The sequence below is a fragment of the Desulfatitalea tepidiphila genome, assembly GCF_001293685.1.
Lineage (GTDB): Bacteria > Desulfobacterota > Desulfobacteria > Desulfobacterales > Desulfosarcinaceae > Desulfatitalea > Desulfatitalea tepidiphila.
The window spans coordinates 57,672-519,044 of record NZ_BCAG01000003.1; the positions used below are offsets into that span (position 1 = coordinate 57,672).

Genomic DNA, 461,373 nt, shown 5'->3' on the forward strand with positions numbered 1-461,373 from the left:
GTCGTGATCGATCGCTTTGTCGACCGCGTGGAAGCGCTTGGAACGCTGCGTGCCAACGAAACCGTGGTATTGACCGCGACGGTTTCCGAAACAGTGACCGCCGTACACTTTGAAGACGGTCAGCGGGTGACCGCCGGTAGTATTCTGGTCGAGATGACCAATGAAGAGGAGCATGCCCTGATCGAAGAAGAACGATCGACGCTGGCCGAAGCAAAAAAGCAATATGAACGGCTGCGTCCCCTGATCGAGCGCGGGGCGGCATCCGCATCATTGCTCGATCAGCGTCGCCGGGAATACGAGACCGCTAAAGCGCGGCTCCGGGCCATCGAATCCAAGTTGCGGGATCGTCTGATCCTCGCACCGTTTGCCGGGGTTGTCGGTCTGCGCAATGTCAGTGTGGGCGCGCTTATCGAACCGGGTGACGTGATTACGACCCTGGACGACGACAGTGTCATGAAGCTCGATTTTACGGTGCCGTCAATTTTTCTGGCGAGCCTTAAAACCGGCTTGCCCATTGTTGCCACATCCCCAGCCTTCGGCAAACTCCAATTCGAGGGCAATGTTTCCAGCATCGACAGCCGCATCGATCCGGTTACCCGTGCCATCGTCGTCAGAGCGATTCTGCCCAACCCGGAGCGTCTACTGAAACCGGGGTTGCTGATGCACGTCACGTTGCTGAAAAATCCGCGGGACGCTCTGGTGATTCCCGAAGAAGCGCTGATTCCGTCCGGGCGCGTCAACCACGTGTTGGTCGTGCATCAATCCGGCGACAGCACTGTTGTCTACCGTCGCCAAGTGACCATCGGCAACCGCCGGCCGGGCGAAGTGGAGATCGTCGAGGGACTTGAAGCCGGAGAATTCGTGGTCGTTGATGGTACGCTGCGCGCTCGACCGGGACAGCCTGTGACCATTACTGCCGTGGACGGCGGTGGCGAGCCTTTGGCCCAACTGTTGAACCGGGAACGGAAGGGGCAAAGCCAATGATCCTTTCTGACATTTCCGTCCAGCGGCCTGTATTCGCTGCCGTCATCTCCTTATTGTTGATTGCCTTCGGCCTGGTTTCGTTCGGCCGACTTCCTCTGCGGGAATACCCGGACATCGACCCTCCCGTGGTGACTATCGAGACGCTCTATCCCGGTGCCTCCGCCAATGTGGTGGAGACACGCATTACCGAACTGATCGAGGAGCGTATTGCCGGCATCGAAGGCATTGATTTTATCGCCTCGACCAGTGAAGACGGACTTTCCACGGTGACGATCGAATTCGATACCGGGCGGGATGTCGACGGAGCGGTCAGTGATGTCCGGGATCGGGTCTCGGCGATCTTAGGCGATTTGCCGGACGAAGCCGATCCGCCGGAGATCCAGAAAGTCGATGCCAACAACGATGTGATCATGTGGTTGAATCTGGTCAGCGATCGCATGACCGTGCCGGCCTTGACCGATTATGCCGATCGATATCTTGTCGATCGGTTTTCGGTCTTGGATGGTGTCGCGAGGGTGAGAATCGGTGGTGGCCAAAACTATGCCATGCGGATTTGGATCGACCGCAATGCCATGGCGGCGCGGGGGCTTGTGGTCAGCGACGTCGAAACCGCCCTGCGGGCAGAAAATCTGGAGCTGCCGGCCGGAAGTATCGAATCCGAGACGCGCAGCTTTACGGTGCGGGTCAAACGTGCATTTCGAACGGCGCAGGATTTCAGCCGCCTGGTTCTGGCCCGCGGTGACGACGGCCACTTGGTTCGATTGGGTGACATTGCCCGCGTCGAGCGCGGCACTGAAGAGGACCGGACGTTCTTTCGGGGCAATGGTGTGGCCATGGTCGGCATGGGCATAATCAAACAATCGACTGCCAATACGATCGATGTGGCCCGCGGTGCCAAGGCGGAAATGCGTCGCCTCAACCTTACCTTGCCCGACGGGATGGAAATCAAGCAGAGCTACGACACATCGGTTTTTGTCGAAGGAGCCGTCAAAGAGGTCTATAAAACCCTGCTGATTGCCATCGGCCTGGTCATCCTGGTGATCTATTTCTTTTTGGGCAGCATTAGGGCCACGCTCGTTCCGGCGGTAACCGTTCCGGTTTCCATTATTGCAAGTTTTATCGTTTTAAACATTTTGGGGTTCTCGGTAAATTTGCTGACGCTGCTTGCACTGGTCCTGGCCATCGGATTGGTGGTGGACGATGCCATCGTGGTGTTGGAGAATATCTACCGGCGCATGGCTGAAAAAGGCGAATCCCCCCTGGTGGCGGCGTATCGTGGCGCACGGCAGGTGGGTTTCGCGGTTATCGCAACCTCCTTGGTGTTGATCGCGGTGTTTGTGCCTATTGCTTTTCTACAGGGAGATGTGGGCCGTTTGTTTTCAGAGTTTGCCATCACCATGGCGGCGGCGGTTTGCTTTTCCAGCGTCGTGGCCCTGAGCCTCTCGCCCATGCTGGCATCCAAAATCCTGAAACGCAAAACCAGTCGCCGTGCTCCCCGCACCCGTATGGACCGCTTTTTCGGATCCATCCGGCACCACTATCGCCGTTTGCTCAGCCGCACCATGAGGCGCCCCCTGCTGGTGGTGGGCCTTTTTGCGGCACTCATCTTGGCAACGGCGTGGCTGGCAGGGCAGATTCCCACGGAATTCGCCCCCAGGGAAGACCGCGGCGCATTTTTTGTGATCGTCAACGGGCCCGAAGGTGCTTCCTACACCTATATGGAGGAATACATGAACGAAATCGAGCGGCGGCTGATGTCCTTCGTCGAAAGCAAAGAGGCCACCCGGCTGCTGGTTCGAGCCCCGCGCACGTTTTCGAATTATGAGAACTTCAATACCGGGATCGTGATTATGGTTCTCAACGACTGGAACCAGCGACGATCAGCCTGGGCCATCATGGATGAGGTGCGTGCCAGACTGTTCGACATGCCGGGGGTGCGCGCCTTCCCCGTCATGCGCCAGGGCTTTGGTGCATCCATTCAAAAGCCGCTGCAGTTCGTCATCGGCGGCGGCACATATTCGGAATTGGCCCAATGGCGAGATACGCTGCTGGCGCAGATTGACGTCGACAATCCGGGGCTGATCGAGATCGACTGGGATTACAAGGAAACCAAGCCCCAACTGCAGGTGAACATCGACTATGATCGCGCAGCCGAGTTGGGGGTGACCATCGGGGCTGTCGGCCGCACCCTGGAAACGATGCTGGGCTCCCGGCGCGTGACTACCTATCTTGACGCCGGTGAAGAGTATGACGTGATCCTGGAAGGCGAACGCGAGCGTCAACGCACGCCAAATGATCTGCAGAACATTTATGTACGTTCATCGCGCAGTGACGCGCTGATTCCGCTGTCTAATTTGGTCACGATAGAGGAATTCGCCGATTCAACCACCCTGAATCGTTACAACCGCGTCAGGGCCGTCACCATCGAGGCCAACCTTGCAGACGGTTTGGCCTTGGGCGATGCGCTGGCCTATATGGAAGGATTGGTCAAGGACCACCTGCCTGAAAACGCGATCATTGATTACAAGGGGCAATCCCGGGACTACAAGAACGCAACGCAGTCCATATTATTCGTTTTCCTGTTGGGAATCCTGGTGGTGTTTCTTGTCCTGGCTGCCCAGTTTGAAAGCTATCTCAATCCGCTTGTGATCATGCTTACGGTGCCGCTGGCGATTGCAGGCGGCTTGATGGGGCTGTATTTGACCGGAAGCACCTTGAATCTTTACAGTAAAATCGGCTTGGTCATGCTGATCGGCTTGGCCGCGAAAAACGGCATTCTTATCGTCGAGTTCGCCAACCAGCTTCGGGAGCGGCGCAAATCGTTTAATTACGCGATCCTGAAAGCATCCGAAGTTCGCCTGCGCCCAATCGTGATGACGGGCATCACTACGGCCACGGGTGCGATCCCCCTGATTCTTTCCACGGGTGCCGGGTCGGAAACCCGCATGGTGATCGGCGTCGTCGTTCTGGCCGGGGTGTTGTCGGCGACCCTGTTCACCCTGTTTGTCGTACCGATCGCCTACAGTCTGCTCTCCCGGAGGACACATCCTCCCGGGCAGGTCGCGCGACGGCTCGAGCAAGAGCGGGCTGGTCTGAAAGCAGGACCGACCCAGTAACTGTGAAAAAAACGAAATCATCGCTATGGTTTTCAACAGCCTGTTAAAAAATGACAGGAGACATAAAGAAAAAAAGGTGACATTTTATATGCGGTCAGTTTGTATAAGTTTAATCATGTTGGCAGGATCAATCATTCTGTCGGCCTCCAACTGCTCAGCAGAAAATAACGAAATGATCGCACGGCTAAGCGCCGGTGGCCATATTTTAATGGTCCGTCATGCGTTTGCGCCTGGAAATGGAGATCCAGATCATTTTACGATTGGCGACTGTTCCACGCAGCGTAACCTTGATGAAACGGGTCGCGCTCAAGCACGAAGCATCGGTAATTGGCTTCGCCATAAAGGACCATATTCAGCACGTGTTTACTCCAGCCAATGGTGCCGGTGCCTCGAAACGGCCAAGTTAATGCACTTGGGCCCTGTAAATCAGTTACCCGCTTTAAATTCGTTCTATGAGCGCATTCAAGACCGTGAGCCGAACATCGAAACTTTGAAAGATTTCATTTCCCGGCAGCCCACGGATGGCGAATTAATTGTATTCGTGACCCATTTTGTAACCATTGCCGCCATGACGGGCGAGAGCGTTTCCTCAGGCATGGGCGTACTGTTGGAACTAAAGGAAGATGCGCCCTATAGAGTGGTTGGCAAGTTAACTTTTGAAAATTAAAGCGAGTATTGCATGAAATGGACTCTTTGACCCACTTCACATTTGGCGCCGCCTGTGGAGAGGCAGACTTTAGACAACCTCATGCGTTACGCGGCCTGCGCCCGATTTTCGTCGCTGCCATGGCAGGACTGTGGATTCTTTTCGCGGCGGCCCTCGATTCCTCAGCGCAGCAGACCCTCCACCACGAGCTTGAGGTGGAAATCCTGCACGATGCCAAAACCCTGCGCGGCACGGACACCATCCGTCTTCCCAAGGGCGCGTCGCGCCTGCGGGTGGCCTTTCGCCCTGGTGTGCGCATCCTTGGCGTGGGAGGCGCCGCGTACACGCAAAAAGAGGGTGTGCTGGATCTGAATCTCGAGACCGCACATCCGTCTTCGAACACCGTGGTCCTGCGCTACGAGGGTGTCTTCGACGATTCCTTCGAGGCCGAGCCATTTTCCATGGACAACCCTGGCCAGGGTGTTCTGGGTACCATCACCCAGGATGCAGCCTTCTTTCTGGCTGGCAGCGGCTGGTACCCAATGATCGTGGAAGATATCCCCGAGACCTTTCGTGTTTCGGTGACCGCGCCGAGGGGCGTCTACGCGGTGATGGAAGGCAGGCTCGAAACCCACGCCGACGACCCCGACAGGAGCCTTTCAATTTGGTCGGTGGCTCGCCCATCGGGGCCGCTGGCCATGTTTGCAGGGCGCTACGTCGTCAACGAACGCATGCATGACAAGGTGCGTATCGCCACCTACTTCTTTCCGGCCAATGCCGGGCTTTCAACCCGCTATCTGGATGCTGTGCAGCGTCACATCGTCCGCTATGAAGCGCTTCACGGGCCCTATCCATTCGCCAAATTCGCTGTGGTGGAAAATTTCTTTCCCACCGGATACGGTTTTCCATCGTATACGCTGCTGGGCAGTCGCGTGTTAAGACTGCCTTTCATTCCCGACACCAGCCTCAGACACGAGGTGGCTCACTGCTGGTGGGGCAACGGTGTGTTGGTGGATGCGACCGGGGGCAATTGGTCCGAGGGGTTGACCACTTACGTGGCCGATTACCTTTCCGAGGAGGAGCATTCCTTCGAGCAGGCCCGGGCCTATCGCCTGCGCACGCTTGAAAAGTACGCCCTTCTCGCCGCAGGTGCGCAGGACTTTCCCCTGTCGACCTTCCGGAGCCGCTACAACCCTGCCAGCCAGGCCGTCGGCTACGGAAAGGCCATGTTCGTGTTTCATATGATGCGCCTGCGTATCGGCGACACGGCTTTCTGGGCTGCTTTGCGCGACATTTATGCCGAGCGGCTGTACAAAAAAACCAGCTGGGTCCATTTTATGGATGCTTTTGCCGAGCACGGTGGATTGGGTCGCGATGAGGTGCGCTTTTTTTACAAACAGTGGATCACCCGCCCGGGTGCCCTGCAATTGGCCATTGACAGCACCCGGGTGGTTTCCGCTGCAGGCCGTCCGCAGGTGGAGGGATTGCTCATTCAAAAATCGCCCCGCTTCAACGTCCGCGTGCCGGTGGAGGTGGTCGGTGGCACGATCAGCCGCAGAGAGAGTGTTGCCTTGGATGATGCTAAGGCGACATTCAGCATCCGAATGGAGGAAGCGCCTCGAACCGTAGCCGCCGACCCCGATTTCGATGTTTTTCGCCTTCTCTACCCCGAGGAAATCCCGGCAACCGTCGACGCGGTAAAGGGCTCCAACACGCTCGCCGCCGTGCTCGCAGAAGATAGCCCCGAACCCTGGGCGGAGATTTTCCGCGGACTTCTAATGGGCCTCAACCAAGGTGGCACACCCGTCTGGAGTGAAAGCAGATTCGCTGCCGAGGATTCCGCCGGAAAGGACGTACTCTTCTTTGGCATGCCCAAACGGGAAAAGGGTCGCAACCTGTTGTCGGAGTTGGGGGATGCAGCGGAGCTTTCGGCCGGGGCTTTCCGGGTGGGAGAGGACATCTCCAGCCGCAATGCCGACACGCTGTTTGCGGTCTTCAAAAGGAATCAGAGACTGGTGGCCGTGTTCCTTCCCGTTGCAGGCACCGAGGTCGAAACGGTGGTGCGCACGGCCCGCAAAATTACCCACTACGGCCGATATGGGCGGCTGTCCTTCAAAAACGGCGTCAATACCGGCAAGGGCGTCGGCGAGGCGTCCGGGTCGCCCCTTGTCGTTGATCTGGGAGACAACTCATGAGAATGGCAGCCACGCCATCATCGCCCTTGTTAAAACCTCCGCCCAGGGTTCGATACAAAATTATCTTCGTGGCATTAATCCGGCAGCCACAGTATGACAGGTCAACCGCCAATTCTGGATGATATCGGCTATTAGATCGATTGTCAGGACATGATCTCAAGGACGGACCCTCTTTTCAAGATTCCTGCAAAATTGGCTACGATACTGGCGGTTGTCCCCCAAATCAGCTCTCCCCCAACGTTAAATTCCGGGAAATAGTGTTCCTCACACAAGGCTCCGTAATCCGAACCGATGGATGCATCGCTCGATAAAAATGACGCAAGTGGGACTTCGATGATTTTTTCCACCTCGTCCGAATTGATTTTGAATCGGTATGGATAGGGTATGGTCCCAACAAAAGGATGAATGATAAACGGCGGGGCGTAGGTCATGGATTCATCAAGAGGTCCGAGCACAATCACATCCTTCGGTTGAAGACCGATTTCTTCCCACGACTCCCTCAGAGCCGTATACTCAGGACTGGGGTCTGCCCCATCGACAACACCGCCGGGAAACGACACATGACCGCCGTGATACCTGACATGTGACGCTCTTTTTGTAAAAAGCACCGTGAGCTCGCCATTTTTTAGAAAAATTGGCACCAATACGGCCGCAGGTGTAGATATGGTCCTGATCCCGGGCATGGTTTTGATGTTTCGATGAGAGAGGGCTTTGGCGATTAGCTCGAAAATGTCATTGTGTTCCTGTGCCATTGAACGGAGACCTGATTTTTTTCACAATCTGAAACATGAACCTGACCTAGTGCCCATCCACAAATGACCAATTGTCCCGATATCGGCGTTGCGCGAAAAATTTAATCCTCGGAATATCGACCATATGCCTGCGGTTAAATTTTTCGCGCGCCTTGATCTCGACCCAATTTGCCTATTTGTGGACGGACACTACCTAGCACAAAAAGCATTAAATCTACCAGCACTTGATTTCCGGTCTTCACCATCGCATGCCTAAGCGGTTTGAAAGGTTTTTGATCGTATCACGCGCATTGAAAGCGGCAGACGCTTTTTTCCGGAAAAGGGGGGGGCAGGACCCATGGTCTGGATCCTGCCCCGGTAGGTAGGAGGAAGCAGAACGGTTTGGCTTTCTTGATCAGCTTCAACGAGACTATAGCAAGTCAAGATGACCCCACCATGACCGCAAGATGATCATATGGCAATGTTTTCAAGTGCATTTATTGACAGCCAAAAAGAGGTGCTGGTACTTTTCACGGAATCATCAATTGGCCGCAAGCGGGAGGTAGATCGCCACGCGGGTGCCTGTTCCTGGTTTAGAGTCTACGTTGATCCACCCATTGTGGTTTTTGATGATGCCGAAGACTGCCGCCATGCTGAGACCGCGCCCTTCAAATTTTGTGGAAAAGAAGGGTTCGAAGATACGGCGTTTCGTTTCTTCGTCCATGCCTCGCCCATTGTCTTCAATTTCAAGGCACAGAAAAGAGCCGCAGCGGTCGCCATCGTCGATTCGGCTGCCGTCCACGATGAAGCCGCGAGCGGTTATGATGCCCGTTGCGGAAATGGCCTCGACGGCATTTTCAACCACAGCCAGAATGACCATGCGCAGTTGGATGGTATCCACTCGAACCGAAATCGATTCGTCCGCCAATTCGAGTGAAAATGTGACCGCTGGTTTCAGCATCCGTTGAATCGCGGGCTGAGCATCTTGAATAAGCTCCTTGAGCGTTACGATGCGGGTCATTGATTTGCCACCCTGAGCATACGCCAGGAGATTGTTGGTTAAATAGCGCATGCGTTCGGCCACCGGATGAATGCGTTCGATGTAACCTGCGATTTTGGATTCTTTATCGATGCTCATAGATGCCAGATCAATGTAGCCGATCAATGAAGTCAAGGCATTGTTGAACTGGTGGGCAATACCGCCGGCCAGTTTGGCGATTGCCTCCATGTTTTGAGTTTGCAGGATTTGTTTTTCATACATGACCAGGCGCTGGGTTTTTTCCTCGATCATCGCTTCCAGTTCGCGTTTCTGCCGTGTCAGCATGCTGGAGTATTCTAAGCTCTCAATGGAATTGGCGGCATTGCGAAGGATGATCGACAACATTTCGAGGGAGGTGTCCGGCAGCTGTCCATCCTTTTCCGGAAATACGCCGACGAACAACCCTCTGATTCGGGAGCAGGTGGACAGAACGTGCAGAAAAAGCTGTCGGTTGCTGTGGTTTGAAAACAGTGTGATGCCTCGCCGTTCGCGGATCGCCCAGGCCACGCTGCCATTTTCGATCAGGTAACTTAATTCGGCTTCACTGCTATTTTTTGTATCGATGGGCGAGCAGGACGCCAATCTGAGGTCAGAGGTTTCCTCGTCAACCAGATAGAGGGCACGGGTTTCGAATTCGATCAGCCGTTCGATCCGCTCCAACGCTATTTCCACCACCACCTGGGCCGAGCACTGGCCGCTGACTTCCTTTTGAAAATCTCCCAGGGACAGCGCCAGTTCAATGGCATGATGGATGAACTGGCGGCTTCTTTCATCCCCATTTGCATGTCTGATCTGGTTCTCATGGATATGTGTCGCGTCCAGCATCGCTCTCAGCCTTCGAAAACCGTCTTGAGGGGAGCGAGTTGAAGGGTGGCCTGGCGGATCAACGCAGGTATGGCGCAGGCCGAAATTCCGATCCCATCGAGCACGGAATAGTCGAAACAGGGGATCGTCAGCTCTCCGCTGTTGCCGATACCTGTTCCATGAACCAGGAGATCGGCCAACTGGATAATGCCGGCCTTGGTTGGATCCGGTGATTTGGACGGCGTATGGTGGTGGACGATGTTGGCCTCCAGCTCGTCCGGCAACCGCCATTTTCTGATCAGATGGCGGCCGATCTGTGTATGGTTCAGTCCGAGGATTTCCCTTTCAGCCTGGTAAAGACAGCGATCTGATGATCGAGCCGAATGGATCGCTTCACGGGCATGGTCTGGGTAGTATTTGAATACGATCAATTTGCCAATGTCGTGCAACAACCCGGACACGAACAACTGTTCCGTATCTTTTATGTTTTTCAGGGCGGCCAGAATACGGGCCACGATGCCGCATGCCAGGCTGTGGCGGGTGAAGTCCCGCACATCCAAAAATTCCCGGGGAATATCTTTAAACGCATTCATGACACAGATGCCTAACGCAATCCCGGAAATTTGTTTGGTGCCGATGATCGTTACGGCTCTGGATATGCGGTCTATTTTGGATGGGAACCCATAGAACGCGGAATTGACAAGTTTAAGAAGAACAGCCGACAAACTGGGGCTTTTGTTGACGACACGGGCCACATCATTCGACGTGGAAAGCTCGTCTGCAATGACATCGTTGAGTTCTTGTACGATAACCGGCGCTTCCGGCAGTTTTTCATCGATTTTCCGGATGAATCCACCGATATCCTTTGGCCTGCCCGGCATCGCTTGGGCGGGTATTTTCAGATGAATCGGCATTGGAGATGGGGTGTAAGCACCCCCTAATCGATAGGCCACGGAGGATTGATAGATTTCTCTGATGATCTTGTGATTGAGGTCCAGATGCTTGAATACGGCGTCGACGGCTTGTTGCGCCTGTTGTCGCTTTTCCGGGTCCTCAACCGGCAATTCACAGGCTTTGTGTTTTACGGTGCCGACAATGTTGACTTCGTTCACGCCCCAGATTTTGAGAACACGGATATGTTTTGAGACGATTTTTTGCCCCCTGGACAGCAGTAAGCGGGTGTTGATATCGAGTACATCCTCACTCAATACCATGCCCGGTTCCAATTGATCGACTGCGATGTTCGCCATATAAGGGCCTGTTTTCGATATAGGGTGGTCCCCATGTCAGTATCCAGGGGAACCGATTCAACTCCCTGCTATTGTGTCATTATCGGTCCAGTCGAATGAAACTTGAAAAGAAAGATTCATCTGTGGTTTTTTTTGCTATTGTCATGATTAATAAGGATAGGTAGGGTTGAAAAAGATCAATGCGGAATATGACCGGCGTGAATGATAAACTTATCAGGATCTGGAGTGTTGGCTTCACGTAAAATGGAAAATTCCCGCCCGCTATATAATAGTCGCATATTTCAAAGTTTTATCGATTATTTGCGCACGGCTCGTCCCGATCTCAACAGCCTGGAATTTCTTGACTATGCCGGTATCACGCCAGAAGAGTTGGTGGACACCGCTCATTGGTTCACCCAGGAACAAGCGGATCGATTCTATCAAATCATTGCCGAAAAATCGGGTGACGAGGATATCGCCCGCAAAGCGGGCCGATTCAGCGCCTCGTCCGCCGGCATGGCCTCGTTTCAACACTATGTGGTCGGGCTCTTGAATACCGAGACCGCCCTGCTCTCCATGGCGAAAATATTTCCTCTGTTCACAAAGGGGGCGACCGTCAAAGCGAAAAGGTTGGCTCCCGGCAAAATCGAAATTGTTTCCACGCCCAAAACCGATGTCGATGAAAAGCCCTATCAGTGTGAAAACCGCATGGGCAGTATCGAGGCCCTGCCCAAGTTGTTCACCAATGACTATGGCCATATCGAACATCCATCCTGTTTTCATAGGGGCGCGGAGGCGTGCCACTATATTGTCTCATGGGTTGATCCGAAATCGCTCAAGATAAAATTGTGGCGCAACTACGCACTGATCGGCTCGTTGATGTTATTGGCACCTTTTTACATCGTTTTGCCGACCGGCTCTTTCTTCTTTCTCGCTACTTTTTTCCTCTGTCTAGATATTGCGTTGGAGGTCGTCTATACCCGTACCAAAATCAAAGAGCTTGAAAAAATCGTGGAGCACAGCCGCCAGGCTGCTGAAGAGCGCATCGAGATGGCGCATACCAGTTACAATAACTCTTTGCTGGTTCAGGAGATCGGGCAAGCCACGGCTGAAATTCTCAATGTCGACGATCTGATGCACAAGCTCGCCGACCTGATGTGCCATCGGCTCGGTTTCGATCGAGGGCTGATCCTGCTGGCCGATGAAGCGGAGACTCGGTTGTTCTATAAGGCAGGCTATGGATATTCCGAGGAGGAGCAAACCTATCTCGAAAAAACAACGTTTCATTTGGACAAACCGGATTCCAAGGGGTTTTTTGTCAGGTCATTTCTGGATAAAAAGAATTTGACGATTTCCGATGCCAGTGAAATGGCGGATTCATTATCGGCCAAGAGCAAGAATCTGTTGGAGACCTTCGGCGTGCGCTCGCTCTTGTGCATACCGATCATTTACAAAGACAAGGCGCTCGGCATCCTTGCGGTGGACAATGTGAATTCTAAAGTGCCGTTGAAAAAGAGCGATGTCAATTTGCTCGAGGGGATTGCTTCGCACATCGCCATCGGTATCAATAACGCGCGATCTTTTCAGCGTCTGAAGCAGAGCGAAGACCGATACCGGCAAACGCTGGAAAGCATTGAAGAGGGGTATTTCGAAATCGACCTGGACAGACGCCTCTTGTTTGCCAACAAAGCGTTCGAGGAGTTTGCCGGTTTGGCTTCGGGGGAATTGGGAACGAATGGGTTCGAACACTTCTTCAGGCCTGGTTCGATCGCCGAATTGGAGCGGTTGTTAAAACAGATCCTGGATTCCAGGGACCCGGTCCGTTTTGCTCAACTCGATCTGGCCACAGACAAAGGAGAAGTATTGCCTGTAGATATCTCCATCTCCCTGATCGTCGACCAGAACGGTCAGCCGACCGGCTATCGCGGTTTTCTGCGCGACGCACGGGATCGTTTAAAGCTCGAAATGGAACGAAAGGAACTCGAGTATAAATTGCAGCGGGCGCAGAAGATGGAATCTATCGGTACTTTGGCTGGCGGCATCGCCCACAATTTCAACAACTGGCTGGGCGGCATCCTGGGCAATATCAGCCTGATCAAAATGGCCGTTCAGGGGCATGGAAAGGTCTTGGAGCGAATTTCAAAAATTGAGCATATCGTGGATAACGCCGCCAAAATGAACCGACAACTGCTCAGTTACGCACGAGGGGGCAACTATGAAATCAAACCCACCAACCTGAACGATATGGTTCAAGAGATTTCGGAAACCTTTGCGGCGACCAAAAAGGATGTCGTTGTCAAACTGTTGCTCGATTCCGACTTGGGTACCGTGGAGGCGGATCGGAGCCAGATCGAGCAGGTATTGTGGAATCTTTATGCGAATGCTACCGATGCCATGCCGAACGGTGGCGTATTCACCATTTCGACGGCCAATGCGACCTCAGAAACCATAAAAGGGCGGTTTCATAATATTCCATCAGGCGACTATGTGAGGTTGAGCTGCGCGGACACAGGATCCGGCATTTTGACCGAGCACATGGATACTATTTTTGAACCCTTTTTTACTACCAAAAAAAGTAAAGGCACCGGCCTTGGTTTGGCCTCGTGCTACGGCATTGTCAAAGCGCACAATGGCTTTATCGATTTCGTGTCTCAAGTGGGCGTCGGCAGCACCTTCACCATCTATTTGCCTGCGGTGGATGCAATCCCCGCGGTGAATGGCCGTGTGTCATCTTCGGTCCAAAAGGGGCAAGGTACGATTTTGGTCGTGGATGACGAAGAAATAATTTTGGAGTCCAGCATCGCTCTTCTCTCCGGATTGGGATATGTCGCAGTAGGCGCTTCCAGCGGCGAGGAGGTTTTGGATAAATATTCACACGAATTGAATGCCTTGGATGCGGTTATCATCGACATGGTGATGCCCGGTATGAGTGGTGGAGAACTTTACGCGCGCTTAAAAAAATTAAAGCCGGATTTAAAAGTTTTGTTGTGCAGCGGCTACAGCGTGAACGAAAACATCCAGGCGGTCCTGGATCAAGGCTGTCAGGGTTTTCTGCAGAAGCCCTTCAGTTTGGATCAGCTGTCGACGGCGATCAGAAGCTGCTTGTTTAAGGACACTTAGCGCCCGTCCACAAATAACCATAATATGGCTGACCGATCCGGACATCCATGAGGCCCTGTTATCGCGGGCCATGGTGATGTCCAGTTATGCCGGGGATGCGTCGGTGCTGGGCTTATTTTCGCGCGAGCCGATCCATGGCCGTTTTGAGACTGAATCGAAGTCGTTCCAGAGCGTCGGCCAGTTTTCCGATTTCATCATTGCCTTTAACGGCGATTTTCTGATTGATTTGCCCTTCCACTAAACGAATGGATGTATCCGTCAGCTCCTTGATGGGCAGCAGGGATCGTTGCACGGTGATAAAGACCAGGATAAATGATATGAGAAAAATTGCGCCCATGATCAACAGCGTCGATATCATCATGCGGAATTTTGCGGCATTGATTTTTTCAAGCGAATAGCCGATTCGAAATCCTCCCCAGTGCTTCCCTTTGACCATAATGGGCGAGGATATATCCCACATGGTTTCACCTGTGTCACGGCTGTAGACTTGCAGAAAACCGAGATTCAGATTTTGTGCGGCGGCAAGCCCTACCTTGTCGCTGAATATCCGCTTGGTCCGGTTGAGGATCAGATCTTTTTCCGGATCTCCGGTGGGCGGCTGGTTGTATCGCGTGTTGTGAGTGGGAACATAGCCGTTGACATCCGCGGCCACGGCATAGACCACGCTCTTGTCCTTGAGAAATTCGTCTTCGATACCCAGCAGGGCCTTATCGAGGTAAAAGTCGTACTTCGTATGAAATTTGGGTGGATTGAAACCTGGTATCTTTTCATAAGCCGTATCAAAGGCGTCCCTGATTGTAAACACGCCGTTATCGATGGCCTCTTCGATTAAGACGCCGGTCATTTTTGCGCCCGTCATGGATTCGGTTTTGCCTCTTTCCAGCAATTGGGCCTCCAGCGCGGCACCTTGATCGATGATCATATAGGCCGCTCCAGCCCCCATGACGACTAAAAGCAGAAGGTTGACATACAACGTAACCTTTACCGCGACCCGTTCGGAAATGAATTTGATCATGGCGCTTTCTCCCCTGTGACATGATGTGTGAAGTGAGCATATTCCCGGAAATGGAAGTTGGGTTTACTATGGCGCATAGCCGAATCGCACGGCCCCCCAGTGTTTGGTGTGAACATAAATCGGTACGGATAGGTCGTACATTGTTTCGCCCGTATCGCGATTGTATTTCTGCAAGAGAAAGGGCTGCGTGTTGCGAGCGGCCGCAAGACCGGTACGATCGTTAAAAACCCGCTTGGATCGGTCTTGGGATTTGCTGTTGTGGGTCGGCAAATAGCCGTTTCGGTCGACCGCTACGACGAAGAGCAATTTTGGGTCCTTCGCCAAATACTTGTCCAGTATCGTTTGCAGGACCGTATCACAAAGCCTGTCATATTGCGTATGGAATTTTTGCGGAGCAGTGTTGGGGATCGGTATGTAGAACGTATCGAACATCTGGGCCATGGTCAGTTTTCCACTGGTGACCAGGTATTCGAATTGTGTCTTGATTTCCGACTGGCACTCGATGGCCCATGCTTTTACCTTGGCTTCCATCTCTGCGTTGGCGTCCGCCGTCACGGGACCGACGCAGAGCATGATCAATAGTATCGTTAAAACAGATGGGTTGAAAATTTTCCTGAAATGGTTTGATGCGGACATGGCGATTCCTCAATGGAGTTGGCTGGCGGTGCTGCTTTTTTTGATGGTTTCAATGAAATCATCGATTTTAAGAACCAGGTCATCGGCCGATGCCTTGGCTTCTTTTATGACCGCCAGAAAATAGTTGCTAAAGCCAAACAAAAGGAGATCCTCTTGGCTTTGTCGGGAAAAAACCATGTGTTTGAACTCGGATAACCCGAGTGACGAACGAATGGTGTCGCAATTAAGCCCCGCAAAAGCAATGAAGGGAAACAGGTTGTCGGCATTGTCGCCGTGGAATGCGAGGCCCTTTCCATCGTATTTCACGAGGTAATAGCTTTTGACGCCATCGATATTTTTAATGTTCGTAAAATCTTGTACGGTGGCCATCACGATGCTCCCTTACCGGATGTTTAAATGGGGTGCGATGAGGTTTTTAAAGGTGGCAATTTTTTCCTGGTCATCGATTTCAGCGCACAGCATGTTAACCAGTCGCTCGATAGACGCCTGATTGATTCGATCGACGCTGCCGATCCATGCCTGACGTGTATCGTTGAAAACAATGGCGGCGATGGGGCCCATGACCTTGTTGAGCGCATTTTCCAATTGGGAGAGGAGCTTGGAAACGGGCTCTGAACGAAGCAACGCCCCATGGTTCTCCGTCGCGGCATTCTGGTTGATCGTGTCCACGCCGGCCTGATCGGGTGATAGGTCGCTTTGCCTCGGCCGACTATTCGCGGATTGTGAGATCGTCAGGTCGAGCAAGTTTTCATCAAGGGGGGATTGGTGGAGGATCACGATGTATTGATGATTGCCTGCCCGCCTTATTGACAGGTTTGAATCGGCGAATTGCAGGCGGATTTGAACGATATCGGAGAAGAGTTCTGCGCCCCAGGAATAAAACTTCTCCAGGGTCTTGTTCAAGGTGGAGAGATTGTCCTTGGTAAATTCGTTGCCTCCTTTTTGGGAGATTGTTCCGAGTTGGGGGTCGAAAAGTAAAACACATGAAACGCCGGGAAGTGTTTTTATCCTGTCCAGTATTGTTTCCATTGGCGGCCTCGCAAATGCTTTTCGTTTCGGTAAATGAACAGCCACACAATATCATTCAACCGCCGGCCCAAGAGGGTAGGGCGCGACCAACGGATATGGTTCTGGTGCTGGATCTGGAACAATAGATCTGGTGAACGTGGCACTGCGGCCGACAGGCCGGCAATAACACGCGAAGTGGACCATACAGGAGCTTGGCAATACCATCAATTTCGATTAAACTAACCGAAATGGCGTGAATAGTCAATTCTTGAAATAATTCTTGAGCCTTGCTCGTAAAATTGCGTGCGATTCGCGATTGACAGCTGTTCTTTCCACATGTTAGAGGCTCGTCGAGCAAGAAGTCGATATCCGGTGGCCCAACAGGGCCGGAAGAGGGAAGCCGGTGCGAATCCGGCACGGACCCGCCGCTGTGAGCGAGGACGAAACCCGCTGCAATACCACTGTATCGCCAATTGAGGAACGAAGCGGTGCGGGAAGGTGCGGGAAGTAGATTGATCCGCGAGTCAGAAGACCTGCCGAATATCTTTGAGTTCTTGGTGGAGACGGTAAATCCCCAGGCTGATAGTCATATTGGCTTGGGGTTTTTTTATGGCCCCGGCCGATACGCAGGGCGCTTGACGGGAAATTGCTTATCGCGCATGCGCTTCTGCGAAAATTTGGCGACAAGGAGGTTTTATGCTGGAACAGACCGTTCAAGCCATCGGGCCATTGGACCTGAACGCCATGGCAGCGGCCAAGGATCACCAGGCCCGCCTGGCTCTGCCCCCGGGCAGCCTGGGCCGGCTGCACCAGTTTGCTGTCAAGATGGCCGGGGTAACCGGGCGGCCAAGGCCCGCCGTTCGCGACCTGGGGGTCATCACCATGGCCGGTGACCACGGGGTGGCGGTTCGCGGGGTGAGCAAGTTCCCTCAGGAGGTGACACGCGAGATGGTGGTTAACTTCGCTCGCGGAGGTGCGGCCATCAATGTGTTGACCCGTCATGTGGGCGCCCGGTTGACTGTGGTCGATATGGGCGTGGCCGGACCGGCCCTGAACATAGATATGGACGAGAAGGGAAAGGTCCGATTCGTTTCCCGCAGGGTCGGTTCCGGAACGCGGGATATTTTTACAGGGCCGGCCATGACCCGGGATGAGGCCGTGCGATCCCTGGAAACGGGAATCCGGGTTTTCATTGAAGAAAAGGAGCGGGGTCTGGATGCCGTGGGCACCGGAGATATGGGGATCGCCAATACCACGCCGTCGTCGGCCATCGCGGCGGCGATGCTCGCCGTTTCGCCGAGGCAGGTGGTGAACCGGGGCACCGGCATCGACGACGCGGCCTTGGATCACAAAGTCCAAGTCGTGGCCCGGGCGCTGGCGGTCAATCGTCCCGATTCTTCCGATCCAATAGATATTTTGGCCAAGGTCGGTGGGTATGAGATCGGCGGCATCGCCGGGGTTATCCTGGCCGCCTGCGCGCATCGGGTGCCCGTGGTGGTCGATGGGTTCATTTCGACCGCGGCGGCCCTGCTGGCGTGCGGCTTTCATCCGGAAGTAAAACAGTATCTTTTCTCCGGGCACCAGTCGGCCGTGGAGGGTCACCGTTTGATGTTGGAAGAGATGGGACTCGAACCCATGATCGATTTGGGTATGCGATTGGGGGAAGGGACCGGCGCTGCATTCGGTCTCTCGATTCTGGCGGCGGCATCACGGATCGCCACCGAGATGCACACTTTCGAAGAGGCGCAAGTGTCCGGTCCGGGAAATGATGGTGGTTAAGAAAAAATGGAGCTTCGCGATTGGACGTGTGGAGCAAACCGATGGCGTGTCGGCCGGCTGCTCGATCAGATGATCGGTGCCGGCCGTTCGCCATCGAGAACTTGCCGCACGGCACGGCCCAGATCGCCGCGGACCAGGGGCTTGCGAATCAGGGCCCGAATGCCCAAACGATCGATCATCTCCTGGGTCACCTTTTCGCTGTAGCCGGTGCAGATGATGACGGGGATATCCGGACGCAGGGCCAATATCCGTTCAGCCAGTGCGTCCCCGGTCATGCCGGGCATGGTCATGTCCGTAATCACCAGATCGTAGGCATCGGGTTGCTGTTCGAAAAGGTAGAGCGCCTTGGCGCTGCTGGTATGGACCGTCATGCGGTAGCCCAACCGTTCGAGCATCTCCTTGCCCAATTCGGCGAGGGGGGCTTCGTCGTCGACGAACAGGATGTGTTCCCGACCAATCGGTACGAGGTTTTCATGGGACATGTGGACGGGGGAGCCCTGTTGGATGATCGGAAGAAAAATGGTGAAGGTCGTACCCTTCCCGGGCGTGCTCGCCACGCCGACCGCTCCGCCGCATGCGTGGACGATGCCTTGTGCCACCGCCAGTCCCATGCCTGTGCCTTCCCCTTTTTCCTTGGTGGTGAAATAGGGGTCGAAGATTCTCTCCAAGTTATTGGGATCAATGCCATGTCCCGTGTCGGCCACCACCATCTTCAAATAACGACCCGCCTGCAGACCTGGGTATTTCTGGGCTTCTTCGCCGGACAACGCCTCCTCTCTCAGGGAGACCTCGAGCCGGCCGCCACATTGACGCATGGCGTGGCTGGCATTGGTACATAGATTCATGATGACCTGATGGATTTGAATGGGATCGGCCTGGACCACCGCATCGCATTGAATGGCGCTTTCGATCTCGATGGTGGAGGGGAGCGAAGCACGCAGCAATTTAAGGGCTTCCTTGAGGATCGGTTGCACCTGGATGGGTTTGGCCTCTGATTCGGTCTGGCGGCTGAACGTAAGGATTTGCTGCACCAGTTCACGCGCCCTCTCTCCGGCGCGAAGCACTTGTCCGATAAAGGCGGGATTGGATTGTCCCCGGTTGGCATCGTCCAGGGCAAGCTCCGAAAAACCCAGGATCGCGGATAGAATATTGTTGAAGTCATGAGCGATACCGCCGGCCAGAACCCCAATGGCCTCCATTTTTTGAGCTTGCCGCAGTCGGGCTTCGGTTTGCCTTCGTTCCTGTTCCAGGAATTTGACCGCACTGATATCGGTGGCGACGTGCAGGCGCACCCAGCGGCCGTTCACCCATTTGATGGCGCGGTCGTGATGCAGGAACCAGCGGGTTCCCTCATCGTTCATCGCTTCGCAGACATGCAGGTCGGTGGGGTTGCCTTGTGCGTCGAGCAGTTGCAGATCACGGCAATGCGTACACGGTTCATCACGGTGGTAGAACGCTTTCCAGCAGGGCTGGTTGTTCAGATCGTCACTGACGATGTCGCGCATATGGCGATTCATGAAGATGGGGACGTGGGTTTCCAGATCGGTCGCGTAGATGATTGCGTCGATACTGTCAAGAATGGTCAACAGGGTCTGGCGGGTTTCACGCAGTGCCAGCTCCTCATGCGCCAGATGGGACACATCCCGCATAACATGAACGTAGCGTTGGACCTGGCCCTCTTCATCGAAGCTTGGCGCCACTGACACCTCGAACCATCGTTGATCGAATTTCAAGTTGAACGATTCGCGCCGGCGACTGGCGGCCGAGCGCCGACACGGGCAATCCGCCAGCATCCGATCGGTGCCGTGAATCGCTTCCCAGCAGGGCCTTCCGACGATCCGGGATTCGGTCGTCTTCAGAAGACGGCACATGGCCTGATTGCATTTGATGATGCGGTGACGTGGATCCAGAACGCAGATGGCATCGTTGATGGCGTCAAAAATCTCCTGCCATGGAAGCTCGTCTATCATGGATTCGGTCGCCGTTGTTGGTACGACTTGTCGAAGGGGGCCGCCGATGCGGCCGGAATCGGCTGTCTCATCTGTAGCATCCGGTGAGGCTGGGCCGATATCGTTAGGGTTCGTTTTTTCCACTGGGCTCTCTTTCCCCCGCATTCATGTTGGCCGATCGGCCGGTTGATGATCATGTAACACAGGCCCCATGACCGCGCAACCACCGGCCTTCTGGCTTTAGGAAGCCGGATGCCCGCATGGAAGGTGGATGTGAGGGACCCGAGCATTTCATATTTTTCATCTTGATGCCGAAAAATATAAATGATAGCAAGGCGAAGACATTCTGGCCAGATTGCTGATCACTGATCTCCGGTTCTCCTCCTTTAAGCTCAATTCCGCCTTGATCTCCTGTTGCAGGCCCTTATCTTAATTCAAAAACCCATTCGGCATGCATCGCCTCTTGAAAGGTGTTGAATATGGAAACATTGCTCAAAAGGCTATTGGCCTTGAAGATACGCAGAAAAAGGCGGTTCAAAGTCAAAAAAGGGGTGAGTGTGGTTTTAGGCGGTTCAGGATCCATCGGCAAGAACCAGATCAATGATATCGGCATGGGTGGTCTCTCATTTTACTATACAGACAATGGACAGCCCACCACGCAAAAATCACACAATGTTTCGTTGATACAGGATGGGCGGCCGACCATCTTTCACATTCCTTGTCGAACCATTTGTGATGCGGAGACCGGGGAGCTGATCTTTCCGAATCAACGTGTCAAGCGACGCTCCGTGAAATTCGATCGTTTAAGTATCCGTCAGAAAAAACAGGTCAAACAGTTGATCAAGGAGTTTGCGGTCAAGCGGTGAGCTCATCCGACCTTGGTTCGCTTGCTCCTCAAAATCAAAAATAGTGGCTTCAGGCGGGTTTTTCTGTGAGGTTCGAGGGAGGTAGTGGATTCAGAATCAGCTCTTGAATGACCGTCAACAGGTCATTGACATCGAAGGGCTTGGAGACGAATGCATTGGCGCCCATGTGATAAGCGATCTGTTCGTGATCCGGGTTGCTCGATGTGATGATGAAGGTCACATCAGGCCGAAGTTTTTTTAGCTGTTCGAGCAACTCCAAACCACTCATATCCGGGATGTTGGCGTCTGCGATGACGATGGTCGCGCCGTTGGGGTTGCTATGCAGATGATGCCAGGCTCTGAAGCCGTTTTCGAATGTCAAGACCTTGCTGTTGGTACAAAATTCGATCGTATTGACCGCAAAATCGCGGACAAATTGATCATCGTCGATGATCAGAATTTGTCGATGTGTGGGGGAAGTTTCGGACTCCATGTCAAGCCACCTTCAAAAACGCGATATCTTCCGCGCGGCTGCTGAACATAAGCGTATGGCAGATCGTGTCGATATTTTCCTCCATCGCTGATTTGCGATGCTCTCCCATGGGAAAACCTTTGGCCGCGGCTTTAACCATAACGGCCAGCAACTTGACGCGCTGATAGAAAAGATGATCGTAAATTGAATTTCCGGACGCTTTTTGCTTCAGAGGCAGCCCGTCCACCAGGCCACCGATATCGATGGATTCGGCTTCGACATGGTCGGCATTGTCTATCATGGCTTTTCGGCGGTACTCACCCATTGGGTAGCCATTGAGATAGGCCTTGGCCATAATGATCATCAGCTTCAAACGCGAAAAAAAGATATCATCCAAATCCATTTCGCGGGATTCGGATGCCGGAGAGCCTAATCGCAGCATAACCATCCTTCTTTAGGAGGTGAGAATGATCGCGGGGGGACCTTCGTGAATCGGGGAGTCTTGTAGCCCTTTTAGGTGCGTCAAGTCAAGTATTGCAGCGCGCCGTCGTCAATTTTGTATCCACGCTTCGGACTTCCATTCGCCGGCTGCAGCCACTTGAATGAATGGCGTTGGGTGCAGATGTCAACGCCAGGCGGGGCAGTTCGCTTAAGGCGGGATCGTCAATAAAATGCATAATGATCGCGCCTGTCCACTTCATAGGGGGCCGGGAGTTTTCCAAGTTTCGATTCACGGGGTGCAGCGCCCGTATCGCGCCTCTCCATTCCGGTTCTCCTTTCCGGAATATGATTCGAGTAATCAAACCGACGCCTTTCCAGATGAAGGCGCCTGTCACCAAAAACGGACGGGTTGTTTTTATTTTTCATGGTACCAATCCTCTGGGTCATAAAACTTCGTTTACGGTGGCGTTTGAATAAAACAGCAAGATGCATGCCGGTTAAAAGTGAAACAATTCACATAACACTCAGTATGTTGCATACTCTTTCGCTCTCAGTACAATACGACCGTGCTCAAATTTTCCCGCTAGGTTACATTTTCGGTCGTGATCTACTGTCAAATTGATTTGCCCTGAGATTTTTGCTAGAGTAACGGTCAATCATACCGATTATTAAAAATTGTTAATTAATAGGCATATATACCTATCATGGACCCCAGCTACGGCATCACCGGCAAATTGTTGATCTGGTTTTTTGCCATCGTATCCATATTTTACGCTACGATTTTAGTTCTTTACATAAATTTTCAGCAGGTTGTGCAGATATCGGAGCGCATCGTCAGTAAAAATTATGCCATTTCGGACTATTCGAAACGCATGCTGGAAAATCTGCTCAGCATGGAGGAGAACGAAAAAAAGTATCACCTGCTGCGCAAAGAGGACTATCTTGGTTTTTTTACCAACGCCAGAAATGAGTTCGAAGCGAGCCTGATCAGAATTCTCGCGTTGGACAGCCAGGGTGACGCCGTTTCCTCGCATTGGAAGGATGTGTATGAGGCCTACCGGAAATATCCCCGACCGAACAGTACCGCCAACAGTCGCGGCGAGGTGGCCCTCGAAGATATTTGGATCCCCGAAAAAGTGATCAATACCTGGATTCAGAAAATATCCATGGCCCGGCTCGACAATCAATCCGAGGTCGAGAACGCCACGCGCGAGCTTAATCGGAGAGGTGTCAGCTCAGTTCATAATGCCTTGATTGGATTGGGGATATCGAGTCTTGTCGGGTTGCTGGGGGTTGTTTACCTGGCCTATTCGATGATCCGGCCGCTGAAAGAACTGATGAGGGGTATTCGTTCCATTTCTAAAGAGCGACAAAGCGAGCCGCTTAAAATTCATTCCAAGGATGAATTGGGGGAATTGGCATCGGCGTTCAATGAAATGGCGGACCGGTTGCGTCAGGAGGAACAGTTGCGATCGGATTTTATCTCCATGTTGAGCCATGAAATCCGGACGCCGCTGACCTCCATTCGGGAGTCTGTGAACATGATCGAAGAAGAGGTGATGGGCCCGATCAACGACAGACAGAGGAAATTTCTCGAAATCGCGGGCACTGAAATCGGTCGGATTTGCGACCTGCTCAACCATCTCATGCAGGCCTCGCGGCTGGAGCCGGGGGCCTTGAAATTGAGCAGTGAACCTGTGGACGTCTACGCCTTAGTCACGGCCAGCATCGACAGCCTGAGGCCGACGGCCGAGGCCAAGAATATCGGGATCACATCCGAAATCGCACCCGAAACTCCCGATGTACTGGGGGACGCCCAATACCTCCAACAGGTCTTTTTGAATCTAATCGGCAACGCCATCAAATTTTCGGATCCCAAGGCCGAGATCCGGGTCAGGGTCGGTGCGCTGGACAAACACAACCGCTTGACCTTCAAGGTGGTCGACACTGGTCCGGGCATTCTGGAGGAAGACCAATCCAAACTGTTCAACAAGTTTTACCGATCCGCCAAGGTCCGCGACCATCTCGACGGTGTCGGGTTGGGGCTCAGCATTACCAAAAATATCGTGGAGGCTCACGGGGGCACGATTTGGGTGGAGAGCCAGGTGGGAAAAGGGACCACGTTTGGTTTTACATTGCCCGTGGTTTCGGCGGAAGCGATCGCGATGCGGCCAAAAGAGCGCCAAATTAGGTCCACGGTATCGTCTTTTTTAAGTAAATCCAGCGAGTAAGTCTTTTCAGGAACTGGCTTGGAGCACCCCGGAAAGGTTATGTGTTGCACTCCATCAGGGACATGATATACAAAACGTCAGCCATTTGAAATTGCGTTGGCACCGCTTGTGGCAATGGGATGAAAAGGGGTGGTATTGAATTCCTTGATTGTGTCGAGGGTCGTTGTGCCCGAACAGAATGCTTGCCGGTCGCTTCTGGTCCTGAAGCCCCGGTTCTTGGTTGTTTTGGCAGTTCTGGCGGTTTGCATGATGGTGGGGATTGGCGGTTGCCGTATGCCCGGGCAGTCGCGACCGACGCTGGAGGTCGGGCCGTCGCCCGTCGAGTTGAAAAAGTACGATGACGCCGTGGCCGTTTACCTGTCGGCCAAGTATGGTGAGGCGGCCCAGGCGTTTGACGCCATCCGGGAGCAGACCAACGATCCGGGCGTCGCACGAATGGCACTTTACGGGTTGGCTTGTTCTCGATTGATGACCGCAGATGATCCGCAAGCCTATCATGATGCGTTGGCCCTTTGGAATGCATGGGTGCAGTGTGCCAACACAGACGATGGGCCGTATCGCGAAAGTCCACGGTTGCTTGCACCCGTAATTCAAGATAAGATGCTTTTTTCGCACATGCCCCCGGTCGCGGCTGATGCGTCCGATGGTGAAGCGGGACAGATGGTCCCCCGCTGGCTGGTGGTAGAGGCCGACAGGGAACTTCAGAAAATGAAACAACGGTTGACCGATGAGCAGCAAAAATCATCCAACCGGGAGAAAAAGATAGAGTCGCTTGAAAAAGAGATAATGAGATTAAAGCAGCAGATCAAAGCCTTCGAAACGATTGACCAGAAGATTCAAAAGAAGAAAAACGCCATTCCATCAGCCGATTGACACGATCACCCTGCGACACTGGCGCTCATTCGTACCTTTGGATTCTAAAAGCACATACTATTAAACCCACTCGTTGGGGTTCAAGGATGGTTGATATGGCCAACCTGATACAAGATTCACATTCCAAGATTTTGATTGTCGACGATGACTTGAATGTCCTGCAGGTCTTGGAGGCCCGGTTGCAGGCGTCCGGGTTCCAGATTTTGAAGGCCGGAAACGGTCAGGATGCGTTACGTCTGTTAAAGGACCATAAGATCGATCTGATGATTTCGGATATGAAGATGCCGGGCATGAGCGGTATGGAGGTACTGGACAAGGCCCGAACGCTTCATCCGGGGCTGCCGATCATTTTTTTGACCGCATACGGCACGATTCCCGACGCCGTAAAGGCCGTCAAGGCCGGCGCCGTCGACTACCTGGCCAAACCCTTCGATGGCCGTGAATTGGTTTTCAAGCTGCGTAAGGTGTTGGATGAAAGTCCGGGTCTTGCTCCCGAGGGGGGCGATGAAGGCCTGGTCAGCGACATGCACGCCGCAGTCAGTGCAAAAATGAAAGCACTCTACCAGCTGGTGCAGAAGGTGGCCCTGAGCGACGTCAATGTGTTGATTCTTGGCGAAAGCGGTGCCGGAAAGGAGCGGATCGCGCGTTTGATCCACCATCTCAGTGCCAGAAACAAACAGCCGTTCGTGGTGGTCGATTGTGGCAGCACGCCGGCCGGGCTGCTTGAAAGCGAACTCTTCGGTCACGTACGTGGCGCATTTACCCATGCGGTCAGCGACAAGCGGGGACTCATCGACACCGCCGACAAGGGGACACTTTTTCTCGATGAGATCGGCAACATCTCCCCCGAGATGCAGGTTCGCCTGCTGCGTTTCCTGGAGGACCGGAAGATACGCCGTATCGGCGACCTGAAGGAGAATGCCGTGGACTGCCGTGTTCTTGCGGCCACCAATTCAGATCTGGTCGAGGACATCAAGCAGGGACGTTTTCGCGAGGACCTCTATTACCGCCTGCGCGTCGTGACGTTGCAAATCCCTCCGTTGCGCGAAAGAAAAGATGATATTCCCATTTTGGCAGATCATTTCGTGCAAAACTATGCCCGCCAAAACGGCATGCGGCCGGTCAGGCTGCCGCCGGAAACGCTCCAATATATGTGCACCTATCCCTGGCCCGGAAATGTACGCGAACTGAAAAATGCCATCGAAGCCGGCATTGTCCTGTGCCACGGCAATGTGTTGCGCCCCGAAGACATGCACCTGTCGGGTCTGCCGGCCATGTCCGTCTCTGAAACCCCGACCGACTCCTCTTTTTCCCTGGAAGATAACGAGCGCAATGCTATCGTCAGAGCTCTCAAACAAGCCGGCGGCATTCAAAAAGAGGCTGCCAAGCTGTTGGGCATCAGTCGGCGCGCCATTCATTATAAGATCAAGAAATACGAGATCGACTCGGCGGCCCTTCGGGCGCGTGGATAGCCTTGATCCGCGCTTTTTCCGTATTAGTGTAAGGGTCTTAAATCATCTGGGAACAACTGGCCGTTGCCTTAAAAATGCGCGGCCAAGGAGATTCTTGTCATGAAAGAAATTCTGATTGTTATCGTATTCATAGGCGCCTGGTACCTGCTACAGGCCTATATCCTGCCCAAGTTGGGGGTGTCGACCTGAGTGCGGGATGCATGTCAGTTGACACGCAAAGAGGCGCCCCCCAGCCAGGACCATCAAGCCGGTGAACCATCGTCTGCGGACACCGTGAGAGATCCAAAGCATTTGAAATAGATAGTGTCCCTCCACAAAGGGCCGATTTGCCCGATATCGGCGTTGCGCGAAGAATTTAATCCTCGGAATATCAACTATATGCCTGTGGTTAAATTTTTCGTGCGCCTTGATCTCGACCAAATTTGCCTATTTGTGGACGGACACTATATAGTATAAAGCGTCAACGGTTTTTGCCCGAGTTGGCCGTTCGCTGCTTCCAGATGTTCCCGACCGCCGATCACGGCAATACCCACCTGGGTGTTTCCTGGGGCGAGATACTTGGCTGCTACCGTGCGTACCGTCTTCAGCGAGACCGACATCAGGTTGGCCTTGTAGGATCGGCGATCTTCGTCGGTTAGCCCGACGATCCAGCGGAAAAACGCCTTGCGGGCACCGGGTCCAGGGGGATCGGGTTTGTCGATTTCCGAACAGACCTGTAGAATCGCCTCATGGATGTCGGCCTCCTGTATGGGTGCCGATTGCACAAAATCCACTGCGCCGGCATACACTTTCAATGTTTGGACGATGTGCGGGTCTCGGTAGGAGGCCATGCTGAACAGGCCGTTTTCCGGGTTAAAAACGGCAAACCCGCCATAAGCGCCGCCCTTTTCCCGGATTTCGCGATGAAGATAAAGAGAGCGCAGGATTTTGCTCAGGACCGACAGGTCGGGGGCGTCGGGATGGCGAAAATCCACGGCGGTTGTGGTTTGCGCCACAAACGCGACGGCCGTTGAGGTGCCCCATCCTTCGTACGGGCTTGGGGCATCGACCGCCAGATTCAACAGCGGAAATTTTGCATCCAAAGGGTCGCGCTTGAATCGGGACAGCACCGGGCTGTTGCCGGTGCGTCTGCGCGCGGCCGTCACCGACTCGTTTTCACCGATGGCCGCCATGATGACGTTGTCCGTTGAAAAAATCTGCCTGGAAATGTCCATCAATCGAGCGGACAACGCTTCCATCCCCCCCTCATCCGATGGTTCTCCGAAGGTGCGGATGGTCTTGAGTTGATCGATGCCGTGCCACATCTCGGAAAGCGCGCTCGCGGGTCCGAAGGTTTTGGATGAGAGGCTGATGGCCAATCGGTGCCCGTTCTGGACGATCATGGTTTCCAGTGCGGACCGGTATTCGCCGAGCAGTTGTTTCAATCGATTCAAATTTCCGAAATCCACCTCTCCGATCAATTCTTCGACAATGCCGTACATGGGATCGATATTGCGGCTCAGACACTTGGCCGACAGTTGCAAAAGCGGCAGGCAGCTTCCCGAATGACCATATAGAACGCGGGCTTGAGAGCTGAGCCCGACCCCGCCGGTGGCCGCGTCGATGCGACGCGCCATCTGGGCGTAGTCGTGGCGCCGTGTGCCGATTTTTGAAAAGGCATAGCAAAAGAAGGGCACCCACGGCAGCAGGTTCCTGGAGACAGGGGCCGCCCCGGCGGCGGCATTCAGGTAGCAGATCCCCGAGGTCGGCAGCGCATAGCTCCAAAGGGGCAGGCCAGATGCCGTTTCCGTGGGTGAAAAGGATTGAACTTCCGGCGGCACATCTTCCAAAGCGAGGGTGGGGAGGCAGGAGGCATCTTCCTGGGCTTCCTGGCGCTTTTGGAGTTCGATGGCATTCTGTCGAATTTGAGCCCGCTCGGCCGCGTCCAACCGGGCCAGTTTTTCAGCCAGCTCCTGCTGGACCCGCAGGTCTTCCTGCTGTGCCTGTTGTTGATCGGGCACCAGAGAGAGACGAACGCGGTGGGAATTGTCGATGAAATAGGTTCTGATGCGGTCTTCCAGAAATTTTCCGGCCGCGATCTCCCGGTGCAGGCGTTCGAAGTCGGCATCGAGCTGAAGAATGCGTTCCGGATCTCCACCGTGCAACCAGCTCCCGATCACCATGAGCATGAGCTTGATGCCGTAAGGATATGGGGTATTGGTCACTTCCTTGCGATGAAACTCGATCTGGTGGATGGCCGACGCGATGGATTCGGGATCGATCCCCTTGTCGGCCAGTTCTGTGAGGACGTCGAAGATGATTTTTTCGATGGCCTCTCCGGCCTCATCGGCCACATTTTTCAGGCCGCAGGCAAACAGGGTATCCTTATTGTCGGCATCGTAGCCGCTGCCATCGCTCAAAGCCGTACCCAGCCCCGAGTCCATCAACGCCTTGCGCAACGGCGAAGCCGCATTGCCCAGCAGGACCTGTTCGAGCACCGAAAGCACCAGCACCTCGAAGGTGTCGCAGATGTCGCTGGTCAACCAGGCCAGGCAGATCTGGCAGCGCTTGGCCGGATCCTCGCCGACGGCCAGCGGGTAGGTGTAGCGGGCCGTGCGCGCATCTTTCCAGCGGGGTTGGGCGGGGACATCCGTTTGCGGATCGATGCGTTCGAAGCGGCGCATGACTTTCTGCTCGATGAAGGCCAGGTGATCGGCCAGCGGCAGGCTGCCGTAGGTATAAAAATAGGCGTTGCTGGGGTGGTAATGGCGTTTGTGAAACGCCACCAGCTGCTCGTGTGTCAGCCGGGGAATGACGGCCGGATCGCCGCCCGAGTTGTTGCTGTAGGTGGTGTCCGGATAGAGCGCGTTGAGCAGGGATCGCCCCATGACCTGATCGGGAGAGGACATGGCGCCTTTCATTTCGTTGTAGACCACGCCCTTGTAGACGAGCTTTTCGCCGTTGCCTTCCGCGTCCCCATGGTCGAACTCCACCCGGTGGCCTTCCTGCTTGAAGCTCAAGGCGTCGAGATTGGGAAAGAAGGCCGCGTCAAGGTAGACATCCATGAGGTTGTAGAAATCCTTGCGGTTCTGGGTGGAGAAGGGATACATGGTCCAGTCCGAGGCCGTGAAGGCGTTCATGAAGGTGCTCAAGCTCCTTTTCAGCATGGAGAAGAAGGGATCGCGCACCGGGTATTTCTCCGACCCGCAAAGGACGGTATGTTCCAGAATATGGGCCACGCCGGTGGAATCGGTGGGGACCGTCTTGAACGTCACACCGAAGGTGTTTTCCATGTCGCCATTGCTCAGATGTACATGGCGGGCGCCCGTGGCCAGGTGTTCCAGCCGGTAGAGCACGGCATCGATCTCCCTGAGCTGAGTCATGCGCAAGATGCGATAACCATGGATGATCTGGCCGGTGGTCAGATCACGGTTGTTGGGATCTGTGATGTTGGCTTCGGAAGCTGGGGACATGGCACACCTTATTATGGTAAACGGGTTGAATGTCGAAGCAGGCGTCACGCCTGGGCATAGACACCCCGGCTGACCCGGCGGATCTTGCCGAGTTTGTGAAGTCTAAAGAGGATGTTACGCAGTTTTTTTTCGCCGTAGGCGGTTTGCCGTTTGATTTCGGCATAGTCGACGCCATCCGGATATCGCTTGATCACTTCCAGGACCAGATCGGATGCCGTGGCAACGGCTTGACTGCCGGCGGATTTGCTGTCGCCGTTACGGCGTCCCTTTTCGGCATTCAATGTGGCAATCGAACGTTCGATGCGATCCAGGCGAACCATCAAGGCTTCCACATCCCTTTTGGTAGGGATGTTGTACGTGCTCATGAAGAATTTGACCATGGCATCGAAGCTGACCGATTTTCCTTTCTTTTTGGCCATCGTTCACTCCGCGATATGTGTCGTGTTGCATGTCATGATAAGTTTTTGTAACTATTGGCGATGTGCTTGAATAGCTAATGAATCGGGGACCAAAAGTCAAGGAAAAGGCAAGATTGAATTCCCCCTGACCGTGTGTTAGAGCTGCCGGTCTGCAAAGAAAGGAAGGGTGGCGCCATGACATCGCCCCAAACGATTCTGAAAGCATGGAACCTGCGCGCCCGCAAGGAACTGGGCCAAAATTTTCTCAGAGAACCGACCCTGGCCGAGAATATCGTCAACCTGGCCGCCATCGGATGTCAGGACCTTGTTCTGGAAATCGGTGCCGGGCTGGGCGCCATGACCATACCGGCTGCGCGTCGGGCCCGGCGCGTCATCGCCGTGGAGAAGGATCGCCTGCTGGTCCCTCTGTTGCAGGCCGAATTGCTGGCCCAGGGTCTGCAACACGTCCAGGTCATGGAGGCAAACATCCTCGCCCTGGATTTGAACCGCCTGGCAGAGCAGGAGGGCCAGGCCTTCGTCGTCATCGGCAATCTGCCGTACAACATCTCTTCGCAAGTGATGGTGAAACTGATCACAGAGCGCCGTTCGGTGCGCCGGGCCGTGCTGATGTTTCAGAAGGAGCTGGCCGATCGGCTCTGTGCCGCTCCCGGCAACCGGACTTACGGCCGTCTTTCGGTTCTTTTGCAGTATTGTGCCGAAATGAAGGTGCTGCGGGAAATCAAGGCGGAGATGTTTTACCCCAAACCCAAAGTGGGATCCACGGTGCTGCAGATCGATTTCAAGGCGCGTATCGAGCCCCAGGTGAGCGATGAAGCCTTGATGATCCGCGTGGTCCAGGCCGCTTTCGGCCAGCGTCGCAAAACGCTTCGCAATGCGCTGGCCGGCGGGCTGCTGCCCCTGGGCGGTGACGGTGCCGCGGCGGTCCTGGAAGCGGCCGCCATCGATCCCCAACGGCGGGCGGAGACCCTCAGCGTGGCCGATTTCGTCCGCCTGACCGATGCGGTGGGCCGATACCTGGTCCGGCCCGACCGGCAAGCTTGAAACAGTTTTCCTACATCTGTTCGGCGACGGACACCGTGCGGTCGCCGAGCATGTTCACATAACTGCCCATTTCATTGTCGTACCACCCATAGATCACGGCCTGGGTCACCTGGGGCCGAACGATCGTGCTTTCCATGGCCGAAAGCAGGGTCGACGGGATACCGGGCACCTTCCTCAGGTCGATGGTCAGTTCGGCGGTACGGGTATGGGTTTCGTGTGCCTCGATGATTGCGGCCGCCCGCGGAGTGCCGATGATATCCACCGAAACGTTCTGCTCCTCGGTGTAGTAGAGATAGGCGTTGGGATCTTCCGAAGCGGCCCGGGCATAGACGGCATTGATGGCTTCCCGCGTGACGCTTCGGCTGTCGGGCTCTTCCTGGATGCTCAGCACGAGGATAATCAACGATCCCGAGCTGGTCGGCACGCGCACGGATTCCGCGATAAACCCGATGCCCTTCATTTCAGGGATCACCAGGCCCAGGGCGGCGGCCGCGCCGGTGGTGGTCAGAATGATGTTGTTCATGATGCTGCGATTTTTGCGCAGGTCGGTCTTGCCTGCTTTGGGCAGGCGATCGAGCACTTCCTGAGAGCCGGTGGCGGCATGAATCGTGGCCATGGAAGCCGACAATATCCTCTGGGCGCCGAAGGCATCCAGCAAGGGTTTGAACATGTGGGCCAGGCAGGTCGTGGTGCACGAGGCATTGGATATCAACCGATGGCGCCTGGGATCATAGTCATTGCCGTTGACGCCCATGACGGTGGTGATCGCATCTTCGGGCATGGGAGTCGCTTTGGCTTTGATTTTAAACGGCGCGGATGCAATGACCTTTTGGGCGCCGGCGGCCAGATGGCCCCGCAACGAGCCCTTGGCGCTGTCGGGAGGCAACGTCGGGTCGAGAAACTGTCCGGTCGTGTCGACCACCAGGCGGATATGATGGCTTTGCCAATCGATGGCCCCGGGGTTGCGGACGTCCCGCAAAAAACGAACCTTGACGCCGTCCACCCGCATGCTGCCTTCGCTTTCGTTGAGCTCTTCCACGACCGGCTTGGCGTTGTAGCCATGCAGGTAGGCATGCAGGGCGCCATAAGTGGAGTCCCGTTCGAGGTAGTGGGCGATGTCCGCCAGGCCGGTGCCGGCTTGTCGTCCGATGTTGACCACGATCTCATTGAAGTACTTGCGCCCGATATGGTGCCACAAGCTCAGTTTGCCGATCCGGCCGAAGCCGTTGATACCGAGTCCCCCGATCCTGCTGTAACCCTCTTGTTCTTTCATTTTTTCCCCCTTGGCGTGGTTGGACGGAGATAAAGGCCACCCCTGCGACGTCTGTTCATCAAAATACCTGCCTGAGGCAAAATTTTCCGCATGCCTTGATCTCGACCCAATTTGTCCGTTTCCGGATGGGCACCTTTAAAACGGATTCAGGCCTCCTTGATTTTCAAACAGCCGCGGTAAACCGATCCCTCGCGGCCATCGATGCTGATGTAGTCTCCTGATGACAACTCGTGGTTCGTGAAGCGGACCAACCGTTTTCGCTCGTCGCAAAGCATGCCGCCGCAGCCGACCACGCATGTCTTTCCGAGGCGGTGGGCCACGACCGCGGCATGGGAGGTCACCCCACCACGGGCCGTGAGAACCCCATCGGCGGCAAAGATCTCCTTGATGTCATCCGGCACCGTATCACCGCGTACCAGGATCAACGCGGTTTGGGGCTCCTTGGCCCGCCAGTATTCGACCTCGTCCAAACCGAAGACGAGGCGGCCGCTCATGGCGCCGGCGCTGACACCGATGCCATGGCCCAGGTAGAGGTCGGTTTCCTTGCCTTGCAGATCAAAAGCCAGTACGCGCTTGCGTTCTCGAATGGCCATGTCGCGTGTCTGAAGCAGGTAAAGGTCACGGGTGTCCTGGCTTTCGAAGGTAAATTCCATCTCCTGGGGACTCCACCCTCTTTTAAAGATCAGCTCCTGGGCCCAGCTCAGCATGGTCTGATAGATTTCGGGAAAGTGCGTCTCCAGGGTGATATCGGTCTCGCGCAGCTCGGCCTCCTGCTGCTTGATCGAAATGGGCAGTGTCTTGACCAATCCGGCCACCACGTCCTCACCCTGGTTTTCAACGGTAAAGTCACCCCACAGGCTCAGCCGTTCGCTGGACCAACGGGGGTTGTGGGTAAAGATCACGCCTGAGCCGGAGCGCTGGGAGACGTTGCCGAAGACCATGGCCTGGACCGTGATGGCCGTCCCCCAATCGTCGGATATCCCCATGATCTGCCGGTACGTCTTGGCCTTTTCCGACTCCCAGGAGTCCATCACGGAGCGGATGGTCAAATGCAACTGTTCCATGGGGTCGTCAGGAACCGTATAGCCTTCGTCCAAAATGCGCCGCTTGTAATTCAGCGCCACCTGTTTCATGTGTTCCCCGCTGAATTCCTTCTTCAAGGGGATCCCCAAATGTTTTTTATGGTCACTGATGATGGCGTCGAAGTCGTCGCGTTGCAGTCCGACCCCCATACCGTAGCACTGAAGGAAGCGTCGGTAGTTGTCCCAGGCGAACCAGGGATTTTGGCTTTTGACGGCCAGTCCCTCGGCGATCTCTTCGTTCATGCCCACATTCAGGAAGGTATCCATCATGCCGGGCTGTGAAATGGACGAGCCGCTGCGCACTGAAATCAGTAGGGGGTTTCGCGGATATCCAAAGCGTTTACCGGTGATTTTTTCCAGATCATGAATGTGTTGCGTTACCTGGTCATGGAAATTGTCTTTGGCCGGTGGGAAGGTTTCGATGATTTCCCGGCAGCGAAATACTTCGGTGGTGATGATGAACCCTGGCGGCACCGGCAGGCGGAAATTGAGCAGTTTAACGAGGTTGTAGCCTTTGTTGCCCAGGTTGATAATATCCGTGGCCAGGCGATTGGGAGCCGATAAAGAGGTAATGGCCCGTTCCGGGTCGTAGTTGAGCAGCAGGCGCAATTTTTCTTTGGGCAGTTTGTTGGATTGATGAAACAAAGTGTTCAGGATGCGACTGAGAAAAAGATCGAGCTGCTGCAAGCCCAATGATGTGGCCAGGCGATCGCGGAAGAAGATTTCCGATGTGCGGTGACACACGTTTTCCAGATCCACTTCCCCGGAAAAGCCGATGGGTTTGAATTTCTCCAACAAGCAGGTCTGGGGCATCGAATCCAGGATCTGGGTCAGATGCTCCCCGTGGATATTGTTGAAGTAGTCATTGATCACGTTTTTGACCGCCTGGGCGAACCCCTTGAAGATATCCAGGTACTGGGTGAAGCTGAACCCGCGGATCTCCAGGGAGTGGCTGAGCAGGTCCAATTCGCGCTCCAACTCGGCGGATGCAATCCCATCGATTTTCAGCGCCCGGTCGAACAGTTTCAACCGTTTGTAGATCTGATGGCACGTGGATTTAGTGATGAAGCTCAAATCAATGGTGTTGACCAACTCCTCGAACAGCGCGTTGACCAGGGCCTCGATGCGCAGGGTCAACCCCATGGCGTCGAATTTCAGTTCGCGATAACTACCGTACATGGAGGGAATGTCTACGGTAAAGTGACGCTTCTTGTAAATGTCTTCTCGAGCCTCGTAGGTTTCGGCCATCAGGATGATGGAGCGCAGGACCATGAGGTAGTCGAGCAGGCCTGAGATGCGGTCGTTGAGACCAGGCTCATCCAACGCTTTTTTGAGCATGTCCAGGCGGGGAAAAGATTCCTGGGGCATTTGATTGACGAGGCTCTTGAGGCTTTTGAAATCCAGGTTGTACTTGTTGTTCAACTGCTTGTAGAATTCAGCGAGGAGCAGGATGCGCTCGCGATCGGTGTCCGTCACCTTGTCGACCTTACCCACGATCGTTTTGAGCTCCGATGCCCGCTTGAGCAGAAGTTGGCTGTCGATCTGCAGGCCCGATTGGGCAAGATAGCTCAAGATGCGGTGAACGCCCCGGATGTGAGGACCGTTGGTGTCGATCTGGGCATAAATATCGGGTGGCAGGAACGGTCCCAGCGCTGTCTTATCGCGGGTCGTCCAGAAATGAAGCACCGCCTCCATGAGGTTGAGCACGCGGTTGCTGCTTTCCACATGGCTTTGCTTGCGCAGGAAGTGGATCAGGGGATCCCGCCGATGGCAAATCTCGTCGATGCGGGTGGAGATGTCGCGCAACTCGCCTTCGGCGCCGATGTCGTTGAAGTAGACTGGAAATAGGCGGGCCAGTTGCTTGGTCAGGTTGTAGATCGGTCCGATATCGCTGTTGAGCAGACGGGTGATATCGCGGCCGAACAGATCCGTATCGCGAATGAAGACGCCGCTGACGGCCAGGTGAATGATCAGATTGCTCATCAGGCGGGTCGCCTTCTTGGGTTGCAATTCGATCAGCTCCAGCCAGGTGCGAATGTTTTCCAGGTGGGCATTGTTCACCTGGATCTGCCAGTCGTTGCCGACGCCCTTGATCTGGGGAGCCTGGAATCCGAGATCGATCACCCCATCGATAAACATGGCGATCAGCTCGTCATCGTCGGTCCGGAAGATGGCTTTGCCCATGTTGAGCACGCAGCTCAATGCCGTGGTCGGGTAACTTTGCGAGCTGATCTTGAGAATGGAGAAGGTCTTGCGGATCAGGCTGTCGGTGTAGTGGCTACTCTGGGTGCTGATCAATTGGTCGAGGGTGCGGTTGATATCGCGCAGGGTGTCTTCATGGAGCAGCGCCAGCCCCTCGATGTTCATGCTGTGAAATAGAAACAACACCTTCCATTGGTTGCCGTATGCCGCGCCGCCCGCCTCAAGCAGTTGCTGTGGAATCTTGCGGTAGGTCTTCAAAATATCGTTGAAATCATCGAGCCGGCACAGGTCCCGGAGAACTTCGGGCGAGGCCAGGTCCCGGGTGTCGGCGATTTGGATGGCTTTTCCCCGCTGCGCTGCGAGGGTTTCGTGTCGAACCGGGTGAAAAATCTCGAGCAGGCGATTCATGCACGGCAGGTCCGTTCCGATTTCGGCCACGAACCACTGCATCGGTCCCTTTTGAGCCAGCCAGTAGTCGTAACTGGCCATCAAACAGCGCAAGATCAACCGGCCGGTCGCCGCCGCCATTTGCCTTTCGGTTTTGGGCGCATCGACCGTGAAGCTTTCGGCCAGCCGCTTGAGCGGGAAATAGCTTCGCACGAAAAGATGAAACAGGTCGTCCGGAAGATTCTCGATTTTTTCAAAATAAGCCTGCACCAGGGGTTCGAAACGCTTCCATTCGCCCTCCGCGGATTTGATGATCCTTTGGAGAAAAAGCAGGAGATTGTCAGCGGCATCCACTTTAACGGCCTGGGTAGTTGAATTTGTCAAACCATCCAGAAAAATCTCCAGCAGCCGCTCGGCCGCCTCGACCCCCATGGGGTGCATGCGCATCAAATGGAAGTAATCCAAAGCGTAACCACGTGCGCCGCCGACGATATATTGCCAGTTCTTATAAGGATGGGATACTTCTTTGAGAAACGTGTTCAACCCTTTGAGTAGACCGTAATAATCCGCCATGACGGCTTGCAGGCTGGCATACTTCGGATCGATGGCCACATCCACCTGGGTGCGGGCCAGATTAACTTCCAGTGCTCTGGATTTGATCATCCTTGCCTCCGATGGTTCGGGCTAAGGGCTTGGCGCGTGTCGTTTGGGCCCACGGAAAAGAGATTAAATCTTATCAGAGCCATGGCCTGTTTTCAAGGCGGGATCGAAGAGGTCAGGGACCCTTACTGAATGCTATTCATTAACCCGGCGAGGATAGAGCAGGTGGCCCTGTCCACCTGCTCTATCCTCGCCTGTCATAACTGCTGCCATCCGATTAGAATTGCTGCAAAGCGATAAGATCAAGGGTGGCAGGATCAAATCCGGTTTTGTCTGCATGGATTCGGGTCTACCGTCTACCGACTGGGTGGCGCCTCCTACTGGTCCGTAACGATGAGGTTTTTGAGTTCGTTGGCGTCATCGGGATCGACGGGGAAATGTTGGCTGAGAATGGCACCTATTGTATCGACAGCCTCGCAGATAGCGACCGCCGCTCGTTGATTGCGAATGCCGGCGATCACCCGATCCACAATGGCATCCCACTGGCCGGCCGGCACCCGGGTGTGGATCCCGTGATCGGCCAACACCCAGACCTTGTGCTCGAAAACCGAAATAAAAAGCAGGATGCCGTTAGCATTTTTGGTGCGATACAGACCGTGCTTGAAAAAGCTGGTGATGGCCGCTTCTTCGACCTCCTCCTCGATCTCCCTTTTCGAGACAAAAGCGCGCTTCAGCGGTGTACTATGGTCGACGATAATATAGGCGCCCGTAAAGGCGAGCCCGAACAGGCCCAAAAAGAGCCACATGTTATAGGGGCCGATCCAGAGCCATCCGCCGATCAGCGGGGTGAGTATCAGGGCCAGAGGCAACGCGAGGACCGCTGCGCCGATCACGTTGGCCATGGGGTAGCGATAACTCGCCGATTCGACCAGGCAAACGATTTCGCCCGAGGTCTTGGCTTCGGCCGCTTTTACCGCGGCATCGATCTTGATTTTCTCCTCATCGGTCAAAAACCGTTTGGCAAGATTTGTCATGCCCGACTCCGTACCCGTTCAGAAACACCCGTCCCTATCTACCATCCGCCCGAAGCGCCGCCGCCGCCGAAGCCGCCGCCGCCGCCGGAAAAACCACCGAAGCCGCCGCCTCCCGAAAAACCGCCAAAGCCGCCGCCGCCCCAATGGGTGCCGCGACGCGAGGAGGGAAGGGTGTGGCCAAAGGATAGCGGCGCTCCGAAGGTACCGAGTAAAAATCCACCCAACACACCGATGGGAATCAATGCCAGGATGGCCAACGCGCCTGCGCCGAACAATAAGGCGCCGGCGATGGGTGCCAGCACGCCACCCAAGCCTGCGCCGACCCAACGATTCACCCGTCCCAAAACATTCAGCAACATGAACAGGACGATCAACCCCACCAGGCCCGATGAGCCCGGCCCGTTTTTCTCGGGCCGGCGCTCCGAAGCCGGTGCCTCGTATTCCCCCTTGACCGTGCCCACCATGGCCGATACGCCGTCCATGATCCCCTGATCGAAACGGCCCATTTTGAATTGCGGGGCGATCACATTGCGAATGATGCGGCCCACCATCAGATCCGTCAGCCGTCCCTCCAGGCCGTAGCCCACCTCGATGCGGATTTTACGGTCGTTTTTGGAGATCAATAAAATGGCGCCGTTGTCATTGGCCTTTTGCCCGATGCCCCATTTTTCGGCCACGCGGATGGAAAAGTCCTCAAGCGCATCGCCCTGCAACTCCGGAATCGTCAGCACCACGATCTGGGTGCCGTCGGAACGCTCCAAATCGGCCAGCATGGCTTCCAACTGCTGTTGCGTGGCGCTGCCGATCATGTTGGCGTAGTCGTTCACCCGGCCTTGAAGCCGGGGTACCTCCAGCGCCCATAATTGCTGGACACCGATAAACAATGCGGCCAGGGCGGTCAACACCGCCATGACGATCAGTATCCGCTGACCGATACGCGCCGGTTCGATGCCGTCTCTGCTTTGCTGCATGAAATGACCAAATCCTTGTGCGTTGGCTAGAATTTTACCGTGGGCGCCTTTTCGGCCCCGCCCTCGGCTTTGAAATACTCCTTGCGCTCCAGGTGCAGCAGCAAGCTGTTGGTCAGGCTGTAGGGCAGTTTTCGCACCATGGTATTAAAGGCCTGCACCGCGTCGTTGTAGCGCTGACGGGCCACGTTAATCCGGTTTTCGGTACCTTCCAGTTGATTTTGCAGATCGATGAAATTCTGATTGGCCTTCAGGTCCGGGTAGCGTTCCACCACCACCATCAGGCGCGACAAGGCCGACGACAATCCCCCCTGGGCCTGCAGCATCTCCTGCATGGCCTGGGCATTACTCAGATCCTTGGGAGCCAGTTGCACGCTGGTTGCCTTGGCCCGCGCCTCGACCACAGCCTCCAGGGTTTCCCGTTCATGAGCCGCGTAGCCTTTGACCGTCTCCACGAGGTTCGGAATCAGATCGGCCCGACGCTGCAGATTGGCTTCCACATTGCCCCACGCCTTGAACACCTCCTCTTCGGTCGCCTGAAGCGAGTTGTAGCCGCAACCCGCCGCCCCGAATGCCACCACAATCGCCAAAAATAGCCTCATGTAACGGTTTCTCATAGGTTCCTCCGCATGATGTGGACTTCGTCAAGAACGTCAATATGTCGCATATAGCTGAATTTCAGTCAAAAAACAATGGAGGTGCCAATATTGTCCCGCAAAGCCGCTCGATCGATCATCCGAATGTCGGTCCTTGCTGCACCTGAAGATGGAAAGGTCGCCTCTTAGATATTTTTCTTGCACTGCCACTGCCTTTTTGATAACAAGATGCACTTTCTTATGGTGGGTGTAGCTCAGTTGGTAGAGCACTTGGTTGTGGCCCAAGTGGTCGTGGGTTCAAGTCCCATCACTCACCCCATCTGAAAAAATGGACCATTGCCGCATCCCGCCGCAATGGTCTTATCGTTTGCGCGCCCGTAGCTCAGCTGGATAGAGCACCGGACTTCGAATCCGTAGGTCGCCCGTTCGAATCGGGCCGGGCGTGCCATTAATATCAAGGGGTTACGGCTTCAGCTGTTTCCCCTTTTTTTATCCGTGTGTGAATCCGTGTGTGAAAAAGTTTTGAATCCATCATCCAGGATGTCCATTGCATGACGTTCGCCCTCGCCAACGGAGTGTAAATAGATCTCGGTTGTTGCACGATTTTCGTGGCCAAGAATGCGCTGAATCGATCCGATCGGGACTTTGGCAGAGTCAAGCATCGAAGCGCCATAATGACGTAATGCATGGTAACGGAAATACTTCACGTCCGCTTTTTCGCAGAGCGTATTCATGATTTTCTTCCGCTCCGCATACGGCCCTTCTATCCAACAGTCATTTTTCCGACTCCAGTAGCGATGCCAAAAGACCCAAGGTTTTTCCGCATCCCGATTTTCAAACCGCCTGACCAGCACTTCAAAAAGCTTGCCGGTCATCGGAACGCTTCGGGGTGTTAAATGCCCGCCCTTTTTCTTCCTTGTATAAAGGGTCACACAGCGGGCGTCAAAATTGACGTCTTGCCATGTCAGGCGGTTTACCTCACCCATGCGCCCCATGGTTAGAGCAATGGTCCAAAGGTAATCCTGGGTGTCCGGATCAGCTGCCAGGATGACCCTGAGCACATCTTTCTTGGGCGGGACATATTTTATCCGTTTCTCCACTGGGAAAAACTCGATACCACGGGTCGGGTTGAAATCCATCCAGTCCCTCGTCGGATGCATCGCAAAATTGAACACGGCGCGAATGTAGCGTAGCTCCTTATTTGCCGTGTATCCTGACGTCTGCCTGAATCGTTTTAGCAGGTAGTTCTGGATCATCGTCGGGGTAATTTCACGGCATTTCCGTTTTCCCCATTCCTTGACCCATCGCTTGGCCAGATAAAGATGGTCAGTGTAATGCCGTTCGGAGTTATACGCCTTCACATAATCCAGACGACTATTGACCAGATCCAAGAATGCCATGTCGATTGGCGTCTCTGGTGCCTCGATCACTGGCACCGGGTTTTTTAGCTCCTCCTTTTTCAATGTGGCCGCCTTCACGGCGTCCTGTTTCCGCTTGAACCAGCCCCTTGTGTGCCTGGTCCCGTTCAGGGTGAAGTCGTATCTCCACCCCTTTGCCTTTACCGAATAAACGCTCATAGAGGTCCTCCTTTCTGGGGAAGAGCAGAGAACCTCCGAGTTTCCTGCCGCCCAACGCCTGCCAGTGCTTATAGACCCAACTGGGGCTTTTGCGCAGGTATAGGGCGACCTCCTCGGGTGTCAAAATATCGTGACCGCCGGGATTGTCAATGGAATCTGTCATGATGACCTCTGTCCTTCCCGGGTCCAGAGGTAACATCTTTTAAATTCGGTCAGTTATGACCTGTAACTAAATCGGTGATGCGGGTAATTGGGGTGGGTTGGCCGGTGCACTGTGGCGGTGGCCTTAACATGATCGGGGTTCGGGACCCTGTGTCTGATTGATGTCGCTTGGCGCTGCAACTGCGCCCTTTACTTCTTGCGCGTAATAATACTACCGCTATGATAAGCTGTCAAGCACCTGCTGGCCCTGACGGGGCGCCCGCGCCTTAGTATACTGATGGCGCATACTGTCTAAGTTTGACGCGATCATGGACACTGTCATGAACACTGAGCTTAGCGACTATCATGTATTGACAGCTGAAATGGAGGATTTGCCGAAAAATGAAGTCGCGTCTGAAGTTTTGCCATCGACCAAGGATGTGGGGCATACGTAGATTAGCTATTTGTCGGGAGGCCCTGAAGTGGGCAGTTGAATGTAGGACGTATGAGAGGAGATTGGCTATGCTGTTAGCTGCATTTGAAATAGAGGACATTTCTCGACGTTCGCCTTTGATGTCGTGAGGATTTGTATCGATGCTTGTCCAGGACAAGATTTTTGATGTTTATGGATATTTATCTTGCTGAAATTTTTTTTGAAATTATGAGAATAATTGCTTAGACGACTGCCTCAGCGATCCTTGCAAAGGACGCCCCGAAGGGGGCAGTCCTTGGAAAGGATTTTTGGAAGAAGAGAGTTGATAAACTATTTTTAAATATTTACATATTTATAGAAAAAATAATTCAACAATATCAATATCTTTCAGAATAAAACATACGCGTTATTTTTAAAATCATACGCGTTATTTTCAATTTTATATGCGAATTTTCATAAATCCTACGCGTTATTTTCTGTCATGACGCTGATAATTCAAGTGGTTTCAACTGCTTCCGGCGCCGGAGCTTTGCTTTTTTTGCGCTTTTTTTGGGGCGTCTCTAAGATCACCCTGTAGAGTCGTTGCTTGGCATATTTAGTCGAGCTGAAATCCTGGATCAACCCCTTTTTTTTCATCTCATTAAATGCCAGCTTGATAATAGAATAGACCCCGCTGTTGTTGCTCCAGCTCAAATCCAGGAAGGTCTTGATCTCTTCGAACCACAAATTTATTTGAGCAGAGGCGTTTTTCCCGGCCACCTTGTTCAATATAAAACGTTTGAAAAGGAAATAGGCGTTTTTCCCCAAATCAAGCACTTCATCGGGGGGCCAGTCGGTATCCAATACCAAAGTGTTGTGAATGATCATTTTCCCCAGCGGCGATTTAAAGTTTACCACCAAAAGATCGTCTTTCAAATCCATGGAAAAAATCTGCTCAAAATTGTCCATCACATACACTGCGTCCACCATTTCGCCCTTATCAATCCTTATTCCCTTTTTGTTAAATTGGGGTGCCTTGGTGATGCATTTGACCTTGTAGTTCATCTTAAATTTCGTTTCGGCAATTTTTTGAGCATGCTCGAAGAATTTATCCTTATAACGTTCAAGCACGGGATAGTTTTTAAAAAGATCCAATTTGCTAAAGGAATATCGGATGTCGATGTTAAAGGCGGATTCCGTTTGGGCCATATTTTCTAAAAATTGCTGATATTTATAATTCCTATTCAAAAAATCCTGAAAATGCTCTTCAAAGGTCGGTTTCTTATATTCGTCATCAGATTGCTTTGCATACGCATCTCTCTCGATTTTCTCGACATCTTGACCTTCTTGGATGGAAAATGCTTTGATTGGATGTTTGCTCAGATATGCCATCACAATTGGAGTGAAAATCTTACCGCTGAACCTTTGGTTTACTTCGATAGCGTCATTTGACCGCCAGGATTTAGGAATATTTGAGTATTTTGAATAATATCCCTTAAAAATCGTGTGTAAAATGATGTCCAGAACAATTGACTGGTGATGGTTCCACGTCCCATCGATGGCATAGTTCGGCAGACTGTGGGGCATCTGTTTCTGTGTTGGATTGTGCATATCCACAGGCGACAGTGTGAAATTCAACTGACGATTGGTGATGATACTGCGTTTGGATTTTATTGGCATTGCTGCATCCCCCATAACGATTACATTCCCCAAGGATGCCAAGTCAGGATCAGGTCGTTATGGTTGGGGAAAACCTGATCCTGACTTGCAACCACAGTGAAATGGGCATTTTTTGAGAACCTTGCGCATGGTCCTCAAGACGGTGCGTCCCCGCCTTTTAAGTTTGTTCTCGAGTTGTATCGGCAACTTCCGGAATTTTCATAAGGACATCAACTGATCTCGCATGTGACCCGTGCAGATACCTGCTGTGGATTTGAGTTTCCAACCGGCAAAAAATTCGGGACGACTTTAAAATTTTTCGGAACAAAATATAAATTAAATACAAATCCAATTCACAGGAGGTAGTAAACCATGAGGAAAAAAATCTACACGCGCAATGTCGGAGTGATGCTCACAGAGCAATGTTATCAGCGGTTGGTCGACATCACCGACAATCTGGAAGTCACGGTTTCTGCGTATATTCGCGACTTGCTTCAAAAAGAAATCGACCAAAAGGAGGAAAACCTAAATGCATAATTTCAAGAATAAAAATGAAAGCGTTAGAGATCTAATAGACCTCATTACCGAGGCGCAACCCTTACACGATCTGCTGGAAAAAAGCGGTATTTCAAAAATCACGGAAGTTAACCCCATAAAAAAGTACCAGCGAAAAGGCGACCGTGAAGGCATCCTATTAAAAGTTAAGAAAGATAATGACCCTGAGGCAATAAGAGTTCTTATTGATCTCAAAATTGGCGAACCATCTGTTGATCAGGTCATCGATGCCACCTTCGGGATTGGAAATGACTGTGATAGAAGGATCATATTATATGCACCTGGTACGAACACCAGCGATCTTCAAAACCCTGCAGCAGACGAGCTTGTAGTGTCTTCATTGGTACAATGCCTTCAGCGATATCCATTAGGATTCAGTCTCTTCAAAATCGATGAAAAGACACTCACATTTGGTTTGCCAGAGTATCTTGAGCCCATCGATGTATCTGATGATGAAAAACTACCATTTGGTCAATTGCCATCCAAAGAGCGCGTTTTAGCCCATACCTTCTGGAACGTTTATTTCAATTCGTTCAATGAAGCGTTTTATAAGCCCTGGGAAGCATTCGATGACGAGGTTATGGAGACCAGCGACTGGGGTCACACCATCTATATTGATTGCTGCTTTTTCGGAGAAATACAACTCTATTGGGATAACCAGGGGGTGCGGTATGTGATTAAACAAGAAGACGATAACCATGAATATTTGAAACGAGTCTTAGATCTTAAAATGCCTGAGCTTAAAAACCGATACGGTGATGATTCAATGGAATTTGAAAATATGGTTGGAAGATTGCCAAAACTGCATATCAAGTATTCTGATAAACAACTTGACTGGTTGACCACAGCATCGCCAGCTGAAAAATCAGAGTTTGCGAAGATAATTTACGATGATGCATGGGAACTTCGATGGTTTATTGAGGAGACCGCTGATCGTTTATTTGAAGATAAAGTTGCATAAATTTTCAAGAACGACGTCTTTTAAAGGCGTTCATATTTTTACAAGGAGGAAACGGAGATGACAATTAAGTATTGTCCACACTGTAACAAAATGGGAAAAACAAGAGTTTTATCAGATTACGAACAAGTGCCCTGGAGGGGTATTATGGTCAAGCGGCGCCGAGTGATTCATTTAATTGATGATGAAGGTTGCGGTCAGACTTGGTATACCGTGGAGTTGCCGTTTGAGATGCTGCCAGATGAAGATGAGAATGACACAGGTTGAATGAAATTATGGAAATAGTGCACCAGGAGAGCGCATAATCATATCAAAAATAGATTGTAAGGCATGCTGTTTTTTCGGTATGGAAGCGCTCCCCTTATCGCATAGAATATTATTCTGGCGAGGCTGCAAATTATCACGCTCAGTTCTCTTCGTTTTTCAGGGCGGCCAGCGCCACTTTGGCCTTGAATTCCGGACTGTACTGTTTCCGTTTCTTGATCATGAAAAGCTCCTTTTAGGGTGTGACCCAGAGCTTAGCACATTGTCCAGTTTTTGGGGACCACCGCAAACATCCTGGTTCCGTTCTGTGATCTGCAGATTTGAGGCGCCCTTCTCGGTAGACTCGATTTTTCGTTTTGAAAACGAAAAACTATTTAAATTGTGACGATTGTTTTCGGCAATCATCGAAATGAATATTTTGTGAGCGCCGAAACGTCAGTTCGTTCCCTACCTGAAAATCAATTCTATAGTATCCCGAAAAGTTGCCGATTCTAATCAAACAGACTTAAATTTCCCTATAAGTATCAAGCATTGAGTTACTAAGTAACAAGAATTGGTGACGCTGTAAAAAATAAACACAACAGGAGAGCATATATGGATACCGACACAAGCCTGGAATTTAAGAAAAAAAACTCTGAAGATGACGATGTAAAAGATATAGTGGAGGATATCGTCAATAGTTCTCAAACCCAATCGGCAGATTCTGTGATCGATGGGGCTCCAGAAAATTCAGAAGATCCTGTTGTTAATGAGGCGTTTGAACATTTAAAAGCTATTTTTGTCCGTCATTTCCACGATGCAATGATGGAAGCCGGTCGATATATCATCGAAAAATTCTACGGAAATGATTATCGAGTCGCGTTTGCCAAAAACAAGACCAAAGACGAACCAGCAAGCCTGAAAGCCCTCATTGACAAAATCAGGATGGCGCCGAAAGCAACCGAAAATGGGGTTCCATCCATTGGGTGGTTTTACAATGCGGTTAACTTGGCGGCTCATGAAGAGATTTGCGCCCAGGAAGGATTACAAACGTTTGGAATGCTTGGCCACAGCCATAAACTCCAGTTGCTTCATACTCCAAAAATCAAATCAATTCAGCCGGATGAGTTCGATGAGGCCGTTAAATCAGCATTTGCAGAAAAAGAGCGGCTCGCCAAACATGCTTACGACAATTCTCTGTCTGTTCGGGAGTTCAAAAATTACATCAAAGAGCAGGATTCCTCAGATGGTATTGACATCACCTGCTTACCGCCAAAACCAGAATTGCGGAAAATCGAGCCAAAGGAATTGTTAAAACTCTGGAATAAGGCCAGTGCGAAATACGAAGACGGGCAACGCCAAGCGAAGGTATACAAAGAGGTGTTGGCGTCCCTTGAAATGGTTTTGAATGAAATCGGAAGCAATCCAGCCGCTGGTAAAGGTCGTTTTCAGGATTGGACTGAATCGAAGAATAATTTCAACATCTGTGTGGGGTGCAAAAACGATTGCGTATATTGTTACATGAAGGACATGAATGTTGGTAGGCAAAAGAAAAAACAACCTGAGGATTGGAGTAATTGGGAAATTCGCCAACAGAAGGTGGACGCTCCCCAGAACCTTAGAAATGGCCTTGTCGGTTTTCCTTCATCTCATGACATTTTTCCAGAAATTCTTGATCCCTATTTGTTTGTATTAGGGAAAATGCTCCGTGCCGGGAATGAAGTCCTGGTCGTCACCAAGCCTAATTTAGCCTGCATCAGTACTATTTGCGCAGTCAGTCAATTTTTCAAGGACAAAATCATTTTCAGATTTACCATCGGAGCCATGAATGATGCCATTTTGAAAATTTGGGAACCAAATGCCCCCAGTTATGAAGAACGCAAGGCATGTTTAGAATGTGCATTCAAACAAGGCTTCCGAACTTCAATTAGCATGGAACCTCCATTAGACGTTCCAAATATCCCCAAGTTGATAGAAGATGTTAGGCCGTTTGTTAATAATGATATTTGGCTCGGGACTATGAATCATATCGATTCGATTAGGAAGTGGGCTGATGAATCGTTTTCAAAGGAAATAGAGAGAATAAAAAACGAACAGTCACCGGAAATACTTCAATCAATTTACGAAAAATATAAGGATGATGCGTTGATCAAATGGAAAACGGACGCAGTGAAAATTTTTCAGGGTAATCAAAATCAGATAGAGAAAACAAAGCGGACACAAAAAAGAGGCTCGTGACCACTATAAAAGATCAAAGTGATGACAAATAGGTTGTGGGGACGGCGGTGTTATCTTACTATCTGCCTGGCAGAAGTGCTCAGATATGAAAAGACATGCCGTTGTGGATTGGCGATCTGCGGATTTTAGGTGCGCTTCTCGGAAGACTCAATTTTTCGTTTTGAAAAAGCAAAAACGGTTTTAAGCAGAACCCGCGAACTTTTAAAGTGTGTGTATAACACATTCACAAAAGGTTGTATTGATTCACCTCCTGATATTCCTTCCAACTAACAACACTTCTGTCACCGTTTCACCCCACATCAAGGATTTTTGAGCATTCATGTTTAAAAAAATTGGTAATGTGCCGAGCAAAATGGGCGATAATCAAAGAGTCCATACTCTTTTTCGCGATTGGGAATCGAATAAAACTTTCAACTTCAAAGGAGGCATAATGCCCAAAGCCAGTAAAGACATCGAAATTACGACAGGAGAAATCAACGCTAACATTATTCTCATTGCTCCGAATTGCAAAGGCGCCGATCAAACCACGACGGCCAGATTGACTCGGGCGATTCAGAAGCGACTTGGTTGTCATGCCATTATCAATGAGGCGTTTACTTGTCCCCCAAAAACCAGCGATGGAAAATTTGGTGATGCTGACATCGAGAAACGGATTGCCGATCTTAATCATATCAATCACGCCAAAAAGCATTCCAAATTCATCTCAACAATCAAAAAATGGATTACCGATCCAGCCAATGCCCATGTGTTTTTGATTTACGGAATCGAAGATGAAACATTCTCAGCGGAGTCAAAAAAATGGGGTTACAATGATGCAAAATGTCTGGTCGGTTACGGTCAGGGCGCTGGCAACGGTTTATCGATGAACGCCGATAAAGCAAAACAACTCGTTCAACTGATGATCCAAAATGGGCTCTTAAGTGCAGAGACACACCAGGAATCACCCGATTTCCGTGGCGCCAGTCCCGAAGTGATGAATCAATATTTCAACCTCAATAGCACTAAGTTCCCTGGTGTGCAGTCTGTTCAACTGGGGTTTGCAAAAGCGGGCGTTAGAGAAAAATGGTTTACAGTACAGACTGGCATCAAGGTGACCAAGGCAATAGCCGAATTGGTTGGATGTGAAACGGTCGACATCCCAGAGGAAAATGCTGATGAGGATCTCGTCCAGGAAACCACCGCAAAGGTGAAAGAGTTCATAGCCGCCAATCATAAAAACAGCATCCAAGTCGGCCATTATCTGATTGAAAAATTTTATGGCAACGATTACGAAAAAGCGAAAAAGGGGCAGAAGGTAAAAGGAAAATCCCTTAATGCAATGATAGAAGGGCTTGAAAAAATAGGAAATGCCCCATCCAAATCCTGGTTTTACAATGCTGTGAACTTAGCTGTTGACGATAAAGCGTTTGAAGGCGATGCGGATTATGCCAAATTGAACCTGTCTCATAAAATTTACCTTACCTATCTAAATACAAAGGATGAGTGGGAGACAGCAAAACTTGGACTCATAAAAGAAATTGCCAAAAATGGCACGTCAATTCAAGACCTTGGTAAAAAAATAGCGAGTATCAAAGGCAAATCAGAAACGGACTGGCCAGAACCTGATTTTATCAAAGCGATGGCGGATAAAGAAAAAATGAAATACAAGGACCGTGCCGAAAAACGGAAGATAAAAATCGAAGAGACGATCAAGGCGCTGACACTGGAATTAGAGAAATGCGAAAAAATAATCACCGCGGTTGTGGGAACCACAGAACAGACAGAGGAAGTGCTTAAAAAAACCGGCACTGATGGATGATAACCCGAAACCGGTTAACATTCAAAAAATTTCCAAATTTTGGAAATTTCATTAAAAGAACGGATTGACTGCCCACCCCGAAAAAGAACTTATGATGCTCTTGAATAGGTCCTGGTGTTGGCCATCGAGATAGACTCCTTGCATGGCTGACATCAGGATTTTTTTTTGGACTGTAATAGAAAAACTTTCAACGGGATTTAAATGTGAGTTTCAATCAAACCAAAGTGAAAGCGTTCTATCCATTGTCTAAGCATTGTGTTAACCTTAAAAAAATAATCGAGGAAAATAATATCTGTTTTAGAAGGGTGGCTTCTTTTATTGACTTTCATTATTATAAAGAAATTAGGCTTTTCAATTTGCAGTGCGAAGCTGACCGTTCCACCTAAATAAAAGTGCTAATTCCTTGACATCATCATTTCATAATGAGCAGAATGTTCAGACTTCTCAAAAATTCGCTTAAAGACATTTAGATAAGTCTCGACTAACATGCCGTCTATTGATAGGTAAATATCGTCAAGGGCGTAATGGGAACCGTCGTTAACCCATGAAAATAGAGATTTACAGATCAATTTTTCCTTCCCTTCAAACATTCCACAAATTTTGTCGGGATCAACACCGCCTAAGATCTTGAAATAGTTTTCGAGAATTCTCCTGAGGGTGTTCTGTATTGTGAGGTTCGAGCGATCTGGGTTTCTAACCTCAGCCCAAAGCAATTCGTAAGAAGTCCTAATTGGGTTCGATTTGTGTTGCTCTATCTTGGATATCGAGCCCGATTTTCGAACGACCCAGAATGTCTCTTCCTTCATAACTGCGCAGGTTCTCTTAGGATTGAAAGTGACTTCTCTGTGAAAGTAAACATTATGAGTCAGAACGAAAACCTGCTTAACATGAGTTCTTCCTGACCGAACCTCATTAAGCAAGTTTTTGATCAAACTGCTTACGATAAAAAGAATGTCGCTGTCGAGACTAGAAACAGGGTCATCAATGACAACAACGCGGTCTGTAGTCATTCCACTCTCTGAATCACTCCCTCTCATCAGGTGATAAAAGTAGAGGAAAGTTACAAAGTTTTTTTCTCCTTCGCTCAAAGTCTCCTTTGCATCGGAACCATCAGATCGAAACAACTTATAACACGTCCCGCTATCGGCCTTAGCAAGCGAAAAACTTTGGAAACCAAATGAAGCCAGAAGGGTGTTAATACCATCTATGGTTGGCTGAATACTTGTCGTTTGTCGCTCGAGTTCTCTAATCTCGGTTGCCTTATTCCTCGCTTCATTGGTTGCCAATAAAATTTGTTGATTCATCGCTTCGATAGCTTTGTTTAAGGCGTCATGTTTTACTTTGTAGGATTCCAAGTCCGCCTTCAGTTCTGCTTCGAGCAGATACTTCCATACTTGTGCACTTAAGATCCTACGTTCTTGGGCAAGGTTTGAAACCATCTTGTTGTGCCTGCTAACCTGAACGTTAGCTGCTTCTATCATCTCTTTTGTTTTTGATACAATATCATTGATGGATTCTAACTCCGTTACCTGACTCGGCTCTTTTTTCTTTGACAATAGGCGTTGCATATTGACCATGATTGTAGAATCGAGGAGTCCCTTTACTGCCTTAAGTTTTTCAATGTCAAGGAATCTGCTTGGATTAGCAATAATAGATGAAATCTGTTGCTGAAGTCGTTCGGAGGCTGTCTTATAGTCGGTGACGAGATCTTCAATGGCTTTACTGTCCGTTTCAAATGCTTCATCAAAATATTCGTTCAAGCTATTCGAAAACGCATCGGTCGTGGCCTGTTGGCAGAACGGGCACACCCTTTGATTTGTTTCATAAAATTTACGACCTTCCCTAACCCAGTCACTGTTCCTCAACTTCTTTATCATTTCAGCTATATCAACGTCATCCTTCCCAATCACGCGTTTCTTGAGTATCGGAGCTTTCTCATAGGAGAGGACAACATCAATCGTTAAATCAGGGACGAATCTCTCCGATGTCGGAGTGGAGCCGAAGACCGTTTCTGCCTTTTTTTCCAAAGCAGCCAAAGTCTCCACTGATGCAGAATTAGATATCCACTCTTTGAGAACCTTTCCCTTGAATTTTTCAGCATTGTTTCGAAAACCTTCGAATGCACCTTGCAACTTTGCGTCATGTTTTTGTTTTTGAGACCAGCACTTGTTTTTTAACCCTAATTCGAGAGCTGCCAGTTCACCTATTTTACCGCCCGTCCCACCCTCACCGTGCAAACCTAACCTAAGGCTTTCGATTTTTTTCGTGATCGTATCGAGCTCAATTTTTGTAGCGGCGATCTTATTGATTACATCTATGTTTTTTTCGCCAAGCGTGAAAACGCCCCTTAGCTCCGCACACTGGTTAAAGTTCGTCTCCACAAAATCTCGATTATAGACCAACGGCTGGAGCTTAGTGCCCCCCTGCCAAGTGATCTTGCAACTCGGATAGTTGGCTTCATTTGCAATTACCCTGCTAATAGTCGTTTTACCAGTTGCATTTGCCCCGTAAACGAAGTTGAACATAGAAAGGTCACAAAGGCTTTCAGGCGTGTTTGCGAAGGTTGCGGTGCCTGCAATCTGAACTGATTCGATCATGTAACCCTCTTTTCGCGAAGGCTCTACATAACCGGCTGGCAATGGGGCGCAGGGGAATTGCCACTCCGAGTTAATGCGTTGGTGATGTGAAATTTATCGAAAATTAGCCAAGCAATTCCTTGAATATATTATAATCATGATCGGAAAGATTAAATTTCAATTGAAGCTTATTCAGCATTTGCCCTGAATTGAACCATGAGATAAAGGTGTCAACATCACCTGCAAAACCTCTCGCGCACTTGTCTGAAATCGTCTGGTAATCCTGAACCTCTGGGAACAACTTTAGCGTCTGGTGAGTTGCCGTAGGGAAATCTGAGCCTTGTTTCATAAAATACAGGACACCGTATATGTGCTTCAAGCGAATTAGCAGACGGCTTTCAAATGGTGTGGTTGCGATTTTGTGTGAAGCTGGAGAATCTTCAGAGGATTTCAAAATAGTGTTTTGAGGTTGAGAGCGAGTAATTTTTTTTGTTGATTCCCTTGTTCGTGCACCACCTGTTGTATTTAAGGGAATTTTTTGTCCTATTTCCTCTTTTTTTGAAATTGTGATGTAAACCTGTTGGAGTGCCTCTGAAAAAGTCTCGTCATCGGTGTCCGGAAATTCGTTTCTCAAAAATCCTACAACTCTCTGTTTTAATTCGAATGAAATCAATTGCTGAGTAACTGCACGCACTTGTTGTTTTTTATTGAATTTGTGAAGTTTGTTGTTCAAGTATTCATCATATTCATTCGACTCAAGGCCGCTTTTATTAAAAATACTTACAAACTTTATTCCATCTTCTGATTGTTTTTCAAAATCAATTTTTTCTAACAATATTGGATCGGAGTGAGGGTTCAGTGGTCCATCATAAAAAACTCGTAAATCGGGTCCAATTAAAAACCCGAAATCGGATTTCATTTGTCTCATATAGGAACGCAGTTGACCAATTATGTAATCGCGTTTTATGTCCTCTAAAGGCCTTTTTACTTCCACAACAATCAAACATTTTTTATTTTTGCCATAAATTATTAAATCCGGTCGAAGTGTGCCTTCACGACCAAGTTGTATGGATGGCTGTCTTTCAATTTCATTCCTAAACTCCTTCCATCCTAAAACCTCAATGGCTCTAACCACCTGGTTTTCAAAATCCTTTTCAGGTAAAGTTTGCCTGATATTCTCGGACAGCAGAAAACAAATCTCGTTCCATTTTTCAGAATTTATGATTTGCTTATAATTTTCGGACATAAACTTATTATTATCCCCGCATCCCGGTTTTTACCCAACGCGTTCATTGTAGAGTCATCATATCAAATATAATAATCGATTAAATCTATAAAAAATTATTATAAATATGTCAAAATTGACCACTATTGAGCATCAAATATAAAAAGATAGTCTCGTGGCACATATTAGGAACGGTTGTTAGACAGGTACGACTTAAGTAATCACATCATATTATCTCTATAAAATCAATTACATTTCTGCGCGAAGCCGCGATGCCAGCAACATCCTAACTTGGCAATTTCTCTGTGTTAATTTTTAGTATGTGTAAAAACCTGTATACATCTTGGTTTAGTTGGATGTGTGAAAAGGGTGGGGCAACTGCTGCGAAATAGAATGATTCAATGACAAGGCCAGTGTCACAACAAAAGCGCTCAGATATGAAAAGACATGCCGTTGTGGATCCGCGATCTGCGGATTTGAGGCTCGCTTCTGATTGTTCCAAAAAAATGGGGGTTGAGATTGGAAATGTTTATAGATGGCGTCACATATGTACATTTTTTGCACTTTGTCGAGCAACTCGGCAATCCTTCGATCGGATTCTGTTTTCAGTTTCCGATTATGGTGGGGTTAACTTGTCCTGTTTTTGAGGAGCACTGCACATTTTATTCGTGCACCATTTCGAAATAAACTCCTTCTAATTATTATGTATAATTAAGATAGGACTTACAAGTAAATTGCTCAAAGTGTCCTATGAGACGTGATTATTGGCACCAAATGTGCAGAAACTTTTAAAAAAGCATTTGAGGCAGAATTAAATTTACATGATAGATCAAAGCTACCCTAATAATGTTCGAATCTAAGGGAGGTGAACAGTAAACTTAAGATACAATATTTAGAACATTTTGGATAGGGAGAAAGAGACATGAAAATTAAATATCTCGCTTGCAGTTTGATAGTTATAGCAATTGTTACTTGTTATCAATTACCGCAAGCCTATTCAAAAAGCTGGTTTCGACGTCTTGAGAATAAAATTGAGAAGCACGTTCCATCTCCAAAAAAAATTACGAAATCTATAAATAAAATTGGGAAAGGTTTAGGAAACACTTTTGCAGGTGCCGCTTTAACTGTTGCTGATATAGCTACTTTAAAAAATCCTAAAGAAAACTTTAAGAAAGCGACCAATGGGACAAAAGATATTTTTATAGGTTCTGGAGAGGCTGTTAAGAATACTTTAGAAATTACAGTACATGGGGGAGTAGCAGTTGTAGATGGAACAGTGCAGCATCTTGAAATAGACGTAATGCCACACCTTGAAGAAGCCTTATGTATGGGTAATGAAAATTGTATAAATGGTGGTGTAATTGTTAATGATGATGGCGAAGTTGTGTTTACAGATTCTAATGGTAAGGAAGTTGAAAAACCTGAACCCTCGAATGAAGAAAGAGTTTCATCAAGCAATTTAATAGATCAGAAAAAGGAAACATTTTTTCAAGATATCGAGGTTGTATTAAATTGGAATGATTATTGGCCAGGTGTTGATAATAATTTTCAAATAGCCCCACCTAATGGCACGGGTAAAATTCGCAATGATGATAAAGGATATGGCTTTCAATTTGCACCAAGATACAGAGAGAAAAGATATGATCATAATGGAGTAGATTATAAAGCTAAAACAGGAGATCCTGCGTATGCTCCTGTTCCCGGAAAAATCGTTCGAATCTCAAACGCGTACGAAGAAAAAATTTGTTATGATCCTGATTATATGAAAACTGAGGCATTCCGGTTAGAACAATCATTAAAATTGAAATGTATTGTTATTGCAAACAATAAAAACAACCAATATGAAGCGAAGGTAATGTATGTGTCGCCTCATAATGATTTAAAAGTGGGGGATACCGTTGAGGCCCATCAGTTTATTGGAACTGTTCAGAGCCAAGATCGACCACATATTCATTTAGAAATACGTGATCCTAACAAAAAACCTCTTATAATTCCTGTAAAAAGAAATGAATCCCATCCAGAAAATTTCGGTTAGAATAAATTAGGCATTTAGGGGGTTATTTTGAAGTAAGATAGCCCCCTTTTTTATTGGATGAAATTGAATAAGGCGATCGAGGGCAATGCACTCCGAATTGGTTTGTTGGATGGGAATCAAAATATATCAGTTTCACAATGCAGCGTGCGAAGAGTGGCACCATAAACCAGCTTGAACAAAATAGTCAGGAAGACAAGGTCTTTTGCCCTATAAACCTGTGGGAAAATATCCAAAGATTAAATCTAAAACCGGATAGCCTTGGTGAATTGCCAAACACGGGCCTTAACGATTGGTGAAGTAAAAAAAGTCCTGCTCAAAGAGTTAAACTTCTTGTTCATTTGCCGTCACAAAAATATCGAAACCACCGTAAAATTGCATATGGCAAGACACCAAGTTTTTCATTTGGTTACGATCAATTTTAAACCAAAAAATTTCTGGATTCTCACCGTATCGTTGTTTATCCTCCAAATAGGTTCTAACAGCAAAACAATATTTTTTTACCAATTCATATGCTTTGTGCGCTGGTCCATCTTCAATGTTGACTAACAAAGGGGTATGTATTCTAATTTTCATCGATAAATGTTGTTGATAAACATGATAATACAAAGCGCGCATTATCATATCAATTGAACGCTCAAACCTTTTACGATCAATTGATACCGCAACCGTGGGTATGCCATCAACTGTAACGGGAAATTTCTCACTGTGAAGGGCCGTCAACAAAGCGGGCCTACGACTAAAAGCACGAGTCAATTTTGTTTTGAACTGCTTGTTGGCTAATGGATTATTAAAGTAGCCATTTATGATTATCAAATGAAGATATTCATCATTATGCGATTTTTTAAGATTATGATCAGCACAAGCTGGAACAGTAATCAAATTTTTGCGGTAATTTTTGCCATCGGCCATATCCTTTTCTTCAGGAAAAAGGCAAAGTGGAGGGGCGTGTTCGCGAGAAATTGATTCAGACTCACACATATAGCACTTGGTGATCATATTATTAAGTTTGATGGCCATACAGGTTGTGTATGGATCGATCTCCAAAGATAATTACAACCCTCTTAAGACAAGAAGTTATGCGTCCTTATATTCCCTGAAACCATCGAGCAGATGTTGAAATGATTTCGGTTTATACTTTTCAAAGCTTTCCTGGTCCACAAATACGAAATCATAAACAACGTCAGATTGAACTCTATTGATATCTTCGCACCACTGTTTGAGTCTTGACATTTTTTGAGGGACATCCAGGTCCTCTTGGCCTTTGGTCTCAGCTATAACTACGCGATGATCGGCCAGTTTAACAAAAAAATCCGGGTAATAATTGGATATATCCCCATCCGCATTGACATAATCGAGTTTAAAATGCACAGCAAAATAGTTTTTGGCATGAGAAACCACATCAGGGCAATTTTCAAGAAAACTTGCAAAGTCCAATTCGAGATGACCATCACCAATTAATCTATTAAAAACGGATTTTTTTGGCATAAGATAACCCTGATCTTTAACCACAAAGGGGCGTGTGTGCCTAAGCTTGATCGTATCCCTTATTTCTGCGTCTCCTTTATCCCTAACCGTTAACTCGTTGATAGATCTTTTGAATGTTTCTATTATCGCTTTAGTAGCTGGCAACTCTGATAAATTGCGCAAAGTATTAGGGTCTTCCAAATCCACTTTTGCAGCAAATAAATTATCTCGAACAAATGCTTTTATTTTTCCATATAGAACATCGTAACCGCTAAAAAGATGCAATTCTTTCATGATAGTTTGTGCAAAATAGCCAATAACGCTGCGATAATCCCCTTTACCAGCGCCATCAAGCATTGTGGTGTGTACGATTTTTTTTGTTGTTATATCTTTGAAGACGATTTCCCGCTGCTCTTCCTGAGTAAATTTTAGATACCGGACGGGTTGAAAATCGAATTTGTCGAGGTCCAAATCTGTTAGATTTTTGTATTCCCGATAATTACGGGGCGAAAGAACAGGTATCTCAATATCCAGGGCTTTGATATCCTTGTTTTGATTGTTTTCATCTACTTCTATCATAAGAGGCGTTTTCGGTTTTGTGCCTTCTCCCATCGCCTTTCGTTCCAATTCGACACCTTCCGCTTGAATGGACTCGACAAAGTCCATAAAAGCATCAGTGCCGATTACGCTGACATACTCTTCCAGTCCTCCTGGATACATTTTTCGTAATCCGCGACCGAGTGTCTGTTCCGGCAAAATGTTGCTTTTTGCTGAATAGGCGCGCAGACCAACAATGGTTGTGACATTTTTGACATCCCATCCTTCTTTGAGCATCAAGACCGAGACAATTGCCTTATAGGGGCTATCCATCTCGTCAATTTTATTTGCCTGTTCACGGAGTCTTTCCAAGTCCTCCTTTGCCTTACCAGTAGCTGCCTCTGAAATTTCACCGTTATTCTTAGTGTGGATCACCAGCACTGCCCCTTTAAGCTCGGGGTAACGTCCCTGCAAATATTCGTCAACATCATCACAATTGCGTGTATCATCAGTCATTACGAATAAGATGGCTTTTTTTCCAAGTTTTTCGTGCTCAACATATGCCTTTCGCCACTCTATAACCCCAAGGTCGATATAATCTGCATATTTTTCAGTGTATTTTACGCTCTGATTCTCATGGAGTTTTGCTCTGCTCGGCGCATCGGGTAACACGGGATGTTTGACAACATTCTGCCAGATAGCTTCGACCAGAGGATAATCGGCAATCGTTTGTACAAAAATTGAGCCATTATTATGTTTTGGGGTGGCAGTTACATCCACCTGCAAAGCAAGTGCACTTCCTTTTTGGAGTAGACGATTATGAATGTCTTCGATTGATTTGAACCAGGCGAGTTTTTTATCATGAACATGATGAGCCTCATCGTTGACAACCATCAATTCATCGATATCTCGTACGATCATTCCCAGATCGACTTTGGAATCTGTGGTAGCGCCCGTTGGTCTTTTGCCGAGAAAATAATCCATCATATTCTCATCATCGGGGCTGGGAGGAATATCATCCCCAGAGTATACCCGGTGAATATTGGTCAAAAAGATGTTTCCTGTTGGACGGGTAACGCGAACCTCATCTTGCTTGTGTAGGGTAAGTTGAAAATCATCGCGCCAGTTGCGGCCACCAAAACCATTTTCCGGCAACACCGGGTCTTCAAAAAAGATGCGTAGTCCCTGAAAATCATGATAAATGCGATCCAACACAATAATATTAGGGGCGATAACCAGGAAGTTGCGTGACAACGTTGATTCTGGTTCATAAAGTCGGTTAAAAAAGCTCCAGGTGATTACAAGACTCATGACTTTGGTTTTGCCGCTTCCCGTGGCCATTTTGATCACAAATCGTTTCCAACTTTCATCAAACATTCCTCCCGAAACTGAATTGGAACTATCAAAGCGCATTAAATCAAACTTATCCTGAACGCCTACTACATCATACAGATAGACAATGGTTTCCAATGCCTCACGCTGGGCAAAATAATATTGGAATTCGGACATCATACCGTCCGATTTCTCCAACAAATGCGGAGTATCAAACCACCAACTGAGCAAGCTCCGAGTTGTGTCTGTCGCTCCCACATAACCACTCTCTCGGAACTCTTTAACCTTTTTGCGAAGCTGCGCTACCAACGGTGGTATGAGCTTATCCATTGTCGTTTCGCGCATTGATTCATCAGCCGGGAACCAACGAATATCAGGATCGAGAATGGCATGAGGGGAAGTTGGAAAATCTGGATGCAGGCCCATTATTTTTTGCCTCCTACGCTGACCTCAACGATCGTCATCGTATCATTGCCAAAGATGTCGACCACCTTTACGGCAATTTTGCGTCGTCCTGGAGGACATTCCCGAGCGACGCTAATCAGCTCTAAAGATCGATCCTTCTTGGTCCGGAAGCTTTGCCACTCATTTTCAAAGATGTATTCACCGGTCCATACCTCTTCATAATCAGCAAATGAAAGCTGCACCGGTTCTGTTGTTCCATCGATTTTTGTCTGAACGCCTTTACTTCGGTTAATTCGGATGATTTCACGTTTGCTCTCAAAATTAAAATCCACCGCCCAATAATCGATCCAATCGGTCCATTTTTGGGTCAAAACCTCACGAGTGACTATTCCTTTGGCGTCCTTGTTGACCTTTACGATTTGCCCCTTTTCCACAACTATTTTGCTGCCCTTGTTTTTTAAGGTCTCCTCGGCATGTTTTATTGAATCCTGAGAATAAAAAACGGAAAAGTCAGTCAACTTCACAGCTACCGTTGCAGGTTTTCCTTTCTTACCATCCTTTACAATGGGTTTAACTTCAATGGCCGCGACGTCATGGAAAACCACTTGATTTTTATCTACCGCGCGCTTGTCGAAGACTTCAGCAGGTATGATTTTGGGTGCAATGTCAATCCCCTTGCTACGTGCTTCATCCAAGACATTCGGGAATAATCCCATTTCGAACTCGAACCCGAGGATATCCACTTTGGTGATGTGTTTTTTTCTGCACTCAAGGATAATCTCTTCAACAAAAAGGCGAGAAACCGGTAAGTTGACTGGGCCGATTGCCACGAGTCTTCCTGCACGTTTACCATGAAAACAGGCAAAGTTGTCGACCTTTTCCGCTCGATATGCCCTCAAGATTAACTCAACAAATGCAGCTTCTTTTTCAGCGATTTTTTGTTGACGTTGTTCTTCGCGGAGATTCGGATTTACGCCTATATAATGTTGTCGCTCATATTTTCCCAAATTGAGGATTGCAAATGCACGATAATTTTTACCTTCACCCTTTAATTTGCGTTGGACATCAATCATGCGCTTTCGGGTCGTATGAATTGCGAACTTGCCCAAATCGCTAACTATCCATTTGCGACCCAGCTTTTCTGCAACTGCTGCTGTTGTGCCTGAACCGCAGAAGAAATCCGCTACAAGGTCACCCGGATTAGACGATGTTTTAACCATCCGTTCTACAAATTCTTCGGGTTTTTGGGTTGGATACTTTGTGTCTTCCAGTGCTTGTGAGTTGATTGGGCGAATGTCATCCCATAAACTTTGGGCGGGCTTACCCTCGCTTTCATCCAAATACTGTTTTCGCTGTATGCGTTGATCCTTGTTATCTGGGAAATATAGTTTCCCAGCCGCGTCCCACTCCTTCATCGTTTCCAATTTGAACGACCATCCATTTGCTGGTGGTTTATAACCCTTGTATTCGTAAATTAGAGAAGGACTATAAGACGGACTCGTTATGGCATGAAGACGATAACGTCTACCGTTCTGATCAGTGTAAACGAACTTGGATTTTACGTAAGGATCTTCCTCAGAATATGGAATATATGGTTGGTTGAATATGTATTTTTCTCGGGACTTTGCATAAAAATAAATTGTATCCGTTGATGAACCAAATTTTCTACTTTGATTTAGGATGCCAGTTCTCCGCTTCCAAACGATTTCATTTATTAATGAACTAACCCCGAACACCTCATCAAGGCATAATTTAATAAATGCCGAAACGCGGTAATCACAATGCACATAAATACTTCCATCTTCAGCAAGCAAATCTCTCATAAGAGCCAACCGTTCATAGATCATCGCGATAAAAGAATCAGCTCCTCTACCCCAAGTGTCTCGATAAGCAATTTCTTCGAGGATAGTAGGTTTCTTGGTAAAAGTGTCTCCTCCAATCTGAATATCCATTGAAAAATCGGCCCCCACATCAAACGGTGGATCGATGTAAATTAACTTTAAACCGCCCTGTTTTTCTATTTCTTCCCTCATTGGACCGTTTTTGAGGGAAGACAAAATCAGTTTATTGTCACCCCATATAAGTTTGTTGGTCCATCCTTTAAGTTGTCGTCCTCGTTCATCGAATAAACCCATTTGCAAAACAGCATCTGCTGGCTTTTCGGCTCTTGGTTCGTCCACCTGTTCAATGGTTTGAAAAGGTAGCACAATATTGCAAACCTCGTTGGTCTTGCCATTCCAAACCAATTCAACCTCGCGCTTCTCAGCAAAGAGCAGAAATCGATATTTTTCCGGCAGTGGTTTGTCTGCTTCAATGAATCGGATAATTTCTTGTTGTTCCTGTTCAGTCAAACGTGGCATGGGAATCCCTTTTTTAGCCAGTTAAAGGGTTCTGAGCATCAATTAATGCGGTAAGGCTTTGAAAGGCTATAAAAAATACACTTTATTTGAGATTTCGGTTGCATTTTGTTTTTATTTTTCAACTATGTCAAGAACTACATAATATCATTCTCTTTTTATCGCTTTTTATATCTCGGCAAAATCATTCCCCCAAATCCCTCCACCCCGCCTCCATCTATATATATTAATCCCCAATAGACCACCAAACCCACCCACCTAAATCCATCAACCCAACCAAGGAGGCAAATCCATGCTCAATTCCTGCATTTTAACCGGCAACCTGGGCGCCGACCCCGAGATTTTCTATTCCAGCGACGGCGACCCGATAGCCACATTCAACCTGGCATTCCGGTCATCCAAGAAAAAGACCGGCTGGATCAAGATCACCTGCTTTCAAAAACTGGCAGAAATCACCGAGCGTCATCTGCACAAAGGCGCCCGCATCGCTGTGGCCGGCATCTTGGACCAGAATAAATGGGAAACCGATGAGGGCGTCACCCGGTCATCGATCCAGCTCATTGCCAATACCATCGAGTTTATCAAAACAGACGGCAGGGGATTTGGCGACAACCCAGCCGATGATGTCCCTATCTGAACCACAAGGAGGGCGATGAAAACAAGAACCGTTGAACTGATCATCGCAATTGGACTTGAGCTGCTCGACTGGCTCAAAATCATACTCACGGAGAAACGGAGGAACCATGACGGCAAAAGAGATACAAAAAAGAAACCAGAAGGCTGAACAACTTAAAGTGCTGCAAAGCGATGACGGCCAATACTTCGTTGAAAGCAGCGAGGGCAAGATTTTATACAACGTGATCATCAGCGATGCCGGAGATAGCTGCACCTGCGGAGACTATGCCCGCAATGTGAAAAAGTCACCCGATTTTAAATGCAAACACATCCTTGCCGTATACAACGCCATTCCCCAAAAGCAGGTCGAAGGGGCCACTTTCTTAGAACGGCAAGCTCCAAAACTGGATGAACGCTGGATCACCAAGATCGAGGGAAAGGAATTTGTCAAATATCCCGGCCTGCTCGATCTGGGACATCAAAAAGGGATTTCCAGCATCGAAGTTGAAATCGTTCAGATGCCCACCGGGGACAATGGGAACTTTGCTGTCTGTCGGGCAACCGTAATGTCAAAACTCGGTGAAACATATTCGGACATCGGAGACGCCAATCCCTCCAATTGTTCGAGCAAGGTATCGAAACATCTGCTCAGGATGGCAAGTACCCGTGCCATTGCAAGAGCGCTTCGGTCGTACACCAATGTGGGGATGACCGCACTTGAAGAGCTTGCAGACATCAATGAAGCCATCAACGAAGGGGCAAATCATGAGCATCCTAAAGCGCAATCCAAACCGGCGAAAAAGGCTCCTTCAAAGGCGCCGAAAAAGAGTGCAGCTGAAGATGACCAACCGAAATCAGACGCAGCGCAAATGGCGCCTGCCGTGGAAAACCAGGACGCCAAAGAGTCTGTTCGAAAGGATGATGCAAAGAGTCCTGCCCGTGCTGGGATGAGTGAGGCGCAGCGCCGTGCCATCTTCAATCTGTCCAGACGCCGGGGAATCAGCGTGGAAGAGATCGAGTGCATGGTTGAAGAATCCTATGGCGTCACGCTCGACAACCTAACCAGCAGCGATGCCTCGGCCTTCATCCGGCAACTGCAGACTGCTGCCTAACCTAAAGATAGCAGATCCTTAACGTATGCCTTTTTAAAGGCGATAGGCAGATCCTAACTCGCGCCAACCGGATGCCTATCGCCTTCGTATTTTAACAAATACGCAGCAACTGCGTTTTTAGGATGCCTATGAGGAGGAACTGATAATGGTTTTAAGTGAGCTCAGGCAAACGCCGCACCTATCGGCATCGAGCATCAACGAATATGTGGAGTGCTCGCTGCTGTATAAATTTGGGCGCATCGACAAACTGCCTATGGAATTTAAATCCGATGCCCTGGAATTTGGCACCTGCATTCATCGGGTGCTTGAAGCATATTACAGCGCCAAGATGATGGGGGACAGGATGTTGCTCAAGGATGTCCATGAGTTTTTCGTGTTCACCTGGCTGGATATGGCAAGGGGCCGCGATGATATCCGGTATGCGGACGGTAACGATTACAACTCGCTTTTGATGTTTGGAAGAGATCTACTGACTGCCTGGTATACCAAGTTGCCCGATGACGATTTTACCATCCTGGCCATAGAAGAGGCGTTCAGTTTCAACCTGCCGGGTATCGACATTCCCATCATCGGGGCAATGGATCTGGTCGAACAGGACAATTCCGGCACCATCATCATTACCGATTTCAAGACATCTGGTCGGGCCTATTCAAAGGATGAGGTGGACAGCAATCAACAACTGACCATGTATCAGATCGCCGCCAAGCAAAATGGATACGCCGATCATGAGATCCTGCTGCGCTTCGACACCTTGATAAAAACGAAAGTACCTCGTTGTGAACAGTATTGGACTACCCGTACAGAGCTTGATGAACGGCGCCTGATCAAAAAGGCCAGGCAGGTGTGGGATGGGATATCAAAGGAAGTGTTCGTGCCCAACGATACCAGCTGGAAGTGCAAAGGGTGCGCCTACAAACAGGCCTGTGACGCTTATCTGGAAGGAGAAGAGTATGACCAAGCGAGCCATCCATGACGTTCAATCGTTTTTAACGTTCATGCAGTCAGACGGGGACCGGGTCTATCAAATTGTGAATGTGGAGTTGTTGCTAAGACGCCATCCACCCGAGGCGGTCGTGTCATTTTTGCAGGAACTTCATAAAGATTACGGCAAGGCATTATCCAGGTTGATTCAGGAGGACAAGACCAGTTCCCAGATCAATGAGCTGGTGGCCAAGCGCTTCCGCATCAAGATGGCCATCAACACGATTCGCAACCTTGAAAAGGAGGATCAGGCAGCATGAGCGAATTAAATCCCAAACAACAGGAAGCAGCTAATTTCAAAGAGGGCATCGCCGCCGTCATAGCAGTGCCGGGTAGCGGTAAAACCAGAACCATGATGGAAAGGATCGGCATCCTTGTCACCGAATACGGCATACCGCCCGAGCATATCCTTGGATTGACGTTTACCAGGAACGCCGCCGACGAAATGCGATCACGCCTGGTGCCGGTGTTGGGAGAGATGTCGTCACGGGTCCGATTGTCCACTATCCATTCGTTTTGTCTGCATCTGCTCAAGGTCGAGGGCAAAGTCTTTGAAATCCTATCCGGCAAAGAGCAGCTGGTGTTCATCAAAAATGTCATGAAAGGATTGAAGGTAAAGGATCTGACCGTTGGGACCGTGCTGCGAGAAATCTCTCTGGCCAAAAACAACATCATCGACCCGATAGAGTTTAAAGCGCTCTTTTCCGGCGACAAGACCATGATGCGCATTTCTGACATCTACCAGGCATACGATGAAGCCAAGGAACACAAACTGCTGCTCGATTTTGATGACCTGCTCCTTGAAACCTACTTCCTGCTGCGGGATAACGATGAAGTACGAGCGAAATACCAGGGCAGCTTTCAATCGATCCTTGTCGATGAATTTCAAGACACCAACCCGGTGCAGTTCGAGTTGCTGCGCCTGTTGATTCGGGAAGACGGCAATCTTGACGCTTCGAGTTTTTGGGTAGCTGGCGATGATCATCAAGCGATCTATTCATTTACTGGAGCATCCGTTGGCAATATTTTAAACTTTCAATCGATGTTCCCCGGCTCTCGTCAGTTCATTCTCGATCTGAATTATCGCTCAACGCCCCAGATCCTCACTGCCTGTCAGAACCTGATCCGTCACAACGTCAAGCAGATCCACAAGGAGTTAAAGACCGACAACCCGGATGGGGATGATGTCGTTGTACTCGAAGCATCTAACGAAGAGACAGAAGCGATGGGCGTGGTCAATGAAATCGTGGATCTTATCGAGCGCCGTGGTTATCAATACAGCGACATTGCCGTGCTCTATCGAGCAAATTTTCAATCCCGGTATGTGGAAGAGGCCTTCTTGCAAAACAAAATCCCGTATCACATTCAAAGCGGCCGGACCTTTTATGATCGTCATGAGGTCAAGTGTTTGCTCGACTATCTGCGGGTGATCCATGCCCCGGATAGCGATGAGGCAGACGAGGCATTGCTCAACATCCTCAATGTGCCGGTCCGTTATGTAAGCAACCAGGTCAAGGACCAATTAAAAGATTACTGCCGGAAGCGGGGGATTCATCTGTATGCGGGATTAAAGTCCATGATCATCGCGGTGCCCTATGTGAGAAAGCTGATCAGAGAATTTGTGGCTTTCATGGACCCGTTGATTGAAACCGCCGAAACATTAGAGCCAGTGCAGGTCATACAGAAGATTCGCATCATCTGGGACTATGATCGCTTTGTCGTGGACGAAGACATTCCCAGCCCCGATGACATCAAAATTTCAAACATCAATCAATTACAATTAGCGGCCGCCCGCTATTCGACCATTGCCGCCTTTCTCGAATATGCCGACAGCTTCACCGACGAGACAGTGGGTGACGACAAAGAGGGCGTGAGTTTAATGACCGTGCATAAGGCAAAGGGATTGGAGTTTGCCGTGGTGTTCGTCATTGGTCTGGTTGAGGGACTGATGCCCAGCGGTAAAGGAAACCTGGAAGAAGAAAGGCGCATATGTTTTGTCGCCATATCAAGGGCCATGAAACTGCTGTTTGTGTCATACCCATTGAACTATCTGGGACAACCAGCCAAAAAGTCCCAGTTTCTGGATGAAATGCTCGGCAAGCGTGACGTCGACCTGCAAAAATCCGCCGCTTAAAACCCCGCACAACCGCTACAGCACTCGTTCTTAATTCAACCCATTATCGAATCACACCTTATATAAAAGGAGGTCCAATCGTGGATTTTCAGCTGATTCATTTCAGAGACGCAGACAAGATCATCGAGCAAAAGGCAATGGTCTCGGATGTGGCCATGACCATGGAATATGTGTTTACCGCCCTGCAAGGATCGCTTTATCGAAAAGAGCTGCTACGTCTTGCCCTGGATGAGATGGGATGGCGTGAAAGCGGATGCCTCAATGTCATCGCCGGCCGCCGTTACCAATACAAGGGCTTTAAGCACGGTGTGGCCATCGATGGGCATTTTAGCGCTTACGAATACATCCTGGAAGGTCTGATGCGTCTTCAGATCGGCTATGACAAGGGCAACATCGAAGCAGGTATCCTCATGCTGACCGCCAAACGCAGCGAAAAGAGTCCCTATGGGGATATCGTGAACATGGTCAAAGAGGACGTGGATTCGCTCTATCCGACCATATCCATGCCCGTATCGATCTGTCTGTTTGACCTGGGAGAGCCCTATCTGCCCGATTAGATGGAGGTGATGACATGGCCTATCCATTTGAAAAGCTGACGACCCGTAAGTTGAGAAGTAAACTGCATGGGAAATGCAAACGGGATCGTAGCCATGATGATCGTTGCGACCATACAGAATCAAACCCATGGAAGTTCAAGTCCCGAAGATTCAATCCCACCCATTGTCAGACCAACGAGAATCCCACCAGCCGGTAATCATCACCGACAATCAATAAATTCAAATTTTCCGGAAGCCATCCGTCCGCTTGCATGGATACGCACCCTGAAAGAGTCGTCAGGGAAAATATAGTGCGCCAGGTGGTGAAAGGCGCATCTTCCGGAATTCAACCTTTAAAGGAGAATCGTATGAAACCCAATCTGACCACCCTTGGTAAAGTGTTCGACCGCGTGGATGCCATGTCGGTAAACTGTTTCGATCATAACATCGCTGTGCCGGACATATCGTTTGATAACCTGGACATCGTTCGCATTGCAGGTGAACCCCATCCGCTAAGACCTGTGGCGCAACGATCCATATCCAATCGTCTGGGAATCCCATACCCGTATTTGACCAGATGTCCATCCGATGTGCAGGCGATGAATTTGAATCACTGGATCAAGCATGAGAAAAATGATCAGCTGCTTTTCCGTTTCGATGGACAGGAAGTTCGAGCAGTCTTTACCACCAAGTATATCCCCGTGGATAACTTTGAAGTGATGGAGCGCCTGGACTCTCTGGGATATAAACCCGAGACACCGGTCCAATGTCATCTGGATACAGAGTTCATGTCGTTGAGCATCCCGGATGGTGCCAAGGCATTTGACATCAACGGAGACAAATTCAAACCGGGCATCTCCATATCCAATTCTGAAGTGGGATTGGCATCGCTATCCATTGCGGCGTTTGTGTTGAGACTGGTCTGCACAAACGGGTTGGTGGCGAAATCCGATGTCTCTGCGTCGTATAGGCATGTGAGCACCAAGATTTTGAACGAATTTCCCATCGTGATGGACAAGGTATCGCTGGAGTTGGGCGCTCAGCGGGAACAGTTCCGGTTGTCGTTGGAATCAAGAGTGGAAAATCCTGAATCGACCCTGGCCAGCTTCAATCGACAGTTTGCTTTGAATGGCGGTGAAAAGGATGCTGTGGAACGGGCATGGCTTCATGAAGCAGGAGAGACCATGTTCCATGTGGTTAACACGTATACCAGGGCGGCACAGAAGGAGGATTTGCCAGCCGAATCCAGTTTTCGGCTATCGCGTGTCGGCGGGAATATATTGGGGATGTTGAACTGAAAAACGAACTGTGGTTCGTTTTCTGTGAGAAGGGAAAGGCCCCCTTGGAAGAATCCTTTGGGGCCTCTGCTTCAAATTTTAATTCCCAAGCTTTTTGAGGTCATTCCAAAATTCCATTTCATTTTCCAGTAATTCAGCTATGTAGCGGTCATCCTTGTAAACATTTATGTTAATTCCTGGCAGGTCCGGAAGGTAACACCAAAAATCTATCATAGGTAAATCTGTTACTGCCAAAATATGCTGCAACTGACCATAATAATATTTTGGTACTTTGTTAGTCGATCTCGTATTTCTGTAAACACTATTTCCACATTTTATTTCAACCACAAAACGTCCATCTTTAGATAATCCGTCAACGCTTGCTAACAACCAATCAAATTTTGAACTCTTAAGGCATATTGGATGTACAGAAATCTTTTTCATTTCTTCATACTTTTTTCGTGCCTCAGGTTCAAGAGAAGTTCCACGAGCCATAGCGGCATTGGCTTTAATTCGAATTTTATTCTTTTTTTCATACAAAAGTTGTTTACGGCTTTTCCAAGGATTTTCTCCCATAATCGTAGGTGCATCTGATGAACCCAGACCAGAATCTCTCCATGCAAGCCAAGCAGTGGATCCTTGTTGAATATCAATAACCTGATAAGGAAGCTGTACGTGGTGATAATGAGGTTTATTTCCAGTATCGACAATAAAACAAGATTTGCATTTAGAACAGGTAACACGGATCTGCCCAATATTGATAGGGACACGCAGCCGCTGCTGACATGTAGTACATCTAATTATAGATTTTAAGGTTTCTTCCGTATAGATCATTTCAACTCCTTCATTGCATCATGCTACAGTGATTTGCATATAGTATCATTTAGAGTGGAACAATGGTTTCGCCCATATGTCCTCTTGCGAAAGTCAAATTTTTCCGGACAATGTTTTTATTTTTGTTGGCATAACAATATTGGCAAAAATGACCGCAGGTGTCATATTGTCCGATATCTTTACTAACAATACAGCCACATTCTTTCCGTTGGCCCGGATCTTTAGGTGCATTAGAGGCCGTTGGACCCGGTATACTATCCATAATGCCTGTCAATTGCGTGGTAGGATTTAAAAAATTCATTAGTTGATCATCGTGAGAAAATAATCTTATCATCAAATCGTCATCGATACACTTGTTGTGAGAAATCCCATACGGGGACAAATCCAATCCTTCACCACATGTACAGGCATCCAAAGACAGCTCCTTTGCAATTTTGCCAATGCCTGAACCCATTTGAACCATTAAATCTTCAGTAAATTCTCTATGCTGGAGCTTAGCCTTATTTAAGCTGGCAATTACTTTTTTATAGTTACCTATATCCGCGAAGCTAAACACCAATTTTTCTGTATATCCTTTTAATTCCAATCCAATACGATGCACTTTATCCAATAAAGCATCGTGTGTTATCCCCCCAACTAAAATGAGAGGATCAAAGCGCCAGATGACTCTTTCCTTCCCGATTGTATCAGACAGACTTTTAAATGTGTCGATCCGCTTTTGGAGTGGGGGAATGCCTGGTTCTAATCCTTCAGTTTCATAATCGTTCAGAGTAAATTGGAAATAATAATTGATATTCCGTTTGTTTAATTCATCTAAATCCTTCATAAAGATAGATGGATTTTTTGTCCAAAAAACGAAGACGCGAGCTTTTGAAAAGGAGACATACTGTTTTGTTTTATTAAAAGGATTTACCCAAGCAGCATGACCGATATTTAGGCGATGAAAAAACCACTTCCAATGAAATGCTGGAAGGTCGGTAGCTCTGCTGGCCGAAATAATTACTGGGGCGATCGCTGAAACAGTTTGCCCGTTATCTGAAGTTATTTGAATTCGGTCCCATCCTTTAAATGCCATTGGATAATCTCCATATTTTTGTATAAATAATCCTTTTCTTACTTATGATTATTGGCAATTGTTTAAATACCATAAGCTTTCAAAAACAATACAACGCTATGTATTAACGACGAGCTCTAATCTGGTAAAATTAAGAAACATAAGAATCAATATTTTAGTGGGAACGGAATTTGTATTGCGAAAATATTTTAAGTTTTGTTAAAGGTTGACATAAATTGCTGACACATCTAAATAATTCGATATATCAACACATTAAAATAGATCCCAATACTTACCCAAGAAGGGGAAAATGGCATCCTATTACTTGGGCATAGATGTTCAAATCCGCCGACACTGTAGCTATGCAGTAATAGACGATCAGGGGACCCTCACTGAGTCTGGTTGGTTCTCAGATGATCCTCTGAATGATGCTGTGAGTCTCGTCAAATGGATAGTATTACGCAGGCCTGTCCAGATCGGCATCGATGCACCAAGAATGCCACTTGAAACAAAACGCATTTGGTTTTGGAACGGCAATCAGCGGAGATGGAATCAAAGCAATAACCGAATTGGAAATGGCCGGCATTGTGAAATTGTGCTTTCCGCCCATCGTATCGCAAATCCTCAATGGACCCCGATCAAAATACAGGCTCCTGCATGGATGAAATTGGGCTTTCGTCTCTATGAGACTTTAGAGGGTCAGGCCAGAATACATGAAGTATTCCCCAGCGCTTCCTATACCCTTCTTTCCGGTGTCAGGGATGTTAGGGTCGACATCGATTTTTCGGCATGCAGGCCTGGCCCCAAGGATATGCTGGATGCCTGGGTTGCAGCGGCCACCGTCAGGGAGTTTGTAGAGGGTCGAGGTGTTGAGGTTGGGGATGGAGATGGATTGGGAACGATAATATTGCCAAGGCCAATACCTGGTCCAGTGATTAAGGAGGTCCTTAAATGGCCAGAAAACTGAACCATCTCAACTCACACTGATGCCAGGGAGATACAATGAACAAACTCGAACTGATCCAGGCCCTGAAGGATGCCCAGAACCTGACCAAGCCCGAAGCAACCAAATGTGTCGACATATTTTTCGGTGAAATGGCCAAAGCGCTTGAAAAAGGTGACCGGGTTGAAATTCGGGGATTGTGCTCGTTTCACATCAAAACATATGATTCATATGCCGGGCGCAATCCAAGATCGGGTGAGAAGGTCGTCGTTAAACCAAAGAAGCTGCCGTTTTTTAAAGTGGGAACGGAGTTGAAGAAGCGGGTGGATCGATAATTGCTTTGAATTAACAAAAGGGCACATCCTTGAATCTGCATCGAGACCTTGCATTGATCTGATTTTGATCCTGAAGAGGTGGCAATATGGAATCGAAACCGTCCTACGCAGAATTAGGGCAAAGGGTCAAAGAGCTGGAAAATGAACTTCAAACCAAAGAACAATTCTTCAACAATATCCTGAACAACATTCCCGATCTTATTTTTGTCAAAGATGCAAACCATCGATGGATCTATTTGAATGATGCCTTTTGTGCAGCGTTGGGCCGCAGTAGAGAAGAGTTAATCGGCAAAACAGATTACGACATCCACACCAAGGAGCAAGCCGATATTTTTTGGCAAAAGGATAACTTGGTCCTTGAAACGGGATGCGCCAATTCCAATGAAGAGACTTATACCGATGCTCAGGGAGAGTTGCGCACGATACTGACTCGTAAATCGATCTTCAAAGACAAAAAGAGCGGACAAATTATTGTTGGGATATCTCACGACATCACCGAAAAAAAGCGTGCCGAACAAGCGCTGGCAGATTCACAACGCCGTCTGGCCGACATCATAGAGTTTTTGCCTGATCCAACGTGTGTCATCGACATCGAAGGACGTGTGGTGGCATGGAATCGGGCAATGGAAAAGATGAGCGGCATCAAGAAGGAAAAGATTCTCGGAAAGGGCGACTATGCCTATTCCGTCCCATTTTACGGAGAACCGCGTCCCACCCTCATCGATTTGGTATTAAAGCCGGATAGGGATTATGAAAAGCAATACCTGTCTATAAAGGAAATTAACGGTGACTTGTTTGCCAGTGTTGCCTTCAGCTCATCACTTGGAATCGACGGAAGATATTTTGAGGGGACCGCTGGAAAGCTTTACAATTCAGAAGGCAATGTGGTCGGGGCAATAGAAACCGTAAGAGATATTACCGCCATGAAACGTGCAGAACAGGATCGGGAACGACTGATATCAGAGCTCCAAGACGCGCTGGCCAATGTTCGGACGCTGAAAGGACTGCTCCCAATTTGTTCAGCGTGCAAGAAAATTCGAGACGACAAGGGATATTGGACCAAGATAGAGGCGTACATAAAAAGACATGCGGAGGTTGATTTCAGCCACAGCCTCTGCCCCGAATGTGCGGAAAAATTGTATGGCAATGAGGATTGGTTTAAAAAACGAGAGGATAAACCCAAAAAATAGCTATGGGCAGACCTCTGTTGAAACTTGCTCCCTATGCGGGAAACCGATAGAGTTCAATCTCTTGGATAAAATCCATGAACCGTGAATACGGCGACAGAAAGGCCAGTCCTTTGCCAGAAAAAACTGATCCGATCATATGTTCAGGCGATACCGAGCAAATCGTTATCAATGTTCCATGCCGGCTGATCGAAAGAGCGCAGAAATACGCTGATGAGCATGGTAATACCGTCACAGGTGTGGTCATCGAAGCCTTGGATGCGTTGTTGGGAGGAAGAACAACCAGATGATTTAATCACATGCACCCCAAAATCATCGGCATCCTTTCCGGCATCCTCGCAGTCGGCGTCTATGCCTAATTCGGCCGCGAATCATGTCGGCGTGGATTCTGACGGCGGGGGAAGGAAGAACAGGCTACGGCTAATTGCGCTGATGGATCGATTTTAGACCAGCCTATCCTACATTAATCGACTTGCTCTTCTTGTTCAGCGGGCACCTCCGTATCTGTGTCCTCATCCGCATCGTCCGGTTCGATTTCAATTCCAAAAAAGAGGATTCCCTCTAAATTAGTACTATTCAGCCAACTCAACGCCGCTCGGTGCTTTTGCTCGAAATACTCTGAGATCCATACGATATTTAAAATTTTATACCCGCCGGCACTGATACTTAATTCAGTGAGACTGGTAAATTTGTTTTGCGGGGGGCCAATCAGGAATAGCACATATGCGCCGGTGCATATATCTTTGCAGAGGGTGCCGCTTTTGATTCGTCCCGCGCGAACCTCTGGCTCGACGCACTCAAGCTGCATTCCGATGCAGTCCCCGAGGCGCGTCAAATTTTCCGGGTGCAAATACCATTTATCTAAAAAACTTCGGCCGCTGATAGGACCGACAAGAGCGACTCTTTTGAGCCTGCAGAGAAACAGTTTGTCATCCATGATCCCTCAATTGATTGTTGGGGCACCAGAAAGCGTTTTGCTGTATTTTTAAATTCTTAAAATGGGTGACAAGGCTGGCTTATTGTCATTGACATGTTGATCAAAAATGTTTTCAGGTCAACTGTCACAAGTGACAGGTGCCATCTTAACGTGTCGTATCCATGAGATAAAAAACATCAGGTGGGGATTTACAGAGCTTTGAAATTAACATATCATAATTTTGTTCAATCAATTCTGACACCACAATTCGATCTTAAGCGGCCTCACATTGATCTGCCCACTTCAAACTCGAAAGGGGCAAAGATGGTGCACGGTGATCTGCTGAAACACCTGTCCTCCAACGATCGTACCGAACTGATGATGCTGAGTCATCAGTCTCTTAAATGCCAGACCAAAGACCAATTGAGTAGGCTTGTACTGGATTTGAAAGGTCTCATTGGATTCGAAAACGCGGTCTGTGCGCATTCCAAAATCCCCGATGCCTTCCTCGATCCGGGAGCGCGTATAGAGTATCTGGATGTGAGTTATCCAGACGGATACATGGATCTTTACTTTGAAAAGAAGTTCCAGCTGACCGATGCCGTTTTGTGTGAATTTTTGAACCACCTGTCACCGGTGAACTGGGCGAGTTTGAACCGAGACTATGGGTTTGACTATACTGCCTCGGTGCGGGCAATTGACTTCAACATGCGGGATGGGTGGACCCATGGCATCATGGATCCGTCCACCATGACCAGCACCGTCTTTTTCCTGGGCGGCCCACAAGCGGATGCCGACATCCGGTCCAAAGCCGTTTTATCCTATATCATCCCTTTTTACGCGGAGGCCTTCAAAAGGGCTTTAGACAGCACGAACAAGCCCATCCAAAGCCTCACCCAAAGAGAAATTGAAGTCCTGAGATGGATCAGGGAGGGAAAAAGCTCCTGGGAGATCTCCGTTATTTTAAAGTGCAGCAAGCGGGTGGTCGATTACCATGCAAACAACATAAAACAGAAGCTCAACGTCATGAATCGCGCGCAAGCCGTAGCGGTCGGTCTTCAAAGCGGCATCATCCAATTTTAATGCCACGTCGATTAAGAAAAATGCTCAAGTTGATTTCAGCCATGGCCTGCGCTCCGTGTTTGCCGGAAAACGGTATTTTCGAAAAGCTTGGTTTCAATAATATTGAGAGGATAAACCTATGCCCACAGCAACTAAACACCGGTTTGCGCACGTCTGCATCCTGGTAAAGGATATCGATACGGCCATCGAACATTACACCCGCATATTAAAGGCGGTGGCGCCGCAGATGCTCGAAGAGAAAGTAGTCAAGCAGGAAGGGCATATGGGGAATGAGCATTATCTGACAGCCTTTTTTCCCGCAGCTGGAGATGCTTGCGATATCCAATTGTTGCAGCCGGTAAATGCCGATTCGGCTATCGCGCGGCGATTGGCTGAACATGGAGAGGGCGTTCACCACATTGCTTTTACCACGGGCCATCTTGAGGATACCTTTCGAGAACTTAAAGAGCAGAAGGTGCAGCTGCACGGCGATAATTTTCTCAAGGACGGCAGCAACTCGAAGTTGCAACTTATCTGGATACATCCGAAATACGCTCACGGCGTGCTGATCGAGGTAATGAACGAGTATCGACTGGAGGATGGGTTGATTAAGGAAGTGCAGGGCAGTAACCTGGCTGGTTGAAAGATTGCTAAGGTTGTTGACATGAACAGGTATCGTATTCTCATAGTCGATGACGAGCAGGCCATTCGCGATGCACTTAAAGAATGGTTGGAAATGAACGGATATGAAGTGACCCTCGCTATGGGCGCCGAGGATGTCATTTGGTTATCAGACTGGCAATGGCAGGGTTTTGAATGTATCGTTACCGGGATCAATCAACCCGGCTTAAATGGTTTGGAGTTTACAAGCCTTGTAAAATCTTGCGATGGTCCCCCCGTTGTCGTCATGACTGGATACCAACCTGAAGAAGTCAGGCCAATCGCTTGCAAGTTTGGTGCAGCGGCATTTATGAAAAAACCGTTTAATCTTGATGATTTTTTGGAAATTATTAATGACTGCTGCCAAAAAAGGCATTAACACCCTGCGCCCCAAAATCATCGGCATCCTATCCGGTATCCTTGCAGTCGGCGTCTATACCTGTGAGTTCAAGGGGATGCCACTGTGTCGGTCATGAATCATGTTGCCCCTTGGCCTGGGCGTCGGCTACGCCGTTTATTGGGTGGTGAGATGGGTGATGTCTTAGGTGGGGTAGGGCGATAAAAGCGTTTTTCTGTGTGTGAATCTGTGTGTGAAAAAGTTTCCAAAATTGACCAAAATATGGAAAATTTAAAAAAATGTAGAAAATGTATATCCAATGGTTTCAATATGTTATTATAAAATCAGGAGGTTAGGAAACTCAGAGGGCCTGTCTTCGAATCCGTAGGTCGCCCGTTCGAATCGGGCCGGGCGTGCCATTTTAAATAAATACAAAGGGTTGCAAAGCCAATTTTGCAACCCTTTGTATTTTGTAGACACCTCACATGACTTATAAATATTTTTTCTGCACCTATATTCCAATATATTATATTTAGATTCAATTGGTTAAAGACGCCACTATCTTAATGATCAAGTTGATCTCTTTAGGCAATAAATCCCGTCATCACTGTTGTTCCGCTTAACCCTGAATAAAAATTAAGAAAAATGTCAGTTGCCCTGGATTGTTTCCATGGATAAAAATGGGACATGAAAAAAATTCTGGTCATAGAGGACGATGTCAAAATCGCCCAATCCCTGAAACAAGGGCTGGAAACCGAAGGCTACGATGTGATGACGGCCTTCACCGGCGAGGACGGTTTTTTTCTCATCAGCACGGAAAATTTCGATGTGGTGGTTCTGGATCTGATGCTTCCCGGCCGCAGCGGATTGGAAATCCTGGAAGCGCTCCGTCGCCGGGACTCCCAAACCCTGGTTTTGATCCTTTCCGCGCGGGATGAATTGAAAGACCGCATCATCGGCCTGGACAGCGGTGCCGACGACTATATGGTCAAGCCTTTTGCCATAGCCGAATTGTTGGCCCGGATTCGGGTGCTGTTGCGCCGCGGCCGGGCGGACCAGGTGTTTCATCTTCAATTTGCCGACCTGGAGCTGGATCTTGTCACCCGTGAGGCATGGAAAGCGGGAGAGCCTGTCGACTTGACATCCAGGGAATTTGATCTGCTGGCTTTTTTGATGCGCCATCAGGGGAGGTTTGTCACCCGTGACATGATTGCCCGTGACGTTTGGAAAGAGGCGGCAAGGGCCACGCCCTTGGACAATGTTATCGACGTGCACATGGCGCGGCTCCGTAAGAAGATCGATCAAAACGGCGAAAAGCTGATCCACACCATACGAGGGGTGGGTTTTACGATTCGAGCAGACAAATCATGAGTCGTCGCATCATCAAAAGCATCCGGGCGCGCATCACCCTTTGGCAGTTATGTATACTGGCAGCGGTCCTGATATTGTACATGCTGATCAACCTGGCTTTTTTATGGCATGAGGAGCTTTCCGAATTGAAGGTGAGCCTGATGGACGACCTTCAACTGGTGGAGGGTTTCCTTGTTGTAAAGAACGAAAAAGGCATTGTTTGGGATGGGCCTCAGGGATTTCTGTTTCATGACGGCAACCAGCTCTGGATGGAATTGCGTCATATGGACAGGGGCTTGATTTACACCAATTTGCCCGACGAGAGCATCCATTCGATACTTCCTTCGCCAACACGAAAATCCCATGACCACGTCTTTCGTTCTTTCCGTTTGAACGATGGTGAGTCGCTTCTGGTGCTCCAATCGATGCATCAGGTACAAGGACAGTGGGTGGAGATCATCCTGGGGCGTTCCCGCGATCGAATGGCCACGGTCTTGAGCGAATTGTTAATGATCCAAATCCTGAGCTTTCCGATTGTCCTCATATTTGCTTGGATCGGGAGCTTTTTCTTCGCAGGCCGGATTCTGTCTCCGTTAAAAGCCATTATCGCCCAGACCAAGACCATCTCGGCGGAAATGCTCCACAAAAGACTTCCGGTGGAAAACCCGGAGGATGAGTTGGGGCAGCTCTCGATGACCTTTAACGAACTTCTCGGGAAACTCGATCGCTCTTTTAAACAGACGCGCCAATTTACGGCCGACGCTTCCCATGAATTGCGAACCCCTCTTGCCGCAATTCGTTCTGTAGGGGAAATGGCGTTACGCAATCCAAGGGACGTGAGGGCCTGCCAGGAGACCATTGGCAGCATGCTGGAAGAAGTGGACAAGTTGAATCGCCTTTTAAATGACCTTTTGTCCTTGGCGCGCTCCGACAGCGGCATGGTCGAGCCAACGTTCGAGATCATGGATCTCGGCGCTGTCGTCCAGGACGAAGTGGCCCTGATCAAGGTGCTCGCCGAAGAAAAACGGCAACACCTGCTGATGGAGATCGAGCAGCCGTGCCAAGTGAGGCTCGACCGGAGCATATTTCGGCAGGCCGTAAGCAACCTCTTGCACAATGCCATCAAATATACCCCCGAAGGCAAAGAGATTCACATCACTGTGGAAAAGACCGACGAGGGATGCGTATTGGACATCACCGACACGGGGCCGGGAATCGATCCAGGGCATGCAGCGCTCGTTTTTGATCGATTTTACCGTGTGGACAAGGTGCGTTCGCGTCATACGGGCGGGTTCGGCCTGGGGCTCGCCATCGCCAAGTGGGCAGTGGAAATTCATGGCGGCCGAATCGAACTTCGCAGCACACCTGGCAATGGATGCTCATTTCGCGTGTGCCTGCCTCGGGCGAAACAGCCCCAAACGGCACCCAAAGCATAGGTGCCGGGACATTCTCGGACATGAAAACTTCCGCACGGATAGCGGTTCAACTGTTCAAATACCTGGGCGCCAGCATTGCCGGTACACTGGTCCATTACAGTCTTCTGATCATTCTGATTCGATCGCTTTCGCTAAAACCCCTGTGGGCTTCGACCTCCGGCGCGATTGCAGGCGCCATGGTAATCTATGTGCTCAATTATTTCGTAACGTTTCAGAGCACCAGAGGGCACATCAGCGCTTCATCCAGATTCTTTTTCATTGCGGCGATCTGCACCGCTGTAAATGGATGGGTACTCAATTTTGCCATGACCCAGATGAACTTGCCTCTGGCGCCGGCCCAGGTGTTCGCCACGGGAGCGCAGTTTTCAGTCGGTTTTGCCGTCCACCGTGGGTGGACTTTTTAAGGGAGGTTAGGACCATGAGAGGCCAGAACAGTCTCGTTAGGACGCTTCAAACTGCCGTGCTTTCGATCATCGTTCCAATTTTCAATGAAGAGGAGGTACTGTACGAATTTTACCGGCGGCTTTCCCGTGCGTTGACCTCCGCACATCTGGACGATGTCGAAATCTTGTTCATCAACGACGGGAGCACGGATAAGACCCTTGGCTTGTTGCTGGCGCTCGCCCAGACCGATGCGCGCGTTCAAGTGCTTGATCTGAGCCGCAATTTCGGCAAGGAAGCGGCCATGACGGCAGGCCTTGAGCATGCTGCGGGGGATGCGGCGATTATCATTGACGCGGATCTGCAGGACCCGCCGGAGCTGATCCCCCAGATGGTCGCTGCGTGGCGCAATGGCTCGGATGTGGTTTACATGCATCGGCTGAGCAGGGAAAAGGAAACTTGGCTTAAAAAAACGACGGCGGCCGCTTTTTATGCGCTGATGGGGCGTATCGGACGATTCCGGGTGCCGGAGAATGTAGGCGATTTCAGGCTCCTGAGTCGCCGGGCGATCGACGCCTTGAATCGGATGCCGGAACGCACCAGGTTCATGAAAGGGCTGTTCGCCTGGATCGGCTTCCCTGCAAAACAGATCTCCTATCATCGTGCCACCCGTCATGCCGGCACAACGAAATGGAATTACTGGCATCTTTGGAACTTCGCGATCGAGGGAATCACCTCGTTTACCGTGACACCGCTCAAAATAGCCAGTTACGTCGGGGTGCTGACATCATTGGCAGCGCTTCTTTACGGCGGGTTCGTTTTCACCAAAACCCTAATTTCAGGCGATCCGGTCCCCGGCTATCCGAGCCTGATGGTGGTCATCGTTTTCCTGGGCGGTCTGCAGCTGCTGGCACTCGGCATCATGGGGGAATACCTGGGAAGGATGTTCATCGAGACCAAACAGCGCCCCCTATATCTGGTGAATCGCCATTATAAGGACATGGCCCAGCAGCGCAAGCTGGCCCTGGTCCAGGACGAGGGTGCCCGGTGACAATGATCCGCGAGAATGCTGGAAAGCCCTTCCGCCGATGGCTCTGGACCCTGCTGATTTCCTTCGGCCTGTTGCGGCTGGCCACGCTGGGAGCATACCCCCTGGCCGATACCACCGAGGCCCGCTATGGCAATATCGCCAGGCTGATGCTGGAAACCGGTGACTGGGTAACCCCCCAATACAGCCATGGGGTTCCCTTCTGGGGAAAACCGCCCCTGTCGACCTGGCTGGCAGCCGGATCCATGAAGCTTTTTGGCATGAATGAATTCGCCGTCCGCTTGCCATCCTTCTTGCTGGCCCTGGCGGCCATGATCCTTGTCTGGCATATGGCGGAACAGCAGCGAAGCCGCGATCACGCTATGGCTGCGGCGCTTATTCTGGCGACCTCTGCACTCTTTTTCGTCAGTAGCGGTGCGGTCATGACTGACCCGGCCCTGTCGGCCGGGACCACCCTCTGCATGACGGCATTCTGGCAGGCCCTCAACACGCCTGGGCGCGCCGGACGACTCTGGGGATATGCCTTTTTCATAGGAGTAGCCGTCGGCCTGCTGGCCAAAGGACCTGTGGCCGTTGTTCTGACAGCCCTGCCGATCGGGCTGTGGACGCTGCTTCAACGCCGCTGGTGGGACGTATGGCAGCGCCTTCCCTGGCTGGGCGGCCTGACGCTGACGGTTTGTTTGAGCGTTCCATGGTACGCGTTGGCCGAACACAAGACGCCTGGATTTTTGGACTATTTTCTGATCGGCGAGCATTGGAAACGGTTTACCGTCCCCGGCTGGAAGGGCGACCTTTACGGCAACGCCCATGTACGCCCCAAGGGAACGATATGGCTATATGGATTGGCCTGCTCATTGCCATGGTCGTCCGCTCTGCTCGTCTACCTGCCGAAAAGAGAGTTTCGAAGCGGCCTTTTAAAGCGCCTTAGCATTGGGGATGGATGGATTCTCTACCTGACCCTTTGGGCAACAGCGCCCATGCTGTTTTTCACCTTGGCCGGAAACATCCTCTGGACCTATGTGCTCCCGGGTCTGCCGGCGCTCGCACTATTGACGGCCGAGGTGATGATCGCCGGCTCCGGGTTGTCCGGAAAGCCAATGGCTGCGTTTAAAGCGCTCAGTTGGGGGGCGTCGCTTTTCTTGCTGATATTCGCGGTCGCTCTGGGCTGGATCGCGATGGGCAACGGTCCTGCGGAACGGAGCCAGATGCGGCTGATCGCTGCCTATCACGGCACTCGCGGTCCCGATCAAGAGAAGGGCCATCTGATTTATCTGTTTAAACGTCCATTTTCCGCAGAGTTTTACTCAAAGGGGAAAGCCCTTCTGGCGCGCAATTTCAAAGAGGCAGAAAAGTTATTGGACGATAAAACCATAGATTACCTCGCCGTGCAAAGTAAAAATTTGGATCGCCTGCCTGAAGTTCTGACGCGCCGATTCAACACCGTCTACAAGACTGAAGAATATTATCTGCTCATGGAAAAGGTTGCTTCGGCACGCGCTGAGATCGATCTGAAAAACGATGGCGGATAACGATGACTTTTTCCCAACGAAATATCTTACTGAACCATTTCTTTTTTTTGTCCTACCTGGCGCTGCTGCTGGTAGCGGCCCCTGACTTGAAGCATACGCTTTTTTTCACAGGCCTGCCGGTGGCAACTTATGTAATTGCCGTCTATCTGAGCTATGGATTCATCTACTTGCTTCCCTCTCTGGTGATCACCAAGGTCGCTCACCGTATCCTCAATTGGCGTCAGCACGGACACGACCTGTCACCCGGTGCGGCAGGGGTTCTGTATGCGATCGCCATCGCACTGACAGCGGGCAGCCTGATTTTCCTGTTTATCGATGCCAGCATCTTCAAGATTTTCGGATTTCATATCAACGGCTTTGTCTGGAATCTGGTCACAACCCCCGGCGGCATCGAATCCATGGGCAGCGATCGTGTCACCGTGCTTCTATTTGTATCGGCCATACTCGGATTGATCCTCACGCAAATGCTCCTGCTATGGGGCGTGTATTACATCTCAACCCAAAGGCGTTTTGGCTGGATTCTCCAGCCGCGCAAACGATATCGATACCTCCTGCTTCTCTTTTTCCTGTTTGCGGCCGGAGAGCGGGTGATATACGGTGTCAGCAACCTGCAAGGTTACAGTCCGGTATTGATTTCGTCCCAAGCTTTTCCCGGATACATTCCCTTTACTTTCGGGAGCCTGGCTCGAAAATTTGGCGCCAAATCTCATTCCGGAAATGAAGTAAATCTCAAACTCGGTAAGGGCGCACTGAATTATCCCATATCGCACCTGGAAATCCAACCGCCCGAACGGCCAATGAATATCGTTTGGCTGGTCGCCGAATCCTGGCGTTGGGACATGCTCGACCCCGAAATCACCCCCGCAACCTGGCGATTCGCCCAGCGGTCCCACCTGTTTCGCAAGCATTACAGCGGCGGCAACTCCACCAGGATGGGCATGTTTTCCATGTTTTACGGACTTTACGGGCCCTACTGGTTTGATTTCCTGAATGCCCGACGCGGGCCGGTTCTCATGGATGTGCTACGGCAGCAGAATTATCAGATGAGCATGTACACAAGTGCCAAATTTACTTATCCGGAATTCGACAAAACTATTTTTGCATCCATTGAACGCGATCTCCTGCATGAAAACGATGAAGGCCCGGGCTGGCAAAGAGACCGAAATAACGTGTCCGATCTTCTGAACTTTATCCGGCAGCGCGACCAAACGCGCCCCTTCATGACCTTTATGTTTTTCGAGTCGCCCCACGCCAGGTATTATTTTCCGGAGGACAGCATTCTGCGGGAAGATTATCTCAAGGATTTCAATTACGTCACCATGGATCTCGATCAAGATGTTCAGTCGATCAAAAATCGTTATATCAACTCGTGCCACCATCTCGACAGCCAGTTTGCCAGGATATTAGGGTTTCTGGAAAAGGAAGATCTTTTACAGAAGACGATTGTCATTATCACCGGCGACCATGGCGAAGAATTCATGGAAAAGGGCAGGTGGGGGCACGGGTCGTCCTTTGTCGAAGAACAAATCAGAGTTCCCCTAATCCTTTGGATCCCAGGAACCGGCCAAGACCAGACGGATCAGATGACCAGTCATCTGGATATTGCCCCCACAATATTGGCCCGCCTGGGCGTTAATAATCCTCCGGCGGACTATTCGCTCGGCCACGATCTATTGAGTGGACAGCCGCGGATATTCACTGTTGTGAGTGATTGGTCGCGCATTTGTTACGTGGACTCCCGTTATAAGAAATCGATTCCACTGAAGGCGGCAGGTGCCTTCAAGAACGAACTGAGTACTCAAAACGATGCTGCCGTTCAAAATGATGGCCCCTTTATAAAAACACACCAAAAAGAGCTGATTGAGTTGATGCACGCGCTGAAAAGGTTCAAGCGGCCGGTGTAACCTTCCTTTGAATCAAACGTTATAGGTACAACGACAATACCAACCTCTTGCCAGTCTGTCCGGCAGGATATGCGCGAAACTTCCTTTTGATCGATCGTCGGATGATGGCTGCTGCTTGCGGCAACATTGATATCGGCACCTTTCGTTGATGGTGCCGCCGAGCGGAAAGAAAGTTGTGAACATTCCGCTGAACATGATTTGCAGAACCGAGTCATAGCATTTGCGAAAAGGAGGCAATTCATGAAAAAATCATTTAAGGTCGGTTGCTTGTCCATTTTGCTGATCACATCTGGCGCATTTCTACTTCATGCCGCTGGCAAACCCACGGTGGCAAACGATCTGGAAAAACTGGGCATGCACCTTTACAAGGACAAGAACCTGTCGCTCAATCAGAATCAATCCTGTCAGACCTGCCACCACCCCCTGGCCGGTTTCGCCGACCGCTCCAATTTTCTGCATCCCTACGACAAGGTGGTTTCCCTTGGATCGGACGGGGTGAGCCTGGGTGGACGCAATGCCCCCACGTCGGCCTATGCCTGCTTCAGCCCCATCCGTTATCAGGATGAGACGACTGGGGAATGGTTCGGCGGCATGTTCTGGGACGGACGGGCCACCGGTGAAACCTTGGGCGACCCGCTGGCCGAGCAGGCCCAGGGGCCGCCGCTGAATCCGGTGGAGATGGCCATGCCCAGCATCGATGCCATCATGACCGTCATCGAGGCATCGACCTACTACCCATTGTGGAAAAAGGTCTATGGCCCGATTACGGATCAAGAGGTCGCTTGGGTGAATTTCGCCGATGCCGTGGCCGCTTACGAGCGTTCGGCGGACGTGACCAAATTCAACTCCAAATTCGACGTGGCACCGGGGCAGTTTACGGGCGCCGAAAACAGAGGCTATGTGCTTTTCCAAACCAATTGTGCCTCCTGCCATTCCGCCACGCCCATGTACGCGGCGCCAGAGGCCCTGTTCACCACCTACGGCTATGCCAATATCGGCGTGCCGGCCAATACCGCTGTCCCTTCACCGGATCTGGGACTTGGGGGAGAGCTTGGCGATACAAGCCAGAACGGAAAATTCAAGATTCCTACCCTGCGCAACATTGCCGTGACCGCGCCATATTCTCACAACGGCGGGTTCCCGACGCTTTATGACATGGTCTCCTTTATCAACGACAGAAGTGGATTCGGGGCTCCGGATGTTTCCGAAAACGTAGTTGATGGGACGGTGATCGGCGACTTGGGATTGTCAGAAGAAGACATCGCCGACTTGATCGCCTTTTTGAATACGTTGACTGATGATTATTAGGTCGCCGAAAAAATGATAGACTCCTGCTTCCCTTCAGAACACGAACGGGAAACGGATCGGGTGGGGAGGTTCGCATCTCCCCACCATTTTTAGTTTGCAGATGCTCGTTGAAAAAGGGAAAGATGGAAAGCACGCATCGATTCCGGTTTGCCTTTGCTAATGGCGTGTGTGCCCTTTTCATCGTGGTGACCGGTGGATACACTCCACTTATGTTCGAATACGGCTTTTGGTAGTATTTCCGTGGAAACATACGAGCACTTTTATACTGAAAACAAGGTACGACTGATGGCCTACCTGATGCGGTTGACCGGGGACGCCCAGCTGTCCCTGGATCTCATGCAGGAAAGCTTTACGCGCTACCTGGCCGGATACGGGCGCAATGGCAACAACCGGCCCCTGCTGTTTACCATCGCCCGCAATGCTGCCTTGGATGCCCTTCGCAGGCACCGAGAAGAGCCGTCGGCAGATTGTGAAAGTGAGGCATCGGGCTTGGACCCGGAATGCCGGTGTATCGCAAAGGAGGCGGTCGACCGGATGTTCGCCGCGATCCGACGGCTCGACCCACTCGATCGGGAGTTGATCAGCCTGGTGGCGACCGAAGCGTTTTCCTACAAAGCGATCGGCAAGCTCCTCGACATCAGCGAGGGAAACGTGAAAATAAGGGTCCACCGGGCGCGCCTCAGACTCCGGTCGATCCTTGCCGATGGAGACAAGTGATGGATTTTCTTGCCAGCATGTACATCGATAACGAGATGAATCTGGACGAAAAGCGGCGCTTCGTCGAAAGGGTCCGCGCCGATAACGAGTTCTGCGCGCTTACCCTTTCGCTGCTCGAACAGGAAAAATTGCTTCGGGAGCCGCTGATCCCGGCCGAACCGGTCCTCGAAAAAAATTGGCATCCTCCGTTGCGCCGCGTCGTATCTCGGCTGCTCAAACCCATTGCCCTTGTCGCGGCCGGCTTTGCCGCGGCGATGCTGCTGTTTTCGACCCATCCCGCCGGCCCTGAGGCGTTGAAGGGCAGCAAGCGGTTCGTATTATTTGAGCCGGCAGCGGATCGGGTGGAGCTGGCGGGTTCATTCACCGGCTGGCAACGATTGGCCATGCGACGCATCGGTGACAGCGGCTACTGGGAGCTGAACCTCGCCATCCCTTGGGGCGAGCACCGCTTCGTTTATATCCTCGACGGCCACCGCCGCATGGCGGACCCCACCCTGCTCGCCAGTGAAAAAGATGATTTTGGCGGGGAAAACTCCATTCTGCGCATGGAGGAACGCATATGAGACAATTGTTGCTGACGGTTGGCTGCGTGCTGCTCATGAGCGGCTGTGCCGCGCACTACTACGAGGTCGAAGAAAATGTGTTGACCCTGTACCTGGACAAGCCGGGTGCTTCCAAAGTGTACTGGGCCTGCAGCCTGGACGGATTCCAAACCCATGAAGTATCCAAGGTGGAGGGACGGTGGACCATCGCATTGCCGGCCGTTGCACCGTTTCGATACTTCTACATTGTGGACGGACAAATCTATACGCCCTCCTGCCGACTGCGCGAGAAAGACGATTTCGGATTTGAAAACTGCATTTTCGATCCACAGATGTAACTTTTTCCCCTCAGGGTAGTTCTAATGGCATACGATCAGTTACTTCTGGAAGGAGGCGGTATGAAAAAAAATTTACTCATTGCCTTGTTGTTGTCCTGCTTCACAACGTTGGCCATTGCCGAAGAAAACCAGGGGTTCTCTCAGCAGGCCATGCAAAGCATCGAGCAGCAGGCACGGGAAATGAACGCCTACGGTGTGCCCGAGGCTAAAGCCCGGCAGATGCTGACCCAAATGGTTCAAAACCGCTATGAGAGCCGTATTATGAATCAGGCGCGGCAAGAAGTCGTCAACGCCGCAAAGGCGGGACTGCCCACCGAACCGGTAATGAACAAGGCACTGGAAGGCATTGCCAAGAAAGCCAGTCCTCAGGAGGTCGTCGCGGCCATGCAGGCTGTGCGTAGTCGCTACGCCCAAGCCGATCAGTTGGCCAGATCGCTGTCCAGGGATCCCAAGAACATCGGTCAGATGACGCACGCCCTGGCCGACAGCTTGGCCGCGGGGATGAGATTTTCGGAGTTGGAAGCGGTGAAAAGCCAACTGCAAACCCGGCAACAGCAGCAAACGCAGAACCAGGCTCAAAACGAGGCGCTGGCCTTACAGACCATGCAGACCGTGCGCGCCATGGCCCGGCTGGGTATCCGCTCCAATGATGTGGCCGACACCATTTGCCAGGCCCTGAGAAACCAATATACGGAAAGGCAGATGGAGCAGATGCGCCACCAGGTGGCCGAACAGTCTCACCAAATGTCGCGACAGCAGATGGCCGATCAATTCGGCACCGGCCGCAAAGGCAGTGATGCCGGCCAAGGCGGCATGGGCGGTGGTTCCGGAGCGGGGGCAGGAGGATCCGGTGGTGGAGGATCCGGTGGTGGTGGCTCTGGTGGCGGTGGCGGTGGCGGTGGCGGAGGTTCCGGAGGAGGCGGCGGGGGCGGCAGATAATCGACATCGGCCGAAGACAGTGCATGCTTTTCACCGATTCCTTGGACTGTGCGCTTTTCTTGCGCCCTGCTGCTTACTGAAAAACCGATCCGACGGTCGTACGATGCCAAGGGATATGGAGGGGTGATGGATGCCCGTCAGAGATGGCTGGCGGAAAGGGAATAATGAAGGTGGTGTGTTGACAATTAATCCCGACTGGGTCGCCAAAGGCTTTGGTTGCTTCACGGTGCTTCCCTCTTAAACAATGGATACAGCCAAAAATGACTCGGGTTGCTTCTAAGGCTGGGCGTTGGGTACCCCGGTAATTGGGTGGTGAAACGGATGAATTAAGAAGGATTATGGGCGTCCAAATTGGCATGATTCTGTGCGAGAACCTGTGTAAAAAAATTTACCAAAAAATTTAAAGGGGATACAGAATTGACACTGTAATCCCTTTCTTTGTGTTTGAATGATAGCCGTGTCCACCGAATTCGTGATACTAAAAACTTTTAGACATCCGATATGTCTTTCTGATAGATGTGCTGCCTTTTGAAAAACATGGATGTCCATTGTTATCACATGAAGGACGCTCATTCCACATGAACCCTTTTTCATACGCCGATGGTGGCGGTGATGATTTGATAGATAAAAACAACAATAAACGGGTGCCCGCAGACCGCGAGCAATATCTGCAGACCATTATTGAGACCACTGCTGACGGATTCTGGGTGGTTGATACCGCTGGCCATATTGTTGAGGTCAATGAGGCGTATTGCCGTATGTCGGGCTATACGCGGAATGAAATCATAGGCCTTCGCATCCGTGATCTGGAGGCGGAAGAAACGTCCGAGGACACGGCAAACCGTATCCAGCGTATTGTTTCCAATGGCTTCGAGCTCTTCAGAACCCGTCACCGCCGCAAGGATGGCAGTCTATTTCCCATCGAGATGTCCGTCACGTGGGTTGATTTCAATGGAGGACGCCTGGTCTGTTTCGGGCGTGACCTGACGGAGCGCAATAGGGCCGAAGCAGTGCTGGAGGAGGAACGCCGGCGCCTGGAGAACATATTAGAAGGAACGAACGTTGGCACCTGGGAGTGGAATGCGCAGACAGGCGAAGTCGTTTTTAACGAGCGCTGGGCGCAAATGGTGGGTTACACTTTGGAAGAACTTTCGCCCATATCCATAGAGACATGGGAACGGCTTGTCCATCCGGAGGATTCGAAAATCAGTCGGGATCGGCTATCCAGGCATTTTGCCGGCGAGTTGGATCATTATGAATGTGAAGCCCGCATGAGGCACAAGGCGGGCCATTGGGTCTGGGTGCTGGACCGAGGCAAAGTCAGTGTCCGGACAGATGACGGGCAACCGCTGCTCATGCAGGGCACCCACCAGGACATTACCGAGCGAAAACGGGCCGAAGAAGCGCTGAGGGTGAGCGAAGAACGCTTCCGTCTGCTCTCCGACGTGACCATGGAAGGGATCATCATCCACAAAAACGGGTTGGCCAAAGACGTGAACGCCTCCCTGGCGAAACTCCTCGGTTACCAAAGGGAAGATCTGCTCGGTAAAAATTTTCTCGAGTTCGCTGTCCATCCGGATGACCGGAAGATCGTTTTGGAAAACATCGTCAAGAACTATGCGCGTCCTTACGTCGTCAGGGGAGTGAAACAAAACGGGGAACTGTTTTTCGCCGAACTCGAGGCGCGTGATTTCCATTTCGAAGGTGATGTGCTGCGCGTGGCGGCCGTGCGTGACGTTACGGAGCGCGTCAAGATGCACGAGGCGCTTCGGCAAAGCGAAGATCGGTATCGCGATCTGTTCGAAAATGTTTCCGATTTTCTCTATTTTCATGATCTACAAGGAAACTTCATCGAGGCGAATTTATCTTTTAAACAAGTGTGCGGCCTCAAAGACGTGTGCAAAACCAACGTCAGAGACCTGATTCCCGAGGATGTTCGGCCAGGCTTCAGTCAGTATTTGGAAAGGATCATTAAACATAAAAAGGACGAGGGACACTTGAAGCTGATGACCGAAAAAGGTCGCATCATCGTTGTCGAATACAAAAATTCGCTCGTTTGCGATGCGGATGGACATCCGGTCGGGGTGAGGGGGTCGGCAAGGGACATTACCGCTAAACTTCAGGCCGAAAAGGAGCGCCGTCAAGTAGAGGCCCAGTTGCGTCAAGTGCACAAAATTGAAGCGATGGGCATCATGGCCGGCGCCGTCGCCCACCACTATAATAACCTGCTCATGGCCGTCATGGGAAACCTGGAGATGGCAATCGAAGAGATGCCATCTGAAGCGAAGTGTTCCGAAAAATTGGCGCAAGCATTTTTCGCAGCCCGCCGGGCGGCCAAACTGGGCGAAAAGATGTTGACCTATCTCGGTCAAACGGTGGTCCAACGTGAGCTTCAGGACCTTTGCGAGATTTGCCGTAAATCACTGCCGGAACTGCTGACTGAACTGCCTGCAGTTACAGCCCTGGAGGCCGATCTGCCAGAGCCGGGTCCGATGGTGTATGCGAACGCGGACCAACTTCGCCAGTTGTTGAGCAACCTTCTGATCAACGCCGTGGAGGCATCGGGGCAAAAGAGCCATCCCGTGTCGGTAATCGTCCGCAAGGTTTCTGCCACCCAGATTTCCGCCGTCCACCGTTGGCCGGTGGAGTTTCTGCCTGAGTCAGACGGTTATGCCTGCCTGGAGGTGGCGGATCGTGGGGCAGGTATCGCGAAAGACACCATTGAAAAAATCTTCGATCCATTCTTTTCGACCAAGTTTACCGGTCGGGGACTGGGATTGGCCGTGGCACTTGGCATTGCAAAAGCGCACGGAGGTTGCATTGCGGTGAAAAGCATACCAGAAAGGGGAAGCGTCTTCTCAGTGTTCCTGCCATTGTCGGAAAATGGTGCTTCAGACCAGCGTACTTCAGAAAGATTCACCCTTCCATAATATAACCGGCGATCCGGGCAGGTCCGCTCCGCCGGCTGGCAAGTCTGTTCAGAAACCCAGGGGGAATCGCCCGGTGGTATCCGGCAGGGGGGCTTCCGGGAACTGCGTGTCCGGTCCAATTCCTCCGGCCTGCAGCACGCTGCATAGTGCCCGGACCACCTGAGGATCGAAACGCGATCCGGCGCCGCGCTGCAGTTCGGCCACGGCCTCGTCGGCGGGGTGCCGGGGCATGCCCGGCCGCCCGGCGATCATGGTTTCCAGGGCGTCGCAGGCGGTCAGGATGCGCGCCCCGATGGGGATGGCTTCTCCCTTGAGGCCGTCGGGATAGCCGGAACCGTCGTAGTGTTCGTGGTGGTGCCGAATCATGGGCACCAGTTCGTCGAGGAACAGCAGGGGCTCCAGGATGCGCGCCCCGATTACGGGGTGGAGCCGGATCTGACCCATTTCCCGGGGAGTCAGCCGTCCGAGCCGGGCCAGGATTTTGTCGGTCATGCCGATTTTGCCGATGTCGTGCAGCAGTCCGGCGTGGTAGAGCAGATCCGCCTGCCGGGGCGTGAGTCCCATCGCCAGCGCGGTGCGGCGGGCGTAGATCCCGACGTTGAGGGAGTGGCCGTGGGTCACGACATCCTTGGCCTCCAGGGCCATCACCAATCCTTCAACGGTCTGGCGGAAGGTGTCCAGCATGCGCGCATCGTAACACCGGGCCCGGAGCAGCGAAATGGCCCCCTGCTCGCCCAGCACCTGGAGAAAATCCATGTCACGGGGGGTGAGGCGGCGCGGGCCGCTGAAATAGACCGCCAGAATGCCGACGATGTTGGCGTCGATTTCAAAGCAGAGCCCCACCACCGTGCGGATGTGCTGCTTGCCGAGTCCTTGCGGATCCGGAATCCGCTCGTCCGCATGGGCATCCTCGATGATGACGGTGCGGCCCGGCGCGGGATCGAAGATTTTCACCAGGGCGGCATAGTCCACCGCCGCCAGGCTGCGGAAGGCGAATCCGTGGCTGACCTTGGCTTCGATGCGCCGCCCGGTGGTATCGATGATCCAGTAGATGCATCCCGCGGCCGACAGCAGGTCGGTGATCTGGCTTACGATGCCTTGCAGGATGGCGGCGGTGTCGTTGCCTGCGTGGACGGCCCGGCTGACATTGCGGAACGTCTTGATGTAGCGGTCCGGGACCATGGTGTCGCGGATGGCCTGGGCGCACTGCCGGCCCAGGATCGTCAGAAACCCCAGATCTTCTTCCGTCGGCGCGACTGGACCTCCAAAATGAAGCCGTAAGGCCATGTGACAATCGGGCAGAATCCGGAAGGGCACCTCGATGATCGCGGCCACCCCTTCGGCCGCGACGGCATCGGGATATTGCGTGCGCGGGTCCGTTTGGACATCATGGATGACCAGCGGACCTTCTGCATAGATGCGGCGGAGGGGTTGCTGCACCGTCACCGCACCCTTTTTCAGATAGGCGGCACTCAGTCCGACCGATGCCCGCAGGCGCAATTCGTTCGAGGGCAGTTGCAGAACCCGCAGAGTACCACCCTTGGCGTGAAAGAGGTCCACCGCGGCGGTGAGGATACGCTGGAGCAGTTCATCGATGGAGTCGACGGCCTCGGCGGCCCTGGAAATGTCCGCAAGGATCTGAAAGGGATGGCAGGCGTGGTCAAGCATACGGTCGGCCTTGCGCCGGCATCAGGCGCGGGGTTTCAGGTCCACAGGTAAAGAAAACAGCCGGCATAAATCAAGGTGGCGATGGCGCACACTACCATTTTGACCCGGGAGAGGCCGGCGGCGGCCTGAACCGCAGTATAACCTACGGACAGGGCGTAGACCGCGGCCACCAGGGCCGCTGCCCCGCTCAATACATTCGGTGACACCTGGAGCCGGGCCGCGAAAGGCGCCAGGGGCCATGCCGCGATGGCGGCGGCGCCGAGATTGAGATAGGGCGGCAGGAATTGCGGGCATCCTCCCAGCGCCCGGCAGAATACCCAGATGAACAGGGCCGCTGCACCGTGCACCAGGAAGGCTACCGAAACGCCCACCATGACGACCAGCATCGCGTTGTAAGGGCTATCGGACACCCCGCTGCGGGCCAGCACCTCCGAGCTGAAATAAAGTGAGGCGGCCCCGTAGATCAGGCCCAGCACCATGACATTGATCACCGTGTAGCGCAAGGAGCGTTGTCGATTCATCATGTCGGCATAGACGCCGCCGTCCAGCCGCAGGAGACGCTTCATGTCGTCCAGATAGGACATAGGTGCTTTTTCCTCCATGCAGACCACCGGGTTTACGGCGGTTATGAAAAGGGCAAAGGGGAGGTCGGAACCTCCCCTTTGCTGCGGAACGCCGGGCACAGGAGCGTTCATTCATCAACAATCAATAACGACATAATAATAACCGTTTGGTACCCTCATCGTCAACTCCAGGGTTGCAGTCCCCAGATCATGACCGCGATACAGACGACAGAAGCGATCAGCGGCCAGGTAATGCCATTGTAACGGGTTTCCTCGTAGTGTTCTCCCCAGCCGTGGATGCGGTCGATCACCTTTTTGTCTTCCAGCGTCGGCGCGTAAGCCGAAAACGCCGACATCCGGTTGAAAGCGATGGAGAGCAGGATGAACATGGCGAAACTCATCGGTACGGTGACCATCCCGCCGGACATCCCCAGGGCTGCAACCAGACCTTTGCCCACGCAGATATTGGGCAGGACGTGGGGAGAGATCACGATGTAGAGAATGCCGCAGATCGTGGAGGAGACGATCATGGCCAGTTTGTTGGCCTCTTTCCACCAGACGCCCAGCAGGATGGCCGGGGTGGCCGTGGTGGCCAGCAGGCCGAAGGCCCACAGGATGCTGGTGACCAGAAACTTGGGCGGTTTGAAGGCCAGCAGGATGGCTATGATGCCGCCCATGGCCAGCGCCACGTAACCCCATTTGATCTTTTTGCGGGATTCCATGTTCGGGGCGATAATGCCCAGCAGGTCGTTGCCGACCAGGCCGGCGATGGCCATCAAGTTGCCGCCGATCGTGGAAAGACCTGCTGCCAGGGCGCCGCCCATGACAAAGGCTGCCACCAGGGCCGGATTGTAGAAAACGTTCAAGATCAACAAGGTCTGGTCCGGCTTCTCGATGATGCGGTCGGTGGTGGCGCGGAAGAAGTTCCCGGCGAAACCGGCGGTGTAGGTCCCCGAGAACAGCAGGCCCAGGAAGAGGACGAACCAAACCACGGCCCAGCGGGCGCTCTTCACGCTTGAGGAGGTGAACACGCGCATGGCCAGGTGGGGCAGAGCGACGGGCCCGAGGGTGAAGGCCGGGATCAGGGCGAAATACCACCGGACGTCGTATTTCATGTCGAAAAAAGTCGGGATCATTTTGAGCATGCTGGGGACCATGTCGCCGTAGGCCAGGGGTGGAAACCACCATCCCGAGGATCCCATGGCCTTCATGATGGCGCCCATGGGAACGACCATGGCGATGGTCATGACCACCATCTGGAAGGCGGCGTTATAGGAGGCGCCGTACATGCCTCCCATGGTGATGAAGCCGACCGTGGCGGCGCCCGCTACGATCAGGCCGGTGTTGTAGGGTACGCCGAACAGCAGTTCGAAGGCCTGCCCCAGCCCGATCATCTGCCCCAGGGCGTACATGACCATGATCAGGGTCATCCAGCAGACGATAACGACCGTCGAGGGCTTGCCGTAGCGCGCTTTGATAAAGGAAGCCGGCGTAAAGGCTTTCATGCGCCGCAGGCTGGTGCCGTAAAGCAGGGTCAGCAGCGGAATCGATATGGCCCACTGGATCCACAGGTAGACGAACGGCACCTGCAGCTTCTGGATCAGAGCGATGACGCCCAGAAAAGTGGCCAGACTGGCCCAGGTGGCGGCCATGCCCAACCCGTTGGTCACCGGGCCGATGGAAAAGCCGGCGGCGTAGAAATCCGCGTCGCTGGCGGTTTTGCGGCTGGCCCACCAGCCGACGTAATAGAAGATGGCGAACAGGGCGATGACGACCCCGATTCCCAACCAGACATTGCTCAGTGCGTATTCAGCTGGCATTGAATTCCTCCTATTCGTTAATCACCCGTTCCAATCTTTGGGTTTCAGAAGCGGCATTCTCTTCCATCTCGTCGTCAAAGCGATTGCAGGCGATCGCCATGACCAGGCAGACGATCGCCATGCCGAACCACCCGAGCAGGATGGGAAGGATGTACTGGGTCGGAAACCCCCAGAAGGTGCCCTGCTGCAGGCCGGGGAAGAGCCTGAAAATCGTTGCCGAGTGGCCCATGAGGATCAGCAGAACGGAAAACACGACGGTCAGCCAAATCTCTTTTTTGTAAAGTTTTTCCTTCATCTCATAGAACTCCTCTGTCGTTAAAGGGGTTGACTGCGGCCGGCATCGGTCTGGGATGAATGCCCGGTGCCGGCCGATTTTTTTGGGGTGGATCTATTTTCTGCCCCACTCTTTGTTCCGCAGTTCGATCCGGCGGATTTTGCCGCTCACGGTCTTGGGCAGGGCCGTCACAAAATCGATCTTGCGCGGATATTTGTAAGGCGCGGTCACCTTCTTGACGTGGTCCTGGAGTTCCTTGACCAGCGCGTCGCTCCCGGTGTAGCCGGGGGCCAGGATGACGAAAGCCTTGACCACTTCGCCGCGGGTCTCGTCGGGGCTGGAAACCACGGCCGACTCGGCCACGGCAGGATGTTCGATCAGCGCGCTTTCCACCTCGAAGGGGCCGATGCGGTAGCCCGAGGTCAGAATGACGTCGTCGGCCCGACCCACAAACCAGAAATAGCCGTCTTCATCCACATAGGCCCGATCGCCGGTGACGTACCATCCGTTGCGGTAGGCAGCCTCCGTGCGATTCGGCTCTTTCCAGTACTCCTTGAACAGGCCCACCGGGCGTTGGGGTTCCACGCGTACGGCAATGTCGCCCTCGGTGTTGGGCGGCAGGATGTTGCCTTCAAAGTCGATGACTTTCAGGTCGATGCCCGGCATGGGTTTTCCCATGGAACCGAACTTGGGCTCCAGACAGGGAAAACTGCCGCAGAGGCACACGGTCTCGGTCTGGCCGTAGCCGTCGCGGATGGTGCATCCCGTGGCTTTCTTCCAGACCTCGATGATCTCGGGGTTCAGGGGCTCGCCGGCGCCCACGCAGTGACGCAGATGGGGGAATTTGTACTGGCTCAGATCCTCGAGAACCAGCATGCGATAGATGGTGGGGGCCCCGCACATGGTGGTGACCGGATACTGGCTGAGCAATTCGAGGGTCTTCTTGGGGTCGAAGCGGTCGGTGTGGTGGATGAACTGGGCCGCTCCCATGTTCCACGGTCCGAAATAGCTGCTCCAGGCCGCCTTGGCCCATCCCGTGTCGCTCACGTTCCAGTGCATGTCGTCTTCCCGTAGGTCGAGCCAGTACTTGCCGGTCACCCGGTGGCCGATGGGATAGGAGGCATGGGTGTGCAACGCCATCTTGGGGAACCCGGTGGTGCCGGAGGTGAAGTAGACGATGCAATTGTCGCCACTGCGGGTGTTCGCCGTCTCGAAGACCTCCGAAGCAGCGTCCACGGCTTCCGTATAGAATAGCCAGCCGTCCCGGGGTTGGGTGATTACGATGCGGCTTTTGACCGACGGGCACTCCTTGGCGACTTCGTCGAATCGGGCCGCGATCTCGGGGTTGGTGATGATGCAGGAGGCCTGGGCCGTGTTGGCGCGATACTTGATATCCTTGGCGGTCAACTGGGTCGTGCCCGGAGCCACCACGGCGCCCATGCGGATACACGCCGTGAAGGTTTCCCACCACTCGATGTTGCGCGGCAGGATCACGAGGACGACATCGTCTCGTTTGACGCCCTGGGCCGTGAGAAGATTGGCCAGCCGCCTGGAAGCCAGTGCCAGTTCGCGAAAGGTCCTGCGTACTTCCTTGCCGCTGTCGTCGACCCACAGCATGGCCAGCTTCTGGGGATTTTCGGCCCATTTGTCGATCACGTCACCGGCGAAGTTGAAGTACTCGGGGACCTCCCACTGGAACGTGCTGTACTCCTTGTCGTAATCGGTCATGTTCATTTTGGCTGCTGTGCTCATTGCTGGACATGCCTCCTTCTCTGGTTGATGCCGGCCGCAGCCACGATGGCGTCATCGGACGGCGCGATCGGCAAGATATAATTAATCAACGCAATTTAATGAATTTTATTTATTGATTTAGCGGCACGGTAGATGGTTTGACAATCGGCTGGCGTCTGATTTTGATGTCGGCGCAATGGCTGACAATGGTGAAGGGCTTTTGCGTAGGCGGGGTAGGTCCATCACCTACAAATCGGTTTCCTCCGAATCGGTTCGGGCACCCCGAGACCAATTGACGGCGTGGCGGAGCAGCTCGATGGCGTTTTTCAGGCCCAGTTTGACTTTGATACGTTCACGATAGGTGCCGATGGTCTTGACACTGATGTTCAGGCGGGAGGCGATATCGCGGGTGTTCAACCCCTGGCCGATGAGACTGAAGACTTCCAGCTCGCGGTCGGTGAGCCGCTCCATGGGCGCCAGTTCCCGGTAATGGCGCTTGATCTGTTTGGTGAATTCGATGCCGTCGCCATCTTCGAGGGTGATGTCGGCGATGACCAGGTCCGGGCGCAGCGTCTGGACGGCATGCCAGGCGGTGTGGGCATCCTTGGCCTCGCCGCAGACCATCATGTCGGGCTCCTGATTGATCAATTCCCGTAACCCGAGCCGGAAAATGGGATGGTCTTCCACCACCAGAATCTGCTTCTTGCACTCCGTCATCGCGACACGTCCTTCCGGTGGGCGCTGTCCACCAGAGGCTCATCGATCGGTGGGGGCAGCACCACCTGAACGAGAGTTCCCTCGCCCTTTTGGGATCGAATGGTTAGATTACCGCTGATCATTTTGGCACGAAAATCCATGATCTGCAAACCCATGCCCCCGGATTCACGGACTTCTTCCATCCCGCAGCCGTCGTCATCGACCGTCAGCACAACCTGGTCATTTTTTTGCTGGAGCTGGATGCTGATATTGCGGGCTTTGCCATGGCGGATGGCGTTGTTTACGGCCTCCTGGGCTATATAGAAAAGCTGCGTGGCAGCCGTATTGTCCGGGGTACCGGCACCGGGGTCGGCGCTGAACCGGCAGTGGGCGCCGAAAAAGGATTCGGTTTTCATGGCCAGTTCGCGTAGCGCGAAAACCAGGCCGCGATCCACCAGATAGACCGGGCACAGTCCCCGGGCCAGGCCCCGGCTCTTGGTGGTGGCTTCCCGGATCAGGTCGGTGATCTGTTCGGCCAGCGGCAGGACCTCGATGCAACATCTGGCCAGCCTGGTACAGAGCACCTTGGCCAGGCCCTCGATGCCGATCAGGTGGGGGCAGAGGTCGTCGTGCAGATCCTGACCGATCTTCTGGCGCTCGCGATCCCCGATTTCCATGAGCTGCTTTTCCATCCGCTTCAATTCGGAGACATCCCGGTGGATGATGACGCTGCCCGCCAGCTGACCGTCCAGATCGCGGTAGACGGCCCCCCGGACGCTGACATGGATCACCTTGCCGGATTTGGTGAGGCGTCGGGTTTCCACAGTGGAGAGCATCTTGCCGGCGGCGATCAAAGCCAATCCCCGTCGGGTTTCCTCCCAGGTGTCGGAGGGGACGAAATGATCCATTTTTCGGCCCAGGCACTCTTCCGGCGTCCATCCGAATACCCGCGCGAAGGCCGCGTTCATGTAGGTTACACGTCCCTTCATGTCGTAAACGATGATCGGGTCCGGCGCCGCCTCCATGACCGACCGATAGCGTCCCTCGCTGATGCGCAGAGCCTCTTCGGCCTGGCGGCGTTCGGCGATTTCCGATTCCAGGTTGCGACTGTAGATTTCCAGACGTTCCATGAAATGGTTGAAATAATCGGCCAGTTGTCCGATTTCATCCCGGGAAGGCTGGTGCACGCGCACCGAAAAGTCTCCTTCGGCGCCCCTTTCCAGCCGGTCCACCAGGTCGCGCAGCGGATTGGTGATGGACAATCCAATCAAGAACGACATGGGCAGCACCAAGAGCAGCGAAGCGAGGGCCGAGAACAGGATCACCCGGTTCAAGGTGTTCAGCGGCCGGTAAAATTCGTCCATGTAGCTGGAACTGGCCACGATCCAGTCATATTCAGGAATCGCATTGAAGATGACGAGCTTGCGGCGCGGCCGCTGTTCGCCGGGATTCTGCCAGTCATATATGATCTTGCCGTTCTTTTGGGTCAGCATCCGGCGCAGCGGCTCGTGGGGAAAACTCTCGTCCCGGAAGATATTGATGCCCTGGAGCTGGGGATGGATCACGATATTGCCGCGGCTGTCGGTCACGAAGGAGTAGCCGGTGCGGCCGAAACGCATGCCCAGTACGCTCTCCCGGAAATCGTTGACATTCACCAGGGTGTGGAATTCGTCGCGGTAGGAGGATACGTCGATGATCCAGTCCCAGGGCTCGAAATAGGTCATATAGAGAGCCTTGGGCCGCGGCCGAACGTCGCCCGGATTCTGCCACTCGTATTCCAGATATCCCTCCTTGTGGGCGATCATCTCCTTGACGAAGGCCTGGTCTGAAATATCCACACCGACCCAGGCGGGCTGGGGATGGATCACCATGGTGCCGGCACTGTCGACGCAGGCGATGTAGCCGGTGGTGCCGATTTTCTGGGTCAGCAGGACCGCTTCCGCCATGGCTTTGGCCTCGGTCTCGGTCATCAGCCCCTGGCGGTAGCGGTCATAGAAATACGTTACGACCTCGCGGTTTTTTTCGGCAACGGCCCGAAGATGGTTTTTGATGGAGGCGGAAACCGAGGTGCGCACCATGTTCAGGATGGCCGAGGTGGAATTTTTCAGTTCGCTCTCGATATTGGCTTCCACGGTTTTGCGCAGGATGGAAAATGCCACCAGCCCGCTGAGTACGACGATGAGGGCAAAGGCCGAGGAATAGGTATAGAGGAGTTTATGCCGGATCGGCAGGTTGCGGTAAGTCTGCAGAAGATTCATGTCGCCTTTCGTGGCGGGTGGCACCGGATCGCCACCCCCTTTGCTTATGAAAAGAAGTTCAGCCAGGACATCCCGTAGCGTTTGCCCACCAGCTTCTGCATGCGGGCGCCGCCGTAAAGGGCGTCTTTAAGCAGGGATTGCTCGTTACGGGACAGGGACTCGGGATCCAGATAATGATCGGGGCGGCCCCCCCGCCGGATGCTTTCCAGGTCGGCCCGGATCATGAAGAGCATCAAGGTTTCGAAGCAGGTGCGGAAAAAAGCGGCGTCTTCCATGGACAGGGCGCCCTGCTCCGCGAGGCGGGCGAGGCGCTCGAGGGAGGAGGCCTCTCTGACCCGGTGGTTCACGGCCAACACCCGCAGCCCGTTGACGAGGTGCACCAGGCCGGCGGTCTTGAGGTTCAGTCTGTTCTTGTGGGGGCCCCGCTTTTCGGTGGCAATCGTCCCGAGAAACGACACAGGCGCTGCGGACTGGCGATCGTCTCTGACCAGCAGGTGGCTGGCGCTGCCGGACGCCTCGAAGGCGCCGAAGATGCGATCGCGCACCCTGTTCCCGAGATCCTCTCTGCCCCAGACGACCTGGAAGTCGAGCAGGATCGTCAATACACGGGTGTCTTCCGGGGCAGGTGAGGCCACCCAGCCATCCACCGCCCGAAGCCAATCGGCCACAGAACGGCGCCACTTGGCATTGCTGGCCATGACCCCGCCCGGGCAGAGTGCGAAGCCGCAGGCGGCCAAAGCCTCGACGGCCGTCCCGGCCAGGTGCGCGAAATAGCCGGCGGTCGCTTCGGCCTTCTCCTGCGGCGGTGTATCATAAATCAAGGCGTTGTCCTGATCCGTGCGGAACACCTGTTCGCGGCGGGCGGCGCTGCCCATGTTGATCCAGCAGTAATCCACCGGAGGCGGCCCCCAGCCTTCCCGCTGCAACCGGTCTTCACTAAGCTGCAGGACCTGACGCGTCAGTCGTTCGTAAAGGGAAGCCATGATGCTGAGCACCTCGGGGACCCCGGCCTTTTCCGCCAGAAGGGCCGGAAGCAGATCATCGGCCTCCCGGCCGACGCTGGTCAACCCTTCTATCGACATCTGCTCCTGGATTTTTTTCGCCCAGCATCAGGGCGCCGGCACTGTATAGTTTCACCAGGTCTGTGCGGCTGACCACCCCGATGGGCGCGTCCCGCTCCACCACCAGCAGCCGGCGAACCCCGCGGCGCGTCATGCGGGCCAATGCATGGGCCACCGACCCAGAGGGGGCGATCGTCTCCATGCGGCAATCCATGGCCGCCTCCACCGGAATCTCTTTGAGATCGCCGGTGCGGCGCACGACACCGTGCCGCAGCACATCCCGGGCCGACAGGAACCCGGCCGGCCGGCCGGCTGCATCCAGGACCACCAGGGCGCCCTCGTTCTGCTCGGCCAGCCTGGCCGCCGCTGTGTCCAGGCGGTCCTCTCGCCGACAAGTCACCGGCGGGCTCGACATAATGTCCCCCACCTGACGGCTGAAAAGGAGGCCGCCCGAAGCAGGGACGCATTCCCGGGGCTGATCCGACGCCCACCCCTCATAGATGAGCCGCATCCGTTCGGCCAGCAAGGTATTGAAGAAGCCGGAAAATTCAGGAAAGCGGTAGATCAGGGATTCCAATTCCTGGCGGCCCAGGGAGATGCACCTCGTCTTTTCGCGCGTCCGGGCCGACCCGGGATAGCGCTGCCGGGACAGCACCACGGTCTCGCCGAAAAAGTCGTAACGGCGGCGCATGCCCACGACCGAGGCTTGACCGTCTTCCCCGGCGATAAGGATTTCCACCAGCCCTTCCACCACGATGAAGAGGCGGTCTTTGCTGGCCTCGCCCTGCCTGAAGATGTAATGTCCGGCGGGGTAGTCGTGAGTCTGCGTGGCGTCCGCTACCGACGAGAGCACCTCCGCGGGCAGTATCTCAAAGGGATTCGTTCGGTGCAAAATGTCCAGACACGTTGGGTCCATGCCGCAACCTCCAAAGACCGTCCGAAAATGCCGGCTCTGCCAAGCAAAAATAAATCATTCCATGCTTCGCCGCTTTTGCCAATTTTTATATTCTATATTGATCATTTTCCCGAGCACAACACTTTTTGCCTTCATTTGGACGACTTATAGGATTCCTATCCCCCCTTCAGCCTTTCTCAAAAATTTTTCTTGACACCGTTGCGATCTGGACGTATTTCTGACTGAGCGCTCGTTCAGATTGATCATCACAATGAAAAGGCAATCTCCATGGGCACACCACCGCGACAGCCAGCACTACATATTCCGACCCTGGTCAAGAATCCGGACCTGGTTCAGCGCCGACGTCGTCAGATCGTGGATGCGGCGGTCAAGCTCTTTATCGAAAACGGCTTTCACAAATCCACCACCCGCCAGATCGCCCAAGCCGCAAATGTCTCCATCGGCACGCTTTATGAGTATGTCTCCTCGAAAGAGGATATCCTCTACCTGGTCTGCGATGCCATTCATGCTGAGATGGAACACGGCATGGCGGACGCCCTCGAACGGGCCTCCGGGCACGGCAATCCACTGGCCGAGGTCGTCCGGGAGTACTTTCTGGTTTGCAACCGTATGAGCGACCACATTCTGCTGATCTATCAGGAGACTCAGTCACTGCCGCAGAAGTGGCGTCGATTGGTTTTGGAGAACGAGGTGCGCATTACCGGTTTTTTTATCCGGCCCCTTGCTCAGCTGATGGCCTCCGGGAGCATCCCGTTGCTTTCGGAGGCGGCCATGGATCTCATCGCTCACAACATCACCGTCCTGGGGCACATGTGGACTTTCAGACGCTGGTTTCTGGGGCGTCATTACACCATCGAGGATTACATCCGTCATCAGACCGCGGTCATACTCAATATGTGCCATACCGAAGAGCCATTCCTGGCCGATGCCGGCCTGGGCCCCATACCCGGGTGATGATCGGCAGCCTGACCAGGAGGTGGAGAACACACATCATGGTATTTGAACCGCGATCTGGCTGACCTGGCCAATAAAAACAAACGGCTTTTGGGCCGGAATACGGGTGGCTGCCGAATCCATTTCATGCCGGCACCCAAATAAAACTGCAAAGAGGAGGGTTTATGACAGCCGAAGTCTACCAACCCCGCAACAGCGTCCGTGTCGTGACGGCGACATCGCTTTTCGACGGGCATGACGCATCGATCAATATCTTTCGCCGTATCCTTCAGAGTACCGGGGTCGAAGTCATCCATCTTGGACACAACCGGTCCGTGCAGGAAATCGTCGATGCCGCTGTTGAAGAAGACGTACAAGGGATTGCCGTATCCAGTTACCAGGGCGGCCACATGGAGTACTTCAAGTACATGGTCGACCTGCTCAAGGAGGCCGAGGCATCGCATGTGAAGGTTTTCGGCGGCGGCGGCGGGGTGATCGTGCCCGAAGAGATCAAGGAGTTGGAAGCCTACGGGGTGGCCAAGATATACTCTCCCGAAGACGGGGCCCGCTGGGGCCTGCAGGGCATTATCAATCACATGGTGCAGACCATGGATTTTCCGCGGGTCGCCGGTCAGGTGCCCGATCTCACCCGACTCACCCCCGACAACAAGCTCATGGTCGCCAACCTGATCACCACCATCGAGCAGGCCAAAGTCATGGAGAACGGTCACCTTGCCAAGCTGCGGGCCGAGTTGAAGGCGCACCTGCCCGAACGACGCATCCCGGTGATCGGCATCACGGGCACGGGTGGCTCCGGGAAGTCTTCTCTCACAGACGAACTCATTCAGCGCATGCTCCTGGACCTCAAAGATGTCCGCGTGGCCATCATCAGTGCCGACCCCTCCCGGCGCAAAACCGGAGGCGCCCTCTTGGGCGACCGCATTCGGATGAACGCCATCGGCAATCGAAGGGTCTATATGCGTTCCCTGGCCACACGCCGATCGCACACCGAAGTGCCCGAGGCTCTCGAGGACATTTTAAAGGTCGCCATGGCCGCGGGGTTCGACCTGATCATCGCCGAAACCGCCGGCATCGGCCAGGGTGATTCCCTCATCGTCGATCTGGTGGACATCTCCATCTATGTCATGACGGCCGAGTTCGGCGCCGCCTCCCAGCTCGAAAAAATCGACATGCTCGACTATGCCGACATCGTCGTGGTGAACAAGTTCGAGAAGCGCGGCGGAGAAGATGCGGTCCGCGACGTGCGCAAGCAAGTGCAGCGCAACCGTATGGCCTTCGACAAGGCCTCCGAGGAGATGCAGGTCTACGGTACGATCGCCTCCAAGTTCAACGACGACGGCGTGACCGCCCTCTACCACGGCCTCCTGGATACCATTCGGGAGAAGACCGGCGTGGCGTTCAAATCCAGTCTACCGCGCCCGCAGGCCAGGGTTTCCTCCTCCAAGACCATCATCATTCCGCCTGAGCGCACCCGTTATCTGGCGGAGATCGCAGAAACCGTGCGTGACTATCACGTCCGCACCGAGGAGCAGGCCGAGGCCCTTCGCCGGGTCTGGCATCTGGAAGAGGCCGCCAGGGCCTTGGAAGACGCCGAACCGGCTGAAACCCGTGATGCCCTGATGGCCCGTCTGAAGGCCGCCGCCGCCGAAGCACGCCAGACCCTGGCGCCGGAGACCATCGAACTGGTGAAGCGCTGGCAGGAGACAAAACAGGCCTACCAGAAAGACGAATTGGTTTACCAGGTACGCGACCGCGAGATCCGGGTACCGCTTTTCACTGAGTCGCTCAGCCGCAAGAAGATCCCCAAGATCGCCCTGCCGCAGTTCACCGATCCGGGGGAGACCTATCGCTGGCTGCGGCGGGAAAATCTGCCGGGCTATTTTCCGTTTACCGCAGGCGTGTTCCCCCTGAAACGGGTGGGGGAGGATCCGACCCGCATGTTCGCCGGCGAAGGCGACCCGGCCCGTACCAATCGCCGCTTCAAGCTACTGTCGGCCGAAAGCGAGGCCAAACGGTTGTCTACGGCCTTTGACTCGGTCACGCTCTATGGCTACGATCCGGACTTGCGGCCGGATATCTACGGGAAAGTGGGCACCTCGGGGGTAAGCGTGTGCACCCTGGACGACGTGAAGGTTCTATACAGTGGGTTCGATCTGTGTGCTCCCTCCACGTCGGTGTCCATGACCATCAACGGCCCGGCGCCCATCATACTGGCCATGTTCCTGAACACCGCCATCGACCAGCAGGTAGATCGGTACCGCGAGACCGAAGGCAAGGAACCGTCGCAGGAAATGTATCAAAAAATTCGTACCGAGGTGCTGGCCAACGTCCGCGGCACGGTTCAGGCCGACATCCTCAAGGAAGATCAGGGGCAAAACACCTGCATCTTCTCCATTGATTTCGCACTCAAGATGATGGGCGACATCCAGGAATATTTCATCGAGAACAATGTGCGCAATTTCTACTCGGTCTCCATTTCCGGTTACCACATCGCAGAGGCCGGTGCCAACCCGATCTCCCAGCTGGCCTTTACTCTGTCCAATGGTTTTACTTACCTTGAATACTACCTGTCCCGGGGGATGCCCCTCGACCATTTCGGGCCCAACCTCTCCTTCTTCTTTTCCAACGGTATGGATCCGGAATACACCGTGATCGGCCGTGTGGCTCGCCGAATCTGGTCAGTTGCCCTTCGTGAGAAGTACGGCGCCTCCGCACGCTCGCAGATGCTCAAGTACCATATCCAAACTTCGGGTCGATCCCTGCACAGCCAGGACATCCAGTTCAACGATATCCGCACCACACTCCAGGCTTTGTGCGCCGTCTACGACAATTGCAATAGTTTGCACACCAATGCCTTTGACGAGGCCATTACGACGCCGTCCAAGGAATCGGTGCGTCGGGCCCTGGCCATCCAGATGATCATCAATCGGGAATGGGGACTTGCCAAAAACGAAAATCCTCTCCAAGGCAGTTTCATCGTGGACGAACTTACCGATCTGGTCGAAGAGGCGGTCCTGATGGAGTTCGACCGCATCACCGAGCGCGGCGGAGTGCTGGGCGCCATGGAGACCGGTTACCAGCGCGGCCAGATCCAGGAGGAGTCCATTTACTACGAGACCCTTAAACACACGGGCGACTTCCCGATCATCGGCGTCAACACCTTTCGGGATCCGGATGCGTGCGATGGCGAGCTTTCAGAGACCGTCGAGCTGGCCCGGGCCACCGAGGAAGAGAAGCAGTCGCAGCTCGACCGGCTGGCCGCCTTCCAGGCCCGCAATGCCTCCAGTGCCCCACAGGCCTTGGATCGGCTCCAGAAGACAGCGCTTTCCAACGGCAATATTTTTGCCGAGCTCATGGAAGCTGTCAAAACCTGCTCGCTAGGGCAGATCACCGGTGCGCTCTACGAGGTGGGTGGCAAGTATCGCCGTAACATGTAGGTTCTGCAATCGTTCCCGGCGGCGGCGCGACGCATCGGAAAAGGAGATGGCATGCCACAGAAGAAACAAAACAGCAAAGAAACGGTGGGCAGTAAGATCAAGCATGTGCGCACCAAGAAGAAGATCGCGCTGGATGCGATGGCCAACGATACAGGGTTCTCCATCGATTATCTCAAAAAAATCGAAGCGGGAAAGACAATCCCACCGGTGGGTGCCCTGTTGCAGATCGCCCGTGCCCTGGAGATCGACTCCACCTACTTTCTGCGCGAGCAGGCCGCCAGCGTTCATGATCGGGTAAAGGCCTATACAAAGCGTACCGACAACTACGCCTACACCACCCTCACGCCGGGAGCGGAGAACAAGCACCTGAAGGCCTTCAAGGTCGCTATCGAACCGCTCAAGGATCACGAGGGGGTTGGGTATCAGCACGAGGGAGAAGAATTCGTCTACGTGCTGAAAGGAGCCGTAGAAATCTCCGTGGGTGATCACATCAACCTCCTCGAGGAAGGCGATTCGCTGCACTTCAATTCCGGCATCCGGCACCGCATGCGCAACATCAGCGACAGTCGAGCGGAGATGCTGGTGGTGATCTATGGCCCCTGACCGTTCCACGGTTCGGGAAATCACGGCAGTCAAAACCGGGAGGGCCCCATTGTCGCGGCCGCCCGGTTATCGGGTAAATTTGCGATAGAGACGGTCCCAGGGGAGGATGACATGCTTTTTCGCTTGACCGACGAACAGTTGATGATCCAATCCATGGTTCGGGAATTTTCCCGCAAAGTTGTGGCCCCAACCGCGGCGGAACGCGACCGCACTAAAGAGTTCCCGGCCGACAATCTCAAACAGATGGCCAAATTGGGGCTTCTCGGCATGATGGTGCCTCCCGAGTATGGCGGAGAAGGCGCAGACACCATCAGTTATGTGCTGGCGCTGTCCGAGATCGCCTACTCCTGCGCATCCACGGCGGTGGTCATGTCGGTCCACAACTCCATTGTCTGTGAAAGCATATTGCGTTTCGGTACCGAAGAACAGAAAAAGAAGTATCTGACGAAGCTGACCGCCGGCAAGATGATCGGCGCTTTTGGCTTGACCGAGCCGGAAGCGGGCTCCGATCCCGTCAGCCAGACTACGACAGCCATTCGTGACGGGGATTTTTATATTATCAACGGGACCAAACGGTTCACCACCACCGGCAAAAATTCCCATTTGGTCATTGTCACCGCCAAAACCGATGATGCCCAGCGGCACCGGGGTATCAGCGCCTTCATTCTCGAAAAGGGTCTGCCGGGGTTCAAGGTCGGCCACATGGAGGACAAAATGGGACTCCGGGCCTCCGACACCACCGACCTGATCTTCGACAATTGCCGCGTGCCGGCTGAAAATCTGCTGGGACAGGAAGGCGACGGCTTCAAACTGGCCATGACCGCCCTGGACAGCGGCCGCATTGGCATTGCGGCCCAGAGCATCGGCGTGGCCCAGGCGGCCCTTGACGCCGCCATCCGCTATGCCAAGGAGCGTTCCCAGTTCGGCCAGAAAATCGTCAAGTTCCAGGGGCTGCGCTGGATGATCGCCGACATGGCCACCGAGCTCGAAGCCGCCCGACAGCTGACCATGTCGGCCGCGGCAATGAAAGATCAAAAGACCCGCTTCACGCGACAGGCCTCCATGGCCAAGCTCTTTGCCTCGGAAATGGTCAACCGGGTCACCGGCAAGGCCATCCAGATTCACGGAGGGTATGGATTTACCAAGGATTACGATGTCGAACGCTATTACCGGGATGCCCGGGTCTTCACGATTTACGAGGGCACCTCGGAAATACAGCGGGTGGTCATCAGCAACCAACTCCTCAAGGACACGCGTTCGCCCTGAAAGAGCGGCGGCCGACCCTCTACCGGCTTGCGATTGCGGGGGCGCATGCCAGTAGGCGCCCCTGGTGGATACCGCATACGACCTTTAATCCAATACCATAACGGCTCTTTTATCGAAGAGGACATAACGTCATGATCAGAACCGAAATCTCCCTTTTTCTAAAAAACGCACCCGGCGAACTGGCCAAGCTCTCCGCCCTTTTCGCCGAGGCAGGCATCAATATTGACGCCATCACCATTCAGGACGCCTCCAGCTATGTGCAGGAGCTATTCAAGGCCCGGGGCAAATCCCTCAATCGTATCGCTTCGGCGGCGAGCTACAACTCCATGCGCAAGGATTCCGCTGAATTCGCGCTCATTCGGATGCTGCCGGCCGACGGCAAAATCAATGCGGCCATTGACCTGCTCAGCCGCAACGACTTCATTTTTGACATGCTTCCGGTGATCGCTTTGGAACTGTCCAACCAGCCCGGCGCACTGGCCGAGGTGACGGCCAAATTCGGCGAAGCGGGCATCAACATCAACTACGTTTATGGTTCGGTGTCATCGCCGGAGGAAAAATGTCTTTTTATCTTCTCGCCGGAAGACATCGATCTTGCCGCCAAGATATTCGCATAGGATTAAGACCTGAATTTTGCACGCATACGGCCGTAACGGCTCATGCCCGCTAAATTCTCGAGATGGATCAAATCTACCGCGCTCGTCCTCAGGCCGCCGTCAGTACCAATAAAGAGAGCGACCTGAAGTAGAACTGCCCGACAGAATGCGTCGTATGTATTTATAATGAATCATCATATTTCCATGCAAGAAATTTTGTGCATTAACAACAGATCTACCCGCCAGGTGCCTGGAGTATACCGCCAGCCCATGGCCTGGGCTTGAACCTTTTTTCGTCAATGTATTTCAGGAAAGACATCAATGCCGGCGTTCGGCTGTCATGGATAGAATAACGAACCTTATCTCTATTTGAAGCCGTAACCACCTTGGCCGCGATCATTAACAGGCGCAACCGCGCAATGCGCACCGTGTTGGTTTGGATGCCTTCAAATCCATGGCCTCCGGCCGCTTGTCTGGGGTATGCGCTCTGCTCGGCCAATATCTTCAAATAGCGCCAGATATTGTAGGCCAGCATGACGATTTGGAAATAGGCATAGTTGTTTTTAAAGCGAGACGAGGGGATGGCATCCAGACCTTCGCGCTTGGCTTCTCCCACAAGATTTTCGACGTCGGCCCGCTTGTCATACTCGGCGATGACCTTGTGAGCCGCACGGCGTAAATCCGTGCAAAAGATGCGGTACTCATAACGATCAGCCTCAAACAGTTCGTATTGCACGCATCGATCTTTGGCAACATTTTTATCTTTGGGGATTCGCATGGCCACGAATCGAACCGGCATCTGCCATCCCATTGGCTGGTAAACACAGCTGTTGAACTCATAGGCGTTGCGCTTGTGCGGGCGGTACCAGCGCCGTGGATCAAATGGCGGTTCGCACCCTTTGTTGGCGATGATGAAATTGTAACCGGCCTTGATGCATTCATGGATGCTTTCCCAGCTTTGAAACTCGGCATCCGCGCGGATCAACACCTGCCTCACACAGCCGGGAAGGTATTGTTTGATTTTGGCGATAAACGAGGCGGTTTGCTCGCCGCTGATGGTTTCGCCCTTGCGAAGTTTGCCCAGCAGGTACTCACGGCTTTGTTCGATGAAGCATAACACCGGGCGGTATCCCTTTTTGCCCCGATTTCTTGGATTGTGGCCTTTTTTCGCCCCCTGCTGGTTGCCGAAAACCGTTTCCACGGTCGTATCGATATCCAGGCAGATGCGGTAGTACGATAGATCGCAAAGCCGCCAGACCCGCTCACGTAAATGGGCCATCACAGCCAGCAGTGAATTGGCTTGGTTGATACCCAGGCTGTTGACATAGCGCCAAAATGTGCTGGCCACCGGAAGCCGCGTCAGGTTGAAAAATCCGCACAGCATCGCATCCAGCCGCAGGTAGGAAAAATGCCAAATTCGGTTGAACCCTATAAACAGTAGCATCAGCAAGCCTGTCATCATCGAATAATGGCCCAGTTTGGGTTCACGGGCCGGCGCTTTATAGGCGAAGTCAAAAATTTCTCGAAAACCAACCAGATCAAAAAATTTGATCAGCGGCAAAACACCGCCAAATGCGCTCAGCTGCTCGCTGCACGTATCATAAGCGGTTGACGCATTGATTTTCTTGGCCTTCGCGCCATTTGGGCTAAATCCTTTAGGGTTGCGGTTTTTGCTGAAATCTGATTTCTTGGATTTTACCATCTGGGTACCTCCCTGCTTTTATGGGTTGGCTTCGTAACCCCCATTGTAGCAAGGGTTCCCAGATGGTTTCTACCCTTTCTCGCTATTCAGGTGCAAAATTCAGGTAAGAACTCAGCAGAAGCCCTCATAGACAACATAGGGGAGAAACGGCTGTCCAAGACTTTCAGACATAAGGGCCTGGATTTCGTTAGTGTTGTCCCCTGAAGGTGAAGAGCATGTTGGTGCCCATAAATCGATGGGCGCGAGGACGTCTGATTCTCTGCGCGACGATAGTGGGACTTATTCTATCCACAGCCCTGTCCTGCGCTGCGAATGAAAAGCCGCTCTATTCCGATGGAGACATGCTGATCATGGAAAGCATCGGCACTCGATTGCCGCCGCTCGATCTGGCCCGGGCGGCTCCATCGCCGGCGGAGGTTTGTGCCTATAGAAAATTCTACGGGCTCGATGTCGTCAGTGACCGCCACTATATCGGCCGGTTCACGTCTAATAAAATGGCGATCGTTGGCCAGGTGTTTCTCCCGTCACGTCCGGTGGGAACTTTTTTTTTGTTGCATGGATATTTCGATCATTCCGCCACCCTGAAAAATCTGATAGCAGCGTGCCTGGAAAATAATTTCGCCGTTGCCCTGTTCGATCTTCCCGGTCACGGCCTGTCTTCCGGAGAGAGGGGCGCCATCGCCGATTTTTCTGAATATGCATCGACTTTGAGGGCTTTTATCGGCACTTATGCCAAGCATCTCCCCAAGCCCTATCATCTGGCCGCGCACAGCACGGGTTGCGCCGCCGCCTATGAATACCTGCATCATGATCCGCCGCTTGTTTTCGATAAAATCGTTTTTCTGGCGCCTCTCGTCCGCCACGCATACTGGCACCTTTCCACCATCGGGTACCACTTGGTCAAGCCGTTTACCGATACGTTACCGCGGGCGCACCGCAGAAATTCATCGAACGAACCCTTTCTCGAATTTACCCGCAACGATCCGTTACAGGTTCACCGGGTGTCGCTCCGGTTTCTCGACGCCCTGCGTGATTGGAACCGAAGGATTCAAGGATACGCCACCATTACTCAGCCGGTTCTGGTGATTCAGGGTACTGATGACGACGTTGTCGATTGGAAATACAATCTCGAATTCCTGAAAACGAAAATTATGGGTTTGGAGATTGAATTGGTCGATGGTGCCAAACATCAGTTGGTGAACGAAAACCAGGCCCTGCGGCAGCGCGTGTTCGACCGTCTCTTCGGATATGTTGCGATACCATGATTCCGTTGAATCAATAAGGAGGGAAGATGAAGGATTATAAAAGAATATTGGCCGCATGCGATCTTTCAGAATACACCGATATCGTGCTGGACGCGGCCGTCGGCTTGGCCGCCAGTACGGGTGCGGAGCTGTTTCTGGTCAATGTCATCAATCAACGGGATCTGGATTCGATGGCGACGGCCCTCGAGAAGATCGCCCAGGATTATGACAATTTCCCGGTTTCCATCGCCCAGTATCGCGTCGATCTGGAAGCGGAGCGGCTCCAATCCCTGCAGGACGTTTTTAAGAAAGCCGCAGGGCCCGGCAGTAAATGCAATTTTGTGATCAAAGTGGGTATCCCATTCCAGCAGATTCTGGAAACCATCGCCGAACATCACATCGATCTGGTTGTCATGGGGACCAAGGGCCGGACCAACCTCAGCGGCGTGCTGCTCGGTTCGACCGCCGAAAAGCTGTTCCGTCGCTGTCCTGTGCCGCTGCTCAGCGTGAGGATCGGTGAACAAAAGGGGCGATGAGGCAGTCTGCATCAGGGGTGAGCAGGATGCATCAGTTTTTTAACTGATAGATGTTACATCAAGCCTGTCCAAAATCTACTACCGTTCAGGGGAGTTGGACAGCATCTTTGAACAAACTGCAACCAGGTTCATTAAAATGAGGTCCTGTGATTATAACCACCCGAAATTATAGCTGGCCCAGGCCACTTTCAGTTTTATTTTGGACAGCAGTGATATCGAATGGTCCTTTGTGACAGCCCCAGGTCGAGGCAACATCCGCAGTCAAGATCTGTCGCTCTTGACAAAGTCACTTTTTGAAAGACATTTATGGCTTAATGTCAGGTTTTGGGTGGGGATCTTTCAGCGATAGAACTGCCGAAACATGTGCAATAGGAGCTGAAGGGGGCAACGCTTTACGGGAGATCGCACATAATGGCCAGCAAATCACTGCATCTCAGCGAGAGCCAGTTCGACCGGATCGTGCACCAGGCGGTGGCCCGAATTCCCCCCATGTTTCGGCGCCACCTGGACAACATCGTGATTTCCGTTCAGCGGCGGCCGGATCCTGAGATGCTCGACGAATTGGGTGTCCCTCCGGGGGAAACGCTTTTCGGTCTCTATTGGGGGGTGCCGTTGACCGAACGATCGCTGATCGAACCACCACTCTATCCCGACACCATCTATATATTTCAGGAACCCCTCGAACAGGTTTGCACCACCCCCGAAGAGCTGCGGGAAGAGATAGCGATCACCGTCGTCCATGAGCTGGCGCATGCCCTGGGGATGAGCGATGCAGAGCTCGATGACCTGGGATTCGGCTAGGGGGTATCGAACTTATATTGTAAGAAAGTTTCGTACATTCAAATCATACATTTCTTAATTGCCTGCTTCTGCAAGAGTTGATACGGTCCAAACGGCTAGGAGAATTTTTTTCATCACCGTTGTAAAATTTTCATTTCTTGACCGCTGATGGTGGCAAGGCACCCGTATCGCTTGGGAAAGCCACAGGAGTGCATATGATTGTTGCCGGTCTCAAACTGACGCTTTTGGGAATGGCAGTGGTGTTTTTCTTTCTGCTGCTTTTGATCGTGTTCGTTCGGATTTCTTACTGGTTTCTCTCTGAAGGAAGCGCCAGGGAACTGGCCGCCGAGGAAGCCGCCGAGTTGAACAAGAGGATGCGCTCCGTTTCGAAAAAGGACGACGGCGCGTTGATTGCCGCCATCGGTGCCGCTGTCGCAGCCCATCGATCCCGCATGCGCTCGGTCGGATAATGTGCAGATAACGTGGGTTTTTGTTTATCACCCTTTCCTGGAAATAGGGAGCGATTATGAAAAAGATTCAGTTTATGGACACTTCTCTGCGCGATGGGTTTCAGTCGGTTTTCGGTGCCCGTGCTTTGACGGATGACTTTATCCCTGCGGTGCAAGCCGGTGCGCAAGCCGGCATCGAACATATGGAAGCGGGCGGCGGTGCTCGTTTTCAGGCACTTTTCATGTACTGCGGCGAATCGGCCTTCGACATGATGGACCGCTTTCGCGAGGCGGCCGGACCGGAGATAAAACTGCAAACCCTGGCGCGGGGCATCAACGTGGTGGCCCTTTCGGCCCAACCCAGGGATATGATCGACCTGCATGCCAGGATGTTCAAAAAGCATGGCATGACGCACATCCGCAATTTCGACGCCTTGAACGACGTGCGCAACCTGATCTACTCGGGCCAATGCATCAAGAACGCCGGTTTGCACCACCAGGTCTCGATTACGATGATGGAGCTTCCGCCGGGCTGCAGCGGAGCCCATGATGTACCGTTTTACATCAAGACCCTTCGCGAGATCCTGGACAGCGGTCTGCCCTACGACTCCATCTGCTTCAAGGATGCTTCCGGGACCAGCAACCCGCGCAAATTTTATGACACGATCAAGGCCGCCCGCGAACTTTTAGGCAAAGATACCATCATTTGGGCCCATACTCATGAAACGGCCGGTGTGGGCGTCGTTCAATACCAAGCGGCCATCGAGGCCGGTTGCGACGGTGTGGATCTGGCCCGCACCCCGCTGTCCGGCGGCACCTGCCAGCCGGACATGCTCTCCCTGTCTCATGCCCTGAAGGGCAGCGATTATACGCTGGACATCGATGTGAAGAAGATCATGGAGGCCAACCGGGTTCTGGAAGAGTGCCTGCAAGACTACTTTTTCCCGCCGGAAGCGCAGAAGGTCTCCTCCGAAGTGATTCTTTCCCCCATGCCGGGCGGCGCCCTGACGGCCAACACCATGATGATGCGCGACACCGGCACCCTGCACCTCTATTCCAAGGTGATCGAGGCCATGTCCGAGTGCGTGGCCCGGGGCGGCTTCGGGACCTCCGTAACGCCGGTTTCCCAGTTCTATTTCCAGCAGGCCTACGCCAATGTCACCCAGGGACCGTGGAAAAAGATGACCGACGGCTACGGTAAGATGGTGCTGGGATACTTCGGACGCACACCGGTGCCGCCGGATCCGGAGATCGTCAAGATCGCCGAAGAGCAGCTCGGCAAACCGGTCTTCAAAGGCGACCCGGTGGATGAGCTGGAGCCGGGCATTCCCAAGGCCAGGGCGATTCTCGAAAAAGAGGGGCTGCCGGTCACCGAGGAGAATATCTTCATCGTCGGGGCACTGCAAACCCCTGGCGGCAACAAAGGCCTCGACTTTCTGAAGGGGCACAAGCCCATCAACGTCCGCAAAGTGAGCGCCAAATCTGAGGAGACGCCGCCGGCCGCGGAGGCACCGCGACCAGCGCCAGTCGAGCAACCCACCGAATACACGGTCACGGTCGACGGCAAGACCTACCAGGTAAAGGTGGAAGCGGCCAGCGGCGCCGTGCAATCGGTAACCCCGGCGCCGGCACCGGCCGCCAAGGCGGCCGATGCGGTGGCCGTCAAGGCCAAGCTGCAGGGAATCGTGTCGGAGATTTTTATCGCCGTGGGTGAGCGGGTGCGTCGGGGCGACACCTTGATCATTCTCGAGGCCATGAAGATGGAAACCCCGGTGGTGGCGCCGTGCGACGGGGCGGTGGCCTCCATCGAGGTGGAAAAGGGGCAGGTGGTCAAGCCCGAGCAGTTGGTCGCAACGATTGCATAGATCCGGACGAGATCCAATGAAGTTCCAGTAGACCCAATGGGGTCATGAGGCTCAGGAGATCTGATGAAAGACAATACAAAGTTCGCCATTGGCTGGCTTCTCCCTGCTGCCGTTCTGGCCTTCGGCGCTCCGGGCGCGGTCTGGGCGGGCGCTGGATCTCAAGGTGAATTGGCGCCCTTCGGGAGCATGATTGCCGAGTTTTTAAAATCCACCGGTTTATGGGGGTACCTCTTCCCGGAAGCGGGTGGATGGACCGCGGGCATCGGCAGTTTGATCATGGTCGCGGTAGGGCTCCTGCTGCTCTATCTGGCCATTGCCAAACGCTTTGAGCCACTGCTGCTGGTGCCCATGGGGTTTGGGTGCATTCTGGCCAACGTTCCCCTGGCCGGGATTTCGGAACCGGGCGGGGTGATCTACTACATTTATGAAATCGGCATCAAAACCGGTGTCTTTCCGCTGCTGGTCTTCATGGGCGTGGGGGCCATGACCGACTTCGGCCCCATGATTGCAAACCCCAAAACCGCTTTGTTGGGAGCGGCGGCGCAGTTCGGCATTTTCAGTACGCTGATCGGAGCGCTCGCGCTTTCGGCGATTGTTCCGGGCATCGATTTCGATTTGTTTGACGCCGCTTCCATCGGCATCATCGGCGGTGCCGACGGACCGACCGCCATCTTTCTGGCCAGCCAGTTGTCGCCCGATCTGTTGGGGGCCATTGCCGTGGCGGCCTATTCCTACATGGCCCTGGTTCCCATCATCCAACCGCCGATCATGAAGGCTTTGACCAACGCCGAGGAGCGTAAAATTCGCATGACCCAGTTGCGCTACGTGGGCAAGGTGGAAAAGATCGTGTTCCCCTTGATCACCCTCGGGTTGTGCATGCTGCTGCTGCCGTCTGCGGTACCGCTCATCGGCTTTTTCATGTTCGGCAATCTCATGCGGGAGTGCGGCGTTGTCGATCGTCTCTCCAAGACCACCCAGAACGCTCTGATCAATATCGTCACCATCTTTCTCGGGATAGGGGTCGGTTCACGGCTCTCGGCGGAGAACTTTCTCAACCTGGAGACCCTGGGAATTTTGCTTTTGGGGGTCATCGCGTTCAGCATCGGGACCGCCTCAGGTGTCCTGATGGCCAAGCTGATGAATCTGTTGCCCGGAACTAAAGTCAACCCCTTGATCGGATCGGCGGGCGTCTCTGCGGTGCCCATGGCCGCCCGGGTGAGCCAGAAGATGGGCATGGCGGAAGATCCCGAAAACATGCTGCTGATGTTTGCCATGGGGCCCAATGTCGCCGGAGTCATTGGATCGGCCGTGGCCGCGGGTGTATTGCTGACCTTGAAAAATCTGCTGGTCTGATCCGGATCTCGAAAGGATGTCGTTCGAACGTTGCAAGCGGCTCATAATTTGATATACTGCCATTCATGCCATCAGCAATTGCGACCCCGCATCATCAAAGTGGAGGAAAAAATGTCGATACGCGTCCTCATGTTCAGGAAAATGCCCCGGTTGTACGGTGGGATGGAAGCCGATCTGTTGCCCCAACTGGGCCCGTTGCTGGCCGAGGCCAGGCAGCTGGCCTTTCGTCAGGCCGGTTACATCTCCGGGGAAACCATGCGAAATGTCGCCGATCCCTATGAGTTTCTGGTCATCAGCACCTGGAAATCGGTCGAGGACTGGGAACGATGGTTCGCCAACAAAGAGCGTGCGGAGATCGAGGGAAAGATCGATGCCGTTCTGGGAGCGCCGACGGAGTACAGGGTCTACTCCTACGATTGATGGGACTGATTGAGATCGATATCCTGGCGTTCTTCCATTTATGTGATGCTCGACGCGTAATGCTTGAACTGGTTCCGGGCCCGAACGACACAAAGGAGCTATTAGGTGGACATGAGTCTATATGCCAAAAATGTAATGGTGACATCGTTTGACCGCATTCATCAGGATGCACCCATCGATGATGCGATCCGTATGATCTTGAATGGGAAAATCAGAAGGACGGGCCATAAGACCGTCAGTCTCATCGTCGTGGATGATTATGGACGAATGGCGGGTGTGATTTCCATGTACGATATTCTTTTCCACCTCAGGCCCGATTTTCTCAATTTGAGCGTGGATGCGGGCACGCTTCAGTGGAAAGGGCAGTTGAAGCTTCTGGTCGATTCCCTCAAACAGAAAAAGGTTGGACAGCTGATGAGCACCAACGTGATGTGCGCAGCGCCCGATGACCATGTCATGGTGATCCTGGACAGGATGATTAAAAATAAATTCCGCCGCCTGCCTGTTCTGGACGGCGACAGACCGGTTGGCGTGATCTACATTTCCGATGTGTATCACAGCATTTTCAACGTAATGCAGTATTTTTAAGAGCTTCTGGGATCTTCCCTGGACCCATCGATAACGAGAGGTTTCCGCATGGCCAAAAAAAAGAAGAGAGATCTCGAAAAAAGCTATCCAACGGCCGAGTTCGTGGCCAAATTGCGCAGGTTCGCCGATGCCCTGGAAAGCGGTCGCCGGTTCCGGATTCAAATTGCCGGTGAGCGAATTTCTGTCCCTGCGGGAGCCGTGTTCAATATCGAACATGAACGGGAGGGCAATCAGGAGGAGATCGAATTCCAGATCAAGTGGACGCACGAAGCGTGATGACTTCTTGAGGATTCCCGATCACCCATACCATCGTTCACACCGAAAGCCGGCATCTCCGCGCGCCATGGACACATACCACTTGCATTGTGTACGCGCTTGCGATCATTCCTAACGCATTGATTTCCATATCTAATTAATTCCCGCACATCCTGTTTTGGCAAGAATTGGCGGACCTTTGTATCCACCTGACTTCCTTTGCTGCCACCGGGTTGTCTGCCCGTTCAAAGCATACGAAAGCCGGCGGCCTGACCCGATTCGGGCAAGGCCGCCACCCGAATATCAACGATTCCCAAAGAAAGGAGACGACCATGAGGACCCAGAAATATGCAATGGGATGGCAGAGGGATCTTCCCGATATCAGGGATTACACTCCCGATCATGAGAAGGTTGAAAAACTGTTCCATAAATCCAAAGCCTTGAAGCCGCCCCAAGCCGGTATTGCGGGCAAGGCCGACCTTTCATCCTTCTGTTCTCCCATAGAGGATCAGGGGGAGATCGGTTCATGTACCGCGCACGCCGGCGTGGGGCTGATCGAATACTACGAAAAACGTGCTCATGGAAAATATCTGAACGCGTCCCGCCTGTTTCTCTACAAGACCACCAGGAACCTCCTCCACTGGACGGGTGATACCGGTGCCTGGTTGCGCACGACCATGAAGGCCATGGCGTTGTTCGGCTTGCCGCCGGAAGAATTTTATCCTTACGACACCGCCAAATTCGATGATGAACCGAGTGCTTTTTGTTATGCGTTCGGACAAAGCTACCAGAGCATCAAATACTACCGATTGGACAAGCCCACCAGTTCAACCAGTCAGTTGCTGGCAAGTGTTAAAAATTTTCTGGCGGCCGGCTATCCTTCCATGTTCGGTTTTACCGTCTATAACTTCGGCAACGACAAAGGGGAGTTCGAGTTTCCCGCGGATCATGATTCGGTCCAGGGAGGGCATGCCGTCGTTGCCATTGGTTACGATGACAATCGGAAAATCGGCAAGGAGAAGGGCGCTCTCAAGATCAGAAATTCCTGGGGAAAGGGCTGGGGCGAAAACGGGTACGGCTGGCTGCCCTATGCCTACATCGAAGCGGGCCTGGCCGAAGATTTCTGGAGCCTGTTCAAGAGCGAGTACCTGGACACGCAGCAGTTCAGGTAGTGGTTATCCGTAAAGCACCGGATGGAGGGAACAATCCATGGACAAAAAGATTACCCAGGATGACATCATCTATTTCGTGGTGACGGACCGCTTTTTCGGTGTCCATAAACGGATGGCCGAGATATCGGACAGCAGCATCCACGGCGGCACCCTGGATGGCATCATCGAAAAGCTCGATTATCTCCAGGAGCTCGGCGTGACCGCCATTTGGGTGACGCCGGTCTACGAGAATATCGATCGAGCCGGCACCTCGGAACCCTATCACTACTACTGGCCACGCAACTTCGATCGTATGGACCGGCGCCTTCTTGACGGCACCCGTTTGCCCGACGCCGTGGCGATGGAGACATTCGGCCGGTTGGTGGATCTTTGCGAAGAACGTCGGATGAAGGTGGTGCTCGATATGGTGGTCAACCATGCGGGATATGGCGCCCGTGATCAATTCGAGCCCACCTGGTTCAACGTCGGCGGCACCGGCGACGTCAAAGGGGAGTTGGCCGGCCTGCCCGACTTCAATCATGACAATCCCCAGGTGTTCGACTATTTTCTCAACAACATCGAGGAGTGGCTGACGCGCGGTAAAGTGACCAACATCCGAATGGATACCGTCAAGCATGTGGAGCCCAAGTTCTGGCACTACTTCAAGTCCCAGATTCGAGGCGAGTATCCACATATCTGCCTGATCGGCGAGGTGCTTTTCGAAGGCAAGGAGGATATCGGCAAGCTGTTGGAATATCAGAACTATCACGATTTTGATTCGATATTTGATTTTCCGTTCTGCACGGCACTGCGATCGACGCTGATCTATGATGCAAGCATGAGCTATTGGTTGGCCCGGCCGCGGTTGAACGATGCGGAACCTCGCGGGGTGCTCGACGAAGACAATCCGGTCAAGCGGGGCTATCGGAATGCCGATCGGCTGGTTACGCTGCTCGATAATCATGATCTTGAAAAGAGGATCATGAGCCACGCCAGGACCAAGCATACCGGAGATGGCGCCGGGTTGGATTGGGCGATCCGAGTGACCAAGCTGTGTCTCGGCGCGCTTTTCACCATGCGCGGTATCCCCCAGCTTTACTATGGCACTGAGATCGGATTGGAGGGCTGGAAGTCCGGCCATGACGATAGCGACTTGCGCCGTGATTTTCCGTGGGACGTGATCGGACCGGATCAGCAACCCCGGGCGGCGTATCGAACCGCCCGTGATATGTATGCGTGGACTCGAGATCTAATCCGTTTGCGCAAGCAGACCCCAGCCCTCAGGCATGGCACTACCATCACCCTCTGGTCCGACGATCTGGTGTATGCATTTTTGCGCATTGCCACCGATGATGTCGCCTTGGTCATCCTTAACAACGGCTATACCCCGATGCCCTATCCCATTGGGTTGCCCCTGAACCGTTCGATATTGCCGCAACGGGTGATCGACATGATTGCAACGGAGCTGAAGCATTGGAAGACGGGTGACCCTTTAACGGTGAGGAACGATCACGTGTATGTGTCCGTAGGCGCCAAGACCATCGATATTTTTTGTCATCATCAGCATTGAATGCCTTTGGCTCGCATGACACAACAACAGGCTGGGTTTGGAGCCGGTCTGTGTCTTTCCCCGGATATCAGCCTGTGTGAAGAGGTGCGGCTTATCCGCAGAGGGTCGCCACCGCCCGTTCGGCGGCCCCCAGCGCTCCTTCGAGATAGCCGCCTTGCTGGTCCGCGGTTTCCGTGCCGGCAAAAAGGATGGCGCCATCCCAGATGGAAGTCTGGCCAGCGGGCGGCATGTAGATCGGATGCTCATGCATGGGCGGCTGGTCGTATTCAGTGGCCGTAAACCGTTCCCGGGCCCAATCTTTGTAAAAGTAGGTGCTCGGCCGAATGGCCGGGGTGCCGAAGATGCCGGCCAGCTGGTGGAGAATCGCCTCGGTGATGTTGGGTTGCTGGCCACGCTGCACCGCCGGAAGTCCGACAAAGCCGGTCAATGCATAGGGGCCCAGATGGTCGTTGGACGCATCGTGGATTTCGCCCAACGGCCCGCATTCGCTGAAGGCCTGACCCGACAGTCCGGCCTCGCGCCAGAAAGCGGTATCGTAAAGCACACAGAACTTGGCCTGTCCCGCCATCCAGGTGCCGATCTTCAGCATGGCCTGGGTCAGGCGGTCGGACAATTCGGGGGTGAACAGAATCGTGGCGGCGGCAAGGCGCGGGGGCAGTGCGAGGATGACGCGGTGGGCTTCAAATTTTGCCCAGGCTTCTTTTTCCAGCTCGCCGACCGTGACCAGAACGCCATTGGGCTGTTTTTCGATGTGGCAGACCGGGTGATTCAATCTGATCATGCCGGGCGCAATGTCATCCCCTAATTTCCTGACCATCGCCATCATGCCGCCTGAAAGTCTCCAGGATTGGGGTTGCATGGCATATCCCCGAACGGTCTGCACCGCACCCGTGCAGCGTTGAAAACGCCCGGCTCCCGTTTCGAATTGGCGATATCCGTTCAGCCCCAGGGATTGGATGAGATGCGCCATCCGCGGGTGGATTTCGGGCCAGTACCAGGAGGGACCGAGATCGGAACAAAAGCCCAGGTATTCGGGAGATAGTATCCTCCCGCCGATCCGATCGCGCGCCTCTAAGACGATGCAAGATCGGTTTCTTTGCTGCAGCAGCCAGGCGGCATAGATGCCGCTGAGACCGCCGCCGATGATGAGGGTGTCGACTTTTTCCGTAGTCATGGTCGTTGCCGTCGCTTTCCATATTCGGTACTGACATTCGATAATCGCGGCCGTATCCAACCATTTCCATCCCCGGGCTGTCAATACATTGGGCGCTCACCAAAAAGGTCGGACGGTTCTCACAGGTTTTTTGAAATTGAATCTTTCTTCTTGTGCCCATGCCGAAATGCCACCTATCATAGGTATGTTTGACGGCACCGTAGAAAGTCCGGGATTCGTTTTTCCCGTCATCCCGGCGAACGCCGACATGACGCCTTTGCGACTTTTTAAAGTTTTATCATGCTGGACGGATTCTTAAAAAGCAGTTGCCGTCGTGTTTCGCGTCGGACGTCTGATGGATATCCGATGATCCCTTATGTCATGGATCGCTGCTCCTTTTTGGACATGACTTTGAATCGGCGAGGTTGAAATGCGGAAAAACGATGGAAAGCCTGCGCTGTCGTCGGTTTCTCGCGAGATGGGCGAACCTGTGCAAGTGTTGCCGGAAATCACATTGGATCCGCCCGGGCATTGGGTGGAAATCCTGGACATGTTCCACAACGGTGTTCTGATTCTCGATCGCAACGGTATCATCAAGGTTTACAACCGGGCCGCGCGCCGGATTTTCGGCGAGGACCGGGAAACTTCTCCCGGACGGCACATTCAGGAGGTGCGACCCGGGGTGTGGCCCGAGTTCCAGCGGATCATCGCAACCGGCCAACCCCAAATCGGACGCAAACTGAGCATTGCCGGCGCCACGGTTATCGCCAACCGCAGTCCGATCCTGATCGACGGGCAGGTGCAAGGGGTCATCTCCGTCTTTCAGGACATTTCCGAGTATGAGACGATCATTAGTGAATTGAAGAGTTTTCAGCGGTTGAACCGGGAACTGGAGGCGATCTTCGAGTCTTCCTATGACGGACTGTATATCACCGATGGAAAGGCCAACACCATCCGTGTCAACCGGGCCTACGAAAGGATCACCGGCCTTCGACGCGAAGACCTGATCGGTCGCAACATGCACGAGCTGGTCGATGAAAAGGTGTACGACCATTCCGTGACGCTGGAGGTGATCAAAAAGCGGCAACCGGTGACCCTCATGCAGGTGGTGAGCGGCGACAAGCAGGTCATTGTCACCGGAACGCCGATTTTTGACGATGAAGGCGAGATTGCGCTGGTGGTCACCAATGTCCGCAACATCACCGAGTTGAATCAGTTGAAGGCCGAGCTCGAAAACAGCCGGCGGATCGCCTCGCGCATGGCCCAGACGCTCTTGGAGCAGGATTCGGTCGAGCATGCCATGCAGCAGATGGTGGTCAAAAGCCAGAGCATGATGAAGGTCGTGCGAACGGCGATCAAGGTGGCCGGCACCCAGGCGCCCGTACTGCTTCAGGGGGAATCGGGTGTGGGCAAAAGCATGCTCGCCCGTTTCATCCACCAGATCAGCGACCGCAAAGAGCGGGTCTTCGTCAAGATCAATTGCGGCACCATTCCTCCCACGCTCATGGAAAGCGAGCTGTTCGGCTACGAGAAGGGCGCCTTTACCGGTGCCATGCCCGGAGGCAAAGCCGGAATGATCGAAACGGCGCACCTGGGAACGGTCTTCCTCGACGAAATCGCCGAATTGCGACCGGAAATGCAGATTAAACTCCTTGAGGTCATCGAAGACAAGACTTTCGTTCGGGTGGGCGGCACCCGCCCGGTGGAGGTGGATGTGCGGATCGTCGCGGCCACCAACCGGGACTTGCTGGAGATGATCCACGAGGGGACGTTTCGTGAGGATTTATACTATCGTTTGAACGTGGTCCCTATTTCGATTCCGCCCCTGCGTCGGCGGCGGGAAGATATCGTCCCGCTGGTTATGAAATTCGTGGACTCCCTCAACCGTCGCAACGGGACCGCCAAACGTTTCGATTCGCGGGTCATCGACCGGCTCATGGAATACGACTATCCTGGCAACGTGCGTGAGCTGATCAATATTGTCGAACGCATGATGATTCTGAGCGACGGAGAGCGGTTGTGTGCCCAGGACCTCCCCGAAGAGACATTTTCTCCTGCCTGTGCCTTTAATCTGCCCTCGGGGGTGGGCACCTTGAAAGCGTCGGTGCAGGCGCTGGAAACACAGATGATCAAGGCGGCCATCGAAAAAGAGGCATCCCTGGCCGCGGCGGCCCAATGCCTGGGGGTCCACCCCACGACCCTCTGGCGAAAAATCACCCGCTATGGGGTATCGGGTGATATTGCGAAAATGAAATGAGGCTGCATTTTTGCAATTCTGATATCTACCCGTTAGTATAAATAAAAATAAATCTCCCATCCTTTAAAGCCTGGATTATTGCTTAAATGCAATAATCAAAATAAATCCAATTCAAATTATGTATTTTTATAACTCCTTCAAAAACAGGGGGTTGTAATTTTTCAGGGGGAGTGGCACAGCCGTTGCTCTGTATCTTTTCTAACAGTTTGGTGCTCGCCGATAAATGGGGCAGGCAACCCCATATCTGTGGCGTATCTACAATCGAAAAGGAGGGAGCATGAAAAGAAATCTGTGCGTTTGTCTGGCAATCGTTCTGGGGGTGCTTTGCGCGTTGCCCATGGCCGTGCAAGCCCAGGAAAAGGTCATCCGGATCGGGGCCATGTATCCGATGACGGGTCGCGCTGGTCTTTACGGCATCGATTCGGTGGCCGCCGCCGAAATGGCCGTCGATGAAATCAACGGCAAGGGCGGGGCCAACGGCTACAAGATCGACATCACCTTCACAGACAGCAAGGCCAAGCCGGCCTATGCGGTGCGCGTGGCCACCCGGTATATCACCGAGGACCAGGTTCATTTTCTCTTCGGCATCGTCAGCTCCGGGGTGGGGCTGGCCGTAACCGAAATTTCCAAGCAGCACAAAAAAATCTTCATTGGCACCGATCACGCTTCCACCCAGCTCACATCCGACAAGCTGCAGCCCTACTATTTCCGGGTGGCCAACAATACCTTCCAATCCATGGCCGCCGGGGCACTTTATCTGCAGGAACTCCAGAAGAGCAAACCCTGGAAAACCATCGCCTACATCGGTCCGGACTATGCCTACGGCCACGATCAATGGAACGAGCTGCGCTTCAGCCTGGATCGGCTGGGGGTAAAATACCAGGTGGTGGGCGAATACTGGCCCAAACTCTTCGAACCGGATTACAACTCCTATGTCACCTCCCTGGTCAAGGACAATCCGGACATCCTGGTGACCGGGTTCTGGGGCGGTGATACCGTGGCCTTCATCAAGCAGGCCCAGGTGTATGGGCTCTTCAAGAAATCCCTCTACTTCCAGCCGGATGCCGGCGGCAACTACGAACTCATGAGCGCCATGGGCGCGGAACTGCCGGCGGGGCTTGTGCTGGGCGCCCGTCACTACAACAACTGGCCCGAAACTGAACTCAACCGGAAATTCGTCGCCGATTTTCACAAGCGCACCGGCCGCTATCCGACCTACGCCGCCGAAGGCGCCTATGCGGGCGTCTATGCCATCGCCGAGGCGGTGAAAGTCGTTGGCAATCCCGACGACACCGAAGCATTGGTCAAGGCACTCGAGGGATTGAAGATCAAACTGCCCGAGGATCCGGATGGGTTCACCTCCTACATGGATCCGGCCACCCATCAGATCATGCAGGTGCAGGCCATCGGTGTGACCATGCCCAACACAGATTTCCCACCGGCAAAAATGATGCTGGGTGATTGGAAGATCTACAAGGCAGAAGATATCGCACCCCCGCCGGGGTACCCCAACAAGTAGGCACCGTCGAAAGAGAACCAATGAAATGGCGGGGGCCCTCGGAGCGATGTGGCGCATGACGCCGACCGGGCCTCCGCCAATCTTCCGGTATAGGAATTCGTCCCATGGATGTCTCTTTTCTTCTCACGCAGTTCATCAGCGGTCTGACCATGGCGACCCTGCTTTTCCTGGTGGCCAGCGGCCTGACGCTCATCTTCGGGGTCGGCAATGTCTTTAATTTCGCCCACGGCTCTTTCTACATGCTCGGTGCCTACTTCGGCTATCAATTCGTGTCGGTGTGGAGCACCAATTTCTGGATCGCTCTACTCCTTTCGGGCGTTTGCGTCGGATTGTTCGGCATGCTGGCCGAGTTCGCCTTTTTAAGGCGCATCTATGGTCGTGCCAATGAAGGGGGATTTCAAATCCTGCTGACCTACGCCTTTATCCTGATCATCGACGATCTGGTCAAGCTGACCTGGGGCGCGGAGTATAAGTCATTGCCCCGTCCGACCGGTTTCGGCGGTGCGATCCAATTGGGGGATCTTTTCATCCCCGCCTACAACCTGTTGATTATCGCCATCGGGGTGATCGTTGTGGTGGCGGCCTGGTGGATCCTGTCCCATACTCGACCGGGGCAGGTGGCCCGCGCCGCGGCCGTCGATCGTGAAATCGTCAGTGTGTTAGGGGTCAACGTTCCCATGACAATGACTCTCGTATTCGGTATTGCCACGGCGCTGGGCGGCATGGCCGGCGCGCTGGCCGCGCCGCTGCGAACCGTGACGCCGGGTGCCGGAATCGAGGTCATCATCGATTCGCTGATCGTTGTGGTGCTCGGCGGCATGGGCAATTTCTGGGGTGCCTGGTTCGGTGCGCTGCTGATCGGCGAAGTCAACGCCTTTGCCGTGGCCGTCGTGCCCCAATGGGCCACATTGTTCAGTTTCCTGGTGATGGTCGTCGTGTTGATCTTTAAACCGGAAGGGCTCTTTGCTGCGCGCAAGGTGAGGAAGGTATGACAAATCTGGGTACACGCAATCTCAAGGCGGCATCCCTGTGGGCGTTCATCGTGCTGATCTTCGTTCTGGTGCCGGTCCTCTCCACGTCGTCCTACCAGGTGAATCTGGCCTGCCATGTCTTGATCTGGAGCCTGTTCGCGGTCTCTTTCAATATGCTCTGGGGGATTACGGGCATGCTCTCCTTGGGACAGGCGCTCTACTACGGATTGGGGGCCTACAGTGTGGGGCTGATGGTCGATCATCTGGGCCGGCAGTGGTACCTGCCGGCCATGGGCCTGGGGTTGCTGGCCGCCGCGGCGCTGGCCCTGCTGTTGGGCCTGCTGGTGATCCGGGTCGGCGGCGTCTATTTCACCATGCTTACCTTGGCATTCGCCCAGCTCGGATGGCAGATCACCTTCAAATGGTACGATTTTACCGGTGGCGACGACGGTATTCAGGGGATCATACCACCCGGCATCCTCGAGAGCGGCACGGTCTATTACTATTTTGTCCTGGCCGTGGTGATGCTCTCCATATGGATCCTCAAGCGCATGGCCTTCAGCCCCTTTGGCCTGGTGTTGCGCTGCGTGCAGCAGAATCCCGATCGCGTCCGCTTTCTGGGACGACGCGTGCGGCGCAACCAGCTGCGGGTGTACGTCATCTCTTCTCTTTTTTCCGCCTTGGCCGGGTCCTTGATGGCCGGGGTGGATGGCTCGATCCACACCGATATGTTGTTCTGGACCACCTCAGGCGAGGTGATCCTCATGTCCGTACTCGGCGGCATCAACCAATTCTTCGGTCCCTTCGTGGGCGCCACCGTGATTATTTTGATCGAAGACTTGGTCGGTGCACACACCGAATATTGGTCGCTGATCATCGGGATCATCATCATGGTGATCGTGCTCGTTTTTCCCAAGGGAGTGGTGGGCGAGGCGATGCGCGCCAAATCGCTACTGGCAAAAACCGGTGAGGGGAGGTGACCATGACTCCCATGCTGCAACTCGATGCGGTGGACAAGGCCTTCGGTGGACTGCGGGTGACCTCCAATGTCTCGTTTTCAGTCATGCCTGGTGAGATTTCGGCCATCATCGGCCCCAACGGCGCGGGTAAAACCACCCTGTTCAATCAGATCACGGGCCATTTGCTGTGCGATCGCGGAGCCATCCTGTTTCAGGGGGAGAATCTCGTCGGAAAGCCGCCCCAGCAGATCGTGGCCAGGGGCATCGGACGCGCCTTTCAGATCGCATCCATCTTTCCCGACGAGACCGTCCTGGACAACGTTCGCGTGGCCTGCCTCTCCAAACTGGGACAAACACGCAAGTACTGGCGCAATGTCGTCGATTTCAAACAGGCCACCGACGAGGCCCACGCGATTCTCGACAGCCTGGGGCTGGATGACCAGGCCCGACGGCCGGCTTTTGAACTGGCCCACGGCGATCAGAAGCTGCTCGATATCGGCATCGCCCTGGCCCTCAAGCCCAAATTGTTGTTGCTCGACGAACCCACGGCCGGCATGTCTCCCGACGAGCGGCAGCAGACCCGGGAACTGATCAAGCAGCTCTGGAAGCGTTATGATCTGACGCTGGTCTTCATCGAGCACGATATGGACATGGTCTTCGGTATCGCCCAGGTCGTGCGGGTCCTGCAGCAGGGGGCTTTGCTGGCCGAAGGGACGCCCGAGGAGATCCGCGCCAACAAGCAGGTGATCACCGCCTATCTGGGAGAAGACTTTTAATGGAGAGCATTCTCAAAGCCGTTGGCCTGAACACATTTTATGACCGCAGCCACATTCTTTTCGACGTGGGTATCGATGTGGAGCCCGGTGAGACGGTCTGCCTGATGGGGCGCAACGGGGTCGGTAAGACCACCACCTTTCGCTCGTTGATCGGGCTCACACCTCCCCGAAGCGGCAAAATCGAATTCAAGGGAAAGACTTGCACCGGCCTGGCGGCGCACAAAATGGCCCGCATGGGTTTGGGGTTCGTGCCCGAAGACCGCCGCATCCTGGGGCCCTTCAGCGTGCGCGAAAACCTCGAGCTGGGGCGCATACCGGGCCGCCACGGCCGTTGGAATCTGGATTCGGTGTTTGCCCAGTTCCCTGCCCTGGCCGAAATGTCCGAACGGCTGGGCGGTACCCTGTCGGGCGGCGAGCAGCAGATGCTCACCATCGCCCGGGCGCTCATGGGCAATCCGGATGTGCTGATGCTCGACGAACCCTCCGAAGGGCTCTCGCCGGTGATCGTCAGCGATATGAAACGCCTCGTGCTGGACTTGAAGTCGGCCGACACCACCATTCTGCTGTCCGAGCAGAACCTGAAGTTCGCCCTGGCTGTGTCGGACCGGGTCGTCGTGCTCGACAAGGGTCATGTGGTCTACACCGGCAGTGTCGGCGAATTTCAAAAGGAAGACCAGGTGCACAAGAAATATCTGGCGGTTTGATCGATCAACCGTGTCAGAGCCAACCCAACGGCTATCATTTTCGAGAAAGGATATCACCATGAACGCGATCCATCTGTTCCAAACCACACCCCGAATCGTGATGGGTCCCGGCTGCCTCGATCAGATCCAAAGCGAGATCAAGCGCATGGGCTGCGATCGGGTCATGATCGTCACCGATCCCGGGATCGTGCAGGCTGGCATCGCCGGGCGGCTGGAAGAAATTCTCGCTGGCGCCGGCATCGCCTTTTCACGCTTCGACCAGGTGACTCCCGATCCCAATCTGGATGTCGCCCGGCAGGCGATCGATGCGTTGCGGGCCTCCGGGGCCCAGGTAGTCGTCGGCCTGGGAGGCGGATCGGCCATCGACATCGCCAAGACATCGGCCCTGCTGGTGGACAACGGCGGGCAGCTGACCGATTACTTCGGCATCGACCTGGTGCCCAAAGCAGGACGCGGAACGATCATCGTCCCGACCACGGCCGGCACCGGCAGCGAAGTGACCCCCATCGTGATTCTCTCGGATGAGGCGGAAAAGCTGAAAAAGGGGATCGTGAGCCCCTATCTAATTCCTTCGGTTGCGATTCTCGATCCGGCCCTCACGTTGGATCTGCCGCCTCACGTCACCGCCGCCACCGGCATGGATGCGTTGATTCACGCGGTGGAGGCCTTCACCTCCAAGAACGCCTTTCCCATGAGCGACATGCTGGCTTGCAGGGCCATCGAGTTGATCGCCGCCAACATTCGCACCGCTTACGCCAACGGCCAGGACCTGGCGGCGCGCACCTGCATGCTCGAAGGCAGCCTGCTGGCCGGCATGGCCTTCGCCAATGCCGGCGTGACCGCAGTGCACGCTTTTGCCTATCCCATCGGGGCGGAGTTCCATATCCCGCACGGGGTGGCAAACAGCATCATGCTGGCGTCGGTCATGGAGTTCAACATGCTCGGCAATTTGAAGAAGTTTGCGCAGATGGCAAGCCTGCTGGGGGAGTGTACCGAGGGGTTGAGCGAGCGCGACATGGCCCTGGCGACGGTCAAGTCCCTGCGCACGCTCGCCGCGGATCTTCAGATCCCCAAGCACCTGAGCCGCTTCGGCGTCAAGGAGTCGGATATACCGGTGCTGGCCGCGGGAGTGATGAAGGTTACGCGTCTGCTGGCCAACAACCCTCGTGTGATGACGCAGAAAGATGCTGAACGTATTTATCTGAGCGTGCTTTGAGAGGGGTCAAGGGATGTGTTTCAAATCAAGGAGGAGATGCCCTCATGTTCGGTTTTTATAACATGGCGCTCAGGGTCGATGTGACCCAAAGCGCTTTTGAACTGCAGATGATTTCGGACGAGGTTCTCGCCCGGACGCTGGGCGGCAAAGGGCTCGCCACCCATTTGTTGCTGGCGCACAACCCGCAGGGCGTCGATCCGCTCTCCGCGGACAACCATATCATTTTCGCCGCCGGTCCGGTAGCCGGCAGCAGCATATGGGGATCGTGTCGTTACGGCGTCTTTTCCAAGTCTCCCCAGACCGGTTTTTATTCCGAATCCTATTCCGGGGGACGCGTGGCCGAAAACATCGCTGCATGCGGTTTCGACGCCATCGTGATCCACGGGACCTCAGACACACCGATCTGGCTGGAGATCTGCGAAGAGACGGTCTACTTTCACAGCGCCGAAGAGCTCTGGGGACTGGACACTTACGGCACCGAAGATCGCGTCAAGGCCTGGGTCAAGGAGAACCGTCCCGGCGCGGGCAGCTGCGGCGTCGTTTGCATCGGCCCGGCCGGGGAGAACCTCATCTCCTTTGCCGTCATCGAGAACGACTATTGGCGCAGCGCCGGTCGGACCGGGGTGGGCGCTATTCTGGGCGCCAAGAAGATCAAGGCTATCGCCTTTCACGGCAAACGCAAAAAAGCCTTTGCCGACGATGCCTTGGTGCGTGCCTTTTCCAAGGAGCTGGCCATCGAAGGCAAAGAGAACGCCGGCGTGATCGCATACAAGACCAAGGGCACCCCCATGCTGGTGGATGTGATGAACAAGGCGGGAGGTTTTCCCACCCGGTACTGGCAGAAAGGGCGTTTCGAAGGGGCCAGTAAGATCAACGCCGACGCCCTGCACCAGCGCTGCGATGTCAAACCCCATGCGTGTTTGAAATGTTTCATGGCGTGCGGGCGCCTCTCCACGGTCAAGGAGGGGCGTCATGCGGGACTGCAGGTGGAAGGCCCCGAATACGAAACGATCTACGCCTTTGGTGGCTTGTGCGAGATCGACAGCATCGAGGAGATTATCTACCTCAACGATATTTGCGACCGCCTGGGAATGGATACCATCAGCGCCGGTAATCTGGCCGCCCTGACCATCGAGGCCGCCCGTCAGGGGCGCATCGATCGCGTCATCGATTACGGCGACGTGGATGCCATCGCCCAGCTGCTGGCCGATATCGCTTACCGCAAGGATATCGGCGAGACGTTGGCCCGGGGCATTCGCACGGCCGCCGATGCCTGGGGCATGGCGGACCAGGCCATTCACGTCAAAGGCCTGGAACCGGCCGGATACGATCCGCGGGTGCTCAAGGGCATGGGGCTGGCCTATGGTTCTTCCGACCGCGGCGCCTGCCACCTGCGGGCCACTTTCTACAAGCCGGAGCTGGCCGGTATCGTCGATCCGGAAAAGATCGAGGGCAAGGCCGCCGTTTTCACCGAGTGGGAAGACCGGCTGACCCTCTTTGATACCTTGATCTTGTGCCGCTTTTATAGGGATCTCTACCAATGGGAGCAACTCGGGACCATGATCAAGGGCACCACCGGCCTGGATCTGGGCACTGAGGGGATGAGACGCATCGCCGCCCACGTCAGTGACGACACCCGCCGGTTCAACCTGCGCGAAGGGCTCCGGCCAGAAGACGACATGCTGCCCCCGCGATTCCATCGCGAAGCGCTGCCCGAGAGCGGCAAGGTGATCACCGAAGATCAGATGAAGCGCCTCATGGCGGACTACTACGCGGCCCGCGGATGGGACCCGGAGGGAAAGCCGCCGGACGCCTAACGCAATGGCACACCCCGCCTGCGCAAGAAGGCCGCCCCTTTTCAAAGGGGCGGCCTTCGTTGTTTCGGGTCTTGCGGAAGCCGGCGCGTTGACCACGGGTGCGCCACGCCGGCGTGTCCGATTTTACTTGTGGGCCTTGTACCCCATTGGCAGCTTCTTGAAGCGTCCGCCATAGAGGATCGGATCACCCTTGTACCCCAGGGATTTGAAGTCGATATAATCGGTCGAGCCGATGAGGTGGCTTACATCCCGGCCCTGGGAGGCCATGTAGCTGAAGTCGGTTCCTTTGTGGGCGATGGTTTTGAAATCCACATTTCGGCTGTCCTGGTGGCAGCGGTCGCAGGTGCGTTCACCTTTGAGGCTGTCATGGCACTGCACGCACGAGAGCGCCATGGGGGCCGGCATCACCTCGTGCTGTACGCCCCAGAACATGCGGGTCGTGATCCATTTGACCTTGCCGCTGTAGGGCATGTTGGCCGCTTTCATGCCATCGGTGAAGGCTTTCTGCCAGTCGAGATTCTTCCAGTAGGCCGTCGTGTCGTCCTTGTCGCGGGGAAACAGATGGGGCACGAGCAGGTACTTGTGCTCCTGGTCCACGGGTTGAACACCGGCCATGATCTTGAACGGCGAGATTTTGGAGTTGGGGTCGTTGATGGAGCCCACCGGTTCGGCGATGTTGACCCCGTCCGGCGCGTCGATGTCCATGCGGTCGCCCAGCAGCACGCGCTTCATGAAGCCGCCATACCATCGGTAGACCGGTTTGGCCGACTCTTTCCAGACGAAATCGCCCTTCATCCAGTTGTAGTCTTCCATGCCGTACTTGTCTTTTTGGGGTTTGCGCGTCTTGTCGCCGGCCGTAGACCAGTCCCACCATGTCTTGGTGGGCTTGCATTTGGCATAGACCGGGGCATGGCAGGTGGTACAGGCGATGTTGTCCGAGTGTTTGTTCAGATGGTGATCGAGCAGTTTGCCACCATAGTGCGGCCTGTTGGTGTGGCAGTTTTCGCATTCCCGGCTGCCTTCCACCACGGGTACCGAGCTGCTGCGGCCGGCGATTTTGTGGTTGCGGGTGCGGTGGCACTCCGCGCATTGAAAGTCGTAGCCGCCCATGTGGATGTCGCAGTTACGCTCGGGGTGCAGCAGTTGGCGCGAAAGGTCGGCGTGTTTGACCGCTTCGCCGCCGCCGCCGTTGAAGTGACAGTCCCCACAGGTCTTGCGGGTGGTGTGGCCGACGCTCTTGGCCACCTTGACGAGATCTACGCTGGGATCGGGCATGCCGGCCCCGGTGGGAATTTTTTTATAGGTGCCGGTGGTGTCGTGACACACCAGGCAATCGATTTTGGTCATGTCCGTGAAATCGAAGGTCGCGTCTTTCCAACCGTATCCTGCGTGGCAGCTTGTGCAACGAGCCTCGTTGCTGATGATGCTCACTCAGAAATTGTTCACGGCGGTTGTCGCTTTGCCGTGATGGACCGCCTTGCGATGGTCGAGCGTATATGGAGAAGGGCCCTTCCAGAGCCAGTGGGCCGTGGAGAGCATGTCCTGGCCCGCGGCCTTGTGGCAGCGCAGGCACTCGGACGTGACCTGGGAGGGTTCCGGGTTGTCGGGCAGCTGCACCAGGTCCTTGTGATCCGGTACGTTTTTCTGATGGCAGCCGATGCATCCGACCGGCCCTTTCTCCATCTCCTCGTGGCATGCCATGCACTGCTGGTGATAGGCGGCTTTCAGGCCGATGCACTCGGGATGATCCGTCCGGAACGCCTCCTGGTGGCAGGCCGAGCAGCGCACGGTTTCCGACGCGCTCTCATCGGCCGGCCGGAAGTGGTGGCACAATGCGCAGTCCTGGGTAATGGCGGCATGCTTGCTGTGCATGAAGCGCACCGGACCGTAGCGGTCTTCGGTGCGCTTGATGATCGGGCTGTCGAGCAGCAGGTAGCTGTGGGCCTGGTCCTTGACGCCATACCCCTCGTCGCGGAGTCGTTGCTGGCGGCAGAGCTTGCACTCGTCGCGCACCTCGGCGACAAACGGGACCACCTCCTGGGCGCGTTTTTGGGCTTCGACCTGGTCGGGGGCGAACCATGCCGCAGATTCGGGCGCCTTTGCGGTTTCGGTCTCGGGCGGCGCGGCGGCGGCCATTGCCCGGGCAGGGAGCTGAATCCCGATGCCGACCATAAAGGCCGCCAACACAAGCCCCAGGGGAACCACTGATTTCAAATGCTTCATTGTCAACCTCCGGCGGAGCCGGTTGCAGGCAGGAACCTTTGGGATCATGCGGCCACCTCCTTTTCCGGTTTGTTGAGAACCGGCAGATGTGTGACGAGAAAGCGATAGATCAGCATCAACCCGGCGATCAGGCCCGCGGTGATGGCGACTTCGCCGATGGACGGAAAGTAATGGGCTTCGCTGACCGGCGGGCGGTACCCCACCACAAAGACATTCACGCGATTGAGCAGCACGCCGCCCACGATCATGGTGCAGGCGATAAAGAGCCAGCGGCGCGATTGACGCACCTTGGGCGAGAGCAGCATCAGCCAGGGCACCAGCACGCCGATGATCATTTCGATGAGAAACGCATTGGTCTGGGCCTTGCCGTCCAGCAGGTAGACGTAGGTTTTTCGAATGACCATGTCGCCCACCTTCAGGGCCAGATAGATGCCCAGCAGAAAGACGGTGAAGCGGGTCAACGGCGTCAATATCTTCATCTCGGAATCGAGTTTCAGGCTGGTGGTGGCCAATGTGGCCTCGAACACCACCATGGGGTAACCCACTGCGATGGCCGAGGTGAGGAAGAGCAACGGCAGGATCGGGGTGTACCACAGCGGGTGGAGTTTTGTGGGCGCGATGAGCATGAGCGCCCCCAGACTCGACTGGTGCATGCACGACAGCACCACGCCGGCGATGATGAACACCCACATGATCTTGGAAAGCACCTTGTCCGCCAGGGTCAGCAAACCGTCGATCGCCCGGTTCAGCGCATCCGGGGCGCCGGGCAACCGCACCCGTCCCTTGAACCGATCGATCACCATGGGTAGGAATTCGATGTAGAGCACGTTCAGGTAGAACATCACGCACATGGCCACTTCGAAGAGGACCGAGTTGAAGTTCCAGTAGATCATGGGCTTCCAGATGGCCCAGGAGCGGCCGATGTCCACCAGCAGCCCCAATACCACGAAGGTGTATCCGAGCATGGCGGTGAGCAGGGCGGGCCGGACCACCGGTTCGTAGTAATGTTTGCCGAGAATGTGGGCTAGAAAGGCGGTGGTGAAACCGCCGGCGGCCAGGGCGACCCCCGAGGCCACATCCACGCCGATCCAGAGCCCCCAGGGACGGGCCGTGCTCAGGTTGGAGACGTAGCCGATGCCGCCGATATAACGGGCGATGATGGCGACCAGGCCGGCGGCCGCCACGAAGGCCAGGGCGACCACGCCCGGGGTCCAGAATCTGCTGTTGGTGGGCGCCGCATGATGATGGCTCATGAATTCCCTCCTTCGTGGTCTTCCTGGCGTTCGCCCTTGCCGCGGAAGGCCCACATGATGCCGCTGAGCATGCCGAACAGAACGATGGGCGACCAGAGATAGCTGTAAAGCGAGTGTTGAATGGTTTCGGCCAGGCGGGGCATGGGATGGTCGGGCAGGGTTACGAAACCCAGCTTTTCGAAGGGTTGGGCCGACAGGTACATCCAGGAGGTGCCGCCCGCTTCCCGTTCGCCGTAAAGATGATCGACGTAGCGGCCCGGGTTCTCTTTGATGCGATCCTTGGCCACCTTGAGCAGGGTGTCGCGCCGGCCGAAGGTGATCGCCTCCACCGGACAGACCTCGGCGCAACCGGGCAGCTTGCCCTCGTTGGCCACGCGTTCGTAGCAGAAGGTGCATTTCATCACCTTCGGGGTGATGGGGTCGTGGTATTCGTAGGCCGGGATTTCGAACGGGCAGGCCACCATGCAATAGCGGCAGCCGATACATTTGGTCACGTCGTAGTTGACCGCCCCGTTCTCCTGCTTGGACAGGGCGCCCACGATGCAGGCCGACGCACAGGCCGGGTCCTGGCAGTGCATGCACTGCAGCTTGACAAACGTGGGAATAAGCTGGTCGCGTTCGTCGATCATGCCCGAGTAGTACCGGTTGACCACGGTAAACGTCTTCTCGTCCGGCCGCCGCTTCCGGTCCAGCACGGTCAGGTCTTCGAACGAACGATCGGGCGGCGGCAGTTTGTTGACCTCGTTGCATGCCTGTTCGCACTTGCGGCAGCCGATGCAGCGGGTCAGATCCACCAGGCAGCCGTAAGCCTCAGAAGGCGCCTGGGATTGCCAGGCCCGGGCCGGTGTTTGGGCGGTCGCGGTGGCGGCGCCGGCAACGGAAAGGATTTTGAAAAAATTGCGTCGGCTGATGCCCATCTCTTCTCCTTTTTTCCAGAAACGGCACTGCTCGATAATTGCGGCGCTGCTATGCGGGCCGTTTGGTGATGCTCAAACAGATGCATTCATCGACGAAGCGGACGTCGAACGCGAAGCCGGGCATCGCGTTGAGCAGCAGTACCAGGTTGTCCTTGATGAACGGGTCCTTGAGCGTGACGTCGAGGTGCGTACCGATCGGCATCTGCTCCAATTGCTGATTGCATTTCAAGATGCTAATCGGCCAGGGAACATCGACAAGGCTTAACTGGATGGTTTCTCCATTGCCCTCATGACCGCTCGGTTCGTTCACGCAGGCCGTCCGTTCATACATCCCGTTCATCCAAACACACTCGTGGTGAAACGGTTAAAAGATCGTCTTGGGTGCTATCTCAAAATGCATGCCAGGCCATGCGAATTGTGTAGATTTTTATCTGTCTGTAATCATGAAGGGAATTGGCTGATAAACGGGTTTGCGTTTTGAGTGTTTAAATGGTAGTCTAACATTTGTTTAAATTCACAACATGTGTTTAAGCATTCAAATTATCATCTTCTTATCGGAATGGCGGAGATGAAAGACATCGAGATCAACCGATACTGGGGCAGGGTGATCGATACCCTCAACGATGCCCTCCTGATTATCAGCAAAGAGGGCCGGATTCTGGCGGCCAACCGCTCTTTCGAAGAGATGACCGGCTATACGGCCCGGGAGATTACCGGCCAGTCGTGTCGCCTGCTCAAGTGCGACGCCTGCGAGAAGGCCATCAAAGACGACGGTCAGGGCTGGTGCACCCTGTTCGAGCAACCCCGTTCCGATATTCGCAAGTGCCGCTGTGAAATCGTCAAAAAGGACGGCACGGCCATGCCGGTGCTGAAGAATGCCTCGGTGCTCTATGACGAAGATGGCTCGATAATGGGGGCGGTGGAGACGTTGACGGATATCAGCGAACTCGATCGCCTGGACAAGCGCGTGGCCTTCTTATCCCGCCAGCTCGACGAGACCGACGGGTACTGCGGCATCATCGGTCGCTCGCCCCAAATGCAAAAGGTCTTCGGCATCATCGAAAAAGCGGCCCGCAGCGATGCCCCGGTGATCATTCTGGGGGAATCGGGCACCGGCAAGGAGCTGGTGGCGCGGGCGATCCACGACCGCGGATTCCGCTCCCAAGGGGCTTACGTACAGGTCAACTGTGCGGCCCTGAACGCCTCCTTACTGGAGAGCGAACTCTTCGGCCATGTCAAAGGGTCGTTCACAGGCGCCTTTCGCGACCGCAAGGGACGCTTCGAAAGTGCCGACGGAGGAGACCTCTTTCTGGACGAGATCGGGGATATCCCCCTCTCCGTCCAGATCAAATTGCTGCGCGCTTTGGAAACCAAGCAGTTCGAGCGGGTGGGAGACGATCGCCCGGTGGCGGTCGATGTCCGCATCATCACGGCCACCAATAAAGATTTACACGCCCTCATTGCCCAGGGCGCCTTTCGGCAGGATCTCTATTTTCGCATCAACGTCATCCCCATCCATCTGCCGCCGCTGCGGGAGAGAAGAGAAGATATTCCGTTGTTGGTGGAGACCTTTATGCAGCGGTTGAAATCCAAGACCGGAAAACCCATCAGCGGTATCCGTAAAGAAGCCATGGACAGCCTGATGCGCTACGCGTTCCCCGGCAATGTGCGGGAACTGAAAAGCGTCCTGCAATATGCGTTTACCCTTGCCGAAAAGGGGCCTCTCGAAATCTCGCACCTTCCGCCGCAGATGTTCGCCGCCGATGCACCGGCCGTGGGCGCACCTCTTCCCGGCAGCCATCGGGAACTGAGGGAGCGGCAGGAATTGATCGATGCCCTGCAGGCCACCGGCGGAAATCAGACCCGGGCCGCACAGCTTTTGGGCATCAACCGCGTGACGGTGTGGAACCGCATGCGCAAATATGGGCTCGACCTGAAAAGGGAGTTGACCGCCACTCCCGCCGGGCCCACCTGATGGCCTGGTGCGGGCCTGTCACCGACATCGGGGGAGGCCACCATTCGTGTATGGGCACCGAACAGCAGCTTATGGCGGAGATGCTTGATCTTGAACATGGCGATTTTCCCTGCTGGACAATCCTTCCAGGAAGGCCAGTACATTTTTTCCCAGCACATCGTCATTGTAGCCCCCTTCCAGAAGCCCGTAGCAGCCGCCTTTGTTCCGTTCGGCCGCCGCGCGGACCCACTCCCCCATGGTGCGGTAATCGGCCGTGGTGAGCAGTCCGCCCCAGTCCTGGACATGGTTGTCGAACCCGGCGGAGACGGCGATGACATCGGCCGCCGTGGCATCCAGGGTGCGTCGCACCTGATCTAGATAAGTCAATCGATGGTGGGATTCGGGGTTGAGAATGTCGACCCAGGTTTGGTCTCCGAGGATGTTGGCGGTGCCGTCGCCGTAGTGCAGGTCGAAATCCAGGATCAATGCGGAGCCGATGCGGCCCGAGGCGCGCAGGTGAAAGAGCGAGACGGCCATGTTGTTGAAAAAGCAAAATCCCCAGCAGCTGTCGGCCGAGGCGTGATGTCCCGGCGGCCGGATCAAGGCGAAACTCGGTTCCTGCATGCCGGCACGTGCGGCCTGGATCGCCCCTCCGGCCGCCAGGGCGGCGATATCGTACAATCCCCGGCCGCGAATATCGGCGATGTGGCTTGCAGGGTGTGCGGCGCGCAGGTCCTCTTCGGTGGCCGGCTCGCATGTTCGAATGTCCACATACGGCGCGACGGTCTCGATGATCGCTTCCATTCGGCCGGCCGAGGCTGCGGGATCGCTGGTGTAAACCCGGTAGAAGTCGTTATGAAAATAGACGTTCATCATCGTGTGCCGGCCCTGGCGTTCACTTGGACGCATGGCATGTTTTAAACCCGATGCTAACGTATTTGTTGTCAACCATCAAGGTTTGAGGGCACCGTAAAGAGTCCGGCCGGTTTCCCACCGATGCCATATTTTTTCATACGCTTCCAGATGGTGACGCGGCTGACGCCCAGCAAACGGGCCGCCTCGGACTGGTTGCCACCGGTTTTGCGCAGGACGGTGAGCAGCGCCTCGCGCCCCTCCATGCATGCCGAATCCTGTGCACAGTTTCCGGGTATCGAGGTATGGCCGTGGAGGATCTTGGGTGGCAAATGGTTCAAACCAATCCCGCCGCTCTGACACAGAACGAATGCGTATTCGATGGCGTTCCGAAGTTCGCGGACGTTCCCGGGCCATTCATAGATCGAAAGTTGTTCCAGGGCCTCGGGCGTCAGACCGAGAATCCGTTTGCCGCTGCTGATCGCATTGCGCCGGATGAAACTCTGTGCGATCAGCGGGATGTCTTCGCGTCTATCCGCCAGGGACGGGCATTTCAACGGAAAGACATTGATTCGGAAGAAAAGGTCCTCCCGGAACAAGCCTTCGTCAATGAGTGCCTCGAGATTTTTATGGGTGGCGGTGACGATGCGCACGTCGACGTCCACGGGGCGGTTGTCACCCACCCGTTCGATTCGTTTGTCTTCCAGGACCCGCAGTAGTTTGATCTGGATCGACGGCGGGATGTCGCCGATCTCATCGAGAAACAGGGTGCCGCCGTGGGCCGCTTCGAACCGTCCCACGCGAGCCCGTTCCGCTCCTGTATAGGCGCCCTTCACGTGGCCGAAGAGCTCGCTCTCCAGTAGATTTTCATTCAACGCCGCGCAGTTGACCTTGATATAGGGTTTTTCTTTGCGGGCGCTGGCCTGGTGGATGGCCCGGGCCACCAACTCTTTGCCCGTCCCGCTTTCCCCCATGATCATCACCGGCGTATTGGACTGGGCGACATTCTCGATGGTTTCGAACAGGTTGAGCATGACGTCTGTCTTGCCCAGAATGCCGTGGTAGCCTTCGTCCAGGTGGAAGGTCTTTCGCAGGTTACTGATCTCCTGCTGCTGGCGCACCTTCTCGGTAATATCGGTCAGGGTTTCCACCGCACCGATCATGTCACCGTTTTCGTCACGCAATACGGTGGCGCTTTTGACGATGTGGACCGTATGGCGGTCCTTATGGGTGATCAGGCATTTTTTTGCCTTGATGGCGCCTTTGCTGAAAAGGCCACACCAATCGGCGCCGCGGCCTTTGCCGATGATCTTGCAGCCGGTGCAGTTGAGAATACGGCAGGAGCGGCCGACCAACTCGCTCGTCGTGTAGCCGGTGACACGCTCGGCCGCCGGATTGGCGGCCATGATCTGGCCTTGGGCGTCCACGACGAGAAGTCCATCCTGCAGGGTGTCCACGATGGTTTTCCAGTATTTGGCGATATCCATGTGTGCTCCAGTGTTAACCTTAACGAGTTAATATGTTAATTTGTTAAGCTAACAAATGTTAACATTAACATATTTGAGGCATATTGCAAGCATTCGATTAAAAAATAAAAATTAGAATAAACAATTACTTAAATGTAAAACGGGCCTCCTCCGACGCCTGGCACATGCGTTGCTAATTGCTTGGAGTCAGTCCTTGATCAACTGAATAATTGCAAAGGGGGGAGGGGACATGAGATTGCATTTGAGGGGGTGGACAAGGGCGGTTGTCACCATTACCGGAATTTTGTTCCTCTTGGGCATGACGCTGCCCACCGCCGGCATCGCCCAGGACGATGTCGATGCGCTGCAGAAAAAGCTGGACCAGATGACCCGTGAGATGGAAGCGGTTCGCAAAAAGATCGACGAGATGGAGAAAAAGAGTCAGGAAAAAGAAGAGGCGATCGACGAGATCGACGACCGCCTCAACAAGGCGGAGCTGCATACGGCCACCGACAAGCTCTCCTTCGGTGTCGAGCTCAGGACCCGGGGCGACAGCCTGCACTATACCGATATTCAGATGGCCCCGGCCGCATTGACAAATATGTTTTTCGCTGATTATCCAGCCGGATTCAACGGCGCCACCCTGGCCCAGGCCCAGGCCGCCATGGCCGCCATGGCCGCCGGCGGCATGATTCCTCCCACCGAGAAGTACGACGCGGACAACGACATCATCCTCACCAACAAGTTCCGCCTCAACATGTTCGCCAAAGTGAGCGACGAGCTGAGTTTCACCGGCCGCCTGGCCGCATACAAGGTGTTCGGCGACAGTACCGAGGTGAAGGTGAACCAGGGCAGCCTGGGGGATGTGACCCTGGACGGCAACACCTCCAGTCTGCCGCACGGCGACACCATCCGCCTGGAGCGCGCCTATTTCAACTACAAATTCGATCTCGGGCCCGTGCCCACCAACTTTTCGCTGGGCCGGCGCCCTTCGACGGAGGGCCCGCCGCTCGAATACCAGAACTACTCTCTTGAGGGCGGATCGCCGCTGGCCACGATCATCAACTGGCAGTTCGACGGTGCCTCCTATACCATGGGGCTTGAAGATCTCACCGGGATACCCGGAGCGGCATTCAAATTGTGTTACGGTGTGGGATTCGAAGGCGATTGGGGCAACACTTACGCCCTGAATGCCCAGCAACCCGATGTGGACGATGTGCACATGTTCGGTTTTATCGCCGACCTGTTCAACAACGGCTCTACGAGCGCCGTGCTCAACTACGCCCACGCCTGGGACATCACCGACGGCTTCACCGGTCTGAGCGTCATGCCCTTCATCGTGAGCAAGAGCGGCGATCAGTACTTTTTTACGCCCAACAGTGGAGGCTATATCAGCCGCCTGCAACCCTCCACCGAGATCGGCGACTGGGATGCGCTTTCCCTGCTGCTGCGCACCAATCTGTCCGAACGCTTCGACAAGGACATCGACCTGTTCCTGTCCGGATCCTGGAGCCATACCAGCCCCTCGCGGACGTCAACGAACCCCTACTATGAACTCATGGGCATGGGGCTGCTCAATTCCAATGGGGAATTGGAGTCCCGCGACGGCTATATGGTCTATTTGGGAGCCGTATTCCCCATGCCGTGGCGCGGCCGCTTCGGAGTGGAATACAATTACGGCACCAAATACTGGTTCAACTTCACCGGTGCGGAAGATTCCCTGGTAGGCAGCAAGCTGGCTGTGCGCGGTCACGTCTATGAGGCTTACTGGCACCAGCCGATTTACAAGGAATACTTCTTTGCAACCCTGGGCGGACGCTACTACGACTATGAATACAGCGGCAGCGGCAATCCTTTAGGCAAACCGGTCAAAATCGATGATCTCACTTCCCTGAACGCATTGACGCCGGTCATCGATGAAGTGTGGGATGTCTACTTATCGCTCACCTTGCGCTATTGATCACAGGGGCGCGGCGAAAATGAGAATCAAGAATGGCGCAGCGGGAGGGAAACGGTTGATAAAGGCGGCCGTGATCATCAGAGACCCAGACCAACAGTACGAAGGGCTGCGCACCTGCATCGGGTTGCTTCTGGAAAACATCGAGGTTCAGATGTTTGTCCTGCACCATGAAATCGTCGCAATGGACGATGCCTATCGGGACAATATGGCATTCGTCGACGAAATGAAGGGCGAGCGCTATTCGAACCATTCAGGCAATGTGGAAGATTATGGATTCCGGCATGTCACGCTGAGCGAATTGGCAAGGAAAATCAATACCGCCGACGTGATTATCCCGTTTTGAGAAAGCGCCGGTCTGGAGATTGATTCATGAGGATATTGCACCTGCTCAGGTCCGAGCCGGACGGCACCGTGGAGAAAATCACCGATGTCATGTCGGAGGACAATACGACCACGGTGGTGTCGCTCTACGAAGAAGCGGTCGACTGGTCGGCGCTGGTCGATCAGATTTTCGAAAACGACCGGGTGATTTGCTGGTGGTAGGTATCCGCCGATGGGAGGTTTGACATGGCAGATCATCTGGGGATTCTCGTCAGCTCGGATCGTCATCTGGACTATGTGGTCCATATGACCAGGGCCGCCCATGCCAAGGGCAAGCAGATCAGCCTCTTTTTTACGGGCAGGGGAGTGCTGCTGACGTTGGCCCCCCAGTTCGGCGAGTTGGTCGCCAAAGCCAGGCTGGCCGTTTGTGACATCAGCTTCAGAGAATACGGTTTGCCGGACCGAATGGCTGAGATTCCCGGCGTGGAGCGAGTGGAATTCACAACACAGGCCAGACATGCGCAGATCCTTTCGGAATCCGATCGTTACCTGGTGTTCTGAAATGAAAGAAAAAGATCGTTCAACCATACCTGATTCAAAGGAAATAGAAGGAGGAACCATGTTCAAGAAGTCCATTATCACAATTGTCGCTTTCACTTTTCTTTTCGCAACCGCGGGCATCACCCTGGCTCTGGAGAAGGGCAACGACCGCAAAGGCAAGTATACCTATCGCAAAGTCTATAAAGCCTGCATGGAGCGAGGCGAGGTGGATTCAGACAAACCGCCCATCAGCCCCGATGCCAAAACCCAGGCCCAATGGACCCGAACCTTCGACAAAAAAGATTTCGCGGAATTCGGCTGCAAGCAGGAGTGGGACAGTCTGTCCGAAGAGGACTTGATGGACATATACGCCTATCTGCATAACCATGCGGCCGATTCACCCACTCCGGCCAAGTGCAAATAGCGGGTGGTGACGTCGGGATAACGGGCGGCATGAGTCGAGTGCTGCGTGCCGCCTTATTTTCACTCGTTTTTCTCATATCATGGAGGTCTTGAATGAAGGCGAACCGTATTTTTTCGATGCTGCTTATCGTTGCGCTTGCGGGCGCTCTTTTATCCGGCTGCGCCGGCCATCAGGCCGCAGCCCCGGCCGAGTCCGCTTTTAAACCTTTCCACGACGTTGTGGACATGGCCTTTGTCGAGCAGCATGTCACCATTCCCATGGCCGAGAACGTGATGCTCATCGACTCGCGTCCCTACAAGCCGAAATATATCGAAGGCCACATTCCCATGGCGGTAAGCATTCCCGACAGCCAGTTCGCCAAGATGACCGACAAGCTGCCGGCCGACAAGAATGCCCTTCTTATTTTCTACTGCGGCGGTTTGAAGTGCGCCCTGAGCCACAAGAGCGCTGCCAAGGCCGAGGCCTTGGGCTATAAAAACGTGAAGGTGTTTGCAGAGGGCTACCCTAAGTGGATGTCGGTCAAGTCGCACTACCCTTCGGTATCGGCCGAATGGGTCAAGAGCCAGATGGACAAAGGAACCGATATGGTGCTCGTGGACTCGCGCCCCAAACGGAAACAATATGACCAGGGGCATATTCCCTCGGCCATCAGCATTCCCGACATGCAGTTCGATGAGCATAAAGGGCAGCTCCCGCCGGACAAGAATAAACTGCTCGTGTTCTACTGCGGCGGCCTGCACTGCACACTGAGCCACAAGAGCGCGGCCAAGGCTATCACCATGGGCTATACCAACGTGAAGGTGTTCGCCGAGGGGTATCCGGCCTGGGTGGCATACGCCGGTAAGCCCGCAGCAACGGCCAAGACCACCGCGGTGAAAGCCGGTCAGGAGGAGGGCAGCATCGACCACGACGAGTTCCGCCGGATCCTTGCCGAGGCGCCCGAATCGATCCTGCTGGTGGATGTCCGCGATGCGGAAGAGTACAAGCGGGGCACATTGAAGTCGGCCATCAACATTCCCGTGGATGAACTGGAAGGTAAAATCAAGACCCTGCCGAGCGATAAACCGGTCGTCTTCATCTGCGGCACCGGCGCCCGCAGCGGTGAATCTTTCTACATGGTTCAAGACTTGCGTCCGGAGCTCAAAAACGTATATTATCTGGATGGCGAATTGACCATCGGCAAGGATGGCAGCTACACCATCAAAAAGCCGCAATAGGTGCCTATCTCCATGTCAACCCACAAAAGGGGGAAACCATGAAGCCAAGTCTGAGGAGCCTTGCCGTTGTGCCCGCAACACTGCTCCTTTTCATGATCATCGTGCTTTGCTTGCCTCCGGCCTACGCTGCAACCGAACCGGCCCAGGACCAGGCGCCGGGCCGGACCATGGCGCAGCAGGCCACCAAAGAGAAGAATCTCTGGATTACGGTCGACCATTCCCGCATCGAGGCGCTTCAAAAGGACTTCCGTTCGGGACTGGAAGTGACTCAGGCGTGCCTCTCCTGCCATACAGAGGCCGCCGACCAGATCCACAAGACCATCCACTGGACCTGGCAAGCCTACCAGACCGAGGATGGCAGCGTCCACGGCAAAGGCGGCGACTCGATTAACAACTTCTGCATCTCGGCCAACAAGATGCAGGACAAAGGATGCCTGAGCTGCCATCCGGGCTGGGGTAATGAAACCAAAACCATCAACTGCCTGAACTGCCACAGCAACAAGACGATGAATTGGGTCGAGGCGTTCGAGGACCTCTCCGCTTTCGCCGATTCCGACGATCCTGGGGAAAAGGAGATTGCCGATGAACTGCGCACCAATCTTCTGGCGTCGGTTCAGGCCGTGGTCCGGCCCCAGCGCCAGAACTGCGGCGAGTGCCATTTCAAAGGCGGGGGCGGCGACGGCGTAAAACACGGAGACCTGGACACCTCCTTGACCAATCCCAACAAAGCCCTCGATGTCCACATGGCGGTGGAAGGCCGCAATTTCGAGTGCACGCGCTGCCACACCACCATTCTGCACAACATCGCCGGCCGGGTTTACACCAAGCCGGCGGCAACGGATCGCAAGAGCCTGATCGACGATGACCTGGCGCCTAAGATTACCTGCGAATCGTGCCATACCAGCAAGCCGCATGCGGCCGACTCCAAAGCCAACGATCATACGGACAAGGTGGCCTGCCAGAGCTGTCACATCCCCAAGTTCGCCCGGGTGAATCCCACCAAGATGTCCTGGGACTGGTCCCAGGCCGGCAAGACCAAGGATGGCAAGCCTTACAAGACCCAGGACGAATTCGGCAAGGACAGCTACCTGTCGATCAAGGGGCAGATGCGCTGGGACAAGAACGTTCAGCCGGAATACTTCTGGTACAACGGCTCCATCAGCAGCGTGACGGTAAAGGACAAGATCGATCCCGGCACGGTGGTTCAGGTGAGCCACCCGGTTGGCTCCCGTGACGATGCCAACGCGCGCATCTTTCCCTTCAAGGTGCACGAAGGCCGGCAGCCATACGACAAAGTCCATAAGACGCTGTTGGGCCCTATGCTTTCCGGTCCTGACGGCTATTGGAAGACCCTGGACTGGCAGCACGCCATTTCGAAGGGGCAGGAGGCCCTGCAGGTTCCCTATTCCGGTGAATTCGATTTCGTGGATACCACCTATGTCTTCCCCATCACCCACATGGTGGCCCCCAAGGGGCAGGCCGTTTCGTGCGAGGAGTGCCACGTGCGCACGGACGGCCGGCTGGCCAAGCTGACCGGCTTTTACATGCCCGGCCGCGATCGCTTCTCGCCGCTGGACGCCATGGGATGGATCGTGGTGCTGGGCAGCCTGGTGGGAGTCTGTCTGCATGGACTGACCCGCATGTTCACCGGCGGCAGGAAGGAGGACAAGTAGCATGGAACGCGTCAAAAAAATCAATATGTACCTGTATACCCGTTACGAGCGCTTCTGGCACTGGCTTCAGATGCTGCTCATCGTTCTGCTGTTGGTGACCGGACTGGAGGTGCACGGCAGTTTCATGCTCCTCGGTTTTGAAAGGGCCGTGGAAATACACAACTTCGCCGGGATCACCTGGCTTATCGCCTTTTCCTTTTTCATCTTCTGGATTTTCACCACGGGTGAATGGCGTCAATACATCCCCACGACCCGCAAGATGTTCCAGGTGATTCGGTATTACAGCTACGGCATCTTCAGGGGCGAAAGCCACCCGGTACCCAAACGCAAGGAGGCCAAGCACAACCCTCTCCAGCGATTGGTCTACCTCTCCCTGGCGGCTTTTTTACTGCCCGTTCAGATGGTGTCTGGTTTGCTCTACTGGCTGTACAACGACTGGCAGGCCTGGGGACTAACCGGTCTTTCCCTGAATCCGGTGGTTCTGATCCACACTGCCGGGGCCTTCGCCATCTTTTCCTTCATCATCGTACACGTCTATATGACCACCACCGGCCACACGGTTAGCGCTCACGTGCGTGCCATGATCACCGGCTGGGAAGAGGTGGAGGAGGGTGAGGTGCAAGAGTGGGAAAAGTCCGTTAGGCGCACACCGGCTCCAAGATAGACGGCCGTCAGGCCGGCTGAAGGATAGCACCACCGATCAATTGAGAGCAACGCCCCGGAACCGTTGTGAACGGATCCGGGGTTTTTTTATCTTTTCGATCCTGCCTTCCATCTCAGGCGCCGGCTGTATTCCAACCCGAGCAGATAGGTCGTGGCCGCAGCATATCCCATGACAGTGCCCCAGGCCACCCCCAAGGTGTCGTAGGCCGCCGCCACGATCAACACATAGACGAGCAGCGATTGCAGACCGCGCGGCACGTTTTTGATGATCGTGCGCACGTGATCCGGGTGGTAGGTGAAATGGATGATCACCAGGAGAGGCAGTACCGTGCTGGGAAAGGCCGAAAAGAGTCCGGCCCACCGCGTGCCGACGACCTTTGCGATCGTGGTGATAGTCAGGATCACCAGGGCGGCGAAGGCGGCCCGGATCAAGGTCACGCGGAAGCGCAGACGATTTCTGTCGAGGATCGGCACTTCGGCGATGGCCCTGAAAGCCCACACGGCCAGGGCAATGCTCGCCGCCGCGATGAGCGCGGCCCCTCCTGCGCCGATGGGCAACCGGGTGAGAACCCAGGCTGCCCCGCCATAGGCGGCCAGGGCTGTCGAAACCGAGATGCCGATGGCGGCCGCGCGGCCTTGGTTGCGCGCCCAGCTCAGGCCCACCAGATAGCCGGCCACGAAAGCCACAGTGGCCGACAGGCCGGCGGCCGTGAAAACCGCGCTGCGGGCGGCGAAGCCGGGTCCGATCTCGATACCGATGAAAAAGAGGGTGATGGCCGCCCCCATGGGAAAGCCGGAGATGATGCCGGCCATGCGCGGCCCGGCCCGCTCGGCGATGATGCTCAGCACCACCACGAAGAGGACGGACACCGCGATCTTGATGAGAGCAAACAGGCCGAACCCGATCATGGTGCGTACAACCCGGCCTTGATCGGCAGATAGAGGGACAAAATCGGCAGCAGGGAGAGGATCAGCAGTACGATGACGTCCATGACCACGTACGGTATGGCCTCCTTGGCCACCACGTCGATGTCGCTGTGGATCAGGTTGGCCGCGGTGAACAGGTTGACGCCCACCGGCGGCGTGGCCTGGCCGATGGCCAGGGCGGCGATGAAGATCACCCCGAACCAGACCGGATCGATGCCAAAGGCCTTGAGCACCGGGATCAGGATGGGCATCAGCAGATAGGAGATGCTGATGGCGTCGAGCACCATGCCCAGGGCCAGCAGCAGCAGGTCCACCAGAACGATCATCACCACGGCGTTGGGAGACATGCTCACGATCAGTTCGGCCGTCCGGTCGATCACACCGATGACCGAGGCCGTCCAGGTGAAGATGCCGGCAAAGACCACGATGAACATGATCACCGAACTGGTGACCGCCGCACTGACCAGCATGTCGATCATGTCGCGCCAGTGGATCGAGTGGTAGATGAAGACGGCCACGAAGAGGCTGTAAAAGACGGCCACCACGGCCGCCTCGGTGGGCGTGAAGATGCCCGAGTAGATTCCGCCCAGGATGACCACCGGCGCCAGCAGGGCCCAGATCGACTTTTTCAAGGCCTGCCAAAGTTCGCCGGCACTGCCGCGGCCTTCGGTGCCGCAATAGCCTCGCCGCTTGGATATCAGGTAGGCCACCAGCACCGTACCGGCACCGGTGAGCAATCCGGGGACCACGCCGGCCATAAACAGCGCACTGACCGATACGCTGGTGATGTTGCCATAGATGATGAAGGCGATGCTGGGCGGGATGATGATCGACAGATCCGAGGCGTTGGCGATGGTGGCCCCGGCAAAGCTTTTGTCATAGCCATGCCGGATCATGGGGGCCAGCAGGATCATGCCCACCGCCGCCGTGGTGGCCGGGCCCGATCCGGAAAGCGCCCCCCAGAAGATGCAGGTCATCACCGCCACCATGGCCAGCCCGCCCGTGCTTTTGCCGACGAGCAGTTCAAAAAAGCGGGCGATGGTGGCCGCCAGACCGGCGCGGTCGAGAATCACGCCGGCCAGTACAAAAAAAGGAATGGCCAGCAGCGGAAACGAGGCGATGCCCGAAGCGAAGTTGACCCCCAGCATCTCGATACCCAGGTCGAACTGGTAGATCGTCACCACCCCGGCCACTCCCAGGGAGATGCCAATGGGCACACCCAGCACCATGAGTACGAGGAAGACCGAGCTGATCAGTGCAATTTCCATCAGGCCGCCTCCCGGTCCATTTCGGCCAACCGATTGACAGCGCCCCGGTAGATGCCCCTGAAGACGAAGATCGAGAAGAGCGGTACGCCGGCGTAATAGAGCCAGACGGGTATGCCCAGCGATGCACTGGTGGCCTTGAAAAAGGTGATCTCGTCGTAGATGGCCTGGATCATGTAGCCGCAGACCAGGATGAAGAGCAGGGCGCCCAGCAGCGCGCTGAAGACCACCAGCCGACGTCGCATTTCCCGGGGAAAGAGATTGAAGAAGGTGACCATGCCCAGGTGCGCGCCCCGTTCAAAGGCGATGCCCGTGCCCACCACCGTCATCCAGACGAAGAGGTTGATGGTGATCTCTTCGGTGGCGCCGATGGAGAAGTTGACGAAATAGCGGCTCAGCACATTGACGAAGGCGATCAGGGCCATGGCCATGAGCAGAATCGCCACGATCCAGTAGTCCAGGCGAATCGGTTCGGGCTTTTGCACGTCCGCTCCTCTCACCGGGCCATATCGGCTTTTGCCTTGGCCACCAGGTCGGCGCCGATCTCCTGGGTCCATTTTTCCAAGACCGGACGGGTGGCTTCGGCAAACGCTTTGACCTGGCCGTCGTCGAGGAAAGTGACGGTCATGCCCTTGGATTCCATGAATTGAACGGGATTGGGTACCTCCATCTCGTAGTTGAATTCCTTTTTGAGAATGCCGATCGATTTCTCTCCGTCCAGGCCGGCCCGGCAGAGAGCGATTTCAAAACGCCCCGATGCCTCGGCCGCTTCCAAAATGGCCTTCTGGATGTCGGCCGGGAAGGCCTGCCACTGCTTCTGGTTCCAGTAGATCACCAACGGGTCGACCAGGTAGTTCCACATGGTGGCATATTGATGATACTGCCAGATCTGCACAGGCACCAGCACGCCGACCGGATTCTCCTGGCCGTCGACCACCCCCTGCTGGAAGGCGGTCTGGGCATCGCCCCAGTTCATGTTCACCGGGTCGGCACCGAGCTGGCGGAAGGTTTCCATGAACAGCGGGTTGCCCACCACGCGGATCCGCAGGCCCTTGAGATCTTCGGGGGTCTGGATGGGGCGCTTGCTGTTGGTCACCTGGCGGAAACCGTTTTCCGCCCATGCCAGGGGCTGAAGCCCTTTTTGGGTCATGGCGTCGAAGACCGCCCGGCCGGACTGGCCGGCCTTCATTTTGTCCAGGTTGTCGAAGGAGTTGATGAAAAACGGCAGATGGAACACATTGGCTTCGCCGATCACCGGTGAGATGTTGATGGTCGATTCGTAGGCGCAGTCGATGACCCCCTTGGCCACCATCTGGGCGCAGTTGAGTTGGGCCCCCTTGAGCAGCGAGCTGCCGAAATAGGGTTTGATATGGATCCGGCCCCCGGTTTTCTCCTTGACCAGGTCGGCGAACTTGCTCGCGCCAATTCCCCAGTAAAAGGATGGGCCCACATTGACCTGCAGCTTGTATTCCCTTTTGAAGTCGGCGCCGCTGCCCGCCGGTGCCATGGAGAAAATGCCCGCCAGGACCACGCATGCCCATGCAAACACTTTTCGTACACCTGTCCAAGCATCTGATGATGTCATCGAAATCTCCTTTGGTTGATGGGTACGGTTAGCACATAAGAAGGATGATACGGCCTGCAATCCGGTCCCCATAGTGCTGCAGGCAAAACGGTCCGTCAAGGTGATTTTGAGGATCCACCAACACGATTGCCATGAGTTGCGGCTAAAGTTTCCCCCGATCGTGCCAATGAAGATCATCAGGTAATTCCGCCGGTGTATGGCGCCCGGGATTGGACTTGGTGGGCTATGGCGTGGACACAAACCTGTTCTGAATGCATCCTTATGTTTTGATAAGGAAAACGCTTGATAAAGGATTGAAGCATGAAAAAATTGAAGATCAATACCATTAGAAACAAGATCCTGGTGCCCATTATCGGATTGATCGTTGTCGGGATGGGACTGACTGCAGCCGTTTCCTATTTCCGATCGAGCCAGGCGCTCGAGGAGGTTCTGACACAGAATCTCAACCAGCACGCGGATTCAATCGCCACGATTCTGCAATCCTGGATCAAGGACCGCAAGCTCGATTTGACCACGTGGAGCGAGCAGCAGCTTTACGCCAGCGCGGTCAAGGACACATTCATGGGCAAGGCCGCCAGAAAATCGGCCGACATCCAGCTGGCGAAACTGAAGGAGCAATACGGCTACTACGAGGACATCAACCTGGCCGACACCGCCGGCAACATCGTGGCCTCTTCGAACACGGAACTTCCAGGCAAATTCAAGGTCGATGACCGGGATTACTTTCAGGCGGCCATGAAGGGCACGTTGGGGATCGGCGAGGTGACCCGCAGCCGCCAGACCGGACAACCGGTTTTTGCATTGGCGGCACCGATCGAGGAGAAGGGGGCCGTCATCGGTGTGGTGTTCAGCGTCGTGGACGTGTCGGCCTTCAACAAGGCCTTCGTGGATACGATCAAGGTCGGTCAAAGCGGGTACGCCTTTATGTACAAGCAGGACGGTGTCGTCATTGCCCACCCCGAAAAGGCCAATATCCTCAAACTCGATTTGAACGATTTCGATTTCGGCAAAAAAATGCTGGCCGGCAAATCGGGTATGCTCGAGTACACATTCGAGGGCGTCACCAAGCGAACCGCGTATAAACCCATCGAGGGGTTGGGGTGGACCGTCGTCGTGGGTGTGCCCACCGATGAGTTCATGGCCGCTGCATACGAATTGGGCCGTTTGAATCTCATCATCACCGGGGTGGTCCTCCTGGTGGCCACGATTTTGATTTTCATGGTGGTCAACACGATTGCCGTAAAACTCAACCAGGTCGTCCATGGGTTGCAGGACGCGGCCGAAGGGGAGGGTGATCTGACCAAGAGGCTGGCGGTCAAGAGCCATGATGAGGTGGGCGAGTTGGCCCGCTGGTTCAATGCCTTCGTTGAAAAGATTCAGGGCATCGTCCGCGAAATGGCCCAGCACGCCGCACGAATCAATGACGCGTCCGGCAGTCTGGCCGGTATTTCCGAGCAGATGAATGCCGGCGCCGAGCAGACTTCCGCCAAGGCCACCACAGTGGCCGCCGCCAGCGAGGAGATGAGCGCCAACATCACATCGGTCGCCGCCGCCATGGAGCAGGCCGCCAGCAACATCAATGTGGTGGCGGCCGCCACGGAAGAGATGACGGCCACCATTCGGGAGATCGGTCAGAGCACCGAAAAGGCCCGCAATATAACGGAAGAGGCGGTCGGACAGACGGCCAAGGCTTCGGAACAGGTCGGCGAGTTGGGCAGCGCCGCCCAGGAGATCGGCAAGGTGGTCGAGGCCATCACCGACATCTCCGAGCAGGTCAATCTGCTGGCCCTCAATGCCACCATCGAAGCCGCCCGGGCCGGTGAGGCCGGCAAGGGGTTTGCCGTCGTGGCCAATGAGATCAAGGAACTGGCCCGCCAGACATCGGAGGCGACGCTGGCGATCAAACAGCGTGTGGAGAGCATTCAGCGTTCAACCGGAGGCACCGTTGCCGAGATTGAAAACATCACCCGGGTAGTCAAAAGCGTCAACGAAGTGGTCACCACCATCGCCAGCGCCGTGGAGGAGCAGTCCACCACCACGGGTGAGATCGCCGGCAACATCGCCCAGGCCTCCCAGGGCATCGGTGAAGTCAGCGAAAACATCGCCCAGAGTTCGTCGGTGGCCTCGGATATCGCCGGAGATATCGCCGAGGTGACCCAGGCGGCCGGAGAGATGTCCAACAGCAGCTCTCAGGTCAATTTGAGTTCCGGCGAGTTGGCCAAGTTGGCCGAAGAGCTCAATGCCCTGGTGAACCGTTTCAAGGTGTGATGGCGCGATATTACCGCGACGAACAGCCCTTCACCCCCGATAGAGGTTGACAAGTGCGCAACACAGACCATTTATTATTGAATTATCAATTTGGAGGAACGTTAATCGCATGTCGTAGACCGGCAAAAGGACGGTGAAGGCCCTTTCGGGTTCCACGGGGAGGTCATCATGTTCCAGGAAAATGAACTGCTCATGCTCCTGCTGGGGGTGGGGGCGTTGGTTCTTGTGCACGGCAACTATGCCAAGCTGAAAAGATACGAGGCCGCTTATCTTTTTATCTGGGCCTTTGCCTTCATGCTGATCGGATGGCTGCTGACCATTTTCGAAGGGTTTTTCATATATTCGATCTTTAACTTTTTCGAACACCTCAGCTACCTGGCCGGCACCATCTTTCTCGCCTGTTGGATCTGGTGCATCACCCGTCCTCGGGAAGAGGGACGATCCCCATGATCGCCTTCCTCGATGCCATTGCCTGCCTGGCCTCCTCCGCTGCCCTGCTTTTTTTCTTCATCGGTTTCAAACGCCTGCCTCTGACCAAGGATTCCCGCTATCTGCTGGCCGGTTTTCTTATTTTATTGACCGCATACCATTTCAGCCTGTTCATGGAATGGCGGCATGCGGGAACCGGCAACCGCTTCGACCGCATCGAAAATTTTATCGGCACCTTGACGCCCATCGCCTGGTTTCTGATGATCTACTGCCTGGTCAAGGAGGTGACCACCCGCGAGCTGCACGAAAGCGAACAGAAGCTGCGGGCTTTTCTCGATCACCACTTCGAGTTCTCCGGCATTATTGACCCCGAGGGCCGTCTCGTTCTGGCAAACAAAACAGCTCTGGACTTTATCGAAGCGCGGCTCGAGGACGTGGTCGGCACGCTGTTATGGGAGACGCCCTGGGCGCAGGGCAATGAGGCATTTCAAGCCGAATTGAAAAGCTGTTTTCAAAAGGCCGCACAGGGGCAGTTCGCCCGTTTCGACGCCCAAATTCTCAATTACCGGAAAAAGCAGAGCCACATCGATGTCTCGATCAATCCCTTCCTGGACGCCTCGGGTAAGCTGCAGTGGCTGGTGGTCGAGGCGCGCGATATCACCCGGCTTCGCAAGGCCCAGGCCCTGGCCGAGGAGACGCTCCATCTCTCCAAAACCATTTTGTTCAAAGTGGACCTCGCATCGCGCCGGTTCGAATATGTCAGCCCGTATATCGAGACGGTTACCGGCTTTCCGGCCGACCGCTTCATCGAAGGCGGACCGGCATGGGTTGCAGAAAGAGTTCACCCCGATGACCTTGAAAAATTCAATTGCATCAGCCGGGACATTTTTCGCCACAAGCCGGGCGACACCTCGGACCGAAACTACCAGTTGCGGTTCATGGGCATGAACGGCAGCTACGACTGGTACCGGGCCAGGATGACCATCCGTTTCAATGTGCAGGGCCGGCCGGCGGCTGTCGTCGGGAGCATCGAATCGATCACCGAACAGAAGCATGCCGAGAAGATCCTGCGCCATTATGAGCAGATCGTCTCCCACACCGGTGACCTGCTGGCACTGGTGGATACGGATTGTGTCTATCAGGCGGTGAGCAACTCCTATCACAGCTTTTTCGGGAAATCGGCTGACCAGCTCATTGGCCGAACTATCGCCGCGGCCGTTGGCGAAGACCATTTTGCCAGGGTCACCCGACCCATGGCCGAGCGTTGCCTCGGCGGTGAGGAGGTCCACTATCAGACCTGGATCACCCTGCGGGGTGGCGAGCAGCGCTGTCTGGACGTCAACTATTTCCCTTATATCGATCCTGAAAAACAGGCTATCGCCGGTTTTGTGGTCAGTGCCAGGGACGTCACCGTCAATCAGCGCCTCGAGGAGCAGCTGCGCCAAGCGCACAAGATGGAGGCCATCGGCACTCTGGCCGGTGGTATCGCCCATGATTTCAACAATATTCTTTCAGCCATCATGGGCTACTCGGAATTGGGACTCTCGCCGCACGAAACAGTTGACGCCCTGCGGGCCTACATGGGCAAAATCCAACAGGCCGGGCGGCGCGCCGGCGACCTGGTCCGCCAGATTCTGACCTTCAGCCGCCAGTCCAGCCAGGAGGTCGATGTTCTGCATCTCAAGCCCCTGATCAAAGAGGCGTTGAAATTCATCCGTGCCTCGCTGCCGGCGACCATCGCCATTCGCCAGGAGCTGCTCTCCGACGGCCGGGTGCTGGCCGATCCCACCCAGATTCATCAGATCGTCATGAACCTGGCCGCCAATGCCGGCTATGCCATGAGGGAGAAAGGCGGGATCCTGACGGTCAGGGTCGAGGATTCCCAGGTGGACGAGGCCTTTGCCGCCCATCATGTGGATCTTTCGGCCGGCGCTTACGTGCGGTTGCGGATATCGGACACCGGAACCGGCATGCCGTCCCACGTCATCGATCGCATCTTCGATCCCTTCTACACGACCAAACCCAAGGACGAAGGCACCGGACTGGGGTTGTCGGTGGTCCACGGCATCGTCAAAAACGCGAAGGGTGCCGTTGCGGTGGAGAGCTCGCCGGGCAAGGGAACCACCTTCGATATCTATCTGCCCAAAATGTCGGGTGAGTCCCAGACCCGACGCGACGAGCGTTTCGAGGAGTTGCCCGGCGGGAGCGAGCGGGTCCTCTTCGTCGATGACGAGGCGCCGCTCGTGGAGATCGGCAAAAGAACGCTCGAAAAGCTGGGCTATCGCGTGACCGGCCATTCGAGCAGCATCGCAGCATTGACCTGCTTCGAACACCGCAAAGAGGATTTCGACCTGGTGATCACCGATCTGACCATGCCCGATCTCACCGGCGACAAGTTGGCCGCGGCCATCTTGAACATCCGACCGGATATGCCGATTATCGTGGCCACGGGTTTCAGCAAGGGCATGTCCGCAGAGGAGTTGACCGCGTTGGGCATCCGAAAGGTGATTTTCAAGCCCATCGTGAGAAACGAGATCGCCGAAGCGATCCGCGAGGTTCTGGGAGGTTCTGGCTCAGGTATAGATCAACCAGCGTATCCCATAGGCGAGAAGAAGGGTCGAAAGCAGACCGCCACACCACAGGGCTGCGAACCAGAGCCATTGCCTGCGTCGACTAGTAGTGGATGTCATGGGAGCTCTTGCCCCTGAAAATATAGTAGCAATAGGCCGTATAGCCCAGTATCACCGGCAGCAGGACGACCGTGCCCACGATCAGCAGGGATTGGGATTGGGGTGCGGCAGCCGCCTGCCGGAAGGTCACCTCGAACGGCACCAGCCAGGGCCACATGCTCACGCCCAGCCCGATATAATTCATGAGAAAGACGCCCTGGACCAGGAAGAAGGGGCGGTTTTCATGGTTGCGGTGCAGATCCCGCCAGAGCAGGATAAAAAGGACCACACACGATAACGGCATGATTTGCAGGTAGAGAAAATTGGGCAGGCTGAACCATAGCGCCCGGATCTGGGGGTTCATGATCGGCATGCCGATGCTGACCAGGACCATGAAAAAGGCCACGTAACCGATCAGATAGACGGCGCAGCGGCGTGCCCAATCCTGGGTGATGTCTTCGGTTTTCATGATGAGCCAAGCGGCGCCCAGCAGGGCGTAGCCGAAGACGAGGGCCAGGCCGGTCATGACGCTGAAGGCGCTCAGCCAGGCCAGCGGTTCGCCCGAAAACGCGCGGCCCTGGACCGAGACGCCCTGTACGAAGCCGCCCAGGATGGTGCCCTGGGCAAAAGCGGCTGCCAGGGAGCCGAAATGGAAGGTATAGTCCCAGAGGCGTCGGGACGGTCCATGGGCCTTGAAGCGGAACTCAAAGGAAACGCCACGAAGAATCAAGCCAAGCAGCATGATGATCACCGGCATGTAGAACGCCGGCATCAGGATGGCGTAGGCCAACGGAAACGCCGCGAACAATCCGCCGCCGCCGAGCACCAGCCAGGTCTCGTTGCCGTCCCAGAACGGCGCCACGGACCCCATCATGCGGTCGCGGCATTTGTCCGACGGCGCGAAGGGGAAGAGAATACCAATGCCTAGGTCAAAGCCGTCCAGAAGGACATAAAGAAAGATGGCCGTGGCAATCAGACCGTACCAGACGAGGGGCAGGTCGATGAAAGTGTCGAGATTGAACATGATTTTCTCCTGATGCGGAAGGCTTGTGGTTCGGCGGAAGCGCCGCGCATGGAATCACTCCGAGGCCAGGCGGCCCACAAGGGCCGGCCTTCCCTGCTTTCGGCCATCGTCCTTTTCGCTGGTGTCCGCGTCCGGTCCCTTGCGGATCAGCCCGATGATGTAATAGACCCCCGCGCCGAAGACCAGCAGGTAGACGGCGACAAAGGCCAGCAGCGAGAGTCCGACCTGAATGCCTCCCACCGGGGAGACCGCTTCGGCCGTGCGCATCACGTTGGAGACGATATAGGGCTGACGGCCGATCTCGGTGACGAACCATCCGGCCAGCACGGCAATGAAGCCTGACGGCGTCAATGCCAAGCACCAGATTTGAAACCAGCGGGTTTCGAACAGGCGTTTTTTGAAGTGCAGCACGGCCCCAAAGAGTCCGGTGAGGATCATGAGGACCCCGATGCCTACCATGATCCGAAACGACCAGAAGACCCAGAGCACCGGGGGGCGTTCCTCCCTGGGCCACTCTTTGAGGCCCTTGACCTCTCCATCGAGGCTGTGGGTGAGAATCAGGCTGGACATCTTGGGCAGCTCAATGGCGTATCGGGTCTCTTCGGCTGCCTCGTCCGGCCAGCCGAACAGCACCAGGGGCGCGCCGCGCTGGGTATCCCACAACCCCTCCATGGCCGATACCTTCACCGGCTGGTGTTCGAGGGTATTGAGGCCGTGCATGTCCCCCACGAGCAGCTGCGTCGGTGCCACGAAAGCCGCCATCAACATGGCCATGCCGAGCATGATGCGGGCGTGTTGGACGAATTGTCTGCGCAAAAGATAGAAAGCGCCGACCCCACCGACCACGAAGGCCGTGGTCAGGTAGGCCGCAATGGTCATGTGGACGAATCGGTGGGGAAACGAGGGGTTGAAGATAATGTCGATCCAGTTGGTCGGGTAGAAAAGGCCGTCCGCTCCGATGCGGAATCCCCGGGGGGTCTGCATCCAGCTGTTGGCGGAGAGAATCCAGAAGGCGGAGATCAGCGTACCCACGGCCACGATGATCGTGGCGGCAAAGTGCATTCGGGGGCTGACCCGTTGCCATCCGAACAGCATGACGCCCAGAAAAGAGGCTTCCAGAAAGAAGGCGGTCAGCACCTCGTAACCGAGCAGCGGTCCGAGGATGTTGCCCGTCCGGTCGGAAAACACCGACCAGTTGGTGCCGAACTGGTAGGAGAGCACCACACCGGAAACCACCCCCATGCCGAAGGTGACGGCGAAGATCTTGACCCACATGCGGTAGATCTCCCGGTAGAGCGGGTTTCCGGTCTTTAGCCAGCGCCACTCCACCACCGCCAGCCAGCTGGCAAGGCCGATGGTAAAGGCGGGAAAAAGGATGTGAAACGATACCGTGAAGGCGAATTGGATGCGGGCCAACAGGGTTGGGTCGAGGTGATCGAACATCTCTTGCTCGCTGTCGTTTGTGGACAAACCATTGTGCGAGTCGGCTTGCCGTGTTGGTAAAGCCACAGGCATTCCTGCCGGCCACCTGCGGCAGGGTGCCTGCGTATAAGAAAACACGATAATGTTTACGGCCTGCCTGTCAAGGCGGGGTCGGCATAGGCGCAAACCGTCATGCAGTTGAAAATTGAACCGGATCAAGGTGATCCGGCCTATTTTCTTGAACTTTGGCGTCGCTGACCGTATAGTGCCCACGCCTTTGGATCGTCGAAGGCCTTGCTCGACCGTTCGACGATACGGCAAAAGATGACAACGACCGTATGGAAAGGAGAAGCCATGTTGGGGTTTTCTCAAAGCTTGCCCGCCATCATGTGGTTCGTGGCGGGTTTGGTGCTGATTCTCATGGAGTTTGCCGTTCCCGGCGTGATCCTGGTCTTCTTCGGTGTCGGTGCCTGGGTCGTTACCGTGTTCGTCTATTTCGATCTGTTGACGACGCTGACCTCGCAGCTTCTGGTGTTCAGCGTGGCGTCCCTGGTCTTGCTGATCGGGTTGCGAAAGTGGGTGCGGGACAAGTTTTACGGTCACATTACCGGCGCGCAGGATCTGTCCCATAACCTGGATGATTTTGTCGGTCACAAGGTGGTGGCCCTGACCGATGTGACGCCCGGGCGATCCGACGGGCGGGTCGAGTTCAAGGGCAGTGACTGGCAGGCCGTATCCGACCAGGTGATTAAAAAGGGCGAAACCGCCACCATCGTCCGAAACGATGGCTTGACGCTTATCATCGAAAAATAAATCGGGAGGAACAAACGCATGGGTTCTGGTTTGAGTTTTGGGTTGGTCGTCTCCATCGGCATCGTCATTCTCATCGTGGTCACGATTTTCAAGACCGCGCGCATCGTGCCCCAGAAATCGGCCTTCATCATCGAACGGCTGGGGAAATACTCAAGGACATTGGACGCTGGGTTTCACATCCTGTTTCCTTTTCTGGACAGTGTGGCCTACAAGCACTCCCTGAAGGAGATGGCCGTGGATGTGCCTTCCCAGATCTGCATCACCAAGGACAACATCGCCGTGGAGGTGGACGGCGTGCTCTATATGCAGGTGGTGGATCCGGTCAAGGCGAGCTATGGCATCGAAGACTTTCTCTATGCGGCCACCCAGCTGGCCCAGACCACGATGCGTTCCGAGATCGGCAAGATCGATCTGGACAAGACCTTCGAAGAACGGGTGGCCATCAACAGCGCCATCATCCAGGCCGTGGACAAGGCCTCTGATCCATGGGGGGTGAAGATCACCCGTTATGAAATCAAAAACATCAATCCGCCGCCGACCGTGACCGACGCACTGGAAAAGCAGATGCGCGCGGAACGTGCAAAGCGTGCGGCTATCGCCGAGTCCGAAGGGCAGCGGCAGGCCGTGATCAATGTGGCCGAAGGTGAAAAGCAGGAAGCGATCATGAGGTCCGAAGGCGAGAAGATGAAGCGCATCAACGAGGCCGAAGGCCGCGCCAAAGAGATCATGCTGGTGGCCCAGGCCACGGCCAAGGGGATTCAGATGATTGCCGAGGCCATCGAAACGCCGGGCGGCGACAGGGCCGTCAACCTGCGCATAGCCGAGCAGTACATCAAGGAGTTCGGCAACCTGGCCCGCACCAACAACACCATGATCATTCCCCAGAACATGAACGACATCACCGGCCTGATCGCCACGGCGACCAGCGTTATCGCAAAGACCGGCGAGGGAAACCAGCGATCGTCCGAATAGTGGCGCTATGACCTTGTGATACTCACCTTCCGGTTTCCGATACGATAGGATTTGCCGGCCGCCAGAATCTGCGCTACCAGCTGCCTGGGCACATCGACAAAGGTGGTCTGGCCGTCGATATGAATTTTGCCCAGGCTGCTGCCTGGGATATTGGCGTGCTGGGAAAGGCTGCTCACCACATGGCCGATGTTCAGGCCGTCTGCCTTGCCGCTGCTCAAGATGAGCCGCACCATGCCCTTTTCGTGGGACCGACCGGCTACCGGGCCGCTTTTGCGTGGGTCTGATGGCTTGCCCTTGAAGGGTTTTCGTTTGGTGGCATCGTCACAGACCGCCGAGATCGGCGCGATGGGTCGCTGTTTTTCTTCCGCGCGAACCAGCTTGATGGCGGCCGTTGCAATGTCAGCCAGGTCGAACCCCTGGCTGGTGAGATCGTTCACCATCTGACGCTCGCGGTTGCATCGTCCGCGCCGCAGCCACACCAGGAGTTGTTCGCCAAGGAGATGGTCCCGCCGGGACTGAATGTCCTCTTCGCTCGGCAGTTGGGCCGGGGTCATTTTCTGCTTGGTGTAACCTTCGATTTTCCGCAAGAACCATCGCTCCCGGGGGGTGATCAAGGAGATCGCCACGCCCGATTTGCCTGCCCGTCCGGTTCGGCCGATTCGGTGGACGTAAACCTCGGGATCCTGTGGCAGGTCATAGTTGAAGACATGCGAGACATCCTCGATGTCCAGTCCCCGGGCCGCCACATCCGTTGCGACCAGTACCTTCACCTGGTGGTTGCGGAAGCGTTGGAGAACCCTCTCCCGGGTTTCCTGGCTCAGTTCGCCGGTGAGCATCTCGGCGGCAAATCCCCGGCCGACCAGTTCATTGACCAGTTCGGCGGTGCTCAAGCGGGTGCGGGCAAAGACCAGGGCGCTGGTCATCGGTTCCATTTCGAACAAGCGGGTCAAGGCCGCGCAACGATCGTTTTCGTTGATCAGGTAGTAGCGCTGTTCGACCGTGGCAACGGTCAGCCGTTGGCGGTCGATCGTACAGGCATGAGGATCGTTCAGGTAGCGCTTGGCCAGACTGCGGATGGCCGGCGGCAACGTGGCTGAAAAGAGAGCGGTCTGGCGATCCTCGGGGGCGGCCTCCAGAAGGGCCTCGATATCCTTGATGAACCCCATGCTCAACATCTCGTCGGCTTCATCCAGAATGATCGTCGTGGTGCGGCTCAGGTCGAGCACCCGTTTTTCCATCAGGTCGAGCAGGCGGCCCGGTGTGCCGACCACCACCTCGATTCCTTTTTTCAGACGGTCGATTTGGGGGGGGTAAGGTTGGCCCCCATAAACGGCCAAAACCCTGGCTTGCATGTGGCGGCCCAATTGTTCCATGGCTTCGGCGACCTGCAAGGCCAGCTCACGGGTGGGGGTGACGATGAGACTCTGGACATGGCGCTGTCCCCCCGTGAGCCGCTGCAGGACGGGAAGACCGAAGGCGGCGGTTTTGCCGGACCCGGTCTGGGATTGTCCGATCACGTCGCGTCCGGCCAGCATGACCGGTATGACTGCGGATTGAATGGGCGTCGCGACAGTGTAGCCCAGATCTGAAATGGCCTGCATCAACTCCGGACGCAGGTCCAGAAGGGAAAAATCTTGATTCGACATGGTGGCTCCTGTTTGTGTTGGGATACGTCAGCCGATGCCGCCCTTTCCAGGGCCGGCATCTCTTTCTAAGTCAACAGCCGACCCGTCCCGTAACCAAGAGCCCATCTGTTGTTGCATCGCCGTCCATCGGGATGCCACTTAGCCGTTCGAAAGATATTTTTTGAACCGCCATACATACACGTTTTGATCGGCAAAGGAAACCTAAAAATAGGCTTCCGGACGCCTGCGGTCCCATATCGTAAACATAGGCGCTTTGCGAATCGGTTTCACGCCGGTGCGGCCGGCGGCCGCTCCGCTCCTCACGCAACGTCGTGCAAGTGCGGGTAAGGTGCGCTCCGGACGGCCTGGAAACTCGCATGCGCTCAAACAGTCCGGGCCGCTTTTCCTCCGCTGCACCCGACCGGCACTGACACGACATGCGAACGAGGAAGCGGATCGCCTGCCGGACGCACCTCCTGCCGTAGATGATTCTATGTCAGGATGTTGTCGCATATCAGCGAACATCTTGTCGAGCTTGTCGGGTTTAAGGGGTGGAATGTGGATTTTTAAAGAAATGGGCTTATGTTAATTTAATTTTCAATGAATTCGTAAAAGTCTCAGAAGCATCCTGTCGGACTCGATCCGGCATCCGTGCGAATCTTCCACCTGAACCCAGTGCATCCGACAAGAAAGGAGGCGTCGATGATTATCAGACAGATTCCCATGGGATATATGGATAATTTTTCTTACCTGGTCGCCTGCGAGCAGACCCGCGACGCGTGGGTCATCGATCCGGCGCCCGAGATGCAGCGCATCCTCGCCGAAGCCGAAAAGGCGTCCGTCCATATCAAGGCCATCATCAATACCCATGGACACGGGGACCATACGGCCGGCGACGCCGAACTCAAGCGCCTCACGGGAGCGCCGGTCATCATCCATTCCCTGGACAAGGATCGCTACCCCCAGGCCGATATCTTCCTGACAGACGAACACACCCTGCAGTTGGGCGAGATCACCTTCGAGGTGATCCACACGCCCGGGCACACCCCGGGCGGCATTTGCCTCTATGCCCAGGGCAACCTTTTTACCGGAGACACGCTGTTTGTCGGCGACAGCGGACGCACCGACCTGCCCGGCGGCCACCGCCCCACCCTGGGGGCCTCCATCCGCCGGCTCATGGAACTGCCCGATGATACCATCGTCTGGCCGGGACACGACTATGGTCCCACCCCATCGTCCACCATCGGCTGGGAGAAGCGCCACAATGTAAACGCGGTGGAGTACGGCTATTATGTTGCCGATTGAACGGCGATGATGGTAGGTTGATAAAGGCCCGCACTTTCCGTGTCAGACAAAATGTGCGCCGATCGGGCCATTTTCTGATCTATTCCAAGGATGCCCATATAATTGGACATAAATTGATGGATTCGTAAAAGGTCGATCGCGGACGGCGCCGTCAAGATGGGAGGTTCAATGAATTCGGCATTGAAGGACAAATACGCCATCGTGGGGATCGGGTACACGCCCCAGGGCCGCGTGCCCGGAAGAACGTCACTGAGTTTTCATCTGGAGGCGTCGGCCAATGCCATCGCCGATGCCGGCCTTCAGAAGAGCGATGTGGATGGTTTCATCTGCTATCGCCACTTTCCGGCCGCTTCTGATGAAACCGATCTGACACCGAATCGCATCGCCCAACACCTGGGGATTTCACCCGCTTACATGTACCAGGACGCCAACTGATCGCGAAGCCACATCCAGCACGCAGTTGGCGCGCTCGAATCGGGTTGGTGCAATTACGTTCTTATATCCTACGGACACAGTGCCCTCTCCAGCGACAGCATGGCGACCATGCTTACAGCCTTTTCCGGAGATGACGCCGTGTTCGGTCATTTCGGCGCCACCGGCGGCTATGCCTTGGCCGCCAGGCGGGCCATGCACGAATTCGGCACCGGTCCCGAGACCTGGAAGAAGATCGCCGTGGGCCAGCGCAGGTGGGCCAATCTCAATCCCCAGGCCCGGATGTATGCCAAGCCCATGACCGAAGCGGACTACGACAATGCCAATTGGATGGTCGAGCCGTTTCGGCTTCCCGACAATTGCCTGATCACCGACGGCGGGCGGGCCATCATCATCACATCCGTGGAGCGGGCTCGTGACCTGAAGCAGCCGCCGGCCGTCATCATGGGCATGGGGCAGCAGCATCCTTCCACGGAAGTGGCCCAGTCCACCTGGATGGCCGGGCCCACCGGGGCCAAAAAGGCGGGGGCCATGGCCTTGTCCATGGCGGGGATCTCCCTCGATGACGTGGATGCCTGCCAGATCTACGACTGCTTCAGCTATACCGTTGAAATCACCTTGCAGGATTACGGTTTTTTCGGACCCGGTGAAGGCCGGGATTGGCTCGAGGGCGGCACCATCGAACCAGGAGGCCGCATGCCGGTCAATACCTCCGGCGGCCTCTTGTCGGAGGCCTATTTCATGGGGTTGACCCCGATTTCCGAAGGCGCCATGCAGATCATGGGGCGTTGTGTGCAACGGCAGCTCGGCCCTGCCACCCACACCAAAAGACCGGAGATTATTCTGTGCAGTGACAATGGCGGCGTTCTGCAGAGCCACTCGAGCATCCTGCTGAGGAGGTTGTAGATGGCGACTTACCCTAAGCCCTTGCCTAAACTGAACGGCGACAGCAGCTCCTTCTGGGAAGGATGCCGTCAGCACGAACTCAGGTTTCAGCAGTGTGCCGCATGCGGCCACGTCCGTTGGCCGCCGGGGTTCCTATGCCCGCGGTGCCATGCCACGGAGGTCCAATGGGTCATTTCCAGGGGTGCCGGACAGGTGTATACTTTTGCCGTCTACCACACCGCCTTCCATCCGGCCTTCACGCCGGATTTGCCGTACGTGGTGGCTGTGGTCGCGATAGACGAGGGACCGCATCTGTTGACCAACGTGGTCGGCTGCCCTCCCGATGCGGTGTACTGCGAGATGCCGGTCGAGGTGGTGTGGGAGGAGGCCACTGAAACGATAACGCTGCCCAGGTTCAGGCCGTTATCGACATCTTCGAGATCGTCAGGTTCGTAATATTTCCGAGACATCGCAGCGGCGTCATGCCGCTGCAATACATCTTAACCCATACTCTTTAAAGGAGGCTTACATGAGACGTGACGATGGCGGATGGAATCCCTACCTGGCGGGAGCCCTCAGCGGAGTGGTGGGGATCTTGTCGGTGTGGCTCGCCGGCAAGTATTTCGGCGCTTCCACCTCTTTTGTGCGTACGGCAGGGCTGATCGAGCAGCTGTTCGGTCCTGAACGGGTGGCGCAGATGGATTACTTCATCAAAACCGCCCCTAAAATCGACTGGCAGTGGATGTTCGTGGTGGGCATCTTCCTGGGCGCCTTGATCTCCGCAGTCACCTCGGGTTCTTTCAGGTGGCAGGCCGTCCCCGACATGTGGGCCGACCGTTTCGGCGCCGGCAGCACGGTCAGCCGCGCCGTGGTGGCCTTCGCGGGCGGCGTGGTGGCCATGTTCGGGGCGCGCCTCGCCGATGGGTGACCCAGCGGCCACGGGTTGAGCGGTTCGCTCCAACTGGCGGTCAGTGGGTTCATCGCGTTGGTTTGCTTTTTTGTCGGGGGCATGATCATGGCCCGCATCGTTTACGGGGGAGGTTCAAAATGAAATTGTTGATCTACGGATTGGTGACCGGCCTGTTGTTCGGGTTTTTTCTGCAAAAAGGGCGGGTGCTGCGCTATGACAAGCAGCTCGGTGCCCTGCGCTTGAAGGACATGACCATCATCAAGTTCATGCTTTCCAGCGTGTGTGTCGGCATGGTGGGGATCTACCTGTTGAACGACCTGGGATTGGCCAAACTGTCGATCAAGGCCACTGTATTGGGGCCGGTGATCATCGGCGGCCTGATTTTCGGTCTCGGCTGGGGTCTGTTGGGATATTGCCCGGGAACCTCTATGGGCGCCCTCGGTGAAGGACGCTGGGACGCTGTGTGGGGCATCGTCGGCATGATCGCCGGCGCGGCCCTGTTCGCCGAGGCCTACCCCGCGCTCAAGCAGACGGTCTATACCTGGGGAGATCTGGGCAAAATCACCTTGCCCCAGGTGCTGGGGGTCAATCATTGGGTGATCATCCCGATCTTTTTGATCGGCGCCGTGTTTTTCTTCCGTTGGCTGGAGAAAAAGGGGTTGTGATCTGATGAAGACCATGGCCACCCAGCTGGCGCTGCTGCTCAGAATGGGGCAGCAGCGCAGCAACATGCGCCTGTTGATCAAGTTCATGCTGGTGTTGATCTTCTTCTTTGTGATCTACAGCGTTCTGTTCCACCTCCTCATGGTTTACGAAGGCCGGGAGTACTCATGGATTACCGGGTTTTACTGGACCCTGACAACCATGTCCACCCTGGGGTTCGGCGACATCACCTTCGGCAGCGACATCGGCCGACTGTTTTCGGTGGTGGTGCTGATCAGCGGCATCGTCTTTTTGCTGGTCATGTTGCCCTTCACATTCATTCAGTTCTTCTATGCCCCCTGGCTGGAAGAACAGAACAAGGCGCGCGCACCGCGGGCTGTTCCGGAAACCCTGTCCGGCCATGTGATCTTGACCCATTTCGACGAGGTGACCGTCAACCTGATCGATAAGTTCAATCAATATGGGGTGCCCTACGTCATCGTGACCCATGAGCTGCAGAACGCGCTCGATTTGCACGATCTTGGGTATAAGGTGGTGGTCGGCGAGCTGGATGATCCCCAGACGTATCAACGACTTCGCATCGAGCATGCCGCCCTGGTCGTGGTGATGAACGATGACGTCGTCGGCACCAACGTCATCTATACCCTGCGGGAGGCGAGCGACAGCGTCGTCACTGTGACCAATGCGGATCTCGAAGACTCGGTGGACATCCTGCGATTGGCGGGCAGTACCTATGTCTTCCAATTCACCCACATGCTGGGCAAGGCGTTGGCGAGACGTGTCCTGGGGGTGAGCATGAAGGCCAATGTGATCGGCCGATTCGATCAGTTGCTGATCGCCGAAGCCCCGGCCATGCGGACCTGGCTGCAGGGCAAGACCCTGGCCGAGAGCCGTTTGCGCCAGGCCACCGGTGTCACCGTGGTCGGCCTCTGGGAGCAGAGCCGTTTCGTGATCCCGACGCCGCAGACCCGCATCGACGAGTCCACCGTTCTGGTGCTGGCCGGGACCGAAGCGCAGCTCGATCGTTTCGACCGCTCCATTGCCTTTACGGCCGATGGGGGGCCCAATCGGGCGCCGGTCATCGTGCTGGGGGGCGGCCGGGTAGGCCAGTCGGTGGCCGCAGCACTCGGCGCGCGGGGGATCGACTTCCGGGTCGTGGAGAAGCGCTCCGGCATCGTCGCCCAGGATTCCCGTTTCATCCAGGGCAGCGCCGCCGATCGGGACACCTTGGAAAAGGCCGGTATCCGTGAAACGCCTTCGATCATCATCACCACCCACGACGATAACCTGAACATCTACCTGACTATCTACTGCCGACGATTGCGCCCTGATGTGCAGATTATCAGCCGCGCCAGCCTGGACCGCAACATCAAGACCCTGCACCGGGCCGGCGCCAATCTGGTGATGTCGTTCAGTTCCATGGTGACCACCACGATCATGAACCTGCTCGAACCCCAGCAGATGCTCATGCTCTCCGAGGGGCTCAATGTCTTTCGCGTCGGTGTGCCCCCCAAGCTGGAAAACAAGGATCTGCTTCACATCCAGGTGCGCGAGACCACCGGTTGCAGCATCGTGGCCGTGAAGAGAAAGGATGAGTTGATGATCAATCCGGACCCGACGATCGTTCTCGAGCGCGGAGATGAACTGGTGCTGATCGGTTCGGCCGAGTCGGAAAAGATGTTCGCCGAGACATATCCGGCGGGCGGATAATCGGCCCGCCAAAACACCCACCAGGAGGTGTCTACGATGGAAAAGATGAAAGTGCAGGAATTGATGGTTCCCGTGGATCGATTTCCCAAGCTATCGGACCGGGCCACCTTTTATGAGGCCCTATACGCTTTGGAACATGCACAGGAACAGTTCTTGTCGGGTAAAGCCGAGCAAAGAATTCTGCTCGTGGAAAACGAGCAAGGCAAGGTGGTCGCCAAGATGTCGCCCATCGATTTGATCCGGGGCCTGGAAACCAACTACGCCCGCGTCAACACCGAACAGACGATCAAGCACTTCGGGCTGAGCTACATCTGGAAATCGATGCAAAAAGAGTATGGCCTGTGGGAAGATCCCTTCAAGGACCTGTGCCGCAAGGCCAACGAGGTGCACATCCGGGATTTCATCCATCCGCCCCAGGAGGGGCAGATCGTGAGTCCCGATGACACCCTGGCCAAGTGTTTTCATTTGTTCGTCATGAATCGCCACGACAGCTTATTCGTGGTGCAGGGCGCTGACATCGTCGGTCTGCTGCGATTCACGGACGTCTACCACCGCATGTCGCAGACGATGAAAGCGTGTGCCTCGTGACGGGTCCGGTGCCGCCGCCTCGATGTTGACTCCGCAATCGCCGGTCGACCGGAGTGAACATCGCAATGCCCACAGGATCGATGCATGGACCTCAACTTTGACCAAAGCGTGGTGTTCGCCATTCTTGCCGGGACGCTGGTGCTTTTCGTCTGGGGGCGCTGGCGTTACGACCTGGTCGCCCTGGCGGCCCTGGTGCTGGTGTTTGTCGCCGGTCTGGTTCCGGCCGAAGAGGTTTTCCTGGGGTTTGGCCATCCGGCGGTGGTGACCGTGGCCGCGGTGCTGGTGCTCAGCCGCGGCCTGCTCAATGCCGGCGTGGTGGACGTGCTGTCGCGTCATCTGGGACGGGTGGGAACGCGCCCCGTGGCCCAGGTGGCGACGCTGACCGGGATCGTCATTTTGTGCTCCGGCTTCATGAATAACGTGGGGGCCCTGGCCTTGCTCATGCCCGTGGCCATCTGGATGTCGCGCCAGAGCGGCCGGTCGCCTTCCCTGCTGCTCATGCCACTGGCCTTCGGCTCCCTGCTGGGCGGTCTGATCACCCTGATCGGCACGCCGCCCAACATCATCATCGCCATGTATCGCGCCGAGACGGGCCTGCCGGCCTTTGGCATGTTCGACTTCGCACTGGTCGGCGCCGTGACGGCAGCGATCGGCCTGGTTTTCATCGCCCTGATCGGATGGCGGCTGACGCCTCGGCGGGATGGACAGAGCGCGCCCGAAGAGTTGTTCGAAATCGAGGATTACATCAGCGAGGTGATCGTTCCGGAGGAGGCCAGGCTGGTCGGCCAGACCATCTATCACCTCACCTCGGCCGTGGAAAAGGAGAGCGAAGCGACGGTGGTGGGCCTGATCCGGGGCGAGCGCCACATCGCGGCACCCTCCTGGTACGAGGTGATTCAGGCCGGCGATATCCTCATGGTCGAGGCCGCCCCCGAGGATTTGAAATCCCTGATCGACGAACAGGGGCTGTCCCTGGCCGAGTGCAAGGGCGACTGCAAGGCCACCCTGGGTTCGGATGATATCCGTCTCATGGAGGCCGTCATCACCTCTGATTCGCCGCTGCCCGGCAAGACGGCGGCCAGCATGCATCTGCGGGGAAATTTCGGGGTCAACCTGCTGGCCATTGCCCGCCGCGGCCGCCGACTCGAACGCCGGCTGGGACAGACCGAATTCGTGGTGGGCGATATTCTGCTGTTGCAGGGCAGCGACGAGTCCCTGCAGTCCATGCTCAAGACCTTCAAGTGCCTGCCGTTGGCCGAACGGGGTCTGCGCATCGGCCAACCCCGGAAGGTCGCGCTCGCCCTGGCCATCTTCGTCGCCGCCATGGTCCTTTCGGCCCTCAACGTGCTGCCGGTTCAAATCGCCTTCACCGCCGCGGCGGTACTGATGATCGTGGTGGATCTCGTGCCCCTGGGCGACATCTACGAAAGCATCGACTGGCCGGTCATCGTGCTGCTGGGCGCCATGTTTCCCCTGGGCCATGCCCTGGAGAGCACCGGAGGGGCCCAACTCATCGCCGAACAACTGCTCCTGCTGTCGGCCCACCTCTCGCCCATGGCTACCCTGGCCGTGATCATGGGCGGCACCATGCTGCTTTCCAATGTGGTCAACAACGCCGCCGCCGCCGTGCTCATGGCGCCCATCGCCATCACCCTGGCGCGCGGCATGGAAGTATCGGTGGACCCCCTGCTGATGAGCGTGGCCGTGGGCGCCTCGTGCGCCTTTCTCACCCCCGTGGGCCATCAATCCAATGCCCTGGTCATGGCTCCCGGTGGATACCGCTTCGGCGATTACTGGCGACTGGGCCTGCCGCTGTCCTTTCTGGTCATCATCACCGCCATACCGTTCATCTACTATTTTTGGCCCATGAGGCCGGTTTGAATCGTATCGATCCAATGGAGATGGATGCGCAGAAGTCGGTGTCGAACGGCGCTGTCACTTGAATATGAATGTCTTTAACTTAAGGCGTTCAGGGTTTCACATGGGGCGGAGGTAAACCCCGCCCCTAATGTCGTCTTGTAGCAACTGTTTGTGTTATAGCCCAAATCTTGTAGGGGCGGGTTTTACGCCCGCCCGCAACATCCGCCTAAGTCAACGACATTGAATTGCATATTGACACGCCAGGTTACTTCTGACAGGTTCACCCACTCAAATTGCGGAATTGCGCCTGCCGGCGGAATACCGAAGGGCCGGCCGGAAAACCGGGGCAGACATGGACAAGGAAGCCGTTTTACTGATCGATTCAGATGGGCAGGCCGCCGACGCCCTCCATTCGATATTGCACGGTTGGGGACACCCCGTCGACATTCATCCCGACGTCCCATCGGCGCTGAACCGGTTCGACCAGACCCAACCGCCCTTCGTCCTGGTGAACACCGACCTGCCGGGCGGGGTTCGACTCGCCGTGGACATCCGGTCCGTATCATCGGATGCGATTATTTTTGCCATGGCATCCGATGATCGCCTGCCCGATATGATGCGCCGCCTGAAGGATTGGGCGGATGAGTTTCTCCGCCATCCGGTCGATGCCCTGGCACTGGACATCGCCCTGCAACGGTCACGAAAAATCAGACGGTTGATCCACGACGTCAAACACACCTGCGGCCAGGACCGTAGCGCCCAGACCTGCGATAACGTGGCCCGCGAAGTGGCCAACGAACGGTTCCTGGTGGTGCGCCAGATCATCGAAAAGATGTCTTCGTTCATCGCACAGGTGGCTTCCACGGTCGAAGGCGGCGTCAAATACTTCAACGAGCTGCCTTACTTCGTTTCCGTCCACAGCCCCGATTGCCGGGTGTTGGCGGCCAATGAGACTTCCTTGAAGTTTTTCGGCAACCGGCTCTATGCCAACAGCTGGGAGATCTACATCGGTAAACGCGCCACCCGCGAGGCCTGTCCGGTGGGGCGCACGGTGCGCAGCGGCAATGTGGAGACGACCCCCGCCTTGGTGCAATACAAGAGCGGGTCCAAGGTTCCGGTCCTCGTGCACACGGCCCCGGTTTACGACAACGACGGCGAAGTGGCCCTGGTGCTGGAAGTCTTTGCCGGCACCCAGGAGATCGATCAACTCGCCGAACAGGTGCGCAGCACCCAGCAGCGTTATGAAAAGCTGTTCGACGCGGTGCCGGTGCAGGTCGTTGTGCTGGATCGCCGCCACAACATCACGGCCGCCAACCGGCGGTTCAAGGAGCTGTTCGGCGACCAGATCGGCCGGAAGTTCTTCGATACCTTCAGGCCCGCGGCATTTCCCGCCTTTCGCGATCCCATCTCCCTGACCCTCGGCGACGGATTGCCCCACCAGGGCGAGATGTCGCTCACCGGCCCGGACCATCACAACTACACGGTGATGGCCCACACTTCACCGATCATGACGGCCAGCGGCAAGCTGGTCCAGGTCCTGGCCATTCTCACCGACATCACCCAGTTTCGCCAGATGAAAGATCACATGGCCACCCTGGGCCTGATGCTCAGCACGGTGTGCCACGACATGAAGGGGTGCATCACCGGCCTCGACGCCGGGCTCTACCTGGTGGACAAGGGCTTTTACCGCAACGCGCCCGGACGCATCGAAGAGGGCCTGGATGTGATCCGCATGATGGGCGACCGGCTGCGCAAGCTGGTCTTCGGGGTGCTCTACGATGCCAAGGAGCGCCCCATGGAAATCGAGACGGTGGAGGTGCAAAAGTTCGTGGGAGACATTGCAGCGGTTTTCGAGACCCACATCCGCGGGGCGGCAATTGAGTTTATTTGCGACTTCGAGGGCTGCGACGGCGACATGCAGGTCGACCCCGGGCTGTTGCGCTCGGCCCTTTCCAACCTGCTGGAAAATGCGGTGGAGGCCTGCATCGAAGAGGATCTGAAACCAGATCACCGCATCGATTTTATCGCAGGCTCAGGTGAAGACGAGGTGGTTTTCGAAATCCGCGACAACGGCCGCGGCATTCCCGAAGAACAGCTCAAACACCTGTTCAACCTTTTTCACTCTTCCAAGGGGCAGCGGGGCACCGGCCTGGGCCTCTACATCACCGAAAAGGCGGTCCTCAAGCACGGCGGCCGCATCGACGTCTCTTCCACGCCGGGAAAGGGCACGGCTTTCAGCGTCCACCTGCCGCGACGGTTTGCCGGAACGAGTGGGGACCGAACGGAAGCATAGCGACACGCAGCCCTTCTATGGGCAGCCGGAGCGCAGGCATCCATCCAGTCCCGGTTCGACATCGAATCCCGACAGTATATGCGATCATCCTTGGGGCCTTTTTCTCGGCCGGGCCCGATCCGAGGGCCGGGCGCTGAGCGGATCGTCGGGCCAGTGGTGCTTGGGATAGCGGCCCTTGAGCTCCTTTTTGACGGATGCATAGCTGCTGCGCCAGAAGCCGGCCAGATCCCGGGTAATCTGTGCCGGCCGGCCGGCGGGCGAGAGCAGGTGCAGCTGCAAAGTCAGGCGGCCATCGGCGATGGCCGGGGTTTCAGCGGCGCCGAACATCTCCTGCAGCCGCACGGCCAGGACCGGCGGATCGCTGCCGTAATCGATGGGCCGGCGTCTGCCGCTGGGCACCACGATATGGGTGGGAGCCAGCGCGTCGAGGCTCTGTCGCTGTTGCCAGGTCAACCGGCTGCGCAGGACCGCCGAAAGGTCGAGACGTGCGAGGTCTTTGAGGTTTGTGATGCCATTCAGATAGGGTGCCAGCCAGTTTTCCAGGTCATCCGCCAATGCCGCGTCCGACAGATCGGGCCACGCATCTTCTGCGGTTTCCGTCTCGATACGGCGCAGCAGCTCTACGCGCGCCTGCCATGTGCGCACAGCCGGAGTCCAGGGCAGCACACCGATGCCAAGTTTCCGGATGGCGGCGAGCATGGCGGCGGTCAGCGCCTGTGGATCGGGACGGGCCAGGGGTTCGCTCTGCAGGACCAGGGCGCCGAGCATCAGGCGGCGCCGGGCGATGAGGCCCTGGCGCTGGTCGTCCCAATCAATGGTTTCCCGCCATTGCAACCGATCTTGAAATTGGGACATCAGCGTCTCCCGGTCATAGGCCGCCGCCAGGAAGATGCGTGCATCGCGGCGCTCGCCGTCCAACTCGGCGATCACCAGGAGATCGTGACCCATGAGGGGGTCGGGCGGGTCGAAGTAGGCCCCGTGGCCGCTGGTCAGTTGATAGCGCCCCACGCCCTCGGCCCGCCGGGAGGCGATGCGGTCCGGATAGGCCCAGGCCAGCAGGCGGCCTGGATCACCCGGTGCGGTGGATCGGGTGATGATCCCCAGCCGCCGCTGCAACAGCGAGGCGACGCTTAACACGCGCCCCATGGCCTTCCCATCCACATGGCCGTCGGACAGATGAAACGGCGTGCGGGTCTGAGCCGCGTGCAGGGCGTCCAGCCGTAGTCGCAAATCGGTGTCGCGCGCTGTTCCCGAAAAATGGAGCGGATCGCGTTCGCTCAACAGGGCGGCCACCCGGCAGGCCGCAATGCCCCAACCTGCGTCCCGGGCGCATAACACCATGTGGGCCAGTCGCGGGTGCAGGGGCAGATCGGCCATGCGGCGGCCATGTTCAGTAATTTGTCCCTGTTCGTCGATCGCACCCAGATCGCCCAGCAGGGAGACGGCCTGGGCGTAGACGCCGGCCGGTGGGGGATCCAGCCAGCCCAGTGCATCAGGAGACGACACGCCCCACAGCGCCAGCTCCAGGGCCAGGTTGGTCAAGTCGACGTCCAATATTTCCGGACGGTTGTGTGATGAGAGGGCGGCGTGGGTGCTCTCGTTCCACAGGCGGTAGCAGATGCCCGGCCCGAGCCGTCCGGCCCTTCCGCGGCGCTGGTCGGCCGATGCCTGGGAGACCGGCAAGGTGACCAGCCGGGTCATGCCGCTCCGGGGATCGAAACGCGGCGCGCGCTGCAGGCCGCTGTCCACCACCACGCGGATCTGCTCGATGGTCAGGCTGGTTTCGGCGATGGCCGTGGCCAGCACGATCTTATTTCGACCAGCCGGCGCCGGCGTGATGGCGGCGTCCTGCTCGGCGCGGGTCAGGTTGCCGAAAAGGGGCGCCACGTCCCATTGTTCGGGCAGGCCGGCATCGGCCAGCAGCCGGGCCACCCGCCGGATTTCCGGTGCGCCGGGTAGAAAGACAAGAATGTTGCCCTCGCAAGCCGCAACCGATCGAAGAATGGTGTCGGCCACGGCGCGTTCGATGGGCAGGGTCGGGCGCGGCGGCACATGGTGGGTCTCCACTGGAAACGCGCGGCCGTCGCAGCGGATCAGCGGGGCATTGCCGAGCAGGGTGGCCACAGGCGAGGGGTCCAGGGTGGCCGACATCACCAGCAGTCGCAGATGTTCATTGAACGCGGCCTGAACCTCGCGGCACAGGGCCAGGCCCAAATCGGCCTCCAGGCTGCGCTCATGGAATTCGTCGAAGATCACCAGCCCCACGTCGGCCAGCCCCGGATCGGACTGCAGCCGTCGGATCAGCACCCCCTCGGTGACCACCTCGATACGGGTGCGCGGGCCGACCCGGCTCTCCATGCGGATGCGGTAGCCCACGGTTTCGCCCACCGCTTCGTTACGCAGGGCGGCCATGCGTTCGGCCGCGGCCCGGGCCGCCAGACGGCGAGGCGCCAACACCAGTATTCGGCGGCCGGCGAGCCATGGCGCGGGCAAAAGGGCCAGCGGAACGGCGGTGGTCTTGCCGGCCCCCGGCGGTGCCACGAGCACGGCCGACAAATGGTGCTGCAAGGTCGATTGGAGTTCTTCCAGAACTGCGGCGACCGGAAGGCGACGGAATAACGCTGGGGTCTGGTCACTGTGCATGCCGAACACGATCGTACCCGAAGCGGTCCACTGTATCTGCTTCGTATTCAACGGCCCAGTCTTTGTAGGCGTCCATGAGTTCTTCATGGTTTTTGGCGGTATACACTTTATCGAGGGTCTGGTTTTGGGTGACCATTGTTGGCTCCTTTTCGGGATGTTCTTGTAATTGGTGTTTTCACGGCTTGCGCCGCCGACAACCTGCACCTCTTGCCGTCTCCCGGACTGAATTCGATGCGGTCAGAACTGCTCGAAGCCGATGAAGGTTTTGAATGGCGTTTTAATGCTATGTGCCTCAACCGGCGAGCACCTTGTATGTGCAGAATTTTGCGGTTACGTTTTCGTTGGTAAGGTAATCTTTCTCCCAAAGCTCCTGAAGCTCCCATTGTTCTTCAGCTTCCAGGTCCAACATCTTTTCGCGGTAATTGTAATCCTGGTAGGCACCGTCCCGGATGGTAAAACAGATGTACCCGCCCGGGCGGGTCACCCGGACCAGTTCCTCAAACGCATGCGGGCCCACATGGGCGTAGGTGAAAGTGCCTACACAGATGGTGGCATCATAACAATCGTCGGGAATGTTGAGTTTATCGTTCATATCCGCCTGGATGAGCCGGTTGTAAACGCCCTTCTTCTCGGCTTCGCCAAGCATGTCCGGAGAATAATCCATGGCGTCGATATGATTGTAACCGAAGGAGCGCAGAAACTCGCCTACCAGTCCGGTGCCGCACCCGGCATCGAGAACCCGACAGCTTTTTGAATCCAGGTAGGCGTCGAGCATGGCCGCGGCCGTCTGAGGCCCTACGTATCCCATGACTTTAACGGTATCCCGGTCATAGAGCGCACACCATTTTCGATAGGCTTCGGCGAGATCTTCGGATGTTTCGGCTTCGTAGGTGGCTTCCCAGAGTTTTGGCGTCTGTCGCATATCTTCTCCTTTCGGCCGGCGGTTTGTTTTCAGCTGTCATCGGCCATCCTTGATGCCCCCTGCGTTTTAAGGATTTTGATACTCCATGCCGCCGGGGCCATTTTATGCATCACCGCCTCTAAAGGGCACATTAACGTCGGCACCCTCTGGGCCGACGGGCAGGGGGCGGCATCCGCATTGAATGCTAATATCGGTAATGTTCGGACTTGAACGGACCGTTCACCGGAACGCCGATGTATTCGGCCTGTTCGTCGCTCAGCCGGGCCAGGGTCGCTCCCAGCTTGCATAGATGCAGGCGGGCCACCTCCTCGTCCAGTTCCTTGGGCAACCGGTAAACACTTGGCTGGCGTTGATTTTGCCACAGTTCGATCTGGGCCAGGGTCTGGTTGGTGAAGGAGTTGGACATCACGAAACTGGGATGCCCGGTGGCGCAGCCCAGGTTGACCAATCGGCCTTCCGCCAGCAGATAGATGCAGTGCCCGTCAGGAAACCGGTAGCGGTCCACCTGCGGTTTGATATTGAGTCTTTCCACACCGTCCATTCCATTGAGGGCATCGACCTGGATCTCGTTGTCGAAGTGACCGATGTTACAGACGATGGCCTGATCCTTCATTCGCGCCATGTGGTCTGCCGTAATCACGTCCCGATTGCCGGTGGTCGTGACGTAAATGTCGCCGACCGCCAGGGCCTGCTCCATGGTCATGACGTCGAACCCGGCCATCAGGGCCTGCAAGGCGCAGATGGGGTCGATCTCCGTGACCACCACTTTGGCCTTGTGCGCGGCCAACGCCTGGGCCGAGCCTTTTCCCACATCGCCATACCCGCACACCACGGCGGTTTTGCCGGCGATCATGACATCGGTTGCCCGTTTGATCCCGTCGACCAGGGATTCACGACAGCCGTAGATGTTATCGAACTTGCTCTTGGTGACCGAATCATTGACATTGATGGCTGGGGTCAGCAGTTCGCCCTTTCGGGCCATCTGATAGAGACGATGAACGCCTGTGGTGGTTTCCTCGGACACGCCGCGCCAATCCGCGACTACTTTGTGCCAGAAATCCGGTGACGTCTTGAGTGTCTGCTTCAGGACATCGTTGATGATGCGCAGTTCCTTGTTGTCGGTGAGTACATCGAGCATGGACGGGTCTTCCTCGGCCTGGTAGCCCCGGTGGATCATCAGGGTGGCGTCGCCACCGTCATCGACCACCAGGTTGGGGCCCGCGCCGTCTGGCCAGGTCAGTGCTTGCTTGGTACACCACCAGTACTCCTCCAGGGTTTCGCCTTTCCAGGCGAACACCGGGACGCCGGCTTCGGCGACCGCCGCGGCGGCATGGTCCTGCGTGGAAAAGATGTTGCAGGACGCCCAGCGGACATCCCCGCCCAGTTCACGCAAGGTTTCGATCAACACGGCGGTCTGAACGGTCATGTGCAGGCTGCCGCTGATGCGGGCGCCGGCCAAGGGTTTGTCGGGCCCGTATTTTTCGCGCGTCGCCATCAAACCGGGCATCTCGTGCTCGGCGATTTCTATCTCACGTCGGCCCCAGCCGGCTAGTTCGATGTCCTTGACTTTGTATTCCCGTGATTCAATGCTGCTCAACTTTTTGGCAGTAGCCTCACCCATATGGTTTCCTTACCTTTCTTGGAGATAGTGTTTGAAATAGTCGGCGGCAGCGAGCCAGTCCCGCTCCGGCAGCTCGGCGCCCATATGGCGCACGGCCTGAGCGCCTAAAACGGCGCCCAAATGTCCGCAGACGTCCGGCCGGCAGCCGTTCAAGAGGCCGTATAAAAACCCGGCCGCCCAAAAATCACCGGCGCCCGTGGTATCTTTGACGCCATCGACTTCGATGGCCGGTACATCGATGGTTTTGCCGTTGGCTGCGACCAGGGCGCCCTGCGCCCCCTGCTTGACAACGGCCGTCGCGCAATGTCTGGACAGGGCTTCGAGTCCGGCCCGGGGGGCGCGACTCCCGCAAAAGGCCTCGGCTTCGTCCTCGTTGGCCATGACCACATCCACGTAGCGAGCCAGCAGCTCGGGAAGGATGTCGGCCGCCCCGGTGACCACTTCGAAAGAACCCAGATCGAGGCTGACCGTGCACCCGGCCGCCTTGGCCGTCTTCAGAACGGACAGGGACAGATCGCGATTAAAGAGCAGATAGCCCTCCACGTGGGCATGACGGCAATTGTGAAAATCGGCGGCGGATACCTCCTCCTGAGAAAAAGCGGCGGCCGCGCCCAGATCCGTACGCATGGTGCGTTGCGAATCGGGCGTGACCAGGCTTAGGCAGCGAGCCGTCGCTGTTTTTTCGCACGTTTTCAGGCGCGAGCCGTCGCCGCCGATTTTCTCGAAAGCGCTGCGATAGTAGAGCCCTTCGGCGTCGTTGCCCAGCTTACCTATCAACACCGTGGGCACTTCGAGGCGCGCCAGTGCGAATATGGTATTGGCGGCCGAACCGCCGGGCGCCATCACCTGTTCGCCGGGAACCCTGCGCAGAAAGTCCTCCATGGTTGCGGTGTCCACCAGCGCCATGCCGCCTTTGCCTCCGTCGACCCCGGCCAGGAAGGCATCCTCGACCAGGGCCAGCCTGTCGACAATGGGCGACCCGACACCAATTACGCCAGCCGCGCTCATGCCGCCTCGCGGGCCAGGATTTTGGCCGCTCGACGCAGTTCTTCGGCCTTGTTTATCTTTTCCCAGGGGAATATATCACGGCCGAAGTGGCCATAGGCTGCGGCGACCTGGTAAGACCATCCGTCGGGGTGCAGCAGGTCGAGCTGATCGATGATCGCCGCTGGACGGAAATCGAAAAAGCGGGTGTCCTCAAGCAATTCCTGAAGCAGGGCCTCATCGTACTCGGATGTCCCATAGGTGGCGATATTGATGCTCAGTGGATGGGCCACGCCGATGGCGTAGGAGACCTGGATCTCGCACTTTTCGGCCAGGCCGGCCGCTACGATGTTTTTGGCGGCATAGCGGGCGTAATAGGCCGCGCTACGGTCCACCTTGGAAGGATCCTTGCCTGAAAACGCACCGCCGCCGTGGCTGCCTACGCCCCCGTATGTATCGACGATGATCTTGCGGCCGGTCAGGCCGGCGTCGGCGTAGGGACCGCCCAGAACGAACGCCCCGGTCGGATTGATGTAGTATGCGGTCCGGTCGGTCAGCAAACCTGTGTCCCCTAGTATTCGCTTGGCTTCGGCAATCAGATCCGTGCGGATCTTTTCAAGGGGAATATCGTCGGTCTGATGGCTGATGACCACGCCGGTGATGGTCTCCGGCCGCCCGTCTTTGTACCGCACCGATACCTGGCTCTTACAGTCGGGGCGCAAATAAGGCAGCGTCCCGTTCTGGCGTTTTTTTTCCAGCTCCATCAGCAGGCGATGGCTGTAGGCCAACGGGCAGGGCATCAATTCCGGCGTTTCCCTGGTGGCGTATCCGAACATCATGCCCTGATCGCCGGCGCCTTGTTCCTCGTACAGCCCTTCGCCTTCGGTCACCCCCTGGCTGATGTCCGGGGACTGCCCGTGGATTCGGCTGAAATACTCAAAGCCGGCATCCCAAAACTTCAATGCCGCGTTGTCGTACCCGATTTCTTTGACCACCTGCCGAGCGATGCGTTCAGTATTTATCTTGTCCCACCCTCTGCAGGTCACCTCGCCCACATTGGCCACCAGGTTGTGTCCGACCACCGTTTCGCAAGCCACGCGGCTGCCGGGATCGGACTGCAGGCAGGCATCCAGAATGGCATCGGATATCTGATCGCAAATCTTGTCTGGATGCCCGCGGCCCACGGATTCGGACGTAAACACATGATCGGCAGTAATCTTGCTCATAATAAAACTCTCCTTAATGAATAGATCTTTAGGGCTTCTCTATCGATATCAGCTTCTACGCCTCGATCTTCGTTCTAATTGGTCTTTATCTTCCGCGAATTTCCATTCTTCCGTCCAACGATAACATGATAGTGCAGCGGTTCGCCGGCCAGAGAAAATCTGTGCCGGTAACGACGCGATTCCAGCAACTCAAAACCATCCTCCATGAGTATTTCGATGGTTTGACTGAACCCGCTTTGGTCCGTATCGCTAAGGAAGCGGTCCTTGATGTTGAAGGCCACCCATGCCCCATCGGGCATCAGGTTGCAGGCATTGGCAAACGCCTGGGCGCCGATGTCCCCAAAACCCAGAGCGGCGACGGTGACCAGCGTATTGAAATTCCATTGCGTGAGATTCTTATGGCTTATTTCGGAGAGATTCGCCAGATCCATGACGTAGTACTCATCATAGATATCCGGCCGGTCCCTCATGGCCGCCGCGCGCGCCTCGGGGATAATGTCCAGGCCGACCAGCTTGCGGCAATTCAATTCCCGGCTTAAACGCTCGCCGACCTGTCCATTGCCCGCCCCGAAGTCAAGTACCCGAAGGGGGTTGCGGTTTTCCCCCCATCGGTGGATCTGCTGCTTGAGCGCTTCGCAGACCACCTGCGGCGACCGGCACTGCAGATCCTGGTAGAATTGATCGTAAAAGCCGGGGATTTCATAAAATCGGCCATAATCGTGCAGCCGGACCCGCTCGGCTTTGCCATCGATCACGATTTCAATCCACTCTTCGTTTTGGTCCAGTTTGCGACACTCTTCCGGTATGACCACCTCTACCTTGCATTCCATCATGCGTTCTCCTTGTTCGCATCGTATAGCGTTTCAACCCGACCATTTCGAACCGGCAGGCAGGATCCACTGCTTCAAATCCGTCGCGGGCAAGGCAATCGACCGTTCCGAATCTACAAAAATGCTTCGTATTTTCTTGAATCCGGCGTCGCTGTGCGACCCGGCCGATTCATGAACGAAAGCACAGCGCGCCCGAAAAGGCACGGAGCGACCTGCATTCTCCATCCCTTTTTGCCGCTTGTGCTACCTGATTTACTTTACGGTGAGGAGCTCTCTCTTTCATCCGGACCAAGCAAAAGCAATGGGTATGCCATAATGTGCAGCCATATTCGATCACATTGAATTAACAATGAAAAGGAGTGTGGCCCGGCAGGGAGAGGGTCCTGATCGTTGGCCGGAGAGACACCAGGCAGCTGAAATAGTGTCTAAAATTTAGACATACCAAGCCAAATCTCGTCACAATGTGTTCAAAAATGCCGGGCACGGTACCTGTTCCAGGCATGACGGAACGAGGAATTCGCTTTGCCGTCGCGCAAGCAGGAGAGCATGATCCCGGGAGACGCGCCGGGCGGTTATTGGACGAGGCGATGATCGCGTTCAAAATTTGTACATTCATGCCTTGCAATTGTCGGGAACGATGATAAGGTGGCCACCTTTCCGGTTGACCTTATGCGGAGATCGAATATGCCTGAGGACACTTCAAAAAGCCCCCAAAGCGCGAAGCCGACGGTGCGGATCATCTGTCTCGACAGCCAGAGAGACCTTTGCCGGCAGACCAAGGCCATCTTCGGGGCAGACGACAATGTGGTCGTCTCATTCGAGAAAAGTTTCGAGAAAGTGCTCGATCTGGTCGAACACGAGGTATGCGATGTCATGCTGGCCACCAGCACCTTGGTCCGCGACGGGCGCATGGACTGGCTGGAATATGTGGAGATGCTGACCGCTAAAAGCCCCTGGACACAGGTTATCTTCCTGATCAAGCCGCGCGAATTGGTGTTGGCGTCCAAGGCCCTGAAGGCCGGATCTTACCATTATGCCAAACTGCCTGTCAGCGACGAAGAGCTCAAGCTGCTCGTCGAAGCCGCCCTAGAAAGTCGACCCAGTGTGGATCCCAACTCGCAGGCCATTCGGCAAAACCGCAAGACGCGCTTCGAGGACATGGTCGGGGTTTCGGCGAACATGAAAAACGTCTATCGAATGATTCGGCAGGCGGCCGCTACGGACATTCCGGTATTGCTGACCGGAGAGACCGGCGTCGGGAAGGATCTGGCGGCCCGAGCCATCCACCAACTCAGTGCCCGGGTCGACAAACCGTTTCAGGTCGTGCACCTCGGGGCCCTGCCTCCGGATCTGGCCGCGAACGAACTCTTCGGCCATGCCAAGGGGGCCTTTACCGGAGCCGGTGAAGCGCGGGCGGGCGCCTTCGAACGGGCCCACGGGGGCACGGTTTTCATGGACGAGATTGCGACGATTGACGATCGGGTTCAGATCAGTCTGCTGAGGTTGATCGAAAGCAAAAGGTTTCACCGCATCGGCGGCAGTCGGACCATCGACGCCGATGTCCGGTTAATCGCGGCCACCAATGAGCCGCTCGAAGATGCCGTTGAGGGCGGGCGGTTCAGAGAAGACCTTTACTACCGACTGGAAGTATTCCAAATCCCCATACCGCCTCTTCGCGACCGCCCCGGCGACATTCCGTTGCTGATACAGGATTTTCTCCAACGCTACAACCGGGATTATGACAAGCGGATCATCGGTCTTTCGCCCGAAACCATGTCGATATTGAATGCCTACGAATGGCCGGGCAATGTCCGCGAGTTAAAAAATGTCATCCACCGCGCGGTGGTGGTTTGTACGGGCGAAGTCATCACGCCCCAACATCTGTCCAAAAGAATCAGACCCGGTGACGGCTCCCGGCGGAATATCATTTTGCCCGTGGGGACCTCCTTCGAAGAAGCCGAGCGGAAACTGCTGGAAAAAACGCTGCAGGCCACCGGAAACAGCCGCCGCTACGCCGCGGCCATTCTGGGGGTCAGCCGGGGCACCCTGTACAACAAAATCAAAAAATACGGTGTGGCAAAAATACATAAACAGGAAAAATAGAATATTTACCTTTTGTTTAAAGATCAGACACTTGAAAGGTCCATTTCGCCGATAGCCAAAACCCTTTGCGATTAATCGCTTCCGTTGCATATAATCTCCAATCCACTCAGATAATAGAAAACTGCTGCGATGCCGGAAGTGTTTCAAACGACATGTGCTGGTATTGTACAATCAAATAACCTTTTCACATCAATGACTTATATTTATAATATGAAATATTTCGACAAAACAGAGGGATACGGCATTAATCTTTTCGCATTCTCATCCAAGGACCCGGGATGATTATATGGCGGCCCTGGAAGAAGCGAGCGTAAGACGGAATATTGACCGTTTTCCAGGTTTTTAGCTGAACTCGTTCAAAAAGGCACAAAGCACTGATGGTTCGAGGTATCGTGACACAAAAAAACCTGCACCGTCGCAACGGTGCAGGAATTGATAGGATTTTGATGGCGGGCCAACCTATTGGGCATTTACATGAACTGGCTTTAGGCAAAAAAAGAGGGCTTGGATTTTTCGTCCAAGCCCTTGATTTTCCTTTGGTAGCGGGGACTGGCAACCAACTGTATCGACCTCTTGTGGTTGCCTGTAACATAACCGCCTCAATTCCTTTCAGAAAAACCATTTCTAAGGGGGGGCAACATGCCTGAAAAAGACCTCCCTTGTTCAAGAAAAATCTATCCGTCTCCTTTTTCTGTAAGGCTAAATCAAGAGGAGCGCGATGAATTAGAAAAAATGGCAGGTGGCCTGCCTTTGGGCACGTATATAAAGGAAAGCCTCTTTGTCAGGCGTCGCATAGGACCATATAGCCGTTAGTCTATAATAATGGTCATTGAGCCTATCTATGATTATTATTGTGGTCATTTTATTTAATTTTCTTGCAAATCTAAGCAATGCCAATTATATTGGTCATTAACAGTTCTTATGACTAATATGTTAGCCATTACAGTTAGGTGTATAGTGAAATGAGAAAAAGAACATATTCAAAATACGCAAAAGAAGCTGCCTTTTTGCTTGGTCAGCAAATCAAACTTGGACGTAAGAAACGCAGGTGGTCCGAGAAAAACCTTGCTGATAGAGCTGGTATTTCAAGAGCGACGCTACAAAAAATAGAATCCGGTGAAATGAGCCCCTCAATTGGGCTGGTATTCGAAACGGCTGCTTTGGTTGGCGTGAATCTTTTTGAGCAAGATAATCAGCGTCTTGAAACCAGTCTTGATCTGACGCAAAGTAAGATTGCTTTGCTACCCAAACGCATCCAGAGTAGGAAAAAGGCTGTAAATGATGACTTCTAAGCAGAAAAACAATGAAGCTTTTGTTTGGATTTGGCTGCCGGGTGCGACAAAGCCTGTTGTTGCCGGAAAGCTTGAGAGCGACAATGGCCTTATCCATTTCAACTATGGTAAAAGCTATCTTGAGCGCATAGGCGATATACCACCTGCCATTCCTATCTATGAGCCGGAATTGCCCTTAAAGCCTGGAATTTTACCTCTTACACAAGGCCTTGAAATGCCAGGTTGCATCCGGGATGCTGCGCCTGATGCATGGGGGCGACGCGTTATAACCAACAAGCAGTTAGGACTAAAAGGAAAGGATACAGATACATCCGAGTTAGATGAGCTAACTTATCTCCTAGAATCCGGTTCCGACCGTATTGGCGCACTTGATTTTCAGAACTCACCCACTGAATATCGTCCACGATCAGCCAATAATGCGACTTTGGAAGAATTGTTGGAATCTGCGGATCGCGTGGAAAAAGGTGTACCTTTAACACCAGAGCTGGATAATGCGTTATTCCATGGAAGCTCTATAGGTGGTGCACGGCCAAAAGCTTTGATCGAAAATCAGGGCACCAAATACATTGCCAAATTTTCGTCCAGCACCGACCTGTATAGTGTCGTTAAGGCAGAATATATCGCTATGAGATTAGCCGCACTTTCCGGTCTGGATGTTGCTCAGGTGAAAATGGTTCAAGCTGCGGGAAAGGACGTCTTGCTTATCGAACGTTTTGATCGAATTCATACCGGTGATGGGTGGGCACGCAAATGCATGGTCTCCGCCCTGACCATGTTTGGCCTTAATGACATGACAGCCCGATACGCCAGCTATGAAGATTTTTCAGAAATTATACGACACCGTTTCACAGAACCCAAGAATACGCTTAAAGAGTTGTATGGCAGGCTGGTATTTAATATTTTGTGTGGAAATACAGATGACCATGCCCGCAACCATGCGGCCTTTTGGGATGGGAAAGTGCTTACCTTAACTCCAGCTTACGATATTTGCCCGCAAGGACGAACGGGGAACGAAGCATCTCAAGCTATGAAAATATCGGGAGAAAACAATCTTAGTCAACTTAAATCCTGCCTTGAGGCGGCTCATCATTTCCTGCTGTCTAATGAAGATGCGATGTCGGTATCTGCACGTATAGAGCATGGTATTCGTAAATATTGGGATTCAGTATGTGAAGAAGCTCAGCTTAGCGAGATAGACAAAAAGCGCCTATGGAATCGTCAATTCCTAAATCCATTCGCTTTTGAAGAATAACTTTTGCCAAAACTTCACATAGGCCCCTGAGGTGGTATAGCCGAAATGGACACTCCGAAAAGCATGAGGTATAAACCATCATCTTTTTGGAGGTGAAAAATGGGTCAGAACGGCAGAGGATTCACAAAGGAATTCAAAGTTGACGCTGTCAAACTGGTCACCGAGCAAGGGTACAAGCTCTCAGAGGCCGCTCGCAACCTTGAGATCGATTCCAGCGTTTTAAGACGCTGGAAGGAACAGATTGAAAAGGAAGGCATGCAGGCCTTTCCCGGCAAGGGGTTCATGACGGCTGAAAAAGAGGAGCTGCACCGGCTTCGCAAAAAGGCCAAGCAGCTTGAGATGGAGCGCGACATATTAAAAAAGGCCAAGGCCTTCTTTGCCAACCTGTCGAAGTGAGATTCGACTTTATCCGGCAGCAAAAGAGGGCCTTCCCTGTCACCGTTTTGTGCAAGGTGATGAGGGTAAGCCGGAGCGGGTTTTACCAGTATTTGAGATATGGCAGTGGGGTCATCATTGATACTGATTTCCTCCTGCTTTCCAGGGTCCGACAGATTCATTCGAACACACGTGGGACCTATGGTTCTCGTCGGATGTCCAAGCAGCTACGGGACGATGGCCATGATGTAGGCCGGTATCGGCCTTAAAGGGACCATGAATTCAATGTCCCTGAAGGATTTGGCTGATAAAACCAGGCGCGGCCTTAGAGGCCGGGTTGAAAAGGGTAAATCCGGCGGCGGTCTGGCCTATTGCTGCAAAGTTGCCCGAAAATTCAATGCCCAAGGTGAAGCCATCAGGGGCGAGCGGGAAATCGATGAGGCTCAGGCCAGGATCGTGCGGCGTATATTCCGGGAATATGCGGTTGAAAACAAATCCCCTAAAGCCATTGCCGCGAGCCTGAATAAAGAAGGCATAGCCTGCCCATCAGGCAAGACATGGGCACAATCGACCATTAATGGTAATCGAAGGCGCGGCACGGAAATCTTGAACAACGATTTACATATAGGTGAGCTGGTCTGGAACCGTCAGCGCTTTATCAAAAAGATTTGTGGGATGCCGCCAAGGGACGGAGGCAAAGGAGCATGTCAGGGGTTTAATCGAAAAAATCGTACTAACTCCAAAAGAAGACGGTCACAAGGAACTCTCAAGCGATCTTTACGGCGATTTAGCCGGACTTTTGAACATTGCTACGGAGGGTGAAGTCATGACGAAAACAGGCGTGCAAAGAAAAAGGCCCGAAAAGGTTGCCGTCAATGACAACATTCTTTTCGAGCCGTCTCTTCAATTGGTAGCGGGGACAGGATTCGAACCTGTGACCTTCGGGTTATGAGCCCGACGAGCTACCAGACTGCTCCACCCCGCATCAAGTAAAGGCCTCTTATAGCGTTTCCGCCTGGTGGCGTCAAGGTGTTTTTTGGGAGGCATCTCCGGCCAAAGCGGTCAGTTTTGCTTTGAGTTCGGATTGTTCTTGGGTCGAGAGGGTTCCCTGCTTGGCGCGGATGCGGACCTGCTTCTGCCGGCTGGTCTGGCCGGCGACGATCTCGATGGTCGATTTGGGGCGGCCCAGGGCCTTGGACAGTACTTCGACACACTGCTTGTTGGCGGCGTTGTCCACGGGCGGGGCGGTGAGGCGGATTTTCAGAGCCTTGTCGTGGAGGCCGATAATACCGGTTTTGGATGCACGTGGCTGCACCGTCACCCAGAAGGTGATGCCCTGTTCGCCGGTCTGGATCTCAAGCATGCGATGTCCCGCTCTGTTTGCGGATGAGTTCGCGGATAAAGGCCGGCGGTCGAATGACGCGGCCTTGGCGGTTGGTGAAGGCGTGGCGGGTGTGGCCGGTGGCGTGAACGGTCAGGTCGTCCTCGCTGGTGATGCGGTAGTCGATCTTCATGCCGGCCTTCATTTCCGTGTCCAGGGTCGAGTGGATGATCAGGACGTCGTCGTAGTGGGCCGGTGTCATGTACTTGCAGTAGGCTTCGGATACGGGCAACAGGATGTCGCGCGATTCGATCTCGCGATAGGGCAGCCCCCAGTCGCGCAACAGCTCGGTGCGCCCGATCTCGAACATGCGCAGGTAGTTGGCGTAGTAGACGTATCCCATGTTGTCCGTATCGCCGTAAATGACACGGTAGCGGGTCTGTCGGGTGAGCATGGGTATCCTTAATTACGAGGCGAGCAGTGCACCGATCTCCTTCTGCAGGGCCTCGTAGTCATGGGTGACGGGAAACTGGGGAAATTCGGCCACGACATTTTCGGGCGGCCGGAAGAGCAGGCCGTGCTCGGCCTGTTCGAGCATGTTGATGTCGTTGTAGGAGTCGCCCATGGCGATCACCTGGAAGTTGAGTCCCTGCAGGGCCTGGACGGTGTGGCGCTTGGCGTCGGGCTGCCGCAGGTGGTAATCGGCGATGGCGCCCTCGGCATCGATGCCCAGCGAGTGGCAGAAGAGGGTGGGCCAGCCGAGCTTGGCCATGAGCGGTTTGGCGAATTCGATGTAGGTATCGGATACGATGATCACCTGGGTCTGGTTGCGCAGCCAGTCGAGGAATTCGACGGCGCCCGCCAATGGGTCCATGGTGTCGATGACGTCGGTGATGTCTTTCAACTTCAGACCGTTTTGCTTCAATATGGCCAGCCGTTTGCGCATCAGGGCATCGTAGTCGGAGATGTCCCGGGTGGTCAGGCGCAGCTCTTCGATGCCGGTTTTGCGGGAGACGTGAATCCAGATCTCGGGCACCAATACACCTTCGAGGTCAGTACAGACGATTTGCATAAGCTTCTCACTGTCGGTTTTCGATGACTGTTTTAGATTTTTTTGATGGCTGCGCTAATGCCGGAAGATCGCTTCACCTATTTCGAGAAAGATTGGCCTACTCAGCAGTCTCGGCGGCCGTGGCGTTTTCATCTTCGATGCGGATCACCACGGGCGCCGGCCCCACCACCTCGAGACGGTCGATTTCGGCCAGGGCTTTCTGGACGTCGGCCTCCCTGGCATGATGGGTGATGATGACAATGGGGACATGGCCGTTGGTTTTGCGGCCCTTTTGCTGCACCGATTTGATGCTGATGCCGTTTTGGCCGAGTATGCCGGCAAGCGCAGCCAATACGCCCGGCCGATCTTCCACGGCAAAGCGGAAGTAGTAGTGGGTGACGATGTCGGTGATCGGCAGGATCGGCATGGTTTTGATCTGATCGGGCTGGTAGGCCATGGAAGGCACGCGGCCGGCGGCGCCATACTGGATGTTGCGCGCCAGATCGACGATATCGCTGACCACGGCGCTGGCCGTGGGCATCATGCCGGCGCCGAAGCCGGAAAGAAAAAGATTCTGCACCGCATGGCCGGTCACCGTGATGGCATTCAGCGAGCCGGAGACATTGGAGAGGATGTTGTCTTCGGGGATCATGGCCGGATGAACCCGCGCCTCGATTTTATCGCCTCGGTTTTTGCAGATGGCGAGCAGTTTGATGCGGTAGCCGAAATCCCGGGCGAACTGGATATCGAGGGGTGTGATCTTGGAGATGCCCTCCACGTAGACATCGTCGAAATTGATCCGCATGCCATTGGCCAGGGCTGCCAGGATGGCGAGCTTGTGGGCCGCGTCCAGGCCTTCGATGTCCAGGGTGGGATCGGCTTCGGCATATCCGTTGGCCTGGGCCTGGGCCAGGGCCTGGTCGAAGGGCAGCCCTTCGTCGGTGATCTTGGTGAGGATGTAGTTGCAGGTGCCGTTGAGAATGCCCACCAGGGCCTGGATTTCGTTGGCTACCAGGGCTTCGCGCAGGGACTTGATGATGGGGATGCACCCGGCCACGCTGGCTTCATAGGCCAGGTCCACCCCGGCTGCCTGTGCCGCCCGGAACAGTTCGTTGCCCTGCTTGGCCAGCAGGGCCTTGTTGGCGGTGACTACGTGTTTGCCCTTTTCGATGGCGGCCGAAATGAACTCCCTGGCCACCGTCAGGCCGCCGATCATTTCGACGACGATGTCGATTTCCGGATCGTTGATGATGGTCCAGGCGTCCTGGATGAAGACGCCGGGCCCGAAGACGATGCCCCGGTCAGTGGTCTGGTCCAGGTCGGCCACATATTTAAGATCCAGCGCAATGCCGGTCCGTTGTTCGATCATGTGTTGCTTTTCAATCAGCAACCGGGCGACACCGGTGCCCACCGTGCCGCATCCTATCATTCCCAGTTTTACGGGGCGCATGGCGAATTACTCCTTATTTATTGACGCAATAGAAGCGCAATTTCGTATAACCGGCCGGGCAAAGTCAATAAAAAAAGGCCTGCAAACCGGTTCGACCGGGTTCCAGCCCGGCGGCGGGTGTAGGGGTGCTGTTGGGATTACATCACCTTCCGGATGCCGCGAATGGCCTGGTTGATGCGCATGTTGTTTTCGATCAGTGCGAAACGCACGTATTCATCCCCATATTCCCCAAAGCCCAAACCCGGAGAGACGGCCACCTGGGCCTCGTTGATGAGAAACTTGGAAAATTCCACCGATCCCATGTGGCTGTACTTGGGCGGAATCTTGGCCCACACGAACATCGTGCCCTTGGGGCTGGGCACGTCCCATCCGGCCCGGTTCAGGCCGGTGATCAGCGTATCGCGGCGCGACCGGTAGGTGTCGACGATTTCGCCCACGCATTCCTGTGGGCCGTTGAGGGCGATGATGGCCGCGATCTGGATCGGTTGGAAAATGCCGTAGTCCAGGTAACTTTTGATGCGCCGTAAGGCGAAGATGATCTCGGGGTTGCCCACGCAGAAGCCGACCCGCCATCCGGCCATGTTGTAGCTCTTGGACATGGAGAAAAATTCCACCCCCACATCTTTGGCGCCCTTGGCCTGCAGGAAACTCGGGGCCTGGTAACCGTCGAACACCAGGTCGGCGTAAGCGAAATCATGGATCACCATGATCTTGTGTTCCTTGGCGAAATCCACCACCCGCTGGAAAAAATCGAGATCCACCACCTCGGTGGTCGGGTTGTGCGGGTAGCTGATGATCAGCAGTTTGGGACGCGGCCAGGACTGCCGGACCGCGTTCATGAGGTTCTCGAAGAAATCCTGGCCCGGCCCCACCGGCACGCCGCGCACATCGCCGCCGGCGATGATGGCCGAGTAGGGATGGATGGGATAGGTGGGGGTAGGGGTGAAGACCACATCGCCCGGCCGGATGGTGACCAGCACCAGGTGCGACATGCCCTCCTTGACCCCGATGGTGACGATGGCTTCTCGGTCCGGGTCGATGGCCACGTCGTATCGCCTTTGGTACCAGGCCGCGATGGCATGGCGCAGCTTGGTGATTCCCATCGAGGCCGAGTAGCGGTGGTTATGAGATTTGCGGACCGCCTCGACCAGTTTGTCGACCACATGGTCGGGGGTGCCCATATCCGGATTGCCCATTCCCAGGTCGATGACATCCTCTCCTCTGCGGCGGGCCTGCATTTTGATTTCGGTGACTTGGGCGAAGACATAAGGCGGCAGCCGGTCCAGACGGGCGAATTCAACCATGGCGTTTCCTTCCGGGTATGATAGTGCTGTCCCATATGGTGATGGGGCGGGCGGTTTTTCTGCGTTTGCGTCCAACCCTATAAAAGCGTGTAGTAAAAGTCAAAAATTTTGTTTTGACTTTTAGGGCCCATCAGTTTATCTATGCAGCTGTTTTTTCAGAGATTGTTTGCAAGCCGCCGAAAATGGCGAAATTTGGTTCAAGATCCTCAGGAGATCCCCATGGACAAACCGTTAACATACAGCGATGCCGGCGTTGACATCGACAAGGCCGACCAACTGGTTCATACGATCAAGAAGATCGCCCAAAAGACCCGGGTACCGGGTGTTATGGGCGAGATCGGCGGCTTCGGCGGGCTCTTTTCCCTCAACACCGCCAACATGGAAAGCCCGGTGTTGGTCAGTTCCACCGACGGGGTGGGCACCAAGCTCAAAATCGCCTTTCTCATGGACAAGCACGACACGGTGGGGATCGACCTGGTGGCCATGTGCGTCAACGATATTATCGTGCAGGGAGCAAAGCCTCTGTTTTTCCTGGACTATTTGGCTACCGGGAAGATCGAGGACGAGAAGCTGACCCAGATCATCGGCGGCGTCGGCGCCGGATGCCAGGAGGCGCACTGTGCCCTGATCGGGGGAGAGACCGCCGAGATGCCGGGGTTTTATGCCGACGGCGAGTACGACCTGGCCGGTTTCGCCGTGGGATTGGTCGACAACAACAAGATCGTGGACGGATCGGAGATCCAGGTCGGCCACCAGATGATCGGCATCGCCTCCAGCGGCCTGCACAGCAACGGCTATTCGCTGGTGCGCAAGATCTGTTTCGATGTGCTCAAGATGGATGTCCACACCCATGTTCCGGACCTGGGCCGGACCCTGGGAGAAGAGCTGCTCACGCCCACGCGGATCTATTCCGAGACCGTGCAACATCTGATCCGCGGGCTGCCGATCCGGGGATTGGCCCATATTACCGGCGGCGGCATCGTCAACAATGTGCTGCGGATCATTCCCAAGGCTTGCGGGATTGCGCTGCACCGCGGCAGTTGGGAAACCCCGCCGATATTCAAGTTTTTGCAGGAGGCGGGCAAGGTGACCGATGACGAGATGCTGCGAGTGTTCAACAACGGGATCGGCATGGTGACCGTCGTTCCCGAAGACGCCGCCCAGGACATCGTCGCCCGCCTGTTGGCCATGAAGGAGAAGGCCTGGGTCATCGGCGAAATCACCGAGAGGGAAAGCGGGGGCGATAGCCGTTTTCGCTGGATGTAGGTGGTCCCCATCCACAGATGGCCAATCGACCTATTTGTGGACGGGTACCAGCTGTTCTGGGAATTTTAATGATACGAAAGCTTTTCGATCTTTTCTCCCGTTTCCTTAAATGGGTGGCCAAGGGTGCGCAAGACCAGCCGCCCTGTCGCAGTTGAGGGCTCCGCAGCGGGGACACCCGGGCGGTGTCCAAACCTCGCAAGTAATCCAGAGCACCCTTCTCCTCGCGCATCCCTCCATCGGCCCAAGGCAGCCAAAGGTGATCAACATGCGTGTCCTCGGTATCGAATCCTCCTGTGATGAAACGGCGGCGGCCATTGTCGAAGACGGGCGCAGGATATTGTCGTCTGCGGTGGCGTCGCAGGTGGCGATTCACCATCCATACGGCGGCGTGGTGCCGGAGTTGGCATCGCGCAAGCACATCGAGGCCGTGGTGCCGGTGGTCGAGCAGGCCATCGGCGATGCCGGGCTCAGGATCGAAGAGATCGATGCCGTGGCCGCCACCCAGGGACCGGGGCTGGTGGGTTGTCTGCTGATCGGTTTTTCCTTTGCCAAAGCCTTTGCCTTTGCACGTGGATTGCCCTGGGTGGGGGTCGATCACCTGGAGGGGCATCTCTATTCGATTCGTCTCGGAGACGATCCGCCTGAATTTCCCTACGTGGCGCTGCTCGCATCCGGCGGTCACACGGGCATCTACCATGTAGCCTCGGAAAACAGCCACGAACTTCTCGGCCAGACCCGTGACGATGCGGCCGGCGAGGCCTATGATAAAGTGGCCAAGATGCTCGGGCTGGGTTATCCGGGCGGTGCAGTCATCGACCACCTGGCCGCCCAGGGCAACGCGGATGCCATTGCCTTTACCCGGCCCTATCTGGAAAAGGATCAATTCGATTTCAGCTTCAGCGGTCTCAAGACGGCGGTCAACCGCTATATCCAGACGCATCCCCAGGCCGCAGAGGAACGGTGCGCCGACATCGCCGCCGCGTTTCAGGAGGCGGTCATGGATGTGCTGGTGCACAAGCTGCTTTACGCAGCCGAGGTCAAAGGGTGTTCGCGGGTGGCCGTGGTGGGCGGTGTGGCGGCCAATCGGCGTTTGAGAGAACGTCTTGCGACAGATGGCGCCGCCCGTTCGCTTGCGGTGCACATGCCACCCATGGCCTTGTGTGGGGACAATGCCGCCATGATCGCGGCGGTGGGATATTATCACCTGGGCAGGGGCGAGCGCACCGATCTCGACGCGGATGTCTATTCGCGCAAGCCCCGGTGTTGAGACATTTGTCGAGTTGTTGTGACTTGTAGGGGGTTTCGACTTTATCGGGCCTGTCGTTTTCCTTTATGGATGGACACTCGGAAGAAATATGACAGAGGCACATCCTAAAAAGAGCGCCCGCAAAACCGGCATGCAGATTTCGCCCTGGGTTATCCTGGGATCGACGGCGATCCTGATCGTCGTGGTAATCGTGCTTGCGATCCAGAAGGCCAATCGGGAGCAGCGCCACATGTCGGAGATCCTCAGCGCCAAGGGCGCGGTGCTCATCCGGGCCGTGGAGGCCGGCACGCGAACCGGAATGATGGGGATGTCCTGGGGCGGGGCCCAGATCCAGCGATTGCTCGAAGAGACCGGCCGGTTGCCGGACGTGCGCTACATGGCTGTCGTGGATCCGGACGGAAAGGCGGTGGCCCACAGCGATCCGGAGATGATCGGCAAACCTTTCGATCAGGGACGCAAGCTGTTGCACCTGGGGTCCGACCTGCAGGAGAATTGGGAGTTGGTCGATCTGGGTGAGGAGGGCCGAGTCTTTGAAGTGCATCGCCCGTTTCGACCCATGTTGGCGGGAAGAGGGCCGGGAAGCACCCGCATGTACGGTATGATGCGGCGTCATGGGACGGTGCCGCCCCAGAATGACGACTGGTTTTCAGCCTCCGATCAGAAACAATTATTGATCGTGGCCGGTCTGGACGTCGAACCCTTCGAAGCGGCCATTCGCGAAGATTTAAATACCACCCTGGTGCTTTCGGTCGTGCTGGTTCTGCTGGGATTTGCGGGTTTCGTCTCTCTATTCTGGATGTACAGCTATCGCGCCACCAAACGCTCCCTTCAGGATGCCAGCGCCTTTGCCGACAAGGTGGTGGCCAGCCTGCCGGTCGGCCTGATCGCCACCGATCAGCAGGGGCGCATCACCTTTTTCAATGCAGCGGCCGAACGCATCACCGGTTTGAAAAGGGAAGAAACGGGCGGCCAACCGGCCGATATGCTGCTGCCTTCGACCCTTTGCGGTTTGAAAGAGTTGCTCGACAGCGGCCAAACGATTGCCGAGCAGGAGATGGAATGCCGTTTTATCAGCGGCCGGACCGTGCCGGTGAGCGTCAGTGCCGCTCGCATCGTCAACGAGCTCGACGCTTATGTCGGGCAGATTCTCATTCTAAGGGACCTGGGCGAGGTGCGCCGCTTGCAGGACGAGGTGCGCCGGCAGGAAAAATTGGCTGCGCTCGGGGGCTTGGCCGCCGGCGTGGCCCATGAAATCCGCAATCCCCTCAGCTCGATCAAGGGGCTGGCCACTTTCTTTTCCGGTCAGTTCGAAGCGGGCAGCGAGGGCCGGGAGGCGGCCGAGGTGATGGTCCAGGAGGTGGATCGCCTGAACCGGGTGATCACCGAGCTGCTCTCCTTCGCCCGTCCGTCGGACATCAAACGGCGGCGGATCGATATCGCGCCCATCGTGACCCGGGCGGTCGGTTTGATTCAGCAGGACGCGGCCAATCAGCGCGTCCAGGTCGAATTGAAAATGGACGATGGGTTGTGCCCGGTCCTCATCGACCCGGACCGCATGGCCCAGTGCTTGCTCAATCTGCTGATCAACGCCATCGAGGCCATGGTCGATGGCGGACAATTGACCGTGCGCTGCGAGCGGGTCGATCCGGGCGAGGTGCGGGTCGCGATCAGCGATACGGGCCAGGGCATGGCACCCGATGAAATGGCTAAAATTTTCGATCCCTACTACACCACCAAGAGCCAGGGCACGGGATTGGGGTTGGCCATCGTGCATAAAATCGTCGAGGCCCACGGAGCGCGGCTCAACGTGGAGAGCGCGCCGGGACGTGGCACGACCTTTCTGCTGCATCTGCCCTGTGCGGATGAGGACAGAACAGCACAGGGAGGGCGTCGCGATGAATAGACGCAACCGGTTACTGATCGTCGACGACGATGCCGGGCACTTGACTACTTTGAAGACCATTTGCCGCAGTTGGAAGTATGAGGTCCTCACGGCCACGGATGGCGGCGAAGCCGTGGCGGCCGTGCGTGCCGAGCCGGTGGATCTGGTACTCATGGACGTGCGTATGGCCCATGTGAGCGGCATCGAGGCGCTCGGGCAGATCAAGGCCTACAATCCAGCCATCCCCGTGATTATCATGACTGCCTATTCGTCGGTCGAATCGGCGGTGGAGGCGCTCAAGGCCGGCGCTTACGACTATCTGATCAAACCCCTCGATTTCGAAGAGCTCAAGATCACCATCGAGCGGGCCTGCGAACATGCCGGCCTCAAGGTCGAAAACGAACGGCTGCGGGCGCAGCTGGCCCTCGATTGGGGGACGAGCCGCATCATCGGCAACAGCCAGGCCATGAAGGATCTCATGGAGATGATCGCCATGGTGGCGCCGTCCGATGCCACGGTGTTGATCACTGGCGAGAGCGGCACCGGCAAGGAACTGGTCGCTCGTTCCCTGCACCTCAACAGTCCGCGCAAGGATCATCCCCTGGTGGTGGTCAACTGTGCGGCCATGGCCGAATCGTTGCTCGAGTCGGAGTTGTTCGGCCACGAAAAGGGCGCCTTCACCGGGGCGGACCGACGCCGTGAGGGCCGTTTCAAACAGGCGGACCGTGGCACCCTGTTTTTGGACGAGATCGGCGAGACATCGCCGGCCATGCAGGCCAAGCTGTTGCGCGTGCTTCAGGAGAAGGAGATTGTGCGCGTGGGCGGCGAAGAGACGCTGCCGGTGGATGTGCGCATTGTGGCCGCCACCAACCGCGACCTGGAAAAAGAGGTGAGCGAAGACCGCTTTCGGGAGGATCTATTCTACCGCCTGAACGTCATCACCCTGAAGGTGCCGCCGCTGCGGGAGCGAAGAGAAGACATCCCGTTGCTGGCCAACCATTTTCTCCACGGATTTGCCGAAAAGAATCGCAAGACGGCCAAAGGTTTCGCTCCGTTGGCCATGGACATGCTGCTCCATTACGATTGGCCCGGCAACGTGCGCGAACTGGAAAATGCGGTGGAGCGCGCCGTGGTCCTGATGACCGGCGAGCACATCACCGAAAAACAACTGCCGCTCAACATCGCCAAAGACTATGCGCAGTCCAAGGAGATCGATCCGACCCCTGCCGTTGCGCCGCCGACCGACGGCACCCGCTCCCTCGAAGAGATCGAGAAAGAGGCAATTCTGGCGACCCTGGCGGCCACCGATGGCAACAAAAGCGAAACCGCCCGGCGCCTGGGCATCACCCGCAAGACCCTGCATAACAAGCTGAAAAATTACGGTATCGGCTAATGCCCGTTCAATCCAACAGAAATTTTTCCTTGGCGGCCAGGATGCGCGCCAGGGAGGCGTGGCTTAGCTGTGCCAAATCGTCGTCGGTCTGTATGGCGTGCCGGATCGCGTGGAAAGCGGCCTCGATGTTCGGTCCCGTGTGGCAGATGAGCAGAAGGTCCACGGTGCCGCTGAGACATTGGGTGACGATATCGGGTAGGGCGTAGTATTTGGCGATGGCGCCCATGTCCAGGTCATCGGTGAGCACCAGCCCTTCATATCCTATCTCATCGCGCAGCAGGTCGCCGGCCATAGTGGTGGAAATGCTGGCCGGCCATATGGGGTCGATGCGGGTGTAGCGGATATGAGAAAGCATGAGGCCGCTCACCTCCGATTGAATGGCCGCTTCGAAGGGGATGAGGTCGCGGGACCGCAGCGTCTCCAGGTCGATCTCCAGGTCAGGCAGATCCTTATGGGAATCGAGGACCGTGCGACCGATGCCCGGGAAATGCTTGCCCACGGCCATGATGCCGTTATTCTGCAATGCTTCGATCACCAGGCGGCCCATGCGCGCGACCCATTGTGGATCCCGGCCAAAAGCGCGTTCGAGCATGACGCTGGGGCCTTCGGGGGGTGGCACGTCGAGAACCGGTGCCATGTTCATGTTGACCCCGATCCGGTTCAACTCGTCGGCCGTGGTCCGGGCAAAGGCGATGGCATCCGCCGGCGATGTCATGGCCGGGTTACCGGCAAATTGGGTGAAAGGCGGCTTGAGACGCGCCACCACCCCGCCTTCCTGGTCGATAGCGACAAAGAGGGGCGGCTGCCCGCAACGGACCGCATAATCCTGGGCATCGCCGCACAGGTCGCGGATCTGCTCGGGAGAAAGAATATTGCGCGAAAAGAGGATGATGCCGCCCACCTGGAGGGTGTCGATGGCATACCTCAACTCGTCGTTGAGATCTGTGCCGGTGAAGCCGACCATCAGACGCTGTCCGGCTTTTTGACTGTCGGTGAGATCGCGAGCCTGCATCATTGTGTTGTCCTGATCTTCCAGTGGGAAGATCCAAGAAGGTCTAAAGAGTTCAGTGCCTAATGGCGTTTCCGGCGCAGCTGATACTTTCGCACCGCCTCCGTATGTTCCGCGATGGTTTTCGAGAAGTAGTGCGTCCCGTCCTTTTTCGATACAAAAAAGAGGTAATCGGTTTCCGCGGGATAAAGTGCCGCTTCCAAAGCGGCCCGACCCGGATTGGCGATGGGGCCCGGCGGCAGCCCGCGGATCACGTAGGTGTTGTAGGGCGTCGCGCTACTCAGATGGCGACGGGTAATGTTTCCGTCGAACGACTCGATACCGTAGATCACCGTGGGATCGCTTTCCAGGCGCATGCGCTTTTTCAGTCGGTTATGAAAGACCGAAGCGATAATGGGACGCTCACTGGGAGCGCCGGTCTCTTTTTCGATGATCGAAGCGAGGGTGACGATGTCGTGTATCGAGAGATCGAGCTCATGGGCGCGGTTTCGCCACTCATCGGTGACGAGGGATTGGTAAGCGTTCACCATCGTCGTGATGATGCCCCTGGCCGACACCTCCCTGGGAAAATGATAGGTGTCGGGGAAGAGATACCCTTCGAGGCTGGGGCCGTCGAGTTGCAGCTCCGACACCAGCGACGGATCGCGGGCCAGCCGGCTGAATTCCTCTGCCGATGCCAGACCGGCCTTTTCGACTTCGGTCGCGACCTGGTCGATGGTGTAACCTTCCGGTATGGTGAGGCGATGCAGCAGTACCTTGCCGCTGGCCAGGATGTCGATGATTTCCATCGGTGTCATCGCCGTGGATAGCGCATATTCGCCGGCCCTGAGCCGTTTGTCGTCTCCGCTGAGCCTGGCTATGATCTTGAACCGAATGTCGCTGGTGATGACCCCTGCTTTTTCCAGCCTGGCAGAGAGCATCCCGAAGCTCTCTCCCGGGGCCACCGAGACGATGTGCGAGTGTTCCTCACCATCCGCCGGGCGATTGGCGAAGCGGTGCAGGTCGACGGCAATCCAGCCCGCAGCCCCTGCCACGGCGATCAGCAGCGCAATGATGAGCAGTAAGAGGTATTTTAATTTAAACAAGATTCCCCTGATGATGTTCTTTTATAGGGTTCGGTGATTCCGTTGGGCCTTGATCTCGATCCAATTTGCCTATTTATGGACGGCCCCCAACTTATGCCAAGCATTTTGATTTTGTCAATATTTCGAGGCGCAAGGCTGTTCGCAATGGTTGCCTAATGACCCGAAAGGCCTTATGCTGATGATCATATCGACAAGGCGCTGGAATGACCGCGCTTGCCTCAAGGAGCAAGGGGACGTGCGATGACCCGACCTAAATTGAAAGAACTGCAGATCAATCGTGACTGGTGCAAGGGATGCGGCATTTGTGTCGCCTTTTGCCCGACGCAGGTCCTTGAGATGGACCCACTCGACAAAGCGGTCGTGGCCCGCAAGGAAGATTGCATCGTCTGCCGGGCCTGCGAATTGAGATGTCCGGACTTGGCCATAACGGTGGTTGAGCAAACGTCCGGGACCGACGAGGCCGGCAGATAATTCGCTGTCAAAAGATGACGCCAGAAAAGGACGACGCTATTATGCATCCCACCATCCGATTCGTTCAAGGCAATGAAGCTTGCGTGGAAGGTGCGTTATATGCCGGGCTGCAATTTTTCGCCGGGTATCCGATTACCCCCTCCACCGAGATTGCCGAGCACCTGGCCGTCCGGTTACCCCGGTATGGCGGCAAGTTTATCCAGATGGAGGATGAAATTTCTTCCATGTGCGCCATCATCGGCGCCTCCCTCACGGGACACAAGGTGCTTACGGCCACCAGCGGCCCCGGTTTTTCCTTGATGCAGGAGGCCCTGGGCTACGCCGTCATGGCGGAAATACCCTGTGTGATCGTCAACGTGCAACGCGGCGGTCCTTCCACGGGAATTCCCACGCACATCAGCCAGGGCGATGTGAACCAGGCCCGCTGGGGGACCCATGGCGATCATGCCATTATTGCCTTGACCGCCTCCAACCACCAGGACGTATTCACCACGACGGTGGAGGCCTTCAACATGGCCGAAACTTACCGAACCCCGGTCATCCTGCTTTACGACGAGGTGGTGGGCCACATGCGCGAGCGGCTCGATATCCCTGAAGCGGGTCAGATCCCGCTGGTCGAGCGACTGCGTACGTCGGTGCGCGAAGGAGTCGATTATCACCCCTACCTGCCCCGTGAGGACGGCCGCCTGCCCATGTCCGACTTCGGCGGCGTACACCGTTACAACGTCACCGGCCTTTACCACGACATGTGGGGATTTCCGTCGGACGATCCCAAGGTCGTGCACGGCCTCATTCGTCACCTGGTGGATAAGATCGAAAGCAATGTGGAGGCCATTGCCCGCTACAAGACCTATTACCTGGACGATGCGCGGACCGTCCTGGTCTCCTATGGGGCGACGGCCCGTTCGGCCCTGCACGTGGTCCAGAGCATGCGCAACAAAGGCCAGAAGTTCGGTCTTTTCGAGTTGCAGACCCTTTGGCCGTTTCCCTACGACATCATCGGCGAAGCCATCGGCCGCGCTAAGCAGGTCATCGTCGTCGAGATGAATATGGGCCATATCTGCAGCGAGGTAAAGAGGGCGTTGAACAACCCGCGCAACGTCTTTTTGATCAATCGGATCGATGGGGTCTTCATCACGCCGACCGATATTCGGCAGGGGTTGCGTTTGATCGAAGGCAAAGGTGTATAGCAGGCTGCTGGCAAGCGACACCTCGGCCTCCCATGCGGCGTTCTCGCATTTTTGAAATCCTCGACGTAGCTCGGCTACGCCTGCGGTTTCAAAAATGCTGCGGCCTTGCCTGAAAGGCCGATGCACCACTTGCCAGTAGCCTGCAGTTTTGAACGAGCAGAGTGTCTGGAGCCCTGGCGCTGCAATCGACAGGATTCCTTCACTTTAAACTTTATACTTTCAACTTTAAACTTGAGTTCTTCCAACCTCCCCCCGCCCAGCGGGGCCAAGGATATCGCCATGGCGGTCAAAGATTATCTTCGCGAACGTTTTTTCCCCCACATGTGGTGTGCGGGGTGCGGTCATGGAATCGTGCTGAACAACATGATCCGCGCCATCGAAAAACTGGGTATGAGCAAAAACGAAATCGTGATGGTGTCGGGCATCGGTTGCTCGTCGCGAATTACCGGATACGTCGATTTTCACACCCTGCACACGTTGCATGGGCGCGCCCTGGCCTTTGCCACCGGTGTGAAACTGAGCAAGCCCGAGCTCAACGTGATTGTGGCCATGGGCGACGGGGATGCATTGGCCATCGGCGGCAACCATTTTATTCATGCCGCCCGTCGCAACATCGCCATGACGGCTCTGGTGATGAACAACCGCATTTACGGGATGACCGGCGGGCAGTATTCGCCGCTTTCCGGGTACGGTACCCTGGCCACCACGGCGCCGTATACCAACATCGACCAGGGATTTGACACGGTCCAACTCTCCATTGCCGCCGGGGCGACCTTCGTCGCCCGCACCACCACCTATCATGTCAAGGAGATGACCGATATCATCCGGCAGGCCATCTTGCACGACGGCTTTTCGGTGGTCGAGATCCTTTCGCAATGTCCGACCTACTTCGGCCGTAAGAACAAGATCGGTGACGCCGCCGCCATGATGCGCCAGTTCAAGGACGGCACCACCCCGATCGGCTCCAAGGCGGCCAAGTCGGATCCGGGCCTCATCGAACGGGGCATATTCCTTCAGGTGGATCGTCCGGAGTATTGCAGCGAGTATGACAAGGTGATCGAGCGCGCTCGAAGCGCCGATCACACAACCACATGATCGGATAACGGGTGAGGAAGATGGGAAGAACACGATTGGTTTTTTCGGGATCCGGAGGCCAGGGGGTGGTCACTGCAGCCATCATCCTGGCAGAGGCGGCCGTGCTGTACGACGGCCTGACGGCCGTCCAGACCCAATCCTATGGCGCTGCCGCCCGGGGCGGGGCCACGCGGGCCGATGTCATCATTTCTGAAGACCCCATCAACTATCCGATGGTGGTGCAGCCCAATGTGCTCGTTTGTCTGACCCAGGAAGCCTACCACAAATATGCCCCCATCATCCGGCCCGGGGGCTTACTGATATCCGACAGCCGTTACGTCAACACCGAACGCCGGGTGGACGCGATCCAGAAGCAATTGCCCCTGTATGATACGGTAATGCAACACCTCGGAACGCCACTGGCTTTCAACATTTGCATGCTCGGTGCGGTGTTGGGCTTTACCCATCTGGTTACACTGCCAGCTGTACAAAAGGTGTTGACGGCCCGCGTGCCGCAACGTTTTCTGGAAATGAACACCAAAGCATTGGACCTTGGTTTGGCGCTGGTGCGGGACCCGGGGGCTTGAATCACTTCCCAACGGGCGGCATCGCGCCATTCCCGCCAGGTCCGGCCGGTGTCGGCGTGGAGAAGTTTGCCCTATGAAACTCCCGCCGTCCCTGTGCTTCCCGCCATCCGGGCATGCAGGTCGGCGGATTCACTCGATATCATTTCTCGTGCAATCACTTGACAATATGGGGCCGTTCGATCATAACATGATAAAAACAAAAGAAGAAATATCTGAGCTACTCTGTTTCTCATCGCAATTGTTGGGATCTCCTGCTCATGACGAAACCTGACACCGTTTATAACAGCCGGGTTTTAAAGTTTTACGCTGCCTATCTCAACGCCCATTATCCCCAAGTCAACTTAGATGCCATCATCGATGCCGCCGGCCTGACCAAATGCCAATTGGAAGATCCGGGGTGTTGGTTCAACCAGGAGCAGGTGGACGCGTTTCATGAAAAGGCCATGGCACTTTCAGGAAACCCGAACATCGCGCGGGAGGTCGGCCGATATGCGGTATCGACCGATGCGTCCGGTCCCCTCAAACAGCATGTGCTGGGGCTGCTCAACACCGTTTCCATCTACCTGCTGCTGGCCAAACTCTACCCCATGCTCAGCCACGGGGCGCGCGTCAAGGTCCGCAAGGTCGGCGCCAACAAGGTGGAGATTCTGTGCGTACCGGCAGCCGGAGTCAATGAAAAGCCCTATCAATGCGACAATCGTCTGGGCATCTTCGAATCTCTCGCCGCATTGTTCACCGGCAAGTTTGCCCAGATCGAGCATGATCAGTGCATCCACCGCGGGGATCCCTGTTGCCGATATATCGTCGCCTGGGAGGTGCCGAGTTTCCAGAAATGGAAGTGGGGTTTCAAGGTCGGCACCCTCCTTGTGATTCTCAACGCCGCAGTCGGTCTGTTTCTCTGGCCGCCGGCGATATGGTGTGCGGTCAATACCGCGTCTCTGGTCGTCCTGATGGGTATCGGTTTCCGGGCCGCCTTCCTGGAGCGCCAGAATCTGGTGCGTACGATTCAAAAGCAGGGCAACGTGGCCGAGGATCACATCAAGGAGATCGACTACCGGTACCGCGGCGCCCTGCTGGTTCAAAAGATCGGCCAGGCGACATCCGTGCTTCTCGACGTGAACCAGCTGGCGCAAGTGGTCATGGCCCAAATCCAGGCCCAACTCGATTTCGACCGGGGCATCATCATGTTGGCCGACGAGGACCAACGGCGGCTGGTTTTTTCCGCCGGGTTCGGTTTCGACGAGGAAAAGAGCGAACTGCTCAGCCGGACCCGGTTCCGGCTGGATCATCCCGATGCCAAAGGCACCTTTGTCCAGGTGTTTCGCGAACAGCGCCCGCTGCTGGTGGACGATGTCAACACGATGAAAAATTCGTATTCGGCCAGAAGCCGGCTGTTCGCTCAAGAGATGGGCTCCCAGTCCCTGATCTGTCTGCCGATCGTCTATGAGAATCATTCCCTGGGTATCCTGGCGGTGGACAACATCCACACCAAACGGCCGTTGACACAGAGCGACGTGAATCTTTTGATGGGCATCGCCTATCAAACAGCGGTCAGCATATCCAGCGCAATTGCCTACAAAAAGCTTCAAGACAGCGAGTCGCGCTATCGCAGCCTTTATGAAAATGCGCCGACCGCCTATTTTTCCATATCGACCGGCGAGGCGGCCATTCTCAAATGCAATGCGGCGGCCACCGAGCTGCTGGGAAGGCCTCGTGGTCAGCTCATCGGTTCATGCTGGCTGGAATACGCGGCATCCGATCGCGGAAATCGTACCCGGGCGCAGTGGGTCCAGGAAGCCTTGCAGCAGGGGAGGTCGGTCTACAACGAAGAGCTGCGGCTGCATCACGCGGATGGCCGCATCCTCTGGGTGAACATCACCATGGAGCCTTTCAAGGGGCCCCAGGGACGCGTGCTCGAGGGGCGCTGTGTGCTCGTCGATACGACTGAAAGAAAACGGCTCGAAGAAAAATTGCGCCACGCCCAGAAGATGGAGGCCATGGGGACCCTGGCCGGTGGGGTCGCCCATGATTTGAGCAATATTCTCAGTGCGATCGTCAGTTATCCGGACCTGCTGCTCATGGATATCCCCAAAGAGAGCAATATGTATGCACCCCTGACCAAGATGAAGATGGCCGGCACAAGGGCGGCGGCCATTGTTCAGGATCTGCTGACCCTGGCACGTCGCGGCGTGCAGATGAAGGAGGCGATAGACGTCAATCAGGTAGTCCATGAATTTGTGACCAGCTCCGAATACGACAGCTTGCGCGCCAATCACCCGGGGATCGAAGTCATTTTACAGCTTGCCGGAGAGCTGCCGGCCATACGCGGGTCCCGGGTCCACCTGGTCAAAATGGTCATGAACGTCGCGATGAATGCGGCCGAGGCCATGCCCCGTGGCGGGCGAATCGTGATAGCCAGCGAGTTCCAGACATTGAAACAGGGGGAACGGGTCAAAGATCATCCCGCTGGCGATTATGTGGTGTTGTCGGTTATCGATAACGGCACCGGCATCCCCGAGGAAGATCTAACCCGCATCTTCGAGCCGTTTTATACCAAGAAGGTGATGGGCCGCAGCGGTACCGGATTGGGGATGGCGATCGTATGGGCCACGATGCAGGACCATGAAGGTTTCGTTCAAGTTCACAGCACAGTAGGCAAGGGAACCGCCATTCGTTTGTTCTTCCCGGCGACCAACGAAGTGCAGTCCCCCAAGCCGGCGGTTCCGAAGATAGAAGATTTGATGGGCCATGGCGAAACCGTTCTGGTGGTCGATGACGAGGCCGAGCATCGCCATATCGCCTACGAGATGCTGACCCGGCTGAACTACCAGGTGACCGTTGTGGACAGCGAACGGGCGGCATTGGATCACATGGCCAAATCGCCATATGCTGTGGTTCTTTTGGACATGGTTCTGGGAAATGGTTCGGACGGGCTAACCCTCTACCGCCAATTGCTCGCCCGCCATCCACGGCAGAAGGCCGTCATTGTCAGCGGTTTCGACGAGTCGGCAAGGGTGAAAAAGGCCCTGGCCCTGGGCGCAGGGGGGTATATCCGCAAGCCTTACACGCTGCAGCAGCTCTCCTCGGCGGTGAAATCAGAGCTCGAGAAGGGGGAAATCCGCTGAATCTTTCACCGTTCGATTGAGCGGGTATCAGGTCGATAGCGTCTTGATCAGTTGACCTATATAATAACGGGCATGGCTGATGGGCGCTGCCATATTGGCGCGGTGATTGGCCAGAAAGCCGTCCAGGTCGCTGTTGATGATGAGCCAGGGATCCAGAGAGGCGGCCAGTTGGCAAGAGATGACGGCGTGGTGCAGCAACTCTTCGCCGTGCCGAGAGACCAGGATCTGTTCGAAATCGTGGGCCACGGCTTCCAGGATCTCCCCCATGGCGGCCGCCACCCCTTTTGCGTAATAGAAGTAGTTGTCAGCCGTGAAGAATCCGACCGTCGACCCATCCTTCTCTTTGGCCTTCACCAGATTTTCATCGCAACTGCCCAGCAGGTCTTCGAAAGTCATCAGCAGCGGAATGATGTTATCGGCCCGCACATAAAACGAGGCTCCCCCGGAAATAAGCTGGGTGCGGTACGCTGCGAGCTCCGTCAGGCTATCCTTGTATTTGGCTTCCGGAGAAGGGAACCAGTAGGAGTCCGCTTTGATCATGAGCCAGTTCATGGCGTTTTCCAGTTTGCGATTGATGGTATCCGTGCTGCCGGTGCGGGATATGCGCTCGGTCAACTGGACGACCGCTCGCCGGGTCACTTCCAGAACTCCCAGCTGGTAGTTGTTCACGTTGTCGGTGACGTTGATGATGTCGTTGGGCCGCCACCCCCAGAATCTCTCGTTCAGCTCATGGGAGAGGGGTTTGATGACCGCGTCGATGAAGGTCACGCCCTTGGGAAGCGGTTTGGGGGGCGGTGCGACGGCATGAGCGCCCGGTTCGGCTTTGGGGGCAGCGCCCTCTCCGGATGTTGTGCCATGGGCGGGAGCGGCAGTCGGGGCAGGGGGCGCGGAAGGGGTGGCGCCGTTGGCGGACGGGGCTGCCACCTGGTGTGGTTGAACAACCTGAGGGCTTGCGGGCTGGGGCAGGTGGCCATCGATGACCGGTCGGTGATCCGTATTCGCCGGTGGCGGCGGCACGGCCAGTTCTCCTATTCCGGCGGAGCCTTGGGAAGCATGAACGGGGGTACCGCCATGCGGATTTGCCGCTCGGGCCGCGCGGATATTCGCCGTTTCGGAGGATGTCATGGCCGCAGGCGCCGCGGTGGGTCCGGTGTCGTCCTTGACCAGGCGATCTTTCCAGGGCGCGGGCTTATCCAGGTAATCGATGCCGGTGGCCAGAGCCCACAGCACCACGAGTATCAAAAGGGTGACGACGACCACGCGTTTGATCAAAAACGCGGCAAATCCAGCGTTACTATCACGATTGCGGTCCTGGGGGCCCGTGGGGGTGTCCATGGTGATGTCTCCGGCCTGTCTATCAACTGCCTGTCGGACGTTTGCGCAATTTACGCATATCTCCTATACGGATGGTCAGTTGGGTGGTATCAAAATATTCGATTAAAGGTATCACATATTTCCGGGACGCTCCAGTCATATCCTTGAACTGCGGCGTGGAGATCTCTTCGTGCTCGGAGAGGAAAGCCACCAGTTGATCCCTGATCTTATCGATCGCTTCCCGATGGCAATAGAGCTCCTCTTTGATTTTGATAAGATGCCCTTCGTCGATCAGCAAGGAGAGGACTTGCCGGGCCTCTTCGGCGGGAACCGAGAGCTCAGAGCAGAGCTCCTTGAAATAGGGCGGCGTGAGTCCCTCTTTTTGATAAACGGTCAACAGGTTTGTCCTCAGGGTGCGCTGGTCCACTCCTAATGCCACACGGTGTCCGGCCAGGCGCACCATGTCTTCTTCCTGCACGATGGCCTGGGCTTTCATGAGTTGCTGAAGCACGAGCAGCGCCAATTTGTTGTCCACGCCGAGGGGCAGTTTGGATTTGAGTTCCTCTTTGGACATACCCGGTTTGAGCGGGTTTTTCTGGTGGTATGCTTCGAGCAGGTCGGTGACCGCCTTTTGGAGGTCGGAAACGGCCTTCTGGTGAACGTAGCGCCTCTTTTCTTTGTCGACCAGGATGGCCGTTCGTTTGGAGGTAATGTCCTGGAGGATCCGTTCCAGCTGTTTCTCCGGCAGGTTGGTCATGATCAACAGCTCGCCGAAGGCACAGCCTTTGAATCCACTGTTTTCAATATGCAGGCGGACCACCTCCTCGGGAGGGGCTTCCGTCAGAAGCCGCAGTGCCTCGATGATGTCGGGCCGATGGCGTTTGTGTTTGGGCGGAATCGGATCGAGAATGGCACCGCCACCGATGGTCCGGATTGGGGAATAGCTGCGTAGCACGTAACGGTCGTCTTTGACGAGGGTCACCGGTACATCCATTCTGATTTGGATCGGGGCATGCTCTCCGGGTCGGGCCTCTTCCCGATCGAGCAGCACGACCACTGCCATGATTTCATTGGTGCCGCTGTGAAATCGCACCCGGGTTCTGTTTTTGAGCGGTTTGGCGTTACTGGCCAGATAGAGCAGATCGGCATCCACCATGTAGCTGGGGATTAGCTCTTCGGGTTTGGCGAGGACATCCCCCCGGTTGACCGCCGCCTTTTCCAGCCCCTGAAAGTTAATGGCCGTGCGCATGCCCGCTTCGGCCTGGGTCAGGCTCTGGTTGTGAACTTGAAGCCCCCTGACTTTGGAAACCACCCCCGAGGGATAGAGCATGACCCGATCCCCAACGGCCACCTTGCCCGATATGAGCGTTCCGGTGATCACCGTGCCGAATCCTTTCATGCTGAAGACGCGGTCGACGGGCAGGCGGAACAGGCCGGTAGCCGTCTTGGCAGGGATGTGTTCGCAAATGCGGTCGAGCGTGGCGATGAATTCGGGCAGGCCTTGTCCGGTAATGGCCGACACCGGCACCACCGGTGCCTCATCGAGAAAAGTTCCCCGGGTGAAGTCGGCGATCTCCTCCTGCACCATGGCCAGCCACTCTTCGTCCACCATGTCACGCTTGGTGATGACGACCACGCCGTGGCGGATGCCGAGCAGGGTACAGATTTCCATGTGTTCCCGGGTTTGCGGCATGATGCCTTCATCGGCCGCGATGACCAGCGCGACCAGATCGATACCCGTTGCGCCGGCGACCATATTTTTGACGAACTTTTCATGGCCTGGGACATCCACGATGCCCAGGCGTTGGCCGCTGGGCAGCTCGAGGTGTGCAAAACCCAGCTCGATCGTGATGCCGCGCAGCTTCTCCTCTTTGAGCCGATCCGTGTTGATACCGGTCAGGGCTTTGATCAGTGTGGTTTTGCCATGATCGATATGTCCGGCAGTGCCTAAGATGATTGGCTTCACGACCGATGTACTCCTTTATGCTCGTTATCATTCATCCTCAATGCCACCATTGGCCCGTCTCACTTTTTTTTCCGCCGCAGGTATTCGGTCAGATAGGACAAGGCCACCAGGACGGCACAAAGGCCGATCATGAAGACGACCGATGCATTGGGGTAAAAGAGCCGGGTCAGGACGACGCCGAAAACGACGCCCAGTATGGCGCGCAGAATCAAGATGTGGGTTGGGTTCACAGTCTTCTCCGGTCTGAGATATCAAAAAAACCTAAATTAGCTGTTTTTGGAAGGATGTTCAACCGTAAGGTATGTCTCCACAGACAGAGGGGGTGGGGCGAAGGCCGGACAGAATTGCGACCTGCAGCGCCCAGGGAAAGCGGCCATTTGTGGCTGGGCACTATTTGACCGGCCTGCGGACAAATCGGAGTTGGACCTTCAAAGGGCCGATGGCGATGATATCTTCGTGAGACAGCTTGACCGATCCTTTGACCGCCTTGTCGTTCACCTTGGGCGTGATTCGTCCCTGAACGTAGCTGAGAACGTAATCGTTTCCTCGTTTGGTGATGGTTGCGCTCGGTTGACCCGCAAACAGGGACCATAAACCAGTGATTTTGATGTCCGCATCCGCATTTTTACCTATGGAGACCCCCTTGGCGGTCAACTCGTAATCTTCGCGCACCGAGGAGAGGAACGAAAGATAGTCGAATCCCACCCAGCTCGACTGGGCCTCTTTTCGGTCGAGAACCATGGTTTGATCGGCATTGGCGGCACTCCCCGGGACACCCATCAGCTCATCGGCGGTGGCTTCCATGGAGAGGGTTTCGTACAGGTCCACGATGAGAATGTGTTTGCCGATACTCACCCAATCCTGGTGGGCCAGCCGGCTCTCTTCGACCCGTTCATTATTGACATAAGTGCCGTTGCGGCTGCCCATGTCGGTCAGGATGAGGTTTTGACCTTCGGCGCGAACCGTGGCGTGATGGGCCGAGACGGCCAGGTTGTCGATGACGATTTTGTTGTCGGGATGGCGGCCGATGGTGAGTTGCTGCCCAGGTGAGATTTGGTGGTTGCCGAGCACCTTATTGTTGAAGGTCAAGATTAGACGCGCCATGAGCACTCCTTTGTTTTAAGGCCGATTTGGTTGAACCGCTCCCGACTCCCGTCCTTGTCGCCGGCCCAAGCCAGCCGTTGCTTCGTTGGGATGTCATTCATAATGTGTTTTATGGTTGGATGAATTGCATTGGGTTGGATGTTGTCCCATCAAAGTCTTTCAACTAAAACCATTCTTTCAACCAGTTGTCAAGATTGGGGTTTCGGGACAATAGCGGCTGGATCTGCATGGCCCGGCCATCCGTGTCTAAAAAGGGAATGAATCCTATGATCGAGGTGAATGACCTGTTGCCGGAAAAGGCTCGCCATCCTATTCCCTGCCTGGATTATGAGGCGACAGGATCACCACCCGGTTGTCCTCCTGAAGTTCGATTGTCGTGAAGGGATACATGGAGAACCAGATACCGATTTTTTCTCCGCCCGGGCTTTCGATCCATGCACCTTGGGCCGGATCCAACTGCTCCCAAATATCCGGGCGCCATACGAACGCGATCTTGTCGGCGAAGTTGGGGGTGTTGGGGGCCACCGGTTCCCATATGTTTGTATTGATGCGGTATCTTGGATCGATTCCGATAATGGCGTAGGGCATATCCGATCGGCCGTTGGTATAGTAGCGATAATAGTCGGGAACGCTGTTTTGCCTGAACCACAAAGTGACCTCCGTATCCAGGTATAAACGTCCATAACCTCCGGACGCGCAGCCGAGCATCATGAGAATGCCCGCCACGAGCAAGGCCGTGGACAGCCGAGCCAGCGTCCTTTTACCCTTGGTTTTTGTGTCGATGCATGGCATGGGCACCTCCTCTGAATTGACCTTTATGGCAGAAAAGTGAGGCGATCTTTTGAAAAGTCAAACGCAACCAAGCGTATGTCAACCCCTTATCCCGTTGGGGTCAGGACGATCTCATCCCATGAGAGCGGTCGTGATTTCGGTTTGAAGGGACGTTAACTCGGCACCAAAAAAATGATCGGCACTTTCAATCACATGCAAACGGGCAGTGGGTTGCCAGTAGGGCAGGAACCTTTGAAGCGGATGGGTGATGATGGCCGCCCGTTGTCTGGAGCGGATCGCCAGGCGTCCTTGCAGCGTGTTGGCTTGCTGATTGAAAAAGATTTCAGTTTCCATAACGATATTCCTGTTCTGTGAATTCCATTCAGTTAGAATCGCTGACGGCGGCTGTGTCGGTTTGACAGTCCGGCGGATTGTCTGTTAGAGCTCTCGTGGCGCCCATCACCATGCTACCTATGCTGCTGTGTTGGTCTCTATCTGCTGCGCTCCGATGTTCAACGATACTGCACCTTCCGTCGTCAGCAACCGCCCCCATTCTCAAGGAGGAAAGATGATTGCCGTGCTCGGAGAAATATTGGTGGACCTGTTTGAAAACTACCAGCGCATCGGCGGTGCGCCCTTTAATTTTGCTTTTCATCTCAAACAGCTCGGGTTATCGGTACGGTTCCTGACCCGGATCGGAGATGATCCCCATGGCCGCGAGATCGGCAAGCTGCTTTCCCGTCACCATTTCGATCTCAATGATGTCCAGGTCGATGACGTCTATCCGACCGGAACCGTTCAAGTTACCCTGGACGATCATGGCGTGCCCCGGTTTGACATCCGTGAGGATGTCGCATACGATTACATCGATTTTGAGGCACTTACGCCTATCCATGGTCCGGACACACGAATGATCTACTTCGGCACGCTGGCACAGCGTTCGGACTTGGCCTTTGAGCGTTTCGACCGATTGCTGTCGCGCAAGGGCGCATCCACCAAAGCATTTTGTGATCTCAATCTGCGGCCGCCCCATGTCCGGGCCGACGTCATCGAGGCCTCGTTGGACTATGCCGACATTCTGAAGCTCAACACCGACGAATTGCACCATGTCGGTGGGTTGTCGGGCGGGCCGAGCCAGGAAGAGGCGCTGGTTGCCCATCTCATGAGAACGCATGAGATTGAAATGGTCATTCTGACAAGGGGTTCCAGCGGAAGCACCCTTTTCACAGCGACGCAGCGATTCGACGCATCGCCGCCGCCCACCGGGAAGGTTCTGGATACCGTCGGTGCCGGCGACGCCTTTGCGTCCGTTATCGCGGCCGGCTACCTTTCAGGTATGGCTCTTGAGAGCGCCTTGACGGCCGCAACCTACTTCGCAGGGCAGATCTGTGAATTGCCGGGCGCCATCCCCGATGACTCCTCCATATATGCCCGTTTGCGGAAAAAGATGGAAGGATTAATGCATGACTGATCGTCTTCCCTATGTTCAACTGTTCAGCATTCACGGTCTGATACGCTCGCAGAACCTGGAACTCGGGCGCGATTCGGATACCGGCGGACAAATCACGTATGTCTTGGAACTCGCACGGCATCTCAGTGCCCGGGACGATATCGGTCGGGTCGATCTGTTTACCCGCTTGATCGCCGACAAACGGGTATCACCCGATTATGCCGAGCCCATCGAGCAGGTCACGGACAAGTTTCGCATCGTCCGCATTCAGTGCGGCGGTCGGCAATATATGCGCAAGGAACTGCTCTGGCCGCATCTGGACGAGTATGTCGACAAGACCATCAAATTCATCAAGCGGCAGGACGCCGTTGCCGACATCGTTCACGGGCACTATCCGGACGCCGGTTACGTGGCCATGGAGCTTTCCGAGTTCTTCGGTATCCCGTTTGTCTACACCGGCCATTCCCTCGGGCGCACAAAACTCAGCAAGCTGCTGGCCGATGGCATGACCGATGCCGATATCGACAAGAAATACAAAATCCACCGCCGTATCGAAGCCGAGGAGCAGATACTGGCAAACGCGGACCTGGTGGTGACCAGCACCCAGCACGAGATCGAAGAACAGTATGGGCTTTATCGCAACAAGAAGGTGCCCGAGTACAAGGTTATTCCGCCGGGGATCGACATCGACCGTTTTTATCCCTTCTATCACGATTTGATTGAAGAAAACAGCAAGTCCGAAAATATCAAATATGCCCAGGCATCGATATTGCGGGAACTAAACCGTTTTTTCCCCCATCCGGACAAACCTATAATCCTGGCGCTGTGTCGACCGGACAAACGCAAGAACATTTCCGGACTCGTTCAGGCCTACGGTGAGGATCTGGAGCTTCAGACCATGGCCAATCTGGCAATCTTTGCGGGCCTGCGCAAAGATATCGACGCCATGGAAGAAAATGAGCGCGACGTGCTGACGCGCATGCTGCTGATGATGGACAAATATGATCTTTACGGCAAAATGGCGATCCCCAAGAAGCACGATTTCGATTACGAGGTGCCTGCTCTTTACCGCATCGCGGCCGAGAAAAGGGGCGTGTTTATCAACCCGGCCTTGACCGAGCCGTTCGGCTTGACACTGCTCGAAGCCTCGGCCTCCGGGCTTCCCATCGTGGCCACCAATGACGGCGGCCCCAACGACATCGTCCGGAATTGTGAAAACGGCATTCTCATCGATCCGACCCGGCCCAGGGAGATTTCCGCCGCACTGCGCAAGATCATCTCCGATGCGCCGCTCTGGGAGAAATTCTCCAAAAACGGTATCATGAATGTCAATACATACTATACCTGGCAGAGCCATGCCGGCACTTATGCCGCTGCCATCCGAAAGTTGATCACGGCCAACCAGGCCTCCGACATGGATACCGCCGTTCCATCGGATGCCATCGGTCGGCGCTTGATGTCGCTGCGCTATTTTTTGATTACCGACATCGACAACACGTTGATCGGCGAAGACAACAGTCGGCTCAAGGATCTGCTGGCCGTGCTTGCAGAGCATCGCGAACGTATCGGGTTCGGCATCGCCACCGGAAGAACCGTGGATTCCGCAACGAGGATACTCAAAAAGCACGAAGTGCCGCAGCCTGATGTGATGATCTGTTCGGTGGGCAGTGAAATCTATTACGGCGCCAATCGCCGTTTCGGACAAGGCTGGGCGACCCACATCTCCCATCAATGGCAGCGCGATAAAATCGTCTCCTTGTTGAAGCATTTCGATTTTCTGAGGTACCAGGAGGAAGAGACCCAAAGAACATTCAAAATCAGCTACTACATGGATCCGGATGAAGAGCGGCTGGCCCTGGTGCACGACCGGCTGTTGAGCAACCGGTGTCGATACAATTTGATTTATTCCCATGGTAAGTATTTGGATATATTGCCATATCGTGCCTCCAAGGGCAAGGCTATCCGCTATTTGAGCTACAAATGGGTCATCCCCCTGAGAAATTTTCTGGTCAGCGGGGATTCGGGAAACGACGAGGAGATGTTGCGGGGCGAACCCCGCGGTGTCGTGGTCGGCAACTACAGCGCCGAGCTGGAAGCCCTGAAAGGAATGCGCCATATCTACTTTGCCAAAGCGCCCTGTGCCGGGGGTATTCTGGAAGGCATGAACTACTACCGATTTTGCGAGGAAAACAGGGGGGCGGCACAGTGACGATGCAGAACAGGGTCCAGCTCATTACTTATCCCGACAGCCTCGGCGGCAACATGATGGAGTTGCACTACGTGCTGCGCCGGTATCTGGCCGGCGCCGTCGGCGGCGTACATATTCTACCGTTCTATCCGTCATCCGCTGACCGGGGTTTTGCACCATTGACCTATCATGAAGTCGATCCAATCTTCGGGAGCTGGGAGGATATCGAGAAAATCGGAGAAGATTTTGACCTGATCATCGATTTCATGGTCAACCATATCTCACGGCAATCGGTATTTTTCCAGGATTACATCGAAAAAGGCACACGCTCCGAATATGCGGACATGTTTCTCTATTTCGACAAGCTGAGTCCCGACGGTGAAATCAGCGAAGAGGAGTTGGCCAAAGTATACACCCGTAAGCCGCGTCCTCCCTATACCGTCATCGAACGGGCCGACGGATCCAGGGAGAAGTTGTGGTGCACGTTCGACTACGAGCAGATCGATGTGGATGTCACCTCGCCCAAGACCAAGGAGGTCTTCCGGAATTTTCTCATCCGGCTGGCGCGTTCCCGGGCCAAAATGATCCGCATGGACGCCTTTGCATATACCACCATCAAGATCGGTACCAACTGTTTTTTCCTCGAACCCCAAGTTTGGGAAACGCTCGAATGGTTAAATGAATACGTATCGCCTTTCGGGGTCGAAATTCTGCCGGAGGTCCATGAACACTACCGTTACCACCACAAAATAGCCGAACACGGCTACTGGACCTACGACTTCGCCCTGCCCATGCTGGTATTGCACACGCTGTATCATCATACCAGTGCGCGCCTGCGACACTGGCTGGAAATCTGCCCGCGCAACCAGGTGACCACCCTGGATACCCACGATGGCATCGGCGTGGTGGATGTGGAGGATTTGCTCACGACCGATGAAATCGAGCGAACCGTGCATGGCATGTTCGAAAAGGGCGCTAACACGCGCAAGATCTATTCCGGGCCCGAGTATCAGAATCTGGATGTCTACCAGGTGAACTGCACCTATTACTCTGCGCTCGAATGCAACGACGACTCGTATATCGCCGCACGGGCCATCCAGTTTTTCTCCCCTGGCATTCCCCAGGTCTACTACGTGGGATTGTTGGCAGGAGAAAATGACGTCGAGCTGGTCGAACGCACCAAAAACGGACGCGATATCAACCGCCACAATTACACCCTCGACGAAATCGCCGCCGATATCCAGAAGCCGGTCGTTCAGCGCTTACTGCGCCTGATGGAGTTTCGCAGCACGTATCCGGCCTTCAAGGGCGACTTTCAGATCGAGGAGGCGCCGGATGACCATCTATCGTTGACCTGGCATCTGGCGCCATACAAAACGACCCTTCAGGTGGACTTGAGAAGTTACGCCAGCCACATCCGATATTACGAAAGCCGAAGCCGCCGGATGAAGACCATGGTGGCTTAGAAGTGTTAAGTTTAAAGTGTAAAGTTTGAAGTGAAGGTATCGGGTCGTTCCTTCGACACCTTGTCGCGCAATGCATCGAACACGGCTTCGCCCTCGATATCCGCCTTGTCATTTCCAGCGGCTACCTGCTGAAGCTTGCGCAGGTCGTCAGGATCTTTGGCGTTGATCGGGCCATTGAGCAGGTTCAGGGTGTTGCGAACGAGGCTGTAGACAATCGCTGGGGCGATGCGCTCCGCCGCCGCGCCGGTGCGATCCACGCCCCCCCAGATATGGGTGTGGGGCAGTTGGAAAACCTTGGGCGCTTTGGTGTAGCCGAGCAGTTCGCCAAAGAGGGTCATCACTTCGACAATACCGTCGGTATAGGCGTTGCGCAGCGATTCGCGGCCATCCCGGGCAAGGGCGTCGATGTCTGCATCTTCGTAGGAAAGGTCCAACCCATCGATCAGTTGGTTTTGAACCCAAGCCAGGGTATCGGTTTTCATGCTGACCACCACGTCCTTGTCGCTGAGGATTTTGATGGCGTTGCGGATGCTGACCATCTCCTTGACCGTCGGGCTCTTGCGCATCGCCACATCCTCGATGGTGGTGTGGTAGAGCTTCAGTTCGTTGTCGAACACGAGAATGCGCTGCTTTTCGGCGGTGTCTGCTTCGCAATAGAGATCCAGGTCCCTCTCCCGCCTGTAGGTCAGCGGGGTCATGTCCAGCAGAGCCTTCATGGCCTCTTTGTCGATACGGCCAGGTGGATCCGCGGGTTTCCAGGAGGCGCGCACCTGGTCTGACAACCGATTGATTTCTATCTTTTTCAGCAGGTTTTCTTTGAATCCCATAATTCCTCCTCTCCTTGACCGGATGGTAGATATTTTGTATATGATTCGCAGCCTTTCAGCAAATCGTTTTGTCCGGCAAGTCGCTGCGCAATCGTATGCCAAAAATGAAGGAAACAATGATGGATGAGTATGTCACATTGAATTACAAAGGGGAAACGTATCGATTGCCGGTGATCATAGGGACTGAGAATGAGTGCGGCATCGATATCCTCGCATTACGACGCGATACCGGTCTGATTACGTTCGATCCGGGCTTCGCCAATACCGGCGCCTGCAAAAGCAGCATTACCTATATGGATGGTGAGAAAGGCATCCTGCGCTACCGCGGCATACCGGTCGAAGAACTGGCCGAACACTCCACCTTCAAAGAGACGTCTTACCTGTTGATTAACGGCCGCTTGCCCACGGCGGAGGAGCTGCGCCATTTTTCCATCATGCTCAACGACCATTCCCTGGTCCACGAGGACATGAAGACTTTTTTCCAGAATTTCCCCAGGGCATCCCATCCCATGGGCATTCTCTCCGCCATGGTCAACGCCCTGCGCAGTTTTTATCCGGAGCTGCAGACCACCGAGGAGGAGATCAACTTCACCGTGACCCGACTCCTAGCCAAGGTGAGGACCATGGCCGCCATGTCCTACAAGATTTCCCGGGGCCACACCGTGGTCTATCCCCGTCCGGATCTGGCTTACTGCGAGAATTTTCTCAACATGATGTTCAACACGCCGGTCAAACCCTACGAATTCGTGCGCGAGGTGGTGCGTGCCCTGGAGGTTTTCTGGATTTTGCATGCCGATCACGAGCAGAATTGTTCGACCACTGCGGTGCGCGTTGTGGGCAGCGGGCGCGTCAATCTTTACGCGGCCATATCCGCGGGTATGTCGGCCCTCTGGGGCCCTCTGCACGGCGGCGCCAACCAGGCCGTGGTCGAAATGCTCAGCGACATTTATCGCAGCGGGGGAGACTACCGCAAGGCGGTGGAACGTGCCAAAGACAAAGATGACCCTTTCCGCCTCATGGGTTTCGGACACCGGGTATACAAGACCTATGACCCGCGGGCCAAGATCATGAAGAAGATGTGTGACGATCTGTTGTCGGCCCTGAAGCTGAAGGACCCGCTCCTGGACATCGCCAAGGAGCTGGAGGAGGTGGCGGTTAACGATGCCTATTTCATCGACCACAACCTCTATCCCAATGTGGATTTTTACAGTGGTATCGTTTTACGCGCCATCGGTATTCCTACCAATATGTTTACCGTCATGTTCGCCATCGGTCGACTGCCCGGTTGGATCGCCCAATGGAAAGAGAGCATGGACGATCCCCAATGGCGTATCAGCCGCCCGCGCCAGATCTATACCGGTCCATCTGAAACCCATTATGTGCCGATGGCCAAGCGCAAGGGGATTTGAGAACGCTTGCGATGGCGATGGTTTAAAGGCCGCGATGGTTATTCGAAATCGCCCAAGGGCCGGGCGAACGTGAACTTGGCCGGATAGACCACCATGGCATTCCAGGCATCACCCACATTGCCGCCGAGGGCCGCAAACGGTACGCCGACCACGAACAAAACAAATCCGGCGGCGGTCGCGACGATTCCGACGGGCCTGACCACGACGGCATCTGCCGCCATCGCGCCGGCGTCGATTTGTGGATCGTTAAGTCCCGAATTATTGGTCGCCATGGCCCCGCAGGGCAGGCCCATGACCGCCAAAACTAGAAGCAGCGCGATTAATTTATTGGGTAGCTGATGCATGTCGGCTCCTTTGCTGGAAGAAGTGGTAAAGCGGCGAACCGCTCTGCCTTTAATATTAATTACGTATGACCATAGCAGTTCTTGTTTTCGGTTGCAATCTCTGACCGTTTGACACGACCCTATCGGAAAGGGCTTTTTTGTGCATGAAGCCACCCCCAACGGACCAACGATTCACCTGATCGACGTGGCCGTCGCCTTGCCCGTTTTCGATTCCTATACCTATCGGGTGCCGGTCGATCTATTGCCGGATCTGGCGGTCGGCAAACGGGTGCTGGTGCCTTTCGGCAGGCGCCGGGTGACCGGTTATATGCTCCAATTCACGGACCAGATCCCCGATGCGGCGGTTAAGAACATCGTCTCCGTGCTTGACGACCAGCCGCTTTTCCCGCCTGGAATGATATCCTTTTTTCGATGGACGGCCGATTACTACATGCATCCGCTGGGCGAGGTGATTCAAACGGCTTTGCCCACCGGTATCAACCTGGCCGAACAGGTGCGCTACACCATCAGCGACCACGGACGCCGGGAACTGGGCGGTCAGCCTCTGGCCCCATGGGAACGCATCTTATGCGACCACCTTTTAGAGGGCCCCTGCCGGCCGGCCTTTCTCAGGCGCCTGGCCGGCGACGCCTTTTCCCAGTCACGTCTTGACGCATGGGAAAAGCAGGGTTGGATCGTTCGACAGCAGGCCCTTTCGGGCGGTCGGACGCGACCCAAGACCGTTCGCTTCGCGAGTCTGACCGCAACTCCTTCCCTGGATATGGGGCGGTTATCCTCCGCACGGCGTACGATCATGGAGGTGTTGATGACTCATGGGCCAGTGGCGTTGAGTGATCTCAAGAGCGTTCTGCCCACAGCGGCCCATCTGGTCCGCGCCATGGCCAGAGACGGGCAACTCAGGATCGAGGAGCGGGTCGTCTACCGAGACCCGCTGGGAGATCCGATTACCCCGGACCAACCCCCGAAATTGACCGCCGAGCAGCATCAGGCCGTCACTTCCATGGGGGCGGCCCTGGGAAAGGGGTTTCACACCTTTCTGCTGGCCGGCGTAACCGGATCGGGCAAAACCGAGGTCTACCTGCAACTTGCGGCCATGGCCCTCGAACAAGGACTTGCCGTCCTCGTGCTGGTCCCTGAGATTGCCCTCATCTCCCAGACCGAGCGCGCCTTCCGGGCCCGCTTCGGCGAGTGCGTGGCTCTGTTGCACAGCGGATTGTCCAGCGGCGAGAGGTACGATCAGTGGCGAAGGATCATGGCGGGTGAGGCCACCATTGCCGTGGGTGCCCGCTCGGCCATCTTCGCGCCGTTTGCCGGCACCATCGGATTGATTATCGTCGACGAAGAGCACGACGATTCATACAAGCAGGAAGGGGCCTTGCGCTACAATGCGCGCGATCTGGCCGTGGTGCGCGCCCGCCAGCACGGTGCGGTGGCAGTCCTCGGTTCGGCCACGCCGTCGCTGCAATCCGCCTATAACGCACTTAATGGCAAATTTTCCAAGATCAGCCTCTATGAACGGGTAGACCGCCAGATGCTGCCCCGGATCGTGATCCAGGACCTCACGGCGATTCGCGAAGAGCGCGGCATCCGGCGTTTTCTGACCACCGAACTGTTGGCAGCCATGCGCACCACCCTGGAGCGCAAGGAACAGGTACTGCTCTTTTTGAACCGCCGCGGGTTCGCCGGCAGCCTGATCTGCGCCGATTGCGGCCAGGCCGTACGCTGCAAACACTGCGATATTTCGTTGACCCACCATCAGCAGGCCAACGTCTATCAGTGTCACTACTGCGGCTTCAGCCGGTCCGCGGTCTCCCGCTGCGAACGGTGCGGATCGGCGCGGATCATCGGCCTGGGGATCGGTACCGAGCGTCTGGAAATGGAGATCCAGAAGATTTTTCCCACGGCCCGCGTGGCCCGCATGGACCGTGACACCACCCGGCGCAAGGGGGCCCTGATCAAGATCCTCAAGGATTTGCGCGACCGACGCATCGATATCCTGATCGGCACCCAGATGGTGGCCAAGGGCCACGACTACCCCAACATCACCCTGGTGGGCATCATCTGCGCCGACCTGTCGCTGAGCTTGCCCGATTTCCGGGCCGGAGAGCGCACCTTTCAACTGCTGGCCCAGGTGGCCGGTCGCGCAGGACGCGGCAAGGTGCCGGGCCATGTAATCCTGCAAACCTATAACCCGGCGCACTTCAGTATTACCACGGCCCGTGACCAGGATTACGACGAATTTTTCCGGCAGGAGATCGAATTCCGAAAAGTCTTGGGGTATCCGCCCTTTACCCGCATGGTGCAGATCCGCATGACCGGGCCGGACGCGCAGCGTCTGGCCGCTTTTGCGGAGCGGCTGGGCGAAGCGGGTCGGCAGATGCTGGCCCAACGTCCGGTCGATGGCCGGGTGGAGATCATGGGCCCCATCGAGGCGCCGCTGCACCGGATCGCCAATCAATTCCGCTGGCAGATGTTGCTCAAGGGGCCGGCTGTCGTTCCGCTGCATCGGTTCGTACGCGAGCTGCTCGCCCACAAGGAGGTTCAGGCGAACAGGGGTCGCATCCACGTCGGCGTGGATGTCGATCCCGTTTTTCTCATGTGAACGAATCCGGCACGGCCGTACCGGAGATGTTGATTACCGATTGATATCATTTGGAATAAATTTTGTCCGGCTTGACAATCAATAGCGCTCGGCCTATAGATTTGGCATGGAAAGCCGATAGTGAGTCGATCAACGGAATGCAAAGGAGAAGGAACTGCCCGATGTTACACAAATTCACCCATCTTACGATCATGCTGGCCGTCTCTTTGTTTGGCCTGATCGGGTTCGTGGACAACGGCCTGTGCGATACACGACCGGCCGCTCAATCCCAGGAGCCGGCCCAAACCGCCAAGACACCCAAAGTGTATTTTCCCGACCCCATCCACAAGTTTGCGACGGTCATGGAAGGCGCCGTCATCAAGCACGACTTTATCGTCGAAAATCAGGGCGACGCCCCCCTGGAGATCCACAAAGTGCAACCCGATTGAGGCTGCTCGGTGGCCTCCCATTCGGGCCAGATTCCTGCCGGCGGCAAGGGAAAAATCAGTGTGGTGGTCGATACCGCCAATCGGGGCGGCCAGCTCTTGACCAAAAGATTTCGTGTTTACACCAATGATCGCCGGGAGCGGCAGACCGTGCTCGCGGTGAGCGGGCAAGTGAACGCCTATATCATGGTTTCGCCGGCCCGTGTGCGACTGGTCGGCCGGTTGGGCGAAACGCTTTCCCAGCAGGTGCGCATCGTACCCCAGGGTTATCCGTTTGCCATTCGGGAGGCCAAGGCCAGCAACGGCGCGGATATCCGCATTTCCATCGAACCTGCTGGCCAACCGCCGGCCGGGCAGGGATTTGTGCTGACCGTGACCAGCACCCGGCGTGAAGCCGGCAGCTTCGGAGACTATATCCTGATCCAAACCGACCTCAAGGAGAAGCCGACCATCGGCATTCCCGTGAGTGGTCGGCTCTATGCAAAGCAACCCCCTGAAAAGTGAGCCATATTACATTGAAACCGAATGATCTGAAAGTGGTGGCCTTCGATTGCGACGGCGTGATGTTTGATTCATCCCGGGCCAATCGGGCCTATTACGACCATATTCTGCAACACTTCTGCCGGCCGCCCATGACCGATGCCCAGTTCGCCTATGCCCACATGCATACGGTCAGCGGTGCCCTGGCCCACCTGTTCGAAGACTCCGACCTTCTCGTCGAGGTGCGCGCTTACTGCCGCGAGTTGAGCTACATGCCCTTCATCCCGCACATGGTGATTGAACCCCATCTCAAGGAGTTGCTCGCATTTTTGCGTCCTGCTTATGGGACCGGCATCGCCACCAATCGGACCAACACCATGGCCCGTGTGCTCGAAGTGCACGGGTTGACCGATTATTTCGATAAAGTGGTGACGGCCAGCGATGTCCACAATGCCAAGCCCGACCCGGAGCAGCTTCTGGTGCTTCTGGACCATTTTCAAATCGAACCGTTGCAGATGCTCTTCATCGGCGATTCCGAGCTCGACGCCATGGCCGCCCAAGATGCGGGCGTTCCTTTCGTCGCGTTCGGCAACCCCGCCCTGGAAGCCGAGGTGCATTTGCAGAATCTGGGGCAGCTCAAGCGGCTTTTGACAACCTGAAGCGATTGAAAAAAGATCGGCCTCTTTCGATATCGTCAGCATGCTGCGACATCGCAAGAGGCCGATAAGAACCTTCCTCCGGCAAACAGGCGGGCTAGGCTAGGAGGCGGGGAGGAAGGTAAGGGCTTCTCAAGAAGGCTTGAGGCTACTTGAGTTTGCCCAGAATGGCGCTGGCAATCGTGTTTTTCTGGATCTCCTTGGTGCCTTCATAGATTTCGGTGATCTTGGCATCCCGGTAGAAACGTTCCACTTCGTACTCTTCCATGTATCCGTAACCGCCCAGCAACTGGATCGCCTCGTCGCACACCTCGACGGCGGTGCGCGCCGCATACATCTTGGCCATGGAGGTCAGCTTGGGATCGATACGTCCCTGGTCGAAATTCCAGGCCGCCTTGTATACGAGCAGGCGGGCGCACTCGATCTTGGTGGCCATGTCGGCCAGCTTGTGCTGGGTCGCCTGGTATTGGGCGATTTTCTTGCCGAACTGCTCACGCTGCTTGACATAGGCCAGGGCGCGGTCGAAACCGCCCTGGGCGATCCCCAGGCCCTGGGCCGCGACCAGGATTCGGCTTTCGTCGAAGAACTCGAGCAGGTGGTAGAAACCTTTGTTCTCCTGGCCGACCAGATTTTTAATCGGAACGCGGACATCCTTGAAGGTCACTTCGGCCGTATAACTCAGGGTGATGCCCATCTTCTTGCCCACATCCTGATAGCCCACGCCCGGCCGGTCCGCCTCGACCAGGATCATGCTCAGTCCCCTGTGGGATTTGGCGGCATCCGGATCGGTCTTGCACAGCACGTTGTAAAAACCGGCCAGCGGGCCGCTGTTGGTGATAAAAATTTTGGAACCGTTGATGACCCACTCGTTCCCGTCCTTGACCGCCGTGGTTTCCACGGTGGTGATATCCGACCCATGATCCGGTTCGGTAAAGGCACCGCAGGAGAGGCATTGGCCTTCGGCCACCTTGGGCAACCATTTTTCCTTCTGTTCATCCGTACCGAAATGCAGGACCAGCTCCGAAGCGAAATCGGCGATCAGCAGGCAGGTGCCGATGGTGCTGTCGCCACGGGCCAGCTCTTCGGCCACCAGGATGTTTTCCATAACGCCCAGGCCCTGTCCGGAATATTTTTCCGGAAAGTGAATGCCGATGAAACCCAATTCAGCCGCCTTTTTCCACAACCGCTCGGGGTAGGCGTGGCGTTCGATCAGATCCTGGATCTCGTCCTTTTTAAATTGGCCTTTGACGAAGTCTCTGACCGCTTTCTGGATCTGGATCTGTTCCTTGGTAAGTTCAAACTCCATTTTTTCCTCCTTGTGCGCGTCCCCTGGCGGGGGGCGGGTTGAAATTGACAAGCATCTGCCCGTTATCTTCCCCCTGTACCGGGGTGCCGTCAACAAATAATACGCAAAGATCGTACCATTCAACTTTATGTTTTGATAACAGATAGTTGAAAATTTTTGGAATCCAATATCCGTCTCATGGCGCAGAAAATACTGGACTATTTAACAGTTGGGTTCTAAACTGCGCCATATTCCAGATCAGGAGACAATATGACCATCGACGAGAACAACTTTTTCCGCGAATCCACCCTGCGGATTTGCAGCAGCCTGGATATTGAAAAAGCCATGCAGCGCTGCCTGCAGTTTCTGGTGGAGATTATTCCGGCCAGTCGCATGTGCTTCCATGTCTACGACCGCGAGCTGGGCATCGTGGAGACCGTGGCCATGGCCACGGCCAACACTTGCGAAGCCATGGCCCAGCGTACGCCGCTGTCGGCCCGGGGCCGCCGGCAGGTCGAGGAACAGCGCGCATCGCGTACCAAGCTGGTCGAGCGCATGGGCGACGATGCCGTGGCTGGGCCGGTGGTACGCCATTTCGGCGCCGAGGATCTTTCCGGCCTGTTGCTCGATCTGGCCCTGGAGCGCAAGTTCATCGGCACGGTTTCCGTTTTCGGGGAGCCGGGACGGCGATTCAATGCCGAGCACGTGAGCCTGCTCTCCCTCTTGAACATGCCGTTCGCCATCGCCCTGGCCAACAGCCTGCGATATCGTGAACTGCGCAAGCTGCGCGACATGCTGGCCGATGACAACCGCTATCTGCAGGACGAACTGCGCCAGATCGCCGGTGAAGAGGTGGTCGGTGCCGCATACGGCCTCAGGGACATCATGGAGATGGTGCACCAGGTGGCGCCGCTGGACAGCCCCGTCCTGCTGCTGGGTGAAACCGGCGTGGGCAAGGAGGTGCTGGCCAACGCCATTCACCGTCTCTCCTCGCGCCGCAACGGACCTTTTATCCGGGTCAACTGCGGCGCCATTCCGGGCACCCTCATGGACAGCGAGCTCTTCGGCCACGAAAAGGGGGCCTTCACCGGGGCTCTCGCTCGAAAGCGGGGTCGATTCGAGCGTGCTGACGGCGGCACGATCTTCCTGGACGAGATCGGTGAGCTTTCGGCCGAGGCCCAGGTGCGCCTGTTGCGGGTTCTGCAGGACAAGGCCATCGAGCGGGTGGGCGGCAGTGAAACCGTCCACATCGATATCCGGGTGATCGCCGCCACCCATCGCAACCTCGAACAGATGCTGACCGACGGCCAGTTCCGCGAAGACCTCTACTTCCGCTTGCGCGTGTTTCCCATCGTCATCCCCCCGCTGCGTCAGCGCAGCGAGGACATACCGGCCCTGGTTCAGCATTTCATTCAGAAAAAGGCGCGTGAGATGAAGCTTTCGGTGGTTCCCGGTGTGGCGCCAGGCGCTTTGGAACGCCTGATCGGCTACAGCTGGCCGGGCAATGCCCGCGAGTTGGAAAACGCGGTGGAGCGCGCCCTGATCGTCAGCCGGGGCGAGCCCCTGGCGTTCAAGGATGTCGGTACCGGCGTCATGTCCGCGAGGCCTCAGAAAAACGCATACTTCCCTCGTGAAGTCGTTCAATCGCTGGATACTGTGGCGGCTCAGCATATCCGCAAGGTTCTGGACCTGTGTAACGGGCGGGTCGAAGGCGAGCAGGGGGCGGCCCAACTGCTGCGGATTCACCCCTCGACACTGCGCAAGCGGATGAAAAAGCTGGGGATTGCATTCGGCCGCAATTCCAACAAATAAAGTACGGCAGGGGTGACAGAGAATCTGCAGTAGGCAAATACCGACAATAAAAGCTGAGTTTTTTTGTGGTGTGTATTACTACTGGCGTCAACTCGAAACGACCACCCCGTGCGCGCACCTTTGCTGAACCTGCGGACAGCCTACTTGAACTGTTGCCGCATCTCTTTTTTGTTGAGCTTGCCGACGCTGGTCTTGGGCAATGCATCGGTGATCACGATGCGGTCGGGCACGCCGAATTTGGGAATGGTGCCATCCTCGGCGAATTTTGCCACAAAGCTCCTGATTGACTCATCGGTGGTGGTGGCCTTCTGGTCGGGCTTGGGAACCACCAGGGCCATTGGCCGTTCGCCCCATTTTTCGTCGGGCACGCCGATGACCGCCACTTCACTGACCCCCGGATGCCGGCTGATGATGTCTTCCAGTTCGAGGGAGGAGATCCACTCGCCGCCGGTCTTGATGACGTCCTTGAGGCGGTCGGTGATCTGCAGGTAGCCCTCCTCGTCGATGTACCCGATATCGCCGGTGTGCAGCCAGCCGTTGGCCCACAGCTCCTCACTGCGCTCTTTGTCCTTCAAATAGCCCTGGGTCAGCCAGGGCGAGCGCACCACCACCTCGCCGGTACTCTTGCCGTCGTGGGGCATGGGTTTGCCGTTGGCGTCGATGACTTCCAGCACCACGTTGGTCACCGGCAATCCGGTGCGGCAGCGGACCTTGACCTGCTCTTCCTGGCTCCAGGCGTTCATGTGGGGCTTGATGATTGCGATGGTCAGCAGCGGGCAGGTTTCCGACATGCCATACGCCGCGTAGACGTTGATGCCCAGTTTCAAGGCAGCCTCGCACAAACCGCGTGGCAGGGCCGATCCGCCGATGATCACCTTCCAACCGCTCAGATCGAGTTTTTGCACCGCGGGGCTGGAGACCAGCATGTGCAGAATGGTCGGCACGCAGTGGGAGAAGGTCACCTTTTCGGTCAGCTTGAGTCGGATCAGCATCTCTGGTTCGTAGCGGCCGGGGTAGACCTGCTTGGCGCCGATCAAGGTCATGGCATAGGGCATGCCCCAGGCGTGTACATGGAACATGGGGGTGATGGGCATGTAGACATCGTTGGAGTTGATATTGGCCTGGGCGGCGTAGGATCCGGAAGCCGTCAGCAGGGCGTAGGTATGCAGCACCAGTTGGCGGTGGCTGAAAAACACCCCCTTGGGCAGTCCGGTGGTGCCGGTGGTGTAGAACGTGGTGGCCATGGTGTTTTCATCCAGATCCGGGAAGTCGTATTCGCTGTCCGCGGCTTCAAGCAGGTCCTCGTATTCGCCGTCCAGGGTCAGCTTGGTGGCCGGCACTGGCTTGCCGTCGGCGATCAGCACGATCTTTTTCACGGTGGTGAACTGGTCTTTGACCGCCTCGAGCATGGGCAAAAACTCATGATGGACCAGGATGACGTCATCCTCGGCATGGTTGATCGTGTAGATCAATTGTTCCGGTGAGAGGCGGATGTTGATCGTGTGCAGCACGGCACCCATCATGGGTACGGCGAAAAAGCACTCCAGGTAGCGGTGGCTGTCCCATTCCATCACGGCCACGGTGTGGCCCGGTTCGACACCGAGTTTTTTCAGGGCGTTGGCCAATTTTCCCACCCGTTTACCGAAATCGGCATAGGTGTAGCGCATCTGGTCGCGGTAGACGATTTCCTGCTTGGGCGAATAGATCAGCGGGGTGCGCAGCAGATTTTTGATCAGCAGCGGAAAACCATAAGCGGAAGGGGTGGGTTGGATCAGTTTAGCGGGCATACGTCCTCCTTGGGTAGATGGGTTGGTTGTGTGTTGCGTTTATTGGTCTGATTGGATTGGGTGATACTGTTGGACGATGTGCAGCAAGGAAAGTGCCAGCACGGCGGAAACGGTTTCTTGAATGGCTTTTTATTTATATTTCAGAAGGTTTGGATAGAGGCCGATGGAGACCCAAAATGAGTTTGTTGAGCGGGTGTGGCACGTATGACTCGGCGGCCCAACGATTTAAACGATAATTTATTGAAATTAAACGCAATAGGCAATTTTTCGTAAAATTTCCCAAAACGAGTCATAAATAACTCGCACTGGGTTCATTCGTTTTGAATCCCGAGTTTCCGCAGTTTCAAATAGAGGGTTTTGCGCTCGATACCGAGAATCGACGCCACCCGCGTGCGGTTCCACTGGTGGCGATTGAGCAGGGAAAAGAGGTAGGCCCGTTCAAACTCCTGAACCGCATCGCGCAGCGGCCCTTCTCCCGGGCGCACCGTCACCGGCACATTTTCCGTGCCCCCACTGCCCGATTGGCCCTGGAAATCCATAAAATCTAAAGAGTTAAAGCTCATGTAGCGCTGGATCGTATTTTCCAGCTGGCGGACATTGCCCGGCCAACCATAGTTGATGAGCGTCTCCAGCTCATGGCCGCGCAGGGTGTTGACCCCCTGCTCCTTGCCGTACTTGGCCAGAAAGTGATCCACCAGCAGGGGGATGTCTTCGCGGCGCTCGCGAAGCGGCGGCAGCTGGATGGGGAAGATGTGGATGCGATAAAAAAAATCCTCGCGCATGCGTCCCTTTTCCAGCAGTTGCACCAGGCCTTTGTTGGTGGCGCTGATGATGCGCGCGCGGCTTTTTTGGGTCTCGAGTCCGCCTATGGGGGTATAGCCGCCGCCTTCGAGCACCCGCAGCAGCTTGACCTGCATCTCTTCCTTGATTTCGCCCAGTTCGTCGAGAAAGAGCGTGCCGTCGTCCGCGTAGTCGAACAGGCCCGGTTTGGTCTGATCCGCTCCGGTAAACGCCCCCTTTTTATATCCGAAAAATTCGCTCTCCATCAGATGGGGCGGGATGGCGCCGCAGTTGACCGGCACGAAACGACGGCCGCCGCGTTCGCTCAGATCGTGAATGGCCCGCGCCACCAGCTCTTTGCCGGTGCCCGATTCGCCGTAGATGATCACGTTGGCGTCGGTGGCCGCGGCCCTGAGAATCAACTCGTAGACCTTCTGCATGGCCGCGCTTTTGCCCACGATGTCGCCGAACCGGTAGCGCTCCTTGATGGCGGCCCGCAGGCGGATGTTCTCCTGCTGCAGGCGCGCCTCCTTTTCCTTGAGGTCGAGTTCGGCCTGCTTGCGCTTGTGAATATCCACGATCACGGTCTGGCGCTCGGCCACCGCGTCGTTGGCACCGAAAATCGGTGACCCCACGGCAAAATACCAGCGGCCGTCGATGGGGTTGAGGAACTCGCGATGCACCGTTTCACCCCTGAACACCTCTTCCTGGCCGCACCAGGGGCAAGGTGCGTCCAGACGGAAAATGGCCTCGTGGCACAAAAGGCCGAGACACTCCTGGCCGATGACCGCGCGCAGGGTCTTGTTGGCAAAGGTCAGGCGCCGATCCCGCGAACAGGCATAGGCGAACCCGCCGAACGCCTCGAGGATGCCACTGAGTTTCGATTCGCTGGAACGCAGGTTGCGCTCGGCCTGCTTCAGTGAGGTGATGTCGACGAGCGATGCCACGCTGCGGTCGGTGCCCGTGATCATGCCCACCCGCAGCCAGATATTTTTGATATTGCCGAAATTGTCCCGCAACTTGAACTCATACTCGACCGGAACCTGTTCCGGGTGGTGGCGGCGCATACGGTGATAGCGCAGCATCCGGTCGCGGTCCTCCTCGTCGGCGATCACCGACGTCCAGGTCATCTTACCCTCGATCTCCTCCTTGGTGAAACCCAGCATCTGGGCAAATCCCGCGTTGGCCATGGAAATGGTCGTGTCCTGCTCGATGATGATGGTGCCGGCGCCCGTATTTTCAAAGACGCTGCGGTATTGCGCCTCCCGTTTTTCCAGGGTTCGGGCAATGTCGATCTCCTGGGACATGTCCTGCACGAAGCTGTCCAGGTAATCGATGCTGCCGTCTGGCCGCCGGGCCGTGCGCACATGCACGCGGCAGGGCAGGGCCGTGCCGTCCTTGCGGCGGAAACGGTTTTCGAACATGTAGGGTTGATTTTGGGACAGAATCGTCTCGACGAAGGCCTGGCGGCTCTGGGGGATCGCATAGGAGTTGCCGACAAAATGGCCGGCCGCCTCGATGTATTCTGCGGCCGACCCATAGCCCAGCATGCGGGCCATGGCCGGATTGGCATTGATGATCGTGCCATCCAGCCGGGTCTGCAGGATGCCGATGGGAGCATGCTCGAAAAGCTGCTCGTAGTAATCGCTGCCCGGGATGTCGAAAGCGGGTTTCATGGGGCTCCTTTTTCCAAGTGGTCGCGGGCAAAAATACAGTGACGCAACGAGATGGTCGAGGCGCCCGTCCCGTAAGGCGCGAGAAGCGAGAATAGCGGGCCTATTTGAGCGCCGAGCAACGCAGTCGGGACGGGATGCATCGGCCATCGAATGCCGCTGTATTTATGCTTGCGACTACTAAGCCATCTCAAAAAGCACCCCGGCATGCAAGACCAATTTTGACGGCGCCGTCCGGAAAGGACATTGGATTTTCGATGGTGGTTCAATTTTTGAGGTTGATTTCCGGCGGCAACCTGCTATTGTTTTCCGAGCGAGCGTTCGGAATTTTTTTGTGTTGGCTTTTTGGGCTCCGAGAGTGATGGGGTGGGGTCTATCTCCGCCCTGTGGAAACCCGAACGCTGTAGAAATCCACCCTGCCCGATCGACCCAAAGAAAGGAAAGACCGCCATGATCAGAACAGTCGAACAATACCTGGAGAGCCTGGACGACGGCCGCGAAATGTGGTGCATGGGGGAAAAGGTCAAGGATGTACGCACACACCCCACCCTCAGCGGCATCATCCGCATCGCGGCCCTGGACTACGTGCTGCCCCACCATCCGGACTACCGACACCTCTTCGTCACCCAGGACGAGGACGGCGAAGACGTTAACTACCTGCTGACCGCCCCCAGGAATTCCGAAGATCTTCTGCGCCGAAGGGAGTGCTTCGCCACGGCCATGCGCGCCGGGGGCGGGGTGCTGCTCCACTGCATGGGCGCCGACGCCCTGGCCGCCTTCACCGTGACGGCCAATGCCATGGACAAGGCCCTGGGCACCGACTATTCGGCGCGCGTGGAGAACTACCGACGGATACTCATGAAGCAGGACCTGGGCATCACCGGCGCCATCACCGACGTCAAAGGCGACCGCAGCCTGCACCCCTCCCAGCAGAAGCAGCACCCCGATTATTACCTGCGCGTGGTCGACCGCCAGAAGGAGGGCATCGTGGTGCGCGGCGCCAAGGTGCACATCAGCGCTTCGCCCTGCGCCAACGAACTGCTCTGCTCGCCGTGCCGCACGCACGGGGAGGCGGACAAGGACTACGCCCTGGCCTTTGCCGTGCCGTGCAACGCCAAGGGGGTCAAGATGCTGGCCGTGGAGCCGGTCACCCGCACCTATGGCGCCGAAGGGCTCTTCGACTACCCCAAGACCAGCGCCCTGCAGCCCACCGAGTGCCTGATCGTCTTCGACGACGTCTTCGTGCCCTGGGAGCGGGTCTTCATGTGCGGTGAGTGGCAGTTCTCGCGCACACTGGCTTACGCCTTCGGCAGCTACCACCGCCTTTTCGGCACCTGCAAGATGATCGGCAAGCTCGAGGCCATCACCGGTGCCGCGGCCCTGGTGGCCGACTACAACGGTGTGGCCCAGGTCGACCATGTGCGCAAGAAGCTGGCCTGGATGGCCATGATCACTCACATGACCGCCGAGCTGGGCAAGGCCGCCTGCATCGACCCGGTCAAGGAGTTCGGCATGGAGGTGGCCATGCCCAACCCCATGTCCATCAATGCCGCCAAGTTCACCTTCGCCAGCAACTTCCACCAGATGTGCCAGCATCTGCAGGACATCGCCGGCGGCCTGTGCACCACCGTGCCGGCCTACCGCGACTGGCAGAACAGCGACATCCAGCCCTACATCGAAAAGTATCTCAGCGCCGTGGACGGGGTGCCCACCGAGCACCGCTTGCGCCTCATGCGCCTGATCAAGGACGTAACCTGCAACTACTGGCAGATCGACACCATCCACGGCGAAGGCTCCATGGCCGCCCAACAGATGCACCTATACGGAAGCGCCGACTGGAACAAACTCAAGGCTGCCGCCAAGCGCGCCGCCCACATCGACGGCTGGCAGGACGACCCCACCTACGGCCGCCTGGTGAGCGCCGAGGATGTGCCTATGCCGCCCGTGGACGAAAGCTATGTCAGCTTTCCCAAAGCATTGAAGTAGGCCACCTCAAATCTTGATGTATGGATTGAGCTCTCACCGGAAAATGCCGATAAGGTTATTAAGGCGCTCGAAGAATTTGGTTTTGGATCATTGGGGCTCAACCCCGAAGATTTCCTTGAAAGCGACCAGATTATCCAACTTGGTTATCCTCCGAACAGAATCGATATTTTGACGTCCTTAAAAGAAATAAAATTTGAGGACTGCTATAAAGCAAGGGTTGAGGTTGATATCAAAGGTCTCAAAATAAATTTTATTGATCTTCAAAATCTGAAGCATAATAAACGGGCTACTGGTCGTCCGCAAGACTTGGCCGATGCGGAGAATTTAGAATAATCCAAGCTGAACGGCCAACATGTCGCTGGTCGGGACGGCGAGGATCATTGCCCCCCACAGCTCGTCATCAGGCTTTGAGAGTGATTCCCAGAACCAGATGATACTCGCTACGTGGATAAGAACTGAGAGAACAACACAAGGAGCCGATTTGCAGGGTGTTGCCAGGACGATTACCCACAGAAATCTGAAAGACTGCAAACAAGTCGGTTATGCGTAAAAGAAAGGGCCTCATGCTTAGCCAGGACAGGATCCGACAGTTGCAAGGCAAAATAGACGGTGAAGGACTGGGCTGCGCGCTGCTATTCTATTCAAGGGATATTTATTACTACACCGGGACCGCTCAACCATCATTTCTGCTTGTTTTGCCGGACCAATATTTTCTGTTCGTCAGAAGCGGATATGATTTCGCAATAAAAGACGTATTTATCAGCACAGAACATATTTACGAAGAACGGCGCCTCGAAACCATCTATGCGAAAATCTGTTCGGGTTTGAAAAACAGAAAGATTGCGACGGAACTGGATATCCTGCCGACAAAGCAGTATTTCGGGTACAAGAAAATCTTTGAAGGATGGGAGTTTTCGGATATTTCGCCGATGGTCCTCGAACAGCGGATGACAAAAGATCCATATGAGATTGAACAGATTAGAAAAGCCTGCATGGCTATTGACGCCGGACACAGGGCAGTGCTTTCCACGCTGCGGGAGGGCGTCACGGAACTCGAGCTGGCCGCCGCCGTCGAAAATGCCCACAGGCTTGCCGGGCATGAAGGGGTCTTTTTTATGAGGCTTCCTGATTTTTTCATGAGTCGAGGCCCGATCGGATCTGGCCCGAACCTGAGGAAATTCAGCGGCGTTGTTTATTCCGTCACCGGCGCAGGGCTCAGTCCGTCCGTTCCTGTGGGGCCTTCAATGAGAAGGATCGAAGTCGGGGATATGGCAGTGGTCGATATCCCTACGTTCGTCAATGGATACCATGCCGATCAGACCAGAACCTATTTCCTTGGCCGATGCGGCTCAAGGCTCAGGGATAGATATGAAACACTGAAGGAGATTCATGAATCCGTCATCGAAGGTATCCGTCCCGGAATGAGCGGGGACGATATTTACCGCACAGCGATGGAGAAGGCCGAGAAGCTGAAGGTCGCTGCAGAATTCCTGAGCTTCGGAAATGGAAAGCGAAGTCATATGATCGGTCACGGACTCGGCCTGGAAATCAACGAGCCCCCGATCATTTCCGCCGGCAGCAGCGCAAAGATCCTGGAAAATTACATACTGGGCATCGAGATGCACCTGTTGGATGAAGAGGCGGGCGCCATGAAACTGGAGGATACGGTACTGGTCGGAAGGCACGGGAATGAAATTCTCACAGTAAGTGCCAGGGAGCTTGGCGAAGTCTTTTAAAAGCCACTCGTGCAGCATGGGAAAAAGCAGCCGGTTTGTCTGCATCCGGTACGCGCGCATTTGCCGCCATCAAATCTTCTCGTACCGAGGCAATAAGGGAAAAATATGAAAAGAATTATAAATCCCGGAATGAGATTTTCCTGGATTGCTGGTTCAGTGAGTCGACCCAGAGAATACTGAAAGATGCATCTCAGAAATTCTGACAACAGAAAGGGGTAGCTACATGTTCAGCACAGAGTTTTTGCTGACTTCACTAGTGGTCGTTTTAATACCCGGTACGGGTGTGATCTATACGGTTTCCACCGGGCTTTTCAGCGGTTGGCGATCGAGCATCGCCGCCGCATTCGGCTGCACGACCGGCATTCTCCCCCATTTGGCGGCAAGTATTCTGGGGCTGTCCGCCATCCTCCACATGAGCGCCTTGGCCTTTCAGGTCGTTAAATATGCGGGCGTAACCTATCTCCTGTATCTGTCCTGGTCCATGTGGCGTGAAACGGGGTCGCTGCAGGTCAACTCACCCGAATCGACCAGAACTCTGTGGCAAATCGTTGTAAAGGGCTTCTTGATCAATATCCTCAACCCGAAATTATCCATATTTTTCCTGGCGTTCCTACCGCTGTTCGTCTCACCGGATGTATCATCCCCCATGATCCAGATGTTGATCCTGAGTGCCGCATTCATGGCGATGACCCTGGTCGTATTTATTCTATACGGAATTTCGGCTCATTATGTCCGCACCTATATCGTTAACTCCACGAACGTCGCCACTTGGCTGCAAAGATCGTTTGCTGCCATTTTCGCTGCCCTGGGCGTAAAACTGGCCCTGACAGAGCAATAGAAACAAGAGCGACACGTATACCCCCTTTGCGCAGGTTCTTGATGAAAATCTTACTCATTTTGGCCCATCCGGATCCAGACAGTTTCAACGCAGCCATTGCCAGGCGATGCCGCGATGTCCTCGCTGCAACTGGGCACACCGTCTTTTTCCACGATCTGTGCGCCGAGAAATTCGACCCGATACTCCCGGCGGATGAAATCCCGCGAGCTGCTCAACTACCGGCGGCAATCCAAATGCATTGCGACGAGATCGCGACGGCAGACGGCATCATCATCGTGCATCCCAATTGGTGGGGGCAGCCGCCTGCGATTTTAAAAGGTTGGATCGATCGGGTCATCAGACCCGGTGTGGCCTATGCGTTCCTCGAAGGCGACGCCGGCGAGGGCGTACCCGTTGGATTACTCCGGGCAACATCCGCCCTGGTGTTCAACACGGCCAACACCGAATCCACCAGGGAGCGCGACGTATTCAAAGACCCGCTCGAAACCCTCTGGCGGAACTGCATTTTCGGTCTTTGCGGCGTTTCGGAGGTTTTCAGAAGAACCTTCAGCATCATCGTGACCAGCAACGAACGACAACGAACTGCCTGGCTCTGCGAGGTCGAGGAAATTGTCCAACGGTATTATCCAACGGAGCTCGGGAGGGAAGTCGGGGAACGTTGACGGCAATTGGGACTATCGCAGGAAAACGCAGTTGCAGCGGGATAGCCGGTTAAAATGGAAGACGAAAGCCAGGCGTTGGGAGGGAAGCGTGGACGAGTGTATTTTTTGCAGGATTGTCAAAGGGGAGGTGCCGGCCAACGTCGTCTATGAGGACGAGCTGACGCTGGCTTTCATGGATATCGGCCAAGTCAATCCCGGGCATACCATCGTGGCCCTGAAATCCCACGTTGCCCATATCTATAATATAGACGACGCCCAGGCGGCTGCCGCCTTCATCACGGCCACGCGCATCGCCCAGGCGCTGAAAAAGGCCATGCAGCCCGCCGGGATGACGCTGCTTCAGGCCAACGAGGCGGCTGGGTGGCAGACGGTGTCCCACTTCCATATCCATGTCCTGCCGCGGCATGCGGACGACGGTGTGGGGCTCACCTGGCCGGCCAAGCATCCGCCGCGGGAAAAATTGGAGCGCTATGCCGCTCGCATCCGGGCGGCGATCGCGGAGACGTCGGCGGGCCGCCCGAGTGAACAGGCAACGTAACAATTTACCCCCGTAAATTCATGAGAATGGATGAATCGATATGGCGCTTTTTTTGAGCCTGTGGATCAAGCTGTTTTTTGTACTCACGCCCTTTTTCGCACTCACCATGTTCCTCAGTCTGACCGAGGAGTATGACGAGCCCCGCCGCCGGAAGCTGGCCCTGACCGCAACAGTGGCCGTGGCCGCCATTTGTCTCATACTGTTTTTCGCCGGCCGGCAGATCTTCTCCCTCTTCGGCATCACCCTGGACGCCTTCCGCATCGGCGCCGGCGTGCTGCTTCTGCTTTCGGGCATCGGGCTGGTTCAGGGCAAAACCCCGGCATCCAAGACGACCCCCGATGGCGACGTGACGGTGGTACCGCTGGCCATTCCCATCATCGTGGGGCCGGCTACCACGGGCACACTGCTCGTCCTGGGTGCGGAGTTGACCGCTTTGCCGGAGAAGGTCATGGGCGTGCTGGCGCTTCTGGCCTCGGTGGCCTGCATCGGCGCGGTGCTGCTCGCTGGCTCTCTGATCCAGCGCGGCCTGGGCATCCGGGGCATCGCCATCCTGAGCAAATTGACCGGGTTGGTGCTGTCGGCCTTGGCGGCCCAGATGATCATGACCGGTGTTCAGGGTTTTCTGGGGATTGGAAATTAAAGAGAATCGATCCGCAAACATATCCTCAAGGGCTTATAAGGTATAATGGCAGGCGACCCGCCTGCCGGGTTGAACCTCTTTCATTTCTGGCTCGGTTTCACTGCAAAGCCTTTGCTTCCTTTTGCATTCTTGCTGGAAACGACAACCCTGCGGAGGGTTCTCGGGCGGTGTAATGATTCCCCCCACGGTCCGACCGCTGGCTAAGGCCTGGGGTTTATCGATTCGTGAGACCGCATCCAGGAGGGTTGCGGTATAGGGGTGGCGCGGAGAGTGGTACAAATCCTCCGAGGCGGCGATTTCGCAGAGTCTGCCCATGTACATGACGGCAACACGATCGCAAATATTTTTCACCACGGCCAGATCATGGGAGATAAACAGCATCGCCAGGCCGTATCGGCAACGCAACGCATCCAACAGGTTGATGATCTGGGCCTGCACCGACACGTCGAGAGATGACACCGGTTCGTCGCAGATCAACAGCCGCGGATGGGTGATCAAGGCCCGTGCGATCTGAACTCGTTGGCACTGTCCGCCGGACAGTTCAAAGGGCCGAAGAGAATCATTCTCCGGGTCGATGCCCACCTGACGCATCATTTCCCGCGCCCGCTGCCTTCTTTCGGATGGGCGGCCGCTGTTTGTGATATGCAGGGGCATCGCAATGGCCTCGCCGATTCGGCGACGGGGATTCAAGGCCGAAACAGAGTCCTGAAAAATGATTTGAAACTTCGGCCTGAGTCGAAGGAGGCGTTTTTGGGGCAAGGTCGTCAGGTCTTCTCCTTCCAGCAGGACCTTGCCGGATGTGGGCGGCGGAAGCTGCATGACGGCCCTGGCGATAGAAGACTTTCCACACCCGGATTCACCGATCAGCCCCAGGATTTCTCCTCTCCGGATGTCGAAGCTGACGCCGGAAACCGCTGGCAGTTTTCTTCTCCTGCCGATGCGGTATTCGACCCGGAGATGTCGCACATCCAGAATCGGCGCTGCATCGATCCGCAGACGGAATGATGGGGGATGTGTCTCCAATGCCAAAACAGGGGCTCCAAATTCATCTTTAGACATGCTGGCATCCGGCGATCACGCCAAAGGATGCCAGCACGCGGTCCTATGGGCGGCCGGGTCGTCCGGCAACAGCAACGGCGCCTCGACGCGACATTTCGCGCTCGCACGCCAACAGCGCGGCGCAAACCGGCATCCTGTGGGCGGATCGATCAAGTTGGGCGGTTGCCCGTCGATGGTGTTCAGGACCGTATGCGTCGGGTTTTCCAGCCGGGGAATGGCGTCGAACAGGGCCCGGGTGTACGGCATCCGCATGTTCGCCAAGAGCTCGCCGGTGGTTGCCGTTTCCACAATTTTACCCGCATACATGACGGCAATGTTCCGGGTTCTTCCGGCTGCCATGCCAAGATCATGGGTAACCAGAATCATGGCCATATGTTTTTCTCCTTGAAGATCATTCAGCAGATCCAATATGTCCGCCTGAATCGTCGCGTCCAGCGCGGTCGTGGGCTCATCGGCGATGAGCAGTTTGGGTTCGCAGGCAAGGGCCATGGCGATGGCGGCCCGCTGCCTGAGCCCGCCGGATAACTGGTGAGGATACTGACGCGCCCGGTGGTCCGGGTTGGGGATTCCGACCGACGCCATCAGTCGGATCGCTTTTCCCATGGCTTCCTTTGCCGGCATGCCGAAATGGTGAACCAACGGCTCGGCCACCTGTCGGCCCACGGACATGACCGGATTCAGGGCGGTCATGGGATCTTGAAAAATCATGGCGATTTCACGGCCCCTGATTCGATTGAGCGTGCGATCCGGCAGCCGATTCAGAGCCTGTCCATCAAAGATGATTTCGGCATCCTTCGACAACGTCGCGGCAGTGGGCAGCAATCCCAGCAGGGCGCGACAAAGAACGGTCTTGCCGCAGCCGGATTCTCCCACCAGCCCCAACGTTTCTCCTCTTTCAAGGATAAACGAGACATCCTCGACCGGGTTGAGCGGCCCGCGAGGGGTTGGTATCCGGACCCCCAAACGATTGACCCACAGTAGCATCGGCCCGTCCTTTCCGCCCGGTGAATTCAAAGCTGTCCGTCCCTGGCGTCGATCAGGGACCTGATCGCATCGCCGACCAGGTTGAACGCAAGAACCGTCAGAAACATGACCAGGGCGGGAATGAGGCTGATATGGACGGCCTCGTCCAGCATCTCCTTGCCCTCGGCAATCATGCCGCCCCAACTCGGTATGGGGGGCGGCACACCGAGGGAGAGAAAGCTCAGCGATCCTTCCGCCACAATCATGTACGATACGATCAGCAGGGCATAGACCACCATGGGCATCATGATGTTGGGGAGGATCTCCCTTGCAAGGATATGGACATCGTTTTGCCCGAGTGCCCGGGCGGCCGTTACGAATTCACGCTGGGAAAAATTCAAGGTGTTGGCCCTGGCCACCCTGGCGAATGCGGGAATCGTCAAAAAGCCGAGGGCGTAGATCATATGGTCGAGCCCTGGTCCGAGATGGAAATAGACGGCGAGCAGAAGCACAAGGCCCGGAAAGGCCAGAATCACATCCATGACCGACATGACGATCGTCTCCGTGCGCCCCCTGTAAAAACCGGCCAGCATGCCGATGATGCCGCCGATCACCAGCCCGATCAGTGGCGCGATCAATCCCACGGCCAGGGAAATTCGACTGCCGTGTATCAAGCGGGCCAGGATATCGCGGCCCATGGTATCTGTGCCGAACAGGTGAGCGTGCGCAGGCACTGTCGAGCTGTCGGCAATGATGGTGGCCGTGCGGGCGCCCGGCGGTGATGCCTGATTTCCCCAGTCCATATCATCGTATCCGGGTAGCGGAAAGGCATCGGCAAAAACCGCGCAGGTGAGGACCAGGGCGATCCAGCCCACTGAAAGCCAGAACCCGATGCCGAGCTTTTCAGATAGGGGCATCGGCCTGATAATGGCGGATGCGCCGCTCTGGAGGGGATATGTCATTTGCCCTCGTTGGCTGTTGAAAGATGTCGCTTTATCGATCCGTCTGCACCCTTACGCGGGGATCCAGAACCGCATACAGGGCATCCACCAGAAAGTTGGCGGTCACATAACCCAGCGTGATCAACAGAATGCAGCCCTGCACCATGTTCAAATCCCTGCTGTAAATCGCGCCGACCAGAAGACGCCCGATCCCCGGCAAGGCGAAAATGGTCTCCACGATCACGGCGCCTCCGACCAGATGGCCGATTTGAATGCCAAGGATGGTGATCAAGGTGAACGAAGACGGTTTGAGCGCATGATGGAGCAGAATTTTGCGTGCCGGAAGCCCCTTGGCCTTGGCCGACAAAATAAAGTCCTCCTGAAGGGTTGCGATCATGTCGCTTCGCAAGACCCGCATCAGGGGCGCCCATTCCATCAATGCCAGGCTTGCCGCCGGCAGCATCAGCGACCGCAGGTTCGTGAGCAAACCTTCCGAAAAAGGGGCAAAACCAGTGGCCGGAAACCACCCGAACGTCAGGGCAAAAATGTAGATCAACACCAGGGCCATGACAAACGCGGGGACCGACATGCAGGCGAACGCCGCGGCGCCGAAGACTTTGTTCAGCCCGGACCGGGATCGGTACGCGCTGATGACGCCGATGGGAATGGCCAGCGCCAGGGCAAACACCTGGGAGATCAGCATCAATTCGAGGGTGACCGGCAGACGCGTGAAGATAGCGTCGGCAACCGGCTCCTTGGTGCGCAGCGATATCCCCAAATCGCCCTGGACGGCACTGGAGAGCCAATCGACATACCGGATCAGGATGTTCCGGTCCAACCCCAGCGCCTCGCGGATGGCTTTCACCCCCTCGATGGTGGCCTCCTCGCCTGCAATCTCATAGGCCACATCTCCGGGCAACGCATCCACCATCAGAAATGTGAGCACGGTGACCGCGAACAGGACCGAAACGAGGCGCAGAAGCTTTTTGATCGCGTGTCTGGCCATTTCAATGTCCGGCGTCTGGTGGCCTGGGTGTCCGGCCTCGTTCCGCCAGTACCATAAAACCGCTATTTTTCAAACCAGGCTGCTGAAAGCTGGACGACGCCGTTTCTGATCGCCGGGATTCCTTTTACTTCCGGTTTGGCAATTACATGAAATCGCCTGCCGCCGCGGTAGATGATGGGGACATCCCGGTTAATGAACCCGGCAATGTCGCACAGCATCCGATTGCGTTTCTGAACGTCCATTTCCATGCGTTGGGCCGTCAGCAGGTCATCCACGGCAGGGTTGCTGTAGCCGGACACATTGCTTCGGCTTTGGGAGTGAAAAGCCCCAAACAGCAGGGGTCCCATATCCGTAGCGGAAGGCATGCGCCAGGTGGATATCTGATAATCCTTGGTGATGACTTTTTTGATGACCGGCCCGAAGCTCAATCCTACCGGCTTGACCACCACACCGATCTCCTTGCAGAAGCGCTGTAACAGCTCGCCTTGCTCACTTCCCCGCTTCGTGTTGGAGTGCAGGCATTCTATTTCCACGGTTTTGCCGTATTCATCGATGAGCCGTTTGGCCTCTTTCGGATCGTAACCGGGATAGTCCGAATCCTGGCAGTCGATATCTTGCCCAAAGGGATGCAGCGCCATGGGAATCGCATTTTTATAGCTCATGGCCACACACGCTTCCTGATTCCAGGCATGTGCAATGGCCCGGCGAACGCGCGGGTCGTCGAATGGGGGTTTGGCCGTGTTCAGGACGAATATCTCCGCACCGTTTCCTTCACCCTGGTAAAGCACCAGGCTGGCATCTTTCTCTGCCTGGTCGATAATGGTGCCGCGATCCATCCAGATGAGGTCCATCTGGCCCGATTTGAGGCTGACGAAGCGCGTCTGGTGATCCGGCATGATTTTAAAGACGATCTCGTCGAGGTGGGGCCTGTCTTTCCGCCAATAGTGCGGGTTTTTCTTCACGACGAGCCGGTCGCCGGATACCCACTCCTTGAAGATGAACGGGCCGGTCCCCACGGGGGCGCGCAGTTGATTGTCTTCCTCGACGGATTTCGGCGAGGGGATGGACATGCTCAGGCCCCGGGTGTCGGAAAGTATTTTGGGAAACGGCGGCCACGCATGGGCCAGTTGGAATTGGACCGTAAACGCATCGACCTTCGACACCGCTTGAATCGGCTCAAAAAAGGAACGGCCGCGAAACCGGTTTGCTGGATTCAACATCCTGGACCAATGTTGAACAACCGCATCGGCATCGAAGGGTGTCCCGTCGTGAAAGATGACGCCTTGCCGCAACGATATGTTCCACAACTGTCCGTCTTTGGACGGTTTCGCGGATATGGCAAGGGCTGGAATCAGATCACCCGCGTCGTCCACATCGAACAGTCGCTCCATGACCGTATTCATCACAACGGCGTCGCAAATGGCAAATCCACTTGCTTTGATCACGTCAAACCCGGCAAACTCGTTCTCCGCGCCGAATGAAAGCGTCCCGCCGCTTTTGTCTCCGGCCCCCTGGGACAGGGGCGGCAAGAAGGCAAGCAAGATCAGAACAACTACAAAATCCAATAGATAATGCCTGGATCGTGTTCCCAAAGACCTCCTTTGTCCCAATGCTTCGTTCATGCGCAGACCTCCTTCTTTGGAAAGGTTCGGCTGGATCAAGGTTTTGGTTTTACTCGTGCATGGGCAAACATGAAAATATCCGAAACGGAACGATCCTGGTGACGACCTTTCGGGCAGTTCCGCCAGAATTCGTCGCCGGCCATGCTGTTCACCCCTATAAATCCTCTCGAGTGGAGAAATGCCCCTATCCGTCCGGGGTCGATCCCAAAAACGATATCCTCGCCAAAATGTTGCAGGCTCTCCTTGAGCCCCTTTGCTTCCGGTTTAAGGCATGTCCCTTCGGCCACGGAGCACGGGAGATAATCGAAGACCACAGCACTGCCCGGCTCTGAATTTCTGGAAATGAAAAGAAGGGTGTCATCTATGGATTCGTGCGGAATGTAATAGGTGACGCCCTCCCAGATGAATAGCGTATAGAGATCTTTTTGAAATCCATTTTCAAACAGCTTTTCGTCCAATTTTTCCGTTTCGAAGCAAATGGGCACATAAACGACGGGACTTGAAAAGGCAGCGCGCATGTTTTTGAGGCATCGGATTTTTACCGCCTGGGTGGCCGGATGGTCTAACCCGAAAATTTTGACCCGGTTGTCGAACCGTTGCTTGAATCGAAGCGCACGCGTATCGTATCCGGCCCCCAGGATCACCACCTGCTCCAGACCGCTGTCAAGGCATTTGCACAGGTAAGTATCGATGAACCTGAAACGGGCCAATACGGCGCCGCACACCCCGGGCACGATCTCTTCCCAGTGTCGGATCAGCTGTTCGCATTTTTCGGCATCGTGATAAAGCGCCATCAATTGAGGGGAAAGGAAGTATTTGGCATAGGGATCCATGCAGATTCTTTCAGCGGTCGGTCTGAGGGATTCCACCGCTCTGAGAAAGGCGTTGTGTTCAGCTGTCCGGCTTGGATTCAGGCGCCTCATGATTTCCTATCCTCAGCTTTTCGAAGATTTTTTTATCTTTGAACCCCTCGTAAATCACATGGTTGGCCATATTGAGGACATCCGGCAACTTGATATTCATTTCCTTCAAAAAAATTTCCGAGTCGATTTCCTGAGACGAATACCATCCGCTGTTGATCAATGCCGCAATGCCATGGACAAAAATCCAGCGCATCACCCGTATACGATCCACCTCGGTTTGGGACAGATTTTCAAACGGCTTGTAATTGGCAAGTTCGGCTCTCAATATCTCCCACATCTCACGGGTGTTTTTGCGTTGCAAAACGGCATGCTTCTCGTCGTTGATGCAGCGAAACAGCATTTTTTCCTCGATGGCGAACCTGACATATCCGATAGCCTGATCGAGCCATTTGTCCCCGGTCTCTTTTAAAGAGAGATATTCATTGAACAACGCCAGGGCCTTTTTAACGATCTCTTCCTCGAGGCTTTTCATGGATTCAAGATAAGAGTAGATCGGTCGGGTGGATGAATTGAGCTTCTTTGCGATCGCCCGGGCGGATAGTCCGTTCCACCCTTCTTTGCGGACGATGTCAAAGGCGGCATCGATGATATCCTCTGTTTGAAAGCGCGGTTTGGGGGGCATGCGGTTCCTGTGTGCAATAGATTTATAAACAACAGTTGTTACATTACATGTGTTGTGTAACGAATCCGTTTGACGGTGTCAAATTAAAAATGATCGGGTCAGCGGGTAATCCTACAGTTAGTGCGGCAATCGAATGGATCACACCCGCTGCGAACATACCGATAGCCGTCGATCCCTGATCCGTGATAAGAGAGGCTTGACGACTCCCCATGCGTCTTTTTGGCACGGCGGTGTTTCACGAAGGGTTTCTGACAAAGAAATAATGGCCCGCTGCCGAGCCCGGAGGCTGGCCTGATAAATGGAGGTCAAATGTGGGCCTGCTGAACCGGCTTTTCAATCGACCCTTGCAGACGTCCCCCCGCGCTGGGCCTGCACAGATGGGTGCCGGCTTCACCCGCAAAACGGTCACCGACATGATTGCAGGCGGTGGCAAAGCGGTGAATGTGATGGGCCATCGTCTTCCTGTAGGGTTGATTCTCCGTTCGCTCTGCTGGGCGCTGGCCGGGATGCTTTGCGGCACTCCAACCTGGGCCGATGAAGGGGCGCTTTTCTCTTTTCCGCAGTTCAGCTCTCGATTCGAGAGTGCTTTTGCCCAAAAGGATGAGTCGGCCCTGGCGCGGTTGGTCCGGACCCATCCGGAAAAGGTCCGGTCCCTGGTCGACACGTTCTTGTCCAACCACTCCCGGGCGGTCGTGGATTCCCGTACACAGGACGCTGAAAAGGCCGTGGCGCACGCGGCGGCTGCCGCCGGCCTTGCGGAATCGCTGCTCGACGACCCCTTCCCCAAGTCGCAGGTCGGGCGACACAGATCCTGGCGCCGGGGCGATCATGAACGCAAAATCGAGGCCGACACCCGGTTCAAGGCGGCCATGGCGGCTTTCGACGAGGGGCGGTACGGCGATGTGATTTTACCTGGTCGTGCGGCGCTGGAGATGTTTGTCCGGATAGGGGATGTCGCGGGCCAGGGCCTTGCATTGCACTTCCTTGGACAGGCCAGCCGCCGGTTGGCCGATTACGCGGTAGCGCTGACGCTGCACCGCCGCGCCCTTGCGCTGGGCCGGCAAGCACCGGACCGTCTGCTCGAGGGACAGGCCCTCATCGATCTGGGCGATGTGCACGAGCGCCGAAAAGAGTTCGAACAGGCCCGCGAAGCCTATCTTGAAGCCGCGCAGCTGTTGCAGTCACCGTCTTTCTGGACCGAGGCCGCCCGGGCCCGGCGTCAGCTCGGCGATGTTTACGTGGCCACGGGCGATTACGAGCGGGCCTACGGCGCATACCGCCTCGCCCTCGAGTGTGCCGAAAAGGCCGGGGACGCGGCCGGCATAGCCGAATTCAACGATTACCTGGGCTACTGCCACCGGATGCTGGGCGACTACCCGGCGGCCATCGGCTACCACCGCGCGGCCCTGGCGAGCGCAGCAGGGATTGCCTCGCCCGACGCCCGATTGCGGGCCTGTGCGCGTGCCTGCAACCACCTGGGACTCTGCACGGCCAAACTGGCTGCGGCGGATGCGGTCGCGGGAGCACCGGAACGGGCTGCCGATAAGTATGGTGAAGCGATTTCCCACGAAGAGAAGGCATTGGGCATGGCCGTGGATGCGCAGGATCGTTGGCGCCAGGGCTATGTGCTGCGGGCCCTTTCCAGCATGCATCGAGAACGAGGCGTTCTGTTGGAAGGCCGGGCGGCCGTCGTAGAGTTGGAGAGCGCCCTGCGACGGGCCGACGAGGCCTTCGCGCTGGGGAGCGCCATGCAGGAAATGGAGTGGCAGGGGCTCGCCCTGCACGACCGCGGACTGACCCTGGCCCTGCTGGGGCGCGAGCAGGAGGGGCTCGCGGCCTTCCAGGAGGCACTCGATCTCTGGGACCAGATCGGGGATTTGCAGTCGGCGGGCTACGCGCACCGTTTCGTGGCGCGACGGTTTCACGAGACTGCCGGGCGGCATGCCGAGGCCGAGGCGGACTACGATCATGCCCTGCGCGCATTTGAAAGGATCGGCGATGTAGAATCCCAAGCCTTCACCACCATGGACAAGGCGCGCGTGGCATCGCGGCAAGGGCGGCCGGAGCAGGCCGCCGATCTCTACGAGGCGGCCGTCGCCCGGTTAGAAGCCGTGCGGGCCAAAGCGGGCTTTCCGGAGTTTCGCAAGGCCTTCATGGGCAAGGTGTATGACCGGTATGAGGAGGCCGCGTGCTTCGCCCTTTCCCGGGGGATGAACGAGCGCGCGCTGGGTTACGTGGAGCGTATGAAGGCGCGCACCTTTCTGGACCAGCTGGCCGAGGGGCGCGTTGAGCTGCACAAGGGGATCGATCCGGCGCTCAGGGACCAGCGGGACAAACTGGAAGGCGAGCTGGCGGCCGTAACCGACGAGATCGCGGCCCAATATCGCAAGTCCTCTCCGGACGAGAAGGCGCTGGCCGCCGCCAAGGCACATATGGCCCGGCTCGAGGCGGCATTGGACCGGCTGAAAAAGCAGATCCGCATGCAAAATCCCCTCTACGCTGCGGTTGAGTACCCGGTGCCCGTAACGGTGGGCGAGTTGCAGTCCGGGGTGCTGGCCGCTGACGAAATTCTCATCGAGTATTTCGTCGCCGCCCGGGAGGTCTACTGTTTCGTCATCACCCCCCAGGGATTTCAGGTGGCCCGGTTGCCCGTGGATGCGCCCCAGCTTCGCGACAAAGTGGCGGCGCTGGTCGACAACCTCAACAACGGATTGGCCAGGGGGGAAGGTTATAACCGACCGTCGGCTGGCGAGCTTTACGATATTTTGTTGAAACCATTTGAGAAAGAGATGGCGGGCCGAACCCTGGTGATCGTGCCGGACGGCATATTGGCGCTCTTTCCGTTCGAGGCGATGGTGGTGCGAAAGGAGGGGCGGCGATCCTACCTGTTCGAGCAGCACGCCGTTAAATACGTGCAGTCGGCCACCATCCTGGCCCTTCTGCGGTCCGGGCGCAGCCGCCAGGCATCGGGCGATGGGTTTGTGGGTTTCGGTGATCCGGTATATGATTATGCCAGTTTTGCCCAGGGCCAACCCGAGGGCTGCGCCGACTTGGCCGGGCGCGGCGTCCCGGCCGGCCTTTTAAACACCCGTTATGCGGCGCTGGGGGGCCGGCTGAGCCGTCTCGAAGGCAGCGGAGAGGAGGTTCGGGCCATCGAGCGCCTGTTCCGCGAAAAACACGGCGGGAAAGCCTTGTTGCGCGCAGATGCGCGCGAGGAGGTGGCCAAAGGAAAAGAGATGGACCAGTATGGCTATATCCATTTCTCCATGCACGGTATCGTGACACCGGAATTGCAGGCCGTCGCCTTCAGTCAGATCCCGGGGGCCGGCGAAGACGGCCTCCTCACCATGGGGGAAATGATGAATTTGCGCTTCAACGCAAGACTCGTGGTGCTGTCTGCTTGCCGCACAGGCCTCGGCAAGGTGGAGCGCGGAGAAGGCATTACCGGCCTCACACGGGCTGTTATCTACGCGGGCAGCCCGGCCGCGGTGGTCAGCCTGTGGAGCGTCGACGATACCGCCACCCGGGAGCTGATGACGCGGTTTTACGATGGTATGATCGTCAAGGGTGTGGGCAAGAGCGAAGCGCTCCGCGCCGCCAAGGGCGAGATGCTCAAGACGCGATACCGCCACCCCTATTTCTGGGCGGCGTTTGTCATGTACGGGGAATAGACAAACAAGTGACGTTTTCCGATTTGAAAGGAGCAGCACATGCAGAAGCAACGTGACAAAAAGAAATTGATACCGACCTTGCTGGCCACTGTTTACGCCATACCGGCATTGGCCTGCGCCGACGACCAGTTGGCCAGAGAGCCGCAGCCGGCCCAGGGGAAGCCCAGGGCCGCCGTTACCGATGAGGCGTTGAAGCAGGAGGTGATCCAGCTCCTGCGCCAGGGGGAGACCGACCGGGTCACCATGAACGTAGCGGGACAGCCGGGGGTCTATTTTCGTCTGCTGTACAGCACCACAGGCGATGCGGACAGCTACGTCCCTGTGCCCGACGGCCAGGGCCGGATCGGTGAGGACGGGGTGGGATCGCTCGATTTCGAACTCAGGAAGCTCGGCACGGAGGAGGTCTACTTCAAGGTGCGGACCTCGGACACGGCCGACTTCACCGATACGCGCGTGACCCCCGAGCCCATGATCCTCGAGGTGGAGCAGGTGGAGGTCAAGGCGCGCGACGCTGTTGACGACGCCTATGGAAAGATCAAAGTCAAAATCCAGCAAATCAAGAAAAAGCACGAAGTCCGAACCCCCAGCGCCGTTGCCGGTGTGCGCGGTTAAAAAGGGAGATTTGGGAAGCGTTTCCTATGAACAACGATCATTGCAGCATCCCCATTGTCGGGGCGCGGCCGGGGGGCGGGGGAAGCGGGGCCGGGCAGTTTCGGCCCGCGCCCGCGGCCGCCGTGCGTCAGGGGGGCTCGGCCGACATCACCCTGGTGAACATGAACCTGCTTTACATTCGCCTCGAGGGACGGATCGACTACGAGTCCCATCCGCCGCTGGGGCTTCTGTACCTCACCGCGGTGCTCGAGGGGCAGGGATTTCGGGTCGATCTGGTCGACTACCAGCTCCTGCCCCGCACGCGGCCCGGCGCAGACCCTTTCGATCTTGAAACGGCCTTGGACTACATCGGCGACACGGCCACGGTGGTCGGTTTTTCCTGCATGGCCAACCTGCTGCCCTTCACGTTGCTGGTGGCACAGCGCCTCAAACAACGCCACCCGGAAAAGACGATCCTGTTGGGGGGCGTCGGACCGTTCGGGGTGGAAACGTCGATTCTGGAACGCTTCGCCTGGATCGATGCGGTCGTTCAAGGTGAAGCCGAACATACGCTGCCGCAGCTCCTGCCGGCTCTGGGCGACCCGGGCCGCATCGGCAGTGTGCCTGGCATCTTTTACCGGCACCCCGACCGAACGGTGCAATACACCGGAAAGGCGCCCCGTATCGGCGATCTGGACGACGTGCCGCTGCCTGCCTACCATCGTCTCGACATCTCCGCCTACGACGCCTTCGGCCTCATTTCTTCCAGAGGATGCCCCTACGCCTGTCGATTTTGCAGCGTCGCCCCCATCTGGGACCGCCGCACCACCTACCGGAGCCACGCGAACATCATCGCCGAGATCCGGCTGCTGCACGAAACGTACGGCGTGAAGACCGTTCTCTTCCAGGACGAGTTTTTCTACTCGAGCGAGGCGAAGATGCTGGATTTCTGCGACCGTCTGGCGCAATCCGGGCTTTCGGTGCGCTGGAAGTGCTACGGCCGGGTGAACCTGGTCACCGAGCGCGCCATGCGGCGGATGGCGGAAGCCGGCTGCACCCAACTGCGCTTCGGCATCGAGTCGGGTTCGGACCGCGTGCTCGAGCGCGTGGTCAAGGGGTTTCGCTTCCGGGACGCCCTTGGGGCCGTGACCGCGGCGTTGAGGATCTTCGAGTCGGTGGAGACTTTTTTCATCTGGGGTTTCCCCTTCGAGGAGATGGAAGATTTCTACCAGACGGCCCTGCAGATGGCCCGGTTCCGCCAGATGGGGGTCACGGTGCTGCCTTCGCTGCTCTCCATGCTGCCCCAGACCGATATCTATCGCGAGTACCGCCAGGGCACCTATGGGGGGGCGCTGGCCCTGGTGCCCGAACTCGTGCCCATTTACGTGGTGACGGGCCACGAGATCGTGGACACCTGGAACTCGGTGCCCGGTCGCTACCGTGCCTATTACGATTTCATCGGTGCCCACGAGGAGGTCTTCCCGGGATTTTTTCTGTTCGATCCCGAAAGCAATGTGCTGCCCAAATATCAGGCCATGCGAGAGATGGGATTCGCATGAGCCGCCGGTTGAAAAGCGTCGCCGTACTGGGCGGGAGCCGCTTCATCGGCCTTGCCATCGTGGAGGCGTTGCTGGCAAAGGGTTGTCGCGTCTTGACGGTCAACCGGGGTGTGACGCCGGTGCGCTGTTCCAGCCCCGTCGAGCGGGTGACGGCCGACCGTCGTGACCCGGCCGGCTATGCACGCGCCCTGGCGGGCATCGACGTCGAGGCCGTCGTGGACGTGACGGCCTACCGCCCCGAAGAGACCCGGGTGGTGGTGGCGTCTTTTGGTGGGCGCATCGGGCGTCTGGTGCACATCAGCAGCCTGAGCGTTTACCGATGGCCGTTGCCCTGTCCCGTCCAGGAAGACGCGCCGCTTGAAGACGATCCCCGGCATGAATACGGGTACGGCAAGGCGGCCTGCGAGCGCCTGCTCTTTTCTCAGCCCACCGAACGGCTGCCCTGGACCGCTCTGCGGCTGCCCGCCGTATTCGGCCCTCACGATCCACACTCCCGCGAGGCCTATCTGCTGCGACAGATCCTAAAGGATAAAACGATTGTCGTGCCGCCCCGGCCATACCTGTGCCAGAATCTGGTTGCTGCCGATGCGGCCCGGGCCGTGTGCGCCCTGCTCGAAAGTCCCCATGCGGTCGGTCGGGCCTATAATGCCGGGGACGAGCCCTTCACCCTCGAAGGCTATGTGGGACTTATCGCCGGGCTGGTGGGCCGGCCGGCGCGCATGGTTCGCGCTTCGACCCGGGTGCTGGTACGCGATGGGGCCCATCCGGAAAGGATTCCCTACTACTTCGAAGGCGACGTGGTGCTCGATACCCGCAGGATTCGCGACGAGATCGGATTTTCGCCGCTGCGGCCCGTGGAGGAGGCTATGGCCGCGACCGTGGAAGAAATTACCAGGGCACCCGGCGGGATCGATTCCGCCGGGTGGGGCCTGCCTTGGGAGGCGCCGTTCCCGGCTGGCCCTCTGGATCTTTTCCGAAATTCCGGATCTCAAGCGCCTGATAGCCCTTGACGCCAGGCACGAGGGCCATGCTGCGGGCTACCTGTTGCAGTCTCCTCTATGGTACCTTCTGGGGCACCTTCTGGGGCACCTTCTGGGGCATCTTCTGGGGTACCTTCTGGAGAAAGGTTCACCTGCCGGGATCGACCATGCGTCCCATGAACAGGATCGTCCCGCTGGCATGGTCGCGGATCAGGAATAAGAACGGATGATCCACGCGAAACTCTTCGGGATGTTCCATGATGCTCTTGGTGACCATCTCCACGGCGGTGACGGCGGCGGCCTCCGTCCCCTCCTCGTTGACCTCCACGAAGGCCTTGTGCTTGATCTGGGCAATGCGGAGCTTGCCTTTGGGCCACCCCATGCCCCTGAAATCGGCAACGGGCATCTGGAACGCCTCGGCGATGCCCATCCGTTGGAAAGGCGGCACCAGGTCATAGCTGGTTTCGAGGTTGAACCGGGGCAGGTAGAGCCTTACCTTCCGGGGCTGCCGGCTGTCCAGGGCCGCCAGCCATTGCTTGAGGTTCGGTTCGGTCGCCTGCTCCTCCAGCGAGTTCAACCCATCCACCTGGTTGGGCAGCAGGATCACCATGGAAAGCCGCTCCCCCTGGTACGGCAGGCTGAGCGCGCGAAAACCGTTTTCCTTCAACAGCCTCAAGTCGGCGTTGCGCTGCATGAGGGGTACGGTCACCTGCCGGTCGTGTGAGACATTGAAGGGTGCATCGGCGGTGCGATCTTGATCGAACGGGAAGGCCCAGAGGCCTTTGAAGTAGATGGCGTTGAGGATCACGCAAACCGAATCACGGCTGAGTTCATCGAGAATCTTTTCGATTTTGTGTTCGGTCTTGTTTCTCACCCATGCGTTGATCGTCTCCAGATCGCCGGGAAAGATTTCGGCATCGTAATAGTCCTTTAAGAGGGTCTTGTAAGCCTGGCTCACATCATCACCCGTGAGCACCAATGCGTTGGCGACATTGAGCTTCTGCCCGGCCAGGTCCGAACCGTTGACCAACCCGGTGTTCAGCAGTTTGAAGGCCGGGTGAAGCTGGTCCTGATCGAGATCGAAGTGAAGCGCCCGCTTCATCTCTTCGGCCGTCTTGCCGCGGGCGCCGGCATAGGTCATGGCCATGGCCGCAGAGATGCTGTGGGGTGAGAAGAAAAGATTGTCTTCCCCGGTCGCCAGCTGTCGGTACAGCTGGACCGAGAAGGCGCGGTTGCCCTGGGTCAAAAGATCTTGCGAGGCGGTTTCCGAAGGGGCTGCGCCGCCGGCCGCCGACAGGGAGACGGCCACGAGGACGGTCAACAGAACCATTGAGACGATGGATGTGTATTTCATTGCGATTCCTTTTATTTTGAAAGGGTGGCGTCCTGACATCCTGAACCCTAACGACCGACGCATTCTAATATGGATGCACAGTGAAAACAACCGGCTATTTGCCGGCTATTTGCCGATCCAGGGATTCCACGGACTGCTATTCGTCAGTGTCCGTCCACAAATAGGCAAATTGGGTCGAGATTAAGGCGCACGAAAAATTTAACCGCAGGCATATGATCGATATTCCGAGGATTAAATTTTTCGTGCAACGCCGATATCGGGCCAATTGGTCATTTGTGGACGGGCACTCGTTAAACCCGGCCCGGGTGGCACAGGTGGCCGATGCCACACGCCAAGCGGTCAAGTGCCAGTAAAATGCACGGCGGACGGCCCAGAAACTCCCCCGGCCTGCGCCGGGGCTGCCTCAAGGTTGATCCGGATGGGGCCGATAGTATCCTTCGAAGGGATTCAGTGCTTGATGGCGGTTTTGGGTTGCTGTATAACATACTTAAAATTTTACAAAATGTTCGATGTGCAGGCGTTTTTCATTTTGGCCTGTTGGAAAATCGTATGACTGACATCCGGAATATCCTTTTGACATGCACTTTCTTGCTGAACCTGTTTATGTGGCCGGTCTGGTCCGGCGCAGACGAGCTTCCCGTCGCCGGGTCGCCCGCTCCGACCGCCCTTGACGCCGCACCGTCGCCAGCCCGGCTCGGACAAAGCTGGGAGGGGCATCTTTCCCATCAAAAGGAAGCCTTCATCGAGGTGGTGACAGACCCGGCCGATTGGCGCTTGCTATGGCGGCGCGCCTTCGACGCACCGGCGCCGGAGCTGGATTTCCAGCAGCATGTGGTGGCCTGCGTTTTTCTCGGCCACTCGGCGCCCTGGCTGTTTTCCATCGCCTTCGGGGAGCCCCTGGTACGTGGCGATCGGGTGGTCATTCCCTATGGGTTGAGCGATCTCATCCTGGAATTGAGCGGGCCGTTCAAGGCGGGCGGGCAATACCGGATGAAGGTCTTCGAACGCAAGTCCGGGTATGCTTACGGGCTGGAAGAGACGCTCTACAACGACATGTGAACAGGGGGCCGCGAGGCGGCGGGCGAGGAGGTACGTGATGGCCAAGGCAGGTCGAGCGCCGCGAAAAGGCGCAACTCAAAAGAGCCTGATCATCCTGGCGGTACTTTTTCTGTTGATCGGCGGAGCTGTCATGGATCCCATGGCCGGTATCGCCTGTTTCGCCCTGGCGGGGGTCGCCTCCCTCATCGCGGTTTTTTCCGGCTCGGGATGGCCACGGCTTGTGGCGGTGGCCCTGTTGATCGCTGCCGCGGCGCTGGCGGTTTCCAATGTCTCGCCCGCCCGCCAGCACCATCAGAATTACAGATCGAGCGTGGGAGCGACCAGCGTCGAATGATGCTCGCCACCATAACGGATCATAAACATAATGTGTGAGACCAACAGCGAGGAGTTGAACATGAAAATCGACGTGTGCAATGCACTTGGGAGATATTCGGAGAAGAAAAGAGATTCCGAGCGTTGGCGGGTGGTTTTGACGCTCTTTTTCTGGATCGTCGCAATCATCGCGATCCATCCCCAGCCCGGCATGGCGGGAGAGCGTTACAGAGGCCTGCGTGTGGCGGACCAGGAGGGCCGTTACTACATCGATGACACCCAACATGTCGCGTTCGTCATGGAAGATGATGCGGTGACGGATTTAAGAATCCACATGGATGGGGTCAACAAGGATGTGTCGTTTTCAACCTGTGCTCCGCTGCAGGCGGACGGCAGCAACTTCACGCGATGGTTTGCCGTCGAATGCCGTAAAATGACCGCCTATGACCAGGGGCAGTTTTCCTATGACTATTTTCTGGCCGGCGCCTATGCCGGGATATCGCCCGTCATCACGCCTGCATATTCCATGTATCAGCAGATCAAGGCGGTTTCGGATCAGATCGGAAGGGAAGTCCCGGCGAGAACTTTCGTTATCTATGCCAATAAGAAGCCCGTCTATGAATTCTTCTGTTACGCTGACACCGCAACCCCACAAATTACACAGGCCGATACGCCGCCTCTCGCCGTCATCTCCGAGGGTTCGCCGAAAATGAGGAAGGAAGACAAGCTGCAGGTGGATCACAGCATGCCCATGAATCTGTCCTACCTCATCGATTCAAGACAATTTTATTCGAATCAGATCATGCTCGTCTATGGATTCCGGCCGGAGAACGACAAGGCCGGGAGCGCCGCCACCGTATGGGGGAAGAAGACCAGCGACCAGGATTGGCTGCTGGAGCGGGAGTCGGCGGCGGTTTGGGTGACGGGCGTCGATGGTCCCCAGCATCATGAGGAGATCATTCTACGGACACGAATGGAAGAGAAAGACGGCACCGTCATGTTGCGCGGTTACCAGGTGATCCAGGTCGGACCGGTGCAGGGACCCGGCGTTACGTTAAAAACGGGTGAGTATCTCTATTACGATCTGCCCGGCTCCCGGAGCAACAGCTGCCCCATCGACCTGATCGGCGACGCCGTCGAAGCCGTCTTCTACGATGCCCACAGCGGCGTGATTCTCGAAGCCGTCCAACCGGGTACCGCCAAGCTGAAGGTATTTACCCACTGGTGGCAGGACCCCCAGCCCAAATTTCTCCGGGAGTACGAGATTGTCATTCATTAAAGGGAGCGGTCACGGTCGGAAATCCACATATCGCCATGACAACGGACCGCGTAAGTTCACCATGAAATCCGGCCCGTTTGACGTGGAAATGATACCAACTGGGCGAAGGAGTTGTAGATGACGCAAAAAGTCGAGATCGTTCCCGGAAAACTGACGGCCCGCGGCGCGGCCATCGGCACTTGGGTAGTTTCCCTTTTGATGCTATTCGGCCTGGTGATGGCCGTGGTGGTGCTGATGGAGACCTCCTTCTCCTCAGAGCCGGGCCTGGCGATTCTGATGTGCCTCTTCTGGCTGGTCTGGATGGGCGCCTGCATCGGTATCATCGTCCAATTCCGACGGGTGGTGAGGGCGTCGCGGCAGAGCGGTACGGACACCCTCGCGGAACTGCGATTCGACCCTCCGGACGCTTCCGGCGGCGCTCCCGGTGATCTTGCGCCGGGCGCCGACATCGAGGCGCGGTTGCGCCATCTGGACAAACTGCGCCACAGCCGGCTGATCGACGAGGAGGAGTACATCGCCCAGCGGGCCCGTATTCTTCAGGAGCTCTGATCTTACGGACGGCCGCCGATCATTCGTAGATCTTCTCCCCTTCGGCAAAGGCTTCGGCCGCATCGTTTTCATAATCCCGTTCCGCTTTCTTCGCCTTGCTGGCCAGGTACTCCTTGTACCACTCGTGGGCGATGATCATGCTCATCACCTCGTTGGAGCCGGTCCAGATGGAGGCCAGGCGAAGGTCGCGGGCGATGCGTTCCACCGGAAACACGTTGGTGTAGCCGATGCCGCCCATCACCTGCATGGCGTTGTGGGCCACCTTCTGGCACGATTCGGTGACGAACTTCTTGGCCTGGCTGACCATGCGGCGGGTCTCCCTGGCCGGGACGCCCGAGTCGACCATGCGGGCGGTGGTGTAGATCATGCTGCGGGCGGCATCCAGGAGCATGGCCGCCTCGGCCACCTGGAAGCTGACACCCTGGAACTGGGCGATGGGCTGGCCGAAGGCCTTTCGCCGTGTGGTGTAGCCCGTGGCCACGGTCAGGGCTGGTCGGGCCGCGCCGATGGTCATGGCCGCGGTGCCCAGGCGCTCGGGGATCATCATGGTGTTGAAGACCGCGTAGCCGCCGTTGAGCCGGCCCACGATGTTCTCCTTGGGGACCCGGACATCCTTGAAGACCACCCGCCCGGCGCCGCCGCCGCGGCTGCCCATGAGGCCGTAGATATAGTCCACCCGCACCCCGGGGCCGCGGTCCACGATGAAGCAGGTGAGGGCCTTGTGTGGTTCGGCGGCCGGATCGGTCTTGGCGTACACAAGGAAGTAGTCGGCCCCTTCGGCGCCCACGATGAAGCGTTTCTGGCCATTGATGACAAAGTGGTCGCCCTTGTCCTCGGCGGTTGTCGTGGTGCCGAAGAAGTCCGACCCGCCCCGGGGTTCGGTGAGGCATTCGGCGGCGAAGATTTCTCCGCTCAGAAGCGGCTTGACGTAACGCTCCTTCTGGGCGTCGGTGCCGTGCAGGATGATGGCGTCGCAGACCAACTCGGCACCCACCCCGAAGACGCAGGCAAAAATGTAGCCCAGGGTGCCCACCTCCTCCATGACCATGCATGTGGAGACCCAGTCCATGCCGCGGCCGCCCCACCTCTTGGGGTAGCGGCAGCCGAACAGGTTGCGCCGGCCGGCTTCGCGCAGAAATTCTTTGGGGAACTGGATCTTGTCCTGGTCCATATCGAGGATCATCTGCCGCGGCACCCAGCGCACCAGGTCCCGCACCTCTTCGCGCAATTTTTTTTGTTCGTCGGTCATCATGAAATCAAACATTTTTGCCCTCCTCCTGTTCCAGTTCGTCGCGCCGGAGCGTTATTTTTTCCAGCATTTCCAATATTTCCGATTCGAACAACCTGAGTTCTGCCATGCGTTGGCGGATCTCTCGCAAACTGCGGTCCGCATAGCGCAGGGTGCGCCGGATCTGTTCCCGCTCATCGATGCCGTCGGAAATCAGTCCGATCATGTCGGCGATCTCCTCGAGGGTGAAGCCGAAGCGCTTGCCCCGCAAAATCAACTTGAGGCGCGCGCGGTCCCGCTTGGTGAAGAGGCGGTGGCCGCCGTTGGTGCGGCTTGGCGCCAGCAAGCCCTTCTCTTCGTAAAAGCGGATGGTGCGGGTGCTGATATCGAATTCGCCGGCCAGTTGGCTGACGGTCCAGGTCGGTTCGTCGTTTGGGATGGACATGTCAGGAGCCTGTGTGAAGTTAACGTTAACGTTAACATTTCATGGGGGTGATCCGTATGTCAACAGGAAAGTGATCGGTGCCTGTTCGCCACCCCGGCGTTGGCGTCGGTTGGTTCAAGGATTACATCCCTGAAAGTTTCGCGGAAATGCGGAAATGATTTGATCATCCGGTCCGCCTCAATATAGAACCAGCCATCTGGTGATGATGTGATGAAAACAGGAGGCTTCCATGCGATTACTCCTCATCGAGGACGATGCCAAAATCGCATCCTTTATCACGGTGGGGTTTAGACAGGAGGGCTTTGCGGTCGACCATGCCTCGGACGGCCGGGAAGGTCTCCAGTTTGCCCTCAACGCCGACTATGACGCGGCCATCGTGGATATCATGCTTCCTGGAGATCTCGACGGTCTGGAGGTGATCGAGCAGCTCCGGCAGCAGGGCATCCGGACGCCGGTGTTGATCCTGAGCGCCAAAAGATCCCTTGGAGACCGGATCAAAGGCATCGAAACCGGCGGGGACGACTACCTGGTCAAGCCGTTCGCCTTTTCCGAGCTGCTGGTGCGGGTCCAGGCGCTGATTCGCCGATCGATGATGCATGGGGAGCGTTCGAGCCTGTCGTGCGGTGACCTCTCCATCGATCTGATTCGGCGCGAGGTGTATCGGGGAGGGCACAAAATCGACCTGCAACCCCGGGAGTTCGCCCTGCTGGTGCTGCTGGTGCGCAACGCGGAACGCACCGTGACCAAGGCCATGATCCTGGAGCATATCTGGGATTTTCAGTTCGATCCTCAGACCAATGTGGTCGACGTCCTGATCTGCCGGCTCAGAAACAAGATCGAAAAGGGGTATGGCAAGAAATTCATCCGGACCATCCGAGGGATCGGCTATGTTTTCCAGGACCCCGCTAAAAATATTTAAATCCAACGCCTTCCGACTCTCCTTGTGGTATGCGGTGGCCTTTATCCTCGGGTTTGCGGCCCTGCTCATGGTCACCTACCTGTCCCTTTCCTCAGCCATGGCCAAAAACGACCGGGAGGACATTGAGGCGGAGTTGGCCGAACTGGCTGACCTTTACAATGCCGGCGGGTTGCCGGCCATCGACGCCGAGGTCGCAGTCAAGTACCGCTTTTTAAAGGCGGAAACCTACTTCTTCCGGTTGGCCGACGGCGCGAACCGGACCGTGAAGATCTATTTCCCCGATGTCTGGGACGAATTCGAGCTGGATCAGTTGGAGCGATTGCCCCTTGGCCCGGCCGGCGACTGGGTGTCGCTGCCGGCCAGGGAGGATCGTTTCCTGATGCTGGCCACGGCCCAGCAACTCAACGACGGTCGCTGGCTCCAGGTGGGCATGAGTTCCGAGGAGCGGGAAGAGACCCTGGGCCGTTTCCGGGATACGATGCTGCTGATCCTCTTCCCGCTGACGGTTTTGGGGATCGCCGCCGGATTGTTGATGGCGCTCAGATCGTTGCGGCCCGTGCGATCCATCATCCAAACCGTGACCTCCATCCTGGAAGGCGAAATGGCGGCCCGGGTTACCCGCTCCTACAACGGCGACGAGCTCGATGAGCTGGCCCGTCTCTTCAACGAGATGCTCGACAAGATCAAGACGCTCATCGAGGGCATGAAAGGGTCGCTGGACAACGTGGCCCACGATCTGCGCACCCCCATGACCCGTCTGCGCACGGTGGCGGAAAAGGCCCTCCAGGACGATACCGATCTCAAACAGACCCGCGACGCACTTTCCGACTGTATCGAGGAGTCGGACCGCATCCTTTCCATGGTCACCATGCTGATGGATATTTCAGAAGCGGAAACCGGCACCCTCAGCCTGCACCGCGGCACTTACAACCTCAGTTCACTCGTCAAACGGGTCGTGGATATGTATGAACCCGTGGCGGACGAAAAAGGCATCGGACTGACGGTCGCGGCCCCTGCCGAGCTGTGCAACCGATGCGACGGGAACCGGATGAGCCAGGCCTTTGCCAATATCCTGGACAACGCCATCAAGTATACGCCGGCCGGCGGCCGCGTCGCCATCGAGGTGTTTCAGCAGGATGGAAACATTTGTATCCGCTTCACCGATACGGGCACCGGCATCCCTGCAGACGATTTGCCCAAGATCTGGGACCGTCTCTTCAGAGGGGCCAACGCCAGGTCGCAAAAAGGATTGGGGCTGGGATTGAGTTTTGTCCGGGCGATCTGTGAGGCCCACAACGGCCGGGTCGAAGCGAAAAGTACCCTCGATCGAGGTGCCACATTCACCATTACCCTCCCGCCTGAATGACGACGCTTGCATAAACAACCTTTCAAAACTGTAATCTTCAGGAAAGGGGCCGGCAATTATCTCCTGGTATAAAGCAGTCGTAGTTTGAACATACCTTTTCAATCCCAGGAGAATAAGCCATGGAATGGAAATTCTGGAATCGTAAAAAGATTGCAGCCAACAAAAACGGCGAAGCCAAACTGGCCAAACCGAGAGAGTTGCCCCAACAAATCGGACAATATCTGGTGCTTCAAGAGCAGATGGACCCGGATTACGTTTGGGCCTTGAGGTGTGTGCTGCGGCCCTATCCGGACGTCAAAACCAAATTTGATTTTCTCGTGTTCAGCACCCGAGCGGTTCGTTCGGCCGGCATCGATGTGGCCAATTACGACCACCTGGCCAAATATCCGGACCTTGTCCTCTACAGAGGGTGGTTCGACAAACGCACCAATGAGATAGAGTTCCACAAGCCTACGAAGAAGGCGGCCTAGACTCGATTTTTTTACAATCGGATCTGGTACTTCTTGACGAAATCCACCGGGTTGTAGGAGAGTTTGGCTTTGCGCAACCCCTCGTCTCCGATGTCCTGTTCCCGGTTGACGATGGTGGGGCCTTTGGGAAGTTTGGTCAGAAAGATTTGATTGATGGCCTGGTAGCTGCCTTTGTAGTCGGGGCATCCCTTTTCGAAATGAATCACCAGGCTGTTGTCGGGCATGATCTCCGCGATGGTGTACGCGGCGATGATGCCCTTTACGATCAGGGCGCCGCCGGTAATCGCCTGCAAGTGCTGCGCGGTGTCGAGCACGCGCGCGATGGCTTGGTTCTCCGAAGCCAGGGTTTCGACGTCTTCGCAATCGCGCCAGGCACACCAATCTTCCTGCATGGCCATGGCATGGTCGATCATGTCCGGTCCAAACGGCAGGTAGGTGTATTCATAGCTTTTGAGGAACTGGTTGAGCAGGTTTTTCTTCTTGTGAAAGCGGTTGCCCTTCAGTTCGATCAGCTCTTCGATGCTGTATAGATAGTCCCAGTGTTCGCGGGTCTCTTCGGCCGTAATGGAGAGTGCATCGTTGCGTCGGAGGATATCTATCAACCCGTCGGGAATTCGGATGATCCGATCGGCGTCGGCTTTGGCCGCGGCCAGGGCCGCCGGCCAGTCGGTTTGTTGCCAGTCGCCTACCGGCGCCCACAGGGCGGGTTGGGGATCTTGTTGCCGTATCCATACCAGGTCGTCCTGCCAGGCCCATTGGAGGCCGTATTCCTCGCCCCATCCCCATAGATTGATAAAGCTGTAATCGGATGCGATCTGGCCGCACCGGGAGAGGTGCTTGAGATAGTCATCCTGGCGTTCGAGTCGAATCGGTTCGAATTGCATGCGGGTGGTGGTTCCCTTCCGCGCCATCTTCAAAGATGGGCTGTTTTTCTGTTGTCATCACCAGAACGATATTCAAATCCATGACATTAGTACCCGTGGGGCCGGTGATCAGCAGGTCCCCCAGCGCTTCGAAGAACGGGTAGGCATCATTATGAGACAGATGGCGGCGGATGTCCAGCCCTGCACCGGCGGCGCGGGCCGCGGTGGTGTGGTCGACGAAGGCGCCGGCGGCATCGGTGGGGCCGTCGGTGCCGTCGGTGCCAGCCGCGAGGATGAGGACCGACGGATGATCGGCGATGGAAAGGGCCGTATTCAGGGCGAACTCCTGGTTGCGGCCGCCGCGTCCGTCGCCTTTGAGGACCAGGGTGGTTTCGCCCCCAGACAGAATGCAGGCCGGCGGTGGCAAGGGGTTGCCCGAGGCTAGAATTTCCCGGGCCATAGCGGCGTGAAGGCGCGCCACGGTGCGGGTGTCGCCTTCGATGCAGGACGAGAGCACCATCGTATGGTAGCCCCGCTGCTCGGCGGCCCGTGCCGCGGCCTCAAGGGCCTGGCGGTTGCTGCCCACCATGAGATGCGCGGTATGCCGCCAGTCGTGGGTGTCGGTCTTTGGTGTCTCGGCCACTCTTCCGGCGACACCGTCTCTGATGCGTTGTCGAACGACGGCCGGCAGTTGCGATTCGATGCCGTAACGGCCAATGATGTCCAGACAGTCGCCGAAGGTGCTGCGGTCCGGCACGGTGGGGCCCGAGGCGATGACATCCGGGTCGTCGCCGACCACATCGGATAAAATGAGCGTCACGCACGGCGCCGGCGCCGCGGCCTGGGCCAGCTGGCCGCCCTTGATGCCGGAAAGATGCTTGCGGATGGCGTTCATTTCGTGAATCGTCGCGCCGCAGGAGAGCAGCAGATCGGTGGTCGTTTGTTTTTCCGCCAGATGGAGGCCGTCGGCCGGCAGCGGCATCAGGGCCGATCCACCGCCGGAGAGCAGCACGATGACCAGGTCCCTCGGTCCGGCTTGGCGCGCCAGGTCGAGGATGGCGCGGGAGGCCGCGACGCCGTTGGCGTCGGGCAGGGGGTGACCCGCTTCGACGGTGCGGATGCGGGCCAATGGTGCGGTGTGCCCATATTTAACACTGATGATGCCGTCTTCGATGCGGTCGCCGACGATCTCTTCAATAGCCCGGGCCATGAAGGCCGTGGCTTTACCGGCACCGACGACCCATATCCGGTCGATGGCCGAGAGGTCGAACCGGCGTTTGCCGATGCACAGTTCCCGTCCCGTTCGACGGCAGAGACGCCGGATGGCGGCCGCCGGGTCGGCGGCGCTCAGGCCGCTTCGGAATATCGCTTCGGCATCGGCGCGCATGCGGGCCAGGATGGGGTCGGACGTCGCGCTCATGGCATCATCGCTCCCCGGCCGCCCTGGGTCTTGGCTCCCCGGCGTCGGCGGCGATGGTCTTTTTATATTGCACCCCGTAGCGCCGCATGCGGTTCCAGACGGTGACCCGGGTGACACCCAGCAGCTCGGCGGCACGGGACTGGTTGCCCTCGGCCTCTTCCAGGGCTTCGATGAGTTCGAGGCGCTTGAGCGCCTCCCGGTCGAAGCCCTTGCGTCCGGCGGCGGCGGATTTGGGGGCATGATGGAAGATATTGGGCGGTAGATGGTTCGGGCTGATCATCGTCTCCTGGCACGTGACGAAGGCGTATTCGAAGGCGCTTTTCAACTCCCGGACATTACCGGGCCAGGGATAGGCCATCAGGCAGGCCATGGCGTCATTGCTGATGCCGCTGATCGGTTTGCGGTTTTTCAGGCCGACTTTGTGAAAGAAGGCTTCGGCCAGCAAAGGAATGTCTTCGGTGCGTTCGCGCAGCGGCGGCAGATGAATGGGGATCACATTGATCCGGAAAAAGAGGTCTTCCCGAAATCTTCCCTGGGCGATCAGCTCTTGCAGGTTGCGGTTGGTGGCCGAAATGATGCGCACATCCACCGGAATCGGGGTGTTGTCGCCGACCCGCTCGATGATTTTCTCTTCCAGCACCCGAAGCAGTTTGACCTGGATGGCCAGGGGCAGGTCGCCGATCTCGTCGAGGAAGATGTTGCCCCCGTCGGCGAGTTCGAAACGACCCGCGCGATTGCGGTAGGCGCCGGTGTAGGCGCCCTTGACGTGACCGAAAAGCTCGCTTTCCAGCAGCGATTCGGTAAAGGCGGCACAGTTGACCTTGACGAACGGTCGGTCGCAACGTGCGCCGAGCTGATGGATGGCGCGGGCGGCCAGCTCCTTGCCGGTGCCGCTCTCGCCCAATATGATCACCGGTGCGTCCGAATGGGCGGCGTTTGAGATCAGTTCGAAGACTTGCTGCATGGGCGGGCTGGCGCCGAGAATGCCGCAAAGGCCGTCGTCGGAACGCAGCTGGCGCTCGTACGCGGCGATCTTGTTCTCCTTTTCGATCAGTTCGCTGATGTCGGTGATGGTTTCCACCGCTCCGATCACGGCACCGCCGTCGTCGTGGAGAAGGCAGGCGTTTTTCAGCGCATGCACGGGCCGGCCGTCTTTGCGCTTGATCACACACTGGCGAGCATTGACGGTTTTTCCGCTGAACAGCGAACACCATTGATTGCCGTCATTGTGGCGGATCTGTTCGCACACATCGCATTCCAGGCGGGTGCAGTTCCGGCCGATCAGCTCGTCTCTACTGTAGCCGGTGATGCGCTCCAGGGCGGTGTTGACCGAAACGATGATGCCGCGTTCGTCAACGATCATCAATCCATCGCGGATGGTATTGACGACGGTTTTCCAATAGCGGTCGATTTCGTGTTCGCTCATCACGCATGCCTGTTAAAATTTAACACCTGTCAAAAACGAATTCTTTATCATTTTAACATGCCATGGGCAATGCTCCTGTACGGGGTTCGGTCGTGATGAAGTTTAACCTTATGAATCCAAGAGGAAAACCCATTTCCAGGACAAGGTCCTGACCAGTGCCTGTTGGATGGCATGGGGTTTGCCTATTAATTGCCCCCTGTGTCTGTGGTTTTTTTTTATGGAGCAGTGTACAGTTGCTTGAAAATCATGTAGATTACAGCCTCGATTTTCGAGGCGCCATCGCCCCCCTGGCCATGCTCAAATTGAGTCGTGTCTTCAGGGAAATGCGCCCGAATCAGACGCTTGAAGTGCTAGGGCTGGACGCGGATACGCGCTCCGATCTGTTCCGATTGCTTCCGAAGGTTTCCTACGACCTTATCGCCATGGACGAGAGCGAAGCGGCGCTGATTCGCGTTTGTTTGCGTAAGCGGTGATGGTATAGACAACACAGATTCAGGCAATTTTGGGAAGACAACGGTTAGGGCGTTGAGGCCATTTGCCGGCCGTCGGGGCAAATGGAAAACCAGAAAAGCTTATAACTAGGAAAAGGGGAGCCATGAGTTTTCAAAAACGATTAGCATCTGGCGAATTTGTGGTTTTGGCTGAGATGAATACGCCCAAAGGGGTGGATATATCTCAGCTCATCACCAACGCTCGTAAAGTCAAGGGGCGGGTGGATGCGGTGAGCGTTCCGGACATGGATAACGGCGTCATGCGGATGAGCGCCCTGGCAGGGGGTGTTCTGATGCAGCAGCAGGGGATCGAGGCCATTATCCATACCTATGGCCGGGATCGTAATCGTATGGCCCTTCAAGGCGACCTGCTGGCCGCCCATGTCCTGGGGATCCAGAACCTGATCGTGGCCCACAGCGAGGCCATGGGAAACGGCGACCACCGGGATGCCAAAACAGTGGACGATCTCGACGAGATCGGTCTTCTGAAGGCGATCCAGGGCCTGCAACAGGGCAAGGACCTGGCCGGGTTCGATCTGGAAGGTGCACCGAGTTTCACCACGGGTTGCACCATTGCCTCGTTCGGCGACGCTGTGGCCCTGAATGCGGTACTGGCCGATGCCAAGGCCAAGGTCGAGGCCGGCGCCCAATTCATCGTAACCCCGCCGGTGTTCGACGTGGCGCGTTGCGAGGCGCTCCTGGACAAGCTCAAGGGGTTGGGGGTACCGGTCATTGCGACCATCTTCCTGCTCAAATCGGTCGGTATCGCCCGATATATCGCCCTGAACGAGCCCAACGCGGGTGTTACCGAAGCCCTTATCGGCCGTATCCGCAAGGCATCGGACCGCGAGCAGGAGTGCCTGCGGATTGCCGGTGAAACCATCGTCGCGCTCAAGGGCAAGGTGGCCGGTGTGAAGATCGAGACCCTTGGATGGGAGCACCGCCTGGGGGCCATTCTCGATTACGCCCAGATATAGTCGGTCGATCCGGACGATGAAGGCCGGTTTCAAATAATCAGCAGCGTATGCGATCGGCATTACAAGGGCCAGGCAACGCCCGGTGGTGTTGTACGGCGGCCGATGCATGCGCATCGATAAATCCATATACCCAATCAAAGCGAGTAACAGACCCATGACAGACCACACTGCAGAGCACAACAAACCGATTCTCGTCATAGGCGGCGGCGTCGGCGGCATCAAGGTGGCTATGGACCTGTCGGAAGCACAGAAAGATGTGTTGCTCATCGACAAGGCTCCTGCCATCGGCGGCTTGATGACCCAGCTGGACCGCACCTTTCCAACCAACAATTGCGATTTGTGTACCATCTCGCCGAGGCTCTCTTCCGGCGCCCGGGAAAAGCACATCGGCTTGATGCCGCTGACCCAGGTGACCAGCCTGGAGGGCGAGGCCGGCGACTTCACGGTCAAGCTGGTCAGCGCACCGCGCTACATCGACCTGGAAAAATGCACGGCATGCGGGGAGTGCCACAAAAAATATCCCGAGTGCGTGCGTTTCGTTCCGGGCCTGGATCATCGTGCGCCGACCTGTATGCGCTATCCGCAGGCCACGCCCCAGGCGTTTTCCATTGACATGGCGGCGTGCCTGGATGTGGACGGCCTGATCAAGTGCTGCCCGGCCAACGCCATCATTCCCGACGACAAGGAGAAAACGGAAACCCGTAAGGTCAGCGCCATCGTGCTGGCCACCGGTGCCGATCTGTTCGATCCGGGCAAGCTGGACCATTTCGGCCACGGCCGCTACCCCAATGTGGTGACCGGCCTGGAGTACGAACGCATCATGTCGGCCTCCGGTCCCACCCTGGGCGAACTGGTGCGTCCGTCGGACCGTCAACAGCCCAAACGGGTGGCCTGGATTCAGTGCGCCGGATCGCGCGGTATCAATCGCGAGGATGTCTCCTACTGCTCGAGCGTCTGCTGCATGTACGCGCTCAAGGAGGCCATTGTCACCAAAGAGCGTTTTCAGAACGATATCGAGACCACGATTTTCTACATGGATATGCGCACCTTCGGCAAGGATTACGAGGGCTACTACGAACGGGCCAAGGATCAGTACGGCATCCGCCTGGTGCGCTGTCGTCCGCACAGTATCATTCCCGAAAAGGACAGCGACGACCTGCGGATCTCCTATGCCACCGATCACGAGTCGGGCATGATCACGGAAAATTTCGATATGGTCGTTCTTTCCACCGGCTTCCGGCCATCGGCCCAGACGACGCAACTGGCCGAAACCCTGGGCATCGAACTCAATCCGCACCGGTTTGCCAAGACCGGGAGTTTTCAGCCGGTCAGCACCAATCGGCCGGGCGTCTACGTCTGCGGGGTGTTTGAAAGCCCCAAGGATATTCCCGAAACCATGGTCCAGGCCAGTGCGGCCGCGTGCATGGCGGCCAAACATCTGCCCATCAAGACCAACGAGATGCCTGCGGCCGAAGATATCTATCCGCCCGAACGGGATGTGACCGGCGAAGCGCCGCGCATCGGCGTTTTCGTCTGTGACTGCGGCGAGAATATCGGCGGGGCCATCGATGTGGCCTCAGTGGTCGAAGAAGCGGGGAAGTATCCCCATGTGGTGTACGCCGAGATGGCCGGGCACGGTTGCGGCAGCGAGGCGCTGGCCCGCATGCAGAGCGTCATCAAAGAAAAAGGCCTCAATCGGGTGGTGGTCGGTGCCTGTTCGCCGCGCACCCACGAGGCGCTTTTCCAGGAGACGATCCGAAAGGCCGGATTGAACCGATACCTCGTGGAGATCGCCAACATCCGCGATCAAAACGCCTGGGTGCACAGCAATGCCAGGGAGCTGGCCACGGCCAAGGCCAAACAGTTGATTCGCATGGCCGCTTTCAGTGTGGCCAAGTCCGGACCGCTGAGAGATCATCAGCTGCCCATGAACAAGAATGTGCTGGTGGTCGGCGGCGGCGTGGCCGGTATGAATGCGGCCCTGGAACTCGCCAACCAGGGCTTCAAGGTGGTGTTGGCCGAGCGCAACGGCCGCCTCGGCGGTCTGGCTTCGGTCGTTCGGCGAACCCTCGAAGGGGACGATGTCAGGGCTTATCTCAACCAGCTGGTGGACCAGGTGAACCATCATGAAGGCATCGAGGTGATCACCAACGCCATCGTGGTCGACCATGCCGGCATGCCCGGCAAGTTTACCACCGGTTTCCAGATCGGCCCCCGGATGTACTACCGCCAGATCGAACACGGTGCCACCATCATGGCCACCGGCGCCATGGCCAACCGGCCCGGTCAATACCTCCTCGACCAGCACAAGGCGGTGATGACCCAGCTCGACCTGGACGACTTCATCGAGGAGACCCCGGCGCCTATCGCCGATTGGGAAAGCGTGGTGATGATCCAGTGCGTGGGGTCCCGCACACCGGAGAATCCCAACTGTTCGCGCATCTGCTGCCAGACGGCCATCAAGAACGCCTTGCGGCTGCTGGATCTCAATCCCCAGCTGCAGATCTTCGTGCTCTACCGCGACATGCGGACCTACGGATTCAGCGAAGACGCGTATATCGAAGCCCGGCGGCGGGGTGTCATTTTTGTCCGTTATCAACATGACGCACCACCCGAGGTCGAGGCGGCCGGTGACAAGGTGGCGGTGCGGTTTATCGACTCGGTGCTCCAGCGGCCGGTGGAGGTGACCTGCAATCGCCTGGTGCTGAGCACCGGCCTGGTGGCCGATGAAGAAAGCACCGAAGACCTGGCGGCCATCTTTCACCTCAACAGGACGGAAGACGGCTATTTCCTCGAAGATCATGTCAAGCTCAAACCGGTGGATATGTCGGTGCCGGGATTCTTCGTGGCCGGCTGTGCCCATTCACCGCGCAGCATTCGCGAGAGCATTGCCCAGGCCCAGGCCACGGCCGCCCGCGTGCAGGCCATGCTGGCCCAGGATACGATCAACCTGGGTGCCGTGGTGGCCCGCGTCGATCCGGAAAAATGTGCTACCTGCCTGGCCTGCGTGCGCGCCTGCCCCTACCATGTCCCGTTTATCAACGAAGACCGTTATTCGGAAATCGATCCGGCCAAGTGTCACGGGTGCGGTATCTGCGCGGCCGAATGCCCGGCCAAGGCGATTCAGCTGGCGTGTTTCGAAGACGAACCGATTATGGCCAAACTCGAAGGATTGCTCGAAAGGATAGCCTGATGGAAACATTTGAACCTGTCATTGTGGCCTTCTGCTGCCACTATTGCGCATACACCGCCGCAGACATGGCCGGGACCATGCGCTTGAATTACCCGACCAACGTGAAAATCGTGCGGGTGCCCTGCAGCGGTAAGGTGGACACCATTCACATGATGAAAGCGCTGGAAAAGGGGGCCGACGGTGTTCTGGTCGCCGGCTGCCTGGACGGCGACTGCCATTTTAAAAATGGCAACACCAAGGCGACCAAGCGCGTCGCTTTCGTTCAAAAGCTGCTCGAAGAGATCGGCATCGAACCCCAGCGCCTGGCCATGGTGACCATGTCGGCCGGCATGGGGCCCCGTTTTGCCAAGATTGCCACTGAATTCACCGAAGAAATTCGAAAATTGGGACCCAACCCGGTCGGTGCCGCAAAGCAGGCACAAGCCGCCGCGGACAAGGTCGCATAGCACAGATAAAGGAGAGTAGACGATCATGATTACAGCGGAACGAAAACCCTTGGCGGAAATCATCGACAGCATCGACGACTGCCGACGAATTCTTCTGGTTGGGTGCAACGAGTGTGTGACGGTCTGTTCGGCCGGCGGTCGCAAAGAGGTGGCCATGTTGGCCTCGGCGCTGCAGATGGATTTCATGAAACGCGGCAAGACCCTGGATGTTCGTGAAATGACCCTGGAGCGTCAGTGCGATCCCGAGTACGTAGAGCAGTTGGCGCCGTATATCGGCCAGGTCGATGCGGTGGTTTCCATGGCCTGCGGTTGCGGCGTGCAGGAAGTGGCCAAGCGCTTTCGCGACAAGCGCGTCTTTCCGGCGGTCAACACCAAATTCATGGGCGCCTCGGAAGGCCCGGGAATCTGGGCGGAACGGTGTCATGGCTGCGGCAACTGCCTGCTGGGCCTGACCGGCGGCATCTGCCCTATTGCGCGCTGTTCCAAACGCCTGCTCAATGGCCCCTGCGGCGGTTCCAGTCATGGCAAGTGCGAAGTCAGTGACGAGATCGATTGCGTATGGCAGCTGATCTGGGATCGGCTCAAGGAACTGGGCCAGGAGGATCGATACGAAGAAATTATAGAGGCAAAGGACTGGAGTACGGAACGGGCCGGCGGGCCTCGCAAGATCGTAAGAGAGGATTTGGCACAATGATGACAGAAAGTGTATTAGAAAAGGTAATGAAAGCCGGCCATATTGCTGTTACGGGCGAATGCGGCCCCCCGCGGGGCGCAATGCCGGAAAAGGTCAAGGAGAAGGCCGAATTGCTTCGCGGTTACGTGGATGCCGTCAACATTACGGACAACCAGACCGCAATGGTGCGCATGTCGAGTTTCGCTGCCAGCATGATCCTGAAGCAAATCGATATGAACCCCGTTTTGCAGATGGTGTGCCGGGACCGCAACCGGTTGGCCATGCAGGCCGATATCATCGGTGCTTACAGCCACGGCATCAACACCATGTTGTGTCTGTCCGGCGACCACATGAAGTTCGGCGATCATCCCATGGCATCGGGTGTGTTTGATCTGGATTCCATCCAGATGATTCAGATGGTGCGCAAGATGCGCGATGAGGGCAAATTTTTCGGAGGGGCCGAGATCAAGGGCGCGCCCAAGATGTTTATCGGTGCTGCGGCCAACCCGTTTGCCGATCCATTCGAGCTGCGCGTGGCCCGACTGGCCAAGAAAGTGCGGGCCGGTGCCGATTTTATTCAGACCCAGTGCATTTTCAATGTTGACAAGTTCGAGCAATGGATGAAAGGTGTGCGCGAGCGGGGTCTGCACAAAGAGACCTATATCATGGCTGGTATCACCCCGATGAAATCCGTTGGCGCGGCCAGGTATATGAGAAACAAGGTACCCGGGATGGATGTCCCCTCTGAACTGGTCGATCGCATGGCCAAGACGCCCAAAGAGAAGCAGGCCCAGGAAGGCATCGACATCTGCGTCGAGACCATTAAGCGGGTCCTGGACATCGAAGGGGTGGCCGGAGTTCACATTATGGCCATCGAATGGGAATCTGCGGTGCCCGAAATCGTCGAACGCTCTGGACTCTATCCGAGGCCGCAGGTATAGAGGCATCGGGACGATCCCCGATCGATTGGGGTCGGCACCGTTTTGAACACAAATCGATCAAGGAGGTCTCACACCATGAGTAGCAAACAATTGGTACTGGTCGTCGACGATGACCCGGATCTGGTGGAATCGGTCAGCATGAAACTGGAAAGCCGAGGCTACCGTGTGGCCAAAGCCTATGATGGCGTGGAAGCCTGGGACAAGATCAAAGCTGAGCGGCCGGCCCTGGTGATTCTGGACGTCATGATGCCCCGTAAGAACGGGTACGTGCTGTGCAACGAAATCAAAAACGATCCCGACTATAAGGACATCGTGGTGGTTCTGCTGACGGCCGTGGCCGATGCGGTGCCCAACACCAGCTACACCCACATGGACGGGAAGAACACTTTGGCCGATGATTTTATTCCCAAGCCGATCGATCTGGATAAATTGATGGAGATCGTCGCGGATAATCTCTAACGGCTATTGTATCCGGTCAGGTCTTGTCTCCTCCGTACGACGATTAGACGGTTCGGCCGGCCACGGATTTGTTTTCGCCGGCAGTCCTTCACTTCGGGGCTGCCGGCGAGACAGACCGTGCGCCCGAAATTTGCCGGCCTGGTCGTCCGCACAGAGGGGCATCCGAATGGGCCTCCGGCACCGTCTCTTGCCGACTATCGGCCATGATAGGGGTTGGTCTTCGATATGACCGAAAAGCTTTCCATCAATGGCCTCAAGCTCAGCGAACCCCTGGCCCTGATCCAGGTTCATGCGCCTCATGCGACCGTTGGTCTCTTGTCTCCTTTCTGCCGCCTGCTGGCCCAACACCATGTCAACATCGCGTTCATCACAACGACCGCTGCCATCGATTCGCAGCCGGTGGTATGCTGCATCGATGCCAAGGATCAATCGGTCGTCGAAGCCTTGACCGAGCAACACGAACGGCTCAGGGGATACGTCCATTTCTGCGGACGTGTCGGTGTCGTCACCTTCTATCCACACCATGCCAACCTCAAGTTCATGGGATTGGCCCTGCAAGTGTTCAGCCGAAACGGCATCAAGGTCCACGCTCTGGCCTCCTCGATCTCGGCTCTCAGCTTCGTGGTCGATTTCGATCGGCTGGAAGAAGCCGGCCGGCTGCTCGTCGAAGGTTTTCAATTACCTGAAAATGCCTCGCCGTTAAGGACGGATTTCAAAGTCCGTCAGGAAAGGCGGCCCGTATGATCCGGCCGGATCGCCATGCGGGGAGAGATCGGCCGGCCAGGTCGCCGATCCGGGTGCCTACAGCAGCCCGGGGAGGGATGGGAAACGATGGAAACCATTGCCGTTTATTGGGAATCTAGAATTCGGACCTACGGATTTCATCTGTGCGAGGCGCTGCGGCTCTGCCGGATCGATATTGCACCGGAAAAGATGGCGCAGTGGGGGCAGGCCCTTCAATCCATGGCCGATCAGGGGCCGGTCTTCCAGATGGTTTGGGCCCAAGGCGGCCAGGGGGGCACGACCCGGTTTTTCCTGTTGAGCGATGAGATCCATTGGGGTAGGTTGAGTCCCTTTTTGGATCGTCAACTGGCAGTGGGCAACGCGTTGGTCATGGGGGACCCGATCCGTGTGGATCTGCTGTTTCTCCAGGGGCCGCACTACGGCGATCGATATGGCGTGCTGGATTTTACCCTGACGCCACTGTTCGAGGCGCAAATCCCCATTCTGGCCGTCGCCTGCTCGGTGGCCACGATTTATCTGGTTCTGCCGACCGGTTGGGGCGGGCAGGCCAAAGCGCTGCTCACGGACGCATTCGAGATTCCTCGTCATGTGCGTATCTGACGCATGGCGACGCCGTTGGCGTCATGGGTTCGATCCAGAGGAGTTGGAGACCGGACGATGAATCAGAAACTGATGAATGAGCTCGACTGGCGCTTGCGGGTGTTCGATTCCCTCTCCTTTCCCACCCTCATTCTAAAGCCGGACAAGACCATCTTATCGGCCAACCAGATCTTTTTGCAGCGCCACGGCCTCACCCTGGATCAAATTGTGGGCAGGCATTGCCATGAGGTGTTTTACAACGCGCACACATGCCCGAACAAGGTATGCCCTTTTCAAAAAGTATTGACCGAGAAAAACGGTACCACCGTTATGCGGCGGCATACCACCCGGACCGGTAAACGGCTCTATGAGGACCGGGTCTTTTCGCCTATTCTGGACGAAAATGGCGAGGTCGCCTATATCATGGAGAGCGTCCGTGATGTCACCCGTCAGAAGAATCTGGAGCTGGCCCTGAAAGAGACCGAGGCCTTTCTCGAAAAGGTGATTCTCGGTTCTCCCATCGCCATCGTCGCCGCCGACCGCTACGGTCATATCCTGCTCATGAACCCGGCCGCCGAAGAGCTGTTCGGGTATAGCAATCCTTTTGCCGTGCGCCATGTTACCGCGGATCAGCTCTATCCCCCCGGCACGGCCAGCCAGATCATGCGTTTTCTGGAAGATGCCCAAGGCAAATTGCCGAGCATCAAAACCACGATACGCAATGCCCAGGGGGAAAATATCCCCGTGGATCTGACGGCTTCGATCATCTACGAAGACGGTGAGGCGGTGGCTACCGTGGGCATCTATACCGATCTGCGCGAGAAGCTGGCCGTGGAGAAACAGCTCAAGGAGGCCCAGGCCCAGTTGGCCCAGTCCGAGAAGATGGCCTCGCTGGGGCAGCTCGCCGCCGGGGTGGCCCACGAGATCAACAACCCGCTGACCGGTATCCTGTTTTACGCGACCCTTCGGTTGGAAGGCATGGACCACGACGACCCCGAGCGGGCCGATGTGCAGGCGGTGATCGACGATGTGAAGCGCTGCCGCGACATCGTGCAGAATCTTCTGGCCTACAGCCGGCAATCGAGTCCCATGAAAGATATGATCCAGCTCAATACGCTCGTCGACCAGAGCATCAATCTGATCCGGGACCCGAAGTTGTTTCGCAATATCGAGATCGAACGTATCTTTTCAGATGAGATGATGATGTTGCATGTGGATAAAAACCAGATCAGCCAGGTGATCATCAACCTGGTGATCAATGCCGTGCACGCCATGCACGGCGACGGCAAGTTGACCTTGAGTACCTATCGGAACAAATTCGAAGGAAAGGCTTTTCTTGAAATCTCCGATACCGGATGCGGCATTGCCGCCCAGGACTTGCCGAAAATATTCGATCCGTTTTATACGACCAAGGCCCCCGGCGAAGGCACCGGCCTGGGCTTGAGCACGGCCTATGGGCTGCTCAAGGAGAACAGGGGAGAGATTCGTGTAAAAGAGACCGGCAGTTCGGGGACGACCTTTATCATTGAATTCGAGCTCTATTCGAGTGCCCAGGACCAAGATTTGGATTAAAGGAAAGATGCTGTGACCGATACCCACCAACAACCGCAGCCGGGCAATGCCTGTGTAGATGGTTTCCAGAAGACGAGTGTGCTGATTGTCGATGACGAGGAGCGGATTCGCCACGTTTGCACCCAGATGCTGACCAAAGAGGGATACGATGTGGCCCAGGCGGCAAACGCCGACATCGGGCTGGAGATGGTCGCCCAGCGCCATTTTGATATCATATTGCTGGACCTGCTCATGCCGGGCATTTCCGGGCTGGAGGCCCTGGAACAGATTCGGGAGATGCACCCGGATACCGTGGTGATCGTTATCACCGGCTACGCCACCCTGGATCACGCCGTCAACGCCATGAAGAACGGTGCGTTCGACTTCGTTTCCAAACCTTTCTCCCCCCAGGACTTGCGCATAGTGGTCTCCAAGGCCATCGAGCACATCCGTACGTTGCAGGATATCACCAACGAAAAGTCGCGGGTCCGCACCATGATCAACCATCTGGCTGGCGGCGTCATGGCCACCGATAACTGCAAGGTGGTGGCGCTGGCCAACCATGCCTTCCTCAACTTCGTCGATCACCGCGGTGAAACCCCCATCGGAAGGCCGGTCACCGACCTGGTCAAAGATCAAAAAATTCTTGCCATGATCGATCAGGCCCTGGCCATGCCGGGAGACCAGTTTGCCGAATTGAACGATGAAATCACGGTTGCATCTGGAGCTGATGGCGAGGAGCGCATCATCGAGGTTCGCTGTGTGCCGTTTCGGGACCGTCTGGACCGCAACCTGGGCACCATTACCGTCATGCACGATGTGACGGCCCTGAAGCGCATGGATCAGATGAAATCGGAATTCGTCGCCATGGTCAGCCATGAGATCCGGGGGCCGCTCAACTCCGTCCTCATGCAGCACAAGGTCATTCTGGACGAACTCGCCGGCGAGATCACCGAAAAGCAACGCGAGATTTTGACCCGCGCCTATGACAAGATCAGCGCGCTGGTGGAATTGTCCACCGAGCTGCTCGATCTGGCCAAGATGGAGTCCGGGCTGATCGCAGTGGATAAAGAGAGGCTGCAGTTAGCGTCGATATTGGAAGATCAGCTGGCTTTTCATCTGCCCAAGGCACAATCCAAATCGATCGCTCTGGAGTTGATCCCGTTGCCTGAACTGCCGCCGGTCCTGGCCAATCGCAGGAACATGGAAGAGGTGTTGTCCAACCTGATCACCAACGCCATCAACTATACCCCCGAAGGCGGCCGCGTGGCCATCGGTGCGGAAATCGACGGGCTCTTCGTCTGCATGAAAGTCAGCGACACTGGTTATGGGATTCCAAAAGAGGAGCTGGATCAAATCTTCAAACGCTTCTACCGGGTCAAAACTGAAAAGACCCGTCTCGTAATCGGCACTGGCCTGGGGCTGCCCATCGTGAAAAAAATCGTGGAAACGCACAATGGCCATATTCAGGTGCAAAGCGAAGAGGGCCAAGGAAGTACTTTTACTGTTTGCATCCCGGCGGCCTGAACACTATTTCGTGTCCATCCACAAATGTCCAATTTGCCCGATATCTGCGTTGCGCGAAAAATTTAATCCTCGGAATATCGCCTATATACCTGCGGTTAAATTTTTCGTGCGCCTTGATCTCAACCAAATTTGCCTATTTGTGGACGGACACTATATAGCGCTTCTGTCGATATCGGTTGGCCCGCTTTTTTGCCGTGCCAACCATTCGGCGCCCTCGCCCAAGGCACGGCGCGCCTCTTCGAAGGACAAGACCTGTAGGGCATCCTCACCGTCGACCCATTTCGCCGTCCTGTTTTCCATGGCCTGAATTTCCGCTACGGCTTGGACGAGATAGTATTGGGCGATCACCCTTTCGCCTGATTTTTGGAAACATTGCAGACTCAACGGTGCGACGATGTTGCCCACCACACCCGCCTCTTCGCAAAGTTCGCGCAATGCTGCCGCCTCGGCATTTTCGCCCGCCTCGATATGCCCCCGAGGCAGAACCCAGTGAGCACCGGTGGATGACGACACAATGAGGAACAGTGGTCGACCATCCGTGAATCGGAACGTTACGGCGCCGGCATGGGTCATCTTCATGGGATTGGCCTTTCGTTGATCATTTTGATGAACAGCATTCGGAATAGTCGAATATTGATGCATCTGTACAAGGTCTTTTCCGTAAATGTTGGAATCCTGCTTTCCTTGTGCCGATAGTTACGCTAAAATATTTTTGTTTAGTTATTGCCAGGGTCTTTCCAGCTCTCGGTGGGCTGCACGGAGAGGCGCCAAAATGTACGTCGTTCGGTGCCGTTATCCGATCGTCCACTTCATTTATCGTTATATCTATCATAACAGGGGGGCACATGCCACGGGTGTTCGGCTCGACTGAATTGATCGAAGATGTCCATCGCAGAGAACTTTGCATCGGATGTGGGGCGTGTGTCGAATTGTGCCCTTATTTCAAAAATTACAATGGCAAAACCGCCCAGTTGTTTCCATGTACACTGCCCCAGGGACGGTGCTTTGCCTATTGTCCGAAAGCCGAGGTGGACCTGAACGAGATCTATCAATATGTTTGGCATATGCCTTATGACGGCAGTGCCTTGGGGCCCTACCGAACGATCCTGGCCGCCAGGGCAGGCGGTCAGATGGCGCCGGGTCATTACCAGGGCGGGGGGACCGCTTCGGCTCTGATGGCCTTTGCGATGAAGTCCGGGCGGGTCAAGGCCGCTGCCCTGACCCGGCGGGAAGCTTTGACGCCGGTGCCCGAGGTGGTGACCGACTGGACGCAGGTTGCCCGATTGGCCGGTTCCAAATTTATGGCAGCGCCGACCCTGGCGGGTTTAAACGCCGCGGTTCGTCAGGGGCAGCGGGATCTGGGGGTGGTCGGGACACCCTGCCAGATGTTGGCGGTTGCCCAGATGCGAATGAATCCATTGGGAAAGCCGGAGCATGAGGTGCCAGTGGCCTTGACCGTCGGCCTCTTTTGCAATTGGTCCCTGGATACCCGTCAGTTGATCGATTTGCTGGTTCAAAAGGTGGATATTGCCGACATTCGTGGCATGGACATTCCTCCACCGCCGGCCAATACGCTGGTGTTGGAGACGTCCCGTGGGCCTGTGGAGGTCTCCCTGAACGACATCAAGCCGCTTATCCCGCACACCTGCTTTATCTGCCTGGATATGACCGCCGAACTGGCCGATGTGTCGGTGGGCATGTACGAAGGACGCAAAGGATGGAACACCTTGATCGTCCGCTCAGACAGAGGGGCACAACTGGTCGATGACGCGGTCGCCGCCGGCTTTCTGGAGACAGAGGCCATGCCCGATGAGAGCGTGACCCATTTGTCAAAGGCGGCCGTTGCCAAGAAAGAGCGGTCGTTGCGCATGCTGATTCAAAGGCAGCTGATCCATACCAGCAATCAGACCAAAGACGGGACAGACGACGGGCCGCGTCCGGCCTTGCGCATGTCTCAGGAGGTGGTCGAGAAGATCCTGCCGCCAAAGAGATGATGGGCATCGCCGCGAGATGCCTTGTCGGGACCTACCTTAAGCCCGATCGAGCACCTCCCTGAGCTTCATCGAAAGTTCTTTGATGTTGTAAGGTTTCTGGATGAATCCCCGGCAGCCGCCCTCCAGGATCGTTTTGGCCTGGCCGTTGATACTGTAACCGCTGGAGAGAATCACCCTGACATCTGGGTCGATTTTTTTCATTTCCCTGAAGGTCTCTCCACCGCTCATGCCTGGCATGATCATGTCCAGGAGGACCAGGTCGATGGTATCGTGTCGTTGCTCAAAGGTGGCTATGGCGGCCTTGCCGCTGCCTGCTGTCAAGACCCGATAGCCCAGTTTTTCAAGGATCAGCCGGCCGACTTCCACGATGCCCGCATCATCATCGACCAAAAGAACCGTTTCGTTTCCTGTTTTGGCTTCCATTTTCACTTCTTTTTGCCTTCCGGTCTGCATTTCCGTAGCCGGCAGGTAGATGTTGAAGGTCGTGCCGACCCCCTGTTCACTATAGACGGTAATCGTGCCGCCGTGGTTCGATAGAATACCATATACCGATGCCAGTCCCAGTCCGGTACCGTGTCCCATCTCCTTGGTGGTGAAAAAGGGGTCGAAGATTCGGTTGATGGCCTCCGGTGGGATGCCGACTCCGGTATCGGTGACGGAAATTTTTATGTACTTGCCTGGATTCAATCCATATGACCGGGCGGCTTGCCCTTCCAACGCACTATTTCGACTTGACAAAAACAGATCGCCGCCGTTGGGCATGGCATGCCAGGCATTGACGAAGAGGTTGAGCAGTACCTGCTCCATTTGGCCCCGATCCACCGTCGCCATCCATAAGGCGTCGTCCAGCTCCAGGTGAATGGTGATCTCTTTCCTGGTTCGGCTGAAGAGGTTTGTAGTGGCCTCGATCACATGATTCATGTGGGTGGGCTTTGCTTCGTACTTGCCGCCCCTGGCCGCCCCAAGCAGTTGCCGGGTCAGATCCGCGCCGGCCCGGACATACTGTTCGATGCTCTTCAGGTTGGTATAACTGGGATGGTCTTCGTCGGTGTCCATGAGGATCAGCGTCGTATTGCCTTGAATTCCCATGAGCAAGTTGTTGAAATCGTGCGCCACTCCTCCGGCCAGTGTGCCGATGGACTCCATTTTGCTGGAATGCAACAGTTGGGACTCCATCTTCTTCTGCTCGGTGCGGTCTCGGGTAATGCCCCAGAACCCGACCGGCCGGCCGGAAACATCCCGGCGAAGGTAGGCTGATAATTCGCACTGGCGGATCGATCCATCCTTGCGGATGATTTCATATTCCATGACGGTCGAGTGATCGCCGGTCTCGTAAATGTTTCGGAAAATGTTCGAAATCTTCTTGGCGTTGTCGGGTCGAAGATAACGTTTGTAGCTCATGCCCATCAGTTCGTCGACCGTATATCCGTGCAGCCGACAGGTCGAGGCGTTGAAGTAGGTGAATCGGCCGCGCAGATCGGTTTCATAGTAGCCCTCCTCCATGCTCTCGAGGACCGTTCGGTACTTCAGTTCGCTCTGGCGAAGCACTTCCTGGGCCTGCTTGAGCGAGGTGATGTTGGTGACGATGACCAGCAGGCATTCCCGATCGCGAAACCGAATCTGCCGGGCCGATACGATGGCATCCAAAACCTGCCCGGATCTGTTTCGATATTGAATTTCCAGGCCTTCGACGTTGCCGTGTTTTTTGACCTGTTCGACGAGCCGGTCCCGATCCCGGGGATCGCGATACACCCCCAGTTCCAGTGGGGTCCGGCCGAGGGCCTCCTCAGCCGAATAACCGCTCAATCGGCAAAATGCATCGTTGACCTGGAGATATCGCCCCTCTTGAAGGTCGACCACAGTGATCGAATCCGGCGCCAGTTCGAGGATGCCGCGGTGGCTCTCTTCGCTTTGGCGCAGGGCATCCTCGGCCTTTCTCTGGTCGGTGCGGTCCCGCAGTATGCCGTAAAAACCGATGGGGGCGCCCGATGCGTCCCGCAACAGGCTCACGGAGCTTTCGACGATTCTAGGGGTGCCGTCCTTTTTTTTTACACAGTAGTCTACAATCCTGCTGGAGGTGACGCCTCGAAAGATGTCATTGAAAACGGCATAGATCCGGTCAACATCCTCGGGTGCGGTGTACTGCCTGAAATTCATGCCCATCAGCTCATCGCGAGTGTATCCGGAGACTTGGACGAGGGTGTCGTTAAAAAAGGTCAGGTTGCCGGACAGATCGACTTCGTAGTAGCTTTCCGTGATGTGATCCAGGATGTTGCGAAGCTTGGCTTCCTTTTCCCGAAGGTCCCTCTGGGCCTGTTTGAGCGAGTTGATGTTGGCCGTGACGACCAGCAGGCATTCTTCCCCCTTAAACGTGATGGGCTGGGAGGACATGAGATTGTCGAGAATCTTCCCGGATTTGGACTTGAACTGAATCTCCATTCCCTCGATCTTGCCGTCTCTCTCCAGTGCCTCGATAACGCGTTCACGATCCGATGGATTGGCGTAAATGCCCAACTCGTAGATCGTCCGGCCCACGGCTTCCTGGACCGTGTACCCGGTCCGCTCGCAAAAGGTGCGGTTCACTTGCATGAAGCGGCCGTCCCTGCGCCGTGTCACCGTGATCGAATCGGGCGCCAGGTCCATCAAATTACGATAGGTTTGTTCACTTTGCCTCAGGGCTTCCTCGATTTGTATCGGATCGGTTGGATGCCCAGGGGACTCTCGGGATGGGTCGTCATTCTGTGAGTGGACCGGTCGATCTTCATTGGGTTCGGTTTGCCTCTCGGTTGGTCGTTCGGACTTTCGATTGCTGCTGTCAGCGGTCATCGGGTGAACTCCTGCCGGAAGTGTTGAGGATGCCTCGCCTTGTCGCCTGTCGGCCCTGCCTTGACATGCGATTGACACCGAATTTGCCTGCTTCTGAATGAGCACCGATCATCGTCCATGCCGGGTCCGTACATCATCACAGTCGAAAAGCGTTGCACAGATTGCAACGCTTTTCTATTGCAATGAAATTACATCAATTTTTAGCGTTAAGGCCTTGATCTGTCAAGCATCGGATAGGGATCGCTTAAGACAATCGTTTTTTGGACGATGCAGTTCGGGAGGTTGCTGTTCGAGCAGCGGATTCGGGAGCGGTTGCCGGCTGGGCACAAGGGTCCGTCCATTCCCCGGCGCCGACGATCGGCCAGGCATCGACATCCTGGACCGCCATCATGTGGACGATCCGGTCGAGGACCTGATCGATGTCGGCTTGCTCCTCCTCGGGCAAGGCAGAAAGGCGCTGTGCGAATCTTTCCTGGAGCGGCCACGGCATTAATTCGGCGATTTCCTGCCCCTTGTCCGTTAAGGCGATGGTCACCTTACGCCTGTCCGGGCGTCCGCGCTCCCGGCGTATCAGGCCTCTGGATTCCAGGCGGTCGAGAATACCGGTGACCGTGGCCTGGCTGAGAAACACCAGGCGCGAAAGGTGGCCGGCGGTGGACGGGCCATGCAGATAGAGCTGCCGCAGGCAGACCAGTTGCGGTACGGTCAGTTTGAATCGCGCACTGAGCTCCCTGCTGTGCAGATCGATGGCCCGGGTGATGCGTCTGATCGAGCGCAGGATATTTTCAGCATAGGGACTAGTCATTGGCGTTTGCCGGTCGACATGGGGTTACACATGCTCCTTGTAGCCGCATTCCCGGTTTACACAACATAAAAAGGTGCCGTCGCGCTTGGTCGTTTTTTCTACGAGATAGGGGCTGCCGCAGGCCGGGCAGGGCTTGTCGACGGGTTTGTCCCAGCTGGCAAAGGTACATGCGGGATAGCGGTCGCAGCCGTAAAACACCTTTCCGCGTTTCGATTTTTTTTCGACGATCTGTCCCGTGCACCCCGGTTCCGGGCACTTTACGCCGGTGCTTTTGCCATTGAAACCGCCGTTGATCGATTCGGTGTGATTGCATTCCGGGAATCCGCTGCAGGCCAGGAATTCACCGTATTTGCCTCTTTTGACTACCATGGGTTTCCCGCACTTGGGGCAGACTTTATCGGTGGCGGCTTCATGGTTGGGTTCGACCGGTTGGATATGTCCGCGTTCGTCGCGTACGTAATCTCGTGAGTAGGTGCACTCCGGATAGCCGCTGCAGGCCAGAAAATGCCCGTTGCGGCCGACCTTGATGTGCAGCTTGTGACGCTTGCACTGAGGGCAGTCGATATCCGTGGGAATGCCGACGCCTTTGACGCTGAGCATCCGCGCATCGGCCTCGGTGAGTTTCTGCTTGAAGGGCCCGTAGAAATCGCTCAGGACACTGACCGCGTCCAGTTCAGCCGTCTCCACGCGATCCAGGTTGTCTTCCATTCGGGCCGTGAATTCCACATTGAAGATCTCTGGAAAACTGAGCACCAGCAAATCATTGACGATGAGTCCCAGTTCGCTCGGATGAAAGTATCCCTTGATCAGCTCCACATAACCTTTGTCGCGAATGGTGGACAAGATGGCCGCATAGGTGCTCGGCCGGCCGATGCCGTTTTCTTCCAACTCCTTGACCAGTGAGGCTTCGGTAAACCGCGGCGGCGGCTGGGTAAAATGCTGTTTGGGCAGAATTTGCCTCAAATCGAGCTCATCCCCCTCGGTCAAAGGCGGCAGGGGCTGTTGTTTTCGGCTGTTTTCGGCCTCTTCGTCGACGGTCTGGTAAACGGTCATGAACCCGGGAAATTTGACCGACGATCCTGTGACCGTAAAGGTGTAGTCGCCGGCGGCGATGGAGATGGTGTTTTGATCGATCTGGGCAGGCGTCATCTGGGAGGCCACGAAGCGCCGCCAGATCATCTGGTACAGCGCCAGCTGATCCTTGCTCAGATATTTGGCCAGTGATTCGGGCGTATGGTTCACCGAAGTGGGGCGGATGGCTTCATGGGCGTCCTGGACTTTGTTCCGGTTGCCGAAGTTGCGCGGCTCCTGCAGCGCATAATCGTTGCCGTGGGCCTGGCGCACCCAATCGATGGCTTCCTGGGCCGCCTCGGCCGCAATGCGGGTGGAGTCGGTGCGCATATAGGTGATCAAGCCGACCGGTTCGCCCGGCCCCAGGTCGATGCCTTCATAGAGCTGCTGGGCGATGAGCATGGTTTTTTTGGCGGAAAAACGCAACTTGCGGATCGCTTCCTGTTGCAGCTTGCTGGTGGTAAACGGCGGCTGTGGATTGCGGCGCACCGTTTTCTTGACCACCTTAGCCACCTGGTACCGCGCCGTTTTCAATTCCTCGACGATAGCCGTGGCCGCCGCCTCATCTGCGATCTCGAGTTTCTCACCCTTCTTTTTGACCAGCTTGGCTTCAAAGGAAGGGGGTGTTTGACCCTCGAGCAGGGCCGTGATCGACCAGTACTCTTGCGGAATAAACTCCTGAATGGCCTTTTCGCGTTCGCAGATGATGCGCACCGCAACGGACTGGACCCTGCCGGCACTGAGGTTGCCTTTGACCTTTTTCCACAGCAGCGGAGATACCTGGTAGCCAACCAGGCGATCGAGAATCCGCCGCGTCTGCTGCGCCTCGTATTTATCCTTGTTCAACTCTTCAGGATGGGAAATGGCCTTGAGGATCCCGTTTTGGGTCAATTCGTGAAAGAGGACCCGATGAAACCGGCGGCCCTTTTTTTTGAGCACTTCGGCCGCATGCCAGGCGATCGCCTCTCCCTCCCGGTCCGGGTCGGGTGCCAGGTAGATGTCATCGGCTTCGCCGGCCGCTGCCTTGAGCGCCGAGATCACCTTCTGTTTACCGGGAATGCTCCGATAAAGCGGCTTGAAATTGTTATCGATATCGATACCGATCTCTTTGGCCGGCAAATCCTTGATGTGGCCCACGGTGGCAGCCACGTTGAAATTATTGCCCAGATATTTTTTGATGGTGCGAATTTTCGTTGGAGACTCAACAACGACAAGTGGTTTTGAAGACACAATATACCTCTGAAGCAAAATGTAGTGGGCATCATGCTAGCGCATGGCGGTTCAATTGTAAATATCGGTACCAAGGAATTTTTGGATCGAGGGTCGTTATCCTTCTGAAATATAAAATAAAATTAAGTTGTTTCATACAGCCGCTTTTTTTAAATTGCCTACGAAACAGGTGGTCCGCCATGGCCCTCAAGAATCGCAATAGTCCGCGTGGCGGACAAAGTGTTTGCCAGGTTCCTGGCAGACCAATCCCTTGAGTTCCAGTTGAGACAAGATGCTGGTCAGCGGCGCCATGGCCTGCCCCAGGTCCCTTGCCAGATCGTCGATATGCACGGGGTCGACCCCGATGGCTTCGAAGACCCGATGTTCCAACTCAGAAAGGCCGACCGGCTGCCGCGTCTGTTGCGGTTCATGCCCGACGGCCAATTGAGGCGCAATCTCCTCGATGATGTCGTTGGCTGTTTCAACGAGTTTGGCGCCCTGTTTGATCAGGTCGTGGGTACCTCGTGCCATGGCCGAGTGAATGTTGCCCGGTACGGCGAAGACCTCCCTACCTTGCTCGGCGGCCAGTCGTGCGGTGATCAGGGAGCCGCTCCGGCGGGCGGCTTCGACCACTACCGTGCCCAGCGACATGCCGCTGATGATGCGGTTGCGCATGGGAAAGTGGTGGGCGTCCGGGATAGCGTCCATGGAGAATTCGGTCACCACTGCCCCATGCTCGGCGATCCGATGAAACAATTCTCGGTTTTGAGCGGGATAAATATGGTTCAACCCCGAACCCAGGACGGCGACCGTAACGCCACCCGCCTCGAGTGCACCCTCGTGAGCGGCTGTGTCGATGCCCAGGGCCATGCCGCTGACGATGTTGGCGCCGCTTTCGGCCAGCTGTCGGCATAAGCTCCTGGCCGTATTGCGGCCGTAGGGGGTGGCCCTGCGCGAACCAACGACCGACAGGGGGTACTGGAGCTGGCTCAACCGGCCGTAAACGTAAAGGAGAGGCGGCGGATCCGGGATGTGCCGGAGCAAGGGAGGGTAGTCCTCGTCCTGGCAGGTCACGAACGTGTACCCCTTTTTATAGACCTGATCGATGTCGCGCATCACCGTATCCGGTGGGCGCTGCCGTCGGATGGCCTCAGCGATTCTGGGGGTGATGCCCGGCACTCGGGTCAACGCGCCGGTAGGAGCCTTCAATACCTTTTCCGGCGATTCGAAGCTCTTGAGCAACCGGTTGATGAGCAGGTTCCCGACGCCCGGAACACTCTTGAGCGTCAGCCAGGGGACGATATCGTTCATGCGATCATTTTCGTTTTTGCCATGCCAGCAGGATCGGGCTGGCCACAAAAATCGACGAATAGGTACCCACCAGGATGCCGACCAGCAGGGCGAAGGCGAAATCGTGGATGATGCCGCCGCCGAAGATAAAGAGCATGAGCACCACGATCAAGGTGGTCCCGGAGGTCAGAATCGTCCGACTGAGGGTCTCGTTGATGCTGCGATTGATCGTCTCGGCGAGGGGCAGCTTGTGGTATTTTCGCAGGTTTTCACGGATCCGGTCGAAAACGATGATGGTGTCGTTCAGCGAATAACCGATGATCGTCAGCAGGGCGGCGATGATCGGCAGGGTGAACTCTTTTTGAAAAATGGAGAAAAAGCCCACAGTGATTGCGACATCGTGAATCAGGGCGACGATGGCTCCCATGGCATATTTCAGGTTCAATATATAAAACAGAACCAGGGTGACCACCACCGCGGCCAACATCAGCATGGGGATGCTCAGGTGGGCCAGCCGCAGAATGTAGACGCTGAAGGCCAGCGCGCCGGCCACGGCCGCGCTGAGCAGCCATTTGAGTTCGAATCGACCTGAAATGTAGACGGCGATGAAGAGCAGGGCGAAGAACATGGCCAGGAGTGCCTTTTCACGCAGGTCGCGGCCCACCTGTGGACCGACCATTTCGAACGACTCCAGGGTTACCTGCCGTTGGGTCTGGGCGGCCAGGCCCTCCTTGAGGGTTTGTGCCAGATTCTCTTGCTCGGCCACGGCGGCCGGAATCAGGACGCGATAGAAATCCTCCGCTTCCTCCCCGTATTTTTGGACCACGGCCTCGAGCTGAAGGGCGTTCATGGCCGCCTTGACCTCCTCGATGGGCAGCGGTTGATCGAACTGGATCAACAACTCGGCGCCACCGGCAAAGTCGATGCCGTATTTGGGACCACCGTGGAAAATGAGAGACACGATGGTGATGAGGATCAGGATGGCCGAGACAATATAGGCCAGTACACGACGTCCCACGAAGTCGATATTTACATCTGGTTTAATGATCTGCATGGTCGGTTTTCCTCAGAATCAATTCACGCATGCCCGCGGCATGACGATGTCCGAACGAGATGGCCGTTGGCGGCCCATGGTTAAATGCTCAAGGTCTTGATCGAACGCTTGGTCAGCAGAAATTCGAAAATGACGCGCGATACGATCAGGGCCGTAAACAGGCTGGCCACGACGCCCAGGCTGAGGGTCACGGCAAAGCCCTTGACCGGTCCACTGCCGAATTGAAACAAGACGACGGCCGCGATCAGGGTGGTGACGTTGGCGTCCATGATGGTCAGCGTGGCCCGTTCGAAGCCGGCGTCGACCGCTGCGCGAGCCGTCTTGCCCAGGCGCAACTCTTCTCGGATACGCTCAAAAATCAATACGTTGGCGTCGACTGCCATGCCGATGGTGAGGATGATGCCGGCGATGCCGGGCAGGGTCAGGGTTGCGTTGAAAGCGGCCAGGCCACCGGCGATGAGAATGATATTGAGCACCAGGGCCGCATCGGCGATGACCCCGGAACCTTTGTAGTAGACGATCATGAAGAGCACCACGAGCACGCCGCCGATGAGCATGGAGAGCAGTCCCTTGCGGATCGAGTCTTCACCCAGCGAGGGGCCCACCGATTTTTCATATAAAATTTTCACCGGCGTGGGGAAGGCCTCGCGCAGCACCAGGGCCAGGCTCTTGGCGCTGTCGTCCGTAAAATTGCCGGTAATCATGCCTTCACCGGTGATCTTGGATTGAATTTCCGGGGCCGAATAGACCTCGTTGTCCAGGACGATGGCCAGGCGCTCGTGGATGTGCTTTTCGGTAATGTCGGCGAAGATGCGGGCGCCTTTGGGGTTGAACTTGATGGCGACGTAGGGCTGTCCGTTGGCCGGATCGAATTTGACGCGCGCCTCACTCAGGTAGTCACCGGTCAGCAGGGTTTCCTTCTTCAGGAGGATGGGACGGCCGGCCATGTCGGGGTCGTCTTTCCGATAATAGCGGATCTCGCTGCCGGGCGGGACACTGCCCGAGAGTGCCTGGCGCACATCGTTGCTTTCATCGACCAGCTTGAATTCCAGGTTGCCGGTACGGCCGATTTCCTTGCGCGCCTTGTCGGCATCGATGACGCCGGGAAGCTGGACGATGATGCGATCTTCGCCCTGGGGCCGGATATCCGGCTCGCGGGCGCCGTATTCGTCCACCCGGTTGCGGACTTTCAACACGGCTTTTTCGAACGACAGTTTTTTCACTCGTTCGATTTCGTCTGATTTGAGCTGCAGGACGATTTCACGCTGCCCTTCGCGGGTGCGGTCTTCCAGGTTGAAATCGCGGAATTCGTCGGCGATCAACCCCTTGGATCGGTCGGCATCTTCACGTTCATCCAGCACCACTGTAAAGGTGGTGGCATCCGTTCTTTTCAACGCCGCGACACGGATATCGTTTTGACGCATGAACGCTCGCAGCTCGTCGAACGATCGATCCACCGTATTTTCAACGGCCTTATCGGTATCCACCTGCAATACCAGGTGCATGCCGCCCTGCAGATCCAACCCGAGGTTGATTTTGTTGTGAGGCCATAAGGTCGGAGACTCTTTTTTTTCCAGGACCATTTGAAGCGTCGGCAGCACATAGACCAGTGCGGCCAGCAGGACCACAATGACGACAATGGGACGCCAGGAAGTTGTTTTCAATGCTTCGTTCCTCTTGTTCGAACCGTGCTCGAGTCAAAATCAGGATACCCGCCACCCACCGATCCGTCAGACCGTCTCAGGCCTGGCTGAAGATTGCGGTGTTGCTGCGGGTATCATCCTTGCGACTGGGCTTATTTTTTGTCGGTATCGGCTTTTTTGGGCGCCGGCGGTGTATCCGGCTTGCTCGTCTGGGCCAGACCGGCGACGTGTCCCCGGCTGACTTTAACGCGTACCTTGTCCGCGATTTCCACGGTCAGGTTGGCTTCGCTCACCCCGGTGATCCGGCCGTACAATCCGCCGGAGGTGATGATCATGTCCCCCTTTTTCAGGTTGGTGATCATTTCCCGATGCTCTTTTTGCTTTTTCTGCTGGGGGCGAATCAGAAGAAACCACATGATGGCCAACATCAAAATGATGGGCAACAGGGGCGTGGCCAAAAGTCCACCGCCGCCTTCGGCTGCTGCGGCGCCTCCCTGGCCCATGGCATAGGCTAAATTCATATCGTCAAACCTCCCTTTCGAGAATAGAGTACAATTTGCAGCATTAAATGATGTGCATCATAAGACGGCGCTGGTATACTTGAAATGTCGGTGCAGGTCAAACCCTTCTTCCAGATCAACACTCGGGATAGCAATCGATATGGCATTCATGGGGCGGCATGCCGGCGTCCCCCTCGATGGTCAGGGAAAAGCCGCGTTGCATTTCCAATTCAATGATTTCCTTGCGTTTTTTGTTGAGCACATAGTCCGCCACCGCTTTGGGCACGCTGCCGTGCACGCTCTGCAGTCCGCTCTTGCGCGTCATGGTCTTGAGTTGACGTAAAAAACGCAAGGCCAGCGTTTCGGTGGACGGGGTCAACCCCTTTCCCTTGCAATAGGGGCAGGCCACCAGGCTTCCCAGTTCGATGGACGGTGCCAGGCGCTGGCGGGCCAATTCCAAAAGGCCGAATTGTGAAATTCGACCGATACGCACCCGGGCTTTATCCCGTTTGACATGTTCGCGCAAGGCGCGTTCGATGGCGTTGCGGTTTTTCATTTCGCGCATGTCGATGAAGTCGACCACGATCAGACCGCCCAGGTCCCTCAGGCGAATCTGTCGGGCCACTTCCTCGGCCGCCTCAAGGTTGGTGTTCAGGGCGGTTTGCTCCAGGTCCTTTTCGCGGGTTCCTCGGCCGGAGTTCACATCGATGGCCACCAGGGCCTCTGTCTGTTCGATCACGATGGAACCGCCGGATTTCAGGGGCACCCGGTTCTCGAAGATTGTCGCGATCTGATCCTCGAGCTGGTATTTGGTAAAGATCGGCTTGTCCAGGGTGTAGTGTTTGACAATGCGCTTGTGACGCGGGGAGATGATCTGGACGAAATTTTTCACCTCCTGAAAGGCCGCTTCATCGTCGATCAGGATCTCGTTGACATCCGGTGTCAGATAATCCCGCACGGATCGAACGGCCAGGCTGCGATCCTTGTAGAGCGCGGCAGGGGCGGTCTCCTGAAGTCCCCGGTTTTTGATGTCGCGCCACAAACGCAGCAGGTAGCTGATGTCCTTGGCCAGTTGGGTCTTGGTGCAGCCCTGGCCGGCGGTACGCACGATGGTGCCGAATCCTTCGGGGATTTTCAGTTGGACCAGAATCTCCTTGAGCCGCTTGCGTTCCTCTTCATCCTCGATTTTACGGGATATGCCGCGGTTGTTGGTGCCCGGCATCAGCACGACGTAGCGGCCGGGCAGCGAGATGTAGGTGGTGAGCATGGCCCCCTTTTTCATCATGGGGTCCTTGGTCACCTGGACCATGATCTCCTGGCCTTTTTTGACCAGATTGTCGATCGTCCGCTGACCACTGTCACTCTCCTGAAAATAGTCGCTGTGAATTTCGTGCTGTTGCAAAAAGCCGTTGCGTTCACCGCCGAAATCGACAAACACGGCTTGCAGACTGGGCTCTACACGGGTGATGATGGCTTTGTAAATATTGCCATGGAGAATTTCACGACCGGCCATTTCGATCTGGAATTCCTCCATCCGGCTGTCCTGGACCTTGGCAATGCGAACCTCTTCCGGGTCGATGGCGTTAATCAGAATTTTGCTGCTCATGTATGGGTTATTCCTGTGTTTCGATAACGTGAATGCCGTGGGGGGCGTCAGGCGTAGGCGACTGTAACGCTTTGATTCATATGTGTTTGCTGCGGTTAAGTCAAACAGATTGTCAACTTCCCACATATCTTGCACTTTGAATAAAATTATGGCATGAGAAATCAAAATCTTAAACGACCATGGCGCCGCATGCGCCGTCGCGGCGCTCTGTTTTTTGATGGCTGAAAGTTGATGAAACTGTAAAAAGTCGCAAAGGCGCCATCCCGGCGAACACCGGCATCCAGAACATACTGAAAATACTGGATCCCGGTGTTCGCCGGGATGACGGGAAAAGCGAATTCCGAACTTTTTACGGCGCCGTCAAAGTTGGAACCAGAACATTTAAATGTCCGGCCAAGCCGGTTCAGGTGACAAGCGATGGATGAACAATACGATCCCCGTAAGATTGAGCAAAAATGGCAAGAGGAGTGGGAGCGGAGCCATCTCTTCGAGGTGGATGTCCAGGCCGACCGGCCGAAATATTATTTGCTGGAGATGTTTCCCTATCCTTCGGGCAAGATTCACATGGGCCATGTTCGCAATTATACCATCGGAGACGTCGTGGCGCGTTACAAGCGGATGCAGGGGTTCAACGTGCTGCATCCCATGGGGTGGGATGCGTTCGGCATGCCGGCGGAAAACGCCGCCATCGCCAACAACACCCATCCGGCCGAATGGACCTACGATAACATCGCCTATATGCGCAACCAGCTAAAACAGCTCGGTTTTTCCTACGACTGGAGCCGGGAGGTGACCACCTGCACGCCGGATTATTATCGTTGGGAGCAGTGGCTGTTTCTCAAGATGTACGAGAAAGGCATGGCCTACCGCAAGGAGGCTTATGTCAACTGGTGTGAACCGTGCCAGACCGTACTGGCTAACGAGCAGGTCGAAGCCGGCATGTGCTGGCGCTGCGGCCAGCCGGTCAGGCAAAAGAAGCTCAATCAGTGGTTTTTCCGCATCACCGATTACGCCGAGGATCTGCTCGTCCATTGCGATCAGTTGCCCGGGTGGCCGGAAAAGGTGACCACCATGCAAAAGAACTGGATCGGTCGCAGCCAGGGGGCCGAGATCCGATTCGCGGTGGAGGAGAGCGACACGGTGATACCAGTCTTCACCACCCGCCACGACACTGTTTTCGGCGCCACTTTCATGTGTCTGGCCCCCGAACATCCCCTGGTGCCCCAGTTGGCGGCCGGAACCGAACAGGCGGCGGCGGTGTCCGATTTCATCGAGCGCATCAGCCTGCAGGAGCGCACCAGCAAGGCGGTGGAAACTTACGAGAAAGAGGGGGTCTTTACCGGCAAATATTGCATCAATCCCGTGACCGGCCGGCGCATGCCGATCTATACGGCCAATTTCGCTCTCATGGAGTACGGGACCGGAGCGGTCATGTCCGTACCGGCTCACGATCAGCGCGATTTCGATTTCGCCAGGAAATATGACCTGCCCATCATCCCGGTGGTCAACCCGGAAGGCGAGACCCTGGTCGCCGCCCAGATGACGGAAGCGTATGCCGGCGACGGTCTGATGGTCAATTCCGGAGCGTTCGACGGGCAACCCAATCGCCAGGCGATGGAAAAGATCGCCGACCTGCTCGAGGCCAAGGGGCTGGGCCGGCGGGCGATCAGTTACCGGCTGCGGGATTGGGGGATTTCGCGCCAGCGCTACTGGGGCGCCCCCATCCCCATGATCTATTGTGATACGTGCGGGACGGTTCCGGTTCCCGAGGCCGATCTGCCCATCGTGCTGCCCGAGGATGCCCATCTGCTCGCCGGCGGCCGCTCGCCGTTGCCCACCCTCGACCATTTCGCCCGGACGACCTGCCCCAAGTGCGGGCGCACCGATGCGCGCCGGGAAACCGATACCATGGACACCTTCGTCGAGTCGTCCTGGTATTTCGAGCGCTATTGCAGTCCCAAATGCAACGAGGCCATGTTCGATCGCGACGCGGTGGCTTACTGGATGCCGGTGGATCAATATATCGGCGGTGTGGAGCATGCCATTCTGCACCTGCTCTATTCCCGCTACTTCACCCGCGTACTTCACGACATCGGTTTGATCGATTACAAAGAGCCGTTCACCCGCCTTTTGACCCAGGGCATGGTGTGCAAGGAAACCATGTCCTGTCCCCAACACGGCTATCTGTTTCCCGAGCAGGCGCGCGAAGAGCGGGGCACGCTTTACTGCACCCTCTGCGATCGGCCGATCACCCTCGGGCGGGTGGAAAAGATGTCCAAATCCAAGCGCAACGTGGTGGACCCCAATGTGTTGCTCGAACGGTACGGAGCCGATACGACGCGCCTGTTCTGCCTCTTTGCCGCGCCGCCGGAACGAGACCTGGAGTGGAGCGACCAGGGGGTAGAAGGAAGCGCGCGCTTCCTCAATCGGGTCTGGCGGTTGGCCGGCACCTGGCTGGACGTGGTGCAGGGCGTGGCCTCTTACGACGGTCCGGTCGAATCGCTTCCCGACACTTTGCGGCAGACTTACCGAAAGGCGCACCAGACCATCGAAAAGGTGACCCGCGACATCGAAGATCGTTTCCATTTCAACACGGCCATCAGCGCCGTCATGGAGTTGGTCAACCAGATGCATGCGGTCGGCCCCGACGACGGCGGTGCGGATCAGCGCAAGGGCGTCATGCGGCATGCCCTGGAGACGGTCATTCTGCTGCTGTCCCCCATCGTGCCCCATTTTGCCCAGGAGCTCTGGCATGCCCTGGGGCATGCCCAAAGCACGCTCGCCGTGCCCTGGCCGGTCTGGCGCAAGGATGCACTGGTCCAGGAAGAGGCCACCATCGTCGTTCAGGTCAACGGCAAACTGCGCGGCCGGTTTACGACCGCCGTGGACACGGATGACGATACCGTGAAGCAGCTTGCACTGGCGGATGAACGGGTGCAGAAGTTCGTCGGCGACAAGGCGCCCAAGAAGATCGTCGTCGTGAAAAACAAATTGGTCAACATTGTCGTTTAGGCGACAGCAGCGTAACGAAAAGTGTCAAGTTCGAAGTGTAAAGTTTAAAGTGAAGGAATTCGGTCTACCTAATAGATGAGAGGTTGCCGTGACGGGTCGTGAACAGGGGGTCGACATCAAGCGGTACGCCAAATGGCCTCCGGCCGGCGGGTGGACGTTTCTCGTCCTTTCCCTATGCCTGCTGACGGCTTGCGGTTATCAGTTTGCCGGGCCGGGTCAGCTGCCCGGTGGGGTGCAGACCATCGCGGTGGAGGTTTTCACCAATCGTTCGGCCGAGTCCGGGCTGGAGACGACGCTGACCAACGCCGTGATCGATGAGATGACCCGCAGGCGGCAGGACCTGGTGGTCGGGCCAAAGGAGGCCGATGCCCGTTTGTCGGGTACCATCGACCGGCTCTCCACGGCAACCCTTTCCCGTGGCGGCACGTTGACCGCCGTCGAGCGCCGGGTGATCATGACAGCCTCGTTTGTTTTGAAGGATCGGGGTGGCAAGGTGGTGTGGCAGGTGAGGGGGCTGAGGGCCGAGCAGGCGTATCCCGTGGGAGACAGCAAGGCCGCCACCGATCTGAACAAACGGCTGGCCATCGGACAGGTATCCGAACGGCTGGCCGAATATCTGTACGAGCGCCTCACGGGCTCATTTTAAAAATATTGGGTGGCCCCGGGTATTCGGGGCTGGATAGCATAGCAAGCAAAGCACTCGGCCGTTCTCGCGCCGGGTGCTTTGCTTTGAGATCCGGAATCAGGATTTGATGGTTTGGGACAGCTTGGCCAGGCGGGCAACTTTTCTGGCGGCGGTGCGTTTGTGCAAAACGCCTTTTTTCACTGCCTTGTCAATCGTCGACTGAGCCGTCCGCAGCGACGCATCGACCGTTTCGACCGATTTGGCTGCGGCGGCCTGGCGGACCTCCTTGACCACATGTTTGACACGGGTCTTGACGGTCTTATTTCGCATGCGCCGTGTTTCGTTCTGGCCGGCGCGCTTGAGGGCTGATTTATGGTTGGCCACTGAAATGCTCCTTTCACATTGATTTGTAGCTTTATAAAACGAAACTCTATATAGGTATCTCTATAGCATGTCAACAGGTTTCGACAAGGAAATCCCGGGTGCCGAAACGCCTTCCCACGAGGCACACCTTCATCTCGATTCCACCCCCGGTGTGCAAGGTAGCGATGGGGTTGTCATCGCCAAAGCGGCCGGTGTGGTGGGGGCCGCAACCCTGTTCAGCCGGGTGTTGGGTGCCGTACGGGATATAGCCATTGCCTCTTTTTTCGGGACCGGGATGATATCCGATGCCTTCATCGCGGCTTTTCGCATACCCAATCTGCTGCGGCGCATGTTTGGCGAGGGATCGCTGAGTATCGTCTTCGTGCCGGCCTATACAGAGTGTCTCTACCAGCAAGGACGCACCGAAGCCGATCGCCTGGCCGGCAGCGCAGCGCGTTTCCTGGCCGCCTGTTTGTTAACGGCGGCCTTGGCCGGCATGGCGGCGGCCCCTTTGCTGGTTCATATCCTCGCGCCGGGCTTTGCCGATTCGGTCGAAAAATTCGATCTCACCGTGTCGTTGACCCGCACCATGTTTCCCTACATCTTTTTTATCGGATTGGTCGCCTTGTGCATGGCATTGCTCAATGTATTGGGGCATTTTGCCGCCCCCGCCCTGGCGCCTGTCTGCTTGAACGTGTCCATGATCGCGGCAATTGCGGTCGGCTCGCTGTGGGTCGACAGCCAGCAGGAGTTGGTGTACTGGCTCGCCGTGGGCGTGGTCGTGGGGGGCGCCCTGCAATTGGGGCTGCAGCTGCCGTTTTTGCTAAAAAACAGGATATTTTTATGGCGCCCCGCACCATGGTGGCATCCGGCCTTCAAACAGATCGGGGCCATGCTGGCACCGGTGCTGTGCGGCGCGGCCGTCTATCAGATCAACAACCTGGTGATCACTATCCTGGCCTCGATGCTGCATCAGGGCAGCATCTCCTATCTCTACTACGCCGACCGACTGCTCCAGTTTCCCCTGGGCATCTTCGGCATCGCGGCCGCCACGGCCGCCTTGCCGACCCTGGCGCGCCAGGCGGTCATGCAGCGATACGATGCCATGCGTCACACCTTCAATGAGGCCATCCGGCTGGTCTTGTTTGTCACCCTGCCGGCCATGGCCGGTTTGATCGTGCTGCGCGAACCGATCATCGCCATGTTATTTCAACGGGGGGCGTTCGATCTGGATTCCACGCGATTGACGGCCAGTGCCTTGTTGTACTATAGCATCGGATTATGGGCGTTTTCGGCGGTGCGTGTCGTTCTGAATGTCTTCTATGCGTTGAAAGACACCCGTACACCGTTGAAGATCGCGCTTTTGACCATTGCAGCCAACTTGATTCTGGGATTGGCACTGATGGGGCCGATGCGGCACGACGGCCTCGCACTGGCGTTCACGCTCGCCTCCATGTTGAACATCGGATTGCTGGGCTTTGCCTTGCGGAAGAGACTGGGAACGATAGGCGGGCGGTCGATCGCATTATCCGCGTTGCGATCATCCGTCTGCGCGGCGGGCATGGCGGCCGGCGTGTGGATCGCTGCCAGGTGGCTGCTGCCCCATGACCCTAAGGCCGGCGTGGCCCTGCTGCCGGGTCTTTTGGGCTGTATCCTCATCGGCGCGGCCATGTTCGGTGTATTGGCGCGTATCCTGAGAATGCCGGAGCTTCAAACCCTGATGTACATAATTCGGAGAAGGTCACCGCAGGCGTGAACCGTAAACAGAAAATATCGATCGTTTTGGCCGGCATCGCCATGTTTTATCTCCTTCTGGTGATCGTTTTCGGCGACAATGGATGGCTCGAGCGGCGCCGCATGCAATCGGCCCATGCCCAATTGGTGAGTGCAAATGAAGCCCTCACACAAGAAATTCTGCAGATGTACCGGACCATCGATCGGTTACAGAACGATCCGGCATTTCTTGAAAATGTCGCCCGCCAGGAGCTTGGCATGATCCGCTCCGACGAACTCATTTTTAAATTTAAAAGCAACACCAGGTAACCTGAGGAGATGACCGAATCATCCGAGTTCTACACGGCGACCATGGCCAGGCTGTATGCCGAGCAGGGTTATTTGCTCAAAGCAGCCGAAATATATCGTCATCTTGCAGCCCAAAATCCGAAGGACGCAGAATTGAAAAGGGCTTTGAAAGATATCGAACAGGAGATTGTCAGGCGGCAGGCGCCTACCCTGAGAGATGCCCAGCTCTTATTGCGGGAATGGATCGATCTGTTAAGGAAGAAAAAGAAAAGAGAGCGAACCACATAGCTTTATTCAAGGAGGGAAGAAGATGAAGAATTCAGTCGGTCATAGCGTGTTGATCAGTGTGTTGGTCTGGATAGGCGTCGTTCTTTTTTTGATTTCCGGGTGTTCGACCCTAAAAGGTAAGGATGAAGGAAATGCTTCCACCGACACCGTGGCTGCGGCCCCGGCGGTTACGGCCCAGGAGGCCGGCCCCATCTACCTGGATTTCGGCGATGTCATGCTGCCGCGGGAGTTGAAGGCCGACAAGAAGGAGTCGTTCGTCATGAATACGGCCGGCATGACGTCGGGCGTGCTGGTACTGAGCGGGGGCGTGGATGCCAATTCGCTCGTCTCCTTTTTTGAAAGCAAGATGCCGGTGGATGGTTGGAGCAAGGTTGGATCTTTTCGATCGGCGCGATCCTTGCTGCTGTTCGAAAAGGCGACACGTTGGTGCGCCATTGCCATTACCGACGGCCAGTTCAGCACCAAGGTTGAAATCTGGGTGGCGCCGACCACCAATGTGACGCAAAACGGGTTGCACAAGTAGTGCACTTCCCTGAATGAACCATTGGCCCGATGTCGGCGTTGCGCGAGCAGACTTTTGCAAACAGGTACCGGATAAAAGGGGGGGTATGGGATTCTCAATGCCTGGAAAACGGATCACGCTCGGTGTGTGCGGCGGTATTGCCGCTTTCAAGGCCGCCGAGCTGGTACGTTTGCTCGTCAAGGAAGAGGCCCTTGTCCGCGTCATCATGACCGATAACGCGGGGTACTTTGTCGGGCCCATGACCTTCGAGGCCCTCAGTCAGCAAAAGGTGTGTCGTACCCTTTTCGAAACCTCGGACGAGGCGGCCATACAACATATCCACTGGGCCCAGGAGTCCGACGCGGTCGTGATCGCACCGGCCACGGCCAATATCATCGGCAAACTGGCCGGCGGCATCGCCGACGATGCCTTGAGCACCTTCATGTTGGCCGTCACCTGCCCGGTGTTGATCTGCCCGGCCATGAATACCAATATGTATCAGAGCCCGCAGGTCCAGCACAACCTGGAGCGGTTGAGGTCCTATGGCTACAAGGTGCTCGAACCGGGCAGCGGCGAACTGGCCTGCGGCACGGTGGGTCCCGGCCGCCTGCCGGATCCGGCGATCATTATGGATGCGGTGCGTGCCTTGTTTCAGCCCGCAGACTTTTGCGGCCGCCGCGTGCTGGTCACGGCCGGCCCGACCCGTGAGGCCATCGACCCGGTGCGCTTCATCACCAACCCTTCATCGGGCAAGATGGGCTATGCCATCGCGCGCGTCGCCACCATGCGCGGTGCCGAGGTGACGCTTGTTTCCGGTCCTACCGCTCTTTCGCCGCCCGATGGGGTTCGTCTGATCCGGGTGACCAGCGCCGCCGAGATGGCCGAGGCGGTGTTGGCCGAGATGGATGGCCACCAGGTGATCATCAAGACGGCCGCGGTGGCCGATTTTCGACCGATGGCGGTTTCCGACCGCAAGATCAAGAAGGAAGACGCCGAAATGGTGATCCGACTGGAGCGGACCCAGGACATCCTAAAGGCGTTGGGGGAGCGCAAAACCCGTCAGATCCTGGTCGGTTTCGCCGCCGAAACCCATGACATGGAATCTTTTGCCAGGGGCAAGCTGGCGGCCAAAAACCTGGATATGATCGTCGCCAACCACATCGGTTCGCCGGAGGCTGGTTTTCAGGCCGACACCAACCGGGCGACCTTTCTGTTTCGCGACGGTCGCCGCGAAGAGATCGGGCTCATGCCCAAGACCGAGTTGGCCGGCATCCTCCTCGACCGCATCGCCGCTCTGATGGTTGCAGCGGCCGGCGCGACCTCATTGCGTTAGATATCGCCCGTGATACAAGACCCCGCCACTGCCAACGATCCCCACTGTGCCCTGCGCGACACTTTGCTGCAGTTGTCACGGTGGGGATGTCAGGGGTTCGAGTGTTCGCCGCAGACCCTGGCGATCCTGAACACCTGGTTCCGGCCGGTGCCGGCCGCTCCGTCTGAAGATGTCCCGGTGGACACCCTGGTCGCGATTCGAGACGATCTGGGAGATTGCCGCAGGTGCGGTCTGAGCGCCGGGCGGACCCACCTGGTGTTTGGGGAAGGCAACCCCAGGGCCGAGTTGATGTTCGTCGGCGAGGGCCCGGGGGCCGAGGAGGACCGCAGCGGAAAGGTTTTTATCGGACCGGCCGGCCAGTTGCTCACCCGGATCATCGAGGCCATGCATCTGACCCGTGATCAGGTCTATATTTGCAATGTGGTCAAGTGCCGGCCGCCCGGCAACCGCAACCCGGAAGCCGTTGAGATTCAAACCTGCCGCCCTTTCCTCGAGCGCCAGATCAAGGTGGTCGGTCCCAAGGTGATCTGCGCCCTGGGCAGCGTCGCCACCCAGGTCCTGCTCGATACCGACCAGCCGGTATCCCGGTTGCGCGGCCGCTTTCACGACCGGAGCGGTATCAAAGTAATGCCCACCTACCATCCCGCATACCTGCTGCGCGAGCCGGACAAGAAGAAGCTGGTCTGGGAAGACGTGAAAAAGATCATGGCGTTCTTGCGGATCCCGCTATAGAATGTTTTAAAACGATCATGAGATGAAAATGGGATAAAGGAGAGGCTGCATGCGTTGGATCCTGGGCTGGGCATGCATCGTCACGATGTTCATAGGAGAACCGGCTTTCAGCGCCCGCGCCGAGACGGATACCGCGGGTACGGTCATGACCGTCGTCGTGGCCGATCCCATCGGTCCGGGGGTGGCCGAGTTTCTGGAAGACGCCATGGAGAAGGCCTCTGAGGCGGGGGCGGCCTGCCTGATCATCCAGCTCGATACGCCGGGAGGCGCGGTCGAGTCCATGCGCAGGATCGTTCAGGCGATCTACGCGTCCCAGATTCCCGTGGTGGTTTATGTCTCCCCGAGCGGTGCCCGGGCCGCTTCCGCGGGCGTGATGATCACCATGGCCGCCGATATCGCAGCCATGGCGCCCGGCACCAACATCGGAGCGGCCCATCCGGTGGCCGGCGGCGGTCAGGAACTCGAGAAGACCATGACCGACAAGGTCGTCAACGACCTGGTGGCCTTTACCCAGGGCATCGCCAAGCGTCGGGACCGCAACGGCGAGTGGGCAGAAAAGGCGATCCGCGAAAGCGTATCCGTGACTGCTGCCGAAGCCCTCGAACTCAATGTCATCGACCTGGTGGCAACAGACATGGCGGATCTGATCGCCAGGATCGACGGCCGGGAGATCCGCGGCAAGGGGAAGTTGAAGGTCGCCAGCGCCGAAGTCACCGAAATCACGCCCAATCTGCGCATTAAAATCCTCAAGGTGATCAGCGATCCCAACATCGCCTATATCCTGTTTATGATCGGTCTGGCCGGGCTCTATTTCGAACTGTCCCAGCCTGGTGCCATCTTCCCGGGGGTCATCGGCGCCATTGCCCTCATTTTGGCCTTCTTCTCCTTTCAGACGCTTCCGGTGAACATCGCCGGCATTCTCCTGATCCTGCTGGCGGTGATCTTTTTCATCCTGGAGATCAAGGTCACCAGTTTCGGCATGCTCAGCGTGGCCGGGGTGCTGAGCCTGGTTCTCGGATCACTCATGCTGTTCAAAGGCGCCGGTCCCGAATTCCAGGTGGCCTGGCAGCTGTTGATCCCGACCGTACTGACCATTTCCGGCTTTTTCATCGCCGTGGTGACCCTCGTGGTCCGGGCCCATGCCCATCGGCCCTATGGCGGTTCGGAGGGCCTCGTCGGTGAGGTGGGGCTGGTGAAACAGGCCGATGGGCAGGAGGGAAAGGTCCTGGTGCACGGGGAGTTGTGGCGGGCCCGTTTCAAAGAACCGGTCGCCGTCGGCAGCAAGGTGGTCGTGAAAGCGGTGGACCGGTTGACCATCACGGTGGCGCCATTAAAAAAAGAAGCGTGAAACCGATGGGCCGACGATCGGCAACCGCAGGTTCCATCGGGCCGATCGATCATTTGTGAATCCGAACGGCTACACATGGAGGTGTTTGCATGTTTGCACCATTTGTCACCATCGTCGTCCTGGTGCTGCTCTTTCTTTGGTCGGCCATCAAAATTCTCAACGAATACGAGCGCGGCGTCATCTTCCGTCTGGGGCGCGTGATTCAGGCCAAGGGACCCGGGTTGATCATTTTAATACCCGTGATCGACCGCATGCAGCGGGTGAGCATGCGCCTGGTGGCCATGGATGTCGACCCCCAGGATGTCATCACGCGGGACAACGTGTCGGTCAAGGTCAACGCGGTGATCTATTTCAGAGTCGTGGATCCGACCAAGGCGATTGTGGAAGTGGAGAACTACGGTTATGCCATGTCCCAGCTGGCCCAGACGACCCTGCGCAGTGTCTGCGGTCAGGCCGAGCTGGACGAACTGCTCTCGGATCGGGAAAAGATCAACAACCAGCTTCAGGAGATCCTGGACACTCATACCGACCCCTGGGGTATCAAGGTGGCCACCGTCGAGTTGAAACATATCGATCTGCCCGCGGAAATGCAGCGTGCCATGGCCAAGCAGGCCGAAGCCGAACGAGAACGGCGCGCCAAGGTGATCAACGCCGAGGGTGAATACCAGGCCGCCAACCGACTGGCGGAGGCCGCCCAGATCATCGCCGATCATCCCATGGCCATGCAGCTGCGCTATTTGCAGACCATGCGCGAAATGGCATCGGAGAACAACTCCACCACCATCTTTCCCTTACCCATCGATCTATTCAGGATATTCATGGAGCGCAAGAAGGATTAGCGCAACGCAGATATTGGACTTTTTGCGGTATCGTCTCGCTTGAACATTGACATTTTATAGCGGGATAGGTTAGTTATGCCCTTTTAAGATGAGAGCCGAGGCCCCATGGATGCCTTGGTGTTGCGCCTGCCCGGTCGGTTGCGTCGGGGCGAGGGCCCAACCCGGGCTTGCATGCCGTGGCCGTCTATTTTGGGAACTTTAGCGGAGGTTCAAAACAGCCTCCGCTGCTGCTTTGCGACCGACGACCGGAAAGGAGAAGTGAACGAAGATGGGGGGTAAGAAAAAAGACGTAAAGGAAAAGCCGCTCGATAAAATGACGGTGAAGGAGTTGCGGGAGATCGCCCTTCAAATCGAGGGGCTGGTCGGCGTTCATGGGATGAACAAACCGGAATTACTGGAAGTGATAAAAGAGGTCAGAGGGATCACCGATTCCCCCAAGGCCAAGACCGGGGCTTCGACCAAGGAGATCAAAAGCAAACTCAAGGGGCTGAAAACCAAACGTCAGGAAGCCTTGGCCGCAAGAGACAAGACCTTGGCCACCCGCTTCCGGCGGCAGATATCCAAGCTGAAGAAGAAAACCCGAAGGGCGGCTTAGGCGTTGCGACATCCGGCGGCATGGATCAGGTGGATGCCGTCGTGCGACGGCCGCAATCCCTTGGGAGGCACGTGATGGGAACCGGCCACCGGGTCTGGATGCGGCCGGTTCCGCCTACCATTTACGGGGAATCGGCAAACCATGGGATCGACTCTGCTGCTCGTCTCTATCGATCGTTTCATTGAAAGCCTGGCGGCCGAAAAGGGGTATTCGGCCCATACGCTGCGGGCCTATCGCCACGACCTTGAAGAGCTGGCGGATTACATGGCCGGAGCGGCGGACGACCCGAAGCGTGAAGGCCGGCGTCTGACCTTGAAGGTCGGCGAGGTGGATGCCATGCAATTACGCGGCTACCTCGCTTTTTTGCACAGCCGTAACCGCAAGACGACCATCGCACGTAAACTGGCGTCGATCCGTTCTTTCTTCAAACATTTGCAACGTCTTGGCCAGGTCCGCGACAATCCCACGGAAAACGTGCCGACCCCCAAACACGGCAAGCCCATACCCAATTACCTTTCGGTCGACGACATGTTCCGGCTGCTGGATGCCGTTGTTCCCGAGGATCTGTTGGGCCTGCGCAACCGGGCGATCCTGGAGACCCTCTACTCGGGAGGTGTGCGGGTGTCGGAATTGGCCGGTCTGAATGTGTCCGATGTGGATTTGCGCAGCGGGATCATGCGGGTGCTGGGCAAGGGGAACAAACAACGCATCGTTCCCATCGGCGAGAAGGCGGTGGGGGCCATCCGGGCCTATCGCGGCGCCCTGTCCGAGGGGCACGGCGAGCCATTGGCCGACGACGGCGCCCTCTTTCTCAACAAGGATCTGGGTCGGTTGACCACGAGGTCCATTGCCCGGGTTGTGGATAAATTCGCACGGGCCTGCGGCTTGCAGATGGGCGTGTCGCCCCATGCCCTGCGCCATTCCTTCGCCACCCACCTGCTCGACGCGGGTGCTGATCTGCGATCGGTGCAGGAGTTGCTGGGACATCGCAGCCTCTCCACTACCCAGCGCTATACCCATGTGAGTATCGACCGGTTGATGGCCGCTTACGACAAGGCCCACCCCCGGCGATAGGCGTGTTTAACGAAAGGCAGGCAGCGCATGACGCAAACGAGCCATGGTTTTCACGGCACCACCATTCTGGCCCTGCGCCATGGGGGACGCGTGGTCCTGGCCGGTGACGGACAGGTCACCATGAACAACACCGTGATCAAGCACAAGGCGCGAAAGGTTCGCCGGATTTACAATGACCGGATCGTAGTCGGATTTGCCGGTGCCACGGCCGATGCCATGAATCTGTCCGAGCGTCTGGAAACCAAACTCGAGCGCTACAACGGCAATCTGACCCGCAGTGCCGTCGAGCTGGCGCGGGATTGGCGCACCGACAAGATGCTGCGGCGGCTGGAAGCGTTGATGATTGCCGCCGATCCCCAGAAGCTGTTTTTGATATCGGGAACGGGCGATGTGATCGAACCGGATGAAGGGGTCATCGGAATCGGTTCGGGTGGCGTGGCGGCCCAGGCGGCGGCCACCGCCCTGCTTCGACACACCTCCCTGGATGCCCGCCAGGTGGCCGAGGCCGCCATGCGGATCGCCTCCGGCCTTTGTGTTTTTACCAACGAGCATTTTACCATCGAAGAGATGACTTACGATGCAGGACCTGAAACCGTCTGAGATTGTTGCCGAACTCGATCGTTACATCATCGGCCAGGGCAAAGCCAAGCGATCGGTGGCCATCGCCTTGCGCAACCGATGGCGCCGCAGGCAGGTGCCGGAGGAGTTGCGCGATGAGATCGCGCCCAAAAACATCATCCTGATCGGTCCCACGGGGGTGGGCAAAACGGAAATCGCCCGCCGCTTGTCACTGATGACCGACTCCCCCTTTTACAAGGTGGAAGCCTCCAAGTTCACCGAGGTGGGGTATGTGGGCCGCGATGTGGAATCCATGGTGCGCGACCTGGTGGAGTTGACGGTCAATGCGGTCAAGCAGGCCGAGCAGGAGGCGGTCCAGGAGCGGGCGCGCGCCATTGCCGAGGAACGCATGCTCGATTTGCTGCTGCCCAAGTCCGGCGGCCAGGAGCCGGTCAAGCGTGAAGGCGGGGGAGAAACGGCCCTGGAGTTGGTCGCTGGCGCCGGAGAAGAACACAGCTCCACCCGCGAGAAGCTGCGGCGCATGCTGCGGGACGGAAAGTTGGACAATCGCTTCGTGGATTTGGATCTGCCCGATCGATCCGGCCCCATGGTGGAGATTTTTTCCAATATGGGCATGGAGGAGATGGGTATCAATTTCAAGGACATGCTTGGTGGTCTGCTGCCCAGGAATGTCAAACGCCGCAAGATAAAGGTACCCGAGGCGCTCAAAATTCTGACCCAGGAGGAGGCCCAGAACCTCATCGACATGGACAAGGTGGTGCGCACCGCCATTGCCAAGGTCGAAGAGTCGGGCATCATCTTCCTGGATGAAATCGATAAGATCGTGGCCAAAAGCTCGGGCCAGGGCCCCGATGTGTCGCGGGAGGGGGTGCAGCGTGACCTGCTGCCCATTGTCGAAGGCAGTTCGGTCAACACCAAATATGGGCCTGTGCGTTCCGACCATATTCTGTTCATCGCCTCGGGCGCCTTTCACGCCATCAAGCCTTCGGACCTGATTCCGGAGTTGCAGGGCCGGTTTCCCATCAGGGTGGAGCTGGATGCATTGGGGCGTGAAGAGTTCGCCCGCATCCTGACAGAGCCGCGCAATGCCTTGGTACTCCAGTATATCGCCCTGCTGAAGACCGATGGGGTGGATCTTGAATTCGGCGGCGACGCCATCGCGCGCATCGCCGCCATTGCCGAAGAGGTCAACGAGAGCACCGAGAATATCGGGGCGCGCCGGCTGCATACCCTGATGGAGTGCTTGCTTGAAGACGTACTCTTCGATGCACCGTGCGAGGGGATGTCCCGGGTGGTGGTCGATGCCGATTATGTGGATGCCAAGCTGAAGGCGCTGAAGGAAGACGAGGATTTGAGTCGGTATATTTTATAAAAGAAGAGTGTTAAGTTTGAAGTGCCAAGTCTAAAGTGAAGGAATATCTGTCGAAATGGAAGCACACATTCCCAAGGCCTCGGTCGCCGAGATTCTGATCGAGGCGCTGCCTTACATCCGTAGTTTCAGCGGCACGACCGTGGTCATCAAATACGGCGGTCACGCCATGGTGGACGAACAGTTGAAGGAAGATTTCGCCCGGGACATTTCACTTCTCAAGCTGGTCGGCGTGCATCCGGTGGTCGTCCATGGCGGCGGCCCCCAGATCAATTCGGTTCTGGACCAGATGGGCATCCGGCCGAAGTTCGTTCGCGGTATGCGCATGACCGACGGGGCCACCATGGATGTGGTGGAGATGGTGCTGGGCGGCAAGGTGAACAAATCCATCGTGGCCCAGATCAACCAGCAGGGCGTCCGGGCCGTCGGATTGAGCGGCAAGGACGGCGGCTTGATCCAGGCGGAGAAGATGCAGATCGTCTTCCAGGAAGATGCCACCAAGCCGCCTGAAATCATCGACCCCGGCATGGTCGGCCAGGTGACCCGCATCAACCCGGCGATCATCCACACCCTGGCCAAGGAGGGGTTCATCCCCATCATCGCGCCGGTGGGCGTGGGCGAGAACGGCGAAACCTACAACATCAACGCCGACCTGGTGGCCAGCCATATCGCCATGGCCCTCAATGCCGGACGCCTGATCCTGATGACCGATGTGGACGGCGTCCTGGACGATGAGGGGCGGCTCATCTCCTCGATCGACGCGGCCACGGCCAAGGAGATGATCGAGAAGCAGAAGATCACCGGCGGCATGATTCCCAAGATCGAATATGCGCTCGAAGCCCTCAAAGGCGGCGTGAAAAAGGTGCCCATCATCAACGGCAAGCGGCGCCATGCGATTCTACTGGAGTTGTTTACGGATCAGGGGATCGGCACAGAAGTTACCCTGAGGTAGTGTTCATCCAGGGCAAACATCCCTTGGTTCGGGCCTGGATTCCCGCCTTACCCTTGATGGCTCCAGGTAGTAAAGATCAAACGTCAATAGTGAAGTGATGATTTCAGAGGCGTATATGGATATCAAGCAGACGGCTGACAAACACATTGCCAATACCTATGCACGTTATCCCCTGGCCCTGGTGAGGGGCGAGGGGTGCCGGGTCTGGGACGACGAGGGGCGGTCCTACGTGGATTTTATCGCCGGGATCGCGGTATGTAATCTGGGTCACGCCCATCCGGCGCTGGTGGAAACGCTGACGGCCCAGGCACGTAAGTTGTGGCATGTTTCCAATCTATTTTATACCCAACCCCAGGCGGAACTGGCGGCCTGGCTGACAGAGCACAGCTTTGCCGACCGGGTGTTTTTCGCCAACAGCGGGGCGGAGGCCAACGAGGCGGCCATCAAACTGGCCCGGCGCTATTTCAAGGAGAACGGCGCCGCCGAGCGCTACCGGATGGTGAGCATGAAGCAGTCGTTTCACGGCCGCACCATGGCGACCTTGTCGGCCACCGGTCAGGAGAAGGTGCGCAAGGGGTACGACCCGATCCTGGAAGGTTTCGATTTCGTTGCTTTCAACGACATCGAAGAGCTCGCCTGCGCCATCGGTCCTGCGACCTGCGCCGTCATGCTCGAGCCCATTCAAGGCGAGGGCGGGGTGGTCGTTCCGCATCGCGACTATCTGGCCCAGGTGCGCAAACTGTGCGACGAATCCGGTTGCCTGCTGATTTACGATGAAGTCCAGACCGGAATGGGGCGCACGGGCAAATTATTCGCCTACGAGCACTCCGGGATTGCGCCCGACATTCTGACCCTGGCAAAGGCCTTGGGCAACGGGTTGCCCATCGGTGCCATGCTGGCCACCGAACGGGTCGCATCGGCCTTCGTGCCCGGCGCTCATGCCACCACCTTCGGCGGCACACCCCTGGTGACGTCGGTGGCCTTGAAAGTCCTCAAGCTGATTGTGGAAGAGGGCATTCTCGACGAGGTTCAACCTAAGGGGGACTATTTTCGCAGCGGCCTGGAAAAACTCAAATCCAAATACCCGGTCATCGAGGAGGTCCGTGGCAAGGGCTTGCTCGTGGGCGCCCGCCTGAACATCCCCGGTGCGCCGATCGTCAATGCCTGCATGGAGCGCGGCTACCTGATCAACTGCGTCCAGGACAATATCCTGCGTTTCGCCCCGCCCCTGATCATCAGCCGGGAAGAGATTGATGGGGTTTTGGATTGTCTGGATGAAGTTTTTACTACCATATAAGTAAAAAACGGCGATCGTTTGCAAAGATAGCGTTAAGTAAGAAGTGTTAAGTTTAAAGTGTAAAGGTTAAAGTGGTGGAATTCTGTCGATTTGATACTCTCCCGTCACATTTCCGGGCCGAGCAGCAAAATTTTAATCGACAGCATTCATTCACTTTAGACTTAAAACTTCACACTTAAAACTCATTTTTAAAGGAGATTCCAACCGTGACCGACACGATAAAAAAAGTAGTTCTGGCCTATTCCGGCGGCCTTGATACTTCAGTTATTCTCAAATGGCTCATCGAAACCTATGGGTGCGAAGTGGTGGCCTTTTCGGCCGACCTGGGACAGCCTGAACCCCTGGACCATGTCGAGGCCAATGCCTACAAGACCGGCGCGGCCAAGGCCTATGTAGAGGATCTCAAGGAGACCTTCGTGCGCGACTATGTCTTTCCCATGTTCCGCGCCAACGCCATCTACGAAGGAGAATATCTGCTGGGCACCTCCATCGCCCGGCCGTTGATCGCCAAACGTCAGATGGAGATCGCCAAGATGGAAGGCGCCGATACGGTCAGCCACGGCGCCACGGGCAAGGGAAACGACCAGGTGCGTTTCGAGTTGAGCTATCTCTCCATGGATCCGCACATCAAGATCGTGGCTCCCTGGCGCGAGTGGGACCTGCATTCGCGCACCGCGCTGATGGACTTCGCCAAACGGCACGGTATCCAGGTGCCCACCACGCCGTCCAAGCCTTACAGCACCGACGGGAATTTGCTGCACATCAGCTACGAGGGCGGCATTCTGGAAGATCCCTGGGCCAAACCGCCCGAAGATCTCTTCCAGTTGACCGTATCTCCGCAGAAGGCGCCCGACACCCCGGAGACCATCGAGATCGGTTTTGCCCAGGGCAATCCCGTGGCCATCAACGGCAAGGATTTCTCACCGGCCGACCTGCTGGCCGAACTCAACCGCCTGGGCGGCAAGCACGGCGTGGGTCGGGTGGATATCGTGGAGAACCGTTTCGTGGGCATGAAATCGCGCGGTGTCTATGAAACGCCGGGCGGCACCATCCTGCGCAAGGCCCACATGGCCATGGAGTCGATTACCCTGGACCGCGAAGTGCACCACCTGCGCGACAGCCTGATCCCCAAGTACGCCGAATTGATCTACAACGGTTTCTGGTTCGCCCCCGAACGCCAGCTGCTGCAATCCATGATCGACGAAACCCAGCGCCATGTCACCGGTGTGGTGCGCCTGGAACTCTACAAAGGCAGCTGTACGGTGGTGGGCCGCAAATCGGACTACTCGCTGTACAGCGAGGCCCATGCCACCTTCGAGGACGACGTGGTTTACAGCCAGAAGGATGCCGAAGGGTTTATCCGCCTCAACGCGCTGCGGCTGAGAATTCGCAAGCTGATGCAGGATACCCGGGGGTTATAAAACCGTTTCAGAAGAGGAATCTTTTTCATGAGCGACAAACCCTGGGATGGCCGCTTCGCCGAGCGAACCGACACCAGCGTCGAGGCATTCACCTCTTCGATCCAGTGCGACCGAAGACTCTATCCGTACGATATCCAGGGCAGCGTGGCCCACTGCCGCATGTTGGCCAAGGTCGGCGTGATCACGGCCGAAGAGGCCGAAACGCTGGTGGAAGGGCTGTGGCGCATCAAGCGCGAGTTGGACCAGGGCAACTTCGAGTTCGACGACAGCCTGGAAGACATCCACATGCACATCGAGGCGCGCTTGCTGCAGGAGGTGGGCAAGGTCGCCCAGAAACTTCACACCGCACGCAGCCGCAACGATCAGGTGGCATTGGACATCCGCATGTTCCTGCGTGATGTCACCGCCCAGATCATTCAAGGGTTGAAAGCGCTGCGGACCATCCTGGTCGGCATGGCCGAACAGCATGTGGAAACCGTCATGCCCGGCTATACCCATCTGCAACGGGCCCAACCTGTGCTGCTGGGGCACCATTGGATGGCGTACTATGAGATGTTTTCCCGCGACGCCATGCGTTTTGCCGACGGCCTAAAACGCACCAACGTCATGCCCCTGGGCGCCGCGGCCCTGGCCGGCACCACCTACCCCATCGATCGCAGCTACACCGCCGAACTGCTCGGTTTTCCCAAAGTCACCGCCAACAGTATGGACAGTGTCGCGGACCGCGATTTCATTCTGGAATTTCTCTCGGCGGCCGGCATCTGCATGGTGCACCTGAGCCGTCTGTCCGAAGAGCTGGTATTGTGGTCCTCTTCCGAATTCGGTTTCATCGAACTCTCCGATGCTTTTTCCACTGGCAGCAGCATTATGCCCCAGAAGAAGAACCCCGACATTCCCGAGTTGATCCGCGGCAAGACCGGCCGGGTCGTCGGCAGCCTGATGGCCGAACTCACCCTGATGAAAAGTCTGCCGCTGGCCTACAACCGGGACATGCAGGAGGACAAGCCGCCCCTGTTCGATGCGGTGGACACGCTCCAGAGCTGCCTCAATATCACCATCAAGATGCTGCCCACCATCCAGGTCAAGATCGATAGGATGCGCCAGGCCGCCTCGGTGGGGTTTCTCAACGCTACCGACATGGCCGACTACCTGGTCGGCCGGGGCGTTCCCTTTCGCAAGGCGCACAGCATCGTCGGCCAGGCGGTCGCCTTTGCATTGGCCCAGGGCAAGGAACTCGATCAACTCACCCTCAAGGAGTTGCAGGGATTTTCAAAGGAGATCGAAGAGGATCTTTTCGAAAATCTGACGCTGGAGCACATGATCGCGCGGCGCCAGTCGGCCGGCGGCACCTCGGGGGACAATGTGCGCGCGGCCATCGCGACGGCCCATCGGGAGCTGGCCACCGACGATCCTGACCAAACCGCCGGGGGGGCCACGGCATGAAGGCCGGTGCGGGTCGGCGCTTGCCAGGTGTTCGCTGGGCGATCCTCATACTGTGCCTGTTGATGATCGGCCCGTGGGCTTGCGGAAGGAAGGCACCCCCGGTTCCGCCCAAACACCCGCCCTTGACCCAGCCCATGGAGTTGAAGGCCTGGCGCGAGGGAGATACGGTCGGTTTGAGCTGGCGGCCCGGGGAGCGCGAGCGTGGCGTGGTCCGTTACACCGTGCTGCGGAGCCAATGGCCGGTCGAAGCGCCGCCGTGCGAAGGCTGCCCCCTGGTTTTTCAGGAGGTGGGCAGCGTCGAGGCCGCGCCGGAAGTTGACGCGTACACGTTTACGGATCGCATCCAAACCGACCTGGTGTACAGCTATAAAATCGAGCCGGTCGGTTCGGCCGGAGATCGCGGACCGGCGTCGCGCCGGATCGTGGTCGCCCCGGCAGCGAGATAGGATATTTGATGAATGCCATCCCTTTTTACAAAATGAGCGGCAGCGGCAATGATTTTATCATCATCGACAACCGCGACGGTGCGGTATCCGCCGATCCTCTGCCGCCCTTCGTGGCCAAGGTGTGTCTGCGCCGCATGTCGGTGGGCGCCGACGGGCTGATCCTGATCGAGCGCTCGGATCGGGCCGATTTTCGCTGGCGATTTTTCAATTCGGACGGCAGCAGGGCCGAGATGTGCGGCAACGGGGCTCGCTGCGTGGCCCGTTTCGCCCTGCTCAACGGCATCGCGCCGGACCGAATGGCCTTCGATACCGATGTGGGCCTCATCGAAGCCAGCGTGCACGGCGACCTGGTCAAGATCAAGATGTCCGATCCCAAGAACATGGTGCTCAACGATGGGATCGTCCTGGCCAACTACCCGGTGCCGATCAGCCGCGTGAACACGGGTGTGCCCCATGTGGTCATGGAGGTTAAGGACCTGCCTAGTGCCAATGTGAAGGCCGTGGGGCGCGAGATCCGCTTTCATGAACAGTTCGCGCCCGAAGGCACCAATGTCAACTTCATCGCACCGCTCAACGACCGGATGTGGGCCATCCGCACCTACGAACGCGGTGTCGAAGGCGAGACCCTGGCCTGCGGCACAGGCAATGTCGCTGCGGCCCTGGTTCTGGCCGAACGCTATCGACTGCCGTCGCCCATTTCGCTCAAGACCCTCAGCGGCAGCGACCTGACCATCCATTTCAAGCGACGGGGCGATGCCGACTATTGCGATGTATATCTCGAAGGCGATGCCCGGGTGGTCTATCGTGGCGAGATGGATGCCGAGGCATGGCAGTTCGAGTTCGGCGCAATGGATCCAACGACTGCACCCTCTCAGAAAAAGTCCCGCTGAACGTGACGAATACTGAACCTAAGCCATCCTGGGCGTTCATTTCGGTCGGTGCCAACCTCGGCGACCGATTACGCAACTGCTGCCTGGGCATCGCCACACTTTGCGCCGATGACCGCGTGCGGTTGGCGGCCCGAGCCCCGTTCTATGAAACCGAACCGGTGGATTATACGGACCAGGACTGGTTTTTGAATACAGCCATCAAGGTCTGGACGCGACTGGCGCCGTTGGACCTGCTCAGCCATATGCAAGCGGTCCAGGCGGCTTTAGGGCGACAGGCCGGCGGAATTCGGTTCGGCCCCAGGACACTCGACCTGGACATCATTTTTTACGGGGACCTTATCCTTAAAAGTGAACGTTTGATCCTTCCCCATCCACGCCTGCACAAAAGGCGCTTTGTCTTGCAACCCATTTGTGATATAGACCCGACTGTTGTGCATCCGGCATTGGGTGTGGATGTGAAAACGCTTTTAAATCAAATACCTGAGGGTGACCAAACCATCCAGCCATGTTCGTTCGACTGCTCATCTTTCTCATAATCGGTATGGTGGTTTACCGGGCGGCCAAGACATGGTTCGGCGGCGCCACCCAACGACAGGTGGGCAGGCCCGACAACTTGCCCCAGCGTGCGGATGACGCCCTGGTTCAGGATCCCCAATGCGGCGTCTACCTGACCCGCAGCGATGGCATCGCGTTGAATATCGACGGGCAGGAGCTCTATTTTTGCAGCGAAGCCTGCAAGGAAAAATATCTGGCCGGTAAAACGGATTCGGTCTGATTCATCATGAACATCGGACGATTGGGTAAACACCCAGCGTCAAAAAGGAGCTGTTAATGAAATTCTTTATCGATACCGCCAACATCAAAGAGATTAAAGAGGCCCATGCCATGGGCATGGTCGATGGTGTCACCACCAACCCCAGTCTGGTTGCCAAGGAGGGCCGGGATTTCAAAGAACTCATCACCGAAATATGCAGCATCGTGGACGGTCCCATCAGTGCCGAGGTGATCGCCCTGGATACGGACGGCATGGTCCGGGAGGCGCGCGAACTGGCGCAAATCCATGACAATATCGTGGTCAAAATCCCCATGACCACAGACGGTCTCAAGGCGGTGCGCATCCTCAGCGACGAGGGCGTCAAAACCAACGTGACCCTGGTCTTTTCACCCCTGCAGGCCCTGATGGCCGCCAAGGCTGGCGCCAATTTCGTCAGCCCGTTCGTCGGCCGGCTCGACGACCTCAGCCACGAAGGCATGCTGCTCATCGAGCAGATGGTGGAAATATTCGCCAATTACGCCTTCGAAACCGAGATCATCGTCGCCAGCGTGCGCAACCCCCTGCACGTCCTGGAGTCCGCCCTGCTGGGCGCCGATATCGCCACGATTCCGTTCAACGTGCTGAGTAAGCTGGCGTCCCATCCATTGACCGATAAGGGCATCAAGGCATTTCTGGACGACTGGAACAAGGCAAAGAAGTAGCATTTACAACTTAACGCGGTGACAAAGAGGGACGGCCATGCGCCCCCAAGATCAATTCAAGCGGCTTTTAGGCGATCCGAATACATTGACTCTTTTTCGTGTACTGACCGTACCGCTGGTGGTCCTGCTCCTGCTTGTGCCCAACCGCTTCACTTGTTTTTTGGCGGCCCTGCTTTTCAGTGCGGCGGCGATTACCGACTACTTCGATGGCTTTTTGGCCCGCCAAAAAGGCATGGTGTCCAACCTGGGGAAGGTCATGGACCCGGTGGCCGATAAATTGCTGGTGTCGTGCACGTTCATCATGCTCACGTCGCTGGGCTGGGTACCGGCCTGGGTGGTGTGCATCATAATCGGTCGTGAGATCGCCGTAACGGGACTGCGCAGCCTCATCGCCCAGCACCAAGAGGATGTTTCCGCCTCCAACCTGGGCAAGTACAAGACCGGCTTTCAGATCGCCGCCGCGATTCCGTTGCTGTTCCACTACCCCTATTTTACGGTGGACCTGCATGCCATCGGCATGTTTTTCCTTTGGGGGGCCGCGATTTTTACGGTGTGGTCGGGCGTCGATTACTTCGTGCGCTTCCGGAGATTGCTGCAGTCGTAATTTTTTGTTGACAAACGGGCCGCAGATCGTTAAATACCCGTTTTCATGCTGAGCGGGAATAACTCAGTGGTAGAGTGCGACCTTGCCAAGGTCGAAGTCGCGGGTTCAAATCCCGTTTCCCGCTCCATTTTTTTTGGCGGCATAGCCAAGTGGTAAGGCAGAGGTCTGCAAAACCTCCATTCTCCGGTTCAAATCCGGATGCCGCCTCCATCTTTCTCCAATGATAGCGGATCGTTGATCGATCCGCTTTTCTTTTTATAGTGCTTCAAAAGTGCTTCATTTTATCCTCTTCAATTTGGCCGCTTTATACATCTCATCGACCACATTCTGAACCCGCAGCTGATCGCTGATGCGGTCATGCATATAGTGATCGAAAGCATCTTCGGTTGCGGGTCCGGTGGCGCCGCGGCGGATCTGTTCGCGGGTCAGGTGCTGTCCCAGGGCGGTAGTATTGGTGTGTTTGGTGCCGGCATACAGGTAGGTCCCGATGCCGAACTGGGCGGCACCTTGCTGGAACCGGTGATTGAGGCGCTTTGGATGGATGCGCTCTCCGATTTTGACTCCACTGCGTTCGACGGTATAGACCATGAAGTAATCGTCCGGATTGCCCCAGGGCTGAGTTTTCAGGTATTCGATCAGAGGATCTTGGGGTCGGGCTTGCGCCTGAGATACAAGCCGGTAATCATTCTTAGGGGTGGGAATGATCTACACTGCAATCAAAACGCTTGAAAAGTGCTGGCCACTGTTCAACCGGGATTCGTGGCATCAAAGCCCAGCTTCCGGGAGGCCTTTAAAAAACGGCGCTGCCTGATCGTGGCCGACGGCTTTTACGAGTGGGCGGGCAAGAAGGGCAGCCGGCAGCCGATGTACATCACCCTGCCGGATGAAAGGCCGTTTGCCTTTGCCGGGTTGTGGGAGGTATGGCACGACAGGGAAAAAGATGGGGAGGCCTATCGATCGTGCACGATCATCACGCGGCCGGCCGCGGGGGGGCATAGAGCGGCTGCACGACCGCATGCCGGTGATCCTGCCTGCCCAGGCCTACGATCCCTGGCTCGATCCCGGCAACCGGGATGCGGCGCTGCTGGGCCGGTTGCTGGAAGAAAAGGCGCTGACCGAGTTGAAGTTTCACCCCGTGACCCGGGAGGTGAACTCGGTCGGGCACAACGATCCTTCCAACCTTGCGCCCGTGCAGATGCAGTTCGGGTTTTGACGCTACAGCGCGGCGGATTTGTTTAACCTTTCGGCAAGCCAAATCTTGATGATCGCTTGCCGGGGGACACCAAGGCGTTTCGCTTCTTTGTCCAGGGATTGAATCATCCATAAGGGAAAATCAACATTCACCCTTTTTTGTTCCTGATTCGGCCGTCTGGCCTTTGATAGGTCCAATTGATCTATAACGCTTTTGCCTTCGTCAAATTTTTTATCCAGTTGCTTAGCTTTCATAAAGCTCAATCTCCTCGTTCCTGGCACGCCGTACGGATATGATCCTTATATTATCGGAACGATAGGTGATGATCCCGGTCCAGTGTGTTTCATCGATCCTGCCAATGACAAGAAATCGCGGCTCGTCTGTTGTTTTAGCCGGGATCTCCAATAAATCCCTATCGTCCCAAAGCTCCTGGGCCTCGATGAAATCAATCCCGTACTTGAGCTTGTTCGAATCCGACTTTTCAGGATCAAATTCAAAATTCATGGTATATGAAATATACTGATCAGGTATATGGTGTCAATATAGGAGATGGGTTGAAATGGAATCGAACCGGGCTTGCCGGGCCTATTGTATTTTCATATGAAATGCCGGGTTCAAAAGAGGCGAGGATCGGCTGACCGCGACTTAAAAGAATTGCCTTTCTGTTTCGTCCCCTTCGTCTTCGACGGTCAGTTCCGCATCTGTATCTTCCCATTCGATTTCGATACCAAAAAATCGGATGCCCTCCAGATTCGTATTATTGAGCCAATTCAAGACCGCGCGGTGCTTGTCCTCGAAATGCTCAGAGATCCATACGATATTGAGGATCTTATATTCGCCGGCACTGATTTTTAATTGAGTCAGACGGGTAAATTCGTTTTGCGGTGGGCCAATCCTGATGAGCACGTAATCACCGGTGCATGTGTCTTTGCAGAGCGTGCCGCTTTTGATTTTCCCGGCGCGAACCCTTCTTTCCATACACTCCAGCCGCATTCCGATGCAGTTCCCCAATCCTCTGAGATTTTCCGGATCCAAATACCATTCATCCAAAGAATTTCCGCCGTTGATCGGACCGGATATGGCAACTCTCCTAAATTTGCAGGAAGACAGTTTTTCATTCATGATCCCTCAAGTGATCGTTTTGGTCACTAAAACCGTTTTCAATGAATAATTGAATAGTTAGACGTGGCCAGAGGGCTTTCGAATTGTATTTAACATGTTAACAAATAGTGTTTTTGGAGCAACTGTCACAAGTGACAGGTACCAGCATAATGTGGCGTATCCATAAGGGGAAAATCATCAGATAGGAATTTACAGGTCTTTGAATTTGGCATAACATGATTTTGTCCAATCAATTAACAAATTCAAATTCCATATTTCGATCTCACTGCGGCCGACATCGAATCGATCTACCCACTTCAATTGCGAAAGGGGGTATGGATGCAGCAGGGTCTTTTGATCGAACACTTGTCCTCCAGCGATCGCGCCGAATTGATGATGCTGAGCCATCAATCCATCAGATGCGATACCAAAGACCATTTAAAGAAACTCGTACTGGACCTGAAAGGCCTGATCGAATTCGAAAACGCGGTCTGTGCCCAGGGCACGATCCCGGATGTTTTCCTCTATCCCGATGCGCGGGTGGAGTGTTTGGATGTGAGCTATCCGGACGGGTACATGGATATTTATTTTGAAAAGAATTTCCAGTTGTCCGATGCGGTGTTGTGTGAGTTTTTCAACCACCTGTCGCCGGTGAACTGGGGGAGTCTGGAACGACAATTCGGATTTGACTATCCTGCCTCGGTGCTGGCCATCGAATACAATATGAGGGACGGATGGGCGCATGGCGTCCTCGATCCGTCCACGATGACCAGTACCGTCTTTTTCCTGGGCGGCCCGAAGGCGGAGGCCGACATCCGGTCCCAAGCCGTTTTATCCTACATCATCCCCTTTTACGCGGAGGCCTTCAAAAAGGCTTTCGGCGCGACGAAGAGGCCGATTCAAAGGCTCACCCGAAGAGAAAAAGAGGTCCTCCAATGGATCAAGGAGGGCAAGAGCTCCTGGGAAATCTCCAACATCTTGAAGTGCAGCAAGCGGGTGGTCGATTTCCACGCGATCAGCATCAAGCAGAAGCTCAACGTCGTGAGCCGTGCCCAGGCCGTGGCGATCGGTCTTCAACACGGCATCATCGAATTTTAAAAGCCTTGGGCGGCCCGCCGCTCCTCCTCCAGCATCTTCGATCGCACCTCCTCGTCGGCGATGGCCGCGTCCAGGTCGGCCACGGTGAACGATGCGGGCAGCGGATTCCTTCAAATACCAGGTATCATTAAAACGGAGCGCCGCATTGCGATTGTCGACAGATGTGAGACGATGACCAAAGAGACGCTGCAATTCAACGCCGGTCGGGGTGCCGCATGGAAGAGGTTTAACGCGGCGGGTTGAATAATGGGAAGGGACTCCTGTCCACTTGTGTCCATTTGTGTTTCTTATGATGACCGAAACCGACTCGAATTGACTTTGATTTGGCCGGGAGAGTGAAACGGAGAGGCCACGGAGGGGGAAGGCAGGGGGGGGCTATGTGGGGGGGTATGGATGACGTTTTAACGGTGTTGTTTGAATCGAGTTGATTTTTAACCGGTTTTGTGGTGTGGCAATATGTAACTGATCCTGCCAAATCCCGGCGCAAATTCCAACGAATTCAGACCTTCGCCAAATCGATTCATCTTCCGATGCCATCGCGTCCGCCGCTGTCAATTGATCGTGGAGACCGGACCCGGTCCATGGGCCGTGCTTTTTGGCGGAATCAAGATATCGGCGTTTCCCGACAATTGGATACCATTTTAGTCCAGGGAGGTGAGCCCATGAGCGCTTTATCTCGAACGGCGGTGGCCATGATGATCGCGCTTACACTGCTTTTTGCGAGTTCAGCCGCGATCGCGGAGGGGGAAGATGCTTCACCGGCAAGCTCGATAACCGTTGCCAATTTATTTGTCTGGGCCAAGAGCAGCCCCATCGCCTGGGGCACGGGCGGTCTCTACGCGGCCTTGGGGATCGTGGGGTCGATGGTCACCGTGTTCAGCCTGATCGGCGGCGCCATCCCGGGCACTTCGGGTTTCGCCAAGATCGAGGCCGACATGAAGCGGGTGGAAGAGCGCGAGAAGATCATCGACAAGCTGATCAGGGCGGAAAACAAGGACCCGGAGGTGATCAGCGCCATCGAGAAGGCGACGGACAATTTACGGGATGACTTGCGGTCCGACATGCGGCAGCAGTTTGCCCTGGCCGCCACGCTCTATGTGGTGCTCGGCGCGTTTTTCGCGGCGGCACTGGCCCAGGATCTTTTGCAAGCCCTGGTGATCGGCGCGGGCTGGACGGCCTATCTCGGCGCATTTGGACTGAAAAGAGATTATGCCGAGCGAAAATCGATCAAGGATAAGGCTACCGAGGAACTCGAGGCCGCCTTGCCGCCGCCGCCGGCTCCGGATCCGGCGACTGGGTTCGCTGCAATGACGGACCCATGGGGGGATGTTCGAATGGAAGCCCGGGTGTCCCGCTCGATTTGAGAGGGACGGTGCGCCTTCAGGCCCGCCTGTTTCAACAAGAGGCTAAGGTGATAGGAGGTGTGGCCATGAACACAGGGTCGATCAAATGCTTTTTTGTAATGTTGATGATTTCAGCGGACCTCGTTTTTCCATCTGCTTCTTATTCAACACCGCATCGTGTTGGCTTTGCCGGTAATCAGTGCGTGGAAATGTCCGGAGACGCGGAAAGCAGCTTGAGCTTCAATGGAACCTGGTATCTGTCGGGCGGCGCGAATCGTTGGAAAATAGTGTTGAAACAGAACGGAAATAAAGTCTGGGGCACTATTTACACAAAGGATGTGTATCGCAGCGAGGCCGCAGTCGGAAGAGTGGAAGCCACGGTTGTTTCTGCAGACGGGCTCGCCTTGGAAGGGACTTGGTATTGGGACTATGATCCCAACCGGAAAATAGGCGGACTTGGAGAAAATCATTCGACTGACAGGCTAGAACTCTCTTTATCTCCGACACATGCCAACAAGATCATCATCCGGGGCGTACGCATAGACCCTCCCTACCGGGTGGGCCTGCAGGGATCTAACGAAGAAAAATAGCAGACGCTTGCGCCCCTGCATGGTCGCGTCACGGTTGACGGTGGCCTGATCGATGGTTGAAAACGCCATGGGATCGCTTCTCCCGGTTCAGTGTGGATCGGGTGACTGTCGGTCTGCGGCGGTGTGCTGTATGGGAAGGGTTTAACGCGTCGGGTTGGATAAAGGGAAGGGACTGCTGTCCATCCATGTCCTCTTATGTCCATAGCTTAAAAACATCCATATGCATACCGATTGAGGGTTGGACGCTATCGGGTATTTTTCGATGTTCAATCCAGGGTCGAAATCATAACGATCGAAGGGGTAAAAAAAAGGCGATGAAAGAACATATTAAGCACCAGGTGATTAAAAGCGATGGCAAGCCCATGTTTGTCGTTGTGCCATACGAGGAGTACAAGGATCTGATCGGTCTGTGTGAAAGGAAGGTCACCATTTCGCATGCGGTCGTCAGGGCTTCGGTGATCGACGGCAAAAGCCGGATCCGCGCCTGGAGGGAATACAATCGGCTGAGCCAAACGCAGATGGCGGAAAAAATGGGCATCAGCCAATCCGCATACGCCCAGATGGAAAAACCGGATGCCCTGCCGCGGCCTGCAACCCTGGTTAAGATCGCGGCGGCCCTTGATCTGTGGCTGGACCAGCTGAATTAGGAATGAAATGATGGCTATTAGGATTCATCCAGGCAGACACATCAGTCGTTGAAAGGCATCGAGAATAATTTTTCACCGGTGTTATGCAGCATGCTGCATAACATCAACAAGTACGGTTAGAAGCAGCATGCATTTGTAACGGAGATGACGGAAACAGCTTTTGAATATCGAACGATGGAATTCAAATCCAGTTGTTTTTTTTAACCATTACATTCTATGTCAATAAAAGTGATCATTGCCAGAATGCCATTTTTCAATAAAACAATTCAATCTTTGATCAGGTTTGGTTCGCTTTTTTGATTTTATTTAAAGATATCTAATAAATATGATTGGTTGAATGTATTGGTTGGATGAAAGAAGATGGAGTTTCTCGGGAAATAGTTCCGATAAACGCAGAATGCTGCATAATATTAATGTCATATTTGAATCGAGATTTGTTATGAATAACTCCGAAAAGGCATATATAGAGGATTTGAAAAAGCATACAGAGGAATCAATTACATTCTTCTCAAATAGTATGAAATCTGAACGGGAAAGAAGCGTTTGTGCCGCCTTCCTGCGATGTATAGGTGTAAATTTTGAGGTTAAAGAAATAGTCGCAAAAAAGAACGATCCTCCAGACGTGATTTTTGACGGCGCAAATTTTGAAATTCGTGAACTTTACGAAGTTGGCAGAAAACGCCATGACGAATATCGTGATAGGTTGAAAGAGTTGAAGCAGGCCAAGACTATAAATGACACACTTTTTTCAATAGAATTGCCAAAACCAATAACTTATGAGTTTTTATTTGCAGGATTAGAGTCCGCGTTGAGCTCAAAAGCTAAAAAATATGGTGCAGAAAAATGCTTCTCTCTAGATGCTCTCGTCTATGTTGCCTTTCCTCAAAAGTTCTTAGATATAAAATCTAAAATTCCAAATCCTAATAAGATTGAAGGGCAAGGTTGGCGTTCTGTGTCATTTATTATTCCGCCCTTCGGGCATGTAGTCAGTTGCAGAGAAGATGCTCCCAAATTTCTAAGAAAGTTTGAAGGGAAGACGTATATGGAATGGAAAGAACCAGATGGGTTATTCGAAATATAAAACAGAAAAAATATAACCTCACGCTTTACACGGACAGGTGCTCCGCTGCCGCTGCGCACCTGCCGGTAAGCGTGGTCGTTACATATTCATTCAATTCAGGTCACATTGCATCCTCTTGATTTTTATTTTATTGTGTTAAAATAAAAACAATTGAGGGGGGTCCAATGACCACAAAAACAGATGCTAATAGCTAAATATTTCATAGAATTTTAAGCGAACGAAAAAAACTCGCATTTTATGGCTTTAAAAATATTGGCTTGTTCGGTTCCTTTGTCCGGGGTGATCAGACACCCGAGAGCGACATAGATATTCTCGTGGAATTCATCCCTGAAAAACACACTTTTGACAATTTCATGGAAGTTGCGTTTCTGCTTGAAAATATCCTGGAACGTAGGGTCGAGTTGATTACAGCAGAGGCTCTCAGCCCGCACATCGGACCACATATCCTAAAAGAGGTTGAGCGTGTCGCTATCGCCGCGTGAATATATTCATCATATTCTAGACGAAGTCGGTTACATCTTAAGCCAGATAAAAGATTTGGATTATGAATCTTTTGTCAGAAATCCAACCGTAAAAAGAGCATCTGTTCGAAGCCTCGAGATAATCGGCGAAGCATCAAAAAAATACCAGATAACGTCAAAGCTATTCAGCCTGATATCGAATGGCGATAGGTCACTGGAATGCGAGATAGGCTAATCCATGGCTATTTTGGGGTTGATTACACCATAGTCTGGGATGTTGCGACAACCAAACTCCAAGACCTTCGATCGAAAATGCAGGCACTTCTTGACGCAATAGCGAAATGCCAACCCGACAGTTGAGCGGAGGCGAATTACTTTCGGGGTTTTCATGTAACATCGCCAGCGCGCCGCTCACTTCCCCGATTGGATTGGCGAATGGCGCAGGCGGCCGCGGATAATTTGCAGTGGCAGCGTTTGCAATACATCATCGATCCTCCAGGATCTCTTCGTCCGGATCCACCACCCGGCTTTTGAGGTAGTTGTTGAAGGCGGTTTCCGGGATGCGCAGGGCCCGGCCGCCGATGCTTACGGCGGGCAGCTTGCCTTCCTGGATGAGGCGGTAGACGGTCTTGTCGTTGCACTTCATGCGGCTGGCCACGGTCTGCACGTGCAGATAGGTCTCGGCGGCCATGGCCATCACCTCGCAGTCCCACAGGTGGTTGGCCCGACCCCTGGGGTTTTCCCACACGCCCTTGTCGTTGATCTGCTCGGCGAACAGGTGGGCGGCGTAGTCTTCGGTATAATCCGCGTAAAAATACAGGTAGTGTCCAGAGTTTTTCGCACTTTTTCTTTTAGCTGCCCATCAACCTGATGGTTCGGGGAAGATCCCCGCCTCAGGGGGCATGCCCCCTGAGGCGGGGGGCGACTAAGCTATCGAACACTTTATTTCTTTGAGTCGGTCCATATTCATATATCTTCGTGTGCCCCACTTGGTACCGGCTACATGCCTCAACCTGGCGGCCACCAGCATCAACGCTGACTTACCATCTGGAAAGGCACCCACTACGCGGGTTCTTCGCCTGATCTCGCGCATGAGCCTCTCGAGTGGGTTGTTGGTGCGAATCGATCGCCAATGCTGACTCGGAAAGGCATAATATGACAATGTCTCTGCAGCTCCCTTTTCAACCAGTTGAGCCGCTTCAGATAATTTCATACTTCTTAGCTTTTTCGTTACCGCAATGACTTTCTCTTCGGCTGCCGCTCGATCCTCTTGCGCATGGATTGCTTTGAGCATGGCCGCCACATTCTTAACTTTCGACTTGGGCACCACCGTAAAGACATTGCGGTAAAAATGAACCGTGCAGCGTTGCCATTTTGCTTTAGGATAAAAATCAGCCAATGAATCGACAAGCCCCAGGCATTTATCACTGACAAAAAGCTCCACACCTGTCACCCGGGTTCGACAGTCATAGGCATAAAATTGCTTCTAAAATTCAATAACTGCCTGTTTTTTCATGTTCGGGTTCCAGTTTGAACTCAGAATGCATAGGCACACGAAAATTCATATTAAGCTTGACTTAACTGTAATTACATGCTTTTAGAATAGGCATGTATCTGCGAACCATAAAGCGCAAAAACAAAGACGGCTCGGTCGTAGAATATGTCCAGCTGGCCAACAACGTCTGGAACAAGGATAAGGGCTTTGCCCAAGCGCAAGTCATTCACTCCTTCGGCCGCAGCGACCAACTTGACGTTGAGGCTTTAAAGCGCCTGATAAAAAGCGCCAGCCGCTTTCTCGACCCGCAAGATGCCATCCGTCTCGAACGTCAAAGCAGCGATCTAAAATTCATCAGCAGCCGGCCTGCCGGTGGTGCCCATCTATTGAAGGGCCTGTGGCAAAGGCTCAATATCGACGATTGCTTGAAAAAGGCCCTGGATCAGCGATCCTTTACCGCTCCGGTGGCCGATGCCCTGTTTGCTATGGTGGCCAACCGGGCGCTTGCGCCGTCATCAAAGCTGGCCATCGAACAGTGGGCGGCCGAACAGGTATATCTTGGCGACCATCCAGCGCTGCAGGTCCAGCACTTTTACCGTGCCATGGATTTTTTGCTCGAGCACGGCGAAGCCATACAAAAAGAAGTATTTTGGTCCACGGCCAATCTGCTCAACCTGACCGTCGATCTGATTTTTTTCGATACCACCAACACCTATTTCGAGATCGATGAGCCGGGGCCTTCGGATTTGAAGGCCTACGGCAAATCCAAGCAAAGGCGCGATGATCTGCCCCAGGTAACCATCGGTCTTGCGGTCACCCGCGAGGGCATTCCAGTGCGCTGCTGGGTGCTGCCGGGCAATCAGCACGACAGCCAATGCGTCGATCAGGTACAAAAAGACCTGAACAGCTGGAACCTGGGCCGGGTAGTCTGGGTGATGGACCGCGGCATGAGCAGCGAGGAAAATCAGCGCATTCTGCAGCGTGGCTGCGGCCAGTACATACTGGGTGAAAAGCTCAGCGGCAATCATCTCAATGAAGCGGCGCTGGCCACACCGGGACGCTTTAAAGTCGTTTCCGACAATCTTCACATCAAAGAAGTCTTTGCCGGTGAAGGCACCGGCCGGCGCCGCTATGTGATTGCCTACAATCCGCAGCAGGCAGAGCTTGACCGCATCAATCGAGAGCAGATCCTCGAACGCTTGTCTTGTGAGCTGGAAGTTCTCAATCGCAAGAATAAAACCAAGGCTCAATGCAAGTTGATGCTGCACCGCTCCATGGGCCGTTATGTCAAAGAGCTAAAAAGCGGCAAGCTCAAAATCGATAAAGCCAAAGTTGCCCAAGACGAAAAGCTTGACGGCAAGTATCTGCTGTCCACAAGCGATCAGCATTTGTCAGCCGAAGATATCGCCTTGGGCTACAAACAGCTGCTGGAAGTTGAACAGGCTTTTAGAACACTGAAAAGCACCTTGTGCCTGAGGCCGGTATATCACTCCAAAGACGATCGCATCCGTTCCCATGTTCTTATCTGCTGGCTGGCGCTTTTGCTGATCCGCATCGCCGAAGTGGAAACCGAGCAGACCTGGCCCAGGATCCGTAGGCAAATGCAGCAGCTAAATTTAATCGAATTTTTTGACAATAATGGGCGTATTCTACAGCACACCGAACTGACCGCCAATCAACGCAACATATTGAATAAGCTTAAAATAAAACCTCCCAAACGGGTCCTGAAAGTCGATTTGGCCTCATAATTTCATAGGCACTACGCTGAATTTCATTCGGTCTGTATCTGACTGATATTTTGCCGTTTTCCCGTTTTCGTGTAACTATGACTGTCGAACCCGGGTGTCAGGCCGCGCTCTTTTAAATAACGCATGAAGGCAATCCAGCTCTCTTGATCCTCTTTGGCGCCTTCTTTGATGCCCAGCACCTGACGGTATCCGTATTGATCCACACCGATGGCCACCAATACACTGACATTTTTGACTTCGCCGGCCCAGCAGCGCTTGAGCCAGATACCGTCTAAGAATACATATACGAATTTGCCCTCAATCGGTGCCTTGAGCCATTTATCGATGCGGCCATACACCTTCTTGTTCAAATTGCTCACCGTCGACGGGCTGACCCGAGTGCCCCATAAGGCTTCGGTGATGTCTTCGACACGTCGGACCGATATGCCCGCAAGATACATCTCGATCAGTGCTTCTTCGACCGAACTCTCGCGCCGACGGTATCGTTCGATAATGGCCGTCTCAAAGGTCAAGGTGCGTAGCTTTGGAACCCTGAGTTTGACCGTGCCGGCCTTGGTCTCCAAATTGCGGGTATAATGCCCTGCGCGTGTGTCTTTGCGGGCTTCGGTGCGCTCATAGCGCCCAGCTTGACATAGCCTGTCCGCTTCGGCGTCCAATAGGGAATTTAGGGTGCGTTCCACCGTTCCTCTAACGACCTTGTCCAGGTGCTTGTTCAACTGGTCCTGTTCGATACGGATAATTTGGCCGGCTTTTGCCTCTTTGTTTGAACGCGCGGGTTTGCTATTGTGCATTTGTAGCCCTCCTGATGGTATACGTTTGAGTTGTGGTGACCCAAACCATACCAGATTGAGGGCTACTCTTTCAAAATGTGCGAAAAATATTATACGTTATCAAAATACATGGCCCCGGGGTCGCCGCTTTTGACGCCGAGCTTGCGCGCCAGGCGCCCCTTAAAACACGTGGTATTGACCCGCAGCAGCTTGATGCCGCCGGGAATGGCTTTTCGGCTTCCGGGGAAAAACTCGATGGGCGATTCGGCATACTTGGGCACCATGCGGTCGACGCCCTGATAGGGCAAAATGTAGCCCTGGTAAGAGGCGCAAAAGTCGTACACCTCGTCGGTGCGGTGGCCCATGGCGTCATGCAGGCCAAAGAGAACGGGATAGCGGTTGCCCTCCACATCGCAGTACTTGCTGCGCCACAGCACGGTGACGAGCGCCTCCTTGGAGGTGACCTTGCCGGCGCGGATCAGCCAGCTGTCCGGGTCGATGCCGTAGCCCCAGGCCCGGATGGCAAACCACAGGTCGCCGGTGGCGTCGTCGCCCTGGGTGTCGACGCCGAAGGTGATGACCGCCACCCGGCCGGCGCCGGGCACCTTGCCCTCGGGGCGCTCATCTCTCAGGCCGACGATCTCCGATATCTTGCGGTCGCGCTGGGCCGGCTTCCAGGGCAGGGCGGCAAAGCCGTTGTTAAAGTCCTTCAGCTCCTCGATGTCCTTTTGCCCCTTGATGAACTGGGCCGCGGCCTTGGACATCGAGACCTCCGGAGATTGCCAGGCGGCCATGCTGGCGATCGACGAGGCCCAGCCCACGTAGATCTTGCGGTGGGCGAGTTTGATGCGGCTGGTGGACACGTCGTCCTCGTAAGCCATTTCGCTTTCGAAAAGGAATATAATGAAGGCAAAGATTGCCGGCACTTTCTTGCGTGTCGGCAATGAGATTCAACCACGCTAATCATAAGCAGTTGTTTTGTATTTGATTCTGCCACAGATACATCCCGGCTGCCATTTTTGTCCAGAGGTAAAATAAACTTGACAAATAGTCTAAAAAAATTGACATATATGGCGTTAACAAAATATCGGAGGAAAGCATGCCTAAAGCCATTCCACAGCTAAAGATAGTGAGTCGTTTGCATGTCCTCCGCGCAGAAAGACGGATGACCCAGGAACAACTCGCGAAAGAAGTCGGGGTAACACGGGCAACCATTGTTGCAATCGAGGGAGGGGGTTATAACCCTTCGCTTGAGTTGGCGTTTCGCATTGCGCGGTATTTTGGAGCAGACATCAATACCATTTTTTCGATTGAGGAGGCGACAAAATGAAGAGGCTTGATTCAATTCTATTGAGGACTTTTTTGTACGGGATTCCTGCAGTCATTGTTTTTGCTGCCTATTCCTACTTTTTCAGCTTAGGAGCTGTCAACCATGCCAATGTCGACCTTAACTTCCTCAATAGTTTCGCGGGGCTTGTCTTTGCACTGTGGATGTCGCTTTCACTCTATTTGAGTGTCCGTTTGATGGTTTCCGGGCCGTTTCGTGATCAGGTATTGGCTAAACTTACCTTCATACGAGAACGTGACGAACGGGAATCTATATTGACAGGGAAAGCTACCAGGACGACGTTCCTTACTTCGCTTGCTATCCTGATTTTTCTTTTTTGTCTTTCCTGTATTCAGGTCTCTATTTACAGACTGCCACCGGAACGGGCGGTTGATGGTAAAACCGGCATCGTGTCATTGGGTCTTGGTTTCAATTTCTTGGAGCACTCCAAACAAGATAAATCAAGAGAACCCATCGAAAAGAAGGATATATTCTCATACACCGGTCTTCCTGTATCCAGCACAACGGTGATTTTGACCTTAATAGCTTGGCAGATCCTCTCGTATAACTATTCTATGCGGCGATTGACAAAGTGATCACCTGATAAGGAGCCCAACGGCCGGTTTGAGAGGCGCGCAGCCTTTGCGCGCCCTACTCAATACCTTGGGTCGGCAATGGTTTGATAGTAAAGTCGTTGATAGAAACCTCGCTTTCCCATTGAGGCAGCCTGTCCATCGGGCCATCGATTCTCACCAACGGTGGTTCATGCTCCGCGAGCGCATTGATCTTTGCCCAAAGTGTTATGTCTCCCCAAAACTGCGGAGGGGTATCAGCGGCGGCCACGGATGTGAAGATCTTGCGTGGAGTTTCGCATCCGGCACGAATCGCCGCCAGGGCGAGTTCTTCAAGCCGCCCCAGTCCAGTGACGTGGTCGGGACGTTCCTGCAACCATCGGGCAACGGCCGCAGGAACCCAAGGCAACGGAGCATTGGTTGTCTTGGACAGTTCGGCCAACACGCCAGAGTCTTGAGTGGCGAAGGCCTCGTCCACTCGGACAGCGAACCGGAACTGGGTGTCGGTGACGAGCCGGCGGTTGCCATACAAGGAAGCCAGTTGATCGGGCTGCATCTGGCCGAGCCCGTGGAATGGCTCGATTCCCGGGAATGCGTCAACACAGAGAAGCTCCACTCCTCGGGCGCCCCGGTGCAGCAGGCATGCGAGGATATGTGCGAGCATGGACTGATCAAACAGGCAGGCGTCAAACCACAGGACGATATGGTTATCCACCGCTGCCTCCGCCAACTTGCGGTACTGATTGTGAAGGGTCTCTATAACGCGCCGCTTATCCAATCCGCCTGCGGTGGCTTCTTCGAGAAAGACCGCACGGGTATTGAGGGTCTTTTCATCAGGCCAACCAGGACACCGGGGGCCGTCATACAGAATGTCGTGCCAGACGAACACTTCTCCGGGCAGTCCGGATTTCCCAAGACTCCCTCCTGCGATGTCGCCACTAGTGATGTGAAGCGTTTCGACCATCGTTCGTTTCTCCTGCCGAACGGCGCTTTTCAGCGGGCGCTTTTTCTTGCGCTCCGATAGAAAAGCCATGTTATGTTCCTTGAAGCGTTCCAAGAGACGCGGATCGCTCGATTCTGGATTTCGCCAACACTAATTCACCAAGAATTCTCGTGATCTTCGGATCGATTGGCGGTTCAAGAGCTGCTCCGGCTCGACTGATCGCAAGGTTCAGGTAGTGATCTCCGTCTCTTTTCCGCTGTTGAGGTCTTGCAGCGTCGAAATGACCTGCCCGTCCGAACTACGGCTAACCAGCAGAAGTTGTTCCATCAATTCTTCAGTCGCCAGATCGATACCAATCCGTCGCGCGACTTCGTCCGTTATCAGGACAATATGTGTCTCCAAATGTCTTTTCCAGCTGTTCCCAATCAACGACATTGGCAAGCCTTATACTTACTCTTGCAACGATGCATGATGTTTAAGAAGCCTAACGCCGCCTCTCGGCAGTGAGGTTTCGCCTGTGCTATTTTTTAGGAACGTGGCCGGTGCATTATCATCCCAACGCCAACCGGAGCTACAAAACCACCAAGCATATCGAATCGATCCGGCGCTATCTTGTCAACCTGCCATCCCCACAGGATGGAGAGGATAATAGACACGCCTTCGTATGCCGCATATACACGGCCGAAATTGGCGGGCTGCAATGTGGGATGACACCGTAAATGACGAGAATGACTGCTACGATGATAGCGACCCATATGGATTAGCCTTCACGCAACCAAAGCCATACAAGGTAACCACCGCCGATTTCGTACAGCCCGGCAAGCAGAAAATACAAAATGGATTTTGTTGTCGCTATTGCATCCATCCTATTTCATTTCCTGGCACCATGCAGGATGGGGTGTCCCTCGTTCTGTCAATTTTTGATTGTCCAGTTGCCAGGCAAGAAACCGGGCGCAACATAGCACAAAGGTGCCGGGATTGACCAGCCTGTCAGGATCGTAAGATCGTTATCGGATTTTTATCGGGAACGCTCAGCCCACCGGTGGATCGCGTTGATTGGAGTTATGGTCCTGGCCAAGAAGCGCGGGCTTCGATGCATTTCCCCCGCCCCGTAATTTCTGGGGCGGGAGAAATGCACGGCAAGCGCATGTAAGGCAAAGGGGAAAATCTAAAAGAGCAAAGGGCGTTTTATCCGTTTGGGGCTACTGCCTTCCAAATCCCCAGGAGAAGGTTTGCTTGAATCTCTCATGGCCACCGATGCGCACTCCAAAAAACATTGTCTCCGCCATGGAGGTATCGTTGAGCAGGCGAGCGACTTGGATCATCAGCTCGGCATCGGCCACCAACCTTTCCACATCCTCATCAGGATATCCCGCCCAGTATTTGAGGTCGTGTAAAAAACAGGCAGGGTATAAATCCATTCCATTCCAGGAATTAAACCACCTTGAGCATCCGTCGCTGGCAAAGTCTCTGCTCGGGGGGTCCCGTTCAATTTTTTTCCAAAGGTGATCGAGACCGTAGCTATTACAAATTTCCTTGATCTTCTCCAAGGGAACGATCTCTCCCTTTTTAGGCAAATCCATGGTCAATCTCTCCTACTGCTACTATTTAACCTTCAGAACAACCGCTGTTGCTCGGATGGCCAGAGGGTTGGCGCTTTGAATCGCTCAAATCCCTGCAGTTGTGTCGTTTTCTTTGACCAAATGAATATTCTCAACCGAGCAACAAGGAATCGAGTCATTTTCAGGCCATGCATCATCCAAACGCAACTTTTTACGCCCTTCGCATCATGACGCGGCCACGGTCATTCGTCGTTATAGAGGTTGAGATCGGAGAGGACCCGCTCCTTAAACCGCTTCTGGACATCCTCTTTTGCCGACTGGCCGCCGCCTGGGAAGGCATCGTGCAAGTCGGCCCGGACCTTGGTCTTCAGGCGGTCTTTATCCGGGGTAATCAAATCCGGACAGACGATCAACTGCCGATTGAAGCCCGCAAGCGCCTCTTCGGCTTCTTTGCGCTTTCCCGAAAGAATCGCGCGATTGAAGTCTGCGTAGGCTTGCTGCAGCGCAGGAATCGTTCCCCAGTCCGGATTGCGGTCGTTATGCCGGATCGAAAAGACGCAATAGGCCGCATTCAGCGGCTTGCCATGTTGCAGGAGTTTGCGGTCTGCTTTATCGATAGATAGTTTTGCCGAGTCGATTTTGCCCTTGGGCAGTGCCACCAACGCACAGAGGCGGCTTTCCGAGAGAGACATGTCGGTATCGATCGCCAGCTCGATCTCCGTGTCGGCGGTCTGGCCCGCGATCATGTCGAGGCCTTCCGTGATCAGAGGCAGGAAAGGATCGAGCTGGGTGACGACGCTGATGCCGGCCTTGCTGGATATTTTTGTAACATATTCGATCAATGGGGTAAGCAAATTGCCCGATTTGACCGCGAAAAGACCCAGCTCCAGACCCAAAGGGTCTCCGCGCCAGGGCATGGCCCCCATGACCCGTTTTGACACGGTGATGACGCGCCCGAGGTCGCCGGCCTGCATCGCGGCCAGCTTCTGTGGTTTGGTAACCGAGGCCAACTCGGCTCGATTGGTCCCTGTGCGCGCCAGTGACGCGAAGCAATAGACGACACCGTGGAAGGTGGTGGCAAAGCGGCGGGCTTTTTCCAGCCGCAACGATTCCACGTAGAGCTCGACATAGCACTGATCCGGCAAGACGGCTTTATCGGCGATGCCCAAACCCGGGTCTTGCAGCGATTCGACCAGGGTCCAATCCGTGGGGGCCACGCCCGCAATTTTGGTGATCAAGTCCTTGAGCCATCCCATGTCAATGCATCCTCCGTTGTTCAAATGACGGTTAAATTGAGCGAACGCAATGCGTTCGCAGCCCAAATCCAATCGGTGAATTGCGGGTAGTCGTTATAGTCGGTGCGCTCGAACGCAAATCCTATAACCCGGTCTTGATCGTCGATGAGCGCACAGCCGCTGTCCCCGCAATCCGTGTCCGGATCGGTCTGCACCTTGAGCTGCACTGTCGGGCGGGCGCGCAGCAGGCCATTGTCGGTGCCGAAGATGCGGGTCGTCCGATTCTGGTTCGTGGCGCCATCGAAGTGCACGTAATCGGCTTTGGCCGGCTCCCGATCATTGCGTACGCCGCCGCGTCCGGTCAGCGGGGGCATGGGGTAATCAGCGTCCAATGGGATGAACACGATGTCCTGCACCGGGTTGGCGTGCTTGACTTCGCCTATGTGTGTGCCGATCCGGACACTGGTGCCCTTGTCACCCGTGCCGTGGTAGCAAGCCGTGACGCCAAACTCGCCCTCGTCGTCATGGCAGAATACGCCCGCCGTCGATAGTTGGCCTGCCGCTTCGACGGTGAGATGTGGAGAAGCAGCGCACAGGGGGATCATGCGGGGGCGCCTCGTCAGGATGATCTCGGGTTGAGAGATGAGGAACAGCTCGGCCACGCCGAGGGGACCGGTGTTTTGCAGCTCGAAAAAAGCTACTGCTTCCTGTGTGCCTTGATCCGGCCGGGTCAGATCGCGCATGGCTTTTTCCATCACCGGAAACGGCAAATCCAACTCATCCGAGATTATTCGGCTTTGCTGCGCGTCCTGCATGTCGGGGGACATCAGTATCAGGACCGGTGGCCGGCCGTCCCTTGCAGGTACCACCAACAACCTGTCAGCGGGACGAACCTTGCCGACGGCATAAAGCGCCCTGGCCAGGATTTCGAGACTCAGACGCTCCAGTGCGGCGAGCGTCCTGGTCTCGTTGCCGATCGCCGTGGCGGCTCGGTCGCCGATCGAGGTGCCGAACATCCGATACATCGGATTTCCCTCAAATTCGATCGACGGCCCACGCCCTCCCGGTCGCGACCGGACAATGCCAATCATTGTGGAATCGCCCGCGCCTCCAAGCCCGACCGCCCCAAAGACCCTGTTCGAGGGCGAGATGCCGTGTTTCTTGAAGCTCGGTTGCCAGCCTTGTAAGGCTTGGTTTAAGACATCCTCTAATCCGAAATTCGTCGCTGTCATGTCGGCCCCCTATAAGTAGCCGTGGATGTTCTAAAATTCACACGGCAAAGGGAATTAAACGAAGCGTGCCGATAGACCCCTGAGCACGCCGTTGTCTGGGGGAGCCATGGAGCCTGAACCGCTGGGTTTACTTTGCTGATCAGGGAACTAGATCACCACGACAGAAGGCAAGCGAGGCGCATGCAGGAAGAGATGTATGGATTTTCACCCATATGGAGGAATTATTTGAGCAGGAATGGATTTCTACCTACCGCCATGCTGTTCCTGTGTCAATAAGAAATAAAAATCATACGTAAATCCAGATAATTGAAAAAACGGAGAGAGATCGTTAGTATTGCCGTGCAGGAAAAGGGATGCTGCGGGCGGGATTTGCCGGGGGCTGGTGCATTCAGTGTGGGCTTGAATGAGTCGATGGTAGACGGATTGGATTTTCCCCACTTTCTGAGTCACCCGGTAATCCCCTCATCACCGCGGCATCAGCGCGAACACGCCCCAGCCCAGGTATTCACGCGTGAAAGTGGCGTACCGTACGGGTTCCGAGGTCAGCTGGGCTCGAACATCTTTCGCGAACTCCTCGCCGGGATTGGCGTCAAGCCATCGGCGCATGGTAAGCCATTTGGCCGCCTCATATCTGTCCCAGCCGTCTTGGTCTGCCAGAACCATTTCAACGACGTCGTAGCCAAGGTGGCCGAAAGACGCGAGAAGTTCCGGAAGCAGGCGAAAATCGGAGATCGAGTTGGCAAGACACCCCTTGGCAATATCTTCCGCCGGTGGTAACTTCCGCCAGAAGGGCTCTCCGATGAGAATGATCCCTCCGGCGCGCAGGCTCCTCGCCAGAAGTTCGATCGTGCCGGCGACTCCCCCGGCGATCCAGGTGGCACCGACACAGCCGGCCACATCGACCTCCTCGTCAGAGACGTAACCAGTCGCATCGCCATGGATGAACTTGACTTGATCGGCGACGCCGAGTTCTTCGGAACGGAGTTTCGCTTGCTCGGTGAACAACCGGCTCATGTCGATGCCGGTGCCGATGATGCCGTGATCGCGCGCCCAGGTGCACAGCATCTCGCCCGAACCGCTGCCGAGGTCCAGCACCCGGGCCCCCGGTTCCAGGCGCAGCGCCGCGCCGAGAGTGGCGAGCTTTTCGGGTGTGATCGGGTTGTGGATGCGGTGAGCACTTTCAGTGATGTTGAATATTCGTGGGATGTCCATTTTGGAAAATTTCCTTAAGGGTGTGAATAGATTCGGTCACGGCCTGATATGGCCTTTTCCGGTGGCAGTGAAGCACAGCGGAAATGCCGCCCGGGCGCCAGGGCAGTGTGATGGATCCCCATAATTGACGGGCAACATATTCATCCAGCAGTCTGCGGATCATTTTTTGGTATTGGGTGATATATTCTTTTACCTTTCCGCTACTATCCGGTACCAATGATTCTGATTTTCTTATCCCTGCAGGTGAATCTCACGGCGAGTGTCCCGTCGGCGACCCTGCCCATGCAATAAAATCGTTTTTCATGCTCACTAGGTTCAAGGTCTTGCAGGACAGCCTGGCATGAATGATCATTTTCAGCCCGGACCTCTTTAAATATGCATGAGTCAGTCACCGATGGCAAACAACCGGATGGGTATAACGTTTCGATAGCGACCGAAATTGTTATTATTGGTGAAGATGGGAACATCGATTCTATTGGCCACGGCACAAATGAGAATATCGATATGGGACCCTTGTATGCCCCGTTTCCGGCATGAGTTGCTGAATTCCGCGGCCAACTCGTAATCGGCATCCACGACGGGCGTGTTTTCGAAGAAAGACAGTTTCTCCCTTATGATGCGATAGTCGCGCAAGTCGCTGTAACCGGAAAGGATCTCTTGTCGAATGGGGCCGATGAGGATGGCTCTCTGGTCCTGAATCAGCGAGATGAGCGCATCGATCTCGGCCTGGTATGTTTTCTTGTGCGAGCGCAGCGCATAGGACCAGATGGGGGTATCGACAAGGACTTTCAACGTGTTCTTCCCTTTGTATAGTCGTAATCGGGGTCGGGATCCATTTTGCCGAAAAGTTTGATGATCTCCAATTGCTTGCGCCGGTCGACAAACTCCTTGAGCGCAAGATTGACGGTGTCTTTCTTGGTTTTCATACCGCTGATCTCCAAAGCCTCATTCAGCAGTTTATCATCGATGGCCAAATTGGTCGCCATGGGGCACCTCCATTTTTTACACACATTATTACACATAAACATGTGTGTCAATAGAGGCGGCCACCGGCTGGATCGCTTTGCGGAGACTGCGGAACACCAGGGGGGAAGGTGGCGGGTTCATGCCGGTCAGCTGGCTTTCGATCCCTGGCTCGATCCCGGCACCCAGGATGCGGCGCCGCTCGGCCTGAAGTTTCACCCGTGACCCGAGAGGTAACTCGGTAGGGTATAACGATCCTTCCAACCTTGTGCCGGTTCTGATGGAGTTTGCGTTTTGAAGCGATGGCCTGCCATTGACGTCGGCGTTCAAAAGTGGCGGTCAACTGGTGAGTGCCTGCCGGGTGCTTTTCCCGCCTGCCGTTTCAAATACTTTGCAAGGCAAGCGCCGGTCATGGCCAAGGATTCTGGATCGAGATAGTATTCCGCGTGTTTTTGAAAAAGCACGGTGCATTTGGCGGGGAACTCCTCGTCCCCATCATTGAAAAGCAATAGAAGCGCAATGCGTGGAAGCGCGTTGAACTCATATGACAGGTCATACGATAGTCCCATCTCACGCCGTGATCCGTTCAATCCTTCACAGGCTTTCCGCAAATCATTCAATCGGCCTGAAAAATGCTTTTCTATGGCCTTTTCCGTATCGCTGGAAAAGTAGTTCACATTCGTGAAATGCGTAGCCCTTTTGAAATCCTTAAATGAAACCCACTCCTCATCATGATAGGATTGGTCGGGGTACAAAAGGATGTATTGGGCGAGAATGACAAAGGTCATATAATCGGGTTCAATTCCCTCCTCGTCCACGAATCCGCTATTTGAAACGACATATCGATGATTGAAAAAAGGCAGATGCATCCTGTCGCCGTCATTCGAAATGCCAAGCCTGTCCATGATCGGCCCGAATTCGACTTTTTCCAGTTGAACGCAATATTGCTGATAATTCTTTTCAAACGCATCCGACGATCCAGCCATGAGTTGCCTCCAGTATAGAACCTTAGATGATCAAAAAAAACAACGGCCGGTGGAACCCAGTTCGTTGATGGCCTTTTTGAGGGCGGCTGCCGACGCTGAGAGCTGTTGCTGCTCCCGCGGCGCCAATTTGCTCTCGACGATGCCGAAGATCCCCGTCTCCGAAACGATGCAAGGGACACTCAGGCAGACGTCCTGGATGCCGAACTGCCCGTCGAGCAGGGTTGAGACGGTCAGCACGCTGTGCTGCGACCGCAGGATTGCCCCCGCTATTCGTACCAGCGCGAGTCCGATGCCGAAGGAGGTGGACCCCTTGTAGTCGATGATATGGTAGGCGGAGTCCCGCACGCTTTGCTCGATATCCCTCCGCTCGGCTGCCCAATCCGCGCAATGTCCGCAGATCGGGCAGTATTCATCGATGGGCATTCCCGCCACGTGCGCCATGGACCACGCCACGAATTCCGTGTCCCCGTGCTCGCCGAGCACATAGCCGTGCACGTTGTGGACATCGATCTTCAAGTGCTTGCTGAGCAGGTGCCGGAGACGGGCGCTGTCGAGAACGGTGCCCGATCCGACGACCCGCCCCTTGTCCCAGCCGGTGCACCGGAGGGCCACGTACGTCATTATGTCCACGGGATTGGTGGCGACCAGGAGCACGGCGCCGGCGCTGTGGGCCAGCACCTCCTGGACCACCGAGCGCACGACCGATGCGTTTTTCTCCATTAGCTGAAGCCGGGTTTCGCCGGGCCGCTGGGCAGCGCCTGCGGTGAGCACGATGAGGCGCGCGTCGGCATAGTCGGACGCATCCCCGGCGTGGATCGAGACGGTCGGGAAAAACGGCTGGCCGTGGGCCAGGTCGAGGGCCTGACCCTTGGCGAGCGCATCGTTCTTGTCGATCAATGCGATTTCGTCGCACAGGCCGCTTTGGGCGAGCGCGTAGGCGAATGTCGCTCCGACGGCGCCTGCTCCGACAACCGCAACCTTTCGTCGGTTCATCTCTTTCATGCTCCTGGGATTCTCCGGTCTCCACCCGCATGCGTATGCGGGAAGCGCACCCGCGCCGGTCAAGAAAGAGATTCGGCGGCAGGCTCAGTAAGGCGCGCATCGCCATCAACCATCAATGATGTGCTTCTTCAACTGCTTGTAGGTCCAGGCGATGGTGCCCACTGTGAATATCAACGCCGTGATCGATGATAGCGCAAAGAGCAGATGGTTGGGGCTCGAGCCAGATAGAATGGAGATCAAAGGCGAATAGATGAAACCGAAGATAACGAAAAATAGCCGAATGAAGACGGCGAACATGATTGGTGCGGCCATACACCAAAAAAAGAACTTTATGATTCTCTTTTCCTTTGAATCTGTTTCATTCATGCTGCTCCAACATGTCTGTGGCAGCCTTCCATCTGACCAATGATCGCACAATCTGAATTGATATTAAATAACCTATTCATCCGATTCGTTTGCGTCAATGCCTTGCTCTGGAATCCTGGATCATCGACCGCATGCTGGATGGCTGCACCCATTGATGCCTATTTGATTCTATCGGTGGTTCAGCCTTTAAAGAAATCAGGAAATAGCTTTTTTAAACGGTCAGGGCATATACTGCGGGAAAATTCCGCTTCTGTGTATTTGGAGATATAAGCCTCAACTTGGCTTCAGTATCCCTTATCATCTCTGATCACATATATTGCAAAGCATACAATATTTTCTATGTTCCCATTTTGATCGAAAAACGGAGTCTTGGCCGTTGAGCATCCAGATACTCTCAGGCTGTCAAAGCGGCACGCACCCTGCCGGACAGATCCAACAGGGTGAACGGTTTGGAGATGAATTGGACGCCCTTGTCCAGGACGCCATGGTGGACGATGACGTTCTCCGTGTAGCCGGACATGTACAGCACTTTCAGGTCCGGCCGGGAAGTTTTTAGCCGGTCATAGAGATCCTTGCCGTTCATCGAGGGCATGACCACGTCCGTGACGAGCAGATCGAGCGAATCTTTATGATCGGCAAAAAGGGCCAGGGCTTCTTCAGGGCCGGCGGCGGAAAGAACCGTATAGCCGAGTTCGCGCAGGCTCGCTTCCGTCACCGTGCGCACCATGTCGTCGTCCTCGACCAGAAACACGGTTTCCGATCCGGGCGTGGGGTCCTGCTTTTCGTCCGTCCTCGACGGCTCAGGCTCGCCAGCCGAGACAGGCAGGTAGATCTTGAAGGTGGTGCCCCGAGCCGGTTCGCTGTAGACGTTGATGAAGCCGCCGCCCTGTTTCACGATGCCGTAAACCGTGGCAAGGCCCAGCCCCGTGCCTTTGCCGGTCTTTTTCGTGGTGAAAAAGGGCTCGAAGATATGCGTAAGGGTCTCAGCGTCCATGCCCGAGCCGTTGTCGCTCACCGAGATTTGCACGAACTCGCCGGGCATGAATCCGGCGTGTTCCCGGCAATAGGCCTCATCCAGGCTCACGTTGGCTGTTTCGAAGGTCAGGGCGCCGCCCTGGGGCATGGCGTCGCGGGCGTTGACCGCCAGGTTCATGAGGATCTGTTCGATCTGGGTCGGGTCGAATTCCACATTGGCCAGGTCCTTTCCGGGGAAGAACTTCAAGGCGATGTCTTCTCCGATCAATCGCGACAGGTTGTCCTCGAAGCCGCCGATGAGGGTGTTGACGTCGAGCACTTTCGGCTCGAATACCTGTTTCCTGGAGAAGGCCAGCAGCTGCCGGGTGATGTCCTGGGCGCGCCTGGCGGCCCGTTGAATCTGCTCGATGTCACGGGGTAGCGGATCATTCGGCGCGAGTTTGGCCTTGAGGAGCTCCGAGTAGCCCAAAATAACGCCCAGCATGTTGTTGAAGTCGTGTGCGATGCCGCCGGCCAGGCGTCCGACGGACTCCATTTTCTGGGCCTGAAGCAGTTGGGCCTCGAGCTTTTGCCGGTCGCGCTCCGCGTTCAGCCGCTCGGATATGTCGCGGACATAGGCGACATGATGCTCCTGATCATCGAAGACGACATTTTTGGAACGGATCTCGACCGGAAACGCCGTTCCGTCCTTGCGCCGGTGCAGCCTTTCGAGCCGCGCGCCGCCGCTTTTTTTGACTTTTTCCCAATGGGGTTCCCACTGCTCCCGGGTGAATTCCGCGTCGATGTCCCACAGGTGCAGGCGCATCAGCTCGTCCCGGCTGTAGCCCAGCGAGCGGCAGGCCTGTTCGTTGACATAGGGGAACCGGCCTTGCGCGTCTATCCAGAAGACCGCGTCGGGGGACGAGTCCACCGAAATCTGGAACCGCCGCAGGGACCGCTCCTTGGCCAGGCGTTGGGATCGGTCGCGAACGATTCCCCACATGCCCGCAGGGCGTCCATCGGGGGCCCTGGCCAGCACGATCCGCAGTTCCACGGGCACGATGCGGCCGTCCTTGCGGCGGTACTCTTTTTCAAAAAGGTCGGAGTAGCCCCTTGTGCGCACCTGCTCGTCAATGACCCGCTTTTCGAGCTCATGCCATTTGGGCGGGGTGAGGTCGAAAATGGTCATTCCGAGCAGTTCATTCCTGTCGTAGCCGGTCAGATCCAGAAAATGCTGGTTGGCCTCGGTCACCCGGCCTTCCATGTCGCAAGCCCCGAAGGCATCCATGATGTTGGCGCAAAGCTGCTGGAACAGGGACTGGGGGTGAGTGGCATGGACCATGCGAATCCTCCGGAACGCGACCGCCATGCGTGCGGCCGCCGTTGAACTATCAATCGCTCTCGTGCCGACCCCAGGGGCTTGGCGGGTGCCGCGCCGGAAAACCGGATGGGATGGAGCGGGAACGCAATATCAATGAACCAAAGCGACCACGCTAGGATCTGGGGTGTCAGTCCAAGCGATACCTGCGAGACCGTCAGAGAGTCTTCCAGCAACGCGTCATGCATCGGCCGATAGAGCAATGGCCAGGACAAGATGGCTTGGCCCCTGGCATGCATTCGCGGGGTGTACCTCAGGAGGGTGGATTGCTTCGAGGTGCCTATGATTTCGAACTCGAAAAAACCATCGAACCCTTTCGGGCCGGTGAACCGGAATCTGATGGATTTACCCGGTGCGTATTGCTCGACAAAGTAGCGGATGGGGCCGTGTCCGCCCGCGGCACCGGGGACAAGGGGGCGGTCGAACGCCATGTTCGGCCAGGTGTGTGTTGGCCACAACCGGTCTTGCGGGGAGGAAAGCGAGTCGATGAGCGCGCCCACTCGAACCGGATCCGCTTCCAACTCGCGTTCATGGTTGTTGAGTACTTCCATTTTGTTATCCTACCGAGCCCGGCTGGCATTTTTGCCCGGCGCCTGTTGCGAGGTATTCGCTCGGAAGGCGGGCCGGTCTGCTCAATCACAGATCCTGAGCCTCATGTGCCTGGCAGTCACTTTCTGGCATTCATCGACCAGGTCGTCCTCAATCACAATGTTGGTTTTTCCCATGGGATCACCTCCAATCGCAAATACACATATTATGAGTTGCATAGGTGTATTTCTGTGCGAAAAGGGCAGGTTGCCGGTTGATTGGGAATTGAATTCACGCTACCGCCACAGACATGGCGTGTCAATGAAATATTGGATTTGGCTTAGATATCAGACAGGTTGGTAATAACGACGGAATCTCCGGGTATTGGAGGCCCGAGGAAAGCGCCCTTTTCACCTACGGCATGGATAAAATTTTGACAATTTTGGTAGCCAGAAGACGAATATTATATGGTTTTTGAATATAATCGAGACAACCGCTTTCCAACAAGGCGCGGGCAATATTGGAGGCTCCCATGCCGCTGGATATCAATGCCTTGACCAGGGGATTGATTTGCCTCAACTCTTCATACAGGTCCCCGCCCTTAGTGTCCGGCAAGACCAGGTCCAGGATCACCAGGTCGATGGTCTTCCAGTTTTCACGATACATCTTTAAGGCATCAGTGCCGTTCAGTGCCGTGAGCACGTTATATCCTAATTGCTCCAATAACTCAGAAACCGGCTCGATAACCATGATGTCGTCATCGATCATTAAAAGGGTTCTCTTCATGCTATCCGTTTCAGGGGCGATTCCTGGTGCCGCTGATACCGTCGGATCATCGGCCGAGGGGAGTCTTATAGAGAAGGTGGTAGCTTTTTTATATTCGGAAGCCACCGAAATCTCACTATTGTAGCTTTTGATGATGCCGTATGCCAGGGTAGCGCCGTTTTGCACCAGCTTTTCGATGTTTTTGATGTATTGAACCGCAAGTGAGGAAGAGTGCAGATGGGCGAGTGCAAGGGTTGCATTGCCTTGTATACCCATGAGCAAGTTGTTGAAATTATGCGCGATACCACTCGCAAGGGTGCCCATGGCCTCTATCTTCCGGGAATTTCTCAGCCGGCCCTCCATTTTCTTTTGAAGCGTTATATCCCTTAAAAAGCTGATGATGGCGGCCTTGCCTTCCCAGAGGATCGGCGCGTCATTGAGCTCCACATCCCTTGTTTCGCCGCTGGGCTGAATAAGTCTGAATGTTGCCGGTTCGCGGATTTCCTCTGCTTCCAATCCCTGGTGCCGCCGCCTCAGAACCATGTGGCGGTCATCGGGGTGGATGAGATCTTCGAACAAACTGTTCATGGCGGGCTTGTCGGCATCGCAGAACAGGGCCATTGCGTTCGGATTCATGAATTTGATGCGACCATCCTGGATCACGCAAATTGCATCCTTGCAATGCTCTACAACGAGCCGGTATTTCTCCTCCGAACATCTAAGGGCCAGTTCCATCTCCTTGCGGTCGGAGATATCGACCAGTATGCCCTGGACGCCGACCGTCCGCCCGTTTCGCGTGATAGGCTTTGCATGGGTCCGGATCCATTTGATGCCGTTGCCTTTGGTCGAAAGCCTGTACTCCGTGGCCCTGCCATCCCCGCTCATGGCGCTGGAAAATTGGTTGGTTCTGTCCGGCAGATCGGCGGGATGGACGAAATCCGTAAACTTGCGGCCGATCACTTCATTGGGGCCATAACCAGATATCTGTTGGATGTTGGGGCTCACATAGGTAATGACCGCATTTTCATCGGTGGTGTATAAGACATCGTTGAGATTCTCCACCAAGGTGCGGTAGTCGTTCCTGTCATTGGGATCGAAATGGGCGCGTTGCGCGGCGGCAGGAACGCGAGTCGTTGCGGCAAGCCAGCATTTATGCCCGTCATACCGCAGCGGCGCCACATCGGCCTTTAGAAAGAATTGGCAGTCATCCTGCATTTCGATCTGGATATAGCCACCCTTTGTCACGCGCGCCTTGAGATGGTCATAGGCGCTTGGATCTATTGTCGCAAGCGCGCGCGAATGACTGTCCGCCACGTCTTGGTCTTCCGGCAGGTCCTCGACAGGCAGATGAAAATCGGCGCAGAATTGACGGTTGACTTCCATTACACGCCGGTCGTCTGAGCGAAAAACCGCCAGGGAAACAGGCACCGCGTGAAATATCCGCAGGTAGTTTGCGGCAATCCGTTTGTAATGTTTCACCAGATGCCAATTGGACTTTTTATGCAAGTCTTCCACGGTAATCACTCCATCGCCATATGGGCGTGATGCGCGGACGGCCGGGAGTGTATTCCTGATGGCCTGCGCCTGGGGTCCCGAAAGCCGGTGAAATTGAAGATAAATCGTTCATGCACTGAATATTATGCCGACTCGTGCCAGGGCCTATCGTTTCAGGGTTTTGAACGCGGATGCAAAATGTTCGGTGACTTGCTCGATCCACACCCGCTCTCGCTCATCGAAGCCTTCTCCTTTGAAACGGCCGACAAAACACAGGCCGATGCAGCGGTTGCCAATGACAATGGGACAAAGATAGGCATGTTGAAACGGTTCTTTCCCGAATGAGTCATAGGGCAACCCTAATGACAGTGTTCCTGAATGCCAATATATGGACAGCATCGATTTGATGCATTGAACTATGACCGAATCCGATCTGCTCATGGGAACGGTAAAATGTTTGGCATCGGTCTGCAGGGATTTGCCCACATAGGCGATCCCCCTTACGACCTCTGTTTTATCGCATGAAAAGGCAATGTAAATTTCGCTGTCCGGCAGACATCGAAACAAGGCCTCTTGGGCCAGCATCAACAGCTGGCTGAAAACGAAAGGGCGCTTTCGGCAGAAGGCCAGTTCGGTCAGGAAGTGACCGATCAGCATCTCCGGGGAATCGGTCTGTTCGAATGAACCGATTGAGCAGCCGAAATCCATTCGTGCAACCACTTCCATCGGGCTTGCTTTACCCCACTCCAACAGGTTGATCATCATTTCGACGTCATCCGGTTCGAGGTTGAAAAAGTGCTTGATGTTCCCATCGGAGGCGAATGTATGCCGGAGCAAATCGGGTACGGAAAACGCCTCGCTGCCCATGATTTTTGAAATCCGTTTTTCGCTCTCCTTTAGCTGACTTTTCCCGCTCTCCTGGTCGCCAAACAGCATGGCCGCAAGATGGTCCGATTCCTCAACAAGCAGGCGCATGGGATCGCTTGCCGCCGATGGCCGGCAAATCATGGCGACCACATCGTCGGGCATGTTCAACAGAGCAAGCACCTCTTTACAGAAAGCGTCATAGTTCATTTCAAAAATTTCAAGGCAAGCCTGGTTGAAGGTCATCTCCTGTTCCCATATCCGGGTCTCCATTGCTTGAAATTTGTACGGAAAGCTGTTGGCCAGGATCATGCACGGCAGGCGGTAAAACAGGCCTATGATGAATATCTCTTCCGGATTGGGGTGATTGATTTTCTTGGCGAATGACATGGCGAGCGATCCGCAGCAATAGGATATGGCGTATAGTTTGAGGAGCTTTCGCTTTTGAATGGTGGCCATGATATGGCGGAACATGCCCAGACCCATTGCCAGCAGAAATACTTTATCCGCCCCGAGGTAATTGACGGCTGAGGAGACGGTCTTAATAGGACACCTGGGGGAGTATAAGGCCGAGTTGACGGTGGACAACAAGCTGCTGGCGAGGCCGCAATCTCGCATGATGACAGCCGACAGCTCGGATGTGAAGTAGTCCTGCTTCCTGACGATCCGAGACATTTCAAGCACGGTGTCATTCAAAGCCGGCAGGGCTTGTTTGTCTCGCAACTCATCGATTAATAGATCCAATGGCGATTTCGGCTCATTCACGGCTGTCCTCGGTTCTCAAAGGCCTGTCGGCGTTTTTGCGTATCCTCGCTACTCGCTGAGTGCCAAGATCATTTGCATTAAGAAGATTTTTTAATTTTCTCGAATGTTTGAACATGACCCGCCTCAGGGGTTGGATCACAAGGCGCTCACCTGTATTGGGATTTCGGCCCAGGCGGGCCTGTTTGTCGATCAAGTAGAATTTGCCGAATCGAGGGATCAGTATATCGTTGCCGTTTTCCAAATTGCGTTTCATGATCTCGATCAGCGTTTCTAAAATGTGATGGCTCTCCTTCTTTGATCTACCTGTTTGTTTAGAGATCGTCTCCGCAATGATCATTTTCGTCAGCGTCATGATTGCTCCCCCATCTTCATGTTCAAAATTGAACTGGATTGCGCAGGGCTACCATCTTGCCTGTTCGTGCAAAAGGTTTTGGATCTTTGCCGAAAACCGGGTCACTGAAGTCATTATTGGGATAATTGCCAATAACGCGTTACGATTTCATTGGGTCGTCGGTAGTAAATGGCACACTTTGCTCAACCTCGAAATGGTTGATACTGCTTTCGATTGCCCGCGGCCCTTTCCTTTGTACCCCCATGATCATCCAATGTTGTTAGCAGGTTCATCATAATGCCATCGGTCAAATGGCTGCGGCACAAAATAGGTGATTAGATAAATTGCAGGTCCCTATACTTACGAATCTACCTAACCCAGACGCCAGTGCTGACTTCCTTCTAACAGGTTCGTCGAAGGATGGAGGGAAAATTCACAGCCAGGTTACCCGTGATAGAAGAACAACAACTCTACCGAATAAAGAGGCTGCAAAATCAAAATGCATTACTAGAGATCTAATGCTGTTATGGTATTGTGCACATACTGTGCCATATCGTATACATATGTAACCCGTAAAAAGCATTGACAAAATGCGGTTAGAATAATTCTTTTTGGTCGAATACTGCCAAAATTTGTCACAATGGTATGACTATTTTTGTCATGAAGCGACTTTTTTTTATGTAAGAATACACTATGACAGGCAATTAGAAGAATAGAGCAGATTGATATATATGTTAATTCTTAGATCATTGCGACAATTTGTCCTATCTTTCGAACCGAACTACACCCGGTCGGCGATGACTGCAAATTCGTTGGAGCCTCGATCATACGGGGTCCCTGCCACGTCGGAATACAATCCCTTGACGGAAAAGCCAGCCGCTGAAAACTCCTTCTCAAGATCCTCGGGTGAAAAATACTGCAGCCAGTTGTACACCGTTCTGGTGCGGTCCATCTCGATTATGGTGTACTTGTCCAGCGTCACCTTTTCTGCATCGTATTTGAAGGTGTTTAGAAAACCATAATACTTGTTTGGCGACCAGAATCCGTCGAGCTGGTTCACCTCGTACCTGGCAACCTCTTGCTTTTGTTCAAATGCCGATAACGCATACACATCGAGAAGGACCGAACCGGTCGGTTTCAGGATCTTGTGGAATTTGTCTAAAACCACTTTTCTTTGAGGCGGGCTGAGAGCGCAGAAATCGCACATGATCATCAGTGCGAGATCGAATGGATCGTCGGTTTCAAACTCGAGATAGTTCTGCTTCACATAATTGATGTTCAACTGCTCGCGGTCCGCGACTTCCCTTGCATGCTGGATGGACCTGGCAGAGAAATCAATGCCGGTCACATGCGCGCCGCGTTTCGCCAGAGGCGTTGCGTACAATCCAGGGCCACAGCCGAAATCGGCTATACTGGAGTCCTTGCCTATGGAGAACTCGGAGGCGATCCATTCCACGGATCGACGGATGAATTCAGCATTTCGCGAAGAAACGTCGACGGCCTCGTCGAGGTGGAGCGAGAGCATCTGCCTGGATGTATGATCATCGGTCCATAGATCGCTTGCGGTGTAAAACTGGAACAGTTTGGGCCGTTCGTTGATCTTCTCCAACGCTTCAAACATTCTCTTTCCCTTTTTTACTTTGCCGTCATGTTTGACTTTCTCTCAAGCTCACACCCTTTTGACGGGTTCTTCATCCAATACCTGCCGGACGGAGGCGGCCAGGTCGCTGATGGTCAAGGGTTTCATCAGGATCCCCTTGATGCCGGGTGAATTGACCTTGGCATGGGCGATCCTCTCACTGAATCCTGTGCACAGGATCACGGGCAGGTCCGGCCGGAGGGTTTCGAGATGGCGCGCAAGCTGTTCTCCGGTCACGACGGGCATGGCCATGTCCGTGATCACCAGGTCGTAGGCGCCGGCATTGGCCTCGAGTTCCTGCAGTGCATCGCTGCTGCTGGTGAAGGCCGTCACCCGGTAACCCAGCCGTTCGAGGGTCAGCCGTTGCACTTCGACGATCATCTTTTCGTCATCCACCAGCAAGATCCGTTCGGTGCCGGTGGCATGCTCGACAGGCGGCGCGGGCGTGTCGGTCACGTCAATACGATGGGGTATGGGCAGGTAGATCTTGAACGTCGTCCCCTGGCCAGCTTCGCTGTAGACACGGATATCGCCGCCGTGATCCTTGACGATGCCGTAGACCACGGATAGCCCCAGTCCGGTGCCCTTGCCGTGGGGCTTGGTGGTGAAATAGGGGTCGAAGATCTTGGCCAGAAGGTGGCCGGGGATGCCGTGGCCGGTATCGGTCACCGACAGAAGGGCATACCGTCCGGGTTGCAGGGGCGCCCCGGATGCATCGTTTCCCGTGAATTGGACCTGGCGCAAGTCGATGGTGATGCTGCCGCCGTCCTTTTCCACGGCGTGATAGGCGTTGGTGATCAGGTTCATGGCGATCTGATGCAGGTTGGTGGGGTCGGCCAGCACCGGATCGCAATCGCGCTGGATGTTGAGGTGCATCTCGATGTTGGACGGAATGGTGGCGCGCGTCAGCTTCACGGCCTCGGCGAGGATCTGCTGGAAGCGGACCGGCATTTTATGGTGCTCGGCCTGGCGGCTGAACGAGAGGATCTGCTTGACCAGGTCTGACGCACGTTGACCGGCCTTGAGAATTTCGGCGGCATGTTTCCGATGTTTGTTTTCGGCGGGCAGATCGTGCAGCAGCATTTCCGAAAAGGCGATGATGGGGGTCAGAATATTGTTGAAGTCGTGGGCGATACCGCCGGCCAGGGCCCCGATGGCCTCGCTTTTTTGGGCCTGTTGCAGGCGGTCTTCGATCTTTTTTCGGTCGGAAATGTCGCGGTTGCTCACCCGCAGCCCCAGACGGGTGCCGTCCGGTCGGGCGATGGGGATGCAACGGTGGTTGATCCAGATAGTGTGGCCGGCCTTGTGAACGATGCGTAAATCGATATGGCAGGCATGGGTGTCGTGACCCTTTTGAGAAAGGTGCCGTTGGAAGGATTCAAGGTCCAGCGGGTGCACGATCCGTTCGATCAACCCCGGATCCTGCATGAATTCGGAGATATCATAGCCGGTGACCCTTTTGCACGAGGGGGACATCCACACCAGGCGCTGGTCGGCACCGAGCCAATACTCCCAGTCATAGGTGAAATCGGCGATGGCACGGAGCTCTTCCTGGCCCTTGATCAGGGCGGAGGCCATTTCGTTGAAGGACTTGGACAGGGTTGCCAGTTCGTCGGGCGCCTTGCCCAGGTTGGCCCGGGCGCCCAGGTCACCGCGGCCGAACGAGTGTGTGACCGCCACGAGTTTCTCGATGGGATCGAGCAGCATGGTGCCGCCCATGAGCATGGATATGCTCACCGCCAGCACGGCCGCCGTGAACATCAGGACTAAGTTTCTGGCCAATATCTGATTGGCCGGCCGCAGCACCAATGCCTCGGGGATGCCCGCCCACATATAGGCGTAAGGCTCGGTGGCGTCGTCCAGCGTGACCGGCTGATAGGCATAGATGCGCCTAACCCCGTCCGGACCGTTATGAATGGATATTCCCGGTGTCAGGGCGCGCTGAAGGGCTTCCCAGGCCGCGGGGATGATCGGATCACCGATGGGGTTGGTATGGCCCCTGGAGGGATGATGGAAGAGACGGATGCCATGATGGTCGGCGACAGCGAAGAAAGCGCCCGGAGGCATTTCGACCTTGTTGAAAAAGTCCGCAAAACGCTCCAGGCCCACGGCGGCGGTGAGCACCGCGGAGATGTTGCCCGTTCGGTCGAACACCGGATGGGCAAAGGGCAGGGAGGGCAGTTGCTGGCCCACGCGGGTGACGATATATTCTCCCACCGCGAATTTTTTTTCGCTCAAGGCCCGCCGGATGTGGAGACGGTCGGCCAGATTGGTTCCTTTGTGAGGGACGGCCGACGCGAAAACATCGCCATCGGCGTCCACGGCCGCAATGTTGATATAGGATGGATTGCTCTTGATCACCTCGAGGAACACGGTGCTGCAGGTGATACAGCTTTTGTCTTTGATTTCATTGAGTTGGGAAAGGGTTGCCAGGGTCTGGCGGGCGGCGTGGGTGACGCCTCGTTGCACTTCGGCCATGGACTTGGCGAGGAACAGGACCTCTCGTTGGGCGTTTTCAATGGCATTGCGCCGCAGTTCCAGGCCGGAATAAAAGATGATCAGCAAGGCCGGCAGGAGAGCGAGGAGCACCAAAAAATTGAATATTTTCGCAATGGATCTTTTTTTGAAAAGGGGCATGGGGGATAAGTCCTCTTCAATTTAATGGGCAAACGACACTGTTTTATCGGCTCGAAGGGGCATTGTCTTGACTTGTTTTTTTATTTTTTTCAGGATCATAGGATGGCTTTGACGGGGCGATGAACTGGCGGCGCATGCCGACGGGACGCGATACCTGGCCACCTGAAAAGATCTGCCGGGCATCTCGGCGGTCCGCGGCGACCTTCGTTGGTTCACTTGTTTGGATTTGCATGACCTGAACTTTGATCGCTTGCTACTGGTTTCCATGTTTTACAATATCTGGTCTTCTGGAAAGATCATCGACCAACAACCTGGATTGCCTGCGATCAAATCCAACCCCCGATGCAAAGGCCTCTCACACGGTTCTGCATCAAATATTCGAGCCACCTCGGCTGCGGCAGGGGAGAAATAGGCGGTAACCTCGCAATGAAGGCGTCCTTCAGAGTCATGCCGGGTGAATACGGCCATATCCAAAGGTTCTCCCGCAGCCTCATACAACGGCTTAAATGCTTCTAAAATCCGCTGGATCGATCCGTAGGCCATCATCCCATCGCCGAGTGTTTTTGAGAACCAGGTAAGCATGGTATCCTTGGCCTCCCTAATTTTCGGTATGCGCTGGTCAGCGGATAGCCGGCCCGCTGGAGTCGGCTGGACATCGCCACGGCCAAAACAGGAGCTGATTTTTTAAGTGTTGCAATCGCAATTTTTTCTGCCGTCGCTTTAATTGCCACCGATATGACAATGTGCCCTACCTTCATACTTTGCAAGCCTGATGGATTGTGATTCACCTTGAAGGGCATGCATGACAGAAGTTTTTTGACAAAAAATTCGCATCGTAAAGGTGATGGCAGGCGTGGGTGGGGCAGGTGGCCAGGGCCACGTGAGCCTGCGGTCATAGAGCCAGTTAAATGCAAACGGCGGACAAGCGGCCCAGACTGTTTGAGCGCAGCGAGTTTCTGGGCCGCCCGCCGTGCATTTTACCGGCTCTTGACCGCTTGGCGTGTGGCATCGGCCAACTGTTACGCCCACGCCAGGTTAAATAATAGCGTTCAGTTAGAATCGCTGTATTCGGCACCTCCTGGTTGCACTTCGGTTGGGTCCGGCGTATAACCCGCTCGGTTGACGCCCATATCGACCGTTAGGATTCTTATGGGCTTATTTTTCGGGAGAGGTGTGATCATGCGAGCTGAAATCGTGGCGACCGGAGACGAGATCCGCACCGGTGCGCTGGTGGACAGCAATTCGGCCTACCTGGCCGATCTTTTGGAGATCAATGGCATCGAAGTGGTGCGGCATCACGCCGTCGGGGACGACATGGCGGTGCTCGTGGATCTGTTCGGCGAGATCAGCCGGCGCGCCGACGTGGTTGTGGTGACCGGTGGTCTCGGGCCGACCCAGGACGATCTGAGCACGGCGGCGGCGGCCCGGGCGGCCGGCGTTCAACTGATCGAGGATCCCCGGGCACTGGCCGAAATCGAAGCGTTTTTTAAAACCCGCGGCCGGCCCATGAACCCTTCCAATCGCAAGCAGGCCCTGTTTCCCGACGGGGCGCGCGTGTTGTACAATCGCATGGGAACGGCTCCTGGTTTCCAGGTGACGATCGGTGGATGTCTCTTTTTCTTCATGCCCGGGGTGCCCAACGAAATGCGCGTCATGTTCGAAGAGCAGGTTTTGCCCGCGTTGCAGATTCTACAGGGCAAGGCGCGGCAGTTTCGGATGGTGCGGGTCATCTCGACCTTCGGCCTGCCCGAAAGCGCCGTCGGAGAAAAAGTGGCGGCCATCGCCGATCTATTCCCCGACATCAAGCTCGGTTTGCGGGCCAAGTTTCCGGAGATCCAGGTCAAGCTGTACTACAACGCCCTGGATGAAGAGCAGGGTCGGGCGCGCCTGGCCGAGGCGCTGCAGTGGGCGGCCGGACAGCTGCAGCCTTATGTCTTTTCGCAGGATGAACGCTCCATGGCCGCCGAGGTCGGGAAACTGCTCAGACAACGGGCCGCCACCCTGGCGCTGGCGGAAAGCTGTACCGGCGGCCTGGTGGCCAACTGGGTCACCAACACCCCCGGGTCGTCCGACTATTTTCTCTTTTCGGCCGTGACCTACGCCAACGCGGCAAAGGTCCAGGTGCTTGGGGTGCAACCGGAGACTCTGAACCGCTGCGGGGCCGTGCACGAAGAGACGGCCGAACAGATGGCGGCCGGGGCGCGACGCGTGGCCGGGGCCACATATGGTCTGGCCACTACCGGTATCGCCGGCCCGGACGGCGGCACGCCGGAAAAACCGGTGGGCACGATCTGTATCGGGCTGGCCACGTCCGACACCGTGTTGAGCCGCAGGGTGACCCTCTCCTTCGGCCGGCGTCTGATGAACAAAAAGCTGTTCGCCATGCTGGCCCTGGATCTGCTCCGGCGGCACTTGAGCGGCACATTGAAATAGCCTTCGGTGTGAGGCGATGACAGACCAAGACCCAACCCGTTGGATACGAGCCGGTTGGCTCATCGACGGCGCTGGACAGCCTATCGTCAGAAAGGCGCTGATCGGCGTGCGCGGCGGCCTCCTCGTATCGGTCGGCACTGCCGGCTCAGCCTCCAGCGACGCGGTGGATGTTTCCAATTCAACGCTATTGCCGGCGCTCATGGACGCCCACGTGCATCTGGTCTTTTCCGGTTCGCTCGATGATCGCGTGCGCACGGCCCAATTGGAATACACCCTGGAAGCGGCCGAGGCGGCCGTTTGCCGGCATTTGACAGACCAATGGCGCCACGGCGTGGTGGCTGTGAGGGACGGCGGCGATCGCTTGGGGGCCACCCTTCATTACAAGCACACCCATGATCCGTTTAAGGATGTACCGGTCACCGTGAAGGCCGGCGGGTGGGCCTGGCATGCCCCCGGCCGCTACGGCCGCATGCTCGGCCGCGCCGTGCCGCAGGGAGCGTCACCCGCCGAGGTGGTGTCCGCGCAGATCGATGCCATCGACCATCTCAAGATCATCCAGTCGGGAGTAAACAGCATCGATCGCTTCGGACACGCCACCCGGCCGCAGTTTGACGAAAACACGCTGCGTGCCATGGTGAATGTGGCGCACCGGGCCGGACGGCAGGTGATGGTGCATGCCAACGGAGAGCTGCCCGTGCGCCTGGCCATCGCCGCCGGGTGCGATTCCATCGAGCACGGCTATTTTATGGGTGAAGAGAACCTGCGCCGCATGGCCGATCAGGGCGTCTGCTGGGTGCCGACCGTGGTGCCCATGTCCCGGCTGGCCGAGGCTTTCAACCTCAGGACCGACCAGATCGACATTGCCCGGCGCATCGTGGACCATCAATTGGACCAGATTCGAAAAGCCGTCCGGTTCGGGGTGACGATCGCGCTGGGAACCGATGCCGGGAGCCAGGGTGTCGATCACGGCGCGGCGGTCCGGCAGGAGCTTGCGCTGTTCATGGCCGCCGGTATGCGGATAGAGCAGGCCGTCCGGTGCGCCACGGTCTGTGCCGCCCGACTGATGGGCCTGACCGATCGCGGTGAATTGCGACCCGGTGGCCGGGCCGATTTTTTGGTCGTGGACGGGAGCCCTGATCGCCTGATCGATGGGTTGGCGCACATCGCTTCGATCTGGGTCGGTGGACGCAGGCTGTCGGACCAGGAGGTATCATCGGCCGGGTCAATCCATCCTGTCCCACCTTCTTCCTGAAGAAAAAATAAGCTATTACACTTCCGGCGGAATGGATTTTCGCGATTTGATGTTACGAATCAGCCTGAAAACGGGTTCGGTCCAATCGGACACGCGGCTGGGTTTGTGACGGTAGATCTCCGATAGAGAAAGGTGGGGATCGCGCACCGGGCTGCGCAAATAGTAGCGCAGCGCCGCCAGTCGCTCCTGGAGCTGCTTTTCGACCTGGCCGCGCAGCTCTTCCTTGATGGCCAGGATGCGCTCCTTGATCTCCTGGGGCGGGCTTTCACTCTTGTATTTGGCCAGCTTATACTGGATGCGCAGATGGATCAGCTCTTCTAGACGTTTTCCGTAGGAGGGGCTGAGCCAGACCACCTCCGGGATCAAATCCCCGAAATGGGTGACGCCCAGAATGTCCTTTCCCTGTGACCAGTAGCCCATCAAAAAATCCTGATCCAGGTCCATGTAATTTTTCAGGGGCATGTACATGCGCCGCAGGTAGGTGAGCACTTTCTCCGTTTTCTTCTTGTGTCCGCCGATGATGACCGATCCGCCCACCTCTCCAGGTTTGACACCCTTTGTCCAGGGCGCGCCGGTAATGCCGAAGTCGTTCAATACAGGGATGAGCATGAGGGCCGAAAGGGTGTTGATGGCCAGGGCATAGCCGGCCGATGGGCCGCCCACGTTGTACGAGGCCGACAACAATTGGTGGTGGATGGTGTAGTCTTCCAGGAAATCGCCCAACAGCCGGGCGGTGCTCACCTTGGGATCCAGCCCCTGAAGGTAGTTTTTCACCATGGTGAGCGCCTCCTGGGCCGATTGCTGGGTCATCTGAACGGCCATGTCCAGCTGGGCGGCTGCGGAAGAGGGGGAGGACACCGCACCGGTGACCAAAACGTTCTTGGACGACACCCGGTAGGTCAGGCTGGTGGCAATGGGCAGCAGCACGCCGGCCGTATCGCTGGCGCCTACGCCGATGATGAAACCGACCTGGGGCTCCTGGCTCAACTCGGCCTCGAGGAACTCGTCGAGTTGGACCTTGCCTTTTTTGACCGGACTCTGGGAGATTTCCGCCTTGGCAGAGGCCAGGTGCGAGCGCGTCAGCGGATAGGCATCGGCCGATTCGACCCGGTCGCAGGCCGCCTTGATCTCGTCGAAGTGGTCCAGGATTTTCAGTGGCTTGGCTTTGAGCTCGTTGCGCAGGGGGGCCGGCAGGTCCACGGCTTCGACGATGCCCACCAGTGTTTTGAGGTTGAATTTGACGAAATTGACCCGAATATCTTCGTCGGCTGCCTGCATGTCGCGGAATCTGAGCAGGACTTCGTATTCGGTGCTGCGCAGGGCCTTTGCCTTTTCGACGAAGGCGGCGTAATCGGCCGGGGTGTTGCACAATCCCTGGGCGCTTTCGATGATCGTCTTGACGCTCAGCTCATCGGTCAAAGGGATGTTTTCCAGGGAGATGGCGACGATGCCTTCGATGTCGTCTTTGCTCATCATGCCCGAGATTTCAAGCACCTTGAGCCTCTTGGAACGAATCAGGGCCGGATCGATAATGTCCAGGCGATTTGTGGTCAGTACGGTGAAGACCCGCCGCAGGGGAATTTCGCCGTCGATCAGGCTCAAGAACTTGTTGGTCAGCTTGTCTGCAGGAGAGCCGCCCGAGGCGCTGCGCTTGGGGGCCAGGGCGTCGCCTTCGTCGAAGAAGACCACCGTGGGTGCGATCATCTTGGCGATGTCGTAGAGTTTTTCCATGTTCTCCACTGCGCCGTCGATAGGGTTGACCGGGTCCTGCAAGGCCGCGGCGCTGGTGGCGATGTCGTGGACCTCCTTGTTCTCCCCGAGCCAGGTGCGAACCAAAAAGGTCTTGCCGCTGCCCGGCGGCCCATTGAGCACCACTCCTTTTTCTTCATCGACGCCGTAGTAGAGACAGTTGTTGGTCATTTCGGAGAAGATATCCTTGATGCCGCCCACATACTCTTCCCACCGGACGTGGCGATCCATGCGATCGACGATGCGTTTGTACAGGTCGCCGTAAGAATTCTGGGCCACCAGTTCGAAGGCGTTGCGCACCAGAAAGGGGTCCTGAAGATACGTTGTGGTGAAACCGCTTTTTATCTCCACGATGGAATGGACGAGTTTGCGGACGTAGGAGGGGATCACCTTCAAGGTGCGTTCCTTGAAAACCTGGTAGATCAATTCCACGGCGCGATCCAGGTCAGCCTGGGTGATGGGGGCTGGTCTATCCGGGGCCGGCCTGACCGGCCTTCCCGCGGTTTGCACTGCGATGTCGTGACGCTGCAACTCCAGGCGCACGACCTCGCGCAGGTTGGACGGATTTTTCCAGAAATCGGCCAGGTTGATGATTTTGCCTTTTTCCACGAAGCGCCGGTAGATGGCCGCGTCGAAACGTTCGGGCTGGTCGGTGGTGGCCACGAGCAGGCAGTCCCGCTTGCCGCTGATGATCTCATCGATAACGATATTGGAGGTGTCGATCAGGGTGCGCTGCTGGCGTTCGGCGCCGCTGGCATGGCCCTCGACCCGTCCGAAGGCGCTGTGCGCCTCTTCCACGTGGCGGATGGTGGTTTTTCGGGCATCTCCCAGGGCACGCTTGAAGTAGTTGCCCGGCTCGCCCGCCAGGGCGGTCTGATAATCGTTGGGCGTGATCATGGCATAGTCGACCTGGATGCCCTGCTCTTCGAGAATCGAGAGATTGCGGTTGATCTGGCGTTTGAAGATCCAGCGGATCAGGGGAATGCGGCCCAAACGCTTGTAGAATTTGAGGCGCTTGAGACGCACCATTTCCATGGCGAGGGTCGGATCGACCTCTTCCAGACTCTTCCAGAACGGTTCGTCGGCCAGCAACTCCTCTTTCTTCAGGTTCAGGTCGATTTCGGGCAGCACCTGGTCGCTGAAGATCACCTTTTCGATGGCCTCGGTGACCGTCGATGTCTTGCCGCTTCCCGAAGGGCCGACCACCAGCAGGAGAGGGGCCTTGGGGACGACTGGGTCGGAGACGTACTCCTTGCGGATGTGGGCCCGGTAGACTTTTTCGAACAGGTTCTCCAGTTCGATGGGCACGTGCACATCGGTCAGGCTCTCGTCGAGCAGACTGAGCAGGTAGAGATAATCCCTGGACGTCACCTCTTTTTCCAGGATGCGATTCCAGGCGTCCTGGGGATTGGCCTGACCGGAAAGTTCGAACCGCTTCTGCCAATCAGTCAGGATGGCAGGGTCCTTGAGGACGCGAAAGGTCTTTTCCGGCGAATCCATGAAAAAGGTAAGTCCCCATTCGGCCAGGCTGCTCAGCCATATTCGCGGCGGTTTGTACTGGTTGAGCCGGGCACGCATGAAGGCCTTGGTTTCGTATGGCCATGACGCCACCAGGGCCTGAATCTCGTTGATTCGGTGTTCAGGCAGGCGGACATAGGTCACTTTTTTGGTCAGGCGTTTGGGCACCGGACGACTCCTCGGGTCAGAGACCTTCACATCTTACTGTGATTTGGTATTGCTTCCGGCCTTGTTTGCCGTCGGCGCCGAAGGCGCTTGGGGCGCTGGCAGTGTCAGGGCCGGCGACATTTCGGTGTTCTGGATCACGACCGTATGCTGTCCCTCCTGGTTTTTTTCATAGGCCGTGGCCCATTTCTGCTGGGTGAGGAATTGTAAAATGGCGGTATCGGTCATGCCGTCGGTCCGGCCGATGCTTTTTTGGAGCGCCTGGATACCGTCCACATAGGCCGCGTAGAGCTTGCGGATGCGGCTGGCTTCCTGGTCGGCGGCATAGTTTTCGGCCTCGGCGATCAGCTCACGCCGTTTTTTCTCCTCCGTAGCCTCCACCAGTTTGTCGCCGAAGCGAGTCTCTTTGAGCACGAAACTCACGATATCGATGCCGTATTTTTTTTCCAGGGTCGGCCCGCCCACATTGATGGGGCTCGACTTGAGCTCCTTGAAAATTTTTTCCTTGATTTCCTCGCGATCGGAGATGAGTTGGTCCACCGGTTCGGCCTGCAAAAGGTCCTTGACGATCCCGTCGTAATCGCCCTGCAGCAGTTGCATGGGTTCGAGGTTTTGGATGGCCCAGGTTTCCAGGTCCCGGATTCGGTAGGTCAACACCCCCGAGGTCCATAAGGCCACATTGCCCTTGGAAATGATCCGCATGGGTTCGAGCTGGCCGCCCAGGTAGAGTCGCTGGTTCATCAAGGCCACCTCCTGTTCGATGCGGGTGAAAAAGGGCCACCGCACATGCCAGCCCACGTCGGTGACCGCCTCGCGTGCGCCGCCGAATCTTTCGAGCACGACGGCGTAATTCATTTTGACCTTGTAGATGGTCTTGGTGGCGTACACCAGGGCGATGAGTCCGTAGACCAGACAAACGATGGTCACCAGGGCGATGATGCGGCGAAGGACCTTCTTGACCAGTGCTCTGCGGAGAAATTGTTGTTGATGCTGGTTGTCCGCCATGTCGGCTCCTTTAGTGGCAGCTGTCCGATAAAAAAAGGATGGTATCCGGGTGCGATGGTTCGGAAAAATCGTCGGTGCAAAGGTGTCGCCGTGGATGGTCCGGAGCTTGAGCGCAACTGGCTTAACTAAATCATAAAATCCGATCCCGTTCAACGAAAAACAAGAGAGGCGGGCGGGTGAGAAACACCCCGGATGCGATGACGATGGTTGACCGTTCACCTCTCTCTCTTCTATGATGTGGATCGACGAACGGGTAAAACGACCCGGCGGGCCGGGGAAGCATTCCGGTCTTGAAACCTTCCAAACCCGATCACTAGGAGAGGTCCTTCACATGCTGAAAGGTAAAATCGTTTGGATGACAGGTGCCGGCACCGGCATCGGGCTGGCCGGCGCCCAAGCGTTGGCGGACGGCGGTGCCACCGTGGTGATGAGCGGTCGTCGCAAAGAGGTATTGGTGCGCGAGGCCGATCGGATCGTGGCCGCCGGCGGTCGCGCGGAAGCCGAACCGTTGGATGTGAGCGATCCGGATGCGGTCGAACGAATGGCGGCGGCCATCGTCGGACGTCACGGTACGATCCACATTTTGGTCAACAGCGCAGGCTTGAACTGCCCGAAGCGGTTCTGGAACGAGGTTTCTGTCGCGGATTGGCAGCAGGTCATCCGCGTCAATCTGGACGGCTCCTTTTATTGCACCCGGGCGGTGCTGCCTCATATGCGCCGGCAACAAGACGGTCTGGTCATCAACATCTCTTCATGGGCGGGCAAATATCTCTCCTCGCTTGTCGGGCCGGCCTACACCAGCAGCAAGCACGCCGTCGTGGCCATGACCGCCGATCTCAACAAGGAGGAGTGCGTCAACGGCATCCGGGCCTGCGCCATCTGTCCGGCGGAGGTCGACACCCCGATCCTGGACCGCCGCCCCGTGCCGCCACCTGCCGACGTACGGGCCAGGATGCTGAAAGCGGACGATTTGGGCCGCGCCATCCGATGGGTCGCCGAGCAACCTGCCCACGTTTGCGTCAATGAGATCATCATCAGCCCCACATGGAACCGGTTTTATATCGGCCATGACGAGTAGGCGATATTCGAGTCTTCCATTTGGACTTCGTATTGCTCCCATATCGCTATAGCTAAACCGATTTTCTCCATCCACAGAAAGGAACCTCGTATGAAAGTGCTTGCGCTCAACTCCAGCCCGCGCGGCGAAGGTCAGAGCAAAACCGAAATCATGTTGTCCCACCTGGTACAGGGCATGACCGATGCCGGCGCCGAGGTCGAAATCATCAACCTGCGCGACAAAAAAATCAACACCTGCAGCGGCTGTTTCCAATGCTGGACCAAGACCCCTGGCGTCTGCATCCATAAGGACGACATGAGCGGCGAGCTGTTCGACAAATACCGTCAGGCCGATCTGGTCGTCTTTGCCACCCCTCTCTACCATTATGCGGTCAATGCCGCTCTGAAGGCCTTCATCGAGCGCACCCTGCCCATGAACGAACCCTATTTTGTCACCCTGCCCAGCGGCCGCACCACCCACCCGGAGCGCTATCCCCATCCTAAGGCCGTGGTGCTGTCGGTGGCCGGCTTTCATGACGAGGAGGCCTTCGGTCCGCTCTCCGCATGGGCCAAATACCTCTTCGGCAAGCGCCTGGTGGCCGAGATTTACCGCCCCGGTGCCGAAGCCATGGCCGCATCATTGGGCGGCAGTCGCGCCCAGCGGATTCTGGCGGCGACCGTCGAAGCGGGCAGGGAGATCGTGACGAACGGACGCATATCCGAAGCGACCATGCAACAGATCCATGAGCAGAGCGTCAAGGATCTCGGCATCTGGACCACCGTGGCCAACTTGGTGTGGAAGACCTGCATCGCCGAGGGCGTGACCATGAAAAAATTCGTGGAGCGTGGCATGGTGCCGCGGCCCGACTCCATCGAGAGCTTCATGCTGATCATGGGCATGGCGTTCAATCGCGACGCGGCCAGGGATACCCGGGCCGTGATTCAGTTCCTTTTTTCGGGCGAGGTCGAGGGGGCATGCCATTTTGATATCGACAACGGCACGATCATTCCCTCGGCCGGCCGGGCCGATCGTCCCACGCTGACCATCGAAACGCCCTTCGCCGTCTGGATGGACATCGTCACCGGCAAGGCCGACGGGCAGAATCTGTTCATGTCCCAGAAGTACAAGGTCGACGGCGATATGGAGCTGTTGATGCGCTTTGACCGGCTGTTCGGCCGATAACCGGGTGGTATCTTTCAAAGGAGGGGATACATTGAGAGAACGCCAAACCAGACCCTGTTTCGCGGCCACCATGATGGGCATCACTCCCTATCGCGATATCGACCACGCCGCCCGCTCGATCCTCAAGTATCTGCCCGAAGCCCCCTGCCTGCCGGCCTTGACCAGGAGCATCCGCTGGATGCTGGAAGGGCTGCCGTGCCTGGTGTTCGATCGCGTCAAAAAGAATGTCTATTTCGATCTCTCCACCGAACGCGAGCCCGAAATCATCGAGTTCTACGACCGATACGAGGCCGATGACCTGGACTATTTCAAGACCACGCCCCAGATCGCGCCGTTTATTTATGAGATGATCGCCAAGATACGCGACCATCGGCCGCCGGAGCTCAAGTGGGTGGTTTTTCATACGGCCGGTCCCCTGCTTTTCGGCGATTTCCTTAAACAGGCCAACGGGCAGCCCTCGATCTACAATGAAACGTTGCGGGACATCCTGATCAAGGGCATGAACATCAAAGCGCGCTCACTGGCGGCCGCCATCCATGCGCACATCCCCGATGTGGAAGTCGTGGTCGATTTGCCGGAGACGACCCTGGTGACGTTCACCTCGGCCGGCGGCACGGGCACCCGCGAAGGGATCATCGATGCCATCGATGCCAGCTTCACAGGGATCGACGACGTCCGGTGGGTGCACTGCTGCGCCAATATCGACTGGACCCTTTTGACCGATGCCGCCATAGACGTGATCAATTTCGATGCCTACCAGCACATCGAGCAGATATTGCTCTATGCGCCGGATTTGAACCGTTTCCTCAATCGCGGCGGCATGTTGGCCTGGGGGATCGTGCCGGTGGACGGCGCATCGCTCGAAAAAGAGACCACAGAGGGTCTGATCGAAAAAATATCAGCGGCCATCGACCGCTTTTCACAGTCGGGGGTCGATCGGCGTCTTTTGGTCGAATCGTCATGGGTCATGCCGGCGTGCGACATGGTGCTGCTCTCGCCCGAGGAGGCGGACCGCGCCCTGATCATGACCAGCGACATTTCACGGGCCATGAGACTGAAATACAACCTTCAATAGACAAGGATGAACATGATCGAAGATACGATGAAAGCCTGGCACCATGTTGTCACTTCCAAGGATGAAGCCGCTTTGGACGCCATTCTGGCCGATGAAGTGGTGTTTCACTCACCGGTCGTGCATACGCCGCAAGCGGGCAAACCGATCACCAAACTCTACCTGACCGCTGCCATGCACGTGCTCAATAACGGGACTTTCAAATACTTGCGCGAGATCGTATCGGGGAACCATGCCGTCCTCGAATTTTTGACCGAGATCGACGGCATCGTCGTCAACGGTGTGGACATGATCACCTGGGGGGCGGACGGCAGGATCATCGACTTCAAGGTCATGCTCCGACCGCTCAAGGCGATCAACCTGATTCATCGCATGATGGGGGAAATGCTACAAAAACTGAAATAATCCCGTAGGGGTTCTGACTGAATACTATTCATTAAACCCGGCGTGGATAGAGCAGGTGGTCGATGCCACACGCCAAGCGGTCAAGTGCCGGTAACATGCACGGCGGGCGGCCCAGAAACTCGCTGCGCTCAAACAGTCTGGGCCGCATATCCGCCGTTTGCATTCAACCGGCACTATTGACCGCAGGCTCACGTGGCCCTGGCCACCTGCTCCACCCACGCCTGCCATGTCCGTTGCCATGCGAATTTCTATCGAATTCCTTCTGTAATGCATGCCCTTCAAGGTGAATCACATTCAGTTGGAATTGCTGATAATCCCGGAGTGAAGAATTGACAGACACGTAAATAGCTATCGCTGGACGGCGCCGTAAGGAGTTCAAGATCAAGGCGTGCGAAATTCCGTGTCCTGAGGCGTACTTGTCGTACGCCGCAAGGACCACGGGATGAGCGCAACGCAGATATTGGGCTTCTTACGGTGCCGTCAAAGGTTGTCTTTTTTGCGGATGTAGAGCGTCTTGACCACCATGGCCACGATGTCGCCCTGTTCGTTCTTGATGGGTACCGTCAACTCGGGCAAGAAGACCCGGCCGTCTGCGGTCTCTCTTTTGATTTTCTCAACGAGCGCCTGGTCCACATGGAATTCGGCCGTGACGGTCCCCTTTCCGGGTTTGACGAACTTGATGCTGGACGCTTTGTCCCACACGACGTACTTCGGTCCGAGGATCTGGATCAGCATCAGCATGTAGAATGGGTCGGTCATGGCATACAGCGATCCGCCGAAATGGGTGCCCACGTAGTTGCGGTTGTAGAAGCGCTCTTTCATCCGGATCGTGATACGCGAGTAGTCGTCGGCCACGTGCGTGAGGACGATGCCCGTGCCCAGGTAGGGTGGATAGACGTTGATCAGAAGCTTGAACAGTTTCGGATTCATGATTCGGCTGTGTGTTCTCTTTAATAAGTTGTTATCACCCTATGGCACATATCCCGGCGGGGGCTCGAAACCGCCGATGATCCCGGCCAGCTTTTGGGCGACATCGATGGGCGTGCGGTCTTCCAGGAAGGGCCCCACGATCTGCACGCCGACCGGCAGGCCGCCGTCCGTGCGACCGATTGGTGCGCTGGTGGCCGGCAGGTAGACATAGGTCGCCAGGCCCGCCCAACGCAACAGGATGCTGTAGGGCTCGGTCTTGCCGTTGACCATGACGGTGCGCTCGATGGGTTCGCCCTTCTGGTCGTGCACGATGGCCGGCAGGCTGGCCACCGGGCAGAGCAGCACATCGTAATCCTTGAAAAAATCGGCCCAGATGCGGCGATGGCCGTGACGCTTGGCATTGGCCGATAGCCATTGGCGGTGCATCTGGGTGGCATCGCGGGCGAACTGTCCCAGCTCGGTCTCCTCGCTTTCGGTACGGGCCACCTGCTTGAGCAGTTCGATGAGATCGGCCGGTGCGCCGGCGGCGAGCACCGGGCTGAGCAGCCGCATGAAGGTTCGGAAGGCATCGGCCGGATCGATGGCAGGCCGTGCGGTTTCGTCCACGCGGGCGCCGGCGCCCCTCAAAGCGGCGACCATCTGCGCCAGGCATGCCTTGACCGAATCGTCCACCGGCATGGCGGCATCATCGAGCCATGCGGCGATGCGGTATTCTTTCAGCGTCCTGGCGCGCGGCGCGGGCAGCGACAGACGGTAGGCGGTGGCATTCCATTGACCGGGCCTTGCGAGCAGGTCCAGGGCCATCTGCAGGTCGTCGGCACTGCGGGCCAACGGACCGGCCACGGAGAGATCCGCCTCTGAAAGGATGCCCGGCGGCGGCGGGACATGGCCGCGGAACGGCACGATGCCGTGGGTCGGTCGGTGACCGTAAACTCCGGTCCAGGCAGCGGGGACTCGGATCGAACCGGCGATATCGCTGCCGATTTCCAATCCGCACAACCCGGCGGCCAGGGCCGCCACAGCCCCGCCGGATGACCCGCCCGGCGTGCGTTCCAAGTCCCAAGGGTTGTTGGTCGTGCCGAAGATGGTGTTGTAGCTCTGCGAGTCGGCGCAAAACTTGGGCACATTGGTCTTGCCCATGATCACCGCGCCGGCGTCGACATAGCGCTGAACCGCGTCGGCGTGGGTTTTGGGAATATGGTTTTCATAGATCGTGGCACCTGATGTAGTGCGCATCCCGGCGGTTTCGAAACCATCCTTGATCGTCACCGGCACGCCGTGCAGCGGCCCCATGAATTTCCCTTTGGCAGCCAGTTCGTCCGCTTTTTTGGCTTGAAGACGGGCTCCCTCCACATCCATGGTCACCACGGCGTTAATCCGCGGATTGTAGGTTTCGATGCGTTGAAGATAGATGTCGAGCAGTTCCCTGCTCGACATCTTGCCGTTGCGGATCATTTGCGCCAGTTCAGCGGCCGAACGAAAGGCAATGTCATTCACGTCCAATCTCCTCCATGGTTTATCGCTGATTAGCAGGACCGCAAGCCTTTTTCAAGTCGCCGATTCCTTCGAAAAAAATGGGCAATTTTAATTTCTCATAGTGTGGATAAAATATTTCATTCATTTTCTTAATAACGCTAAATTCATGTTGACTAAAGCATCAATTCCTTTTATCCAAAAAAAGACACGCCACGAAGCATTTTATCACCGGCGCGATACATCCCAGGCAGTAAATAATTCCATAAGGCACCCGATTCATCCGCCTTTCTGGTTTTCGGACGGCGGCACAAAGGAGGGTGATTTGGCCAAGGGCAGGAAGACCGGTCCACGCCGGGAACAGATTCTCAGGGCAGCGGAGCAGGTCTTCGCGCAGAAGGGATTCCACACCGCCACCATGGCCGAGATCGCCAAGGGTGCCGGCCTTTCGGAACCCACCCTCTACGAGTATTTTACTTCCAAAGAAGATATCCTGTTCACCATACCGCTGGAAACTTCCCAAAAAATCGGCGAGTTGATCGATTTTCACCTGGCTATGGCCAAAGGAACGGTCAATAAGCTTCGGGCGATCATCTATATTCTGCTTTGGATACACCAGACCAACCCCAATTATGCCGCAGTCAGCTATCTCATCCTCAAACAGAACAGCCGATTTATGGAAGCCGAGGGATATCAGGTGCTGCGGCAGCGCATGCGCCCCCTGATCGACGTGATCCGTTCCGGCATCGCCTCGGGCGAAATCAAATCCGGTTTTACGCCCTACCTGATTCGTTCTGTGCTGTTGGGGGCGATCGAGCATCTCACCATTCGCAAACTTTTGTATCGAACCGACGACAATCTTCTCGATTACGTCGACCCGTTGGTTGAACTGGTGATGGGGGGGGTAGAGGCGGATCGCTCCCAAAACCCGTTCACGTTCAAGGTGAACGTCGAACCTTTGGATCCACGATCACAGCCCGCGGCGTCAATCGGACCGACGTCTTCTACAAAGGAACAACAGACCGTTACCAAGCAAAAAGGACGCAAGTCCGTCGATCAGGGATAATCAAGGCCGTCGGGATTGACGGCAACGGCGTTAACTCTTTCCAAAGCCACGTCTATCAAGGAGGCTTCAATGAACAGAAAAAAGAGTGGGGTGGTCGTATCCGTTGTCCTGTTTTTCATCTTGGCATTCTCGACCGGCGCGATGGCCCAGGCCAACGCACCGATCAAAATCGGATTCATGGGCAACCTGTCGGCGGCGTTCTCCCTCAGCGCCAAAGGCGCCGCCCAGATGGCCGTTGACGAGATGAACAGCGCCGGCGGCATTGCCGGACAGCCTTTGGAACTCATCGTCGAGGATACCAAGGGGGAGATCCCCAAGGCCGTGGAACTCTACAAAAAGCTGGTCATGACCGACAAAGTGACCGCGGTGGTCATCGGCGAGAAGGTCGAAATGGCCGTGGCCGGCATGGAAATCGGCGCCGAGCTGTTCAAAGAATTTCCCCATATCATGTTTTCCACCATCGGATCGGGTGATGTGATCTGGCACCATGTGCGCGACAACTACGAGAAGTATAAGTTCGGATTTCAAACCTACTATTCCGTGTCGACCAACTACCTCAACATCTGGGGGCCTCTCAATGCCCAGGTGTTCAAGGGGCTGGCCGGTGCCAAAAAGGTAGCGCTGGTCTATGAGGACATGGAGTGGACCAAGCCGCTGCGCAAAGGACTCAAGGATGTGTCGCCGCCGTTGAAGGAGGTCTATTCCCAGAACGGCCTGAAAGTGGTTTACGAGACCACCCTCTCCACCGACCAGAAGATGTTCACATCGGTTTTCGAAGAGATCGCCGCCATGGAGGCCGATGTGATCGACGCCACGGTCGGCTATATCGACGAAGGCGCGCTGATCAAACAGTGGGAGCAGTCCAGCGCCAGGGATTTGCCGCTCTATATATGGGGTGGATTGGCCGGCATGCCGCCGGCATGGAAAGTGACCGAAGGCAAGTGCCTCGGCGTGCTGGTGGGCTCTTCCATGATCCGTGTGCCCATTACCGAGAAGACGATTCCCTTCATGGACAATCTGGTGGGCAAGTACAAGGTCGGACCCATTTTCGGGTCCCATACCACCTACGACACGCTCTACGGTTTCAAGAAGGCGGCCGAAAACGCCGGTGGCGCGGGTAATATAGAAGCCCTGATCAAGAGCCTGGAAAACGTGGAGGAGGTCGCGGTGCTCGGCACCATCGGTTGGGATCCGAAACTGCACTACAACTTGCCCTATCCCAAATATGTCACGCCGATCGTGCAGTGGCAGAAAGAGGGCGACCAGGGGGCCATGAAGGTGATTTTCCCGGCGGAATACGCCAACGCCAAGTATATGTCACCCGCGGAGCTGAGAAAGTAACACCATAGAAGAGAAAAGAAAGGCGTGCGGCCCTTGCGGATCTATATGAACCGTTGTGGGGAGGCCGCACGCCAGGGATAGAGGAGTGTCTGTCCATGCTCGTCTACAAACTGCAATCCGTCCTGATGTACGCCTTTGTCTGGGGATCGATCTACTTGTTGATTTCCTTGGGGTTTTCCCTGATCTGCGGCGTGCTGCGGATTTTCCACCTTGGCTATGGCGTCACCTTTGTGTTGGCGGCCTACGGGACCTGGGCGTTGATGCACGAGTTGCACCTGGGCTTGTGGCCGGCCATCGGTGTGATGTTCGTCGTGCAGATCGTCTTTGCGCTGTTGGTGTTTTACAAAGGGATATTTCAGCGCTATCTCGAGCAGGAGGAGATTTTACTGACCCTGTCGATGCTGGTGTTTCTGGCCGTGACCCATATGGCCAACTACAGCTATCCGGTAACCGCCGGTGTCTCCATTCCCACGACGATCATCGACGGTACGTTTAAAATCGGCAAGGTCCGGCTCTCCTACCAAATGCTCTTCGCAGCCCTCACGGGTATAGGGGTTACCCTTGCGTTCGTCTGGATGTTCCTCAAGACCCGCGTCGGATTGATCATCCGGGCCATGAGTCAGGATATCCAGGCCTCCCGTCTCATGGGGGCCGATGTCAGCAAAATGTACTTTCTGGCCATGGCGTTGTCGGTCATTCCACCGACCATCTGCGTATTGATGATTGCGCCGTTCTGGAGCGTCGATCCCCTCATGGGGGCGCCGTTGCTTACCACGGCCATGCTGGTTTCGATTCTGGGCGGCCTGGGCAACCTCAAAGGCAGTATCGTGGCCTCTTATCTGATTGGATTCATTCATGCCTTCATCAGCTTCTTCTATGTGTCGCGATTCATGGGGTTCGCCGCTTTGGTCATCACCTTGCTGGTCATGATTTTCAAGCGGGGCGGCCTCTATCCCGGAGAAACCATATGGTAAAGTTCGAGCTCAAACGTGACCGCATCATCGCCCGCTGGCGGGACCGGAAGTACGAATATATCATCGAGCCGCGCTACTGGCGCAATCCCTGGATCGGTGTCCTGCTCCTGGTCCTTCTGCCGCTGGCCATTTTCCGGTATCCGGCCTTTCTCACCATGTTCACCACAGCCAACCTGCTGGCGGCCATTACCATCCCGCTGGGGCTACAGTTGGTCGGCACCGCGCGTGTCAACTTCGGGCCGCAGCTCTATCTCGGCATTGGTGGCTATACGGCTGCCCTGCTCAATCTGCACCTGGGTTGGCACCCCTTCCTGACATTTTTGGCCACCATCGTCATGTGCGCCGCCATCGCCTTGATACTCAGTCCCATTACCTGGATCGCCAAGGGGCTCTACTTTTCACTGATTACCCTGATCCTCCCCCTGGCATTTCTGGACCTGACATTTATTTACGGCGATCTGTTCCGCGGTGAAGTCGGCCTGGTCGGCATGAGCCCCCTGCTCGATCTCGGGCGCGTGACCTGGAACTATGTTTCCTATTATTACCTTTCGTTGGCGTTGATGCTCTTCTATCTTCTGGTGGCGGACAAAATCGGCCGATCGCGCTACGGCGTCACGCTGGCCGCTATCAACGAAGATGAGGACGTGGCCCGGATGATGGGGGTCAACGTCAGCCGCAACAAGGTTTTTTACTACGTATTTCCTTCGGTGCTGACCGGCATCGTGGGCTGGTTCATCGTCCATACCTTCCGCACCTTCGCCGGAGTCACCTATTTGCCGCTGGACTATATGCTCAAGATCCTGATCATCATTCTCATCGGCGGCCGAGCCTATTCCTACGGTGCGGTCTGGGGGGCCTATTTCGTCGCCATTCTGGAAGATGTGATCCGACCGTTGGGGCCAATCAATTACGTCGTTTTTCCATTGGTGCTCATTGCGGCCATCGTATTCCTGCCGCGGGGCGAAGGGCTATTCGGCCTCTATCACAAGCGACACCACCGGGATTATTTCCCGCAGCTCAAGGTAAGGAGAAATTAAGTCGTGCTCGAAATACAGGGGCTGCACAAATCGTTCGGGGGGCTGCAAGCCGTCAGGGATGTCGGCTTTTCGGTCCGAGAGGGAGAGATCGTGGGGTTGATCGGCCCCAACGGCGCCGGCAAAACAACGGTGATGAACCTGATTTCCGGCGCCTTCAAAGCCGACCGGGGATCCATCCGTTTTCTGGGAGAAGAGATAAGCGGTCTGCCGTCCAACAAGATATGTCATCGGGGGATCTGCCGCACCTACCAGATCCCAAGGCCGTTTTACGCCATGACGGCCCTGGCGTCGGTGACGGTCAGCGTTCTCAACGGCGGGCATCGGCCGAATATGAGCCTTTTCGATGCCTCTTTCGAAGCCTCGTACTACCTGGAGTTCGTCGGTCTGTTCGCCAAACGCGACACTCTGGCGCGCGATCTGAATCTGTATGAACTGCGCATGCTCGAATTGGCCCGGGCACTGGCCACCGTGCCCAGATTGTTGCTGCTCGACGAAGCCATGGCCGGCTTGAACCCCGGAGAGGCCTCTCGTGCCCTGGACATGATCTGGAGCGCCCAGGACCAATTCGGCATCACCATCCTGTGGATCGAACATGTGATGAAGGTGATCATGGCGGCCGCCCGGCGCATCGTTGTGCTCCAGCATGGCCAGAAACTGCTTGAGGGGACGCCCAAGGAGGTGATCAACGACGAGCGTGTCATCAAGGCCTATCTGGGAGGTCGCCATGTTGTCCATTAAACGATTGAATGTCTCCTACGGCGTCATTCCGGTGCTACACGATTTGGGGCTGGAGGTCCGCCAGGGAGAGATCGTGGCGCTGGTGGGATCCAATGGCGCGGGCAAGACGACGTTGCTCAATACCATTTCAGGGATGCAATCAGCGACTTCCGGCGAGATTGTGTTTGAAAGCCGTCGTATCGACCAAATGGCGCCGCACCACATTGTAGCCGCCGGAATTTCCCATATCCCCGAGGGCCGCAAGATATTCCCCTATCTCTCGGTGCGCGAGAATCTGATGATGGGTGCCTGCCAGCGCGAGGCATGGTCCGGGCGACAGGAGATGATGCGCCAGGCCGCCGAAATGTTCCCTATTCTGGGTGAAAGATCCCAGCAGCGCGCCAGCCTGATGAGCGGCGGCGAGCAGCAAATGCTGGTGATCGCCAGGGGGTTGATGTCACGGCCCAGGTTGCTGCTCATCGACGAGCCCTCGCTCGGGCTCAGCCCGGTGGTGATGGAAAATATCTACGATATCATCCAGACGTTTCCCAAGATGGGCATCACGGTATTGCTTTCGGAGCAAAATGCCCAGATGGCCTTGGAGATCGCCGACAGGGGTTATGTGCTTCAGGACGGCCAGATCGTCCTCGAAGGGCCAGCCGGCGAACTCCTCGACAGCGAGATGGTGAAAAAGGCCTATATCGGCGGATGAGTGAACAGGAGCAAGGTTATGCACGATGATTACTTCGCCTTCACCGAGAAGCTTTTCACATCCCAGGAGGCCGCCGACAAGCCTGAAGCATTGAAGGGCGTCCGCGTGCTCGACCTGTCGCACATGATTTTCGGTCCCACGGCCGCACGGGTGCTGGCCCAGTATGGTGCCGAGGTGATCAAGGTCGAGCTGCCGTATACCGGGGATTATTGGCGGTCTTCGACCTATTGGGGCAAATACTGGAAGCACTCCAACCCGCTTTGGCATTTCATCAACCACAGCAAATACTTCGTGGCCATCGATGTCAAGGAGAAACAGGGGCTTGAGTTGATCCTTCGGCTGGCCGAACAGTCGGACGTGGTCATCGAAAATTTCTCCCCGGGTACGGTGGAGGCGTGGGGCATCGGCTACAGCAGTCTGCGGAAAAAGAACCCCAAGATCATTTATGCCAGCTGCAGCACCTTCGGCCAATATGGCCCGCAGCGGTTTTTGCCGGGTTGGGATCTGCTGGCCCAAGGCGCTTCGGGGATGCTCAGCGCAACAGGTTATCCAGACACGGAGAAGTATTTCAAGGTGCCCGATTTTTACGGCGACTTCTGTCCGGGGATCTATGCGGCCATGATGATCCTCATGGGGCTCAACTACCGGGAGCGGACGGGCAAGGGGCAGTTTTTGGATATCTGTCAGGCCGAAATTCTGATGCGCGCTTTGCCGCACTTCTCATATTTTTGCGATAAGGGAGAAGAGATCGGGACCACAGGCAGCCAGGACCCGAGCATGTCGCCCTCGGGTATCTTTAAAAGCAGCGAGGGGGCATTTGTCGCGGTAGCGGTGGCGTCCGACGAGCAGTTCGCCGGTCTCTGCCAGGCCATGGGAGAACCCCAACTGGTCGAAGATCCACGGTTTGCCAAGGCCTTGAACCGGTTGCAAAAAGAAAACGCAAGGGCGATCTGCCAGAAAACCGGCGAGTGGGTGGCAGGCCAGACCACGGACGCCATTATGGCACTGGCCGAACAATATCGTTTTCCGGCCTCGCCGGTATGCGACGATTTGATGATATCGGAAGACGCTTGGCGTCAGGAGCGTGGCAACGTAGTGGACTACGACGACACCATGTACGGACGCCTCAAACTGGAGCGCGGCACGGTGCGGTTGAGCGAAACGCCAGGCCGCATCAAATGGCTGAGCCGGCCGTTGGGGTATCACAACCGATACATATTCAAGACCCTTCTGGGCCTTCGAGAGGATCAGATCAAGGCGCTGGAGGCGGCACGGGTCGTCGGCTATTGGGACTACCGGGTCGGGCAGCGTCCCCCGGTCTACTACGACATCGATAATGATCCGATATTCAACTACCGGGATGAATCGCATGGCTGACAAGGAAAAAGTATATTCGCGTTATGTGCGCAAGGCCGAGGCCTCCGAGCGGATTGCCGACTGGAGCCGCATGCTGGACGGCATGGCATCGGCGGAAGGCAAGCCGGAAGTGCTGGACGACACCCTCGTGCTCGATTTGAGCTACGCCAATTTTGCCGGTTTGACCGCGGCTGGGCTGCTGGCCGAAGCCGGCGCGGAGGTGATCAAGGTGGAGCCTCCGGGCGGCGACCCCTCCCGGGTGGTCACACCGTTCGGCGCCCACCGCCAGGGGACCGGCCTGGGTTACCTGATCGAGTCGCGCAACAAGCGCCATGTATTGCTCGATTTCGAACAGGAGACGGATCGAGAAAAGCTCAAAAAATTGATGGCCCGGGCGGACATCGTGATCGAAACCTATGCCCCGGGGGAGTTGGACGCCATCGGTCTGGGGTATCGGCAACTTCGCGAACTCAATCCGGGTCTGATTTATGTGGCTATAACGCCTTACGGTCACACTGGTGAGCAAGCCAGGACCCATGGGCATATCCCCTGGTCGGATCTGACCAGCCAGGCGGAATCCGGGTTGGCCGCCATCCTGGGGGATTTGCCCGATGCGCCCGAACCTCAAAACTGGCCGACCCGGGCCGGCTTTCACGCTGCAGGCTACGCCGTTGCGGTGGAGGCCGTGGCCGGTGCCCTGGCCGCCTTGTTTTTCAAGCGGTTGAGCGGGAAAGGGCAGATGATCGATGTGGCTGCTGCCGACGCCTACTCCTCATGCGTGGGATTCCCTCCGACCATTGGTCATTTATGGAAGCGCGCCCGTCCACGTTACGGAACCTTGGATTACGGACTTTGCCCGTATGGATTCTTCAAGTGCAAGGATGGCTATGTGGCCATTGCCTGTTTCCGCGACCAGGATTTTCGGGCCGCCCTGAAAATTTTGAACAAATGGAATCTGGAAGAGGAGTGGCGGTACCTGATCGACCGCATCACCGACAATGTCGACAAGGTCCGGGAACTCAACGAAGACATTGAAAAAGCGGTGCGCAACTTCACCTACGACGAAATTTTCAGCAAATTTTCCAAATACAGCATCCAGGCCGCCGGCTCCAAGTGGCGCGGCGGCGGCATGCCGGTCACCACCAAGATGTTGTCACCCTCAGAGGTATTGAAGGTGGACCACTGGCAGAAGCGCCGCACCTTCGTGGAAATCGAAGCGTCCAATTTCGGGGTCCTGACCCTTCCGCTCGCAGGGAATATGTCTGAAACGCCCTTGCGGGTGAAATGGGTGAAAGCCGCTTTGGGCGAGGATAACGATTACGTATTCGAAAAGTATTTGAAGGGTTGAGAGGGTACCACACACTGGTTTTGTCTGTCTGATACCGCCTCTGGTGCTCCGTCTTGAAGCTTCTCCCAGCGCTTGCAATGCCGGGGATCCTGCTTAGCATAAAGTCAACATCCCAAACCAGCGGTCACTTAGTGGCCGGAAAAGGAGGCGGTCATGGTCGAACTAAGAACCCTTTCGCCGGAATCCGTTCCTTCAGCGTTGGAGATGGCCAAACGGTATCGCATGCTCAACGAGCCCCATGAGGCCGAAAGCATCTGCCTGGATATCCTGGCGGTGAAGCCCGATCATCAAGATGCTTTGATCACCCTGTTGCTGGCCCTCACCGACAATTTTGCCAACGAGCTGAATCCCTCTTACCAGATGGCCCTGGAGGTGGCCCAGCGCCTTTCGGACCAATACTGCAAGGCCTATTACACCGGTATTATCTACGAACGCCGAGCCAAGGCGCACTTGGGCCAGGGCGGTCCCGGGTCGGGCACTGTCGCCTACAGCTGGTTCGCCAAGGCTCTGGAGTCTTTCGATCAGGCGCTGAAGGGGTGCGATCCGGGCAATCAGGATGCGGTGCTGCGCTGGAATTCGTGCGCACGCATCCTCAACAGCCGTCCGGACGTCAAGCCCAGCGACGACGAACCATCCGAAATGTTCCTGGACAGCTACGAAACGCCCCATTGACGGGTCGCATCTTGATATGGGGGCGGGAGGTCAGTGCGTCTCACCGTCCCCGGTCTTGTGCTTTTCGATCATCTTCTTGGTCTGATTGATGCGCTTGGTGATGAGGATCGACCTGGGGCAGCAGCGCGTGCATTCAAAGTGGTTTTCACAGGCCCACACCCCCTCGGGCCGGTCCAGCGCCGGCAGCCGCTCTTCAAATCCGCGGTCGCGGCTGTCGGCCAGGAAACGGAAGGCCTGGGCAATGGCCGCCGGCCCGATGAAGGCCGGCAGCTTCCCGGGTATGGGGCAGGCCGAATAACAGGCGCCGCACAGGATGCAGTTGGTGGTGTCGTCGAAGCGCATGCGCTCCTCCTGGCTCTGGATGCGCTCCTTTTTCGCCACTGGTTCCGTGTTGATCAGAAACGGTTTGATCGCTTTGTATTTGTCGAAAAAGTTTTTTTGATCCACGATCAGATCGCGCTGGACCGGCAGGTAGCGCAGCGGTTCCACCGTGATGGTGTCCCCGTCTTTGGTCGCCACGTCCTTGATGAGCGTCTTGCAGGCCAGTCCGTCCTTGCCGTTGATCCGCATGGCATCCGAACCGCAGACCCCGTGGGCGCAGCTCTTGCGAAATCCCAGGGTGCCGTCCTGAAAACGTTTGATATGCATCAGGGCATCCAGCAATCGTGCGTTGGGATCGGCCTCCAGGGTGTACGTCTGGTCGTAAGGCCGATCGTCGGTTTCCGGATTATAGCGTTTGACTTTGAGGGTGATCTTCATATGTCACTCCTTATGCCTCTTTTCATCCGCGGGGCAAACGGCATCAATAGGTACGCGGTTTGGGTTCCCAGAGGGAGGTGTCCACCGGCTTGTAGCCGATGCGCACCGCATCGCCCTCCAGGAACGCGAGGGTGTGCTTGAGCCACCCCGTGTCGTCCCGCTCCGGAAAGTCTTCGCGGCTGTGGGCCCCGCGGCTCTCCCGGCGGTTCAGGGCCGCCGCCGCCGTGACCAGCGAGAGATCCAGCAGATTGGCCAGTTCGATCACCTCGAGCAGATCGGTGTTGAAACTCTTGCCGGTGTCCTGAACGCGGACCGTCCGATAGCGTTCGCGCAAGGCTTGGAGAGTGTCCACGGCGGCCTGCATATCGCCGGCATTGCGGTAGATGCCCACCTTTTCCATCATGAGGGTCTGCATCTCCTCCATGATGTGCCCACCGTGCGGTCCGGACTTGCCATCGGTCAGACGCTCGATCCAGGCCCGCGCCGGTCCGGCGTCCGTCTCGCTCACCCGCGGCGCATCGGCCTGTCGGATGAAGTCGCCGATGTGGCGGCCGGCCCGCCGGCCGAAGACCACCAGGTCGAGCAGGCTGTTGGTGCCCAGGCGGTTGGCGCCGTGCACCGACACGCAGGCGCATTCGCCGGCCGCATAGAGACCGTCGATCACCGTGCCCTTGTCGTCGCAGACCACCCGGCCGTGGACATCGGTGGGGATACCGCCCATGGCGTAGTGGGCCGTGGGCAGCACCGGTATGGGCGCATCCGCCGGGTCGATCCCCAGGTAGGTTTTGCAGAAGCTGGTGATATCGGGCAGTTTGCCGAGCAGGACCTCTTTGCCCAGGTGGGTGGCGTCAAGGTGCACATAGTCGTCGATCTTGCGATCCCCGCGCATGCCTCTGCCGGCGCGCACTTCCGTGAGAATGGCGCGCGAGACGATGTCCCGGGGGGCCAGATCGAGCAGGGTGGGGGTATACCGCTCCATGAAGCGCTCGCCGTCGCGGTTGCGCAGGATGCCGCCTTCGCCGCGAACCGCCTCGGAGATCAGGATGCCCAGCCCCATGATCCCGGTGGGATGGAACTGGAAGAACTCCATGTCCTGGAGTGGAATTCCCCTGCGGGCGCACACGGCCGGGCCGTCGCCGGTGTTGGCGAAGGCGTTGGAGGTGATCTTGAACATGCGCCCGAAGCCGCCGGTGGCAAAGAGCACGGCCTTGGCCGCCAGGATATGCAGTTCGCCCGTGGAGAGCTGGACGGCGACGACCCCCCGGCAGGTATGGTTGTCCAGGATCAGGTCGACGACCTGGTATTCGTCGAAAAAGGCGACCTCGTTCTTGATGCACTGCTGATAGAGGGTCTGCAGGATCATGTGTCCGGTTCGGTCGGCCGCATAGCAGGCGCGCTTGACCGGCGCCTCGCCGAAATTGCGGGTGTGGCCGCCGAAGCGGCGCTGGTCGATGCGTCCCTCGGGGGTGCGGTTGAACGGCAGGCCGCGGTTTTCCAGGTCATAGACCGCCTGGACCGCCTCTTCGGCCAGGATCCTGGCCGCCTGTTGATCGACCAGATAGTCGCCCCCTTTAACCGTGTCGAAGGCGTGCCATTCGGGTTTATCCTCCTCGACATTGCCCAGCGCGGCGCTGATGCCCCCCTGGGCCGCGCCGGTGTGGCTGCGGATGGGATAGAGCTTGGACAGGACTGCCGTTCGGGATCGCTGGCTGGCCTCCAACGCGGCGTAAAGGCCGGCGCCGCCGGATCCGACGATCACGGTGTCGAATTGATGCATCACGAGTCACCTCCTTGTAAAAAAGGCATGGGTCAGGAACTGGCGCCGGCTGCGCCGGGCTGTGCCGCAGTCGCATCGCAGGAATGGAAACCGGGGGAGTGGCCGCTTATCGAACGCCATTGTCGGCGATACGGGGTCCGTTGTCAATCCCGGCGCTCGGCCAACCGCTGAGCAGGACAACGGAATTCGGTGGACGCCAGGAGTTCTATCTGAATGTGATTCACCCTGAAGGGCGTGTTTTCCAAAGGTAGTTTGATAAAAAAATTCGCATGGCAACGGTATTGGCAGGCCCGGGTGGGGCAGGTGGCCAGGGCCACGTGAGCCTGCGGTCTTAGAGCCAGTTGAATGCGAACGGCGGACAAGCGGCCCAGACTGTTTGAGCGCAGCGAGTTTCTGGGCCGCCCGCCGTGCATTTTACTGGCTCTTGACCGCTTGGCGTGTGGCATCGGCCATCTGTTCCACCCGGGCCGGATTTAATGAATGGTATTGAGTTAGAATCGCTGGGTGGACATGGGGATGCTTTTCGGCTAAATTCTGAGAGCGATTGTAATCCTAATCCCATCCATAAGGCTGCTTCGGCGGCACATTGACATGTCTTCATCACAGAAAAAGGAGCGCTGCATGGCGGAAATCAGATTTGATGGCAGAGTAGCGATTGTCACGGGGGCCGGGCATGGCATCGGCCGGATGTATGCATTGGAGTTGGCTGCCCGGGGCGCCAAGGTGGTGGTCAACGATCTTGGCGGGGCGCGCGACGGCGCCGGGGCCGACCAGTCCGCTGCCGACCAGGTCGTGGCCGAGATCACGGCCGCCGGCGGCGAAGCGGTAGCCAACTACGACTCGGTGGCCACCATGAAGGGCGGCGCCAACATCGTGCAGACTGCGGTGGACGCTTATGGCAAAGTGGATATCCTGGTCAACAACGCGGGTATTCTTCGTGACAAATCATTTCTGAAAATGTCGGAAGAGGAGTGGGACCTGGTGATCGCGGTCCATCTCAAAGGCGCCTTCTGCGTCACCCAACCAGCGGTGAAATTGATGAAAGCGGCCAACTACGGCCGGGTGATCTTCACCTCTTCCACCTCTGGGCTCTACGGCAACTTCGGCCAATGCAATTACGGCGCCGCCAAGATGGGCCTGGTGGGCATCATGAACACCCTCAAGCTCGAAATCGCCAATTACAATATCAAGGTCAACACCATCGCGCCCACCGCCTATTCGCGCATGACGAGCGATATCTTCCCGCCCGAGTTCGAAAAGAAACTCAATCCCCAGTTCAATGCGCCCATGGTGCTCTATCTGGCTTCCGAAGAGAATGACGTGAGCGGCATGATTTATGTCATGGGCGCGGGGTGGTACGGCCGCACGGCCGTGGTCTCGGGAAAAGGGGTGTGCATCGGCAACGGAATCCGGGAGATTCATCCCGAAGAGATCCGCGACCATTTCCAGCAGGTCAACAGCCTGGCCGAAACCAAGCCCCATGCGAGCGGGGCCAATATCTTCGAGTACATGACGCCGCTGGTGTCCAAATAAAAGGGGGGCAAGATGGGGACGGTGAACGAATGGATGATGGAAAACAGCGCCGGGGCAGAACGTTACGTGCGCGAATGGCCCAATGAGAAGGCCGGCTGGATCGCCTTGCTGTGCCACGGTTATGGCGAGCATATCGGCCGTTACGACCTTTTGGCCGACGACCTGCGTGCGGTCGGGGCGGCGGTCGTGGGACTGGACCACGAGGGCCACGGCCGGTCCGACGGCGAGCGGGCCCTGATCTCCGATTTCGAAGCCGTGGTCGAGGACCTGCACCAGGTGGCCGTCAAGAGCATCGCGGGTCGGCCCGGCCTGCCCATGATACTCATCGGCCACTCCATGGGCGGCATGATCGCCGCGCGCTACGCCCAGCATCACGGCAAGGAGCTGGCCGCCCTGGTGCTCTCCGGCCCCATGTTCGGCGCCCGCGAAGTGCTCCAGCAGCTCATGGCCATGGACCCCATTCCCGAGATTCCGCTGGACCCGGCCGTGCTCTCCCGGGATTCGGAGATCGGGAAGGCCTATGCCCAGGATCCGTTGGTATATCACGGCGCTTTCCGGCGCGAAACCCTGTCGGCCATGATTTCAGCCATGGCAGCCGTCGAAGCCGGTCCGGGGCTGGGGGAGCTGCCCATGCTCTGGGTTCACGGCGAGTCGGACCTGCTGGTGCCCATGGCTGAAACGCGGCCCATGATCCAACACCTGCAAGGGAAGATCTACGCGGAGAAGATTTATCCCGGTGCCATGCATGAAGTCTTCAACGAAACCAACCGGGACGAGGTGATCGGAGAGGTGATCCAGTTTGTGAAGCGTTTCGTCTGATCGGTGACAAAAGGGTTCTGAGGCCAAATCCTGTCCGAAAGCCACTCGCGGTGTTTACAGGAGGACCGTTTATGAAAACGCTTCCAAAAGAAATCGCTGCCATCGTGGTTGGCACCGGCCCGGGCGGCGCCACCGTGGCCCGGGACTTGACGAAAAATCACCAGAGGGTGCTCATGCTCGAATGGGGGGACGACGCCCCGCTGACCGGCGGCGCCCTGCAAGGCATCAAATCCCTTCTCGTGCCGGGCAGAAGCCTGCTGTTCACACCGCAATTGCTCGGCCTGGTGCGCGGCATCACCACCGGCGGCAGCTCGGTTCTCAATTACGCCACCGCGTTTCCGGTGCCCTTCGACATGCTTGCGTCATACGGCGTCGATATTCGCCAGGAGGTCAAAGCGCTGCGGGAAGAGCTGCCGGTAGCGCCCCTCAAGGACGAGATGGTCGGCCCCATGTCCCGGCGCATCATGGAATGCGCCCGGGATTTGGGCTACGACTGGCAGAAACTCGACAAGTTGATGTACCAGGATCGATGGATGCCCGGCACGCCGTTCGGCCATTACGGCGACCCGCACGAGGTGAAGTGGAGTGCCCGCATGTTCGCCCACGAAGCAATGGCCAAGGGCGCGACGCTGATCAACGGCGCCCGGGTCACCCGCGTCCTCCTCGACGGCCGCTGCGCCGTGGGGGTTGAGTTCGTTCGCAAGGGAGAGAAAAAGCGCGCGTTCGCTCCGAGGATCGTGCTCTCCGCGGGCGGCATCGGTACGCCGGTAATCCTCCGGGCCAGCGGCATCGAGGGGGCGGGATTCGATTTTTTCTTCGATCCGCTCATCGGCGTCAGGGGTACGGTCCGCGATATCGATGTGCCGACCAGCGAGATCCCCATGAGCGCCGGCGTGCATCTGGCGGACGAAGGCTACATGATGACGGACATGGCCCATCCCTTCTTCACCACGGCCCTGTTTGCCGCCGGGGCATTGCGGTTCGATCAGATGGGGGCCCGGCGTTGCACCCTCCAGATCATGGTCAAGGCAAAGGACGAATTGGGTGGCCGGCTCACCAACACGGGCGGCGTGCGGAAGATGCTCGGCAAAGCCGAAAAAAGTAAGCTGCAACGGGGATATGAACGGGCCAGGGCCATATTGAAGCGAGCGGGGGCCCGGGAGATTTTCAGGACCCAGTACTTGGCCGCCCACCCAGGCGGCACGGCCAAGATCAGCGACCTCGTGGATTCGAACCTGATGACCGCCTATGACAACCTGTTCGTCTGCGACTGTTCGGTGATCCCCCAAGCCTGGGGATTGCCGCCGTCCATGACCCTGATCGCCCTGGGAAAACGTCTGGCAACGCATCTGCTCCGGAAAAGCGCCTGATCTTCGAATGCCATCAGCTCAAGCACTCGTTGAGGCCCTCGAACAGGATCATCTGGGTGCAGCGGAAGTGGGCGATGATTTTTCCGGTCTCCACGTGGGTCACCTGGGCGTCCCACACCTGGGTCATCCGGCCGCCGTGAGCTGCTCTGGCGTCACAGGCCAGCGTCCCCTCCCTGGCCGTTCCGGTAAAGTTGCTTTTCAACTCGATGGTCGTAAAGGCCTTGGCCCCCGGCGGCAGGTTACCCATGGTGCCATATCCCGCGGCCGTATCGGCCAGGGCGATGACCGCGGCCGCATGGAGATATCCGTTGGGCGCCAGCATGTCGGGTCGGATGGCCATGCGCATCCGCGCGGTGCCCTTGTCCGCCGCAAACACTTCGATGCCGAACATGCCGGGCAGCAGCCCGTCCCCGAGCCGCGTCAGCTTTTCGTCGATGTTGTCTAGTTTCTTATCCATCCTCGTATCCTTTCATCCCGCTCTCAGCGGACACGTTGTCGTGTGACCTTCAAGATTCGCTCTGCCAATCGGACGCAGCCGTTTGGAGAACGCAATATAAGGAGAGATCCGCCGGGTTCAATTTTGAAATCCTGTACAGATATTCTAGGGCACTCGTTCGCAATCTCACATCGGGCCAGCAAGTTGTTGATATCCGCTTTTATCCTTAGACCAGGTCCCATCGTCCTGCGCCAGTGGAGATGTATTTTGAATTTTCTATAAGAATTTAAATTTATTAATGAATATATAGGAATTGAAAAAATGTTCGTATACTTTTTTTATCCATACCGGCTTTTATCCCTGTCCATTTGAGCAAATGATAAATTGAAAACATTGACCTTGGCATCATTATGGTATTATAAATACTTATTCTACAAGGATTGCCCAAAACGAGACACCAGTCCTGTATTTCAATCCCTCCATTGGACGCGTTCCAGAGCTGCCCAGCTGATATTATTGACCACCGTATGCCTTGTAGTAGTTTCATACCAAGTTTCGGACTATCACAACTCAAACAAAAAGGAGAAACATCATGGACGTAAAGGACTTTTGTTCGGCAATGGAATCGGAAATGACCTCATGGAAAGCCAAGATGTATGATGCCATGAGAAAAATCGATAAATTAGGAACCGCTGAAAAAGAAAAGCTTCTGATGAACATCCAGGACCTCAATATGCTCATGGACGAGATGGCCCAACGGGTGGATCAGCTACGAACCGAGTGCCCGTCAGATTGGAGCCCCATCAAAAAGGAATTGGAGCAGGGAACTATCGACATGCGTGGCAAATATGAGGATACCATGGAATTCATCGGCAAGGCAGCACCGGTCTCGATCCCCGGATAGTTTGGATCCCAGGGTAATTGGGATCCTGAAAGACAGGCAAAAGGCCGAATGCCATCACTCGGCCTTTTTGCCATTTTTAAATAGAGCATCATCGATTAGCGATGATCCTGCCGGCAGGATGTTAAATTAAATGAACTATTCCCTGAAATTCAGTCCGATCGGCATCATTGCGTTGATTTTTCTCTTGGGTGCTTGCACTGGGTCATTGTCATCGACAAACATCAAGGGCCCATCCACATACAAGCAACGCATGGATCTTGTCACTGGCGGGTATCAGCGTTCCTACCGGGTACACATTCCTTCAGGTTATGACGGCTTAACCTCGTTGTCGCTTGTAGTCGTCATTCACGGTGCATTCGATACGGCCAGAGGCATTGAGAAAATTTCCGGATTCAGCCAGATCGCCGATCGGGAGACTTTTATTGTCCTTTATCCAGAGGGCATTGGGATTTTGGGCTATCTGCAACACTGGAATGCGGGACACTGTTGCGGAAAAGCCGCCAATGAGCAAATTGACGATGTGGGATATCTTGCCGAGGCTATAGAAGATGTATGCATGCGACTAACGGTGGATAGAAGCCGCGTTTATATGGTTGGTTTTTCAAACGGTGGCATGATGACTTATCGATTTGCAGCAGAACACCCCGATAAACTTGCTGCCGCTTGCGCCATCGCCGCAAGCATCGGTGGCCGTTCCAATGCGGCCGCACCATTATGGCGTATCCAAAAGCCCGATAAAAAGCTGCCCATCTTTATCATGCATGGCTTGAATGATGATGACATACCTTTCGCAGGTGGGCGATCGATGGTGCGAAAGGGCGATCGAAGCTATCTTTCCGTCAGAGATTCGGTCCAGTTTTGGATTGACGCCAATGGTTGCAACGGCCCTCCGGTGATTTCGGATTTATGCGGCGGCTGCGTACAGATCCAGACATGGCATGACAACACGAAAGCATCTGAAACGGTCTTGTGTGTGATCAAAAACTGGGGCCATATTTGGCCGGGACCCTATTTTACCGGCAAACTGGCCGACAATAATGCCCTGTATGGTTTTAATGCTGCCGAACTAATCTGGTCCTTCTTCAAGAAATTTCCTTGTACTTAAGCGCATCAAAAAAGGTGGAACTCCCAAATGGCCAAGTCCTACCATATCAGCATTGTTCGAACAATTTTCTAAAGGCAATGTCCGATGAATCCTTGCGGTCACATTTTCCACGCACCCTGCCTGCCCCGCCGGGCGTTGGGGAGATCTCATCAAAAATAACCTACTATCGGACGTTTACTAACTACATAGGCGGCGCAGCTCAGGGTCACACAACTCCCCCTGCGGTCCAAGTAGCGCATGTTTGAGGATGCCGCGATGTGGCTTGATTGGCTATGAACAGAAATAATAAATTTCAATCCTCTGAATCGACGATCGAAAGTTGCCCTGCGTAACGGCCAACCACGTCACCATCAAAACAGTTCGCCAATTCGGTCTCACTGATACTTTTAACATCCCTTAGCTCATTCAGAGGGCATACAAATTCGTTTCCGGCCATGTCTTTCACTCTCACGTAAACATCTTCTTTATTTTTTGCGTTCATGGACCATTCTCCTTTCTTTTAACATTGCTTCTTATAATGCAATTCGTTTCCTCCCGATCGATCATCGCTCATAAAATGGTTCAAATATAAATCAACTCATACAGATGGCATCTTTACTACTGCAAATCAGCCTAAATGAAATGACGCAACCCCTTGATCCAGTATCTGAAAAACGTCAGACTCCCATGTCCGCCCCCAAGAGCCTTGCCGTGACCATTCCCGCAGCAATTGCCTCTAACTGAGAGGAGCATCTTCACGCGTTGTGAGCTGGGTTAGAATTTCCCGCTGGGTCGTCCTCGGTTCGACCTTTTCAAGAATCAGGTTGATCAGTCGATCATAATTTTCGCTATCTTTTCGAGTATCTATCGCACCCAGAAGCAGCACGGCCTGGCGAATCCGCTCCAGCCACTTTACCGATGCCTGGTAATCAGAGAAAAAGTGGCCTAAATCGCGCAGCAAGACGGTATCGAATGAAGTTTCCGTTGGGAACCAATCCTCCGGTCGGCCTTCCTCAATGCGTCGCCATCCCAGATAAGACCCGGCCACTTCGCTATAAACGCTTTCAATTCGATGCCGGACCGATATGGGCAGCCAGTTCAGGTCCCCCAGTTCGGAAGCCATTACAGCACGGATCCATTCGGTCACAGAGCCACTATCCGCATTTGGGCGGTTACCTCGCGAAATCGCCCCGATAGCCTTCAGCCGCTGTAGGATGCTTCGGTAAAACCTTATCATCTCCTCTTCTGGAGTTGATGGTTGGCTGGACGAACGGTCCGAATCTGTGACTCCATCACCAATATTCAATCGCTGCATAATCTGCCGGAGTTGGTACCATGTGGGCAGCCATACCAAACGGCTTTTTATTTGTTCGGCGTCCCCGAAAATCTTTAAAAAACGTTTCATGCTGAGAATGAAGTAGATCCTTTTGGGGAAGGGTGACGGATGGGATATGAACCCCTGATGATCCCATACGAAGCATCCGACCTGGGGTTCCCATGGGAGGCCGGCCAACTTCATTTCCAGTGCCAGATCCAATAGCCGATCATCCATCGGAATCGGTGTCGGTGTATTGGTTGCCATCATCATAACGATCTCCTTGGCGGATATGGGCGGCAATTTTTATCAGAAGCATTTCCAGTTGCTGATTGATATCTAGAATTCAATTCTCGATTGTCAATGTCTGCAGCATGTTTTAGCGGTCAAAAAAATCAGCATGGCTGATTCTTGCTCAATCGATGCAATACAACACAGCCTCCTCAAGACCAGGACCTGAAAACACCCAGAGTTCAGTTCCCGATTATCCCGCATTTTGCCCGAATATTTTCGGTCCGGAACCCGTCTGTATCAGATCGAGCCGTTTATCAGCCTGAACCGCTTTCAGTTCACAGGGCGAAACTGAACCAGAAAAGAGTTTAAAGCACGCCCTTGCAGGCATTGTGATCCCTGTTCGTTGAAGCCGAAGGATCTGATACCATGCAGCAAATCTGGTCTACTGCTTGGACGGTTGCACCGGTTCCCGTCCTGGTGCGGCGATGCCGCGGCGTTCGAGCAGCGAACCATCGAGGCGGTATAGATTGATCAGGGCCTTGATGTAGTTGACCAGGGCGCGCACCTCGGCGAGGCGGCTGGCCAGCAGATCGCGCTGGGCCTGGGCCACCAGGTAGCTGGTCGACCGGCCCACGCGCAATTTTTCGGTTTCGGTGCGCAGCTTCTCTTCGTCGAACCGGCGGGTGGCCGACGAGGCGCCGATCTGCTGCTGGGTGCGGTCGACCTCGATGTGGGCGGTTCGCACGTCGACCTCCACCAGCTGGGCCAGGTTGTTCATCGCCTTCTGGGTCTGTTCACGGGTGAGCTGCGCCCGGCGATGAAGCGCCTCGGATTGCCGGTTGAACAGGGGCAATTGAAGGGTGAGGCCGGCCTGGGCATCGTAACTGTCACCGTCCAGGCGGTCGAAGGCATCGCCGAAGGCGTTGGCATAGCCGCTTTTGCCCAGGGTGACGAACAGGTCGAGCCTTGGCAGCAGTCCGTTGCGGGTCTTGACCAGTTCCAGTTCGCCGCGTTCGATCTCCAGGCGGGTCTGGTTGAGGATCGGGCGCATGCGCATGGCCACCGCCACATACTGGTCGACCGGTTCCAGCCGGATCTCGGGCAGGGTAGGCTCATAGATCAGCATCACGTCACGCTCCCAGATGCCCGGCTCTATCTGAAAACAGCTTTTATCATATTCGAGGGACTGCATTTCGGCAGCAAAGACATCAATCCGACCTCGGTCGCGGCCCCCTTCGGCGGCATGAAATAGAGCGGGCTGGGACGCGAGGGAGCCATCGAGGGCCTTGACAAGTATCTGGTGACCAGGCCTGGAGGTTTCTCCATTTGAAAACTCTGAGCGGTTTGCCACGATCGTCTCCTGAAAGACCCTCAAACCCATACCCAGCAGCGCCGATCAGACCCTTTTCGGTTTTGGCCCACGAATTCGCAATGGTCTGCGCATGATGTTCTCCACGGATGATGAACGGGTTTATTGGTTCGTGCACCTGCCTCCGACGACGACCGGTTGAGATAGCACCCCCAGTGGAGTGGACCAGATGATTTTTCCAACATAGCTGCATTTGCAGCTTCGTCGTGACCATATCGTCGATCCCACAGTGTATCAACAGCCACCTTGAGCTGTCCGGGCTGGTGGCAAACAGATACTCCTGTGGTCGGTCATCACAGGACTTGGAGACCCACAATTTTCTTGCGATGCTCTCAATTTATCACCATTCGTACCGAAAGGTTTAAAGTTATCATGCGAGTTGCCGATGTTTGAAAAGGGTCCCCCCCCATACTGATTTTTAGGGATGTGGGATTGTCCCGGCACAATTTGATGAAGGCTAACATTTTTTGCAAATGGGACTAAAAACTGCTTTTTCGATTATTGGTGGAGGTTTTTCATGGAATGGAAATGGTTCAAATCGTTTTTATTATGTGTGGCAGTTGTATCACTTGCAAGTATTTCCAGCGCACAGGAAGTGGTAAAGATCGGCGTTCTCGCAAAAGACGGTCCTGCAAAGGCACTTTCGCAGTGGAAGTCAACCGGTGATTACCTGACTGCCAATGTAACTGGTGTTCAATTTGAGGTTGTTCCACTCGATTTTAAAGATGTCAATCCAGCTGTGAAAGAAGGAACTGTTGACTTCTTTCTCGTCAACTCATCCATGTTCGTCGAAACCAAGGTTAAGTATGGCGCTGTTGCGGTGGCGACGATGGTCAATTCGAGGCAAGGGAAACCCTTGAAGGCTTTCGGTGGAGTAGTCATTGCAACGGTGGGCAACGATCAAATCAACAATTTGAATGATTTAAAGGGAAAGAGCTTTATGGCTGTTTCTAAATCCTCCTTCGGCGGATGGCAGATGGCTTACAAAGAAATCCTTGACGCAGGCATCGATCCTTTTTCCGATTTTAGCAAATTGGAATTTGGCGGAAAGCATGAAAATGTCGTTCTGGCCGTGCTCAACGGAGCCGTCGATGCCGGAACAGTCAGGACAGATACCTTGGAGCGGATGGCAGCCAGCGGCAGCATTTTCCTGGATGACTTCAAAGTGATAGGAAAACAGTCCCATCCTGAATTCCCTTTTTTGTGCAGCACCGCGCTCTACCCTGAATGGCCATTGGCAAGGATTTCTTCGACGCCTGTGCAACTTTCGGATAAAGTAGTAGAGGCATTAATGAAGCTTAAACCTGAAGATCAGGCGGCAAAGGATGCTAAGGTGGTTGGCTGGTCGGCATCGCTTGATTATGGCCCTGTTGAAGAACTCCAGAAAAAACTAAAAATTGGGGCCTACGCCAATTGAGTCAAATGCATTGCGCCGGATATTGTATTGACGATTTCATGATACAAAGTTCGAATGCACTGGGGGCTGGTCAGCAATAATAAAGGGCAAAAAATGCTTAAAAAATCGAAATTAGGCTACGGCGCGGTTAATCTTGGCATTCGGGGCAAGCTTCTTATACCAACCTTAGGGACGCTGGTGATTGTTATTATCGGATTATCTGCGGCCCTGGTATCCGTCCAACAGCGTTTGAGTGGAAATATGCGCCAGGACGTCGAAAAAACTATCGCCTCAGCCAATATTGAAATCAGCGGCGATCTGGAAAAACTCCAGGACGACATTGAAAGATCACTCGGTGACATGTCCGAGTCCTCCAGCTTAGCATTGACCCAGGCCACTACGTACGCATTGAACAAGCAAAGATCCAAGGTTGAAAGCGACTGGGAAAAGATGATGATGGAAAGTGGCGAATCCATTGCGCTTTTGATGGCCCGTGTAGCCCCCAATGCCATTCTTGGAAAAGATTTTCAGGCCCTTAACAGTTATGTCAGCGCTGCCCTTCAAAACCCGAACGTGATTTATGCTTTCTATATACGCCCGGATGGAGGCCTGCTCACCCGTTACATCGACCAGAAAAATGAAAAAATTCAGGCCTACCTGAAAACCGATGGAGATAATCGTTACAACAAAATACTCGGTGCTGCAAAGAAAGACACAAGCGTTTTGATCGTGAACAAAAGTATCGAGTTTGAAGGTGAAGTGTTGGGCGCCGTTGAACTTTGCATCAGCAAGGCATCGGTGATGGAAAAGATCGGCGACATGGAGAAGCAGTTTTCAGCATTGGTGGACAGCAACAAAATGCTTTCGTTTAAAGTGTTGCAGGAAGAATCTAATAAGGTTCAGAAAAACTTTAGTGCCATCGTGGGTGGAATTATAGATAGAAACAAATCGACGGCCGCAGCGACGGCCGACGAGTTGAAATTTGCCAGCGCAGCCATGATACAAAAGACTAAATGGATCAATCTGTCAGGGGGGTGCATCTGCATCCTGCTGGTAGCTGTCGTTCTGTTTTTCATCATTCAGCATGTTATGAAGCCATTGAACCAAACGCTTAGTGTAGTCAAGGATATTGCCGAGGGTGAAGGTGACCTGACCATACGACTCCAGCTTGCCAGCAACGATGAAATCGGAGAACTATCAAAGTGGTTCAACATATTCCTTGATAAGCTTCAGGGGATTATCGCCGACATTGCCGTTACCGCCGGGTCCCTGGGCACGTCTTCGACTTCACTGTCCGATCTCTCGGGCAATCTCGCTGAAGGTGCGCACAATATGTCTGGGCTGTCCTCGAGTGTAGCATCGGCCGCTGAGCAAATGAGCACCAACATGAATACTGTGGCCACATCCAGTAATGAGGCCGCAGCGAATGTAAACATGGTCGCTTCAGCGACGGAGGAGATGACGAATACGATCCAGGAGATTGCGATAAATTCTGAAAAAGCGCGCGCAATTTCCGAAGAGGCAGTCGCCCAGGCATGTGAGGCAACATCGCGCATGGAGAAATTGGGTGAGGCTGCTCAATCGATCGGCAAGGTTACTCAGGCCATATCAGATATCTCTGACCAGACGAATCTGCTGGCATTGAATGCAACCATAGAAGCTGCCCGGGCTGGCGATGTGGGAAAAGGTTTTGCGGTGGTTGCCAATGAAATTAAGGAACTGGCCAAGCAAACTGCGTCTGCGACCCAGGAAATTCGAACCCAGATCGATGGAATCCAAGGATCTACATCTGATACTATCGATCAGATAGATAAGATTTCGAAGGTAATTCACAGCGTCAATGACCTTGTATCAACTATAGCTACGGCTGTTGAAGAGCAGTCTGTTACGACAAAAGAGATTGCAGGAAACGTTGCCCAAGCATCCCAGGGAATTCAGGAAGTTAACGCAAATGTGACTCAAAGCAGTACAGTATCCGGTGAAATCGCCAAAGAAATTGCCAGTGTCAATGGCATCTCTGCCCAACTAAGCGGAAATAGCAACCAAGTGAACCAAAACGCTGATGCATTGTATCGTCTATCGAATCAATTGAATGAGTTGGTTGGCAAATTCAAGTATGCAAGTTAGTGCGCATCCACAAATGGCCAATTTGCCCGATATCTGCGTTACGCGAAAAATTCAACCCTCGCCATTCTGAATAAGTGAATGGGAATGCAGGTTGCGGGTCGACCGGAGCGCATCTGAGTAGCACTTAAGCGAAATTGCCCGGGGATACAATCTATGCACTCGCCGGCAAACGGATCCCGAAAGTAGAATTGCAATATATGCAGCCTCGAATTTCCGCTAACACAGCCCCTCAAACAGGATCAGATGGCATCCAAAGATTCTGAAAACCCCAAGACCGTTGTTCTATGAACCGAAAGTGCCCAGTCCTGTCAAGCAGACCTATTTCATTTTTTGCAATTGCACCGGTTCCCGTCCTGGTGCGGCGATGCCGCGGCGTTCGAGCAGCGAACCATCGAGGCGGTATAGATCGATCAGGGCCTTGATGTAGTTGACCAGGGCGCGCACCTCGGCGAGGCGGCTGGCCAGCAGATCGCGCTGGGCCTGGGCCACCAGGTAGCTGGTCGACCGGCCCACGCGCAATTTTTCGGTTTCGGTGCGCAGCTTCTCTTCGTCGAACCGGCGGGTGGCCGACGAGGCGCCGATCTGCTGCTGGGTGCGGTCGACCTCGATGTGGGCGGTTCGCACGTCGACCTCCACCAGCTGGGCCAGGTTGTTCATCGCCTTCTGGGTCTGTTCACGGGTGAGCTGCGCCCGGCGATGAAGTGCTTCGGCTTCCCGGTTGAACAGGGGCAATTGAAAGGTGAGGCCGGCCTGGGCATCGTAACTGTCGCCGTCCAGGCGGTCGAAGGTATCGCCGAAGGAATTGGCATAACCGCTTTTGCCCAGGGTGACGAACAGGTCGAGGCGCGGCAGCAGGCCGTTGCGGGTCTTTACCAGTTCCAGGTCGCCGCGTTCGATCTCCAGGCGGGTCTGGTTGAGGATCGGGCGCATGCGCATAGCCACCGCCACGTACTGTTCGACCGGTTCCAGGCGGATGTCGGGCAGGGTGGGTTCATAGATCAGCGTCACGTCGCGCTCCCAGATGCGCGGCCCGGGGGGATTGAGCAGGCGCAGCAGCCGCAGCCGCATGGATTCCCGGTTGGCCCGCGCTTCGATGCGGGCCTGTTCCTGGGCGGCCACCTCGGCCTGGACTGCGGCCAGTTCGGCCCGGGCCAGGCGGCCCACCTCGATCAGTTGTTCGGTTTCGTTGAGCTGCTGCCGGGCCACCTTGAGCGACTCTTCGACAATTTCGATCTGGCGCTGGGCCAGCGCGTAGTCCCAGTAGGTGTGCTCGACTTCGGCCACCAATGCTTCCGAAAAACCTCGCAGCTCGTATTCCGACATGCGCGTCTCCAAGCGTGCCTGGCGCAGGCGGACCAGGTTGACATCCCGGCCGAGGCCCCTGAGCAGGGCCTGGTTGACCGTCATGCCGAAGCGCGTTTCGTAGAAGCTGTCATCGTAGAGCGAAGAGTCGGTGTATTGCGTGTCGGCTTCCAAGGCCACCGTGGTGCCGGTGGGAAAGTATTGGGAGAGGGAGATGATCCCTTGGGCCTCGTCGTTGGTAAAGGATTCGGTCTCGGAACCGGACCTGGCCAGGCGTTCGCCCTCGGTCCGGCCGGCCGCGACATCGGCATTCAACGTGGGATCGAAGATGGCCGCCGCCTCCGTTTCCGAGGTCTGCCGGATGGCGGGATTCAACCGCTGCACGGCCAGCGAGGCGTTGTTCTCCAGGCAGATCAGGACCGCTTCGACCATGGTGATTTTAAGAGGCCCCGTCGCACCCACTATGCTTTGGAAACCGCCGGAGGAAGGTGCTGGGGCATTTTCGGCGGCGTGCAGTGCCGTACCGGCCGGGAAGAGCCCGAGCAGCAGGAGCCCGAGCAGCAGACGCCCGACAAGCAGACACCTGAAAAGCAGGCACCCGAAAAACAGACAATCGCTCGGAAAAATCGGCGCCAGGCGCCGGCAGGAGGTTTCCATCATGGTCGATCCTTATGCTTTGTCTTGCAAGATTCGTCTGAAACGTGCAAAATTTCCAATTTTGACAACCCCGTAAAAAATCGCAGAGGCGTCATCAATCTCAATACCGATAGACACGGAAGGATGTATTTAGCATGAAACCGGGTGGTCCCAAAATCGTTATTCTGACGTTCGTCCTGCTGATCCTGGCCGCATTGGGGTGGTGGATGACCGGTTTGCTCCAGAAGGGGGGCGATGCGGGGCAGGACGACCTGGCCCTGCGGCCGGTGCCCGTGGCCGTGGCGCCGATCGAACGCGGCACGATCGCCTTGAAGCGCAGCTTCAGCGGGGAATTGGAGGCCATGGCCGAATTCGTGGTGGCGCCCAAGGTGAGCGGCCGCGTGGAGAAAATGGCGGTGACCATCGCCGATGCAGTGGCCCGGGGACAGGTGGTGGCCGAGTTGGACAACGACGAATACGTGCAGGCCGTGGCCCAGGCCCAGGCCGACCTGGAAGTGGCCCTGGCCAAACAGTCCGAGGCCGAAAGCGCCCTGGAAATTGCGGCACGCGAGTTCAAGCGGACCGAGTCGCTGCTGAATCGCGGGATCGCTTCCGATTCCCAGTTCGACGCCGTCCGGCAGGAGCGATCGGCCCGCCAGGCCCAGCTCAAGGTGGCCGAGGCCCAGGTCGCCAGGGCGAGGGCGTCGCTGCAAACCGCCAATATTCGCCTGGGGTATACCCAGGTCACGGCCGGCTGGGCCGGTGGCGACGACTATCGCGTTGTGGGCGAACGTTACGTGGACGCCGGCCAGACCGTGGCGGCCAACACGCCCCTGCTGTTGATCGTGGAGCTCGATCCTATCGCGGGCATCATTCATGTCACCGAAAAGGATTATGCCTACCTGACGCCTGGTCAGCACGTCGCGCTGACCACGGATGCCTATCCGGGCGAAACCTTCGTGGGCAAGATCGTGCGCATCGCGCCGGTCTTCAGCAAGTCCACCCGCCAGGCGCGGATCGAAATGAGTATCGACAATCCCTCGCATCGCCTCAAGCCGGGCATGTTCATCAGCGCGACGGTCGAACTGGAGCGGTTGGCCGATGCGACTATCGTTCCGGAGCAGGCCGTGACCCGGCGGGAAGACCGCTACGGTGTTTTCATCGTCAACGAAGAGGGCACGACGGTGGCCTGGCGGGAAGTCGGGGTGGGTATCCGCGAAGGCGACCGCGTGCAGGTGACCGGCGAGGGGTTGACCGGCCGGGTTGTCACCCTGGGGCAGCAGATGGTCACGGACGGTGCGCGGATTTCCATCCCGAAAATTCCCCAGGTAACCCAGGCGACGCCCGCCAACGACGGTTCGAGGGGTGACGCCCGATGAATCTGCCCGATATCAGTGTCCGGCGTCCGATTTTAACCAGCATGGTGACCCTGATCCTTGTCATTCTCGGGGCGGTATCCCTGAGCCGCCTCCAGATCGACATGCTGCCCAACATCGAATTGCCCACCCTGACCATCCGCACCGAATACGAAGGCGCCAGTCCCGAAGTGATCGAGCGTCTGGTGACCCAGAACGTCGAAGAGATCGTGGCCACGGTGCCGGGCGTGGAGGAGATCTCCTCCACGTCATCCGAGGGGCGGAGCACGGTCCGCGTCAGCTTTTCCTGGGGCATCGACATCGACACGGCGGCCATCGACGTCCAGGGCAAGCTCGAGGACGAGATCAACGAACTGCCCGACGATATTATCCGGCCCCAGGTCCGCAAGTTCGACATCGCCAGTTTTCCGGTCGTCCTGCTGGGCGTCTCCAGCTCGCTAGATCCCGTGGAACTGACCGACCTCATCGAAAACCAGATCCGCTACCGCTTCGCGCGTATTCCCGGGGTGGCCCAGGTGGACGTATGGGGCGGCTTCAATCGCGAGGTGCGCATCGAGCTGGATCCTGATCGAATCAAGGCGGTGGGATTGTCCATGGGCCAGGTGATAGCAGCCATCGAAGACGCCAACCTCGACCTGCCGGCCGGTAAGATCGAGCAGGGCAGTTTCGAGGTGATGCTGAGGGCGCCGGCCGAGTTCACCCATATCGATCAGATCCGCAACACGGTCCTCGTACGGCGCGACGGCGCCTTCGTAACTTTGGGCCAGATCGCCGACGTGAAGGACACCTACGAGAAGCTGACCCGCCTCGTGCGCGTCAACGGCGGGCGCGGTCTGCGAGTGGCCATCCGCAAACAGGCCGAGGCCAATACGGTCGAGGTGGCCAAGCGTGTACTGGCCGAAATCGACGAGGCCAATCGGGCCTATCCCCAGATCCGCATCGTCCCGGTCAGCAACCAGGGCAATTTCATCGAGCGCTCCATCGCCAACGTCGCCCGTTCGGTGCTCTACGGCGGCGGGCTGGCCATCGCCGTGCTGCTCTTCTTTCTGCGCAACATCCGTAGTACCCTGGTGATATCCCTTTCCATCCCGATTTCAGTCGTCACCACCTTTGCCCTGATCTTTTTCGGCGGCCTGACCCTGAACCTGATGACCCTGGGCGGCCTGGCCCTGGGGGTGGGCATGATGGTCGACAGCAGCATCGTTGTGCTCGAAAACATCTTCCGCCGCTGCAGTGAACAGGGCGAGACACCCGTAGAAGGCGCGGTGGCCGGCACGATGGAGGTGGGGCCGGCCATCGTGGCCAGCACGATCACTACCCTGGTCATTTTCCTGCCGCTGGTGTTCGTGCGCGGGGTCACCGGCATCCTTTTCAAGGAACTGGCCTACGTGATCATCTTCGCGCTGCTCTGTTCGCTGGGCCTTGCTTTGACGCTGGTGCCCATGCTGGCATCCCGGCTGCTCACCGTGAGCGGGGCCTGCGCCATCGAGCCGGCCGCCCGCAGCAACCGCTGGATCGCCGCCGCCGATCGCATGACCGGCCTGCTTCAAACCACCTACCTGGGCGTCCTGCGCAAGGCATTGGACCACCGTCTGGCTACGGTGCTGATCGCCGCCGGGCTGTTCGGCGTCAGCTTTCTATTGCTACCGTTCATCGGCAGCGAGTTGCTGCCCCCCAGCGACGAGGGCGAGGTGTATGTCAAAGGCAAGATGGCCATTGGCACCCGGCTCGACCTGGTCGATCAACAGACCCGCATCATGGAGGGGGTCGTCGGCCCGGCCGTTCCCGAAACCGTGGCCTCGGTGGTCAACGTGGGCGCCTATGGGTGGCGGCCCGATGCGGGCGCGGAAGGGCAGATCAACCTGTCGCTGGTGCCGCAGGCCCGGCGCAAACGCACCAACATAGAGATCGCCGACGATCTGCGGTGCCGTTTGGAAGGCCAGATCCCCGGTATGGAGATTCGTGTGCGGGCGCCCCAGGGACAATTCATCCTTCAGCGACTCCTGGGCGGCGACGAAGGGTTGACCGTAGAGATCCGCGGTCACGACCTGGCCACCCTCGACGCCCTGGCCGCCCAGGCAGCCGCCTCCATCGTGGACGTACCCGGTGTCACGGATGTGCAGACCAGCCTCGAGGCGGGCATCCCCCAGCAGAAGATCTTCGTGAATCGCGACAAAATCGCCGACCTCGGGCTCAGCGTCCGCGACGTGACCGAACTCCTGCAGACCGCCGTGGCCGGTTCCAAGGCCGGCGAATACCGCACCGGCGGCGATTCGTACCGCATCCTGGTCCAGCTCAAGGATGCCGAGAAGCGTTCCCTGAACGAGATCTTAGATTTGACCCTGACCACGGCCGCGGGTGAAAAGGTTTCCCTCCGCAACCTGGTCAATGCCGAGGCGAGCCGGGGACCGATCCTCATCGACCGCAAGGACCAGCAGCGCCTGGTCACGGTCAGGGCCAACGTGGCCGGACGCGACGAAGGATCGGTGGCGCGCGACATACAGGCGCTGCTCGATTCGATTCCGCGCGCCGTGGGCTATGATCTGGCGGTGGCCGGGACCTTCGAAGAGCAACGCAAGGCATTTCGGGAGTTGATCGTTTCGCTTGTCCTGGCCCTGGTCCTGGTCTACATGGTACTGGCCTGCCAGTACGAATCCCTGCGCGATCCCCTGGTGGTCATGTTTTCCGTACCCCTGGCCGCCATCGGCGTTTTGGTGACCCTGTTCCTCACCGATACCACGCTCAACGTGCAATCCTACATCGGCTGCATCATGCTGGGCGGCATCGTGGTCAACAACGCGATCCTTCTGGTCGACCAGGCCGGCCGGCTGCTTCGCGACGGCATGGCGGTGCGCGACGCCCTGGTCGAGGCCGGCCGCCGGCGCCTGAGGCCGATTCTCATCACCACCCTGACCACCATCCTCGGCCTGATGCCCCTGGCATTGGGCATCGGCGAGGGTGCCGACGCCCAGGCACCGTTGGCCCGGGCGGTTGTCGGCGGCCTGGCCGCATCGACGTTGATCACCCTGGTGTTGATTCCCACGGTCTATTCCTTGTTCCATCGCGCCCCTGCGACTGCCCAAAGATCCTAAGAGTTAGCTTTCATGCCCGCTCGGGACGGTCCATCCCGGCATGAACGATGCTGCTTGACAGGCAGGTAAGCGGCGCATATTATTTGCTTCGATATTTCGACAAATGGCGAATCGTGAGGTATATAATGCTTCAATTCATGAATCTCACCAAGGCCCTGTCCGACGAAAACCGGGTGCGGATTCTCATGGCGCTGCATGCCAGGGGGGAGCTTTGTGTCTGTCATTTGAACGAACTGTTCACCCTGGCGCCTTCGACAGTTTCGAAGCATCTTTTCTTGTTGAAGAATGCCCGGTTGCTGGTGGCGCGCAAGGATGGTCGCTGGATGTACTACCGACTCAACAACGGCGAAGATGCTCCCGGGTTTGTCGTGGCAGCGCTGGACTGGATCCTGAAAACCATCTCGGATGATCCGGTGGTCCAAGCGGATAGAGAGCGCCTGGAGAAGATTTTGTCGGCACCGATGCCCGCCGCGTGCGCGCGTCATTGAAAGGAAACGAATATGAGTGCGAAATATGAAGATGAACAAAGGATTATGGTCAGGGAACGCTACGGTAAGATCGCCGGCGGCTCGTGCGGATGCCCGCCCACCGCGACAATGTCTTGCTGCTGTTCGTCCGGCGCCATTCTCGATTCCGTCAACCAGGTGATGGGGTATACCCAGGAGCAGCTCGGCGCAGTTGTCGAGGGCGCCAACCTGGGTCTGGGTTGCGGCAACCCTACAGCCATCGGCAAGCTGAAACCGGGGGAGACCGTCCTCGACCTGGGCAGCGGGGGCGGCTTTGACTGCTTCCTGGCGGCCAGACAGGTCGGCGAAACAGGGCGGGTGATCGGCGTGGACATGACCCCGGAAATGCTGGCCCGGGCAAGGGAGAATGCCGGGAAGATGGGGGCCGCCAATGTCGAGTTCCGGCTGGGTGAAATCGAACACCTACCGGTGGCCGACAACAGCGTGGATGTGATCATCTCCAATTGTGTCATCAACCTGGCACCGGACAAACGCAAGGTTTTTGCGGAGGCCCTGCGCGTATTGAAACCGGGGGGCCGCATCGCCGTCTCCGATGTGGTGGCCATTGCCGAGATGCCGGAGCATATGCGCCAACAGGCCGCTCTGCTGACCGGCTGCATCGCGGGCGCCGAGCACATCGACCGGCTGCGTGACATTTTATATGAGGTGGGTTTCCTGGAGGTCCGCATCGAGACCAAATCCTACAGCAAAGAGCTGGTCAGCGGATGGTTCCCCGGCAGCGGCGCCGAAAATGTTGTGGCTTCCGCCGATATCAAGGCAATGAAGCCGCTTCTCTCGTTCGATCTGGCACTGCCGGGGGAAGGTGCCGATGGCGCAAGCGATGGATAGTGACTTGAGGTGATCCATCGAGGCGGGTGCAATGAATAAGAGGCGACCTTCATCATTTGAAGTGGCTATCGCCGTTTCCGGCAAATGGGATCGTCTGTCTGGGTGCTCTGGTCATCCTGGCCACAGCAGTGGGCTGCAGCCTGGATGCCGATTACAAGCGGGTCGCCTTCACGCGAAAAGACGATGCCGTCGCATCGCAGCCGGTTTCCACCGATCGCGAGCTGCTGCGGATGGCCTTGGCGGCTATGATCTCGTCCAGGTAGACCCCCCTAAGAACTATCGGGAATCCGTGTTAAAGACGGTTTCTGATGTTAGATCTGCTGGGATTGCAATATTCCCAACATCTGACGGTCAGTTTGCTGCTTGGCTGTGCCAAAGGTCATTTTTTTCAATCGGGTTGAAATATTTCACTTTTCCATTAACCCCAATTTTTTGAGCTAAGCGCGTTTCGTTCCTCACACGGCGAATCAGTCTGTCCTGCTCATCACCCATCCCTTGATAGAACCAAAGTAGCAATAGCAGCCCTGATTTCATGGATTTTTTTGGTTTTTCTCCTCTTGGGGTGGATTGGGTCCGATACTGAGTCTGTTTCAAGTCGAGAACGCCCAAGTCTCCGGATAAAACCGGTTGCGACGGTTATGAGACCGGCCGCGATTCCTATGCCTGCGGCCCCCACCGGGCAAACCGGCTGCCCGAATCACAGACGATTCGATGTGCTGTTGAAAAATCCGAAAAATGCGGCCTATGGCAACAGGAACCGATTCATCATTTCTGGCAGGCGTCTGATGATTTGGCGAAACGGCAAGGTTACTCTGCCATCCCCATGCAAGTCGGGCAAACCCCGAATAAGAATATTTCGTGTTCTTCAACAACAAATCCGTCTGGTGCTGCTTCCTCTTCCTTCAGGGCGCAACCGGGAAGTTCAAAGGCGCGGTTGCACACGCGGCAGTGAAAGTGGTGGTGATGCCCTTTCCCGGTGCGTTCATACAGAGCCCCGAGAGACGGGTGGGAGATTCGTTTCAACCATCCGTCATCGATGAGTATCTTGAGATTCCGATAGACCGTTGCCTGATTGAGTGATGGCACGAGTCTACGGCCGTATGTAAGCACCTCCTCCACGCCCAACGGCCTTGCATGCTGCCTGAAGACCTGTTCGATGGCCATTCTCTGTGTCGTATTGCGCCTCAAGGTCCGATCCTCCACTTTCAGGATTTTAGGTTGTTACCGCTTTTATTGCAATGACTTTCGCAATAGGCTTGACAAAACTTGGCCGCTTCGCTTAAATGCAAATGCTTTTGCATTTGCATTTTATTACTTTTAGTCCAAATTTGGGGGATAAAATGAAAACTGTTGGCATTAAAATATCTTCTTTTATTGTGTTGATTCTGCTGGTGGTTTCCGGATTTTCGTACGCCCAAGAAAAAAAGGGTGATGAAAATTCTTCATCAGCTGATCCCCCTAAGGAAATATTTCAACTTGAGACCGTTGTCGTGACCGGAACCACATCTGATGATGAAAAACAGGAAATCGAAAGCCGGAAACTCAGATCGCATAAGGTGGTTGATTTGGCTGAAATCCTTTCGGATGAGTTGGTCGAAGTGCAGATGATACGCAAGAGCGGATACGGAAACGAGGTTTCCATGCGCGGTTTCGGACAGGAGAATATTAAAGTCATGCTGGATGGCGGGATCCTTGAAGGAGCATGTGGCAGCCGTAAGGACCCCTCGCTTTCCCATATCAACATGCTGACTGTGCAAAAATTGACGTTGCAACAGGGGCCTTTTGACGTCACAAAGCCGGGATGTTTGGGCGGGTGCGTGGATGTAATCACCAAAAAGCCCAAACCTGGTTTTGAGGGAGAGATACTTGGAAAAGGCGGAAGCTACGGTTTCCACAGCGGCGGTTTTACAACCAGCGGCGGCAGCGACACAGTTCAAGGGCTTTTTGGGTACAATTTCTCCGAGTCCGATCAGTACGAAGACGGCTCCGGCGACCCCCTCTGGAAAGTAAGAGAAGGTCTGGCCGCTTCTTATAACGAAAAAGGACGTGACGCAAAGGCGTTTCAGAAACACGACACCTGGGGCAAACTGCAGTTCACGCCGAGCGAACGCCACAAAATCCTGCTGGAGCACACCTACGGGAAGGCAGAAGACATTCTAACCCCCCGGGTTGCATTCGACACAGAAGAAGAGACTACCAACATGACCAAGGCGAGCTGGGAGATGCGCAATCTTGGCAATCTGTCGAAAAAACTCACCCTTTCATTATACCGCAACGAAGTGGACCATCGCCCCTTCCAGGACTTACGCAATGTGCCCGTACCCAAAAACAACGAGGTTGAGTCGGTAATCACGGGCGGCGCCATTCAAAATGTGACCAAAACCGATTTTGCTACGTTGACCTATGGGATCGATATGTACCACCGGGATTGGTGGGGGGACGTCTATAACAGTCTGACAGGCGTTAAGCTCAATGACAACCTCATCCCTTCCGTCCAATCATTAAACATTGGCGGATACATCCAAATGGACAAGATTATCGATAAATGGACTGTTGGATTTGGCTTGAGGTACGATCGCTTCCAGCAGGAGGCTGATGAAGACCTGGTTTTTACTCGCGCCATTACTGATGAAAATCGTCAGATTGATCACCTCTTCGGTGGATACGTCTCGGTCAAATATTTCCTAAATGAAAACGCGATGCTTTTCAGCGGTGTCGGACGCAGTTATCGAACGCCGACATCGTGTGAGCGATATATTCAGGGTAACCCCACTTTCTTCGGGAACCCCGATCTCAATCCCACGGCCAACAACGAGTTCGATTTGGGGTTTAAGTATGAACGCGGTCGATGGATGCTCCAGGCCAAGGGTTTTTATTCCAATCTTGAAGACTATATCTACCAGGAGAACAACCTTGCCGGTTATCAAAGCTACACGAACATTGATGCCCACATCTGGGGGGGAGACATCAAGGCTGGTTTCGATCTGGATTATGGGATTTCCCTTGAGGGAGGTCTCGCTTATCAGCGCGGCCGCAAGGATAGCCGCCCCGATAACAACGACGATGATGACCTCGGGCAGATAGCACCGCTAAAGGGCAGACTGGCGCTGAATTACAATAGCGATAAACCTCTGGATCAGAAAGACGTCGGCCTGTTCGGAACCGCCGAGTGGGTCCATTCCGAAGCGGCCAGGGACGTCGATGCGGATGCCGGCGAGAAGCAGCTTGCGGCGTGGGATATCATGAACCTGCGCATGGGTTACCAGTTTAAATCGTACACGCTCAATGTTGGTGTGGACAATGTGTTCGACCGAAAATACACGGTCGCGAATTCCTATGAATGGGACGTGATCGGTGGTACCGGCGCAAATCCCGCTATCGTCAACGAGCCGGGAAGGTTCATCTATGCGACTTTAGGGTTTAATTGGTAGCTTTACAGTGAAATAAGGCCTTTCAACACCGGTGAAGCACAAAAGTGTTTGGTATTGGCAATGTCCATATAAAGGAGGAGAGGCGATGAAAAGAAGACAATTCCTGGTGATACTAACCAGTTGTATTGCTTTTGGATTGATAGTATCCCCGGCCTTTGGAAAGGCAAGCGCTGCCGAACAAACCGTGCTGGCGACTACCTTCCCCATCTACCAGATCATACGTAATGTTACCCAGGGGCGGGATGGGGTGAAGGTCGATCTCATGTTGCCGAGTCAAATGGGGTGCCCCCACGACTATGCCTTGACACCCCAGGACATGCAAAAGCTGGCCAAAGCCGACATCCTGGTAGTCAACGGTCTCGGCATGGAGGAGTTCCTTGGCGCGCCGGTGACAAAAGCAAATCCTATCATCCGTGTCATCGACAGCTCGACAGGCATCCAGGAAACCCTTCAATATTCCGAGGAGCAACAAAATGATCACGGTCATGGCCACGAGCCTGCGGAAACAGGACAACATGCCGAGGAGCAGCAACATGGCCATCACGGCGAGCACCCATTTGAATGGGCCGGAGCATTCAAGCTCGATCCCGGCGTCTATAAGTGGTCATTCGCCAAGGTCGACGGGAAATATGCCGACCCGGCCATGAAAATGATCTACGTTGCATCCGAACCCAAGGACCCCATCGAGCACGTGGAGGAAAAGGTCATGGACGTGTTCGAACAAAACGGACAGCCCCTGAAACAGGGCGGCCGTTTGCGCTCCGGTGAACTGCATCTCCTGCAATTCGACGAGGCCCGCAACACGACGGAATTTGAAATCAAGATCGACAAGGCCGGGACCTATGTTTTTTTCACCGAACATATGCCTTCTGAATTCGAAGCCGGGGAGCATTTCTTCAAAACCGCCGCTGTCAAAGACATTGAACCGGTGCTCCAGGAACCGGAATCCGGTCATGACCATCACCACGCGGAGGCGCATCACGAGCACGGTCATCATCCCCATCATGCCGGGGTGAATCCGCATCTCTTTGCCAGCCCCCGCATGACGGCCAAGCTGGCCATGAACATCGCCGCCGAATTGTCCAAGGCCGACCCGAATGGTGCGGTCACCTATTTTAAAAACGCCCAGATCTATGCGGAAGCCATGAACAAGCTGGCTGATGACATGGCTGTCCTTGGCAAGCGCCTCAAAAACAATCGCATCGTCCAGCCGCACGGCGTATTTGATTACCTGGCCCGCGACATGGGACTTGAGATCGTCGCCGTCATGCAGGCCCACGGCCAGGAGCCTTCGGCTTCAGAGATGATGCAACTTGTCAAAATTATAAAAGAAAATGGTGTGGGAGCAATCTTCACCGAGCCGCAATATCCGGAAAAGATCGGCAGAGCCCTGTCGAGAGAAACCGGTGTCCCTGTCGCCGTGCTGGACCCAGTGGCCACCGGCCCCGAGAATGCGCCACTCACCTATTACGAAACGGTCATGCGCCAAAACATGAAAACCCTTGAGTCGACACTGGGGGTCAAGTAAGTATGGCGAATCCGTGCCATGCCAATGGGGCCGCCGTGATGTTCGAGAACGTCACGGTTTCCCTTGGCGGAAATACCATCCTGGAAAATGTATCGGCCAAAATTCCCCAGGGAAGCTGCACCGCCATCGTCGGACCCAATGGCGCGGGAAAAACGACGATGCTGTTGGCCCTTCTGGGAGAAGTGCCCTTTTCAGGCGGCATCCGCGTCTCACGCGCGAAGGAGGGCCGGCGCTTGCGCATGGGCTATGTCCCGCAGCGGCTTCAATTCGACCGGGGCATGCCGCTCACCGTGCTGGAGTTCATGGTCATGGGTTGGCAGAGAAGCCCTTTATGGTTTGGCGTCCGCCTAACATATCGTGACCGAGCACAAAAACTCCTGGCTTCCATCAAGATGGACGGGTTGGAAAAAAGAAGGATTGGAGCACTCTCGGGTGGGGAGATGCAGCGCGTGCTCCTGGCGCTGGCGCTCGGACAAGAGCCGGACCTGTTGGTCCTGGATGAGCCGGCATCCGGGGTGGATTTTCAAGGCGAACATGTTTTTTGCGAACTGCTGGATAAACTGCGCTGCGAGCATGGCTTCACCCAATTGATGGTCAGTCATGACCTTCCCACAGTGACGCACCACGCCACTCACGTGATTTGCCTTAACCGCAAGGTTGCGGCTGAAGGCTCCCCTCGCGAGGTGCTCACCGCGGAAACCCTCACGGCGATTTTCGGCCTGCACATGGGATTGGTGGACAGCCGGGTCTTGCCGGACGGTAGCCGCAGTTGTTCATCGCCGTGCTGCAGAGGAGCGGACCGCGATGCCTGAACTGAGTGTCCTGTACGACCTCATTGCAAAACTGCTTCCCTTGGAATCCATGCAGATGCGCTTTATGCAGCAAGCGCTCGTGGGGCTTGTGCTGCTTGCGCCCATGGTGGCTTTGATGGGTGTTCAGGTGGTTAACTTCCGCATGGCCTTTTTCGCCGATGCCATCAGCCATTCAGCCTTCACGGGCGTGGCACTGGGGCTCATTCTCGCCGTCAGCCCGCATTGGACCATGCCTATTTTTGGTCTCCTCGTAGGGCTTGCGATTATGGCCAGTCAGCGCCGAAGCGCTCTGTCGACCGACACCGTTATCGGCGTGTTCTTTTCCGGTGTGGTCGCATTCGGCCTTGCGGTTGTCAGCCGGGACAAGAATGTAGCCAGAGACATTCAACGGTTTCTGTACGGAGACATTCTGACCATCGGCAATAACGATATTTGGGCAATGATCGTGCTTCTCGCGGTGCTGATCTTCTTTCAGATCTACGGTTACAACCGGATGTTATATATCGGCCTCAACACAGTTGTCGCCAAAGTGCATGGTGTGCGGGTAGCCGCCTACCAGTATGTATATGCGGGGCTTTTGTCCTTTGTCGTGATTTTTTCGGTTTGGGCCGTCGGTGTTCTGCTGGTGACGGCCATGCTGATTGTACCGGCTGCTGCAGCGCGCAACCTCGCTCGAACGGCAGGCGGTATGGTGTGGTGGGCGCTTCTGGTCAGCACCACCTCGGCGGTTATCGGATTGCTGATCTCCGCGCAAGAATGGGCCCGCACGGCCACCGGTGCGACCGTGATTCTGGTCGCCTTCGTTTGGTTCCTGGTGAGCTCGGGGGTTGATCTTATTCGCGGAGAAGGTAGTGTCCGATAATCTTAAAACCGAATCTGAACCCCATAAAACACATCCCAACGAGCCTATACAAAGCAAGGTCGAATACCTTCCAGCTTTGTTCCTGGTGGCGGCCCTCTTCTTTCTTCCCAAGGAAACCGAAGCCGGTTCTTTAAATGCGTTGGCCATTGTTTTTGTCAGCATCGTCCTCGAAGCCATCCCGTTCATGTTGGTCGGTTCGCTTGTCGGCGGTTTCATCGAAGCCTTTATCAGCCGGGAACAAATGGCCACCCTCCTTCCCCGAAAAGGTTGGTTGACCGTGTGTATAGCGGCCGGAGCAGGGCTTGTTTTTCCGGTTTGCGAATGCGCGGTCGTGCCGGTGGTTCGACGTTTGACCGGCAAAGGTCTGCCTTTCTCCGCGGCCATCGCATATCTTCTCGGTGGCCCCATCGTGAATCCTATCGTAGCGGCCTCGACGGCTTTGGCCTATACATTCGACTGGCGCATTGTAGTCCTACGTTTGAGTTTGGGCTACGGTATTGCAGTGGCAATCGGAATGCTCATGGGCAGGTTGTTCACCAGCGTCGAAGCCATCAAGAACAATGGGGCCACATTCAAAAACAACGCCTTATCCTGTGGCTGTCATCACCATGCGAATGGCGAGGCGTGTTCTGAAACACCGCAACCCTTTCCAATCATCACAAATCCGGCAGGCAATAACACGGTTTGTGGATGTGGCTGCAGTCATCCGGTTTCCGATGATTGGGTCGACAAGGCCGGGGCGGCCTTTACCCATGCCATGGATGATTTTTTGGCTGTGGGGCACTATCTCGTCATCGGCGCTTTCATCGCTGCGCTGGCGCAGACCTATATCGACCGTTCGAGCTTCTTGAGCTTGACGGCAACTCCGGTATTGTCCGTGGTATTGATGATGGCCTTGGCGGTCCTGCTCAACCTGTGCTCCGAGGCGGATGCTTTCATTGCCGCGTCTTTCCGAGGTTTGATGCCCATTCCGGCCCAAATGGCCTTTTTGTTGACCGGCCCCATGTTCGATCTCAAGCTTCTGCTCATGTATCAAAGCGTTTTCACGCGGAGAGCCATTGTTGTCCTTGCTTCACTCATTCTTGTGGCAGTTCTGGTGATTGCAGTCGGTCTTGAAATGCTGAATGGGGTACTCCAATGAGAACGCCGGAACAAACGATGAAACGGTGGCTGCATCCTGCCGTGTTCGCCACCTGGACCGGGTTTCTGATCTATATCTTGGCCAGCCAGCGCTACGTGGCTTTCCTGCGGCCGGAATTTGGAACCCTCCTGGCACTGGCTCACTTTATCGCCATGGGCTTTATGCTTGCAGCCATGATTCGTCCAAAAGCTGCAGAGACGGACACATCCGCTGTTTTGCGTTCGTTGGTGCTGCTGGTCCCGGTTTTGTATTATGCGGCCATGCCGGAAGCCATGCTGGGTAATCAAGCGTTTAAGAAAAGATTCATTGGAACAAATAACGGAGCTATCAGTCGTCAATCACCCTTCATGCTTTCACCTCAGGGATCAGAAAACGTTCCGGACATTGCGTCACCATCGAAAGAAATAGAAGGCACCCAGCAAGAAACGCCTCAAGAGCGAACGATCCTTGAGATTTTTCTCAACCCCAATTTTTACAAGGGTCAACGGGTGATTATCACGGGTATGATCCTGCGCGATGAGCAGCTCAAACCACATTTCGGGGGCAGGGACACGGCCGTATATCGCTTTCTGATTAACTGCTGTGCCGCGGACGCATTGCCTCTGGCGATTGCGCTGTATTGGGATCAGCCAGATGCTTTTGGTAACGACCAGTGGGTGCAAGTGGATGGGGTTTTCGATCTTCACCAGATCAAGGGCAAACCTGTACCAATGGTTTCAAAGCCCCGAATCAAACTGGTTGCAGCACCTGGAATTCCATACCTGTTCTGAACAACAATAATAATATTATAGCATGGGGCGGGAAATCGGAGTTGACAACGCTTCTTTTAACAGCCGAACGAGGCGATTTCCAGAAATTCGTCCGGTTGTAGCACCGCCCGATCAGCATGCAGCTTTGAAATTCGTTTCAGTTTTATTTTACGACAAGGACCGGTATTTTGGCGTTTCGTAAGAAAATATCCTAGCTTTTAGACCTTTAATTAAATGATCGGTGGAGAGTTCCGCATGCTTCGCGATTTATTGATAATCTTTCAAATCATGCAATCATCCCAGCTCATGGATTCTTACTGAGTGCGATTCACGTCGGGTTCAATGAATATCGTTCACTTAGAATCGCCCACATCTATCTTTTGTGCTTGCATTTCAGGTACCAGGCGGATAGACAATCAGAGACACGAATTCAAAAGCAAAGGGGATGGGGTCCCCCTGATAACCGCCCGGGCCGGGCTGATGACTCCTACCGGAACCATGGTGCGGTAGGATGTTGCTGTGAACGGCCCGCAGGCGGTTTTTTCGTGGCCGCAGCGCATGGCTTTTCCCAAATGGAGCGCGTGGCGAAATGGACGTTTACAAGACCTTCGGCGATCTCCAGCAGAACGAGCAGGAAGGCGCCGACTACCGCATCCGCTGGCGATCGGGCAGTTCGGGTATTGCCGTCTTGAGCATTCACGGCGGTGAGATCGAGCCGGGGACGACGCGCATCGCCAATGCCATCGCCGGGTGGGAGCACTCTTTTTATGCCTTTGAAGGCATCAAAAGTGCCGGAAACCTGGGCCTGCATATCACCAGCACCCAGTTCGACGAACCCAAGGCCATGGAGATGGTCTGCCGGTCCGACATCATCCTGTCGATCCACGGCAGCGCCGAGACTGCACCGCTGGTGCACATGGGGGGACTGGACGAAGCGTTGAAGGGTCGAATCATGGCGGAGCTGCGTTCGGCGGGGTTTGCCGTCCTGGAAAATGAAGATCTCTCTTACGGCGGGACCGATCGGAAGAATATCTGCAACCTGTGCGGCCGTGGCATGGGCGTTCAGTTGGAAATCAGCCGCGGTTTGCGCGAGACCATGTTCCGGGATCTCAGCCCGGAGGGGCGACGGCATCCCACGGCGGCATTCGGCCGTTTCGTCGATGCGGTGCGCAAGGCCATCGCGCCATTCGCGAGTGCGCAGGCCCAGGCCGAACCGCTGCGAAACACCGATTGATCGTTCGGCGGATCGATTCAGACAAGGAGACACGCACATCATGGGTGAGTGGTTCAAGGCAGTGGGCCTGGTCATGCTCGGCGGGAGTTTGGGCGCGGCCAGCCGTTATGCCATCGGTCTACTGGCGGCCAAGGCCTGGGGGGTGCAATTCCCCTGGGGCACGCTGCTGGTCAATCTATCGGGATGTTTTCTCATCGGCCTTCTCTTCGCCCTGGCCGATCGGGCCCGTCTGTTGACGCCCGAGATGCGTCTTTTACTGATCACCGGGTACCTGGGGGCGTTGACGACCTTTTCCTCGTTCACCCTGGAGACGGTCAATGCCGGTCGCGCCGGCCTGACGCTTCAACCCCTGGCCAACATTCTGGTCAACAATATCGGCGGCCTGGCCCTGACCATCCTCGGCATGCGTCTGGGCGGCCTGAATTAGGGGGTGCGATGCTGAACTACAAAGGAATCGAGATTTTCACCAGCGAGGCGGCCCGCTATAAGAAGAAGCCGCTGATCGACGCCGTCGTCGCTTATATTCATGGGCTGAAGATCGCCGCGCGCTGCGTCGTGACGCGCGGCATCGCCGGATGTTACGAAAGCGGGGAGGTGGCCACCGGGCGCCTGGAAGTTCTTTCCCACAACATGCCGATCCGGATCTACATCGTTCTGCCCGCCGCCGAGAGCGAAAAGGTCATCGACGGCCTGAACGGTATGATGGAAGAGGGTATCGTGGCCGTTCACGACCTGAACGTCCTCAGCCATCGGGCCGACAATGCCTTTTTTCCGCGCCAGTTGATGGTGCGGGATGTGATGACGCCCGATCCTGAGCGCATAGGACCGGCCACCCCATTGAGCGATGCCGTCCGCATGCTGCTGCCGTCGATCTTTTCGGGGCTCCCGGTGGTCGATGAAAGCGACCGTCCCATCGGCGTGGTCACCCAGGGGGATTTGATCCGCAAAGGCGGCATGCCGCTGCGCCTGGGGCTGTTGGCGGAATCCGACGAGGGCCGCAGGGATGCGGTGCTGGCCCAGCTGGCCGGCCGGCGTGCCGAGGCCGTCATGACGGCCCCGGCGGTAAAAATTTCCGAGGACCGGCCGTTGAGCGAAGCGGTGGAACTCATGTTGAACAAGAAGGTGAAGCGTCTTCCGGTGGTGGATGCCCGTGGACGGCTGACCGGCATGCTGTCGCGGCTGGATATCTTCCGCACGGTGATGCGCGAAGCTCCGGACTGGAATGCCTTCCGGGCCCAGAAGGTCGAGGTGGCGCGGTTGCGGCGGGTTGCGGATATCGTGCGCCGGGATACACAGACCGTCACCGCTGAGACCCCGCTCGAAGAGGTGGTTCGCATCATCGACCGCAACGATCTGCAGAGGGTGGCCGTGCTGGATAAAGAAGAAAAACTGCTGGGACTGATCTCGGATCGCGACTTGCTGCGCTTCTTCAAGCCGGCCCAGGAGGGCATTTGGGGGCTTCTGGCCAGGATGAAACAGCCCTTTATGCAAGACGCCTGTCAAAGCGGCGACCTTCAGAGATGTCTGAGCGAAACCCGGGCGGGCGATGTCATGACCACGGACCTGATCACCGTGCGCGAAGAGATGCTGATCGAGGAGGCCATCGGGCGGATGATCGAAAAGGGACTCAAGCGTCTGCCGGTGATCGATGCCGAGGGCCGCTTCAAGGGTATGATCAGCCGCGATTCGCTGCTGCGCACCGGCTTTGGAGAACCTGCCTGAGGGGAAAGCAGCCATGTTGGCATTCAAGCAGGAGACGTTTCATTCCCGGATCATACTGCCCAGCGGTGAGGCGGTCGAACGTCCTGTCGAGGTCCGCACCAATCCGATTACCGGCCGCACCTGCCGGATCACTTACAGCCGGGGAGAAGAGCGCGAGCCCGGGGCAGAGGGCCTGCCCGAACCGCCGCCGTTTGCGCACGAGATGGAGAGGTGCCCTTTCTGCCAGGCGCAAATGGCCGCCCGAACCCCCCGTCTCGCATCCGAGCTGTGGCCTCCGGGCCGCATGACCCGGGGGAGTTCCACCCTTTTCCCCAACCTCTTTCCCTACGGGCGCTATTCGGCGGTGAGCCTGTTCGACGACCGGCATTATGTCGAGATCGGCACGGCCCGCCTTCAATCCTACGCGGACAGTTTCCTGAACTGCCGAAACTACCTGCTGCGGGTGCTCGCCCACGACCCGGAGGCTGTTTACATGGCCATCACCCAGAACCATCTGCCATCGGCCGGCGGCTCCCTGCTCCATCCCCATCTGCAGGTGCAGGCCGACCGCATCCCGGCTAACCACCAGCGTTTTTTAAGCTCCCGTGCCGCCAAACATCGAAAAAAAAACGGTACGCGTCTGTTCGGCGACTATCTGACCTTGGAAAGAGGTGCCGGACTGCGCTGGATCGGCGAAACAGGCCCCTGGCTGTGGTTGGCCGCATTTGCGCCCGAGGGTTTTTTCGAAATCTGGGGCATCCTGCCGGGCATCACCACTCTGCGTCACACCACGGACGACCATTGGGCGGGCCTGGCGAAGGGGGTCTTGAACACCCAACGGTTTTACCGCAGCCTGGGCCGCAACGGCTACAACCTCGGCCTGCTTCTGCTGGAAGATGGCGCTGACGATCTGGAGCTGCGGGTCGTGCTCACGGTGCGCGGTAACTATGCGCCCTGGGTGCGCAGTGATTTCACCGGCTTCGAGGTGATGTTGGGCGACATGGCGACTTTTTCGGCGCCCGAATCGACGGCCGAGCGCGCGCGCCCCTTCTGGGCCGACGACCCCCATTGAGCAATATCAGAGTACGCAACCGGCAGTATAATAATCCAATGACCGGCATTTCGCTCCTACGCGGGCCTCCCGCTTTCGCAGTAATAACGGCGCGAGTGCATTTTATTGCTGCGTTGTTAGCGCATTATCCTGACTGCCGGATCATTCCGAGCCATTGCATGGCCGCCATCTGCACCGGGTCCCAGGGGCTGGAGAGCGGCGGTGTGTAAGACAGGTCCAGGTCACACAGTGCACCGATGCGCATTTCATTGTACAGGGCCGCGGCCACGATATCGATGCGTTTGGAGACTTCTGCGTTCCGGTGCCCCACCATCTGCGCGCCGAGAAGTCTTCCGGTGTGCCGGTCCCCGGTCAGTCGGATGTGCAGTTGCTTGGCGCCCGGATAGTAAACCTTGTGATCCCATGTGGTGAGGGCTACTGTGATCGGATCGAATCCCGCCGCACGCGCTTCGTTGTCCCGCAGGCCGGTGCGGGCCGCCACGCTGTCGAAGACTTTGACCACCTGGGTGCCCAGGCTGCCCTGAAACTGGCACCGGCCGCCGAGCATGTTTTCGCCGGCCACCCGGCCTTGTTTGTGGGCCGTGGTGCCCAGGGGCATGTAGACGTAGCGGCCCAGGATGCGATGCCAGGTGTGAACGCAATCCCCGGCCGCCCAGATATCCGCAAGCCGAGTGGCCATGGTGCGGTCCACCTCGATGGCCCCGCCGACGCCGAGGTCGATGCCGGCGGTATTAGCCAGTTCGACGGACGGTTTGGCCCCGGCGGCGACCACGACCATGTCCGCGGCCACGGCTTGGCCGGAGGCGACGCGCACGAGAAGCCTGCCATCCGAACGTTCGATGCGCTCGACGGCATGGCCTGTCAAGATTTCTACACCCCTGGAGCCGAGTTCGGCATGGATCAGTCGCCCCAGTTCCGGATCTAAAGTGGTGAGCACCTGCGGGGCAAATTCGATCAGGGTCACCCGCACGCCTTTATGCGTCAGCGCATCGGCCATCTCCAGGCCGATATAGCCGCCGCCGATCACTACCGCCGTTTTTGGGTTGTGGTCCTCCATGAATCGTTTGACGGAGAAACTGTCCGCCATCCAGCGCAGGAAAAAGACCCCGGGAAGATCGATCCCTGCAATGGGTGGCCGCGCCGATTCAGCGCCGGTGCCGATAAGAAGTTTACTGTAAGGGATCCGCATCGAGGCGCCCTGGGATGACTGCACGCCCACCGTCTTTGTCTTCGGATCGATGTCCAGCGCGCGGTGGTCCAGAAGCAGGTCGATGCCGTGTTGGGCGATCTCCTCGGCTGTGCGGTGGGCCAAGGTTCGCCAGTCGGCCACTTCGCCGCTCAGATAGAACGGCAGGCCGCAAATGCTGAAGTTGGGGTAGGCGTCGGCCACGACCACGGTCACGTCGGCCCGGCCGTCGATCTCTTTAATGCGCAGGGCGGCGCTGATGCCCGCGTCGCTGCCGCCGATGATGAGCAGTTTGTTCATTTCCCATCCTTTCACTGCGGTTGCCCGAACCATGCCTGGGTGCCCAGGCATATTTTTACCAGCATCAACATCACCGGCACTTCGATGAGCACCCCCACCACCGTGGCCAGGGCCGCTCCCGACGAGAGACCGAAGAGCATCGTGGCCGTGGCGATGGCGACCTCGAAATGGTTGGATGCGCCGATCATGGCCGCAGGCGCCGCGTCCGCATAGCGGAGCTTCAACAGGCGCGCCAGCCCATAGGCCAGCCAGAAGATGAGCATGGTCTGGATGAACAGGGGAATGGCGATCCACAGGATGGTGAGGGGATTGGCCACGATCACCTCGCCCTTGAAGGAGAAGAGCAACACCAGGGTGATGAGCAGGGCGATGATGGTAATGGGCGTGAGCACATGCAGGAACTTCTCCTTGAACCACTTTTCACCCTTGGCGGCGATGATCCAACGGCGCGACAGGTATCCGGCCACCAGGGGCAGGGCCACGTAGATGGCGATGGAGAGCAGCAAGGCCTGCCAGGGGACCGGCAGACGCCCCACGCCCAGCAGGAAACCGCCCAGCAGGCCGTAGAGCAGCAGCATGGTGAGCGAGTTGATGGCCACCATGACCAAGGTCAGGCCGTCGTTGCCCTTGGACAGGAACCCCCACACCAGCACCATGGCCGTGCAGGGCGCGACGCCCAGCAGGATGCAGCCGGCCAGGTAGCTGCGCCACAGGGGAACCTCCAGCATCTTGATCCCCTCGATCAGCACAACTCTGCCGGCCCCGTGATTGGCGCCCACCGGCAAATCGAGGCCGAAGGGCATTTTCACGTGATCCACGGCATCGGGGCCGATGAACCCGTAAAAGAGGGTCCCCAGGAAAAAGAGGGCGATGCCGTACATGGTGAACGGTTTGACAGCCCAATTGACGAAGAGGGTCAGGAAGACCGGCTTGCCGCTCTTGCCGGCCTTGATCACCTCGGCAAAGTCGATCTTGACCATGATGGGATACATCATAAAGAAGAGGCAGACCGCAATGGGGATGGAGATGACGGGCGCCCCGTTGACCGAAATGGCCAGGCTGTCCAGGTAGCGGGCCACACCGGGTGCTACCTTGCCCAGCGCGATGCCGGCGATGATGCAAAGCACCACCCAGACCGAGAGGAATCGTTCGAAGACGCCGGTCATTTTACGTTGATCGTCGAAAGGCTTTTTCGCATTCATCGCTATCCGGTCCTCTTTTCAGGAAGTTTTGCCGATCCAGGCTTTGACATCCGCCTTGCTGGGGATTTTTCCCACGCACTTCACTTGGCCGTCGACGATCACCGCCGGTGTGCCGAAAACGCCGTATCCGGCGATCTTCATCACATCGGTCACCTTTTCCACATCGGCCGTGACGCCGGATTCGGCGACGGCTTCCCTGACCACTTTTTCCGCCTGCTTACATTTCGGGCAGCCAGGGCCCAATACTTTAATTTCCATGGAATTTCTCCTTTCAAGGTTTCAAGTCGTTGTTAGCCGGATGTCTACCCGTAAAAGGCGCCGTAAAGCATCCCGGCGATGGTCGACATCACCACGATGAGGCCGCAGAAGGTGGCCGTCTTCTTCACCCCCATGACGCTGCCGATCACCAGCATGTTGGGCAGCGACAGGGCCGGGCCGGCCAGCAGCAGGGCCAATGCCGGCCCCTGACCCATGCCGGAACCCAGAAGCCCTTGCAGGATCGGCACTTCGGTCAGGGTGGCGAAATACATCAACGCACCGGCCAGGGCGGCGATGAAGTTGGCCTGCAGCGAGTTGCCGCCCAGCAGCGAGGCGATCCACTGCTCGGGAATCAAGGCCGGATGGCCGGGACGGCCCAGCATGAAGCCGGCCACCAGCACGCCGCCGGCCAGCAGCGGAAAGATCTGCTTCATGAAACCCCAGGTGGATTCGATCCAGCTCTTGCGTTCCTCGCCGGTGAACCAGGCCTTGACCATGAAGGTTAGTACGACCAGCAGCGCGGCCGTGATGTACCACTTGGCCGCGAAGATCGCCGGCCACAGCCCGGTGGCGCCGGGAGCCGGTTTGGCGAACGCGGCGAAGATCAGGATTAGCACCATGGTGCCGATGTACAGGGCGTCCTGCAGCAGGGTGCGTTCCCTGGCTTCCTCGTCGGGGACATAGATCTGGCCGATAGTGCGCGCCGCATCGTCCTTGCGGAAGATCAGCGCCATGAGCAGGCCGGTCACGATGGCGAAGAGGATCGCGCCCACGGCCCGGGCAACGCCCAGTTGCCAACCGAGAATCTTGGCCGTCAGGGTGATGGCCAGCACATTGATGGCCGGTCCGGAGTAGAGAAACGCCGTGGCCGGACCGATGCCCGCGCCCCGGGTATAAATGCCGGCGAACAGGGGCAGTACGGTGCAGGAACAGACGGCCAGGATGGTGCCTGAGACCGAGGCCACAGAGTAGGACAGGAACTTGCCGGCCTGGGCCCCGAAATACTTGAGTACCGACGCCTGGGAGACGAACACGGCAATGGCGCCGGCAATGAAAAAGGCAGGGATCAGGCAGGTGAGCACATGCTCGCGGGCATACTCCTGCAGCATGAGAAATGCTTCGAGACCCGATTGGCGGATGACCGGATGGGTCCAGGGGATATAGTAGGCTGCAATGAATACGCCCACGATCAACACCAGCTTGTTGCGTTCCTTCATGATTTCCTTTCTGTACCGATCGCTTCACGTTGTATAAAGGAGGTGGCAATCAATTTATATTTCGCCATTTAGCGATATAATAAGGTCAAAAAAATTATGTGCCGCAAATGGTTTCCCGCCGGATTTCGGGCAGGCGGGCCACCAGGGCGGCCACCTGGGGGTCCTCTTCAAGCCAGTGGCGCAGGTTTCCGAGCAGGCTCGATACGTAGGGATTCATGCCGCCGTCGGCCAAACGGTAGTTGACCCACAGTCCCTCTTTGGCATAGGTGATCAGGCCGGCCTCCTCCAGGATCTTCAAATGTTTGCTGGCGGTGGACTGGGCCAGGCCCAGGGCCGCCTGGATCTCGCAGACGCACATGACCCGGCGCTGGAGCAGTTTGATCATCTTCACCCGATTGGGATCGGAGAGGGCCTTCATGACTTTGATGAAATCGCGCATAACGCCTCCATATCGATGAATCGCAATATAGTAGGATAAAAGGGGCGTGTCAACCCCGGTTTCGATTATTTTCAGTCATGGAGAAATGGATGGACCAATATTGACGGCACCGTAAAAAGTCCGGAACTCGCTTTTCCCGTCATCCCGGTGGAAGCCGGGATCCAGTATTTCCAATATGTTCTGGATGCCGGCGTTCGCCGGCATGACGTTTTAAGGTTTTATCAATATTGACAGGCTCGTAAAAAGCGGCTCACCCCGGCTCGCGGTGAAACATTTGATCCCAGGAAACGGCCCACAATAATGACGCTTCCTTAGAAGTCGTCGCGGGACGGCGGCGTAACAAGTTCAAGATCAAGGCGCGCGAAATTCCGCGTCCTGAGGCGAACTTGTCGCACGCCGCAAGGACAACGGGATGAGCGCAACGCAGATATTGGGCTTCTCACGGTGCCGTCAGTATTAGGTCGCCGGGCAGGATACGGCCAGCACCTCTCGAATGATGTTGGCCAGGTCGGCCTCCACGATGGGTTTCTGAACAAAGGCCTTGATGCCGATTTGCCTGGCCCTCTCGGCGGATATGCTGGCACTGTATCCGGTGCACAAAATGATGGGAAGATCGGGCCGGATCTTGAGCAGTTCGATGGCCAGGCGATCGCCGGTCATCTTGGGCATGGTCATGTCGGTCAATACCAGGTCGATGGTATCCGATGAATCGCGAAACAGTTCCAAGGCCGCAGGACCGCTTGCGGCCGTGGTGACGCGGTAGCCCAGATTTTCCAGTATTTGACGCCAGACATCGACCAGGATCGGTTCGTCGTCCACCAGCAGGATATGCTCATGGCCGCCGGGCAGGGTCTGCTGCCCCTGGGATGGGACATCGACGTGCCCTTCAATGGCCGGCAGGTAGATATTGAATGTCGTGCCGACGCCGGGTTCGCTGTATACGTTGATGGCGCCGCCATACCCCTTGACGATGCCGTGTACTAAGGACAGGCCCAGGCCGGTGCCTTTGCCCTTGGGTTTCGTGGTGAAGTAAGGGTCATATATTTTGGGGATATTTTCCGAAGAGATGCCGGTGCCGGTGTCCTGTACGCTCAGTTTTACATAGTCGCCGGGTTGGAGCCCCGGATGCAGATGCACGTCCCGGTTCGAGAGTTTGACTTGCGTCAATGTCACATCGAGATGCCCGCCTTTGTCTTCCATGGCATGGGCGGCATTGGTGCACAAATTCATGATGATCCGGTGAATCTGGGTCGGGTCGGCCATCGTGCTGGACAGATCCTCGGCGATTTGGGTGGATATCTCGATGGTCGCGGGTAGCGACGAGCGAATCAACTTGAGTGCTTCCTTGACCAGGGGGGCGATCTGCAGGGGTTGCAGCCGCCGCTCATCCTGCCGGCTGAAGGTAAGGATTTGTTCGACCAGGTCCCGGGCGCGCAACCCGGCGGCAAGGATCTTCCTGAGGTTCTGGTAGACCGGGGAATCCGGAGCGATCTTCCACAGCGACAACTCCGCAAAACCGATCACGCCGGCCAGAATGTTGTTGAAGTCATGGGCGATGCCGCCGGCCAGGGTCCCGATGGCTTCCATTTTCTGGGCTTGGAGCAGAGCGGCTTCCAGGCGTTTGGCCTCTGATTCGGCACGCTTACGGTCGCTGATATCCTGCACGAAGGCCATGTGGAACGCCTGGCCCTCGAACACCAGGACGTTGCTCTCGATCTGTACCGGAATGACATGGCCGTCCTTGTGGCGGTGCAAGGTTTCGAAGGTGAGCTGGCCCACTGCCTGCAAGGGTTCGACCTGGTCGGGCCGGATTCTTGGGTCGATATCGAATACCGTCATGTGGCAAAGCTCTTCACGCGTATATCCCAGGCTGCGGCAGGCCTGTTCGTTGACATCGCGGATCTGGCCCTGTTCACCCATGAGGAAAATGCCGATGGATGCCTTTTCGAAGCAGAAACGGGCGATGCGCTGGGACGCTTCCAACTGCTTGCGCCGGGTGATGTCCATCAGGACCCCGTAGAAGACGATCTCATTGCCGATCTCATGGGGTGTGGCATGTGCGGAGAACCAGATCTCTTCGCCATCCGGCTTGATGAACCGTCCTTCATAATGCCATGGTTCGACCATATCCACGGCTTCTTCGATCGACGTGAGGAAACGCCTCTTATCTTCGTGGGGGATCCGGGTATGAAAATGCTCGTGAAAAGTCTTCGGGTTGGCGTCGAGTCCGAATATTTCGGTGGCTTTCACGCTGACAAAGACATTTTCATAGATATGATCTCGGGTGCTGCGAAACTGGTAGACCACCCCGGGAACATTGGCGGTGAGGTCCTTGAGCAGTTTTTCGTTCTGCCGGATCTTTCGTTCCCGGTCATAGCTTTCGGTCACATCCCGAAATACCAGCACCACGCCCACGATCGTCCCATCCGAATGGCGTATGGGGGCGCCGCTGTCGGCGATCTGGTACCTTCGGCCGTCTTTGGCGATCAGTACGGTGTCGTTGGCCAGGCCGATAATCTCACCCTTGGCCAAAACTTTTTCCACCGGGTTGGCCATCGTCTCACCGGTGAGCGCGTTGACGATGCGAAACACCCGGTCAAGCGGTTGCCCGACCGCTTCGTCGACCGGCCAGGCGGTCAATTTCGCAGCCATGGGATTCATGCGGGTGACCAGGCCCTCGGCATCGGTGGCGATGACGGCGTCCCCGATGGAATCCAGGGTGATGCGCATGTGGGTTTCGGCAGCCACGAGCTGACGCTCCCGCCGGCTGATGGTACGGGCCATGTAATCGAGATTCTCCACCAGGTTCTGGAATTCCAGGGTCTTGGACGGCGGCCATGTCAAGTCGTAATGGCCGTGAGCGATGGATTTGGACAATTCCGTGTATCGCCGAAATATTTGGGAGAGATTGCCCGCGCGTGCCCACGCCAGGGCAAAAGAGAGGAAGAGGGCGACCACCAGCACCAGGCCGATGAGGAAGATCGCCGCCCGCAGGGGCGCATAGGCGCGTTCAGACGACTGGGCCACCAGCACCTTCCATCCCAGCGATTCGATGGCCACCACGGTGCCGAGAAGCTTCCGGCCGTCGAGTTCGAAAGTGGCCGCACTGAAGTCGGTTCCACCCGCTTCGGCACTGTGCCGCAAGTCGGGCGGCAGGCGCGTGAGGTCGAATTGTTGGCCTTCCATCTGGTTCTGGGAGTCGGCGACGATCCGGCCCTTGCAGTCCAGCACGATGGTCAGCAGGCCGGCACCGGCCGGGATGTGGCCGATGAAACGGGCGATCTGGCCGAGGGTGATCTCGCCGATGATCACGTGTTCGGTCATGGGTATGGCCAGGGCCACCGCCTGCCGGCTGCTGGCCGTGGAAAGAAACGTCTCCGACCAGAAGGCTTTGCCGGCAGTGCGTGCGCTGTTCACGATGTCGCGGCCGGACAGGTCCAGGCCCATCAGGTCGTCCCGCCGTGATCGGCCGGCGCGCGAGAGTCCGACCAGGCGAATGGTTTCATCCTGTCCGGATGTGATGTAAATGGTTTCGAAGAGCTCGCCCTCGCCGCACTGGGCGTCGAGCAGGGTGATCACGTTGGCCGGTGTGGCGATGCCCCGGATTCTCAAGTAATCAGCCAGGGCGGTCAACTGCCGCTGCCCCCCCATGAGGTGGGCGGAGATCTGTCCGGCAATGGCCCGGGCGATCGCCTGGTGTTGCATGCCGATATGGACGCGGATCTTCGGTGTCAAGATAAGCCATACCAGCAAAGCGACCATGACCAGCGGCAGGCCGGCGATCAGGACGAATTGCAGCGAGAGATAACGCCTCAGGGGCCAGGGGGATTTCATCGGGTCACTCCAGAACGACAAACGACTGGTTGCGGACCACACTGATGGAGGCTTCCTTCCGGTCCACATCGCCGAACGGATCGAATTCAAATTCGCCCTGCAATCCGGCGAATCGCCGTAAGGTGAGGATGGTCTCTTTCAGACCGGTTCCCCTTTTCTGCGCCTTCAAGGCGGTCAATACCACTTGCAGGGCATCATAGGTGTTCACTCCCGGGAATCCGGGTTCCCTGCGATAGCGTTCGAGGAAAGCCTGGCGAAAGGCCTTGTATCCGGGGGCCTCGCTGTCGCGGTCGAAGGTCTGCACAACGGTCACCCCCTCGACCGCCTTGCCGCCCAGTTCGAGCAGCCGTTCGGTGGCGCCCCAATCGGCGAGGGTGATGGGCACGGCCGTATCGAGCTTGCGGATCTGCTGGCACAGCAGCGCGGAATCCATGGAATTGGCGACGATGAGGATGCCGTCGGGTTCGGCGGCCAGCAGGTCGCGGGCAATCTGTAAAAAGGTGGCGGGCTGGTTGGTATTGAAACCGATGGTGTGGATCACCGCTCTGTCCGAGGCGGTGAACGCGGCCCTGAAATTGTAGAGCCATTTTTCACCAAACGAACGGTTGCCCGTATCGTAGGCGGCCGCGATGCGCCGCATGGTGCCGTTCTGGATGTGATAGTGTGCGCTTTTGTTGGCGAAGGCGCGGGTCGTGGAGGTGACCCGGAAAAAGAAATCGTCGAGGCCTGAAAGTTCTTCGGTGGTCGCCGTCGGGCTCACCGTGACGAGCCGGGCTTCATTCAAAAGGGGGGCCACGGCCACGGCCATGTCGCTGGTCATGGGCCCGATCACGGCCAGTACGCCCGCTGCAATGAGTTCCCGCACCACCTTCCGGGCGGTATCGGGATCCTGGTGATCATCTTTGGCGATCAGTTGGACCGGCCGGCCCCGGATGCCGCCCTCTTGATTGCACTTCTCTACGGCCAATTGGGCCGCATCCAGTCCGGTCACGCCAAGATCGGCCACGCGGCCCAAGGTGCCTGCGACAAATCCAATCTGGAGAGGTTCTTTTGACTCGCATGCAGCCAGCAACAGGACAACGGCAACCACTGCCAAAGTACATGGCCCCAAGCATTTCCTTGAACGGGCGATCTCTTTCATCGTATCGTTTCTCCTGCCGTGCGGTCTGCCGGGAAACTGGCTCAGAAGAGGTCGCACGGCACGAAAAGAGTGGCCGTCCCAAAATGTCAGCAGGTTTTCATGTTTTTGATTTTAGGGCAGCCGGCCTCTACAGGCAAGAAAAAACAGGGCGTTGCAGCACATCTTTTCTATCGCCGGAAAAAGAAGGATTCTTATCGAAAGAAAATGCATGCGGGAACTTGAATCTTGGGTGTATGGTTTTATATATTCTTGGCGTTGGGACTGGCTTGGGCTTTAACAGGGGTAAAGGAGCATCCATACCATGGGCGGGTTTTTGAGAAAATTCGAGCATGCCGTCATTGTCTCCCTGATCGGGATGATGATCGTCGTGGTGCTGATATCGACGGTCGAACTGGCTTACCTGATCGTCAAAGATATCATTTCACCGCCGTTCTTCTGGCTGGAAATCGATGAGCTGTTGGACATATTCGGATTTTTCCTGTTGATTCTCATCGGGGTGGAGCTGCTCGAAACCATCAAGGCCTATCTGGCCGACAAGGTGGTCCATTCCGAAGTGGTGCTGGAGGTGGCCCTGATCGCCATCGCCCGCAAGGTCATCATCCTGGACGTCAAGGAGTATTCAGGCCTGACCATTGTGGGTATAGCCGCCCTGATCGTTGCCATGGGATTGGCCTACTACCTGATGAAGCGGTGCCTGGACCAGCGCAGAGGGGATCGAACGGCCCCGTAAAGGGTTCATATCTGCGTTGCGCATCCCGTCGTCCTTGCGGCGTGCGATCCGTACGCCTCAGGACACGCAATTTCGTTCGCAGCGTTCCTGAACTTTTCACGGCGCAGCCCGCCAAAAAAGCGTTACCGACACCATCGAGCACCATCAAGTGTGATGAAGGGGAGGAGATGAACAGCGTGTTGAGCCGATCCAAATGTGGGATGGTTGTTTTTTGCCTGTTGCTTGAAGTGATCCTCTGGGCCGGCGCGGCCTGGGCCGCGGCACCGGCCGAAGGTGTCGTGGATTTCCCTCCCGCCCTGGACAGTTACGGCGATCAGGACATGACGAGTATCCTGGAGATTCTCAAACACCGTATCCGGCAGCAGCCGTTCAACCTGGTGGCCACCCTCATCTTCTTCTGTGCCATCGTTCACACGTTTTTGAGCAGCAAGTTCATGCAGGTGGCCCACAAATGGGAGCATGAACACGAGGAGAAAATCCGGCAGGGCCGTGCCGATAAGTACTCGGTCCACCACGGTGCCGAACTGTTCCACTTCTTCGGCGAGGTGGAGGTGGTGTTCGGTCTGTGGGCCGCGGTTCTCGTGATCGCCGTCGTCTCTTTTTTCGATTGGCAGACCACGGTCTATTATATCGGTTACCGGGTGAACTATGTGGAGCCGATGTTTGTCGTCACCATCATGATCCTGGCGGCCACCCGTCCCATTCTCAAGCTGGCCGAGGCGATGATGCAGAAGATCGCCAACCTGTTGGGCGGCACTCTCATTGCATGGTGGTTTACGGTCCTGACGCTGGGCCCCACCCTGGGTTCGCTCATCACCGAACCGGCCGCCATGACCATCTCCGCGTTACTTCTCAGCACCAAGTTTTACTCTTTGAAGCCGAGTACGGGCTTCAAATACGCCACGCTGGGTCTTCTGTTCGTCAACATCTCGGTGGGCGGGACCTTGACGAATTTCGCGGCGCCTCCGGTATTGATGGTCGCCGGCCCGTGGGATTGGAGCACGCTCTTCATGCTGACCCATTTCGGTTGGAAGGAGCTGATTGGCATGCTTCTGAGCAACGGCATCTATTATCTTATCTTCCGCAAGGAACTGAACGGCATGCAACATGACTTTGCGGTGGAGGAGCTCAAGCACGGGATCCAGAAGGAGTTGATCAAACGTACCGATCTGGAGGCCGAATTCGACAAAATCAGGCCCATGGTCACCCAGGAGATCGATTTCGGCAAGACAGTGGGAAGCAAGACCAAGGAGGTCATCGACAATGTGAAGATCCGTTTGGAAGCGTCCTATCTGCCCGGTCTTCAAGGCAAGGGTGTGGACCCCGAATTGGTCAAAGAGGCTTTTGACAAGCGGTTCGATGAAATCAAGCTCAAGAAGCTGCGCGAATTCTTTCCCGGACTGCTGCCCAGGGAGCAGCGGGCCGAATTTTTCGATCCCGACTGGGACGAGCGCGACGATCCGGTGCCGACCTGGGTCACTGTCGGACATGTCCTGTTCATGGCCTGGACCATCTTCAATGCCCACCATCCCACGCTGTTCGTGCCGGGCCTTTTCTTCTTTCTCGGCTTCGCCCAGGTGACGCTGCCTTTCCAGAATCGCATCGATTTGAGGCCGCCGCTGCTGGTCGGTTTTTTCCTCGGTGGCCTGGTGATTCACGGCGGATTGCAAGGCTGGTGGATCGAGCCGGTGCTGGGCAGACTCGGGGAAATACCGCTGATGGTGGCGGCGACCATCCTGACCGCGTTTAACGACAATGCCGCGATCACCTATCTGTGTACCCTGGTACCGGCATTCCCGGACGGATGCAAATACGCGGTGGTGGCCGGAGCGGTGGCCGGGGGCGGGTTGACCGTGATTGCCAACGCGCCCAACCCGGCCGGCCAGTCCCTGCTGAAGAAGCACTTCGACGATGCCGTCTCACCGATAGGACTGCTCAAGGGCGCCTTGCTGCCCACCGTCATTCTGTGGCTTTGCTTTGCGCTGTTCCGATAGGCCGCGCGCTCCAGTCATTTGCTCGAGCACAATATTGGCGTCCACGGCCAGGGGCACTCCATTTTTGACCACCAGGGGGTTGATGTCGATCTGCTGAATTTGAGGATGGGCCGCTCCGAGTTCTGCCAGTTGAACCAGCAATTGGGCCGTGGCGACCTCATCCAGGGGCGTCATACCGCGAAACCCTTGCAGCAATCGCCGATTCCGCAGGCTGCGGACGAGCTGGACGGCTTTGGTTTCGGTGAGCGGCGCCAGGGCGAACATCACATCCGGTTGCAGTTCGGCCAGGATGCCGCCCAGCCCGAACATGACGCACGGACCGAATTGCGCGTCCTGGAGAAAACCGGCGATCAATTCGTAGTCATACGAAACCTGCTGCTGGACCAGGATGCGGCCTTTGCCGCCCAGTTGCGTCTGGAGTCGGGCAAACATTTCGAATAGCCGGGGCCGGTCCGAAATGCCCAATTTGACGAGGCCGTGTTCGGTCTTGTGCGCTTTGTCCGGGGCCAGCCCTTTGAGCACCACCGGCAGTCCCACCTGTTCGGCAAAGGCCCACGCTGCCTCGGGTGTTGCGGCGATCTGCTCTTGGACCACCGGTATGCGCCATTCATCGAGAAGGCGTTTGCTGTCGAATTCATCGAGGATCTTCGTCGCGTCGGGCAGTTCCAGGCGCCTAGCCTCGGGAATCGGCGGCAACCGGTATTCGGCTTCGTCCCCGGCGCGTTTCCGGTGGGCATTGAAATGGGCGACGGCCGCCAGACATTCGGCCAGCCGGGTGCCGTCCGAATGAACGGCGATGCCTGCGGACCGTGCGCTTTCCCTGAACCGGCGTTTGGCTTCGGCCAGGCCCATGAGCCAGAAGAGGACCGTTTTGCCCGCTTGATCGGCCCGCTCTTTCAGATTCGCCAGATGTTCGGACATGGCCTCGTCGAGGCCGGCGACAAAATGGATGACTACCGCATCGATTTGCGGATCTTCCAGGACGGCCGAGAGCGAATCCATGAACGCGACGGTGCGGCCGCGCACGGATACGGCGGGAAAGAGGTCGATGGGATTGGCCGGCGGCATCCAGGGTGGAAAAACCGCCTCCAGCTTCTTTTTCGTCTCCGCGGAGAGGGTGGCGATGGTCAGGCCGCTGCGCGCCAGGGCATCGCAGGCCAGAATGCCGGCCCCGCCGCTCAAGGTCATGATGGCGATGCGGCAGGCCGGGTTGAGCGTGGGAATGGCGGTCAGGGTGTGGGCCATGTCCATCATCTGGAAAACGCTGTCGGCCATGACGACACCGGCGCCGGACAGCACGCCGATCGCCAGGCGCGAGTTGCCCGACAGGCTGCTGGTGTGACTCATGGCCGCCTGGGCGCCCGCTACGCTCTGGCCCCCTTTGAGCAGCACGATGGGCTTGGTCGAGGCCGCGGCCAGTTCAGCGAAGCGCCGGCCGCGGGGGATCGATTCGAGGTAGAGCGCGATGACATCGGTGTCGGCGTCCTTTTCCAGGTATGCCAACAGATCGCATTCGTCCACGTCGGCGCGGTTGCCGATGGAACAGGCTTTGGCCACGCCGATGCCCTTGCGGGCGAGTTCGGCCAGGAATACAGCGGACATCATACCGCTCTGCACGATGAGCGAGATACGCCCGGGCAAAAGTCCCGACGTGCGGATACGCGGATGCATGAAGGTAAAGAAGTACTGCCTGGGAACGTCGACGATCCCCATGCAATTGGGGCCCCACAATCGGATTTGGTTTTGCCGGGCGATCTCGTCGCATCGGGCCTGCAGGGTGCGGCCCGCGTCGCCGGTTTCGGAAAAACCGGCGCTTTCGATGATCACCCGGCGCGCGCCTTTCCGGGCGCACGCTTCCAGTACGGCGGGCACGGCCTTGGCCGGTACCAGCACGATAGCCAGGTCCACATGGCCGGGGATGGCGTCGATGGATGGAAAGCAGCGCAGCCCTTCAATTTCGTCATAGTTGGGGTTGATCGGATAGATATCCCCATCGAAACCGGCCTTGAGGTTTTTCACCACATGGTTGCCCAGGTTCTCTTTCTGACTGGCGCCGGCCACGGCCACCGATCGCGGATTGAAAAAGGTCTCCATGCTTCTCCTTGTCTGATCCAGAAGGTGATGCTCAGTCGCTGTCCGGCACCTTCATGTCGGAAAGCTCGACCTGTCCGTCTTCCAAGTGATCGGCGATATGCCAGACGATGCGGTCGCAGCGCGTCGCCGCCTGGATATCGTCTTGGATCATTTCGGCAATGGCTTTGGTCCTGGCGTTGAGATGCACGCCGATGGAGGACAACTGGCGACCGATGGAGAGCTGGTTATCCGTTTTTTGCTTGTTGACGGCGTAAAAAATGGTGGTGGCCAGATCGAAACTCTGCGGCGCTTGCGGCGGCGCGATACCGTCGAAATCGCTCTGCCTGGGCCAGGGGGCGACGCACACGCTGGCGATGCCCCGCTTTTGGGCGAAACGCCACGACCAGACCTCCTCGCAGATGTAGGGCATGTAGGGGGCGAACATCTTGGTCAGGGTTTCGAGGCCCAACTGCAGAGCGGCCAGGGCCGATCCCTGGTCCCCGGCGTCTCCGCCTTGATCCCCCCAGGCCCGTTTTTTGCTGAACTCCAGGTAGGTATCGGTAAACGAGTTCCAGAAGAAGCTCTCGATGGCGGCCAGCGCGGTGGAGAAATCGAATTGGGCCAGATGGTGCTCGGCCTTCTGCACCATGGCTTTCAGTCGATGGATGAAGGCGCGGTCCAGTTCGCAGGTGATGGGACCGGGCTCGCCCTGCTGGGAGAGAACGAATTTGGCGGCGTTGTAGAGCTTGGTCACCAGGCGTTTGCCGATCTTGACGACCTTTTCGTCGTAGGCCGTGTCCACGCCCAGGCGGGCGCTGCCGGCCCAGTAGCGCAGGGTATCGGAGCTGTATTTCTCCATCAGCTCGGTGGGCACCACCACATTGCCCTTGCTCTTGGACATCTTCTTGCGGTCCGGGTCGAGCACCCAGCCCGAAATGGTGACGTTTTTCCAGGGGATGGTGTCTTCGTGCAGCATAGCCTTGACGATGGTGTAAAAGGCCCAGGTGCGAATGATCTCGTGGCTCTGGGGCCGCAGATCCATGGGGAAGAGGCGTTGATGGCGCTCTTTCTCCAGCAGCCAGTGAGAGCCGATCTGGGGGCTGAGGGAGCTGGTGAACCAGGTGTCGAACACGTCGTTTTCTCCGATGAATCCGTTCGGCACGCCGCGCTGGGCCTCCTGGTAGCCGGACGGGAAGGAGATCGATGGATCCACGGGCAGTTGCTTTTCGTCGGCGATGATCGGCCGGGCGTAATCCGGCTCTCCCATGGCATCCAACGGATACCAGACCGGAAACGGTACGCCGAAATAACGTTGGCGGCTGATACACCAGTCGAAACTCAGGTTCTGGGTCCAGTCCAGATAGCGGTTGCGCATGAAGCCCGGGTACCAGTTGATCTGGTTGCCCTTTTCCATGAGCTGCGCTTTCTTGTCGAGGATGCGCACGAACCACTGGCGGGTGGAGATGAACTCCAGGGGTTTGTCGCCCTTCTCGTAAAAACGCACCGCGTGCTGTATCGCTTTGGGGTCGTCGACCAGTGGTGCGTCGGTGCCGGCGGCCGCGCCGCGGGGATCCCGGAGCATGTCGGCGATCGCCGTCTTGGCCTGGGCCACCTTGAGTCCTTTCAGCTGGCCGTAAAAGTGGTTGGCCGTTTCCGGATCGCGGCTCTCCCATCCCGGTTGGCCGAAGGTGATGTCGGCCAGGCGCCCGTTCTTCATGACGATTTGCCGCAGTGCGAGTTTGTGCTCGCGCCACCACTGCACATCGGTCTGGTCGCCGAACGTACACACCATCAGAATGCCGGTCCCCTTTTCGGGATCCACCAGCTTGCTGGGAAAGCAGGGGACTTCGGCGAAGAACAGCGGGGTGACGGCCTTTTTGCCGTCCAGGTGGCGGTAACGCGCGTCATCGGGATGAAACGTCACGCCCACGCAGGCCGCCAGCAGTTCGGGTCGGGTTGTGGCGATGACGAAGCTCTCATCCGAGTCGGCCACGCCGAAGCGGACGTCGTGGAAGGCGCCCGCCGTTTCTCGGTCTTCGACCTCGGCCTGGGCGATGGCGGTTTGGAAATCCACGTCCCACATGGTCGGGCTTTCGGTGCTGTAGACATGCCCCTTGCGGAAGAGATCGATAAAGCTCAACTGGGCCAGAGTGCGGCAGTGCTTGTCGATGGTGGAGTATTCCAGGCTCCAGTCCACGGAAAGTCCCAGCCGCTGCCACAAATCCTTGAAGACCTGCTCGTCTTCGCGGGTCAGCTGGACGCACAGGTCCAGAAAGTTGGGCCGCGACAGGATGCGGGGCGGGCTCTTGCGATCCTTTGCACTGGCCTGCTGCAATTCGACGCCCGCCTCATAGGCCACGGACGGATCGCAGCGAACATGGAAGTAGTTTTGGACGCGGCGCTCGGTGGGCAACCCGTTGTCGTCCCAACCCATGGGGTAGAAGATGTTTTTGCCGAGCATGCGCTGGTATCGCACGATGATATCCGTATGGGTGTAGCTGAAGACGTGGCCCACATGCAGCGAGCCCGACACCGTGGGGGGCGGGGTGTCCACGATAAAGGTCTCTTCTCGGGTGCGGCCGGGGTCGTAGCGGTAAATACCCAGGTCGTTCCACAGGGCTTGATACTTGTCTTCGGCCGCATTGGCGTCGAAGTGTTTGGGCAGCTGTTGCATGTCGATCTCTTGGTGGCTTTTATCAGATGTCATCTTGTCCGCTCAATCGATATTGGGTTGATGCGTGTTCGTGGGGCGGTGATCGTTCGTGTTGCCCCGGGCCCCTTTTCGGCATCCGTGCTTATGTCATGACCGACCGGTGGTGTCAACACGGACACGGCAGCGGGGCTGGCCGTCGATCTTCCATAACTCCTTGTAAGAAATGTTTTATTCGTCGCGCCGGGTCTTGCGGGCATATCGGCAAGCCATCAATTCTAACTGAATGTGATTCATCCTGAAGTGCCTGCTCTCCAGGCGTTGTTTGATATAAGAATTCGCATGGCATCGGTTATGGCAGGCCCGGATGGGGCAGGTGGCCAGGGCCACGTGAGCCTGCGGTCAATAGTGCCGGTTGAATGCAAACGGCGGACAAGCGGCCCAGACTGTTTGAGCGCAGCGAGTTTCTGGGCCGCCCGCCGTGCATTTTACCGGCACTTGACCGCTTGGCGTGTGGCATCGGCCACCTGTCCCATCCGGGCCGGATCTAATGAATGGCGTTCATTAAAAATCGCTGTCGACAAGCTATCTATTTCCGATGTGGGCCCGGTGTGGGCCCGGTGTGGGCCCCGGTGAGGACGGCGGGGTAGTCCGTTGTCCTCGCCGCAGGCGATCGATCCACTGCCGCAGGCAGGCTATCCGTGGCCGAACTGTTTGCGCAGCTCCTTTTTGTTCAGCTTGCCGACGCTCGTCTTGGCGATGGCATCGACGATGAGGATGCGTTTGGGAATGCCGTACTTAGGGATGACCCCCTCATCCACGAAACGCTTGTAGAAATCTTTGAGTTCGTCCTCGGTGATCTTGTCGACAAACGCCGGCTTGGGGACCACCAGGGCCATGGGGCTTTCCCCCCACTTGGGGTCGGGAACGCCGATGACCGCGGCTTCGCTGACCGCGGGGTGCTGGCTGATGATATCCTCCAACTCCAGCGAAGAGACCCATTCTCCGCCGGTCTTGATGACGTCCTTGAGGCGATCGGTCACCTGCAGGTACCCTTCCTTGTCGAAGTAGCCGATGTCGCCGGTGTGCAGCCAGCCGTTATGCCATAGTTGCTCGCTCTTTTCCGCGTCTTTGAGGTATCCCTGGGTCAACCAGGGGGTGCGCACCACCACCTCCCCTGTACTGACGCCGTCATGGGGCTGGGGGTTGCCGTCGGGGTCCACGACCTGAACGTAGGCGCCGGGGACCGGCAGACCGGTGCGGACGCGCACATTGAGCTGCTTCTCCATATCCCAGCCGAGCATCTTGGGCTTGAGATTGGCCACCGTGAGAACCGGGCAGGTTTCGGACATGCCGTAACCGGCGTAGACATTGATCCCCATCTCCAGGGCGGTCTTGGCCAGTCCCCTGGGCAGGGCGGATCCGCCGATGATCACCTTCCAGCCTCTCAAATCCACGCTCTTGGCCGCCGGGGAGGTCAGCAGCATGTGCAGGATCGTGGGCACGCAGTGGGAAAAGGTGACCCTCTCCTTGGCATAGAGCTTGAGCAGCAGCTCCGGTTCATACCGGCCGGGATAGACCTGTTTGTTGCCCATCAGCGTGACCATGTAGGGCACCCCCCAGGCATGCACGTGGAACATGGGGGTGATGGGCATGTAAACGTCGGCGGAGTTGAGATTGGCCTGGCTCTTGTAGGCGCAGTAGGTGGCTAAAATGGCGTAGGTATGCAAAACGAGCTGCCGGTGGCTGAAAAAGACCCCCTTGGGCAGTCCGGTTGTACCGGTGGTGTAGAACGTGGTGGCAATGCTGTTCTCGTCGAAATCGGGGAAGTCGTAGCTGTCCGCGCTTTCGGCCAGAAGGGTTTCGTATTCGGCGTCGATGGTCAGGGCCGTCTCGGCCGAAGGGCCTTCATCGGAGAGCAGGACGATCTTCCTGACTTTCTCGAAGCGTCCCTTGACGGCCTCGAGCATGGGCAGAAACTCTTTGTTGACCAGAATGATGTCGTCTTCCGCATGGTTGATGGTGTAGATAAGCTGCTCGGGCGTCAGGCGGATATTGATGGTGTGCAGAACGGCCCCCATCATGGGAACGGCGAAGAAACACTCCAGATAGCGGTGGCTGTCCCAATCCATGACGGCGACGGTATCGCCGGGTTTGACGCCGATGCGGGTCAGGGCATTGGCCAGCCGGGCCACCCGTTTGCCGAGCTCGGTGTAGGTGTAGCGCTTGACGTCGCGATAGACGATTTCCTGGTTCGGCGAATAGATGAGCGGCGTGGTCAACAGGTGTTTGATCAACAGTTGATAATTGTAAGCGGACGGCGTGGGCTTAAGAATCTTGGTCGTTACTGCCATGTTCCCCCCTGGTAAGTTGTATGTTGACATAAGGGCATTGTTTGAACATTGACGCAAATACCCGTCTATCTGGAAATGCGCTCACCGGTTCTTTGGGTAGGCGTTGAATATGCCGCCGGTCAGCTATCGGAATGCTGCAAGTTGTGGTTCCTGCGAAACACCGTTTGCCATTGTGGAACGTGAAAAACTTACACCATCCCCGCTCGGATTTCAATATTTGACGGCGCCGTCCAGAGATTCCAATTGAACGCGATGTATTAAATCGGCTACACCATCCCTTCGACCTGTTTGAACAGGGCGTCGAGACGCTTTTCGGAAACCGGCTGGCTGGTTTTGATCTCCTGGGCGAAAATAGAGATTTTAAACTCTTCGAGCACCCATACCAGGGTTTCCAGGAGGTGCCGCTTCTCGGCGCTGGTCTGAGGTGTCAGGCCGGCGATCGCGTTCTGCAGGCGCGTTTCGTAAGGTGCGAGGCGTTTGGCCTTGGCGCGATCCTTCTCAAGGTCCAGGACGCCGCGCTGGGCACGCAGGGAAACGGCCTTGAGATAGCGGGGCAGGTGCTGCAGGCGGTCGGTGTCGTAGAGGGTGATGAAATTGTCCGGCACGAGGTGCTGCAGGGCCTGGAGCTGGGACTCCAGGAATTCCTGGAGCATGGGCTTGCCCCGATGACGCTGTTCGATATCACCCAGTTGCGCGCGCAGACCCTGATAGGCCTCCAGGATGTCGATGACCAGGGATTTTTCGGTCTGCCCCCAGCCGGCGATGCCCGCTGTGTGCAGCGTTTCGCAAAAATCATCGAATGCCTTCTTCGTCCGGATGTCGATGCACAGGTGATGATCCAGGACCTGGTCGACCAGTTGTTCTTCCAGGACCCGGCGCCCTCCGAAATAGCGGCATTGGGCCTCGCAATGATAGGGCAGGGCCAGGTTTTTGCGCAAAAACTTGATATCGGCGCCGAGCTGCCGGACGAGCAGGGCCTTCACTCCCAGAAGATGATTGCGGGTGGCGGTGGCCCTGTCCGCGAAGACGGTCAATACCACCATGGCGGCGCGTGGCATTAACGCCGGGTAGGCGGTCCAGCGCCGTCCACCGGGCCCTTTCAGGGCAATCTCGTCCGGCAGGTCCCCCACATCTTCCCATCGTTCGATGGGGCTTTTTTCCCATCGCCGCTGGGCCTCCCTGAAATCGTCGATGGCGCTTCCGGTGGAGACGCGCTGGAGGATGCCGGGGTCGCGCGCGGTTCGTACGACTTTGCCCTTGGCGTCGGTGACGGCGATGCGCATGCGCAAATGGTCGGGCAACTGGCCTTCGTCCCATGCGGCCGGCGGGATCTCCACGTTCCAGCGCGCCTTGACGAAGCGGCTCAAGGCGGTGCTCAACCCCATCCGGCGTTGGATCGGCATGTCCCGGGCGATGGTGGCGACGGTGTCGGCGACAGGCACCAGTTGCTTGCGCAACTCCTTGGGCAACGCCTTGATCATGGCCGCGATTTTTTCTTTGAGCAAGCCGGGAACCAGCCACTGAAATGTCTCCGGGGCTACGCCGGCGGCCGACGGGACGGGTACGTGCACGGTAACGCCATCGTGCTCTTTTCCGGGGTCGAATCGATACTCGCAACGCAGCTGCACGCCTTCGGCGTCGATGCGCTCCGGATACAGGGAAAGTTCATCGGCATCCGGATGACTGGCGAGCAGCTCCTCACGCCGCAGCCGCAAGAATCCATCGTCGCCCCGTTGGCTGATCGTTTTTTGGAGGGTGCGCATGTCATAGACATGGCCCAGGCGTTCTGCATAGAAGGCCATGAGGAACTGTTCGTCCACGAGCAGGTCCCGACGGCGCAGCCGGTCCTGCATTTCGTCTATCTGCTCGACCAGTTGCAGATTATGGGTCATGAAGGGCAAGGGCCGCCGCACATCGCCCTGGATCAGGGCATGGCGGATAAAGATCTCCGCGGCTTCGGCGGGGTTGATCGGTCCATAGGGCCTGGTGCGGCGATCGATGATCAGCCCATACAGCGTGACCTGTTCGGTCGCCACCACCGCCTCGCGTTTGCGCTCCCAGTGGGGATCGAGATGGGCATATCGGCACTGGGCCCGGCCGATGGGTTCGATCCAGACCGGATCGATGGCGGCCGCGCAGCGGGCGAACAGGCGCGAGGTCTCCACCATTTCGGCGGCCACGATCCACTGCCCCGGGTTCTTGAATATCCCCGAGCCCGGAAACACCATGGCTTCGCGCTGGTGGGCGGCCTGGAAGACCTGCTTCTCTTTTTTCAGGGCGATGTTGGAGAGGAAACCGCTGAGGATCGATCGGTGAACTGAAGCATACCAACTGTCGGCGATGTCGCCGGGTTCGTCGGATAGTTTCGTCGGCGCCTTGGCCCGGATGCCGTGCTCGTTGAGTTGGCCGAGGATCTGGTGCAACACCTCGCGCCATTCGCGCATGCGGCGAAACGATAAAAAATTCTCGCGGCAGAACTGCTTGACCTGCTGCCAGCTGGTGCGCTTGGTGGTGACCTGGCGGTAGCGGTTCCAGATGCGCAGCAGGGTGATGAAATCCGAGGTCGGGTCGGCGAAGCGGGCGTGGGCCTGGTCGGCTTCGGCCTGGCGCTCGGCCGGTCGCTCCCGGGGATCCTGGATGCTCAGCGCCGCGGCGATGATGGCTACATCGGCCAGGCAGCCTTGCCGGTCGGCCTCGATCAGCATGCAGGCCAGGCGCGGGTCCAGGGGGAGCCTGGCCATGAGCCGACCCTTTTCGGTGAGCCGGTATCGGCCGCCGGAGCGATGGCCGGTGCCGGCCGGTTCGATGGCGCCCAGTTCGAGCAGCAGGCTGTAGCCGTCCTGGATACTGCGCGGCGCAGGCGGGTCGATGAAGGGAAAGGCCGTTACGTCCCCGAGGCCCAATGCAATCATGCGCAGGATGACTTCCGCCAGATTGGCGCGCAGAATTTCGGGCAGAGTGTAGCGCGGCCGCTGGAGATAATCCTCCTCGCTGTACAAACGGATGCAGATCCCGTCGGCCACGCGGCCACAGCGTCCCATGCGCTGATCCGCGCTGCTCTGGGAGATGGGCACCACGGGCAGGGTGTTGGTGCGCGAGCGGGGCGTGTATTGGGAGATGCGGGCCAGGCCGGTGTCGATCACATAGCGGATGCCTGGGATGGTGACGGCGGTTTCGGCCACGTTGGTGGCCACAATGATCTTCAGGCCGTGGGCCGGCTGGAAGACCCGCTGCTGGTCGGCGGTGGAGAGCCGTGCGAAGAGGGGAATCACCTCTGTGGCGGGATAGCGCCGGCCGCGAAGGATTTCGCAGGTGTCACGGATGTCCTGTTCGGTGGGCATGAAGACGAGCACATCGCCCTTGAGTCGGCCGCGATGGAGTTGATCCAGGGCGCCGGCCGCCTGTTCGATATGGGTGGCGTCGTCTCCGTTTTGGGAGCGTGCGTCGGCATACCTGATTTCGACCGGATACATGCGGCCCGAGACCTCGATCACCGGCGCGTCGCCGAAGGCGCGGGCGAATTTTTCGGTGTCGATGGTGGCCGAGGTGATGATCAGCTTGAGGTCCTTGCGCCGGTCGAGCAATTGCTTGAGCATGCCCAGGATGAAATCGATGTTCAGGCTCCGTTCATGGGCTTCATCGACGATCAGGGTGTCATAGCGGTTGAGGAAGCGATCCGATTGGGCCTCGGCCAGCAGGATGCCGTCGGTCATCAGCTTGATGCGGGTCTCTTCGCCGGTGTGGTCCTGGAAACGGATTTTGACCCCCACGGTCTGGCCCAGGGTTTCGTGCATCTCTTCGGCAATGCGCCGCCCCACGGTGAGCGCCGCGATGCGGCGCGGCTGGGTGACGCCGATAACGCCGTCCACGCCGCGACCGGCCGCCAGACAGAGCTTGGGCAACTGGGTCGATTTGCCCGAGCCGGTCTCGCCGGCCACAATCAACACCTGATGATCGCGAATAGCGGCCAGCAGCGCTTCTTTTTTGGCGCAGATCGGCAGGTCGGGATCGAAGTCCAGAGCGGGTTGGCTTTCCAAACGCCGCTGCCGGACGATGATCGAAGCCGAAACGCGTTGATCCAGGCGTTCACAGCGCGCGCAAAGCTGGTCGTCCGAAGCGCGCCCTTTGGCCATTGCCCGGATGGCGCCTAATTCCCGACGGGCTGCCATGCGATCCGCAAGCAGGGCGTGGGACAGTTTTGCCTGGATGGCATTTATCAAGCTACGTGTTGACGTCACCTGTGACCTGCGATAATCCCTTCATATCATTGACCGGGCATCATTATCATGCCTGGCGGCTTTTTTGAACCATTCCCCAACGGTTGGATGAAGATCCTGATACGCGGGCGGATGCGCCGGTCAGGGAATCGGATCGGTCAGGGCGTTGAATGGAAAAATGGGAGGTCTTATGAAATTCGTGGTCATCGGCGGCGATGCCGCCGGCATGAGTGCGGCCAGCCGAGCAAAGCGCAACGATGCGGGTCTGGAGGTGACTGTCCTGGAGCGCAGCACGACCGTCTCCTACAGCGCCTGAGGCATTCCGTACAATATTTCCGACCCCCGGCGGGCGGTCGCAGATTTGGTGGTCAGAACAGCCGACGTATTTCGTAAAAAATCGGGCATCGACGTGCGGACCGAACATCAGGTCGAGCACATCGACCTGTCGGAAGGTCTCGTGAGCGGGCAAACCCGCGAGGGCAAAAGGTTCGAGCTGCCGTTCGATCGTCTATTGATCGCCACAGGCGCGGATCCCATCGTTCCGGCCCGGCCCGGTTTCGATTTGCCCGGCGTGATGGTGGTGAAAACCCTTGACGATGCCCAGGCGATCAAAGAGCGCATCACTTCACACCCGGTCAAGCGTGCGGTGATACTGGGCATGGGCTACATCGCCATGGAGATGGCCGAGGCCTTGCGGGAACGCGGCATCGAGGTGGCCATGGCCAAGCCGCGTGCCCGGTTGTTGCCCTGGCTGCCCGAAGAACTGGCCCAGCGTGTCGGCGAGGAGTTGGCGGCCCACCAGGTGGCCCGCCACACCGACTTTTCCGTGGATCACATCGAGGAACGCGGCAACCATCTGGCGGCCGTAAGTGCATCCGGTGATAGGTTGGAGGCCGACCTGGTGGTCGTGGCCATCGGCGTGACCCCCAACAGCCGGCTGGCCAGGGATGCCGGTCTGGCATTGGGTCCGTCCGATGCCATTGCCGTGGATCGGCAGATGCGCACCTCGGACGATCGGATCTATGCGGCCGGTGATTGCGCCGACGCTTTTCATGTGGTCACCGGGGGGCGCGTCTGGATCCCGTTGGCGTTGCGTGCCAATCGCGCTGGATGGGCCGTGGCGGACCACCTGTGCGGCCGCGAGGTGTCGCTTCAGGGGGTTGTCGGCAGCGCCGTCTTCAAGGTGTTCGATCTCGAAGTGGCGCGCACCGGCCTGACCGCAGCCGAGGCGGCCGAGGCCGGCTTTGACCCGGCCACCGTCACCATCAAGGCCTCCTCAAAAGCCCATGCCATGCCGGGCGCATCGCCGATCCTGGTCCACATGGTCGGTGATCGACGCAGCGGCCGGCTGTTGGGCGCTCAGATGGTCGGCCGCGAGGGGGCGGCCCACCGCATCAATACAGCGGCCGTGGCCCTGCATGCCGCGATGACCGTGGCGCAGTTCTGCGAATCGGATCTGGCCTACGCACCCCCCTTCGGCCCCACCTGGGATCCGCTGCTGGTGGCGGCCAATCAATTGATTAAGGCCATGAAGTAGTGCCCATCCACAAATGTCCAATTTGCCCGATATCGGCGTTGCACGAAAAATTTCATCCTCGGAATATCCGTCATATGCCTGCGGTTAAATTTTTCGTGCGCCTTGATCTCGACCCAATTTGCCTATTTGTGGGCGGGCACGAATTACCTTGCGAAAGGAGCGAAGATGAAAAGCTATCGGCAAGAACTGTGGTTTGAAGTGCCGACACGGCGTGCCTTCATCAATATCACACCCCAAGTCGAGGCGTGCCTGCGGGAAAGCGGGATACAGGAGGGGCTCGTGCTTTGCAAGGCCAAGTAAACGTACTTTTTTTTGAAATGACCGAGACCGCATAGGCTCGCCGCCAGGCTTTTTCCCGTACCAGAATTACTTCTTCACCACACCCACCAAAAAACAAAATCCATAAATAAAACAAGGGAATACAGAAATGTGTTCCTTTGTTTTTTTAATTTAGAGCGATTTATTTAATTTTTTATTTAAATAAAACAATAGGTTATACTATTTTTCTACTTGACTATTGGTGCAATTGATTTTATTAGTTTGTTAAAAACCAATAACCGAAAAAGGATAACAACAATGACAACCCCCAATGAAATCGGACGCTTGAAGGCTGAGGAAGAAATCGAAATGGCACTCGCGAAGTACGGAAAAACCGAAAAACGGATCACAACCATAGCAATCGACAAGCAGCTCTGGACACTTTTCCGGGCCAAGTGTCTAATGGAAGACAAGACCGCGACCGCTGTGATCAGCGGATTGGTTACAGACTACCTCAAGAAAGGAACGCAAAAAAATGTTGCGAATCCTCAATTTCGCCGCCTCAAGTCCTGACCGCCCTAAGTGGACAAAGACCGCAGAGGGCTGGCTGCGCTGCCGCGCACGTATTTTGGCCGAAAGGGTGATGCCATACACAGCCGACGAGCTTGTTGGCGCACTTCCCCCCAATTTCCCAACCGATGAAATTCTAATGGCCGTAACAAGACAGGCCATGACCGATCCCGATGCACTACGCAGCCTTGAAGGTGTTCCATTAGTGGGCGGGGACCATCATTGGCTCGACGAAAATAATGTGAAGCAGTTCGCTATCGGTGCCGTAGCTGGCACACCCAAATTGGACGGCGATTACCTTGTTTGTGATCTCCTCGTTACATTTCCCGAAGCAATTCGTGCCATAGAAGCCGGTGAACTTGGAGAGATCAGCGCCGCATACGTGGCCGAAACAACGTATGAACCGGGCATCCTCAATGGGCAACGATTTGATGCAATTCAGCAGCAACTGCGATTCAATCACCTTGCTATCATTCCTCCCGGCTACGGCAGGGCGGGTGAAGATGTTCGAATTTTTAATTTGAAAGGAGTACGACCAATGAATTCCGAAGCATTTGAAAACGGACGCAACAAAGCCTTGTCCGAAATCCAGGCTAAGTTGGACGCAGCCAAGAGAAAAAAACTCTCCAACTACGATTTTGACCAGGAAGAAGCCGACGAACTGGCCCTCGCCAATATCACCAACAGCGACCCCCAGGCCACCCTTCGACGAATTATGAACCAGCGCCGCACCAATCGCTTTGGCACGCCCCACTTCACGCCTGCCGATGTCCGGCGCATGATGAATGCCAGGGACCGGGAGGATGCCTCGTTTGCCGATGTGCGAGCAATGAATCGCACTATTGCCCTTGCCAAAATGGGTGTGATGAATGCCGGTGAAGCCCTTGAATCCATCGAGGAATTGCGTGCCAAGGCTGGATTACGAAAGATTCGGCGAAGCAAAGTCGGCAACCTGCCGACCGCTGCCGAGGCATTGGAAGTTGGCTACAAGAAGTATAAAAATCGTCGAGACCCGTTGGAGAAGATGGGTTTCAAGGGTCGGAAAGAGGATTAGAAATGGCAACGAAACCCACAGGAAATGGAACGATTTTTCGCCGGAATGTGACGTCCCCCAATACTCCACCCGGGGGGTCTTCCCCGGCGAAGAATAACCGGCTCAACTCCATCAAATCGGTGCGCCAATATTTAGCTTCGTTGATTCACCGCCTTGAGGAACGACATGGTGGTGTTCTGGATTCGGCCCTGGCCGGACGGTTGGCCTACATTTCGAATATTTTGTTGGGTGCTATCAAGGATGCAGACCTCGAGAAACGCGTGGCCGAATTGGAACGCAGGCTTAAGGAAAGGGGGCTTCTATGAGAGCAATCGAACGTAAAATTTTCCAATTGGAGCAGATCGCACGGCCTGGAGAAGATACTGCTGCCGCCAAGGCCATGGCCGAACTGACCATTGCCTTGATGAAGGAATCGCTTCGCGAAAACCCAGACCATCCCTGCCAGGAGGCCATGGCCGAACAGAAGGCCATCATCAAGGCGATTGAAAGTGGTAATTATCGCCAAAAAACGTATCAGTTTTTTATGGACCGCGACGAACGGGCCGCATCGGTAGTTGCCGAGCTGCGGGATGTCTTGGCCCAGGAACCAGCACAAACAGAGTTTTAGCGTAAGGCGTGGGCTGTCCCTCACACAGCTCGCCGGCCAGGCGTGGCCGTAGGGCCTCTCCTCCCAACGCCCGGACCAGCCAGCGGTGTCCGAAAAAACACTGGCAAGCCGTCCGCAGCGGGACATTGCCCTACCTGACGGGCGGATCAACCCCCAGGAGGACATGGGCCGTGTCCACCCATGTCCTCCATCCCCAAAATAATTCAGAGGTGAGTTATGACGGATACCTTACCATATAGACGCAGAGTGCGTGTCTTGATCGGCCCATTAGAAGAATGGAGAGGTGGTGGAAACGAAAAACTCTCCGTTGCCCTTGATGGCGATGGAACTCAATCGGGTTTGCGGATAAAATTTCAGGTGCACCAGCATGTTGTTAGTACAGCAACCCCTACTGTCATCCAAATCTACAACCTGAGCAAAGAGCTTCGAAACGAACTACAAAAACCAGCCATCCAGATTGCTTTGTGGGTTGGTTGGTATGATACCGATTTGGTGTTGCTCTACACTGGAAGTCTTTTGCAGGCGACGAATTATCGCCACGGACCGGATATCGTAACAACCCTTCTCACAAATGCCGCGTTTGGTGGGTTAAGTAGAACAGTCTTGGCACAGACTTTTGCCGGTGGTTCGAAGTTACGAGATATTGTTTTGAACATTGCCAAGAGGATACCGGGGGTTGTGGTAGACCCAAAGAATGTAAATATCAACACCACCAAGAGAATTGGAAACCAAGGCCTAAGTTTTGCTCTTCCAATCAATGAAGCATTAGATGGCTTATCACGTGTCTACGGTTTCAGTTGGAGAGTGGAGAATAAAATTTTTTATGCTATTGTTGATGGCACTTATCTCGGCACAAATAAGCCTGTCATTAGTCACAGGAACGGTTTTCTTCTTCGGTGTGAACCGATGCTGACCGGCGCTTTCCAGCAGCAAAGAGGCGTCATTATTAATTCCATTCTAAACCCATATGTTAAGGCGGGTGGCCTGGTCGCGTTGGACAGCGCCGTCAATCCCCAACTGAATAGGGACTATGTTGTGCATGAATTATTTCACAACGGTGACACCCACGCCTCGACCTGGGAATCTCACGTCCATTCATTTATCCAGGTTGGATGATAAAGTTTTATTTCCAGTTTTATGCCGATATTTAGCCCGTAAATCGTCATTCAAGCACCTACCAAACCGTCCTAACTGAATAGATTACGGCAAATTTATTTTTAGTTCTACGGAAAAATTCAACGTCCAAACTGTAAAATAAAATAACAGGTTCCCGACCAATCGGCCTGACGGCCACGTGGCGGTGAACACAACCGGGGATAGGGTCGCTCCCGAAAAGTGGTTGGCCAACTCCCTCCACCACTTTCCCCGGCTTCTTCAATTGGGAGAAATTGAAAAGGAGGGATTCAAAATGTCACAAATCTTGTTTAGACGCACGAAGTCTGCACCCACCCCGTCAACACCTACTCGTTTGGCCAACCCCAAAAAAAGTGTTTCGTTGAATTTCAAAAATGAAATTACTCGTCCAAGTCCTTTTTTGATCAGTGATGAAGAACTCAACCCCCAGGGCTACATCGAAAAGAAGTACGGCGAAAACACAATTCGTGTCCATGGCAAGCTGAGAGAAAAAGACCGCCAAACGCTAATCACGCTTTTGGCCATCTACAAGACTTCCGGCAAACACCCACTAAATCTAAAAATTTCGGATATTGCCAAGGCTGGAAATATCAAAAATCCCTACAATGAATCTACTCTCCAACCGATTAGGGAAAGTATTGACAGGCTGAAATTGGCACGGATTGAAATAAACCCTGGCCCATCCAGGCTAAAAAGAAACTCGGCCACCTTCATCTTTTTACACGGCTGGCGTCGGGATGACGATACCTGTCAACTATTCTTGGCAGATTACTTAAATACCGCTTTGAATTTTGGTATCGGTTTTTACATCCAACCGGCGATCTACTACGAGTTGAGTAGTGATATCGCTAAGGCACTTTTTTGTTTTCTCCAAAGTCAACGCATGCCCTACACAATTCGTCTGGCAAAGCTTTGCGAGTTCATAAATTATGACCCCGCTGGCCAACCTTGGAAGAAAATTTGGCAAACCGTTGACAAGGCCCTTAAGCAACTATTGGCCAAGGGCATCATTGGTAAGTATACTCGTGACGGTGCTAAACTAAAGGAGGATGGGGGTCTTATCACCATCGAAGGCCCAGGCCGGAAGACGTTGGACGTAGCAAATCCTTACGTTGACATGGCCAACCGTCTGGCGGAAGTTCTCCAAAAAGCAAAGGGTATCAAAACAGAACAGCGCAAAGTAAATTTTTGGGCAAACAATATCAAATCCCTGGTCGAAGACAAAGGTGTCGTTATTGGCCGAATCGAAGCTGCGCTGTTGTGGTACGAAGAATTCCACAACAGAGAATTTACTCCCCAAATCGCATCTGGTAAAGATTTGCTGGAGAAATTTCCAAACCTTGAGGATGCTGTACAACGACACAAAAAAGAGCTGTGGCGTTCCAACCAAATTGATCCGGATAGAGAATCTTTCGTAGTATTCCTCCCTGACGAGGTTCATGCATTCGCCAGCAAATACGAATACAGCGAACCCACCCCGCCAAAGCCTAAGTCACCACCAAAGCCGCAACCGGCCCCGCCTCCTGCAAAAAAAGCAGAACAACAATCCAGCCGATGCCCATTTGGTGGCGCCTTTGGGGAAGACTGCAACGGCTTGGAGAACTGTGATTCTTGTCCGGCCGAGATTTGGAAACAATGCCAGGACGAATATGACAGGAAAAATTACACTCACCTATTTACCGAGTAGGTGATAACTATGTTGCGAACATAAAAAACCATGGAACCTATTGAAAAAACACAAAATCCCAATACCGTAGGGTGGGGGTTTGGTGTTCTCTTCTTTTTTAACCTATTTACCAAGTACCAGATACCTATTTACCGAGTACCAAAAACCTATTTACCGAGTACCCGAAACCTATTTACCGAGTACCAAAAACCTATTTACCGAGTACCAAAAACCATGGAAGGTATTGAAATAACACAAAATCCCAATACCGTAGGGTCTTTTTAGGGTCTTTTTAGGGTCTTTTTAGGGTTTATATACAGGGGGTCCCTGGACATATTTTTCTTTTCTTTTTTATTTTTTATTTTTTTTTTGGAGAGCTAACATGTCCAAAGAAATTTAAGCATGGATGAAATACTTCCAATGAAAAACATGCCCAAAGAAAATTTTAGAGTAATACTTCCAATGAAAACAAAAAATGCCCAAAGACATCAAAACCAAATTACCGTCCAAAGCATCTATCACCAACGGCCACGCGCTACCACGCCATGCCAAGGTGATGATGGCAGGGGTGCCGCGCCCAATGTCTAAACTGCCCAAAAACGGTACTATTTTTCGTGATAAAATAGGGGGGTCGGTAGGGGTACCTACCCCCAAAGGTTTTCCACCGCAAATTTTGGCGCTACGGCCGGTTTTTTGCGGTTTTAATAACCGGGACGTACCACCAAAAAACGGTCCCTTAAACCCCAAACCACCCAAACCCAAAAAACAGGCCATGACCTGCCATTTTTTGCCATCAAAAAGATGAAACAAATTAGGGATTTTCCTTTGAGTTCGGATGGTTGAAGGCCCATTTTGCCTTGATTTTAGACACCGGACCTGTCGATAAACTCAATATAAAACTTTTAACGGAGGGCAAAAAATGGAAAAACTTGTGCAATTCCCAAACAAAACAGGCGCAAAGACCAAAAAATCCAGGCCACGAAACACCGATGGCCCAAAATATTTCACCGCCCAACAGATTAAGGCCCTGCGGCGAACTGCCCGGGATGCGGCCGCGCTGGCCCAGGACAAGGGCAGGGTGACCGGCATCCGCGATTGGATGGTGATTGATTTATTGACCTCGACCGGCCTACGGGTTAGCGAAGCTGCCGATTTGCGCTGCGGCGATGTGATGGCGGGCTATGGCGAATCGGCGATATGGATTCGAAGTGGGAAAGGCTCCGTTAGCGGGACCGTGATAATACCTGAAGGGTTGAAACGTCATTTGAAGTGGTACATTAATTGGAAAGAGGACCGCAACGAACCCACCGGACCTGATGACCACATTTTTATCGGGCAGCGAGGTCCGATGACCGCCCAGGCTTTGCAACAAATTGTGAAAAAGTTCCTGAAACGCCTTGGATTGTACCAGCGCGGAAAGAGCACACATGCGCTTCGGCATAGTTACGCAGTCGAATTATATTCGCGAGAGCGGGACTTAAGAGCCGTTCAAAAGCAGCTTAGACATGTGTCCATTCAAAGCACATTGGTGTACGCTGATGTTACGAAAGAAAAAATCGCGGACCAAGTTAAAAATCTTTGGGGAGGCAACTCATAACAGAGGGAGGGAGGCAAAAAATGAAATCCTATCGCAAAGAACTTTGGTTCGAGGTGCCCACGCGGAGGGCTTTTATCAATATCACGCCACAGGTCGAGGCATGCCTACGTGAAAGCCAAATTCAAGAGGGCCTTCTACTTTGCAATGCGATGCACATCACAGCCTCGGTATTTATCAATGACGACGAAAGCGGCCTGCACCACGATTATGACCAATGGTTGGAAAAGCTGGCCCCCCATGCGCCCGTTGGCCAATACCAACACAACGTCGGCGAGGACAACGCCGACGCCCACATGAAGCGTCAAATCATGGGCCGGGAGGTTGTCTGTGCCATAACAGAGGGGAAGTTGGATTTCGGGACCTGGGAACAAATATTTTATGGCGAATTTGACGGCAGACGGCGAAAGCGAGTCCTGGTTAAAATCATCGGCGAATAAGGGGGCCATGATGAACGCAAAATTGTCAAAACCGATTATTTTCGCCCCCCTGGTTCGTGTGTCCACAGAGGGCCAGGCCAAGAAGGGCGAAAGCCTACGCACCCAAAAACAGCAAATTATGCGGGCCGTTGAGCATTTGGGCGGCATCCTGATGGATGACCCATGGCGGTATAGTGGCCAGGAGCATGCAACGGAAAATTTCGAACGGAAAAAGCTGAACCAGCTATTAGCCGATTCGGCCAAGGGCATCTTCGATGCCGTAATCGTGGCCGACGCCTCACGGTGGAGCCGGGACAACTTAAAAAATGAAGAGGGGTTGCGCATCCTGCAAAAAAATGGGGTGAGATTTTTCGTCGGCACCACCGAACACAACCTTTTTGACCCTACGGCCCGCATGTTTTTGGCCATGGCCGCAGTGATTAACCAATACCAGGCCCGCCTTCAGAACCAAAAATCCATAGACAACCGTATTGAACGGGCAAAGCGAGGCCTCCCAACCAGTGGAAAACTACCGCACGGACGCACTTTTGACAGATCAACCGGCAAATGGGGAATCGATAAGGACAAACAACAAAAGATAATTTGGGCTGCGGAGCAATACCTTTCGGGCGAACCGTTGCCGAAGCTGGCCAAAATCCTTGGAATGAACCATGCCAGCCTTTGGAAAACTCTAACCCGCCGCAGCGGTGACACATGGGAAACGCATTACCGTTCCAAGGAGTTGGGAGTGGATGAAACCGTTAAGATAAAAATCCCACCCCTGCTGCCACCAAAAACCATCGAGCAAATTTTAAAACGGGCGGCATCGAACAAAACTTATACGCACGGCCATCAAAAGTATAAGTATCTGCTGGCGCGGGTGGTTTTTTGTGACGAGTGTGGATATGCGATGTTCGGCCAAACAAACATGCATAGCAATAAAAACCGCTACTATCGCCACCCCCGTGAACGAGAACGAGTGAAACAATGCAGCCAAGGCCCCGGCCTTTGGGTGCGGGCTGACGAATTGGACAAGGCGGTATTCAACAAACTTTTTGCCCTGGTCGGTGATGTGGCCGGCCTGGAAAAAGCCATGCTCAAGGCGCTGCCGGACACGACCAAGCTTGATGACCTGCTGGCCCAAAAAGCCACTTTTGAAAAAGAGTTGGCCCAAATCCAGACAGCGAAACAAAACCTGATTGGTGCCATCGCCAAAGGCATTTTAACGGACGAGGACGCCAAGGGCCAAATGGCCGATTTGAAATGTAGCGAGCAGGGCATAAAAAAGGCCATCGAAAACATTGACGGCCAGTGCCAAGGCATCCCTTCCCGTGAACAACTTCGCAGCAAGGCACAACTCATCACGCACACCCTAAAATGGGTCTTTAGACAATGGCATCGGGTCGACAAAATGAGCTGGACCGAACGCCGGAAATTGGTCGAAAAATTTTTTGATGGGGTGGACGCAGATGGACGTAGACTGGGCGTTTACGTAAGACGGGATGCCGCAAACGCTTTACGGTACACGATCCGCGGCACGTTGTATGCGTTCGATGGTGTTTTGGACCCTGAAAGCGACCCGGACGACCAGGGGAATGAACCGCTCGAACATACTGAAATGTTTGTGAATAATGACTTCAACGAGGTGCCGTCAAACGGTGTTAAACAAGATATGTCTGGCAAACGCCATGCATATCACGGCATCCGTCTTTATCAATGACGATGAAAGCGGCCTCCATCACGATTACGACCAGTGGTTGGAACGTCTCGCCCCGCATGCTCCAGTGTCCCAGTACCATCACAATGTGGGCGAGGACAATGCCGATGCCCACATGAAGCGTCAGATCATGGGGCGGGAGGTCCTGGTCGCCGTGACCGAGGGCAAACTCGATTTCGGAACTTGGGAGCAGATTTTTTACGGTGAGTTCGACGGCCGCAGACGCAAGCGTGTCCTGGTGAAAATCATCGGCGAGTAAGCCGTTGCACCGGTCCTGCCGCCGATGGTCTTTTGAGGCAAGACCTCCCATCCACATCCGACTCCATCCATCGATAGGTTCAGACAATCGACTTCTCGCTTTTTTATTTTTCGTTGACAGATACGAGTGGCGTCAATATATGAACAAATAATCATATGTTCATATGTTTTGAAAAAGGAGCCCACCCATGTCCGTCCGACACATTTCTTCCGACGTCGATGTCTGCGAAACCAACTGTATTCATGCCGACATCGTCGCACATGTGGCCCGCAATCTACCCCACGGCCGGTGGTTCGATCCCCTGGCCGATTTTTTCAAGCTCTTTGGCGACGGCACGCGGATTCGGATTCTCTGGGCGCTCAGCGAATCGGAGATGTGCGTGTGTGATTTGTGCGCATTGTTGAGCATGCAGCAATCGGCCGTCTCCCACCAATTGAAGAATTTGAAACAGTCCACGGTGGTGAAATCGCGCCGCGAGGGAAAAATCGTCTACTACTCCCTGGACGACGATCACATCCGCCGCCTCTTGGACCTCGGGATGGCGCATCTCCAGGAGTCGTAACAGGGAGTCGATGGGACACATGGAAACGGCAGGCATTGAAAAATATCGGATCGATCACCTCGATTGCGCCGCTTGCGCGGCCCGGATCGAAGCGCGAATCCGGCAACTGGAAGGCGTGGCGTATGCCGCCATAGATTTTGCGACCCAGACGTTGCGAGTCCAAACGGATGATATGGAAAACGTCGTGGCGCACGTGCGCGCCATCGAACCTTCCATCGAATTGACACCGATGGCCCAATTGGCCGGAAGCGAGACGGCCGGAAAAGCACACTCGGATTATCCCATCGGCAGAGAGCTCGCCATCCTCTGCGCCTCGGTGTTGTTTTTCGCCGGTGCGCTTCTCATCGAATATCGTTTCTCAGATCACACCCTGGCCGCTTTTTTCCTGCCGTTCGTCATGGCGGCCTACTTTCTGGCCGGCTGGAATGTCTTCGCCGCCGCATGGCGCACCCTGCGCCGGGGCGGATTCTTTGATGAGAACCTGCTCATGGTCATCGCCACCGGCGGCGCCATGGCCATCTCCGCCTATGACGAGGCCGTGGCGGTGATGCTGTTCTATAAAGTGGGAGAAATGCTTCAGTCCATGGCCGTGTCCGGTTCGCGACGGTCCATCCGGGCGCTTTTAGACGCCAAGCCCGACAGGGCCTGGCTGCAAACCGAAGAGGGGCTGCGGCAACTATCCCCGGAAGCGGTACCCGTGGGCGCGTCCATCGTGGTGCGTCCAGGAGAGAAGATTCCATTGGACGGCAAGGTGATCGAGGGGCGTTCTTTGGTGGACAGCGCCGCCTTGACGGGCGAATCCGTGCCTTTATCCGTGGGGGTGGGAGATGAGGTACTGGCAGGCCAGATCTGCCAAACCGGTGCACTGACCCTGAAGGTCGTGCGTCCGTTTGCCAGCTCGTCCATCGCCAAAGTGATGACCCTGGTGGAAGACGCCACGGCGCGCAAGGCGAAAACCGAACGGTTCATCACCACCTTCGCCCGATACTACACGCCGGCCGTGGTGGTGTCGGCGGCCGCTATTGCCGCGATTCCTCCGCTGTTGACCGGGGATGCCTTTACCGTCTGGCTCTATCGTGCCCTGGTGTTGCTGGTGATCTCGTGCCCATGCGCCCTGGTGGTGAGCATTCCCCTGGGCTATTTTGGTGGCATCGGTCGCGCTTCGCGGCGCGGTATCCTGGTCAAAGGCGCCAATTTTCTCGATTCCCTGGCAGCAGTGACACAGGTGGTGTTCGATAAAACCGGGACCCTCACCCAAGGCGTGTTCGCCATCAGGGAGGTGGTGAGCCTGAACGGTTATTCCCGGTCGCAGTTGCTGGAGATGGCCGCTGCGGCCGAATGCCGTTCCAACCACCCCATCGCCGGGGCCATTGTGGCTGCCTATGAAAAGAGCGGCGGGCGCATCGCATCCCTGGCGTCCGCCGAACATGCCGAACAGCCGGGCAGGGGAGTGATCGCAACATTTAAGAACAGACGGGTCCTGGTCGGAAGCGACACCTTGATGCACCAACATGCCATCGCTCACCCCCGGTGTGAATGGGGGGCAACCGTCGCACATATCGCGGTGGACGGTACCTATGCCGGCTACATCGTCATCGGCGATGAATTGAAACCGGATGCCGCCGAAGCCGTCCTGGATTTAAAAAAGATAGGGGTCGAGCATGTGGGTATGCTGACCGGCGACAATGGGTATGTAGCAGAGGCGGTGGCGCGTCGTCTTCGGCTCGACAGCTTCCGTGGGGGGTTGCTCCCCGAAGACAAAGTGGAGGCCTTGGAGCGAATCCAACGGCAGCACCGCGGTCATGGGAAGATGGCGTATGTGGGGGACGGCATCAACGATGCGCCGGTCATCGCCAGGGCCGATGTGGGAGTGGCCATGGGGGCACTGGGCGCTGATGCCGCCGTAGAGACAGCTGATGTTGTACTGATGACCGATTCGCCCCGGAAAATGGCAGAAGCCCTTTCCATTGCCCGATTGACGCGTCGAATCGTGTGGCAGAACATCGTTCTGGTTTTTGTCGTGAAGGCGATTTTTTTGGGCTTTGGCGCCGCGGGACTGGCATCCATGTGGGAGGCGGTGTTTGCCGACGTGGGTACGGCCTTGTTGGCGGTGGCCAATTCGGCGCGTATCGTTGGAAAAAGGCCGCACTCGACACCGATGGGTGTCTGACAAGAAACCACCGATCGAAAAAAGCGCCATGCCCCGGACCAGAGGTGTCATGGCGCTTTTTCAGGTTGAAGCTTTAAGCCCTTTTAACGTTTTTGGCTTCCGGACCGCGTGTGCTCTCCTCGACTTCGAAGATGACTTGCTCCCCTTCATTCAGGGTTTTGTAGCCATCCATGGTAATGGATGAAAAATGCACGAAAATGTCGCGACCACCCTCTTCGTTAATGAAGCCATACCCCTTTTTGTTGTTGAACCATTTCACCGTACCGTTTGCCAAAGCTCTTTCCTCCTGTGTCGTTACGTTCCTACTCCAAAAAGGCTACCACCCCCGATGTTACCCAGTAAGTTGAATAGAGCCTATAAAAACATAGATATCATTATAGTCTGAGTAACATTCATTTTTAGAATAAGCGATGGCTGTCCGATAGGTCAAGAAAAAACATTTGGCCTATCACTTCAAGGATTTGAACCGTGCCGAACGATAGTTGCCTGTCGCTTGAGCGCAGCGACATATTTTTGGGCCGCTGCATTCTCTTTGTTGCGCCTCAGGGTGCGCTCGATTTTTTCCCGGGCATCCCTGTAGCTTTCGGTCGCAGCGGGCTGGCGATCGATCATCTGAATCAGATGATAGCCGAACCGTGTGGTGACGACGTCGCTGATTTGACCGGGGTCCAGTTTGGCGACGGCTGAGGCGAAGTCGCTTACCATCTGGTCAAGGGAAAGGTATCCCAGGTCGCCTCCCCGGGCTTTGCTTGGGCAATCGGAATAATCGAGGGCCAGGACGGCGAGCTTCTCACCCGCTTCAATCCGCCGCTGAAGCGTTTGAATGGTATTCAATGCGGCCTCTTGATCGTCCTTGTTTTGCAGGTCATTCACCGCGACCAGAATATGGCGTACCCTGATTTTTTCACCCCTATCGAAGAGGGCGGCGTTCTTGCGATAAAATGCCTGGATTTCGGCCTCACTGACACTTATGGTTCGCAATGCTTCACGTCGTAACAATCGTCGAACGATCAGCCCTTTGCGAATACGCTCTTCGAGTTCTGCCTGATTCAGGCCGCTATTATCGAGATAGGTTTTTAAGGCCGATCTACTTCCCAGTTGATCCTGCAACTCCTTGAGGGTGGCGTCGATCCATTGGGATCGGATCTGGATATTTTTCTCCTGGGCATGCTGGTAGAGTAGTTCGCGTTCGATGAGATTTTCGATGAACTGGCTGCGCAAGCCATCGAGCTGCCGATCGGACAAGGGCCGATTCCGCAGGATCATTTCAGCACGCAGTTGGCCGATTTCCCGGGCCAGATCTTTTGGGTAGATCGCCGTGTCGTTGACGGTGGCCAGGGCGGGTGCCGAGGCGCGGTGGTTTTCCGAAAAGCAGAGCGGCGTATGGATCAGGGAGAACAACAAAATTGTAAGGGTCAATAACCCCAAACGAAAGTTGGTCATGGCAGCCTCGATATCAGAACCCCAGTGCTTCATTGATTAAAACGACGCTCGTAGGGGTCAACACGGGTTGACGATGCAAGATGGTCGTGATGCGACAGATACGTTGAGGCGAATGGCAATCCGTACAAATGCCGGTTTCCGCACACGGTGTCTTCATGTTGAGGCTTTTGGCGCGCATGGGGCCTGCCACTTGACGCACCCGCTGCAGCGCACCCGCAAGATCGTCCGCCACTTTATTCATGCCGGCCACGATGATCACTCGGCAAGGGCCGAACGCCATGGCGCTGGTTCTGTTCCCGGCGCCGTCGACGTTGACGATCTCACCGGTCAGTGAGATGGCATTGGCGCTGCAAAAGAAGCAGTCACAGGTCAATTGGGACTTGCGGATGGCCAACGTATCCTGGGGCGAAAGATTCGGCTGCCAGTGGTCGAACACGGTTTTTCCCCGCGCGCTGAGATGCTCCACCAGGCCGAGTCGCCGCACACTGTCCGATCCACCGAAACCAAAACTCTGATACGGTTCGATTATGGAGAGAATCAGGTCGGTGCCGGCCTGCGTGTCCGCCACCCAGTGGGCGTCGAAGCCATTCTTTTTCAGGTTTTCCACACACCGCTGGCCGCGCTGTTCCCAGAGCCACGTTTCGTAGGATGACTGCATTGTTTCCCCTTCTCCTTGTTGATGACCCCAATTCAATCCACCGCCTCGTCGAACTTAGCCTGCAGTCTCAACTTTTGTCAATGTCAGCATTTTTCAGAACAACAGGGCAGGCAGTCGCCTATCAGGTTGTGCAGTTTCTGTCGCAACACTTTGTATGAATAGTAGTGGCTTCCAATTTCGTAATTGTGCGCCACCATTTGCTTCTCGAAATCTGGGTCACGAAGTACTCGTTTGGCCAATTGAACGGCTTTTTTGGTCACGTAACCGTCGATTTCGATGACTTCGAACCCTTTTGGGCGGATATCAGTGGCATAGATCGAGTAGTTGTTCACCAGAATGGGTCTGCGAAAGTAAATGGCTTCCAGAAAAGCGTTGCCGAAGCCTTCGAAATTGGAAGGGTAGGTCACCAGGTCGGCGAAAGGATAGATGTCCTCCAGGGTGTATATCTTGCGACCGTCTTGGGTGGTGCCGCGTTTGTCGTTGATGATATCCGATACGAAGAGGGTGTCGACACCAAGCATTTGGGAGTATTCCCAGACCCTTCTTTCGTAATCGTGGCCTTCGTCACCGGAAGCGTGCGAGATGACCAGCTTGGCCCGTGCGCCGAGTCGTTTCACGAACTCGATGGCATGCTCGATCCCCTTGCGCTTGACCACGCGGGTCGGCTGCAGAATTAGCAGTTCCCATTTTTTCAGTCCCAGGGCGTGGCGGACATCCTGGGAATATTCATCCGGCGGCGGTGGCGGGTTCTCAAAGTCCATGACATTGGGGATGATCGTCGATGAGATGCCCGTACGCAGTGCGAGTTGATTGGCCCCCGATGAATTGATGGTGACATGAGAGATACTGGGCAGTTGCGGTGGAAAAGCCATGCTCAGGTATTCCCACACCGCATTGACCGAGAATGCTTGCCGCTCCCAGACAAAATCGTGGTGATGGGCGATGGTTTTGAGGCCGGTCTCGGAAATGACTTCGGTCAGTGCGATGCCCAGCGGCAGGTTGAGTGGGATCGTCAAGCAGTTTTCGGCGACCAGCAGGTCTATCTCGAATTGTTCGATGAAGCGGTAGAGGTGGTCTTTGAGATGGTGTTTGATCTTCTGGATTTTTTCGGTGACTTTTCGTTCACGCAAACGGGCGCCAAAGCATTGATTATAGATATGTTTGATATCGGGATGCTGAAAATGGGCTTCGGCGACCGTGTAGCTGTGCGCCGGATCTCGATCGATCTCTCCGCCAAAATAGAACGGGGCAATGCCGTAGGATTCGATGATCCGGGCCCATTTCTCGGCCTCCAGGGAGACGCCGTCGGTCCCAGCAAATCGGGTGGAAATAAACCCCGCACGGTGATTGCGTTGGCATTGGGTGCAATAGGCCATGGTTCCAACACATTACGACATCAGATAGAAGCCCAGGGCAGGCTCGTCCCCTTGATTCGGGGCAAAAGAGGTGCCGACGAGATTTTTATGAACGTTGCGCACAACCACACTTCGGTTGATCAGGGTTCGGCGCTTGTCGTCGAGGTGAAATTCGACCCGGATCGTGTCGCCGATGTCAAAATTCCGTTCGACATTCAGCTTGAGTTTGACACCGGTGCTAGAGATATCGACCACGCGCATGTTGCCTTTGTCCACATCGCCGTTCTCGAGGCGGCAGAAGTAGACGCCGGCCAAGTTGGTGGCTTTCCGGTACTGACGCCTCTTTTCAAGGGAGACTTTGAAACGGTGACCACAGTTGCAGGTGCAATTGACGGTGATTTTTTTGTTGATGGATGCAAACTTGGAGACATCGGCGGTGGTCACATTGCCGCATTGGGGACAGACAAAGGTGGCGGTGTTGTTGCTGGTAATGAAGACCTTTTCAATCATGCGGAAAAGCCCGATCATGTGTTAGGGGTTTGAGAAGGACACCCGGTCGCCTCCATGTCGGTTGGATGGAGAGCGCCGTTTCTCAGTATCCGTTTGATTTTCGGTTGATACGCTTCCTTATGGGCCATACGGCGCCCCTTGATGCGTATGACCACCAGCGCAACTCCAAAGAACACAAATGCAACTATAGCGGATGCGACCGATGGGTGCAAGCCCAGTCCCGTCGCCATCCGGTCGCCGAGGAAACCACCGGCGATCATGCAAAGAATCGGGAAGAGGTAGAGCAGGAAAGTGGCTTTGAGCATGGCGCCCGTGGCGATCACCAGCTGGATCTGATCTCCGACCTTTGCACCTGCGAGGTTGATGGCTTCGACCTCTTGTGGCGCTCCACCGGCACCCGGATTGCAGCTGTCGCGCGAAGCGCAGTGTTCACATGCGCTGGAGCGCGAGGTTCTCACCCAGGCGGTGGCGGGACCGTGGGCCCCGATTCGAACGACGACGCCTTCTTCAATAGCCATTGGCAATATCCCACGAGTATTTCGGGTGGATTCCCTCTGACTCGGTTGTGTTGAATCTTTTTCGTCTATCTGTTTGTCAGGCTGCCGGGAGGTTATCGGCCTGCCGCACCCTCACGAAGGAGGACTTTTTCTTTTTTGTCTTTCAAATAGCAGATCAGACCACATTGCAGGCAGCGATCTGCCTCGTGCTTGGCCATCTCGGCCGTGAATCCCTTCTCCAATTCCTGGCCGAGCGCCGTTTGGGCCGGGCTGGCCAGCGGCATGATCTGACGCACCTGGTGCGACACACCGGCCACGTGATCCACGTTCTGGACCAGGGTTTCCGGCGTCACCACGTTGTCGGAGACTTCCAGGGGCAGATGATACAGGCTGAGGTGAATCGATACCGCTGCCCGGCGGCCGGCTGCAATGGCCTTGATAGCCGCTTGAAAGTCGGTCAGGTTGTCACCCCTGGACATCAATCCGGTTTCATGGTGGAAGGCAGGCTGTTTGTATGGCGGCAGGGCCTCCCATGATGCGGCGGCCGGCGCTGCGCCTTCCCTGTCTTCCCCGGATGCCGTGACCGGCACGAAGATCAGTTCGGGAATACGCCCGGATGCAAATACCAGGTGATCGACCTGCACGATGTCTGTGGCGCCACTGTCCAGATCGGTCAATTCAACCGCCTTGAGCGTATGACCCTCCCCATAAAGGCGGCTGATGCCCTTGTCAACGGTGATGGCAATCTCTTCGGGATCGATGTCGCTCATGGCCGCTTCGCGTACCAGCAGGGTGATGCGGCTGGCCCCCAATTGCTTGCATCGATCGATCAATGCCGGTGACAGGTTGGGGTTGCCCACAATCATAACGTGGCCAGTGAGCGCAATCCGGGGATAATCGTCCCGGCCGGCCTTAGCGACATCGATGAGCAGATGGCATCCCGGGGCAGGGCTCACTTCGCCTTTACCATGGGTTCGGGCCAGCCGGCTGTCCCATCCGCCGACCGCCAGAAAAACGGCCTGATATCCCTCGGCCAGCAGGTCGGTCACCGACACATCCCGGCCGAGCATCTTGCCGGTCTCGGTTTTGACGCCCATCTGCTCGATGCCTTCGATGTCCCAATCCAATACGCTGTCCGGAAGACGGTATTTGGCAATGGCGGTTCTCAACAGCCCGCCCAGTTTGGGCTGGGCCTCGAAGACCGTAGTGGTGTGGCCCAGGCGGGTGGTGAAGAAGGCGGCCGACAACCCCTGCACACCTCCGCCGATCACGGCCACGCGACGGCCGGTTTCCGGTGCCTTGAAAGGTTGTACGTGGGTGCCCCGCGCCATTTCCTGGTCGGCGGCATAGCGTTTCAGGAAGTTGATGGCCACCGGTTCATCCACGTATTGGCGCCGGCAGTCGTTTTCACAGGGGCGCGGACAGATGCGGCCGATCACCGTGGGAAAGGGATTGCGCTCCTTGATGATCTGAACGGACCGATCGGTGTCGCCGTCGGCGATGGCTTTGATGTAGGCGCTGATGTTGATGCCGGCCGGACAGGCGCGTTGACAGGGGGTGGTGCACTCTTCGGTGGTGTACTCCCTGAGAATGCGCCGGGTGACCGATGATAGGGTAATGATATGCTTGGGGCAGGCGCGCTCACAAGTGCCGCAACCGGTGCAACGGCTTTCGTTGACGATGGGCAGCCCCTTGGGGCCCATGACGATGGCGTTGAACGGGCAGACCCGTGCGCAGGTGCCGAGACCGAGACATCCGATGGTGCAGACTTTCATGCCGCCATTGAGCAGGGCCGCGGCACGGCAATCGTTCAAGCCGTCGTAAACGTATTTGGTGTCCGCGTCGGCGACGCCGTAGGTGCAGCCGGGCAGGGCGATATCCGGCTCCTTCGCCTCTACGCTCACGCCCAGAATCGCGGCGATGGCCTGGGCGGTTTCCGGACCGGCAGCTACGCACGAGTTGGGTGCCGATTTGCCGGCCACGATCGCCTCGGCGTTGGCCGTACAACCCGGGTAGCCGCATCCACCACAGTTCGCACCGGGCAACGCGGCCTCGACCTCTAATATTTTAGGGTCCACGTAAACATAGAAGATCTTCGAAGCTATGGCCAGGCCGATGCCCACCACCAGCCCCAAACCGCCCATCAGCACGATCGCTATTCCCATTCCCATCGGACTCTTCTCCTCTACATGATGGCGCCAAACTTACATTTATCATAGCAGGTCAGGCACTTGATACATTTTTCTTTGTCGATGCGAGCGACCTGCTTTTTCTCCCAAACGATGGCTTCAACAGGGCAGGAGCGGGCACACAGGCCACAGCGGGTGCACAGTTCGGGATCGATTTCGAATTTGAGCAAAGCGACGCATCGCTTGGCCGGACAGCGGCGCTCATAAATGTGGGCCTCGTATTCGTCGCGGAAATATCGCAAGGTGGAGAGGACCGGATTGGGGCCGGTCTGGCCCAATCCGCACAAGGCGGTTTCACGGATGACCCCGCAAAGCTCCTCCATGGTGTCGATATCTTCGGGCTCACCCCTCCCCTCGGTGATCTTTTTCAGCAATTCGAGCAGTCGGCGTGTCCCTTCCCGGCAGGGGGTGCATTTGCCGCAGGATTCTTCCTGGATAAATTCCATGAAAAAGCGCGCCATATCGACCATGCAGGTTTTTTCGTCCATGACGATGACGCCGCCGGATCCCATGATGGCGCCGACCTTGGCGATCTCCTCGTAGTCCACCGGCGTATCGAGAAGATTCGCAGGGATACAGCCGCCGGAAGGGCCGCCGAGTTGTACGGCCTTGAATTTACGATTCTTGGGGATACCGCCGCCGATATCGAAAATCAGTTTGCGCAGGGTGGTGCCCATGGGAACTTCCACCAGGCCGATGTTGTTGACATCTCCGGACAGGGCAAAAACCTTTGTTCCCTTGCTCCTTTCGGTCCCCACCGACGCGTACCAGTCTCCCCCCTTCAGAATGATCTGGGGGATGTTGCAGAGGGTCTCTACGTTGTTGAGGATCGTGGGCTTTTCCCAGAGGCCCTTGTGAGCCGGGAACGGCGGTCGCGGCCGCGGCATGCCGCGACGTCCCTCGATGGAACGCATCAAGGCCGTCTCCTCACCGCAGACGAAAGCCCCGGCGCCCTGGTAAATGTCGATGTCGAAGTCGAACCCGGCGCCCAGGATGTCTTCGCCCAGCAACCCCCGCTCTTTGGCCTGGGAGATGGCGATCTGCAGCCGCTTGATGGCCAGCGGATATTCGGTGCGCGCGTAGATATACCCCTTATGGGCGTTGATCGCCTTGGCGGCGATGATCATGCCTTCCAGTACCGAGTGGGGATCGGCCTCCAGGATGCTGCGATCCATGAATGCACCCGGGTCCCCTTCGTCGGCATTGCACAGAACGTATTTGATCTCACCCGGACTCTTGCGGGCGAAGTCCCATTTGAGTCCAGTGGGAAAACCGGCGCCCCCGCGGCCGCGCATGCCGGACCGTTTGACCTCCTCGACGATATCCTCGGGTGTCATCTCCTTCAGCGCACGCGCCGCTCCCAGGTAACCGTCCCGGGCGATGTAGTCGACGATGGATTCGGGATCGATCAGCCCTTTGTTGCGCAATGCCCGGGGCATCTGATGGGCGAAAAAGGGAATTTCGGTCTGGGCCTCGATGTGCTTTTTGGTGGTCGGGTCCTTATAAAGCAGCTTTTCCACCGGCTTCCCGCCGATGAGGTGTTCCTGAATGATGGTGGGGATGTCCTCGGCGGCGATTTTCTGGTAGAAGATGTCGCCCGGGTGAACCACCATGATGGGGCCCATGGCGCAGAATCCATTGCATCCGGTCTCTACGACCTCGACCTTGTCCTGAAGTTGCTTGGCGGCCAGTTCGTCGAGCAATGCCTCTTTGACCTTAATGCTGCCGGTGGCGTGGCATCCCGTGCCGCCGCAAATCAGCAGGTAGGTTTTATCCGAGAAGGCCATCCGGTCTGCATGTGCGGCTTTGATCGATTGAAGATCGTCCAAGGTGAATTTCGGCATGACGTTTTTCCTTCGGCTTAACGATCGATAGTGTGATCCGTTACCACGATCCGTCCAATCCTCTGATGCCATTTATATAAAGTCGGCCACAGGCCACGAACAGGGAGTAGTCGGTCAACATCAGGGGGATGTTGTACGTGCGGGCCAGATCGATGACTTCCTGGGCGGGCTTTTTTTTGCGCACGATGACGACGGCACAGACCTGAGCGATTCGGGCGGTCTGGATGACCTGGGGCGTGGTGACGCCTGTGAGCAGGACACAATCCTTGGCTGCCGCCGCTAGCACATCATCCATCAGATCCGCCGCGCCGCCGCCCATGATGACGCGATCCATCTGGTCCTCACCGACCAGGATCCTGGCTTTGAGAATGTCTTGAAGTTCGCTGATTTTCATATATGCGCCCCTATGAACGAATCCTTTTTTGAATGTCTTGCGGGGGTTATTGGTATTTTTCGAGAATATCGATGACTTTATCCGAGCTTATAGCGCCGTGGGTGTCGTGGTCCACCACCATGACCGGTGCCAGGCCACATGCGCCCAGGCAACGCACCCCCTGCAGCGAGAACCGCCGATCCTCGGTCGTCCCACCCTCCTTGACCTTGTAGTGGTTTTCGACGCGGGTCAGGACCTCTTTTATGCCCTTCACATAGCAGGCCGTTCCCAGGCACAGCTTGATGGTGTGACGGCCCTTGGGCGTCATGGAAAAGAGGGCATAAAACGACGCCACGCCATAGACTTCGCTGCTGGGCAGGTTCATCCCCCGGCCGATATAGTCGAGCAGTTCAACGGGTAAATACCCCACGATATCCTGACATTCCCGGAGCACCGTGATGATCGAGCCGGGAACGGATCGATGGATTTGGATCGATCGGTCGAGTTGGGGCCACATCTCTTCTGTCACGTCGGGGTGATCAGGGTGTCCGAGCGCGTTCATACTTTTCTCCTCAGTGGATATGCCTTGCAGGAACCAGGCTTCGGAATCGGTGACGGTACACTGAAATAGCCGCCATAGGGAAATCTTTTTTCAGACCGGCAACATTTCATAAACCTTGGAAAAAGTCAATTAGACCAGGGACAAAAAGATCGATTAAAACGCCGGCGGCCAGGTGTTTATTTCGTCATGGGTGCACGGGTCGCCGGTGCGGCACGGCAACGTTTCGCCAGCAGCTCTGACTGAGCTTGATTCACCCTGACGGGCGTGCTTCCCATAAGTTTTTTGGAAAAAAATTCGCATAGCAACGGAGACGGCAGACGTGGTGGGGCAGGTGGCCAGGGCCACATACGCCTGCGGTCAATAGTGCCGGTTGAATGCAAACGGCGGACGAGCGGCCCAGACTGTTTGAGCGCAGCGAGTTTCTGGGCCGCCCGCCGTGCATGTTACCGGCACTTGACCGCTTGGCGTGTGGCATCGGTCACATGTCCCATCCACGACGGGTTTAATGAATAGCATCGGGTTAGAATCGCCGCCGTTTCGCACACCGGGTTGACGTTCGGCGGTCGCTGGCATATACAACATCTTCGCCGCAGGGGTAGCGGTTGTACACCACACGATAAGTCGCATACAGACGATGGCAGGCGGTGTTTCAGGCGCTGCCGAAAACCGACACCCGGGACGTTCGCCGGGTTTACCCGGGTATCCAAAGAAAAGATGAATACAACAGCACCATACGGTTTGAAAGAGGTCAACGAGGCCGTCGCAGCCTTAAGGGGGCGAATGGTTTCAGCGCCTTTGACCGCCATTCTAGCCGGTACCGGTCTGGGCGATATGGTCGACGCCTGCGAGGTGAACGCGCGCATCGCGTATGGAGAGATTCCCCATTTTCCTGCCTCGACGGTGGAATCCCATGCCGGCTACCTAGTTTTCGGTGCACTGAACGGGCAGCCGGTGGCCATTCTTCAGGGGAGATGTCACCTTTACGAGGGATATGGACCACGGACCGTCACCTTCCCCATCCGGGTGTTGCACTCCCTTGGCGTTAAAAACTTAGTGATTACAAATGCTTCCGGTGGACTGAACCCTGAATTCGCCGCAGGCGACATCATGGTCATCGCCGACCATATCAATCTGACCGGCGAAAACCCTCTGGTCGGGCCGAATGAAGAGGCGTGGGGCGGGCGATTTCCTGACATGACGGCCGCCTATGACCCCGCCTTGCGCCAATGGGCCCTGGAAGAGAGGGATCGGAAAGCCGGCCGATTGCGGGAAGGCGTCTATGTCGGTTTAAAGGGGCCTTCGCTCGAAACCCCCGCGGAGATGCGTTTCCTCAGAACGATCGGCGCCGACGCCGTCGGTTTTTCCACGGTCATGGAGTGTATCGCAGCCGTGCACGGCGGCATGCGCGTGCTGGGGCTTTCCACTATCACCAACACCTGCCGACCCGACGAACCGGCGCCCGCCCAACTGGAAGAGATCATTGCCGTGGCGCGGGATGCGGCCCCGCGACTGGCGGCCATCATCGCCGCTGTGATCGGCCGACTTTCCGAAGCCGATCCCGACGCCGGTCGATAGAGGATGGTGGAATGCATCGGGACGACAACCCCCTGAAGCCTGACCTGGATCTGCTGATCTATAACGGAACGGTGATCTGCATGGATGCGGGCGACACGCGCATCGAAGCAGGTGCCGTGGCTGTGACCGGGGATACCATCACGGCGGTCGGACCGCGCGGCGCGTTCGATCCCGGCGGGGCCAAACGATGCATCGATGCCCGGGGCGGTTTGATTCTGCCGGGATTGATCAACACCCATACCCATGCCGCCATGGCGCTTTTCAGGGGACTGGCCGATGACCTGCCCCTGATGACCTGGCTCAACGACCATATTTTCCCGGCCGAAGCGAGACTGACCCGGGAAATGGTCGGGATCGGCACCCGGCTGGCTTGTGCCGAGATGATCCGGTCGGGCACCACCTGTTTTTGCGACATGTACCTGTACGAGGAGGCCGTGGCCGAGGCGGCGCGCGCATGCGGGATGCGGGCGGTGGTCGGCGAGGTGCTCTATGACTTTCCCTCGCCGAACTACGGCCCCATCGAAAAAGGCTTCGAATATACGGTCCGTATGTTCGAACGCTGGGCCGGGGACCCGCTGATCCGCATCGCCGTCGAGCCCCATTCGCCTTATCTCTGTGCCCCGGCCCTGCTCGAGCAGGCCGACCGCCTGGCGCGGGATCACCATGCGCCGCTGGTGATCCATCTGTCCGAGACCCGCCACGAAGTGGATCAGATCAAGGCCGCCTATGGGACCACACCGGTGGCGCACCTCGATCGTTTAGGCCTGTTGGGTCCCCATGTGGTGGCGTGTCATGCCGTGGTCCTGACGCCGGAGGACATCGACTTGCTCACCCGACATGATGTGAAGGTATCGCATAACCCGGAGAGCAACATGAAGCTGGCCTCCGGTATCGCGCCGGTGCCCGAGCTCCTCGCGGCCGGGGTGTGCGTGGGGCTGGGGACCGACGGCTGCGCCAGCAACAACACCCTGGATCTCTTCACGGAAATGGATATGGCCGCCAAGCTGCAAAAGGTTCGGCGGTTGGACCCCGCCGTGATGGACGCCGCCACCGTGCTGCGCATGGCCACCACCGATGCGGCCAGGGTGCTTGGGTTGGGACGGTTGATCGGCAGCCTCGAGGTGGGCAAGAAGGCCGATCTGATCGTAGTGGATACGGCCAAACCCCATTTGACCCCCATGTATGACCCGGTTTCCCACCTGGTCTACGCCGTGCGGGGGAGCGATGTGCGTCACAGCGTGATCGACGGGAGGGTCGTGATGGAAGAAAGGGCGCTCCAGACCATCGAAGAGGCCGGGCTGCTGGCAGACGTCAGGCAACAGGCCGCCGTCATCGCGCGGTGACCTGCCGCGAACCATACTCGATGCGTCCCTGTTTGTTGCCCGCGAAAAAAATGATGGTCCTGTAAAAAGTCGCTGTCAGACGGCGCCGTAAGAAGTTCAAGATCAAGGTGCGCGAAATTCCGTGTCCTGAGGCGTACTTGTCGTACGCCGCAAGGGCGACGGGATGAGCGCAACGCAGATATTGGGCTTTTTACGGTGACGTCAAATATGAACCGGAATCGAATAGAGTGAGATACGACACGATCCTATATAATGGTACCGTCATCACCGTGGATGCGGCCTTTGACGTCTACCAGCGCGGCGCAGTAGCCATCGCGGACGGCCGGATCCGGAAGGTGTGGCAGCCCCAGGCGGGCGAGCCGCTCCCATCGGCCGGCGAGACGATCGATGCCTGCGGCGGCATCGTAATGCCCGGCCTCGTCAACCTGCACACCCATCTGCCCATGTCCCTGTTCCGCGGGCTGGCCGATGATCTGCCGCTCCAGCAGTGGCTCAACGACTACATTTTCCCGGCCGAAGCCGGCCACATCGATCCGGTCTCGGTCCGGTTGGGCGCACGGCTCTCCTGCGCCGAGATGCTGCTGGGCGGAACGACGACCTGCTGCGACGGCTACTTTCTCGCCGATGACGTCGCCGCGTCCGTGGCCGCCATGGGGATGCGGGCCGTGGTCGGGCAGGGTGTCATCGATTTTCCGGCACCCGGCGTTCCCGATCCGTCGCGCAACATCGACGTGGCCAGGGATTTCGCTCGAAAGTGGTCCGGCCGATCGGAATTGGTGCAGCCGGCCATCTTTTGCCACGCCCCGTATACCTGTTCGGACCAGACCCTGATCAAAGCCAAGGAGACGGCCGAGTCGCTGGGGGTGCTCTTTCAGATCCATGCCGCCGAAACCCGCAGTGAATTGGATCAGATGCAGGCATCCCGGGGCTGCAGCGTGGTGTCCCATCTCCACGGCCTGGGCATTTTGAATGCCAGGACCCTACTGGTCCATGCCATCTGGGTGGCTGCGCGTGACATCGAACTGATCGCGGCCTGCGGGGCACCCATCGCCCATTGCCCGGAAAGCAACATGAAATTGGGGTCGGGCGTGGCGCCGGTTCCCGATTTCCTCGAGGCCGGCATCACCGTGGGCATCGGCACCGACGGGTGCGCCAGCAACAATGACCTGGACCTGTGGGGAGAGATGGATACCCTGGCCAAGCTGCACAAGGTGCAGCGGCTCGATCCCACGGTCATGGACGCGGCCACGGTGGTGCGCATGGCCACCATGGGTGGGGCCGCAGCGCTGGGCCTGGCCGATGACATCGGCTCCATCGAGCCCGGAAAACAGGCGGACCTTATCGTCATCGACGTCGATCAGCCGCATCTCGCCCCCATCTATCATCCGGCCTCGCACCTGGTGTATGCGGTTCGGGCGGGCGACGTGCGCCACGTGATGGTCGGCGGGAAGTGGGCGGTCCGGGAGCGGCGCTTGGCTGGCTTCGATCTGGACGGGCTGCTGGCGGAAGGGGTCCGATTTGCGGAAAAGGTAAAAAATATTAAAGTATGAAAGTAAGAAAGTACGAAAGTAAGAACGTAAGAAGATGTGAAAGTGTGAAAGTAAGCAAGTGATGGAACGGGGGCGATTGATGGATGCAATGGATATCCAACGCCTGCTGGAGGCGGCTCGCGGGGATCGGCCGGTGGACCTACTGATACGCAATGCCCGGTGGGTGAATGTGTTCAATGGCGAGATCATGGAGACACCCATAGCCGTTGCCGGAGGATACATCGTTGGCTGGGGGGATCACGCGGCCGAAAGGGTGCTCGATCTGGACGGGCGTTATGTGTCGCCGGGATTTATCGATGCCCACGTTCACATCGAAAGCGCCATGGTCGGGCCGTTCGGGTTTGCCGCCGCCGTGGTGCCCCATGGGACCACCAGCGTGGTGGCCGATCCCCATGAAATCGCCAATGTGCTGGGAACGGAAGGCATCGCCTATATGGTCGATTGCGGGGAACAGAGCCTGCTCAACATCTATTTTGCCTTGCCCTCGTGCGTGCCGGCCACCGGCATGGAGAGTTCGGGGGCGGTCCTGGATGCATCGGCCCTCAAGCCCTGGGTTTCCCATCCACGCATCGTGGCACTGGCCGAGATGATGAACTTTCCGGGGGTGATCCATGGCGATACCGATGTGCTGGCCAAGATCGGTCAGATGCACACGGCCGGCAAACCGGTGGACGGCCACAGCCCGGGGTTGAGCGGGGCCGGTCTGCACGCCTACCTGCTGCCCGGCATCGCCAGTGACCACGAGTGCACCTCCCTGGCGGAAGCCCGCGAAAAACTCGATGCCGGCATGCACATCATGATTCGGGAGGGCACCGGCGCCCGCAATCTCGATGCCCTTCTGCCGCTCATCACCGCGCGCACAGCACGCCGGTTGATGTGGTGCACCGACGACCGCCATCCCCACGACCTTCTCGGCGAAGGCGGCATCGACAGCATGGTGCGACGGGCGGTCAAGGCCGGCATCGATCCCGTGTGTGCCATCCAAATGGCCACCTTGAACCCGGCGGAATACTTTCGTCTGGATGCAGTGGGGGCCATTGCGCCGGGGCGCCGGGCCGACCTGATCGTCATGGAAAATATCGAGGATCCCGTGGTGCAGCAGGTTTACATCGGGGGACGGCAGGTGGCCGTTGACGGCCGCATGGTGGTCGACAGCAGCGGGCCGGCGATCACACCGCCTCCGGCATCCATGCATGTGGCCCTGGATCGTCTCGACTTTGCGGTGGCCGCCAGGGGGCGGCGGGTAAGGGCCATTGAGACGGTGCCCGATCAGATCGTCACGCGCAGCGCCATCGCCGAGGCCCGCATCGTGAACGGCCGGGCGTTGTCCGACCCGTCGCGCGATCTGCTGAAGATCGCCGTGGTCGAGCGCCATCACGCCACCGGGCGCACCGGGGTCGGATTCGTTCGCGGGTTCGGCCTGGGGCGCGGCGCCTTGGCCGCCACCGTGGCTCACGATTCCCACAACATCGTGGCGGTGGGCGTCGAAGACGGCGACCTGGCGGCGGCCGCGCGGGCGCTGGTCGACATGGGCGGCGGCCTGGTGGCCGTGGACCAGGGGCGCGTGATCGCCTCGCTGCCCCTTCCCATTGCCGGGCTGATGTCCGATCAGCCTGCGGACCGGGTATGCGCGGGACTCGACGAGCTTTTGGCCGCCGCGCGTCATCTGGGGTCGCGCCTGGCCGATCCGTTCATGACCCTCAGTTTCATGGCCCTGCCGGTGATCCCGGCGCTGAAGATCACCGATATGGGACTGGTGGACGTGGATCGGTTCAAACAGGTCCCCCTGTTCGTCGAGGATGAGGTATGATGCGGTTGACATTAACAGAAAGGTCGAAGCCATGAATGTGGATGGCCAACCGATGCGCCCCATATGGCTGGATGCCGATGGAACGACGATCAAGGTGATTGACCAGCGCCGGCTGCCCCACTCGCTGGAGATTCTCTCCATCTCCACCGTGGATCAGGTGGTCGACGCCATTCGCGAGATGGTGGTGCGCGGAGCGCCGTTGATCGGGGCCACCGGTGCCTACGGCGTGCTGGTCGCGCTGCTCAACTCCCGGAACGACGCCGATTTTCTCGACATGTGCCGCCGCGTCAAGGATGCCCGTCCGACCGCCGTCAATCTGGCCTGGGCCGTGGAGCGCACGGTGGCCGTCGTCATGAGAGGCGCTGCGCGGGCGGACCGAGTGGCGTTGGCACGGCAGGAGGCGACGGCCATCGCCGAGGAGGAGGCCGATCGCTGCCGCCGCATCGGAGAGCACGGGGCGGCGTTGGTCGAAAATCTCAGTCAGGCAAAAGGGGGGCGGACGGTCCACATCCTCACCCATTGCAACGCCGGGTGGCTGGCCTGTGTCGAGTGGGGCACGGCCACGGCGCCGATCTACGTGGCCCACGAGAAGGGAGTCGATCTGCATGTGTGGGTGGACGAAACCCGCCCCTTGAACCAGGGGGCGCGCCTGACCGCCTGGGAGCTGGGCAAGGCAGGGATTCGACATACCGTGATTGCCGACAATGCCGGCGGCCACCTCATGCAGCATGGCCTGGTGGACATGGTCATCGTGGGCACCGATCGCACCACCTGCACCGGCGATGTGGCCAACAAGATCGGGACCTACCTGAAGGCCCTGGCCGCCAGGGACAACGGCGTGCCCTTTTATGTGGCGCTGCCCTCCTCGACCTTCGACTGGCAGTTGCGCGACGGCATCGCCCAGATCCCCATCGAGGACCGGTCGGCGGACGAGGTGCGCTACGTGCAGGGATTGACCCCCCACGGGGTGGGGCAGGTTCTGGTGCCGCCCGAAGCGAGTCCGGCCGCCAATCCGGCTTTTGATGTGACACCGGCCCGGCTGGTGACCGGCTTTATCACCGAGCGGGGCGTTTGCGCGGCCAATGAAGCCGCCATACTGGCCTTGTTCCCCGAAAAAAAACAGGAGTCGTCCGTTGCTTAAGACACTTTCGCTGATCCAGTGGGATGATGCCGATGCCCGTTGAACTGACAGAGCTGGAAAAAAAGGTGATTGCTTGGATTCAGGGGGATCTGCCCGTCGTGGCACGTCCCTATGCCGAAATTGCGGCGGCGCTGGGTGAAACGGAGGAACGGCTGCTCGAAATCCTGCGGGACCTGGTGGACAGGGGGATCATCCGCCGTTTCGGCGCCACCCTGCGCCATCAGAAATCGGGCTTCCAGGCCAACGCCATGGCGGCCTGGCAGGTCGAGGAGGCGCGCATCGACACCGTGGGGCGGATAATGGCCGGTTTCAAGGCCGTATCGCACTGCTACCGCCGTGACCCTACCGATCAGTGGCCCTACAATTTGTACACCATGATCCATGGCAAGGATGAAGAGGAGTGCCGGCGTACGGCCCGGAAGATGGCGGCCAAGGCCGATGTGCATGACTATCGGTTGCTTTTCAGCCGACGGGAATTGAAGAAGACCTCGATGCAATATTTTTCCGATGCCGCTTCCGGCGAGTCCCCCATCGAATAGGCCGTCAGTCCGCACCTCCGAAGCTGCTGGAAAAGGCGACTCACATTGCTATCCCACCCACCTCATGTACTTCTGGTCAATCCTTGGATCCACGATTTCGCCGCCTATGACTTCTGGGCCAAACCGTATGGCCTGTTGCGTCTCGGGGCGATTTTGAGACACCACGGCGTGCGCGTCTCCTACATCGATTGCCTGGATCGATTTCACCCCGGCATGCCGGCGGCCGATCCCCGGGCGCGCCATGGACGGGGACCCTACCTGAAAACCCCCATTTCAAAGCCTGCCGGCCTGGCGGACATCCGGCGCACTTACAGCCGGTACGGCATCCTGCCCGAATGGCTTCGCGCCGACCTGCAGGCATTGCCATCGGCCCCCGACCTCATTTTGGTCACCTCCGGCATGACCTACTGGTATCCCGGCCTGTTCGAGACGATTGCTCTCTTGAAGGCGCATTGGCCGGGTACGCCGCTGGTGCTGGGCGGCATATACGCCCGGTTGTGCGCGGACCATGCCCGTGGCCATTCGGGTGCCGATCGAGTGGTCACCGACGACGGCCGATCCCTGTTCGATCTCTTACGGCGCTACACTGGTTTCGAAATCGACGCCCCACCGGACATGGCGGATTTGGATGCGCTGCCCTATCCGGCCTTCGATCTCCAACACCGGATCGGCTACATTCCGGTGCTGACCGTTCATGGCTGCCCTTTCGATTGCGCCTATTGCGCCTCGCGTTTTCTGGCGCCGGCCGTGCGCCGCCGTTCGCCCGAAGCGGTGATCGCGGAGATCGCCTACTGGCAGGACCGGCACGGCGTTTCGGATGTCGTTTTTTACGACGACGCCCTCTTGGTCGATGCACCCCACCACGCCGCGCCCATGCTGGAAGGCATCGTGCGCTCCGGTCGCAGGCTGTTTTTTCACACCCCCAATGCGGTCCACATCCGCGAAATCGATGGCGAAACGGCTCGCTTGATGTTTCGGGCCGGTTTTCACACCCTGCGCCTCGGCCTGGAGACCACGGCTTTTGAAAAGCGGGGCAATCTGGATCACAAAGTGACGGCGTCGGAGTTTCATCGCGCGGTGGGCCACCTCAAATCGGCAGGGTTCGAGGCCGGCCGGATCGGGGCCTACCTGCTCGTCGGGCTCCCGGGTCAGTCGGTCGCTTCCGTGGTCCATTCCATCGAAGTGGTCAAGGCGGTCGGCATCACGCCGGTCTTGGCCCATTACACCCCGATCCCCCACACGCGCCTGTGGTGCGAGGCGGTCGCTCACTCCCGGTACGACCTGGCGGCCGATCCCATTTATTGCAACAATGCGATATTCCCCTGCCAGCGGGAGGATTTCTCCTGGCAGACCCTGTCTCGGCTCAAGCAGTTGATCCAGGCCTGAGACGGGACGGCACAGAAGCGCTGCATATCCCTATCGGAGGCATCGCCAAAGGATATGGCGGGCCGCGGGTGGGACAGGTGGCCAAGGGACACGTGGGACATGCGGGTTAGTGTCGCTTGAATGCAAACGGTGGACAAGCGGCCCAGACTGTTTGAGCGCAGCGAGTTTCTGGGCCGCCCGCCGTGCATGTTACCGGTACTTGACTGCTTGGCGTGTGGCATCGGTCACCTGTCCCATCCGCGCCGGGTTTAATGAATAGCCTTCAGTGAAGATCGCCGATCCGGCAAAAGAGGGTTTTTTAATCCAACGGGTTGGCTTATAATCCCTTCGGCCGGTATTGTGGTGATTGCTCCGAGGGTTTGCCAGGCCGATTCCCTCCTTTTGAGTTGGGCTTCGATACAGTGACAGACGAGGTATTGCCATGGCGCTGGATGCCGTGATTGTTGCCGACTATGGTTCGGAGAGCTTTTCCGGAACCAACCCGCTTAAATTGCATATCGGTGGCCGCTTGGCCGATATTCAAACGGTGATGAACGTGGTGCAACACCACGGCCGCCTCTCCCCGCCGATTGTCGGCGAAGGGCGCCTGAGCTGGTCATCGGCACCCAAACTCAACGGCATTTATCTGGTCAGCTATTTGGCCCGTCAGGGGTTGGATGTGGCCGTCGTCGACGACTTTTCAGCAGACAAGGAGAAGATGCGACGGCTGTTGGCAGAAGCACCGCAGGCCGTGGTCATTTCCACCACCTTCATTACCCGAAAGCAGCTCCTGGTCGAGATGGTGCGAGAGATACGCCTCCTTTCTGATGATGTGAAGATCATCATCGGGGGGCCGTTCGTTTATACCTCCTACCTCATCTATCAACGGTCCCTTGCGGAGGCAGGCTACCTTCCCGAGGAAGCAGGCCACGATTTTCTTTTCATCGAAAATGACGGGCAGCCCGAAGCGGACCTGTTCATCGTGGCATCCCAGGGCGAGGATATTCTATCTCGGGCCCTCAGGCGGATCAAGCGGCACGAAGATATCGGCGGTTTGCCCAATACGGCGATTTTCAAGGATGGCGCGTTTGCCTTCGGCGTGCGATCCGATGCCGTCATCCTCCAGAATCATTCCATCGACTGGGAGAGGCTGCCCGATGAGGTGTTCAGGTCCGGGGTCGTGCCGCTCCAGGCCAGCAGCGGCTGTCCGTACCATTGCGCATTCTGCAATTTCGTCAAAGACCGGCGCCTCACCGCCGTCAAACCGTTGGAGCAATTGCTGACCGAGATGCGGCAGGTGCGGGCGCGCGGCGCGCGGTATGTGTGGTTCGTGGACGACAACTTCCGACTGGGTAAGGGGGACCTGGAAGCGGTGTGCGAACGGCTGATCCGGGAAGACCTGGGCCTTCGATGGATGACCTTCATCCGCGCGAGCACCCTGGACCCGGTGGACCCCGATCTTCTTCGACGGGCCGGTTGCGTGGAGGTGCAGCTGGGGCTCGAATCCGCCGATCCCCAAGTCCTGCGCAACATGAACAAGCGCGCCACGCCCGAACTTTATGACCGCGTGCTGCCCAAGCTGCTTTCCAGCGGCATCAACTGCTCCTGCTATCTGATTTTCGGGTTTCCCGGGGAGACGGACGAATCG

Annotated in this window: 409 protein-coding genes, 5 tRNA genes, 4 pseudogenes and 2 riboswitches (2 of these 420 running past the window's edge); of the genes and pseudogenes, 251 read left to right on the plus strand and 167 right to left on the minus strand. The window is 56.2% G+C overall.

Translation table 11 applies throughout. The features are described 5' to 3' along the window. The 4 genes from DFT_RS04945 to DFT_RS04960 all read left to right on the plus strand — a co-directional run. On the plus strand, window positions 1–984 hold the 3' portion of the coding sequence (locus tag DFT_RS04945; RefSeq protein WP_152971863.1) for an efflux RND transporter periplasmic adaptor subunit. The gene continues 117 nt to the left of window position 1, outside the view; 984 of the gene's 1,101 nt are visible here — the last part of the coding sequence; the start codon falls outside the window, past its left edge; it ends in the stop codon at window positions 982–984. Beyond that, window positions 981–4,100 carry an efflux RND transporter permease subunit gene (locus DFT_RS04950; RefSeq protein ID WP_054030146.1) on the plus strand — a complete coding sequence of 1,040 codons (3,120 nt, stop codon included), beginning with the start codon at window positions 981–983 and terminating at the stop codon, window positions 4,098–4,100. Before DFT_RS04945 ends, DFT_RS04950 begins: the two co-directional genes overlap by 4 nt. 25 nt (window positions 4,101–4,125) lie before the next feature. Next, on the plus strand, window positions 4,126–4,767 hold the full coding sequence (locus DFT_RS04955) for a histidine phosphatase family protein (protein WP_152971864.1): 642 nt from the start codon (window positions 4,126–4,128) through the stop codon (window positions 4,765–4,767). A 119-nt stretch (window positions 4,768–4,886) separates the two neighbouring features. Then, the gene (locus tag DFT_RS04960; RefSeq protein ID WP_054030147.1) at window positions 4,887–6,941 is read left to right on the plus strand and encodes a M1 family metallopeptidase; all 2,055 of its coding nucleotides are present in this window, start codon (window positions 4,887–4,889) and stop codon (window positions 6,939–6,941) included. Between the two features lie 143 nt (window positions 6,942–7,084). Here the strand turns inward: DFT_RS04960 and DFT_RS04965 are convergent, their stop codons facing one another. The 3 genes from DFT_RS04965 to DFT_RS04975 form a co-directional block, all read right to left on the minus strand. Further along, entirely contained in the window at window positions 7,085–7,693 is a 609-nt protein-coding gene (locus DFT_RS04965; protein WP_054030148.1) for an NUDIX hydrolase, read from the minus strand. Window positions 7,694–8,213: 520 nt separating this feature from the next. Further along, window positions 8,214–9,371, minus strand: coding sequence for a two-component system sensor histidine kinase NtrB (locus tag DFT_RS04970; protein ID WP_161807079.1), 1,158 nt, complete (start codon window positions 9,369–9,371; stop codon window positions 8,214–8,216). Between the two features lie 170 nt (window positions 9,372–9,541). Further along, complete coding sequence (locus DFT_RS04975) at window positions 9,542–10,765, minus strand: HDOD domain-containing protein (protein WP_054030150.1); 1,224 nt, start codon at window positions 10,763–10,765, stop codon at window positions 9,542–9,544. Between the two features lie 228 nt (window positions 10,766–10,993). Here DFT_RS04975 and DFT_RS04980 point away from each other — a divergent pair, with 228 nt between their 5' ends. Beyond that, on the plus strand, window positions 10,994–13,864 hold the full coding sequence (locus DFT_RS04980) for a hybrid sensor histidine kinase/response regulator (RefSeq protein WP_161807080.1): 2,871 nt from the start codon (window positions 10,994–10,996) through the stop codon (window positions 13,862–13,864). 112 nt (window positions 13,865–13,976) lie between these two features. Here DFT_RS04980 and DFT_RS04985 read toward each other — a convergent pair whose 3' ends face one another. From DFT_RS04985 to DFT_RS05000, 4 genes are all read right to left on the minus strand, one after another. Next, window positions 13,977–14,879, minus strand: a complete 903-nt coding sequence (locus DFT_RS04985) for a HAMP domain-containing protein (protein ID WP_200907023.1) — start codon at window positions 14,877–14,879, stop codon at window positions 13,977–13,979. Window positions 14,880–14,945: 66 nt separating this feature from the next. After that, window positions 14,946–15,515, minus strand: a complete 570-nt coding sequence (locus DFT_RS04990) for a hypothetical protein (protein WP_054030152.1) — start codon at window positions 15,513–15,515, stop codon at window positions 14,946–14,948. Between the two features lie 9 nt (window positions 15,516–15,524). Further along, window positions 15,525–15,887, minus strand: coding sequence for a hypothetical protein (locus DFT_RS04995; RefSeq protein ID WP_152971865.1), 363 nt, complete (start codon window positions 15,885–15,887; stop codon window positions 15,525–15,527). 9 nt (window positions 15,888–15,896) lie between these two features. Continuing rightward, on the minus strand, window positions 15,897–16,544 hold the full coding sequence (locus DFT_RS05000) for a DUF8082 domain-containing protein (RefSeq protein ID WP_152971866.1): 648 nt from the start codon (window positions 16,542–16,544) through the stop codon (window positions 15,897–15,899). Window positions 16,545–16,876: 332 nt separating this feature from the next. Continuing rightward, a riboswitch (cobalamin riboswitch) is annotated at window positions 16,877–17,078 on the plus strand. 141 nt (window positions 17,079–17,219) lie between these two features. Between DFT_RS05000 and cobT the strand changes: the two genes are divergently transcribed. Next, window positions 17,220–18,302 carry a nicotinate-nucleotide--dimethylbenzimidazole phosphoribosyltransferase gene (gene cobT, locus DFT_RS05005; RefSeq protein WP_054030155.1) on the plus strand — a complete coding sequence of 361 codons (1,083 nt, stop codon included), beginning with the start codon at window positions 17,220–17,222 and terminating at the stop codon, window positions 18,300–18,302. Window positions 18,303–18,367: 65 nt separating this feature from the next. Here the strand turns inward: cobT and DFT_RS05010 are convergent, their stop codons facing one another. Next, window positions 18,368–20,272 carry a PAS domain-containing sensor histidine kinase gene (locus DFT_RS05010; protein ID WP_054030156.1) on the minus strand — a complete coding sequence of 635 codons (1,905 nt, stop codon included), beginning with the start codon at window positions 20,270–20,272 and terminating at the stop codon, window positions 18,368–18,370. 536 nt (window positions 20,273–20,808) lie between these two features. Here DFT_RS05010 and DFT_RS05015 point away from each other — a divergent pair. Continuing rightward, the gene (locus tag DFT_RS05015) at window positions 20,809–21,117 is read left to right on the plus strand and encodes a hypothetical protein (RefSeq protein WP_152971867.1); all 309 of its coding nucleotides are present in this window, start codon (window positions 20,809–20,811) and stop codon (window positions 21,115–21,117) included. Between the two features lie 49 nt (window positions 21,118–21,166). On the opposite strand, the gene DFT_RS05020 is transcribed toward DFT_RS05015, so the two are convergent. The 3 genes from DFT_RS05020 to DFT_RS25695 form a co-directional block, all read right to left on the minus strand. Beyond that, the gene (locus tag DFT_RS05020; protein ID WP_054030158.1) at window positions 21,167–21,589 is read right to left on the minus strand and encodes a response regulator; all 423 of its coding nucleotides are present in this window, start codon (window positions 21,587–21,589) and stop codon (window positions 21,167–21,169) included. A 1-nt stretch (window position 21,590) separates the two neighbouring features. Continuing rightward, a complete protein-coding gene (locus tag DFT_RS05025) occupies window positions 21,591–22,010 on the minus strand; it encodes a hypothetical protein (RefSeq protein WP_054030159.1) in 420 nt (139 codons plus the stop codon). A 221-nt stretch (window positions 22,011–22,231) separates the two neighbouring features. Beyond that, a complete protein-coding gene (locus DFT_RS25695; protein WP_152971868.1) occupies window positions 22,232–22,435 on the minus strand; it encodes a hypothetical protein in 204 nt (67 codons plus the stop codon). 278 nt (window positions 22,436–22,713) lie between these two features. Here DFT_RS25695 and DFT_RS05030 point away from each other — a divergent pair, with 278 nt between their 5' ends. The 3 genes from DFT_RS05030 (at window position 22,714) to DFT_RS05040 (ending at window position 26,585) form a co-directional block, all read left to right on the plus strand. Further along, window positions 22,714–24,240, plus strand: a complete 1,527-nt coding sequence (locus tag DFT_RS05030; protein WP_054030160.1) for a HAMP domain-containing sensor histidine kinase — start codon at window positions 22,714–22,716, stop codon at window positions 24,238–24,240. 246 nt (window positions 24,241–24,486) lie between these two features. Continuing rightward, complete coding sequence (locus DFT_RS05035; RefSeq protein WP_152971869.1) at window positions 24,487–25,113, plus strand: hypothetical protein; 627 nt, start codon at window positions 24,487–24,489, stop codon at window positions 25,111–25,113. A gap of 95 nt (window positions 25,114–25,208) precedes the next feature. Continuing rightward, the gene (locus tag DFT_RS05040) at window positions 25,209–26,585 is read left to right on the plus strand and encodes a sigma-54-dependent transcriptional regulator (protein WP_054030162.1); all 1,377 of its coding nucleotides are present in this window, start codon (window positions 25,209–25,211) and stop codon (window positions 26,583–26,585) included. A 443-nt stretch (window positions 26,586–27,028) separates the two neighbouring features. Here the strand turns inward: DFT_RS05040 and DFT_RS05045 are convergent, their stop codons facing one another. Together DFT_RS05045 and DFT_RS05050 are read right to left on the minus strand one after the other, a co-directional pair. Then, on the minus strand, window positions 27,029–30,037 hold the full coding sequence (locus DFT_RS05045) for an insulinase family protein (protein WP_054030163.1): 3,009 nt from the start codon (window positions 30,035–30,037) through the stop codon (window positions 27,029–27,031). Between the two features lie 44 nt (window positions 30,038–30,081). Continuing rightward, window positions 30,082–30,456: a hypothetical protein gene (locus DFT_RS05050; protein ID WP_054030164.1), complete on the minus strand. Its 375-nt coding sequence runs from the start codon at window positions 30,454–30,456 to the stop codon at window positions 30,082–30,084. 174 nt (window positions 30,457–30,630) lie between these two features. Here DFT_RS05050 and rsmA point away from each other — a divergent pair, with 174 nt between their 5' ends. Continuing rightward, window positions 30,631–31,497, plus strand: a complete 867-nt coding sequence (rsmA, locus tag DFT_RS05055) for a 16S rRNA (adenine(1518)-N(6)/adenine(1519)-N(6))-dimethyltransferase RsmA (protein WP_054030165.1) — start codon at window positions 30,631–30,633, stop codon at window positions 31,495–31,497. A gap of 10 nt (window positions 31,498–31,507) precedes the next feature. Here the strand turns inward: rsmA and DFT_RS05060 are convergent, their stop codons facing one another. The 5 genes from DFT_RS05060 to DFT_RS05080 form a co-directional block, all read right to left on the minus strand. Further along, window positions 31,508–32,770: a type I glyceraldehyde-3-phosphate dehydrogenase gene (locus DFT_RS05060; RefSeq protein ID WP_054030166.1), complete on the minus strand. Its 1,263-nt coding sequence runs from the start codon at window positions 32,768–32,770 to the stop codon at window positions 31,508–31,510. A 146-nt stretch (window positions 32,771–32,916) separates the two neighbouring features. Further along, entirely contained in the window at window positions 32,917–37,104 is a 4,188-nt protein-coding gene (locus tag DFT_RS05065) for a PEP/pyruvate-binding domain-containing protein (RefSeq protein ID WP_054030167.1), read from the minus strand. Between the two features lie 314 nt (window positions 37,105–37,418). Beyond that, on the minus strand, window positions 37,419–38,075 hold the full coding sequence (locus DFT_RS05070; protein WP_054030168.1) for a TPM domain-containing protein: 657 nt from the start codon (window positions 38,073–38,075) through the stop codon (window positions 37,419–37,421). A 38-nt stretch (window positions 38,076–38,113) separates the two neighbouring features. Beyond that, the gene (locus DFT_RS05075) at window positions 38,114–39,046 is read right to left on the minus strand and encodes a TPM domain-containing protein (protein WP_054030169.1); all 933 of its coding nucleotides are present in this window, start codon (window positions 39,044–39,046) and stop codon (window positions 38,114–38,116) included. 26 nt (window positions 39,047–39,072) lie between these two features. Further along, window positions 39,073–39,660 carry a LemA family protein gene (locus DFT_RS05080; protein ID WP_054030170.1) on the minus strand — a complete coding sequence of 196 codons (588 nt, stop codon included), beginning with the start codon at window positions 39,658–39,660 and terminating at the stop codon, window positions 39,073–39,075. Between the two features lie 222 nt (window positions 39,661–39,882). Between DFT_RS05080 and DFT_RS05085 the strand changes: the two genes are divergently transcribed. Continuing rightward, a tRNA-His gene (locus DFT_RS05085) sits at window positions 39,883–39,958 on the plus strand. A gap of 52 nt (window positions 39,959–40,010) precedes the next feature. Beyond that, window positions 40,011–40,087 (plus strand) — tRNA-Arg (locus DFT_RS05090). 22 nt (window positions 40,088–40,109) lie between these two features. On the opposite strand, the gene DFT_RS24830 is transcribed toward DFT_RS05090, so the two are convergent. Both DFT_RS24830 and DFT_RS05100 read right to left on the minus strand, forming a co-directional pair. Further along, a complete protein-coding gene (locus tag DFT_RS24830; RefSeq protein ID WP_076750397.1) occupies window positions 40,110–41,216 on the minus strand; it encodes a tyrosine-type recombinase/integrase in 1,107 nt (368 codons plus the stop codon). Window positions 41,217–42,285: 1,069 nt separating this feature from the next. After that, the gene (locus DFT_RS05100) at window positions 42,286–43,464 is read right to left on the minus strand and encodes a hypothetical protein (protein ID WP_152971870.1); all 1,179 of its coding nucleotides are present in this window, start codon (window positions 43,462–43,464) and stop codon (window positions 42,286–42,288) included. Window positions 43,465–43,800: 336 nt separating this feature from the next. Between DFT_RS05100 and DFT_RS26125 the strand changes: the two genes are divergently transcribed. The 5 genes from DFT_RS26125 (at window position 43,801) to DFT_RS05120 (ending at window position 49,220) form a co-directional block, all read left to right on the plus strand. Then, window positions 43,801–43,965 (plus strand): hypothetical protein, encoded by a 165-nt coding sequence (locus tag DFT_RS26125; protein ID WP_161807081.1) that lies wholly within the window; start codon window positions 43,801–43,803, stop codon window positions 43,963–43,965. Continuing rightward, window positions 43,958–44,944: a hypothetical protein gene (locus DFT_RS05105; protein ID WP_054030172.1), complete on the plus strand. Its 987-nt coding sequence runs from the start codon at window positions 43,958–43,960 to the stop codon at window positions 44,942–44,944. Before DFT_RS26125 ends, DFT_RS05105 begins: the two co-directional genes overlap by 8 nt. Before the next feature lie 57 nt (window positions 44,945–45,001). Further along, the gene (locus DFT_RS05110) at window positions 45,002–45,208 is read left to right on the plus strand and encodes a hypothetical protein (protein ID WP_054030173.1); all 207 of its coding nucleotides are present in this window, start codon (window positions 45,002–45,004) and stop codon (window positions 45,206–45,208) included. Between the two features lie 591 nt (window positions 45,209–45,799). Continuing rightward, window positions 45,800–47,422, plus strand: coding sequence for a radical SAM family protein (locus tag DFT_RS05115; protein WP_054030174.1), 1,623 nt, complete (start codon window positions 45,800–45,802; stop codon window positions 47,420–47,422). Between the two features lie 319 nt (window positions 47,423–47,741). Beyond that, window positions 47,742–49,220 carry a hypothetical protein gene (locus DFT_RS05120; protein WP_054030175.1) on the plus strand — a complete coding sequence of 493 codons (1,479 nt, stop codon included), beginning with the start codon at window positions 47,742–47,744 and terminating at the stop codon, window positions 49,218–49,220. Between the two features lie 395 nt (window positions 49,221–49,615). Here DFT_RS05120 and DFT_RS05125 read toward each other — a convergent pair whose 3' ends face one another. After that, the gene (locus DFT_RS05125) at window positions 49,616–51,817 is read right to left on the minus strand and encodes an AAA family ATPase (RefSeq protein WP_054030176.1); all 2,202 of its coding nucleotides are present in this window, start codon (window positions 51,815–51,817) and stop codon (window positions 49,616–49,618) included. A gap of 103 nt (window positions 51,818–51,920) precedes the next feature. After that, on the minus strand, window positions 51,921–53,042 hold the full coding sequence (locus tag DFT_RS05130; protein WP_054030177.1) for a PDDEXK family nuclease: 1,122 nt from the start codon (window positions 53,040–53,042) through the stop codon (window positions 51,921–51,923). A 901-nt stretch (window positions 53,043–53,943) separates the two neighbouring features. On the opposite strand from DFT_RS05130, the gene DFT_RS24835 reads away from it, so the two are divergent. Next, window positions 53,944–55,056 (plus strand): M23 family metallopeptidase, encoded by a 1,113-nt coding sequence (locus DFT_RS24835; RefSeq protein WP_076750399.1) that lies wholly within the window; start codon window positions 53,944–53,946, stop codon window positions 55,054–55,056. Between the two features lie 321 nt (window positions 55,057–55,377). Here the strand turns inward: DFT_RS24835 and DFT_RS05140 are convergent, their stop codons facing one another. The 3 genes from DFT_RS05140 to DFT_RS05150 are packed head-to-tail and all read right to left on the minus strand — an operon-like array spanning window position 55,378 to window position 61,154. Continuing rightward, the gene (locus DFT_RS05140) at window positions 55,378–56,073 is read right to left on the minus strand and encodes a hypothetical protein (RefSeq protein WP_152971871.1); all 696 of its coding nucleotides are present in this window, start codon (window positions 56,071–56,073) and stop codon (window positions 55,378–55,380) included. Between the two features lie 57 nt (window positions 56,074–56,130). Beyond that, window positions 56,131–58,815 carry a DEAD/DEAH box helicase gene (locus DFT_RS05145; RefSeq protein ID WP_054030180.1) on the minus strand — a complete coding sequence of 895 codons (2,685 nt, stop codon included), beginning with the start codon at window positions 58,813–58,815 and terminating at the stop codon, window positions 56,131–56,133. After that, the gene (locus DFT_RS05150; RefSeq protein WP_054030181.1) at window positions 58,815–61,154 is read right to left on the minus strand and encodes a site-specific DNA-methyltransferase; all 2,340 of its coding nucleotides are present in this window, start codon (window positions 61,152–61,154) and stop codon (window positions 58,815–58,817) included. Before DFT_RS05150 ends, DFT_RS05145 begins: the two co-directional genes overlap by 1 nt. Window positions 61,155–61,443: 289 nt before the next feature. On the opposite strand from DFT_RS05150, the gene DFT_RS05155 reads away from it, so the two are divergent. From DFT_RS05155 to DFT_RS05185, 8 genes are all read left to right on the plus strand, one after another. Then, entirely contained in the window at window positions 61,444–61,788 is a 345-nt protein-coding gene (locus tag DFT_RS05155; RefSeq protein WP_054030182.1) for a single-stranded DNA-binding protein, read from the plus strand. A gap of 15 nt (window positions 61,789–61,803) precedes the next feature. Next, window positions 61,804–61,935: a hypothetical protein gene (locus DFT_RS26930; RefSeq protein WP_268750665.1), complete on the plus strand. Its 132-nt coding sequence runs from the start codon at window positions 61,804–61,806 to the stop codon at window positions 61,933–61,935. Continuing rightward, entirely contained in the window at window positions 61,895–62,878 is a 984-nt protein-coding gene (locus DFT_RS05160; protein WP_054030183.1) for an SWIM zinc finger family protein, read from the plus strand. The genes DFT_RS26930 and DFT_RS05160 overlap by 41 nt, the downstream gene beginning before the upstream one ends. Before the next feature lie 145 nt (window positions 62,879–63,023). Continuing rightward, on the plus strand, window positions 63,024–63,851 hold the full coding sequence (locus DFT_RS05165; RefSeq protein WP_054030184.1) for a RecB family exonuclease: 828 nt from the start codon (window positions 63,024–63,026) through the stop codon (window positions 63,849–63,851). After that, window positions 63,829–64,119: a hypothetical protein gene (locus DFT_RS05170; RefSeq protein WP_054030185.1), complete on the plus strand. Its 291-nt coding sequence runs from the start codon at window positions 63,829–63,831 to the stop codon at window positions 64,117–64,119. The genes DFT_RS05165 and DFT_RS05170 overlap by 23 nt, the downstream gene beginning before the upstream one ends. Further along, entirely contained in the window at window positions 64,116–65,993 is a 1,878-nt protein-coding gene (locus DFT_RS05175; RefSeq protein WP_054030186.1) for an ATP-dependent helicase, read from the plus strand. The genes DFT_RS05170 and DFT_RS05175 overlap by 4 nt, the downstream gene beginning before the upstream one ends. A gap of 80 nt (window positions 65,994–66,073) precedes the next feature. After that, window positions 66,074–66,550, plus strand: coding sequence for a hypothetical protein (locus DFT_RS05180; protein ID WP_054030187.1), 477 nt, complete (start codon window positions 66,074–66,076; stop codon window positions 66,548–66,550). Between the two features lie 347 nt (window positions 66,551–66,897). Next, window positions 66,898–67,827 carry a DUF932 domain-containing protein gene (locus DFT_RS05185; RefSeq protein ID WP_054030188.1) on the plus strand — a complete coding sequence of 310 codons (930 nt, stop codon included), beginning with the start codon at window positions 66,898–66,900 and terminating at the stop codon, window positions 67,825–67,827. Window positions 67,828–67,905: 78 nt separating this feature from the next. On the opposite strand, the gene DFT_RS24840 is transcribed toward DFT_RS05185, so the two are convergent. Together DFT_RS24840 and DFT_RS05195 are read right to left on the minus strand one after the other, a co-directional pair. Further along, window positions 67,906–68,640, minus strand: coding sequence for a lambda-exonuclease family protein (locus DFT_RS24840; RefSeq protein WP_076750400.1), 735 nt, complete (start codon window positions 68,638–68,640; stop codon window positions 67,906–67,908). 49 nt (window positions 68,641–68,689) lie between these two features. Next, a complete protein-coding gene (locus DFT_RS05195) occupies window positions 68,690–69,715 on the minus strand; it encodes a DUF1848 domain-containing protein (protein ID WP_054030190.1) in 1,026 nt (341 codons plus the stop codon). Window positions 69,716–70,004: 289 nt separating this feature from the next. Between DFT_RS05195 and DFT_RS05200 the strand changes: the two genes are divergently transcribed. The 4 genes from DFT_RS05200 to DFT_RS26445 all read left to right on the plus strand — a co-directional run bounded on the left by DFT_RS05200 (window position 70,005) and on the right by DFT_RS26445 (window position 72,449). Beyond that, window positions 70,005–70,661 (plus strand): hypothetical protein, encoded by a 657-nt coding sequence (locus tag DFT_RS05200; RefSeq protein WP_054030191.1) that lies wholly within the window; start codon window positions 70,005–70,007, stop codon window positions 70,659–70,661. Window positions 70,662–70,696: 35 nt separating this feature from the next. Next, window positions 70,697–70,972: an HU family DNA-binding protein gene (locus DFT_RS05205; RefSeq protein WP_054030192.1), complete on the plus strand. Its 276-nt coding sequence runs from the start codon at window positions 70,697–70,699 to the stop codon at window positions 70,970–70,972. Between the two features lie 86 nt (window positions 70,973–71,058). Continuing rightward, the gene (locus DFT_RS05210) at window positions 71,059–72,162 is read left to right on the plus strand and encodes a PAS domain-containing protein (RefSeq protein ID WP_054030193.1); all 1,104 of its coding nucleotides are present in this window, start codon (window positions 71,059–71,061) and stop codon (window positions 72,160–72,162) included. Between the two features lie 74 nt (window positions 72,163–72,236). Then, the gene (locus DFT_RS26445; RefSeq protein ID WP_076750401.1) at window positions 72,237–72,449 is read left to right on the plus strand and encodes a hypothetical protein; all 213 of its coding nucleotides are present in this window, start codon (window positions 72,237–72,239) and stop codon (window positions 72,447–72,449) included. A gap of 173 nt (window positions 72,450–72,622) precedes the next feature. Here DFT_RS26445 and DFT_RS05215 read toward each other — a convergent pair whose 3' ends face one another. Continuing rightward, entirely contained in the window at window positions 72,623–73,096 is a 474-nt protein-coding gene (locus DFT_RS05215; RefSeq protein WP_054030194.1) for a hypothetical protein, read from the minus strand. 303 nt (window positions 73,097–73,399) lie between these two features. Here DFT_RS05215 and DFT_RS05220 point away from each other — a divergent pair, with 303 nt between their 5' ends. From DFT_RS05220 to DFT_RS05290, 15 genes are all read left to right on the plus strand, one after another. After that, window positions 73,400–74,158 (plus strand): helix-turn-helix transcriptional regulator, encoded by a 759-nt coding sequence (locus DFT_RS05220; RefSeq protein ID WP_054030195.1) that lies wholly within the window; start codon window positions 73,400–73,402, stop codon window positions 74,156–74,158. A gap of 118 nt (window positions 74,159–74,276) precedes the next feature. Continuing rightward, window positions 74,277–74,780 carry a VOC family protein gene (locus DFT_RS05225; protein ID WP_054030196.1) on the plus strand — a complete coding sequence of 168 codons (504 nt, stop codon included), beginning with the start codon at window positions 74,277–74,279 and terminating at the stop codon, window positions 74,778–74,780. 21 nt (window positions 74,781–74,801) lie between these two features. After that, window positions 74,802–75,176: a response regulator gene (locus tag DFT_RS05230; RefSeq protein WP_054030197.1), complete on the plus strand. Its 375-nt coding sequence runs from the start codon at window positions 74,802–74,804 to the stop codon at window positions 75,174–75,176. Window positions 75,177–75,821: 645 nt separating this feature from the next. Then, window positions 75,822–76,505 carry a response regulator transcription factor gene (locus DFT_RS05235; protein ID WP_054030198.1) on the plus strand — a complete coding sequence of 228 codons (684 nt, stop codon included), beginning with the start codon at window positions 75,822–75,824 and terminating at the stop codon, window positions 76,503–76,505. Further along, a complete protein-coding gene (locus tag DFT_RS05240; protein WP_054030199.1) occupies window positions 76,502–77,920 on the plus strand; it encodes a sensor histidine kinase in 1,419 nt (472 codons plus the stop codon). Before DFT_RS05235 ends, DFT_RS05240 begins: the two co-directional genes overlap by 4 nt. A gap of 20 nt (window positions 77,921–77,940) precedes the next feature. After that, window positions 77,941–78,324: a GtrA family protein gene (locus DFT_RS05245; RefSeq protein ID WP_054030200.1), complete on the plus strand. Its 384-nt coding sequence runs from the start codon at window positions 77,941–77,943 to the stop codon at window positions 78,322–78,324. A gap of 14 nt (window positions 78,325–78,338) precedes the next feature. Then, window positions 78,339–79,352: a glycosyltransferase family 2 protein gene (locus tag DFT_RS05250; protein WP_054030201.1), complete on the plus strand. Its 1,014-nt coding sequence runs from the start codon at window positions 78,339–78,341 to the stop codon at window positions 79,350–79,352. Window positions 79,353–79,354: 2 nt separating this feature from the next. Further along, window positions 79,355–80,878, plus strand: a complete 1,524-nt coding sequence (locus DFT_RS05255) for an ArnT family glycosyltransferase (protein WP_054030202.1) — start codon at window positions 79,355–79,357, stop codon at window positions 80,876–80,878. A 2-nt stretch (window positions 80,879–80,880) separates the two neighbouring features. After that, window positions 80,881–82,782, plus strand: coding sequence for a sulfatase-like hydrolase/transferase (locus DFT_RS05260; protein WP_054030203.1), 1,902 nt, complete (start codon window positions 80,881–80,883; stop codon window positions 82,780–82,782). A gap of 240 nt (window positions 82,783–83,022) precedes the next feature. Continuing rightward, window positions 83,023–84,090, plus strand: coding sequence for a cytochrome-c peroxidase (locus DFT_RS05265; protein WP_054030204.1), 1,068 nt, complete (start codon window positions 83,023–83,025; stop codon window positions 84,088–84,090). 240 nt (window positions 84,091–84,330) lie between these two features. Next, window positions 84,331–84,807 carry an RNA polymerase sigma factor gene (locus DFT_RS05270; protein ID WP_076750402.1) on the plus strand — a complete coding sequence of 159 codons (477 nt, stop codon included), beginning with the start codon at window positions 84,331–84,333 and terminating at the stop codon, window positions 84,805–84,807. Next, window positions 84,807–85,370, plus strand: a complete 564-nt coding sequence (locus tag DFT_RS05275; protein WP_054030206.1) for a glycogen-binding domain-containing protein — start codon at window positions 84,807–84,809, stop codon at window positions 85,368–85,370. Before DFT_RS05270 ends, DFT_RS05275 begins: the two co-directional genes overlap by 1 nt. Continuing rightward, window positions 85,367–85,687 (plus strand): early set domain-containing protein, encoded by a 321-nt coding sequence (locus tag DFT_RS05280; protein WP_054030207.1) that lies wholly within the window; start codon window positions 85,367–85,369, stop codon window positions 85,685–85,687. Before DFT_RS05275 ends, DFT_RS05280 begins: the two co-directional genes overlap by 4 nt. 60 nt (window positions 85,688–85,747) lie before the next feature. Next, window positions 85,748–86,626: a hypothetical protein gene (locus tag DFT_RS26450; RefSeq protein ID WP_054030208.1), complete on the plus strand. Its 879-nt coding sequence runs from the start codon at window positions 85,748–85,750 to the stop codon at window positions 86,624–86,626. 518 nt (window positions 86,627–87,144) lie between these two features. Then, window positions 87,145–89,556: a PAS domain S-box protein gene (locus tag DFT_RS05290; RefSeq protein WP_152971872.1), complete on the plus strand. Its 2,412-nt coding sequence runs from the start codon at window positions 87,145–87,147 to the stop codon at window positions 89,554–89,556. A gap of 48 nt (window positions 89,557–89,604) precedes the next feature. Here DFT_RS05290 and DFT_RS05295 read toward each other — a convergent pair whose 3' ends face one another. From DFT_RS05295 to DFT_RS05335, 9 genes are all read right to left on the minus strand, one after another. Then, the gene (locus tag DFT_RS05295) at window positions 89,605–91,224 is read right to left on the minus strand and encodes an HD domain-containing phosphohydrolase (protein WP_054030210.1); all 1,620 of its coding nucleotides are present in this window, start codon (window positions 91,222–91,224) and stop codon (window positions 89,605–89,607) included. 35 nt (window positions 91,225–91,259) lie between these two features. Continuing rightward, the gene (locus DFT_RS05300; RefSeq protein WP_054030211.1) at window positions 91,260–91,808 is read right to left on the minus strand and encodes a hypothetical protein; all 549 of its coding nucleotides are present in this window, start codon (window positions 91,806–91,808) and stop codon (window positions 91,260–91,262) included. Between the two features lie 161 nt (window positions 91,809–91,969). Further along, complete coding sequence (locus tag DFT_RS05305; protein ID WP_054030212.1) at window positions 91,970–93,607, minus strand: sodium:solute symporter family transporter; 1,638 nt, start codon at window positions 93,605–93,607, stop codon at window positions 91,970–91,972. A 10-nt stretch (window positions 93,608–93,617) separates the two neighbouring features. Then, window positions 93,618–93,902: a hypothetical protein gene (locus DFT_RS05310; protein ID WP_054030213.1), complete on the minus strand. Its 285-nt coding sequence runs from the start codon at window positions 93,900–93,902 to the stop codon at window positions 93,618–93,620. A gap of 93 nt (window positions 93,903–93,995) precedes the next feature. Continuing rightward, window positions 93,996–95,633, minus strand: coding sequence for an AMP-binding protein (locus DFT_RS05315; RefSeq protein WP_200907024.1), 1,638 nt, complete (start codon window positions 95,631–95,633; stop codon window positions 93,996–93,998). 225 nt (window positions 95,634–95,858) lie between these two features. After that, window positions 95,859–96,329, minus strand: a complete 471-nt coding sequence (locus tag DFT_RS05320; protein ID WP_054030214.1) for a response regulator transcription factor — start codon at window positions 96,327–96,329, stop codon at window positions 95,859–95,861. Further along, a complete protein-coding gene (locus tag DFT_RS05325; RefSeq protein ID WP_054030215.1) occupies window positions 96,326–98,566 on the minus strand; it encodes a cache domain-containing protein in 2,241 nt (746 codons plus the stop codon). Before DFT_RS05325 ends, DFT_RS05320 begins: the two co-directional genes overlap by 4 nt. Window positions 98,567–98,610: 44 nt before the next feature. Further along, window positions 98,611–99,648 (minus strand): DUF294 nucleotidyltransferase-like domain-containing protein, encoded by a 1,038-nt coding sequence (locus tag DFT_RS05330; protein ID WP_083453343.1) that lies wholly within the window; start codon window positions 99,646–99,648, stop codon window positions 98,611–98,613. Beyond that, complete coding sequence (locus tag DFT_RS05335; protein ID WP_054030217.1) at window positions 99,605–100,543, minus strand: CBS domain-containing protein; 939 nt, start codon at window positions 100,541–100,543, stop codon at window positions 99,605–99,607. Before DFT_RS05335 ends, DFT_RS05330 begins: the two co-directional genes overlap by 44 nt. Before the next feature lie 267 nt (window positions 100,544–100,810). Between DFT_RS05335 and DFT_RS05340 the strand changes: the two genes are divergently transcribed. From DFT_RS05340 to DFT_RS05360, 5 genes are all read left to right on the plus strand, one after another. Next, on the plus strand, window positions 100,811–101,497 hold the full coding sequence (locus DFT_RS05340; protein ID WP_054030218.1) for a TetR/AcrR family transcriptional regulator: 687 nt from the start codon (window positions 100,811–100,813) through the stop codon (window positions 101,495–101,497). Between the two features lie 164 nt (window positions 101,498–101,661). Further along, on the plus strand, window positions 101,662–104,934 hold the full coding sequence (gene icmF / locus DFT_RS05345; protein ID WP_054030219.1) for a fused isobutyryl-CoA mutase/GTPase IcmF: 3,273 nt from the start codon (window positions 101,662–101,664) through the stop codon (window positions 104,932–104,934). 51 nt (window positions 104,935–104,985) lie between these two features. Continuing rightward, on the plus strand, window positions 104,986–105,537 hold the full coding sequence (locus DFT_RS05350; RefSeq protein WP_054030220.1) for a helix-turn-helix domain-containing protein: 552 nt from the start codon (window positions 104,986–104,988) through the stop codon (window positions 105,535–105,537). 111 nt (window positions 105,538–105,648) lie between these two features. Then, on the plus strand, window positions 105,649–106,803 hold the full coding sequence (locus DFT_RS05355) for an acyl-CoA dehydrogenase (RefSeq protein ID WP_054030221.1): 1,155 nt from the start codon (window positions 105,649–105,651) through the stop codon (window positions 106,801–106,803). A gap of 131 nt (window positions 106,804–106,934) precedes the next feature. Further along, window positions 106,935–107,420: an ACT domain-containing protein gene (locus DFT_RS05360; protein WP_054030222.1), complete on the plus strand. Its 486-nt coding sequence runs from the start codon at window positions 106,935–106,937 to the stop codon at window positions 107,418–107,420. A 214-nt stretch (window positions 107,421–107,634) separates the two neighbouring features. On the opposite strand, the gene DFT_RS05365 is transcribed toward DFT_RS05360, so the two are convergent. After that, window positions 107,635–109,101 (minus strand): IS1380 family transposase, encoded by a 1,467-nt coding sequence (locus DFT_RS05365; protein ID WP_054030223.1) that lies wholly within the window; start codon window positions 109,099–109,101, stop codon window positions 107,635–107,637. 215 nt (window positions 109,102–109,316) lie between these two features. Between DFT_RS05365 and DFT_RS05370 the strand changes: the two genes are divergently transcribed. From DFT_RS05370 to DFT_RS05420, 11 genes are all read left to right on the plus strand, one after another. Continuing rightward, window positions 109,317–110,366, plus strand: a complete 1,050-nt coding sequence (locus tag DFT_RS05370; protein ID WP_083453344.1) for an alpha/beta hydrolase — start codon at window positions 109,317–109,319, stop codon at window positions 110,364–110,366. Between the two features lie 26 nt (window positions 110,367–110,392). Beyond that, complete coding sequence (locus tag DFT_RS05375) at window positions 110,393–110,881, plus strand: universal stress protein (protein ID WP_054030225.1); 489 nt, start codon at window positions 110,393–110,395, stop codon at window positions 110,879–110,881. A gap of 411 nt (window positions 110,882–111,292) precedes the next feature. Then, a complete protein-coding gene (locus tag DFT_RS05380) occupies window positions 111,293–111,682 on the plus strand; it encodes a metallopeptidase family protein (RefSeq protein ID WP_054030226.1) in 390 nt (129 codons plus the stop codon). Between the two features lie 194 nt (window positions 111,683–111,876). Beyond that, window positions 111,877–112,131 (plus strand): OadG family transporter subunit, encoded by a 255-nt coding sequence (locus tag DFT_RS05385; protein WP_054030227.1) that lies wholly within the window; start codon window positions 111,877–111,879, stop codon window positions 112,129–112,131. A gap of 56 nt (window positions 112,132–112,187) precedes the next feature. After that, on the plus strand, window positions 112,188–113,975 hold the full coding sequence (locus DFT_RS05390) for a biotin/lipoyl-containing protein (protein WP_083453345.1): 1,788 nt from the start codon (window positions 112,188–112,190) through the stop codon (window positions 113,973–113,975). 63 nt (window positions 113,976–114,038) lie between these two features. After that, window positions 114,039–115,328: a sodium ion-translocating decarboxylase subunit beta gene (locus tag DFT_RS05395; RefSeq protein WP_152971873.1), complete on the plus strand. Its 1,290-nt coding sequence runs from the start codon at window positions 114,039–114,041 to the stop codon at window positions 115,326–115,328. A 111-nt stretch (window positions 115,329–115,439) separates the two neighbouring features. Beyond that, the gene (locus tag DFT_RS05400; RefSeq protein WP_076750625.1) at window positions 115,440–115,748 is read left to right on the plus strand and encodes an antibiotic biosynthesis monooxygenase family protein; all 309 of its coding nucleotides are present in this window, start codon (window positions 115,440–115,442) and stop codon (window positions 115,746–115,748) included. A gap of 111 nt (window positions 115,749–115,859) precedes the next feature. Next, window positions 115,860–116,336, plus strand: coding sequence for a CBS domain-containing protein (locus DFT_RS05405; protein WP_054030230.1), 477 nt, complete (start codon window positions 115,860–115,862; stop codon window positions 116,334–116,336). Window positions 116,337–116,384: 48 nt separating this feature from the next. After that, window positions 116,385–116,612: an amphi-Trp domain-containing protein gene (locus DFT_RS05410; protein WP_054030231.1), complete on the plus strand. Its 228-nt coding sequence runs from the start codon at window positions 116,385–116,387 to the stop codon at window positions 116,610–116,612. A 311-nt stretch (window positions 116,613–116,923) separates the two neighbouring features. Continuing rightward, window positions 116,924–117,763 (plus strand): C1 family peptidase, encoded by an 840-nt coding sequence (locus DFT_RS05415; RefSeq protein WP_054030232.1) that lies wholly within the window; start codon window positions 116,924–116,926, stop codon window positions 117,761–117,763. Between the two features lie 37 nt (window positions 117,764–117,800). Then, window positions 117,801–119,312: an alpha-amylase family glycosyl hydrolase gene (locus tag DFT_RS05420; RefSeq protein WP_054030233.1), complete on the plus strand. Its 1,512-nt coding sequence runs from the start codon at window positions 117,801–117,803 to the stop codon at window positions 119,310–119,312. A 91-nt stretch (window positions 119,313–119,403) separates the two neighbouring features. Here the strand turns inward: DFT_RS05420 and DFT_RS05425 are convergent, their stop codons facing one another. Further along, window positions 119,404–120,486 (minus strand): flavin monoamine oxidase family protein, encoded by a 1,083-nt coding sequence (locus DFT_RS05425; RefSeq protein ID WP_054030234.1) that lies wholly within the window; start codon window positions 120,484–120,486, stop codon window positions 119,404–119,406. A gap of 409 nt (window positions 120,487–120,895) precedes the next feature. Here DFT_RS05425 and DFT_RS05430 point away from each other — a divergent pair, with 409 nt between their 5' ends. The 8 genes from DFT_RS05430 to DFT_RS05465 all read left to right on the plus strand — a co-directional run bounded on the left by DFT_RS05430 (window position 120,896) and on the right by DFT_RS05465 (window position 130,684). Continuing rightward, complete coding sequence (locus DFT_RS05430; protein WP_083453346.1) at window positions 120,896–122,722, plus strand: sigma 54-interacting transcriptional regulator; 1,827 nt, start codon at window positions 120,896–120,898, stop codon at window positions 122,720–122,722. Window positions 122,723–122,999: 277 nt separating this feature from the next. Next, window positions 123,000–124,241: an ABC transporter substrate-binding protein gene (locus tag DFT_RS05435; protein WP_054030236.1), complete on the plus strand. Its 1,242-nt coding sequence runs from the start codon at window positions 123,000–123,002 to the stop codon at window positions 124,239–124,241. Between the two features lie 104 nt (window positions 124,242–124,345). After that, window positions 124,346–125,233: a branched-chain amino acid ABC transporter permease gene (locus DFT_RS05440; protein WP_054030237.1), complete on the plus strand. Its 888-nt coding sequence runs from the start codon at window positions 124,346–124,348 to the stop codon at window positions 125,231–125,233. Continuing rightward, window positions 125,230–126,192, plus strand: coding sequence for a branched-chain amino acid ABC transporter permease (locus tag DFT_RS05445; protein WP_054030238.1), 963 nt, complete (start codon window positions 125,230–125,232; stop codon window positions 126,190–126,192). The genes DFT_RS05440 and DFT_RS05445 overlap by 4 nt, the downstream gene beginning before the upstream one ends. Window positions 126,193–126,194: 2 nt before the next feature. Continuing rightward, on the plus strand, window positions 126,195–126,947 hold the full coding sequence (locus tag DFT_RS05450; protein WP_083453347.1) for an ABC transporter ATP-binding protein: 753 nt from the start codon (window positions 126,195–126,197) through the stop codon (window positions 126,945–126,947). Continuing rightward, window positions 126,947–127,651, plus strand: coding sequence for an ABC transporter ATP-binding protein (locus tag DFT_RS05455; RefSeq protein WP_054030239.1), 705 nt, complete (start codon window positions 126,947–126,949; stop codon window positions 127,649–127,651). The genes DFT_RS05450 and DFT_RS05455 overlap by 1 nt, the downstream gene beginning before the upstream one ends. 58 nt (window positions 127,652–127,709) lie before the next feature. Beyond that, window positions 127,710–128,867, plus strand: a complete 1,158-nt coding sequence (locus DFT_RS05460) for an iron-containing alcohol dehydrogenase (RefSeq protein WP_054030240.1) — start codon at window positions 127,710–127,712, stop codon at window positions 128,865–128,867. A gap of 44 nt (window positions 128,868–128,911) precedes the next feature. After that, window positions 128,912–130,684 carry an aldehyde ferredoxin oxidoreductase family protein gene (locus DFT_RS05465; protein ID WP_054030241.1) on the plus strand — a complete coding sequence of 591 codons (1,773 nt, stop codon included), beginning with the start codon at window positions 128,912–128,914 and terminating at the stop codon, window positions 130,682–130,684. Window positions 130,685–130,807: 123 nt separating this feature from the next. Here DFT_RS05465 and DFT_RS27510 read toward each other — a convergent pair whose 3' ends face one another. Genes DFT_RS27510 through DFT_RS05485 form a run of 5 tightly spaced genes read right to left on the minus strand, consistent with a single transcriptional unit; the run spans window position 130,808 to window position 135,417 of the window. Further along, on the minus strand, window positions 130,808–132,115 hold the full coding sequence (locus tag DFT_RS27510; RefSeq protein ID WP_235506174.1) for a tetrathionate reductase family octaheme c-type cytochrome: 1,308 nt from the start codon (window positions 132,113–132,115) through the stop codon (window positions 130,808–130,810). Then, window positions 132,116–132,907 (minus strand): cytochrome c3 family protein, encoded by a 792-nt coding sequence (locus DFT_RS27515; protein WP_235506175.1) that lies wholly within the window; start codon window positions 132,905–132,907, stop codon window positions 132,116–132,118. A gap of 44 nt (window positions 132,908–132,951) precedes the next feature. Then, complete coding sequence (gene nrfD, locus DFT_RS05475; RefSeq protein WP_054030242.1) at window positions 132,952–134,160, minus strand: NrfD/PsrC family molybdoenzyme membrane anchor subunit; 1,209 nt, start codon at window positions 134,158–134,160, stop codon at window positions 132,952–132,954. Next, on the minus strand, window positions 134,157–135,077 hold the full coding sequence (gene hybA, locus DFT_RS05480; protein ID WP_054030243.1) for a hydrogenase 2 operon protein HybA: 921 nt from the start codon (window positions 135,075–135,077) through the stop codon (window positions 134,157–134,159). Before hybA ends, nrfD begins: the two co-directional genes overlap by 4 nt. 49 nt (window positions 135,078–135,126) lie before the next feature. Continuing rightward, entirely contained in the window at window positions 135,127–135,417 is a 291-nt protein-coding gene (locus DFT_RS05485; protein ID WP_054030244.1) for a hypothetical protein, read from the minus strand. A 228-nt stretch (window positions 135,418–135,645) separates the two neighbouring features. Here DFT_RS05485 and DFT_RS05490 point away from each other — a divergent pair, with 228 nt between their 5' ends. Continuing rightward, entirely contained in the window at window positions 135,646–137,052 is a 1,407-nt protein-coding gene (locus DFT_RS05490) for a sigma-54 interaction domain-containing protein (protein WP_054030245.1), read from the plus strand. Window positions 137,053–137,121: 69 nt separating this feature from the next. Here the strand turns inward: DFT_RS05490 and DFT_RS05495 are convergent, their stop codons facing one another. Further along, window positions 137,122–137,940: an arginase family protein gene (locus DFT_RS05495; RefSeq protein WP_235506176.1), complete on the minus strand. Its 819-nt coding sequence runs from the start codon at window positions 137,938–137,940 to the stop codon at window positions 137,122–137,124. A 35-nt stretch (window positions 137,941–137,975) separates the two neighbouring features. Then, entirely contained in the window at window positions 137,976–139,370 is a 1,395-nt protein-coding gene (locus DFT_RS05500; protein ID WP_054030246.1) for a sigma-54 interaction domain-containing protein, read from the minus strand. Window positions 139,371–139,599: 229 nt separating this feature from the next. Between DFT_RS05500 and DFT_RS05505 the strand changes: the two genes are divergently transcribed. The 8 genes from DFT_RS05505 (at window position 139,600) to DFT_RS05535 (ending at window position 146,148) form a co-directional block, all read left to right on the plus strand. Next, a complete protein-coding gene (locus DFT_RS05505) occupies window positions 139,600–141,309 on the plus strand; it encodes a DUF3373 family protein (RefSeq protein ID WP_054030247.1) in 1,710 nt (569 codons plus the stop codon). 19 nt (window positions 141,310–141,328) lie between these two features. Then, on the plus strand, window positions 141,329–141,652 hold the full coding sequence (locus DFT_RS05510) for a hypothetical protein (protein WP_054030248.1): 324 nt from the start codon (window positions 141,329–141,331) through the stop codon (window positions 141,650–141,652). Window positions 141,653–141,678: 26 nt separating this feature from the next. Continuing rightward, window positions 141,679–141,852, plus strand: a complete 174-nt coding sequence (locus DFT_RS26140) for a hypothetical protein (protein ID WP_161807082.1) — start codon at window positions 141,679–141,681, stop codon at window positions 141,850–141,852. A 24-nt stretch (window positions 141,853–141,876) separates the two neighbouring features. After that, window positions 141,877–142,191 (plus strand): DsrE family protein, encoded by a 315-nt coding sequence (locus tag DFT_RS05515; protein WP_054030249.1) that lies wholly within the window; start codon window positions 141,877–141,879, stop codon window positions 142,189–142,191. A 58-nt stretch (window positions 142,192–142,249) separates the two neighbouring features. Beyond that, complete coding sequence (locus DFT_RS05520) at window positions 142,250–142,594, plus strand: hypothetical protein (protein ID WP_054030250.1); 345 nt, start codon at window positions 142,250–142,252, stop codon at window positions 142,592–142,594. A gap of 92 nt (window positions 142,595–142,686) precedes the next feature. Beyond that, window positions 142,687–143,811, plus strand: coding sequence for a rhodanese-like domain-containing protein (locus DFT_RS05525; RefSeq protein WP_054030251.1), 1,125 nt, complete (start codon window positions 142,687–142,689; stop codon window positions 143,809–143,811). Window positions 143,812–143,849: 38 nt separating this feature from the next. Then, entirely contained in the window at window positions 143,850–145,484 is a 1,635-nt protein-coding gene (locus DFT_RS05530; RefSeq protein WP_054030252.1) for a tetrathionate reductase family octaheme c-type cytochrome, read from the plus strand. A gap of 1 nt (window position 145,485) precedes the next feature. After that, complete coding sequence (locus tag DFT_RS05535; protein ID WP_054030253.1) at window positions 145,486–146,148, plus strand: cytochrome b/b6 domain-containing protein; 663 nt, start codon at window positions 145,486–145,488, stop codon at window positions 146,146–146,148. An 86-nt stretch (window positions 146,149–146,234) separates the two neighbouring features. Here the strand turns inward: DFT_RS05535 and DFT_RS05540 are convergent, their stop codons facing one another. From DFT_RS05540 to DFT_RS05555, 4 genes are read right to left on the minus strand one after another with little or no spacing between them, the layout of a single operon-like run. Beyond that, window positions 146,235–147,056, minus strand: coding sequence for a hypothetical protein (locus DFT_RS05540; RefSeq protein WP_054030254.1), 822 nt, complete (start codon window positions 147,054–147,056; stop codon window positions 146,235–146,237). After that, window positions 147,053–148,342, minus strand: a complete 1,290-nt coding sequence (locus DFT_RS05545; RefSeq protein WP_054030255.1) for a TRAP transporter large permease — start codon at window positions 148,340–148,342, stop codon at window positions 147,053–147,055. The genes DFT_RS05540 and DFT_RS05545 overlap by 4 nt, the downstream gene beginning before the upstream one ends. Beyond that, entirely contained in the window at window positions 148,342–148,824 is a 483-nt protein-coding gene (locus tag DFT_RS05550; protein WP_054030256.1) for a TRAP transporter small permease, read from the minus strand. Before DFT_RS05550 ends, DFT_RS05545 begins: the two co-directional genes overlap by 1 nt. 11 nt (window positions 148,825–148,835) lie before the next feature. Continuing rightward, a complete protein-coding gene (locus DFT_RS05555) occupies window positions 148,836–149,924 on the minus strand; it encodes a DctP family TRAP transporter solute-binding subunit (protein WP_054030257.1) in 1,089 nt (362 codons plus the stop codon). A 300-nt stretch (window positions 149,925–150,224) separates the two neighbouring features. On the opposite strand from DFT_RS05555, the gene DFT_RS05560 reads away from it, so the two are divergent. The 3 genes from DFT_RS05560 to DFT_RS05570 all read left to right on the plus strand — a co-directional run bounded on the left by DFT_RS05560 (window position 150,225) and on the right by DFT_RS05570 (window position 155,329). Continuing rightward, complete coding sequence (locus tag DFT_RS05560; RefSeq protein WP_054030258.1) at window positions 150,225–152,192, plus strand: methyl-accepting chemotaxis protein; 1,968 nt, start codon at window positions 150,225–150,227, stop codon at window positions 152,190–152,192. A 168-nt stretch (window positions 152,193–152,360) separates the two neighbouring features. After that, complete coding sequence (locus DFT_RS05565) at window positions 152,361–152,642, plus strand: hypothetical protein (protein ID WP_054030259.1); 282 nt, start codon at window positions 152,361–152,363, stop codon at window positions 152,640–152,642. Continuing rightward, window positions 152,639–155,329, plus strand: a complete 2,691-nt coding sequence (locus DFT_RS05570; RefSeq protein ID WP_054030260.1) for a hybrid sensor histidine kinase/response regulator — start codon at window positions 152,639–152,641, stop codon at window positions 155,327–155,329. Before DFT_RS05565 ends, DFT_RS05570 begins: the two co-directional genes overlap by 4 nt. Here the strand turns inward: DFT_RS05570 and cydB are convergent. Next, the gene (gene cydB / locus DFT_RS05575; protein WP_054030261.1) at window positions 155,295–156,314 is read right to left on the minus strand and encodes a cytochrome d ubiquinol oxidase subunit II; all 1,020 of its coding nucleotides are present in this window, start codon (window positions 156,312–156,314) and stop codon (window positions 155,295–155,297) included. The genes DFT_RS05570 and cydB overlap by 35 nt on opposite strands. Before the next feature lie 54 nt (window positions 156,315–156,368). Continuing rightward, complete coding sequence (locus DFT_RS05580; RefSeq protein WP_305791176.1) at window positions 156,369–157,823, minus strand: cytochrome ubiquinol oxidase subunit I; 1,455 nt, start codon at window positions 157,821–157,823, stop codon at window positions 156,369–156,371. A gap of 237 nt (window positions 157,824–158,060) precedes the next feature. Between DFT_RS05580 and DFT_RS05585 the strand changes: the two genes are divergently transcribed. Both DFT_RS05585 and DFT_RS05590 read left to right on the plus strand, forming a co-directional pair. Further along, window positions 158,061–158,549 carry an NfeD family protein gene (locus tag DFT_RS05585; RefSeq protein ID WP_083453349.1) on the plus strand — a complete coding sequence of 163 codons (489 nt, stop codon included), beginning with the start codon at window positions 158,061–158,063 and terminating at the stop codon, window positions 158,547–158,549. A gap of 18 nt (window positions 158,550–158,567) precedes the next feature. Then, entirely contained in the window at window positions 158,568–159,521 is a 954-nt protein-coding gene (locus tag DFT_RS05590; protein WP_054030264.1) for an SPFH domain-containing protein, read from the plus strand. 5 nt (window positions 159,522–159,526) lie between these two features. Here the strand turns inward: DFT_RS05590 and DFT_RS05595 are convergent, their stop codons facing one another. Next, a complete protein-coding gene (locus tag DFT_RS05595; protein ID WP_054030265.1) occupies window positions 159,527–161,167 on the minus strand; it encodes a DEAD/DEAH box helicase in 1,641 nt (546 codons plus the stop codon). A gap of 681 nt (window positions 161,168–161,848) precedes the next feature. Between DFT_RS05595 and DFT_RS05600 the strand changes: the two genes are divergently transcribed. The 10 genes from DFT_RS05600 (at window position 161,849) to DFT_RS05640 (ending at window position 171,792) form a co-directional block, all read left to right on the plus strand. Beyond that, window positions 161,849–162,451, plus strand: a complete 603-nt coding sequence (locus DFT_RS05600; RefSeq protein ID WP_054030266.1) for an MBL fold metallo-hydrolase — start codon at window positions 161,849–161,851, stop codon at window positions 162,449–162,451. Between the two features lie 168 nt (window positions 162,452–162,619). Further along, window positions 162,620–162,886 carry a hypothetical protein gene (locus tag DFT_RS26455; RefSeq protein WP_200907025.1) on the plus strand — a complete coding sequence of 89 codons (267 nt, stop codon included), beginning with the start codon at window positions 162,620–162,622 and terminating at the stop codon, window positions 162,884–162,886. A 108-nt stretch (window positions 162,887–162,994) separates the two neighbouring features. Continuing rightward, a complete protein-coding gene (locus DFT_RS05605) occupies window positions 162,995–163,789 on the plus strand; it encodes a thiolase family protein (protein ID WP_200907026.1) in 795 nt (264 codons plus the stop codon). Beyond that, a complete protein-coding gene (locus tag DFT_RS05610) occupies window positions 163,790–164,224 on the plus strand; it encodes a Zn-ribbon domain-containing OB-fold protein (protein WP_054030267.1) in 435 nt (144 codons plus the stop codon). A gap of 73 nt (window positions 164,225–164,297) precedes the next feature. Beyond that, window positions 164,298–164,696, plus strand: a complete 399-nt coding sequence (locus DFT_RS05615) for a YeeE/YedE thiosulfate transporter family protein (RefSeq protein ID WP_235506177.1) — start codon at window positions 164,298–164,300, stop codon at window positions 164,694–164,696. Window positions 164,697–164,815: 119 nt separating this feature from the next. Continuing rightward, window positions 164,816–165,343, plus strand: coding sequence for a DUF6691 family protein (locus tag DFT_RS05620; RefSeq protein WP_054030268.1), 528 nt, complete (start codon window positions 164,816–164,818; stop codon window positions 165,341–165,343). A gap of 4 nt (window positions 165,344–165,347) precedes the next feature. Further along, on the plus strand, window positions 165,348–167,051 hold the full coding sequence (locus DFT_RS05625) for a potassium channel family protein (RefSeq protein WP_054030269.1): 1,704 nt from the start codon (window positions 165,348–165,350) through the stop codon (window positions 167,049–167,051). 36 nt (window positions 167,052–167,087) lie between these two features. Further along, on the plus strand, window positions 167,088–167,639 hold the full coding sequence (locus tag DFT_RS05630) for a CBS domain-containing protein (protein WP_054030270.1): 552 nt from the start codon (window positions 167,088–167,090) through the stop codon (window positions 167,637–167,639). A gap of 84 nt (window positions 167,640–167,723) precedes the next feature. After that, window positions 167,724–169,520 (plus strand): SLC13 family permease, encoded by a 1,797-nt coding sequence (locus DFT_RS05635; RefSeq protein WP_200907027.1) that lies wholly within the window; start codon window positions 167,724–167,726, stop codon window positions 169,518–169,520. 331 nt (window positions 169,521–169,851) lie between these two features. Continuing rightward, complete coding sequence (locus DFT_RS05640; protein ID WP_152971876.1) at window positions 169,852–171,792, plus strand: ATP-binding protein; 1,941 nt, start codon at window positions 169,852–169,854, stop codon at window positions 171,790–171,792. A gap of 84 nt (window positions 171,793–171,876) precedes the next feature. Here the strand turns inward: DFT_RS05640 and hrpB are convergent, their stop codons facing one another. The 7 genes from hrpB to DFT_RS05670 form a co-directional block, all read right to left on the minus strand. Then, window positions 171,877–174,435 (minus strand): ATP-dependent helicase HrpB, encoded by a 2,559-nt coding sequence (hrpB, locus tag DFT_RS05645; RefSeq protein WP_054030272.1) that lies wholly within the window; start codon window positions 174,433–174,435, stop codon window positions 171,877–171,879. After that, window positions 174,425–174,571, minus strand: coding sequence for a hypothetical protein (locus tag DFT_RS25705; RefSeq protein ID WP_200907028.1), 147 nt, complete (start codon window positions 174,569–174,571; stop codon window positions 174,425–174,427). The genes hrpB and DFT_RS25705 overlap by 11 nt, the downstream gene beginning before the upstream one ends. A gap of 156 nt (window positions 174,572–174,727) precedes the next feature. Further along, a complete protein-coding gene (locus DFT_RS05650) occupies window positions 174,728–175,357 on the minus strand; it encodes a class I SAM-dependent DNA methyltransferase (RefSeq protein ID WP_054030273.1) in 630 nt (209 codons plus the stop codon). Between the two features lie 184 nt (window positions 175,358–175,541). After that, entirely contained in the window at window positions 175,542–176,978 is a 1,437-nt protein-coding gene (gene ahcY, locus DFT_RS05655) for an adenosylhomocysteinase (protein WP_054030274.1), read from the minus strand. Window positions 176,979–176,987: 9 nt separating this feature from the next. Continuing rightward, window positions 176,988–177,986 carry an adenosine kinase gene (locus DFT_RS05660; protein WP_054030275.1) on the minus strand — a complete coding sequence of 333 codons (999 nt, stop codon included), beginning with the start codon at window positions 177,984–177,986 and terminating at the stop codon, window positions 176,988–176,990. Continuing rightward, window positions 177,983–179,188: a methionine adenosyltransferase gene (gene metK, locus DFT_RS05665; protein WP_054030276.1), complete on the minus strand. Its 1,206-nt coding sequence runs from the start codon at window positions 179,186–179,188 to the stop codon at window positions 177,983–177,985. Before metK ends, DFT_RS05660 begins: the two co-directional genes overlap by 4 nt. A gap of 74 nt (window positions 179,189–179,262) precedes the next feature. After that, the gene (locus DFT_RS05670; RefSeq protein WP_054030277.1) at window positions 179,263–180,021 is read right to left on the minus strand and encodes a class I SAM-dependent DNA methyltransferase; all 759 of its coding nucleotides are present in this window, start codon (window positions 180,019–180,021) and stop codon (window positions 179,263–179,265) included. Window positions 180,022–180,702: 681 nt separating this feature from the next. On the opposite strand from DFT_RS05670, the gene DFT_RS05675 reads away from it, so the two are divergent. The 8 genes from DFT_RS05675 to DFT_RS05695 all read left to right on the plus strand — a co-directional run bounded on the left by DFT_RS05675 (window position 180,703) and on the right by DFT_RS05695 (window position 185,862). After that, the gene (locus DFT_RS05675; RefSeq protein ID WP_054030278.1) at window positions 180,703–182,121 is read left to right on the plus strand and encodes a sigma-54 dependent transcriptional regulator; all 1,419 of its coding nucleotides are present in this window, start codon (window positions 180,703–180,705) and stop codon (window positions 182,119–182,121) included. Window positions 182,122–182,513: 392 nt separating this feature from the next. Beyond that, window positions 182,514–182,768 (plus strand): hypothetical protein, encoded by a 255-nt coding sequence (locus DFT_RS25710; RefSeq protein ID WP_152971877.1) that lies wholly within the window; start codon window positions 182,514–182,516, stop codon window positions 182,766–182,768. Further along, window positions 182,761–182,934 (plus strand): hypothetical protein, encoded by a 174-nt coding sequence (locus tag DFT_RS26145; protein ID WP_161807083.1) that lies wholly within the window; start codon window positions 182,761–182,763, stop codon window positions 182,932–182,934. The genes DFT_RS25710 and DFT_RS26145 overlap by 8 nt, the downstream gene beginning before the upstream one ends. 149 nt (window positions 182,935–183,083) lie before the next feature. Next, window positions 183,084–183,413: a helix-turn-helix transcriptional regulator gene (locus tag DFT_RS05680; protein WP_054030279.1), complete on the plus strand. Its 330-nt coding sequence runs from the start codon at window positions 183,084–183,086 to the stop codon at window positions 183,411–183,413. Continuing rightward, on the plus strand, window positions 183,400–184,665 hold the full coding sequence (locus DFT_RS05685; RefSeq protein ID WP_200907029.1) for a type II toxin-antitoxin system HipA family toxin: 1,266 nt from the start codon (window positions 183,400–183,402) through the stop codon (window positions 184,663–184,665). Before DFT_RS05680 ends, DFT_RS05685 begins: the two co-directional genes overlap by 14 nt. 99 nt (window positions 184,666–184,764) lie before the next feature. Further along, window positions 184,765–185,061, plus strand: coding sequence for a transposase (locus tag DFT_RS05690; RefSeq protein ID WP_054030281.1), 297 nt, complete (start codon window positions 184,765–184,767; stop codon window positions 185,059–185,061). 59 nt (window positions 185,062–185,120) lie between these two features. Beyond that, a complete protein-coding gene (locus DFT_RS27205; protein WP_076750409.1) occupies window positions 185,121–185,309 on the plus strand; it encodes an IS3 family transposase in 189 nt (62 codons plus the stop codon). Between the two features lie 16 nt (window positions 185,310–185,325). After that, on the plus strand, window positions 185,326–185,862 hold the full coding sequence (locus DFT_RS05695) for a recombinase family protein (protein ID WP_054030282.1): 537 nt from the start codon (window positions 185,326–185,328) through the stop codon (window positions 185,860–185,862). Between the two features lie 86 nt (window positions 185,863–185,948). Here the strand turns inward: DFT_RS05695 and DFT_RS05700 are convergent. The 6 genes from DFT_RS05700 to DFT_RS05725 form a co-directional block, all read right to left on the minus strand. After that, window positions 185,949–186,025 (minus strand) — tRNA-Met (locus DFT_RS05700). 39 nt (window positions 186,026–186,064) lie between these two features. Continuing rightward, window positions 186,065–186,403, minus strand: coding sequence for a DUF167 domain-containing protein (locus tag DFT_RS05705; RefSeq protein WP_054030283.1), 339 nt, complete (start codon window positions 186,401–186,403; stop codon window positions 186,065–186,067). After that, a complete protein-coding gene (locus DFT_RS05710; RefSeq protein WP_054030284.1) occupies window positions 186,396–186,815 on the minus strand; it encodes an acyl-CoA thioesterase in 420 nt (139 codons plus the stop codon). Before DFT_RS05710 ends, DFT_RS05705 begins: the two co-directional genes overlap by 8 nt. A gap of 12 nt (window positions 186,816–186,827) precedes the next feature. Further along, entirely contained in the window at window positions 186,828–187,433 is a 606-nt protein-coding gene (gene thrH / locus DFT_RS05715) for a bifunctional phosphoserine phosphatase/homoserine phosphotransferase ThrH (protein ID WP_054030285.1), read from the minus strand. Window positions 187,434–187,530: 97 nt separating this feature from the next. Further along, on the minus strand, window positions 187,531–188,862 hold the full coding sequence (locus DFT_RS05720) for a homoserine dehydrogenase (protein WP_054030286.1): 1,332 nt from the start codon (window positions 188,860–188,862) through the stop codon (window positions 187,531–187,533). A 137-nt stretch (window positions 188,863–188,999) separates the two neighbouring features. After that, window positions 189,000–190,166 carry an aminotransferase class I/II-fold pyridoxal phosphate-dependent enzyme gene (locus tag DFT_RS05725; RefSeq protein ID WP_054030287.1) on the minus strand — a complete coding sequence of 389 codons (1,167 nt, stop codon included), beginning with the start codon at window positions 190,164–190,166 and terminating at the stop codon, window positions 189,000–189,002. Between the two features lie 219 nt (window positions 190,167–190,385). On the opposite strand from DFT_RS05725, the gene purM reads away from it, so the two are divergent. From purM to DFT_RS05745, 4 genes are all read left to right on the plus strand, one after another. Beyond that, a complete protein-coding gene (purM, locus tag DFT_RS05730) occupies window positions 190,386–191,432 on the plus strand; it encodes a phosphoribosylformylglycinamidine cyclo-ligase (RefSeq protein WP_054030288.1) in 1,047 nt (348 codons plus the stop codon). A gap of 265 nt (window positions 191,433–191,697) precedes the next feature. Beyond that, window positions 191,698–192,699 (plus strand): tRNA (adenosine(37)-N6)-threonylcarbamoyltransferase complex transferase subunit TsaD, encoded by a 1,002-nt coding sequence (gene tsaD / locus DFT_RS05735; protein WP_054030289.1) that lies wholly within the window; start codon window positions 191,698–191,700, stop codon window positions 192,697–192,699. A gap of 88 nt (window positions 192,700–192,787) precedes the next feature. Next, complete coding sequence (locus DFT_RS05740; protein WP_054030290.1) at window positions 192,788–194,602, plus strand: ATP-binding protein; 1,815 nt, start codon at window positions 192,788–192,790, stop codon at window positions 194,600–194,602. Then, window positions 194,595–195,974: a sigma-54-dependent transcriptional regulator gene (locus DFT_RS05745; RefSeq protein WP_054030291.1), complete on the plus strand. Its 1,380-nt coding sequence runs from the start codon at window positions 194,595–194,597 to the stop codon at window positions 195,972–195,974. The genes DFT_RS05740 and DFT_RS05745 overlap by 8 nt, the downstream gene beginning before the upstream one ends. Window positions 195,975–195,981: 7 nt before the next feature. On the opposite strand, the gene DFT_RS05750 is transcribed toward DFT_RS05745, so the two are convergent. Further along, window positions 195,982–196,989: a glycoside hydrolase family 3 N-terminal domain-containing protein gene (locus tag DFT_RS05750; protein WP_235506178.1), complete on the minus strand. Its 1,008-nt coding sequence runs from the start codon at window positions 196,987–196,989 to the stop codon at window positions 195,982–195,984. A gap of 56 nt (window positions 196,990–197,045) precedes the next feature. Beyond that, window positions 197,046–198,068 (minus strand): endolytic transglycosylase MltG, encoded by a 1,023-nt coding sequence (gene mltG / locus DFT_RS05755; RefSeq protein ID WP_054030292.1) that lies wholly within the window; start codon window positions 198,066–198,068, stop codon window positions 197,046–197,048. A gap of 240 nt (window positions 198,069–198,308) precedes the next feature. Here mltG and DFT_RS05760 point away from each other — a divergent pair, with 240 nt between their 5' ends. Both DFT_RS05760 and DFT_RS05765 read left to right on the plus strand, forming a co-directional pair. Then, window positions 198,309–198,539 (plus strand): 4Fe-4S dicluster domain-containing protein, encoded by a 231-nt coding sequence (locus tag DFT_RS05760; RefSeq protein WP_054030293.1) that lies wholly within the window; start codon window positions 198,309–198,311, stop codon window positions 198,537–198,539. Between the two features lie 41 nt (window positions 198,540–198,580). Next, window positions 198,581–199,729 carry a 2-oxoacid:acceptor oxidoreductase subunit alpha gene (locus tag DFT_RS05765; protein ID WP_054030294.1) on the plus strand — a complete coding sequence of 383 codons (1,149 nt, stop codon included), beginning with the start codon at window positions 198,581–198,583 and terminating at the stop codon, window positions 199,727–199,729. 74 nt (window positions 199,730–199,803) lie between these two features. On the opposite strand, the gene DFT_RS26150 is transcribed toward DFT_RS05765, so the two are convergent. After that, window positions 199,804–199,974, minus strand: a complete 171-nt coding sequence (locus tag DFT_RS26150) for a hypothetical protein (RefSeq protein WP_161807084.1) — start codon at window positions 199,972–199,974, stop codon at window positions 199,804–199,806. Window positions 199,975–200,008: 34 nt separating this feature from the next. On the opposite strand from DFT_RS26150, the gene DFT_RS05775 reads away from it, so the two are divergent. From DFT_RS05775 to DFT_RS05785, 3 genes are all read left to right on the plus strand, one after another. Then, window positions 200,009–200,824: a 2-oxoacid:ferredoxin oxidoreductase subunit beta gene (locus tag DFT_RS05775; RefSeq protein WP_054030296.1), complete on the plus strand. Its 816-nt coding sequence runs from the start codon at window positions 200,009–200,011 to the stop codon at window positions 200,822–200,824. A 20-nt stretch (window positions 200,825–200,844) separates the two neighbouring features. Next, window positions 200,845–201,390, plus strand: a complete 546-nt coding sequence (locus tag DFT_RS05780; protein ID WP_054030297.1) for a 2-oxoacid:acceptor oxidoreductase family protein — start codon at window positions 200,845–200,847, stop codon at window positions 201,388–201,390. Window positions 201,391–201,647: 257 nt separating this feature from the next. Further along, window positions 201,648–204,515, plus strand: coding sequence for an ATP-binding protein (locus DFT_RS05785; RefSeq protein WP_054030298.1), 2,868 nt, complete (start codon window positions 201,648–201,650; stop codon window positions 204,513–204,515). A 27-nt stretch (window positions 204,516–204,542) separates the two neighbouring features. On the opposite strand, the gene DFT_RS05790 is transcribed toward DFT_RS05785, so the two are convergent. The 6 genes from DFT_RS05790 to DFT_RS05810 form a co-directional block, all read right to left on the minus strand. Beyond that, window positions 204,543–205,850, minus strand: a complete 1,308-nt coding sequence (locus tag DFT_RS05790) for a DUF2333 family protein (RefSeq protein WP_054030299.1) — start codon at window positions 205,848–205,850, stop codon at window positions 204,543–204,545. Window positions 205,851–205,872: 22 nt separating this feature from the next. Next, window positions 205,873–207,795 (minus strand): selenocysteine-specific translation elongation factor, encoded by a 1,923-nt coding sequence (gene selB, locus DFT_RS05795; protein ID WP_054030300.1) that lies wholly within the window; start codon window positions 207,793–207,795, stop codon window positions 205,873–205,875. 59 nt (window positions 207,796–207,854) lie between these two features. Next, entirely contained in the window at window positions 207,855–208,025 is a 171-nt protein-coding gene (locus tag DFT_RS26460; RefSeq protein WP_200907030.1) for a hypothetical protein, read from the minus strand. A gap of 160 nt (window positions 208,026–208,185) precedes the next feature. Beyond that, a complete protein-coding gene (locus DFT_RS05800; protein WP_054030301.1) occupies window positions 208,186–208,899 on the minus strand; it encodes an FHA domain-containing protein in 714 nt (237 codons plus the stop codon). Window positions 208,900–209,208: 309 nt separating this feature from the next. Then, a complete protein-coding gene (locus tag DFT_RS05805; RefSeq protein ID WP_054030302.1) occupies window positions 209,209–209,691 on the minus strand; it encodes a hypothetical protein in 483 nt (160 codons plus the stop codon). A 111-nt stretch (window positions 209,692–209,802) separates the two neighbouring features. Continuing rightward, window positions 209,803–210,024: a hypothetical protein gene (locus DFT_RS05810; protein ID WP_054030303.1), complete on the minus strand. Its 222-nt coding sequence runs from the start codon at window positions 210,022–210,024 to the stop codon at window positions 209,803–209,805. Between the two features lie 214 nt (window positions 210,025–210,238). Between DFT_RS05810 and DFT_RS05815 the strand changes: the two genes are divergently transcribed. The 3 genes from DFT_RS05815 to gtfA are packed head-to-tail and all read left to right on the plus strand — an operon-like array spanning window position 210,239 to window position 214,774. Beyond that, window positions 210,239–211,141, plus strand: a complete 903-nt coding sequence (locus DFT_RS05815) for a carbohydrate kinase family protein (RefSeq protein WP_054030304.1) — start codon at window positions 210,239–210,241, stop codon at window positions 211,139–211,141. Then, window positions 211,134–213,329, plus strand: coding sequence for an HAD-IIB family hydrolase (locus tag DFT_RS05820; protein WP_054030305.1), 2,196 nt, complete (start codon window positions 211,134–211,136; stop codon window positions 213,327–213,329). Before DFT_RS05815 ends, DFT_RS05820 begins: the two co-directional genes overlap by 8 nt. 2 nt (window positions 213,330–213,331) lie before the next feature. Further along, entirely contained in the window at window positions 213,332–214,774 is a 1,443-nt protein-coding gene (gtfA, locus tag DFT_RS05825) for a sucrose phosphorylase (RefSeq protein WP_235506179.1), read from the plus strand. A gap of 11 nt (window positions 214,775–214,785) precedes the next feature. Here gtfA and DFT_RS05830 read toward each other — a convergent pair whose 3' ends face one another. After that, window positions 214,786–215,601 (minus strand): hypothetical protein, encoded by an 816-nt coding sequence (locus tag DFT_RS05830; RefSeq protein ID WP_054030307.1) that lies wholly within the window; start codon window positions 215,599–215,601, stop codon window positions 214,786–214,788. Window positions 215,602–215,720: 119 nt separating this feature from the next. On the opposite strand from DFT_RS05830, the gene DFT_RS05835 reads away from it, so the two are divergent. Further along, window positions 215,721–217,010, plus strand: coding sequence for a citrate synthase (locus DFT_RS05835; protein WP_054030308.1), 1,290 nt, complete (start codon window positions 215,721–215,723; stop codon window positions 217,008–217,010). Between the two features lie 38 nt (window positions 217,011–217,048). Here DFT_RS05835 and DFT_RS05840 read toward each other — a convergent pair whose 3' ends face one another. Next, window positions 217,049–217,354, minus strand: coding sequence for a hypothetical protein (locus DFT_RS05840; RefSeq protein ID WP_054030309.1), 306 nt, complete (start codon window positions 217,352–217,354; stop codon window positions 217,049–217,051). A 139-nt stretch (window positions 217,355–217,493) separates the two neighbouring features. On the opposite strand from DFT_RS05840, the gene priA reads away from it, so the two are divergent. From priA to DFT_RS05860, 3 genes are all read left to right on the plus strand, one after another. Continuing rightward, a complete protein-coding gene (gene priA / locus DFT_RS05845) occupies window positions 217,494–219,956 on the plus strand; it encodes a replication restart helicase PriA (protein WP_054030310.1) in 2,463 nt (820 codons plus the stop codon). A 161-nt stretch (window positions 219,957–220,117) separates the two neighbouring features. Continuing rightward, window positions 220,118–220,885 (plus strand): DUF1573 domain-containing protein, encoded by a 768-nt coding sequence (locus DFT_RS27110; protein WP_268815331.1) that lies wholly within the window; start codon window positions 220,118–220,120, stop codon window positions 220,883–220,885. An 11-nt stretch (window positions 220,886–220,896) separates the two neighbouring features. After that, the gene (locus DFT_RS05860) at window positions 220,897–221,520 is read left to right on the plus strand and encodes an HAD family hydrolase (protein WP_054030313.1); all 624 of its coding nucleotides are present in this window, start codon (window positions 220,897–220,899) and stop codon (window positions 221,518–221,520) included. Window positions 221,521–221,665: 145 nt separating this feature from the next. Here DFT_RS05860 and DFT_RS05865 read toward each other — a convergent pair whose 3' ends face one another. After that, window positions 221,666–222,823, minus strand: coding sequence for an acyl-CoA dehydrogenase family protein (locus tag DFT_RS05865; protein ID WP_054030314.1), 1,158 nt, complete (start codon window positions 222,821–222,823; stop codon window positions 221,666–221,668). Between the two features lie 249 nt (window positions 222,824–223,072). On the opposite strand from DFT_RS05865, the gene DFT_RS05870 reads away from it, so the two are divergent. After that, window positions 223,073–224,614, plus strand: a complete 1,542-nt coding sequence (locus tag DFT_RS05870) for a sigma-54 interaction domain-containing protein (RefSeq protein ID WP_054030315.1) — start codon at window positions 223,073–223,075, stop codon at window positions 224,612–224,614. Window positions 224,615–224,754: 140 nt separating this feature from the next. Here DFT_RS05870 and DFT_RS05875 read toward each other — a convergent pair whose 3' ends face one another. Both DFT_RS05875 and DFT_RS05880 read right to left on the minus strand, forming a co-directional pair. Continuing rightward, a complete protein-coding gene (locus tag DFT_RS05875) occupies window positions 224,755–226,401 on the minus strand; it encodes a fatty acid--CoA ligase (RefSeq protein ID WP_054030316.1) in 1,647 nt (548 codons plus the stop codon). Between the two features lie 311 nt (window positions 226,402–226,712). Beyond that, on the minus strand, window positions 226,713–228,857 hold the full coding sequence (locus DFT_RS05880; RefSeq protein ID WP_054030317.1) for a sigma-54-dependent Fis family transcriptional regulator: 2,145 nt from the start codon (window positions 228,855–228,857) through the stop codon (window positions 226,713–226,715). Between the two features lie 447 nt (window positions 228,858–229,304). On the opposite strand from DFT_RS05880, the gene DFT_RS05885 reads away from it, so the two are divergent. The 6 genes from DFT_RS05885 (at window position 229,305) to DFT_RS05915 (ending at window position 235,254) form a co-directional block, all read left to right on the plus strand. After that, window positions 229,305–230,840: a 4-hydroxyphenylacetate 3-hydroxylase N-terminal domain-containing protein gene (locus DFT_RS05885; protein ID WP_054030318.1), complete on the plus strand. Its 1,536-nt coding sequence runs from the start codon at window positions 229,305–229,307 to the stop codon at window positions 230,838–230,840. 563 nt (window positions 230,841–231,403) lie between these two features. Beyond that, the gene (locus DFT_RS05895; RefSeq protein WP_054030319.1) at window positions 231,404–232,576 is read left to right on the plus strand and encodes a M24 family metallopeptidase; all 1,173 of its coding nucleotides are present in this window, start codon (window positions 231,404–231,406) and stop codon (window positions 232,574–232,576) included. Window positions 232,577–232,799: 223 nt separating this feature from the next. Further along, on the plus strand, window positions 232,800–233,414 hold the full coding sequence (locus DFT_RS05900) for a LysE family translocator (RefSeq protein ID WP_054030320.1): 615 nt from the start codon (window positions 232,800–232,802) through the stop codon (window positions 233,412–233,414). Window positions 233,415–233,455: 41 nt separating this feature from the next. Beyond that, on the plus strand, window positions 233,456–234,076 hold the full coding sequence (locus tag DFT_RS05905; protein ID WP_054030321.1) for an NAD(P)H-dependent oxidoreductase: 621 nt from the start codon (window positions 233,456–233,458) through the stop codon (window positions 234,074–234,076). Window positions 234,077–234,164: 88 nt separating this feature from the next. Then, window positions 234,165–234,614 (plus strand): HIT family protein, encoded by a 450-nt coding sequence (locus tag DFT_RS05910; RefSeq protein WP_054030322.1) that lies wholly within the window; start codon window positions 234,165–234,167, stop codon window positions 234,612–234,614. Between the two features lie 40 nt (window positions 234,615–234,654). Beyond that, on the plus strand, window positions 234,655–235,254 hold the full coding sequence (locus tag DFT_RS05915) for a MarC family protein (RefSeq protein WP_054030323.1): 600 nt from the start codon (window positions 234,655–234,657) through the stop codon (window positions 235,252–235,254). A gap of 33 nt (window positions 235,255–235,287) precedes the next feature. Here DFT_RS05915 and DFT_RS05920 read toward each other — a convergent pair whose 3' ends face one another. The 7 genes from DFT_RS05920 to DFT_RS05950 all read right to left on the minus strand — a co-directional run bounded on the left by DFT_RS05920 (window position 235,288) and on the right by DFT_RS05950 (window position 242,390). After that, window positions 235,288–236,313 carry an oligopeptide/dipeptide ABC transporter ATP-binding protein gene (locus tag DFT_RS05920; RefSeq protein WP_083453355.1) on the minus strand — a complete coding sequence of 342 codons (1,026 nt, stop codon included), beginning with the start codon at window positions 236,311–236,313 and terminating at the stop codon, window positions 235,288–235,290. 15 nt (window positions 236,314–236,328) lie between these two features. Further along, complete coding sequence (locus tag DFT_RS05925) at window positions 236,329–237,297, minus strand: ABC transporter ATP-binding protein (RefSeq protein WP_054030324.1); 969 nt, start codon at window positions 237,295–237,297, stop codon at window positions 236,329–236,331. A gap of 26 nt (window positions 237,298–237,323) precedes the next feature. Continuing rightward, window positions 237,324–238,238 carry an ABC transporter permease gene (locus DFT_RS05930; RefSeq protein ID WP_054030325.1) on the minus strand — a complete coding sequence of 305 codons (915 nt, stop codon included), beginning with the start codon at window positions 238,236–238,238 and terminating at the stop codon, window positions 237,324–237,326. Window positions 238,239–238,269: 31 nt separating this feature from the next. Then, window positions 238,270–239,223 (minus strand): ABC transporter permease, encoded by a 954-nt coding sequence (locus tag DFT_RS05935; RefSeq protein WP_054030326.1) that lies wholly within the window; start codon window positions 239,221–239,223, stop codon window positions 238,270–238,272. 62 nt (window positions 239,224–239,285) lie between these two features. Beyond that, window positions 239,286–240,845 (minus strand): ABC transporter substrate-binding protein, encoded by a 1,560-nt coding sequence (locus DFT_RS05940; protein ID WP_083453356.1) that lies wholly within the window; start codon window positions 240,843–240,845, stop codon window positions 239,286–239,288. A gap of 35 nt (window positions 240,846–240,880) precedes the next feature. Continuing rightward, the gene (locus tag DFT_RS05945; protein WP_076750411.1) at window positions 240,881–241,768 is read right to left on the minus strand and encodes an SAM-dependent methyltransferase; all 888 of its coding nucleotides are present in this window, start codon (window positions 241,766–241,768) and stop codon (window positions 240,881–240,883) included. Further along, entirely contained in the window at window positions 241,737–242,390 is a 654-nt protein-coding gene (locus DFT_RS05950) for a TetR/AcrR family transcriptional regulator (RefSeq protein ID WP_054030329.1), read from the minus strand. Before DFT_RS05950 ends, DFT_RS05945 begins: the two co-directional genes overlap by 32 nt. 311 nt (window positions 242,391–242,701) lie before the next feature. Here DFT_RS05950 and DFT_RS05955 point away from each other — a divergent pair, with 311 nt between their 5' ends. Genes DFT_RS05955 through DFT_RS05970 form a run of 4 tightly spaced genes read left to right on the plus strand, consistent with a single transcriptional unit; the run spans window position 242,702 to window position 249,221 of the window. Then, window positions 242,702–246,061 carry a CHAT domain-containing tetratricopeptide repeat protein gene (locus tag DFT_RS05955; protein ID WP_054030330.1) on the plus strand — a complete coding sequence of 1,120 codons (3,360 nt, stop codon included), beginning with the start codon at window positions 242,702–242,704 and terminating at the stop codon, window positions 246,059–246,061. 39 nt (window positions 246,062–246,100) lie between these two features. After that, a complete protein-coding gene (locus tag DFT_RS05960; RefSeq protein ID WP_054030331.1) occupies window positions 246,101–246,673 on the plus strand; it encodes a hypothetical protein in 573 nt (190 codons plus the stop codon). Between the two features lie 26 nt (window positions 246,674–246,699). Next, window positions 246,700–248,211, plus strand: a complete 1,512-nt coding sequence (locus tag DFT_RS05965) for a B12-binding domain-containing radical SAM protein (RefSeq protein ID WP_054030332.1) — start codon at window positions 246,700–246,702, stop codon at window positions 248,209–248,211. Further along, window positions 248,208–249,221 (plus strand): NAD-dependent epimerase/dehydratase family protein, encoded by a 1,014-nt coding sequence (locus DFT_RS05970; RefSeq protein ID WP_054030333.1) that lies wholly within the window; start codon window positions 248,208–248,210, stop codon window positions 249,219–249,221. The genes DFT_RS05965 and DFT_RS05970 overlap by 4 nt, the downstream gene beginning before the upstream one ends. A 118-nt stretch (window positions 249,222–249,339) precedes the next feature. Here the strand turns inward: DFT_RS05970 and DFT_RS05975 are convergent, their stop codons facing one another. Next, window positions 249,340–250,545 carry a serpin family protein gene (locus tag DFT_RS05975; protein ID WP_054030334.1) on the minus strand — a complete coding sequence of 402 codons (1,206 nt, stop codon included), beginning with the start codon at window positions 250,543–250,545 and terminating at the stop codon, window positions 249,340–249,342. A 549-nt stretch (window positions 250,546–251,094) separates the two neighbouring features. Between DFT_RS05975 and DFT_RS05980 the strand changes: the two genes are divergently transcribed. The 4 genes from DFT_RS05980 to DFT_RS05995 all read left to right on the plus strand — a co-directional run bounded on the left by DFT_RS05980 (window position 251,095) and on the right by DFT_RS05995 (window position 253,744). Beyond that, window positions 251,095–251,604, plus strand: a complete 510-nt coding sequence (locus DFT_RS05980) for a hypothetical protein (protein ID WP_054030335.1) — start codon at window positions 251,095–251,097, stop codon at window positions 251,602–251,604. Window positions 251,605–251,641: 37 nt separating this feature from the next. Further along, window positions 251,642–251,938, plus strand: a complete 297-nt coding sequence (locus DFT_RS05985; RefSeq protein WP_054030336.1) for a hypothetical protein — start codon at window positions 251,642–251,644, stop codon at window positions 251,936–251,938. A 60-nt stretch (window positions 251,939–251,998) separates the two neighbouring features. Beyond that, window positions 251,999–253,195 (plus strand): hypothetical protein, encoded by a 1,197-nt coding sequence (locus DFT_RS05990; protein ID WP_152971878.1) that lies wholly within the window; start codon window positions 251,999–252,001, stop codon window positions 253,193–253,195. A 117-nt stretch (window positions 253,196–253,312) separates the two neighbouring features. Continuing rightward, a complete protein-coding gene (locus DFT_RS05995; RefSeq protein ID WP_054030338.1) occupies window positions 253,313–253,744 on the plus strand; it encodes an SHOCT domain-containing protein in 432 nt (143 codons plus the stop codon). A gap of 19 nt (window positions 253,745–253,763) precedes the next feature. Here DFT_RS05995 and DFT_RS06000 read toward each other — a convergent pair whose 3' ends face one another. Both DFT_RS06000 and DFT_RS06005 read right to left on the minus strand, forming a co-directional pair. Then, window positions 253,764–255,008: an acyl-CoA dehydrogenase family protein gene (locus DFT_RS06000; protein WP_054030339.1), complete on the minus strand. Its 1,245-nt coding sequence runs from the start codon at window positions 255,006–255,008 to the stop codon at window positions 253,764–253,766. Continuing rightward, on the minus strand, window positions 255,001–255,417 hold the full coding sequence (locus DFT_RS06005) for a MerR family transcriptional regulator (protein WP_054030340.1): 417 nt from the start codon (window positions 255,415–255,417) through the stop codon (window positions 255,001–255,003). The genes DFT_RS06000 and DFT_RS06005 overlap by 8 nt, the downstream gene beginning before the upstream one ends. 229 nt (window positions 255,418–255,646) lie before the next feature. Here DFT_RS06005 and DFT_RS06010 point away from each other — a divergent pair, with 229 nt between their 5' ends. The 3 genes from DFT_RS06010 (at window position 255,647) to DFT_RS06020 (ending at window position 258,172) form a co-directional block, all read left to right on the plus strand. Beyond that, a complete protein-coding gene (locus tag DFT_RS06010; protein ID WP_054030341.1) occupies window positions 255,647–256,336 on the plus strand; it encodes a response regulator transcription factor in 690 nt (229 codons plus the stop codon). After that, complete coding sequence (locus DFT_RS06015; RefSeq protein ID WP_054030342.1) at window positions 256,305–257,702, plus strand: sensor histidine kinase; 1,398 nt, start codon at window positions 256,305–256,307, stop codon at window positions 257,700–257,702. The genes DFT_RS06010 and DFT_RS06015 overlap by 32 nt, the downstream gene beginning before the upstream one ends. 119 nt (window positions 257,703–257,821) lie before the next feature. After that, complete coding sequence (locus DFT_RS06020) at window positions 257,822–258,172, plus strand: hypothetical protein (protein ID WP_054030343.1); 351 nt, start codon at window positions 257,822–257,824, stop codon at window positions 258,170–258,172. Between the two features lie 11 nt (window positions 258,173–258,183). On the opposite strand, the gene DFT_RS06025 is transcribed toward DFT_RS06020, so the two are convergent. The 3 genes from DFT_RS06025 to DFT_RS06035 are packed head-to-tail and all read right to left on the minus strand — an operon-like array spanning window position 258,184 to window position 261,881. Continuing rightward, window positions 258,184–259,056: a DUF2156 domain-containing protein gene (locus DFT_RS06025; protein WP_054030344.1), complete on the minus strand. Its 873-nt coding sequence runs from the start codon at window positions 259,054–259,056 to the stop codon at window positions 258,184–258,186. Then, a complete protein-coding gene (locus DFT_RS06030; RefSeq protein ID WP_076750413.1) occupies window positions 259,019–260,455 on the minus strand; it encodes a glycerate kinase type-2 family protein in 1,437 nt (478 codons plus the stop codon). The genes DFT_RS06025 and DFT_RS06030 overlap by 38 nt, the downstream gene beginning before the upstream one ends. A gap of 4 nt (window positions 260,456–260,459) precedes the next feature. Further along, window positions 260,460–261,881 carry a sigma-54 interaction domain-containing protein gene (locus DFT_RS06035; RefSeq protein ID WP_054030345.1) on the minus strand — a complete coding sequence of 474 codons (1,422 nt, stop codon included), beginning with the start codon at window positions 261,879–261,881 and terminating at the stop codon, window positions 260,460–260,462. Between the two features lie 233 nt (window positions 261,882–262,114). Here DFT_RS06035 and DFT_RS06040 point away from each other — a divergent pair, with 233 nt between their 5' ends. The 11 genes from DFT_RS06040 (at window position 262,115) to DFT_RS06090 (ending at window position 273,462) form a co-directional block, all read left to right on the plus strand. Further along, window positions 262,115–262,354, plus strand: coding sequence for a sulfurtransferase TusA family protein (locus DFT_RS06040; protein WP_054030346.1), 240 nt, complete (start codon window positions 262,115–262,117; stop codon window positions 262,352–262,354). Between the two features lie 122 nt (window positions 262,355–262,476). Further along, on the plus strand, window positions 262,477–263,349 hold the full coding sequence (locus DFT_RS06045; RefSeq protein ID WP_054030347.1) for a methylenetetrahydrofolate reductase: 873 nt from the start codon (window positions 262,477–262,479) through the stop codon (window positions 263,347–263,349). Between the two features lie 154 nt (window positions 263,350–263,503). After that, the gene (locus DFT_RS06050) at window positions 263,504–266,542 is read left to right on the plus strand and encodes an FAD-dependent oxidoreductase (RefSeq protein ID WP_054032375.1); all 3,039 of its coding nucleotides are present in this window, start codon (window positions 263,504–263,506) and stop codon (window positions 266,540–266,542) included. Next, window positions 266,542–266,988: a hydrogenase iron-sulfur subunit gene (locus DFT_RS06055; protein WP_054030348.1), complete on the plus strand. Its 447-nt coding sequence runs from the start codon at window positions 266,542–266,544 to the stop codon at window positions 266,986–266,988. The genes DFT_RS06050 and DFT_RS06055 overlap by 1 nt, the downstream gene beginning before the upstream one ends. 25 nt (window positions 266,989–267,013) lie before the next feature. Further along, complete coding sequence (locus DFT_RS06060) at window positions 267,014–267,682, plus strand: methylenetetrahydrofolate reductase C-terminal domain-containing protein (RefSeq protein WP_054030349.1); 669 nt, start codon at window positions 267,014–267,016, stop codon at window positions 267,680–267,682. Next, window positions 267,679–268,602 carry a methylenetetrahydrofolate reductase gene (locus tag DFT_RS06065; protein ID WP_054030350.1) on the plus strand — a complete coding sequence of 308 codons (924 nt, stop codon included), beginning with the start codon at window positions 267,679–267,681 and terminating at the stop codon, window positions 268,600–268,602. The genes DFT_RS06060 and DFT_RS06065 overlap by 4 nt, the downstream gene beginning before the upstream one ends. A gap of 75 nt (window positions 268,603–268,677) precedes the next feature. Continuing rightward, window positions 268,678–269,061: a response regulator gene (locus tag DFT_RS06070; protein ID WP_054030351.1), complete on the plus strand. Its 384-nt coding sequence runs from the start codon at window positions 268,678–268,680 to the stop codon at window positions 269,059–269,061. 225 nt (window positions 269,062–269,286) lie between these two features. Then, window positions 269,287–269,805 (plus strand): ACT domain-containing protein, encoded by a 519-nt coding sequence (locus tag DFT_RS06075; protein WP_152971879.1) that lies wholly within the window; start codon window positions 269,287–269,289, stop codon window positions 269,803–269,805. An 87-nt stretch (window positions 269,806–269,892) separates the two neighbouring features. Further along, window positions 269,893–270,405: a hypothetical protein gene (locus DFT_RS06080; RefSeq protein WP_054030353.1), complete on the plus strand. Its 513-nt coding sequence runs from the start codon at window positions 269,893–269,895 to the stop codon at window positions 270,403–270,405. A gap of 57 nt (window positions 270,406–270,462) precedes the next feature. Next, window positions 270,463–271,956: a PAS domain-containing sensor histidine kinase gene (locus tag DFT_RS06085; protein ID WP_054030354.1), complete on the plus strand. Its 1,494-nt coding sequence runs from the start codon at window positions 270,463–270,465 to the stop codon at window positions 271,954–271,956. A gap of 12 nt (window positions 271,957–271,968) precedes the next feature. After that, window positions 271,969–273,462 carry an ATP-binding response regulator gene (locus tag DFT_RS06090; RefSeq protein WP_054030355.1) on the plus strand — a complete coding sequence of 498 codons (1,494 nt, stop codon included), beginning with the start codon at window positions 271,969–271,971 and terminating at the stop codon, window positions 273,460–273,462. Window positions 273,463–273,612: 150 nt separating this feature from the next. Here the strand turns inward: DFT_RS06090 and DFT_RS06095 are convergent, their stop codons facing one another. Continuing rightward, a complete protein-coding gene (locus DFT_RS06095; RefSeq protein ID WP_200907032.1) occupies window positions 273,613–274,041 on the minus strand; it encodes an NUDIX domain-containing protein in 429 nt (142 codons plus the stop codon). 266 nt (window positions 274,042–274,307) lie between these two features. Between DFT_RS06095 and DFT_RS06100 the strand changes: the two genes are divergently transcribed. Further along, window positions 274,308–275,456 carry a Coenzyme F420 hydrogenase/dehydrogenase, beta subunit C-terminal domain gene (locus tag DFT_RS06100; RefSeq protein ID WP_054030357.1) on the plus strand — a complete coding sequence of 383 codons (1,149 nt, stop codon included), beginning with the start codon at window positions 274,308–274,310 and terminating at the stop codon, window positions 275,454–275,456. 36 nt (window positions 275,457–275,492) lie between these two features. Here DFT_RS06100 and DFT_RS06105 read toward each other — a convergent pair whose 3' ends face one another. From DFT_RS06105 to DFT_RS06140, 8 genes are all read right to left on the minus strand, one after another. Continuing rightward, window positions 275,493–278,282 carry a hybrid sensor histidine kinase/response regulator gene (locus DFT_RS06105; protein WP_054030358.1) on the minus strand — a complete coding sequence of 930 codons (2,790 nt, stop codon included), beginning with the start codon at window positions 278,280–278,282 and terminating at the stop codon, window positions 275,493–275,495. Between the two features lie 244 nt (window positions 278,283–278,526). Then, window positions 278,527–279,087, minus strand: a complete 561-nt coding sequence (locus DFT_RS06110; protein WP_076750415.1) for a MarR family winged helix-turn-helix transcriptional regulator — start codon at window positions 279,085–279,087, stop codon at window positions 278,527–278,529. A gap of 24 nt (window positions 279,088–279,111) precedes the next feature. Further along, window positions 279,112–281,388, minus strand: a complete 2,277-nt coding sequence (gene topA, locus DFT_RS06115) for a type I DNA topoisomerase (protein ID WP_054030359.1) — start codon at window positions 281,386–281,388, stop codon at window positions 279,112–279,114. Window positions 281,389–281,574: 186 nt separating this feature from the next. Further along, window positions 281,575–282,678: a DNA-processing protein DprA gene (dprA, locus tag DFT_RS06120; RefSeq protein WP_054030360.1), complete on the minus strand. Its 1,104-nt coding sequence runs from the start codon at window positions 282,676–282,678 to the stop codon at window positions 281,575–281,577. Between the two features lie 4 nt (window positions 282,679–282,682). Beyond that, window positions 282,683–283,711, minus strand: a complete 1,029-nt coding sequence (gene secF / locus DFT_RS06125; protein ID WP_054030361.1) for a protein translocase subunit SecF — start codon at window positions 283,709–283,711, stop codon at window positions 282,683–282,685. An 80-nt stretch (window positions 283,712–283,791) separates the two neighbouring features. Further along, window positions 283,792–285,375: a protein translocase subunit SecD gene (secD, locus tag DFT_RS06130; RefSeq protein ID WP_054030362.1), complete on the minus strand. Its 1,584-nt coding sequence runs from the start codon at window positions 285,373–285,375 to the stop codon at window positions 283,792–283,794. Between the two features lie 131 nt (window positions 285,376–285,506). Next, a complete protein-coding gene (gene yajC, locus DFT_RS06135; RefSeq protein ID WP_054030363.1) occupies window positions 285,507–285,875 on the minus strand; it encodes a preprotein translocase subunit YajC in 369 nt (122 codons plus the stop codon). A gap of 115 nt (window positions 285,876–285,990) precedes the next feature. After that, window positions 285,991–287,460 carry an Rne/Rng family ribonuclease gene (locus DFT_RS06140; protein ID WP_054030364.1) on the minus strand — a complete coding sequence of 490 codons (1,470 nt, stop codon included), beginning with the start codon at window positions 287,458–287,460 and terminating at the stop codon, window positions 285,991–285,993. A gap of 417 nt (window positions 287,461–287,877) precedes the next feature. Between DFT_RS06140 and leuS the strand changes: the two genes are divergently transcribed. Continuing rightward, entirely contained in the window at window positions 287,878–290,472 is a 2,595-nt protein-coding gene (leuS, locus tag DFT_RS06145) for a leucine--tRNA ligase (RefSeq protein ID WP_054030365.1), read from the plus strand. 88 nt (window positions 290,473–290,560) lie between these two features. Next, window positions 290,561–291,118 carry an LPS-assembly lipoprotein LptE gene (locus tag DFT_RS06150; protein WP_054030366.1) on the plus strand — a complete coding sequence of 186 codons (558 nt, stop codon included), beginning with the start codon at window positions 290,561–290,563 and terminating at the stop codon, window positions 291,116–291,118. A 96-nt stretch (window positions 291,119–291,214) separates the two neighbouring features. Here DFT_RS06150 and rpsT read toward each other — a convergent pair whose 3' ends face one another. Further along, on the minus strand, window positions 291,215–291,481 hold the full coding sequence (gene rpsT, locus DFT_RS06155) for a 30S ribosomal protein S20 (protein WP_054030367.1): 267 nt from the start codon (window positions 291,479–291,481) through the stop codon (window positions 291,215–291,217). 67 nt (window positions 291,482–291,548) lie between these two features. Between rpsT and murJ the strand changes: the two genes are divergently transcribed. The 24 genes from murJ (at window position 291,549) to DFT_RS06275 (ending at window position 310,880) form a co-directional block, all read left to right on the plus strand. Further along, window positions 291,549–293,216, plus strand: a complete 1,668-nt coding sequence (murJ, locus tag DFT_RS06160) for a murein biosynthesis integral membrane protein MurJ (RefSeq protein ID WP_083453359.1) — start codon at window positions 291,549–291,551, stop codon at window positions 293,214–293,216. Continuing rightward, window positions 293,213–293,503 carry an FtsB family cell division protein gene (locus DFT_RS06165; protein WP_054030368.1) on the plus strand — a complete coding sequence of 97 codons (291 nt, stop codon included), beginning with the start codon at window positions 293,213–293,215 and terminating at the stop codon, window positions 293,501–293,503. The genes murJ and DFT_RS06165 overlap by 4 nt, the downstream gene beginning before the upstream one ends. Window positions 293,504–293,512: 9 nt before the next feature. Further along, window positions 293,513–293,770 (plus strand): hypothetical protein, encoded by a 258-nt coding sequence (locus DFT_RS06170; RefSeq protein ID WP_054030369.1) that lies wholly within the window; start codon window positions 293,513–293,515, stop codon window positions 293,768–293,770. Between the two features lie 22 nt (window positions 293,771–293,792). Next, entirely contained in the window at window positions 293,793–294,293 is a 501-nt protein-coding gene (locus tag DFT_RS06175) for a hypothetical protein (protein WP_054030370.1), read from the plus strand. A gap of 97 nt (window positions 294,294–294,390) precedes the next feature. Next, window positions 294,391–295,605, plus strand: a complete 1,215-nt coding sequence (gene coaBC / locus DFT_RS06180) for a bifunctional phosphopantothenoylcysteine decarboxylase/phosphopantothenate--cysteine ligase CoaBC (protein ID WP_235506180.1) — start codon at window positions 294,391–294,393, stop codon at window positions 295,603–295,605. A gap of 9 nt (window positions 295,606–295,614) precedes the next feature. Beyond that, window positions 295,615–296,337 carry a uracil-DNA glycosylase gene (locus tag DFT_RS06185; RefSeq protein ID WP_235506181.1) on the plus strand — a complete coding sequence of 241 codons (723 nt, stop codon included), beginning with the start codon at window positions 295,615–295,617 and terminating at the stop codon, window positions 296,335–296,337. A 49-nt stretch (window positions 296,338–296,386) separates the two neighbouring features. After that, window positions 296,387–297,685: an NfeD family protein gene (locus tag DFT_RS06190; RefSeq protein ID WP_054030372.1), complete on the plus strand. Its 1,299-nt coding sequence runs from the start codon at window positions 296,387–296,389 to the stop codon at window positions 297,683–297,685. Between the two features lie 89 nt (window positions 297,686–297,774). After that, the gene (locus DFT_RS06195) at window positions 297,775–298,524 is read left to right on the plus strand and encodes a slipin family protein (protein WP_054030373.1); all 750 of its coding nucleotides are present in this window, start codon (window positions 297,775–297,777) and stop codon (window positions 298,522–298,524) included. 268 nt (window positions 298,525–298,792) lie between these two features. After that, window positions 298,793–299,119, plus strand: coding sequence for a hypothetical protein (locus tag DFT_RS06200; RefSeq protein ID WP_054030374.1), 327 nt, complete (start codon window positions 298,793–298,795; stop codon window positions 299,117–299,119). Between the two features lie 141 nt (window positions 299,120–299,260). Then, window positions 299,261–300,193, plus strand: a complete 933-nt coding sequence (locus DFT_RS06205) for a tyrosine recombinase XerC (protein ID WP_054030375.1) — start codon at window positions 299,261–299,263, stop codon at window positions 300,191–300,193. 27 nt (window positions 300,194–300,220) lie between these two features. Next, entirely contained in the window at window positions 300,221–300,793 is a 573-nt protein-coding gene (hslV, locus tag DFT_RS06210; RefSeq protein ID WP_054030376.1) for an ATP-dependent protease subunit HslV, read from the plus strand. Beyond that, a complete protein-coding gene (hslU, locus tag DFT_RS06215; RefSeq protein WP_054030377.1) occupies window positions 300,771–302,144 on the plus strand; it encodes an ATP-dependent protease ATPase subunit HslU in 1,374 nt (457 codons plus the stop codon). Before hslV ends, hslU begins: the two co-directional genes overlap by 23 nt. Window positions 302,145–302,199: 55 nt before the next feature. Next, window positions 302,200–303,093, plus strand: a complete 894-nt coding sequence (gene argB, locus DFT_RS06220) for an acetylglutamate kinase (RefSeq protein WP_054030378.1) — start codon at window positions 302,200–302,202, stop codon at window positions 303,091–303,093. A 115-nt stretch (window positions 303,094–303,208) separates the two neighbouring features. After that, window positions 303,209–304,390: an acetylornithine transaminase gene (locus tag DFT_RS06225; RefSeq protein ID WP_054032378.1), complete on the plus strand. Its 1,182-nt coding sequence runs from the start codon at window positions 303,209–303,211 to the stop codon at window positions 304,388–304,390. Between the two features lie 206 nt (window positions 304,391–304,596). Continuing rightward, window positions 304,597–305,811: an argininosuccinate synthase gene (locus DFT_RS06230; protein WP_054030379.1), complete on the plus strand. Its 1,215-nt coding sequence runs from the start codon at window positions 304,597–304,599 to the stop codon at window positions 305,809–305,811. 27 nt (window positions 305,812–305,838) lie between these two features. After that, complete coding sequence (argH, locus tag DFT_RS06235) at window positions 305,839–307,254, plus strand: argininosuccinate lyase (protein WP_054030380.1); 1,416 nt, start codon at window positions 305,839–305,841, stop codon at window positions 307,252–307,254. Further along, window positions 307,251–307,700: a hypothetical protein gene (locus tag DFT_RS06240; protein ID WP_054030381.1), complete on the plus strand. Its 450-nt coding sequence runs from the start codon at window positions 307,251–307,253 to the stop codon at window positions 307,698–307,700. The genes argH and DFT_RS06240 overlap by 4 nt, the downstream gene beginning before the upstream one ends. An 8-nt stretch (window positions 307,701–307,708) precedes the next feature. After that, complete coding sequence (gene dapF, locus DFT_RS06245) at window positions 307,709–308,590, plus strand: diaminopimelate epimerase (protein ID WP_054030382.1); 882 nt, start codon at window positions 307,709–307,711, stop codon at window positions 308,588–308,590. 2 nt (window positions 308,591–308,592) lie between these two features. Further along, on the plus strand, window positions 308,593–309,126 hold the full coding sequence (gene folK / locus DFT_RS06250; protein WP_054030383.1) for a 2-amino-4-hydroxy-6-hydroxymethyldihydropteridine diphosphokinase: 534 nt from the start codon (window positions 308,593–308,595) through the stop codon (window positions 309,124–309,126). Beyond that, on the plus strand, window positions 309,096–309,365 hold the full coding sequence (locus DFT_RS06255) for an eL24 family ribosomal protein (protein ID WP_054030384.1): 270 nt from the start codon (window positions 309,096–309,098) through the stop codon (window positions 309,363–309,365). Before folK ends, DFT_RS06255 begins: the two co-directional genes overlap by 31 nt. Before the next feature lie 56 nt (window positions 309,366–309,421). After that, window positions 309,422–310,066, plus strand: coding sequence for a fructose-6-phosphate aldolase (gene fsa / locus DFT_RS06260; protein WP_054030385.1), 645 nt, complete (start codon window positions 309,422–309,424; stop codon window positions 310,064–310,066). Window positions 310,067–310,103: 37 nt separating this feature from the next. After that, window positions 310,104–310,670 (plus strand): CDP-diacylglycerol--glycerol-3-phosphate 3-phosphatidyltransferase, encoded by a 567-nt coding sequence (gene pgsA / locus DFT_RS06265; RefSeq protein ID WP_054030386.1) that lies wholly within the window; start codon window positions 310,104–310,106, stop codon window positions 310,668–310,670. Between the two features lie 52 nt (window positions 310,671–310,722). After that, window positions 310,723–310,797: transfer RNA gene (locus tag DFT_RS06270), tRNA-Gly, on the plus strand. Window positions 310,798–310,805: 8 nt separating this feature from the next. Further along, window positions 310,806–310,880 (plus strand) — tRNA-Cys (locus tag DFT_RS06275). Window positions 310,881–310,946: 66 nt separating this feature from the next. Here the strand turns inward: DFT_RS06275 and DFT_RS06280 are convergent. Next, complete coding sequence (locus DFT_RS06280) at window positions 310,947–311,258, minus strand: hypothetical protein (RefSeq protein ID WP_054030387.1); 312 nt, start codon at window positions 311,256–311,258, stop codon at window positions 310,947–310,949. Window positions 311,259–311,483: 225 nt separating this feature from the next. On the opposite strand from DFT_RS06280, the pseudogene DFT_RS27210 reads away from it, so the two are divergent. Beyond that, window positions 311,484–311,594, plus strand: a pseudogene (locus DFT_RS27210) (SOS response-associated peptidase family protein); the annotation flags it as partial. 16 nt (window positions 311,595–311,610) lie between these two features. Then, the gene (locus tag DFT_RS25425) at window positions 311,611–311,883 is read left to right on the plus strand and encodes an SOS response-associated peptidase family protein (RefSeq protein ID WP_161807085.1); all 273 of its coding nucleotides are present in this window, start codon (window positions 311,611–311,613) and stop codon (window positions 311,881–311,883) included. 2 nt (window positions 311,884–311,885) lie between these two features. Here the strand turns inward: DFT_RS25425 and brnA are convergent, their stop codons facing one another. The 3 genes from brnA to DFT_RS06300 form a co-directional block, all read right to left on the minus strand. Further along, a complete protein-coding gene (gene brnA / locus DFT_RS06290; protein WP_054030389.1) occupies window positions 311,886–312,116 on the minus strand; it encodes a type II toxin-antitoxin system BrnA family antitoxin in 231 nt (76 codons plus the stop codon). Further along, window positions 312,106–312,366, minus strand: a complete 261-nt coding sequence (locus DFT_RS06295; protein WP_054030390.1) for a BrnT family toxin — start codon at window positions 312,364–312,366, stop codon at window positions 312,106–312,108. The genes brnA and DFT_RS06295 overlap by 11 nt, the downstream gene beginning before the upstream one ends. Before the next feature lie 141 nt (window positions 312,367–312,507). Then, a complete protein-coding gene (locus DFT_RS06300) occupies window positions 312,508–312,984 on the minus strand; it encodes a hypothetical protein (RefSeq protein ID WP_054030391.1) in 477 nt (158 codons plus the stop codon). A gap of 318 nt (window positions 312,985–313,302) precedes the next feature. Between DFT_RS06300 and DFT_RS06305 the strand changes: the two genes are divergently transcribed. From DFT_RS06305 to DFT_RS27215, 7 genes are all read left to right on the plus strand, one after another. Then, complete coding sequence (locus DFT_RS06305; protein WP_054030392.1) at window positions 313,303–314,061, plus strand: helix-turn-helix transcriptional regulator; 759 nt, start codon at window positions 313,303–313,305, stop codon at window positions 314,059–314,061. 662 nt (window positions 314,062–314,723) lie between these two features. After that, the gene (locus DFT_RS06310; protein WP_054030393.1) at window positions 314,724–315,425 is read left to right on the plus strand and encodes a hypothetical protein; all 702 of its coding nucleotides are present in this window, start codon (window positions 314,724–314,726) and stop codon (window positions 315,423–315,425) included. Window positions 315,426–315,490: 65 nt separating this feature from the next. After that, window positions 315,491–315,994, plus strand: a complete 504-nt coding sequence (locus DFT_RS06315; protein ID WP_152971881.1) for a hypothetical protein — start codon at window positions 315,491–315,493, stop codon at window positions 315,992–315,994. A 314-nt stretch (window positions 315,995–316,308) separates the two neighbouring features. Next, on the plus strand, window positions 316,309–316,641 hold the full coding sequence (locus DFT_RS06320) for a helix-turn-helix domain-containing protein (protein ID WP_054030395.1): 333 nt from the start codon (window positions 316,309–316,311) through the stop codon (window positions 316,639–316,641). Between the two features lie 439 nt (window positions 316,642–317,080). Continuing rightward, complete coding sequence (locus DFT_RS06325; protein WP_161807086.1) at window positions 317,081–317,722, plus strand: DUF1780 domain-containing protein; 642 nt, start codon at window positions 317,081–317,083, stop codon at window positions 317,720–317,722. A gap of 251 nt (window positions 317,723–317,973) precedes the next feature. Then, window positions 317,974–318,204: a nucleotidyltransferase family protein gene (locus tag DFT_RS24870; RefSeq protein WP_268750683.1), complete on the plus strand. Its 231-nt coding sequence runs from the start codon at window positions 317,974–317,976 to the stop codon at window positions 318,202–318,204. Between the two features lie 198 nt (window positions 318,205–318,402). Further along, window positions 318,403–318,543: a HepT-like ribonuclease domain-containing protein gene (locus DFT_RS27215; protein ID WP_200907033.1), complete on the plus strand. Its 141-nt coding sequence runs from the start codon at window positions 318,403–318,405 to the stop codon at window positions 318,541–318,543. A gap of 124 nt (window positions 318,544–318,667) precedes the next feature. Here the strand turns inward: DFT_RS27215 and DFT_RS26935 are convergent, their stop codons facing one another. The 3 genes and pseudogenes from DFT_RS26935 to DFT_RS06340 form a co-directional block, all read right to left on the minus strand. Next, on the minus strand, window positions 318,668–318,880 hold the full coding sequence (locus tag DFT_RS26935; RefSeq protein ID WP_369688321.1) for a helix-turn-helix transcriptional regulator: 213 nt from the start codon (window positions 318,878–318,880) through the stop codon (window positions 318,668–318,670). Then, window positions 318,857–319,009 (minus strand): annotated as a pseudogene (locus DFT_RS26940) (terminase gpA endonuclease subunit); the annotation flags it as partial. The pseudogene DFT_RS26940 and the gene DFT_RS26935, both read right to left, overlap by 24 nt. Before the next feature lie 99 nt (window positions 319,010–319,108). Then, window positions 319,109–319,669 (minus strand): annotated as a pseudogene (locus DFT_RS06340) (IS256 family transposase); the annotation flags it as partial. Window positions 319,670–319,791: 122 nt separating this feature from the next. Here DFT_RS06340 and DFT_RS06345 point away from each other — a divergent pair. Then, window positions 319,792–321,426 (plus strand): IS1634 family transposase, encoded by a 1,635-nt coding sequence (locus DFT_RS06345; protein ID WP_054030144.1) that lies wholly within the window; start codon window positions 319,792–319,794, stop codon window positions 321,424–321,426. 98 nt (window positions 321,427–321,524) lie between these two features. On the opposite strand, the pseudogene DFT_RS06350 reads toward DFT_RS06345, so the two are convergent. Together DFT_RS06350 and DFT_RS06355 are read right to left on the minus strand one after the other, a co-directional pair. Beyond that, window positions 321,525–322,217 (minus strand): annotated as a pseudogene (locus DFT_RS06350) (IS256 family transposase); the annotation flags it as partial. Between the two features lie 89 nt (window positions 322,218–322,306). Continuing rightward, window positions 322,307–323,077 (minus strand): terminase gpA endonuclease subunit, encoded by a 771-nt coding sequence (locus DFT_RS06355; RefSeq protein ID WP_152971882.1) that lies wholly within the window; start codon window positions 323,075–323,077, stop codon window positions 322,307–322,309. 218 nt (window positions 323,078–323,295) lie between these two features. On the opposite strand from DFT_RS06355, the gene DFT_RS06360 reads away from it, so the two are divergent. Continuing rightward, the gene (locus tag DFT_RS06360; RefSeq protein WP_200907035.1) at window positions 323,296–323,526 is read left to right on the plus strand and encodes a helix-turn-helix transcriptional regulator; all 231 of its coding nucleotides are present in this window, start codon (window positions 323,296–323,298) and stop codon (window positions 323,524–323,526) included. Next, complete coding sequence (locus tag DFT_RS06365) at window positions 323,523–324,119, plus strand: hypothetical protein (RefSeq protein ID WP_054030401.1); 597 nt, start codon at window positions 323,523–323,525, stop codon at window positions 324,117–324,119. Before DFT_RS06360 ends, DFT_RS06365 begins: the two co-directional genes overlap by 4 nt. A 55-nt stretch (window positions 324,120–324,174) precedes the next feature. On the opposite strand, the gene DFT_RS06370 is transcribed toward DFT_RS06365, so the two are convergent. The 10 genes from DFT_RS06370 to DFT_RS06405 form a co-directional block, all read right to left on the minus strand. Beyond that, window positions 324,175–325,128: a DUF1835 domain-containing protein gene (locus DFT_RS06370; protein ID WP_235506183.1), complete on the minus strand. Its 954-nt coding sequence runs from the start codon at window positions 325,126–325,128 to the stop codon at window positions 324,175–324,177. A gap of 138 nt (window positions 325,129–325,266) precedes the next feature. Further along, a complete protein-coding gene (locus tag DFT_RS26155) occupies window positions 325,267–325,440 on the minus strand; it encodes a hypothetical protein (RefSeq protein WP_161807087.1) in 174 nt (57 codons plus the stop codon). 125 nt (window positions 325,441–325,565) lie between these two features. Next, the gene (locus DFT_RS24880; protein WP_268750666.1) at window positions 325,566–325,793 is read right to left on the minus strand and encodes a YnfA family protein; all 228 of its coding nucleotides are present in this window, start codon (window positions 325,791–325,793) and stop codon (window positions 325,566–325,568) included. Between the two features lie 5 nt (window positions 325,794–325,798). Beyond that, window positions 325,799–325,903 carry a YnfA family protein gene (locus tag DFT_RS26945; RefSeq protein WP_268750667.1) on the minus strand — a complete coding sequence of 35 codons (105 nt, stop codon included), beginning with the start codon at window positions 325,901–325,903 and terminating at the stop codon, window positions 325,799–325,801. Between the two features lie 337 nt (window positions 325,904–326,240). Beyond that, complete coding sequence (locus DFT_RS06380) at window positions 326,241–326,621, minus strand: hypothetical protein (RefSeq protein ID WP_054030403.1); 381 nt, start codon at window positions 326,619–326,621, stop codon at window positions 326,241–326,243. A 221-nt stretch (window positions 326,622–326,842) separates the two neighbouring features. Then, complete coding sequence (locus DFT_RS06385; RefSeq protein WP_054030404.1) at window positions 326,843–327,856, minus strand: hypothetical protein; 1,014 nt, start codon at window positions 327,854–327,856, stop codon at window positions 326,843–326,845. A 20-nt stretch (window positions 327,857–327,876) separates the two neighbouring features. Next, complete coding sequence (locus tag DFT_RS06390; protein ID WP_152971883.1) at window positions 327,877–329,067, minus strand: hypothetical protein; 1,191 nt, start codon at window positions 329,065–329,067, stop codon at window positions 327,877–327,879. Window positions 329,068–329,532: 465 nt separating this feature from the next. Beyond that, window positions 329,533–330,279, minus strand: coding sequence for an SAM-dependent methyltransferase (locus DFT_RS06395; protein WP_054030406.1), 747 nt, complete (start codon window positions 330,277–330,279; stop codon window positions 329,533–329,535). A 384-nt stretch (window positions 330,280–330,663) separates the two neighbouring features. Next, window positions 330,664–331,071: a PIN domain-containing protein gene (locus DFT_RS06400; RefSeq protein ID WP_054030407.1), complete on the minus strand. Its 408-nt coding sequence runs from the start codon at window positions 331,069–331,071 to the stop codon at window positions 330,664–330,666. After that, complete coding sequence (locus DFT_RS06405; protein ID WP_054030408.1) at window positions 331,068–331,265, minus strand: type II toxin-antitoxin system VapB family antitoxin; 198 nt, start codon at window positions 331,263–331,265, stop codon at window positions 331,068–331,070. The genes DFT_RS06400 and DFT_RS06405 overlap by 4 nt, the downstream gene beginning before the upstream one ends. Window positions 331,266–331,305: 40 nt before the next feature. On the opposite strand from DFT_RS06405, the gene DFT_RS26160 reads away from it, so the two are divergent. Further along, window positions 331,306–331,467 carry a hypothetical protein gene (locus tag DFT_RS26160; protein WP_161807088.1) on the plus strand — a complete coding sequence of 54 codons (162 nt, stop codon included), beginning with the start codon at window positions 331,306–331,308 and terminating at the stop codon, window positions 331,465–331,467. A gap of 101 nt (window positions 331,468–331,568) precedes the next feature. Here the strand turns inward: DFT_RS26160 and DFT_RS06410 are convergent, their stop codons facing one another. From DFT_RS06410 to DFT_RS06425, 4 genes are all read right to left on the minus strand, one after another. Further along, entirely contained in the window at window positions 331,569–332,228 is a 660-nt protein-coding gene (locus tag DFT_RS06410; RefSeq protein ID WP_054030409.1) for a DUF3786 domain-containing protein, read from the minus strand. 30 nt (window positions 332,229–332,258) lie between these two features. Then, window positions 332,259–333,221: an L-lactate dehydrogenase gene (locus DFT_RS06415; protein ID WP_054032381.1), complete on the minus strand. Its 963-nt coding sequence runs from the start codon at window positions 333,219–333,221 to the stop codon at window positions 332,259–332,261. A 114-nt stretch (window positions 333,222–333,335) separates the two neighbouring features. After that, the gene (locus tag DFT_RS06420; RefSeq protein ID WP_161807089.1) at window positions 333,336–333,527 is read right to left on the minus strand and encodes a hypothetical protein; all 192 of its coding nucleotides are present in this window, start codon (window positions 333,525–333,527) and stop codon (window positions 333,336–333,338) included. A gap of 463 nt (window positions 333,528–333,990) precedes the next feature. Beyond that, on the minus strand, window positions 333,991–335,892 hold the full coding sequence (locus tag DFT_RS06425; RefSeq protein WP_054030411.1) for a hybrid sensor histidine kinase/response regulator: 1,902 nt from the start codon (window positions 335,890–335,892) through the stop codon (window positions 333,991–333,993). Between the two features lie 302 nt (window positions 335,893–336,194). Here DFT_RS06425 and DFT_RS06430 point away from each other — a divergent pair, with 302 nt between their 5' ends. After that, window positions 336,195–336,734, plus strand: coding sequence for a hypothetical protein (locus DFT_RS06430; protein WP_054030412.1), 540 nt, complete (start codon window positions 336,195–336,197; stop codon window positions 336,732–336,734). A 136-nt stretch (window positions 336,735–336,870) separates the two neighbouring features. On the opposite strand, the gene DFT_RS06435 is transcribed toward DFT_RS06430, so the two are convergent. The 6 genes from DFT_RS06435 to DFT_RS06460 form a co-directional block, all read right to left on the minus strand. Further along, entirely contained in the window at window positions 336,871–338,736 is a 1,866-nt protein-coding gene (locus tag DFT_RS06435) for a PAS domain S-box protein (protein ID WP_054030413.1), read from the minus strand. Window positions 338,737–338,880: 144 nt separating this feature from the next. Further along, entirely contained in the window at window positions 338,881–340,344 is a 1,464-nt protein-coding gene (locus tag DFT_RS06440; RefSeq protein ID WP_152971886.1) for an HDOD domain-containing protein, read from the minus strand. After that, window positions 340,337–340,696, minus strand: coding sequence for an HU family DNA-binding protein (locus DFT_RS06445; RefSeq protein ID WP_076750424.1), 360 nt, complete (start codon window positions 340,694–340,696; stop codon window positions 340,337–340,339). Before DFT_RS06445 ends, DFT_RS06440 begins: the two co-directional genes overlap by 8 nt. Window positions 340,697–341,456: 760 nt before the next feature. Next, window positions 341,457–342,284, minus strand: a complete 828-nt coding sequence (locus DFT_RS06450; RefSeq protein WP_235506184.1) for a class I SAM-dependent methyltransferase — start codon at window positions 342,282–342,284, stop codon at window positions 341,457–341,459. A gap of 60 nt (window positions 342,285–342,344) precedes the next feature. Continuing rightward, a complete protein-coding gene (locus tag DFT_RS06455; protein ID WP_054030416.1) occupies window positions 342,345–344,951 on the minus strand; it encodes a hybrid sensor histidine kinase/response regulator in 2,607 nt (868 codons plus the stop codon). A gap of 270 nt (window positions 344,952–345,221) precedes the next feature. Next, entirely contained in the window at window positions 345,222–345,533 is a 312-nt protein-coding gene (locus DFT_RS06460) for a hypothetical protein (protein ID WP_054030417.1), read from the minus strand. Between the two features lie 597 nt (window positions 345,534–346,130). On the opposite strand from DFT_RS06460, the gene DFT_RS06465 reads away from it, so the two are divergent. Both DFT_RS06465 and DFT_RS06470 read left to right on the plus strand, forming a co-directional pair. Further along, window positions 346,131–347,384, plus strand: coding sequence for a competence/damage-inducible protein A (locus DFT_RS06465; RefSeq protein ID WP_054032382.1), 1,254 nt, complete (start codon window positions 346,131–346,133; stop codon window positions 347,382–347,384). A gap of 16 nt (window positions 347,385–347,400) precedes the next feature. Further along, complete coding sequence (locus DFT_RS06470) at window positions 347,401–348,636, plus strand: amidohydrolase family protein (RefSeq protein WP_083453365.1); 1,236 nt, start codon at window positions 347,401–347,403, stop codon at window positions 348,634–348,636. A 15-nt stretch (window positions 348,637–348,651) separates the two neighbouring features. Here the strand turns inward: DFT_RS06470 and DFT_RS06475 are convergent, their stop codons facing one another. Then, the gene (locus tag DFT_RS06475) at window positions 348,652–352,071 is read right to left on the minus strand and encodes an AAA family ATPase (RefSeq protein WP_076750425.1); all 3,420 of its coding nucleotides are present in this window, start codon (window positions 352,069–352,071) and stop codon (window positions 348,652–348,654) included. A 33-nt stretch (window positions 352,072–352,104) separates the two neighbouring features. After that, the gene (locus tag DFT_RS06480; protein ID WP_054030419.1) at window positions 352,105–353,073 is read right to left on the minus strand and encodes an SPFH domain-containing protein; all 969 of its coding nucleotides are present in this window, start codon (window positions 353,071–353,073) and stop codon (window positions 352,105–352,107) included. Window positions 353,074–353,404: 331 nt separating this feature from the next. Between DFT_RS06480 and DFT_RS06485 the strand changes: the two genes are divergently transcribed. The 4 genes from DFT_RS06485 (at window position 353,405) to DFT_RS06500 (ending at window position 356,789) form a co-directional block, all read left to right on the plus strand. Beyond that, a complete protein-coding gene (locus DFT_RS06485) occupies window positions 353,405–354,151 on the plus strand; it encodes an SDR family oxidoreductase (RefSeq protein WP_054030420.1) in 747 nt (248 codons plus the stop codon). A gap of 90 nt (window positions 354,152–354,241) precedes the next feature. After that, window positions 354,242–355,312, plus strand: a complete 1,071-nt coding sequence (locus DFT_RS06490) for an NAD(P)H-dependent oxidoreductase (RefSeq protein WP_054030421.1) — start codon at window positions 354,242–354,244, stop codon at window positions 355,310–355,312. A 31-nt stretch (window positions 355,313–355,343) separates the two neighbouring features. Further along, complete coding sequence (locus DFT_RS06495) at window positions 355,344–356,387, plus strand: uroporphyrinogen decarboxylase/cobalamine-independent methonine synthase family protein (protein WP_054030422.1); 1,044 nt, start codon at window positions 355,344–355,346, stop codon at window positions 356,385–356,387. A 12-nt stretch (window positions 356,388–356,399) separates the two neighbouring features. After that, a complete protein-coding gene (locus DFT_RS06500) occupies window positions 356,400–356,789 on the plus strand; it encodes a nuclear transport factor 2 family protein (RefSeq protein ID WP_054030423.1) in 390 nt (129 codons plus the stop codon). Between the two features lie 480 nt (window positions 356,790–357,269). Here the strand turns inward: DFT_RS06500 and DFT_RS06505 are convergent, their stop codons facing one another. Both DFT_RS06505 and DFT_RS06510 read right to left on the minus strand, forming a co-directional pair. Then, window positions 357,270–357,719, minus strand: a complete 450-nt coding sequence (locus DFT_RS06505; protein WP_054030424.1) for a DUF4442 domain-containing protein — start codon at window positions 357,717–357,719, stop codon at window positions 357,270–357,272. A 39-nt stretch (window positions 357,720–357,758) separates the two neighbouring features. Further along, a complete protein-coding gene (locus DFT_RS06510) occupies window positions 357,759–359,216 on the minus strand; it encodes an amidase (RefSeq protein WP_054030425.1) in 1,458 nt (485 codons plus the stop codon). 301 nt (window positions 359,217–359,517) lie between these two features. Between DFT_RS06510 and DFT_RS06515 the strand changes: the two genes are divergently transcribed. The 9 genes from DFT_RS06515 to DFT_RS06555 all read left to right on the plus strand — a co-directional run bounded on the left by DFT_RS06515 (window position 359,518) and on the right by DFT_RS06555 (window position 368,415). Beyond that, a complete protein-coding gene (locus tag DFT_RS06515) occupies window positions 359,518–360,258 on the plus strand; it encodes a TetR/AcrR family transcriptional regulator (protein WP_054030426.1) in 741 nt (246 codons plus the stop codon). 69 nt (window positions 360,259–360,327) lie between these two features. Further along, window positions 360,328–361,599 carry an ABC transporter substrate-binding protein gene (locus tag DFT_RS06520; protein WP_054030427.1) on the plus strand — a complete coding sequence of 424 codons (1,272 nt, stop codon included), beginning with the start codon at window positions 360,328–360,330 and terminating at the stop codon, window positions 361,597–361,599. 95 nt (window positions 361,600–361,694) lie between these two features. Further along, window positions 361,695–362,573 (plus strand): branched-chain amino acid ABC transporter permease, encoded by an 879-nt coding sequence (locus DFT_RS06525; protein WP_054030428.1) that lies wholly within the window; start codon window positions 361,695–361,697, stop codon window positions 362,571–362,573. Further along, a complete protein-coding gene (locus tag DFT_RS06530; RefSeq protein ID WP_054030429.1) occupies window positions 362,567–363,610 on the plus strand; it encodes a branched-chain amino acid ABC transporter permease in 1,044 nt (347 codons plus the stop codon). Before DFT_RS06525 ends, DFT_RS06530 begins: the two co-directional genes overlap by 7 nt. Before the next feature lie 3 nt (window positions 363,611–363,613). Further along, a complete protein-coding gene (locus DFT_RS06535; RefSeq protein ID WP_054030430.1) occupies window positions 363,614–364,348 on the plus strand; it encodes an ABC transporter ATP-binding protein in 735 nt (244 codons plus the stop codon). Further along, window positions 364,335–365,039 carry an ABC transporter ATP-binding protein gene (locus DFT_RS06540; protein WP_054030431.1) on the plus strand — a complete coding sequence of 235 codons (705 nt, stop codon included), beginning with the start codon at window positions 364,335–364,337 and terminating at the stop codon, window positions 365,037–365,039. The genes DFT_RS06535 and DFT_RS06540 overlap by 14 nt, the downstream gene beginning before the upstream one ends. 18 nt (window positions 365,040–365,057) lie before the next feature. Then, window positions 365,058–366,416: a CaiB/BaiF CoA transferase family protein gene (locus DFT_RS06545; protein WP_054030432.1), complete on the plus strand. Its 1,359-nt coding sequence runs from the start codon at window positions 365,058–365,060 to the stop codon at window positions 366,414–366,416. Continuing rightward, window positions 366,409–367,743, plus strand: coding sequence for a CaiB/BaiF CoA transferase family protein (locus DFT_RS06550; protein WP_161807090.1), 1,335 nt, complete (start codon window positions 366,409–366,411; stop codon window positions 367,741–367,743). The genes DFT_RS06545 and DFT_RS06550 overlap by 8 nt, the downstream gene beginning before the upstream one ends. Window positions 367,744–367,896: 153 nt before the next feature. After that, window positions 367,897–368,415, plus strand: a complete 519-nt coding sequence (locus tag DFT_RS06555) for a hypothetical protein (RefSeq protein WP_054030434.1) — start codon at window positions 367,897–367,899, stop codon at window positions 368,413–368,415. 30 nt (window positions 368,416–368,445) lie between these two features. Here the strand turns inward: DFT_RS06555 and DFT_RS06560 are convergent, their stop codons facing one another. Continuing rightward, a complete protein-coding gene (locus DFT_RS06560; RefSeq protein ID WP_054030435.1) occupies window positions 368,446–369,174 on the minus strand; it encodes a succinate dehydrogenase iron-sulfur subunit in 729 nt (242 codons plus the stop codon). A 43-nt stretch (window positions 369,175–369,217) separates the two neighbouring features. Next, window positions 369,218–370,951 (minus strand): succinate dehydrogenase flavoprotein subunit, encoded by a 1,734-nt coding sequence (sdhA, locus tag DFT_RS06565; protein WP_054030436.1) that lies wholly within the window; start codon window positions 370,949–370,951, stop codon window positions 369,218–369,220. Window positions 370,952–371,572: 621 nt separating this feature from the next. On the opposite strand from sdhA, the gene DFT_RS06575 reads away from it, so the two are divergent. The 3 genes from DFT_RS06575 to DFT_RS06585 all read left to right on the plus strand — a co-directional run bounded on the left by DFT_RS06575 (window position 371,573) and on the right by DFT_RS06585 (window position 374,673). Beyond that, on the plus strand, window positions 371,573–372,484 hold the full coding sequence (locus DFT_RS06575; protein ID WP_054030438.1) for an SDR family oxidoreductase: 912 nt from the start codon (window positions 371,573–371,575) through the stop codon (window positions 372,482–372,484). A 12-nt stretch (window positions 372,485–372,496) separates the two neighbouring features. Further along, window positions 372,497–373,303: an alpha/beta hydrolase gene (locus DFT_RS06580; RefSeq protein ID WP_054030439.1), complete on the plus strand. Its 807-nt coding sequence runs from the start codon at window positions 372,497–372,499 to the stop codon at window positions 373,301–373,303. A 71-nt stretch (window positions 373,304–373,374) separates the two neighbouring features. Then, window positions 373,375–374,673 (plus strand): FAD-dependent oxidoreductase, encoded by a 1,299-nt coding sequence (locus DFT_RS06585; RefSeq protein ID WP_054030440.1) that lies wholly within the window; start codon window positions 373,375–373,377, stop codon window positions 374,671–374,673. Between the two features lie 13 nt (window positions 374,674–374,686). Here DFT_RS06585 and DFT_RS06590 read toward each other — a convergent pair whose 3' ends face one another. After that, window positions 374,687–375,130: a PaaI family thioesterase gene (locus tag DFT_RS06590; RefSeq protein WP_054030441.1), complete on the minus strand. Its 444-nt coding sequence runs from the start codon at window positions 375,128–375,130 to the stop codon at window positions 374,687–374,689. A 571-nt stretch (window positions 375,131–375,701) separates the two neighbouring features. On the opposite strand from DFT_RS06590, the gene DFT_RS06595 reads away from it, so the two are divergent. Both DFT_RS06595 and DFT_RS06600 read left to right on the plus strand, forming a co-directional pair. After that, window positions 375,702–376,013 carry a hypothetical protein gene (locus DFT_RS06595; protein ID WP_054030442.1) on the plus strand — a complete coding sequence of 104 codons (312 nt, stop codon included), beginning with the start codon at window positions 375,702–375,704 and terminating at the stop codon, window positions 376,011–376,013. Window positions 376,014–376,143: 130 nt separating this feature from the next. After that, window positions 376,144–377,118, plus strand: a complete 975-nt coding sequence (locus DFT_RS06600) for an extracellular catalytic domain type 1 short-chain-length polyhydroxyalkanoate depolymerase (RefSeq protein ID WP_054030443.1) — start codon at window positions 376,144–376,146, stop codon at window positions 377,116–377,118. A gap of 292 nt (window positions 377,119–377,410) precedes the next feature. Here the strand turns inward: DFT_RS06600 and DFT_RS06605 are convergent, their stop codons facing one another. The 3 genes from DFT_RS06605 to DFT_RS06615 all read right to left on the minus strand — a co-directional run bounded on the left by DFT_RS06605 (window position 377,411) and on the right by DFT_RS06615 (window position 379,997). After that, entirely contained in the window at window positions 377,411–377,599 is a 189-nt protein-coding gene (locus DFT_RS06605; protein WP_054030444.1) for a hypothetical protein, read from the minus strand. A gap of 234 nt (window positions 377,600–377,833) precedes the next feature. Then, complete coding sequence (locus DFT_RS06610; RefSeq protein ID WP_054030445.1) at window positions 377,834–378,685, minus strand: hypothetical protein; 852 nt, start codon at window positions 378,683–378,685, stop codon at window positions 377,834–377,836. 403 nt (window positions 378,686–379,088) lie between these two features. Further along, the gene (locus tag DFT_RS06615) at window positions 379,089–379,997 is read right to left on the minus strand and encodes a TolC family protein (protein ID WP_200907036.1); all 909 of its coding nucleotides are present in this window, start codon (window positions 379,995–379,997) and stop codon (window positions 379,089–379,091) included. A 535-nt stretch (window positions 379,998–380,532) separates the two neighbouring features. Here DFT_RS06615 and DFT_RS06620 point away from each other — a divergent pair. Further along, window positions 380,533–381,432 (plus strand): phosphate/phosphite/phosphonate ABC transporter substrate-binding protein, encoded by a 900-nt coding sequence (locus DFT_RS06620; RefSeq protein ID WP_054030447.1) that lies wholly within the window; start codon window positions 380,533–380,535, stop codon window positions 381,430–381,432. Between the two features lie 54 nt (window positions 381,433–381,486). Continuing rightward, complete coding sequence (locus tag DFT_RS06625) at window positions 381,487–383,538, plus strand: methyl-accepting chemotaxis protein (RefSeq protein WP_054030448.1); 2,052 nt, start codon at window positions 381,487–381,489, stop codon at window positions 383,536–383,538. A 318-nt stretch (window positions 383,539–383,856) separates the two neighbouring features. On the opposite strand, the gene DFT_RS06630 is transcribed toward DFT_RS06625, so the two are convergent. Continuing rightward, the gene (locus DFT_RS06630) at window positions 383,857–385,500 is read right to left on the minus strand and encodes a TolC family protein (protein WP_054030449.1); all 1,644 of its coding nucleotides are present in this window, start codon (window positions 385,498–385,500) and stop codon (window positions 383,857–383,859) included. A 131-nt stretch (window positions 385,501–385,631) separates the two neighbouring features. Between DFT_RS06630 and DFT_RS06635 the strand changes: the two genes are divergently transcribed. The 5 genes from DFT_RS06635 (at window position 385,632) to DFT_RS06655 (ending at window position 391,562) form a co-directional block, all read left to right on the plus strand. Continuing rightward, window positions 385,632–386,855 (plus strand): efflux RND transporter periplasmic adaptor subunit, encoded by a 1,224-nt coding sequence (locus DFT_RS06635; RefSeq protein WP_054030450.1) that lies wholly within the window; start codon window positions 385,632–385,634, stop codon window positions 386,853–386,855. Then, window positions 386,852–389,944, plus strand: coding sequence for an efflux RND transporter permease subunit (locus DFT_RS06640; RefSeq protein ID WP_054030451.1), 3,093 nt, complete (start codon window positions 386,852–386,854; stop codon window positions 389,942–389,944). The genes DFT_RS06635 and DFT_RS06640 overlap by 4 nt, the downstream gene beginning before the upstream one ends. Window positions 389,945–390,069: 125 nt before the next feature. Further along, window positions 390,070–390,432, plus strand: coding sequence for an ArsR/SmtB family transcription factor (locus tag DFT_RS06645; protein ID WP_054030452.1), 363 nt, complete (start codon window positions 390,070–390,072; stop codon window positions 390,430–390,432). 12 nt (window positions 390,433–390,444) lie between these two features. After that, a complete protein-coding gene (locus DFT_RS06650) occupies window positions 390,445–391,299 on the plus strand; it encodes an arsenite methyltransferase (protein ID WP_054030453.1) in 855 nt (284 codons plus the stop codon). A gap of 56 nt (window positions 391,300–391,355) precedes the next feature. Continuing rightward, the gene (locus DFT_RS06655; RefSeq protein WP_054030454.1) at window positions 391,356–391,562 is read left to right on the plus strand and encodes a hypothetical protein; all 207 of its coding nucleotides are present in this window, start codon (window positions 391,356–391,358) and stop codon (window positions 391,560–391,562) included. Window positions 391,563–391,650: 88 nt separating this feature from the next. On the opposite strand, the gene DFT_RS06660 is transcribed toward DFT_RS06655, so the two are convergent. Together DFT_RS06660 and DFT_RS06665 are read right to left on the minus strand one after the other, a co-directional pair. Next, window positions 391,651–391,893: a hypothetical protein gene (locus DFT_RS06660; protein ID WP_152971887.1), complete on the minus strand. Its 243-nt coding sequence runs from the start codon at window positions 391,891–391,893 to the stop codon at window positions 391,651–391,653. A 213-nt stretch (window positions 391,894–392,106) separates the two neighbouring features. Next, the gene (locus DFT_RS06665) at window positions 392,107–392,502 is read right to left on the minus strand and encodes a Fur family transcriptional regulator (RefSeq protein ID WP_268750668.1); all 396 of its coding nucleotides are present in this window, start codon (window positions 392,500–392,502) and stop codon (window positions 392,107–392,109) included. 137 nt (window positions 392,503–392,639) lie between these two features. Between DFT_RS06665 and DFT_RS06670 the strand changes: the two genes are divergently transcribed. From DFT_RS06670 to DFT_RS06715, 10 genes are all read left to right on the plus strand, one after another. Further along, entirely contained in the window at window positions 392,640–394,730 is a 2,091-nt protein-coding gene (locus DFT_RS06670) for a TonB-dependent receptor (protein WP_161807091.1), read from the plus strand. Between the two features lie 85 nt (window positions 394,731–394,815). Further along, a complete protein-coding gene (locus DFT_RS06675; protein ID WP_054030458.1) occupies window positions 394,816–396,258 on the plus strand; it encodes a metal ABC transporter substrate-binding protein in 1,443 nt (480 codons plus the stop codon). Between the two features lie 2 nt (window positions 396,259–396,260). Beyond that, window positions 396,261–397,070: a metal ABC transporter ATP-binding protein gene (locus DFT_RS06680; RefSeq protein ID WP_054030459.1), complete on the plus strand. Its 810-nt coding sequence runs from the start codon at window positions 396,261–396,263 to the stop codon at window positions 397,068–397,070. Then, complete coding sequence (locus DFT_RS06685; RefSeq protein ID WP_054030460.1) at window positions 397,063–397,932, plus strand: metal ABC transporter permease; 870 nt, start codon at window positions 397,063–397,065, stop codon at window positions 397,930–397,932. Before DFT_RS06680 ends, DFT_RS06685 begins: the two co-directional genes overlap by 8 nt. After that, window positions 397,922–399,073: a permease gene (locus tag DFT_RS06690; RefSeq protein ID WP_054030461.1), complete on the plus strand. Its 1,152-nt coding sequence runs from the start codon at window positions 397,922–397,924 to the stop codon at window positions 399,071–399,073. The genes DFT_RS06685 and DFT_RS06690 overlap by 11 nt, the downstream gene beginning before the upstream one ends. A 17-nt stretch (window positions 399,074–399,090) precedes the next feature. Then, complete coding sequence (locus DFT_RS06695) at window positions 399,091–399,843, plus strand: TIGR03943 family putative permease subunit (RefSeq protein WP_161807092.1); 753 nt, start codon at window positions 399,091–399,093, stop codon at window positions 399,841–399,843. Window positions 399,844–400,254: 411 nt separating this feature from the next. Then, a riboswitch (Fluoride riboswitch) is annotated at window positions 400,255–400,319 on the plus strand. A 92-nt stretch (window positions 400,320–400,411) separates the two neighbouring features. Next, window positions 400,412–401,056, plus strand: coding sequence for a poly-gamma-glutamate hydrolase family protein (locus tag DFT_RS06700; protein WP_054030463.1), 645 nt, complete (start codon window positions 400,412–400,414; stop codon window positions 401,054–401,056). 40 nt (window positions 401,057–401,096) lie between these two features. After that, window positions 401,097–401,483 (plus strand): fluoride efflux transporter CrcB, encoded by a 387-nt coding sequence (crcB, locus tag DFT_RS06705; RefSeq protein WP_054030464.1) that lies wholly within the window; start codon window positions 401,097–401,099, stop codon window positions 401,481–401,483. An 8-nt stretch (window positions 401,484–401,491) separates the two neighbouring features. Next, a complete protein-coding gene (locus DFT_RS06710) occupies window positions 401,492–402,778 on the plus strand; it encodes a DUF190 domain-containing protein (RefSeq protein WP_054030465.1) in 1,287 nt (428 codons plus the stop codon). Window positions 402,779–402,791: 13 nt separating this feature from the next. Further along, the gene (locus DFT_RS06715) at window positions 402,792–403,829 is read left to right on the plus strand and encodes a galactose-1-phosphate uridylyltransferase (RefSeq protein WP_054030466.1); all 1,038 of its coding nucleotides are present in this window, start codon (window positions 402,792–402,794) and stop codon (window positions 403,827–403,829) included. Between the two features lie 124 nt (window positions 403,830–403,953). Here the strand turns inward: DFT_RS06715 and DFT_RS06720 are convergent, their stop codons facing one another. The 7 genes from DFT_RS06720 to DFT_RS06750 all read right to left on the minus strand — a co-directional run bounded on the left by DFT_RS06720 (window position 403,954) and on the right by DFT_RS06750 (window position 413,406). Then, a complete protein-coding gene (locus tag DFT_RS06720) occupies window positions 403,954–405,315 on the minus strand; it encodes an FAD-dependent oxidoreductase (RefSeq protein ID WP_054030467.1) in 1,362 nt (453 codons plus the stop codon). Window positions 405,316–405,326: 11 nt separating this feature from the next. Further along, entirely contained in the window at window positions 405,327–406,517 is a 1,191-nt protein-coding gene (gene arsB / locus DFT_RS06725; protein WP_054030468.1) for an ACR3 family arsenite efflux transporter, read from the minus strand. A gap of 18 nt (window positions 406,518–406,535) precedes the next feature. Beyond that, a complete protein-coding gene (locus DFT_RS06730; protein WP_054030469.1) occupies window positions 406,536–406,775 on the minus strand; it encodes a thioredoxin family protein in 240 nt (79 codons plus the stop codon). A 44-nt stretch (window positions 406,776–406,819) separates the two neighbouring features. Then, window positions 406,820–407,992, minus strand: coding sequence for a permease (locus DFT_RS06735; RefSeq protein ID WP_054030470.1), 1,173 nt, complete (start codon window positions 407,990–407,992; stop codon window positions 406,820–406,822). A gap of 94 nt (window positions 407,993–408,086) precedes the next feature. Next, window positions 408,087–408,431: an ArsR/SmtB family transcription factor gene (locus tag DFT_RS06740; protein WP_054030471.1), complete on the minus strand. Its 345-nt coding sequence runs from the start codon at window positions 408,429–408,431 to the stop codon at window positions 408,087–408,089. Window positions 408,432–408,887: 456 nt separating this feature from the next. Then, window positions 408,888–412,265 carry a hybrid sensor histidine kinase/response regulator gene (locus DFT_RS06745; RefSeq protein WP_054030472.1) on the minus strand — a complete coding sequence of 1,126 codons (3,378 nt, stop codon included), beginning with the start codon at window positions 412,263–412,265 and terminating at the stop codon, window positions 408,888–408,890. A gap of 4 nt (window positions 412,266–412,269) precedes the next feature. Further along, window positions 412,270–413,406: an ABC transporter substrate-binding protein gene (locus DFT_RS06750; protein ID WP_054030473.1), complete on the minus strand. Its 1,137-nt coding sequence runs from the start codon at window positions 413,404–413,406 to the stop codon at window positions 412,270–412,272. A 99-nt stretch (window positions 413,407–413,505) separates the two neighbouring features. Between DFT_RS06750 and DFT_RS26950 the strand changes: the two genes are divergently transcribed. The 3 genes from DFT_RS26950 to DFT_RS06760 all read left to right on the plus strand — a co-directional run bounded on the left by DFT_RS26950 (window position 413,506) and on the right by DFT_RS06760 (window position 416,130). Further along, a complete protein-coding gene (locus tag DFT_RS26950) occupies window positions 413,506–413,628 on the plus strand; it encodes a hypothetical protein (protein ID WP_268750669.1) in 123 nt (40 codons plus the stop codon). Between the two features lie 79 nt (window positions 413,629–413,707). Beyond that, window positions 413,708–414,136, plus strand: a complete 429-nt coding sequence (locus DFT_RS06755) for a phosphate-starvation-inducible PsiE family protein (protein WP_054030474.1) — start codon at window positions 413,708–413,710, stop codon at window positions 414,134–414,136. A gap of 167 nt (window positions 414,137–414,303) precedes the next feature. Continuing rightward, window positions 414,304–416,130, plus strand: a complete 1,827-nt coding sequence (locus DFT_RS06760) for a putative Na+/H+ antiporter (protein ID WP_235506186.1) — start codon at window positions 414,304–414,306, stop codon at window positions 416,128–416,130. On the opposite strand, the gene DFT_RS06765 is transcribed toward DFT_RS06760, so the two are convergent. The 4 genes from DFT_RS06765 to hrpA all read right to left on the minus strand — a co-directional run bounded on the left by DFT_RS06765 (window position 416,056) and on the right by hrpA (window position 427,427). Further along, entirely contained in the window at window positions 416,056–418,224 is a 2,169-nt protein-coding gene (locus tag DFT_RS06765; protein ID WP_054030475.1) for an acetate--CoA ligase family protein, read from the minus strand. The genes DFT_RS06760 and DFT_RS06765 overlap by 75 nt on opposite strands. 31 nt (window positions 418,225–418,255) lie before the next feature. Continuing rightward, window positions 418,256–420,910, minus strand: coding sequence for a valine--tRNA ligase (valS, locus tag DFT_RS06770; protein WP_054030476.1), 2,655 nt, complete (start codon window positions 420,908–420,910; stop codon window positions 418,256–418,258). Between the two features lie 638 nt (window positions 420,911–421,548). Next, the gene (locus DFT_RS06775; RefSeq protein ID WP_054030477.1) at window positions 421,549–423,207 is read right to left on the minus strand and encodes a fatty acid--CoA ligase; all 1,659 of its coding nucleotides are present in this window, start codon (window positions 423,205–423,207) and stop codon (window positions 421,549–421,551) included. A 266-nt stretch (window positions 423,208–423,473) separates the two neighbouring features. Next, window positions 423,474–427,427 carry an ATP-dependent RNA helicase HrpA gene (gene hrpA / locus DFT_RS06780; protein ID WP_054030478.1) on the minus strand — a complete coding sequence of 1,318 codons (3,954 nt, stop codon included), beginning with the start codon at window positions 427,425–427,427 and terminating at the stop codon, window positions 423,474–423,476. Window positions 427,428–427,602: 175 nt separating this feature from the next. On the opposite strand from hrpA, the gene DFT_RS27115 reads away from it, so the two are divergent. The 9 genes from DFT_RS27115 to DFT_RS06820 all read left to right on the plus strand — a co-directional run bounded on the left by DFT_RS27115 (window position 427,603) and on the right by DFT_RS06820 (window position 434,271). After that, window positions 427,603–427,740, plus strand: a complete 138-nt coding sequence (locus DFT_RS27115) for an NAD(P)-binding protein (protein ID WP_305791177.1) — start codon at window positions 427,603–427,605, stop codon at window positions 427,738–427,740. Window positions 427,741–427,788: 48 nt separating this feature from the next. Then, window positions 427,789–428,961: an FAD-dependent oxidoreductase gene (locus tag DFT_RS06785; RefSeq protein WP_305791186.1), complete on the plus strand. Its 1,173-nt coding sequence runs from the start codon at window positions 427,789–427,791 to the stop codon at window positions 428,959–428,961. Between the two features lie 165 nt (window positions 428,962–429,126). Further along, window positions 429,127–429,261, plus strand: a complete 135-nt coding sequence (locus DFT_RS24890) for a YjbQ family protein (RefSeq protein WP_305791178.1) — start codon at window positions 429,127–429,129, stop codon at window positions 429,259–429,261. 276 nt (window positions 429,262–429,537) lie between these two features. Continuing rightward, a complete protein-coding gene (locus DFT_RS06790; RefSeq protein WP_054030479.1) occupies window positions 429,538–429,792 on the plus strand; it encodes a hypothetical protein in 255 nt (84 codons plus the stop codon). Then, window positions 429,755–430,843 (plus strand): DUF2213 domain-containing protein, encoded by a 1,089-nt coding sequence (locus DFT_RS24895; RefSeq protein ID WP_076750429.1) that lies wholly within the window; start codon window positions 429,755–429,757, stop codon window positions 430,841–430,843. The genes DFT_RS06790 and DFT_RS24895 overlap by 38 nt, the downstream gene beginning before the upstream one ends. A gap of 2 nt (window positions 430,844–430,845) precedes the next feature. Continuing rightward, window positions 430,846–431,148, plus strand: a complete 303-nt coding sequence (locus tag DFT_RS06805) for a hypothetical protein (protein WP_200907037.1) — start codon at window positions 430,846–430,848, stop codon at window positions 431,146–431,148. Further along, the gene (locus DFT_RS06810; RefSeq protein ID WP_054030482.1) at window positions 431,145–431,450 is read left to right on the plus strand and encodes a hypothetical protein; all 306 of its coding nucleotides are present in this window, start codon (window positions 431,145–431,147) and stop codon (window positions 431,448–431,450) included. The genes DFT_RS06805 and DFT_RS06810 overlap by 4 nt, the downstream gene beginning before the upstream one ends. A 216-nt stretch (window positions 431,451–431,666) precedes the next feature. Further along, window positions 431,667–432,566: a baseplate hub protein gene (locus tag DFT_RS06815; RefSeq protein ID WP_152971888.1), complete on the plus strand. Its 900-nt coding sequence runs from the start codon at window positions 431,667–431,669 to the stop codon at window positions 432,564–432,566. Window positions 432,567–432,858: 292 nt separating this feature from the next. Further along, on the plus strand, window positions 432,859–434,271 hold the full coding sequence (locus tag DFT_RS06820) for a hypothetical protein (protein WP_054030484.1): 1,413 nt from the start codon (window positions 432,859–432,861) through the stop codon (window positions 434,269–434,271). A gap of 375 nt (window positions 434,272–434,646) precedes the next feature. Here DFT_RS06820 and DFT_RS06825 read toward each other — a convergent pair whose 3' ends face one another. Then, window positions 434,647–435,060, minus strand: coding sequence for a hypothetical protein (locus DFT_RS06825; protein WP_054030485.1), 414 nt, complete (start codon window positions 435,058–435,060; stop codon window positions 434,647–434,649). Window positions 435,061–435,169: 109 nt separating this feature from the next. Here DFT_RS06825 and DFT_RS06830 point away from each other — a divergent pair, with 109 nt between their 5' ends. From DFT_RS06830 to DFT_RS06855, 6 genes are all read left to right on the plus strand, one after another. Further along, window positions 435,170–435,847 (plus strand): tyrosine-type recombinase/integrase, encoded by a 678-nt coding sequence (locus DFT_RS06830; protein WP_054030486.1) that lies wholly within the window; start codon window positions 435,170–435,172, stop codon window positions 435,845–435,847. Window positions 435,848–435,867: 20 nt separating this feature from the next. Next, window positions 435,868–436,284: a secondary thiamine-phosphate synthase enzyme YjbQ gene (locus tag DFT_RS06835; protein WP_054030487.1), complete on the plus strand. Its 417-nt coding sequence runs from the start codon at window positions 435,868–435,870 to the stop codon at window positions 436,282–436,284. Window positions 436,285–436,294: 10 nt separating this feature from the next. After that, window positions 436,295–437,983 (plus strand): recombinase family protein, encoded by a 1,689-nt coding sequence (locus DFT_RS06840; protein WP_054030488.1) that lies wholly within the window; start codon window positions 436,295–436,297, stop codon window positions 437,981–437,983. Next, entirely contained in the window at window positions 437,952–438,239 is a 288-nt protein-coding gene (locus DFT_RS06845) for a secondary thiamine-phosphate synthase enzyme YjbQ (RefSeq protein WP_305791179.1), read from the plus strand. The genes DFT_RS06840 and DFT_RS06845 overlap by 32 nt, the downstream gene beginning before the upstream one ends. A 187-nt stretch (window positions 438,240–438,426) precedes the next feature. Further along, a complete protein-coding gene (locus DFT_RS06850; protein WP_054030489.1) occupies window positions 438,427–438,801 on the plus strand; it encodes an ArsR/SmtB family transcription factor in 375 nt (124 codons plus the stop codon). Between the two features lie 19 nt (window positions 438,802–438,820). Beyond that, window positions 438,821–440,971, plus strand: a complete 2,151-nt coding sequence (locus DFT_RS06855; RefSeq protein WP_083453572.1) for a heavy metal translocating P-type ATPase — start codon at window positions 438,821–438,823, stop codon at window positions 440,969–440,971. Window positions 440,972–441,044: 73 nt separating this feature from the next. Here the strand turns inward: DFT_RS06855 and DFT_RS06860 are convergent, their stop codons facing one another. The 10 genes from DFT_RS06860 to DFT_RS06905 form a co-directional block, all read right to left on the minus strand. Beyond that, on the minus strand, window positions 441,045–441,245 hold the full coding sequence (locus DFT_RS06860; protein ID WP_054030491.1) for a cold-shock protein: 201 nt from the start codon (window positions 441,243–441,245) through the stop codon (window positions 441,045–441,047). A 179-nt stretch (window positions 441,246–441,424) separates the two neighbouring features. Further along, complete coding sequence (locus DFT_RS06865) at window positions 441,425–442,414, minus strand: peptidylprolyl isomerase (protein WP_054030492.1); 990 nt, start codon at window positions 442,412–442,414, stop codon at window positions 441,425–441,427. A gap of 13 nt (window positions 442,415–442,427) precedes the next feature. After that, complete coding sequence (locus DFT_RS06870) at window positions 442,428–443,072, minus strand: lactate utilization protein (protein ID WP_054030493.1); 645 nt, start codon at window positions 443,070–443,072, stop codon at window positions 442,428–442,430. Between the two features lie 83 nt (window positions 443,073–443,155). Continuing rightward, complete coding sequence (locus DFT_RS06875) at window positions 443,156–444,202, minus strand: glycosyltransferase family 4 protein (protein WP_235506187.1); 1,047 nt, start codon at window positions 444,200–444,202, stop codon at window positions 443,156–443,158. Between the two features lie 258 nt (window positions 444,203–444,460). After that, on the minus strand, window positions 444,461–444,955 hold the full coding sequence (locus tag DFT_RS27220) for a PilZ domain-containing protein (protein WP_054030495.1): 495 nt from the start codon (window positions 444,953–444,955) through the stop codon (window positions 444,461–444,463). After that, window positions 444,952–445,455, minus strand: a complete 504-nt coding sequence (locus tag DFT_RS06885; RefSeq protein ID WP_054030496.1) for a SoxR reducing system RseC family protein — start codon at window positions 445,453–445,455, stop codon at window positions 444,952–444,954. Before DFT_RS06885 ends, DFT_RS27220 begins: the two co-directional genes overlap by 4 nt. 92 nt (window positions 445,456–445,547) lie before the next feature. Continuing rightward, a complete protein-coding gene (locus DFT_RS06890) occupies window positions 445,548–447,599 on the minus strand; it encodes a (Fe-S)-binding protein (protein WP_054032385.1) in 2,052 nt (683 codons plus the stop codon). 20 nt (window positions 447,600–447,619) lie between these two features. Then, window positions 447,620–449,467, minus strand: coding sequence for an NADH-quinone oxidoreductase subunit NuoF (gene nuoF, locus DFT_RS06895; RefSeq protein WP_152971889.1), 1,848 nt, complete (start codon window positions 449,465–449,467; stop codon window positions 447,620–447,622). A 40-nt stretch (window positions 449,468–449,507) separates the two neighbouring features. Then, on the minus strand, window positions 449,508–449,861 hold the full coding sequence (locus DFT_RS06900; protein ID WP_054030497.1) for a DRTGG domain-containing protein: 354 nt from the start codon (window positions 449,859–449,861) through the stop codon (window positions 449,508–449,510). Between the two features lie 46 nt (window positions 449,862–449,907). After that, window positions 449,908–450,402 carry an NADH-quinone oxidoreductase subunit NuoE family protein gene (locus tag DFT_RS06905; RefSeq protein WP_054030498.1) on the minus strand — a complete coding sequence of 165 codons (495 nt, stop codon included), beginning with the start codon at window positions 450,400–450,402 and terminating at the stop codon, window positions 449,908–449,910. A gap of 714 nt (window positions 450,403–451,116) precedes the next feature. Between DFT_RS06905 and DFT_RS06910 the strand changes: the two genes are divergently transcribed. The 8 genes from DFT_RS06910 to DFT_RS06945 form a co-directional block, all read left to right on the plus strand. Beyond that, window positions 451,117–451,977, plus strand: a complete 861-nt coding sequence (locus DFT_RS06910; RefSeq protein WP_054030499.1) for a purine-nucleoside phosphorylase — start codon at window positions 451,117–451,119, stop codon at window positions 451,975–451,977. 11 nt (window positions 451,978–451,988) lie between these two features. Further along, window positions 451,989–453,320 (plus strand): amidohydrolase, encoded by a 1,332-nt coding sequence (locus tag DFT_RS06915; protein ID WP_054030500.1) that lies wholly within the window; start codon window positions 451,989–451,991, stop codon window positions 453,318–453,320. A 227-nt stretch (window positions 453,321–453,547) separates the two neighbouring features. After that, window positions 453,548–454,870, plus strand: a complete 1,323-nt coding sequence (locus tag DFT_RS06920; RefSeq protein ID WP_054030501.1) for an amidohydrolase family protein — start codon at window positions 453,548–453,550, stop codon at window positions 454,868–454,870. Between the two features lie 79 nt (window positions 454,871–454,949). Continuing rightward, a complete protein-coding gene (ade, locus tag DFT_RS06925; protein ID WP_235506189.1) occupies window positions 454,950–456,680 on the plus strand; it encodes an adenine deaminase in 1,731 nt (576 codons plus the stop codon). A gap of 31 nt (window positions 456,681–456,711) precedes the next feature. Then, on the plus strand, window positions 456,712–457,821 hold the full coding sequence (gene mtnA / locus DFT_RS06930; RefSeq protein WP_054032388.1) for an S-methyl-5-thioribose-1-phosphate isomerase: 1,110 nt from the start codon (window positions 456,712–456,714) through the stop codon (window positions 457,819–457,821). Window positions 457,822–457,853: 32 nt separating this feature from the next. Next, the gene (ahbB, locus tag DFT_RS06935; RefSeq protein WP_054032389.1) at window positions 457,854–458,360 is read left to right on the plus strand and encodes a siroheme decarboxylase subunit beta; all 507 of its coding nucleotides are present in this window, start codon (window positions 457,854–457,856) and stop codon (window positions 458,358–458,360) included. Window positions 458,361–458,405: 45 nt separating this feature from the next. Beyond that, window positions 458,406–459,746 (plus strand): B12-binding domain-containing radical SAM protein, encoded by a 1,341-nt coding sequence (locus DFT_RS06940; RefSeq protein WP_054030502.1) that lies wholly within the window; start codon window positions 458,406–458,408, stop codon window positions 459,744–459,746. A gap of 421 nt (window positions 459,747–460,167) precedes the next feature. Further along, window positions 460,168–461,373, plus strand: partial view of a B12-binding domain-containing radical SAM protein gene (locus DFT_RS06945; RefSeq protein WP_054030503.1) — the 5' portion only. 393 nt of this gene lie beyond the right edge of the window; the window shows 1,206 of its 1,599 coding nt (coding positions 1–1,206); the start codon lies at window positions 460,168–460,170; the stop codon falls past the right edge of the window.

Bases quoted from the DNA above. Each gene is read 5' to 3' on its own strand.
- DFT_RS04950 (WP_054030146.1), top strand. From the start codon at position 981: ATGATCCTTTCTGACATTTCCGTCCAGCGGCCTGTATTCGCTGCCGTC.
- DFT_RS04955 (WP_152971864.1), top strand. From the start codon at position 4,126: ATGGTTTTCAACAGCCTGTTAAAAAATGACAGGAGACATAAAGAAAAA.
- DFT_RS04960 (WP_054030147.1), top strand. From the start codon at position 4,887: ATGGCAGGACTGTGGATTCTTTTCGCGGCGGCCCTCGATTCCTCAGCG.
- DFT_RS04965 (WP_054030148.1), bottom strand. From the start codon at position 7,693: ATGGCACAGGAACACAATGACATTTTCGAGCTAATCGCCAAAGCCCTC.
- DFT_RS04975 (WP_054030150.1), bottom strand. From the start codon at position 10,765: ATGGCGAACATCGCAGTCGATCAATTGGAACCGGGCATGGTATTGAGT.
- DFT_RS04985 (WP_200907023.1), bottom strand. From the start codon at position 14,879: ATGATCAAATTCATTTCCGAACGGGTCGCGGTAAAGGTTACGTTGTAT.
- DFT_RS04990 (WP_054030152.1), bottom strand. From the start codon at position 15,515: ATGTCCGCATCAAACCATTTCAGGAAAATTTTCAACCCATCTGTTTTA.
- DFT_RS05000 (WP_152971866.1), bottom strand. From the start codon at position 16,544: ATGGAAACAATACTGGACAGGATAAAAACACTTCCCGGCGTTTCATGT.
- cobT (WP_054030155.1), top strand. From the start codon at position 17,220: ATGCTGGAACAGACCGTTCAAGCCATCGGGCCATTGGACCTGAACGCC.
- DFT_RS05010 (WP_054030156.1), bottom strand. From the start codon at position 20,272: ATGATAGACGAGCTTCCATGGCAGGAGATTTTTGACGCCATCAACGAT.
- DFT_RS05020 (WP_054030158.1), bottom strand. From the start codon at position 21,589: ATGGAGTCCGAAACTTCCCCCACACATCGACAAATTCTGATCATCGAC.
- DFT_RS05025 (WP_054030159.1), bottom strand. From the start codon at position 22,010: ATGCTGCGATTAGGCTCTCCGGCATCCGAATCCCGCGAAATGGATTTG.
- DFT_RS25695 (WP_152971868.1), bottom strand. From the start codon at position 22,435: ATGAAAAATAAAAACAACCCGTCCGTTTTTGGTGACAGGCGCCTTCAT.
- DFT_RS05030 (WP_054030160.1), top strand. From the start codon at position 22,714: ATGGACCCCAGCTACGGCATCACCGGCAAATTGTTGATCTGGTTTTTT.
- DFT_RS05035 (WP_152971869.1), top strand. From the start codon at position 24,487: ATGATGGTGGGGATTGGCGGTTGCCGTATGCCCGGGCAGTCGCGACCG.
- DFT_RS05040 (WP_054030162.1), top strand. From the start codon at position 25,209: ATGGCCAACCTGATACAAGATTCACATTCCAAGATTTTGATTGTCGAC.
- DFT_RS05045 (WP_054030163.1), bottom strand. From the start codon at position 30,037: ATGTCCCCAGCTTCCGAAGCCAACATCACAGATCCCAACAACCGTGAT.
- DFT_RS05050 (WP_054030164.1), bottom strand. From the start codon at position 30,456: ATGGCCAAAAAGAAAGGAAAATCGGTCAGCTTCGATGCCATGGTCAAA.
- rsmA (WP_054030165.1), top strand. From the start codon at position 30,631: ATGACATCGCCCCAAACGATTCTGAAAGCATGGAACCTGCGCGCCCGC.
- DFT_RS05060 (WP_054030166.1), bottom strand. From the start codon at position 32,770: ATGAAAGAACAAGAGGGTTACAGCAGGATCGGGGGACTCGGTATCAAC.
- DFT_RS05065 (WP_054030167.1), bottom strand. From the start codon at position 37,104: ATGATCAAATCCAGAGCACTGGAAGTTAATCTGGCCCGCACCCAGGTG.
- DFT_RS05070 (WP_054030168.1), bottom strand. From the start codon at position 38,075: ATGACAAATCTTGCCAAACGGTTTTTGACCGATGAGGAGAAAATCAAG.
- DFT_RS05075 (WP_054030169.1), bottom strand. From the start codon at position 39,046: ATGCAGCAAAGCAGAGACGGCATCGAACCGGCGCGTATCGGTCAGCGG.
- DFT_RS05080 (WP_054030170.1), bottom strand. From the start codon at position 39,660: ATGAGAAACCGTTACATGAGGCTATTTTTGGCGATTGTGGTGGCATTC.
- DFT_RS24830 (WP_076750397.1), bottom strand. From the start codon at position 41,216: ATGAGCGTTTATTCGGTAAAGGCAAAGGGGTGGAGATACGACTTCACC.
- DFT_RS05100 (WP_152971870.1), bottom strand. From the start codon at position 43,464: ATGGGGGATGCAGCAATGCCAATAAAATCCAAACGCAGTATCATCACC.
- DFT_RS26125 (WP_161807081.1), top strand. From the start codon at position 43,801: ATGAGGAAAAAAATCTACACGCGCAATGTCGGAGTGATGCTCACAGAG.
- DFT_RS05105 (WP_054030172.1), top strand. From the start codon at position 43,958: ATGCATAATTTCAAGAATAAAAATGAAAGCGTTAGAGATCTAATAGAC.
- DFT_RS05110 (WP_054030173.1), top strand. From the start codon at position 45,002: ATGACAATTAAGTATTGTCCACACTGTAACAAAATGGGAAAAACAAGA.
- DFT_RS05115 (WP_054030174.1), top strand. From the start codon at position 45,800: ATGGATACCGACACAAGCCTGGAATTTAAGAAAAAAAACTCTGAAGAT.
- DFT_RS05120 (WP_054030175.1), top strand. From the start codon at position 47,742: ATGTTTAAAAAAATTGGTAATGTGCCGAGCAAAATGGGCGATAATCAA.
- DFT_RS05125 (WP_054030176.1), bottom strand. From the start codon at position 51,817: ATGATCGAATCAGTTCAGATTGCAGGCACCGCAACCTTCGCAAACACG.
- DFT_RS05130 (WP_054030177.1), bottom strand. From the start codon at position 53,042: ATGTCCGAAAATTATAAGCAAATCATAAATTCTGAAAAATGGAACGAG.
- DFT_RS24835 (WP_076750399.1), top strand. From the start codon at position 53,944: ATGAAAATTAAATATCTCGCTTGCAGTTTGATAGTTATAGCAATTGTT.
- DFT_RS05140 (WP_152971871.1), bottom strand. From the start codon at position 56,073: ATGGCCATCAAACTTAATAATATGATCACCAAGTGCTATATGTGTGAG.
- DFT_RS05145 (WP_054030180.1), bottom strand. From the start codon at position 58,815: ATGGGCCTGCATCCAGATTTTCCAACTTCCCCTCATGCCATTCTCGAT.
- DFT_RS05150 (WP_054030181.1), bottom strand. From the start codon at position 61,154: ATGCCACGTTTGACTGAACAGGAACAACAAGAAATTATCCGATTCATT.
- DFT_RS05155 (WP_054030182.1), top strand. From the start codon at position 61,444: ATGCTCAATTCCTGCATTTTAACCGGCAACCTGGGCGCCGACCCCGAG.
- DFT_RS26930 (WP_268750665.1), top strand. From the start codon at position 61,804: ATGAAAACAAGAACCGTTGAACTGATCATCGCAATTGGACTTGAGCTG.
- DFT_RS05160 (WP_054030183.1), top strand. From the start codon at position 61,895: ATGACGGCAAAAGAGATACAAAAAAGAAACCAGAAGGCTGAACAACTT.
- DFT_RS05165 (WP_054030184.1), top strand. From the start codon at position 63,024: ATGGTTTTAAGTGAGCTCAGGCAAACGCCGCACCTATCGGCATCGAGC.
- DFT_RS05170 (WP_054030185.1), top strand. From the start codon at position 63,829: ATGACCAAGCGAGCCATCCATGACGTTCAATCGTTTTTAACGTTCATG.
- DFT_RS05175 (WP_054030186.1), top strand. From the start codon at position 64,116: ATGAGCGAATTAAATCCCAAACAACAGGAAGCAGCTAATTTCAAAGAG.
- DFT_RS05185 (WP_054030188.1), top strand. From the start codon at position 66,898: ATGAAACCCAATCTGACCACCCTTGGTAAAGTGTTCGACCGCGTGGAT.
- DFT_RS24840 (WP_076750400.1), bottom strand. From the start codon at position 68,640: ATGATCTATACGGAAGAAACCTTAAAATCTATAATTAGATGTACTACA.
- DFT_RS05195 (WP_054030190.1), bottom strand. From the start codon at position 69,715: ATGGCATTTAAAGGATGGGACCGAATTCAAATAACTTCAGATAACGGG.
- DFT_RS05200 (WP_054030191.1), top strand. From the start codon at position 70,005: ATGGCATCCTATTACTTGGGCATAGATGTTCAAATCCGCCGACACTGT.
- DFT_RS05205 (WP_054030192.1), top strand. From the start codon at position 70,697: ATGAACAAACTCGAACTGATCCAGGCCCTGAAGGATGCCCAGAACCTG.
- DFT_RS05210 (WP_054030193.1), top strand. From the start codon at position 71,059: ATGGAATCGAAACCGTCCTACGCAGAATTAGGGCAAAGGGTCAAAGAG.
- DFT_RS26445 (WP_076750401.1), top strand. From the start codon at position 72,237: ATGAACCGTGAATACGGCGACAGAAAGGCCAGTCCTTTGCCAGAAAAA.
- DFT_RS05215 (WP_054030194.1), bottom strand. From the start codon at position 73,096: ATGGATGACAAACTGTTTCTCTGCAGGCTCAAAAGAGTCGCTCTTGTC.
- DFT_RS05220 (WP_054030195.1), top strand. From the start codon at position 73,400: ATGGTGCACGGTGATCTGCTGAAACACCTGTCCTCCAACGATCGTACC.
- DFT_RS05225 (WP_054030196.1), top strand. From the start codon at position 74,277: ATGCCCACAGCAACTAAACACCGGTTTGCGCACGTCTGCATCCTGGTA.
- DFT_RS05230 (WP_054030197.1), top strand. From the start codon at position 74,802: ATGAACAGGTATCGTATTCTCATAGTCGATGACGAGCAGGCCATTCGC.
- DFT_RS05235 (WP_054030198.1), top strand. From the start codon at position 75,822: ATGAAAAAAATTCTGGTCATAGAGGACGATGTCAAAATCGCCCAATCC.
- DFT_RS05240 (WP_054030199.1), top strand. From the start codon at position 76,502: ATGAGTCGTCGCATCATCAAAAGCATCCGGGCGCGCATCACCCTTTGG.
- DFT_RS05245 (WP_054030200.1), top strand. From the start codon at position 77,941: ATGAAAACTTCCGCACGGATAGCGGTTCAACTGTTCAAATACCTGGGC.
- DFT_RS05250 (WP_054030201.1), top strand. From the start codon at position 78,339: ATGAGAGGCCAGAACAGTCTCGTTAGGACGCTTCAAACTGCCGTGCTT.
- DFT_RS05255 (WP_054030202.1), top strand. From the start codon at position 79,355: ATGATCCGCGAGAATGCTGGAAAGCCCTTCCGCCGATGGCTCTGGACC.
- DFT_RS05260 (WP_054030203.1), top strand. From the start codon at position 80,881: ATGACTTTTTCCCAACGAAATATCTTACTGAACCATTTCTTTTTTTTG.
- DFT_RS05265 (WP_054030204.1), top strand. From the start codon at position 83,023: ATGAAAAAATCATTTAAGGTCGGTTGCTTGTCCATTTTGCTGATCACA.
- DFT_RS05275 (WP_054030206.1), top strand. From the start codon at position 84,807: ATGGATTTTCTTGCCAGCATGTACATCGATAACGAGATGAATCTGGAC.
- DFT_RS05280 (WP_054030207.1), top strand. From the start codon at position 85,367: ATGAGACAATTGTTGCTGACGGTTGGCTGCGTGCTGCTCATGAGCGGC.
- DFT_RS26450 (WP_054030208.1), top strand. From the start codon at position 85,748: ATGAAAAAAAATTTACTCATTGCCTTGTTGTTGTCCTGCTTCACAACG.
- DFT_RS05295 (WP_054030210.1), bottom strand. From the start codon at position 91,224: ATGCTTGACCACGCCTGCCATCCCTTTCAGATCCTTGCGGACATTTCC.
- DFT_RS05300 (WP_054030211.1), bottom strand. From the start codon at position 91,808: ATGTCCTATCTGGACGACATGAAGCGTCTCCTGCGGCTGGACGGCGGC.
- DFT_RS05305 (WP_054030212.1), bottom strand. From the start codon at position 93,607: ATGCCAGCTGAATACGCACTGAGCAATGTCTGGTTGGGAATCGGGGTC.
- DFT_RS05310 (WP_054030213.1), bottom strand. From the start codon at position 93,902: ATGAAGGAAAAACTTTACAAAAAAGAGATTTGGCTGACCGTCGTGTTT.
- DFT_RS05315 (WP_200907024.1), bottom strand. From the start codon at position 95,633: ATGAGCACAGCAGCCAAAATGAACATGACCGATTACGACAAGGAGTAC.
- DFT_RS05320 (WP_054030214.1), bottom strand. From the start codon at position 96,329: ATGACGGAGTGCAAGAAGCAGATTCTGGTGGTGGAAGACCATCCCATT.
- DFT_RS05325 (WP_054030215.1), bottom strand. From the start codon at position 98,566: ATGAATCTTCTGCAGACTTACCGCAACCTGCCGATCCGGCATAAACTC.
- DFT_RS05330 (WP_083453343.1), bottom strand. From the start codon at position 99,648: ATGTCGATAGAAGGGTTGACCAGCGTCGGCCGGGAGGCCGATGATCTG.
- DFT_RS05335 (WP_054030217.1), bottom strand. From the start codon at position 100,543: ATGGACCCAACGTGTCTGGACATTTTGCACCGAACGAATCCCTTTGAG.
- DFT_RS05340 (WP_054030218.1), top strand. From the start codon at position 100,811: ATGGGCACACCACCGCGACAGCCAGCACTACATATTCCGACCCTGGTC.
- icmF (WP_054030219.1), top strand. From the start codon at position 101,662: ATGACAGCCGAAGTCTACCAACCCCGCAACAGCGTCCGTGTCGTGACG.
- DFT_RS05350 (WP_054030220.1), top strand. From the start codon at position 104,986: ATGCCACAGAAGAAACAAAACAGCAAAGAAACGGTGGGCAGTAAGATC.
- DFT_RS05355 (WP_054030221.1), top strand. From the start codon at position 105,649: ATGCTTTTTCGCTTGACCGACGAACAGTTGATGATCCAATCCATGGTT.
- DFT_RS05360 (WP_054030222.1), top strand. From the start codon at position 106,935: ATGATCAGAACCGAAATCTCCCTTTTTCTAAAAAACGCACCCGGCGAA.
- DFT_RS05365 (WP_054030223.1), bottom strand. From the start codon at position 109,101: ATGGTAAAATCCAAGAAATCAGATTTCAGCAAAAACCGCAACCCTAAA.
- DFT_RS05370 (WP_083453344.1), top strand. From the start codon at position 109,317: ATGTTGGTGCCCATAAATCGATGGGCGCGAGGACGTCTGATTCTCTGC.
- DFT_RS05375 (WP_054030225.1), top strand. From the start codon at position 110,393: ATGAAGGATTATAAAAGAATATTGGCCGCATGCGATCTTTCAGAATAC.
- DFT_RS05380 (WP_054030226.1), top strand. From the start codon at position 111,293: ATGGCCAGCAAATCACTGCATCTCAGCGAGAGCCAGTTCGACCGGATC.
- DFT_RS05385 (WP_054030227.1), top strand. From the start codon at position 111,877: ATGATTGTTGCCGGTCTCAAACTGACGCTTTTGGGAATGGCAGTGGTG.
- DFT_RS05390 (WP_083453345.1), top strand. From the start codon at position 112,188: ATGAAAAAGATTCAGTTTATGGACACTTCTCTGCGCGATGGGTTTCAG.
- DFT_RS05395 (WP_152971873.1), top strand. From the start codon at position 114,039: ATGAAAGACAATACAAAGTTCGCCATTGGCTGGCTTCTCCCTGCTGCC.
- DFT_RS05400 (WP_076750625.1), top strand. From the start codon at position 115,440: ATGTCGATACGCGTCCTCATGTTCAGGAAAATGCCCCGGTTGTACGGT.
- DFT_RS05405 (WP_054030230.1), top strand. From the start codon at position 115,860: ATGAGTCTATATGCCAAAAATGTAATGGTGACATCGTTTGACCGCATT.
- DFT_RS05410 (WP_054030231.1), top strand. From the start codon at position 116,385: ATGGCCAAAAAAAAGAAGAGAGATCTCGAAAAAAGCTATCCAACGGCC.
- DFT_RS05415 (WP_054030232.1), top strand. From the start codon at position 116,924: ATGAGGACCCAGAAATATGCAATGGGATGGCAGAGGGATCTTCCCGAT.
- DFT_RS05420 (WP_054030233.1), top strand. From the start codon at position 117,801: ATGGACAAAAAGATTACCCAGGATGACATCATCTATTTCGTGGTGACG.
- DFT_RS05425 (WP_054030234.1), bottom strand. From the start codon at position 120,486: ATGACTACGGAAAAAGTCGACACCCTCATCATCGGCGGCGGTCTCAGC.
- DFT_RS05430 (WP_083453346.1), top strand. From the start codon at position 120,896: ATGCGGAAAAACGATGGAAAGCCTGCGCTGTCGTCGGTTTCTCGCGAG.
- DFT_RS05435 (WP_054030236.1), top strand. From the start codon at position 123,000: ATGAAAAGAAATCTGTGCGTTTGTCTGGCAATCGTTCTGGGGGTGCTT.
- DFT_RS05440 (WP_054030237.1), top strand. From the start codon at position 124,346: ATGGATGTCTCTTTTCTTCTCACGCAGTTCATCAGCGGTCTGACCATG.
- DFT_RS05445 (WP_054030238.1), top strand. From the start codon at position 125,230: ATGACAAATCTGGGTACACGCAATCTCAAGGCGGCATCCCTGTGGGCG.
- DFT_RS05450 (WP_083453347.1), top strand. From the start codon at position 126,195: ATGACTCCCATGCTGCAACTCGATGCGGTGGACAAGGCCTTCGGTGGA.
- DFT_RS05455 (WP_054030239.1), top strand. From the start codon at position 126,947: ATGGAGAGCATTCTCAAAGCCGTTGGCCTGAACACATTTTATGACCGC.
- DFT_RS05460 (WP_054030240.1), top strand. From the start codon at position 127,710: ATGAACGCGATCCATCTGTTCCAAACCACACCCCGAATCGTGATGGGT.
- DFT_RS05465 (WP_054030241.1), top strand. From the start codon at position 128,912: ATGTTCGGTTTTTATAACATGGCGCTCAGGGTCGATGTGACCCAAAGC.
- DFT_RS27515 (WP_235506175.1), bottom strand. From the start codon at position 132,907: ATGAAGCATTTGAAATCAGTGGTTCCCCTGGGGCTTGTGTTGGCGGCC.
- nrfD (WP_054030242.1), bottom strand. From the start codon at position 134,160: ATGAGCCATCATCATGCGGCGCCCACCAACAGCAGATTCTGGACCCCG.
- hybA (WP_054030243.1), bottom strand. From the start codon at position 135,077: ATGGGCATCAGCCGACGCAATTTTTTCAAAATCCTTTCCGTTGCCGGC.
- DFT_RS05485 (WP_054030244.1), bottom strand. From the start codon at position 135,417: ATGAACGGGATGTATGAACGGACGGCCTGCGTGAACGAACCGAGCGGT.
- DFT_RS05490 (WP_054030245.1), top strand. From the start codon at position 135,646: ATGAAAGACATCGAGATCAACCGATACTGGGGCAGGGTGATCGATACC.
- DFT_RS05495 (WP_235506176.1), bottom strand. From the start codon at position 137,940: ATGCGTCCAAGTGAACGCCAGGGCCGGCACACGATGATGAACGTCTAT.
- DFT_RS05500 (WP_054030246.1), bottom strand. From the start codon at position 139,370: ATGGATATCGCCAAATACTGGAAAACCATCGTGGACACCCTGCAGGAT.
- DFT_RS05505 (WP_054030247.1), top strand. From the start codon at position 139,600: ATGAGATTGCATTTGAGGGGGTGGACAAGGGCGGTTGTCACCATTACC.
- DFT_RS05510 (WP_054030248.1), top strand. From the start codon at position 141,329: ATGAGAATCAAGAATGGCGCAGCGGGAGGGAAACGGTTGATAAAGGCG.
- DFT_RS26140 (WP_161807082.1), top strand. From the start codon at position 141,679: ATGAGGATATTGCACCTGCTCAGGTCCGAGCCGGACGGCACCGTGGAG.
- DFT_RS05515 (WP_054030249.1), top strand. From the start codon at position 141,877: ATGGCAGATCATCTGGGGATTCTCGTCAGCTCGGATCGTCATCTGGAC.
- DFT_RS05520 (WP_054030250.1), top strand. From the start codon at position 142,250: ATGTTCAAGAAGTCCATTATCACAATTGTCGCTTTCACTTTTCTTTTC.
- DFT_RS05525 (WP_054030251.1), top strand. From the start codon at position 142,687: ATGAAGGCGAACCGTATTTTTTCGATGCTGCTTATCGTTGCGCTTGCG.
- DFT_RS05530 (WP_054030252.1), top strand. From the start codon at position 143,850: ATGAAGCCAAGTCTGAGGAGCCTTGCCGTTGTGCCCGCAACACTGCTC.
- DFT_RS05535 (WP_054030253.1), top strand. From the start codon at position 145,486: ATGGAACGCGTCAAAAAAATCAATATGTACCTGTATACCCGTTACGAG.
- DFT_RS05540 (WP_054030254.1), bottom strand. From the start codon at position 147,056: ATGATCGGGTTCGGCCTGTTTGCTCTCATCAAGATCGCGGTGTCCGTC.
- DFT_RS05545 (WP_054030255.1), bottom strand. From the start codon at position 148,342: ATGGAAATTGCACTGATCAGCTCGGTCTTCCTCGTACTCATGGTGCTG.
- DFT_RS05555 (WP_054030257.1), bottom strand. From the start codon at position 149,924: ATGACATCATCAGATGCTTGGACAGGTGTACGAAAAGTGTTTGCATGG.
- DFT_RS05560 (WP_054030258.1), top strand. From the start codon at position 150,225: ATGAAAAAATTGAAGATCAATACCATTAGAAACAAGATCCTGGTGCCC.
- DFT_RS05565 (WP_054030259.1), top strand. From the start codon at position 152,361: ATGTTCCAGGAAAATGAACTGCTCATGCTCCTGCTGGGGGTGGGGGCG.
- DFT_RS05570 (WP_054030260.1), top strand. From the start codon at position 152,639: ATGATCGCCTTCCTCGATGCCATTGCCTGCCTGGCCTCCTCCGCTGCC.
- cydB (WP_054030261.1), bottom strand. From the start codon at position 156,314: ATGTTCAATCTCGACACTTTCATCGACCTGCCCCTCGTCTGGTACGGT.
- DFT_RS05585 (WP_083453349.1), top strand. From the start codon at position 158,061: ATGACAACGACCGTATGGAAAGGAGAAGCCATGTTGGGGTTTTCTCAA.
- DFT_RS05590 (WP_054030264.1), top strand. From the start codon at position 158,568: ATGGGTTCTGGTTTGAGTTTTGGGTTGGTCGTCTCCATCGGCATCGTC.
- DFT_RS05595 (WP_054030265.1), bottom strand. From the start codon at position 161,167: ATGTCGAATCAAGATTTTTCCCTTCTGGACCTGCGTCCGGAGTTGATG.
- DFT_RS05600 (WP_054030266.1), top strand. From the start codon at position 161,849: ATGATTATCAGACAGATTCCCATGGGATATATGGATAATTTTTCTTAC.
- DFT_RS26455 (WP_200907025.1), top strand. From the start codon at position 162,620: ATGAATTCGGCATTGAAGGACAAATACGCCATCGTGGGGATCGGGTAC.
- DFT_RS05605 (WP_200907026.1), top strand. From the start codon at position 162,995: ATGCTTACAGCCTTTTCCGGAGATGACGCCGTGTTCGGTCATTTCGGC.
- DFT_RS05610 (WP_054030267.1), top strand. From the start codon at position 163,790: ATGGCGACTTACCCTAAGCCCTTGCCTAAACTGAACGGCGACAGCAGC.
- DFT_RS05615 (WP_235506177.1), top strand. From the start codon at position 164,298: ATGAGACGTGACGATGGCGGATGGAATCCCTACCTGGCGGGAGCCCTC.
- DFT_RS05620 (WP_054030268.1), top strand. From the start codon at position 164,816: ATGAAATTGTTGATCTACGGATTGGTGACCGGCCTGTTGTTCGGGTTT.
- DFT_RS05625 (WP_054030269.1), top strand. From the start codon at position 165,348: ATGAAGACCATGGCCACCCAGCTGGCGCTGCTGCTCAGAATGGGGCAG.
- DFT_RS05630 (WP_054030270.1), top strand. From the start codon at position 167,088: ATGGAAAAGATGAAAGTGCAGGAATTGATGGTTCCCGTGGATCGATTT.
- DFT_RS05635 (WP_200907027.1), top strand. From the start codon at position 167,724: ATGGACCTCAACTTTGACCAAAGCGTGGTGTTCGCCATTCTTGCCGGG.
- DFT_RS05640 (WP_152971876.1), top strand. From the start codon at position 169,852: ATGGACAAGGAAGCCGTTTTACTGATCGATTCAGATGGGCAGGCCGCC.
- hrpB (WP_054030272.1), bottom strand. From the start codon at position 174,435: ATGCACAGTGACCAGACCCCAGCGTTATTCCGTCGCCTTCCGGTCGCC.
- DFT_RS25705 (WP_200907028.1), bottom strand. From the start codon at position 174,571: ATGGTCACCCAAAACCAGACCCTCGATAAAGTGTATACCGCCAAAAAC.
- DFT_RS05650 (WP_054030273.1), bottom strand. From the start codon at position 175,357: ATGCGACAGACGCCAAAACTCTGGGAAGCCACCTACGAAGCCGAAACA.
- ahcY (WP_054030274.1), bottom strand. From the start codon at position 176,978: ATGGGTGAGGCTACTGCCAAAAAGTTGAGCAGCATTGAATCACGGGAA.
- DFT_RS05660 (WP_054030275.1), bottom strand. From the start codon at position 177,986: ATGAGCGCGGCTGGCGTAATTGGTGTCGGGTCGCCCATTGTCGACAGG.
- metK (WP_054030276.1), bottom strand. From the start codon at position 179,188: ATGAGCAAGATTACTGCCGATCATGTGTTTACGTCCGAATCCGTGGGC.
- DFT_RS05670 (WP_054030277.1), bottom strand. From the start codon at position 180,021: ATGATGGAATGCAAGGTAGAGGTGGTCATACCGGAAGAGTGTCGCAAA.
- DFT_RS05675 (WP_054030278.1), top strand. From the start codon at position 180,703: ATGCCTGAGGACACTTCAAAAAGCCCCCAAAGCGCGAAGCCGACGGTG.
- DFT_RS26145 (WP_161807083.1), top strand. From the start codon at position 182,761: ATGCCTGAAAAAGACCTCCCTTGTTCAAGAAAAATCTATCCGTCTCCT.
- DFT_RS05680 (WP_054030279.1), top strand. From the start codon at position 183,084: ATGAGAAAAAGAACATATTCAAAATACGCAAAAGAAGCTGCCTTTTTG.
- DFT_RS05685 (WP_200907029.1), top strand. From the start codon at position 183,400: ATGATGACTTCTAAGCAGAAAAACAATGAAGCTTTTGTTTGGATTTGG.
- DFT_RS05690 (WP_054030281.1), top strand. From the start codon at position 184,765: ATGGGTCAGAACGGCAGAGGATTCACAAAGGAATTCAAAGTTGACGCT.
- DFT_RS27205 (WP_076750409.1), top strand. From the start codon at position 185,121: ATGAGGGTAAGCCGGAGCGGGTTTTACCAGTATTTGAGATATGGCAGT.
- DFT_RS05695 (WP_054030282.1), top strand. From the start codon at position 185,326: ATGTCCCTGAAGGATTTGGCTGATAAAACCAGGCGCGGCCTTAGAGGC.
- DFT_RS05705 (WP_054030283.1), bottom strand. From the start codon at position 186,403: ATGCTTGAGATCCAGACCGGCGAACAGGGCATCACCTTCTGGGTGACG.
- DFT_RS05710 (WP_054030284.1), bottom strand. From the start codon at position 186,815: ATGCTCACCCGACAGACCCGCTACCGTGTCATTTACGGCGATACGGAC.
- thrH (WP_054030285.1), bottom strand. From the start codon at position 187,433: ATGCAAATCGTCTGTACTGACCTCGAAGGTGTATTGGTGCCCGAGATC.
- DFT_RS05720 (WP_054030286.1), bottom strand. From the start codon at position 188,862: ATGCGCCCCGTAAAACTGGGAATGATAGGATGCGGCACGGTGGGCACC.
- DFT_RS05725 (WP_054030287.1), bottom strand. From the start codon at position 190,166: ATGGTTGAATTCGCCCGTCTGGACCGGCTGCCGCCTTATGTCTTCGCC.
- purM (WP_054030288.1), top strand. From the start codon at position 190,386: ATGGACAAACCGTTAACATACAGCGATGCCGGCGTTGACATCGACAAG.
- tsaD (WP_054030289.1), top strand. From the start codon at position 191,698: ATGCGTGTCCTCGGTATCGAATCCTCCTGTGATGAAACGGCGGCGGCC.
- DFT_RS05740 (WP_054030290.1), top strand. From the start codon at position 192,788: ATGACAGAGGCACATCCTAAAAAGAGCGCCCGCAAAACCGGCATGCAG.
- DFT_RS05745 (WP_054030291.1), top strand. From the start codon at position 194,595: ATGAATAGACGCAACCGGTTACTGATCGTCGACGACGATGCCGGGCAC.
- DFT_RS05750 (WP_235506178.1), bottom strand. From the start codon at position 196,989: ATGATGCAGGCTCGCGATCTCACCGACAGTCAAAAAGCCGGACAGCGT.
- DFT_RS05760 (WP_054030293.1), top strand. From the start codon at position 198,309: ATGACCCGACCTAAATTGAAAGAACTGCAGATCAATCGTGACTGGTGC.
- DFT_RS05765 (WP_054030294.1), top strand. From the start codon at position 198,581: ATGCATCCCACCATCCGATTCGTTCAAGGCAATGAAGCTTGCGTGGAA.
- DFT_RS05775 (WP_054030296.1), top strand. From the start codon at position 200,009: ATGGCGGTCAAAGATTATCTTCGCGAACGTTTTTTCCCCCACATGTGG.
- DFT_RS05780 (WP_054030297.1), top strand. From the start codon at position 200,845: ATGGGAAGAACACGATTGGTTTTTTCGGGATCCGGAGGCCAGGGGGTG.
- DFT_RS05785 (WP_054030298.1), top strand. From the start codon at position 201,648: ATGACGAAACCTGACACCGTTTATAACAGCCGGGTTTTAAAGTTTTAC.
- DFT_RS05790 (WP_054030299.1), bottom strand. From the start codon at position 205,850: ATGGACACCCCCACGGGCCCCCAGGACCGCAATCGTGATAGTAACGCT.
- DFT_RS05800 (WP_054030301.1), bottom strand. From the start codon at position 208,899: ATGGCGCGTCTAATCTTGACCTTCAACAATAAGGTGCTCGGCAACCAC.
- DFT_RS05805 (WP_054030302.1), bottom strand. From the start codon at position 209,691: ATGCCATGCATCGACACAAAAACCAAGGGTAAAAGGACGCTGGCTCGG.
- DFT_RS05810 (WP_054030303.1), bottom strand. From the start codon at position 210,024: ATGGAAACTGAAATCTTTTTCAATCAGCAAGCCAACACGCTGCAAGGA.
- DFT_RS05815 (WP_054030304.1), top strand. From the start codon at position 210,239: ATGATTGCCGTGCTCGGAGAAATATTGGTGGACCTGTTTGAAAACTAC.
- DFT_RS05820 (WP_054030305.1), top strand. From the start codon at position 211,134: ATGACTGATCGTCTTCCCTATGTTCAACTGTTCAGCATTCACGGTCTG.
- gtfA (WP_235506179.1), top strand. From the start codon at position 213,332: ATGCAGAACAGGGTCCAGCTCATTACTTATCCCGACAGCCTCGGCGGC.
- DFT_RS05830 (WP_054030307.1), bottom strand. From the start codon at position 215,601: ATGGGATTCAAAGAAAACCTGCTGAAAAAGATAGAAATCAATCGGTTG.
- DFT_RS05835 (WP_054030308.1), top strand. From the start codon at position 215,721: ATGGATGAGTATGTCACATTGAATTACAAAGGGGAAACGTATCGATTG.
- DFT_RS05840 (WP_054030309.1), bottom strand. From the start codon at position 217,354: ATGCATCAGCTACCCAATAAATTAATCGCGCTGCTTCTAGTTTTGGCG.
- DFT_RS05865 (WP_054030314.1), bottom strand. From the start codon at position 222,823: ATGGAGTTTGAACTTACCAAGGAACAGATCCAGATCCAGAAAGCGGTC.
- DFT_RS05870 (WP_054030315.1), top strand. From the start codon at position 223,073: ATGACCATCGACGAGAACAACTTTTTCCGCGAATCCACCCTGCGGATT.
- DFT_RS05875 (WP_054030316.1), bottom strand. From the start codon at position 226,401: ATGCCCGCTAAACTGATCCAACCCACCCCTTCCGCTTATGGTTTTCCG.
- DFT_RS05880 (WP_054030317.1), bottom strand. From the start codon at position 228,857: ATGAAACCCGCTTTCGACATCCCGGGCAGCGATTACTACGAGCAGCTT.
- DFT_RS05885 (WP_054030318.1), top strand. From the start codon at position 229,305: ATGATCAGAACAGTCGAACAATACCTGGAGAGCCTGGACGACGGCCGC.
- DFT_RS05895 (WP_054030319.1), top strand. From the start codon at position 231,404: ATGCTTAGCCAGGACAGGATCCGACAGTTGCAAGGCAAAATAGACGGT.
- DFT_RS05900 (WP_054030320.1), top strand. From the start codon at position 232,800: ATGTTCAGCACAGAGTTTTTGCTGACTTCACTAGTGGTCGTTTTAATA.
- DFT_RS05905 (WP_054030321.1), top strand. From the start codon at position 233,456: ATGAAAATCTTACTCATTTTGGCCCATCCGGATCCAGACAGTTTCAAC.
- DFT_RS05915 (WP_054030323.1), top strand. From the start codon at position 234,655: ATGGCGCTTTTTTTGAGCCTGTGGATCAAGCTGTTTTTTGTACTCACG.
- DFT_RS05920 (WP_083453355.1), bottom strand. From the start codon at position 236,313: ATGTCTAAAGATGAATTTGGAGCCCCTGTTTTGGCATTGGAGACACAT.
- DFT_RS05925 (WP_054030324.1), bottom strand. From the start codon at position 237,297: ATGCTACTGTGGGTCAATCGTTTGGGGGTCCGGATACCAACCCCTCGC.
- DFT_RS05930 (WP_054030325.1), bottom strand. From the start codon at position 238,238: ATGACATATCCCCTCCAGAGCGGCGCATCCGCCATTATCAGGCCGATG.
- DFT_RS05935 (WP_054030326.1), bottom strand. From the start codon at position 239,223: ATGGCCAGACACGCGATCAAAAAGCTTCTGCGCCTCGTTTCGGTCCTG.
- DFT_RS05940 (WP_083453356.1), bottom strand. From the start codon at position 240,845: ATGAACGAAGCATTGGGACAAAGGAGGTCTTTGGGAACACGATCCAGG.
- DFT_RS05945 (WP_076750411.1), bottom strand. From the start codon at position 241,768: ATGAGGCGCCTGAATCCAAGCCGGACAGCTGAACACAACGCCTTTCTC.
- DFT_RS05950 (WP_054030329.1), bottom strand. From the start codon at position 242,390: ATGCCCCCCAAACCGCGCTTTCAAACAGAGGATATCATCGATGCCGCC.
- DFT_RS05960 (WP_054030331.1), top strand. From the start codon at position 246,101: ATGCAGAAGCAACGTGACAAAAAGAAATTGATACCGACCTTGCTGGCC.
- DFT_RS05965 (WP_054030332.1), top strand. From the start codon at position 246,700: ATGAACAACGATCATTGCAGCATCCCCATTGTCGGGGCGCGGCCGGGG.
- DFT_RS05970 (WP_054030333.1), top strand. From the start codon at position 248,208: ATGAGCCGCCGGTTGAAAAGCGTCGCCGTACTGGGCGGGAGCCGCTTC.
- DFT_RS05975 (WP_054030334.1), bottom strand. From the start codon at position 250,545: ATGAAATACACATCCATCGTCTCAATGGTTCTGTTGACCGTCCTCGTG.
- DFT_RS05980 (WP_054030335.1), top strand. From the start codon at position 251,095: ATGACTGACATCCGGAATATCCTTTTGACATGCACTTTCTTGCTGAAC.
- DFT_RS05985 (WP_054030336.1), top strand. From the start codon at position 251,642: ATGGCCAAGGCAGGTCGAGCGCCGCGAAAAGGCGCAACTCAAAAGAGC.
- DFT_RS05990 (WP_152971878.1), top strand. From the start codon at position 251,999: ATGAAAATCGACGTGTGCAATGCACTTGGGAGATATTCGGAGAAGAAA.
- DFT_RS05995 (WP_054030338.1), top strand. From the start codon at position 253,313: ATGACGCAAAAAGTCGAGATCGTTCCCGGAAAACTGACGGCCCGCGGC.
- DFT_RS06000 (WP_054030339.1), bottom strand. From the start codon at position 255,008: ATGTTTGATTTCATGATGACCGACGAACAAAAAAAATTGCGCGAAGAG.
- DFT_RS06005 (WP_054030340.1), bottom strand. From the start codon at position 255,417: ATGTCCATCCCAAACGACGAACCGACCTGGACCGTCAGCCAACTGGCC.
- DFT_RS06010 (WP_054030341.1), top strand. From the start codon at position 255,647: ATGCGATTACTCCTCATCGAGGACGATGCCAAAATCGCATCCTTTATC.
- DFT_RS06015 (WP_054030342.1), top strand. From the start codon at position 256,305: ATGTTTTCCAGGACCCCGCTAAAAATATTTAAATCCAACGCCTTCCGA.
- DFT_RS06020 (WP_054030343.1), top strand. From the start codon at position 257,822: ATGGAATGGAAATTCTGGAATCGTAAAAAGATTGCAGCCAACAAAAAC.
- DFT_RS06025 (WP_054030344.1), bottom strand. From the start codon at position 259,056: ATGCAATTCGAACCGATTCGACTCGAACGCCAGGATGACTATCTCAAG.
- DFT_RS06030 (WP_076750413.1), bottom strand. From the start codon at position 260,455: ATGAGCGCGACGTCCGACCCCATCCTGGCCCGCATGCGCGCCGATGCC.
- DFT_RS06035 (WP_054030345.1), bottom strand. From the start codon at position 261,881: ATGAGCGAACACGAAATCGACCGCTATTGGAAAACCGTCGTCAATACC.
- DFT_RS06045 (WP_054030347.1), top strand. From the start codon at position 262,477: ATGAGTTTTCAAAAACGATTAGCATCTGGCGAATTTGTGGTTTTGGCT.
- DFT_RS06050 (WP_054032375.1), top strand. From the start codon at position 263,504: ATGACAGACCACACTGCAGAGCACAACAAACCGATTCTCGTCATAGGC.
- DFT_RS06055 (WP_054030348.1), top strand. From the start codon at position 266,542: ATGGAAACATTTGAACCTGTCATTGTGGCCTTCTGCTGCCACTATTGC.
- DFT_RS06060 (WP_054030349.1), top strand. From the start codon at position 267,014: ATGATTACAGCGGAACGAAAACCCTTGGCGGAAATCATCGACAGCATC.
- DFT_RS06065 (WP_054030350.1), top strand. From the start codon at position 267,679: ATGATGACAGAAAGTGTATTAGAAAAGGTAATGAAAGCCGGCCATATT.
- DFT_RS06070 (WP_054030351.1), top strand. From the start codon at position 268,678: ATGAGTAGCAAACAATTGGTACTGGTCGTCGACGATGACCCGGATCTG.
- DFT_RS06075 (WP_152971879.1), top strand. From the start codon at position 269,287: ATGACCGAAAAGCTTTCCATCAATGGCCTCAAGCTCAGCGAACCCCTG.
- DFT_RS06080 (WP_054030353.1), top strand. From the start codon at position 269,893: ATGGAAACCATTGCCGTTTATTGGGAATCTAGAATTCGGACCTACGGA.
- DFT_RS06085 (WP_054030354.1), top strand. From the start codon at position 270,463: ATGAATCAGAAACTGATGAATGAGCTCGACTGGCGCTTGCGGGTGTTC.
- DFT_RS06095 (WP_200907032.1), bottom strand. From the start codon at position 274,041: ATGAAGATGACCCATGCCGGCGCCGTAACGTTCCGATTCACGGATGGT.
- DFT_RS06100 (WP_054030357.1), top strand. From the start codon at position 274,308: ATGCCACGGGTGTTCGGCTCGACTGAATTGATCGAAGATGTCCATCGC.
- DFT_RS06105 (WP_054030358.1), bottom strand. From the start codon at position 278,282: ATGACCGCTGACAGCAGCAATCGAAAGTCCGAACGACCAACCGAGAGG.
- DFT_RS06110 (WP_076750415.1), bottom strand. From the start codon at position 279,087: ATGACTAGTCCCTATGCTGAAAATATCCTGCGCTCGATCAGACGCATC.
- dprA (WP_054030360.1), bottom strand. From the start codon at position 282,678: ATGAACGATATCGTCCCCTGGCTGACGCTCAAGAGTGTTCCGGGCGTC.
- secF (WP_054030361.1), bottom strand. From the start codon at position 283,711: ATGCAGATCATTAAACCAGATGTAAATATCGACTTCGTGGGACGTCGT.
- yajC (WP_054030363.1), bottom strand. From the start codon at position 285,875: ATGAATTTAGCCTATGCCATGGGCCAGGGAGGCGCCGCAGCAGCCGAA.
- DFT_RS06140 (WP_054030364.1), bottom strand. From the start codon at position 287,460: ATGAGCAGCAAAATTCTGATTAACGCCATCGACCCGGAAGAGGTTCGC.
- leuS (WP_054030365.1), top strand. From the start codon at position 287,878: ATGGATGAACAATACGATCCCCGTAAGATTGAGCAAAAATGGCAAGAG.
- murJ (WP_083453359.1), top strand. From the start codon at position 291,549: ATGTCAACAGGTTTCGACAAGGAAATCCCGGGTGCCGAAACGCCTTCC.
- DFT_RS06170 (WP_054030369.1), top strand. From the start codon at position 293,513: ATGACCGAATCATCCGAGTTCTACACGGCGACCATGGCCAGGCTGTAT.
- DFT_RS06175 (WP_054030370.1), top strand. From the start codon at position 293,793: ATGAAGAATTCAGTCGGTCATAGCGTGTTGATCAGTGTGTTGGTCTGG.
- coaBC (WP_235506180.1), top strand. From the start codon at position 294,391: ATGCCTGGAAAACGGATCACGCTCGGTGTGTGCGGCGGTATTGCCGCT.
- DFT_RS06190 (WP_054030372.1), top strand. From the start codon at position 296,387: ATGCGTTGGATCCTGGGCTGGGCATGCATCGTCACGATGTTCATAGGA.
- DFT_RS06195 (WP_054030373.1), top strand. From the start codon at position 297,775: ATGTTTGCACCATTTGTCACCATCGTCGTCCTGGTGCTGCTCTTTCTT.
- DFT_RS06200 (WP_054030374.1), top strand. From the start codon at position 298,793: ATGGGGGGTAAGAAAAAAGACGTAAAGGAAAAGCCGCTCGATAAAATG.
- DFT_RS06205 (WP_054030375.1), top strand. From the start codon at position 299,261: ATGGGATCGACTCTGCTGCTCGTCTCTATCGATCGTTTCATTGAAAGC.
- hslV (WP_054030376.1), top strand. From the start codon at position 300,221: ATGACGCAAACGAGCCATGGTTTTCACGGCACCACCATTCTGGCCCTG.
- hslU (WP_054030377.1), top strand. From the start codon at position 300,771: ATGCAGGACCTGAAACCGTCTGAGATTGTTGCCGAACTCGATCGTTAC.
- argB (WP_054030378.1), top strand. From the start codon at position 302,200: ATGGAAGCACACATTCCCAAGGCCTCGGTCGCCGAGATTCTGATCGAG.
- DFT_RS06225 (WP_054032378.1), top strand. From the start codon at position 303,209: ATGGATATCAAGCAGACGGCTGACAAACACATTGCCAATACCTATGCA.
- argH (WP_054030380.1), top strand. From the start codon at position 305,839: ATGAGCGACAAACCCTGGGATGGCCGCTTCGCCGAGCGAACCGACACC.
- DFT_RS06240 (WP_054030381.1), top strand. From the start codon at position 307,251: ATGAAGGCCGGTGCGGGTCGGCGCTTGCCAGGTGTTCGCTGGGCGATC.
- dapF (WP_054030382.1), top strand. From the start codon at position 307,709: ATGAATGCCATCCCTTTTTACAAAATGAGCGGCAGCGGCAATGATTTT.
- DFT_RS06255 (WP_054030384.1), top strand. From the start codon at position 309,096: ATGTTCGTTCGACTGCTCATCTTTCTCATAATCGGTATGGTGGTTTAC.
- fsa (WP_054030385.1), top strand. From the start codon at position 309,422: ATGAAATTCTTTATCGATACCGCCAACATCAAAGAGATTAAAGAGGCC.
- pgsA (WP_054030386.1), top strand. From the start codon at position 310,104: ATGCGCCCCCAAGATCAATTCAAGCGGCTTTTAGGCGATCCGAATACA.
- DFT_RS06280 (WP_054030387.1), bottom strand. From the start codon at position 311,258: ATGGTCTATACCGTCGAACGCAGTGGAGTCAAAATCGGAGAGCGCATC.
- DFT_RS25425 (WP_161807085.1), top strand. From the start codon at position 311,611: ATGGGGAGGCCTATCGATCGTGCACGATCATCACGCGGCCGGCCGCGG.
- brnA (WP_054030389.1), bottom strand. From the start codon at position 312,116: ATGAAAGCTAAGCAACTGGATAAAAAATTTGACGAAGGCAAAAGCGTT.
- DFT_RS06295 (WP_054030390.1), bottom strand. From the start codon at position 312,366: ATGAATTTTGAATTTGATCCTGAAAAGTCGGATTCGAACAAGCTCAAG.
- DFT_RS06300 (WP_054030391.1), bottom strand. From the start codon at position 312,984: ATGAATGAAAAACTGTCTTCCTGCAAATTTAGGAGAGTTGCCATATCC.
- DFT_RS06305 (WP_054030392.1), top strand. From the start codon at position 313,303: ATGCAGCAGGGTCTTTTGATCGAACACTTGTCCTCCAGCGATCGCGCC.
- DFT_RS06310 (WP_054030393.1), top strand. From the start codon at position 314,724: ATGAGCGCTTTATCTCGAACGGCGGTGGCCATGATGATCGCGCTTACA.
- DFT_RS06315 (WP_152971881.1), top strand. From the start codon at position 315,491: ATGAACACAGGGTCGATCAAATGCTTTTTTGTAATGTTGATGATTTCA.
- DFT_RS06320 (WP_054030395.1), top strand. From the start codon at position 316,309: ATGAAAGAACATATTAAGCACCAGGTGATTAAAAGCGATGGCAAGCCC.
- DFT_RS06325 (WP_161807086.1), top strand. From the start codon at position 317,081: ATGAATAACTCCGAAAAGGCATATATAGAGGATTTGAAAAAGCATACA.
- DFT_RS27215 (WP_200907033.1), top strand. From the start codon at position 318,403: ATGCGAGATAGGCTAATCCATGGCTATTTTGGGGTTGATTACACCATA.
- DFT_RS26935 (WP_369688321.1), bottom strand. From the start codon at position 318,880: ATGGCCATGGCCGCCGAGACCTATCTGCACGTGCAGACCGTGGCCAGC.
- DFT_RS06345 (WP_054030144.1), top strand. From the start codon at position 319,792: ATGTATCTGCGAACCATAAAGCGCAAAAACAAAGACGGCTCGGTCGTA.
- DFT_RS06355 (WP_152971882.1), bottom strand. From the start codon at position 323,077: ATGGCTTACGAGGACGACGTGTCCACCAGCCGCATCAAACTCGCCCAC.
- DFT_RS06360 (WP_200907035.1), top strand. From the start codon at position 323,296: ATGCCTAAAGCCATTCCACAGCTAAAGATAGTGAGTCGTTTGCATGTC.
- DFT_RS06365 (WP_054030401.1), top strand. From the start codon at position 323,523: ATGAAGAGGCTTGATTCAATTCTATTGAGGACTTTTTTGTACGGGATT.
- DFT_RS06370 (WP_235506183.1), bottom strand. From the start codon at position 325,128: ATGGCTTTTCTATCGGAGCGCAAGAAAAAGCGCCCGCTGAAAAGCGCC.
- DFT_RS24880 (WP_268750666.1), bottom strand. From the start codon at position 325,793: ATGGGTCGCTATCATCGTAGCAGTCATTCTCGTCATTTACGGTGTCAT.
- DFT_RS26945 (WP_268750667.1), bottom strand. From the start codon at position 325,903: ATGGATGCAATAGCGACAACAAAATCCATTTTGTATTTTCTGCTTGCC.
- DFT_RS06380 (WP_054030403.1), bottom strand. From the start codon at position 326,621: ATGGATTTGCCTAAAAAGGGAGAGATCGTTCCCTTGGAGAAGATCAAG.
- DFT_RS06385 (WP_054030404.1), bottom strand. From the start codon at position 327,856: ATGGGATGGCTCAAGGACTTGATCACCAAAATTGCGGGCGTGGCCCCC.
- DFT_RS06390 (WP_152971883.1), bottom strand. From the start codon at position 329,067: ATGACAGCGACGAATTTCGGATTAGAGGATGTCTTAAACCAAGCCTTA.
- DFT_RS06395 (WP_054030406.1), bottom strand. From the start codon at position 330,279: ATGGACATCCCACGAATATTCAACATCACTGAAAGTGCTCACCGCATC.
- DFT_RS06405 (WP_054030408.1), bottom strand. From the start codon at position 331,265: ATGGCGACCAATTTGGCCATCGATGATAAACTGCTGAATGAGGCTTTG.
- DFT_RS26160 (WP_161807088.1), top strand. From the start codon at position 331,306: ATGTGTGTCAATAGAGGCGGCCACCGGCTGGATCGCTTTGCGGAGACT.
- DFT_RS06410 (WP_054030409.1), bottom strand. From the start codon at position 332,228: ATGGCTGGATCGTCGGATGCGTTTGAAAAGAATTATCAGCAATATTGC.
- DFT_RS06415 (WP_054032381.1), bottom strand. From the start codon at position 333,221: ATGAACCGACGAAAGGTTGCGGTTGTCGGAGCAGGCGCCGTCGGAGCG.
- DFT_RS06420 (WP_161807089.1), bottom strand. From the start codon at position 333,527: ATGTTCGCCGTCTTCATTCGGCTATTTTTCGTTATCTTCGGTTTCATC.
- DFT_RS06425 (WP_054030411.1), bottom strand. From the start codon at position 335,892: ATGGTCCATGCCACTCACCCCCAGTCCCTGTTCCAGCAGCTTTGCGCC.
- DFT_RS06445 (WP_076750424.1), bottom strand. From the start codon at position 340,696: ATGACGCTGACGAAAATGATCATTGCGGAGACGATCTCTAAACAAACA.
- DFT_RS06455 (WP_054030416.1), bottom strand. From the start codon at position 344,951: ATGCCCCTTTTCAAAAAAAGATCCATTGCGAAAATATTCAATTTTTTG.
- DFT_RS06460 (WP_054030417.1), bottom strand. From the start codon at position 345,533: ATGCTTACCTGGTTCTCAAAAACACTCGGCGATGGGATGATGGCCTAC.
- DFT_RS06465 (WP_054032382.1), top strand. From the start codon at position 346,131: ATGCGAGCTGAAATCGTGGCGACCGGAGACGAGATCCGCACCGGTGCG.
- DFT_RS06470 (WP_083453365.1), top strand. From the start codon at position 347,401: ATGACAGACCAAGACCCAACCCGTTGGATACGAGCCGGTTGGCTCATC.
- DFT_RS06480 (WP_054030419.1), bottom strand. From the start codon at position 353,073: ATGGCGGACAACCAGCATCAACAACAATTTCTCCGCAGAGCACTGGTC.
- DFT_RS06485 (WP_054030420.1), top strand. From the start codon at position 353,405: ATGCTGAAAGGTAAAATCGTTTGGATGACAGGTGCCGGCACCGGCATC.
- DFT_RS06490 (WP_054030421.1), top strand. From the start codon at position 354,242: ATGAAAGTGCTTGCGCTCAACTCCAGCCCGCGCGGCGAAGGTCAGAGC.
- DFT_RS06500 (WP_054030423.1), top strand. From the start codon at position 356,400: ATGATCGAAGATACGATGAAAGCCTGGCACCATGTTGTCACTTCCAAG.
- DFT_RS06505 (WP_054030424.1), bottom strand. From the start codon at position 357,719: ATGAATCCGAAACTGTTCAAGCTTCTGATCAACGTCTATCCACCCTAC.
- DFT_RS06520 (WP_054030427.1), top strand. From the start codon at position 360,328: ATGAACAGAAAAAAGAGTGGGGTGGTCGTATCCGTTGTCCTGTTTTTC.
- DFT_RS06525 (WP_054030428.1), top strand. From the start codon at position 361,695: ATGCTCGTCTACAAACTGCAATCCGTCCTGATGTACGCCTTTGTCTGG.
- DFT_RS06530 (WP_054030429.1), top strand. From the start codon at position 362,567: ATGGTAAAGTTCGAGCTCAAACGTGACCGCATCATCGCCCGCTGGCGG.
- DFT_RS06540 (WP_054030431.1), top strand. From the start codon at position 364,335: ATGTTGTCCATTAAACGATTGAATGTCTCCTACGGCGTCATTCCGGTG.
- DFT_RS06545 (WP_054030432.1), top strand. From the start codon at position 365,058: ATGCACGATGATTACTTCGCCTTCACCGAGAAGCTTTTCACATCCCAG.
- DFT_RS06550 (WP_161807090.1), top strand. From the start codon at position 366,409: ATGGCTGACAAGGAAAAAGTATATTCGCGTTATGTGCGCAAGGCCGAG.
- DFT_RS06555 (WP_054030434.1), top strand. From the start codon at position 367,897: ATGGTCGAACTAAGAACCCTTTCGCCGGAATCCGTTCCTTCAGCGTTG.
- DFT_RS06560 (WP_054030435.1), bottom strand. From the start codon at position 369,174: ATGAAGATCACCCTCAAAGTCAAACGCTATAATCCGGAAACCGACGAT.
- sdhA (WP_054030436.1), bottom strand. From the start codon at position 370,951: ATGCATCAATTCGACACCGTGATCGTCGGATCCGGCGGCGCCGGCCTT.
- DFT_RS06575 (WP_054030438.1), top strand. From the start codon at position 371,573: ATGGCGGAAATCAGATTTGATGGCAGAGTAGCGATTGTCACGGGGGCC.
- DFT_RS06580 (WP_054030439.1), top strand. From the start codon at position 372,497: ATGGGGACGGTGAACGAATGGATGATGGAAAACAGCGCCGGGGCAGAA.
- DFT_RS06585 (WP_054030440.1), top strand. From the start codon at position 373,375: ATGAAAACGCTTCCAAAAGAAATCGCTGCCATCGTGGTTGGCACCGGC.
- DFT_RS06590 (WP_054030441.1), bottom strand. From the start codon at position 375,130: ATGGATAAGAAACTAGACAACATCGACGAAAAGCTGACGCGGCTCGGG.
- DFT_RS06595 (WP_054030442.1), top strand. From the start codon at position 375,702: ATGGACGTAAAGGACTTTTGTTCGGCAATGGAATCGGAAATGACCTCA.
- DFT_RS06600 (WP_054030443.1), top strand. From the start codon at position 376,144: ATGAACTATTCCCTGAAATTCAGTCCGATCGGCATCATTGCGTTGATT.
- DFT_RS06605 (WP_054030444.1), bottom strand. From the start codon at position 377,599: ATGAACGCAAAAAATAAAGAAGATGTTTACGTGAGAGTGAAAGACATG.
- DFT_RS06610 (WP_054030445.1), bottom strand. From the start codon at position 378,685: ATGATGATGGCAACCAATACACCGACACCGATTCCGATGGATGATCGG.
- DFT_RS06620 (WP_054030447.1), top strand. From the start codon at position 380,533: ATGGAATGGAAATGGTTCAAATCGTTTTTATTATGTGTGGCAGTTGTA.
- DFT_RS06625 (WP_054030448.1), top strand. From the start codon at position 381,487: ATGCACTGGGGGCTGGTCAGCAATAATAAAGGGCAAAAAATGCTTAAA.
- DFT_RS06630 (WP_054030449.1), bottom strand. From the start codon at position 385,500: ATGATGGAAACCTCCTGCCGGCGCCTGGCGCCGATTTTTCCGAGCGAT.
- DFT_RS06635 (WP_054030450.1), top strand. From the start codon at position 385,632: ATGAAACCGGGTGGTCCCAAAATCGTTATTCTGACGTTCGTCCTGCTG.
- DFT_RS06640 (WP_054030451.1), top strand. From the start codon at position 386,852: ATGAATCTGCCCGATATCAGTGTCCGGCGTCCGATTTTAACCAGCATG.
- DFT_RS06645 (WP_054030452.1), top strand. From the start codon at position 390,070: ATGCTTCAATTCATGAATCTCACCAAGGCCCTGTCCGACGAAAACCGG.
- DFT_RS06650 (WP_054030453.1), top strand. From the start codon at position 390,445: ATGAGTGCGAAATATGAAGATGAACAAAGGATTATGGTCAGGGAACGC.
- DFT_RS06670 (WP_161807091.1), top strand. From the start codon at position 392,640: ATGAAAACTGTTGGCATTAAAATATCTTCTTTTATTGTGTTGATTCTG.
- DFT_RS06675 (WP_054030458.1), top strand. From the start codon at position 394,816: ATGAAAAGAAGACAATTCCTGGTGATACTAACCAGTTGTATTGCTTTT.
- DFT_RS06680 (WP_054030459.1), top strand. From the start codon at position 396,261: ATGGCGAATCCGTGCCATGCCAATGGGGCCGCCGTGATGTTCGAGAAC.
- DFT_RS06685 (WP_054030460.1), top strand. From the start codon at position 397,063: ATGCCTGAACTGAGTGTCCTGTACGACCTCATTGCAAAACTGCTTCCC.
- DFT_RS06695 (WP_161807092.1), top strand. From the start codon at position 399,091: ATGAAACGGTGGCTGCATCCTGCCGTGTTCGCCACCTGGACCGGGTTT.
- DFT_RS06700 (WP_054030463.1), top strand. From the start codon at position 400,412: ATGGACGTTTACAAGACCTTCGGCGATCTCCAGCAGAACGAGCAGGAA.
- crcB (WP_054030464.1), top strand. From the start codon at position 401,097: ATGGGTGAGTGGTTCAAGGCAGTGGGCCTGGTCATGCTCGGCGGGAGT.
- DFT_RS06710 (WP_054030465.1), top strand. From the start codon at position 401,492: ATGCTGAACTACAAAGGAATCGAGATTTTCACCAGCGAGGCGGCCCGC.
- DFT_RS06715 (WP_054030466.1), top strand. From the start codon at position 402,792: ATGTTGGCATTCAAGCAGGAGACGTTTCATTCCCGGATCATACTGCCC.
- DFT_RS06720 (WP_054030467.1), bottom strand. From the start codon at position 405,315: ATGAACAAACTGCTCATCATCGGCGGCAGCGACGCGGGCATCAGCGCC.
- arsB (WP_054030468.1), bottom strand. From the start codon at position 406,517: ATGAATGCGAAAAAGCCTTTCGACGATCAACGTAAAATGACCGGCGTC.
- DFT_RS06730 (WP_054030469.1), bottom strand. From the start codon at position 406,775: ATGGAAATTAAAGTATTGGGCCCTGGCTGCCCGAAATGTAAGCAGGCG.
- DFT_RS06735 (WP_054030470.1), bottom strand. From the start codon at position 407,992: ATGAAGGAACGCAACAAGCTGGTGTTGATCGTGGGCGTATTCATTGCA.
- DFT_RS06740 (WP_054030471.1), bottom strand. From the start codon at position 408,431: ATGCGCGATTTCATCAAAGTCATGAAGGCCCTCTCCGATCCCAATCGG.
- DFT_RS06745 (WP_054030472.1), bottom strand. From the start codon at position 412,265: ATGAAATCCCCCTGGCCCCTGAGGCGTTATCTCTCGCTGCAATTCGTC.
- DFT_RS06750 (WP_054030473.1), bottom strand. From the start codon at position 413,406: ATGAAAGAGATCGCCCGTTCAAGGAAATGCTTGGGGCCATGTACTTTG.
- DFT_RS26950 (WP_268750669.1), top strand. From the start codon at position 413,506: ATGTTTTTGATTTTAGGGCAGCCGGCCTCTACAGGCAAGAAAAAACAG.
- DFT_RS06755 (WP_054030474.1), top strand. From the start codon at position 413,708: ATGGGCGGGTTTTTGAGAAAATTCGAGCATGCCGTCATTGTCTCCCTG.
- DFT_RS06760 (WP_235506186.1), top strand. From the start codon at position 414,304: ATGAACAGCGTGTTGAGCCGATCCAAATGTGGGATGGTTGTTTTTTGC.
- DFT_RS06765 (WP_054030475.1), bottom strand. From the start codon at position 418,224: ATGGAGACCTTTTTCAATCCGCGATCGGTGGCCGTGGCCGGCGCCAGT.
- valS (WP_054030476.1), bottom strand. From the start codon at position 420,910: ATGACATCTGATAAAAGCCACCAAGAGATCGACATGCAACAGCTGCCC.
- DFT_RS06775 (WP_054030477.1), bottom strand. From the start codon at position 423,207: ATGGCAGTAACGACCAAGATTCTTAAGCCCACGCCGTCCGCTTACAAT.
- DFT_RS27115 (WP_305791177.1), top strand. From the start codon at position 427,603: ATGGGAGGTCTTATGAAATTCGTGGTCATCGGCGGCGATGCCGCCGGC.
- DFT_RS24890 (WP_305791178.1), top strand. From the start codon at position 429,127: ATGAAAAGCTATCGGCAAGAACTGTGGTTTGAAGTGCCGACACGGCGT.
- DFT_RS06790 (WP_054030479.1), top strand. From the start codon at position 429,538: ATGACAACCCCCAATGAAATCGGACGCTTGAAGGCTGAGGAAGAAATC.
- DFT_RS24895 (WP_076750429.1), top strand. From the start codon at position 429,755: ATGTTGCGAATCCTCAATTTCGCCGCCTCAAGTCCTGACCGCCCTAAG.
- DFT_RS06805 (WP_200907037.1), top strand. From the start codon at position 430,846: ATGGCAACGAAACCCACAGGAAATGGAACGATTTTTCGCCGGAATGTG.
- DFT_RS06810 (WP_054030482.1), top strand. From the start codon at position 431,145: ATGAGAGCAATCGAACGTAAAATTTTCCAATTGGAGCAGATCGCACGG.
- DFT_RS06815 (WP_152971888.1), top strand. From the start codon at position 431,667: ATGACGGATACCTTACCATATAGACGCAGAGTGCGTGTCTTGATCGGC.
- DFT_RS06820 (WP_054030484.1), top strand. From the start codon at position 432,859: ATGTCACAAATCTTGTTTAGACGCACGAAGTCTGCACCCACCCCGTCA.
- DFT_RS06830 (WP_054030486.1), top strand. From the start codon at position 435,170: ATGGAAAAACTTGTGCAATTCCCAAACAAAACAGGCGCAAAGACCAAA.
- DFT_RS06835 (WP_054030487.1), top strand. From the start codon at position 435,868: ATGAAATCCTATCGCAAAGAACTTTGGTTCGAGGTGCCCACGCGGAGG.
- DFT_RS06840 (WP_054030488.1), top strand. From the start codon at position 436,295: ATGAACGCAAAATTGTCAAAACCGATTATTTTCGCCCCCCTGGTTCGT.
- DFT_RS06845 (WP_305791179.1), top strand. From the start codon at position 437,952: ATGCATATCACGGCATCCGTCTTTATCAATGACGATGAAAGCGGCCTC.
- DFT_RS06850 (WP_054030489.1), top strand. From the start codon at position 438,427: ATGTCCGTCCGACACATTTCTTCCGACGTCGATGTCTGCGAAACCAAC.
- DFT_RS06855 (WP_083453572.1), top strand. From the start codon at position 438,821: ATGGAAACGGCAGGCATTGAAAAATATCGGATCGATCACCTCGATTGC.
- DFT_RS06865 (WP_054030492.1), bottom strand. From the start codon at position 442,414: ATGACCAACTTTCGTTTGGGGTTATTGACCCTTACAATTTTGTTGTTC.
- DFT_RS06870 (WP_054030493.1), bottom strand. From the start codon at position 443,072: ATGCAGTCATCCTACGAAACGTGGCTCTGGGAACAGCGCGGCCAGCGG.
- DFT_RS27220 (WP_054030495.1), bottom strand. From the start codon at position 444,955: ATGATCGGGCTTTTCCGCATGATTGAAAAGGTCTTCATTACCAGCAAC.
- DFT_RS06885 (WP_054030496.1), bottom strand. From the start codon at position 445,455: ATGGCTATTGAAGAAGGCGTCGTCGTTCGAATCGGGGCCCACGGTCCC.
- DFT_RS06890 (WP_054032385.1), bottom strand. From the start codon at position 447,599: ATGGGAATAGCGATCGTGCTGATGGGCGGTTTGGGGCTGGTGGTGGGC.
- nuoF (WP_152971889.1), bottom strand. From the start codon at position 449,467: ATGCCGAAATTCACCTTGGACGATCTTCAATCGATCAAAGCCGCACAT.
- DFT_RS06900 (WP_054030497.1), bottom strand. From the start codon at position 449,861: ATGAAAATCAGCGAACTTCAAGACATTCTCAAAGCCAGGATCCTGGTC.
- DFT_RS06905 (WP_054030498.1), bottom strand. From the start codon at position 450,402: ATGAACGCGCTCGGACACCCTGATCACCCCGACGTGACAGAAGAGATG.
- DFT_RS06910 (WP_054030499.1), top strand. From the start codon at position 451,117: ATGAATACAACAGCACCATACGGTTTGAAAGAGGTCAACGAGGCCGTC.
- DFT_RS06915 (WP_054030500.1), top strand. From the start codon at position 451,989: ATGCATCGGGACGACAACCCCCTGAAGCCTGACCTGGATCTGCTGATC.
- ade (WP_235506189.1), top strand. From the start codon at position 454,950: ATGGATGCAATGGATATCCAACGCCTGCTGGAGGCGGCTCGCGGGGAT.
- mtnA (WP_054032388.1), top strand. From the start codon at position 456,712: ATGAATGTGGATGGCCAACCGATGCGCCCCATATGGCTGGATGCCGAT.
- ahbB (WP_054032389.1), top strand. From the start codon at position 457,854: ATGCCCGTTGAACTGACAGAGCTGGAAAAAAAGGTGATTGCTTGGATT.